Below are 327,500 nucleotides of genomic sequence, written 5' to 3' on the forward strand. Positions count from 1 at the left end.
ATGGAAGAGGATCAGGAAGCCGTGAATCTGGCGGCAGACTGGGCTGACATCAGCCAGGGCCTGCGCAAGGACCTCGGCCAGCAGGCGCACAGCCAGTGGATCAAGCCCATCCAGCCGGGCAACTATTGCAAGGAAACCGGCACGCTCGACCTCTATCTCCCCACCGAATTCTCGGCGAACTGGGTCGCGGATCGCTTTGCGGACCGGCTTTCGCTGGCCTGGAAGATCGCCCGCCCCGACGTGCGCCACGTCCGCGTGCTGGTCCATCCCGGCCGCCGCCAGCTTCCCGAGCTGCGCCTGGGCGGCGGCAACGGTCGTCCGTCGAGCGCGCCTGCCAACGATTCGGCCCAGGGCTGGCCCAAGGACGGCGGCGCCGATTCGATCGCCGCGGTGCTCCAGGGCGAGGCTTTCGCCGCGCTCGGCCAGGGCCCGGTCGGCATCGACGCCTCGCAGACCTTCACCTCCTTCGTGACCGGCCAGAGCAACGTGCTCGCCTGCAATGCCGCGCAGCGCATGGCCGCCACCGAAACGCCGCAGTTCTCGCCGCTCTACCTCAAGGGCGCGACCGGCCAGGGCAAGACCCACCTGCTCCACGCGATCGGCCATGCCTATCTCGCGAACCATCCGCATGCCCGGATCTTCTACTGCTCGGCCGAGCGCTTCATGGTCGAGTTCGTCCAGGCCCTGCGCCAGAACCAGATGATCGAGTTCAAGGCCCGCCTGCGCGGCTTCGACCTGCTGCTGGTGGACGATATCCAGTTCATCATCGGCAAGGCTTCGGCGCAGGAAGAGCTGCTCTACACGATCGATGCGCTGCTCCAGGAAGGCAAGCGCCTGGTCTTCGCCGCCGACCGCGCGCCCCAGGCGCTCGATGGAGTCGAGCCGCGCCTGCTGTCGCGCCTGTCGATGGGTCTCGTCGCCGATATCCAGCCCGCCGACATCGAACTGCGCCGCTCGATCCTCGAAAACCGCCTCGGCCGCTTCGCTTCGGTGGACGTGCCTGCCGACGTGATCGAGTTCCTCGCCCGCACCATCAACCGCAACGTCCGCGAACTGGTCGGCGGCCTCAACAAGCTGATCGCCTATGCTCAGCTGACCGGCCAGGCAGTGTCGCTCCAGCTTGCGGAAGAGCAGCTGACCGACATCCTCTCGGCCAACCGCCGCCGCATCACCATCGACGAGATCCAGCGCACGGTCTGCCAGTTCTACCGCATCGACCGTACGGAAATGAGCTCGAAGCGCCGCGCCCGCGCCGTCGTGCGCCCGCGCCAGGTGGCCATGTACCTCGCCAAGGTGCTGACGCCGCGCTCCTACCCGGAAATCGGCCGCAAGTTCGGCGGCCGCGATCATTCGACCGTGATTCACGCGGTGCGCCTGATCGAGGAACTGCGCACCCGCGATGCCGACATGGACGGCGACGTGCGCTCGCTGCTGCGCCAGCTGGAATCCTGAAGGCTGCATAGACGTCTTCTGCACCGGCTCCGGCAGGGAACGAGACGACCTCGTCCTTACCGGAGCCGGTTGCCGTGCACGCGCGAAAAGCGCGGCTATCATGCGGGAATGCAAAATTTTAACCATTGCATAAGCGTCACGGTGTAAGTCTTCTGCCGATCCGGACATGTTCGGTCCGGCGGAAGAGGCACCCTTCATGCGCTTCTATCAGGCCACGACATTCCTGTTTCCGCGCCGCTACGAATGGCGCATCCTCTTCGTCTGCTTCGCTGCGGTCCTTGTACCGCCACTCGCCTGCGCCACCTATCAGACCGCGACCGGGCAGTGGCAGCCGGAGTTTCTGCTCGTCCTGCTGGGTGCCACGCTGCTCAGCACCGTGCTCGGCCTTGCCGCGATCCGCGCGCTGCTGCGCCCGATCGAGACCGCCACGCAGATGCTGCGCGCGGCCCAGGCGGGCGAGCGCGTCGGGCCGGTGCCGGTCGGCAACGCGGATCTGGTCGGCCGCCTGCTCCACGGCGTCACCGTGGCGGCGAGCGAATCGGCGGCGCGGATCGAGCGTCTCGTCGAAACCACCGAGCGCGACGAACTGACCGGCCTGCGCAGCCGCCGCGGTTTTCTCGATTCGGCCCGCCGCATTCTCACTGACGACAGCAACGGCGTGCTCGCCATGGTCGATATCGACCGGTTCAAGGCGATCAACGACCGCTTCGGTCCTGCCACCGGAGACGCCCTGCTGCGCGAAGTGGCGCTGCGGCTGGACCACGGGGTGCGCCGCTCCGACCTGGTCGGGCGCTGGGGCGGCGAGGAATTCGCGATCCTGTTCCCCGATACCCTGCTGGAGGAAGCCCGCATGGTAATGGAGCGCCTGCGCGCCAGCATCGCCCTCGACCCCAGCCTCCAGGGCGACGAATGGCCCGTGACGTTCTCCTGCGGTCTTGCGCCGGTGCGCAGTTTTGCCCAGCTGGATCACGCCACCCGGAATGCCGACGGCGCCCTCTATGCCGCGAAAAACGGCGGGCGGAACCGCGTGCAGATTTCGCGAGACGATTAACCGCGCGCACCCGGCGCTTGCCCCTCCCGGCCCCTATGCTGTAGGCCTTGCGCCATGAGCGCTGCCCTACCCGCCGCCTATTCGCAAGCCGCCCTGCGCGGCATCCGCTGCCGCTGCCCGCGCTGCGGCGAAGGGCGGCTGTTTCGCAAATGGCTTAAACCGCTCGGCCGCTGCCCGGTCTGCACGCTGGACCTCACGCCGCAGCGCGCCGACGATTTTCCCGCCTATATCGCCATGATCGTCACCGGCCATCTGATGGCCCCGCTGATCATCGCCCTGTCCAAGGATTTCCACCTCGGCCCGGCGGCGATGTTCGCGATCCTGATCCCGCTGGCGGTGGCGATGATGATCGGCATGCTCCAGCCCGCCAAGGGCGCGGTGATCGCCACCCAGTGGTGGTTCGGCATGCACGGCTTCCGCAAGGAACGGCCCGAGACTGCCGAGGCAGAAAAAACCGAAAGCCGATGACTCTTTCTCCCGAACGCCTCCAGCGCTTCGCGCGCCATATCGTGCTGCCCGAAGTGGGCGGCGTCGGCCAGGTGGCGCTGGCGGATGCCCATGTGGTGCTTGTCGGCTGCGGCGGGATCGGCAGTCCTGCCCTTCAATATCTCGCCGCAGCCGGCATAGGACGGCTGACGCTGATCGACGACGACACGGTGGACGTCAGCAATCTGCAACGCCAGACGATTTATTCGCCGTCGGATATCGGCAAGCCCAAGGCGGAAGCGGCGGCCGAATGGGTGCAGCGCTTTGATCTTGGCCTTGAGGTCCTGCCGACCGTTGCGCGTCTCGGGGGTGACAACGCGGCGAAGATTCTCTCCGGCGCCAGCGTGGTACTGGACGGGTGTGACAACTTCGCGACTCGGCTGCTGGTGTCAGATTCCTGTGTGAAACTCGGTATTCCTCTCACGAGCGCGGCAGTTGGTCGCTTTCAGGGTCAGGTCGCGAATTTTGCCGGGCACTTGCCGAATCACGCCTGCTATCGCTGCTTCGTCGGCGACGCCTTCGATGCGCAGGACTGCGATACGTGCGCCGCGGATGGCGTGCTCGGTGCGATGGTCGGCATGGTCGGCACTTTCGCGGCGATGCATGCGATGCGCGTGCTGCTGGCAGGCAAGTCGGCGCTGGGCGAGCCGCAATACGGCACGCTCCACCTGATAGACGGCATGGCGCCTTCGATGCGACCGCTCAGGATCGCCAAGGACCCCGGCTGCTCGGCCTGCGCCGTTCAGGCGGCTCTGCCGTCGTAAGTGTAGACCGATAGCCCGGCGAGCAGTTCGTGGGCGAAGAGGCGCATGTTCACGCCCATCCGGTCCTTTGCCGGATCGACCGGACTCCAGTGCGTGGTGCAGCCGCACTGCGGGCAGTGCCAGAAGGTCAGCACTCTGTCCCCGGTCTGATAGCCGACGAGTTCACCCGCGACCCGCAGCTTCGTGGGACTGTGATAGGACCACAGCGTCCCCAACCGGTGGCAGACCGAGCAGTTGCAGTCGCAGACCTCATGCGGCTGATCCGCCAGTTCCAGCGTAACCGCGCCGCAATGGCAGCTTCCCCGATGGACTGTCATGCGCCGAGCACTTCGTCCACCCAGGCCGTGACCAGTTCGGTCGCCGGGCCATGGCGTGCCTCGTCGAACCAGAAGGTGCCCTGCGAGGGTTCGAGGTTCAGTTCCAGCGTCTCCGCCCCGAACTCGCGGGCGTTGCGGACGAACCCGGCGGCGGGATAGACCGCGCCCGAAGTGCCGATCGAGACGAACAGGTCTGCCTGTTCCAGCGCCTCGAAGATTTCATCCATGCGGTAGGGCATTTCCCCGAACCAGACGATATCGGGCCGCAGCGCCGCCGCTCCGCATTCGGGGCAGGCCGGGCGGTCGATCAGCGGCCCGGTCCAGCGCGAACGCTCGTCGCAGGCCGTGCACCACGCGTTGAGGTGCTCGCCGTGCATATGGAGCACGCGCGATTTTTTCAGGCCAATTTGGGCCCCTGCCCGCTCGTGCAGATCATCCACGTTCTGGGTGACGATCAGCAGTTCGCCCGGCCACGCGCGGTCCAGCCTGGCCAGTGCGTGGTGGGCGGCGTTCGGCGCCTTGGTCTGGATCGACTCGCGCCGCATGTCGTAGAAGCGCAGCACCAGGTCGGGATCGCGGGCGAAAGCCTCGGGCGTCGCCACGTCCTCGACGCGGTGCTGCTCCCACAGCCCTCCCCCGTCGCGAAAGGTATCGATGCCGCTTTCGGCACTTACGCCCGCGCCGGTGAGGATGACGATGTTGCGGATGTCCTTCATCCCGGCCATGAGACCAGCCTTCAACGGAGACGGCAAGTGGCACGAATCGGAATTATCGGCAGCGCGGGACGCATGGGGCAGGCCATTGCAGAGGCCATCACGGCGGCAGGCGAAGAACTGTCCGGCGGTATCGGCCGCGACGGCGATCTCGGCGCTCTGGCCGCGCATTCCGACGTGCTGATCGATTTCTCCAGTCCCACGGCGCTCGAAGCCAACCTCGATGCCGCTGTCGATGCGGGCATTCCCATCCTTGTCGGCACCACCGGCCTTGAGGAACGCCATCACTGGCTGATCGATTCGGCCGCGCAGCACATTCCCGTGCTCCAGACCGGCAACACCTCGCTGGGCGTCACCCTGCTTGCCCACCTCGTGCGCGAAGCCGCCAGCAAGCTGGGCGAGGACTGGGACATCGAGATCGTCGAGACCCACCACCGCATGAAAGTGGATGCTCCCTCCGGCACCGCTCTCCTGCTGGGCGAAGCCGCCGCCAAGGGCTGCGAGGTCAGCCTGAACGAAACCGCCGTGCGCGGCCGCGACGGCATCACCGGCAAGCGCGAGGCAGGCACCATCGGTTTCGCCGCCCTGCGCGGCGGCACCGTGGCGGGCGACCACACCGTACATTTCCTGGGTGACAACGAGCGCCTCTCGTTCTCCCACCTCGCCGAAAACCGCACGATCTTCGCCAAGGGCGCGGTCAAGGCGGCGCAGTGGCTGAAGCACAAGCACGCCGGTCGCTATACGATGCCCGAGGTCCTGGACCTTTGAACAAGGCCGAGATCTTCGAATTCTTCCGCCGTCTCGCCGAGCTTAACCCCTCGCCCGAGACGGAACTGGAATTCGGCAACAACTACCAGCTGCTCGTCGCCGTGGTGCTCTCCGCGCAGTCGACCGACGTCGGCGTCAACAAGGCCACGCGGGCGCTGTTCCGCGAGGTGAAGACGCCCGCGCAGATGGTCGCCCTCGGCGAAGAGGGCCTCAAGGAGCACATCAAGACGATCGGCCTGTTCAATTCCAAGGCGAAGAATGTCATCGCGCTCTCCGAAATCCTCGTTGCGCGCTACGACGGCGAAGTCCCGGAAGACCGCGACGCGCTGGTCGAACTGCCCGGCGTCGGCCGCAAGACCGCCAACGTGGTGATGAACTGCGCCTTCGGGGCGGAGACCTTCGCGGTGGACACCCATATCTTCCGCGTCGGCAACCGCACCGGCATCGCCAAGGGCAAGACCCCGCTGGCCGTCGAGAAGCAGCTGGAAAAGCGCGTGCCGCAGCCGTTCCGGGTGGGATCGCATCACTGGATGATCCTGCACGGCCGCTACATCTGCAAGGCCCGCACGCCCGAATGCTGGCGCTGCCCGGTTGTTGACTTGTGCGACTACAAGGACAAGGTTCTGGAGAAGGGCGCGAAGAAAGCCGCCTGATCTGGAGTTCGCCCATGGCCGACCGTCGTTTCGCTCTGCTGCTCTCGTCGCTCGCGCTGGCCGCCTGCTCCGATCACGAACCCTCCCCGCCGCCTCCGGCCAGCCCCGCCGCCGAAGCCACGGGCTCCGCGCAGGACTGCCTGCCGCTCACCCAGTTCTCCAGCACCCGCATCCGCGACGACTGGACTATCGATTTCATCGGCGGCGCGGGCAACCGGGTCTGGCGGGTGACGCTGCCGAACCGCTGTTCGGGGCTGAAATCGGCGGACAGCTTTACGTACGCGACTTCGCTGTCGCAGCTTTGCCAGCAGGATATCATCTATCCGCTCAATCGCGTGGGTGGCGGCTTCCAGCGGGGCGGTGGGTGCGGTCTGGCGCCGTTTACGCCTGTGAAGCTTAATCAGTAAGAAGGGAAGTCCTGGGGCCCTTCGACAAGCTCAGGAGGTCCCCCAGACCCTCGGAATTGGCAGCGCCGCGCACTACCGATCTGTCGTGCGCTCCTTGCGGCGCAGCCATTAAGTCTCCCGACACCACCATGAGCGCGCAACGGCTAGGTGGCACCCGACCTCGACAGTATTGGGGGTGCAGGGGGGCTATGCTCCCCTGCTTATTCCCTTCAACTTTCGTACTGTTCCGGATCGATATTCAATCCCCGGCGACCCTCGGACGATGAATGCGCCGGCGCCTTTGGCATTTCCTCATCCGGATCGACCAGCGGCTGGAGCATGCCTTCGCTGCGGGTGATGACCGCTGTCGCCACCGCATTGCCCACCACGTTCGTCGCCGAGCGGCCCATGTCGAGGAAGGTATCGATGCCGAGCAGCAGCGCGATGCCTTCGACCGGCAGGCCGAACTGCGTCAGCGTCGCGGCGATCACCACGAGGCTGGCGCGCGGCACCCCGGCGATGCCCTTGGAACTGACCATCAAGGTCAGCAGCATCAGGATCTGCGTGCCGATGGGGACGTGGATGCCATAGGCCTGCGCGATGAAGATCGACGCAAAGCTCATGTAGATCATCGAGCCGTCGAGGTTGAAGCTGTAGCCCAGCGGCAGGATGAAGCCCGAGATGCGGCGCGGCACGCCGAAGCGGTCGAGCTGTTCGAACAGCTTGGGCAGGCTCGCTTCCGACGAGGCGGTCGAGAACGAGAGCAGCAGCGGCTCGCGGATGTAGCGGAACAGGGTGACGATCCGCCCGCGCAGGAATGCGCCGCCGATCAGGAACAGCAGCACCCAGAGCAGCAGCATCGCGAAGTAGAACTCGCTGACGAGCACGCCGTATGTGACGATGATGCCGAGGCCCTGCTTGGCGATCACGCTGGCAAGCGCGCCGAACACCGCAAAGGGTGCGAAGCGCATCACGTAGTCCGTGACTTGCAGCATGAGTTCGGACAGCGCCTCGCTCACCTTGACGATGATCGCGCCCTTTTCGCCAATGGCGGTGAGGCCGACGCCGACGAAGACCGAGAAGACGAGGATCTGCAGGATGTTGTTTTGCGCCATCGCATCGACGGCGCTGCTCGGGAAGATTTCGAGGATGAAGTGACGCAGGGTCAGTTCCCCCGTCTCCAGCTTGCCGAGTTCCGGGCCGCTGGTGAGGCCCGCCCCGACTCCCGGCTTGAACAGGTTGACCAGCACGAGGCCGAGGCCCAGCGAGATCAGGCTGGCGGTGATGAACCAGCCAAGCGCCTTGCCGCCGATGCGGCCCAGCGCGGCGCTGTCGCCCATGCCGGAGATGCCGGTGACGATCGTCGCGAAGACCAGCGGCGCGATGATCATCTTGATCAGCTTCAGGAAGACGTCGGGCAGCAGCCTGAAATAGTCGGCCCACTGCACAAGGCGCGGATCGTCCGCCGGGATGGTCGCATGCAGCAGCCAGCCCACGGCGATGCCCAGCACCATGCCGATCAGGATATAGAGCGTCAGGCGCCTGCCCATTCTCACCTCGCAATAAAATTGCCGGGGAGACTAACAGCGTGACCGGTCCGGTCAACGTCGTCCGCCGGACTTACGTTCATGGTTTTGATTTGCAGATCCGCAGACGGATCAGGCTTGCGCGAGCGCGGCCTCGGTGACGCGGCGATAGATGCGCACGAGCATATCGAGATCGGGGATCGCCACGGCCTCGTCGCGCTTGTGCATCGTCGCGTTGGAGAGACCGAATTCGATCACCGGCGACAGGTCCTTCAGGAAACGCGCGTCGGAAGTACCGCCGCTGGTGGAAAGCTCCGGCTCGACGCCGGTTTCCGCGCGGATCGCGTCGGCCACGATCGCCGAGAAGGCACCCGGCTCGGTGAGGAAGGCCTCGCCGGAGATCACCGGACGCGCGGTGCCGCCGTGGCGCTCGGCAATCTCGGTGACGCGGCGCGATAGGCTCTCGCCGGTGTGCAGGTCATTGAAGCGGATCGAGATGCGGGCCGAGGCCTTGGCCGGGATCACGTTCGTCGCGGAATTGCCGACGGTGAGGTCGGTCACTTCGAGATTGCTGGCCTGGAACCAGTCGGTGCCCTCGTCGAGCACGATCGCGTCGAGTTCGGCGAGCATGGCGACCAAGCGGGGAATCGGATTGTCGGCCAGATGCGGGTAGGCGACGTGGCCCTGCACGCCTTCGACTTCCAGCCAGATATTGACCGAGCCGCGGCGGCCGATCTTCATCATGTCGCCGAGGCGGTGCACCGAAGTCGGTTCGCCGACGAGGCAGAGGTCGGGGATTTCGTCCACTTCGCGCATGTGGTCGATCAGCGCGAGCGTGCCGAAGCGGGCCGGGCCTTCCTCGTCGCCGGTGATGATGAAGCTGATCGTGCCCGCGTCGGCGGGGATCTGCGCGGCGGCGGCGACCATGCAGGCGATCGAGCCCTTCATGTCGACCGCGCCGCGACCGTAGAGCAGTTCGCCGCGCACTTCCGGCGCGAAGGGCGCGCTGGTCCAGCCCTCGCCCGGCGGCACCACGTCGAGGTGGCCGGCAAAGGCGAAGTGGCGCGAACCTGCCGGCCCCTTGCGGATCGCGAAGAGGTTCTCGACCGGGCCGTCCGGCGCCCCGCCCGCGAGGAAGCGGTGGACCGCGAAGCCGAGCGGCGCGAGCTGGCCTTCCAGACAGTCGAACACCGCGCCGGTGGCGGGCGTGACGCTGGGGCAGGCGAGCAGGGCTTCGGCGAGCACGAGTACGGGCGCGAGTACGGGCTGGGTCATGTCGCGGGCCATTGCACAGGTCCGCGCCCAAGACCATAGGCGAGAGACAGGCTTTCAAGGAAGCGAACCATGCCCAGACTGGATATCGAGGCGATCCCGCAGTCCAACCGCACCGGCTATCCCGAACCGTTCGACGCCGCCGTCGAAGGGCGCTGGTGGCGGCGCCTCGCCCCGGCCGGAGGGTTGACGGAAATGACCGCCAGCCACGTCGTGCTGAAGCCGGGAGCATGGTCCAGCCAGCGCCACTGGCACCGGGGCGAGGACGAACTGCTGGTGATGCTCTCCGGCGAGGCCGTGCTGATCGAGGACGGTGGACGCACCGTGATCCGCCCCGGCGACATCTGCGCCTGGCCGAAGGGCGCCGAGAACGGCCACCACCTCGTGAACGAGACCGAGAGCGACTGCGTGTTCATCGCCATCGCCGCCGGAGCGGACACCGGCGGCTTCTATCCCGACATCGACATGCTCTGGAACGAGGAGGGCTACCTCCACAAGGACGGCACGCCCTATGCCGCCAAACGGCCGGGATGAGGTCTACCTGACCGGGTGCTCGTACTGCTCGATCACCCAATCCTCGGCCTCGGCGGCGTTGATCCACTGCTGCATCCACTCGTGCTCCCACACGGCCTGCATATAGACCTGCGCGAAGCCGGGGACACCGATGCCGTAGGTGAGGAACCGGCTGACGACCGGGGCATAGATCACGTCCGCCGCGCCGAAAGTGCCGAACAGAAACGGCCCGCCTTTGCCGAAACGGGCGCGGGCCTCGGCCCAGAGCGTGAGAATGCGCACGATGTCCGCACGCACGTCCTCGCCCAGCGGAACGCCCTCCACGCGGCTGCGGATGTTCATCGGGCAGGCCCGGCGCAGCGGCATGTAGCTGGAGTGCATCTCGGCCACCATCGAACGGGCCATCGCCCGTGCGGCGTCGTCCTTGGGCCAGAACCGATCGCGCCCGACCTTGTCGGCGAGATAGTCGATGATCGCGAGACTGTCCCACACCACCGCCTCGCCGTCCCACAGGATCGGCACTTTACCATGGCTGGGCGCGAGATCGTCGGAACTGCGTGCGGCTTCCCAGTCGTCGCCGAACAGCGGGACGGTGATCTCCTCGAAGGCCAGACCCGACTGCTTGCAGGCCAGCCAGCCCCGCAGCGACCAGCTGGAATAGTTCTTGTTGCCGATGATAAGCTTCACTGCGCAGTTCCCCGTAGGCCGTGGGTTTGGCCTATCGGTTCAGGCTGGCAAAGTCGAGGATGAACGGCGTTGAAGAAGGGGAAGGATGAAAGCAGGGGGTCAACACCCCCTGCACCCCCAATACCGTCGAGGTCAGGTGCCATCTATCCGTTGCGCGCTCATGGTGGCGTCGGGAGACTTATTGGCTGCGCCGCAGGGAGCACACTTCCGATCGGTGGCGCGCAAGGTCGACATTCCGAGGATCTGGGGGATCATCCCCCAGGACTTCCTCTTTCCCTTAGAAAAGCCGCGTAAGATAAAAGAACAGCGCCCCAACGATAGCGCTCGCCGGAATCGTCACGAACCACGCGACGATAACCCGGCTCGCCACCGACCAGCGCACCGCACTGGCCCGGCGCGCCGCACCCGTACCGACGACGGCGCCGGTGATGGCGTGGGTGGTCGAGACCGGAATGCCCATGGCGCTCGCACCGAAGACCACGATCGATCCTGCGGTGGAGGCGCAGAAGCCCGAGTGGTGGTTCAGCTTGGTGAGCTTGGACCCCATGGTCTTGATGATCTTCCACCCGCCCGAGAGCGTGCCGATGGAGATCGCCGTGTAGCAGGCGAGCACGACCCATTCGGGCACGTGGAAGCCGCCCTGGAGGTGGCCCGTCGAGTAGAGCAGCACGGCGATGATGCCCATGGTCTTCTGCGCGTCGTTGCCGCCGTGGCTGATCGAGTAGGCCGCCGAGGAGAACAGGTGCAGCGTCTTGAAGATGCCGTTGGAAGCGCGCGGGGTGGTGCCCTTGAACAGCCAGGACGTGAGCAGCATCATGGCCATGGCGATGATGAAGCCGAGCACCGGCGAGGCGACGATGGCGATCACCGTCTTCATGGTGCCTTCCGATTCGACCACGCCCGGCCCGGCGGCGGCAATACCCGCGCCGAGGAGGCCGCCGATCAAGGCATGGCTGGAGGACGAGGGGATGCCCTTGATCCAGGTCAGCACGTTCCAGAACATCGCGCCGACGAGGGCGCCGAACACCACGGCAGGCGTCACCGCGTCCTTGTCGATGATGCCCTTGCCCACCGTCTCGGCGACGTGGAGGCCCATGATCCAGTAGGCGGCGAAGTTGCCGAAGGCTGCGAAGAGCACCGCGACGACCGGCGACAGCAGGCGCGTGGCGACGACCGTGGCGATGGCGTTGGCGGCATCGTGAAGGCCGTTCAGGAAGTCGAAGGCGAGCGCCAGCGCGACGAGGCCGAACAGCAGCGGCAGGGCAAGGGTATGCTCCATGTCGAGTGTCCGCCCGTCAGGCGTGATCGATCACGAGACCGTCGATCTCGTTGGCGACGTCCTCGAAGCGGTCGACGACGCGTTCGAGGCGCTTGAACATTTCCTGGCGCACGATGAAGTGCAGCGCATCCTTGCCCGTGTCCTGCTTGAACACGCGCTTCAGGCCGCGGGCGTGAATCTCGTCGGCATGGCCTTCCATGCGCACGAGGCGCTCGGTGAGTTCGTGCAGACGGTGGCCGTTGTCGGCGATCTTGCGCAGCAGCGGCATGATCTCTGCGGTGAGGCGCGCGGCGTCGACGATGATCGCCGCCATGTCGATCATTTCCGGCTCGAACTCGGCAACCTCGTAGAGGTTCACGGCGGAGGCCACCTGCTGCATCTCGTCGATGGCATCGTCCATCGTGGTGATGAGGCTGGTGATCGACGAGCGGTCGAACGGCGTCAGGAAAGTGCGGCGAACGGTCTGGAGCACTTCGCGGGTGATATTGTCCGCATCGTGTTCGCGTTCCTCGATCTCGCGGATGTGCTGGCCGCGGCCGGGACCGCCCTGCGCCAGACGCGCGAGCGCGTCGGCACCGGCAACCAGCGTGGCAGCCTGCTGCTCGAACAGATCGAAGAAATTGCCCTGCTGCGGAAGCAGCTTCTGGAACCAGGCAAACATTGTATTGATCCCTGTCTTGTCGGCCATGCGGTCAGCCATCGCGCCGATCAGGCGCGCGGGGCTGGCCGCAGCGCGGAACTCGCGCGCACCGAAGGATCGGATCAGCGCGCGAAGATCCTCTTCGTCGACCGCCTTAGCGGCGTCGGCGAGAGAGAACCAGCGGCGTTCGCGCTGATGCTGTTCGTCCCACGAGTCAAGCTCTTCGGTGACGGCGAAGGGGAATACATCCACATCCGCCCATACCGAAGCGCCCGAAGCGCGCTGCTTGCGGTAGCGATAGGACCCCAGCGGGATCGGGCATGCCGCGCCGAGCACACCCGCTTCCTCCTCCGCTTCGGCGGCGGCGGCGGCGTGGGGCAGATAGCCCTTCATCAGCCCGCCCTTGGGAATGACCCAGCGCCGCGTGCTGCGCGACGTGATCAGCAGGATCTGAATCGGCGCATCCACGGCAGGGCCGATAGTGCGATAGGGAAGAACGGCGATCTGGCGCATGGCGAGACTCCTTTCTTCTCATTGGCGCGACCGAGCGCCTCTAGGGGAACTGCGCTCGTCACGCAATCGTCACATTTGCAGTTTTCCGGATGTTCCGGGGGTCAAGCGGGCGGCGAAAGCATGATTGCGCATCAAACCGCGAATATCAAAGGGGAAAACGATCATTCCGGAGGCATTCGGTGGCGTCCGGTTGTTCGCAGCCCCATCCGTTCGCACCGCATCCCTTAGCCCAATACCCTTTCGTCGCCCCCGCGAAGGCGGGGGTCCCGCTTTCTTGTTGATTCACGCAAAAACGCGGAGATGCAGAGAGGTCGGCGCCGGTCCGTACCCTCTCTGCATTTCCGCGTTTTTGCGTGCTCGAAAAGAACAAGCGGGGTCCCCGCCTTCACGGGGACGACGGCGGGCTTTTAGTAAATGGAGCGGCTCAGATCAGCGAATCGCCCAGAACCGCAGCGCGCAGTTCGGCAATGCCGAGACCTTTTTCCGAGGACGTGATGTGCACTTCCGGGAAAGCGGCGGGATGCTTGCGGGCTTCGGCGATCGTTTCGGCGTGAACCTTTTCGAGTTCGCTCGCCTTGATCTTGTCGGCCTTGGTCAGGACGATGCGATAGCCGACGGCGGATTCGTCGAGCATCTTCATCATCTCGGCATCGACATCCTTCACGCCGTGGCGCGAATCGACCAGCAGCAGCGTGCGCTTGAGCACGACGCGGCCGCGCAGATAGTCGCGCACCAGGCGGCGCCAGGTCTCGACGACCTTGGGCGGTGCCTTGGCGAAGCCGTAGCCCGGCATGTCGACGAGGCGGAACTGCATCGGCTCGCCCACCTCGAAGAAGTTCAGTTCCTGCGTGCGGCCCGGCGTCACCGAAGTGCGCGCGATCGCCTTGCGGCCGGTCAGCGCGTTCAGCAGCGACGACTTGCCGACGTTCGAGCGACCGCAGAAGGCGATCTCCGGCGCGTCGGGATCGGGCAGGAACTTGAGCGCGGGCGCGCTCTTCAGGAACGTCACTGGTCCTGAAAAGAGCTTGCGCGCCTGCTCGGCTAATTCCGCCTGTGCGGCCTGTTCTTCGGTCATGATATGTCTCAGGCCTTGCTCTTGCCGCGCTCGGCGGCGCGCGCCTTGTCCTGCGCTTCCTTCTCGGCCATCGCCTTGAGCTGCGGATGGCGGCTGTAGAGGAACTTCTGCTGGGCGATGGTCAGCAGGTTCGAGGTGATCCAGTAGACCAGCAGGCCCGAGGCGAACGGCGCCATGATGAACATCATGAACCAGGGCATCAGCGCGAAGACCTGCTGCTGCGCCGGGTCCATCTGGGCCGGGTTCAGCTTGAACTGCAGGTACATCGTCACGCCGAGCAGCAGGGCCAGCACGCCGATCGCCAGGAAGCTGGGCGGCGTGAACGGCAGCAGGCCGAACAGGTTCAGGATGTGCAGCGGATCGGGGGCGGAAAGGTCCTTGATCCAGAACACGAAGGGCTGGTGGCGCATCTCGATCGCCAGCATCAGCACCTTGTAGAGCGCGAAGAACACCGGGATCTGGAGGAACATCGGCAGGCAGCCGGCGAGCGGGTTCACCTTCTCCTGCTTGTAGAGCGCCATGATCTCAAGCTGCTGCTTCTGCTTGTCGTCCTTGTAGCGCTCCTGGATCGCCTTCATCTTCGGCTGGATCGCACGCATCGCGGCCATCGAGGCGAAGCCGCGCTGGGCGACCGGGAACATGATGCCGCGCACGATCGCGGTCAGCAGGATGATGGCGACGCCGAAGTTGCCGACGAGGCTGAACAGCTTGGTCAGCAGCCAGAAGATCGGCTTTTCGAACCAGCGGAACCAGCCCCAGTCGATGGCCAGGCCGAAGTTGGCGATGCCCTGCGCTTCATAGGCATCGAGCACCTTGTGCTCCTTGGCGCCGGCGAAGAGCTTGGTCTCGCGGGTCAGGGCCTGGCCCGGCTGGACCACCGACTTGTCGTAGACGACGTCGGCGCGGAAGATGCCGTTACCCTGCGAGCGGAATGCGCCCTGGGCCTTGGCATTGACGGGGATGACGGCCGACATCCAGTAGACGTCGGTGAAGCCGATCCAGTCGGCATTGCCCGGCTGCGGCATCGTGCCGTCCTTGGCGAGGGTTTCGTACTTGGGACCGAAGGTAACCGAGCCGTCGAAGGCGCCGATACCGCCGGTGCGCAGCGTCCAGGCATAGGCGGCGGCGGTGCGGTCGGTGCGGTTGACCAGCGCGAAGGGCTGGACCGCGACCGCGCCGGTCCCGCGGTTCTGGATCTGCTGGTCGGCGGTGATCAGGTAGTTGTCGTCGACCTTGAAGGTGATCGAGAAGATCTGGCCCTTGCCGTTGTCCCAAGTGAGGACGACGGGCGTGGACGGCGTGAGCTTCGCGCCCTGCGGCGCGGTCCAGACCGTCTGCGCGGTCGGCGCGGCGATGCTTTCGCCGACCCAGCCGAACTGGGCATACTGCTGCGCCGGGGTGCCCGAGGGCGAAAACATGCGGACCGGGCCGGAGTTCTTCTCCACGGTCTCGCGGTGACGGTTGAGCACGAGATCGTCGAGGAGCGCGCCGGTCAGGTTGATCGAGCCGGAGACGCCGGGGGCGACGATGGCAACGCGGCCGGGGGCGGCAAGCGCGGTCTTGAGATCCTGCTGCTCCAGCGCCAGGTCGGCGGCGTCGCGCAGGCCGCCTTCGCGAGTTGGCTTGCTGGCGGAATCCGATGCCGGAGCGGCCTGTTCGACCGGCTGCGGCTTGTTCGCCTGCGGATAGAAATACCCGACCCCGGCTTCCCAGCCGAAGAGCACGAGCGCGGTCAGAACGACCGCGATTATGATGTTGCGCTGCTTATCCACGAAGGCTTTTTCCTGTCGTATTCGCGTCAGTGGCAGCGACTTGGCTGCCCGATTTCATTCAGTCGGGGACCGGATCATAGCCGTGCCCGCCCCACGGTTGGCAGCGCAATATACGCTTGAACGCCAGCCAGCCACCCTTAATCGCACCGTGCTTGCGGACCGCTATGATGGCGTACTGCGAGCAGGACGGGGCATAGCGGCAGGTCGGCGGCATCAGTTTCGAGGGACCGAGCTGCCAGGCCCGCGCCACCAGAATCAGCAGAAGCCCCGGCAGCGAGACGAGGAAGGCGAGCGCCTTCTTCATGCCCCTGCCTTCGGGCCCGCCGGCTTCGCAGCGCCGCTCTTTGCAGAACCGCTCTTGCCGCCCGGCCCACGCTTGCGCCCGCGATGATTGCGCGGCGGATCGCCTTTTCCCGCCTGGGCGCGGCCCAGCGCGGCCAGGAGTTCGTCGCGCAGCAGGGTGAAGTCGCGCTCGACGCCGTTCTCGCGGCCGATCAGGACGTGGTCGGTATCGGCAAGCCCGTGCTCCGGCAGCATCTCGCGCAGCAGTGCCCGAAAGCGCCGCTTCATGCGGTTGCGCACCACGGCATTGCCGATCTTCTTGGTGACGGTGATACCGACGCGCATGCCCTGCCCGCCGTTCGCCTTGGCAAGCAGCACGAATCCGGGCCGCGCGACCCGTAGGCCGGCGTTGGCCGCGACGAAGTCGGCCCGCTTCGTCATCGTGGAGTAAGGGCTGGCGGTCATCGCGTCAGAGATAGTGTCGGCAGCCCGGACTGCAATTGGCGCAAGTCACGAAAACCGCAGACCCAAAACGGCGGCGGCCCGTGCCGCCACCCGAATCCCCGAGGCACGGGAACTCGGATGGCGACACGGGCCGCGTGCCGCATCCCAGCCCAAATCCGGTTAAGGATTCGGGCTTGAAAGACTTAGGCCGAAAGCTTCGAACGGCCGCGAGCGCGGCGCGCACGAAGCACCTTGCGGCCACCGACAGTCGCCGTACGGGCGCGGAAGCCGTGACGGCGGGCGCGAACAAGGCGGCTGGGCTGGAAAGTGCGCTTCATGACGGTCCTCGAAATTCAAATGCGGCCCCGGAGGACCCGAACAAACAGGGCCGCCCCAAGAGGTCGACCGCAAAACTGAAGCGCGCCGTTACGAGAGCGGGGCGCCAGAGTCAAGGGAAAGCCGTTTCACTGGCACTCGGGAAACGCATTCCCTGCCGCAAGATGGACACACCGATGCTCCGTGCCCATGCGAGTACCCCCAATGCCCCGCCGCGTCCACCCGAGCGCTCCCGAACGAACGACACAGCTTATGCTAACCTCGCGCCAAAGCCCGTTTCCGGCAGCGCAGAAGCAATCAGGGTGAACTTGGCGAATCGATGACGAAGGACGAGCGAATCGGTGTGCTGGTGGGATGGTCTTCGCGCGACCTCGGCCCCAACGTGATGCTGGAACTCCAGACCTTCGAGCGGGATAGCTGGGACGCGGGCGAGGAACCCGATACCTCGCGATTCTTCCTGACGCGGAACCAGGCGACGCTCTTGGCGAATCACCTGCTGCAGGTCAGCGGCGCGCAGCGACCGCCAAGACGCAGGGGCTGGCTGGCCGGGCTGTTCGGATAGACCCACAGGCGTCGAGCCGGTCGAGCGAAACCCAACGCGCCATTTCCGCGCCGTCGAACCAGCGCGCCGATTCGAACGGGACCGCGTTGGTCATGCCGTAGAAGGCCGAGGCCTCGGCCTCGCTCATGCCCATCTGCCGGTAATAATCGAGATAGCGGCGATTCTCGGGCGAATTCGCAGCGTAGTCGCGCGGCGACCGGCCGGTATCGTCCAGCCAGGCATGGACCGCGAACTCCGAGCCGGGATCGGCGTAGCGACGCACTCCGGCCAGGAACAGTTCGACCGCACCCGACCGCACCGAACCGCCGGTCGGCACATGGGTGGCGATGCCCCGCTCGCGAATCAGCCGTCCCAGCCGCAGATTGGCGAGATCGTCCTCGGTGCCGGGGCACTCGATCATCTCAAGCTGGGCGATGCCCGGATAGTCGCGCAGGAGTGCCGCGAACTGCGCCGGACTGCGCGAATCGGTGGCATCGACCAGCGCAGCATGGGTGGCATCGATCACGCGAAACGGTCCGTATGAGGCGATCCCGCGCGGAATGGCCGCCGGGCCGCTCTGCCAGAAGGCGGCCTGCGCCAGACCGGCACGATCGGTCTCGATCCCGGCCTGTTCGACGTAACTGGGATCGGCCAGCCCCGGATCGCCTTCGACGACGCCCGACTCCATTTCCACCAGCTCGTAGGAAATCCTGCCATCCGCGGCCTGCGCGGGCAGGACTGGAAGCAGGGTCGCCAGAGCGAGAAGAGTGGCAAGCGAACGCATATCCACAGGATGCGACCCATCTGCTTACACAAGTCGTTAGAGCTAAGGTTAAAAGACTTTAACCTTCTGGACAACGAGAAATACTTGAGTTTAGTTGTGTTATCTAACGTGATTGTCCAAATACAAATACAAATACGAATAGGCAAGGAACAGCCTTCGTGGTCGCCCTCGTTTCAACCGTCGCCTACTTGGGATTGGAAGCACGCGCGGTTGAAGTCCAGTGTCAGGTTGCCCCCGGAATGCCGGGGTTCGCGCTCGTCGGCCTGCCGGACAAAGCCGTCGGGGAGAGTCGCCAGCGGGTAAGTGCCGCGCTAACCGCAATGGGTCTGGCACTGCCGCCCAAGCGGATCACGATCAACCTCTCTCCGGCGGACCTGCCCAAGGAAGGCTCGCATTACGACCTGCCGGTCGCGCTCGCCCTGCTGGCGGCGATGGGGATCGTCGATTCGGAGGAACTGGCGGATTTCATCGCGGTGGGCGAACTGGCGCTGGACGGCCGGGTAATCCCCTCTCCCGGCGTCCTGCTCGCGGCGCTCCACGCCAGCGAACGCGACCTCGGACTGATCTGTCCGGCGGCGCAAGGCAGCGAGGCGCGCTGGGCCAGCGGCGTGCCGGTAGTGGCAACGCCGAACCTCATCAGCCTGCTCAACCACCTGAAGGGCACGCAAGTGCTGCCGCCGCCCCAGCCGGGCCGCGCCGACCCGCCCGAACGCGGCCCCGACCTGCGGCAGGTGAAAGGCCAGGAAGTCGCCCGCCGCGCGCTGGAGATCGCCGCCGCCGGATCGCACAACCTGCTGATGAGCGGGCCTCCGGGCGCGGGGAAGTCGCTGCTCGCCTCCTGCCTGCCCGGCATCCTGCCCGAACTCACCGCTGCCGAGGCACTGGAAGTCTCGATGATCGCCTCGGTCGCCGGAACCCTGGAGGAAGGCCGGATCAGCCGCGCCCGCCCGTTTCGCGCGCCGCACCATTCCGCCTCGATGGCAGCACTGACCGGGGGCGGCCTCAAGGTGCGGCCCGGCGAAGTCTCGATGGCGCACCTCGGCGTGCTGTTCCTCGACGAACTGCCGGAATTCCAGCGCGCCGTGCTCGATTCGCTGCGCCAGCCGCTGGAAACCGGCGAAGTCACCGTCGCCCGCGCCAATGCCCACCTGACCTATCCCGCGCGGGTCCAGCTGATCGCCGCGATGAACCCGTGCCGCTGCGGCTTCCTCGGCGATCCGACCCTCGCCTGCTCGCGCGTGCCGAAATGCGCGGCGGACTATCAGGGCAAAGTCTCCGGCCCACTCCTCGACCGGATCGACCTGCACGTCGAAGTCGACCCGGTGCGCGCCGTCGATCTCGCGCTGCCGCCGCCCAGGGAAGGCAGCGCCGAAGTCGCCGCCCGCGTCGCCCGCGCCCGCCTGATCCAGACCGCGCGGCTGGAAGGCACCCGAAAACGCACCAATGCCGAACTCGACGGCGACCTCCTCGAAACCCACGCGACACCGGACGAGGCGGGGCGGAAACTGCTGATGCAGGCGGCGGAGGCGATGCACCTCTCGGCCCGCGGCTATACCCGCATCCTGCGCGTCGCCCGCACGATCGCCGACCTCGCCGGAATGGAGCAAGTCACGCGCATCCATGTCGCGGAGGCGCTTAGCTACCGCAGACGGCCTCCAAGCGGTTGATCGGGTTCGGCACCGCTCATTCGTAAGCGCGGTACGCGCGTTCTCCTTCAGTCCGCAGATCGTCCAGAGTCTTGCCAGCGCCCGGCATGATGTAGGCCTTTGCCGGTCCGGAATCTTTCGCACAAAGCGCGGGGCTGCCCTCCGCGCCGAAGCGCAAGAGGTTGTATCCGCCAAGCCCATTGCGCCGGAGCCACCACCGCCGGTGCCCCAGATCCCTACGGTAGGACGTGTGCAACATCCCCATGACCTGCAAGCGCCCCCTCGGCACATCGCCTATCAGACTGCGCCTGACTTCAAGGTCCAGAAACCAGGGCCAGACCGTGATGATGCAGTCCTCACCGCATTCCGGGGCCACGCTGGGTATCTGCTTGACGATTCGTGCCGTCACGACCGCGTCGTAACAGTTCGGCACATCTTCGAACGGCTCGTTCGCCAGCGCGCTCGGAACGGCCACGGCAAGAAGCGTGATCGCACAAAGGGTCGGCATGACGAGCGTCATGGCTGAATGCTGCCGAGGATGAGATCCCAACTCAAGATTAAACATCTGCAACCTCAGCCAAAATGGCTTCATCTATCCTTTATGACGACGCGATTGCCGCGCAGGATCGGGTCATGCCCCTGATCCCGTCGATCCTGCTTGCCGCTCCAGTTCTTACCTACGCCGCAGCGGCGCCTTCGCCCTCGACTCCTGCCCAGGAGCCATGCGCCTTGCCAGAAGGCTGGTCGGAAGTCGCCAGCCGTCAGCCACGCTATGTCGTTTTCGGGGAACTTCACGGGACGCAAGAGAGCCCCGCATTCATCGGCAATCTGGCCTGCGCGCTGGCCTCGCAAAAGCAACGGGTCCTCGTCAGCATCGAGTTGGATCCTACCGCCAATGTCGCTTTGCAAGACGCATGGAAACTGCCACCCGGTCAATTCGGCCCGGCCCTTGTCCGTGCAGGTTGGCAGGCTCGACAGGACGGTGTTGCCAGCCAGGCCATGTTCACCTTGCTGGTCCGGCTGCACGGATTGAAGGAAGCGGGCCTGCCTATTGCCGTAGTCGCATTCGACAGCGACGGCGCTCAGGAGAAGCGGTTTTCCGATCTTGCCGGAGGAGGCCCACGCGAAGCGGTGCAGGCGGAAAACATCCATGAGGCGGCAACCCGCGGTAGTTACGATCAGGTGCTGGTCCTGACCGGCAACGCCCATGCCAGAAAGTCGCGCTATGGAGAGGGCGCGGCAAGCTTTGACTTCATGGCCGCACGACTCGCTTCACATGCCCCGGTCGTCAGCCTCGATATCCGTTACGCAGCGGGAACCGCGTGGTATTGCCAGGTCAAGCAGGGTTTGCATTTGGAACCCGGACAAAAGATTCCAAAAGATGCCATCGAATGCGGCAACCATCCCGCCAATAGCGAGATCGATCTGAAACGCGCACCTTTCATCGGCCTCGGCGCCTTTCCGGGCAAAGAGCCGGACCCCCGCTACGACGGCTTTTTCTGGCTCGGCCCGATCAGCGGCTCGGCACCGCAATTGCCGGGCAGTTAGGCGACCACGCGGTTCGGAGGCGAACACCACTTCTTACGAACCTCTTGCCCCGCGCAGCCGCCAAGGGCATCGCGCGGGGCATGACCGCGACGTCCTGCTCTTCAACCAACGACCGCACGGCCCTGCTCGCTGGCCTTTCCATCGTCGTGGCGCAGGCCTCGATCAACCTCGGCGCAGCTTTCGCCAAGAGCCTGTTTCCCCTTGTCGGTCCGGAAGGCGTCGCGGCGCTGCGCACGACGATCTCGGCGGTGATCCTGCTCGCCATCGCCCGGCCCTGGCGTAGCCGGATCACGGCACGGCAACTGCGCTGGCTGCTGGTCTACGGCCTCGTGCTGGGCGGCATGAACCTGATGATCTACTGGGCATTCCGCCGCATCCCGATCGGCATCGGCGTCGCCATCGAAATCTGCGGGCCGCTCGGCGTGGTCTTCGCCACCTCGCGTTCGGTGCGCGACTTCCTCTGGCTTGCGCTGGCGCTCGGCGGACTCGCTCTGCTGATCCCCTGGCCCGGCCGCGCCCAGCCGCTGGACCTTGCCGGGATCGCCTTCGCCCTTGGCGCGGCGGCCTGCTGGGCGCTCTACATCCTCTGCGGCAAGCGCGCCTCAGAAGTCGGCAGCACGACGGCGGTTTCGCTGGGCATGACGGTGGCCTGCCTCGTCACCGTGCCATTCGGCCTCGCCTCGGCCCCGGCGAGCCTGCCGCTTCATGCGCTCGGCCTCGGCCTCGTCGTCGCGCTGCTGTCGAGCGCCCTGCCCTATATGCTGGAGATGCGCGCGATGACGCAGCTTTCCAGCCGGATCGTCGGCCTGCTCAGTTCGATGGCGCCTGCCCTCGGTGCCATCGTCGGGTACTTCGTGCTGGGTGAGCGGCTGACCGCATTGCAATGGCTGGCCGTGGCCATGATGATCGCGGCCAGCGCCGGTTGCTCGCTCGGCGCCAAGGGGCCGGTCGGCAAAGCCCGCGACGATGTGATTGCCTAACCTTCGATATCGAGCTGCCGCAGCACTTCAGCGATCACCCGCGGATCGCTGGCGAAACCGAGGTGCGAGCAGCGGATCGCCACTGCCCGGTCGCGCTCATGCGCCCAGCCGCAAGCCGAGCGCGGGTGGATCACTCCGTCGCGCGGGCTCCACAAGGCGATCGTCGGCACCGGCGGTTTCTCGGAGAAATCGCAGTCGATCGGCGGCGCATGCACCGAGTGTCCGGTGACGACCTGATAGGCCCGCCAGGCGTTGTTGGCGCGCGGATCGCCGGAAAACGGCGTGCCCATCGTCACCACTTTGCCGACGCTGGCAGGCTGGCGCCGGGCGATCTCGCGCGCGAACAGGCCGCCGAGACTCCAGCCGACCAGCGTGACCGGCGCCCGGTGCCGCCGCGCCAGCGACCCGACCCGGCGCATCAGGAATTCGAAGTTCTCCCGGTTCGGCCCGAAATTGAAGCCGAGGCCCCATTCGTGGACCTCGTGCCCGGCCTGAGCCAGCGCCTCGGCCATCGGCCGCATCCGGTTGGGATGCGCGCCGAAGCCCGGCAGCAGCATGACCGGCTGGGGATGAAGCGCCCGCTCTATCCCCAGCAGCTTGCGCCCACCGCGCCGCAACGAGGCGAGTTCGGCGAAGAACAGGCGCAAGGGCGGCTTGCGCACCCCTTCCGGATGCGGCTCGCGCGCCAGCGCCGCGCGGCGCGCGATGGCGCTGCGCATCATGTCTAGCTGTCGCGGGGCCGGTCCGTTCACGTCAGTCTTTCAACCTCAAGGACAATCGCCGACCCGCGAGGTGGTCAGGTGCATTGCCATCTTCATCTGTCCCATCGGTGCGGGACCGCCGGACATGTCCATGTCCACATTGATATCCGAGCCCTGCTCGCTCACGGTGCCGGCCAGCTTGATGCTCGCCTGCCCCTGTTCGTTGGACTTGCAATCCATCTGGGCATCGAGTCTGCCGCCATCAACGTCGAAGCGCGAATAAGTGCATTCGCGACCCTTGCCGATATCGTCGAACATGTCGCGGTAGCCCTTGTCCGCTTCGGCCTTGGTCAGGCAGAAGGTGTTGACCTGCCCCTGGGTCATCGCGGTCTTCATCTGGGCGGCGGCCTCGCTGGAGAGGCCCGGCATGTCCATCTTCGTGATCTCGACCTTCTGGGTGTACTGCCCCGGCTTCGGGCGCTGAAGCTGCGCGGCTTCCTGCTTCACGTCGTCCATCGACCTGGCTTCGCCGCTCTTCTGCTCTTTCGAGCAGGCTGCCAAAGCCAGCACCAGACATACCACCGAAACCGCCGTGATCCGCTTCATAGAATCGAGACCTTTCGCACCGAGTTGAAGGGCAGACGAAGTACCATCGACGGCCCCTTCCCGCGAGTCCTCACCTCGAGTCATTGCGGGCGCGGGCGATATACCCCATATGTTCTCGCATGGCAGAGCTGATCATCCGCCGGGGCCTTGAGGAACCGGATACCTCGGGCACGTTCGTCCCCCACAAACCCGCACGCCCCGACAAGTCGATGCCGGGCAGGCCGTTCAAGGTCGTTTCCGAATACGAACCCAACGGCGACCAGCCGACCGCCATCGCCGATCTCGTCTCCACGGCGGGGGACGGCGAGAAGACGCAGGTGCTGCTGGGCGTCACCGGCTCGGGCAAGACCTTCACCATGGCCAAGGTGATCGAGGAACTGCAACGCCCGGCGCTGATCCTGGCACCGAACAAGATCCTTGCCGCGCAGCTCTATGCCGAGATGAAGGACTTCTTCCCGGAAAACGCGGTCGAGTACTTCGTCTCCTACTACGATTACTACCAGCCGGAGGCCTATGTCGCCCGGTCGGACACCTACATCGAGAAGGAAAGCTCGGTGAACGAGGCGATCGACCGCATGCGCCACTCGGCCACGCGGGCGCTGCTGGAGCGGGACGACGTGATCATCGTCGCCTCGGTATCGTGCCTCTACGGCATCGGTTCGGTCGAGACGTACTCGGCGATGATCTTCGACCTCAAGACCGGCGACACGCAGGACCAGCGCGAGATCATCCGCAAGCTCGTCGCACTCCAGTACAAGCGCAACGACGCGGCCTTCACGCGCGGCACTTTCCGCGTGCGCGGGGACAATCTGGAACTGTTCCCCTCGCACCTTGAGGACACCGCCTGGCGCATCTCGTTCTTCGGCGACGAGATCGAGGAGATTGCCGAGTTCGATCCGCTCACCGGCAAGAAGGGCTCCGCACTCGAAAAGGTGCGGGTCTATGCGAACTCGCACTACGTGACGCCGGGACCGACGATGAAGCAGGCGAGCGAGGCGATCCGCTTCGAGCTGACCGAGCGCCTCAAGGAACTGGAAGCAGAGGGCCGTCTGCTGGAAGCACAGCGGCTGGAGCAGCGTACCAATTTCGACCTCGAAATGATCGCGGCCACCGGCTCTTGCGCGGGAATCGAGAATTATTCGCGCTTCCTCACCGGCCGCCTGCCGGGCGAGCCGCCGCCGACGCTGTTCGAATACCTGCCAGACAATGCCCTGCTCTTCGTGGACGAAAGCCATCAGACAGTGCCGCAGATCGGCGCGATGTCGAAGGGCGACCACCGCCGCAAGATCACGCTGGCCGAATACGGCTTCCGCCTGCCCAGTTGCATCGACAACCGCCCGCTGCGCTTCAACGAGTGGGACGCGATGCGCCCGCAGACCATCGCCGTCTCGGCCACGCCCGGCCACTGGGAAATGGACGAAGCGGGCGGCGTCTTTGCCGAACAGGTGATCCGCCCCACCGGCCTGATCGATCCGCCGGTGGAAATCCGCCCGGTCGAGGACCAGGTGCAGGACTGCATCGTCGAGTGCAAGACGACGGCGGAGCGCGGCTATCGCACCCTCGTCACCACGCTCACCAAGCGCATGGCGGAGGACCTCACCGAGTTCATGCACGAAGCCGGGGTGCGCGTGCGCTACATGCACAGCGATGTCGAAACGCTGGAGCGCATCGAACTGATCCGCGATCTGCGCATGGGCGTCTACGACGTGCTGGTGGGCATCAACCTCTTGCGCGAAGGCCTCGATATTCCCGAGTGCGGCCTCGTCTGCATCCTCGATGCCGACAAGGAAGGTTTCCTGCGCAGCGAGACATCGCTGATCCAGACCATCGGCCGCGCCGCGCGCAACGTGGATGGCCGCGTGATCCTCTACGCCGACCGCATGACCGGATCGATGGAGCGCGCCATCGCCGAAACCGATCGCCGCCGCGCCCGCCAGGAAGAGTACAACGCCGAGCACGGCATTACCCCGCAGACGATCAAGCGCCGCATCGCCGATATCGTCGCGGATACCGCCAGCCGCGACGGCGTGCTGGTGGACATCGACGCGGAAGGCCAGAACAACCTCGTCGGCCACAACTTGCGCGCGTATATCGAGGAACTCGAACAGAAGATGCGCAATGCCGCCGCCGACCTCGAATTCGAGGAAGCCGGTCGTCTGCGCGACGAGATCCGGCGCCTGGAAGCCAGCGAACTCGGCATTCCCGACGACCACAAGAAGGCGCCGATCGTCGGCCGCAGCAACGAGGGCAAGCCGGGGACGCGGAAGACGCGTTATGGAAAATCGCAAAGGAAGTTTGGCCGATAGCCTCCCGTTGGGAAAGCGCCCTGCCGAATCCATTTGCCAACGCCGGAATTGTCCGCGACCTTCCTGTCGATGCTGACAAATACCACGGCGGGATTCAGGGTTATGGGGGACGACCTCGACCCTGTCGAAATCACGCAACTCCTCAAGGTCGTCCCCAGCAGCAGTCATGTGAAAGGGGAATTGGTACGCAAAGACCGGGAGGCCCGCTATCGGACGGGTGGTTGGCATCTTCGCGCCCCGGATAGCGATGAGGGAGATCTCGATGGCCAAATCGAAGGTCTTCTGGCGCAATTCCCCGATGATCCTGCCTTGTGGGCGCACCTTTCGAACCGCTTTCGTCTCGATATGTTCTGCGGCGTATTTTTCGAAGGTTATCAGGGTGGGCTTGAGCTTGACCCGGAAACTATTCTGGCGCTCGGCAAACGAGGCATAAAGCTAGGGCTCGATCTCTATTCCTACTTTGGTGAAGACGACGAAAGATAGCATCGACGGCTATCAAGAAAATGCCCGAGACCTGTCGAAACAGGCCTCGGGCAAGTGTCAGGATGGCTTGTCGCCGATCCCTCGGGTCGCGAATCCGTTCTGAACCCGTTTCGGATCAGTGGCATACCACGTTCATGGTAATTCACGCCCAGCCACGTTTCATAACAGTACTTGTTAAGCACGAAATGTGCCCCCATGACTGGGTTCGTGGGCAAAAGTGGGGACGAATCCGAAACGGAGCGGCTGGCCGCCCTGTTCGCACGCGCGCCTTTCGAGGAGGCGGGCTGGGACCGGGCGCTGAAGACGCTGGCGAGCATGACCGGCTCCTCCCGGGCGCAGCTGCTCGCGCTGGGCGATCGCCACACGGCCTTTAACTGGGTTACTGACGGCGACCAGATCTTCCTCTCCGAATTCGAAGCGATCGGCGGCTATCGGCCCGACGTGAACTATCGCGTCGCCGCGACGCGGCCGCCGCTCGAACTGTCCTGGGAAGTGCACTACGCCGCCGCACGTGCCGTCTCCACCAATGAGGCCTACCTCGACTATGTGCGGCGGCACGAGGCGGAGTTCGGCGTTCAGATGGTGCTGAGCCAGCGCCCCGGCGTGATGTTCGGCCTTGCCGCCCTCCACGGCGGCAGCGACGGCGCGACCACCGAAGTCCAGCGCGAGGTGTTCCGGCGGATCGGCCCGACCGTTCTCGATGCGATCCGGCTCCAGGACGCCATCGAGCACCAGGGCGCCGCCCTGCTGCAAGGCTCGCTCGAATCGATCAGCAGCGCGGCGATCCTGCTCGATGCGGTGGGCAAGGTCTGCGGCATGACCTCGGCGGCGCAGGCCCTGCTCGGACGCTCGACGCTTCAGGTCCGCGCCGGTGCACTTCACGCCGTGCGGCACGATATCGACTTCCTGCTCCAGAGCCGCATCGCCGCCGCACTCGACGGTTCGATCATCGGCCCCGCCGACCTCTGGCTGCGGACCGAGGACACGCTCATCCTCCTCGACGTGCGCACCCTGCCCCGTCACGACTGGACCTTCGGCTTCTCGCCCCGGGCCATCGTCACCCTGCGCACGCCGCTGGCCCCGAACCTATTCCCCGCCCGGCGACTGGCGGAGGCGATGAAGCTGACCGGCGCCGAAGCCGAAGTCGTCGCCTTGCTCACACAGGGACACTCCCGCAAGACCGTCGCACAGATGCGCGGCGTCAGCGTCCAGACCGTCGTCGCCCAGCTCCGCACGATCTTTCAGAAATGCGGCGTCAACCGCGAGGCGGAACTCGTGGCCATCGCCAGAACCGTCATAGAAATGGCCTCTCGGTAAGGTTTGTTCGGAAAATGCCCTCTCGGGCATTTTCGTAGCGGCACCGGCCCTCTCCCCCACCCGACCTCCCAGCGATAGTACCCTATGGGAGGTCGGGTGGGGGAGAGGGCCGGTGCCGCCGAAATCCGCCTGCGGCGGATTTCCAAACAAGCTATCTGTCATGCATCCGCCGCAACCGTGCGGTTTTACTTTGCACTGGATTCCTCGCGCGCGGAGGCCGACTGGCGCAGCAAAGGTCAGACAGAAAGGATGAGGTTGCCATGCGTATCGAGAGTGCCGAGCTTCGCTCCAAAGTCATGCCCGCCGAAGCGGCCGCGCGCCTGATCGAAAGCGGCACTGCCGTGGGCATGAGCGGGTTCACCGGCTCGGGCTATCCCAAGGCCGTTCCCCTCGCCCTTGCCGCCCATATCGAGGCCGAGCACGCCGCCGGACGCGGCTTCAAGGTGCGCATGTGGACCGGTGCCTCGACCGGCCCGGAACTCGACGGCGCGCTGGCCAAGGCCGACGGCATCGAATTCCGCCTGCCCTACAATTCCGACCCCATCGCCCGCGAACGCATCAACAAGGGCGAGATGAACTACTTCGACATGCACCTCTCGCAGGTCGCGCCGATGGCCTGGCAGGGCTTCCTCGGCCCGCTCGACACGGCAGTCATCGAAGTGGCGGGCATCCGCGCCGACGGCAGCCTGATCCCCTCCTCCTCGGTAGGCAACAACAAGACCTGGCTCGACCGCGCCTCCAAGGTGATCCTCGAAGTGAACTCGTGGCAGAACGAGGCGCTGGAGGGCATGCACGACATCTACTACGGCACCGCCCTGCCCCCCAGCCGCGTGCCGATCCCGCTGGTGAAGCCGGATGATCGCATCGGTGAACCCTATCTCAAGGTCGATCCCGCCAAGGTCGTCGCCGTCGTCGAGACCGACCGTCCCGACCGCAACGCCCCGTTCAGCCCGCCGGACGAGAAGGCTCGGGCGATCGCCGGGCACATCCTCGAATTCCTGAGCCACGAAGTGAAGCTGGGCCGCCTGCCTTCGGCGCTGCTGCCAATCCAGTCGGGCGTGGGCAATATCGCCAATGCCGTGCTGACCGGCCTGGTCGACGCGCCGTTCGACAGCCTGACTTCCTATACCGAAGTGATCCAGGACGGCATGCTGGACCTGCTGGATTCGGGCAAGCTGCGCATGGCCTCGGCCACTGCCTTCTCGCTCAGCCCCGAGGCCGCCGCGCGCGTCAATGCCGACATGCACCGCTACCGCGACAAGATGATCCTGCGCCCGCAGGAAATCTCCAACCACCCCGAACTGATCCGCCGCCTCGGCTGCATCGCCATGAACGGGCTGATCGAGGCCGACATCTACGGCGCGGTGAACTCCACCCACGTCATGGGCTCGCGCATCCAGAACGGCATCGGCGGATCGGGCGACTTCGCGCGCAATGCCTATATCTCGATCTTCATGACGCCCTCCACGGCGAAGGGCGGCAAGATCTCGGCCATCGTGCCGCAGGCGAGCCATGTCGACCATATCAACCAGGACGTGCAGGTGATCGTCACCGAGCAGGGCCTGGCTGATCTGCGCGGCCTCAGCCCCAAGGAACGCGCTCAGGTCATCATCGCCAATTGCGCCCACCCGGACTATCGCCCGCTGCTGGAAGACTACTATGCCCGCGCGCTGAAGGGATCCTACGGCCTCCAGTCGCCCTCGCTGCCGGGCGAGGCGCTGTCGTGGCACCAGCGCTTCATCGAGACGGGTTCGATGTTGCCCTGACGACCGAGATTCGGACGGCAACCCCCGCGCCGTCCGAACGCCTGGCCTGCCCTGCCTTCCGATGGCTCAACCCATGGCCAATCCCCGGAAGGCAGGACGGGCCAGGCACCATTTTTTCCCGTCTGTGCCCTTGTCGTATACTATCTTCGAGTTCTACCTATCGCCCCTGACGTCCGTTCGGACGCATCGACAAAAGGGGTCGTTCCTTCCATGCGCAAAGTTTCACTGGCCTGTCTGGCCATGGCGCTCGCCGCCACCTCCTTCCCGGCTTTCGCCGCCGACAAGCCCGCTGACAGCGCCGAGGCGAAGAAGGACGACGAAGTCCCCCTCCTGCCCGCGCCCAAGTCGATCAAGCAGAGCGCGACGATCGGCGGCAAGACCGTCAACTATGTCGCCACGGTCGGCGCGCTGCCGATCAAGGACGAGAAGGGCAAGACCATCGGCGAGGTGGTCTATACCGCCTATACCGTCCCCGGTGCGCCCACCAGCCGCCCCGTCACTTTCGCCTTCAACGGCGGCCCCGGCGCGGCCTCGGTCTACCTGAACCTTGGCGCCATCGGCCCCAAGCGCGTGCAGTTCGGCGCCCAGGGTGACGCGCCGTCAGACCCGGCGGTGCTGCACGACAACCCGAATTCGTGGCTGGACTTCACCGACCTCGTATTCATCGATCCGATCGGCACCGGCTTCTCGCGCAGCCGCGTCGATGCCGAGGCGACCAAGAAGGCGTTCTACACTTCCGAGAACGACATCAAGTACCTCAGCCGGATCGTCTATGACTGGCTGAACGCCAACGGCCGCCTGACCAGCCGCAAGTACCTCGCGGGCGAAAGCTACGGCGGCTACCGCGTGCCGCGCCTTGCCTATTACCTCCAGACCCAGATGGGCGTGGGCATCAACGGCATGACGCTGGTCTCGCCCTACCTCGACCCGCCCGCCATCGGCGACGACGACGCGCTTTCGCCGCTGCCCTGGATGCTCAACCTGCCCGCCATGGCCGCCGGTCACTTCGAGCGTCAGGGCAATCTGAGCGAGGCCACCATGGCCCCGGTCGAACAGTACCTGAAGACCGAATTCGTCGCCGACTTCCTCGCCGGTCCCAAGGACAAGGCCGCGACCGACCGCCTTTCCGCCAAAGTCGCCGAGATCACCGGACTCGACCCGGTGCTCGTGCGCCGCATGGACGGCCGCGTCGACATCGGCACGTATTTGCGCGAAATCCGCCGCGATCAGGGCCTGATCGGTTCGGTCTACGATTCGAACTTCACCTCGTTCGACCCGTTCCCGGCCAGCGCCCGCCCGCAGTACGGCGACCCGCTGCTGACCACGCTGATCGCGCCGACCACTTCGGCCATGGTCGATTTCGTGACGCGTCAGGTCGGCTGGAAGGTCGACGCGCGCTACAACGCCCTGTCTTTCGAAGTGAACGAGGCCTGGACCCGCGACAACACCGACACCCCGGTCAAGGACCTGCGTCAGGCGATCTCGATCGACCCGAAGATGACCGTCGACATCGTCCACGGCTGGGACGATCTTTCGTGCCCCTACTTCGGATCGCGCCTGATCGTATCGCAGATGCCGGAGTTCGGCCGTCCCGACCGCGTGCGTCTGCACATGTATCCGGGCGGGCACATGTTCTACTCGCGCACCGACAGCGGCGCGGCGCTGCGCCGCGACATCCTGGAAAGCTACCGCACGGGGGCGTGAGGGCCGCTCTGACAATCGCCGTCCCGAGCTGGTTCGGGACGGCGATTACTCAGGCATCCACTTCGGCGTAATGGCTGGGCGGCTGGATCACTTCCATCCGCTCGCTCAGCAGCGGCCGGAACGAGGGCCGCGACTTCATCACCAGATACCAGCCGCGCGCCTGCTCGTGGCTCGACCAGTCGAGACCGCCGAGATAGTCCGCCACCGAGATCTGCGCGGCGGCAGCCAGATCGGCCAGCGTCATCGTCGCGCCTGCCAGCCAGGGCCGGTTGTCGATCAGGTAGTCGATGTAGTCGAGATAGTCGTGCGCCAGCTTCATCGATTCGCGCAGGATCTTCGCGTCCGGCGACTGGCGCAGGACGAGGCGCTTCTTCATCCGCTCATGGAGCAGCGGGCCGGACACGTCGTTGTAGAAGTTCTCGTCGAACATCGCGATCAGGCGGCGGATTTCCGCACGCTGGACGGCGGTGCCGCTGATCTGCGGATTGCGATCGACGGTTTCCTCGAAATATTCGCAGATCGCGCGGCTGTCGACGATCACCGTGCCGCGCTCGGTCTCGCGCACGACCGGGGTGCGGCCTGCCGGGTTCATCTCAAACAGCCGGTCCTCGCCTTCCCAGGGCCGCGCGGTCTGGAGTTCGTAGGCGATGCCCTTTTCGGCCATGAGCAGCCGGACCTTGCGGCTGAAGGGACAGAGCGGAAACTGGAAGATGTGCCACATGGCGTTTTCGAATGCCAAACCTGCCCGCAAGCGTCCACCCGAACCGCAAGACCCGTTCCCGACCGGGGGCGAAACGCGTGGATAAGTCGCGCCTTCACCGCATCCTGTCCTATCCCCGCGAGAGCAGGAACACCGCATGCTCGGCGCGGAAGTTGGCCGCGGCCGGGCTGCATTGCCGGTCGCCGGAGAGGAACCATGCGCCCTCCACCGCGATCCCGCGCTTCGCCACGAGTTCGCGGAAGTCGTTCACGGTGAGATGGTGGATGTTCGGCGTCTCGTACCAGGCAACCGGCAGCAGCCGCGTCACCGGCATGCGCCCGCGCCAGAGCAGCGAGAGCCGCACGCGCCAGTGGGCGAAATTCGGAAAGCTCACGAAAGCCCGGCGACCGATGCGCAGCAGTTCCTCAAGCACGAGGTCCGGCCGCATCGTCGTCTGGAGCGTCTGCGAGAGGATCGCATAGTCCACCGACTGGTCCGGGTAGAACGCGAGGTCCCTATCGGCATCGCCCTGGATCACCGACAGCCCCTTGCCGACGCAGAGACCGACATTGCTGGAATCGAGTTCCATGCCGCGCGCATCGCAGCGCTTGTCGTCGCGCAGGGCCTGCATCAGTGTACCGTCGCCGCAGCCGACGTCGAGCACGCGGGCGCCCGGCGCGACGTTCGCCGCGATCACCGCAAGGTCGGGCCGCAGCAGGCTCAACGACCTTCTCCCAGGAACCCTTCGACCACGCGGTCGAGCGCGGGCACGTCCAGCAGGAACGAGTCGTGCCCGAACGGGGCGGACAGTTCCACGAAGCTCACCGGCAGCCCGGCGGCATTGAGCGCGTGAACCACGTTCCGCGAATCCGCCGTGGGATAGAGCCAGTCGGTATCGAAGCTGACGAGGCAGAAGCGCGCCTTCGACTTGGCGAAAGCGTTGGCGAGCAACCCGCCGTGCTCTTCGGCAAGGTCGAAATAGTCCATCGCGCGGGTGATGTAGAGGTAGGAGTTCGCGTCGAAGCGGTCGGTAAAGGCCAGCCCCTGATAGCGCAGGTAGGACTCGATCTGGAAATCGGCGTCGAAGCCGAAGGTCTTTTCCTCACGGTCCTGCAACCGGCGGCCGAACTTCTCGGTGAGGCCTGCTTCCGACAGATAGGTGATATGCGCGGCCATGCGCGCCACGGACAGGCCCTTTTCCGGCCCTTTGCCATGGGCATAGTAGTCGCCGTCGCGCCATTCGGGGTCGGCCATGATCGACTGGCGGCCCACTTCGTGGAAGGCGATGTTCTGGGCCGAGTGGCGCGCGGTCGAGGCGATCACCAGCGCCGCGCGGGTGCGGTCGGCGAAGTTGGCGGCGAGGCTCAGCGCCTGCATCCCGCCCATCGATCCGCCGACGACGGCATAGAGGCTGTCGATCCCCAGTGCGTCGAGCAGGGCGACATGGCCGCGCACCATGTCGCGAATGGTGATGACCGGGAAGCGCATGCCCCAGGGCTTGCCGTCTTCCGCAAGGCTGGCCGGGCCGGTGGAGCCCATGCAGGAGCCGATGACATTGGCGCAGATCACGAAGAAACGGTCGGTGTCGATGGGCTTGCCGGGACCGACCATGCGCACCCACCAGCCGGGCTTGCCGGTCTTGGGATGGTTGGAGACGACATGATGGTCCCCGGTCAGCGCATGGCAGATCAGGATCGCATTGTCCTTCGCGGCATTCAGCATGCCGTGCGTCTCGTAGGCGATGCGCACATCGGCAAGACTCTGCCCGCCGTCGAGCGGGAGCGGACGGGTGAGGTTCAGGACCTGAGCGGCGTCGGAGATCGGGTTGGACATGATGCAAGGATGGAGGTGGGGGAGCGGCGAAGACCTGTCAATCGCCCGTGCTTCGCTCCTCGCTCCCCAACTCATCCCGTCGCTCCCGCGAAGGCGGGGACCCCGCTTCCTTGTTCCTCGCCGCGAAGAAGGACAGCGGGACCCCCGCCTTCGCGGGGGCGACGGGGAATGTACGCGGGAGCGACGGGTAACATTCGGCGATAGCCCCGCCCGCAGAACGCAGCATTGCTGTCAACAGCAACCCGGCACCGGACATATCCGGTCGCTGCCACCCAAATCGCCCCCTGTGCATAAGCCCCTCGCTGAGCTAAGGCCGCCCCGTCATGACCGATAGCCAGACCCTTCGCCCGACCACTGCCCCCCATGGCGCCCCGCAGCCCAAGCCCTGGATCGACGCGATCCATGCCTATGTTCCGGGCAAGTCCAAGGGCAAGGACGGCAAGGCGCTCATCAAGCTCTCGGCCAACGAGAACCCGCTCGGCACCAGCCGGGCCGCGCTGGAGGCCCGCGCGCAGGCACCCGCGCTCTATCCCGACCCCGACAGCACCGCCCTGCGCGCGGCGATCGCCGCGAAGCACGGCCTCGACGCCGCGCGCGTGGTCATGGGCACCGGCTCGGACGAATTGCTCAACCTCGCCGCGCAGGGCTATGCCGGGCTGGGCGACGAAGTGATCTACGTGCGCTACGGCTTCTCGGTCTACGACATCGCCGCCCGCCGCTGCGGCGCGACGCCGGTCGTCGCCCCCGATGCCGATTACGGCACCGACGTCGATGCGCTGCTGGCGCTGGTGACGGAGCGGACCCGCGTGGTCTTCGTCGCCAATCCGAACAACCCCACCGGGTCCTACCTGCCGGGCGGCGAGATCGCACGCCTCCACGCCGGACTTCCCGCTGACGTCCTGCTGGTGCTCGACCAGGCCTATGGTGAATATGTCGCACCGGAGGACGACGACGGATCGCTGGCGCTGGCCGCCGCGCACGACAACGTGCTGGTCACGCGCACTTTCTCCAAGATCTTCGGTCTTGCGGGCGAACGCATCGGCTGGGCGACCGGCGCGCCGGGCATCGTCGCCACGCTCAACCGCATTCGCGGCCCGTTCAACGTCTCCGCCACGGGACAGGCCATGGCGCTGGCAGCGCTGGCCGACGAGGCTTTCGTCGAGGCCAGCCGCGTCCACAACCGCGACGAACGCGCCCGCTTCGTCGACAAGCTGGAGGCGCTGGGCAACCACGGGTTGCGCCCCCTGCCGAGCCAGGCGAACTTCGTGCTGGTGCTGTTCGAAGGCGCGCTGACCGCCGAAACCGCCTTCGACGGGCTGGCCGATCGCGGCTACATCGTCCGCTGGCTGCCGGGGCAGGGCCTGCCGCAGGCGCTGCGCATCACGATCGGCAAGCCCGAGGACATGGACGTGATCGCCGGAGCCCTGCGCGAAATGGCGGAAGCCGCGCAATGAGCTTTGCAAACGTCGCGATCATCGGCCTCGGTCTTCAGGGCGGTTCCATAGGTCTCGCCGTGCAGGAATGCCTGCCCGGCACCCGGACCACCGGCTACGACCTCAGCCCCGCCCACCGCGCCCGCGCCGCCGAGCGCGGCCTCGTCCATCAGGTCTGCGAGACCCCGGCGGAAGCGGTGCAGAACGCCGACCTCGTGATCTTCTGCGTGCCGCCAGGCGTCATGGGCCTCGCCGCCGAACAGGTGCGCGGCGCGCTGCCCGCCCATGCCCTCGTCAGCGATGTCGGCTCCAGCAAGCAGGCGATCTCCAGGGCGCTGGGCGAGGCCCTGCCGGACCACATGGTGATCCCCGCTCACCCGGTTGCCGGCACCGAGAACTCCGGCCCCGACGCCGGTTTCGCGCATCTCTTCCGCAACCGCTGGTGCATCGTCACCCCGGAGACGCGGACCGATCTCGTCAAGCTGAGCGAACTCGTCGGCTTCTGGGAAGCGCTCGGCGCCAATGTCGAGATCATGACGCCTGAGCACCACGACCTCGTGCTCGCCGTCACCAGCCATGTGCCGCACCTGATCGCCTATACGATCGTCGGCACCGCCTCCGATCTGGAGGACGTGACCCAGGGCGAAGTCATCAAGTATTCGGCGGGCGGCTTCCGCGACTTCACCCGCATCGCCGCCTCGGACCCGACGATGTGGCGCGACGTGTTCCTGTCCAACAAGGACGCGGTGCTGACGATGCTCCAGCGCTTCACCGAGGACCTCACCGCCCTGCAACGCGCGATCCGCGTCGGCGACGGGCAGGCGCTGTTCGACCAGTTCACCCGCACCCGCGCGATCCGCCGCTCGATCATCGAGGAAGGCCAGGACGATTCCCGCCCCGACTTCGGGCGCGGCGACCATGAGGCAGGGTCGGAAGCGGTGGAGTAGCGCAGACGCCGCTACCCGAAGATCCGCGGTCCCTGCATCCACTGCACTCGTCATCCTGAACTTGGTTCAGGATCCATCGTGCCGAACACCCCGCCGCCGATGGTCAGAAATGGATCCTGAAACAAGTTCAGGATGACGGAGCGGGAATGCGAAACGTCACTGCCGAACTCACCGGTTCAGCGCGTTGATCTCTTCGAGCACCAGCGCCTCGACATCCTCGCGCGGGAGGCCCGGCTCGATGCGCGGACCCACCCGTAGAGTGATAGTCCCCGACTTCTTCCAGAGCCGGTGATAGAGCCGCCCGCTGTCCACCGCCACCGGCACCACCGGCAGCGCCAGCAGCTTGTAGAGCCCCGCAAAGCCCGACTGCAGGGGCGCCCGTTCGCCGGACGGCACGCGCGTGCCTTCGGGGAAGATCGCCAGCGGCCGCCCCTGCGCCGAGAACCCGCGCGCCGAGGCCACCATCGCCCGCAAGGCCCGGGCGCCCTGCTCGCGCTCCACCTTGACGACGCCGTACTGGCGCGCGGCCCAGCCCCAGCCGGGCAGCTCAACCAGCTCGGCCTTGGGAAACGGCGCGGGGAAGTTCATCTGCGCCGGCAGGTCGATGGCCTCGAAGAAGCTCTCGTGCTTCATCGCCACCAGCACGCCCTCCTCGGGCATCTCGCCCTCGACCTTCAGGCGGATGCCGAGCAGCCAGCGGCAGCACCAGCGATGGAAACGGCTCCAGCCACGCACGGTGCGCCGCATCGGCTCGCGCCCGATCAGCGAGGCCAGCCAGACACCGGCGATGAACACCAGCGTTCCCGGATAGAACGCCAGATAGAAGAGAATGCTGCGAACGACGTCGAGCGGAGTGGCGCGCATCAGGGTTTTTTCCAGGGTGGCCGTTGCCAGAAATCGAGCGCCAAGCGCCCGAAGAACTTGTGATATTCGAGGAACAGCGTGCTCAGGCTGGGGCGGGAAGGCACCCCGTCCTCCAGCACGGTGACGTGATCGGGCAATTCGCGTGCCAGTTCGTAGGCGGCGCGGCGCATGTGCCAGTCGGCCGTGACCAGCCGCACCGAGCGCGCCTTGCGTCGCGCCACCCAGCCTGCCGCTTCGATCGCGTTGGAGCGGGTGTCGTAGGCCTCGTAGCCGAGGGTGATGCAGCATTTCATGAGCCGGGGCGGAATGCGGAACTCGGCGGCGAGTTCGCCGGGCTTCACCTCGCGGTCGACGCCGGAGATCAGCAGGCGCGGCGCGCGTCCAGCCTCCAGCACGGACAGCGCCCGCTCGATACGGCCCTTGCTGCCGGTCAGCACGATCACCGTATCCGTGCGCAGGCTATCATCCAGCGGCCCCGGCAGCGTCACCGCGAACCAGAGGAAACCGAAGAGCCAGATCAGCAGCAGGAAGGCGGCGGTGCGACGGAACATGAACGATCTATAGCGGCTTGTGACGACTATAGCATCTTGCGCAGTGCATGAAGCACTGTCAGCCGTGCCGTCAGCATGGCCAGCAGGGTCGAGAGCAGCGGCACCAGCGCCAGGAGCAGCCAGTCGCTCCAGACCAGTGCGCCGCTGTCCACCAGCCCCGCGCCGAGACTCGCGAAACGGCGGCCGAGCGAGAGGATCACCACCATGGCCAGCGCCAGCCCCACGGTGCCGCCGCCCGCCGCGTCATAGCCGATCGAGCGCTGGAACACCCGCGCCACCTGGCTGTCGGTGCCGCCGAGCAAGTGGACGATCTCGATCACGTCGCGGTTGGCGCCGAGCGCCGAGCGTGCCGCCAGCAGTACCGCGGCGGCCAGCGCGCAGGCCAAGAGCACGACCAGCGAGATCGACAGCACCTGAAGCGAGACCATCGCGTCGAACACCGGCTTCAGCCAGGTCGACTGGGCATCGACTTTGGCCGAGGGCGCGACTTTGGCAAGCGCCTTCTCGATTGCGGCGAGTTGCTGCGGCGTCGCCGCGCCTTTCAGCCGCACGTCGATCAGCGAGGGCACCGGAATGGCCGCTCCGGAGGCGGCGGCGATGCCGGTGCCGAGCCAGGGCTCGATCAGCGCATCGAGTTCGGCCTGCGGCACCTGTCGCAGCCCGGCCACGCGCGGCAGGTGCTTGATTGCCTCCACCGCCGCCGCCGCCTCGCGCGCACGGATATCGTCGCGCGGTTCGAGCACCTGCACGGTCACGCCGCCCTCGATTTCGGCCCGCGCCGAGGTGGTGGCATTTCCGAGCGCCAGCCCCGCCGCCAGTGCGATCGCGGTCATCGCCACCATGATCGCGATGACCCAGGGCATCGGTCCCGACATGCGGGTCTGCGGGATCAGTTCCGCGCCGCGCACGCCGAGGCGGCGCAGGCGGAAACCGGGAAGGCTGAAAAAGGGGGCGTCGCTCATGTCGGCCTGCGCGGCGGATAGCGCAGCGCGCCGGTGGGATCGGCCAGACGCCCCCGATCCAGCCGCATGATGAGACTGTCGGGCACCTTGCGCAGCAGGTCGAGGTCGTGGGTGGCGACGACGACGGTCGTGCCCTGCCGGTTGAGCATCTCGAACAGGCGCAGCAGCTTGAGCGCCATTTCCGCATCGACGTTGCCGGTCGGCTCGTCCGCCACCAGCACCGCCGGGCGGGCGATCACCGCGCGGGCGATGGCCACGCGCTGCTGCTCACCGCCCGAAAGCGTGGCCGGGCGCGCGTCGATCTTGTCGGAGAGGCCCACCCATTCGAGAATGTCGCGCACCGGCCCGCCGATGTCGCGCTCCTGATGACCGGCGACGCGCAGCGGTAGCGCCACATTGTCGAAGGCGGAAAGGTGCGGGATCAGGCGGAAGTCCTGAAACACCACGCCGATCCGCCGGCGCAGCCCCGGCAACCCGCTGCGCGGCAGGGTGATGGCATCGGTGCCGAACATGCGGATGGCCCCGCGCGAGGGGCGCTGCGCCAGATAGAGCAGCCGCAGCAGCGAGGTCTTGCCCGCGCCGCTCGCCCCGGTCAGGAAATAGAAACGGCCCGCGAAAAGCGTGAAGGTCAGATCCGACAGGACCTCGCGCTCCGTACCGTAGCGCAGGCCGACATTGTCGAAATGAACGATTTCCCCGTCGGCGATCATGCTCATGGTATCTGTGCTGCGTCGGGTCCGAACGGGCGACGCAAGGGGCTATAGCGAGCATTGAATGTGGAAAAAAGGGCGTTCCGGCTTGTGCCCACAGGTCGATGCCTTGTCGCGGGCGACTCACTCGTGCTTTAGCTGGCTATCATGATCATCGCCTGCCCAGCTTGCTCTACACGATATGCCGTGCCGGACAGCGCGATAGGTGCGGACGGCCGCACCGTGCGCTGCGCCAAGTGCCGCCACAGCTGGCATCAGGAAGGCCCCGATCTTGCAGCTCCGCCGGTCGAGACCATGGCGGAAGTTCCGGCATCCGCGCCTGCCGCCCCTGCTTATGAAGAGGTGACCGCAGAGCCGGTCGCGCCGCAGTCCGTGCAGGCCGCTCCGGTTCAGCAGGCCGCCCCGCCTCCGCGCGAAGCCATCCGCGTGCCCGGACGCCACCCCGCCCCGGACGCGGCGGAACCCGCTCCCGTAGCGACACCCGCCGAACGCCCCACCCGCAAGTCCGCGCCCGTCTATGACGACACCACGGCAGTTCACTACGCGGATGAAGGCCACTCCAGCTTCGACTTCGCCCCGCCGTTCCGCCAGCGCCGCAACTGGACGCGGATCGCGACGTTCGGCTCCGCGCTGTTCGCCGTCGTCGCGCTCGGCCTGACCGGCGCGGTCGCCTGGGGCGGACTGCCGGACTGGTTGCCGATCCCGCACCAGACCTTCTCGCAGGCCCAGCCCGACCTCCAGCTCGACTTCCCGCGCAAGCGGCAGGACCGCAAGCCCCTGCCCGACGGCACCGAGTTCTTCTCGGTCAGCGGCACGATCAGCAATATCGGCAGCCAGAGCCGCAAGGTGCCCTCGCTGCTGGTGGTGCTGCGCGACAAGCGCGACCGCATCGTCTACGAAAAGGAAGTCGTCCCCTCCAAGCGCCAGCTCGCGCCCGGAGAGGCGATCACCGTCAACGAAGCGCTGACCGACATTCCCAAGGCCGCCTCCGCCGCCGAGATCGGCTGGAAGCCCGAGTAATTTTTCCCGTGGAACCCCGGCGGAATCCCGCCGGAAAACAGGCGCGCCCGGCCGGATGGCTCGGGCGCGTTTTTGTATCCTCACGGAATTCCGCCGAATTTCGGGTATCTCCCAAAAAAAATCACTCTTTTTGAAAATAATTGACCAGCCCCTCTTGCCGGGCCCGGGACCCTTTGCTAGTGGCGCGCTCCTACCACGGGGCGCCCCCAAAGGCTCCCCGGTGATGATTTAGCGGTCATGGCGGAATTGGTAGACGCGCAACGTTGAGGTCGTTGTGGGCGAAAGCCCGTGGAAGTTCGAGTCTTCTTGACCGCACCATCACTCTCGCAAGAGATAGAGTAAAGCCTTCGGGCCCCCGCAAGGGGGCCCGAAAGTCGTTTGGGCTTCCGAGAATTTCAGTGCGTCGAAGAAAGCCTCTCGCGCTTCACGCCACCGCGCGCGCGGCATCCCTTTCCAGCTCATCCACCGAAACATCGCCCAGCAGATCGCGCACGATCGCGTAGGTGCGGTCGTTGTCGACGTCGATCGCCTGCGTTCCGTCCGGCAGAATCACCGCACGCACCCGAAGTCCCATCCGCCGCGACGCCCGCACGACCGCGCCCGAGAGCGATTCCACCCCCAGCTTCACCAGCGCGAGGCCAACGAAACCGATGGCCCGCAGGATGCGCGCACTTTCGCGCCCGCCGATCCGGGCACCGCGAAACACCTCCACGGCATCGACGAAACGGGTATGCGCCATGCCGTAGAGATCGCATGTCGCAAAGGCGCCATCGCGCAAACTAAGATAGCTGCGCAAGGCGCTGGGATGCGCGGCCTCGACCGCCTCGCGGCGGGCAAGCGCGAAGGTCACGTCGCAGCCTTCCAGCGCATCGGCCATGGCGTCGATCGCTTCCGCGCTCAGCAGGGCATGATCGGCGGTGGTGACGAGCAGCGGCCCGTCCCAGTCCTGCGCGGCGGCACGAACGCTGGCGGCAATGTCCTCGCGGGCCTCCACCAGTGCGACCGAGCCACGCCCGGGCAGGCGGGTGAGCACGTCCCAGATCGGATCGAAAGCCTCTCGCTCGACACAGACGGCGAGGCTGGCCACGCGAGGATGCTGCGCGGCGGTTTGCAGCACATGGGCGATCAGCGGCCGTCCCGCGAGGGGGATCAGGCAGCGGTGCCGTTCCCCGAAGCGCTCGGCGAGAGCGTCCGTGCCCGCCGGGCCAAGACCGTGACCAGCCAGAACCACCAGCCGGAGCGGCCTGCGTCCATCATCGTCGATATCGGGAGAAACCGGAGAAGCCATGATCCCTGCCCCTATGCCGCCTGCGTGTGACAGCGCAGTGACTGGCGATTCGCGGCGCCGTCGCCCCCGGTAGGCGATCCAAGTTATGGATAAAGCGCTTCCCCCGGCTTGCCTCTCGCGACCGCCTTGCCCAAGGCAGAGCCGTGAGCGCCAATATCGTGATCGGCCAGACCCCGCAGGGCGAGTCGATCGAGATCGACATCAAGGAACTTCTCGCGACCCGCCTGCTGGTGCAGGGCAATTCCGGGTCCGGAAAGTCGCACCTGCTGCGCCGCCTGCTCGAAGAAAGCGCCTCGGTCGTCCAGCAGGTGGTGATCGATCCGGAAGGCGATTTCGTCAGCCTCGCGGAAGAATTCGGCCATGTCGTGATCGACGGCGCCGCTTATGCCGAGACCGAGATCGTCCGCCTCGGCGCACGCATCCGCGAGCATCGCGCCTCGGTGGTTCTCGCCCTCGACGAGCTGGAAATCGACCAGCAGATGAAGTGCGCCGCGCAGTTCCTCAACGCCATGTTCGATGCCCCGCGCGAGCAGTGGTATCCGGCGCTGGTGGTGGTGGACGAAGCGCAGATGTTTGCGCCTGCCGCCGCCGGTGAAGTCTCGGAAGAAGCGCGCCGCGTCAGCCTCGCGGCGATGACCAACCTCATGTGCCGGGGCCGCAAGCGCGGTCTCGCGGGGGTGATCGCCACCCAGCGCCTGGCCAAGCTGGCGAAGAACGTCGCTGCCGAGGCTTCCAACTTCCTGATGGGGCGCACCTTCCTCGATATCGACATGGTGCGCGCCGCCGACCTGCTCGGCATGGAGCGGCGCCAGGCGGAATCGATCCGCGACCTCGCACGCGGGCAGTTCCTCGGCCTTGGCCCGGCGATCAGCCGCCGCCCGGTGGCGGTCAATATCGGCTCGGTGCTGACCGGCGCCAAGTCGGTGACGCCCGGCCTGATGCCACTGCCCACCGCCTCGACCGACGAGCTGCGCGAGCTGCTGCACGACAATCTCCACGTCGAACCCGAGCGCCCCGAATTCCCGCGCCCGGCCCTGCGCCCCAGCGTGGATATCGAGGAACTGAGCGAATCGATCGCCCATGGCCCGAGTTCTCCCTCCGCACCGCCCTCGCGCCCCGAGCGTCCCGAGCCGGAGCCGGAAGAGAACCGCGCGGCGATGCTCGAAATCCTCAATGCCATGGCGCAGGACCCGGAATGCACCTTCCAGTCCGCGACCACGCTGTTCCAGGATTTCACCATCCGCTGCCGCATGAAGGGCATTTCGGTGCGCGGGCTGGACGCGACGATGTTCCGCCGCGGTTTCGCCGCCGCCATCGCCGGGATCGAGGACCCGGAGGACGAGCGCTGGTTCGACCTCATCAACCTCGCCAAGCATGTTCCGGACGACGCCCTGGCGCCGTTCTACATGATCGCCCGCGCGGCGATGAACGACGAGCCCTGCCCCGACGACATGGTGCTCGCCCGTATCTACGGCACCAGCAGTCCGCGCCGCGTGCAGCGCCTGCTGGACTATCTGGAGAAGGACGGGCTGATCGTGGTCCGCACCGATTTCTCCGGCAAGCGTTCGGTCGGATTGCCGGACCTTGGGGTTACGACGGCGCCCGTCGAGGGCTGAGGTCCACCTGGTCATCAAATCGAAAGACTGATTCCTTCGACGCCAGTCAAACGGCAGATGACGATGGAATGAAACCTAGCGCCCGCGCCCTCTTCAAGGCACCAGCACGGTATCGTGCGGTGCGCCCTTCGTGTCCGGATAGTCGAGCGTGAAGTGCAGGCCCCGGCTCTCATGCCGGTGCAGCGCCGAACGCACGATCAGCTCCGCAGTCTGGAGCAGGTTGCGCAGCTCGATCAGGTCGGTCGAGACGCGGAAGTGGCGGTAATATTCCTCCACTTCGCCGTTGAGCATCTGGATACGGTGCATGGCGCGCTCCAGCCGCTTGGTCGTGCGCACGATGCCGACGTAGTTCCACATGAAGCGCCGGATCTCGGTCCAGTTCTGCTTGATGACGACTTCCTCGTCGGAGTCCGTCACCCGGCTTTCGTCCCACGGGCGCACCGGCGGCGGGGCGTCGAAGGCGTCCCAATGGTCGAGGATATGCGCCGCGCAGGATTCGCCGAACACGAAGCATTCCAGCAGCGAGTTCGAGGCGAGGCGGTTGGCGCCGTGGAGGCCGCTCTCGGTGCACTCGCCCGCCGCGTAGAGGCCGGGCAGATCGGTCTTACCGTCGAGGTCGATGAGAATGCCGCCGCAAGTATAGTGCTGCGCAGGCACGACCGGGATCGGCTCCTTCGTCATGTCGATGCCGAGGCCCAGCAGCTTCTCGTAGATGTTCGGGAAGTGCTCGCGGATGAACGCCTCGGGCTGGTGGCTGATATCGAGGTGGACGTAGTCGAGACCGTAGCGCTTGATCTGGTCGTCGATGGCGCGGGCCACGACATCGCGCGGCGCGAGTTCGGCGCGGGCGTCATAGTCGGGCATGAAGCGGTGGCCGGTGACCGGATGGAGCAGCCGCCCGCCCTCGCCGCGCACCGCCTCGGTGATGAGGAAGTTCTTGACCTCCAGGTTGTAGAGGCAAGTCGGGTGGAACTGCATCATTTCCATGTTGGAGACGCGCGCGCCGGCGCGCCAGGCCATGGCGATGCCGTCGCCGGTGGCGCCGCGCGGCGCGGTGGAGAACTGGTAGACGCGCCCCGCCCCGCCGGTGGCGAGGATGGTCGCGCGGGCGGTGTGCGCCGAAACCCGGCCGGTCTTCTCGTCGAGCGCGTAGACGCCCCAGACCCGGCCCGATCCCGAATAGCGCAGTTCATGCCGCCCGGTGATGAGATCGATGCAGGACTGCCCCGGCAGCAGGGTAATGTTGGGATGCTCCTCGGCCGCCTTGAGCAAGGCGCTCTGCACCGCCCATCCGGTCGCGTCGGCGACGTGGACGATGCGGCGGTGGGAATGGCCGCCCTCGCGGGTGAGGTGCAGTTCGCTGCCCTCGGTGTTGAACGGCACGCCCAATTCGACCAGCCGCTCGATCGCATGGGGGGCACGCTCGATCACGAACTCCACGGTGTCGCGCCGGTTCAGCCCCGCGCCCGCGACCATGGTGTCGGAAATATGCTCCTCGAAGGTATCGCCCGCATCGAGCACCGCCGCGATCCCGCCTTGCGCCCAGGCGGTCGAGCCGCCGGTCAGGGTGCCCTTGGCGAGGACGAGCACCTTGAGCTTGTCCGCCAGCGCCAGCGCGGCGGTGAGACCGGCGGCACCGGAGCCGACAACGATTACATCATGCGCGGGAACGGGATCGATATGCGTAGCCATCGCGGCTCCATGCCGGGACTATGACGATGACGCAATAATTAGCTTTGCCTGCTGACATGCCCTGCAATCATGTTGCAGTGCAGCGTCACACTCGGTAAGGTTGCCCTGCATTCATAACAAGATACAAGCACCAAAGCTGCCGGGCGGTCGCATGCAGGAAAACAGGCGAAACTGTTTTCCAACTGAACCCATCAGGGAGCCTGCCGTGCTGTCCGCTTTGTCCAGACGCCCATTTCAGGCCGTGTTCTGCCGTTTCGACCGGCATGACCCCGACCGCGACAGTGTGCACTGGGAGGGCGCTCACTATGCCGGCATTTGCCGTGCTTGCCAGGCGCCGATCCGCCGTCATGCCCATCGTATCTGGAAAAGGATTCCCGGCGAACAATAAGCCGTCAGTGTCCCGCCACCTTGGAGAACAGGTTCATCACCAGCACCCCGGCCATGATGAGCGCGATGCCGATCATGGCGGGCAGGTCCAGCTTCTGCCCCTGGAACAGCCAGGCGATTCCCGCAATCAGGACGATCCCCACCCCCGACCAGATCGCATAGGCGACCCCCGTGGGAATTCCGCGCAATGCCAGCGAAAGGCAGTAGAAGGCGACGATATAGCCCGCCGCCATGATCGCTGTCGGCACCGGCCGCGCGAAACCTTCCGATTGCTTGAGGAAGGACGTGGCAATCACCTCGGCCACGATGGCAATCGCGAGGTAGAGGTAATTCACGCCGCGACGGAACTCGTCAGGCTGACGAAGACGTCCTCCAGGTCCGCCTCGCGCGTCGTCACATCGACCACTGCAAAGCCCTGGGCCTGCACCGCCGAGAGAATCTCGCCCGCATTGCTGCGGTCCTTGTCGTAAGTGATCTGGAGCACGCGCTCGCCGGTCTTCTCGCACTTCACGAAGCCGGGATGGCTGGGCAGTGCGGTCACGTCGCGGTCGAGCGTGAGGACGAGGATCTTTTCGCGCGCCATGCCGACCAGTTCGCGGGTCGGCTTGTTGGCGATCAGTTCGCCGTGGTTGATGATGGCGATGCGGTCGCAGAGTTCCTCGGCTTCTTCGAGGTAGTGCGTGGTCAGCACGATCGTCGCGCCTTCGCGGTTCAGTTCGCTGACGAGTTCCCAGAGCTGGCGGCGCAGTTCCACGTCGACACCTGCGGTGGGTTCGTCGAGCACCAGCACCGGCGGCTGGTGGACCAGCGCCTTGGCGATCAGCAGGCGGCGCTTCATCCCGCCCGAGAGCGTGCGCGCATAAGCGTCGCGCTTGTCGGAAAGGTGGACGGCGCGCAGCAGGTCTTCCGAGCGGCGCAGCGCCTTGGTGATGCCGTAGAGACCGGCCTGGTTCTCCAGCACTTCGAAAGGCGTGAAGAACGGGTCGAACACGATCTCCTGCGGGACGATGCCGATCGAGCGCTTGGCGTTGCGCTGGTCGCGGTCGATGTCGAAGCCCCAGATATCGATCGAACCCGAAGTCTTGCGGACAAGCCCCGCCATGATGTTGATGAGCGTGGACTTGCCCGCGCCGTTCGGGCCGAGCAGGCCGAAGATGCCGCCTTCCGGCACGTCGAAGGATACGCCCTTGAGTGCAAGCTTGCCTTCACCGCTTCCGGCGGGGGCATAGCGCTTCTTGAGGTCGCGGATCGAGATGGCGGCAGAAGTCGAGCTGGTCATGGCCCGCATGTGGGGCAGGACGGCGCGCCAGTAAAGGGCGTCTATCCGTCCGTCATCGAAAGCGCCGTCCGGTCAGCCGGTCCTACAGCCCCTCGCGGCTGTCGAACACAGAGCGGCTCGCCTCGATCGCGGGGCGGTTGGCAAAGGCCCAGGCGCCGAGTTCCTTCACCGGCAACGACAGCGAATGGCCGAGATCACTGAGCGCATATTCGACACGCACCGGCACGCTGGCATGGACGGTGCGCACCACCAGCCCGTCGCGCTCCAGCGCGCGCAGGGTGCGCGAGAGCATCTGCTGCGAAATCCCGTCGATCGCGCGCTTCAGCTCGTTGAAGTGGAGGTCGCCCTCCAACAGGGTCATGACCACCAGCATCGACCACTTGTCGCCAACCCGGCTGAGAATATCGCCGATCACGCGGCATGCGCCCGCCGAATGCACAACTTGCGGTGCGGTCGGAACCGCTGCTTCCCGCTCCTTCGCGACTAGGGCGGTCACGTTCATGTTACCTGGTCCTGAAAAAATGCGCTCTTGGCGTCCGTCGCAGTGCAACATAGCTATGGCCGGTCACATTTTCAAACCAAGACCCTTTTCCAGACCAGCATAGAGGTTCTCTCCCCATGAAGCTTCTCCATCTCGATTCCAGCATCCTCGGCGAAAACTCGGTCAGCCGTGCCGTTTCGGCCGCGATCGTCGAAAGCCTGACCAAGGCCGATCCCTCGCTCGAAGTCAGCTATCACGACCTCGCCGCCGAAGCCCTCCCGCACCTGACGCTCGAGGTCCTCGGCAACCCGGACGGCACCCCCGAACTCGCCGAATTCCTCGCCTCCGACGTGATCGTGATCGGCGCGGGCATGTACAACTTCACCATCCCCAGCCAGCTCAAGGCCTGGTTCGACCGCGTTCTCGTGGCCGGCAAGACCTTCCAGTATACCGCCGAAGGCCCGCAGGGTCTGGCCGGCGGCAAGAAGGTCTACATCGCCCTGTCGCGCGGCGGCTACTACGGTGAAGGCCAGCCCGGCGCCGCCATCGAGCACGCCGAAACCTACCTGCGCGCCGTGCTCGGCTTCGTGGGCATCACCGATCCCATCTTCGTGCTGGCCGAAGGCATCGCCATCGGTCCGGAAGTCCGCGAAAAGGCCGTTGCCGACGCTCTGGCCGAAGCTGGCGCCCTCGCCGTCCCGGCCTGATAGAAGCATAGCGAATGGCCCCGGCGCGCCTCGATACGCGCCGGGGCCATTTGCATGCTGGAAATTCCCGTGAAGGCTTGGTAATCGGCCGATCCATGAGCACGCAGCCCGAAACCGTCTTCACCGATTCCCACCGCGTTTCCTGCGACGGGGCCACCGAAATCCGCTCGAACGGCACCTACAAGGCTGCCGCACTCGGCCACCCGCGCGTGTGGCTGGAGATCGACGAGAAGGGCTATGTCGATTGCGGTTACTGCGACCGCCACTTCGTCCTCAAGGGCGGCCCGGCCGACCAGCAGGCGGCCTGATTTCCTTCCCTCTGCGCGCCGGGCTTTAGCGGCCCGGCTCCCATAACCGCATTTCCTCCGACGGCCTTATCAAAGGCCCTGAAATCCATGCCCCGCGCCCAATGCTTGCACATTTGTCATAAATTGGGCAGCATCCCCGTCCGGGAACAGCATGGAGAAAGCCATGGACGACCTGAATCGCCCGAATACGGGTTCCGGCACCACTTCCGGCTTCGAATTCAATCACCCGACGATCATCAGCCTGCTCTATCTCGCGTCCTATTTCACCGGGATCACGGCGATCGTGGGCATCGTTCTGGCTTTCGTCTGGCGCGGTGAGCCCAAGGAAGCCTGGGAAGAATCCCACTACCAGTACCTGATCAACACGTTCTGGATCGGACTTGCCGGAGCCGTGGTCGGCTTCCTGCTGCTGATCGTCGCGATCGGCCTGCTCGTGCTTGCCGCCGTCTCCATTCTGGTGATCGTGCGCAGCGTGATGAGCCTGCTCAACGCGCAGAAGCATGCGCCGATGCCGAATCCGGGCAGCTGGCTGGTCTGAACCGCGGTAACCGGATGCTAAGGCCGGTGCCGTAAAGTCGATTTCAGGGAAGGATGCCGGGGGCCGCTGCCTGTGAACACGCTGAGAATACGCGCGCACCAGCGCTACGCCGTCCGCCGCGAGACGCACATCCTGCGCGGCTCGCGCTACGTCGGCACCGGCCTGCTGGTGGAAGTGTCGCAGGAAGGCTGCCGGATCGGCTGCGTCGTGCCCGCCGACCTCCTCTCCGATCCCATCGCCAACGGTGACGTGCTCGTCATCGCTCCCGAAGGCGCCGAGCCGTTCGAGGCCCTCGTGCGCTGGAGCGGCAACGGTACCCTGGGTTTCCGTCTCGCCCAACCCTTCCACCATCACGAACTGGACCGGCTGATTCGCACTTGCCGGGGAGAATTCGACGCGCCAGAGGCACGCGACTACGGAACCTGAGGACTTTTCTCCCCCCATGCCAAATCGTACCCGTCGGCGCTCGATTTTCGCGCCGATCTGGATCCTGCTCCCCCTCGTGCTCGTCGCGGCCCTCTATTACTGGCATGGCGCGAAGACCGGCGCTCCCGGCAGCGGCCTGTTCACGGCACCAGACAGCGAAAGCGCCCGCTTCGCTCGCTGCTCCGGCCCGGTGCGCAAGACCTGCGTCGTCGACGGCGACACCTTCTGGTATCACGGCACCAAGATCCGCATCGCCGACATCAACACGCCGGAAACCAGCAAGCCGGAATGCAGCTATGAAGCACGGCTCGGCGCCCAGGCGACCGAGCGGCTTATCGCCCTCCTGAACGAGGGGCCATTCTCGCTCCAGCCGGGCGGCGACGGCCGTGACCAAGACCGCTACGGCCGTGCCCTGCGCATCGTCACCCGCGACGGCCGCAGCCTCGGCACGACCCTGGTAGACGAGGGCCTTGCCGAACGATGGAAAGGCCGCCGCGGCACCTGGTGCTGATACGAGAAAGGCCCGGAAGCGATGCTTCCGGGCCTTTCTCGTTTAAACCAAGCTTCCGCTTACTCGGCCGCTTCCGTCGCGCCGAACATGTCCGGCTCGGTGCCTTCCACGACCAGCACGTCGTCGTTGGTCTTCACCTTGCGGCGCGAATCGAAGTTCGACCAGACGTCGTTCCAGTTGCCGCGCGTCGCGCCCTTCGAATATTCGGTGGCGCGGGTCTCGAAGAAGTTGGCATGCTCGACACCGTTGAGCAGCGGCTGGAGCCACGGCAGCGGGTGGTCCTCGATCAGGTAGATCGGGTTGAGGCCGAGCTGGCCCATGCGCCAGTCGGCGATGTAGCGGATGTACTTCTTGATGTCCTTGGCGGTCATGCCGGGGACCGGGCCCATCTCGAAGGCGAGATCGATGAAGGCGTCTTCCAGGCGAACCGTGGTCTGGCACTGGTCGGCGATGTCGTCCTTCACGGCCTTGGTAAGGCAGCCACGCTCCTGCACGAAGGCGTGGAACAGGCGGGTGATGCCCTCGCAGTGCAGCGATTCGTCGCGCACCGACCACGAGACGATCTGGCCCATGCCCTTCATCTTGTTGAAGCGCGGGAAGTTCATCAGCATCGCGAAGCTGGCGAAGAGCTGCACGCCCTCGGTAAAGCCGCCGAACATGGCGAGAGTGCGCGCGATGTCCTCGTCGTTGTCGACGCCGAACTTCTGGAGGTAGTCGTGCTTGGCCTTCAGTTCCTCATATTCGAGGAACATGCCGTATTCGCTCTCGGGCATGCCGATGGTGTCGAGCAGGTGCGAATAGGCGGCGATATGCACCGTCTCCATGTTGGAGAAGGCGGTGAGCATCATCTTGATCTCGGTCGGCTTGAAGACGCGCGCGTACTTCTCGTGGTAGCAGTCCTGCACTTCCACGTCGGCCTGGGTGAAGAAGCGGAAGATCTGGGTGAGCAGGTTGCGCTCATGCTCCGAGATGTTCTGCGCCCAGTCGCGGCAATCCTCGCCCAGCGGCACTTCCTCGGGCAGCCAGTGGATCTGCTGCTGCGTCTTCCAGAAGTCGTAGGCCCAGGGGTATTCGAAGGGCTTGTAGGTCTTGCGGGCTTCGAGAAGGGACATGGGCGGACAACTCCGGGGGTTCGATTCGTAGGGGGCGCCGGGCGATTCGAAAGGCCATAAAGCGGCCTTTCGCGCCATTCCCGGCACATGATTTCAGGGGCGCGGGGCAAGCCCCGGTGCCGATGCGCTGCACGATACCCAAATTCGATCGCTTTTGGAGCGGGTTGGGCAAAACTTCCCACAGCTTAGAAAAGCACATCTAGCGCCTTCCCCGGTATAGGGACGCTAGGGGTTGTAGGCCAGTCCCTGGGCGGGCGATTTCGCGCAAATCGTGGAACCACGTCGGTTCGCAGGCTATTCCTGTCATGACCGGGCCGCACCTCGGCCCCCAACAGGAGGACCTGCCATGTCGTCTTCACCATCCCCCTTCGATCCCGTCCAGACCTCCTGGCCCACCGAATCGGGTGTGATCCGCAAGGGCATGACGGTCATCGACGCGGACGGCTTCGCGATCGGCACGGTCGACCACCTCGACGGCCAGGAAGTCGTGCTGGAAGGCGAAGGCTCGTCGTTCATCGCGGTCTCGGAAATCGATGGGGTGGACGGTGATAGAGTCCTGCTCTCGCCGCGCGGAGACGCCACTTTCGGACTCGGCGCGCAGCCCTGATCCGCATGAGCCGCGCCGTTGCCACGGTGGGACCAATGCAGGAACGAAGCATCGAGGCGGGCCGTTACAGAAGCATTCGAACCCTCTGAACGCCAACCCACCTTAACCGGAGAAATCGCATGTTCGAGAAGCTTCGCATCCGTGAGCACATGGAAGTCACCGACCATACCGGCCAGCACGTCGGCACCATCGACGAAGTGAAGGACGACCAGATCAAGCTGACCCGCTCCGACAGTTCCGACGGCGCCCACCACTTCATCGCCTTCGACAACGTGGACCGCATCGAGGACAACCGGGTCTACCTGAAGCAGGGCAGCCCTATCCCGTCGGGTGCCGGCGCGAACTGACGCCGCAACCGTTACCGGCCGGGCGCCAATCGCCGCCCGCGCTGCAGGAACCCCGGTCTCCTGCCCCTTGGAGGCCGGGGTTCTTGCGTCCGGTGCAGCGGATCAATCCCCCGCGACCGTCATCCCGTCGATCCGCAGGGTCGGCACGTTGATCGCGCGGTGCCATTCGAGGTCGCTCGCCGCCGTCAGCCCGGCGAACATCGCCAGCAGGTTGCCTGCGACGGTGAACTCGGCGACCGGCCCGGCGATCTCGCCATTGACGATGCGGAAGCCGGAGGCACCCCGGCTGTAATCACCGGTCACACCGTTGACGCCGTGGCCGATCAGTTCGGTGATGTAGACGCCGTCGGCGATGTCGGCGATCAGTTCGGCCGGGCTTGCCGTGCCGGGCTCAAGATGCAGGTTGCCCACCGAGACGCCCGGCGCGCCGCCGCCGCCGCGCGCGGCATGGCCGGTCGGCTCCAGGGCGAGCTGCCGCGCCGAGGCGCTGTCGAGCAGCCAGGTGGTCGGGCGACCGTCCTCGATCAGGTTGCGCGCGCGGGTCGGCAGGCCCTCGCCGTCGAAGGGGCGCGAGCGCAGGCCGCGCGGCGTATGCGGTTCCTCCACCAGCACGATTCCCGGCGCGAAGATCTGCTCGCCCAGCTTGTCCAGCAGGAAGCTGGAGCGGCGGGCGATGGCGCTGCCGGAAATGGCCCCGGTGAAGTGCCCGATCAGCGAACCGCCGACGCGCGGATCGAAGACCACCGGCATCGCCCCGCTCGCCATGCGGCCCGGTTCGAGCCGGGCCACCGCGCGCTCGGCCGCCAGCACGCCGATCTCGGCAGGCGGCGGCAGGTCGGCACGGTGATGGGTAGAACGCCAGGCATAGTCGCGCTGCTTGGCCGCACCCTCGCCCGCAACGATCGAAACGCTGAGCGAATGGCTGGTCGAGCCGTAGGCCCCGGCGAAACCGTGGCTGGTGGCGAGCGCGAAGACCCCGGTTCCGGCACTGGCGGTGGCGCCGTCGGAATTGCTGACGCGGGCCACCGCGCGCGCGGCATCCTCGGCCTCCAGCGCGGCGGCGCGCAGATCGTGCGGGCTGGGTTCGGCGGGATCAAGCTGGTCGAGTTCGGGCCAGGGTCCCCGGCTCAGCAATTCCTCGGGCGCGAGACCGGCATAGGCGTCGTCCGGCGCGGCCCCGGCCATGGCGATGGCGCGGGCGGCAAGTTCGTCCAGTGCCTGCGGAGAAAGGTCGGAGGAACCGATGCTGGCCGAACGCCGGCCGAGGAACACCCGCAGCGAGATATGCTCGCTTTCGGAGCGTTCGACATCTTCAAGTTTGCCCAGACGGACCTGGATGCCCTCCGACGAACTGGCGCCGAACACGGCATCGGCGGCATCGGCGCCGGCCTTGCGCGCGCGGTCGACGAGGTCCTGTGCGCGGCCGAGCGCTTCCTGTGGGCTGAGCATCTTCTTGCGGTCTCCAGATCCCCGAAAGGGCGGGGGAGCGCAGCCCTAACCGCCGCGGGGGCGGAGCGCAAATCCCGCGTGGAATCCGCTCATGCCATGAGCAGGGAAAGCCCCTTGAACAGGCCGGCAATGGCGAAGGGCAGACCGATCGCCAGCAGCCACAGCATCAGGCGATCGCGGCGGTAGTAAGGGGCCATCGCGGGATCGTGGGCCTGCCGGTCGTCGAGCCGGTTCCAGCGCGCCTCGAACCGGCGGCAGGCCGGAATGATCGCGACCACCAGGATCACCAGCGCCAGATAGGGCAGCAGCGACTCGCCGTGCGTCTTGAGCGCTCCGACGGTGACGAAGATCTGCAAGGCGGTGTAGACCAACAGGGCATAGGCGATGTTGTCGCTCATCTTGCGGCGCCAGTCGGCCTTGGCCCAGTCCTTCGCGGACCCGCCCTCGGGCGCCACCGGTTTGTCCGACAGGCCGCCGGGCGCGCCCCAACCGGGTCCCAGATTGGTGGGTCCCCGATCATTTGGCATCACGTCATGCTTGCCGGTCCTGTCCATCGCTGTTTCCCGTCCGTTTGCGACTCTGATTCTTTCGGGCCGTTTTCCGCTACCCGAACTTGGGCGACCGCCCCGGTCGCCGTCCCCGAAATCCAATAGATCACTTGATGCAGAGGATTTCAAGTTCACCCCTTCAACCCGCAAGATTGTTACCCGGTTCCAGAGCCGTCCGGTTCCGGGCACGGTCGATCCCGGTTCGATGCCTACGCCACCGGGCGCCGGACCATGCAGGAAACCTGCCAATCGGCTCGATATCCGTCGAATGCCGACTTGCCGAGGCACCGGCGGATGCTTAAACCGCTCTGAAGATGACCGGAACCACCGAACTTCCCGCACAGGCTGACCCTTCCCAGGCAGGCCATCACGTGCCCACCGTCGCCGAAGCGGGTGGGCTCGAAGTGATCTCGATCGCCAAGAGCTACGACAAGCGCGCCGTCCTCACCGACATCTCGCTTTCCGTCGCCAAGGGCGAGGTTCTCGGCCTGCTCGGCCCGAACGGCGCGGGCAAGACCACCTGCTTCTATTCGATCATGGGTCTGGTACGTCCCGACTCCGGCCGCATCCTGATGGACGGCGTCGACGTGACGCGCCTGCCGATGTACCGCCGCGCGATCCTCGGCCTCGGCTACCTGCCGCAGGAAACCTCGATCTTCCGCGGCCTCACGGTGGAACAGAACATCGGCGCCGTGCTCGAACTCAACGAACCGGACAAGGACGTGCGCGCCAGCGAACTGGAGCGCCTGCTTGACGAATTCGGCCTCACCCGCCTGCGCTCCAGCCCGGCCATGGCCTTGTCCGGCGGTGAGCGTCGCCGCTGCGAGATCGCCCGCGCGCTGGCCGCCAAGCCCTCGATCATGCTGCTGGACGAACCCTTCGCCGGTATCGACCCGCTCTCGATCTCCGATATTCGCGACCTCGTGAAGGACCTCAAGACACGCGGCATCGGCGTGCTCATCACCGACCATAACGTGCGCGAGACGCTCGACATCGTCGACCGCGCCTGCATCATCTACGGCGGCCAGGTGCTCTTCGCGGGCAGTCCGGAAGCCCTCGTCGCCGACGAGAACGTGCGCCGCCTCTACCTCGGCGAAGGCTTCACGCTGTGATGCTCGCGGCAGGCTTACGCCTGTCGAAAGGCTCCTGTTCGCAGGTCCGCTAGACCATGGCGCTGGGGCCTCGCCTGGATCTCAGGCAAAATCAGTCGCTGGTCATGACGCCGCAGCTCCAGCAGGCGATCAAGCTGCTGGCGCTGTCCAACCTCGAAATCGAGGCTTTCATCGGCGAGTCGCTGGAAGCCAACCCGCTGCTCGACCTGGGCGGCGAACCGGCGTCCCCGGCACCCGAAGCGGGCGAAGTACCAGAAGAAGCCCGCCGCACCACGCTTGAAGATTCGCCGGTGGACCGGCTGATCGGCGAAGGGCGCGGCGAGGACGACCGGCCGCTCGATATCGACGCCACCACGCTCGATCGCGACCGCGACACCGGCGAATGGTCCGCCGACCTGCGATCCGGTTCCGGCGAGGACCTGCCCGGCATCGACGAACGCGGCAGCGGCGAAAGCTCGCTCACCGCCCATCTGGAAGCCCAGGTCGGCACCGCCACCGCCGACCCGCTGATCGCCGCCATCGCCCGTTACATCATCGGCCAGCTCGACGACGCGGGCTACCTGCCGATCACCCTCCTCGAAGTAGCGCAGGACCTCGGCGTCGAGCGCGAAAAGGCCGAAGCCGCGCTCGCCGTCGTGCAGATGCTCGATCCCACCGGCGTCGGCGCCCGCACTCTGTCCGAATGCATCGCCCTCCAGGCCCGCGAGGCCGACCGCCACGACCCCTGCATGGCCCGCCTGATCGAGAACCTCGACCTCCTGGCCCGCGGCGATCTTGCCCGGCTCAAGCGGATGTGCGGCGTGGACGACGAGGACTTCGCCGACATGCTGGCCGAACTGCGCGGCTACGATCCCAAGCCCGGACTTCGTTTCGGCGGCGAGACGAGCGCGGCGGTGACGCCCGACATCCTCGTCACCGCCCGCAGTGACGGCGGCTGGAACGTGGCAGTCAACCAGGCCAGCCTGCCGCGCCTGATCGTCAACCGCAGCTATTACGTCGAACTCAAGGGCAATTGCCCCGACAAGACCTCGCGCGCCTGGCTTTCCGACAAGCTGGCCGACGCCAACTGGCTGATCAAGGCGCTGGACCAGCGGCAGAAGACCATCCTCAAGGTCGCCAGCGAACTGGTGAAGCAGCAGGAAGCCTTCTTCCGCCAGGGCGTGTCGCAGCTTCGCCCGCTCACCCTGCGCACCGTGGCCGAGGCCATCGGCATGCACGAATCGACCGTCAGCCGGGTGACCTCCAACAAGTACCTCAACTGCCCGCGCGGCACGTACGAGCTGAAGTTCTTCTTCACCTCCGGCGTGGCGGCGGCGAGCGGCGAAGGTGCGTCGGCAGAGGCGGTGAAGGCGGCGATACGCCAGCTGATCGATGCCGAAGACCCCAAGGCGATCCTCTCCGACGATACGCTGGTGGACTTGCTCAAGGGCAAGGGCTTCGAACTCGCCCGCCGCACGGTGGCGAAATACCGCGAAGCCATTGGCCTCGGCAGTTCGGTGCAGCGCCGCCGGCAGAAGGCCATCGCCGCGGTTCGTTGAGCGAGACACTAACCAGGACGATGATCACCTAGCTTGGTTAAATAGATGTCCCGCTTAATATAAATTCGTTTGAATCGGACCGGTTCGTGATAATCTTCTATCCATGAAGTGCACCGGACTTGCGATGAACCGCAAGCAGGCGTCGCAAGAACGCGGTGTACCCATGGGAAAGGATTGCCGATGTCCTACGCCGATCGACATTCCACAGAAAGCTACGGGGCCAACGCCAATCAAAAGGCCCTGACCGGCGGCATAGTGGCCTTGATTCAGGGCGGGCTTGTGCTTGCTCTCGTCAACGGTTTTGCCGTCACCATGTTCAAGAGCGATCCGCCCAAGCATACCGAAGCCACGCAGATCAAGCTCGAACCCATTCCCATGCCGCCGCCGCCCGAACCCAAAGTTCAGCCCGATCAGCCGGTGGACCAGCCGCTGCTGACCGCGCCCGCACCGCGCATTCCGATCCCGGTGAACGATCCGGTCCAGGTCGCGACGACCGTGCCCACCGCCACGCCGACCGCGTTCGAGACCGAAAGGGTGGCGCTCGCCCTCCCAACGCCAACCGAGACTCCGACCCGGTTCCAGCCCAAGGGCGCCCTGCCGCGCAACGCGGCCTCCGGCTGGGTGACGACGCAGGACTATCCCACCGCCGACTTGCGCGCCGAACACCAGGGCAGCGTCCGTTTCCGGCTCGACATCGATGCGAACGGCCGCGTCGGCCAGTGCAGCATCGTCGCGTCGAGCGGCTTTACCGGCCTCGACGAGGCCACCTGCAAATATGTCAGCAGGCGTGCCCGGTTCGAACCGGCCACCAATGCCGACGGCCAGCCGGTCGCCGGCAATTACCTGGGGACGATCCGTTGGATCATCCCGCGGGACTGACCTCGAAACCCCCGGAGGTCGCCCGCCCGGAGCGGCACACTTCCGCACTTGCGTGCCGCTCCGGCTGATCGCTTCTCCCTCTCCCAGAGGGGGATGGGCCTGCTCCGTTCCCCCGTGAGCAGGCCCATTTACGCGCGAATGCCTAGCCCGCTTTCGGACTTGCTTCACTCTGTCGCCTTAGCCCCGGAAAGGACGATCCTCGTCCACCGGGAACCACCGCGATGATTCCGAAATGCTTCCATTTCATCTGGGTCGGCGACGAAACCCGCCGCCCCGACAATTGCATCCGGACCTGGCAGGATGCCCATCCCGACTGGGAGTTCCGCCTTTGGGGCAATGCCGAACTGGAAGGGCGCGACTGGATCAACGGCCCCCACATGGCCGCGATGGCGCCGCGCGAACTCAACGGCGTGGCCGACATGATGCGCTGGGAAATCCTGCTCGAACACGGCGGGCTGGTCTTCGATGCCGATTCCATCTGCCTGCGCCCGCTGGACGATGACCTGCTGGACTGCGAGGCCTTCGCCTGCTGGGAAAGCGAGATCGCCCGGCCGGGCCTGATCGCCGCGGGTTATTTCGGCTGCGAGGCAGGCAATGCTTTCGTGAAGCGGATCGTCGAGGACATCGCCGCCAGCCCTTCGGTGATCGAGGGCATGGCGTGGAAAACCGTGGGACCGCAGCGCCTGACCGACTGCTACCGCAAGTTCGCCTATACCCCGCTGCGGATCTACCCCAGCCACACGTTCATCCCGCGCCACTTCACCGGTGTCACCTACGAAGGCCGCGATCCGGTCTATGCACACCAGCTCTGGGGCTCGACGCTGCGGACTTACGACGACATGCACAAGGCCGATGTGCGCGAGATCGCCCCCTCGACACCATCGCCCCCGCCCGCCCCGCCGCCCGCGCCCGAACCGCCTGCAAGCTCGCCCCTCGAACGCATCCACGCGCCCTATTTCCTCCAGCGCGTGCCGGTGGGATCGGAACTGGCCTCGCTGGACCGGATGGATGTCTTCGCCAGCTTGCTATCCGACCAGCGCGTGCTCCACGTCGGCTGCGCGGACTGGCCGATCACCGATCCGCGCACCTCCCTCCACGTTCGCCTCGAAGCGCACTGCGCCCGGCTCGACGGACTCGATCCCCACGGCGAGGCGCTCGAACAGCTGCGACCCTTCGTGAAAGGGCAGCTCTTCACCGATTTCGCGCAAGTAACCGATCGCTACGACGTGGTGCTCGTCCCCGAAGTCATGGAGCACGTCCCCGACGTTTCCGACTTCCTCGGCCGGATCGAGGCGGTGGACGCGGGCCTCTTCCTCATTTCCGTGCCCGACGCCTTCCAGTGCCGCGCCCGGCATTTCGACTACGTGCCGGAAACCGAAACCTTCCTCGAAGGCGTCCACCCCGACCACAACGTCTGGTACACGCCCTATACTTTCGCCAATACCCTGAGAAAATACAGCGGCCTCGAACTGCAACGCATGTGGTTCTTCAACCGTATCTCGCTGCTGGCTCTGCTGAGCAAGCCTTCGGCGGCTCTAGCGGCTTGAAGGGGTGGAAAGAGAAAAGCAGGGGAGCTTAGCCCCCCTGCACCCCAAGACTGTCAGCCTTGCGCGCGCAGCAACGGCAGTGCGCTCCTTGCGGAAAATAGCTGCATGGCCTGCGGCGCTGCACGCTCCGCTCCGACGCGACCATCCCGACCAGCCACCCCGTCATGCTGAACTTGGTTCAGCATCCATTCCACCGGTTAGACCGGGGCTGGAGCGGCAAGAAACGCCCTCCCCGCGAAAATCAGGCGTAAGGCGGCTTGTGCAGGCCCTTGAGGCTGGTCGTGAAAATCTCGCAGCCGGTCTCGGTAATGCCGATCGAGTGCTCGAACTGCGCAGAAAGCGACTTGTCGCGCGTCACCGCCGTCCAGCCGTCAGCCAGCAGCTTCACCGGCGGCTTTCCGAGGTTGATCATCGGCTCGATCGTCATGAACATGCCGGGCTTCAGCAGCGGCCCGGTGCCGGGGCGACCGGCATGGACCACTTCGGGCGCATCATGGAACAGGCGGCCGAGACCATGACCGCAGAACTCGCGCACGACGCCGTAGCGGAACGATTCGGCATAGGCCTGAATCGCCGCGCCGATGTCGCCCACGCGGTTGCCGGGCTTGGCCTGCTCGATGCCGATCATCAGGCATTCATAGGTCACATCGACCAGACGGCGCGCCTTCAGCGAGACGTCGCCTGCCAGATACATGCGGCTGGTGTCGCCGTGCCAGCCGTCGAGCAGCGGGGTCACGTCGATATTGACGATATCGCCGTCCTTGATCGTCTTTTCCGACGGGATGCCGTGGCAGACGACATGGTTGATCGAGATGCAGCACGAATGCGCATAGCCCCGGTAGCCGAGCGTGGCAGGCACCGCGCCGCCGTCGAGCGTCAGTTCGCGAACCTTGTCGTCGATGGCGGCGGTGGTGACACCGGGCTGCACCATCGGTGCGATCTCGTCGAGGATCATCGCGGCAAGGCGGCCTGCCTTGCGCATGCCCTCGAAGCCTTCGGGGCCGTGCAGCTTGATGGTGCCGTCACGCAGGACGGTTTCGCTTCCGGGTTCGACGATCTGGTATTCGGTCATGGAGCCTACATAACGATTGTGTGCGCAAATTGCGAGATCAGGAGTAGCCGGATTTTGGCGGCACCGGCCCACGCCCCAACCCTACCACCTAACGGTAGTATCCTGCGGGTGGTAGGGTTGGGGCGTGGGCCGGTGCCGCGCAAAAATGCCCCTCGGGCATTTTTCAAACGACCTCTTACTTACCCACCGAGAAACTCGACCGATACTGCGGCTTCAAGGCAGCCATGACCGCGGCGGTCACCGGCACCGTCACTTCGTAGCTGCCCTCGGCATAAGGCCCGGCATTGTACGGCGACACCAGCAGGCCGATACGGTCGAACGTCTGCTTGTTGGTCGACCCCAGGATCACCACCTGCTCGACCGGATCGATGCATTCGGAGAACATCTCGTCGCTCTTGTCGATGGGGCCGCCGCGCTTCTTGACCCGCTCCCTGTCTAGCGCCGCGCAGAACGAGGTCCGGATCGCCTTCGACAGCGCTTCCTTGCTGGTGAAGAGGTCGATGGGCCGGCGCGCCGTCTCGGCATGGCGGTCCCACAGCAGGGCATCGAACGTGGTCATGCCATGCGCACCGCCCGAATAGGTATAGGTCTCCGAGGAAAGCGAGAGCCAGCCGGGCAGGTTGGTAACGACCTTCCATTCCTCGCCGTAGCTGTAGGCGTGATAGGGATAGTCGTTCTCCTTCGCGTCGGCCTGCCCCTTCTTCGCGTCGCTGACCAGACCCGCACGCGATGCCTCAAGCTGCTTGTCGAGGTTTGCTTTCAGCCCCGGAATCGCGCCTGCGGCATCGGGATAAGCGTAGCTGAACTCGTAAGTGTCGTTCTCTACCTTTTCCACGCGTCCACCGCCTACGGGGACTTCGCTGGCTTCCGGAGCAGGCTCCGTAGCGGCCTCGCTCGCGGTCTCCACCCTGCTCGCGGCGGTTTCCGACGCCGCAGAAGCGGGCTTCTCACCCTTGCAGCCGCTCACCAGCAAGGCCGCGCTTGCAATGGAGACAAGATACCAGGCACCAGATCGCATCATTTTCCCTCTCGGCTCATGCTTGCGGCAAGGCTAGAGAATGGAACCATGACCGACAAGAACGCATTGATTCAGCCCGATCGCGGCCAGAAGGCCGTCGCCATCCACCTCGTCGCGAAAGACGGACTGGATCAATTCATCAAGGGCCTGTCGGTTCCCCAGCGCGCCGCGCTCGAAGCGCATAAATTCACCGGCAGCGCGGGCACTCACGCGATCCTGCCCGAGGGCGACGGCTGGTTCGTCGTTGCGGGCGTGGCGGATCCCGCCGCGCTTTCCACCTGGTGCCTGGCGAAGCTGGCCGATGTCCTGCCCGCCGGAACCTACCGCCGTGCTTCCGGAGAACCCGGAAGGGCCGCCCTCGGCTGGATCGCCGGTCAGTACAGTTTCGACCGCTACCTTTCCGACCCCCCCGAGGAAGGCCCGCGCATTCTCCTCACCACCGAGGTCAAGGCGATCGACGCGGTGATCGCCGAGGCCGAGGCGATCGAGCTCGTCCGCGATCTGGTCAACACGCCCGCCGAGGACATGGGTCCGGGCCAGCTCGAATCCGAAGCGGAATCGCTGGCCAAGGCCTTCCGCGCGGAAGTGAAGATCACCCGCGGCGAAATGCTCGAACGCGAATATCCGATGGTCCACGCGGTCGGCCGCGCGGCGGGCCGCGCCCATGCGCCGCGCCTGATCGAACTGGAATGGGGCGATCCGGGGCATCCAAGGATCGCCGTCGTCGGCAAGGGCGTCTGCTTCGATTCGGGCGGGCTGGACATCAAGCCCGGCGCGGGCATGCTGCTGATGAAGAAGGACATGGGCGGCGCCGCTCATGCCCTCGCTCTCGCCCGCCTCATCATGGGCGCGAAGCTGCCGGTGCGCCTCCACCTCGTGATCCCGGCAGTGGAGAATGCGATCTCGGGCAATTCCTTCCGCCCCGGCGACGTCCTGCGCAGCCGCGCGGGCATCACCGTCGAGATCGGCAACACCGATGCCGAAGGCCGCCTGATCCTGGGCGATGCACTGACCCGCGCGGGCGAGAAGGAACCGGAACTGCTGATCGACTTCGCCACCCTGACCGGCGCCGCCCGCGTCGCCGTCGGCCCGGACCTGCCCGCGCTGTTCACCCGCGAGGACAGGACCGCGCAGGACATCCTCGATGCCGGTCTCGCGGTGGACGACCCCTGCTGGCGCCTGCCGCTCTATGACGGCTACCGCGAATACCTGAAGTCGGACGTGGCCGACATCAACAATGCCGGGTCCAGCGGCTTCGCCGGGGCGAGCACGGCAGCGCTGTTCATGGACCGCTTCGTGCCCAAGGGCCTCGACTGGGCGCACTTCGATACCTTCGCCTGGCGCCCCGCCGCCAAGCCCGGTCGGCCCAAGGGCGGCGACGCGCTCGGCCTGCGCGCGGCATGGCGGATGTTGCAGCGGCGCTACACCGGCGAACATGGCTGAACTTGCGTCTTGGCCATGCCCCCGCTAAGCGCGCGCATCTTTGCATTTGGAGAAGCACCCGCGTTGGCCACTGAGGATTCCTATACCCGCCCTCCCCGGATCGATGGACTCCTGGCCATGACCGGACCGAGCGTGACCGCGGATCCCGGATGCCTTCCCGTGCGCGGCGATCTGGCGCATATCAAGCTGGCCGGTCTCTACTTCGTGCCGCACTATGCGGTGCCGATGCCGCACAAGGTCATGCCCGGCGCCGTGCTGCGCGCGATGAGCCGCGCCGACGCCGAGGCGATTCGCGAGCTTCCGGCAGGCGAGACGTTCAACGTGCTCGACATCGCGGGCAACTGGGCCTGGGGCCAGCTCGGCGAAGACGGCCAGGTCGGCTATGCCCTGCTCGACACTCTGGAGGCTGAGGCCTGATGACGAAGACGGTCTTCATCGACGGCGCCGCCGGGACCACCGGCCTGGAAATCGCCGAACGGCTCGCGGGCCGCGCCGAGTTCGAGCTGATCGTCCTCGACGATGCCCGCCGCAAGGACGACGCCGCCCGCGCCGAAGCCCTGAACGCGGCGGACTTCGTGATCCTCTGCCTGCCCGACGATGCCGCCAAGGCCGCCGTCGGCATGATCCGCAACCAGACCACCCGCGTGATCGACGCCTCCTCGGCACACCGCGTTGCGCCGGACTGGACTTACGGCTTCCCCGAAGTCGTGGGCCGTGAAAAGGTCGCCGCTGCGCGCTTCGTCAGCAATCCCGGCTGCTACCCGACCGGCTTCATCGCCCTCGTCGCGCCGCTGGTGAAGGCTGGCCTGCTGCCCGCCGACTGGCCTTACGTCTGCCACGCCGTCTCGGGCTATTCGGGCGGCGGCAAGGCCTTGATCGCGCACTTCGAGGAAGACCGCGACATCGCCTTCCGCGCCTATGGCCTGGCCCTCGGCCACAAGCATGTGCCGGAAATGACCGCCCATGTCGGCCTGACCCATGCCCCGATCTTCGCCCCCGCCGTGGTCCCCGCGCATCGCGGCATGCTGGTGGAAGTGCCGCTGCACCTCTCGATGATGCCGCAGGCGGGTGATCCGGCCGCGCTGCGCGCCGCGCTCGCCGCATTCTATGCGGGCAGCGAGATCGTCACCGTGGTCGACGACCAGCCCGACGAACTGCTGCTGCGCGCTTCGATGGCGCCGGTCGATACGCTGACCCTGCGGGTGCTCGGCGCGAAGGACGGTTCGCAGGCGCGCATGGTCGCCATGCTCGACAACCTCGGCAAGGGCGCCAGCGGCGCGGCGGTGCAGAATCTCAACCTCATGGCCGGTCTCCCCGAGACCGCCGGCCTGCGGCTGTAACAGCAGCGACATTTCGTCAGCGCAAAGAAGGCGCCGGAGACCAGGCGGTTTCCGGCGCCTTCTTGCGTTAGCTTACGGCGACCCGATTCTGCCGCCTCTTCGTCATTGCAAGCGAAGCGAAGCAATCCAGAGTTTCGCAGAGCCGCCGTGGATTGCTTCGCTTCGCTCGCAATGATGAGGTTAGGGAGTTAGGTTCCAAGAGTCCCTCCGCATCCACCTGCACAATTTTAAGGCAGGGCGTGCCCGAATCTTGAACACATAATGTCGCCAATTGGGGTGTCGCCCGCATGACTCAGTGCGTTCACCCTGTCGAAAGCGACGATTACCGTCTTTTCGCGGCTGCACACTTGGCCTACGAGGGGGCCATCCGCACTGGCACGATTCTTGATAGGAATCGCGCGCGAGGCATCTGGTTCCCGGACCGGAATTGTCTTCGGAAAAAATCCGGGACCATGCAGGGGTCAACACTGGCGTGAAAAAGATCGAAGCTATCATCAAGCCGTTCAAGCTGGACGAAGTGAAGGAAGCACTGCACGAAGTTGGCGTCTCCGGCATCACCGTCACCGAAGCCAAGGGCTTCGGCCGCCAGAAGGGCCATACCGAGCTCTATCGCGGCGCCGAATACGTCGTCGACTTCCTGCCCAAGGTGAAACTCGAAGTGGTCGTTCCCGACGCTCTGGCCGAACGCGTGGTCGAAGCCATTGCCGACGCCGCGCAGACCGGCCGCATCGGTGACGGCAAGATCTTCGTCGTTCCCATCGAGACCGCCGTGCGCATCCGCACCGGCGAGCGCGACGACGACGCTCTGTAATATCCATCCGGCCTGCGCCGGAAATCGGCCCACGTCGGAAATAGATTGCCCGGCTGCGGCCGGATCGGGAAGAAACGGCGAGAAAGCCCGAAACGTCCCGTGGTCAATGCAACATCAAAGTCTCTTTCGGGATCGGAAGAGCATCACTGGAGACTACTCTAATGGCGAGTGCAAAGGACGTCCTCAAGCGCATCAAGGACGAAGAGATCGAGTGGGTTGACCTGCGTTTCACCGACCCCAAGGGCAAGTGGCAGCACCTCACCATGGTCGCTTCGATCCTCGGCGAGGACGAGCTGGAAGACGGCCTGATGTTCGACGGTTCGTCGATCGAGGGCTGGAAGGCCATCAACGAGTCGGACATGATCCTCAAGCCCGACCTTGACGCCGTCTACGTCGATCCGTTCTCGGCCACCCCGATGCTCATCCTGTTCTGCGACATCGTGGAACCCTCGACCGGCGACCTCTACGCCCGCGACCCGCGCTCGACCGCGAAGCGCGCCGAGTCCTTCGTCAAGTCGGCCGGTTTCGGCGACACCGTCTACGTCGGCCCCGAAGCCGAATTCTTCATGTTCGACGACGTGAAGTTCTACGACGGCTACGAAGGCAACGGCTTCAAGATCGACGACATCGAGCTGCCCGGCAACTCGAACCGCGACTACGACACCGGCAACCTCGCCCACCGTCCGCGCGCCAAGGGCGGCTACTTCCCGGTCGCGCCGGTCGACTCGGCCGTCGACATCCGCGGCGAGATGGTCACCACCATGCTCGAAATGGGCCTGCCCTGCGACAAGCACCACCACGAAGTGGCCGCTGCCCAGCACGAACTCGGCCTGACCTTCGGCACGCTGGTCCAGACCGCCGACCGCATGCAGATCTACAAGTACGTCGTGCACATGGTCGCGCAGGCCTATGGCAAGACCGCCACGTTCATGCCGAAGCCGATCATGAAGGACAACGGCTCGGGCATGCACACCCACATCTCGATCTGGGACAAGGGCAATCCGCTGTTCGCCGGTAACGGCTATGCCGGTCTTTCCGACATGTGCCTGTACTTCATCGGCGGCGTCATCAAGCACGCCAAGGCCCTGAACGCCTTCACCAACCCGACCACCAACAGCTACAAGCGCCTGGTGCCGGGCTACGAAGCCCCGGTTCTGCTGGCCTACTCGGCCCGCAACCGCTCGGCCTCGTGCCGCATCCCCTACGGTGCGGGCGACAAGGCGAAGCGCGTGGAATTCCGCTTCCCCGACGCGATGGCCAATCCCTACCTCTGCTACGCCGCGCTGCTCATGGCCGGTCTCGACGGGATCAAGAACAAGATCCACCCGGGCGAAGCCATGGACAAGAACCTCTACGATCTGCCGCCGGCCGAACTCGCCGAAGTGCCGACCGTCTGTGGTTCGCTGCGTGAAGCGCTCGATTCGCTCCAGGCCGACCATGCCTTCCTTCTCGAAGGCGGCGTGTTCACCGTGGACCAGATCGAATCCTACCTCGAACTGAAGTGGCCGGAAGTGCTGCGTTGGGAAACCACGCCGTCGGCCGTCGAGTTCGACATGTACTACAGCGCCTGATCGCGCTTCCTTCCTTTCGGGGAAGGAGCATCAGTTCGCCGAGTGGGGCGCCCGGAGCAATCCGGGCGCCCTTTTCGTTGGCTAACATGCTCTTAACGCGCGACGGCCCGCTGCGACGCCTGGCGACAAATTGCGCGGGAACGGCTATCGTCCCGCCGCGTTGCGCCCCTCGAAGGAGAAGCAGCGATGCCGAGAACGTGGACATTTCTCGCCGGGATGACCGGCCTGACCCTGATCGCCCCGCTGGCGATCGGCATCGCGGCGGCCGAGCAATCCGGCGCGCAACAATCCGAGCAGGCCAAAGCGCAAAACCGCGTCACTGCCGCGCGCGAGCAGCGCCAGCAGGAAAAGGCCCGCGAAGACGCAGCCGTAACCACATTCAAGGATTCGGGCGGTCGCGAGTTCCGCGTGCCCACCAGCGACCGCGTGCATGTGCTCACCCGCGAGCAGGACATCGCCTGGAACCCGCCCGCTGCTGCTCCGACCTTCACCGGCTGCCCCGCCGCGATCGCGGGGAAATATCCCGGCTGCGCCCTGCCGCCGCGCACCCATCCGCCGGAAAAGGCCTGGCACGATCCCGGCTGGTTCTCCCCCGCCTGGGCCGACGACACCCAGGCTCGCTTCGAGGGCGGCTACCTGCTGCGCCTCGGTGCAGCGCCCCCCCCTGCCGGAAGCGGGACGGAAAGCGGCAACGGCGTGGTCGGCTACCTGCCGCTGCTCGGCGGCGGGCTGGCGGTGGGGCAGGCCTGGCCCGGCGCCTACAAGCCGGTCGCCCTGCCCGGCTACTACACCCGCTACTACGGTCTCGGCGGCGAGGGCGCCTGGCGCTATTACGACAGGACAATCTACCGGATGAAGCCCGATGGCAGCGCGATCTCCGGGGTGGCTGCAATCCTGCTCGGCGCCCCGATCCGGATCGGCCAGACCATGCCGCCAGGCCATGACGTCTACAACCTCCCCGCCGCCTGGCGCGACCAGTACCGCGACGGGCCGGACGCGCTCTACCGCTACAGCGACGGCTACATCTATCAGCTCGACCCCGCTTCCCGCCGCGTGCGGGCGGCCATCGAACTGCTCTCCTGAAAGGGCCAGTGAGGACACATGCGCAAGGACCATCTCGCTCTCACGCTTCTGGCGACCCTCGGCCTCTCGCTCGGCGCCTGTTCGGACAAGGACAGTTCGGGAGGGCAAACCGAAACCGCCACCCCGGCCGCGTCCGAGACCCTGCCGCAGGCGCTCGACAATGCCTCCGGCCTCCAGACCGTGGCCGAGGCGCTCAAGGAAACCGGCATCGAGGGCGTGTTCCGCGACAATGCCAGCTACACCCTGATCGCGCCGGAGGACGCCGCTTTCGCGCAGCTCGGCGATCCGGCGAAGCAGCTGACCGAGGCGGACGACCACGCCGCGCTGGCCGCGCTCATCAAGGACCACATGCTGACCGGCTACATGACCCCGCAGGACATCCTGGCTGCGATCAAGGCCAACAGGGACGGCAAAGTGGCCATCCCGACGCTCGGCGGCGGCACGCTTACTTTCACCCAATCCGGCGGCACCGTGAACGTCGCAGCGGAAGACGGCACCCAGGCCAGCTTCGACGGCGAGGCGGTCACCGGCGGTGCCAGCATCGCCATTCCCGTGACCGGCGTGCTCAAAAAGCTGTGAAATTCACACGGTCGTCCCCAGCATGACGGCGTTTTTCACGCCCAGCACCGCTGACAAGCCCGACCCGCTGCCTTAGCGTCTCCCCCAAGGCAACGGGGAATATCATGACGAACTTCGCACGCGCGGCCCGGCTCCGCGCGACTCTTCTCGCCGCACTGGCCCTGGCCGCCGTGCCGCAGGCCGCACTGGCGCGCAAGGATATCGGCGAGACGGCCGCCGCCGCGCTGCCGCAGGCGCAGACCTACATGGCCACCGACAATTGCGAAGGCGCGCTCAGGCAGGTCTCTCCGGTCGTTGCCGACAAGGCCTTCGCGACGCTGGAAGACCGCGTACGCGTGCCCTTCCTGATGATCGCCACTTTGTGCGAGGCGCGCGGTGACCGGATCGAACCGGCCCTGCTCCATGCCCGCGAGATGACCGCGATCACCGGCGCACCGGGCGTCGCCTGGAGCCTGCGCTTCGGCCTGGAACTCGACGGCGGCAGGCCCGCCGATGCGGTCGCCACGCTCGAAACCATGCAGAAGGACCTGCCGGACGGGATCGACCCGATCCAGACCGACTGGCTGATGGCGCTGGGCCGCAAGTTCGCGGGCGATCAGGCCAACCCGGCCTATCGCCGCTATCTGGCGCTGCTCTCCGCCTCGCCCCGCGCGCAGGACGATCCCCGCTTCGAAGGCATTCGCCGCGCCTATGCCCGCGTGCTCAAGGACTCGGGCGACGATGCCGGGGCTTCCGCCCAGATCGCCGCGATCGGCAACGCGCGCCTGCTGCGCGATATCAGCCTGGACCCGGCCTTGCGCAGCCTGCTGCCCGAGACTTTCGACCTGCGTGCCGCTTACCAGCGAGAGATCGCCGACCTCGAACGCCGCAGCATTCTCCGCCCCGGCCTGCTTACCCTTCCGATCCAGCTCGCCACCGCCCAGCGCGCGATCGGCGAGGCGGACAAGGCGCGCGTCACGCTCGAAGCCGCCCGCCCCTACGGCGTGCTCGAAAAGCAGTTCTCCGACCGCGACAGCCAGCTCAACTGGTGGTGGGACGGCCTCGCCCGCACCTACGAACAGCTCGGCCGCTACGAGGACGGGGTCGCCGCCTACCGGCAGGCCATCGCCTCTGGCGAGAGCGGCAGGGTCAATGTCAGCCAGACCATCAACCTCGCCTATCTGCAAAGCCGCTTCGGCCACCACGATGCGGCGCTGGAAACCCTCGCCCCGCTCGGCGCGACCATCGACACGAGTGCCAGCCCCTACGGCACCATGGAGTACCGCCTCGCCCACGGCTGCGCGGCGCAAGGCGCCGGCCAGACCGACCTCGCCGAGGCCGACCTCGCCTATGCGGAGGCCCATGCCGAGGATCACGCCGAGGCCGTCACCGACCTGCAGATCTGCCTGAACCGGGTGGACGCCGCCGCCGCCTCGATGATCGCGCGCCTGGGCGATCCCGATCGCCGGGTCGATGCCCTCGCGCAGCTCAGCGACTATGCACCGCCGCCCGCGAACCTGCCGCCCATGCCCTTCGCCGCAGGCCTCGCCGCCCTGAAGCAGCGCGCCGACGTGCAGGCCGCCGTGGCCCGCGCGGGCGGGACGCGAAAGTTCGACGTCCAGGTCTCGGGCCTTTAGGCACTCTTGCACCCGGCCATGGCCGCGACCATAAGTCGCGGCCATGCGTATACTTCTTGCCGCCGCGCTGCTCGCCGGAACCACCGCCCCCGCTTTCGCCCAGACGGCACCAGCCCCGATCCTGACCACGCCCGATGCGAAGGACGTCTGGACCCACGCCCAGCCGCAAGTCGCCCGCGTGACCCATGTGTCGCTCGACCTCGATGTCGATTTCACCGGCAAGACCCTGTCCGGCAGCGCCCTGCTCGACATCCTCGCCGCGCCGGGGGCCACGCAAGTCGTGCTCGACGTCAACGACATGGACATCTCGGCCGTCACCGACGCCGCGGGCAAGCCGCTCCAGTGGACGCTCGGCCCCAAGGACACCGCGAACGCCGATATCGGCTCGGCCCTCACCGTCGACCTCGCAGGCGCGACCAAGATCAGGATCGCCTACCGTTCAAAGCCCGGCGCCACCGCGCTGCAATGGCTGCCGCCGGAAATGACGTTCGGCAAGAAGAAGCCCTTCCTGTTCAGCCAGGGCCAGGCGATCCTCAACCGTTCGTGGGTGCCGACGCAGGACAGCCCGGGCATCCGCCAGACCTGGGAAGCCACCCTGCGCGTACCGGGCGACATGGTCGCGGTGATGAGCGCCGAAAAGCTCTCCGGCGACAAGGGCGAGGCCCTGCCCGACGGCCGCCGCCAATTCCGTTTCCGCATGGACAAGCCGGTGCCGCCCTATCTGATCGCCTTCGCGGTGGGAGACCTGAAGTTCAAGTCGCTCGGCCCCCGCTCCGGCGTCTGGACCGAGGCGCCGATGCTGGACAAGGCGGCGAAGGAATTCGTCGATGTCGAAAAGATGATCGACGCCGCCAGCAAGCTCTACGGCCCCTATCGCTGGGGCCGCTACGACATGCTCGTGCTGCCGCCCGCCTTCCCTTACGGCGGCATGGAAAATCCCATGCTGACCTTCCTGACGCCGACCATCGTCACCGGCGACCGCTCGAACACCGATGTCGTCGCGCATGAACTGGCGCATTCGTGGTCGGGCAACCTCGTCACCAATGCCACCTGGTCGGATTCGTGGCTGAACGAGGGCTTCACCACCTATTTCGAAAACCGCATCATGGAATCGCTCTACGGCAAGGAGCAGGCCGCGACATATGCCGATCTCGACTGGGACGTGCTCCAGCGCGAGATCGCCGCAGGCGGCGGCCAGACCGGCGCCGCCACCCGCCTCAACGGCGAACCGGGCGCGGGCGAGGTGGACTATACCAAGGGCTCCAACTTCCTGCGCATGATCGAATATACCGTGGGCCGCGACAAGTGGGACGCCTACCTCACCTCCTACTTCGACCGCCACGCCTTCCAGCCCCAGACCACCGCCGGATTCCTTAGCGACCTGCGCGAGCGCCTGCTCAAGGGCCAGCCCGATCTCGAACTGAAACTCCAGTTGGACCGCTGGTCCTACGGCGCGGGGCTGCCCGACAATGCCGTTCGCGTCCACAGTGCAACGCTGGCGAAAGTCGATACCAAACTGGCGGCCTTCAATGCGGGCGGCCCGGCCAGCGCGGTGCAGCCGCAGGGCTGGACCACGCAGGAATGGCTGCGCTTCCTCAACGGCATCGATCGGCAGCAGACGCCCGCGCGCCTCAAGGAACTGGACACGGCGCTGGGGCTCTCGGCCTCGAGCAATGCCTATATCCAGTCGGCCTGGTTCGAACTCGCCATCGCCAACCGCTACGATCCGGCGGTGCCCTACTTGCGCACCTATCTCTCGCGGATCGGGCGCGGACTGCTGGTCTATCCGCTCTACAAGGGGCTGATGAAGCAGGGCGACTGGGGCACCGGCAAGGCGCGGGACTTCTTCGCCGAGGCCAAGCCCACCTACCACCCCTCCACCGCCGCCGGGATCGCGCGCATCGTCGCCCCGGAAGCACCGCAGGAGTAACCGCGATATGACCCGTTTCGGCAATGCCCCCGGCCCGGACGTGTTCGAGGCCCTCGCCCACGCCGCCTTCGCGCGCATTCCCGAACCTTTCGCGCAGCACCTCGCCGGGGTGACCGTCCACGTCGAGGAATTCGCCGACGCGGAGACCCTGCACGCGGTCGGCCTGGAGGACGCCTGGGAACTGACCGGCCTCTACCACGGCCGCCCGCTCGACGAGGAATCGGTCTGGGTGGCGGGCGAATTCCGTCCGCGCATCACCCTCTACCGCCAGCCCCTGCTTGCCGAATGGTGCGAGACGGACGTGACGCTGGAGGACCTCGTCACCCATGTCGTGGTCCACGAGGTCGGCCACCACTTTGGCCTGTCGGACGATGACATGCATGCGCTGGAGGACGACGCGGACTGACGTTTCGCGCGGAGGCTATCTCCCTTTGGCGCCTCCGTGCGAATCCGTTTCCGCCCCCCGACTTCCCGGAAACACCCGAAGCGAAACCCTATCGTCATCCCCGCGCAGGCGGGGACCCCGCTTTCTTCTTCAACTTCCGCGCCAAACCGCAAGACAAGCGGGATCCCCGCCTACGCGGGGACGACGGGAATGTCGGGGGAAGCGGACGTTGCTGCGGTTCCTTCCGACACGCTATACTGAAGAAATGAGCACAGACTTCCTAATCGACGGCAATCTATCCGGCACTGGCATTCGCAACGCGGCGGAAGGAGGCTATCTTCTTCCCCATGCGATTGGCTTGTCGGCTCAACTGGCTTCGGACGTTGTTGAATGGCTTCGAAAATACGAAGACGCGCATTTCGCCGGTTTTCCTGAAAGCGCCGTGGGGGAATTAGACAATGAAGGCCTATCTCTCTTGTCGAGGGCGAAGTTAGAACTGCCCCACAAGCATATAGGCTATTTTTCTCATGGCTTGATGAAACGACTGGCCTGAAGTTCGCCATGTCGGCGCAACCGGAAAGTCCGCTTTCCTACAATCACCCCGCACGCTATTCTCTTCCCCATGCCTCACACCGCCCTCCCCCACAGCCCATCACAAGGTGACACTCCCACAACAAGGCGACACTTTTTCTTCCTCTGGACCGTGTAAACCGTGTCAACCAAACCGTCACCTTACACCTCCAACAGGCACGAAAAATCGTTGCCGCCCCGCGCAATGATCCGATAGGACGAGCGCCATGACTCTCCCCCTCCATCGCGGTCTACCGCTGCTTTCCACCTCGCTGATGGCCGCCCTTCTCGCAGGCTGCGCGACGACGCCGACCTCCCGCCAGGCAAGCGCCCCCATCGAAGTCGGGGTGATCGCGATCAACGACTTCCACGGCGCGCTCGAACCGCCCAGCCAGTCGGTCGAGACGCCGGACGGTCACGGCGGCGAAGTCGCGGTTCCGGCGGGCGGCGGGGCATGGCTGGCCTCGGCGGTGGATTCGCTGAAGGCCCGGCATGCCAACAATGTCGTGGTGGCGGCGGGCGACCTGACCAGCGCCTCGCAGCTCGCCTCCTCGCTCTATCTCGACGAGCCTTCTGTCGGCGTGATGAACCGCGTCGGCGTAGAGTTCAACGCGGTGGGCAACCATGAGTTCGACCGGGGCTGGCAGGAACTGCGCCGCCTCCAGAACGGCGGCTGCGAGAAGAACACGCGCGGGCAGCCCTGCCAGCTCGAACCGTTCAAGGGTGCCGACTACAAATACCTCGCCGCCAGCACCACGCTGGCCGACGGTACGCCGCTGTTCCCCGGCACCGGACTCAAGACTTTCGGCACTGGCATGGACCGGATCACGATCGGCTTCGTCGGCCTTTCGCTGAGCAGCGTGCCCACTCTCGTGGCGCCGGACCGGGTTGCCGGCCTGAAATTCGCGGACGAGGCGGAAACGATCAACCGCTCGGTGCCGCAGCTGAAAGCCGCGGGCGCCGATGCCGTCGTCGTGCTGATCCATCAGGGCCTGCGCACCAACGGCGCCGCCGATCCCAACGGCTGCGATCAGGCGGTGGGCGATATCCAGCCGATCCTCGCCCGCCTGCACCCCGGTGTCGACGTGGTGGTCTCGGGCCATACCCACTGGGCCTATGTCTGCAACTATACCGAGAACCCGCAGGCAGGCCCGATTCTGCTGACGAGCGCGGGCGTCTACGGCAAGCTGGTGACGGACATCACTCTGAAGTTCGATCCCGCAACGCACAAGCTGCTGGGCAAGCAGGCCAGCAACCTGATCGTCCAGTCGCCCGCCTACACGTCGGCCAAGGGCGTGGTGCCGAACCAGCCCGCCTTCCCGCAGTTCCAGCCGCGCGCCGACGTCGCCGCCTATATCCAGCGTTACAAGGACGCCTCGCTGCACCTCGTCGCGCGGCCGGTGGGCAAGCTTTCCGGAGCGGCGGGCAAAGTCGAGGAAAAGGGCGTCGGCAAGGGCGGCGAACTCGGCAATCTGATCGCGGATTCGCAGCTTGCCGCCAGCCGCAAGGCCGGGGCCGAGATCGCCTTCGTCAATCCCTATGGCATCCGCACCTCGCTGATCCCGGCGGCGGACGGCACCGTTACCTTCGGCCAGATCTACGCGGTCGAGCCGTTCAACAACGAGATCGTCACGCTGTCGCTGACCGGCGCCCAGCTTCGCGCCACTCTGGAGCAGGGGCTGGACGACAGCGGCGACAAGCAGATCCTCGCGCCCAGCCAGGGCCTGCAGGTGGCCTTCGACATGCGCCGCCCCTCGGGTTCGCGGATCACCGCGCTGACGCTGGACGGCAAGCCGCTCGATTTGGCGCGGACCTACCGCGTCAGCGTGGTGAACTTCCTGGCCGAAGGCGGCGACGGCTTCAGCGGCTTCATCGCGGGCACCGACCGCGTCCATGGCGCCATCGACCTCGACGCTCTGGAAGACTGGCTCTCGGCGGTGCCGGTTCGCCAGCTGCCGGAAGAGGACCGGACGCCGGAAGCGCGCTGACTCTTGTTCGAGGGGGCGATTGCCGCCCTCTCACGGTGATCAGCCAAACAGCCAGTGGCCGAGCAGGCGGTCGAACGGGAACGTGAAGAAGCCCGCAATCAGCAGGGCGCCGATGATGAGGCCGCGCACGGTGCGGCGGTGACGGGCGGCATTGTGCCGCCGCGCCGCCAGCACCAGCACCGGCACCATGACCAGCGTGAACAGCGAGAGGACATGGATGAGGCTGAACTTTCCCGGCCCGCCCATGTGGATGAACAGGCTGTCCAGCGCGGTCAGCATCATCGCCCCGCTCCAGATATAGCCGTAGACCCGGTGCCGGGTATCGCCGCGGCGGCGCCAGAGCAGCACCGGCGTCAAGACCAGCGCGGTCAGGATCGTCGCGAGATGGAGCCAGATGACCACGGGCACACGCGCCCATTCGTTCATCCCGCGCAGCAGGGCGGCGAAAATGAAGGCCAGCATCACCACGGCCAGAAAACCGAGCGCCCGTTCCAGCCTGTCCGGCCCGCGCAAGTCCTGCGCCGTGACACCCCGCACTGCCGTCGCCCCCGACGGCGCTACCGCTGCTTCGCTCATTCTGCCCCCTGTCGTCTCGTCAGAACCCCGCGCCTTGCGGCCATTGCGGCCCGGTCACGCCCATGACCTTGAACAGGGTTCCCATCTGATCGTCGTTGATAAGCCGATCTTTTGCCCGCTGGATAGTCTCCGCGTGATGCGGCGCAGTGGCGACGAGATGGGCGGCACGCATCTCGATGCCCAGCGCGCGCAGGAACTCGCCCTGCGTCACCGTGCCCTGCCATGTCGCGCCTTCGTTCGCCGCGATCTCCGCCAGGATCGCGAAATCGACGAGGCAGGTGAGGTCCGCCTCGCCCGGCATCGCAAAGGGATCGACCTTGGTATGCGCGCGCAGCGCCTGCAAGGTCGAGCCGGTCTGCGGCGCGGCATAGCCGTAGTCGATCAGCAACGCCGCGCCGCCCTGCGCCGCGAGCCTTGCGGCCAGTTCGTGCATGACCGCGGCGGCGCCGGGGCAGGTTTCCAGCAGCGTGCTTTCCGGCGCATCCTTCAGCGCATCGGGCACGGCGGCGTCCATCGGCTTGTCCCCGGCGACGGGGCGGAAGCGATCCTCGACCCAGTCCACCATGCGCTCGCGCCAGCCCTTGGCCGTCTTCACCAGCTGGCGCACCGGCAGCGCATCGAGGAATTCGTTGCCGACCACCAGCAGCGGCGCGTCGGTGGGCACGCTGCCGAGATCGTGGTGCCACTGCGCCTGCGGCACCGCCTCGGCCTGGAGCGCCCGCAGCGCCTGCGAGCCTTCCACGAAGTGCACGTGCGGCTCCAGCCCCACCCGCTTCATCGAACGCAGCGCATCGCGCGCCAGAGTGCCGCGCCCCGGCCCCATCTCGACGTAGTGGACCGGCTGCGGGCTCCCAGCCCGCACCCAGATATCCGCCAGCCACAGCCCGACGAGTTCGCCGAACATCTGGCTGATCTCGGGGGCAGTGATGAAGTCGCCTTCCGCGCCGAACGGGTCCTTGTCGGCATAGTAGCGAGCGTTCGATTCGCCCATGTAGTGCAGCAGCGAGATCGGCCCGTAATTGGCTATCAGCCGCTGGAACACGGCCGAGAGCGGTTCGGCATCGGACATGGGATTACGCAGTGATCGGGCGGACGGTGGCCAGCGCCGGCTTGGCAAGCGCGCGGGCGATCAGCACCAGGCCGAGCAGGATCAGCGGGATCGTCAGCCACTGGCCCATCGACAGGCCGGTGCGGGCGGCGAAGTCCTGCAGCTGGGCGTCCGGCTCGCGGAAGAACTCCACGGTGAAGCGCGCGCAGGCGATTCCGGTGGTGAAGACGCCGACCAGCAGGCCCGGACGGAACCGCGAACGGGTCTTCCAGAACAGGCTGAGCATCACGACGATCATCAGCAGGCCTTCGAGGCCGGCTTCGTAGAGCTGGCTCGGGTGGCGCGGCAGCGGTCCGGCGTCGGGGAAGACCATGGCCCAGGGCAGATTCGGATCGGTGACGACCCGGCCCCACAGCTCGCCGTTCACGAAGTTGGCGAGGCGGCCGAACAGCATGCCGAAGGGCACGCAGACCGAAACATAGTCCGCCACCCGCAGGAAATCGAGATTCCCGCGCCACGAGACCCAGATCATCGCCAGCAGCACGCCGATCAGCCCCCCGTGGAAGCTCATGCCGCCGTGCCAGAGCGAAACCAGCGCGCCCGGATCGCTCCAGAGGCTGGGAATGCCGGTATCGCCGCCGGTGTAGAACGTCGCATAGCCCAGGCGCCCGCCCAGGATGATGCCGATCGTGCAATAAAAGAACAGGTCGTCGGCATGGCGCTGCGCCAGCGGCGCGCCGGGCGCCTTGATCATGCGCGAGAGGTGCCAGTAGCCGAGCATGATGCCCGCCAGATAGGCCAGCGAATACCAGCGCAGTTCGAAGCTGCCGATCCGGAACAGGTAGTTCTTGAGGCCCAGATTGACCCAGTAGATCGGCTGGTGCGCCTCTGCGGCGGCGGCTGCGGCAAGTGCTGTCAGGGACAAGTGCTCGACCTCGTAAATTCTCGTAAGGTCGCCGGGCCGGACGGCTCAGCGGGGCTTTGCGGGCCTTCTGGCATAGGCTGCGGGGCGATGGTAGGCCGGATTTTGCCAAGGCCCCGCAAAATCGGCGGGCGGAAGCAAGCGCGCTGTTCCCCTCAAGCCTTTGAATGTCTAGATATCGCTCGACATGAGCGTGATCCGCATCCCTTCGCCCCGTTCCGTGATCGACCGCCGCGCGCTGGTCGAGGCCATCGAAGCCGTCGTCGCAGAGACCGGCGCCGCCAAGGGCCGCAAGCGGGTGGTCGAACTCCTGCGCGAAGCGCTGGAACAGGGCCGCGCCGAAATCGCCCGCCGCCTCGTGGAAAAGCCTTCTGCCGGGCACGAAGTGGCGGAAGCGCAGGCCTATCTGGTCGACCAGTTGCTGCGGATCATTCACGATCACGTCTCCACCCACGTCTATCCGGCGATGAACCGATCAAAGGGCGAGCGTCTTTCGATCATCGCCGTCGGCGGTTACGGGCGCGGCGAGATGGCGCCCCATTCCGACGTCGACCTCGCCTTCCTCACCCCGATCAAGCAGACCGCCTGGTGCGAGCAGGTGATCGAGGCGATGCTCTATTTCCTCTGGGACCTCGGCCTCAAGATCGGCCATTCCAGCCGCTCGGTGGACGACATGGTCCGCATGAGCCGCTCAGATCTCACCATTCGCACCGCCATGCTGGAGGGCCGCTACGTCTGGGGCGACCAGGATCTCTACGAGGAAGTCCGCGCGCGCTTCTGGAAGGACGTCGTCGCCGGGACCGAGCGTCAGTTCGTGGTCGAGAAGCTGGCCGAGCGGGAGGAACGCCACAAGCGGATGGGCGACAGTCGCTACGTGGTCGAACCCAATGTGAAAGAGGGCAAGGGCGGCCTGCGCGACCTGCACACGCTCTACTGGATCGGCAAATATATCCACAAGGTGCGCGATCCCAGCGAACTGGTGGACGTGGGCCTGCTGACCCACAAGGAATACCGCGCCTTCCGCCGGGCGGAGAACTTCTTCTGGGCAGTGCGCTGCCACCTCCACACGATCACCCGCCGCGCCGAGGACCGCCTGACTTTCGACCTCCAGCGCGAAGTGGCGGCGCGGATGAACTATTCCGACCGCCCCGGAAAGAGCGCGGTCGAGCGGTTCATGCAGATGTTCTTCCTCCAGGCGAAGATGGTCGGCACCCTGACCGGCGTGTTCCTCGCCCAGCTCGACGACCAGTTCGCCAAGCGCCAGCCGCGCGGGCTGCTGGCGGGCTTCCGCGCCCGTCCGCGCTCGGTCAAGGGCTACAAGGTGTTCGGGGGACGTATCATGGCGCCCGGCGAAACCTGGTTCGAGGCCGATCCGGTACGCCTGATCGAGATCTTCGTCATCGCCGACCGCGAAGGGCTGGAAATCCACCCCGAGACCATGCGCCTCGTCTCCCGCGACGCCGCCCTCATCCGCGAGGACGTGCGCCGCGACCCGCGCGCCAACGAGCTGTTCATGGAACTGCTCACCAGCCGCAACAACCCGGAAACGGCGCTGCGCTCGTTCAACGAGGCGGGGGTGTTCGGGCGCTTCGTCACCGAATTCGGCCGCGTCAACGCGCAGATGCAGTTCGACATGTACCACCACTACACGGTGGACGAGCACACCATCCGCGCCATCGGCCTGATCTCCCGCATCGAGAAGGGCGAGCTGAAGCAGGACCATCCGCTCAGCCACGAGATCATCCACAAGGTCCGCTCGCGCCGGGCGCTCTATGCCGCGGTGCTGCTGCACGACATCGCCAAGGGCCGCGGCGGCGACCATTCCGAGATCGGTGCCGAAATCGCCCTGAAGCTCTGCCCGCGTTTCGGGCTGGATGAGGAAGAGACCGAACTCGTCTCGTGGCTGGTGCTGCACCACCTCGTGCTCTCCGCCACCGCCTTCAAGCGCGACCTGTCGGATGCCAAGACGATCACCGATTTCGTCGAACTCGTGCAATCGGTGGACCGCCTGCGGCAACTGACGCTGCTGACCATCGTCGATATCCGCGCGGTCGGCCCCGGCACCTGGAACTCGTGGAAGCGCCAGCTCATCGGCGAACTCTACGGCGCCTCCGAGGAGCGCCTGCGGCTCGGCCATGTCGAATTCGGGCGCGAGAAGCGCGTCGCCGCGAAGAAGGCCATCGTTGCCGGCAGCGCCGAGGAGAATGCCGCGCTTGTCGAGGAGCTGGCAGCGCAATTCGCCGATTCCTACTGGATCGCCGAGCAGGAAGACGTCATCGCCAAGAACCTGGCGCAATTCCATGCCTCACAGGACGAACCCCTCTCGATCGCGACCGAGTACTATCCGGCGCGCGGGGCCACGCTCGTCACCGTAATCGCCTCGGACCACCCCGGCCTGTTCTACCGCATCGCCGGGGGCATCCATCTCGCGGGTGGCAACATCATCGACGCGCGCATCCATACGAGTCGCACCGGCCGCGCGGTGGACAACTTCCTGGTGCAGGACCCGCTCGGACGGCCCTTCATGGAGGAAACCCAGCTTGCCCGCCTGCGCTCCTCGATCGAGAATGCGCTGGCCAACCGCATCAAGATCCTGCCCCAGCTCGTCGCCCGCCCCGATGCCCGCCCCCGCGCCGATGCCTTCGAAGTACGGCCCCGCGTGCTGGTGGACAACAAGGCCTCGAATCGCCTCACCGTCGTCGAGGTCAATGCCCGCGACCGCCCGGCGCTGCTCAACCGGCTGGCCCATGCGCTGTTCGAATCGAAGCTCATGGTCCACTCCGCCCATATCGCGACGTATGGCGAACGCGCGGCGGATACCTTCTACGTCACCGATCTGCTGGGCGAGAAGCTGACCTCATCCAGCCGGATCAAGGCTCTGGAACGCCGCCTGCTGGAAGCGGCCAGCGAGGGCAGCCTGACGGAAGTAGCGGCGTAACACGTATTCCGTGCAAGGCCTGCCGCACACTACGCGTCACAATACACATGTCATCCTGAACTCGTTTCAGGATGACGAGGGTAAGACCGCGAGAAAAGTTCCCGCAAAATCTCGCCAATAAACAGTTGAAAGCGCGCGCCAACGGTCCCACTTGTTGCATCGCAACATCCACCATGCGCAGGACCCTGCCCATGAACGCCGATAGCGCCGCCGTTTCGTCCCCGTTTTCGAACGCACCGCAGTCGGTGCTCGTGCTTCAGGGCGGAGGCGCGCTCGGCGCCTACCAGGCCGGAGTCTACGAAGCCCTCACCGCCGAAGGCCACGCGCCGGACTGGGTGGCCGGCATCTCGATCGGCGCGATCAATGCCGCGATCATCGCCGGCAATGCGCCCGAGGAACGCGTCGGGAAGCTGCGCGCCTTCTGGGACGGGGTCAGCCACGAACTGCTCTACCGGCTCGACGCCGGAAACGGCTTCGCCCGCCGCGCCTTCAACGAGACTTCCGCCGCCCTTGCCGCGACCTTCGGCGTGCCGGGCTTCTTCACCCCGCGCCTGCCGGTGCCGCTGCCCGAATGGCCGGACGAACTCGGCCGCCTGAGCTTCTACGACACCGCCCCGCTACGCCAGACCCTGCTGAACCTCGTCGATTTCGATCGCATCAACCGGGGCGAAACCCGCTTCTCGGTCGGCGCGGTCAACATGATGACCGGCAATTTCGTCTATTTCGACAACCAGAGCGAAAACGGGCAGAGCGAGCGCAGGATCGGTCCCGAGCACATCATGGCCAGCGGCGCCCTGCCCCCCGGCTTCCCGCCGGTCGAGATCGACGGCGAGTGGTACTGGGACGGCGGCCTCGTCTCCAACACCCCGCTGCAATACGTGCTCGACAACCGCAGCCCTTGCGAGATGACGGTGTTCCAGGTGGACCTGTTCCCCTCGCGCGGGGCCGTACCCAAGACCATGGCCGACATCGCCCAGCGGGAAAAGGACATCCGCTTCTCCAGCCGCACGCGCCTCAACACCGACTTGTCCAAGCGCCTCCAGGACATGCGCGCCGCCGCCCAGCGGCTCTCCCACAAGCTGCCGCCCGAACTGCGGGACGATCCCGACCTGCACCAGTTGCTCGGCTGCCGCCCGGCAGGCGCCGTGGCGGTGATGCACCTCATCAACCGCCCGCGCGGCTACGAGACCATGTCGAAGGACTACGAGTTCTCCCGCATGACCGTAACCGAGCACTGGAAAGCCGGAAAGGCCGACGCGCACTCTTCGCTGCGCGATGCACGCTGGACCGATCGTCAACTCAAACCCGACGAAATCATGACGTTCGACCTCGCGGGCACGCGCGCGAAGAGGCCGAACAACGAGGAGTAGGTGAATGAAACTGAAGGACAAGGCCTGCATCGTCACCGGCGCCGCCAGCGGCATCGGCAACGCCATCGCCCATAAATATGCCTCCGCGGGGGGCAAGGTGGCCATCGCCGACCTCAACCTCGAAGCCGCCCAGAAGGCCGCCGACGACATCAAGGCCAAGTACGGCACCGAGGCCATCGCCGTCGCCATGGACGTGACCAGCGAGGACCAGGTGAATGCGGGCGTCGCTCAGGTCGTCGAGGCCTGGGGCACGGTGGACGTGCTCGTATCCAACGCCGGCATCCAGATCGTCAACCCGGTCGAGAATTTCGCCTATGCCGACTGGAAGAAGATGCTGGCGATCCACCTCGACGGCGCCTTCCTCACGTCCAAGGCCGTGCTGCCGCACATGTACGCGCAGAAATCCGGCTCGATCATCTTCATGGGCTCGGTCCATTCCAAGGAAGCCAGCCCGCTCAAGAGCGCCTACGTCACCGCCAAGCACGGCCTGCTCGGCCTGTCGCGCGTGATCGCCAAGGAAGGCGGCAGGAAGGGCGTGCGCTCCAACGTGATCTGCCCCGGCTTCGTGCGCACCCCGCTGGTGGACAAGCAGATTCCCGAACAGGCCAAGGAACTCGGCATTTCCGAAGAGGAAGTGGTGAGCCGCGTGATGCTCGGCCAGACCGTGGACGGCGAGTTCACCACCGTGGACGACATCGCCGAAGTGGCGCTATTCTTCGCCGGGTTCGAAACCAATGCGCTGACCGGGCAGTCGCTGGTGGCGAGCCATGGGTGGTTCATGGAGTAAGAACGGAAGGGATAAAAGCAGGGGAGCATAGCCCCCCTGCACCCCCATTACCGTCTAGATCACGCGGACCAACAGCGTCGGGCGCCCATGGCGGCGTCGGGAGACATATGGGCTGCGCCGCAAGGAGCGCAGAACCGATAGGTGGCGCGCAACGTCGACATTCCGAGGGTCCGGGGGATCTCCTGAGCTTGTCGAAGGGCCCCGGGTCTTCTCTGTTCTTATCCTGCCACGACCTTCAACCGCGCCAGAGCCTCATCCCGCCCGATCAGCGGCAGTAGCGCGCCCATATCCGGCCCGTGCTCCATCCCGGTAAGCGCCAGACGCAGCGGCAGGAACAGTGCCTTGCCCTTGCGCCCGGTAGCGTCCTTGAGCGCGCCGGTCAGCGCCTTCCACACGCCTTGGCTCCATTCGAGGCTCGCCAGAACCCCGACCGCCTGCGCCAGATAGGCCCGGTCCTCGTCGGCCTGCGCCGGAGCCTCGATCGGGCCGATGACCACGCGCCACCAGTCATGGGCCTCGTGGACGTGCGAAAGGTTGGGACGAATCGTTTCCCACGCGCCCTCGTCCATTTCCTCGGGCAGGCGTTCGGAAACCGCCGCAAACGGCAGGGCGTGGACCACGGCGGCATTGACGCGCTCCAGTTCCGCCTCGTCGAATCGCGCGGGCGCGCGGCCGAAGCGGGTGAGGTCGAACGCCGCCGCCAGCTCCTCGGCGTCCAGCGAGGGATCGACCGGGTCGCTGGTGCCGAGGCGTCCGAGCAGCGCGACGACGGCCTGCGGCTCGATGCCGATATCGCGGAAATGCGCAACGCCCAGCGAGCCGAGGCGCTTGGAGAGCTTGCCCTCGGTGCCGACCAGCAGCGCCTCGTGCGCGAAGGCGGGGACCGGCGCGCCGAGTGCGGTGAACATCTGGACCTGTGCGGCGGTGTTGGAAACGTGGTCCTCGCCGCGCAGGATCCGGGTCACGCCCATGTCCACGTCGTCGATGGCGGAAGGCAGCATGTAGAGCCACGAGCCGTCGGCGCGGCGAATCACCGGGTCGCTCATCTGGGCGGCGTCGAACTTCTGGGGGCCACGAATGCCGTCCTCCCAGGCGATCGGCTCGTCATGATCGAGCAGGAAGCGCCAGTGCGGCAAGTCTCCGGCGGCGATCTTCGCGGCCTTATCCTCTTCGGTGAGCCGCAGCGCGCCGCGATCGTAGATCGGCGGGAGGCCGCGCCCGAGCAGCACCTTGCGCTTCAGTTCCAGTTCCTGCGGCGTCTCCCAGCAGGGATAGACGCGGCCGGCCGCCTTCAGGCGCTCGAATTCGCGTTCGTAGAGCGCGAAGCGGGCCGACTGACGCTCCTCGCCGCTCCAGGCGATGCCGAGCCAGGCGAGGTCGGCATGGATGCCCGCGACATATTCCTCCTTCGAGCGCGCCGCGTCGGTGTCGTCGATGCGCAGCAGGAACGTGCCGCCCGCCTGTTTGGCGAGCAGCCAGTTGTGCAGCGCCGTGCGGATGTTGCCGACGTGAAGGTGCCCGGTGGGCGAGGGAGCGAAGCGCGTTACGGTCATGCCCCGCGCGTTACGGCGCACGGGGCATGAGGTCAATTTCGGCGCGCGAAAACCGCCTTGGCCGCCAGCGCCGCGAAGCCCGCCAGCAGGCCCCAGAAAGCGGAGCCGATGCCCAGCAGCGAAACGCCCGAAGCGGTCGCGGCGAACGTCAGGATCGCCGCGTCGCGCTCGGTCTTCTCGACCAGCATGTTCTCTACCGCGCCCGAGAGCGGCGCGATCAGCGCGATTCCGGTGAAGGCGGCGATGGCGGACTTGGGCATCGTCAGGAAGAATTGTACCAGCGGCGCCGAGAACAGCGCCAGCACCAGGTAGAACGCGGCATAGATCAGGCCGACCGTCCAGCGGCGCCCCTGATCGGGGTGCGCGTCGGAACTCGTACAGATCGCCGCCGTGATCGCCGCAAGATTGACCCCGTGCGCGCCGAAGGGTGCGAGCAGCATCGTCGCGAGACCGGTGCCCAGCAGCAGGGGCTGCGGCTTCGGCTCATAACCGGCGGTCCGCAGCACGACGAGGCCCGGCAGGTTCTGCGAGACCAGCGTGACGAGGAACAGCGGCACGCCGATGCTCACCACGGCTTTGAGGTCGAAAGTGGGCGTGACCGGCGCCAACCCGCCGAGCAACGCGGTGGGCGCGAATCCGGCCACGTCGCCGCGCAGGAGCACCACCGCCACGCCGGAGACCAGCACCAGCAGCAGCGCGTAGAGTGGGAAGCGTTGCCGGGCGATCACGAAGACCAGCAGCAGGACCACCACCAGCAGCGCGTCGGTCTGTAGCGTGCGGAACAGTTGCAGGCAGAACGGCAGCAGCACGCCTGCCAACATCGCCGAGGCAACCGAAGCAGGGATTCGCGCAGCGAGACGTCCCAGTGCGGGCACCAGCCCCAGCAGACACATAAGGCCCGCAGCCGCGAGGAAGGCGCCGATCGCGACCGGCCAGGTAACCGCGCCAGTGCTCGCGGCCAGCAGCGCTGCGCCGGGCGTCGACCATGCCAGCACGACCGGCATCCGCATCCACAGCGAGAGAATCGCTCCGGGCACGGCGATGCCGAGACAAAGTGCGGTGACGGCCGAACCGACTTGCCCAGCCTCGGCCCCGAGCGCCTGCATGGCCTGGACGACGAGAGCAACAGTTCCGCCGAACCCGATGAGGGCGGCAATCAGCGCGGAAGTCCAGGAGGCGAGCGGCGGAAGGCGAGACAGCATGGCCGCGCTATGGGGAGATTTGCCGCCGAAGGAAAGATGCCGCCGCAAGGAAGCAACAGCTCTGCCTTCGAACACCAAAGCTCTGAATTTTCGTGAGTTTGAAGGAGATGGTGGAGCCTAGCGGGATCGAACCGCTGACCTCCTGCATGCCATGCAGGCGCTCTCCCAGCTGAGCTAAGGCCCCGTCCATTTCAGCGGATCGCACCTGGGTGGGCGGTCCGGTCCCGCGCACTTCGGCGTGGGAGGCAGCCCTCTAGATCGCCTTTTTCGATCTGACAAGAGAAACATTCACGTCATTCGAAAGTTTATCGGGATACTGCGCGCGTGCGGAGATCGAGCGGCCCGGAAACGGCATTTCGCCGGGTTCATCGCAGCGAAATCTCCTCCGGCGCAGTCAAGCAAAAGAGGCAATGCAAAGGTGCTAAACGGGAGAGCGATCATGATTCGCAAGTTGATGGCCGTTGCCGCAGTCGCCGGGCTTCTGGCAGCTACCCCCTCGATGGCGGCACCCTGCCGCGATGCCAAGGGCAAGTTCATCCCCTGCAAGACCGTGACGACCAAGAAGACCACCACCAAGGTCACGACCATGACCGTAAAGGGCAAGGACGGCAAATGCCGCTTCACCTCCGGCCCGAAGAAGGGCCAGTTCACCAAGTGCCCCTGAACATGTGATGCGTCTCGGGGGCTTGCCCGGCGGGCTCCCGAAGCACTGGCCCCAAAAGCACTGAACGCGGAGTTCGGGCAATAAAAAACCCTCCCGGAGGGGAGGGCTTTTTCCGTCTCGGACGGACTTTCCGTGATTTCCCCGAAAGGGCGGAAAGCAACTGGGGGCCGGCAGACCTGAAAGGTCGGTGCGCAGCCCCCGGCCGGATTACTCGGCAGCCGCGGTGGCTTCTTCGGTAGCCGCTTCGGTGGTAGCAGCCAGAGTTTCCTCGGGCAGGGTCTCAACCGACTCGGTAGCAGCTTCGGTGGGCTTTTCGCCACCGCAAGCAGCGAGCGACAGAGCGGCAGCCGACGCGAACGCGGCAAAAGCAATCTTCTTCATGCGAATCCCCTTGCATTGTTTGGCGCATAGGCCAACGCTTGCAGGCAAGCCTGCGGTGCCATTCTTTAGACGAGACATTGGACCAACGCAAATGGGAAGTAAGGGGTCGTAAACCCCCGGAAATCCTAGGGCTTGCACACATATAAAGATATCTTTATATGCCAACCCATGCAAATCGACCCCCTCCTGAGGGCTCTCTCCGAGCCGACGCGACTGCGCATCATGCGCCTGCTCGCGCATATGGAACTCGCGGTCGGAGAGCTTGCCCAGGTGCTCGGACAGAGCCAGCCGCGAGTCTCCCGGCACGTGAAGATCCTGTGCGACGCAGGCCTTGCGCAGCGCCGCAAGGAAGGCAGCTGGGTCTTCCTGCGCAGCGCGGTGAAGGAAAAGAGCGAGCCACCGATGGGTGCCGCCGCCGCACAGCTCCTGACCGTGGCCGAGCGCGACGACCCCGCCTTTTCCGCCCGCTGCACCGAGGATCGCCGCCAGCTCGCCGCGATTCGCGAGGCGCGTGAGGCCAGCGCCCAGGCCTATTTCGCCAGCCACGCCGAGGAGTGGGACACCCTGCGCCAGCTTCACGGCGCCGACGGCCCGGTCGAATCGGCCCTGCTGGCGTCGTTCGGCCGCCAGAAGCTGGGCGCCCTGCTCGATGTCGGCACCGGCACCGGTCGTATGGCCGAACTGCTTGCTAGCAAGGCCGGGCATGTCACCGCGCTCGACAAGAGTCCGGACATGTTGCGGATCGCGCGCGCCCGCTTGCAATCTTTGCCTGCGGACAAAGTCGCGCTGCTCCAGGGCGACTTCACCGCGCTGCCCTTCGTGCCCGCCAGCTTCGACACCGTGCTGTTCCATCAGGTCCTGCACTATGCGCAGGACCCCGGCGTGGTGTTGGGCGAAGCCGCGCGCGTCACCCGTGAGGGCGGACGCATCGCCGTGGTCGACCTTGCCGCGCACGACCGCGAGGACTTGCGCGAACGCCATGCCCACGCCCGCCTCGGCTTTGCCGACGAGCAGATGGAATCGCTGCTGACGGAAGCCGGATTCGCCTCCGAACCGTCCGTTTCACTGCCCGGCGACCCGCTTACCGTGAAAATCTGGACGGGCCGCCGCCTGCCAGTCCCCGAGATTCCGGCCACCGAGATTCAAGACAGAAAGATCCAGCTCCCATGACTTTTGCCGAACGACCGGTCTCCGCCCCGCGCTTCGAGGACCTGCCGGGCGACATTTCCGTCTCCTTCGAGTTCTTCCCGCCCAAGACGGAGAAGATGGAGGAACAGCTCTGGGATGCGATCACCCAGCTTGCCCCGCTGGCGCCCAGCTTCGTCTCGGTGACTTACGGCGCGGGCGGTTCGACTCGCGAGCGCACCCATTCCACCGTGTCGCGGCTGGTGCGCGAGACCGATCTGGTTCCGGCCGCTCACCTTACTTGCGTCGGCGCCAGCAAAGGCGAGATCGCCGAGATCGCCGACCAGTACTGGGAAGCGGGCGTGCGCCACATCGTCGCCCTGCGCGGCGATCCGCCGCCGAGCAGCGGCGGCGTGTTCACCCCGCACCCGCAGGGCTATACCGGTGCCGCCGATCTCGTGGCCGGGCTGAAGGCGCGCCATGACTTCGACATCTCGGTAGCCGCCTATCCCGAAATCCACCCCGAAGCGGCCAGTCTGGAAGCCGACCTCGACAACCTGAAGCGCAAGCTCGATGCCGGTGCCAACCGCGCGATCACGCAGTTCTTCTTCTCGACCGACGCCTATTTCCGCTTCCTCGACAAAGTGCTCGCCGCCGGAATCACCGCGCCGATCCTGCCCGGCATCATGCCGGTGACGAGCTTCGCCGCGATCCGCCGCATGTCGGGCAATACCGAGATTCCGGGCTGGCTGGAGACGATGTTCGAGGGTCTCGACGAGCGCCCCGGCCCGCGCGCGCTGGTCGCCGCGGTCGCCGCCGCCGATCTCTGCCGCCGTCTCTACGAGGGCGGCGTGCGCGATTTCCACTTCTACACGCTCAACCGCGCCGAGCAGGCCTATGCGATCTGCCAGCTTCTGGGCCTGCGTCCGAAGCCGGACGCCTGAGCGGACTTGTATAACGACCGTTCGTGCAGCAAGGCGCGCGCGAACGGTCAGCCAAAATGACCTTTAGCCCTCGTCAGGGCTGATCGGGGATTACGACAATGAGTGCCAGAGAACAGTTCCTCGCCGAAGCGGCCAAGCGCATCCTCATCACGGACGGCGCTTTCGGCACCGAAATCCAGCGCTGGAAGCTCAGCGAAGCGGATTATGCGGGCGACCTCGGCCTCTCCCACGACCAGAAGGGCAACAACGATATTCTCGCGCTGACCAAGCCCGAAGTGCCCGAATCGATCCACCGCGCCTACTTCGAGGCCGGGGCCGACATCGCCGAGACCAACACTTTCTCGGCGAACCGCATCAGCCAGGCCGACTACGGCGCCGAGCACCTCGTACGCGAGATCAACCTCGAATCGGCGAAGCTCGCCCGCCGTCTCGCTGACGAATACCAAGCCAAGGATGGGCGCCCGCGCTTCGTGGCAGGCGCGATCGGACCGACCAACAAGACGCTCTCGCTCAGCCCCGACGTCAACGATCCGGGTTACCGCGAGATCGACTGGGACGAACTGGTCGATGTCTACAAGGAACAGGCCGCCGCCCTCGTCGAAGGCGGCGCCGACTTCATCCTGATCGAGACGGTGTTCGACACGCTCAACGCCAAGGCCGGGATCATGGCCGTGCGCCACCTCGAAGCCGAGCTGGGCCGCGAAGTGCCGATCATGATGTCGATGACACTGACCGACCTGTCGGGCCGCAATCTCTCCGGCCACACGGTCGAGGCGTTCTGGCACGCGGTGCGTCATGCCAAGCCGGTGACGATCGGGCTGAACTGCTCGTTCGGCGCCACCCAGCTGCGCCCGCATGTGAAGACGCTGTCCGAACTCGCCGACACGCTGATCATGATCTACCCGAACGCGGGCCTCCCCAACGAACTGGGCGCCTATGACGAAATGCCCGAGACCACGGCGGGCTTCGTCGGCGAATGGGCGGTCGCAGGACAGGTCAACGTGCTGGGCGGCTGCTGCGGCTCGACGCCGGACCACATCGCCGCCATGGCGCAGAAAGTCGCGGGCCTGTCGCCGCGCCATCTGCCCCGACTCGAACCCGTCACCCGCCTCGCCGGTCTCGAACCCTTCACGATGGTCGGCTGAAAGCCATGACCGAATTCCCCATCTGGCGCATCCGCCCCGCCACGGTCGACGATGCCGATGCGCTCTCGCTCGTGGCTTCCGCGACCTTCCTCGAAAGTTTCGCGGGGCTGGTCGACGGCGGCGGGATCGTCGCCCATTGCCTGAAGCAGCACTCGGCGGAAAACTACCGCAAGTACCTGACTAAAGGCGCGAAGGCCTGGCTGGCGGAAGTCGAGCCGGGCCATGCGCCGGTCGGCTATGCGCTGATCTGTGATCCCGAGCTGGAACTCGCGCAGGAGGGCGATCTCGAACTGAAGCGCATCTATCTGCTCTCGCGCTTCCAGGGCTCGATGATCGCGGGCACCATGATGCGAACCGTGCGCGACGCCGCGCTGGCCGCTGGCTGGAAGCGGCTGCTGCTCGGCGTGAAGAACGACAACCACCGCGCCCTCGCCTTCTACGCCAAGCACGGCTTCGAGACGATCGGTACCCGGACTTTCGACGTCGGCGGCAAGACCTATGACGACTATGTGCTCGCCCTGAGCCTCGCGAACTGATTCAACGAGAACGACAGACCATGACCTCGATTCATTCCGGCGCCCGTTTCGTCAATATCGGCGAGCGCACCAACGTCACCGGCTCGGCGAAGTTCAAGAAGCTCGTCATGGCGGGCGACTATCCCGCCGCCATCGAAGTCGCCCGCCAGCAGGTGGAGAACGGCGCGCAGGTGATCGACGTCAACATGGACGAAGGCCTGCTCGACGCCGTCCACGCGATGACAACCTATCTCAAGCTGATCACCGCCGAACCGGACATCGCCCGCGTGCCGGTGATGATCGACTCGTCCAAGTGGGAAGTCATCGAAGCGGGGCTAAAGTGCGTTTCGGGCAAGCCGATCGTCAACTCGATCTCGATGAAGGAAGGCGTCGAGCCGTTCCTGGCCCAGGCACGCAAGTGCATGGAATACGGCGCCGCCGTGGTCGTCATGGCCTTCGACGAGACCGGCCAGGCCGACACCCGCGAACGCAAGATCGAGATCTGCTCGCGCGCCTACCAGCTGCTGACCGGCATCGGCTTCCCGCCCGAGGACATCATCTTCGACCCCAACGTCTTCGCGGTCGCCACCGGCATCGAGGAGCACGACCGCTACGGGCTGGACTTCATCGAGGCGGTGGTGGAAATCCGCAAGGCCTGCCCGCACGTCCACTTCTCGGGCGGCCTCTCCAATCTTTCGTTCTCGTTCCGCGGCAACGAGACGGTGCGCCGGGCGATGCATTCGGTGTTCCTCTACCACGCGATCCCCGCCGGGCTGGACATGGCGATCGTCAATGCCGGCCAGCTCGACGTCTACGACCAGATCGACCCCGCCCTGCGCGAGGCCTGCGAAGACGTCATCATGATGCGCCGCCCCGGCGTCGGCGAGGACGGCAAGACCTCCACCGAACGCCTGATCGAGCTCGCCGAGAGCTTCAAGGGCAAGGACACCGTCGCCGAGAAGGCCGCCGAGGAATGGCGCGGCTGGGACGTGGTGAAGCGCATCGAACATGCGCTGGTGCGCGGCATCGATGCCTATGTGGTCGAGGATACCGAGGAAGCCCGCGCCGCGATCCAGGCGCGCGGCGGACGTCCCATCGAAGTGATCGAAGGTCCGCTGATGGGCGGCATGAACGTGGTCGGCGACCTGTTCGGCTCGGGCAAGATGTTCCTGCCCCAGGTCGTGAAGTCCGCGCGCGTGATGAAGAAGGCCGTCGCCCACCTGATTCCCTTCATCGAGGCGGAAAAGGACGCAGGCGCCAAGGCCAAGGGCCGCATCATCATGGCCACCGTCAAGGGCGACGTCCATGACATCGGCAAGAACATCGTCGGCGTCGTGCTCCAGTGCAACGGCTACGAAGTGATCGACCTCGGCGTCATGGTGCCGTGGTCGAAAATCCTCGAATCCGCGAACGAGAACGATGCCGACATCATCGGCCTCTCCGGCCTCATCACCCCTTCGCTGGACGAGATGGTGACCGTGGCCGAGGAAATGCAGCGCGCGGAGATGACCATCCCGCTGCTGATCGGCGGCGCCACCACCTCCAAGGTCCACACCGCCCTCCGCATCGATCCGGCTTACAAGGGACCGGTCGTCCATGTGCTCGACGCCAGCCGCGCGGTCGGCGTCGCCTCGCAGCTGCTGTCCGACACCCAGGCCGAGCCTTTCGTCGCCTCGGTGGCGAACGAATATGAGAAGGTCCGGGTTGCCCGCGAGGGCAAGGGCCAGAGCGAGCTGCTCGGCATCGCCGACGCCCGCGCCAATGCCTTCGCGCCCGACTTCGCGCAAAAGCCCGGCGCCCCGCTCCAGCCCGGTCTCCATGTCTTCGCGGACTGGGACCTCGAGGAACTGGTCGAGACCTTCGACTGGACTCCGTTCTTCCGCGCCTGGGAACTCGCGGGCAACTACCCCGCCATCCTCGACGACGAAGTGGTGGGCGAAAGCGCCCGCAGCCTCTTCGCCGATGCCAAGGCGATGCTTGCGAAGATCGTCGAGGAGAAGTGGCTGACCGCAAAGGGCGTCTGCGCCTTCTGGCCCGCTGCGGCCAAGGGTGACGACGTGATCGTGGGCACCGGCGCGATGGACCCACAGGTGGTCTACGACGCCATCCAGCAGGGCGTCCACGAAGGCCCGGACTTCGTCCAGCTGCCGTTCCTGCGCCAGCAGGTCAAGAAAAGCCGTGGTCGCGCCAACTTCTGCCTGTCCGACTTCGTCGATCCGGCCGGCGACTGGCTGGGCGGCTTCGCCGTGGGCATCCACGGCATCGAGCCGCACCTCGAACGCTTCCAGGCCGCGCATGACGACTATTCGGACATCCTGCTCAAAGCCCTGGCCGACCGCTTCGCCGAAGCCTTCGCCGAGCGCCTGCACCAGCATGTCCGCACGAAACTGTGGGGCTATGCGCCGGACGAGCAGTTCACCAATGTCGCCCTGATCCGCGAGGAATATCGCGGCATCCGCCCTGCTCCCGGCTATCCGGCCTGCCCGGACCACTCGCTGAAGCCGATCCTGTTCGACCTGCTCAAGGCCTCGGACAATGCCGGGATCACCCTGACCGAAAGCCAGGCCATGTTGCCCACGGCCGCCGTCTCGGGCTTCTACTTCGGCCACCCGGAAAGCCAGTACTTCGGCGTGGCACGCATCGGCCGCGACCAGCTGGAGGACTATGCCGAGCGCCGCGACGTGGACCTCGCCGAAGCCGAACGCTGGCTGCGACCCAACCTCGACTGATCGCGAGCGGAAACGACGCGAAACGACAACCATCTCGTGTCGCCCACGCAACCGCGGGGGCGTTACGAATGTGACTCGTTTCCCCAACATCCCATTCGATTACAATCCGGAAAACTCCCGGAAAAACCTTTCACCCCCGATTGCCCAACGCCATCGGGCAAGGCATTCCTGCGTCCAACGAACATAACGAATGGGGGCGGGGCACCCGATGGGGACGACCGAAATCTACCTGATTGCGCTGACGATCATCCTCGCGGCGCCTTATCTCGTGTGGCGGCTGCTGCGCACCGAGCACTGGGCGCCGCTGGTCGTCGTGCAGATCATCGGCGGCATCCTGCTCGGCCCCGGCGTGCTCGGCCATGCCGCGCCGCAGTTCCATGCCTTCGTCTTCAACCCCCAAGTCATGACCGCGCTGAACGGCGTGGCGTGGTGGGCGGTGATGATGTTCGTCTTCGTCGCCGGGGTCGAACTCGACCTCTCCGACGCCTGGAAGCACCGCGCCGAAACGACGCTGACGGCCGCCTGCGCGCTGCTGACACCGCTGGCATTCGGCGCCGTGGCCGCCGCCCTGCTGCTGCGCACGCCGGGATGGATCGGTCCGGAAGGCAGCTATCCGCAGGCCGTACTCGGCATCGGCATGGCCTGCGCGGTCACGGCCCTGCCGATCCTGGTCCTGCTGATGGAAAAGCTCGGCGTGTTCCGCGAACCGCTCGGCCAGCGCCTGCTGCGCTACGCCAGCCTCGACGATATCGCGATCTGGGGCGTGCTCGCATTGATCCTCGTCGACTGGGAGCGCGTCGGCCGCCAGGGCCTGTTCCTCGCCGCCTTTGCAGTGGCCTCGTTCGCCATCCGCGCCCTGTTCAAACGGCTCGGCGAGCAGGACCGCTGGTACGTGGCACTGATCTGGCTGGCGCTCGTCGGCTTTGCGGCAGACTGGTCGGGCCTGCACTTCATGGTCGGCGCCTTCCTGGCCGGAGTGGTGCTAGACGCCCGCTGGTTCACCCGCGAGAAGCTCGACGGCTTCCGCGAGTTCCTGCTGCTCACGGTGATGCCGGTGTTCTTCCTCAGCACCGGCCTGCGCACCAACTGGGGAATGGGCGGGGCCATGGTATTCGGCGCCGCGCTCCTGTTCCTGATCGCCTCCGTTTCCGGCAAGCTCGCGGGCATTCACCTCGCCGGAAAGCTGCTCGGCTGGAAGAAGGGCGAGGCGAACGTGATCGGCTGGATGCTCCAGACCAAGGCGCTAATCATGATCATCTTCGTCAACGTCCTGCTCGACAAGAAGATCATCACGCCTGAGACGTTCACCGCCCTGCTGCTGATGGCGGTGATGAGCACGATGCTGACCGTGCCCATCGTCAAGCCGCGCCTCGCCCGGCTGGGCAGCGAGGTCTAGATGCCGGCCCGCCCGGCCAGTTTTTCCGCCGCCTGCCAGAACGCCTCGACGAAAGCCCGATCCTCCACGAGAGGGTTGGGCTTTCGCGGCGCCCGCGCGAACCAGTAACCGCCGCTCGATCGGCCCGGCTCCCCGGCCGTCGCCAGCCAGATCACGGTCTCCGCACCCTGCTGCGGTGTGAGCTTGGGCGCATCGCCATAGGCCGCCTGCACGCTGTCCGGCGTATGCGAAAAGAAGTTGCTGCCGACGGTGCCGGGATGGACCGAATGGGCGACGATCCCGTCCGCCGCCAGCCGGGATGCCAGCGCGCGGGCATGAAGGACGTTGGCCAGCTTGCCGCTGCAATAGGCCGCACCGGGGTTCCAGTTGCCGAGGTTCTGCAAATCGGCAAGATCGATGCGGGGGATCATCTCGCTGCCGTCCGAGGCGGTATTGACGATTCTGACGCTGCCTTCCGGCGCATCCGCCGCCGCCTTGCGCAGCAGGGGCAACAGGCGCGCCGTCAGCGCGAAAGGCCCGACGAAGTTGGCCGCGTAATTGGCCTCGAAGCCTTCGGCGGTCAGCGTCTGCTCGCGCGCCATGCCGCCCGCATTGTTGACCAGCACGTCGATCCGATCGACCTTTCCGGCGATCTTCTCCGCCAGCCGGTCCACCTCGGCGAGCAGGGAAAGATCGGCGCGCAGCATCTCAACGTCACCGCCCTCGGCAGCAAGATCCGCTTCAGCCGCCGCACAGCGCGCCGGATCGCGGCCGACGCCGATCACCCGAAAGCCCTGCTGCGCCAAAGCCCTTGCCGTCTCCAGTCCTATCCCGGAACTCGCGCCCGTCACCACCCCCACGCTTGCCATATCGCTCTCCACACTCTTCTTGTTTCCGCCATTTCGACTACCTGCGCGGCCAAACCGCAAGCGATTGGGGCGGAAACGGAGGAAATCATCGGTTCAGCGGTTTTCAGACCCGTCTCCGTTCTGCCATAAGCGCGCCGTGCTTTCCGACGATCTCCTGCCTGACGCTCACGAAGCGCTCCACGCCACGTTCGGATTCAACGCCTTTCGCGGGGTGCAGGAGCAGGTCGTCACCCGCGCACTTTCGGGCCGCTCAACCCTGGCGATCATGCCGACCGGCGCGGGTAAGTCGCTGACCTATCAGCTTCCGGCGGTCATGCTGGAGGGGACTTGCGTGGTCGTCTCGCCGCTGATCGCGCTGATGCACGACCAGCTACGCTCGGCCACCGCCAACGGCATCCGTGCCGCCACGCTCACCAGCGCCGATGCCGATCGCGGCCAGACCATGGACCGTTTCCGCGCGGGCGACCTGGACTTGCTCTACATCGCTCCCGAACGCGCCAGCCAGCCGCATTTCCGCGAGCTGCTGGAACAGTCGCGCGTCGCCCTCTTCGCCATCGACGAAGCCCACTGCGTTTCCGAATGGGGTCACGACTTCCGGCCCGATTACCGGCTGCTGCGGCCGCTTCTCGATGCCTTCCCCGAAGTCCCGCGCCTCGCCCTCACCGCAACGGCGGACCGCCACACCCGCAGCGACATCCTCGCTCAGCTCGGCATTCCCGACGAAGGGCTGATCGTCGCCGGGTTCGACCGTCCCAACATCCGCTACACCATCCGCCCGCGCGACAGTGCGATGCGCCAGATCAAGGCGGTGATGGACGAGAACCCCGGCCCCGGCATCGTCTACGCCCCCACCCGCGCCCGCGTCGAGCAACTGGCGGAAACGCTCGCCTCGGCCACCGGACGGCGGGTACTGCCCTATCACGCCGGGCTCGATCCCGAAGTGCGCGCCCGCAACCAGGCGGCCTTCGTCGCCTCGGAAGACATGGTGATGGTGGCCACGGTCGCCTTCGGCATGGGCATCGACAAGCCGGACGTGCGCTTCGTCGCCCACGCCGGTATTCCCAAGTCGATCGAGGCCTATTACCAGGAAACCGGCCGCGCCGGGCGCGACGGCGATCCGTCGGTGGCGGTGATGTTCTGGGGTGCCGACGATTTCGCCCGCGCCCGCCAGCGCCTTTCCGAGATCGAGCCGCACCGCCTGCAAAGCGAACGCCAACGCCTCGATTCGCTGGCCGGTCTGGTCGAGACCGCCGAATGTCGCCGCGCCGTGCTGCTGCGCCACTTCGGCGAAACACCCGCCCCCTCCTGCGGCAATTGCGACAACTGCCTCGAACCGGCAGGGGTGATCGACGTCACCGAACTGGCCCGCAAGCTGCTCTCCACCGTCTATCGCACCGGCCAGAGCTACGGCCTCGGTCATCTCGAAAAAGTGCTGACCGGCACCAGCGACGACCGCGTGCTGCAACGCGGGCACGACCAGCTCTCCGTGTTCGGCATCCTCACCGCCGATGAACAGCCTTTGCTGAAACCGCTCGCCCGCGCGCTCCAGGCCCGCGGCAGCCTCTTGCCGACCGAGCACGGCGGCCTGTCGCTCGGCGGCGACGCCCGCGAAATCCTCAAGGGCGAGGCCTCGGTGCTGATCGTCGTGCCGCCCAAGCGCGAGAAGAAGCGCCGGGGCAAAGGCGCGGCGGACGGCGGCGCCAATCCGGTCGGCGATCCGCTGTTCGACGCCCTGCGCGCCCTGCGCCGCGACCTCGCGCAGGAGGCCGGCGTGCCGCCCTATGTCGTATTCCACGACGCCACCTTGCGCGAAATGGCCGCCGCTCGTCCCTCATCGCTGGAGGAACTGGGCGAGATCGGCGGCGTCGGCACCCGCAAGCTGGAAGCCTATGGCGAGGCGTTCCTGAACGTCCTGCGGCAGCACTGAGTACAGCATGATACGCATATTGATCGATGCCGACGCCTGCCCGGTGAAGGACGAAACCTACAAGGTCGCCGCGCGCTACAAGGTGCCGGTGGTGGTCGTGAGCAACAGCCCGATCCGCGTCCCGCAGTCGCCGCTGGTCTCGCGCAAACTGGTAAGCGACGCCTTCGATGCCGCCGACGACTGGATCGCCGAAAACACCGCGCCCGGCAGTGTCGTCATCACCGCCGACATCCTCCTGGCCGACCGCTGCCTCAAGCTTGGGGCCGAAGTCGTGGCGCCGAACGGCAAGCCGTTCACCATGGCCTCGATCGGCGGCGCCATCGCCACGCGGGCGATCATGGCCGACCTCAGGGCAGGCGGCGATGTCGTGGGAGGTCCGCCGCCGTTCAGCAAGACGGACCGTTCGCGCTTCCTCTCCAGCCTTGACGAGACGCTGGTGCGATTGCGGCGCCGATTTCCGGCCTAGAGCAGTTTCCGATCCGATCGCATCGGATAATCTTATCCCGCCTTTTGATTTGTCGTGTTTTCCGAGCCGTCGAGTAATTCCACCCGATTGGAAAATGCTCTAGCCCAGCCGATAGGGCGTCGGATCGCCGCGCTCCCGGATCAGCATCTGCCGTGCCTCCTTGCGCAGTCGCAGGCATACCGCCTCACGCGTTTCATCGCCCAGCCTGTCCGCGAAACCGTGCAGCGCCGCCTCGAAACCGTGTTCGACCAGAGCTTCCAGCACTGCCGCTTCGTCGACATCGAAAGCCCGTGCCATCAGCTTGAGCGTACGGACGGTCTCGCGAAATTCGAAATCGGTGAGCCGTCCTGATTCGAACTCCTCCTTGCGCAACAGCGCTCGCCGCAGATCCCAGACCATTCCTGCTCTCCCGCCGAGCGGAATGTTAGCCTTCGCGGCGCTCGAAGGAAACCGGCACGGCCAGCCGGAACGGCAGTTCGGGCGAGGCGATGCGCGATTCCGTGCCGTTGTCGTGGATCAGCACCGCACGACCCACGCCCGGCGTCGCCACGACCGCAACGACGCTTTCCACCCAGTCATGCAACAGAGCCTTCACCCGCGCCAGTTCGGCTTCGGCACGCGTGGTGGTGCCCGAGGCTTCGAGTTCGGCTTCGAGTTCGACGATCCGCGCGGTAGCCGCGCCGATGCGGTCGGTGTTCTCGCTCATGATCGGGTTTCCTCGGCTACCATCGTCAGCCTTGCTGGCATCGTTAGCCTTGCTGGCCGCCCCCGGCTCATGAGGCAAGGCCCCGGCAATCGCTCTCGCGTTAACCGGGGCCGAGACAGGAATTTAGAGCGGATTGTCGAGCTTGATGATCTCTTCCTCGCTCGCGCGCTGGGTGGTCTTGAGCTGGCGCGGGGCGGCGAAGCTGTCGAGCACCGGCTTGTCGCGCTCGTAGAGGTCGTTGAACGGCTTGAGCTGGCCGTCGATCGAGCGGGCATAGGTGAAATAGGTCAGGTAGACCGGGAAAGTCCGGGTCATCTCGACCTTGGTGTACTTGCCCGAGCGCGAGATGTCGGCAGCGTCGGCGGCGGTCTTCTGCGCGCCAAGGATCGCCATGGTCATGCCCAGTTCCACCGCGCGCTCGGTGCGGATGCAGCCGTGGCTGAACGCGCGCACGTCCGAGTTGAAATACTGCTTGGACGGGGTGTCGTGCAGATAGATCGCGTGGGGGTTGGGCATGTCGATCTTCATCAGGCCGAGCGAGTTCGTCGCGCCCGGCTGCTGGACGACGGTGATCGTGCCGTCGGCGTTCTTGGTCGCCTTGTAACCCGCCGACTTGGCCCAGCCGGGGTTGCTCAGAACCTTGGCGCCGAGACCTTCGCCCTTCACGATCGACTGCGGCACCGTCCAGGTCGGGTTGAACACCACGGCGCTGACCGTTTCGGCGAGCTGCGGCGTTGCCGTGCGGCCGGGCTTGCCAACCACGGTCTTGTAGCTGCGGATGATCTTGTTCCGGACCACCAGGCGCAGCTGGAATTCGGGAATGTTGGTCATCAGATAAACGTCGCCGAGGTCGCGGGCGAGCCAGCGCCAGCGGTCCATATTGGCCTGGATCAGCGCGCGGCGGGCCTTGTTCGCCATCGGCGTGGCATTGAGATCGGCCTTGAGCGCGGCATAGTCCGGATTGGTCGGCGCCAGCCTGGCGACCACGCCCGCCACGTCGTGCTCGGACAGGGCCTGCGCCATGATCTGCGCGGTGGGATTGAGGTCCTGGTCGGGATCGACCGCGAACCACTGCACGCGCGCCTTCATCGGCGTGCGGCCGTCGCGAAGGTCCTCGATCAGCCAGCCGAACAGGCGGCTCGCCAACGCGTCGAGTTCGTCGCCCTCGCCCTTGGCGATGGCGGCGCGCAGGGCCGCAGGCTGATAGTCGCCCGGGATCAGGCCTTCCTTGCCGATATATTCGATCGTGCCGAGCAGCGCCTTGGCATCGGCCACCGACCACGACATCACCGGCTCGGCCAGCAGGACATCCTGCACGACCGGCTTCGAGACCGTGGGAATGGCGGTCGGCACGGCACTGGGCTGGACCACGGGCTGAACGGCGGGACGCCCAGAGGTTTGGGCAGGCTTCGAAGCGGGCTTGGAAGAAGCCTGCGCCGTCGGCGTTGCCGGCAAGATCGACGTCGGCGTGGACACCGTCTTAGCCTTCTTCGCAGCCTCGGTTTTCGTCGCGTCCGTCTTCTGGGCGAGAACCGGCTGCGCCGCGAGACCTGTTGCTGCCACGACCGCCAGCATGCTGCAACCGAACCTCATGAAACCTGCCATCTTAGTCTGGACCTGCCCTTGGTAATGCACCGCAGTGCCTGGAATTCGTTCCGGGAGGAAACGCAGCCGCGGAAAATCGGCTGCCGGTGATGCCCCGCTTTGCCCCCATATAGCGCCTGTTTCAAGGATTTCGCCTGTCCCTGCGATGAATTGCCCGCATTCCCGCTTGCACGGGCAGGCGCGGACGGCGAGAGCCATGGCCTGATGAGCACTGCTGCCGCCCCCCAAACGGACTCTTCCCCAGCGATGCTGCCGATCCTCGCGGTGGTGGCCGGGATCGCGACGTTCAGCGCCATGGATGCGACGATCAAGGGCGCCGGACTCGCAGTGGGCGTCTATACGGCGCTGCTGCTTCGCAATCTCTTCGGCACGCTGCTGACGCTGCCGCTCTGGCTCATGGCGGGCCGCCCGGTGCCCTCGCGCGCCGTGCTCAAGGTCCATGCCCTGCGCGCGGCGATCACTTCGGCCATGGCCGCGCTGTTTTTCTATGGCCTCGTACGAATTCCTATGGCCGAGGGAATCGCGATTTCCTTCATCTCCCCGATCATCGCGCTTTATTTCGCGGCGCTCCTGCTGGGTGAAACGATCCGCCCCCGCGCCGTCGCCGCCTCGCTGCTCGGCATTCTCGGCGTGCTGGTGATCGCCGCCGGACGCTTCGGATCGGGCGCCTATTCGGAACAGGCGATCGAGGGCACCGCGGCCGTCCTGCTCTCCGCGGTATTCTATGCGATCAATCTCGTGCTCCAGCGCAAGCAGGCGCTGCTGGCCCGCCCGGTCGAGATCGCGCAGTTCCAGAACCTGCTGGTCACGCTGATTTTCCTGGCTTTTTCGCCATGGCTCGCGGTCATGCCGGATCGCGGCAGCCTGCTGCTGATCCTCGCCGGCGCGGCACTGGCGACCGCCGCCCTGCTGTTCCTGTCCTGGGGCTATGCCCGCGCCGAGACCCAGGTGCTGCTGCCGATCGAATATACCGGCTTCCTCTGGGCCGCGCTGCTGGGCTGGCTGATGTTCGCCGAGCGGCTCGATCTCGCCACTGTTGCTGGCGCGATACTGATCGTTATCGGCTGCTGGGCCGGTGCAAGAAACGCAAAAGCCGAGTCCTAGTCACCACGCATGCCCCCCTTGACCTGAGGCCCGCGAGCGCGCATCGGCGGGGCCGAAGAATCCGCTTGTCGCGATGCAGCACGGCGATAATTTCCGGGACCAGGGCTAGACGGTTTCGGAATAGCCGCGCTTCCTTCGTTTCAGGCTCATACAGAAGGGGATAATACCCAAAATGACCCAGGTCGGACAGGATACGCTCGGTACCCGCAGCACCATGACCGTCGGCGGCAAGAACGTCGCCTACTACTCCCTCAAGAAGGCTTCCGAGAAGCTCGGCGACATCAGCCGCCTGCCTTTCTCGATGAAGGTGCTGCTGGAAAACCTGCTGCGCTTCGAAGACGGCGGCTTCACCGTCTCGACCGACCACGTCCAGGCGGTGGTCGATTGGCAGAAGAACCCCACCACCGGTGAGGAAATCCAGTACCGCCCGGCGCGCGTTCTGCTTCAGGACTTCACCGGCGTGCCCTGCGTGGTCGACCTTGCCGCGATGCGCGACGCGATCGCCAAGCTCGGCGGCGACACCAGCAAGATCAACCCGCTGGTCCCCGTGAACCTCGTCATCGACCACTCGGTCATGGTCGACGAATTCGGTCACCCCAAGGCGTTCGAAGAGAACGTGGAGATCGAATACCAGCGCAACATGGAGCGTTACGACTTCCTCAAGTGGGGCTCCAAGTCGCTCGCCAACTTCTACGCGGTTCCCCCGGGCACCGGCATCTGCCACCAGGTGAACCTGGAAAACATCGCCAAGTCGGTGTGGACCAGCGAGGACCAGAACGGTGAACTGGTTGCCTATCCCGACACTTGCGTCGGCACCGACAGCCACACCACCATGGTCAACGGCCTGGGCGTGCTGGGCTGGGGCGTCGGCGGCATCGAGGCGGAAGCCGCGATGCTCGGCCAGCCGGTTTCGATGCTGATCCCCGAAGTCGTCGGCTTCAAGTTCACCGGCGAACTGAAGGAAGGCGTCACCGCTACCGACCTCGTGCTCACCTGCACCTCGATGCTGCGCAAGCACGGCGTGGTCGGCCGCTTCGTCGAATATTTCGGCCCCGGCCTTGCCTCGCTGTCGCTGGCCGACCGTGCGACGCTGGCCAACATGGCTCCCGAATACGGCGCCACCTGCGGCTTCTTCGGCATCGACGACAAGACGCTCGACTACCTGCGCCTCACCGGCCGTGAAGAAGAGCAGATCGCCCTCGTCGAAGCCTATGCCAAGGAACAGGGCTTCTGGATGGAAGCCGGCGCTGCCGATCCGATCTTCTCGTCGACCCTCGAACTCGACATCTCGACCGTCGTGCCGTCGCTCGCCGGCCCGAAGCGTCCGCAGGACTGGGTTGCCCTTCCCGACGTCGACGACGTGTTCAACAAGGACATGGCCGAGACCTACAAGAAGTCGGCCCAGCGCGTCCCCGTCGAAGGCAAGGACTTCGACATCGGTGACGGCGACGTCATGATCGCCGCCATCACCAGCTGCACCAACACCTCGAACCCGAGCGTGCTGGTTGCTGCCGGTCTCGTCGCCAAGAAGGCCGACGAGCTGGGCCTGAAGCCCAAGCCCTGGGTCAAGACCTCGCTCGCCCCCGGTTCGCAGGTCGTCACCGACTACCTGAACAAGGCCGGTCTGCAGTCGCACCTCGACAACATCGGCTTCAACCTCGTCGGTTACGGCTGCACCACCTGCATCGGCAACTCGGGCCCGCTCGCGGAACCGATCTCGAAGGCGATCAACGAGAACGGCCTGGTCGCCAGCGCCGTCATCTCGGGCAACCGCAACTTCGAAGGCCGCGTCTCGCCGGACGTGCGCGCCAACTTCCTGGCCTCGCCGCCGCTGGTCGTTGCCTACGCTCTGAAGGGCACCGTGGTGGAAGACTTCACCACCACCCCGATCGGCGTCAGCAAGGACGGCAACGACGTGTTCCTCAAGGACATCTGGCCGACCAACAACGAAGTGGCCGAAACCATGGCCACCTGCATGGACCGCCCGATGTTCCAGGCCCGCTATGCCGACGTCTACAAGGGCGACAAGCACTGGCAGGCGATCAACGTCACCGGTTCGGAAACCTACTCGTGGCGCGCCGGTTCGACTTATGTCGCCAACCCGCCGTACTTCGAAGGCCTGGAAATGACCCCGGCGCCGGTGAACGACATCATCGAGGCGAAGCCCCTGCTGATCCTCGGCGATTCGATTACCACCGACCACATCTCGCCGGCCGGTTCGATCAAGGCCGACAGCCCGGCGGGCCAGTGGCTGATGGAGCATCAGGTCGCCAAGGCGGACTTCAACTCCTACGGTTCGCGCCGTGGTCACCACGAAGTCATGATGCGCGGCACTTTCGCCAACATCCGCATCCGCAACGAAATGGTCCCCGGCATCGAAGGCGGCATGAGCCGCTTCGGTGAAGAGGTTCTGCCGGTCTACGACGTCGCGCAGAAGTACAAGGCCGAAGGCACGCCGATGGTGGTCGTGGCCGGCAAGGAATACGGTACCGGTTCGTCGCGCGACTGGGCGGCCAAGGGCACCAACCTGCTCGGCGTCCGCGCCGTGATCGTCGAGAGCTTCGAGCGTATCCACCGTTCGAACCTGGTCGGCATGGGCGTGCTGCCGCTGCAGTTCAAGGATGGCGACACCCGCCAGACCCTGGGCCTGACCGGCGACGACGCCTTCACGATCAAGGGCGTCGCCAGCCTCAAGCCGCGCCAGGACGTGGAAGTCGAAGTGACCCGTCCGGACGGTTCGACCTTCACCTTCACCGCGCTGTGCCGCATCGATACCGCCAACGAAGTGGAATACTTCAACAACGGCGGCATCCTGCAGTACGTGCTGCGCAAGCTGGCCGCCTGAGCGACCAGCCGTAACGGCTAACGAAGACCCCGTCCCGCCTAGCGCGGGGCGGGGTTTTTCCTTGCGCGGGGCCGACGAAAATGAGGCCTTTTGCAGTCACAAACGAAAAAGGGGTGAGCGCCCCCCGACGCTCACCCCTTTCTCCAGCCCGGCCGCCATGCGCGGCCCGCGGGCTGGTGCGTGCCTAGACGGACTTCTTGCGGGCCAGCCGCTGGCGACCGACCACCGCCGCAGCCGCGGCGCCGAACAGGATCAGCATCGGCGGCGCCGGAACGTCGGTCGGCGGATCGGTCGGCGGCGGATGCCCCCCGCCCGAGGATGTCGAAGTCGAGGAGGAACTCGACGTCGAGGATGATGTCGAACTCGACGAGGAGGTGCTCGACGAGGTCGAGGAAGAGGACGAAGTGGAACTCGACGAACTCGTGCTCGTCGAAACGTCGCCCGAGCTGGAGGACGTCGTCGTCGAGGTGATGCCGCCCGTGCTCGTCGTGGTGGTCAGGCCGCCCGTCGAACTGGAAGTCGAGGTGGAACCACCGGTGGTGGTCGTCGTCAGACCGCCCGTGGAGCTGGACGTGGAGGTCGATCCGCCCGTGGTGGTCAGCCCGCCGGTCGAGGACGAGGTGGAGCCGCCGCTGGACGTCGAGGAAATGATGACATTGCCGCCGCCCGAACCGCCGCCGCCGAAGAACCCTCCGAAGAAGCCCCCGCCGAAACCGCCGAAACCACCGCCGCCCCCGCCGATCACCGCCGGCGCACCGCCGCCGCCACCGGCATAGACCGGGGCCGGTGCAGGCGGGACATAGGCGGGCGGCAGCGGCACATAGGCCGTCTGCGGGACGTCGGGACGCTGGATGATGCGGCGCGCGCGCTTTACCTCACGCGGCGGATCCTTGGGGATCAGCCGCTTGGCCGGGCGCACCGGCTTGGCGACTTTGGCCACCTTGACCTTGCGGTATTCGACCGTCGTGTTCTGCGTCTCGGCGACATGGACCGCGCCGCCGCCGATGATGGCGCAGCCGGCTGCACAGGCAGACAATTTAGCGAGGGCCATCCGAACCGACATGATCGTCTCTCTCTTCGTTCTGCTCGGCCAATTCCCGGTTGGAAACATCGGAGCCGACTTGAATCGAACAAACGCAGAGAGCGGTTAAAGGAACAATGGCTTTTCCCGGAATTCGACAGCTCCGACGCAGAAAAAACGCCGGTTTTCGAAGGGCAAACACAAGCTGTACCGAAGCGGGACTATCGGGCGGGCCATCTGTAAACGCGCCCGACAGTTTGTTGCGCGAAAATCACGCCCGTTCAGTCGCCGTCCGAATCGAAAAGTCCGCCCTGGGGACCGCCGTTCGGCGGTGTCATGCCGAGGTGTTGCCAGCCGTGATCGTTGAGGCAACGCCCCCGTGCCGTGCGGGCGATCAGGCCGAGCTGGATCAGGTAGGGTTCGATCACTTCCTCGATCGTATCGCGCGGTTCGGAAAGACCGGCGGCCAGCGTCTCCACGCCCACGGGGCCGCCCTTGTAGATCCCGGCGATCATCTTGAGGTAACGCCGGTCCTGCGCGTCGAGACCGATGGAATCGACTTCCAGCCGCGTCAGGGCATCGTCGGCGATCTCGCGAGTGATGACATCGCTGCCCGCGACATGAGCAAAGTCGCGCACGCGGCGCATCAGGCGCCCCGCGACGCGCGGAGTACCGCGCGCGCGGCGGGCGATCTCGGTCGCTCCGCCCTTGTCCATACCGATACCGAGCAGCCCGGCACCGCGCGTGACGACCTTTTCCAGCTCCTCCACGGTGTAGAACTGAAGCCGCACGGGAATGCCGAAACGGTCGCGCAGCGGGGTCTGGAGCAGGCCCTGCCGCGTCGTCGCACCGACCAGCGTGAATGGCGGCAAATCGATCCGCACCGAGCGCGCCGAAGGGCCTTCGCCGATGATGAGGTCCAGCGCGCGGTCCTCCATTGCCGGATAGAGCACTTCCTCGACCACCGGATTGAGGCGGTGAATCTCGTCGATGAACAGCACGTCGCCGTGTTCGAGGTTGGTCAGCAGCGCCGCAAGGTCGCCCGCCTTGGCGATCACCGGCCCGCTGGTGGCGCGGAAACCCACGCCAAGCTCACGTGCGACGATCTGCGCCAGCGTGGTCTTGCCGAGGCCGGGAGGGCCGAAGAACAGCGTATGATCCATCGCCTCGCGCCGCGACTTGGCGCTTTCGATGAACACGCGAAGATTGTCCTTCGCCGCCGCCTGCCCGACGAATTCGGCCAGCGTCTTGGGGCGCAGCGCCGCATCGGCGTCCTCCGGCTGGCGGGTGGAGGTGAGGATAGGGTTATCGGTCATCGGCTCGGCGTCTGACGAGAAATGGACCCTGAAACGAGTTCAGGATGACGTTGTGTTTGGGTGAAAGCGAAATTCATCCCGCGGCCTTCTTCAGCGCCACGCGGACAAGGTCGTTCAGACCCGCATCCTCGCCCAGTTCTTCCACCGCTTTGCCCACCGCCATGGTGGCGACCGCGGGCTTGAAGCCGAGGTTCTGGAGCGCGGAGACGGCATCGGCGCTGGAGAAACCGGCGGGCGCCGCCACCGCTCCGAGGCCGGGCGCTCCCGGCACGGTCGGCATGCCGCCCGCCTTGTCCTTGAGTTCGTTGACGATACGGCTGGCCAGCTTCGGCCCGACGCCGTTGGCGCGCGCGACCATGGCGCTGTCGCCGCCAGCGCAGGCGCGCTGCAATTCCTCGGTGGTTAGCGCCGAAAGGATCGCCAGCGCGACTTTCGAACCGACGCCCTGCACCGCCGTCAGCAGGCGGAACCAGTTGCGCTCCGCCCCGCTGGTGAAGCCGATCAGGCGCTGGTCGGTCTCGGAAACCTGCATCTCGGTATGGACGACGACCTTGTCCCCCCGGATGCCGAGATGGTCGAGCGTGCGCGCCGAACAATGGACGAGATAACCGACGCCGTTCACGTCGATGATCGCCCAGTCGGGGCCGGTGTCGTCGAGCAGACCTGTAAGCTTGGCGATCATGGTTTGTTCCTATGGCAGGAACAATTGCACCGCGCCAGCCCCGTTAGGCGCGGGCCTGTTGATCCGCGAAAACGATCAGCGATGGCTTCCCAGCATGTTCGCATGGGTAATGGCGACAGCCAGTGCATCCGAAGCATCCTCGCCCGCCAGCTTCACGCCGGGCAGCAGCACCTTGAGCATGTGCTGAATCTGCTTCTTGTCGGCGCCGCCGGTGCCGACCAGCGCCTTCTTGATGACCTTGGTGGAATATTCCGCCACCGGCAGCCCGGCCCGCGCGATCGACAGCATGGCGACGCCGCGCGCCTGCCCGAGCTTCAGGGTCGATTGCGGGTTCACGTTGACGAAGACTTCCTCCACCGCGCCCGCATCGGGGCGATGGAGGAGGATCACGTCGGTCAGCGCCGCGTCAAGCTCGACCAGACGCTCGGCCATTCCGGCCTTGGCATCAGTGCGGATCTGCCCGTTGGCGACGTGGCTGAGGCGGCTGCCGCTCTTGGCGACAATGCCCCAGCCCGTGCAGGTCAGGCCCGGATCGAGCCCGATGATGATCATGGCTTCAGCTCAGCCGAGCTTGGCCATAACTTCGTCGGAGATCTCGTAGTTGCCCCAGACGGTCTGGACGTCGTCGTCGTCTTCGAGAGTATCGACCAGCTTCATCAGCGTGCCGGCGGTGTCGGCATCGACATCGACGCTGAGGTTGGGCTTCCACGCCAGCTTCACGCCCTCGGCTTCGCCAAGAACCTTTTCCAGCTCGCGGGCAACTTCGTGCAGCGAATCGACCGAAACCCAGATCTGGTGGCTACCGGGGTTCTCGTCGCCGTCGCCCATGTCGCTCTCGACATCGTCGGCACCGGCTTCGATGGCAGCTTCGAGGACCTTGTCCTCGTCACCCACGCTGGCGGGGTACTCGATCAGGCCGAGGCGCTCGAACCCGTGCGAGACCGCGCCAGAGGCGCCTAGGTTGCCGCCGTTCTTGGAGAACGCCGTGCGCACGTTGGTCGCGGTGCGGTTGCGGTTGTCGGTCAGCGCCTCGACGATGAGAGCGACGCCGCCGGGGCCGTAACCCTCGTAGCGCACTTCCTCGTAGTTCTCGGCATCGCCCTTGCTCGCCTTGTCGATGGCGCGCTGGATGTTGTCCTTGGGCATCGACTGCGCCTTGGCCGCGTTGACGGCGGCGCGCAGGCGCGGGTTCATGTCGGGATCGGGCATGCCCATCTTGGCGGCCACGGTGATTTCGCGGCTGAGCTTGCTGAACTGCGCCGAGCGCTTCTTATCCTGTGCACCCTTGCGGTGCATGATGTTCTTGAATTTGGAATGGCCTGCCATGGGTCCGCTCTTGCTCCGCTCGTGCGCCTGCGCCGCAGGTTCGCGAGTCCGGGTGAATGATATGCGCCAAGTAGTGCGGAGGGCGCCTTACAACAGCGCGGCACCCCAGGGCAACCGCCCGGTGACGGGCAGTCAGGCGCCGGGAAATGCCCCGAAAGGCATTTCCCGAAACGCGTCCTCAGTCGATGCCGAGAGCGGTCTTGTAGGTGTCGAGCAGCATGTCCATTTCGCGGCGGTCGTCCGGCTTCATCTTACGGATGCGGACGATCTGGCGCATGATCTTGACGTCGTAGCCGACCGCCTTGCCCTCGTTGTAGACGTCGCGGATGTCGTCCGAGATGCCCTTCTTTTCTTCTTCGAGGCGCTCGACGCGCTCGATCAGCAGGCGCAGGCGATCGTCGGTGGTTTCGGCCATCGGGTAATGCTCCGGAAAAATATCGTGTGAATCGGTATGGCGGGCGCTGATAGCGGCAGTCCCGGATTCGGGCAAAGCGGCAGCCTGTGGAAATCCTGTGCGTAGAACGGGAAAAGTCGCCGGATTGCCTCTTTCGCCCCCTTTGCCTATGACGCTCCGGCGGCGACCACGTTCCCGCCTCCGCCTCAGGATCGAAGTGCGGCGGAGCTTCAAGACCGGGACGGCCCGGCAACCCGCTTGAAGAAGAAGGTTGCCCCGAATGCCTGCCGCCCCACCTGCTGCCATACCCTGGATCGTTCTCGTCATCGCCGGACTGTTTGAAGTCGTCTGGGCTTCGGCGATGAAGCAGTCGGAAGGCTTCACACGGCTCTGGCCGAGCGTCATCACGCTCCTGGCGATGCTGGCCAGCTTCGGCCTGCTGTCCTGGTCGATGCGCGTGCTGCCGCTGGGCACTGCCTACATGGTCTGGACCGGGATCGGCGCGCTGGGCGCTTTTCTGTTCGGAATCGTCGTGCTGGGCGAGACGGCCAGCGCCATGCGCCTCGCCGCCGCCGGACTGATCCTCGCCGGACTTGTCATCATGAAGCTCGCGAGTTCCTGATACCCGCGAGCTTCGCAGCGGGTCTTCAATGCCCGTCGCCGTTCTTCTTCAGGCTTTCCTCCATCCGCGCCAGCTGTTCCGGCGTCGCCTCGGTCTGGTAGGCCCGCTTCCATGCGTCGAACGGCATACCGTGGATCACTTCGCGCGCAGCCGCCCTGTCGCCTTCGAAGCCCGCATCGCGAATCCAGTCGGCCAGGCAATTGCGGCAGAAACCGGCCAGCCCCATGAGGTCGATGTTCTGCGCATCGTGACGGTGCTGGAGGTGACGCACGAGCCTGCGGAACGCGGCGGCGGCCACGGCGTCGTCAAGCTGATCGATCTGATCGTTTTCGTTCATATTTCTGCCAATCGTCCTTGGTTTGTCATGATGCCTTTGCCATACGACTCCAAAATATCGAAAGAGAGGCAGACAGATTTTGGCAACCACCCCTCCGTTTCGCCGTTCGCCGCACCATCGCGGGATCAAGCGCCAGCGCAAGGTGAAGATTCTCGCCACGCTCGGCCCCGCCAGTCGCGACAAGGAGACGATCGCCAAGCTGCTCAAGGCCGGGGCCGACGCCTTCCGCGTCAACATGAGCCACGGCGACCACGATACCCACCGCGAAACCATCGCCAACATCCGCGCGGTCGAGAAGGACCTGATGCGCCCGGTCGCGATCCTCTGCGATCTGCAAGGCCCGAAGCTGCGCGTCGGCACTTTCGCGGAAGGCAAGGTCTTCATCCGCCACGGCGCCCACTTCACGCTCGACCGCGATCCCGCGCCCGGTGACGAAAATCGCGTCTGCCTGCCGCATCCGGAACTCTTCGGCATCTTGCAGAAGGGCCAGCGCCTGCTGATCGACGACGGCAAGCTGCGCCTCGTGGTCATCAAGCCGGAAGCCGATTCGATCCTCTGCACCGCCGAAGTCGGCGGCTTCATTTCCGACCGCAAGGGCGTGAACGTGCCCGACGCCATCGTGCCAGTGCCTGCGCTGACCGACAAGGACCGCCGCGATCTCGCCTTCTCGGTAGAGCAGGGCGCGGACTGGATCGGCCTGTCGTTCGTCCAGCGTCCCGAGGACGTGGCCGAGGCCCGCCGCCTGATCGGCGGGGCCTGCGCGCTGATGTCGAAGATCGAGAAGCCCGCCGCGGTGGATGCCATCGACGGGATCATCGAGCTCTCGGACGGCATCATGGTCGCGCGTGGCGATCTCGGCGTGGAACTGCTGCCCGAGGAAGTGCCGCCGATCCAGAAGCACATCATCGCCAAGACGCGCGCCATCGGCAAGCCGGTCGTGGTCGCCACGCAGATGCTGGAATCGATGATCACCAGCCCCTCCCCGACCCGCGCCGAGGTCTCCGACGTTGCCAATGCCGTCTATGACGGCGCCGACGCGGTGATGCTCTCGGCCGAGACGGCGGCAGGCCAGTGGCCGGTCGAAGCGGTGACGATCATGGACCGCATCGCCGTGAAAGTGGAGACCGACTCCACCTACCGCGAGCGCATCCACCTCACCCAGACCCCGCCCGACGCCACGACCGCCGACGCGCTCTCGGCCTCCTGCGCGACGATTGCCGATACTCTGCCGATCGAGGGCATCATCGTCTTCACCGGCTCGGGCGGCTCGGCCCGCCGCGTCGCCCGCGAGCGGCCCGCCGCGCCAATGCTGGTGCTCACCCCCTCGCAGAAGACCGCCCGCCGCCTCGCCCTGCTGTGGGGCGCGCACAATGTCATCACCAAGGACATCGGCAGCTTCGAGGAGATGATCGCCAAGGGCAAGCGCATGGCGCTGCGCCACGGCTTCGGCGCTGCGGGCACCCGTCTGGTGGCGCTGGCAGGCGTGCCCTTCGGTGTGCCGGGTTCGACTAACCTGCTCCATGTCGTGACCTTGACCGGCAACGAACTGGATACGCCGAACTGAGGGTAGGGGCGCGGCCGGGGATACCGGCTGCGCCCTTTTCTTTTCACGCCCAGCGGGCGAGATCCTCGATGTCCTGGGTGCGCGGCTCGATCCAGCGCCATTCCCCGGCGACTTTCTCGCGCTTCCAGAACCACGATTCGCTCTTGAGATGGTCCATCGCGTAATCGGCGGCGGCAAAGGCGTCGCGCCGATGCCGAGCGGCAGCGGCGACCAGCACGATCGGCTCGCCCGGCACCATCACGCCACTGCGGTGGATCACCAGCAGCCCGTCGAGCGACCAGCGCTCGCGCACGCGCCCGGCCAGTTCCTGCATCGCCGGCAAGGTCAGCGGCGCATAGTGGCTGAGTTCGAGCGCCTCCACCCCGCCGCCCTCACGCACCTGCCCCAAAAAACTGACGATGCCGCCCGCTTGCGGCAGGTCCACGGTAAAACGCCGCAGGGCTTCGGCGGGGTCGAACGGTTCGGTGAGCAGCAGGGCGTCGCCGGACACTTCAGCCTCCCGAAACCGGTGGGAGGAACGCGATCTCATCGCCATCGGCAAGCGGTGCCTCGCCCTGCACGAGGGTTCCGTTCACCGCATAACGAATGCGCGGCCCGCGCAGGGCCTCGGCAAGCTCAGGCTCCAGCCCGGCGATGACCGCCGCCAGCGAAGGGACAAGCGCCACTTCGCGCGAGCCCGCTCCGGCAAGGTCTTCCAGCCTGCCCAGAAAAACGAGAGTGAGCGCCATGGATCAGCCGCCGGTCATCGACATGTGGCGCGCCAGCGCAGGCTGCGCCCCGGCGCGGTCGATGGCGAAATGGTGGCGTTCGGGCTTGATCCGCATCGCCGTGTCCAGCGCCCGGTCGAGCGCCGCCTCAGGGTCGTCGCTACGCAGAGCGGCGCGCAAGTCCACCTGCTCGTCACCGCCGAGGCAGGCATAGAGCCGCCCCGTCGCCGTCACCCGGATACGATTGCAGCCCTCGCAGAAGTTCTGCGTGAGCGGGGTGATGAGGCCCAGTCTGCCGCCGGTCTCGGCCACGTCGAAGTAGCGCGCGGGGCCGCCGGTGCGATGCCCGCTCGGCGTCAGTTGCCAGCGCCTTTCGAGATCCTTGCGCACCGCCGAGAGCGGCAGGTAATGATCGAAGCGATCTTCCTCGACTTCGCCCAGCGGCATGACCTCGATCAGCGTGGCATCGAAGCCCTGCGCATGGGTCCAGGCGACGATCTCGGGAATTTCGCTCTCGTTGATGCCTTTCAGGGCGACGGTGTTGATCTTGACCTTCAGCCCCGCCGCCTTGGCCGCCGCCAGCCCGTCCAGCACCTGCGGCAGCGAATCGCGGCGGGCCAGCGTCTCGAAGCGGCCGCGATCGAGCGTATCGAGCGAGACGTTGATGCGCCGGACTCCGGCGGCGAACAGGTCGTCGGCAAATTCGGCAAGCCGGGTGCCATTGGTGGTGAGAGTTAGTTCTTCGAGACCATCACCTAACTTACGGCCAAGCGCGCGGACCAGTTCGATCATGTCCCGCCGGACCAGCGGCTCCCCGCCGGTGAGGCGCAGCTTGGTAATGCCGCGCGCGATGAAGCCCAGCGACAGCCGGTGCAGTTCGTCCAGCGTGAGCACGTCCTTCCTCGGCAGGAAGGTCATGCGTTCGGGCATGCAATAGGCACAGCGCAGATCGCACCGATCGGTCACCGAAAGCCGCAAGTAGGTGATGCGACGCCGGAACTGGTCCACGAGGGGCGATGCAGTGCTCATTGCTGCCGCTATAGCACGCTCCCCGCGTCCTGCCCATCAAGCCGAAGGTATTGGCCGGTTATGCCTTGGGCCAGGGTCAGCCAGTCGGCGGCAGCGACAACGGCTTGCTCGGACGCCCCTGCAACGGCATTGACGCGGCGCGGCGCATGGTCTCGCGCGAGCGCCTGAACCACGGCCAGACGCCAGCCATGGTGCTCGTGGCCGCCCGGCGCGAACACCAGCGTCAGATCATCGTCCTGTCTCAACAGCGCGCGCGCCTGCGGCAGGATGTCGGCATGGAACTGCGCGGCGGCATCGAGCGGATCGTCCGCCAGAGGTCCGACGCGCAGGATCATGGCTCAGCGGCGCTGCCGGGTGAGCGTGATGCCGATCTTCTCGCCCGCCTCGGCGATGGCGAGCTTGACGATCTTCACCGTCACCGCCGTAATCCGCGCGTCCTGCAGGAACAGCGTCTCGCAGACGTGATCGGCCACCGCCTCGATCAGCTTGAAATGGACGCCCTGCGGCAGCGCATCACTGGCCGCGAACTTGAGGTCCATATAGTTCTTGCTCTCGGTCAGCGGCGTATCGGGCGTGTAGCGGTCGATCGGCTTCATCGAGACCTGAATGGTAAAGCGCAGCGGCTGCGGCTTGCCGGTCTCTTCCGAGTAGATCCCGGTGAGAACATCGTGTTCGAAATCGGCGACTTCGAGAGTGAGCGAATCGGTCATGGAGCGCGCCTTTAGCCGTTATTGCGCCAGCGCGCGAAAATTGCTGTCGGCAGCAGGCGGCCTTCCCGCTCATCCTGAGCTTGTCGAAGGACGTCTTCCCGCACCGAGAGGTCGCCGTGCTCGATGGTGCCGGGCAGATCCCGGAACAGTTCTTCCATCAGCCCGGCCAGCGCCAGCGAGGACATGCGCACGGCATAGACGGTCAGGAACAGGAACTTGCTGTCGCCATCCAGAAGCTGGCGGCAATCGGCGAGCAGGCCGGGCAGGTTCTCCTCCAGACGCCATGTCTCGCCCGTGGGGCCGCGACCGAACTTCGGCGGATCGAGGATGATGCCGTCGTAACGCTTGCCCCGGCGCACTTCGCGCGCGGTGAACTTGGCGGCATCGTCGATCAGCCAGCGGACCGGGCGATCCTCCAGCCCCGCCAGCGCCGCGTTCTCTCGCGCCTGACCGACCGACTTCTTCGAGGCATCGACATGCGTGACCGGGCCATGCGCCGACAGCGCCAGCGTGCCGACCCCGGTATAGCCGAACAGGTTCAGCGTATTGGCGTCGGCCTTGTCCGCGAGCATTTCGCGCATCCAGTCCCACACCGGCGCCATGTCCGGGAAGAAACCGAGATGGCGGAACGGGGTGCACTGCGCGGTGAAGCTGACTTCGTTCCACGCCAGCGGCCAGCCTTCGCGCGGCACCGGCTTGTCGAACAGCCACCTGCCGCCGCCGTCCTCGTCCGAGCCGGGCACGAATTCGCCGTGCGCGTCCCAGTTTTCGAGGCGCGGGGTCCACATCGCCTGTGGTTCGGGGCGCACGAAGCGGTAGTCGCCATAGCGCTCCAGCTTGCGGCCATGGCCCGAGTCGACAAGGCCGTAATCGTCCCAGCCCTCTCCGGCGAGAATGACGGGTTGGGTTTCCAGGCGTGCCATCAGATCTTCGGGCTCGCATGCTGGGCCACGAAGGTGGCGATCGAATCGTAGTCGCCAGTCAGTTCGACGCACTTCTCTTCACGCTCGAACAGGTCGCCGACGCGCGCGGGCAGGCCCGAGCGCTGGCCGGTGGCGCGTTCGACCGCGTCGGGGAACTTCGCGGGATGCGCAGTCGCCAGCGTGACGACCGGAATGCTCGCATTGATCCCGGCAGTGCGGGCTGCGAAGAGGCCGCAGGCGGTGTGCGGATCGATCAGCTCGCCGCAATTCTCCCAGGCCCAGCGGATGGCCTGCGCCATCTCGTCGGCATCGGTGCGCGCCGAGGTGAACAGTGCGGAAGCGCCTTCACGCTGCGCATTGGTGAGCTGCATGGCCTTGGTCGCCTCGAACCCGGCCATCTGCTCGGCCAGCGCCTTGCCGTCGCGACCGTTCAGGTCGAACAGCAGGCGTTCGAAGTTCGACGAGACCTGGATGTCCATCGACGGCGCGGCGGTCGGCGTGACGGTGCCCTGCGAATAGTCGCCCTCGGCCAATGCGCGGTGGAGGATGTCGTTGACGTTGGTGGCGACGATCAGCTTCTCGACCGGCAGGCCCATCTGCGCGGCGACATAGCCGGCGAAGACGTCGCCGAAGTTGCCGGTCGGCACGGAGAAGGCGACCTTGCGGTGCGGCGCGCCCAGCTGGAGCCCGGCGGCGAAGTAATAGACCACCTGCGCCATCAGACGCGCCCAGTTGATCGAGTTCACCGCGCCGATGGCGAAGCGATCGGTCATCGCCTTGTCGTTGAACATGCGCTTCACGGTGGCCTGCGCGTCGTCGAACGAGCCGTCGATGGCGATGTTGTGGACGTTGGGCGCCAGCACCGTGGTCATCTGGCGGCGCTGCACGTCGGACACGCGGCCCTTGGGGTGCAGCATGAAGATATCAACCTTGGCGCGGCCAGCCACGGCGTCGATCGCGGCCGAGCCGGTGTCGCCCGAGGTCGCGCCGACGATGGTCAGATTACGCTCCGAACGGCCGAGAAACTCCTCGAACAGCAGGCCCAGCAGTTGCAGCGCCACGTCCTTGAACGCCAGCGTCGGGCCGTGGAACAGTTCCAGCACCCACTGCTGCTCGTCGAGCTGCTTCAGCGGCGTCACCGCCTTGTGGGCGAAGCGACCGTAAGCCTGCGTGGTCAGTTCCAGCAGACGGTCATACGTCAGGCTGCCCTCGACGAAGGGGAACATGATCTTCGCGGCCAGCTCGGCATAAGGCAGGCCCGCCATGGCGGCGATCTCTTCGGCCGAGAAGCGCGGCCATTCACGCGGCACATAGAGGCCGCCGTCGGATGCGAGACCGGCGAGCGTGGCGCCTTCGAAGTCGAGCGCCGGTGCGCTGCCGCGGGTGCTGATGTAGTCCATGACCCGCGCGGTTAGCCGCAGGGGCGCGAAATGAAAAGCCTGTCGTTGGGGTTTGGCAAGAACAATTCCTAAAGCCCCGCGAAGTGAAATGCCGGAACACGGCTCAGGATGCGCGCCGCTTCCTCAGCGCCAACGCATAGATCACCAGCGCCGTAGCCGCGAAAACGAACCACTGGATCGCATAGGCGAAGTGATTGTTCGGAATGTCGGCGGGGTCGGGAACGGCGTTGGCGTCCAGCCCGGCGAGCGGCGGCGAGGCCACCAGCCGCGGCCCCGGCGCGATCACGCCGTGGACCTCGCCGCCCGACCAGCCCCCCGCCGCCGTCGGCAGCCGCGACCAGCCAAGGACGACGAGCGCCCGCGCACCGTCCGCGAGAGTGCAGTCGGCCGTCTGCGCGGCGCCCGATTCGCCTCTGGCGTTGCGTCCGGCAATGCTCGAATGACCGGCAACGGCCACGCAATCGAGCCGGGCATGGCGATAGAGCAGGTCCTCCTGCCCCCCGGCATCGCGCGGCCAGTCGACTTCGCGGGCAAGATTTTGCGCCGCCGCATAGTGCGCGAGCAGCGCCTTTTTCTCGCGGAGGCGATCGAGCTGCCAGAAGCCGAGCGCGATCATCAGGCCTACTGCGGCTAGGACCAGCAGCGTGGCGAGGACGGGAATTCGGCGCATCTCTCTTCCTCGACTCGTTGAAAGCGAAAGAGGGCAGACGCGGTTGGCCCGGCTGCCCTCTTTTCGAACGTCGATCGTGAACGCCTCAATGCGTCGGATAACCCCAGCCGCCCCAGACGTAGATGGCGACGAACAGGAACAGCCAGACCACGTCGACGAAATGCCAGTACCAGGCCGCCGCCTCGAAACCGAAGTGCTGGCGCGGGGTGAAGTCGCCGTTGTAGGCGCGCTTCAGGCAGACGATCAGCATGATGGTGCCGACGATGACGTGGAAGCCGTGGAAGCCGGTCGCCATGTAGAAGGCCGAACCGTAGGTGTTCTGGCCGAACGGGAACGGGGCGTGGATGTACTCGTAAGCCTGGATGCACGAGAACAGCAGGCCGAGCAGGATCGTCGCCCAGAGGCCCTTCTTCAGCCCCTCGCGGTCACCGTGGATAAGCGCGTGGTGCGCCCAGGTGACGGTTGTGCCAGAGCACAGCAGGATCAGCGTGTTGAGCAGCGGCAGGTCGAACGGGTCCATCACCGCCTCGATCGCCTTGGGCGGCCACTGCCCGCCGACCGCTTCCGCAAGGGTCGAGGGGAACAGCGAGAAATCGAAGAAGGCCCAGAACCAGCCGACGAAGAACATCACTTCGGAAGCGATGAACAGGATCATGCCATAGCGCTGGTGAAGCTGCACCACCGGCGTGTGGTCGCCCGCATGGGCTTCCTTGATGATCTTCGAGAACCACATGAACATCGAGGCCAGCAGGATCGCCAGGCCCAGCCAGGGCACGAACTTGCCGCCCGCCATGTCATGCATGAACAGGACCATGCCCGACGTGAATGTCAGGGCACCGATGGTGGTCGCCAGCGGCGCGATGTCCGGCGGAAGAATGTGATAATCGTGATTCTTTGTACCGGCCATGGTGCCTTCGTCCCCGTTCTCGACTTCCGTGTTCGATTCTTCCGGTGGGGTAATGCTCCCCCCGTGATTTGTATCCCGTACCGGGACTTAACCGCCCGTGCCGCCGTGGTCCAGCGTCTTTGCATCCGAGATGCTGGTGACGTGGAACGTATAGCTGAGGGTGATCTGCTCCACGTCCTTGTTGTCGGGATCGTTCAGGATCGCCGGATCGACGTAGTAGATCACCGGCATCTTTACCGCTTCGCCGGGCTGGAGCGTCTGCTCGGTGAAGCAGAAGCACTGGATCTTGTTAAAGTAGCGCGCGGCCTGCTCCGGCTCGACATTGAAGCTGGCGGTGCCGGTGATGACCTTGTCGGAATCGTTTTTGGCCCAGAAAAGCGCCATGTCACGCTCGCCGATGGTCACCGTGTCAGTGCGCTGGAGCGGCTTGAACTGCCACGGCATGCCGCGCTCGACATTGGCGTCGAAGCGGATCGACATGGTCTTGTCGGTCACCTTCACGCCCGCCGCCTTGGCTTCGTCGGCACGCTGGGTGGTCCCGCCGTAGCCGGTCACCTGGCAGAACATGCGGTAGAGCGGAACCGAGGCATAGCCGAGGCCCAGCATCAGCAGAGCCATCGACAGGGCGATGAAAGCGACGCGCCGGTTGCTGCGGCGCGAGATGGGCACAGCTAGGGCGGGGGCCTCGGCCATCAGCTCATCTTCGCGATCGAGATCAGGAACACCAGCACCACGAAGCCTGCCAGGCTGAGCGCCAGAACCCGATTGCGACTGCGGCGAATCTGCTCGGGGGTTCTGGGATCGGACGACTTGGCTTCGTTCATGCTGCGATCTTTCAAAGGACGATGAAGCGATCCACCACCAGCACCGCGAAAAGCGCGAAGAGGTAGAGCACCGAATAGGCGAAAAGCTGCTTTTCCGGCTTCATGGCGTCGTCCTCGCCGCTGCGCTCGCGCAGGCCGACACGGATGGAAAGCGCCAGGAACAGCGAGGACAGCACCAGGGCGGAAATTCCGTAGATCGCGCCGGTTCCGCCGATCCACCACGGCAGCACCGAAAGCGGCAGCAGCAGCACGGCGTAGATCAGGATCTGATGGCGCGTCGCCTTCTCGCCCGCGACGACCGGCATCATCGGAATGCCGACCTTGGCATAGTCGCTCTTCACGAACAGCGCGAGCGCCCAGAAGTGCGGCGGGGTCCAGAAGAAGATGATCGCGAAAAGCAGGACCGGCATCAGCGTGACATGGCCGGTCACCGCCACCCAGCCGATCAGCGGCGGGAAGGCCCCGGCACCGCCGCCGATGACGATGTTCTGCGGCGTCCGCGGCTTGAGCCAGATCGTGTAGATCACCGAATAGTAGATGATCGAGATCGCCAGGATCGCGGCGGGCAGCCAGCCGACCGCAAAGCCCATCAGGAAGACCGAGACCGCGCAGAGCACGCCCGCGAAGTCGCGCGCGGTAGTGCGGTCGAGTCGGCCCTGCGGCAGCGGGCGATTGGCCGTGCGCTTCATCCCGGCGTCGAGATCGGCCTCCCACCACTGGTTGAGCGCGGCGGCACCGCCCGCCCCCATGGCGATGCAGAGGATCGCGGTGAAAGCAATAACCGGATGAATTCGCTCAGGCGCGGCGAGCAATCCGCAGAGGCCGGTGAAGATCACCAGGCTCATCACACGCGGCTTGGTCAGCGCCAGTAGATCGCGCCAGTCGGCGGGCAGGAAAGCGGTTTGGGAGGGACTCGTTGTCGTCATGATGGTGGCCCCTTACACCCACGAGGCCCCGAAAAGCGAGGACCTTGCGAATCGGGCGCCGCCCCGGCGATCCGCCGGGACGGCGCATGGGATCAGTGGTGCGCGGCTTCCTCGATGACCGGAAGCGTCTCGAACTGGTGGTACGGCGGTGGGCTGGACAGCGTCCATTCCAGCGTCGTGGCACCTTCGCCCCAGTAGCTGTCCTCGGCCTTGCGGCCTGCCGTGTAGGCATAGATCATGTTGATCAGCCACACGACGAGGCTGGTCGCCATGACCATGTAGCCGATCGTCGCGACGTGGTTCCAGTGCTGGTAGGCCTCGGCATAGTCCGGATAGCGGCGCGGCATGCCTTGCAGCCCGAGGAAGTGCATCGGGAAGAAGATCATGTTCACGCCGATGAAGAAGATCCAGAAATGGACGTGCGCGAGGAACTCGGAGTGCATGCGGCCGCTCATCTTCGGGAACCAGTAGTAGAACCCGGCGAAGAGCGCCGTCACCGCACCCAGCGAAAGCACGTAGTGGAAGTGCGCCACGACGTAGTAGGTGTCGTGCAGCACGTCGTCGACGCCGCCGTTGGCCAGGACCACGCCGGTCACGCCGCCGACGGTGAAGAGGAAGATGAAGCCGATCGCCCAGACCATCGGGCTCTTGAACTCCACCGAACCGCCCCACATCGTCGCGATCCACGAAAAGATCTTGATGCCGGTCGGCACCGCGATGACCATGGTGGCGGCGGTGAAATACATCTTCGTGTTCACCGACATGCCGGTGGCGTACATGTGGTGCGCCCAGACGATGAAGCCGACCACGCCGATCGCGACCATCGCGTAAGCCATGCCGAGGTAACCGAACACCGGCTTCTTCGAGAAAGTCGAAACGATCTGCGAAATGATGCCGAAGCCCGGCAGGATCATGATGTAGACTTCGGGGTGGCCGAAGAACCAGAACAGGTGCTGGTAAAGCACCGGATCGCCGCCGCCCGAGGGGTCGAAGAAGGTGGTGCCGAAATTACGGTCGGTCAGCAGCATGGTAATCGCGGCGGCCAGGACCGGCAGCGAGAGCAGCAGCAGGAAGGCGGTGACGAGCACTGACCACACGAACAGCGGCATCTTGTGCATGGTCATGCCGGGGGCACGCATGTTGAAGATCGTGGTGATGAAGTTGATCGCGCCCATGATCGAGCCGGCACCGGCAAGGTGCAGCGCGAAGATGCCGAAGTCTACCGCGGGTCCGGGCGAGCCGCTGGTCGAGAGCGGGGCATAGACCGTCCAGCCGGTCCCCGCGCCGAGACCCGTGCCGCCGGGCACGAAGGCGGAGCACAACAGCGAGATGAAGCCCGCCACGGTCAGCCAGAACGAGATGTTGTTCATGCGCGGGAAAGCCATGTCCGGCGCGCCGATCATCAGTGGCACGAACCAGTTGCCGAACCCGCCGATCATCGCCGGCATGACCATGAAGAACACCATGATCAACCCATGGGCGGTGATGAGCACGTTCCAGACGTGCAGCGTCGAGTTGAAGTCCGGGTTGGTCGCACCGAACCAGCGGGCGAAGATATCCAGATACTGGATTCCCGGTTCGGCCAGCTCGACGCGCATCATGCCGGAGAAGGCACCGCCGATGATCCCCGCGAAGATCGCGAAGATCAGGTACATCGTGCCGATGTCCTTGTGGTTGGTGGACATGAACCAGCGCGCGAAGAAGCTCGGCTTATGGTCGTGATCGGTGTGGGCGTGGTGATCCACATTGCCCTGGAAATGCTCGGGAACGGTGGTTGCCATGGTAGAGGCCCTGTCCTTCGATTCGCGCTTATTCGGCGGTAGCTGCGGCAGTAGCATCGGCGGCCGGGGCCTCTGACGCTGCTTCCGTGGCGACTGCGGCAGGGGCCGCGACTGTTGCTGCTGCGGCAGCGGGCTTCTGGCCGTCGATCACGCCGCCGGCATGGGTCAGGACCCAGGCGTCATATTGCGCGCGGGGCAGCGCCTCGACCGCGATCGGCATGTAGCCGTGCTTTGCGCCGCAGAGTTCGGAGCACTGGCCGTAGTAGACGCCCGGCTTCTCGACCAGCAGCACCTTCTCGTTGATGCGGCCGGGCACGGCGTCGAGCTTGAACCACAGCGAGGGCACCGCGAACGAGTGGATCACGTCGGCGGCGGTGATCTGGAGCCGGATCGGCTCGCCCACCGGCACCACCATGCGGTTGTCCACCTCAAGGTGCGAGGGGCCGTCCCAGGGCTTGGAACCTACCTCGCGCACGCCGTTGTTGATGGTCGGCTGGCCGGGCAGGTTGAGCATGTTCGAGACGACCTCGAAGTCGCCGTTGTCGGGGTAGCCGTAAGTCCAGAACCACTGGTTGCCGGTGACCTTGATGGTCAGCGCACCCTTGGGAGCGGGCTTGTACTGCTTGGCGATGAGATCGATCGAGGGGACCGCGATGCCGATCAGGATCAGCACCGGAACCAGCGTCCACACCACTTCGAGAATGGTGTTGTGGCTGGTCTTCGAAGCCACCGGATTGGCCCGGCGGTTGAACCGCACCGCGATGATGATGATCAGCAGCAGCACGAAGAGCGTGATGACCGTGATGATCGGCATCAGCACGCCGTCGTGGATCCACTCGCCATATTCGCCAAGCTTGGAATATTGCTGCTGGAGGCCGATTCCGCCTTCCACCGGCATGCCGATGCCCGGCGTTGGCTTCATCGGCGTGTAGCCCGCTGCGGGAACGGCCTCGGCGGCGGGCGCCGCGATTGCGGAAGTGATTGCCAGACTTGACGAAAACGCCATGGCTGCAACGAAATACCGACCGACGGCCTTCGCAGACTCGCCCAAAGTAAGAACGGTTTTGCCCAATATCATGGTTACAGCGCTTCCGTTTTCTTATGATCGCGCAAGTGAGTCGCCTCCCAAGCGCGCACCCCTATTTCGGAGGCTTTTTGCCCCCGTTGACAAGGGGCTATACGCGGCCTTGCCGCCTGTCTCAAGCGCCTCTAGGGGATTTTTGACGCATGGGGTCCTCGCACCCCGCCAGAACACATGCAAATTGCACCAAAGGAATACCTCCGATGCAGGAAGAAGAAGTCCTCGCCGAGTTCCGCGCCAGCAAGGCCTTGCTTGAAGGGCATTTCCTGCTTTCCTCGGGTCGGCACAGCGCTTACTATCTCCAGTGCGCACGGGTTCTGATGAACCCCGACCGCGCCGGACGACTCGCTGTCGCGATCGCGGCAAAACTCCCGCACGATATTCGCAAGGCCATCACCAAGGTCGTCTCGCCCGCGATGGGCGGGGTCATCATCGGCCAGGAAATGGGCCGCGCCCTTCAGGTCGACGCGATGTTCGTCGAGCGCCCGACCGGCACGTTCGAACTGCGCCGCGGCTTCAGCCTGGAACCCGGCGACAAGGTGCTGATGGTCGAGGACGTAGTGACCACCGGTCTCTCCAGCCGCGAAGCCATAAAGGCGATCGAGGAAGCCGGCGGCGAAGTGATCGCGGCGGCCTCGCTGATCGACCGCTCCGCCGGTGCGGTGGACCTCGGCGTACCGTTCTTCCCGCTGGTGGCGCTCAACTTCCCGACGTACGCGCCAGACGAACTGCCGCCCGAACTGGCCGCCACCCCGGCGGTCAAGCCCGGCAGCCGCGCCCAGCCGTAAACGGCTTGAAGGCCCGATCCTCCGTTCTGTCCAGGATGAGCGCATGAACGTCCTCACCCCTTCCCGCCTGCGCCTCGGCGTCAATATCGACCATGTCGCCACCATCCGCAACGCACGCGGCGGCGAGCATCCCGATCCGGCCCGCGCCGCGCAGATCGTGGCGCAGGCCGGGGGTGACGGCATCACCGTGCACTTGCGCGAGGATCGGCGCCATATCCGCGACGAGGATCTGGAGCGGGTGGCCTCGGCCACCGGGCTGCCGATCAACCTCGAAATGGCCGCGACCGACGAGATGCTCGAAATCGCGCTGCGCCACCGCCCGCATGCCGCCTGCATCGTGCCCGAGCGGCGCGAGGAGCGCACGACCGAGGGCGGCCTCGACGCGGCGGGGCAGCACAACCGCCTCGCCCCGATCGTCGCGCGCCTGTCGGACGCGGGCATCCGGGTCAGCCTGTTCATCGCCCCCGAGCCGCGCCAGATCGAAGCGGCGATGAAGCTGGGCGCCCCGGTCGTGGAATTCCACACGGGCGAATATGCCCATGCCGAGGGCGAGCAGGTCGCGGTTGAACTGCGCCGCATCGTCGACATGGCCGCGCTGGCCGCCAAGAACGGCATCGAGCCGCATGCCGGACACGGCCTCACGTACGAGAACGTGCAGCCGATCGCCGCCATTCCACAACTGGCGGAACTCAACATCGGCCATTACCTTATCGGTGAGGCGATATTTTGCGGGCTGGAAACGAGCGTGAAGAAGATGCGCCAGTTGATGGACGAGGTTCGGTGAAAGGAGCCGGAATTTCATGATTATCGGCCTCGGCTCGGACCTCTGCAACATCGAGCGGATCCAGAACTCGCTCGATCGCTTCGGCGAACGCTTCCTCCAACGCGTCTTCACCGACCTCGAACAGGCCAAGGCCGCGCGCCGTCCGCATACCGTCGCGGGCACGCTGGCCAAGCGTTTCGCCGCCAAGGAAGCCTTTTCCAAAGCAGTCGGCACCGGCTTCAAGGCGGGCGTGTTCATGAAGGACATCGGCGTCGTCAACGCCCCCTCCGGCGCGCCGACCCTGGCCCTGACCGGCGGCGCGAAAACGCGGCTGGACGCCCTGACTCCGGCCGGACACGAACCCGTGGTTCACCTTACGCTCACGGACGATCATCCATGGGCGCAGGCCTTCGTGGTCATCGAAGCGCGCCCCCTTCCCCAATCCTGACGCCGAGTATTTCCGGGACATGATCCAACAGCCCAAGCCGACCATGAACCAGATGCCCGCCAAGGCCCCGCCCGCAGCGGAAAAGGTCAACTGGTTCCAGGAACTGCGCGGGCTTGCGCTGATGCTGCTGGGCGTGCTGGCGTTCCATTCGTTCATCGCCAAGCCGTTCTACATCCCTTCGATCTCGATGATGCCGGGACTGCTGGTGGGCGACCGGCTGGTGGTCTCGAAGTATCCCTATGGTTGGAACTGGTCCTCGATCAGCTTCCACCTGCTGCCGCGCAGCACCTGGCGTCTGCTCGGTCACACCCCGGAATACGGCGATATCGTCATCGTCGTGCCCGGCAACCGCAAGGCCGACCTCATCAAGCGCGTGGTCGCCCTGCCCGGAGACCGCATCGCCGTGATCGACGGCCGCATCCGCCTCAACGGCAAGTTCGTGCCGCGCGAGACGATTCCCCCGGTCCGCATCGCCGCCGACGATTCGCTGACCTGCGAGGGCGATGCCGAGCCGGGCCACTGCTACGACGGCTTCGAACAGTTCCGCACCCGCCTGCCGAGCGGCAAGGACGTCTACGAAATGCCGACCTACCGTGAAACATTGCCCAACGGCGCCAGTTATCAGGTTATCGACTACCTGAACCAGGAGCTGGACAATTACCCCGAGATCACGGTTCCAGAAGGTCATATCTTCCTGATGGGCGACGATCGCGACCGCTCGGCGGATAGCCGCGCCCCGTTCGAGACCGACATGTTCGGCCGTCCGGGCGGCGGCCTCGGCGGTCCGGTGCCCCTCTACGACGTCGGCGGGCGGGCGGAGTTCATCACTTTCTCGCTGGACGGCACCCAGAGCTGGAACCCGCTGACCTGGTGGGGCGCCCTGCGTCCGGGCCGCTCTTTCACCAGTCTGCGCCCACCGGTCGATCCCGCGAAAGCCTGGAACTGATGGCTTCGGGACCGGAGCGCAAGGAAGACCTCACCGGACGCGCCGGTCCCACCGACATTTCCGATCCGCTGATCCGCACCGAAGCGCGCAAGGCCTTCGTCTGGATCGGCATGGCGGCGCTGCTGGCGCTGGCCGTTTTCCTCTCGCAATCGCTGATCGTCATCTTCGGCGGGATCGTCTTCGGCGCCCTGATCGACGGCGGCGCGCGGGTGATCCGCAAGGTCCTGCCGCTGCCCCGCGGCGTCTGCGTCCTGCTCGTCCTGTTGCTGGCGGCGCTGTTCCTGCTCTGGGTCGCACGCTTCGCCGGCAGCCAGATCGCCATGCAGGCGGCGGAACTGCCCGCGACGATAGAAAGCCAGTTCCGCCACGGCCTGAGCTGGCTCCACGCTCATGGCATCCAGCCGCGCATCACCGATTTGCGCGGCATGGCGCAGGAGGCCGTCGGCGGGATCGGGCAAGTGACCCGCGTGGTCGGCGGACTGATCGGCGTGGTCACCACCCTGTTCCTGATCCTGGTGCTGGGCATCTACTTCGCGCTGGAGCCGCGCCTCTACCAGCGCGGCGTCGGCTGGATGCTGCCGATCGACCGCCGCGACCATTTCGAGAGCACCGTCACGATCATGGGCCAGGCTCTGCGGCGCCTGCTGTTCGGCCGCCTGATCGGGATGACCGTGGAAGGCCTGTTCACCTGGGGCATGCTGCAGTTCTACGGGGTGCCGATGGCCGCCCTGCTCGGCCTCATCACCGGCCTGCTCGCCTTCCTGCCCAATATCGGCGCGCCGATTTCCGGGATGATCATGATCCTCGTCGGCTTCTCCGGCGGCTACGAGATGGGCATCTACACGATCATCGTCTACGTGCTGATCCACCTGATCGACGGCTACCTGATCGTGCCGATGATCGCGCGCAAGACCGTGGACCTGCCCCCCGCGCTGGTGCTGGCGGCGCAGCTCATCATGGGCGTGCTGTTCGGCCTGCTCGGCCTCGCCCTTGCCGACCCATTGGTGGCGATGATCAAGATCTGGCTGGAGCGCGAGGCGGACCGCAACGGCGGCGGCGCCTCGGCCGATATCGCGGATAGCCCCGCTTGACCGGCGCTTGCGGGCAGGCGAGACCCTGAACCATGGCCCGCAAGTTCCTCTACATCATCGCCATTCTCGTGATCCTGGTCATCGGGGTCTTCGTGGCCCTGCGGATATGGTCGGAGGACCTGACAGAACTCGCCTTCGTTCCGAACGTCGAATATGCCCACAAGGATGCGCTCGGCCCCGAGGCCTGGCGCGATCAGAAGATGTGGCTGGCCCGGCCGGACATGCCGGACGATCCCTCGCGCTGGCTGCCGCCGGGCGTGGAGAAGCCGAGGACGCGATACAGGGTCGCGGTGTTCTTCGTCCACCCCACCAGCCTCGTCGCCCGCAGCGCCTGGAACGGGGACGTGACCGACGCCTTCTCGCAGGACCGCGCCGCGCTCTTCGTGAAAGGCATGGCCAGCCCGTTCAACCGCGCCGAAATCTGGGCGCCGCGCTACCGGCAGGCGGCGATCGGCGCCTTCCTCACCGCCGCGCCGGAAGCCAACCAGGCCATCGACCTCGCCTATTCCGACGTGCTCGCTGCCTTCGACCAGTTCGTGAAGAGCGTGCCGCGCGGCCGCCCGATCGTCGTGGCCGGGCACAGCCAGGGCGCCTTCCTGCTGCGCCGCGTGCTGCGCGACCGGGTGGCGGACAAGCCGCTCGCAAAGCGCATTATCGCCGCCTACGTGATCGGCTGGCCGGTCTCGCTCGCCCACGACCTGCCGAAGATGGGCCTGCCGGCCTGCACCGCCCCGAAGCAGACCGGCTGCGTCGTCTCCTGGCTCTCGGTCGCCGATCCCGCCGACACCAAGATGCTGCTCAGCGCTTATGGCCGCCGCACCGGGCTGGACGGGCAGGGCGTGGCCGAAAGCCCGTTCCTCTGCACCAATCCGCTGACCGGCAGCGAGGGCGGCAGCGCCGATGCCGCGACCAACCTCGGCACGCTGGTTCCCGAGTTCCGTCCCGATTCCCGCAGCGCCAGCGGCACTCTTGTGAAGGCGACGGTGCCAGCCAGCTGCGGTCCCGATCATTTTCTCCACATCGGACCACCTCCGGCGCTGAACATGGGGCCTTACGTGCTTCCCGGAAACAACTACCATCTCTATGACGTCACCCTTTTCTGGGCGAACCTTCGCGCGGATTTCGAAGGACGGGTTGCGACATGGCAGAAGGCACAGTGATCACCACCAGCGCGCTGGACTATCGCGATGCCTTGCCCGAATCCGGCGGAGCGCTGCTGGGGCTGGACCTCGGCACCCAGACCATCGGCACCGCCTTCTGCGACGCAGGCTGGCGCTTCGCCTCGCCCGGCAAGACGCTGAAGCGCGGCAAGTTCGGTGCCGACCGCGAACTGCTGCTGGAGCTTATCCGCGAGCGCTCGATCAAGGGTATCGTCATCGGCCTGCCGCTCAACATGGACGGTTCCGAAGGCCCGCGCTCACAGTCGAGCCGCGCCTATGCCCGCAATCTCGGCGCATTGGGCCTGCCGATCCTGCTCTGGGACGAGCGCTGGTCCACTTCCGGCGCCGAGCGGGGCCTGCTGGAACAGGACATGAGCCGCGCAAAACGCGCCACGCGGATCGATTCCGCCGCGGCGGCGGTGATCCTGCAAGGGGCCATCGATGCCCTGGCGGGCGGGATGTTCTAGGCTCCGGCCCGCCGTACCCGAGCTTCGGTCGAAACCAGCCGACTGCCGCAACCTTCCGCCTCGCGCCAGACCGCATCGCGCGCCTCGGCGCTTGTCGCCTGCGCCGCCAGCGCCTCCCAGGCGACCAGCCTCATGCGATCGCTGGGATGCCCTTTGCCGAAGCGCGCGGCGAGATCGCGCGCTTCCTCCCCGCCCAGTGCCACGGCGATGCGCAGGAAGCTCTCGCTGGGGCCATGGCCGTGCAGCCGGGTGACGGTGCCCTTCGCGATGTCGAAATCGTAGCGGTCCATCCAGCTCTGCACCGCCTGCGTATGCACGAGGTTCAGCGCCACCGAGAGCGAGGTCGGCGGATGCTGGACATGGACATCGCGCCGCGCCCGGTAGTGAACCAAGCACCCCGGTTCGAGCACGAGGCGTCCGCGAGGCACTAGATCAACCGCCTCGCCCGCATTGCCGACGACGGCCTCGTAGGCGTATTCGAATTCGTCGGAACGATAGCCCGGCCCGAAATAGCCCAGCGCCAGAATGTCGGCAGTGTGATCGTGCGCCAGCCCATAACCCAGCGCTTCCGGTCCCCCGGCCCGGTAGAGCGCGTCCTGCTCGGAAGGCCAGATGCGGGCATTCAGAAAGAAGCTGCCCTGTCCCGGCGTCACCAGCATGATCGACTGCGGCCCGACGCCTTCGAGCGCGTCGGCGCCGTCGGGAACCGGCGCCAGCCCCGAGATCAGGTCCACCAGCAGGTCGCCCAGAAAGTTCCGGTCGTTGCCGAGACGTTGCAGCCAGTTGGCCGCATGGGACAGGCTCACCTCGTCACGCGGGTCGAAGCCCCAGCTCGACAGGGCATCGACGAATTCCGCAAGCGAGGCGCTCGTCGGATCGCGCAAGGTCATTATCCGCGCCATTGCGCCACTCTTTCCAGTTCTGGCCACTGTGCGATCAGGGAACGATGAAGGTCCCGCGCGGGACCCGCCAGTTCCCTGTCTTCGCCCTCCGCCACCGTGCCCAGCAGCACCAGCCCGGCGCGCGTATCGATGGCGAGGATCGCGCGCAGCGCTTCCCAGCGCAGCGCTGCCGACCCCATGCCGTCGACGATCCGCGACAGCACCGGCACCGCATCCTGCCGCCCGAGACCGGCCAGTACCGCCATGGCCATTTCCAGCCGGTTGTACTCGGCGGTCAGCGCCGCCTGTCCCTGGAAGGCACCGTCCTCCAGAGCGAATGCGCGCACCGGACGATGCAGCGAGGCCAGTCGCTGCAACCGCAGCACGACGAGGCTCCCGTCAACCTCCTGGAGCTTGAACGCCTCCCGCGCGCCGTTGCGGTAAAGCGCGTCGCCGGGTTCGAGTGCAACCGGCTCGATATGCAGCGTGCCGGATGAATCACGTAAGATCCGGTCTCCCCGCCCGCGCCCGGCGAGCACGCGCGACCATGTCTGCTTGGGCGCGAACTCCACCGTCAGGGGAGGCGGATCACGCGCCAGCGCTTCCCCGTCGTAGACTGCCAGTGCCAGCGTGGCGGTTCCCGCATGGGCCAGCAACACAGTGTTCATCGTCTCGCGGTGGGCATGGCGGAACGGCAATTGCCCGAGGGGAAAGCTGCCGATCGCCTCGAGGCCGCGCCTGACCAGCTCCGAAACCAGCGCGCCCGCCGCGTCTCGATTGCCTTCGAACAGCGCCGCAAGCGGCCCGCAAGCCTCCAGTTCCGCCCCCCTGCCGAAGCGCTCCAACGCCGTGAGCACCGGTGCGACATGGGGTAAGGCACGCCAGTCGGCGACCGTCCTTGCCAGTTCGCGCTGCCCCAGCACCCATGCCTCTTCATCTTGCGCGAGCGCCTTCAGGTCCTCATGCACCTGCATCGGCGGTGTGCCTCAGGTGCCGGGATGGAGTTCGTAGAGGCAGGGCAGCAGCAACGCGTGGTTGTCCTCCAGGCACTGTCGCGGACCATGGAGCCCCGTCGGCTGCTCATGCGGAGAGAAACCGGCAAGGTCCGGAATGCTGGTAAATGCGATCTGCGGCAATTCCGGAGTCATCACGTCAGGTAGTTGCAAGACTTTCCCTTTCGGCCTTTCCCTCGCCGCCCGGGAAGATGATGCCGCACACCTGACTTTTGAATGAGTTAATTCCCTGAAACTTTAAACCCCAATTTAACCAGCGAAAACGGCCGACGGGGTTGTTGTATAATGCGCACAACCGTTCGTGGTTAATGGCACGGCGCCGCCCGCAGGATCACCAGCAGACCGCGCGGCTGTTCATAAGCCTCGCCGAGCACGCGGCGCCCCGCATCGGCGCGGGCGCGGTCCAGTATCGCCTCGGGCACATCGACCTCGTGGCAAATGAGGTCCGCCGAACCCAGCAGGCGCGCCTCCCGCAGGGTGAGGTCATCGGGATCCGAGCTGCGCAGCACGATCTCGACCGTCTCGCTCGCCGGATCGGCAGCCTCGGACAGCCACCCGGCGACACGCTCGGGCCCGGCGTCCGTGAGGGGATCGAGCGCCCCGCCCTGCCCCAGCGCCGCATCCAGCGCCTGCCGCCGCTCGCCCGGATCGGAAAAACGGGCGCGCAAGGCAGGCCGCGCCGCGAGCAGTGCGCGGGCCAGAGCGCCCAGCGTCTGCGGTAGCAGCGCCTCCAGCCGCAGGCGCAACTGCTTGGCCAACCCTGCCGAAGCCCCGCCCGTGCCGATGGCAAGGAGCACCGGGGTGCGGTCGAGAATCGAAGGCACGGTGAAATCGCAAAGCATCGGCCGGTCCGGCGCATTGACCAGCAGCCCCGCCGATTGCGCCTGCTCCACCCCGGCGCGGGCGGCACCCTCGTCTTCCTCGGCGATGAAGGCGATCCGCGCGCCCTGGGCAATGCCTTGCGCAAGATCGGCGACGACCTGCCCGCCCGCCCGCTCGACGAGGCGACGCTTGGCCTCGGCGGCCTCTCCGCTGCCGGTGACGACCACCGGGCGACCGGCGATGCGATGGAACAGCGGCAGGCTCTCGATCATGAAAACAGGACCTCAAACGAAAAGGAACGGCGAAGCGCGCCGTTCCTATCCATTCAATGCCTGCTTGTCGAAGCCCGACTCAGGCGAGCCAGTCCGGCACCGTTTCGGCAGCGAGGATCGCTTCCGGTTCGATGCGGGCGGCGACCACCGCCCACTTGTCGCCATCGACCATGACCTCGGGCACCAGCGCGCGGCTGTTGTAGGTGTTGGCCATCGTCGCGCCGTAGGCCCCGGCAGTGCGGAAGATCGCGAGATCGCCCGCCGCGACTTCGTCGATCTCGCGGCCCATCGCGAAAGTATCCGAGCTTTCGCAGATCGGGCCGACGATGTTGGCGGTCATCGTCTTCCCATTGGGCTTCACCGCCGCGAAATCGTGCCAGGCATCGTACATGGCCGGGCGGGCGAGGTCGTTCATCGCCGCATCGACGACGACGAAGGGATTCACCACGCCTTCTTTCAGGCGGACGACTTCGGTGACGAGCACGCCGGAATTGCCGGTGATCACGCGGCCCGGCTCGAACATCAGGGTGACGCCCCAGTCCTTCGCGACCGAGGCGACCATCGCGCCGTAGTCCTGCGGGGTCGGCAGCGAATCGCTTGCCTTGTAGGGGACGCCGAGACCGCCGCCGAGGTCCATGTGCGTCACCGAGTGGCCTTCGGCGCGGATCGCCGCCATCAGCTCGCCCATCTTGAGGAAAGCGAGGCGCGAGGGTTCGAGGTCGGAAATCTGGCTGCCGATGTGGACCGCAAGGCCCTTCATCTCCAGCCCCGGCAAGGCCGAGAGCCGGGCATAGATGCCGCCCGCGCGGTCGTAGGGGACGCCGAACTTGTTGTCCGCCTTGCCGGTGGAGATCTTGGCGTGGGTGCGGGCATCGACGTCCGGATTGACGCGAAGCGCGCAGGGCGCGCGCAGGCCGAGGGACGCGGCGATTTCCGCCAGTTCCACGCCCTCTTCCTCGCTTTCGAGGTTGAACTGGCCGATTCCCGCCTTGAGCGCGGCCGTCAGTTCGCGGCGGGTCTTGCCGACGCCCGAGAACACGATGTCACCGGCCGGAATGCCCCCTGCCAGCGCGCGGTTCATCTCGCCTTCGGAGACGACGTCGGCGCCGTAGCCCTCGTTCGCCAGCAGGCGCAGCACGGCAAGGTTGGGGTTGGACTTCACCGCGAAGGCGATGTGGACGCTGGGCAGTTCGGCCAGCGCTTCGCGGAAGACGCGGGCGTGGCGGCTGATCGTCGCGCGGGAATAGACGTAGACGGGGGTGCCGACTTCGCGGGCGATCGCGGCCAGCGGTACGTCTTCGGCGAAAAGCTCGCCGTCGGTCAGGGCAAAATGGTCCATGGGTTTCTCGGTATCTGGGAGGCCTGTTCGGCCTGAAAATTATTCGGGCGGCGGGAGATCGAAAGGATCGTCGTCCCGTGGTTCCGAGCGGGTGCGCAGTTCGACGCTGCGTTCGGGGATCGCCAGCGTCGGCGTCTGGAGCAGCTCGCCGCTGCCCGGTTTCTGCGCGCGGCCGTAAGGCGCGGGCGGAAGCTGCTGTCCCGGTTTCAATGCCAGCGCCGCCCTCTGGCCGCAGGCCGACAGCGCGAGAAGCAGGATCAGGGCGGCAGTCTTGCGCATCAAGCTCACTCCAGACCGAGCGCAAGCCGGGCTTCGGCCACGCGCAGGCGTACCTGATCGGGCGCGGTGCCGCCGTGCGACTTGCGCGCGGCGACCGAAGCCTCGACCGAGAGCGCCTTGAATACGCGCTCGTCGATGCGGCTGTCGATGGCCTTGAGGTCTTCCAGCGGCAATTGATCGAGCGCCAGCCCGCGCTGCTCGGCCAGCTTCACGGCCGAGCCGGTGATGTGGTGCGCCTCGCGGAAGGGAATGTTGCCCTCGCGCACCAGCCAGTCGGCGAGATCGGTGGCAGTGGCGAAGCCCAGTTCGGCAGCGCCGCGCATGCGATCGGTGCGGAAGCGGGTTTCCGCGACCATCCCGGTCATCGCCGCGATCGACAGCGCCAGCAGGCTGGCCGCCTCGAAGACCGGCGGCTTGTCGTCCTGCATGTCCTTCGAATAGGCGAGCGGCAGGCCCTTCATGGTGATCATCAGGCTGGTCAGGCAGCCGACGATCCGGCCGGAATGGCCGCGAACCAGCTCGGCGGCGTCGGGATTCTTCTTCTGCGGCATGATCGAGCTGCCGGTCGACAGCGAATCGGGCAGCGCCACGAAGCCGAAGGGCTGGCTCGCCCAGATGATGAACTCTTCGGCCAGGCGCGATAGGTGCAGCGAGCACTGCGCGGCGGCCATCAGGTAATCGAGCGCGAAGTCGCGATCCGACACCGAATCGAGGCTGTTGTCGGTCGGCGCGTCGAAGCCCAGCGCCTGCGCGGTCATCGTGCGGTCGATCGGGAAGCCGGTTCCGGCGAGCGCAGCGGCGCCGAGCGGGCTGCGGTTCATGCGCTTGCGGGCGTCGGCGAAGCGCGAACGGTCGCGGCCGATCATCTCGTAATAGGCCATCAGGTGATGGCCGAGCGTCACCGGCTGCGCGGTTTGCAAGTGGGTGAAGCCGGGCATGATCGAATCGGCATGCTCACCGGCGCGGATGACGAGCGCCTTTTGCAGCGCATCCAGCCCCGCCTCGGCCTGATCGACGGCATCGCGCACCCAAAGGCGGAAATCGGTCGCCACCTGGTCGTTGCGCGAACGGGCGGTGTGCAGGCGTCCGGCGTCCGGGCCGATCAGCTCGGCCAGACGGCCCTCGGTGGTCATGTGGATGTCTTCGAGGTCCCAGTTTTCCGGGACTCCCGAGACTTCGTACTCGGCCGCGACCTGATCCAGACCGTCGCGAATCGTGATCGCATCCTCGGCCGAAACCACGCCGCAGGCGCCCAGCATCGCGACGTGTGCCTTGCTGGCCGCGATGTCCTGCCGCCACAATGCCTTGTCGAAGGGGATCGAGGCATTTATCTCGCGCATGATCGCAGACGGTCCACCTTCGAACCGTCCACCCCACATCTGGTTGGAGCCCGCCGCCTTGCTGTCTTCCAAATCGCTCAAGTCGCTCGTCCTGTATTCCGTCGCGGGGGCCGGCGCCCTCCTGATCGCGGGCTGCGATAGGCAAAGCGGCAAGGACGCGCAACAAAAGGCTTCCGAAAGCGCCGCTCCGGCAACACCGGCCGCCGAAAAGCCGACCGGAAAGGTCGATCGCTCGCACAAGGGCGACCCGATGCCCGACGTCACCCTGGTGGACAACACCGGCGAGAGCCTTGATCTCATGTCGCTGAAGGGCAAGCCGCTGCTCATCAACCTCTGGGCGACCTGGTGCGCCCCCTGCATCGCTGAGATGCCCACGCTGGAGGCGCTGGCCAAGGACCCGAACGGCAAAGTCCAGATCCTGCCGATTTCCGAGGATACCGGCGACACCTACAAGGTCGTCGAGATCCTGCGCCGCCGCAAGCTCGACAATATCCAGCCCTGGGTGGACGAGAACGGCGACCTCGGCTTCCAGTACGGCGGCAACCTGCCGGTCACGGTGCTGTTCGACAGCCAGGGCCGCGAAGTCTGGCGCTATACCGGCGGCAACGACTGGTCCTCGCCCGAAGCCGCCAAGCTGCTGGCGGAAGCGAAGTAAGGCCCTTCCCTCTCCACGGGCAGCTTCGAAAAGTTTCCCGTGGAACAATGCACAGCGTCCGGCTCAGTAGGTTTCCGGTGCGCCCGTGCCCATGAACTTGGAGAGGTTCATGTGCAGCGATGCCACCGACCGCTCCATGTACGGATTGGGCTGCGCGCCCCGGAAACCCAGGTTCTTCATACCCTGCTGGACGGCCGCCATATTGGCGAAGTCCTGCTGGAGCACCGGCGGCCAGTCGGTGGGAGCAGTGTATTCCCACTCCGTCTCGGGCGCCTCGCCCTCGGGCCAGAGTTCGTAGACGGCGGCCTCGAAAATGCACTTGTCCGGATCGGTGCCGTAGGGCCGCGCCTGATAGCAGAGCATGTTGTTGACGGCGTGGCCGATCTGGAAGTTCGGGAAGATCTGCCAGGACGTGCCCGCCTGCGCGGTGTGCTTCGGGTCCACCGTCGGCCAGATCACGCCGCGCATCGCGTCTTCCTTGCGCGCGGTGCCGATCCAGTAGGCCGAAACTTCCGCCGCCGGGGTGCCTTCGGGCAATTCGTCCTTCAAGCGATTGGCAACGCCGACCAGCGTCATCGTCGTGTTGGTATTGGCGTTGGCCCATGTGAAGTTCTGCATGTCCGCCGTGGTCAGGCGCGGGTCTTCACCGGCGCCGAGGCGCAGCTTGCCGGAGTCCTCCTCCTGCCCCTTGGGCGCGTCGTAGCCGATGTTCGAATGGAGGCCCTGGTTGCGCGCCCAGCCGCGAAATTGCCCGAATTCCATGAATTCCGGATGCGTGGTGGCGACGTGGTAGGTCTCGCAAAAGGCCTCCATCGCGACCTTCCAGTTGCATTCGAACACCACCCACCTGCGCCAGCGCGGGCGCATGTTCTGGAGGCCGTAGGGATCGAGCATGCCCGCCGCCGGATGCAGATAGTCGGCCAGCGGCATCGAACCGGGGTCGAGATTGATCCAGATCCACCCGCCCCAGGTATCGACTTTGACCACGCCCAGATCGGCCCGGCCGCCGCAGAGATGCGCCTGCCAGTCTTCCTTGTGCTCAAGGTAGGTATTGGCGCCGTCGAGGCCGAAGGTCCAGCCGTGGTAACCGCAGATGAAGTTGCGGCGCGTGCCTCTGGCATTACGCTTTCCCGGCGGCGTGTCGACCAGCTTGCGGCCGCGATGCGGGCAGACGTTGTGGAAGGCATGGAGTTCGGTTTCGGAAGCGCGGACGACGATCACCGAATCGTCGATGATGTCGAAAGTGATGAAATCGCCGACCTCCGGAATGTCTTCCAGCCGCCCGGCTTGCAGCCAGACTTTGCGCCACAGCCTGTCGCGCTCGGCCCTGGCGTAGTCCGGCGAGATGTAGGCCTCGGTCGGGACACGTACCGGGACGGTCAGGTCCTCGGGAGCCTGCACGATCCTACCCTGCTCACCCATCACTCTTTTTCCATTCTTATACGCGCGGATTTGCGGCCGTTATCCCATTATTCGCACGGAACGCCAATCGCGGGAGCGTAATTGCGGCCGCGCGGCAGGGTGCCGATGGCAAGGCTGCTTGCCGCCATCGTGCCGATCGCCCGATAGAGAAACATCTCGTAGCTGCCCGTCGGGTCATGGATCAGTCACCGTAGGCAAGCTCGACCCGCGTCGTCTCGCCATTTGGCCCCATCGGCGAATCGTACTCGATGCAGGTGCAGACCGGATTGGCGTGGCTGGCGAACAGCTTCTCCTCATCCGCCTTGGTCATCGGCAGGCGCGCGGGATCGCTGATGATCGCCTGCGAGCGTTCGAAATCCTCGCGGCTGTTCCACCAGATTTCCATCACGCAATCGTAGCCGGGATCGTGCACTTCGCCGGTGATCGGGTTCTTCTCCGGCACCAGATAGCGCCGCACATAGCGTACCGCGCCGGGGATCGCCGGCGCCGCCCCCATCTTCCTGGCAAGCTGCGAGTGCTGGTTCTCGTAGTAGTCCATGAACGCGTCCATGGTCATGTCGGCGCGCTTGCGGAAAAAGCACAGTTGCTTGAGCATGATTACGCCCTCCTGAGCGCCAGAACGCTGCCTTCGAGGTCGCCGCAGATCCACACGGTGCCGTCCGGGCCGACATCGAGCCCGGTCATGTTCCCCATCGGCCCGCACATGTGGCCCACGCCGCCCAGCGGCTTGGGATCGGTGCCCTCGGGCGGCCCGACCGGTAGCCCCTGCGCGATCACTTCGCGCGCGCCGCCGGACAGATCCGACTGCACGACCTCGCGGCGCTTCACGTCGAGCACGGTGATCCGGCCGCCCTGGATCGCCAGTCCCTCGGGCCGGACCAGATCCTCGATCACCGCTTCCGCGCGCCCGCCGACCAGCTTGACCACCCGGCCCGCGCCGCTTTCCGCGACATAGACCGTGCCGTCCCCGGCCACCGCCACGCCCTTGGGACGGTCGAGCCCGGAGACCAGTTCCTCCACTTTGCCGCCCGAAACGGAATGGACCTTGCCGGTGCCATATTCGGCGAAGACCACCGCGCCCGATGGGGCAATCGCCACGCCCATGAGTTGGTCGAACCCGCTAGCGAGCAGTTCCATCGAGGGGCCGGCGGGATGGAACTTCGCGACTTCGCCATTGGCGGTCGTCACGATCATCTCGCCCGCGCCCGCCGCGACGACGCCGCGCGAGTATCCGGGGAAGTTCGGGCTGAACAGCATGCCCTCCAGCTTCACCGCCTCCCCCGCGCGCAGCGAGAAGACGAAGCCGCCGTCGGCGATCCACAACACGCCATCCGCGCCCATCGAGACATCGAGCGGCCATTGCAGGCCCTTCTCGATCAGCGGCTTCACCAGCCCGCCCGCAGCCTTGGGCGTGGTGATCTCATGGATCGAGCCGAGAATGTGCGAGATGAACAGCCGGTCGCCAACGAACGTGCAGTTGTCCAGCCCCGCGCCGATATCGGCCAGCACCGTCTTGGCGCCGGTGCGCGGATCGATGCGCAGCACTTGCCCGCTGGCGACCTGGGTGGAGACGATCATACCCTCTGCATCGAACTTCACCGAATCGGGCACGCCGAGATCGCCGCAGACCACTTCGGGCTCGCCGCTGCCGTCCAGATTGACGCGCCAGATCGCATTGGCGCCCATCACCGGCATGTAGAGCTTGCCGTCCGGCCCCACTTCGAAGGCGTTGGGCATCGGCACATTGTCCGCGATCACGCGCGGTGCGCCGCCGTTTCGGTCGAGTTCGAGCACGCGCGCGCCCATTTCGCAGCCCCCCGCGATCAGGCGCCCCTGCGAATAGGTGATCGGGTTGGCGACGGGCAGATCGCCGTAGACGACCGCGCTGGTGCCGTTCGGGCGCAGCACCGAAACGCGGCCTTCGGTGATTTCGGTGGCGTAAAGGTTGCCCTCCTCATCGAAGGCAAGATCGTCCGGAGAGGTGATGCCGCCGCCCATCGGGCTGATCACTTCCACCGCGCCGCTGTCCGGGTCGACCGCGCTGATCTGGCTACCGCCCACTTGGGCGACGTAGATCCGCCCATCCGCCCCGGTGCGCAACCCGTTGGCGCTGTAGAGGCGCGTCGGCGGCGTCATGCGGTGCAGCATCCAGCCTTCGGCCGGGCGGGCGGAGACGACGCCGTGGTTGCGTCCTGCGGGTTCGAGCATCGGTGAAATCGTCCTCTCGGCCAGCAGTTCAGCGCCGGTCTTTTCGCTCCGAGCCTATCCAGCGTGTCCGGCACAGGCAACGCGAGGACCCGGCCGAGAGCCCCTCGGACGTGCACTATCGCCCCGGCGACGTTCGGCGGGCTTTGTTCGATTGCCCCGCCCTCCCCCGTGCGCATATTCGATCGGTAGACGGAAAAGAGACTGCCCGACCGAGCGCGGGCAACCGGAGAGATTTCATGGAAGAGATGCGTTTCGACGGCCGCGTTGCCGTGATCACCGGGGCCGGACGCGGGCTTGGCCGGACCTATGCGCTGCTGCTGGCCGCGCGCGGGGCCAAAGTGGTGGTCAACGATCTGGGCGGCGCGATCCGGGGCGACCTCGATGCGCCGGGCGCGGACGTCAGCGTGGCGCAAAGCGTGGTTGACGAAATCGTGGCAGCTGGCGGCGAGGCCATCGCCAATACCGATTCCGTCGCCACGCCCGAAGGCGGCAAGGCCGTCGTCCAGGCCGCGCTCGACACCTGGGGCCGGATCGACGTGCTGGTCCACAATGCCGGGAACGTCCGCTATGGATCGATCCGCGAGCTTTCCAGCGGCGACCTGCACGCCGTGCTCGACGTCCATCTGCTCGGCGCGTTCCATGTGGTGCAAGCGGCGTTCGGGCCGATGTGCGATGCCGGGTACGGCCGCATCGTGCTGACCAGCTCGGTCGGCGGGCTCTACGGCAATGAGAATTGCGTGAACTACGGCATGTCGAAGTCCGCCATGCTGGGCCTCAGCAACATCGCCGCGTTGGAGGGCGAGGCACACGGCGTGAAGTGCAACGTGATCGTGCCCGGCGCGGTAACGCGCATGGCCGAGGGGCTCGACATCTCGCAGTATCCGCCCATGGAGCCCGAACTGGTGGCCCCCGTGGTCGGCTGGCTGGCCCATGAGGATTGCCCGGTGACCGGCGAGATGATCGCATCGATGGCGGGCCGCGTGGCGCGGATGTTCGTGGCGGAAACCGAGGGCCTCTATCGCCCGCACTGGACCATCGAGGATGTCGCGGCCGAGTCCGACGCCTTCCACGACAAGGCGAAGCTGCACGATTTCGGCCTGCAAGGGCATGTCGATCACATCGGCTACTCGTTCAAGATGGCCACCGCTGGCGCCGACGCTTAATGAACAACATTGTTGACAACTAACGCACCCCTGCATCAGATTCAGCGGTAACGGGCGACCGAAGCAGAGTCGCCGCCAAGAGGATGCCCATTCGATGGAAATGACCTGCCTCAAGTCAGACGTGCCAAGCCCTGAGGAACTCGATATCCCGGCGCTCAAGGCCAAGTATCGTCAGGAGCGTGACAAGCGCATGCGGCGCGAGGGCGGCGAGCAGTACGTGCGGCCGACCGACGACTTTTCCGACAACTACGCCCACGATCCGTTCACCCCGGTCGCCGAGCGCGAGCCGCTGGTGGAGGATATCGACGTTGCTATCCTCGGCGCCGGGTTCTCGGGCATTCTCGCCGGCTATCACTTGCACAAGCAGAGCGTTTCCAACGTCCGCAACATCGATCACGCCGGCGGCTTCGGCGGCGTGTGGTACTGGAACCGCTATCCCGGCGTGCAGTGCGACAACGATGCCTACTGCTATCTCCCGCTGCTGGAAGAAACGGGCTTCATGCCCAGCAAGAAGTTCTCGGACGGCTGGGAAATCCAGCAATACTGCCAGGACATGGCCGAGCGCTTCGACCTTGCCGACAAGGCGCTGTTCCACACGCTGGTCACCGGCATCCGCTGGGATGAGGGGCTGAAGCGCTGGCATGTGACCACCAATCGCGGCGACGACATCCGCGCGCGCTTCGTGGTGATGGCCGGCGGCGTGATGAACATGCCCAAGCTGCCCGGCATCCCCGGCATTCACGACTTCAAGGGCAAGATGTTCCACACCAGCCGGTGGGAGCATGACTATACCGGCGGTTCGTGGACCGCGCCGGAGCTGGAAAAGCTGCGCGACAAGCGCGTCGCCATCGTTGGCACCGGGGCAACCTCGGTCCAGGCGGTGCCTCATCTCGCCAAGTATGCGAAGCACCTCTACGTGCTGCAGCGCACCCCGTCGAACATCGACGAGCGGCCCAATCCGCCGACGAATCCCGAGTGGGCGGCCTCGCTCCAGCCCGGCTGGCAGCAGGAGCGCATGGCGAACTTCCACCGCGCCGCGCAGCAGTTCTTCATCCCCGGCGAGCCCGACCTGATCTGCGACATCTGGACCGAGATCAGCCGCAACCTGGCCATCGAACTGGGCGAGGAAGGCTGGCCCGCGCTCGATCCGCTGGAGTTCATGGACCGCCGCGAAGTGGTGGACTTCCAGGTGATGGAACGCCTGCGCCGCCGCGTGGATTCGATCGTGGAAGACAAGGACACAGCGGAAAAGCTGAAGCCCTACTTCCGCTTCATGTGCAAGCGGCCGCTGTCCAACAACGACTACTACCCCGCGTTCAACCAGCCCAATGTCACGCTGATCGACGTGTCCGGCACGCAAGGCGTGGAGCGGATGACCGAGAAGGGCTTCATCGCCGACGGCCTGGAGCACGAAGTCGACCTGATGATCTTCGCCTCCGGCTTCGAAGTGACCAGCGACCTAAAGCGCCGCTGGGGCATCGACACGGTGGAAGGGCGCGGCGGCAAGTCGATCTACGACCACTGGACCAACGGTGCGAGCACGTTCCACGGCGTGATCACCGACGAGTTCCCGGCGATGTTCTACATGGGCTACATCCAGGGCGCGACGAACTCCTCCACCACCGAGCAGTTCGGGCGCCAGGCCGAGCACATCGGCTTCATGGTCGGTGAAACGCTGCGCCGCGGTGCCAGCACCATCGCCGCCACCAAGCAGGGCGTCGAAGGCTACTGCGCGCACTGCAAGGAAAACGAAGTCGACATGTCCGGCTTCCAGAACGATTGCACCCCCAGCTACTTCAACAACGAAGGCGACAAGGAACTGAAGTGGGCGCTGTTCCGCGGCTATCTGCCCGGCTGGGACGCCTTCCGCGACATGCTGGGCGACTGGCGCAAGACCGAGAAACTCGAAGGCGTGAAGTTCGAGGACGCCTCCACCGCCCACCTGACGAGAGCAACTGCGGAAAGCGTTGTGGAAGAGCGCTGAGGCGTCACGCGGCGGGCCGAACCTCTCCCCGGTGTGTCGGCCGGGAGAGGTATGGTCCGCCTATCGCCCTTTCCACTCCGGCTTGCGTTTCTCGGCAAAGGCGCGCGGGCCTTCCTGTGCGTCAGCACTGTTGTAGGTCAGTTCGTGCGCAGCTCTTGCTGCCTGTAACGCCGCCGAACGGCCCATTTCGGTCGAGAGCATCACCGTCTCGCGCGCGGCCTTTACCGACAGCGGAGCGCCCTCCAGCACTTCCAGCGCCAGTTCGATGGCCGCGTCCAGCACCGCGCCGGACTCGGCAAGGCGATTGACGAGGCCGATCTCGTAAGCGCGTTGGGCAGTGATCGGCTTTCCGGTCAGCATGATCTCCATCATGATCCGCTGCGGAATCATGTGGATCAGCGGCGAGGCCCAGGGGCTGCCGCGCCCGACCTTCACTTCGGTAATCGCGAACTTCGCATTGGTGCTGGCGACGCAGAGGTCGCAGGCCTGCGCGATCATCCAGCCGCCGGCGAAGGCGTGGCCGTTGACGGCGGCGATGGTCGGCTTGGTCAGTTCGATGGTGTCATAAGGCAGCGCGTAGAGATCGCGCGGCGGCACCGCCATGCCGGTTTCGACCATTTCCTTGAGATCGCCACCGGCGCAAAAAGCCTTGTCGCCGCTGCCGGTGAGGATGGCGATGCGGGCGGAGGCATCGGCCTCGAACATCGCCCAGGCCTCTCGCAGACCCTCGCGCACTTCGCGGCTGAGGCAATTGCGCTGTTCCGGGCGGTTGATGGTGATGACCGCGATGCCGTCGTCATGGGCATCGTAGATGACGGCCCGGCTTTCTTGCGAACTCGACACTTCAGAAGCCCCTTTTCTCGATCTCGTGGGCGGTGCGCGACAGGTCTTCGCGGAAGTCGGGATGGGCGATGGCGACCAGCCGCTTCGCGCGTTCGGCCAGCGTCTGGCCCTTGAGCTGCGCCGCGCCGTATTCGGTGACGATCAGGTCCACCTCGGTCCGCGCGGTGGTGACGGGGCCGGAGAGGGCGGGGACGATCTTGCTCAGCGTGCCGCCCTTGGCGGTTGAGGCCAGCACGATCAGCGAGGCACCGCCCGGCACGCGCGATCCGGCGCGGACGAAATCGACCTGGCCGCCGGTGCCGCCGAGATAGGTCGCGCCCGATTGCTCGGCATTGACTTGCCCGGTGAGGTCCACTTCCAGCGCGGAGTTGATCGTCACCAGCCGGGTAAGCTGGCTGATCGGCTTCACGCCGTGGGTATAGCTGCTGGGCGCCATGCGGATCGCCGGATTGTGCGCGGCCCAGTCATAGAGCCGCCGCGTGCCGATCAGCGCGCCGTTGATCGAGACACCCTGGTCGATCTCCTTGCGGGCATTGGTCAGCACGCCGGCTTCGGCAAGGTCGACAAGGCCATCGCCCAGCATGCCCGAATGGACGCCAAGGTCGCGGCGGTCGTGCAGCAGGCGGAGGATCGCGTCCGGCACCGCGCCCACGCCGGTCTGCAGCACCGCGCCGTCGCCGATGAATTCGGCACAGTGGCGGGCAATGGCTTCGTCGGTGGGGCCGATCTTCGCGAGGGCCACTTCCACGGGCGCACGGCTTACGTGGACGGCGACGTCGATGAGGTCGCCGGGGATCGTCTCTCCCGGAACGTAGGGCACTTGCTCGTTGACTTCGGCGATCACGAGGTGAGCCTTGTCCACCGCCGCGCGGACATAATCGGAGATCAGGCCGCAGCTGTGATTGCCCTGCGCATCGGCCGGGCTGACCTGAATCATCGCCACGTCACAGGGCATGATCCCGGCCTCGATCAGGCAGGCGATCTGGCTGACGTGGACGGGGATGACATCCAGCGCATTCGCCTTGGTCATGCTCCGCAGCGCGCCGATCGCGCCCATGCTGGAGAGGCGGAAGGCGCGCGCGCTTTCGGGCGTGAACAGGCCGGAAAAGCTGGTGGCGATGAAGGCGTGGAGGCCGCCGATAGCCTCCCCCTGTTCGATCAGCGCCTCCACCAGCGTGGTCGGCTCGCCGCAGGCCTGGCCGAACACGATGCGGTCGCCCGGTTCCAGGAACCGCGAGAGGTCGAGTTCGGATGCAGCAAGCCGAAGCGTCATCTTACAGCTTCCCTGCCTGTCGCAGCAGCCGTTCCGCACGGGCGAGGTAGGGACGGTCGAGCATGCCGCCCTTCCAGCCGATGGCGCCCACGCCGGGATTGGCGGCGAAGATGTCGACGATTTCCTGCGCTTCGGCAATCTCCACCTCGGTCGGCGTGAATGCCTCGTTGATCACCGGAACCTGCGCCGGGTGGATCGCCATCATCCCGCGATAGCCGTCGCGGCGGACCTTCTCGGCGCGGGCTTTGAGTGCTTCCAGATCCTTGAAGTCGGCGCTGATTGTCTCGATCGCGGTGACGCCGGCGGTCGCGGCGCCCAGCACGGTCAGGCTGCGGGCCAGCTCGTAGGTAAAGGAGTACGATCCGTCCGCATTGCGGTTGGACGATGCGCCGATGGAATCGGCCAGATCTTCCGCGCCCCATGTCAGCGCCACCACGCGCGGCGCGCCCTTGTAGTCGCCGGTATGGAACATCGCTTCGGCCGTTTCGGTGATCAGCACGATCACCGGGGTCGATCCCTGTTCGATGCCGTTCGCCACTTCCAGCGCTTCGAGATAGCGGTCCAGCGTCTCCACATCCTGCCGTCCATAGACCTTGGGCAGCATGATTCCGCCGGGACGCGCAGGCATGATCGCCACGAGGTCGTCCAGCGTATGCGGCCCGTCCAGCGGGTTGATCCGCACCCAGAGACGCCCGCGCTGATCGGGGTTGGCCGCGATGAAGTCATGCACCATCGGACGCGCGGCGGCCTTGGCATCGGGCGCGACGGCGTCTTCCAGATCGATGAGGACGATGTCCGCCTCCCCCTCCATCGCCTTGGTCATCTTCTTTTCGCTGTCGCCCGGCGCGAAGAGCCAGGAGCGGGCGGCGATAGCTTCGTGGATTACGGGCATGTTCTCTCCAGTCGTCCCGAGGCTTGTCCGGGACTGCTTCGAGGTCTTGCTTGGCCGACAGCGATCCCCGGTCAAGCCCAGGATGACGCAAGGGCCTCAATAACTTTTGGGCAGTTCCAAAACCCTCTCGGCGATGAAGTTCATGATCTGGTGCGGGCTGACCGGCGCGATGCGCGGAATCATCACTTCGCGGAAGTAGCGCTCGACGTGGTATTCCTGCGCATAGCCCATGCCGCCCATCGACATGACGGCGGTCTGGCACGCCTCGAACCCGGCCTCTGCGGCCAGATACTTGGCGGCATTGGCCTCGACGCCGCAGTCCAGCCCCTTGTCGAACAGGGTGGCGGCCTTGAACACCATCAGGCTGGCGGCCTCCACCTGCATCCACGCCTTGGCAAGCGGGTGCTGGATCCCCTGATTCTGGCCGATCGGCCGCCCGAACACCACGCGTTCGCGGGCATAGCGGGAGGCGCGCTGGATGGCGACGCGGCCGAGGCCCGTGGCCTCCGCCCCCAGCAGCACGCGTTCGGGGTTGAGGCCTTTGAGCAGGATGCGGAAGCCCTGCCCCTCTTCACCGATCAGATCCTCGTCCGGGATGAACAGGTCGGTGATGAACATCATGTTCGATCCCACCGCGTGGCGGCCCATCTTCGGGATGATCCGCGTCTCGATGCGGTCACGGTCGAGCCTGGTGTAGAAAAGGCTGAGGCCCTCGGTCTTCTTCTTCACCTCTTCCAGCGGGGTGGTGCGGGCGATGATCAGCATCCGGTCGGCCACATGGGCCTGCGTGATCCACACCTTCTCGCCATTGACGCGGTAGCCGCCCGGCACCTTTTCGGCGCGGGTCTTGAGGCTGGTGGTGTCGAGGCCTGTGTTCGGCTCGGTCACGGCGAAGCACATCTTCTCCTCGCCCGAAAGGATCGGCGGGATCATGCGCTGCTGCTGTTCCTCGGTGCCGAACAGCATCACCGGCTCCAGCCCGAAGACGGGCAAGTGGATGGAGGAGGCCGCGCTCATGCCGCCGCCGCTTTCCGCCACCGCCTGCATCATCACCGCCGCCTCAGTAATGCCCAGCCCCGCGCCGCCCACGCTTTCCGGCATGGCGACGCCCAGCCAGCCGGCATCTGCCATCGACTTGTGGAACTCGGTGGGGAATTCGCCGCTGCGATCCTTTTCCAGCCAGTACTCGTCAGAGAACTGCGAACAGTGCTTTAGAACCGCCTCGCGGATGTTCTGCTGGTCGTCGGTAAAGGCGAAATCCATGGCAATCCTCTTGTCTTCCCGCTGATCGAAGTAGCAGCGCGGCCCATCGCTCACAACTATCATCGTGCCGATATGCGTCCATCAAACGCAAATACGAATGTTTTTCGCTCCGGCGGTGCGTTACGCATAGGCCAACGAGAAGGAGAGGCCCTTGACCGCGAGCAAGGAAAACAGATGTGCCGGCGGACCGCTGGCGGGGCTGCGCGTGGTGGACCTCACCAGCGTGGTCTTCGGCCCCTATGCCACGCAGATCATGGCCGACATGGGCGCCGAGGTGATCAAGGTGGAGCCGCCGGAGGGTGACAATACCCGCTGGATCACCAAGGGCCCGGTGCCCGGCATGGGCGGCATCTACGTCAATGTGAATCGCGGCAAGCGCGGGGTCACGCTCGATCTGCGGCAGGATCAGGACCGCGATGTGCTGCGCCGGCTGATCGCCACGGCCGACGTCTTCATCCATTCGATGCGCGGCAGCGCGATCCGCAAGCTGGGCTTCGACTACGAGGCGGTGCGCGCGATCCGGCCGGACGTGGTCTACACCAATTGCTACGGCTATTCGCGCCGCGGGCCGGAGGGCGACAAGCCCGCCTATGACGATACCATCCAGGCCGAATGCGGCATCCCGCATGTGCAGGGCCTGATGAATGGCGAGCCCGGCTACGTCGCCACGATCATGGCGGACAAGGTGGCAGGCCTCCACGCGCTCTACGCGACGATGATGGCGCTCTATCACCGGGAGCGAACGGGTGAGGGGCAGGAAGTCGAAGTCACCATGTTCGAGGCGATGACCTCGTTCATGCTGGTGGAACACGCCAACGGCGCGATGTTCACGCCGCCGACCAGCCCTGCGCACTATCACCGCGCGGTCGAGCCCAACCGGCGGCCCTACAAGACCAGGGACGGCTACGTCGCCGCGCTGGTCTACAACGACAAGCACTGGAACGCCTTCATCGAATCGGTCCAGCCAGAATGGGCGACTGACGAGTTCTCCACGCTGGAAAAGCGCGCGCGCCAGATCGGCCGCGTCTACGGCTTACTGAGCGAGACGTTCCTCACCCGCACGACGCAGGAATGGCTGGATACCTTGCAGGCGCTCCACATTCCCTGCGCGCGCCTGCGCTCCACCGACGATCTGTTCGACAACGAGCATCTGAATGCCATCGGCTTCTTCGAAGAGATCGAGACCGAGCAAGGCCCGGTGCGCTTCCCCGGCGTACCGACGTGGTTTTCCGCCACGCCCGGCAAAGTCCGTGGCCCCGCGCCGATGCTCGGGCAGGACAACAAAAGCGTCCTGTCAGAACTCGAAAGCGTCGCCCCAGCGATAGCAGTCGATTCGAAGTGAACAGTACTGTTGATTTCACCTGACAGCGTCCCGAGGCTTGCGCTAACCACCTGTTCAAGCCGTGTGCTGCCAAAGGCAGGCTCCCTGAGAACTGCCGGCACCGAAAATTGGGATCGAGAAGAAAGGCACCACCATGTACGACGACCAGCCGCAAGCCGAAGCGCCGGCCAAGGCCCAAAAGGGCACCCCGGTCTACAAGCGCATTCTCGATCTGTTCGAGGCCGAGGGCATCAAGACCCTGTTCGGCATTCCGGATCCCAACTTCGTCCATCTCTTCCTTGAGGCCGAGACGCGCGGCTGGACCGTCGTTTCTCCGCACCACGAGGCGTCCGCCGGCCACATGGCGGCGGCCGCCGCCCGCATCACCGGCAAGCCCGCGCTCTGCATCGGCACGCTCGGGCCGGGCATGGCGAACATGATGCCCGCGATCCAGTGCGCCAAGGTCGAGAACGATCCGGTGATCTTCATGGGCGGCCAGCGCGCCCGGATCACCGAGCGCCGCGTGCGCCGCGGCCGCATCCAGTTCGTGCGTCAGGAGCCGATGATCGAGGATTCGGTCAAGTTCTCCAGCTCGATCGAATATGCCGACCAGACCGATGAAATCGTCCGCGAGGCGATCCGCGTCGCCATGTCGGGCACGCCGGGACCGGCCTATATCGAATATCCCGCGCACGTCATTCTCGAAGAACTCGACCTGCCGCCGGTACTGCCGCCGCATCGCTACCGCCTGACCATGCAGGGCGCCGATGGCGACCGCATTGCCGAAGCGGCCGAGATCATCCGCAATGCCAAGAACCCGGTGCTGCTGGTCGGCCACGGCGTCTACACCGCCAAGGCGGGCGCTTCGGTCAAGGAACTGGCCGAACTGATGCAGTGCCCGGTGATCCAGACCTCGGGCGGCACCTCGTTCATCGACGGGATCGAGGATCGCACTTTCCCCTACGGCTTCTCGGAAGCCTCGATCGATGCCGTCGTCGAAAGCGACTGCTGCGTGGCGCTCGCTACCGAACTGGGCGAGCCGAGCCACTATGGCCGCTGGCGCCACTGGGTAGACAACGAAGCGGGCCGCAAGTGGATCTACGTCCAGCAGGACCCGACCGCGATCGGCGTCAACCGCCCGATCGACGTGCCGCTGGTGGGCGATGTCCGCGCCGTGGTGCCGCAGCTGGTCCGCGCACTGAAGGATACCCCGCGCAAGGCGGCGCCGTCGCTGTCCGAATACATCCAGCGCGATGCCGATCAGCTTGTCGAACTGGCAGAGGAAGCCGCGACCAAGCCGGACGGTTCGACCGCGAAGATGCACACCAGCCAGTTCGTCACCGAAGCGACCAGGGCCTTCCCGAAGGACGGCATCCTGATCCGCGACGGCGGCGCCACCGTAATCTTCCAGTGGACCTATTCGCAGGCCAAGCCGCATGACGTGATCTGGAACCAGAACTACGGCCACATCGGCACCGGCCTGCCCTATGCCACCGGCGCCATGCTCGCCGACCAGGCCGAAACCGGCAAGGTCCGTCCGGGCATGCTGCTCACCTCGGACTCCTCGTTCCTGTTCCACGTCGGCGAACTCGAAGTCGCCGTGCGCAAGAACCTGCCGCTGGTGATCGTGGTCGGCGTCGACTTCCAGTGGGGCCTCGAAGTGGGCGTCTACAAGCGCACCTTCGGCAAGGGCACCAAGGAAACCGGCGTGCACTGGTCCGACAAGGTCCGCTTCGACAAGATCGCCGAAGGCTTCGGCGCGGCGGGCGAATATGTCGAGAAGGCGGCGGACATCGGCCCGGCCATCAAGCGCGCTTATGAGCGTGGCGGCTGCACCGTGATCCACGTGCCGATCGACCCGGCCGCGAACTCGGAAGAAATGCCGAACTACTCGGAATTCCGCACCTGGTATGCTGAGGGTACGCAGTAATTCCGGACGCCGGAAAACACATGCATGTCTGAGCGAAACCGCCCCCTCTCAACCCGAGAGCGGGGCGGTTTTGGCTTGGGAACGGGAGAGAACGATGCGCAATTACACCCAGTTCTATATCGACGGTCAGTGGGTCGATCCCATCGCGCCGCGCACCGCACAAGTCGTCAACCCGGCGACCGAGGAAGTTTCCGGCACGATCTCGCTCGGCACGGCCGCCGATGTCGACAAGGCCGTCGCCGCCGCCCGCCGCGCCTTCGCCACGTTCGGTGAGACCAGCGCCAAGGAACGCCTCGACCTGCTCGAAACGATCCTGGCCGAATACCAGAAGCGCGAGACCGAACTGGGCGAGGCGGTCAGCGAGGAAATGGGCGCGCCGATGTCGCTCGCCTGCGGTTTCCACACGCTGCTGGGTAAGGGCCACCTTTCCACCGCGATCGAAGTCTTGAAGGAATTCAAGTTCGAGGAACAGCGCGGCGTCACCCTGATCCGCAAGGAACCGATCGGCGTCTGCGGGCTGATCACGCCGTGGAACTGGCCGATGAACCAGACGTGCGTGAAGATATTCCCGGCGCTCGCCGCCGGGTGCACGATGATCCTGAAGCCGCCACAACTCGCGCCGTACTCGGCCCAGATCCTTGCCGAAATCCTGCACGACGCGGGCGTCCCCGCAGGCGTGTTCAACATGGTACAGGGCAAGGGCAGCGAGATCGGCACCGCGCTTTCCACGCATGAGGATGTGGACATGATCTCCTTCACCGGCTCCGAACCGGTGGGCGTGCAGATCCAGAAGGACGCTGCCGACACCGTGAAGCGCGTCGGCCTCGAACTCGGCGGCAAGTCGGCATGGATCGTGCTCGACGACGCCTCGCTCGCCGCCAATGTCGCGGCCGCCACCGGGGGCATGATGGGCAATTCCGGCCAGACCTGCTCGGCCGGTTCGCGCCTGCTGGTGCCCAGCGCCCGCATGGATGACGCCATCGCCGCCGCCACCGAGGCAGCGAACGGCGTCACCGTGGGCGATCCCAAGGGCAACTTCGCGATGGGCCCGGTCGTCTCGAAGAGCCAGTACGAGATCATCCAGGGTTATATCGAACGGGGCATCGAGGAAGGCGCCAGGCTGATCGCCGGTGGCCCCGGCAAGCCCGAGGGACTCGACAAGGGCTACTACGTCAAGCCCACCGTCTTCGTCGGCACCAACGACATGGTCATCGCGCGTGAGGAAATCTTCGGCCCTGTGCTCGTCATCATCGGCTACGACGATGTGGATCACGGGGTGGCCATCGCCAACGATTCCAACTTCGGCCTTGGCGGCTATGTCTCGGGCGAAGACCTCGACGCCGCCCGCGCCGTCTCGCGCCGGATGCGCACGGGGGCAATCTGGGTCAACGGCGGCTTCGACTTCCACGCGCCGTTCGGCGGCTACAAGCGCTCAGGCAACGGCCGCGAATGGGGCGAGCATGGTTTCGCCGAGTATCTGGAAACGAAGGCAGTGATCGGCTGGAACCCGGCCTGATCGGTGCGGGAAGCCGGGAAATCGCGTCGAAGACATCCCGGCTTCCTGCACGACAGAACTGTTGCAATACTACAACGGAAAGCCGCCATAATTCCGCGAATGCAGCATTACAATTCCCGTTAAGAGCTGCGTAAATCTCTTCGCGTACCGCCGCCGCAAACCCTTCCGGCCAGTCCTCGGCCGGGTCGGATCGATGCGACTGTCTAAGGAACGCGAAAAATGATGACCCGCAAGGACACGGTCCTTCTCGGCGGAGCCTCCCTGTCGGCCCTCGCCCTTCTGTTTCCGCAGCATGGCCTTGCACAGGACGCCTCTGCCGCGGATGCCGTCGCCGGGGAAGCGATCGTCGTTACCGGCTCGCGCATCGCCCAGGCCGCTTCCGACACGCCCAGCCCCGTCACTGTCGTGACCGCAAAGGACATCTCGGATTCCGGCTCGACGAACCTGACCGACTTCCTCAAGACCATTCCCGCCCTCCAGAACTCGGTCGATTCCTACCAGACCAGCGGCAATCGTGCCGGGATCGGCTTCACCGGCCTCAACCTGCTCAACTTGCGCAACCTCGGCACGCAGCGGACGCTGGTGCTGATCGACGGCCGCCGCCAGGTCGCCTCCGTCGCCGGGACCCAGTCGGTGGACATCAACACGATCCCGCTCGCCCTCGTGGAGCGCGTCGAAGTGCTCACCGGCGGCGCCTCGGCGGTCTATGGCGCGGACGGCGTTTCCGGCGTCGTGAACTTCATCCAGAAGCAGGACTTCGAAGGCGTGACCGCCCGCGTCCAGACCGGCATTTCAGGCCATGGCGATGCCGGCCAGCGCCTGATCGCCCTGACCGCCGGACATAACTTCGCAGGCGGCCGCGGCAACATCGCCCTCGCCTGGGAGCACGGCGAGGAAGACCGCCTCAGCGCCCATTCACGGCGCTATCTCGACGGCGAGAACAAGGTCGACTTCTATCACAACCCTGCCGACACCGAAGCCGGACTGGTCAGCAACGACGGCATCCCCGACAACGTGCCCCTGCGGAACATCCGCTATTTCGACACTTCGCGCGCAGGCGCGATCGATGTCAATTTCGACGGCATGCCGGACTTCGTCGGCGCCGACGGCCAGCCCTTCGATCACGGCACCATCATTGCCCCCGGCTACCAGCAGGGCGGTTCGGGCACCCTGGTCTCGGACTACGGCAACGACCTCCTGCCCCGGATCAGGCGCGATGTCGTCAGCGCCTCGGCGCACTTCGACGTCAGCAGCGCGCTGACCCTCTATGCCGAGGGCAAGTATGCGCGCAGCCGCTCGTTCTCGCTGGGCCAGCCGACCTTCGACTATTACCTCTTCATCCCGCAGGACAATCCCTACCTCCCGGCATCGGTTCAGGCCGCCATCAATCCTGCGATCGGCGGCGTGCTCGTCAATCGCGACAATTTCGACTTCGGCCGCCGCGGCGAGGATATCACTCGCGAAACCGTCCGCAGCGTCGTCGGCGCGCGCGGGCAGCTCAGCCCCAACTTGCGCTACGACGTGTCCTACGTCTTCGGCCAGACCAAAGTGAAATCGCGCTACGTCAACAATATGCTGACCGATCGCTACCTCGCCGCGATCGACGCGGTGAGCGACGGTGGGGGCGGCGTGACCTGCCGCGTCAACACCCAGGCCGGATGGACGCCGTTCCAGCCCTACAACCGCAACCGCGCCCCGATCCCGCCGGTGACTTTCGCGGCGGGAGACTGCCAGCCGCTCAACCTCTTCGGCGAGAACAACGCCGCGAACCGGGCCGCGCTGGACTGGATCATGGCCGACACCATCGACCGCACGACGCTGACCCAACATGTCGTCAGCGGTTCCGTGACCGGCGATACGCACGGGCTTCTGGAGCTTCCCGGCGGCCCGATCTCCTTCGCTCTCGGCGGTGAATACCGCAGCGAAAAGAGCCGCTTCGTGGCCGACCCGCTGGTTTCGCAGGGGCTGACCTTCACCAGCGCACTGGGCACTTCGAAGGGCTCGTTCGACGTCTGGGAACTGTTCGGCGAAGTGAACGTGCCGATCCTGGCCGACATGGCTTTCGCGCATCGCCTGTCGGTCAACGGCGCGGTCCGCTATTCCGACTATTCCAGCGTGGGTTCGACCGGCGCCTGGAAGATCGGCGGCGAATGGGCGCCGGTGCGGGACGTGACGTTCCGCAGTTCCTACTCGAAGTCGGTGCGCGCACCGAACATCACCGAACTCTATACCAGCCCCACGCAGACCGCCCAGGCGATCAACGACCCTTGCGGCATCAACAATGTCCAGAACGGCACGCCGTACCGCGCTGCGAATTGCAGCGCCCTGCTCACCGGTCTCGGCGCCGATCCGGCCACCTTCAACGGCATCGTCGGCCAGGGGATCGCGGGTTACGGCGTCGGCAATCCCGATCTGAAGGAAGAGACCGCCAGGACCTGGACGGCCGGTGCCGTGCTCCAGCCCGGCTTTCTCCCGCGCCTGACGCTGTCGGCCGACTGGTACGATATCCGTATTCGCAATGCGATCAGCGCCGTCTCCGCCCAGACCCTCGCCAATCTCTGCGTGGATCAGGCCAGCCTCGACAATCCCTACTGCGGTGCGATCACGCGGCAGAACGGCGGAACCGGCGCCGGTAATATCACCGGCTTCCAGCTCACCCAGTTCAACGTCGCGCAGATCCGCACCTCCGGCCTCGACCTCGCGCTGGCCTATTCGGTGCCGACCGCCGGGGCCGGGACCTTCGGCGCAAGGATCATGGCCAATTATCTCCACCGTCTGACCGCCGTGCCGATCCCCGGCGCCGCCACGGTCAACAACGCCTATGTGGCGGGCGCGCCCAAGTACCAGGTCACCGCCGACCTCACCTGGCAGAGCGGCGCCTTCGGTCTCGACTGGCAGGTCAACTACGCCTCGGCGGTCTATCGCTACGACCGCCAGACGATCGCCGCGAACCCGGACATCGTCGCGCCCGAATATCTCAAGCTCAAGGAACGCTTCTCGCACGACCTCAGCGTGACGTATGACGTGGGCGAGCAGTTCACCCTCTACGGCGGCGTGAACAACCTGTTCGACCAGAAGCCCGATATCGGCAGCCTGAACATCCCGATCAGCGCGGTGGGCCGCTATGTCTTCGTGGGCGCCAGGGTCAAGCTGGCCGACCTGTTCGGCGGCGCCCGCTAAGGCAGCTTCAAGCCGAACGAAAGAAGGGGACCGTGGCAACACGGCCCCTTTTTTCTTGCCCGGATGCCTTGTCAGCCTTCGGCGAGAACGGCAGCGATCATGGAGCGCCAGATATTGGCGGCATCGTCGCGGTACGCCTCGTCACTTTCGCCGTTGCCGACATAACGGACGATCTCCGCGCCCGATTCCATCATGAATTGGTCGGGTTCCCGAACCGCTTCCAGAACCGCATGGACCGCGACAGCAAGCTTCCTGCGCGATTCGTCATCCAGCGCTTCCGGTTTGCTGCCCAAAGAGACCGCCAGAGCCTGCATCCCACGTTCGATCGGTGTCATGCTATTCCCCTATGCCCAGACGGAAACCCGCTCAGGACATACCAAGGGTGCCGCCTTGTCCAGTACAAGTGACGAGCTGTTCGTAAATGTCAGGGAATGGAGCGGGTGAGGGGAATCGAACCCCCGTATTCAGCTTGGGAAGCTGCTGCTCTACCATTGAGCTACACCCGCAGATCGGCGGTCCGGGATAACCCGGGGCGATCGATGGTCCCGCGCTCTGGCACAGCAGGCGGAGGCGGTCAATGGGGACAGGCGCACTTGCGCCGTAAAGGAAAAAGGCGCCGACCGAAGCCGACGCCCTTCTCAAATCACGCGCGGCCGATGGCCAGGAAGCGTTCCTCGCGGCGAGCGAGCAGCTCCTGAGGCGGTACGGCTTCGAGCACGTCGAGTTCCTGCTCGATCGCGCCGAACAGGGCCTGCGCCGCGCCTTGCGCATCGCGGTGGGCACCGCCGACCGGCTCGGCCACGACTCGCTCGACGACGTTGAGCGCCAGCAGGTCCTGCGCCGTCACCTTCATGGCTTCGGCGGCGTCGGGCGCCTTGTCCGGGGTGCGCCAGAGGATCGACGACGCGCCCTCGGGCGAGATCACCGAGTAGATCGAGTGTTCGAGCATCAGCACGCGGTCGGCCGCGGCCAGCGCCACGGCGCCGCCCGAGCCGCCCTCGCCGACGATCGCCGAAACGATCGGCACCGGCACGGCAAGGCAGGCCTCGATCGAACGGGCGATCGCTTCGGCCTGGCCGCGTTCCTCGGCTTCGACGCCAGGGAAGGCGCCCGCGGTGTCTACCAGCGTGACGACCGGCAGGCCGAACTTGCCCGCCATCTCCATCAGGCGGATCGCCTTGCGGTAGCCTTCGGGCTTGGCCATGCCGAAGTTGTGCTTGATGCGCGTGGCGGTGTCGTGGCCCTTCTCGTGGCCCATCACCATGACCTTGCGGCCGTTCAGGCGCGCGAAGCCGCCGATGATCGCCGCATCCTCGCCATAGAGGCGGTCGCCGCCGAGCGGGATGAAGTCGGTGAAGCCCATCCGCACGTAGTCCACGAAGTGCGGACGCTGCGGATGGCGCGCCACCTGCGTCTTCTGCCAGGGCGTCAGCTTGGCATATGTCGCCGCCAGCATCCCCGCGCTCTTCTTCTCCAGGCGCGCGATCTCGCCCGCGATGTCGAGGTCGCTGTCGCTGGCGGTCGTGCGCAGCTCCGCGATGCGGGCTTCGAGCGCCGCGATGGGCTTTTCGAATTCAAGAAACGAGATCATGCTCTTTCCGTTTACCTGCCGGTGTCGGCGCGCCTCAGGAGGCGCGCTTGGCCAGCCATTCTTCCAGCCACTTGATGGTGTATTCGCCACTCTGGAACTCGGGGTCCTCGAGCAGGGCCTGGTGCAGCGGGATCGAGGTCTTGACGCCGTCGATCACCATTTCCTCCAGCGCGCGCTTCAGGCGCATGATCGCGCCCTGGCGGGTACGACCCGAGACGATCAGCTTGCCGATCATCGAATCGTAGTACGGCGGGATGCGGTAGCCCGTGTAGAGTCCCGAATCGACGCGCACGTTCATGCCGCCCGCCGCGTGGTAGTTCGTCACCTGACCCGGCGAGGGGGTGAAGTTCCACGGGTCTTCCGCATTGATGCGGCATTCGATGGCGTGGCCCTTGAACTCGATCTCGTGCTGCTTGAACGAGAGCGGCTGGCCGTCGGCCACGCGGATCTGCTCGCGCACGAGATCGACGCCGGTGATGGCTTCCGTCACCGGATGCTCCACCTGAAGGCGGGTGTTCATTTCGATGAAGTAGAACTCGCCGTTTTCCCAGAGGAACTCGATCGTGCCGGCACCGCGATAACCCATGTCGGCCATGGCCTTCGAGACGATGCCGCCCATGCGGTCGCGCTCTTCGGGGGTGATGACCGGCGACGGCGCTTCTTCCAGCACCTTCTGGTGGCGGCGCTGGAGCGAGCAGTCGCGCTCGCCGAGGTGGACCGCCTCGCCCTTGCCGTCACCGAAGATCTGGAACTCGATGTGGCGCGGGTTGCCGAGGTACTTTTCCATGTAGACGGTGGCGTCGCCGAAGGCGGCCTTCGCCTCCGAACGGGCCTGGCCCATCTGGCTTTCGAGTTCCTCGGCCGAGTTCACGACCTTCATGCCGCGACCACCACCGCCCGAAGCGGCCTTGATGATCACCGGATAGCCGATCGTCTCGGCCAGATCGCGCGCTTCGGCGAAGTCCTCGATCGCGCCGTCCGAGCCCGGAACCAGCGGCAGGCCGAGCGCGCCAGCGGAGCGCTTGGCTTCCACCTTGTCGCCCATCGTGCGGATGTGCTCGGGCTTGGGGCCGACCCAGATCAGGCCGTGCGCCTCGACGATCTCGGCGAACTGGGCGTTCTCGGAGAGGAAGCCGTAGCCGGGGTGGATCGCGTCGGCATGGGTGATCTCGGCGGCGGCGATGATCGCCGCGACGTTGAGATACGAATCCTTGGCCGCGGGCGGACCGATGCAGACCGCGTGGTCGGCAAGGCGCACATGCATGGCGTCGGCGTCGGCGGTCGAATGGACCGCCACGGTCTCGATGCCCATCTCGCGCGCGGCGCGGTGGATGCGCAGCGCGATCTCGCCGCGGTTGGCAATCAGGAGGCGCTTGATGGCCATCAGATTACAGTCCTCAGGCGATCACGACGAGCGGCTGGTCGAATTCGACCGGCTGCTGGTTGTCGACGAGGATGGCCTGGATCGTACCCGCCTTGGGGGCGACGATCTGGTTCATGACCTTCATCGCCTCGACGATCACCAGCACATCGCCGGCCTTGACCTGCTGGCCGACGCTGATGAAGTTCGGCGCGGTGGGTTCGGGGGCGAGGTAGACGGTGCCGACCATCGGCGACTTGACCGCATCGACCGGAGCGGCCGGAGCAGCTTCGGCGACCGGAGCGGCAGCCGCGGCAACCGGGGCAGCAGCCAGGGCCGGGGCGGCAGCCGCGACGATCTGCTGTGCGACCTGGCGCACGACCTTGATCTTGCGTTCGCCGTCTTCGACCTCGATTTCGGTCAGGCCGGTTTCAGCGAGGAGCTCGGCGAGCTCGCGTACCAGCGCGCTGTCGATGTTCACGCAACTTCCTTTCGTTCAAGATATTCGAGCAGCGAGGCCAGCGTGCCTTTGAGGTCCTTGCGGTGGACCACCATGTCGACCATGCCGTGGGCATGGAGGTACTCGGCGCGCTGGAAGCCGTCGGGGAGTTTTTCGCGGATGGTGTCCTGAATCACGCGCTGGCCGGCAAAGCCGATGAGCGCGCCCGGCTCGGCGATCTGGACGTCGCCCAGCATCGCGTAGCTGGCAGTGACGCCGCCGGTGGTGGGATCGGTCAGGACGACGATATAGGGCAGTCCGGCGCGGGCAAGGCGGCGGATGGCGACGGTCGCCTTGGGCATCTGCATGAGCGAGAGGATACCCTCCTGCATGCGGGCGCCGCCGGCAGCGGTGCAGATCACATAGCCGCAGTTTTCGGCAATGGCGCGTTCGACCGCCTCGACGAATGCTTCGCCCACGGCCATGCCCATCGAGCCGCCCATGAACGCGAAATCCTGCACGCCGAGCACGACCTTCTTGCCCTCGACCGCGCCGAGCGCATTGGTCAGCGCATCGGGGAAGGGATTGGCGGCGCGGGCGGCCTTGATGCGGTCGGAATACTTCTTGCTGTCGCGGAAGTTCAGCGGGTTTTCCGGAACCTTGGCGGCGGGCAGCACGGCGTAACCGGCGTCGAGCAGCTGGTCGAAGCGTTCCTGCGCGCCGATGCGGCCATGGTATTGGCAACGCGGGCAGACCGACAGATTGTCCTCGAACTCCTTGGTGAACAGCATTTCGCCGCACCCGCGACACTTGGTCCACAGGTTGTCGGGCGTATCCCGTTTCTTCAGGCTCCCGAGGGAATTGCGTACCTTGCTAAGCCAACTCATGACGAACCCTTGCGTGAATCTCGTGCGGCCCGGTGAGTCCGGGCTCGCCTGTTGGACCCTTCGGGCGCCGTGTTCGGGGCCTGCTTTCCTGCGCCCCGTGCGACCGAACGATCTCTGTGTGCGACGTGCTCCGCGCTGGCCTGTCGGGCCCGCCGCAGTGCGGGGCAATACGCGGCAGATATGGCTAGATCAATCGCCAGTGCACTCCGGCATGCGCAAAAAGTGCCCCACTGCTGTCGGCAAAGGGGCTGAAAAGCGCAGAAATCCGCGAATCCGACAGGTCAATCAGCACCCCCGCAAAAGATCGGTGGAAGCGATGAAGAGAGACTTTTCCACCCCCTTACCATTAGGTCAAGCCCGAATTCGTGGCCTTTGGGGCACGATTTCGCGTCATTGATGCCTTTCCGCAGACGGTCCAGAAAGGCCCGATGAAACAGGCCGTCACCATCCTTTCCTTCGACACCCCCGGCAGGGGCCTTACCGATATCACCCGCGAAATCGCCGCGTGGCAGCACGGCACCGGGATCGCGGAGGGCCTGCTCACCCTGCTGTGCCGTCATACGTCCGCATCGCTACTGATCCAGGAGAACGCCGCGCGCGAAGTGCGCAGCGACCTGCTCGACTGGCTGGACCGGCTCGCGCCCGAAGGCCGTCATTATGCCCATGACGACGAAGGCCCGGACGACATGCCCGCCCACCTCAAGGCCGTGCTGACCGGCGTGAACCTTTCGATTCCGGTGATCGGCGGGCGTATGACGCTCGGCACCTGGCAGGGCATCTACCTTGCCGAGCACCGCCGCATGGCGCACCGGCGGCAGGTTGCCCTGCATCTGCTCGGCACCTGATCCGCCCCCGACCTGCGACGATTTTGTCGCACCGCCCCCGGTCCCGCTCACTTTGGCCGACGATGACCATTGCATCCGCCCCGGCGATGCCTATCCACGCTGTCTGCCAATCCATGCTGTCTGGTCGTCATTCGGAGAGTTTGCAGTGCCCTTCCCCGCAGTCTTGCGTGAGTCCGCCCTTTGATCTCCGCTCTCGACCTGTTCCGCATCGGCCTTGGCCCTTCGAGTTCGCACACCGTGGGGCCGATGCGAATCGCCGCGCGCTTTCTCCAGATTCTGGACGACGCCGGACAATTCGATCGGATCGCCCGCGTTCTCGTCGAACTGCAAGGCTCGCTGGCCCTGACCGGCGAAGGCCACGGCACGCCCGACGCCTGCCTGATGGGCCTGATCGGCTTTCAGCCCGAGACCGCCGATCCCGGCCAGGCCCATGCCGCCGCTGCCGAAGTCCGCGCATCCGGGCGAATCGCCCTGCTCGGTCGCCGCGAGATCACCTTCGATCCCAAGGCCGATCTGGTGCTCGACTTCGATCATATCCCGGATCTCCACCCCAACGGCATGGTCCTGACCGCCTTCGACGCCGAGGACGGCGAGATCGCCCGGCACGAATATTTCTCGACCGGCGGTGGCTTCTTCTCCAGCCGCCACCAGCTCGAACAGCCCGCCCCGGACGATCAGGTCACGCATGGCCCGCCGGTCGCCTGGCCCTTCGGCTCGGGCGCGCAGCTGCTGGAAGTCTGCGCGACAAGCGGCCTCGACATCGCCGGGGTCATGCTCGCCAACGAGGCGGCGCGGCGGCCGGAGGAAGAGACCTTCGCCGGGCTGGACATGATCGCCGACGCCATGAACCAGTGCATCGACAGCGGCCTCGAACGCGAGGGCCTGCTGCCGGGCGCGCTCAAGGTGCGCCGCCGCGCCCGCGCGATACACCAGAACCTGATCTCGCGCCCGCAGGACAACCAGGCCGAGACCCTGATGGACTGGCTGAACCTCTACGCCATGGCGGTGAACGAGGAGAACGCCAGCGGCGGCCGGGTCGTCACCGCCCCCACCAACGGCGCGGCGGGCATCGTGCCCTCGCTGCTGCGGCAATATTGCAGCGAAGGCCGCAAGGCCGTTCCCTCGAAAGCGCGGCGCTATCTTCTGACCGCTGCCGGGATCGGCCTGCTCTACAAGCAGCGCGCTTCGATCTCGGGTGCGGAGATGGGCTGCCAGGGCGAAGTGGGCGTGGCCTGTTCGATGGCGGCGGCAGGCCTCGCGGCGGTCTGGGGCGGCACCCCGGAACAGGTCTGCGCGGCGGCGGAGATCGGCATGGAGCACAACCTCGGCCTCACCTGCGACCCGGTCGGCGGACTGGTGCAGATTCCCTGCATCGAACGCAACGCGATCGCCTCGGTGAAAGCGGTCAATGCCGCCAAGCTGGCGCTCCATGCGGGCGAAACCCCGCGCGTTTCGCTCGATCAGGTCATCGAGACGATGCGCCAGACCGGCCTCGACATGTCCAGCAAGTACAAGGAAACCAGCCAGGGCGGCCTCGCCATCAACGTGGTCGCCTGCTGAAAAGCGACGTCCGCTTCGAAAATCTGTCCACGTTCACCGCAACTTCAGCCGCGCCCGTGCTTTGCTAGCCGGACAGCGGGTGCGACGCTGTGGCCGCAAGGCCGCCCGAATGTGGAAATCGAGTATCCCTATCATGAAGACCAGTACCGCCCTGCTCGCCGCCCTCGCGCTTGCAACGTTTGGAGCCGGAGCCGCTTCGGCGCAGCCCCATCCGCACTCCAGCGCTTCCCACAAGCCTGCGGTCGTCAAGAAGACCACGCATCGCCAGACCACGGTCAGGAAGACCGCGCACAGGAAGGTTTCCTGCCGTTATGTCGTGCAGCACGGCAAGAAGATGAAGGTCTGCAAGTAAGGCTTTCCCGGCCCCTGCCGATGCGGGGGCCGGAAACGTCGATGCCGGCTGCCGTCAGGCGGTGAGCGCCAGCCGGGCTTCCTCGTCGCGTACGACGCGCGGCTGATCCGGCCAGATGCCGCGGGTATCGTAGACCAGCTTGGTCGCCCGCTCGGCCAGCGGCACAACGCGAAACACGTCGTGATCGACCAGGACGATCAGGATCTCGCAAGTCTCCAGCGCATCGTCGATGTCGATCTGGACGGCGCCGGTGTCGGTGAACTCGATGGGAAGCTGCGCCGCGTAAGGTTCCACCACATGGATGCGGCTGCCGAACTTGCGGGCAAGGCGGCTGGCGACGAAGCGCGCCGGACTCTCGCGGAAATCGTCGATATTGGCCTTGAAGGCGAGGCCGAGGCAGGCGACTTTCGCCTCCGGGTTTGCCTCCACCAGCGCTTCGGCGCGGGCGATGACATGGCTCATCTTGCGGTCGTTGACGCTGCGCGCGGTGCGGATCAGCGGGGTTTGCTCAGGTGCGCCGTGGACGATGAACCAGGGATCGACGGCGATGCAGTGCCCGCCGACGCCCGGCCCCGGCGTCAGGATATTGACGCGCGGATGGCGGTTGGCGAGGCGGATCACTTGCCACACGTCCAGCCCCATGCGGTCCGCCACCATCGACAGTTCGTTGGCGAAAGCGATGTTGACGTCGCGGTAGGCGTTCTCGACCAGCTTGGTCATTTCCGCCGAGCGGACATCGGTGGTCACGCATTCGCCGCGCACGAAGCGCTTGTAGAAGGCCAGCGCCTTGCGGGCGCAGCGCGGGGTGATGCCGCCGATCGAACGGTCGTTGTTGGTGAGTTCCTCGAGGATGCGGCCGGGCAGCACGCGCTCGGGGCAATAGGCGATCGAGACGTCCGGCGTATCGCGAGTGAGGCCGGGAATTTTCAGGTCCGGGCGCAGCTCGGCAATGAGGTCTCGCAACTGCTCGGTGGTGCCGACCGGCGAAGTCGATTCGAGGATCACCACGTCGCCCGCCTTGAGCACGGTCGCGACCGAGCGGCCCGCCGCCAGCACATAGGAAATGTCCGGCGCGTGCTCGCCGCCTTCGCCCTTTTCGAAGGGCGTCGGCACCGCGATCACGAAGATGTCCGCCGGGGCGATCTGGGTCGAGGCCGAGAGCAGCCCGCGCGAGACGACGCCCTGCACGAGACCGTCGAGATCGACTTCCTCGATATGGATCTCGCCCCGGTTGATGGTGTCGACGACGCTCTGCGAAACGTCGAGACCCAGCACCCTGCAACCGGCGCGGGCGATCACGGCGGCGGTGGGCAGGCCGATATAGCCCAGCCCCACGACGCAGACGTCAGGCTTGGTGTCGGATTTCATCGGCAAGCAACTCCAAGATTCGGCGCGAGGTCTGCCCGTCCCCGAAGGGGTTGTGGGCGCGCGCCATGGCCTCGTAGGCCTCTCTATCATCCAGCAAGGTTGATATTTCGGAAACGATCGTCTCGGCAGAGGTTCCGACCAGCTTCGCGGTCCCGGCGGCGACGCCCTCGGGCCGCTCGGTGGTCTCGCGCATGACCAGCACCGGCTTGCCCAGCGCGGGCGCCTCTTCCTGCACGCCGCCCGAATCGGTCAGCATCACCTCGGCGATCGCCAGCAGCCGCGCGAAGTGCGGGTAATCGAGCGGCTCGATCAGCGCGACATTGTCGAGGCCGGACAGGCGCTCGTTCATGACCTGGCGCACGTTGGGGTTGAGATGAACCGGGAAGATCACGGCGGTATCGCTTCGCGCGGCGATCCGGCGGATGGCGGCGGCAATCTGCTCCATGCCCTCGCCGAAGTTCTCACGGCGGTGGCTGGTCACGCCGATGATCCGCTTGCCCGCGAACCGCGTTTCGAGTTCGGCCAGCCCGGCGGCCAGCGACGGCTCCCGCTCGATCTCGGCCGTGACCCAGTGCAAGGCGTCGATCACGGTATTGCCGGTGACATGGACGCGCGCAGGATCGACGTTCTCCTTCACCAGCGCATTGCGCGAAGTCTCGGTCGGCGCGAAGTGCAGGCTCGCCATGGAGCCGATGATCTTGCGATTCACTTCCTCGGGCCATGGGTGGTAGATATTGCCCGAGCGCAACCCCGCCTCGACATGATCGACCGGCAGCTTGCGGTAATAGGCCGCGAGCGCCCCCGCCATGGCCGTGGCGGTATCGCCCTGCACGATCACCCGGTCGGGCCTAGCCGCATCCATCACCTTGCCCAGCCCGGTGAGCAGGTTGGCGGTCAGCGCGTCGAGCGTCTGGTCCGGCTGCATCACGTCGAGATCGTGGTCGGGCACGATTCCGGCGATTTCCAGCACCTGGTCGAGCATCTGGCGATGCTGCGCCGAAACGCAGACCACGCATTCGAAGCGCGGATCGGCCTTGAGCGCATGGATCACGGGAAACAGCTTGATCGCTTCCGGACGCGTGCCGAAGACGACGAGAATGCGAGTTTGAGCGGTCATGCCGCCGGGCATAGCAGCGAGTCGTTAATGCTGAAATTAAAAGGCGTTTTTTGCAGCCCCCTTTTCGTCATTACGAGCGCAGCTTCGTCGGCGTCGCCTCCTCGCAATGACGGCAGGTGATACCCCTCTAAATAAGCAACTCGTCCGCAAGGCCGTCATCCGTGGTGGACAATATGGCGCTCCGATCTTGCCCGCGCCTCGTCCATCGGCAATCACCACGGCCATGTCTATTCTCAGCGACAAGTGGATCCGCGAGCAGGCGCTCGAACACGGAATGATCGAGCCCTTCGTCGAGGCCCAGCGCCGCGACGGCTGCATTTCCTATGGCCTCTCGTCCTACGGCTACGACGCCCGTGTCGCGCGCGAGTTCAAGATCTTCACCAATGTCGATTCGGCGGTGGTCGATCCCAAGGACTTCGCCAGCAACTCCTTCGTGGACCGCGAGACCGACGTCTGCGTGATCCCGCCCAATTCCTTCGCGCTGGCCCGCACGGTCGAATATTTCCGCGTGCCGCGCGACGTTCTGGTCATCTGCCTGGGCAAGAGCACTTATGCCCGCTGCGGCATCATCGTGAACGTCACCCCGCTGGAGCCCGGCTGGGAAGGCCACGTCACGCTGGAATTCTCGAACACGACGCCGCTGCCTGCCAAGATCTACGCTAACGAAGGCGCCTGCCAGTTCCTGTTCCTCAAGGGCAACGAGCCTTGCGAGACGAGCTATGCGGATCGCGCGGGCAAATACATGGGCCAGCGCGGCGTCACCCTGCCCAAGCTCTAAGGCGCGCTTCGGGGAACAATCCCCCGATACGTCCGCTTCTCCCGGCATGAACGCCATGTCGGGAGAGAAGACATGTCCAAGATAGCAGCCATTGTCGGGCGCTTCCTGATCGCCCTGATCTTCGTGATTTCCGGCGCCTCCAAACTGATGGATGTCGCCTCTACCGAGACCATGATCGTCACCGCAGGCCTGCCCGGCGGTCTCGCGATCCCCGTCGGCCTGTTCGAACTGATTGCCGGTCTCTGTCTTGCCGCCGGCTTTATGGTGAGGCTGGTGTCGGTGCTGCTCATAGGTTTCGTCGCCGCCACGATCCTGTTCTTCCACAACAAGTTCACCGATCCGATGCAGCAGATCATGGCGCTGAAGAACGTCGCGATCATCGGCGGCCTGTGCCTCGCCTTCGCGCATAGCCAGATGTGGAGCCACTACTACGCGATCGCCCGCGAGCGTCGGGGCGAACTGGAAGCGCGCAATGCCGAAGAGCGCATCCGCGACGCCGAACTGCGCGCCGCCCGCGCGGAAGCCCGCGCCGATGCCATAGCCGAAGATCGCGCTGCACCGGCTTATGTCGAAGCCACGCCCGGCACTGTCGTTACTCCCACGGTCCGCCGCGAGCGTCGATGGTTCGACTGGTAGGTTTTCCGCCGGGGCAAAGTGCGAAGAACCCGCAAAAATAGCGTCGTCGCCGGTTGACCCGGCGACAATTTGCCGTAAAGCGACCTCAATCAGGACACCCCACCGGGGTGCCCAGGGCGGTTAGCTCAGTTGGTAGAGCATCTCGTTTACACCGAGAGGGTCAGCGGTTCGAGCCCGTTACCGCCCACCATTCCTAAACCTCGACTTTCCCTAGATATTCAGGGCTTCAACTTCTCGATAGATTTGTTGTTGTCGTCGGTGATGGACACGAAATGGACACGCCGCCACTTGGTGGCCTCCTTGTCCACCTGCTCCCACAGCTTGGTCAGCGCGCGAATCGTCGCCTTCATTTTCACCGGATCGACGTGGGCGTAGATCTCCGATGTCGTCTCCAGGGTGTCGTCTTCGTCCTTGTGGCCGAGTAGCGCGCTGATCTGCTCGCCCGGGACCCCGCTGTTGCGGAGGTGGGACGCGACGGTGTGGCGAATCGTCTTGGGGATAACCTTGGGGGGTAGGTCCAGCAGGCGCCGCATCGTGCGCCACCAGATCTTGCGCGACTTCACCACCTTGCCGCCCGGCCATTCCTCCAGCTTCTTCCGCAGCGGCTCGATCACCGGCACGACCGGGTTGCGCTTGTTCGTCTCAGGCCAGCCGGTCGGGTGCATGTTGGCGACCGGGCCGTGCCACTGATTCGCCGGGACGAAGGCGAGGCCCGCGTCGGGCCGGACGCCGGTACCGATCAGCAGCCATAGCCATGCCTGCACGTCAGGCTCATGGTCGGCATAGGCGACGATCGCGCCGAGCTGCGCCGGGGTGAGCACCAGGCGGCGCGGCTTGGAGCGAAGGGTCTTTTCCACGCTTGGGATCCTCGGCGCCTTGTCGATTCGGTTTTCCTCCTCGGCGTAACGGAGCGCGGCGCGCAGATCGTCGATGTTCCGCTGGACCGCCTCACCCGAGACGCCCTTGCTCTTGTGGTCGTAGAGCTTGCCGTTCCAGGGCACGGACCACTCGTGCGGCCCCATGCGCCACCGGCGGAACCGGGTGACGACGCCCTTCGACAGGTCCGAGACCTTCGCGCCGGTGGTCAGCTCGTCCTGCATCAGGAAGCCCAGCCATGCGCGGAACGAGGACTTCACCGTATCGAGGCGGTGAACGTCCGGCCCGTGCTCCCTCAGGTAGAGGAAGAGCTGGGGCACCAGCTCCGCATCCTCGTTGCTCTGCTTCTGCTTCGCACGCCCCTGCGAATCGAAGGTGCGGAGGGCCTCCTTCGCCTTCTCTACATCCCGGCACTTAGTGCTTCGATAGACAAGCTGCCCCTTCTCGCGTCCGGCGATCTGCCAGATGTCGGGTGACTTTCCATCGCGGCGCTTGTCGAGCCAGTAGTCGCCGAGGATGAAGGGGCTGGTTTCGCGGGGCATAGTTCGTTCGCTTCGATCTTGGAAATGAGTTCGAGCACACCGTGACCGGCGAGCTCCTGGAGCTGTTCGAGGGAGAAGCGGACGCCGGTGCCGTGGCGGAGCGCCCGCCGGTACTTGTCGGCGATGCTGTAGATGGTCATGGCAGGGTCTTCCAGGCCAGGTGGCGAAGCATATCGAGGGCTAGGGCGTCGATCTCTCGGAAGTCGTCACACCCGGGGTCCCAGTCCCCCACTCCGACGGCGCGCATCAGCACCTTCATGGTATGGCGAGAGACACGGATGTGCATATCTCCCTGCTCGGAGATCCGGCGACCCAACGCATGGATGACGCGGGCGGTACGATTAATCATCTGCCACCCCAAACCGAAAGAGGTTGAAGGTGCCCCTGCCATCGTTCATTTCAGTCCTGTTTATCGAAGATATCTCGGGGCTTAATGAATGGCTGATACGAAGCTGGTTATCGAGTACAAGAACCAGAAGCCCGTTGAGCTTCTTGATTTCACGAGCTCGCTTTCTGCTTTGGGCGATCAATTCAAGAGAACCGTCGCCGATCAAGGCGGGTTCGATGTAGCAACCCGTCTTTTCGTCCACGAGATACGCGCGGGAAGCATAATTACAGAGCTGGTTGCGCTCGGGAAGTCGACCGCAGACCTTTACGACTCCTACGACAAGCTCAAGGATTTTGCGGGCGCATTTTACAGCGTTCTGCAGTCGATACTGCACCTCGATGCCACATCGAAGGAGCTGGATCGAGCAACGGTTAAGAATGCTGCTGCATTCGTCGGCCCGCTTGCAATCGACGCGCCCGGTGCGGTCATCAATATCATTGACAACCGAGGCGGAACGATCGTCAATTCTTACCCCATAGTCCCAGTGGAGGCGGCCGCGATCCGCCATAACGCGAATCACCTTTTGAACTCGAAGTTTCCGGATGAGACACGCTTTGAAAATGAGCCAATGAGCTTGTTTCAAATGAGAAATGCCCCTCCGGGCAAGTCTGGCGATTACGGCATCATCGACCAGTTCTCGGCCAAGGAGCGCAAGCTCACGTTCGGAAGCGAAGCGGTAAAAGCCGCTATCCTGCACCACGACGGGAACCCTTTTGAGCAAATTTTTTGGGTGGATGGCTCCGTCAAAACCGTAGGCGGCAAGGTCGCTGGATACAAAATCACCAACCTCATTTCGGTTGAGCCGAACGAGGACTAGCCTGTCGGTGGAAGTCCCGGACGCACTCATGAGTTGAAGGCCTTCCGGCAGGCGTGGAACTTCTCGTCGAGCTTCGGGAACAGCGTATCGACGTCCCCGTCCTGCTCCTCGATGCGGGTCAGGACCGGCTGGCCGTCGAAGAGGTCCGGCGAGAGCGCATCAATCTTGCTGGCCGCCTGCGCCATGGCCGCGCGGGCCGTGACCGCCGTGACGCGGATCTCGTAGGCCTCGACGATGTAGACCTTGCCCTGGGGCATGCCGAGGTCGTGCCGGACACAGAGGCCTACCGCCTCCTTGCCCTGATACAGCTCCCAGCCCTTCTTCGCCTTGCGCCACACCAGCTCGACCGGCGGCGACAGAGGGTCGAAGTCCTCGAACTCGATCCCGAAGCGGTAGGCGAGCGCGCGGGCGTCGCGGCTGGACATGCTGGTCCGGTCCTGAAACTCAGCCAGCGACCAGCCTTCCAGCTTCGCGCTCTGCATGTAGACGGCGGCCTGAGCCTCCGGGAGTGCAACGCCCGCGCGGGCGCGCACCTGGTCGGCCGAAATCGCATTATCAAGCATATCCGAACCTCCTCATGATGGTCTCGACCCGCTGGATGGGCAGGCCGTAGGAGCGGGAGAGGCTGGCCGCGTCCGCGCCTTCGGGGCGGCTGGCCAGATAGGTGTCGAGCGCTGTTTCGCGCTGGCGGAGCAGAGCGGCTTCCTTGCGGGTCATGCTACCCTCCGCGATTCTTGGAATGTCGGCTCAAGGTGTCCCCGGCCGAGCGCGGCGGTGATGTTGAGCTTGCCCGCTTCGACGAGGGCGAGTTGCTCCTCGAAGGACTTCGGGCGCCGGGCCTCGGCCTTCTCCGCGTCGCCGATGCGCTTGCGCCAGATGGCCTTGGCATCGTCGAAGCCGTGCTCGCGCAGCAGCTCGCGGAACTCGAACATCGCGGCCTTGCCCTGGGGCGGCCAGTGCGGCTGGACGAACCGACCGGCGCGGACACGACCGGGCCGTTCCGGCGCAGGAAGGGCCTCGCCCCGCTCCCGAAGCTCGACCGCAATGGCGTCGCGCAGCTTGTAGGCGCTGCATGTGCCAATCGCGACCATCCCCGCCGCCCGCGCCACCGGGACGCGGTCCAACACGAGACGCCGGAAGGCCTCCCGCTGCTCGTGGGTGATGAAGCGGCTGCTCTCGGCTTGGGTGCGCCGGGCGCCCGAGGCGTCGCAGCCGGGCAGGATCTCGCCCTTGCGCTTCAGCCGCTTGATGAGGCGGTTGCGGATACGCGTGCAGCTCGTCTTCGAGACCCCGCTGCGCTCCGAAACCTTGAGCGTCCCCAGCCCCCGCATGAACAGGGCTTCGACCTCGGCGCGCTTGGCCTTGGTCAGCTTCGCGCCGGAATAGGCCTCTCCGCCTCCCGGCGGCGGGAGCATCGCTTTGCCGCGCGCCAGCAGATCCGCGTTGTACCGGCGGCGCTGTTCCGCGACGCATGCCGCAGACACGCCGAGGCGAAGCTGGATATCGACGCCCTTGAGGCCCTTCTTCAGGGCATAGCGTACCCGCTCCTTGCCTTGATCCGTGAGGCGGCCATGCGCGTCCCGTTCGGCTGGGGTGTAGCCGCGTCGGGTACAAAGAGCGATGAGCACCGCATTGCAGGCGCTGGCCTCGGCCACGCCGAACTGCGCACCGATACGAGCGAAGGACCAGCCCTCGACCTCACGCAGGCGAATCGCTTGTTCTAGATCGGCGCCGGACAGGCGGGGCTTAGGTGCATCGGCCATCTTACCGGAGCGGAGGCCCAGCTTGCTCGCCTTGACGTAGATCGAATGCCAGGAGCGGCCCGGCAGGGCGTCAACGACGTCGATCCCGCGTTCCGGGTACTGCGCGCGCAGGATCGCTAGCTCCGACGCTGTCCAGCGCGGGATGCGGTGCGCGCTCATGCCAGCACCTGGCGCGGCTGGCCCGCGGGCGTAACCGGCGACTGGGCGCCATACTCGCCGCATCCGGCGCCGGTGCGCGTCCCGTCCGCGCTGGTGAAGTCCTCCCAGTGGACCCAGCCGTGCTCGCAGGCGAATCCCCACTCCCGGACCTTCGGGCCGGTGATGAAGAGGGAAATCGCCTCCATGCCGGGGATCACCTCCAGCCGGTGCAGCGCCTCGGCCGGGCGCGAGACCACGTCCCCCGCCTTGCGGAGGAACTTGCCCTCGGGGGTGTGCTCCCAATAGCTGCCGAACAGGAGATAGCTGATGTTCGACCAAGGGTGGTCGTGCATCGCGCGATCGTCGTCGCTCTTGAGGATACGGTGCAGGTAGACGTTCGCGTTCTCGTTGCGCGGGATGACCCACCAGCGACGCATGTAGTCCTCACCGATGGTGACGTCCTGCTGCCGCGCCATGATGGTCTGCGCCCAGGCCTGCATTTCAGGGAGGGAGGCGTATCCGAGCTTCATGCCGAGATCTCCCCGCTGACCGCACCGGCGGGGATCAGCTCCTCGTTTCGCGACCAGGCGAAGGCGGTGGGGCTGCGGAACGTGCCGATGTGCTTTGCCAGCCAGCCGTCGAGGAGCTGCTGCAACTCGGCGTCGGCCGCCCTGCTGTCGCCGCACCGGTCAGCGCCGTCGCAGTCGTACCAGAGGTCATCGGCGTTGAAGTATTGATCGTCGATCAGGTCTTCCGCGCTGAACTTGATCTCGTGGAGGCCCGCCTCGGCGATGTAGAAGGCTCGCCCGCCAAACTGCTCGGCGCCTTCTTTCAGGGCCTCCTCGCGCGTCGCGAGCGGGCCTACCTTGTAGAACTCGCCGTCATGGCTGGCCCACCAGCCGCCTTTCGTCTTGTCAGTCATCGATCGTCTCCGGCTGGGAGGGGTGGCCCACGGCGGCACCGTCACCGTGGGCAGGTTGTGCAAACCGGGCGGGGGGCATTTGTCCGGTCGGTGCTGCGGAAAGGGGGCGCCAGGTCGTGAGCATTGCCCAGAGCGCGCCAGCGCCAGCCGCGCCGCACAGGGCGCAGAACATGGCGAGAATGATGAGGGCTTCCCGAAGGGGCGAGCGGGTGGACATTATTCGCCCTCCCCGCTCGCCATGCGACCCGCCGGGCGGGGAAGCAGGATGTGGACCAGGGCGAAGAACGCCACGAGCGCGACAGCGACGCCGCCGAGGATGGCGACGACGCCGAAGGCCGGGGTCAGGGCAAAGTCGCGGACCGTGCGGCTGGTGGCCATCAGGTGGCCGCACCAGGCGTCCATGCCGAACAGCGCTGCGGTGCCGCAGGCGATTACCGCCGCGTAGGTGAGGACGGGCTTCACAGCTCGCCCCGCTGGATCATGCGCTCAACGACGTAGTCGAACAGGTCGATGAAGTTGTCGAAGGTGACGAGGGGGCCAGTGGTCAGGCGCAGCCGGATCATCACAGCGCCTCGAGATCTGCAATGGCGTCGGCCAGCGTGGGGATCAGGGGGGCGACGGCACCGAACGCGCGCCAACTAAGGCGAACGCCGCGCCAACCGGTGACGTTCAGCGTGATGTCGAGCAGGACGGTGTGTGAGGATGCGATGTGCATCGGCGGTCTCCGTCAGGCGGATCTGCCTGTCGAAGACTTGTATGCGATAGTCGCAGACTTCAGGTCAAGAGGTTTTTCTGCGACATTCGCAGATAGACGGCTCTGCGTTCAGTAGTGTGCGCTCTTCACATGTTAACCCGCCGGTGACATAAGCAGAACATATAGGGAACAATTGATTCTTGAAAGGAGCCCTGCATGTCGTTGTGTTTCCGAGTTCGCGTGTTCGGTCGCCCAAAGGGCCCGTGGCGCCGGGTGCGGCAACAGGCGCAACAAGACGCCGTCGAACTGGGCATCGGTCAGTTCGACGAGTGGGGTAAATTCTTCGTCTCAGTGCCTGGCGAGATCGAAGAAGTGCATGAGCGATTTATTGAGCAGACCGCCTAGGCAGGTCGTTGTCACGCATCGTGTAAGACCAGACCCGGCCGAGAACGAGTATGGGCTCGCTGCCAAGCAGGATCTCCTGATGACTGTCGTCAGTTGAGCAAGGCACCAGCCGGGCTGGGTCTGCCTGAAACTCTTTAAACGTGGTCTCGCCACCTTCCGTTTGAATGACATAGCGGCGGCCGGGCCATAGAGACTTGTCGTCGGGATCTATCGTGAGCGTCGTTCCGTCCGGCACGATGAGATCCATGGAGTTCCCGCGCACGGTGAGCGCATAAGCGTTCTTCGGCGTCTCCGGATCAGAAACAGGGATCCTGCGCCCACCTATCTGCTCAGCCGCGGTAAACTTCCCGGCAGGCACCGTGCCCAATAGCGGAATGGTGCGAATGCGACCCTCCAGATCCTCCGGCTCGAAGATCTTTTCGATGGCGCGCATTTCCTCGGCAGTTATGCGCCGAGCCGCCTTCCCAAGCGATTTCGATAGGTGATTCTCGTTGATGCCGGTCGCTTCCGCGAGGTCGCGGATGGACATGTTTCTCGCATCGAGTTCCGCACGAATCTGAATTGGGGTCATAGGACCTGTCTGCCGCTGTCTGCGACTATCGCAACTGCTAATGTCGCAGACTTTGCCCTTGAACTCTGTCTGCGAATATCGCAGAATGGGCACATGAGCATCGTAGCGAACGCCGTGTTGGATCATCTCGGGGGCACCTCTGCCGTCGCGAAGCTGATCGAAGCCCCCGTCTCGACCGTCCACAGCTGGCGCTCGATCGGGATTCCCAAGTCGCGGATGGCGCATTTGCGCCTCATTGGTAAGTCGATTGGCAAGCCGCTCCCCGAAAACCTCAATGAGCTCGTCCGGCGTGACGCCGCATGAGCGCCCGCTGTCCTCACTGCGCCGGTAACATCGCCGAGGGCGCTGCCGTCAGGCGCGGTATGTGGTGGGTAGGCCCTGCCATCGTCTATCGCGACGGTGAGCAGCTCGCCCTGCCCCGATACCTCGCGCGCGTCCTGTACGCGATCGCCTACGCCAACGGTGAGCCGGTCACCCATCATGCCCTGCCGGGCCTCACCCCGCAGACGCTCGCCAATCACGTCGCCGCCCTCCGCCGCCTGTTCGGTGACCAGACCCCCGTGCGCGCCACGCGCCGGGGGTTCGTCTGGGAGAACCGCCCATGATCGCGATTACGAAACGTCAACGCGCCCTGCTCGACTTCATCCGGAAGTACATGGCCGAGAACGACGGGCTCGCCCCGTCCGTGAAGGAGATGGCGCGCGGGCTTGATCTCAGCAGCACCAGCAACGTCCACAACATGCTCACGCGCCTGGAGCAGCGCGGCGTGATCCGCCGCCTCAAGTTCCACGCGCGCGCCATCCAGATCGTCGATCCGAATGACCCAGTCGCCCGCGCGAGCGATCGCGACCTGGTCGCCGAGCTGACCCAGCGCGGCTGGACCGTCACGCCGCCATTCAATCCCCGTGTTCCTCATGGGGGCAACCCTACTTCGCAGGTGCAGCACGATCATGGCTGACAATTCCAACATCGTCCGCGCCATGCGCGAGCGTCAGCAGACCATCCGCCGTCAGCTCGACCAGCGGAATATCTCGCTCAAGGCGCTCAGCATGGACAGCGGCATCGGGTATTCCACCCTGCTCTCCTACTTCCCGAACCCGGACGGCGCCGCCGAACCGGCCCAGATGCCCGTCTCGGCGATCTACATGCTCTGCGAGCACGTGCCGAACGATCTCCTGTCCCTGCTCCTTCCGGACGGGAACATGATCGTGTCGGTCCCGGAGGGCATCGATCACGACGCCCTGGAGGCATGGTGCATCGAGTTTCTGCGCATCAAGGGCGAGGCACACCGGCCGAACAGTCCGGCTGGCCGCGATCTCTCCGACTGCGAAGACGAAAGGCTGGACCGGCACGTCGCCACGCTGCGCGGCATTTCCGATGCCGCTTGATCACGCAGCGATCATCGCCGGGATCACCCCGGCGCCGCCGGACCTCGCGCGGCTGGAGACGCTCGTGTCCCTGGCTGAAGAGCGAGACCGCCGCGCCGATACCAAACTGACGATCGCTCAGACCGAGAAGACCGCAGCGACCGAAGCCTTACGGCGGGCCCTCGATGCCCGCGCCGACTGGATCAGGAGCAATCCCGATCCGCAGATGATGCTCCTTTGAGTAACCGACATGGCAACAGCTTACCGAGCAACCTATGGACCGCGAATCGAGTGGTTCGGCACGTCCGGCTTTCCTGACCGAGAGCCCAGCGATGCGCGCGCCTACGCAAAGCGCCTCGTCACCTACATAGCCGACGCCTCCACGGTGCGCGCTCACACGATGAACCGGTTCGGCAGGTCGCCGACCAAGGAACAGATCTGCAACTGGCGGGCCCTGCACGTCGCCGAAACCGAAGCTGCTCGCACCAGCCGCGCGCCGGTGGTCGAGATCGTGCCAGGGAGCGAGGTCGATGACCTGTGCGCCACCATCGCGGCGCGGCTGGTCCATGGCGGCCATCTCAACGGGAGTGACGCTGCGGATCTGGAGATCGAACCCGATCCTGTGGTGGAAGTCGTCGAAGCGCTTGAGCCGGGCGAGAAGCCTACCCGTCAGCGCCCACTGACCACCGACGAAGTGATTCGCGACTGCGCCGAGCGTGTCGGCTCCTCGCCTGCCGAGATTCTCGGCACCAGCCGCAAGGCCGTGTCCGTTCGGGCGCGACAATTCGTCGTGGCGGTTCTGCGCGCCAGGGGGAACAGCTATCCGGCCACGGGTCGCTTCCTCGGGGGGCGAGACCACGCCACCATGGTCCATTCCGTGAAAGCGTTCTTTGCCGTCGGCATGCAAGACCCGGTTTACGTCAACGCGTGGATGGCGGCAGCGCCTTGCGCGACGAAGTTTGCACGCTCCCCGGCCGAGCTGGATATGCTGCTGGCGGCCCGCGCATGCTGATCGTTCTCCCTTGGCCGGATCTGCGCCTCACCCCGAACGCCAAGCGCCGCAACCATTGGCGCAAATACCAGCCGGCAGCTCGCGCGGACCGCGATTGCGGCTGGGCGCACACCTTGAGGGCGCTCCGCCCCGCTGCTCGGCGACTGGTGGTAGAGGGCGACGAGAAGATCAACGTGCAGATCAGCTTCTATCCACCCGATCGCCGGCACCGCGACGATGACGGCATGATCGGAGCCTTCAAGCACATGCGCGACGGTATCGCCGACGCTCTCCGCATTGATGATAGACGGTTTCGGCCGCTGTACCTGTTCGAGGATCCTGCCCCTCCTGGGCGGGTCGAAGTTCGCTTTTCGGACTTCCGGATCTCGACCACCGCCCCTCGGGACGGGGAGGTGCCCGCATGAGCAATCATCTGACGTCCGAGGTCGACAAGCGGCAGGTGGGCAGCATGGCCCGCACCGCCGTGATGCGCCTCATGGCCGACAAGGCCAGCGACGACGGATCGGGGATCTGGGCGTCGAAGCAGCGCATGGCGGAGGAAATCGGCACCACGCGGCAGACGATCATCACGACCATCAAAAGCCTGATTGAAGACGGCCTTATCGGCGAGTGCGGGCAACGTGCGTGCGAGAATGGGTATACGGTCGAGTACCTGATCAACGTCCAGGCGCTTCGGTCCCTTCCTCTGGTTCCGTGCCACGAGAAAGACCAAATGGAAGCATCGACCCGTAAAGCAGCTTTACCCGTCAAACAGCTTTACGCCACCCGTCAAGCTCCTTTACCCCACCCGTCAAGCAGCTTTACACAAACCCCCCTTGAACCTTTAAAACAAACACAAGGCGCGTGCGCTGGCTTGATTCCGGATGATTGGACGCCTGCCGAACTCCCGGTCGGCTCCAAGGGCCGCGAGGTGGTCGATGCCTTCCCGGCTGGTGAGCTCGCCGCCACGGTCCAGCACTTCCGCGCCCACCACCGCTCCAAGGCCACCCAGAGCGCCGACTGGCAGGAGACGTGGACGGCTTGGGTGCTGAACGGCCACCGGATGAGCGCTGGCCGCGGCCGGAAGCGCGCCGCTCGCCCCACTCCAGCGGAAATCCCCAGCCTGACCCCAGCCGCGCGGGAACAGCGCCGGGTGGAAATGGCGGCGCAGCGCGAGCGCCAGGCCAAGTTCGACGACGTCATGGGCAAGCTGTCCCGCGGCGAAAGCGACCAGGCCGAGATCGACGCCCTCCCTGATTACTGGAAGCAGATCGGGGAGACGCGCGGCTACCTGAGGCGGCACGCCAACGGAGCCTACAGCCTTCGGGCGCCCATCGCAGGCGCTCACATCGAATGTATCCAGTAGGGGAATAATAATGGCCCGCAAGGGAAGGCCGAGCAAGGCAGGGAAGCGCCACCCGAACGGCCGCCGCATGCATGAGGGAACTTTCGACAGGGGCTCGGAGTGGGTTCAGGTGCGCCGCGAAAAGTACGGAACGCACTACAGCACCGCGCTTGGCCGCGCGTTTGCAGCAGGGCTGCTCGCCGAGGAAACAGACATAGCGCTGGAGCGGTACCAAGCTGGAAAGCGGTTCGCCCGCGTCTACAACCGGATCATCGGCGGCGAGACGTATCGTTGCGCGCTCGACAGGTCGCCGCGGGGTTGTGCTGTAGCACCGGCCGACGCCGACATGATCGACAGAGAGGTGAGTGATCAGGAATGGCTGTTCGACAAAATGGCCGCGCTCGATGCTGCTGGATGCCGCCCATACTTCGACCAGCTCATTACCATCCACCATACTGACCATGGCCCCGCCTGGCTCGATCGGATGCTGGCCGGCGGCCACGACCCATTTGATCGGGTACTGCTGGACGCGGCGATCAATGCGCTCGACATCCTTTCGCCTCCAAGGAAGAAAGGCAGGATCTTGGTGGCCAATTACGAGGATGCGGCATGAGTGAACGAGCGGAATACGTGCAAGGCTGGAATGACGGTTATCGCTCGGTGCAAGGCCAAGTGATGCCACCTGTTCCATCAATGGTGCAGATACCGCACCGCCAGTCGGCTTATGACTATGGGTATGAGCAAGGCAAGGCGGCCGCCAGCGAATAATCTGCGATCGCGCTTGACTTTAAGTTCATGATCTGTTCTCTAGCGTAAATCGTAATCAGAATTGCGCCCGCAGCTCACCACTGCGGGCGTTTCTGCATCGGGGCGCCGCCGCATGACCCAGCAGTCATCGCCCAGTTGGCGCCACGACAAGCGCACCTCGAATGAACGAGGATACGGGGGCAAGTGGCAGAAAGCCCGGCTCTCCTTCCTCGCCGCCAATCCCACATGCTGCCGGTGCTCAGCTCGGGGCCGCGAGATCCCGGCCACTGTCGTCAACCACCGCATCCCGCACAAGGGCGACAGCAAGCTCTTCTGGGACCGCAAGAACTGGGAACCTGTCTGCAAACCCTGCCACGACGGTGAGATCCAGCGCGAAGAGCGAAGCGGCTTCGTGGCTGGCTCAGGGCGGGATGGCAGGCCGCTCGATCCCTCGCACCCGTGGAACAGGAGGGCCTGATGTGGGGCTGCCTGACCGCCAACGTAATTGAGTTCCTCTACGGCAGGGCCGACCGCTCCTATCGTGGCCTGCTGCCCGGCAACGCCAGCCGTGCCGTGCCGCCGGGCAGGGTCACACGTCAGCAACGCCGCGCGGCGGCTCGCCGTTCATCCGCAAACACACCTACCTGAACAACCCACCCCCGGGGTCGAAAGTCTGAGCCGCCCTGCCCCTAGACCGGACACGGCCCTGCATGTGCGCCGAGAGTAGTTTTTGAGGGGGGAGGGTTTCGGCCGTCTGTCCAGCGAGGCCCCTATGACCAACGTCATCGAGCTTGATGGCGGCGATGGCGTCCCGCCCGAGCCGAACTGGCGCAGCATCTTCGGTCGCGCCGCAGATCGAGAAGCTGCCTCGGCCTACTGGAAAGGCATCGTCAGCGAGCTTCGATCGGCGGAAAAGCTGGCCGTTGCCAACGCCCATTCGATCAAGCGCCTGGTTGTCGCCTATGTCACCTACGACATCAGCGCCCGCGAGGTTCTGAAGTCCGGCCCGGTGATGAAGGCCAAGCGGACCGGCGTCCCGACGTACAACCCTTGGTGGACGACAATGAGCAACGCCGACAGTCAGGCGGCAGCTCTCGAAAAGTCATTGTGCCTAAGCCCGCGCGAACGCGGCGCGGGCGCGAAGGTGGAACGAAAGGCTCGCCGTCAGACCGGCGGGGGTTACCTGAAGAACCGTGGCTAACCGCTTCCTGTCGGACCCGGATCCGACGACGGCATGGGCGAAGGCGGCAGTCGAAGGGAAGCTGTTCACGTGCGGCGAGCTCGTTCGCCACGCAGCCGAGCGGCACCTGCGCGACATCCGCGACGGCGAGCGGCGCGGCATTTTCTGGCGGCCCGACGCGGCCGCACACTTCCTGAATTTCCTTCCGTCGGTGTTCCAGGTGACGGATGGGCCCGCGGCGGGTGAGCCGTTCTACCCGCTGGAATGGCGCAGGTGCGAAATTTCGCCAAAAAAACCGCAGAAATCCGCCATTTTTTAGCGACCTCAGCCACAATTTTCTTGGCGTCCCCGACGTACAACGCGGGACGCCAAGAACCGCAGAAATCCGCCAAAGTTCAGACCGGCTCGGCGGGGCCGTGACGCATGGAGTGACGCATGAAAGACGCAAGAGACGTTGACCTTCTGACGGGTCACGAGGAAATTGCGAACCACCTCGGCTGGACGATCCGGCAGGCGAAGCACCGCGACGCGGTAGGAGAGCTCCCGACTTTCCGCCTGGGGTCGGGGCGCACGGTCTACGCTCGCAAGTCCACTCTCGCGAAGCACTTCGCCGCCCAGGAGCGCGCGGCGCACGCTGGCAAGAGCGGCGAGGCCTGAGGCGGAGTCATGGCGATCCGCCCCGAAGTTCTGGACGCGCTCCTTGCGGCTGGGGCCACGGCTGAGATGATCGTGGCCGCCGTCAAGGCGGACCAAGCGGCCAGCGAAGAGCGCATCGAGGCGAAGAGAGAGGGCAATGCATCCCGGCAGCGGCGCTTCAAGGCGCGGCGTCGCGCCGAAGCTGAAGTAACGGACGGTAACGGGGGTAACGCGTTACCGGAGTTACCGAGCGTTACCGGAGAGGAAACCCCCTTTCCCTCTCCCCCTCTTCCTTCCCCCAAACCCCCAACCAACACCCCCACACCCATACCCCCGGTAAACAAACACCACGCGCGCGAGGCGACCCGCTTGCCAGCCGATTGGGAGCCTAAGCCGCTGACCGGCGTGTCTGCCGAATGCGCTGACCGCTGGCCGCCCGGCGCGCTGGATCGCGAACTGGAGAGGTTCCGCAACTGGGCCGCCAGCGCCTCCGGAGCCAACAGCCGGAAGAATGATTGGCAGGCCGCTTGGCGGAATTGGGTGCTCAAAGCCGACGAGGATGGACGAAATGGACAACGTGAGGCGAATTTCCGAGGTGGTCCGGCTGCCAGCCGCGACAAGCGGGACGGACTTGCCACCGCTCTCGACAGACGAATTGCTGAGGCTGAACGTCGAGAGGCTGCCGAAGCGGCTGGACGATCAGCAGTTGGCGATGGTGGAGAGGCTGGCTTCCTCCCCGCTCCCTGATCTCGCTCCAAGCGGCGAGGCGCATTTCCTCAAGTGCATTCGTATCATGCAGGCGGCGCTGCCACGGCGAAGCGCCGATGAGCTGAGCGGCGACCTCGCGACGTCTGCCTATCGGCGGATGCTGGGGAACCAGCCGCAGGACGCGATCAACTACATGACCGAGCGGGCGCTTAGCGACTGCCAGTGGTTTCCCACCATCAACGAGTGCAAGGCCATGCTGAAAGATTGGGAACGGAATGACGTCCACAGCCGCATCCGCGACCTCGCGAGGGACAGGTGCGCCAACGAGCAGACGACGCGCCGCTTGGAGCGACAGGCGCAGTTCGATGAGGTCATGGATCGGTTGGCCAAGGGCGTCGTACCGCAGGCCGAGATCGATGCACTCCCGGAGCAATGGAAAGCGGTGGGCGAGACCCGAAGCCTGCTCTGGCGGCACGACGACGGCAGCTACACGCCCCGCGGCAACGGCTTCCCCAGCCCGTGGGCGAGACCGACCGGCCATTCAGGTTCCGGCGCGGAAGCCTGAACGACCCACCCCCGGCGGCGAAAGTCGACGGCGGCCTGCCCCTAGACCGGTATCGGCCCTTCGTGCGCACCGAGATGGGCGTTTTACCCCCCACCCTTTCCGCAATTCTGCACAAGGAGATTGCTTATGCCCTCACCGCTCTGTCTGCGGTGCGAAACGCCATTCCTCGGCGCCTCGGAATGGCAGGTTTATTGTTCGCCGCGATGCCGCGAGCTCGCCCAAGAGCATCGGCGCCGCTTGCGGCAACGATCAGTGACCGGCCCCGCACCGCGCCGTTCCCCGGACCACCTTTTCGACTGCGTTGCCTGCAAGAAGCCAGTCTCCGTCTTGGGCGCTGGCCGACGTCCTCGCCCCCCTCTCTGTTCTCCGTGCCGCCGCGCGCGGCGTAACCCCAAGGAATCGACATGACAGAAGAAGAATACAACCGCGTTAAGCCGGTTATTGAAATGGCGCAGAGGCTCCACCACAAGCTTTTCCGACAGCTGGTCGACAAAGGGATCGAGCCAGTCGATGTGCTCATCGCCGCGATCCATGCAACGCAGGACCTCGCAAGTGTGGTGGTTGCGCCGCTCACGGAGCAAGCGGCCGAATGCCCTCAAGCGCAGATCGCGTCTAGAATTGCTGGCATCGAATGGATGCGAACGACCCTTGATGTTGTCGAGCGCCAAATCCTTGCTGCGAGCCAGCGGTGAGCGCTGCTCGCAAACTGGCGGCATTACCGCCCGGCGCGCGCAAGGCTGCGCTGGCCGCCCTCGACGAAATCACCCGGCCAATGACCAAAGCGCAAATCGAGGATGCCCTCCACGGGTCCCTGTCTCGTTCCATCAGGCGAGAAGTAGCTCGCGAACTGTTGTCGTTCGATATCATCCTGATCGCCAAGCGTAATTGACACGCCGCGACCGTAAGTTCATATTATGTTCCGCAGGTACGCCAGGCGCTGCCTCACCCGAACCCGCCGGACATAGCGGGGCGACATCGCATCAGTACGCCCGGCGCTGCTGAGCAATGCGATATCTGCCGGTCGGCCCCTCCTTGGCGCCGATTTCCGGACCACACCACCAATGTTCCACATCGAAGGAGTGCGCCTGTGAGCCACGCAACGAAACTGCCCGTCCGGGTCCCCCGCGCTGTAATCTCGCGGATCGCCGCGAATTCCGATACCTCCACCCTGATCCGACAGATCAACGCAGCTTTCACCGAGTTCCGTGGCAACAACGATGATCGCTTGAGCGTGATCGAGGCCGCTCTCAACGCCCAGGCAACCAGCATTGCGGCATTCGGTTTGAACGGCGGGGGCAGTGCTGCTCGGCCCGATGACCCCGAATACTCCGCGCTGTTCGCTAGCTTCGTTCGCACTGGCGGCGGAGAAGCGGAGTTGCAGGCCGCGCAGCGGGAGGGCGCTCGTTCGCAGATTCAGGCATCGATGTCCTCGGGCAGCGATGAAAACGGCGGCTATCTTGCTCCGACCGAGTGGGATCGCCGGATTCAGCAGGCGCAGGCCGCCACTAGCCCGATGCGCCGCATAGCCACGGTTCAAAGCACCGGGGTGGGCGCTTACTCGACTATCTGGAACAATGACGAATGGGGTTCCGGCTGGGTCGGCGAAACGGCCGCGCGTCCGAGCACGGCAACCCCGCAGTTGGCCAGCCTGCTGTTCGGGCACGGCGAGATATACGCGAATGCAGCAATCACTCAGCGCCTGCTCGATGACGCTGCATTCGATATCGTGAACTGGCTTGTGTCGAGCATCGATCGCCAGTTCAACAAGCAGGAGGGCATCGCCTTCCTCTCCGGCGACGGCGTCAACAAGCCATATGGCTACCTGACATATGCGACCGGAGCAGCGAATGCTGACCGCCACCCCGGCGGGGCAATCCAGGTCGACCTCAGCGGTGCGGCGAACGGCGTGACCGTGGATGGCTTGATCGACTTCATGTACAAGCTGCCGGCGCCGTATCGCCAGAATGCGGTTTGGGTGATGAACAGCATGACCGCCGCGACAATCACCAAGCTGAAGGATGCTGACGGTAACCTGATCTGGCGGGAAAGCCTCATCGCGGGCCAGCCGTCGACGCTGCTGGGCCGTCCTGTCGAGATCGATGAGGGGATGCCACAGGCCACGGCTGGTAACCTCGCTATCGCTTTCGGTGACTTCAAGGCCGGATACGTCATCAATGACCGCACCGGTACCCGAACGCTCCGCGACCCCTTCACGAACAAACCGTTCGTGCTGTTCTACATGACCAAGCGCGTCGGTGGCGGAGTGCTCGATCCGAACGCGATCCGCCTGTTGCGGATCGCAGCAAACTAAGCGGCGGCGAAAGGAGGCTCCCCGATGGATGATGATGGCGCAACTCTCGGCGTTGGCTTTGAGATCGACTTCTTCGACTCGTTCGGCCAGCTCAAGTCGCTTGATGACGTCATCGGGGTGACCGCCGCGCAGGCCGTAAGGGAGTTCGAGCGCCTCGAACAGGCGTCGCGAGGGGCGTTGTCCCTAAGCGGCGCCACCCTCGAAGTGAAGGCCTTCGGTAGTGCCGCGTCCCGGGAGCTCGCAAACGCAGAGCGAGCTACCGCCAAGGTCGAAAAGGCAGGTGAAGGAATGGTGCGCCAGTTGGAGCGCCAGATCGAGGCCTTCGGCAAATCCACCAGCGAAATCCGCGAAATGCGCGCGGAGCTTCGGGCGGTCGAGGCAGAGGAGCGCGGTCTGACCGAGCTGGCCACGCGCCTTCGTGCGGCCAGCACTGAGATCAACCGAATGGAGGCGAGCGCGCGGGGCCTCCCCGGCACTTCAAACGCCGCTCGCGCCGCAACTCAGAACTTTGGGTTCCAGGTGCAGGATTTCGCCGTCCAGGTCGTGGGGGGGACGTCCGCGCTGCGAGCCTTCGCAATGCAGGCGCCCCAGGCAGCGGGCGCCCTATCCGGGTTTGAGGGCAAGCTGGGATCGGTGGGTCGCTTCCTCAATGGCGGCTGGGGTATCGCAATCACCCTCGGCATTACCCTGCTTGCTGGTTTCGCGGACAAGCTCTTTCAGAGCAGCGAGGCCTCGCAGAAGGCTGCGGATGGCCTTAAGAAGTTCCAAGACCGTCAGAACGATATCGCCAGCTACATCGATGAAACCACCGGCAGGCTGGTCGAGCAGAACCGGGTTCTAGTTTTGAACGCCACGCTTACCCGGCAGGCCCAGATCGCAAGCAACGAAAAGGCCATCGCTGCCAGCCGAGACGAGGCTTTCGACCGGGCGAGGCGGGCGCAATTCAAAGCCGTGAATGCCGCCCCCGGAACGACCACGTCCGGCGTCACTTTCGCCGACAATTCCGGCGTGCAGAAGGTTATCCGAGAGGCAGGGGGCGATATCACCAAGCTAACGGAGGGTCTGGCTAACCTGGTGAAGACCCACCCGGAAATGGCGAAGTTGGCGATCGACGTATCCAACATCGGGGGACAGGCTGTTATCGCCGCGCGCGAAAACGAGAAGCTGCGGACAGAGCTGCGCGCCCTCGGCGGCGACGCGACGGCGCTCGGCCGCAGCACGGCGGCCATCGGGCGGCAGGTGGCGCTTGCTACTGCCTCCACCCCGCTAGAACGGGCGAGGGCGCAATTGGCGATTGTCCAGGCGGGCGCCTCGGCGGCGGATAAAGCTGGCGGGAAGGCCTTGGAGAAGTATCAGACCGACCTGACGGCGGCTACCAAAGCGGTCAACGCGGCGGAAACGGCGGAAAAGGCGGCCAATGCTGCCCGGCGCGAGGGTCGGCGCGACCTGAACCATGCTGAGCAGCTTGAGCGGGAAGCATCCGCGATCGAGGCGCAAACCTCCAACCTCTTCGGCCTTGCGGACGCCTATCGGGTGTCTGGCGCGGCTGCGCTCGTTGCCGAGGCGCGGGTGAAGGCGGAAAGCCAGGCGATTCGGCAGCGAGCTGACGTCGAAAGCGCACTGACCCGTCAAATCGGTCTCGTCGTCGCTCAGCGAACCGCTGAAGCGGAGCACGGTGCATTGGCAATGCGGGAGCAGGCGGCGGTTCAGAAGGCGGTCAACGCCGAAGTGACGGCAGGGCTTATCCCGGCCTCGCGAGCCGCCGAGTTGGTGAAGGACCGACTTGCAGACCTTCCCCTGCTGGCCGCATTGGAAGTGGCGCAAGGCAAAGACATCGAACGGGTGACGCAGGCGCTGAAGGATCAGCAGGCCGCCCGCGGCGAGCTGCGACAGTCTGCCCAAAATGCCCAACTCAATGAAGGGCTGGAAGCAAGCCGCGACAGGCTCGCGGGTATGAAGGACGAACTCCGGCTTATCGGAGAGACAGACGAGGCTCGGGCGCGAACCCTTGCGACCCTTCAGGCAGAGCGGGAGGCGTCGCGTTGGGATGCTGCCGACCCGGCCAAGGTGGCGGAGTACGTCAAACTGCAAGGCGACCTCGCGGCGCAGGCGGTCATCAACGACCAGGCGCAGCGCAGCTACAACGACTCGCTCACTGAGACAGCTGACAGGTGGGACCTGATCGCCCGGAACGTCGAACTTGCGGGACGGGGCATGGCGGATGCATTCGGGAGCGTGGGGCGCGCAATCGGCGACCTGGCAACGGTCTATGCCGGTTTCAATGCAGATCAGAGCAGGATGCTTGCTGAGCATCAATCCCGGATTGTTGCGGCTGGTAAGAACGAGGCGCAAATCCAGCGCGAGAACGCTCGCTACGCACTGGCAACCAGCACAGCGCAGATCGGCCTCTACGGCGATATGTCCTCGGCGGCGAAGGGGTTCTTCAAGGAAGGCTCCGACGGCTACAAGGCCTTGGCTGCGGCCGAAAAGGCCTTCCGCGCGGTCGAGTTCGCCCTTTCCGTCCGCGCCATGGCGCAGGACGCCATCGAAACCGCCTCGTCCATCGCGAACAGCGCCGCGCGCACCGCGAAGGCTGCGGTGGAAGCCGTTGTCAACGCCATGTCCACATTGCCCCCGCCTCTCAACTTTGCGGCTGGTGCGGCGATGGTCGCGGCGCTCGCCACCCTGGGCATCACCGTGGCCGGCTCATTCGGCGGCAGCGGCAAGAGCTCGCTGGAGAAGGCGAACGACGGCACCGGCACGGTGCTGGGCGACGCCTCGGCCAAGTCCGACAGCATCAAGCGCTCCATCGACGCCCTGAAGGAGGTCGACACCGTCATGCTGACCTATTCGCGTCAGATGGCCGCCTCCCTGTCCTCGATCGACAGCCAAATCGGCAACCTGGCCTCGCTCGTGGTCAGGACCGGCAACATCAACGCCTCCGGCGACGTCTCGGAAGGCTTCGCCACGGACACGACCGGAAAGGTGCTTTCGAACCTGTTCCAGGGCGGCGGCCTGCTCAAGCACATCCCGATCATCGGAGGGCTGTTCGGCGGGATCGGAAACCTGATCGGCTCGCTGTTCGGCACGAAGACGAAGGTCGTTGGCAGCGGCCTTTATGGCGGCTCGCAGTCGCTGGAAGAGATACTCGCCGGTGGGTTCGACGCGTCGTACTATTCCGACATCCAGAAGAAGAAGAAGTTCTTCGGCCTCACCACCTCCACGAAATACTCGACGCAGTATGCCGCCGCCGACGCGGGGCTGGAGAACCAGTTCACCCTCATTCTGCGCCAGTTCAATGATGCGATCCTGGCTGCCGCCGGTCCGCTCGGCGCGGCGACCGACGATATCCAGAGGCGCCTCAATGGCTTCGTCCTCAAGATCGGCAAAATCGACCTTCAGGGCCTCACCGGAGACGAGATCGAGGAAAAGCTGGTCGCGGTATTCGGCGCCGCCGCCGACGATATGGCCAAGGCCGCCTTCCCCGGCATCGAGAAGTTCCAGGCGGTAGGGGAAGGTCTCTTCGAAACCCTCGTGCGTGTGGCCTCGACCGTGGAAAGCGTCACGTCCTCGCTCGACCTGCTCGGCTCGTCCGCCAGCGGCATGAGCATCGACCTGAAGATGTCGCTTGCTGACCAGTTCGACAGCGTCAGCGACTTCTCTTCTGCCATCGGCTCCTATTTCGACACCTACTACACGAAGGCAGAGCAGGCGGCGGCGCAGACCGCTCAGTTCTCCAAGGTGTTCGATAGCCTCGGCATGTCCATGCCGTCCTCGCTCGCCGCGTTCCGTGCCCTTGTCGAGGCGCAGGACCTCACCACGGCGGCGGGGCAGGCGACCTATGCCACGCTGCTCCAGCTCGCCCCCGCGTTCGCGGAATTGCAGGGCGCGCTGAACGGCGCGAAGAGCGCGGCCGACATCCTGAGCGAGCGCGAGGACCTTCAGCGCCAGCTGCTGGAAGCCCAGGGCAATACGGCGGCGATCCGCGCGCTGGAACTCGCCAAGCTCGACCAGAGCAACCGCGCCTTGCAGGAGCAGATCTGGGCGATTCAGGACGCCAAGGAAGCGGCAGACGCTGCGGCCCAGCTCAAGGAGGCTTGGACGTCGGTTGGCGACAGCATCATGGACGAAGTGAAGCGCATCCGTGGAATCACGGACGGCACCGGGTCGGGCAGCTTCGCCGCGCTGCTTGGCCAGTTCAACGCCGCGACCGCGCTTGCCCGCGCCGGAGATCAGGATGCGGCTGGAACGCTGACCGGTCTGTCCCAGTCGCTGCTCAATGCCGCCAGCAACAGCGCCACCAGCAAGCAGGAGCTTGACCGGGTGAAAGCGCAGACCGCCGCGAGCCTTGAGGCGACCTACGCCGCGATCAACGCCTTCGCGACGAGCGGCGCGACCTCGAAAGCCGATACGCTGGCGGCTGCCGCCACGGCGGCGAGCGCCAACAGCGCAAGCACGGCAGCGGCGAACGATGACATGGCAGCGGCGGTGAAAGAGCTGAAAGCCGAACTAGCCCAGATGCATGCTGACATGAACAGCGCGAACGCGGCCATCGCCAGCAACACCGCCGCGATCAAGCGGTCCTTCGACAACGTCACGCAGCAGAGCGGCGGCGATGCGATCGCGACCGTAAACGCTGCATAGAAACGCGCTTAGGCCCCCTCTTTGGCGAGAGGGGGTTGCGCGTTTTATGTTGTGGAGGCAATAAGCCCGATGGGTGTCGAAGCCCGGACCAGTGAAGCAGGTAGTGGACCGATTGGCGTCGGACCGCATCTGCCAGAACAGCTTGGCGGCTGTTCGTCTGAGCGTGGATTGGCGTCCACCGCTCACCGACCTCTTATGTCGGGAGTGGGGCGCACATACAATACCCTTTCGAGGGAAAAACGCTCCACCTGTCTCACTGGCAGGCTTCGACTCTCCCGGCGCCAGGTCCGTTACCTGGCACGGCTGTCGAAGGCCGAAACCAGTGAGAAGCCATGCTTGAAATGAAGATCAAGGCGGGCAGCCATTATGTGGCTCCCAAATACCTGTTCGCGCGCCTCGGCGTCGAGCGAGCTCGTGAAGAGCTGGGGCAGATGATCGACTACCTGATTGCGACGATGGACGTCCTTGATGGCGATTGCGACCTTGAAGCCTGCGACTCGGAGGACAGCTTTGAGCTGACTCCTGCGGCACAGCGACGGGCTGGCCACTGCGGGCCCGGGTGCGAAATCTCGGATGCCAGCGGCCAGTTCGACGAGGACGGCGTGAACACGATGTTTCCCGACCGCGGCGATTACACCACGGCACTCAATTACGTCCCGGCGGGCGGCTCAGTCCGGCACGACGACGTGTTCGCCGCCCCTCACCTGAACATCCCTGCGTAACCACTCGCCCCGGCTGGCGGCGGCTGGCCGGGGCTATCAATGGAGGATCTATGGCAAGCGTTTCTAAGCGCAAATGGACGCACAAGGGTGTGACGAAAGAAGCCTGGACTGTCCGATATCTGGAGCCATCGACAGGCAAGCGCCCCGCTAAGACGTTCGCAATGAAGAAAGACGCTGACGCATTCAAGCGCAAGGTAGAGCGTGAGATCGAGGACGGTGAGCTTATCTCCGTCGACCGCCAACTGACAGTGGCCGACGCAGCGGCAAAGTATCTCTCCTTCCTGGCCACGCGGCTGGAGGATGGCTCCATCGGTCGCAGCCATCACGATCGAGATAGCAATGCCATCACGCGTTATGCTCTGCCGGAGATCGGTCATCTCCGATTCAAAAACCTCACTGTCGAGGACGCTTTCCGCGTGTACCGAAAGATGACTGCGGCTGGCCTCAAGCCCTCTTCCGTCAAGGGGTACATGTTCGCGGTCAAGGTTATGGAGCAGTGGGCGCGCGCACCGTCGCGCAAGTACACTACCACCACGGCATTCGCTGACGCTATGCAGGAGATCAGGCCGCCCAGAAGTGAGAAGGTGAAGACCTTCACACCAGAACAGGTTGCCATCCTACTGGAAGCTTCGCGGGAGCGGCCGCGCAACTATGAAGCGCGGGGAACCAGTATGCTTGCATGCTTCGTTGGCTTGGCGGCGCTGGGGGGGCTGCGGGTAGGTGAGATCATGGCGCTCTCCATCGACGATGTGCTGCTAGCCCAAAGGCAGATCCGGGTGGCGCACAACCTGACGGCATGGGGGGAGCGGAAGGGGCCAAAGACCGTCGCGGGGGTCAGGATCATCATGATAGCGGAGCGGCTGGTTGAACCGCTCACCGAATGGATCAGGGAGCATGCCGTCGACAATCCGGCGCGACTGCTCTTCACCCGCCGCGATGGCTTGTCGATCCATCATTCCGGCGTCCGCGCGCGATGGGTAGGTCTTCTTAAGCGATGTGGCTTCGTCGATGCCGATGGGGAGGTCTATCACTTCCATGCACTTCGTCATTTCCACGCCAGCTGGCTTCTGAAAAACGGCATCCCGCCAACCGATGTTGCTCGCGTCATGGGGCATGCCGACGCCAGCGTCACCCTCAGTATCTACTCACACGCATTGCTGGGCCACGACGAGATGCGCACGCAGATCAACAACACAGCGGCGCTACTGCCTGACGCAAGAATGCCTCAAATCAGCGCAAATCATTGATTTAAAAGGCCGCAATTTTCTACCCGCTGGAGTACCACACCTTTGTCGGCGGCAGCCTGTTCGGCTGGCGCACCGCAACCAACCGTTGGCGCTTCCGGACCGGCTGGCTGGAGACAGGAAAGGGGCAGGCAAAGTCTCCGCTCATGGGCGCGATCGGCGTCTATATCATGGGCTGGTGCGATATTCCGCGCGCGCAGTGCTATGCCATCGGCGAGGACAAGGCGACCGCCAACGTCCTTTTCCGTGACGCCGTCGCAATGTGCCGCGCAGATGTTCCCGGCGGCGATGAAGGCGAGAGCCTGGAGGGTCTCGGCGAAGTCCTGATCCGCGGCGAGTTGGAGAACGCCTGGAAGATCGAGCACCCCGACAGCGGCTCGTTCTTCATGCCGATTGCCAGCGGCGAAAGCCAATCGGGGCCCCGCCCGTCACTGGTGGCTGCTGACGAGATCCACGAATTGAAGTCGGAATCGGCGCTGCTGACTTGGAAGGCAGCGATCGACAAGGTGGCCGGCAACGCTCTGATGCTCCTCGGGACCAACACCCCGGCCCGATCGTCGCAGCACGTCGGCACTTCGTATTCGGACAGCTATCAGCAGATCGTCAAAGGCGAGGCCAAGGACGACACAGCGTTCGCCTTTATTGCCCGCATCGACAAGAGCGATCGGGAAACGGTGCTCGACAACGAGAGCTGCTGGCAGAAGTCGCTACCCGCCCTCGGTGAAACATTCCCGATCGAGAACATCCGGGAGACGGTCAACTCCGCGAAACTCCGTCCGTCGACGAAGTCCAGCGTCAAGCGCCTCTATTTCGGCATCGACAGCGCGGCGGCCGACTTCTGGATCAGCGAGGACAAGTGGACTGCGGTACAGGGGGTCGTCGATGCTCGGGCGATGCGAGGGCGGAAGTCCTGGCTCTCGCTCGATCTCTCGCAGAAGAACGACCTTACCGCGCTATCGCAAGCATGGGAGCTTCCCGACGAGCTGATAGCGGTGAAGTCCTGGTACTGGACCACGAAAGAGGGTCTGGAAGAGCGAGCGGACCGCGACAAGGCGCCATATGTCGATTGGGTCGAGGACAAATACCTGACCGCCACCCCCGGCGCGACGATCGATCACACTTATGTCGCCCAGCAGGTGAAGGAGCTGGTGGCAGATCACGAAGTAGAGGCCTTGGTCGTAGACCCTGCTTTCCTGACTTCGTTCACGGATGCTTGCGACCAGGTCGGTTTGGATTGGTGGCTCTGGGAAGGACCGGGAAAGCCGGAAGGTCGCGGGCTGAAGCTCGTGAAGCATGCGCAGGGTCAGCGGGTTATGTTCGAAGACCGGCAGCTCTGCATGCCGCATTCGATCACCCGCACCGAGGACCATATCCTTGACGGCAAGATCGTCATCGATTCCTCGCCGGTGACCTACAGCTGCGCAGCGAACGCGGTCATCGAGGCCGATGGCATCGGCAACCGCATGTTCAACAAGAAGAAGTCGCGCGGGCGCATCGACGGCATGGTGACGATCGCGATGGCCGTCGGCGCCGCTACCGCCGCAGCGAAGCCCAAGAAAAAGTCGGTTTACGCCTCGCGAGGCATCATCCGCGTCTGACAGGAGGGTGCATGGCATCGCCGGACGATTATCGTCGCCAATCGGGGTACCGTCGATCCAGCCAGGCAGGCGTACAGTTCGCCCCGCCAGCACAGATCGGCCGTAATGGCGGTCCCGCTATGGTGGATCGAACCGGCCCGATCGAAGCTTGGGAAGGAATGGGCCTCGACGACGCCCTATTGGCCGATTTCATGCGCGGTGGAGCACCTGCCGCTGCAGGACTGACCGTCACGGAAATGACCGCGCTGCGTAACAGTACGTATTTCCGTGGCGAAAACTTGATCTCCAGTGCGATTGGGATGCTGCCGACCTTCCTGATGCGCCGGACCGTTGACGGTCAGGGCCGGGAGAAGATCGAGAAGGCGACCGACCATCCCCTCTATCGCCTCCTGAAGAAGCGGCCCAACACCTACCAGACCGCCTTCGAGTTCAAGAGCTACATGCAGCAGCTGGCCCTGCGGGACGGCAATGCATACGGACTTATCGTCCCGGATTATCGGGGACGGGTAGCCCAGATTATCCCGCTGGCGCGCGGCGCCTGCAAGCCGAAGCTGTCGGACGACTGGATCCTGACTTTCGAATACCGGCGGCCCACGGGCGGCACCGTGATCTTGCAGGCCAATCAGGTTTTCCACTTCCGCCACCCCATGACCCGCGACGGTCTCACCGGCCTGAGCATGAAGGATATCGCACGCGAGACCCTTGGCACAGCTGCCCAGGCCGAGCGTGCGGCTGGTAAGATGCTGAAGGGCGGCGTCATGGCCGGCGGCGCCCTCGAAGCCGACAACGACCTCGGCGAAGAGGCCATCGAGAACCTGAAGCAGAGCATGCGGGAACGCGCCATTGATGGCGAGAACGCGGGCGAGTGGCTGGTGCTCGAGGGTGGGTTGAAGGCGAAGCCCTTCATCGCCAGCGCCCGCGACGCTCAGTACGACGAGCTGCGCAAGCGGACCGTTGAAGACATCGCCCGATTCATGGACGTTCCCCGCCCGTTGCTCATGATGGATGAGACCGCCTGGGGCACCGGCATCGAGCAGCTGGGCCTGTTCTTCGTGACCTACTGCCTGATGAAGTGGTTCGTCGCGTGGGAGCAGGCTGTCGAACGCTCCTGCTTCACCCAGGCGGAGCAGGACGCCGACGAGCTCTACGTCAAGTTCAACGAAGGCGCGCTGCTGCGCGGCTCGCTCAAAGACCAAGCCGAGTTCTTCAAGGCCGCGTTGGGCCCCAACCAGGCTTATCGCTCAGTCAACGAGGTCCGCAGTGCGTTCGACCTCAATCCGAAGACCGGAGACGAGATCGGCCCAGATGCGATCCCGCAGCCGTCCGCCTCGCCCACTACCCCGCCGAAGGAGCCTGTTACATGACTGATAACCCGCAGGCGCCGGGGAAACCTGCCGCCATCCAGACGCTCAATGGCTGCCCCATGCCCGGCAAGCCCCCCCATATCGCATCCAAGCCGCCGCAGCCGCGATCGGTTGTTGGAAAAGTCCAGGCTCGCTCGCGGCCCAACGCGCTTCCCGTACCCGCCGACCGGCGCGTCTCCGCGTTCTCCCCGCTTCCCGTCATGGAGCGCTGGGGCGAGGATGCGGCTGGCATTCGGCCGGCAGCGCTGGAAACCGGCGATGCGGTCATCACGATGTTTGACATCATTGGCGAGGACTGGTGGACCGGCGGCGGCATTACCGCGAAAAAGGTGGCCTCGCAGCTTCGCGCGATCGGCGATCGTCCGGTTGAGGTGCAGATCAACTCTGGCGGCGGCGACATGTTCGAAGGTCTTGCCATCTACAACGTGCTGCGCGAGCACCCACAGCCCATCACGATGAAGGTCATGGGCATGGCCGCCTCGGCTGCGTCGGTGATCGCGATGGCTGGCGACACGATCGAGATCGGCGCCGCGTCCTTCATCATGATCCACAATTGCTGGGTGGTTGCAGCCGGCAATCGCAACGACTTCGCCGAAGTGGCGGACTTTCTCGCTCCGTTCGACCAGGCCATGGCCGACGTCTATGCTCAGCGCAGCGGGCAGGACTCCAAGGACTGCGTAAAGTGGATGGACGTGGAAACATGGCTTTCCGGGTCGCTCGCAATCGAGCGCGGGTTCGCTGACGCCCTTCTCCCTGCCGACCAGATGAAGGTGGACGAAAAGGCGAAGGCCAGTGACCGCGAGGCGAACGACGTCCGCGCAATGGAACTCACCCTCATCAATAGCGGGATGACGCGCACTCAGGCGCGCGCCCGCATCAAAGCCATCAAGGGTACGCCCGGCGCTGCCCCTGACCCTGCCGACACGCCTGGCGCTGGCGGCGACACCGATCTGGCCGCCGACATCAACCGGCTGATCCAGACCATCCGCAGCTAACAGCCAAAGAGGCACCCTATGCGCACTTCACTGAAAACCGCCCTCGCGGTGGTAGCGACGATGCTCGCCTATCCCTTGCACGCCCTGCGTCCGGAAAAGCCCGAGCTCACCCTCACGCCCCCGACCCTGCCGCAGATGCCCCGCGCCCTGATGGGCGCCACCATCCGCGCCGACGTCTCCGGCGATCCGAAGGCCATGATCGGAGCCCTTCAGACCGCGTTCGAGGAGTTCAAGGCTTCCAACGACGCGAACCTGAAGTCCAAGATCGACGACGTGGTCGTCACCGAGAAGCTCGCCAAGATCAACGAGACGATGTCCGCGCTCGAGACGTCGATCAACGACCACGCAGCGAAGCTCGCTGCGGCCCAGCTCAGCGGCGGCGCAGGAAACCCCGCTTTGGCCGATCCCGATTACTCCGGCCTGTTCTCGTCCTTCATGCGCGAGGGCGGGCGCGAGCAGGAAGAAAAGCTGAAGGCGGCACACCGGGAAGGCCCGCGGGCGGCCATGACGTCCGGCAACGACGCCGATGGCGGCTACACCACGCCGATCGAGTGGGATCGATCGATCAATGGCCGCCTCAAGCTCATCAACCCGATCCGCGCCGAAGCAACCGTGCAGTCGATCAGCACCGGTGGCTTCACGAAGCTGTTCACGGATCGCACGCTCGGTTCCGGCTGGGTTGGTGAAACCGCCGCGCGGCCCGCGACCAGCACGCCGCAGTTCACATCTCTGCCGTTCGGCCTTGGCGAGATCTACGCCAATGCCGCCGCATCGCAGACGCTGCTCGACGACAGCGAAATCAACATCGAGCAGTGGCTTGTGGGCGAGATCGAGACCGAGTTCTCGCGCCAAGAGGGGATCGCGTTCCTTTCCGGTGACGGTACCAACAAGCCCTTCGGCTTGCTTGCCTATATCGAGGGTGGCGCGGCCGAGGCTCGCCACCCCTGGGGTGCGATCGAGGTGGTCAACAGCGGCGCTGCGGCGGCGTTCACGACCGACGGCGTCATCGACACCGTTTACAAGCTCCCGGCAGCATACGAGCCCAATGCGAAGTTCTTCCTTAATCGGTCGTCGCTCGGCGGCGTCCGCAAGCTGAAGGACGGCCAGGGCAACTACATCTGGCAGCCCACCTTCGTTGCCGGTCAGCCTTCGACCCTGGCGGGCCGACCTGTGGTGGACGTTCCCGATATGCCCAACGCGGCAGCCGGGAATATCGCTGCCCTGTTCGGCGATATGCGCGAAACATATCTCGTGCTTGACCGGATCGGTGTGCGCATCCTGCGAGATCCGTTCACCAACAAGCCCTTCATCTGCTTCTACGTGACGAAGCGCGTCGGCGGCGGCGTCAAGAACCCCGATTCCATGAAGGCGATCAAGATCGGCGCCAACTGATCCTTCCGGGGCGGCTTCGGTCGCCCCGGTTGATCGAAGCGGCGCGATTTGCGCCGTTTCGGTCAGCTTCAGGAGATCCCCATGGCCACCAGAAAGACCGAGGCGGAAAATGCTTCCACCACCGCCGCGAAAATCCCTCCCGCCACCAAGATCGACACTTCCGGCGCCCCCCAGCAGGTTCCCGACGTCGATATGGAGCATCCCGCGGTGGATAACGACCCGCGCGCCGGCACGACGGCCGCGCAAAACCAGATCGACTTCAACGACCCGAAATTGAGCGGCTCGGAAGCTGTCGCGAAAAACCTCGCTCGCAAGGGCGAGTAAGTCCCCCGTGCAGCGGGCCGGTGCTTCATCGGCCCGCATCCCCGGAGCTACACCATGGCACTTCCCGTTTCGCTGGACGAAGCCAAGGCGCAGCTTCGCGCCGACGGCGATGAGCAGGATGACGAGATCCTCGGCTTCATCAGCGACGCCGCCGACTGGGTGGAGCGCCGCACAGGCCATATCCTAGAAGCCCGCGATATCACCGAACAGGTGCGCGTGTCTGGCGGCCTAACCCTTCGGGCATGGCCCATTGCGGCCGATGCCGTCCCGGCGGTTTCATACCTGGGCAGCGATGGTCAGCCCGTCACGGTCAACGGCGCCCGCCTCGACGTTAGCCGCCGACCGGCGCGCGTACTGCCAACGATCGGCACTACATGGCCATTCCGCAACCGCCTCCTCTGCACCGTGACGGTGCGCGCGGGGTACGAAAATCCCGCCGATGTCCCCCGGGTGCTGCGCCGGGCGATGCTCGTGCTGATCAGCGGATATGACGACGACCGCGAGGGCGGCCGGGCCTTCACCGACGCGGAGGATGCCGCTGGCCGCCTGTGCCAGAAATTAAAGAGGCACACGCTGTGAAAAAGGGCGCGCTCAATCGCCGCATCCGCATCGAGCGGCCCGTCGCCGACGACAGCTTCGACGGCGCCGGATCGGGATCGTGGGCGCCCGTAGGCGAGGTCTGGGCCAGTGTGCAGGATTCGCTTCCAAGTCGCGGAGAGCGTCTGGCTGACGGCATCAATGTCGCGAGCCGTCCTGCGCGAATTCGCACGCGATACCGCCGCGACATCGCCGCCGATATGCGAGTGCTGATCGGGCATTACGAGAAGGACGATGCAGGCGAGAAAGTCTGGGTCACGGACAGGACCGCCCAGATCATCACGGCGCCGGCCGAGCTGGGCAGGCGCGACGGTCTGGAATTCATGGTCGAGGACTATCGGCCAGCTGGCAATCCCGCCTGATGGCGCAGGCAAAGGGCCGCAGCGCGGTCAGCGCTTATCTCACCCGCGACCTTCCCGAGCAGCTGATTTCGCGCGTACTGCGAGGCGCGGCGCGCGCCGGCGCCAAGGTGATCGCGGACGAGGCAAAGGCTCGCTCGATCTCCGCCGACGTCAGTGACGCGATCGTCATCCGGTCGCGCACCGTCGATCACAAGATCATCGTCCGCGTGACCATCAAGCCGGGCTGGACTTATGCGCGTGCGCTCTGGCTGGAATACGGCACCGCGCCGCACTTCATCAGCGTTTCCGACCATCAGCGTGGCGGCCAAGGGCTGGGCAGGATCAACGCCAAGGTCAACGAGGCGGGCGGCGACGGCTCGTTGGTCATCAACGGCGCGTTTGTCGGCGATACCGTCTGGCACCCCGGCGCGCGCCCGCACCCGTTTCTCCGCGTCTCCCTCGACCTGAAGGCGGCCGAGGCGATCAGCACCGCCCAAGCCTACATTAACTCGCGGGTCTCGCGGAGCGGCATCAATGGCCAGGAAGTGAGCGACGACGAATGACCGGCGCAGACATCATAGGAGCGATTCTGATCGGCGACGGCTCGGTACCGGCGGCGCAGATCAAGGAAGACCGCCTACCGGACGACGTCGCACTGACCGCATACCTGGTCCGCACGGTCAGTTCGTTGGATCACCAGACCCTCCGGCGCCGCGCGCTGGTGCGCAAGATCGACAGGATTTCCGTAACGGTTCGGGCCAGCAGCGTCCGCGAGCGCAAAGCAGCCATCGAATGGGTGCGCAACTGCTGCGCCGGGAAAATCGGTGACATTGCCGGGGCCTTCCGGGTCGCCGTGCTGACGGCCGGTCTCGGCCCCAGCCTCAACGGCCCAGCCAACACGTTCGAACAGACCCAGGATTTCCGGGTGTCATACGACGCCCCGATCTGACCCTCGACGACAGGAGCACCTCATGACCGACAAGAAAATCAACGCCTTCATCGTGCGCAACTTCCGCGATTCCGGAACGGAGCAGGCCTTCACCGGCGGCACCGTGGAACCGATCAGCGAAGGGCGTTTCGGCAACTACAGGGCCGCCGGTCTCGCCCGCGAGGCCACGGCGGCGGAAATCAAGGCGAGCAAGGGCGAAACCAAACCCGACGCCTGACCAGTTCGTCCGCCCGCGCGGACGGTTCCCGCCGGATGATCCGGCAACCCACTCAGGAGAAGCATTATGGGTTCCACCACTGCTGCGGGCACCGGGATCGAGATCTCGGCTGGCGTTCCCGCAACTCAGACCGAGGCTGGGTATGACGCCCTCGCCTTCACGGAAATCGGCAACGTCGAGCAGATTGGCACCATCGGCGCCACGACCAACAAGACCGAGTTTCAGCCGCTCAAGGGCCCGAAACAGAAGCACAAGGGTTCCACGGACTACGGTTCGCTCCAGCCCTCGCTGGCCCATGACCCCGAGGATGCAGGTCAGGAACTGCTCCGCGTTGCAGCGGACCCCGATAACCGCGACCTGTACGCCTTCAAGGTGACCTACCCCGCCGGCGACATCCGCTACTTCCAGGGGCGTGCCTTCGGCTACCCCGAGAACGTCGGCAATGCCGATGCCATGCTGATGGCCAACCCGACGATCGAGATCGAGACCAAGATCGTCAAGGTACCCGCTCCCACCACTCCTTAATCCCGGTTTCCGGCCGATCTGGCCGGTTCCTATGCACCGGTCCGGCCCGTTCATCGCGGGTAGCGGGTCGGATCGGCGCACCACACCCGCGAAAGGTTTACCCACATGCCCTACGATATCACCCAGCAGGCCGTCGCCGATACCGCCCCGATCCACATCAAGGGCGCCGACGGCGTTCACCTCTACCACGACAAGAAGCCGGTCAGGATCATCGTCTACGGCCCCGGCTCCGACGCCTTCGCCGAAGTCGACGAGCGCCAGACCGCGCGCGCCATCAAGCGCCGCGAGGACAACGACGGCAAACTCGCGATCGGCTCGAAGGAAGAGCGCGAGGCCGAACTGGCCGAAGATCTCGCCACGCTCACCGTCGGTTTCGAGAACCTGAGCTATCCGCCCGCCGGTGACGCCCAGGGCAAGGAGCTCTTCCGCGCGCTCTATGCTGACAAGAAACTCGGCTTCATCGCCGCACAGGTCCAGAAGACCCTGCGCGACTGGGGAAACTTCAAGAACAGCTCGAACGCGGGCTGATTCTCTACGTCCGGCAGATGGCGTGGCTCAATGCCACGCCAAAGCCGCCGGAAGGGTCGCGGCGCGCCAAATCGGATGGCGCCGCACCGCAATTGAGCAGGGCGGACAGGATGAAGGCGGACGAGATCGTCCCGCCCATGCCGCCGAACCCTGCCCCCTTGCTCATTTCCCGGCTGATCGAGATCGGCCTCACCGAGGCGGCTGGGATGGGGAACGGCCCCCTGTCCTGGCAGTCCATCAAGGCCTGGCAGGACGTGATGGGGGTCCGGCTATCCCGGCGCGATGCCCGGATCATCCGCCGCCTCTCCGTCGAGTACCTTGCGGAAGGACGGAAGGCGGAGAGCGAAAACTGCCCGCCGCCCTGGGCTTCAAAGCCCACGAAGCGCCAGCAGGAGGTCGAGGTGGATCGCCTTCGGATGGTGCTGGGTTAAAACGCCCGCTTAGCTGGCGCTTCCTTGATTTTGCACTTCCCGCTCTCCCCCGGATCGCTGGGGGGACGGAAATCGAACGTGCGGCGAAGTGTCAGATTCACTCGATCGATCGTCCACACGCTCGGCTGGTCGGGAACTCGCACTTCGCTAGGCCCAAACAGGCCTTGGCGGGTGACTACCCGGCCACTTGGGAGCGCGATGGTGACCGATTGATTTGGTTCGTCGACTGCGAAGTCGATGTCGACGTTTCCGTCTTCACGAACGAATTCGCACCTCAGGTAGACGGGCGCCGCTGATGCACTCGCCATCAGCAAAAGCCCCGCAATTCCGATCATTTCATCAGCCTCCCAAAAGATCTGGGCGCGGCTTGTATCACGGAGGTTCGCATGGACGAAGACGGCGCAACTCTCGGCGTTGGCTTTGAGATCGACTTCCACGATACCTTCGGCAACCTCAGGACCCTCGACGACATCATCGGCACGACCGCAGCCGAAGCCGTCCGGCAGTTTGAGAAGCTGGAGGCAGCGAGCCGCGGCGCCCTGAACCTCACCGATGCCACAGTGCAGATCAAGTCGTTCGGCAGCGCCGCCACTCGCGAGCTCGCCAACGTCGAACGCGCCAATGCGAAGGTGGAGAAGGCGGGCGAGGCCCTGTCCCGCCAGCTTGAGCGCCAGATCACGACCTTCGGCAAAACCCGCGAGGAACTGCGGGCCATGAAGGTCGAAACCGCCGCGCTGGCTGCCGAGCAGCAGGGGATGACCGAGCTTGCCGAGCGCTTGCGCGCGCAGGAAGCCGCGCTTTACGACCAGGAATACGCCGCGATGCGCAAGGCCACGCAGGCCGCGAAGGCGGCAGCCGAGGACAAGGCCATGGCCGCCCAGCGCGCCGCATCGGCAGCCGAGGCCGAGGCGCTCGCCGTCCAGCAGGCAGCCCGCGCGTATCAGATGTTCGAGGCCTATGCGAAGCAGAAGGTCGTGGCATCCCGCGAAAGCGAGATTGCCGCGGCTGGCGAGGTGCGTGAGGCCGAGAACCTTGCGCGCGCCGCCGCGCAGCTCCGCGCTTCGATCGATCCTGCCTTTGCCGCGCAGCAGCGGTTCGACCGCGAAATGGCCAATGCCCGCAACCTGATCTCGCAGGGCGCCATCAGCCTAGACGACTATGCCGCGAAGCTCCGGATGGAACGCGCGGCCATAGACCAGTCGTCCGAGGCTGTGAAAAATCATGGCGGCGCGATGGCCGCAATAGCCCCGCAGGCACAGGACATGTTCACGCAACTCTCGATGGGCGCGAACGTGTTCTCCGTGCTCGCGATCCAGGGCGGGCAGGCCGCAAGCCAGATGGTCTACATGGAGGGCGCCGCTGGCAGCTTCGCCCGATTCATGATGGGGCCGTGGGGCCTCGCCGTTACGGCTGGCATGCTGGTGCTGGGCGCTCTGACTGATAACCTGTTCAAGTCCGGTGAGGCGTCCGACGATCTCGGCAAACGGCAGGCCGACCTTGCTGCCGATCTGGACCGGACGACCGGCAAGGTGAAAGAGCAGGTCGCGTGGCTCAGCATCCTCGCGAACTCCCGTGAGGCCGAGGCAAAGCTGGCCGAAGGAACGAAGACCTACCAGTCCGCCCAGCAGCGCCTGCGCCAGGGCGGCATGACGGCAGGCATGATGTTCGTCAGCGATCCCACTGGAGGTCGCTGGTATGACAGCGTCTCCAAGAGTGGTCGCGCCTACATCAACGACCAGTTGGCCAAGTACAATGGCGGCAGGAACGGCGGCACCACGGCGGAGCAGTTCATCAAGAACATCAACTCCGCCGCGGCGAAAGATCCGTCGATGGCCGGGGCAGCGAAGGAGCTCGAGAAGTACGCCTTCGCGATCAACGACGCCTCCAACGGCAACCGCGCCTTGCAGATCCAGATTGCCCGTACCGCCGTGGCCATGGGTAATGCGACGGCCGAGCAGAAGAAGCTCGTTGCCGCCAATACGGAATCCTCCGGCAGTGCCTCGCAGCTCATCGAGCGCCAGGTCGCGCTCGCCACGGCGACCACGCCACTGGAAAAGGCCAGGGCTCAGCTTGCCATAGTGCAGCAGCGCGGCGCGGACGCCGACAAGGCAGGCGGTGTCGCTCTCAAACAGTACGAGAAGGACCTCACCGCCGCGAGCGTGGCTGTAAAACAGGCGGAAGCCGCGGAGAAAGCTCACACGGCGGCGCAGCGAGACTCTCGCCGGGCTGCATCGGCTGCGCGCCGCGATCAGAATCAGGCGGAGGAGCGCGCCCGCGAAATTGCTGCTGTCGAGGCGCAGATCAGGAACCTCGGTGCATTGGCCGATGCCTACACTCTTTCAGGCGGCGCAGCGCTAGTCGCAGAAGCGCGTGTGAAGGCGGAAAGCAAAGCCATCAGGGACCAGGGAGACGTTAAAGCTGAAGTCGACCGGCAGGTGCGCTTGGCGATTGCGCAGCGGGTGGCGGACGGCGAGCGCGCTACCGCCGCGACGCGCGCCCAAGCTGACGCGCAGGAATATGTAAACAAAATGGTCGAGAAGGGGCTTATCCCGGCCGCTCAGGCGAATGAGTACGTCAAGGATCGATTGGCTGATCTCCCTCTCCTCGCTGCGATCGAGGCAGCGCGCTTGAAGGACAATGCGGCCGACATTGACCGCACAACCAAAGCCCTCGAGAACGAGCGCAAGGCGCGCGAGGGGCTGAGGTTCGAGACGACAAAAACACAGGCCAGCATTTCTTCTCAAGCGGGCCAGAACCAGTTGGCCATGCTCGAGCGGGAGCTGGAGCTGGTCGGCGCCACCGATGCATTGCGTGTTCACGAGCTCGCAACCCTTCGAGCAATGCAGGAAGTTCGGGCGGGGCTTTTCGATCCAGCGCAAGCTGCCGACTACGTCGCCCAGCAGGTCCAGATTGCCGACAAGGCCCAGCAACTCCGCGAGGCACAGGACGATCTGAACGATTCGCTCCGCTTCACCGGTGACATCTGGGATTCGATCGCGCGGAACGTCGATAACGCCGCACGCGGCATGTCGGATGCGTTCGGCCGCGTCGGCGAGGCCATCGGCGGCCTTGCTTCCGTCTATGCCAATTATCAGGCGGACATGAAGAAGGCGGAGGAAGAGCGCGACGCCCGCATCACCGCCGCCGGCGATAACCAGGCGCGGATCGACCGGGCCAATGCCCGCTTCGCGATCGAAACCGCCACCAGCCAGATCGGCCTCTACGGCGACATGTCCTCAGCGGCGAAGGGTTTCTTCAAGGAAGGCTCCGACGGCTACAAGGCCATGGCGGCAGCCGAAAAGGCCTTCCGCGCAGTCGAGTTCGCCCTTTCCGTCCGCGCCATGGCGCAGGATGCCATCGAGACGGCATCGTCCATCGCGAAGAGCGGCGCGCGCACCGCGACGGCGGCAGTGGAGGCTGTCGTCAAGGCCATGTCGACGCTGCCACCGCCCCTCAACTTTGCGGCAGGTGCAGCGATGATCGCGGCTCTCGCCACACTGGGTATCACCGTGGCCGGTTCGTTCGGTGGCAGCGGCAAGAGCTCGCTGGAGAAGGCGAACGACGGCACCGGCACGGTGCTGGGCGACGCCTCGGCCAAGTCCGACAGCATCAAGCGCTCCATCGACGCCCTGAAGGAGGTCGACACCGTCATGCTGACCTATTCGCGTCAGATGGCCGCCTCCCTGTCCTCGATCGACAGCCAGATCGGCAACCTGGCCTCGCTCGTGGTCAGGACCGGCAACATCAACGCCTCCGGCGGCGTCTCGGAAGGCTTCGCCACGGACACGACCGGAAAGGTGCTTTCGAACTTGTTCCAGGGCGGCGGCCTGCTCAAGCACATCCCGATCATCGGAGGGCTGTTCGGCGGGATCGGAAACCTGATCGGCTCGCTGTTCGGCACGAAGACGAAGGTCGTTGGCAGCGGCCTTTATGGCGGCTCGCAGTCGCTGGAAGAGATACTCGCCGGTGGGTTCGACGCGTCGTACTATTCCGACATCCAGAAGAAGAAGAAGTTCTTCGGCCTCACCACCTCCACGAAATACTCGACACAGTATGCCGCTGCCGACGCGGGGCTGGAGAACCAGTTCACCCTGATCCTGCGCCAGTTCAATGATGCGATCCTGGCTGCCGCCGGTCCGCTCGGTGCTGCGACCGACGATATCCAGCGGCGCCTCAATGGCTTCGTCCTCAAGATCGGCAAGATCGACCTTCAGGGCCTCACCGGAGACGAGATCGAGGAAAAGCTGGTTGCGGTATTCGGCGCCGCCGCCGACGATATGGCCAAGGCCGCCTTCCCCGGCATCGAGAAATTCCAGGCGGTGGGAGAAGGTCTCTTCGAGACCCTCGTGCGCGTGGCTTCGACCGTGGAAAGCGTCACGTCCTCGCTCGACCTGCTCGGCTCGTCCGCCAGCGGCATGAGCATCGACCTGAAGATGTCCCTCGCCGACCAGTTCGACAGTGTCAGCGACTTCTCCTCGGCCATCAGCTCCTACTTCGACACCTACTACACCAAGGCGGAGCAGGCGGCGGCACAGACCGCCCAGTTCTCCAAGGTGTTCGACAGCCTCGGCGTGTCCATGCCGTCTTCGCTCGCCGCGTTCCGCGCCCTTGTCGAGGCGCAGGACCTCACCACGGCGGCGGGGCAGGCGACCTACGCCACGCTGCTCCAGCTCGCCCCCGCGTTCGCCGAATTGCAGGGCGCGCTGAACGGCGCGAAGAGCGCGGCCGACATCCTGAGCGAGCGCGAGGACCTTCAGCGCCAGTTGCTGGAAGCCCAAGGCAATACGGCGGCGATCCGCGCGCTTGAACTCGCCAAGCTCGACCAGAGCAATCGCGCCTTACAGGAGCAGATCTGGGCGATCCAGGATGCCAAGGAGGCGGCCGACGCTGCGGCTCAGCTCAAGGAGGCCTGGACCTCGGTGGGCGACAGCATCATGGATGAGGTGAAGCGCATCCGTGGAATCACGGACGGCACCGGGTCTGGCAGCTTCGCCGCTCTGCTTGGCCAGTTCAATGCCGCGACCGCACTTGCCCGCGCCGGAGATCAGGACGCGGCGGGCACGCTTACCGGGCTGTCGCAGTCTCTGCTCAATGCGGCGGGCAATAGCGCCACCAGCAAGCAGGAGCTTGACCGGGTGAAGGCGCAGACCGCCGCGAGCCTTGAGGCTACCTACGCCGCGATCAACGCCTTCGCGAAGAGCGGTTCGGCCTCGAACGCCGACACGCTGGCGGCTGCCGCCACGGCGGCCAGCGCCAACAGCGCCAGCACGGCGGCGGCGAACGACGACATGGCGACCGCCGTGAAAGAGCTGAAGGCTGAACTGGCCCAGCTGCATTCCGACTTGAACAGCGCGAATGCGGCGCTCGCCAGCAACACGGGCGCCATCAAGCGCATCCTTGAAAACGTCAGCTCGCAGAGCGGCGGCGACGCAATCTCCACGGTGGCAGCAGCATGAAGGTAATCCGCCCGGTTCTCGTAACCGGAAACACCCTCGCGGCCAGCAGCGTGGCCGAGGCCGACCACCCTGAGTGGTCCGCCGGCACGACCTACGCGCTGGGCGACCGCGTCATCAAGGCGGCGACCCACCGCATCTACGAAAGCGTGATCGCCGACAATATCGGCCATGATCCCGCGGCGGTGCTGGATACGTCGTGGCTCGATGCCGGGCCGACCAACCGGTGGGCTATGTTCGACCCTGCTGGTGGTCCCAGCACCGTGGCGGCGGGGCAAGTTGCCATCGAGCTCGTGCCCGCCGCCCCGGTGTCGTCGCTCGGCATCGTCGATGTCAGCGCGGGGGAGGCGCGGGTGCGCGTCGAGGTGGCGGGGGTGGCGATCTACGATGTCACCCAGGCGGCCGACACGAACCTGACCTACCTCGACCTGCCTGCCGTCGCCGGGCAGCGCATTTTCGTGACGCTCACCGCGCCGGGCGGGGCAGACGTGTCGGTCGGCAAGCTCGTGATCGGTGACGCCGTCGATCTCGGCGAGACGGAGGAAAAGCCGACCGTCTCCATCACCGACTTCAGCCGCCGGGAGACGGACGACTTCGGTGTAACCACCGTCGTGCGCCGGGGCTGGTCGCGCCGCATCTCCACCCGCGCCAGAATTGATTCCGATGACGTCGACCGGGTTCAACGCTACCTCGGCGATATCCGGGCGGTTCCGGCCCTCTGGATCGGCGACGAGGACTTCGAGGCGCTGACCGTCTACGGGTTCTACAAGGATTTCTCGATCGACCTGGTGCTAGGCACCGCCGCGCTCTGCTCGCTTTCGGTCGAAGGGTTGCCGAGCGCAGATGTCGCTGTCGATCATAGCGACCCTGCGGTGCAGGGCGAAAGCGACCTGCTGGTTGTCCCACCGCTCGTCATCACCGATGCGGTTCTGACAGCCAGCAATGTGCTGGAGAACGATTACGCGCCGTGGGTGGCGAACATCACGTACCAAGCCGGCGATAGGGTCGTGTGGCCCGCCACCCACCGGATCTATGAAAGCCTTGTTCCCGGCAACACCGGCAAAGTCCCGTCTACCGTGTCGGCGTGGCTCGACATCGGGCCGACGAACCGATGGTCGATGTTCGACCAGGCGCTCGGCACCGCCACAGAGCAGGCCACCTCCATCATCGTGACGCTGACACCCAGCGCACCGGTAACGGCCCTTGCCGTCCTCGACAGCAATGCCGCCTCGGTCCGGGTCCAATCGGGCGCCTACGATCAGATCCGCAATGTACAGCCGGCGGACCAAAGTGGTTCTATCTCGTTTCTCGACCTCGACGTCGCGAACGGCGATGCGATCACGGTGACGATATCGGCGGGCGCTGCTGGTGACCTCGTGTCGGTCGGTACGCTGCTTCTCGGCGCGAGTATGCCTTTGGGGGTCACCGAGAACGCCCCTACCATCGGAATCGACGACTACAGCCGCAAGGAAGCAGACGACTTCGGCAACACGCTACCTGTGGAACGGGCATGGGCCAAACGCATGTCGGCGCGCTCCCTCGTCCGGTCTGATGCGGTGGACGGCCTGGTGCGCACTATGGCAGCGTTGCGCGCGACGCCGGCGCTCTGGATCGGCAACGCCGAGTTCGACAGCCTCACGATCTATGGCTTCTACAGGGATTTCTCTGCTGAACTGACCGAAGCGACCGGCCTGTGCGCTTTTCAGATTGAGGGTCTGAGCAAGGCGCCGAAGATAATCGAGGCCGACGATCCAATTATCCTCGTCACCGTCTACCAGAACGCGGCGGATAAGCCGGTCACGCCTGCCTTTGGGGTCGGGCAGGTCCCTCCCGGTTGGACCGTGGCGCCGCAGGATCTGCCCAAGGGACAGTATCGCTGGTCAACGCAGGCGGAGTTTCGCGGGCCGCAGCAGCGCACCGCCTGGACCACGCCCGTCGTCGTGGCCGGTGTGAACTGGGCCGACTTGAACCGGGGGGTATGGGCTCCCGGCGTGGCGTATGAGGTCGGCGAGTTCTTTCAGCATGAGGGCTCGACGTACATCGTCATCAAGGCTCACGTTTCCAGCGCAAACCTGCCGCCACCCAACGAATTTGTCGCATTGCTCGCAGCCGCCGGTAACCCCGGCGCTCCCGGTGATGCCGGCGATCCCGGCCCGCCGGGGCCGGATGCGGTATCAGCGGCGCTGACCTCATCGGCTCGCTCGGTCTGGGCCTACGCCAATGGCGTGGTGAAGGAATACTCCGGGATCACGACGACGGTGGTCATCCGGCGGGGCACTGTCGATGTCTCGGCGAATTTCAACGTCGTCATCGCCTCCAACCCGAACGCCCTGCAGGTGACGCTCTCCGGGCGCACGGCCACGGTGGTCGGCGCGGGCACCGCGACGGGGGAGTTCGGGAACACGGCCGTCCTTGCGGCCACGCTGACCCTGCGCGCTACCGGCACCGGTGCTTTCGCGGGCACGAACTTCGATCTCGTGTTCGCCCTTGGCAAGATGACGGGTGGATACGAGATCGTCACCACTCTGCCGACGACCGCAAATTTCGTGGGCCGGATCGTGTTTCTCTCGGCGAACGGCAAGCTCTACCGCTACACCGCCAATGGGTGGACCTCTGCTGTGGAAGCGGGCGACATCACGGGCGGCATCAACGCCACGCAATTTGCGGCGGGGATCGAGCCGGTGACGATTATCACCTCCGGCGCGCTCCCGACCGTCAAGACGACCTCGGCCATCGTGTACGGCGGCAAGCTCTACCGGTGGAACGGGACGGCCTACGTCACGACGGTCGATGCCAACGATCTGGCCGCTGATTCCGTGACCTCGGCGAAGATCGCGGCGGGCGCGGTTAACACGCGGGAGCTGGCGGCCGGGGCAGTGAGCGCCGAGAAGCTCGTCGTCCAGAACAGCGGCAACCTGCTGTGGGGGACGCAGCCCGGATGCAATCCCAGCATGTGCTGGCAGCCATTCAAGCGAAATGCTTCGATAGTGCTGCGAATGTCCAACATTGGCTGGGAGGTACTTTCTCCAGCTGTTGGAGATGGCTGGCCTGGAGCTAACTGGACGCTTCCTGATTGTGGAACTCTCGCCGTCTACCAAGCGAACGAGGTAACATCAGACTACGGTGCATACACCGATAGCTATTGGCGGAATATTCTCCCCAATGGCACGGGCGATGACGTTGTGATGGTACAGCCAAACACGACATATGAATTTTCCTGCTACATCGGTGTGCATCGATGTTCGTCCAATATGTTCATCGAGTGGATGGACGGAAATCGCACTATTCTCGGGTATTCTAACAATGGCGCTAACAGTATAGCTGACGATCCGGGAAATGCAGGTGGCGGGGGACCCTACCCTGGGGGAAACAATCTATTTGGTTACAAGAGGACCTGGGCGCGGGGAGTATCGCCCTCATCTGCTGTGTACGCGAGAATAATCTTGCGGAAACTCACGACCAAAGCTGGCGGCTTGGACAGTTGGCTTTTCTTTGCCTACCCGCAGTTTGCAAAGGCAGTCCCGAATGCCTCTCAGCTGATGGACTACGTCACACCGTCCATCACGACGATCAACGGCCGCGGCATTCTTACGCAGTCGGTCACCACTGATAATCTCGCTGCAGGTTCGGTGACGGCGGCGAAAATGGCGGTGACCGAATTGTCCGCGATCACAGGCCGCATCGGCTTGTTGCGCACGGCCGACACCGGCCAGCGGATGGAACTGGATAGCAACAACTTGCGAGCCTTCTACGGAAACAACGCCATGGCTGGCCGCTTCGGGGTTTGGTGACATGCCAGCGGGGATGGAGTTCTATTACCCGGGCGGCGCCACCAAGATCAGCTATACCGACTACTTCGGGATGTTTTTCTCGTCGTTCACCACGAACGGGGCGACGTCCGGGACGTGGCAGGACAATCGCCTGATCGGCAAGGAACTCCTGCACTACGTCTCTTCGACGGCCGGAAACTACGGCGGGCCGAACGTCTCGCTCAACTCCGCCACGGGCGTGATCTCATGGTCGTTCAATATCTCGACGACCGGCGGCGCCAATCCCGGAGCGGCGCCCAACACCACGGTTTATTACGGGGGCTACTGATGCCTGCTGGCTTCGAGACCAACACGCCCGACGGGCGGGTGCAGCTGCTCGCCAACATGACCTACTTCCGCCGTGAACAGCGGATCGACTTGCCAACGTCGGGATGGGGGCAGTTCGGCAACAACAGCGGGCAGAGAGACGTGTTTGTGGCCGGGCTGACCATGGCTGACGCGCCCATGCTGGCGATCACTGCAACGACCGCGACCTGGGCAGATATCGTTTCCACGGCGAACGGCGGCATCACCTGGAGGGTCTATGCCGTAAACCCGACCGCCAGCACTGTCGTCCTGTTCGTGTTCTCGCAGCGCCGCCCCCCGGTAAGCGAGCACATGGCGGGCGCCGAGTTCTTCATGACCGATGGCACTATTGCCTGGTCGTCGGATTACCCCATCGCCCGGCCGCTCGGTGTCATCACGCAGAACGGTTACAGCGGCGTCTCGGTGGCGGGCCGCCATCTGGCGCACGTTCCGCAAAAGCAGGAAGTGAGCACCGCCATCAGCTTCACTTACGCGGGGCTTGGTTCGTGCCGACAGGGCAACACCAACGGATATCAGGTCTACCGCCGCGACCAGTGGGCGAGGACGGGCGTCACGGCATGGGGCGGTGGCACGATCTCGGGCGCCAGCAACGCCTTCTTCGCCGACAGCGGCAACATTCAATACACCTGCGCCCTGTCGCCCCAGAGCGTCCCGATCTCCCAGAACATAGGCAGTCTCGGTGGATGGCGAAGCCTCGTCCTCGACGTGACGAATTTCTAAGGAAAACCCGATGTACATCATTCAGGAAGTGCCGAACGCGGCGCCGCTGTTCCACAAGATCGGCTCGGTCACCATCAATGGCCCCGCTATCATGCTCAACCTGGAGACCATTGCTTCCGAGCCGCGTCCGGACGGCGAGATCACCACGCTTTACGGCGGCCGGACTTACGCGATCCCGGAGGGTGCCATTTCTCCCGAAGCTGTGTCCCAGCGCGCCGCGGCGGAATGGATGGTCGGGCCAGATGGACCGCTCAAGGGGTCCGAACTCTCGTCCGACGAGGATTTCATCTACGTCTCGAAGCGGGCGGTCCTGCGCGCCAAGGTCCGCAACCGGCGTGACCAGGTCCGCGACGGCGGGTGCCTCGTCGATCTCGCGGGGGCGACCTGCCGCGTCGAGACCGATGCCACGAGCCGGGGCAACATCTCAGGTTCCGTCCTCATGGCGATGCTGGCACAGCAGAGCGGCGAGGAATACTCGACCGAATGGCGCATGGCCGACAATGCCATCGTCGCCCTCGGCGCCGCCGACATGATCCAGCTCGGCAAGGCCGTCGCCACCTTCGTGGAGGCAGGCCAGCGCCGCAAGAATGAGCTGGATGCCCTGATCGCGACGATCGCGCAGGGCACCAGCGAGGAAGAGCTTGCCGCCATCGAGGCGCAGGTTTCCGAAGGCTGGCCCGAGTAGCGCGGCGCACCGCTGCCCACTCGGGTTATCAGCTCATAAAGGCCTGATTCTTGGTCAGCTCGATCGAGAGGTTACGCGAGGCAGCGCCGCACGTGCTTGGCGATAAAGCTGCAACCGATATTCTTCCATATCCTTGTGGACGTTGTCCATGGTCGGCGTGGATGAAGTGGTTGCGCCGATAGCGGCGAAAGCCGCGGATTCTTCGCTGCTGATCATCTCTTCAAGCTTGGCGCTCGCATCTGGCGACAAATTTGCCACCTCCGCCAGTACGCTCGCCATCGTGTCGCGCAGGACGGCTTGCTGTGCCCCCATCTGCGCTATCGCCCGCACAATTGCATCAAGCGCTTCTTTAGACATCGAATCACCTTTGGTTCTGAAAACACGCGGTTCTTAGCAGAGCCGCGCCGCAGCCCCGTGTCCAACCACAATTAGCGAGAACGTCATGAACGATCCCCGCAAGGCCGCCTTCGATGCGGTCCGTGCAGTCGCCCGGCCCGGACTGTTTGACGATCCCGGCAATATCCTTGCCCTCGACAATCTTCTCGACGCCTTTGGAGCACCGCGCATGTCTGCGACCACCGACATCCCCGACGACTATTGGCCCATGCTCTCCAAGATCGAGAGCAACGACCGCCCCTACGTCAAGGCCGCCTCGTCCAGCGGGTCCGGCCTGTACCAGTTCCTCAAGGCCACATGGATCGGCGAGGGCGGCAAGTGGGGCTCCGACATGCGTCTCGCATTCGGCGGGCTCAAGCCTTCGGTCGAAGAGCAGTTGGCCCGCGCGAAGACCTTTACCGAGAAGAACGCCGTATCGCTGCGCGGGAAGAACATCGCGATCAACAAGGCCTCGCTCTACGCCGCGCACTTCTTCGGCGCTGGCACCGCGGCCAAAGTCATTGCCGCAGAGTTGGACGCACGCGCCGATGAAATCGCGGGCGACGCTGCAACCAAGGCCAATCCTTCGATCCTGAAGGGCAAGACCGTGGGCCAGTTCCTGACCTGGCTCCACGGCAAAACCGGCGAATGGGCTCGCTGAGCCAAACGGGGGCATAATGGAAAACTTCTCTCTGTCCGACTGGCTCACGTCGGTTGGATACTTCCTGCTCGCCGCTTTTGGCGGCTTGCTGGGATACGTCATGCGAGAGCACGACAAGGGCAACGAGCTGAACGGCCCGCGCGCCGCCACTGAAGCCGTGGCGTCCGGGTTTGTCGGCTTCCTCGTCATGCTCCTCTGCCGCGCAATGACGCTCGATCCTCTGTGGTCGGGCGTGATCGTCGGCGTTTTCGGCTGGCTCGGCGCGAACGTGACGATCCGGCTGCTGGAGCGGATCGTCTACGAGAAGCTCGGAATCAAGCTGCGCGCGAACACGGATAAGCGCGTCGCTGCGGCCAAGGGCCGGGACAACGCATCGCAAGGAGATCAGCCGTGAAGCTACTCAGCCTGCTCGCGCCCTATCGATCGCAGATTTTCGCCATGGTGGGCGTGCTCGCCGTGTCGGGGATCGGGGCCAACATCATCGGCTGGATGCACATCCAGCGCCAGAACGACCAGATCGCCGACAAAGACGGGAAGATCGACGAACTGGTCACCACGAATAAGGGGTGGGCCGCTCACGCCGCCGAGCAGGACCGCCTGCGCGCCCTCGAACATAAGAACGTGCTGCTGCTCGAGGACAAGCTTGCGCTGATCGAGCAGCAGAACGCCGCCGCCGCCGTACAACTGAAGGATCTGGAGGCCAGCAATGCCGAGGTTAAGGAATATCTGTCTCGCCCTATCCCTGCTGACCTGCGCCGCTTGCTCGAAAAGAAGTGACGTAGCTTCCGCCCCGCCCCCGCCTGCCTATCAGGGTATCCCTGCCGGGCTGATGGCGCGATGCACCGTCACGGACGTGCCGCTCGAAACCACGGCGGACATCGTCACAAGCCGGGGCATATACAAAGAGGGGTTCGAGAAGTGCGCCGCAACGGTCGATGCGATCCGCGAGCATGACGCGAAGGCTCGCGCTAAGTCGCTGCCGAATTAACGAATTGCAATTCGCGTCAGCGTCACAATTGCCGCACAAAGTGGCCCGGCGGCGCATCGGCTAGACCCTCCCATCCGATGCGGCCCATTGCGCGCCTGAGCGCGTGGCGACCCAACCTTAGCCCCGGAGCCCCGAAAACATGCTCCGGGGCATTTCTTGGAAGTAGCCGCGGACCGGGCTTTATACCGGCTGTCAGGCTATCTCAATTTCACTTGACCCGACCGCCGAAGCGGTCACTTGAGCGGGCGCGTCCGCGCTGCCGCAGCCAAGTGGAAAGTATCACGGAAAAAGGCGGGAACCACCGCCCTTGCCACATGTTAATCCAGTACCTCGGCGGAGTACCACCCCCGGTTCCACCGAGTTAGAGGCCGCCCCTTTTGCGGGGGGCGGCCTCTTCGTTTCAGAAGGCCACGACCCCCGCCAAGATCACGCAGCAACCGAGCGCGGCTATCACTCGTCGGGTGCGAGACGAGAGTGATCCGTCTGCAAGAATGGCTAAGCCTGCCAACGATACGCCCGACACGACGGCGAAAAGCGCAAGATAGAGATGATCAATCGACATGGGGACTTCACCTTACCGATTCTCATGTATCAGCACATTATCACGGTCATCGAAGCGCCCCAAAAAAAGCGGTAAGGTATTGGAACCTTTTCCAGACTTGCGGCATTTCGTCGTCGGCCCTGAGCCAGTAACTCTGTTACCATTCAAGGCCACCCTTTTTGCGCGGAAGTGCAAGGCAACCCAAACTTGAAAGCCCGAGGCACCAACATGCCTCGGGCCTTTTCGTATCAAAGCCCTTTAAGATTTCATTCCGGCTCAGGCCGCCTTGCGCGCCAATCCCACCGGCACGGCGAGGAACCACTCCCGGCGGCTGGCATCCCACGAAGCGAGGCCCAGCGCGATCGCGTCGTCCAGTGCCTCCTCCATGCTGTCGCGCCACGGCGCGCGCGGGCGGCCGAAAGCGGTGACCCGGTAACGCTTCGTCACGATCAATAGCTGGCCCAATCGAGTTCGGCCTCGTCGAGGGCCTCGAACATGTCGCCGTCCGCCTGGAGCGTGTTCAGGCGCTTGCGCACCGCATCCAGATCGCCGTCGCGCGGGAAGCCGCGATCGACCTGCATCAGAGGCCGACCTCTTCATAGCATCGCAGATATGGTTTGCTGCTACATCGCAGAAGCTCAACCAAATTGCTTGTCACGGGTTGGAAGTCATTGAATAGATACGCGCATGACAGAGCACGAAAAATCAAAGTCTACTATTTCTCTCTTGGCGATGATGGCGAAGGACGCTGGAGCGCCAGCAACAGCCTTTGTATTCGGAGGCATCACCATTGCAGCCTCAGCAATTATGGCAAAAGAACAGGCTGCCCCGGAGTTAATCACTAACCTCGTTTCGGCTAGCGGCGCAGTCTTCATCGCGATATCGATGATAATGCTCTCCGTTCAATTTCTGCGGGGGCCCGAAAAATGGCAAGATAGCCAGCCGACTATCTCCTCAGATCAGCACCACCTTGCGTCGATCTCTATGAAGTTGCTTTCGGAGAGAATGGCAAAACTTGAGGCAAGAACAGAGAAATTTGGCGAATTAGATGACCATCAGATGGAAACGATCATCACGAAAGTAGTTGATCAGTTTTCGACGTCAGCCTCACAAGATGTAGTGGAGAGAGCTAAGCATCTTCTTCAAAGCGAATTATCTGATTTCGCCTCTCAGAACAACGTTCGCGAATCTTTTTCAGATACCATATTTAGGTTGGAGCGACAGCTAAGCAGACTACGTCGTGATGGTATATATAATTTGGCCATTGGTGGAGTGGTCAGCACGGCAGGTATTGGCATTCTTGTGTATTACCTTGTTTATCAAACCATACTGCCAAACCATCAAAACATAACCGAAATCGCTCTACATTACTTACCTAGACTGAGCCTCGTGCTCCTTATCGAAGCCTTCGCTTTATTTTTCCTCAAACTGTATAAAGCTTCTCTCGGGGATATCAGATATTTTCAAAATGAACTTACCAATATCGAACAACGGAGAGTAGCTTATGAGATCGCAGCAGCACCTGATAATCACGAATCACTGAGCGGGATTATTAGTGCCATTACGGCAACTGAACGTAATTTCATTTTAAAAAAGGATGAAACTACCATCGGATTAGAAAGTGCGAGAATTGAGGCTTCCGCAGGCGCAGCAGAGCTCATTCGAACTTTGGCGCCTGCATTGGGCAAGCTGGATCTCAAGAAGTAGAATACCCGATGCTAGCTCATACGTTTTTTGAAATGCTGCCCGATGACACCAACGAGCAAACCCGCCGTCATGATGCTCTGAAGGTGGGAGACATCCTCCTTCTTCAGCCATCGAGCCGATTCTGGCGCGGCCATATGCCAAAGCCAAACCCCGCCTACGCCTAGGACAGCGAGCGCAGCAACATACAGAGACCAGATCGCGATCCTCTCGAAATGGTCTCGGAAGCGCTGGTTGCGATCATGTTCTTGTCGCTGAGCATCCTCTTCGAGCTCTTCCGGAGTAGCCCCCTTCGAGAGGGAATCTAGCTCCGCCATCGCTTGCTGAAGTGAAGCAGCGTTATCAGACGCCGTGATTTCGGCGTCTGGCAGCCCGGGTATCTGCAGCGACGGTGTGTCGCTTATATCAGGGGGCGGGCTTTGTTCGTTCACGCGAAAGGCGCTGGTAGTGTTCGGCGATTATGCCGTCGGGAATCTCCACGCCGAAGGCACCTGGCCTGTACGTCTGTGCCCATGGCGTGTCTGGCATGTGCGTGATGTTCGACAACTGAATGCCTCCCATCTTGCCGTACAAACCGAAAACCTGCCGGACCATATCATCCTCGGCGGCATCCAAAGAGCCCTGAGGAGCCCAAAGCTGTCCGGATATCGGCGATTTCCCGAACTGCCGGACACCATTGTAAACGTCCCGCACGACCGGCCCATATTGCCACGCCTCGACCTGCTGATCGATTAGCGGCCGACCGCTAAGACCTAGCATCCAGCCATGTGCGATATACACGAGCTTTAGAACCTGCATGGGGGTCAGCGACCGCCCCTGCTCTCTTGCGAGCTCAAGGAAGCGGTTCGCGACGATGCGAGCATCAGCCATGTCGAACCCTTCTATTACACCCCGGCCAACTTTCGTCGGCCTGATGCGGCAAATTGCCAGCATCTGCTTCGCGCATATATGCAGTCCAAAAGATTACCGCAACGTTCTTATTGACATTGCCCGCTCCATTTGCGTCGATCTGATTCTGTGTCACGACAGAATGGCCGATTTGCGTCATTCTCTTAGCCCGCGAATCCGCAAAACGGGAGGGTTACTCCGTCAATCCAAGGCGACCGGATGCGAAAGCCTTGCCAGCAAACCATCTCGTGGCCCCCGCTATGCCCCTTGGGTCGCAAGCATAGCGATAGCCGGTCCTCACTCGGCGCACCGCAGTGTCCCGAGTTCAATAGAAAGCCCTCGCGCGGGTAAACGTGGACGGCAGCGCTCACAGCGCGATCCAATCGAGTTCGGCCTCGTCTAGGGCCTCGAACATGTCGCCGTCCGCCTGGAGCATGCTCAGGCGCTTGCGCACCGCCTCCGGATCGCCGTCGCGCGGGAAGCCGCGATCTGCCATGGCTCCCTTGGCCAGATCACCAACGAGCCCGCCGCGCTCGGCCTGCATCAGCAGCCAGCGCCCGAACGGCCCGCGCTCGGCTGGCGTGGCCGTTCGCCCCGCGGGGCGCGGGCGGCTATCCGGCGCCGCTGGCGTGAAGGCCCTGTAGTCGGCGCCATGGCCGAAGTCGCTCGACATACCTTTACCGCCGAGAATGCGCGTGATCTCGCGCCTGAGATCGTCCGGGGTGCTGCTTGGTGCTTCGCTCATAGCGGTGTTCCTCCTACTTGGCCGACGCGGCTATCAGGCGTTGCCACGCAGCCGGATCGTTCAGATCGATCTCTTCGACGCAGACCAGGTCGCGGGTTATCTCGACCTTCTCCTCGAGCCGCCGGAGCACGGCGGGGAAGATGTCTACGAGCTGGACGTAATCGTCGTTCGTCGCTCCTTCCCTGTCGGCCTGCGCATATCGGTGGCGTGCCAGCCTGAGCAGGTCCTCATCGGTCAGGGGGAGCGTCAATTGGTCGTTTGCCATGGGGTGGCCCTCATACGAATCGAATGACTCGCTGTAGCATGTTCTCTATATGTTCGCATCATGGTTAGACGCAGCACACCCCAGCGGAAGGTCGACGATCGAGCCTTCCCCGTCCGCATCCTCTTCTATGAAAAGGATATTGCGGTCGTAAATTATATGCGAATCCACGATTGGCTGATGGCCCACATGAGGCGCGGCGATTACGCCGAGCATGGCGGTCCAGAGCAGGGTTGCAGGACCATTGCCTACTACTTCCGCACCACGGAAGACGCCCACCGGTTCCGCTCGGCATTCGCCGACATCGAGCTGGCGGACCACACAGCCCTCGACAGCTACAATTCACCCTTCGTCATCGCAGGGCGGCGGACATATCCCCCTCCAGGCGACGGTTGACGTTGGCGCCCGCCAAGAGCAGCATTCGGACGTGTGCAATCTTTACCGGCTGACGAAGCCCGCTGACGCGGTAGCTCGCCTGTTCCGCGCCAGGAGCGCCGGGGCGCCAAACTTCGCCGCCGAGGTCTATCCGAAATACACCGGCCTAGTCGTCGCCGAGGGCGAGGTGCGCGCCATGACATGGGGCTTCCCTCGGCACGCCGTGAGCAAGAAAACCGGCAAGCCCCTGAAGCCCACCGCGACGAACAATGCGCGCGACGACAAGCTGCGCGGCAATCCGATGTGGCGGGACAGCTTCCGCGATCGGCGCTGCCTGATCCCCGTCACTGCCTGGGCGGAGGCCGAGGGTGTGGCTGGGACCATGACGCGCACCTGGTACTCCCTGCCGGATCAGGAGCTGTTCGCCGTCGCCGGGATCTGGCGCCCGACCGATGAGTGGGGCAACGCCTATTCCATGGTTATGGTCGATGGCTGCGAGCAGATGGCCGACGTGCACGACCGCATGCCGACGATCGTCGCGGAGGCGGACTGGGCGACGTGGACCGACGGGACGCCGGACGAAGCCTTTGCTCTGTGCCGGACTTGGGGTGGCCCGCTTGCTATCGACCGTACTGATTTGCCGTGGTTCACGCGCAAAGCGTGATGGATGACATCCTGCATATTACGAACTGGGGCACGGCCGCTGGCGATGGCTAGCCCTCGTGCCGCAGCAACGCTTACAAGGAAAGCGGCGCTATAGCTCGCCTTCAGCTCGGAAAACATACTCAAATGGTGTTGGATTCTCGGCGTTGAATTTTAGGCCGGCAGTCGACTCAAAAGTGACCGCCGAGCGAATCGCATTAGCTCCCGCCGCGACGGCTGCGACTGGTACCGAAAGGCCCAGCGTGAGATGCCCAGCCCCGCCAAATAGCGCATTCTGAGGGATATTTTTGATAAGCTCCGTCCAATTGAATTTAATATCCAAATTGAAGTTTCGCTTGAAGAAGTTCGCTTCCCTAATCGCCTTCGCATGGTCGGTAAGCGCGCCCTGAAAGCGCTCCCACTCAATTTGCTCCTCTAGGCCACCGAACCCAGATTTTCCGACCTTTAAGGCCAACTCTTCAATGTGGTGACGAAGGTTCCGCAACTCCGCCGCCCGCCTCTCTTTGTACGAAAGGACTTCATCATAGGATACGCTACGATCCGGCAAGGGCAGCGCATTAATTAGCTTCATCTGAAAAGCTGCTTGGTCGACTAGCGCTGATGGCGGGAACCCAACAGTATCGGTTCCTCGCGCCAACATCCATCGCCCAGGTTCGCGCTTGCTGTGAGCATCAAAAGTATCGCTGAGAGCGCGGTCGAATACTTCCTGTTCGACCATCCCATTCATGACAAGACGACTATGCTGGAGCTTCGGCCAATCCTCGAGCCCCTCCGGCTTCTCGGGGCCGACGTGGATGATAGAATTTTTAGGGTAGTCGAGCCTGTCGAAAAAGAAAAGCGTGGCCCGTATCACGTCCGGGTCGAAGCCCACATCATTCGCTGAAAGCAACGTCCCTTCGACCATAGGGCGATTATGCGGGTATATGATGGCCCCTCGCTCTCCGTCTTTGAGGCGAGGAGATAGCTCCAAGCGTACCAGTTCCAGCGGAGCGTTGAAATGGTTAGCCCCCGCTCCTGCCCCAGCCCACCTAAAAGCTGGCGGCTGCAAGCTGCCTCCTGCGTCACTCCAGCCTCGTCTACGACCGCTGGGCCAATACTTGCTCATAAATCCCTCCTCGCGCCCGCTCTCGCCAGTGGACCAGTGCATCGAGAAGAGGGGCCCCAGCCGAGGCCCCTCTCGCTTTACTTACGCTTTGGACCGTTTCCCTTAACGGGATCCTGCGATAGGGCCGACGCTGCGAGCGTCTTCACCTGGGCAGGTGTTGGCTTTACCCTTCCGGATAGTACACCGGACGCGAGGGATGATACCTTCGGGGAAGTGTCTTTGCTGCTTTTGCTCATATCAACATATCCTTTGCAGAATCTGCCGATGCTCCCCTTGACCCGCAGCACGCGCCTGAATCATACGCGGACTTGGAAATAGCGACCTCGGGGCACACCAGCTTCGTATTAGCTAACTAAGCCTCGTCCGATTTTGAGCTTGCAGGCTCTTGTCGGACGAGGCTTAGTCATAACCTGATTCTGCTCATTATGGAGCGGGTTGGACCAAACTTCCCACAGCTTAGAAAAGCACATCTAGCGCTTACGGGCGCTCGAACGGCCATCATCCGGTGTCAGTCGCGTCAATAGACCCGGTTATCCTTCCGTGTGCGGCTGGATCATAGCCCGCGAGTCTGCCCCTTTTTCCAAGTCCGCTCTCGCTCGCATTCCCGGCAGCATATCGGGTTGCAGGGATCTATACCGCCTTCATGTCGAGACCATAGGTGAAGCCGCTCCCTGACGGCGTCACCATCGACCCGGCGCCGGTAGTTCGGCTGGAGAGCTGCAGGGATGGGGGACACATAGCCGGTCATGCCGCGCTCCTTTCCTCGAAGATGGGCGCGTCAGCCTCAGGGAACGAGCGCATGCGGAGCTGGCGGCACACCGCCTGCGCGATCTCCCGCCCCGTCATCAGCAAGGACATGTCACGGATCATGGTCGGCATGTTCGTGCGGCCGGTCGCGGCGATGCGGTGCCGCCTGCACTCAGCAAGCAGCTCCTCCCGCCAGCAGATCTCCAGCAGCCGGGCCGCATGGGGCTCGGCATGGGTGCTCCACCAGCGAGGGATCGACCAGGCGCTATAGTTCGGCCTCGCCGCGCTCTCCGGATATGCCCAGATCGCAACGTTGGCGCCCGCCTGCTGCAACGCATCGGAAGGCACGAAACGAGGGTTGCCGTTGCTATAGGGTGTGGTGTCGAACCACTTCTCGTCCGCAACGACGATGACCTTGTGCGCGGCGCGGCCGAACTGCCGCACCTGCTCCTCCAGCCGCTTCAGCGTGTCCTTGCGGGACTTGATCTCGATCAGGGTGAGCCGGTCCGGCTGGACGGCGGCCAGGTCGGCGCGGCACCCGCCCACCACCAGCTCGTGGATGATCCGCGCCTCGGGCATCATCTGCCGGAGGCGAGCGGCGGCGTAGTCGCGGATCTCGCGCTCTGCTGCCGACCCGCTCACGCCTCCGCTCCCGTGCAACTGGTTGCAAGGAGGCCGCGCATCGGAGGAGGCGGAACCGTGACGTCAGCGGGGAAGTGGTGCACTTGCCCCTCGACGACGATGCGGCGCCAGCCGATCGGGATCTGCCCGTGATGCTGGTGGCCTTCAGGGTACGGGGTCCCGTAAACGCCCCTCCACCACTCTGCCTTGCCCTTGGGCGCATGCCATGGCCGCCGAGCCTTCCATGCCTTCCCCGGCGTCGTGCCGGTCGGCAGTGTGGCGGAATATTCGAGGAGGTCTCCGAACTCGCGCTTGGAGAGTAGAACCGCGCCATTGACGAGCAGCTTCATCGGCTGGCCTCCTCGAAACCACTGACGATGCGACCCGCATAATTCCCGATGGTTTCCGGGTGGAGCGCCAAGTACACCCCGCCCACGATGCAGGCCCCGAACCCGAACCAGGTCAGAAGCATGACGGCGGCAGCGACACGGCGGATGCGTTCTCCACGGCGCTCCATTTCGCGCCAGCGCTTATCGAAATCTCGCATCACTCTGCCTCCTCGGCTGGGGCCACAACCGGGGCAGTGAGCTTGAGGACGTGCTTCGCCAGCCTTTCGACGTTGGCGATGCTCGCGCGGTACCCGCCAGCGCGCAGGCGCGCGAGGATCGCCTCGGCGTCGCTGCGGGCCTTATCGTGCAAGCTCTCTGGATTGCCTTGAGCGGATGGGATGTGCCCGGCCACCTTCCCGAAGTCTGCGCCAGAGGTGCCGCAGCGCGGGCAGTACACGTCGCTGTCGTCGCCAAATGAGTCGGTTCCGCAAAGCTCGGAGGAGCCGACCCAGCCGCAATGATCGCAGGAGGCGAGGTAGTATGGCTCGCGAACCTCGAAGGAGACGATGGGGCCAACATAGGCGGCCATCTGCTTAAGGTCTTCGAGGCGGTGCTCCTCCGCCGTCATTGCCACCGGCTCATCCCCGGCTGGGGTGGGGAGCGAACGCAGCCTCTTCAGTTCATGCATGCACAGCATGATCGATTCGCCATGCTCAGGTGTCAGCATGTGACCGTCATCGCTTTCCATGAACGCGTCCACCGACGCGATCGAGCTTTCCAGCGCGGCCGGGTTCGCAGGCAACAGCTTCTCAGTATCGGCGACCGGGGCGGGCTGGTGGTCGCAGGGGTCCATGGCAAAGCCGGGATAGTCCTTGTACCCGGTGTCGTCGCACATGCCGCACTTGTGGCTGGGAGCCTGCGCGGCGCCCAGCCGGTGCTCGAAACCATTCGCCTCGCTCGTGGCGTTGAACTTGGCGGAAATGATTTCCGACAGGTGAAGACCGTAGGCGCGCGCCAGGCTGTCGAGGCAGATGATGCAGTCGGCGATCTCGTCGCCGAGCTGAGCAACGCTGGCCCGGCTACCCTTCCAGCCGCGTGATTCGCGGACGAGCTTCTTGACGACGTTCTGCACCTCGCCCGCTTCCCCGCCGAACTCGTTCGACATATAAAGCGGGTCCGGTTCGTCGGACTGCGCCCACGCCTTCCAGCGCTCCCCGTTCACCCTGCGGAGCTGCTGGAGGAAGTCCTCACCGGCTGACGGGGTGGACACGGAATGGACACGCTGTGCCAGTTTGTTCGACATTGATTCACGCTCCGTTCTAGGTGTAAAGAACGGAAAGTCGAGGGTTTACGGCGTTTCCTCTCGTTTACACCGAGAGGGTCGGGGGTTCGAGCCCCTCACCGCCCACCATTTCCCAGACAGCATCGGTTCCGTTACGCTCCGCATTTGCCGGAGCAGATCGCGCGCGCATCGCTGGTCCGCTCTTCGCGGACCGGCCCCACAGCGATTCGGCCTGCCCTTGCTGCGGCGTGACACCATTGCATCACCCTTCACCTAAAAGCGCCGTACCGAACCGCCTGAACAGGCGCAAATCCGCGGTTTCGCGTGGTTTACAATAATTTCATCTCGATACGATATTTCGTATACGATATTTGACAATGAAGGAAATGTGACGCAAGATCGGCGTAATCAAAAGGGAGTTACGCCCATGAGGGGTCATCGTAAGAAACTTTATTGCGCAGCCGCGCTTGTCGCGATTGTCGCGGGTACGGCACAGGCTCAGGAAGCCGACGGCGGCGCAGGCGACATCGTCGTCACCGGCACCCGCATCAAGCGCGCCGACCTTGAAAGCAACAGTCCGCAGACCGTCGTCGGTTCCGATGAGTTCAAGTACCAGGGCGCGACGACCGTCGAGCAGGTGCTGAACCGACTCCCGCAGTTCACCGCCGACGCCAACGAGAACGTCTCGAACGGTTCGGACGGCACGTCCAAGATCAACTTGCGCAACCTTGGTTCGAACCGCGTCCTCACGCTGATCGACGGCCAGCGCATGATGCCCTCGCAGGCGATCAACCTTTCGTTCATCCCCAGCGCCCTGGTCGAACGCGTCGACGTGATGTCGGGCGGCGCCTCGGCGGTCTACGGTTCGGATGCGCTCTCAGGCGTGGTGAACTTCGTGCTCAAGAAGGACCTCGACGGCGTTCGCATCGACGCCCAGACCGGCTTCGCGCAGCACAATAACAACAACGGCTCGCTGCGTGCCCTGCAGCGCGCCTCGGGCTACGACACGGCGCCGTCCTCGGTCGTCGACGGTGGCAAGCAGGACGTCACCATCGCGGCCGGCAAGAACTTTGCCGACGGCCGCGGCAACATCACCGTATACGGCGGCTATCGCAAGTTCAGCCCGGTCCGCCAGTCGAGCCGTGACGTTTCCGCCTGCGCCCTGCAGGATCGCGAATCCGTTGTCGGCTCGGGCAACTTCGACCAGCTGTTCTGCGGCGGTTCGAGCAACACGCCCTATGGGTCGTTCATCCCGCTCTCGGATCTCAGCCCCTACAAGGGCAAGACGCTCATCAACAACGGCAGCGGTACGCTCGTACCTTACGATCCTTCGTATGCCTACAATACCGCGCCCGACAACTACTTCCAGCGTTCCGACGAGCGTTACACGGCGGGTGGTTTCGCGCACTTCGAATTCAGCAAGGCGGCCGAACTCTACGGCAGCGTCATGTACATGAAGGACCAGACCTTCTCGCAGGTCGCGCCTTCGGCAGTCTGGTTCGGCACGGCCTTCCCGGTCTCGTGCAACAACCCTTACGCCAATGCCAGCCAGCTTACGGCCATCTGCGGTTCGGCAGCGGGCACCGACACCACGGCGCCGACCAACGTCGGCTACCGCGTGATCGGCCAGCCGCGCCGCGACAACCTGCGCTTCAACGACTACCGCTACTCGGCGGGCCTGCGCGGCGACATCGGCAGCGGCTTCAGCTACGACGTCAACTACATGTATTCGCTGGTCAAGTTCAAGGAAACCTACCTGAACGACGTGAACCAAGCTAAGGCGGGCCTCGCGCTCAATGCCGTCAACGTCAACGGCGTGCCGACCTGCCGTTCGGTCATCGACGGCACCGATCCCAACTGCATTCCGATCAACGTCTTCACCCCCGGCGGCGTGACGGCGGAGCAGGCCGCCTACATCTTCGGCGAAAGCAACACCGCCTCGCGCAACTCGCTCAGCGTGTTCTCCGGCTCGCTCAGCGGCGACCTCGGCGAGATGGGCGTGACCCTGCCCTGGGCCGACAAGGGCGTCGGCATCGCGCTGGGCGTCGAGCGCCGCCGCGAAACGCTGAAGTTCACCGCCGACGAAGTCGCGCAGCAGAACGGCACCCTGCCGTCGGACGGCATCATCGCCGTGACCGAGGCCTTCGGCGAAATCGAAATCCCGCTGATCGAGGACAAGCCGTTCTTCCGCTCGCTGACCATCAACGGCGGCCTGCGCTACTCGTCCTACGACAACAAGCAGAACTCGACCGGCATCAAGTCGGGCTACAACGTGTGGACCTACAAGGGCGAACTGTCGTGGGCCCCGGTCGACGACTTGCGCGTCCGCGCCAGCTACAACCGCGCCATCCGCGCACCCAACGTGGCCGAACTCTTCGCCTCGCAGTCGGTCGGCAACGTCAACGGCACCGATCCCTGCGCCGGCAGCGATCCGAGCGCCTCGTTCGAAATCTGCCAGGCCACCGGCGTGACGCAGGCCATGTACGGCAGCATCCCCGATTGCCCGTCCGACCAGTGCTCCGGTCTTGGCGGCGGCAATATCGCGCTCAAGCCCGAGACTGCCGACACCTACACCCTGGGCGTCGTCATCACCCCGAAGGCGCTGCGCCGCTTCTCGCTGTCGGTCGACTACTACAACATCAAGGTGAAGGATTACATCGGCTCGATCGCGCCGTCGCTGATCATGGGCCAGTGCGCCACCACGGGTGATCCGTACTTCTGCGGTCTGTTCGTTCGCGATCCGCGCTCGGGCCAGGTCTTCGGCCAGAACTCGGGCTACATCATCTCCACGACGATGAACACGGGCTACCTCAAGACCTCCGGTCTCGACGTGAACGCGGACTACACCTTCGACATCGGCAACCTCGGCAGCCTGAACCTGGGCCTGGTGGGCACCTATCTGATCGAACAGGTCTCGCAGCCGGTTCCGAACGGCGGTTCGTATGACTGCAAGGGCCTCTACGGCTACACCTGCGGCCAGCCGACCCCCGAATGGCGCCATGTCGCGCGTCTCTCGTGGATGGCGCCCACCGACACCACCGTCTCGCTGTCCTGGCGCCACATCGGCGGCACCAAGCTGTCGAGCCTCACCGACAACCCGCTGCTCTCGGCGGACCGGACGGTCGTGAACCGCAAGATCAGCGCCTACAACTACTTCGATCTGTCGCTGACCCAGGCGATCGACAAGCGCTTCACCCTGCGCGCGGGCGTGAACAACATGTTCGACAAGGACCCGCCGGTCCTCGACTCGGGCCTGTTGCAGAACTTCGGCAACGGCAACACCTATCCGGGCGTCTACGATGCGCTGGGCCGCACGATCTTCGTCGGCTTCACCGCCAACTTCTGATCCAGGAGGAACAGCGGCCTCTCTCACCCACCCTGGAGGTCGCAGTTCAAGAGAGCCCGTTCGGTCGCAAGACCGAGCGGGCTTTTTCCCTTCAGGCCACGGTCGCGTTGCGGATCATGCCGAAACCGTAGAGCAGGTGTTCGAGCTGGCCGTCGGGAACCGGCGGAAAGGCCAGCGTCCCGCCGCCGTTACGGATCGTGTCGATCCGCTCGGCCACTTGCTCCAGCGACCAGTCCGGCTGGAACGCGCCTTCGTTCTCCACCACCCTGGCCCGCGCCAGACGACCGCCCATGGCGACGAACATCTCCCCCGAAACCTCGCAGCTTTCGTGGCAGAGATAGCCGACCATCGGGGCCACCTGTTCGGGCTCCATCGGCGGGAACTGGCTGGTATCGATCCCGTCGGACATGCGGGTGACGGCCGCGGGCACGATCAGGTTGGACTTCACGTTCGCGTGCTGCCCCTCGATCGCGGCGGTGTTGGACAGGCCCATGAAACCGGCCTTGCACATCGCATACGTCACATTGTCCGACTTGCCGTAGAGCCCGTTGATCGAGCTGGTCAGCACGATGCGCCCGAAGCCCTGCGCCATCATGTGCGGAAACGCCTGCCGCACCACGTGATAGGCGCCCTTCAGATGGACATCGAGGACAGCAGTGAAATCCTCGTAGGCGAGTTCGGACAAGCTGCCGCGCCGCACATTTCCGGCCGAGTGGATCAGGATATCGATCCGCCCGAAGGCATCGAGCGCCGACCGGATGATCGCCTTGCCGCCTTCCGGCGTGGCGACGCTATCGGTGTTGGCCACCGCCTCTCCGCCCGCCGCGCGGATTTCGGCGGCAAGCGCCTCGGCCGGGCCTTCGTCGGTGGCATCGCCCTTCATCGAGACGCCGGGATCGTTGACGACGATCTTGCAGCCCCGGCTCGCCAGCAAGAGCGCATGCGCGCGCCCAAGCCCCCGCCCGCCGCCGGTGATGACGGCAACACGGTTATCGAAGCGCAGGTCAGCCATCAGGGAATCCTCTCGAGTTCTTTACGCCAGCCTTGCCCGGTGCACGGGGTCAGGCAACCACTCCGGCATGACGCAGCTGCGCAATTCGCTCCGGCGAAAGATCGAGCACCTGCTCCAGAATGGCATCGGTGTGCTCGCCCAGCACCGGCGGCGCCGTCGGCACGGGCTGCTGCGCATCGGTAAACCGGATCGGGCGATTGAGGATGGGGATCGGCCCCAGCGTCTTGTGCTGCGTTTCCACCACCATTTCGCGTTCCACTGCCTGCGGCTGCGCCAGCGCTTCGGACACGCCCAGGATCGGCGCGTGCGGCACTTCGTGCGCGGTGAAGATCGCCACCAGTTCGTCCACGCTGTGCCGCTCGGTAAAGGCGGTCACGATGGCGTTGACCTCGGCCCGTGCATCGCGGCGCTTTTCCAGCGTGTCGTAGCGCGGATCTTCGGTCAGTTCCGGTCGATCGATGGAACGGCAGATGCGGCTCCAGAAGCCCGGCGTCAGGCAAGCGATGACGATCGAACCCTGGCGCGCCGGAAAGATGCCGTAGGGCACGAGGTTGGGATGCTGCGATCCCACCCGGCTGGGATCGATGCCGTTGAAAAAAGCCAATTGCGCGATGTAGCCCAGCATCCCGATCAGCCCGTCCATCAGGCTGACGTCGATATGCCTGCCTTCGCCGGTCCGCTCACGCTCGTAAAGGGCTGAAAGGATGCCGATGGGACCGTTAATCCCGCCGACCAGATCGCCCAGCGGAATGCCCAGCTTGGTCGGCAGCCCGTCCGGCTCGCCGTTCATCGAGAGCGCGCCGGACATGGCCTGAAGCACGATGTCGAAACTGGGCCGGTCGCGCAGCGGGCCGGTCTGGCCATAGCCGGAGATCGAGCAGTAGATCAGGCGCGGATTGATCGCCCTCATGATTTCGTAGCCAAGGCCGAGCCGGTCCATCACGCCGGGGCGGTAGTTCTCCACCAGCACGTCACACCGGGCCGCCAGATCACGCACCAGCGCCAAGCCTTCCTCGCTCTTGAGATCGACGACGATGGATTTCTTGCCGCGATTGACCGCGAGGTAATAGTGGCTCTCGCCATCGCGGGTCGGCGGGAAAGTACGGGTTTCGTCCCCGGTGCCGGGCGGTTCGATCTTGAACACTTCCGCGCCCATGTCGGCCAGCGCGAGGCTGGCGGCAGGCCCCGCCAGTACACGGGTAAAATCGATAACGCGCACCCCCGCCAGCGGGCCGGGCCAATCGGTGGTCATCTCGTTCTCTCTTGCTGCGGGCCGATCCCGCAAGACAGCCCCCGATGCTGCGCCATGCTGCAACGGCGCACAAGCTGCGCGGACAGGGAACGCGGCGGCGATGCGCCGACGTTCCCCTGCCGCCCGATCGTCAGCTCCGGCTGGGCAGTTCCGCAACGGCGGTGCCGAAGGCCGAGAGTTCGCCGCGATGGGTGGTGGCCTTCTGCGCCACTTCGACGAACTTCTTGCCGCCTTCCTCGAACTTGCGCGTCACTTCGCCGGTGATGATGATGGCATCACCATCCGGGTTGTGGCGGCGGATCTGGCAGTCGGACCTGGTGAGGAAGCCGTCGTCGCCAATCCAGTCGGTCATGTGGTGCGTCAGCCACGAGCAGCGCTCCGGACCGTAGTCGTAAGCACCCGGAGCGCCCACTTCGAGAGCGAAGGCCTCGTCCCAGTGCACGCGCTCAGGGCAGTCCGGCACGTTGAAGCGGTTGCGGATACCCAGACCCGGATGCGCCTTCTGCATCTTGTAAGCCAGCTTGTTGGCGCGGATGTAGAGGCCGCCCCAGCCCTGCGCATAACAGATGAAGCCGGTGACGGTCATCGGGCCCTTCATCATCGGCGGCAGCTTGTCGCCGACGTTCACGTCCTCGAAGTAACGCGGGGTAGCGCCGCGGATCTCTTCCTGGTCGTAGATGTCGTAGAATTCGTCGAGCTGTTCCTGCGTGAACGGCTCCACGCGGCCGCGTGCCTCGGTGTACTTGGTGCCACGCTCACGCGCCTCGTCACGGTCGGTGCGGAACACCCACGAATCCGCGCCGGCAACCTGCTCGCCGTTCTGGTTGTAGAAGTCGACGTGGTAGATCTGCTGGAACGAGCGCCCGGCGAACTTGGTCTGATGCTCGACCAGATCCTTCAGGTAAGCGACCGTGGTGATGGTGTCGCCCCGCAGTACCGGCTTGTGCCAGTTCCAGTCGGCGCCCGCCCACATGGCGTGCACGCCCGAAAGGCCGCCGCAATAGCCGGAGACGATGCGGCTGGTGGTGAACAGGAACGAAGGCAGCGCGACAATCGAGCCGTACTTGGTCTTTGCGGCATATTCCGGATCGCACCACAGCGGATTGTTGTCACCGATGCCGTGAGCATAGTGGCGGATCGCGTCGCGGGTGGCTTCATAGTTCCATGGCTCGACGGTGTTCTCGATCTTCACGCCGATACGGGCGCGCAGATCGTCGAGGCCGGCCTCGGTGATCTTGGGGAACTTGGTGGTAGGCTCTGCTGTGGTTGCCATTTCGGTACTCTCCTGGATTCTTTGGCCTAAATTCTCGAGATCGGTTTTCAGCCGACCGCTTCAGCAGCCTTCGCCGCCTCCCGGTCGCGCAGCATCTTGCGGTGGACCTTGCCCGCCGGGTTCTTGGGAAGCTCGTCCACGAACTCGACCACGCGCGGGAATTCGTGCTGGGCCAGCCGTTCGCGGGTGAAGTCCTGAAGCGCCTTGACGAAGGCATCGTCGCCCGCGCGGTTGGCGACGACGAAAGCCTTCACCACTTGCCCGCGCTGTTCGTCCGGCACACCGATCACGCCGCATTCGAGGACATTCTCATGCCGCAGCATGGTGTTCTCGATCTCGACGGCGGACATCGTCCAGCCGGCTGAGATGATCACGTCGTCGGCGCGGCCGCAGTGGTAGAAATAGCCTTCGTCATCGATCTTCGCGCGGTCCTTGGTGGTCATCCACCCGCCGCCCTGACCATTTTTGGCGCGCCAGAGCATCAGCTCGCCGATTTCGCCCGGAGCGGTGGGGGTGCCATCGCCACGCTGCACTTCCAGCTTCTGCCCGGGAACCGCCTTGCCCAGCGAGCCGGGCTTCACCGTGAAGTCCGCCGCACCGGGGTAGTTCACCAGCACCACGCCGATCTCGGTGGTGCCGTACATCGAGCAGACCGGAACCTTGAAAGCTCCGTCGATGAATTCCAGCGTTGCCGGATCGATCGGTTCTCCGGTGTAGGACAGCTTGCGGAAGTGGAACTTGTAGTCCCCCGCCGCGCCGCTGTTCTTCATCATCCGGTAGTGCGTCGCCGCCGCCGACATGTTGGTAATGCCATAGTCGTCCAGCGCCTTCATCAGCCGCACCGGATCGAAACGTCCTGCGAATGTTCCAGTGGTGACGCCAAGGCCCAGCGGCGCCAGCGTTCCGTGCCACAGGCCATGGCCCCATGCGGGCGAGGACGGGCAGAAGAACTCGTCGCCTTCCCCGTTTGCGGTCTTGGGCCGAATCCCGGTCCCATAAAGCGCCGCGAACATCAGCGTGACCAGTGCCTTGTGCGTGTGCTTCACCGCTTCGGGCAGTTCGCGCGTGGTGCCGCTGGTGTACTGGAACACGGCAAGGTCGCTCGCCTTCGTCTTAGGCTCGTAAGCCGCCGGGAACTTCGCGATCTCGTCCAGCAGGCCCTGGTCAGCGACGATCACCCGCAGCCCGTTTTCCGCCGTCACCGCCCCGCGCGCAAGGTCCGCCTTCTCGGCATTGGTGACGAGAATCGAGGGCTTGCAGTCGTCGATGCGCAGCTTCAGCGCGTCCGGCCCGAACAGTGTGAACAGCGGCACCGAAATCGCCCCGGTCTGCATCGCGCCGAACAGGCAGACGTAGAACGGCAGCGAGGGTTCGAGCATGAAAGCGATGCGTTCGCCCGGCTGCACGCCCTCGGCATCGAGCCAGTGGGCGAATCGCGCGGCCCCGGTGGAGATCAGATCGAAGCTGAGGATTTCATCGCGACCATCTGCATGGGCGATCCGCACCGCCGCCCGGCCCGACCCGTCGGCATGACGGGTGATGCATTCGTGCGCGATGTTGAGCACCTCGCGGTCGCCGTCGAACAGCGCCCATAGCGCGGCCGACGAGGCTTGGGCCTGCGCGTCGGCATAGCTTGTCAGTTCGGTCAGCCTAACCATCGGTCATCCCACTCCACCCCGACGCGACCCAGCGGCCGGCCATTTGTCCTTGTGTTCAACAAAGGTGATGAAGCAGGCTTGTTTTGTAAATATTGAATATTATTCTATATATTGAATGATCGGATCAGACTCTCTCGAAGACGCCGTGCGCGCCAGCAAGGCCCCCGCCATCGCCCGGGCGGCAGCGGTGTTGCGCCTGCTGGGAAAGCGCGGTGCGCCGATGGGGGTGCAAGCCATCGCCCGCGAACTGAACCTCGTGCCCAGCACCTGCCTCTACGTCTTGCGGGCGCTGGTTACCGAGGATCTCGTGGCCTTCGATGAGGATACCAAGCGCTACGCGCTCGACGCGGGCGTGCTCACTCTGGCCCGCGCCTGGCTGCAACGGGACCAGTTCAACGACCTCGCGCAGCCTGTTCTCGACCGCATCGCCCGCGAATTCGGGCTGACGACGCTGGGGGTCCAGATCTTCGGGCTGGACCACATCATCGTCACGGCGATGTCGCAGTCCGGGCAGAACTTCCAGCTCTCGACGCAAGTCGGCAGCCGCTTCCCGGCGCTGGTTTCCGCCACCGGACGCTGCATCGCGGCTTTCGGCGGATACGACCTGGCAGACCTGAAGCCGCGTTTCGACACGCTGCGCTGGGACGAGGCCCCGTCCTGGAACGATTGGTGCGCGCAAGTCGCGGAGGCCCGCGCGACAGAGGTGGCGGTAGATGCCGGGCACTATATCTCCGGCGTCACCGTCGTCGCCGCGCCGGTATGGAAAAGCGGACGCGAGGCGGGGCGTGTGCCGAGCCATGCCCTGGTCGCCATCGGCATCGGCGGCGCACTGCGCAGTGAATTGCCGCGCCTGAAAGAGGCGCTGGCAGCGGCGGCCCGGTCGCTCAGCGAGCAGCTGGCCGGTTAAGGCGCAGCCCCTCAGCCGCGATAGCAGCCCCGCAGGATCTCCAGGAACTGGCTCGCCGGCACGCCCCCGGCATGGAGCAATCCGACTTCCCGCGTGAGTTCGAAATCGCGCACCGCAACGAAGCGTACCGAGCCGTCCGCGAAGCCTTCCGGCATCATGCCAACCCCGGCGCCGCTCCGAATTACCGAGAGGACGCGCTCGTCGCTGGTGGTCTTGAGCACGAAGCGGGGGCGTACGCCGCGCTGGGTGAAGAAGCGGTTGATCTCGGGCAAAGCCTCGCAATGGCGGCGAAGGGCCATGCGGTCCTGCGCGAGTTGCTCCGCAAGCACCTCGCGTTCACCGGCCAGCGGATGGCCGGGCGGCAGTACCATCATGTAGCGCTCGCGGGACAGCACTTCGGGCTGATAGCGGGCGTGATGCGGCCTTACGACGGTAAGCGCCACGTCGATCCTTCCGCGTTCCAGCCGCTCAGCCAGATCACGCTCGCTGCCGTCGAGCAGTTCCAGCGTCTCGCCCGAACGCTCGCGATGCTCTGCCAAGGCTCGGCTGATCAGGTGGGTGGGGATAGTATTCAGGACACCGACGCGCAGCAGGCTGGGCTCTGCGGGTTCGGCCAGTTCGACCAGAGCGTGTTCGTATTCGGCGGCGATGCGGCGGGCGCGGACAAGGAAGCGGCTGCCCGCCGGGGTCAGGGCAACGCGCTGGCGATCCCTGTCGAACAGGCGCGCGCCCAGTTCGCGTTCCAGCTTGGCGATTCCCGCCGAAAGCGTCGGCTGCGTGACGGCCACGCTACGCGCCGCGCGGCTGAAATTGCCGGTTTCGGCCACGGCCAGGAAATAGCGCAGCAGATATTGGTCGATCATAGACAATATCTATTACGAAGGGCGGAAACTTTCAATTTCCGCTGAGGCTTGCGCTTGTCTACAGTGGCGAGACAAATCGTTCGAACTTGGGAAGAGGCCGAAACGGCCGGACCGGAGAAACAAGCATGAGCGCACCGGTGCTCCAGACCAGCCTGAATCTCGACAGCCCCGAAGCGCAGGCGCGGGACCGGCACAACCGTGCGCTGGTCGCGCAGCTGCACGCCAAGGTCGCCACGGCGGCGCTCGGCGGGAACGCAAAATCGCGCGAACGCCATGTCGCGCGGGGCAAGCTCCTGCCGCGCGAACGCGTGGAGCGGCTGCTCGATCCCGGCTCGCCCCTGCTGGAACTGGGCCAGCTTGCCGCCGAGGGCCTCTACGAGGACGACATTCCCGGCGCGGGCCTGATTACCGCCATCGGCACCGTCTCCGGCCGCCAGTGCATGATCGTCTGCAACGATGCCACCGTGAAAGGCGGCACCTATTACCCGATCACCGTGAAGAAGCACGTCCGCGCGCAGGAGATCGCCCAGGAAAACAACCTGCCGTGCATCTACCTCGTCGACAGCGGCGGCGCCAACCTGCCACATCAGGCCGAGGTGTTTCCGGACCGCGATCACTTCGGCCGCATCTTCTTCAACCAGGCGCAGATGTCATCGAAAGGCATTCCGCAAGTCGCCTGCGTGATGGGAAGCTGCACCGCCGGCGGCGCCTATGTTCCGGCGATGAGCGACGAATCGGTGATCGTGAAGGAACAGGGCACGATCTTCCTCGCCGGTCCGCCGCTGGTGCAGGCGGCGACAGGCGAAGTGATTTCGGCCGAGGATCTGGGCGGTGGCGACCTCCACAGCCGCAAGTCGGGCGTGACCGACCATCTGGCCGACAATGACGAACATGCGCTGACCATCGTGCGCGATATCGTCAGCCATCTCGGCCCGCTGCATCACCACGACCAGCCGCTGCGGACCCCGCGTCCGCCCAAGTACGATCCCGAGGAACTCTACGCGATCGTGCCCGAGGACGTGCGTGCGCCTTACGACGTGCACGAAGTGATCGCCCGCGTCGTCGACGGCAGCGAGTTCCACGAGTTCAAGGCGCTCTACGGCAGTACGCTGGTCTGCGGTTTCGCGCATATCCACGGGCAGCCGGTGGCGATCCTCGCCAACAACGGCGTGCTGTTCTCGGAGTCCGCCCAGAAAGGCGCGCACTTCATCGAACTGGCCTGCCAGCGCCGCATTCCGCTACTGTTCCTCCAGAACATCTCGGGCTTCATGGTCGGCGGCAAGTACGAGGCCGAGGGCATCGCCAAGCACGGAGCCAAGCTCGTCACCGCGGTCGCCACCGCCACGGTGCCGAAGATCACCGTGCTGATCGGCGGCTCGTTCGGCGCCGGCAATTATGGCATGTGCGGGCGTGCCTACGATCCGCGCTTCCTGTTCACCTGGCCCAATGCCCGCATCTCGGTGATGGGCGGCGAGCAGGCCGCCTCGGTGCTGGCGACCGTCCACCGCGACGCCGCCAAGTGGTCGCCCGAGGAAGCAGAGGCGTTCAAGGCGCCGATCCGCCAGAAGTACGAGGATGAGGGCAACCCCTACTACGCCACCGCGCGCCTGTGGGACGATGGCGTGATCGACCCGGCGCAGACCCGCGACGTCCTTGGCCTGGCGCTTGCGGCGTGCCTCGAAGCGCCAATTCCGGAGGCACCCCGCTTCGGGGTGTTCCGGATGTGAGCGGCGGAACGGGAGACAAGACATGATCCAATCGCTTCTGATCGCCAATCGCGGCGAAATCGCCTGCCGCGTCATCCGCACTGCCCGCCAGATGGGCATTCGTACCGTCGCGGTCTATTCCGACGCGGACGCCGATGCACTGCATGTACGCGAGGCGGACGAGGCCGTGCATATCGGCCCCTCGGCGGTGCGCGAGAGCTACCTCGTCGGTGAGAAGATCATCGCCGCCGCAAGGCAGACCGGCGCCGAGGCGATCCACCCCGGCTACGGCTTCCTGTCGGAAAATGCCGAGTTCGCGCAGGCGGTGATGGACGCCGGGCTGGTCTGGGTCGGCCCGAACCCGTCGTCGATCACCGCGATGGGCCTCAAGGACGCGGCCAAGACGCTGATGGCGGAGGCCGGGGTTCCGGTGACGCCGGGCTACATGGGCGCCAATCAGGAACCCGCTTTCCTGGCCGAAGAAGCTGCGAAGATCGGCTATCCGGTACTCATCAAGGCCGTTGCGGGCGGCGGCGGCAAAGGCATGCGGCTGGTCGAGGCGCCCGAGGCCTTCGTCGATGCGCTCGTTTCGTGCAAGCGCGAGGCGGCCTCCTCGTTCGGCAACGATCATGTGCTGATCGAAAAGTACATCGCCAGCCCGCGCCATATCGAAGTGCAGGTTTTCGGTGATAGCCACGGCAATGTCGTGCACCTGTTCGAGCGCGATTGCTCGCTCCAGCGCCGCCACCAGAAGGTGATCGAGGAAGCCCCCGCGCCCGGCATGGATGCGGCGACGCGCGAGGCGCTTTGCGCGGCGGCGGTGCGTGCCGCCAAGGCAGTCGACTATGTCGGCGCGGGCACCATCGAATTCATCGCCGACGGCTCCGGCAAGCTCTCTGCCGACCGGATCTGGTTCATGGAAATGAACACGCGCCTTCAGGTCGAGCATCCGGTGACAGAGGAGATCACCGGCGTCGATCTCGTCGAATGGCAGCTTGTGGTGGCGAGCGGCGGGAAGCTGCCGAAGTCCCAGGAAGACCTCACTATCGACGGCTGGGCCATGGAAGCCCGCCTCTATGCCGAGGACCCCGCCAAGGGCTTCCTCCCCAGCATCGGCAAGCTGGAACTGCTGGCGTTCGGCGAGGCGGAAGGAGGTCGCATCGACACCGGGGTCTACGAAGGCGCCGAAGTCTCGCCGTTCTACGACCCGATGATCGCCAAAGTGATCGCCTGGGGCGAGGACCGCGAGGAAGCGCGCGAACGACTGGGCGAGATGCTGGAAGACAGCGCCGTCTGGCCGGTGCGCACCAATGCCTCGTTTCTCGTCAAAGCCTTGCAGCATCCCGACTTCGCGGCGGGGAAGGTCGATGCCGGCCTGATCGGCCGCGACGGCGAGGCGATGGCCGAGGCGCCGGTGCCCTCGGACGAAGTGCTGGAAGCCGCTGCCAATTCCCTCGTGCCTGTCACGCCGCTTGCCGGTTTCCGCCTCAATGCGGCACCGGCGCGGTCGGCGTGGTTCTCGCTCGACGGCGAGAAAGTGGAGATCGCGCTGACGGGGGAAGGCAGCGAGGAACCCGACGAAGCCGTGCTCGTCACCGAGCAGGGACAAGCCTGGTTGCTCACCCCATGGCGCCGCGACGGCGTGCATGGCGGGGCGGATGCCTCGGGCGCGATCCTGGCGCCGATGCCGGGGAAAGTGATCGCCGTGGACGTCACCAAGGGACAGACGGTGACGAAAGGGCAGAAGCTGCTAACGCTCGAAGCCATGAAGATGGAACACACCCTCACCGCCCCGTTCGACGGCGTGGTGGCCGAACTCGAAGCCGTGGCCGGGGCGCAAGTCCAGGTCGAGGCGCTGCTGGCCCGAATCGATGAAACTGCGGCATGAGCGACGAACTGGTCATGCGCCGCGCGCGGGAGGACGATCTTCCCGCCATCGTCGTCATGCTGGCGCAGGACCAGATCGGCGATGCCGACGATGCCGACCTGCCGCTCGATCCGGCCTATCTCGAAGCCTTTCGCGCGATCGACGCTTCGCCGGATCAGTTGCTCATGGTCGCGGAGTTCGAAGGGCGGATCGTCGGCACGATGCAGCTTACCTTCATCCCCGGCCTGCTGATGCGCGGGGCCTGGCGCGGCCAGATCGAAGCGGTGCGGATCGACAGTTCGGTACGCGGTCAGGGCCTCGGCTCGCGGATGATCGAATGGGCCGTCGAGCGCTGCCGCGAGCGGGGTTGCAAGCTGGTCCAGCTGACGTCTAACAATGCGCGCACCGATGCGCACCGCTTTTACGAACGGCTGGGCTGGAGCAAGAGCCACGCCGGTTTCAAGCTCATGCTCGACCAGGGGGACTGACAATGCCGGGCCGTTTCTTCGACGAATGGACGGTGGGCGACCGGATCACCCACCAGCCGAGCCGCACCGTCACCGAGACCGACAACCTGATGTTCTCGGCCATGACCCACAACATGCAGCCGCTACACCTCGACGCGGAATTCGCGAAGAACAGCGAGTTCGGGCAGATCCTGGTCAACTCCACTTTCACTTTCAGCCTCGCCGTGGGCCTGTCGATCGCGGATACGACGGTGGGCACGCTCGTCGCCAACCTCGGCTTCGACAAAGTGGTGACGCCGAAACCGACCTTCATCGGCGATACGCTCACCTGCACGAGCGAAGTCGTCGAAATGCGCGAGAGCAAGTCGCGGCCCTCGCAGGGCATCGTGGTGTTCCGCCACGAACTGACCAACCAGCGCGGCGAAGTGGCGCTCTCCTGCCTGCGCAGCGTATTGCTAAAGAAGAAGGGCGCCTGATCGCGCTTAGCGCAACGCCCACATTCCGCGGGTCTGGGGGATCATCCCCCAGAATTCCTGTTTCCCTTCTTCAAACCGCCTCCCGCAGCACCTCCACCAATCGGGGCACATCGGCCAGCGCGCGCAAGGCATCGTTGAGATGCGTGCAGCCTTCCGGCCCGCGCAGCATTTCCAGCACATCCTCCCGCACCCCGCGCAAGTTCCGGCCGACCAGCCGCGCAACATTATGGACGGCGCCGGAGCATTCGCGGAACGGCAGGATGCGCGCCTCGGGAGCGAGGCTCAGCACTTCCAGCGTCTCTGCATCGACGGTCGCGCCAAGGTCGTACTCGTGGATGGCGACGCGGCCGCCTTCGCGCAGCTTCGCGCTGTCCTGAAAGGCCGAGGCAATGCGAATCAGGCCGCCGTCACGCGTCACATCGATGCGGCGGACGCGGCGAAAGCCGGGGCCTTTGTGTTCGAGGAACGGGTGCCAGCCTTCGGGATCGGCGGGATTGCGCAAGTGCCCTGCATCCGCATCGGCCACGTTTTCCAGCGCCATGCCGCCGGTGACGCCGCTGTTGCCCTCCTGAAGCCCCCAACAGACGTTGGCGCGCTGGGCCAGCACCGGATTGTCCTCATGGCCGCCGCCCAGCCGTTTATTCAGCATTTCCATCCGCTCTGAAAACCACTGGCCCCATGCGAAGGAGGATACGAGCGCGGTCCCGGAAAGGTCGTCGAGCACGAGATAGAGCGGATCGGCCTTCGTAATCAGTTCGGGCATGATCTCGCGCAAGCTCATGCGCAAGTGCCCACCTGCGCGGACACCGACAAGCTGATCGAGGTTTGCCGGGGCAGGCTTCGCGGCGATTTCGGTGATCGTCTTGTCCTCGCTCATCCGCAGCGAGAATTCGCCCGTGGCCAGCGTGCGACCACGACTGTCCGGCCCGGTCAGATAGTCGCGCGCACGGCCGACGAACAGACGCTGGCCATCCACCCCGTCGGGCCAGGCGACGTCGATGCTGGAGGTGCGGCGCAGCGAATTGACGGGGCGAGGCGGCGCCGGATTGGCCGTCCGGCGCGGAGGCGGCGGGTAATGAACGGTCATGGCGGCATCCTGCCCTTCTGTTATCGCCGGTCAGCGTGACATTTTCGTCCGCCGCTTGCCTAGAGGCCGCTGGCGGAAAATGCCTTCCCGCGTTCACCAATCGCGCAGGCGCTGGCTGGAACCTCTCGATCGGTCGGCGGTTGCCTCGCTATCCGGGGCTGCATATCTCCACGGCAGCCTGCGGCCTCAGGAATGGGGCGCGCGCAAAACCAGCGAGGATCCGCAAGACGATGGCTTTCACCGATTTCCTCCGGCAGCAGTGCTACATCGACGGCCAGTGGTGCGATGCCGACAGCGGAGCCACGTTCGAAGTGACCGATCCCGGCAGCGGCGCGGTGCTGGGCACGGTGCCGAAGATGGGCGCAGACGAAACCCATCGCGCTATCGCTGCCGCCGAGCGCGCGCTGCCCGCCTGGCGCGCCAGGACGGCGGGCGAACGCTCGAAACTGATGCGCAGGCTGTTCGACCTGATGATCGCGCATCAGGACGATCTCGGCGAACTGCTCACCCGCGAACAGGGCAAGCCGCTGGCCGAAGGGCGCGGCGAGATCGCCTATGGCGCCAGCTTCATCGAATGGTTCGCCGAAGAGGCCAAGCGCGCCTATGGCGACACCATCCCCGGCCATGCCGCCGACCGCCGCATCGTCGTCATCAAGCAGGGCGTCGGCGTCGTCGCCGCGATCACGCCCTGGAACTTCCCCAATGCGATGATCACCCGCAAGCTGGGACCGGCGCTGGCAGCGGGCTGCACGATCGTCATCAAGCCCGCTTCGGCCACGCCCTATTCGGCGCTCGCCATCGCGCATCTCTGCGAACTGGCGGGGATTCCGGCGGGCGTCGTCAATGTCGTGACCGGCAGCGCCGGGCAGATCGGCTCCGCGCTGACGGCCAGTCCCAAGGTCGCCAAGCTGACTTTCACCGGCTCCACCGAGATCGGCCGCGACCTGCTGCGCGAATGTGCCGGGACGATCAAGAAGACCTCGATGGAACTGGGCGGCAATGCCCCCTTCCTCGTCTTCGACGATGCCGATGTCGATGCCGCGATCGACGGCGCGATGATCTCCAAGTTCCGCAACGGCGGCCAGACCTGCGTGTGCACCAACCGCTTCTACGTGCAGGACGGCGTTTACGACGAATTCGTGGAGAAGCTGGCGAAGCGCGTCTCGGCCATGAAAGTCGGCTACGGCCTGGACGAAGGCACCGAAGTCGGCCCGCTGATCGACGAAAAGGCGGTCGAGAAAGTGGAGGAGCATCTGGAAGATGCGCTTGCGGGCGGCGCGAAAGTGCTGGCGGGCGGCCAGCGCAACGCGCGCGGCGGTTCGTTCTTCAACCCCACCGTGGTTTCAGGCGTGAAGCCGGACATGAAACTGGCGCGCGAGGAGACTTTCGGGCCGCTGGCGGGCGTGATCCGCTTCACCGACGAAGCCGATGCCATCCGCATGGCCAACGACACCGAATTCGGACTGGCCAGCTACTTCTACGCATCGGACCTCAGCCGCGTCTGGCGCGTGGCCGAGGCGCTGGAGGCGGGCATGGTCGGCATCAACACCGGGCTGATCTCCACCGAAGTGGCGCCGTTCGGCGGGGTGAAGCAGTCCGGCCTCGGCCGCGAGGGATCGCACTACGGCCTCGATGACTACATGGAGGTGAAGTACCTCTGCATGGGCATCAAGCCGGCCTGACGACCGTAGTGATACGCAAAGGGGCAGGAGGCCATCGGCCACCTGCCCCTTTTTCATACGTCAACCGTCCGGTCAGTCGAGGACGGTCTTTTCATCCGCCGGATCGGTGTGGAACTCCACCCACACGCCGTTGATGATGCCGAAGCCGACGGCCAGGCCGACGCCGAGTATCCATGTGAAATACCACATTGTCGTTTCCTCAGTAGAAATCGGGATTGAGGTTGACGTCGCGCGTCGTGATCCGGCCGAACATCACCTTGTAGGCCCAGGCCGTATAGACCAGCACGATCGGCAGCAGGATCACCGTCACCAGCAGCATGATGAACAGCGTCGTATGGCTGGACGAGGCGTTCCACACGAGCAGGCTGGAGCGCGCGTCGATCGAACTGGGCAGGATGAAGGGGAACATCGACAGGCCGACCGAAGCGATGATGCCGAGATTCGCCATCGACGACCCTGCGAAGACCAACGCGTCCTTGCGTCCGCGAATGCCGATGAGCGCCATCAGCGGTCCGGCAAGGCCGAGCAGCGGGGCCAGGATCATCCAGGGATGCGCGCCGTAGTTGGCGAGCCATGCTCCGGCCGCATGGGCGGTCTCGGTCATGCGCGGGTTGGACGGCCCTGCCGCCTCCGCGACGCCGATCACCCGGTAGCCGATATCGCCCATCGCCAACCAGACGCCGCCCAATGCGTAGAGCACGAAAGCGACCAGCGCGGCGACCTGGCCGTAGCGCTGGGCGCGGTCGCGCACCGGGCCGTCCTCCAGCTTGAGGGTCAGCCAGCCCGCGCCGTGCAGCACCAGCATCGCCACCGAGACGAGACCGCCGAGCAGGGCGAAGGGGCTGAACAGGCCGAGCAGCGTGCCTTCGTAGAAGCTGCGCATGTCGCTATCGAGCCGGAAGGGCACGCCCTGGAGGACATTGCCGACCGCCACGCCGAAGACCAGCGCCGGTACGAAGCCGCCGATGAAGAGCGCCCAGTCCCAACGCGAGCGCCAGGCCGGATCGGGCCGCTTGGAACGATACTTGAAGCCCACGGGGCGCAGGATGAAGGCCGAGAGCACCAGGAACATCGCGAGATAGAAGCCCGAGAAGCTCACGGCATAGACGTAAGGCCAGGCCGCGAAGATCGCGCCGCCGCCGAGGATGAACCAGACCTGGTTGCCTTCCCAGGTCGGTCCGATGGCGTTGATGACCATGCGGCGCTCGGCATCGGTGCGCCCGACGAAGGGCAGGAGCGAGGCCGAGCCGAGGTCGAAACCGTCGGTCAGGGCGAAGCCGATGAGCAGCACGCCCATCAGCGTCCACCAGATCAGCCGCATCGTTTCGTAGTCGAAGGGTATGGACATTGTGGCCTCCGTCTTACTCGGCCGGGATGGCGGTGAAGGTCGTGGCGGGCGCGCGCTCTGGCATGGGTTCGCCGTCGCTGCCTTCGTAGACCTCGGGTCCGTGGCGGATGGTCGAGAGCATCAGCTTCACCTCGATCACCGCCATCACGCCGTAGAGCGCGGTGAAGCCAAAGATCGTCGCCCAGATCTGGGTCGTCGTCAGGCTCGATGCCCCGAGGAAGGTCGGCAGTACCCCGTCCACCGCCCAGGGCTGGCGGCCCAGTTCGGCGACGAGCCAGCCGATCTCGATCGCCAGCCACGGCAGCGGCATGGCCAGAACGGCGGTGCGCAGGAACCACTTGCGGTCGAACCGGCGGCGTACCGAGAAGGCGAAAGCGGTCGCGAAGAACAGGATGAAGAAGAAGCCCAGCCCCGCCATGATGCGGAACATGAAGAACAGCGCCGGTACGTTGGGCACGGTGCTCCAGGCGGCCTTGGCGATCGTCGCGTCGTCGGCCGTGCGCGGGTCGGCGACGAAGCGCTTGAGCAGCAGGGCATAGCCGAGATCGCTCTTGTGACGTTCCCAGGCCTCGCGCGCGACCAGATCGTTGCGGTTGACCTTGAGCTTTTCCACCGCGTCATAAGCGATCACGCCCTGACGGATGCGGTAGTCGGCCCGTTCCACCAGCGGCACGATACCGGCCACTTCGCCTGAGAGGCTGCGCGTCGCGATCAGTCCCAGCACATAGGGAACCTTGATCTCGTAGGCGGTCTCATGCGCGGAGTTGGAGGGAATGCCGAAGAGCGTCAGCCCGGCGGGGGCCTGCTCGGTTTCCCACATGCCTTCCATCGCCGCCAGCTTCATCTGCTGGTTGTCGGTGAGGGCATAGCCGCTCTCGTCCCCCAGCACGACGACCGAGAGCGAGGAGGCAAGACCGAAAGCCGCCGCCACGGTGAAGCTGCGCTTGGCCAGTTCCATGTGGCGGCCGCGCAGCAGGTAGTAGCAGGAAACGCCCAGCACGAAGACGCTGGCGCAGACATAGCCCGCGCTGACGGTGTGGACGAACTTGGCCTGGGCCACCGGGTTGAAGAGCACGTCCTTGAAGTTCGAGACTTCCATGCGCATCGTCTCGGGATTGAACACTGCGCCCGTAGGATGCTGCATCCAGCCGTTGGCGATGAGAATCCACAGCGCCGACAGGTTCGAGCCGACCGCGACCATGATCGTCGTCAGCAGGTGGCCGCGCTTGGAAAGGCGGTCCCAGCCGAAGAACATCAGGCCGACGAACGTGGCTTCGAGGAAGAAGGCCATAAGGCCCTCGATCGCCAGCGGAGCACCGAAGATGTCTCCCACGTAGTGCGAGTAATAGGCCCAGTTGGTACCGAACTCGAACTCCATGGTGAGACCGGTGGCCACGCCGAGCACGAAATTGATGCCGAAGAGCTTGCCCCAGAACCGGGTCACGTCCCGCCAGATGGGACGGTCGGTTATGACATAAACACTTTCCGTAATTACGAGAATGAAGGAAAGGCCCAATGTCAGGGGAACGAAGAGAAAATGGTACAGCGCCGTCAAGGCGAACTGTAGCCGTGATAGTTCCACCACTGCCATGTCGATCATGTCGAATCCCGCTGTTTTTAGCGGCTTGAGGCGGGAAGAAAGCGATTGCCCCAAGCTGGTTGGTTTCGTAGGGTTGCGTTAGGCTTCGTTCGGAAAGCTGTCAAACTTTACTTACATGGTTTACTTAATTTGATCTATGTCAAATTTGCTCGCGTCCTGATACCCGGCGCATGGCTTGTCGATATTGTCGGAGCGGCACTCTTCTCGTGGGGGGTGGCGACAGGCGTCGGCGCGGTTGCGGGGGGCGGATCGCCTGCGCTTCCTGCGGCGTGGATCCTCTACGGCGTGGTGCTGCGCGCGCTTGCGACCTGCACGGTCGACCGGATCGCCGTGGCAGCGGCGCAGGAAGCAAGCGCCACGCGACGGGCCGGACTGTGGCAGAGACTTCTGGGCGGACGGCTGGCGAGACTGATCTCCTCAGGCGAAAGCGCAAATCTGGCGCTGGACCATAGCACGGCGATCGAGAATCGCGACGTCCGGTTTTCTCCCATCCGAATCAACGCCGTGATCGGGCCGCTGGTGGTGGCCGCAATCGTCGCTCCGGCGAGCTGGGTGGCGGCGGCGATCATGGTGGGGACGCTGGTGCCCTTCACGCTCGGGATGATCCTGGCCGGAACCGCATCCCGCCGCGCCGCCGAGCGCCAGCTCGCCGCGCTGGGCGCGCTGTCCGGTCTTTTCGTGGACCGCGTGACCCATCTGCCGCTGATCCGCCACTTCGGCGCCGAAGCGCGCATCGGCCGTCAGGTCCGCACCGCTACCGGGGAAGTGGCCCGCCGCACGGTCTCGGTCCTGCGCACGGCCTTCCTGTCCAATGCGGTGCTGGAGTTCTTCTCCGCCCTCTCGATCGCGCTGGTGGCGGTCTACTGCGGCTTCTCGCTGCTCGGCCTGCTGCCGTTTCCGGCGCCCGAGAAGCTGACGCTGGTCCCGGCCTTCTTCGTGCTCGCCATGGCCCCGGAATTCTACCTGCCGATGCGCCGCCTCGCCGCCGCCTATCACGAGAAGCAGCTTGGCGAAGCCGCGCAGCAGGCCCTCGCCCCCTTCGAAGAAACGCCGACACTGCTCAAGGCCCGGAAGGCCGCCCCCTTCGACGGCCTCCATGTCGAGCATCTGGCCCTCGCCTTCCCCGGCCTTGCGGTCGGCCCGCTCCATTTCGAACTCGAACCGGCAGACCTCGTGGCCCTGTCCGGCCCCACCGGCAGCGGCAAGACGAGCACGCTGGCCGCCATCGCCGGTCAACTCGTGCCGACGCTGGGCCACATCGCCATGCGCTCCGGCCAGCCGCTCGCGCCGGATGCCGTCGCCTGGGCCGCGCAGCGCCCGCTGCTGGTGACCGGAACGCTCGGCCACAACCTTGCGCTCGCCGCGCCGCAGGCCACCGAGGCCGAAGTGCTCGCCGTCGCGGAGAAGGTAGGCCTCGGTGATGTGCTGGCGCGGCGCGGCGGCCTTGCCATGCCGGTAGACCACGCCGGTTCCGGCCTTTCGGGGGGCGAGCGGCGCCGCATCGGCCTTGCCCGCGCGATCCTTTCCGCGCGCCCGCTGATCCTCTGCGACGAGCCGACCGCCGACCTCGACGCGGCTTCCGCCGCCATGATCGTCGCCCTGCTCCGCGAACTCTCCGCCGAGCGCTGCATTCTCGTCGCCACCCACGACGACGCCCTGATCCGCGCCGCCCGCCGGGAGATCAAGCTGTGAATTCCGCCAAGCGGCCCCACCTGCTCGCAACCGCCGGTCTCGCCCGCCGCCGCCTGTTCTTCGCCAGCCTCTGCGCGGGCCTCGCCGCCGTGGCCGCGATCGGGCTGCTGGCGGTGTCCGGCTGGTTCCTGACCGCCGCCGCGCTTGCCGGTTCGGCCGGCGTCGCCACCGCCATGGCCTTCAACTACCTGATCCCCAGCGCGGCGATCCGCCTGCTGGCGATCGTCCGCACCCTTTCGCGCTACGGCGAGCGCCTGCTCTCCCACAAAGTTGCGCTGGAAGGCATGGCCGACTTGCGCGGCACGCTGTTCGACAAGCTCGCCGCGCAGGACAGCCGCCACGCCCCCGACACCTCGCCCGGCGAAGCCAGCACCCGGCTGATCGACGACGTGGAAGCGCTGGAGGACCTGGTGATCCGCCAGCCCGCGCGCCACGCGGCAGTCGTCTCCGCACTGGTCAGCCTCGCGCTCGTCGCGTTCGGCGGCTGGGCGGCGCTGCTGTTTCTTGCGGCGATGATGGCGGGCCTGCCGCTGCTGTTCCGCCGCCTTTCAGAGCACCTGACCCGCGCGCCCGCCGAAGCCGCCGCCACGGCGCTGGGAGACCTGCGTATCCGCTACGTCGAACTCGCCGGTTCGCGTGCGGAGATCGCTGCCTATGGCCTTGCCGACCGCGCGCTCGCGGAACTCGAACCGATCGCCGCGCGCCTCGACAAGGCCCGCGCCGGGCTGTTCCGCGCCGAGGCGCTGCAGGGCGCGCTGCTTTCGGTCTACGGCGGCGTGGCGGTGGCCGGTGTCCTGCTGCTGGCGCGCGAATCGGCGCCGATGGTGGCGCTGGCCATGCTGGCGACCGCCTCGGCGGTCGAGGCGATGGGCGGCCTGTCGCGCAGCTTGCTGCGCCGCGCCTCGCTCGAAGCGGGATTGCGCCGGATCGCCTCGCTCAATGCGCTCGGCGGCGAACTTCAGGAACCCGTGACCGCCGCAGGTGCCCCGCTCACACTCGGCGCGCGGCAGTTCCGGCCCGGCGCGCGCCTGGCGATCACCGGGGCGTCAGGCTCGGGCAAGACCCGCGTGCTGCTGACGCTCGCCGGAATGCAGCAGCCGGTCGCGGCGATCGGCCTCGACGGCGAACCGCTCGAAACGAGCCCCGGCTGGCGCCTGAACAGCCAGTTCGCGCTGTCCCCGCAGGACGCGCCGCTGCTGATCGGCACCGTGGCCGACAACTTGCGCCTCGCCCGCTCCGGCGTGACCGAGGCGGAAATGTGGGACGCGCTGGAAGTCGCCCAACTCGACCGGCGCATTCGCCGCAGCGAACAGGGCCTCGACACCCCGGTCAGCGAGGGCGGCGGCATTCTCTCTGGCGGCGAGCGCAAGCGCCTGTCGCTGGCCCGCGCCCTTCTGAGCGGACGCCCCTGGCTGCTGCTGGACGAACCCAGCGAAGGTCTGGATACCGCCACCGAAGCCGCGCTCGTGGAAAGCCTCAAGCGCTGGCTCGACGACACCGGCAGCGGCCTCGTGCTGGTCTCGCACCGCAAGGCGCCCCTGGCGCTCTGCGAGGAAGCGGTGGAAGTCTCCGAACTGCTCTGAGACTTCAGCGAAACACGCGGGCGAAGCGCGCCGCGCCGCCCTGCTGAGGGGCGGCTTGGGATGGTGCAGGGGGCTTGGCACCGCCTCCCGCCTCGTCGCCGAGCACAGTCAGGGCCTGCGCGATCTCCGCCATCCGCGCACCGTCGACCTGATAGAACACCTGCTTGCCATTACGCTGCGAGAGCACGAGTTCCGCCTTGCGCAGGATCGAAAGCTGCTGCGACAGCCCCGGCTGGCCGATGCCGGTGGCTTCCTCGATTTCCCCGACGGCCAGCGGACGCGCGCGGACCGCGTGGAGGATCTGCAGGCGCACCGGATGCCCCAACGCCCGCAGCAGTTCCGCCGTCGCTTCGAACTCGGCGGCAAGATGGGATTGCGGCATGTCAGACCTGCCCCCCGTCCGCCGCGCCGAGCGGCGCATGGAACCACCCGACCGGATCGCCGCAGGCCAGCGCCGCCTCGGCCGTCTCGTCCGGCTGGCGCAGCAGCGGCGCGCCGGGCTGCCAGTCCGCCGGAGCCAGTCCCGAACCGTCCCGAACTTCGCGCAGAGCCGTCAGGATGCGCAGCAGTTCCGGGATCGAGCGCCCCACGGTCAGGGGATAGCTGTTGGTCGCCTGGATCACCCCGTCGGGGTCGATGAAATAGGTCATCCGCACGGTCGCACTGTCGTGCGCGTCGCTACCGACCATGCCGTAGGCCCGCGCGATCTCCATCGTCGGATCTTCAACGATGGGAAACGGCACGGTTACCCCGATGCTGTCGCGAATCAGGCGAATCCACGCGAGGTGGGAATAGAGACTGTCCACCGAAAGTCCCACGAGTCGGCACCCCAGCGCCGCGAAATCCCCGGCGGCACGAGCCAGCGCCACGACCTCGCTGGTGCAGACCGGGGTGAAGTCCGCCGGATGGGAAAACAGGATCAGCCACTGCCCGCGATAGTCGTCGAGGTCGAACGGCCCCTGCGTGCTGCGGGCCACGAACCGCGGCACTACATCGCCAATCCGCAAAGGCTGCAAGGCCGCCGCGCTTCCGTTCTCACCCTGATCGCTCGTCATCGCGCGACAGTTACAAGATTATTCCCAATCGTAAACTCTCGCCGTCCTCATGGCCTGTCGGTAACGCGGATACCCCAATGCGCCAGCCATCAGGGTAATTGCCCTGCCCCGGCCTTCGTCGCAAACAGCGGCTATGGAGTATACCGGCCTGGCCAAGCCACCCGACGGCGCGCTCGTGCATCCCAGCCGGGAGCACCATCTGGACGCCGTGCGCGCGGTGCTGATGCTGCTGGGCATTCCCTTTCACGCCACCCATCCCTTCCGGGACGACGGCCAGACCTGGATGGTGATGTCCGCGGATCGCTCGCTGGCGCTCACCCATGTCATGGAATTCCTGCACTTGTTCCGGATGCAGGGGTTCTTCCTGATCGCCGGTTACTTCACGGCGATGTTACTCCTGAAACGGAGCGTCGGCGCCTATCTGGAAAGCCGCCTGACCCGGCTCGTCCCGCCGCTGGTGGTGGGCCTGCTGGTGATCGTGCCGCTGATGAACCTCGCTGCCGACCTGCATAATGCCTCCAGTTCAAGCGCAGGATTCGGCCTGTGGCTCGGCGAAAGCCTCACATTGGGACGGGAGACGACCGGCCACTTATGGTTCGTGATCGTGCTCATCTATTTCAGCGCCGTCGCGGCGCTGGTCTGCCTTTCGCCGAAAGTGCGGACATTCCGCCTGAACCTGTCGGATCGCACCGTCTCCCGGCTGTTCCTTCCGGCCATACTGGCCATCGGCCTCGGCATCGGCGTCTATGAAGTCGCCCTGCTGAAAGCGAATCCGCTGATCCCCGAACTGCTCAAGAATCCGGTTTCGCTCGGCTTCGCGCTCGAATACGCGCCCTATTTCGCGATAGGTGCGCTGGTCAACCGGGTCCCGGCCATGAACCGCCGGTTCAATCGCTTCTCCTGGCTGGTAACGCTCGTCGCGATCGTGCTCGCGCTGGTGGCGGTAGGCGTCGGGGAACTGCCGAAGTATACCCGCCCGGTCCTCAAAGCGGTGGCCGCCATCGGCCTGACCCAGTCCATCATCTCCGGCGCAGGCACTCTGTTCAGGACGGAATCGCGCCGGGTCCGCGAACTGGTGGAGGCGTCCTTCGTCATCTACCTGCTCCACCTGCCGATCATCGTGGCGACCTTCGGCCTCGTGGAGGCGATCCCGGCTCCCTACTTCGTGCGGTACTTCGTGATGATCGCGGTCGCCTTCACGCTGTCGTTCCTGGGATGGCTGATCGTGAAGCGGAGCGACTGGCTGCTTTTCGTCATGAGCGGCGTACGGAGCACACCCCGCCCGGGATAGAACAATGCCCCGACGAAGGCCTTGCTTCGCCGGGGCATTGCTTCGGACCGGCAGACTTACTCGCCAGACTTACTCACTGGTGCTGCTGCCGAGGTTCACGCCGAGATTCGCGGAACCGCTCGCCCCGTTCCGCGAGGCCGAACCACTGCCCGAACCCATTGCACCAGCACTGTGCCCGCCCGCGCTCGCAGTACCAGATCCGTTGCCCGAGGCTCCGGCCGAACTGGAGGACAGGCTGCCCGCCGTCTCCCGCGCCTTGTCGCCCAACCCCTGCGCCTTTTCGGCGGCGGCGCTGCGGGCGGCCTGGGCGCCGTCGCTTGCCGTGCTCGCCAAACCCGAAGCCGCGCCTGTCGCACCGGCAAGATCGGCCGCGCCGGTCAGGTTGCCCGAGCCGGTCGCCGAGCCACCATTGCCCGATCCGGACAGCGCACCGGTTCCCGAGCCCGCCGCCGAAGCACTACCCGCCACACTCGACAGCGTGGAACGGGTCGAATCGACCAGCCCACCGGCCCGCGAACCCGCGCCGCTGACCGCTGTCGTCTGACCCGAGGCATCCGGGGCCTGCACCTGCGGCGCCTTCACCGACTTGCTGGCCCGTCCGCTGCCACCAGCCCGCGAGGAAACGTTCCGGCTCGCCCGCGAGGCGCTGATATCGCCCGCGCCGCTGCCCATGCCGTCGATCGAGCTGCCGACGCCGCCGAGCGTCCCACCCAAAGAGCCTCCGAGCGAGCCGCCCAGCGAACCGCCAAGGCCGCCCCCGCCAAGAAGCTGGGCATGGGCCGCAGGCGAGACGGCAACGAGGGCGAGCGTGGCGATTGCGGTCCCGAGAGTGAGCTTGTTCATGATTCTGCTCCTTCCTTATTCTCCACACCCATCCGGTGTGTCTGTTGGAAGGAACGGATGCCCCTCGGGCTTTCATCCGTGAGAGGCGTGAATTTTTTCGGTTGCCCCGTTCACAGCCCGCTGCGGCAGATGCTGCAAAGCACCCCGCGCCCGGTCCGGCGGGTGCCCTTGACCGCTTCGGAATCCACGGCTTTCAGCGCTTTCGCACCGTTTCCCAGCCGGGCCTGCCACGCCGCGATCCGCGCGGCGGCAAGCGGCGCCGCATAGGACGTCCCTCGCAACGAGACCCGCCCGCGTCCAGGAACCACTGCCGAGATATCCGCACCCGGCGCGGCATAGTCGAGATGCGCCGCCTGCCCCGCCTCGATCAGCACCCGCCCGGCGCGATCGACCCCGGTCACTGCCACGACGCCGGGATAGGATGCCGGAAAGGCCGGCGGCGCCGCCGCTCCGTCGTTGCCGACCGCCGCGACGATCACCATGCCCTTGCCCTGCGCCCCCGCCACCGCGCGTGCCAGCAGGGGATTCGACGGTCCGACCAGACTGATCGAGACCACCGGCACCCCCTGCCCCTGCATCCAGCCGAGCGCTCTCGCGATCGCCAGCGCGCTCCCCCCTGCCGGATCGGAGCCGTAGACATCCGCACCATAGATCTTCGCCGTCCCCGCGCCCGCCAGCAGCGAGGCGATGGCAGCGGCATGATCGCTGGCTTTCGGCGCCCCGGACGCGAAGCCCCGCTGCGCCGCCAGCCGGGAGGAACCCGCGATCCCGCCATCGATGACGCCGACGGTGCCACCATGGGGCAGAGCCTCCGCCTTGCCTGCTCCGCCCGGCTGCAACGCCGCACCGGAGGGGAAATGAAGCTGGTCGGCGGAAATCTCGCGGCCGGGCAGCGCCTTTCGCAGATCCTGAACGGCTTTGGCGAGCGGCATCCCCTGCGGCGTGCCGAGCCGTGCATAGGCAAGATCCAAGGCCTCGATCTCGGCCTGCTCCAGAACCTTGTAGCCCTTGCCCCGTGCTGTCTCCAGCGCGGCAGGATCGGGGTCCAGCAGGAGGACTTCGCCGCGCACGGCGGGCTGATGGTCATCGTCCCATTCGACCCGGTCGCCGTGGACGGAGACGAACCCGCCGATCCGCCGAAGCCGCTCGCGCGCCATCGAGCGGACATCCTCCACCACCTCGCCCAGCGGCGCGGCGACTTGCGACGCCGTATCCCGCGCCGTTTCGCCGAGCGTCCTACCCGCACGACCGACCGTGCCCAGCGGATCGACCGGCAGCAGTTGCGCCCGCAAGGGCGCCGCAACCAGCGCCGCCATCGCCAGAGCCAGGATCGCGACTGTTCTCATCAGCTTGTCCATCATGAAAAATCGTAGCACTCAGGGATGAAACGCCAAGGCTCATGCGTTTCATCCCTCAGGCAAGACATTCGATGAGCACAGACCACTTCTTCCAAGAGCTGACCGCCCTGCTGCCGCGCCTGCGGCGGTTCGCGCGCGGCCTCGCTCGCGATGCGGCCGATGCCGACGACTTGTGCCAGCAGACCGTCGAGCGCGCGCTCAAATCCCGCCGGCAATGGCAGGAAGGGACGCGGCTCGACGCATGGGTTTACAGGATCATGCGCAACCAGTGGATCGACGAGACAAGAGCAAGGAAGCGGCGTTCGCAGACCTTCGTCCATGAGGAGGAAGGCGTTGCCATAGGCACCCCCGGCGACCGCGATGCCGAGAACCTGGTCGAACTCGGCAATGTCGGCCGCGCGCTGGCGCGGCTCCCCGAGGAACAGCGCGAAGCGGTGATGCTCGTGCTTGTCGAGGGCTTTGCCTACAAGGAAGCTGCCGAGATCATCGGCATCCCGCAAGGCACCCTAACCTCGCGCCTCGGCCGGGGCCGCGAGGCGCTGCTGCGCGAACTGGGAGAAGCGGCGTGACCGTGAGCGACGAGGAACTGATGGCCTATGCGGACGGCGAACTTGCCGAGACCGATGCCGCGCGCGTCGCCGCCGCCGTAGCGGCCGATCCTGCGCTCGCCGGGAAGCTCGCAGCGCAGCGCCGCCTGCGCGCCCTGCTGCGCGGCACTTTCGATCCGGTAACGGCCGAACCGGTCCCGGAAGACCTGACCCTCTTGATCGCGGCAGCCGCCGCGCAGGAGGCGGAAGAGGACATGACCGATGCCCGTCTGCCCTCTGAACTCCCCGCCGGAAAACCGCGGGTCATCGATCTCGCCGAGATTCGCCAACGGCGAAAGGCCGAAGCACCGGCGACGAACGGCCGCCCCCGGCACCTGCGGCACTGGCGCATCGGCCTTGCCGTGGCTGCCACGCTGGTGCTCGGCCTCATGATCGGCACGCAGATTGAACGCGGCAACATGACGGAACGAAACGGTGCCCTGCTGGCCTCCGGCGACCTCGCCCGAGGGTTGGAGACCCGGCTCGCTTCCGCCCCTGACGGGGACCTGCGCATCCTCGCCAGCTTCCGCCGCCGGGACGGCGACTATTGCCGGGTCTATGCCGCCACGGCCTCCGCCGGGATCGCCTGCAAGGATTCGGGCCGATGGGTCCTCGAACATGTCGTTGCAGGAGACGGCAGGACAGAGGCGGACTATCGCCAGGCCGGTTCGGACAAGTCCGGTTCAGACAGGGCCGATCTGATGGCAAAGGCGCAGGACATGGCGGCAGGCGATCCGCTCGATGCCGCGCAGGAACGCGAAGCCGCGGCCGGGGGATGGCGGAAGTAGGCAGAGCGCAGACAGCGGATGACAGCCTTGGTCCTCCCCGCTATGAGCGCGCTTCCGCCCGCTGAACGATGGTCGAACGGTGCTGGGCTCATGAATCCGGGTTGCACGGCAGAACAGTGACTATCGAGGGAATGACATTCGTGGCGCTGCCGCTCGGCGCCATCCTGCTCGAAGGACTCGTGCGTCCACGGCGCGACAAGTTCCCGCTCGCAATCGGACGGAGCCTTCCCGGCACCTGGCTCCTGCTGTGGATGATGACGGCCCTGGCGGGTCTCTTCCTCGTTGTCTGCGGTAACGTTCCCGTCTCCGTCTGCCTCGCACTCGGCGTGCTCGCCCTGCTGACGGTGGCATCCAATGCCAAGCATGCCATGCTCGGCGAGCCGTTGCTCTTTTCCGATCTCGCCCTCATCGGGGCGATATTTCGCCATCCGCAGTTCTACCTGTCGGCGGTCGCCGTCTGGCAGCGGACCATGGCCGGGATCATTGCCCTCCTCCTCCTGGCGCTCCTCGCCTGGCTGTTCGTTCCGGCGATGCAGCCGCACCTGATCGGATTGGGCGCTCTGGCTGCGAGCCTCGCGATTCTCGCGCTCTCGCTGAAGACCGCGCCCATCCGCCGTCTGGCCACGGTGCCGGCGGCCCACGCCGACGTGCAGCAACATGGCCTGCTGCCGACGCTCCTGCTGTACTGGCTGCGCTGGCGCGCAAGCGAAGCCCCGGCGCCTTGCGTCGCGCCGCGCCGGACCCCGATCGCAGAGGCACCGGAACTCGTCGTCATCATCCAGTGCGAGAGTTTCGCCGATCCGGTCGAACTCTTTTCGGACCCGGACCTGGCCCTGCCCGGCCTTGCCGCGGCGCGGAAGCACGCCTGGCAGTCGGGACGGCTCCAGGTCAGCGGCTTCGGCGCCTATACCATGCGCACGGAATACGGTGTCCTGTTCGGCCTCGACGAGGAAGAACTCGGCTTTCGGCGCTACGACCCGTTCCTGACGGCTCTGGACGACGTGTCCCATGCCCTGCCTGCCCGCCTGAAACCGGCCGGTTGGCACAGTTTGTTCGCGCATCCGCATGACATGCGCTTCTATGGCCGGGACCGGATCATGCCCGCCGCCGGTTTCGCCCACCTCGTCGGCGAGGATCGCTTCGAGCCTCCCGCACCCGGCCAGGGCCGCTATGTCACCGATGCGGCAATGACCGACGAGATCGTCTCGCTCGCGGCGGCAGCGGCCGGGCCGACCATGATCTATGCGGTCACGATCGAGAACCACGGCCCCTGGGCGCCCGACGAACATTCCAGCGGCGATCTCAAGCAAAGCTATCTTCGGCTCGCACGCAACAGCGATGCGATGCTGTCCTCTCTCGTCGAGCGACTGGGCGCGCTAGAACGCCCCGCCCTGCTCGTGTTCTTCGGCGATCATCGCCCCAGCATTCCCGGCGCGACAGCGCCCGGCGGAGACCGGCACACCCCCTACGTGATGATTCGCCTCGACACCTCCGGCGCGATCGTCCGCGGCGAGGATCGACACGCGGACCTGACCCCGGCGGGCCTGCATCATGCCATCCTCGGCGCCGCCCTCGGCGACGTCGCGTCCGAGCAAAGCCCCTCCTGACAGGCCTATCGCGGTGGCGCGAGCGACAGCAGCAGGCGGTCGCGCAGAAAACGCGGCAAGATACGGTCGAACAGTCGCAGCGCCGCAAAAGGCCAGGGCAGGATCACATGCCCCTTGCCGCTCGCGACCGCCGCGGCAATCCGGGCGGCGACGTCATCCGGCTTCAGGATAAGCGGTTTGGGCCCCGGAACCTGCCGTCCTGCGGCCGTGTCGATGAACCCCGGCGAAACCAGTGTCACAGTGACCCCGTGCTCGCGCATGCCAAGTCGCAGCGCTTCGGAGAATCGCGCAAGGCCCGCCTTCGAACCGGAATAGGCCGCCGCGAAAGGCAGGGCGTGAAACGCCGCAGCAGAGCCGATCAGGACGATGGAGCCGGATTTCCGCTCCGCCATACGCTTCGCAAGAGCGGCCGCCATGGCTGCGGGCGCTGCGAAATTGACGATGCCCAGCTTGGCCACAAGCGCGGGATCCTCCACTTTGTCTCCCTCGGCCCGGACGTCTCCGAGACCCGATGCCAGAAGCGCCAGATCGATCGGCCCCACCGCATCCTCGGCCTCAACGGCCAGGACCGCGCCCGCGACATCGGAGATATCCAGCGATCGCACATCGACGCAGGCCCCTCTGGCTCGACAGATTTCCGCCAACGCGGTGAGACGCACCAAATCTCTGCCCCAAAGGGCAAGCATCACGCCCGGAGCGGCGTATTGCCGGGCCAAGGCCCCCCCGAGTCCGCCCGAGGCGCCGGTAATGAGAATTCTTTTTTGTGGGGAACCCGTGTTCATGCCGCTGCATCCGTTTAATCGACCGCGATTGTCAACATCTCAGCGTATTAGGGGACTATTGGCTTGACACTTACCGACGCCTGATGTTCGAGATCGACGCAATGCCCGCGCTAAATCCTAGTCCGCAACGTGTTCGTTTGTTCAAGAGCGAGAAGCTCGAACGGCTAACGTTGATCTCTCCCCGTTTTTTCGCGGCCGCTTGGGCTGTGCTGCTTCCGGCCATCGCCTGGGCAGGCTGGGGGACGGTCGGCCTGCTCGCGGGCACGGGCCTGGTCCTGGCAGGGCTTGGGGTGTGGAGCCTCTTCGAATACGTGATGCACCGCTACATGTTCCACCTGGAATCCGATGTCCCGGTGCTGAAATGGTTCGTGTTCCTGATGCACGGCAACCATCACGACGCCCCGAACGATCCCTTGCGCAGCCTCATGCCGCTCGGCGCCAGCGTGCCGATCGCCCTTGCCGTTTGGGGGACTCTCGTCCTGCTGTTCGCAGACGCGGGAACCTGGCTGTTTCTGGGCTTCATGATCGGATACGTCATCTACGACGTGGTCCACTACGCCTGTCATCACTGGTCGATGAAGGGCCGACTCGGTTCGGCGCTGAAGCGGCATCACATGCGTCACCACTATGTCGACGAGCACGGCAACTACTCGATCTCGGCCATTTTCTGGGACGATGTGTTCGGCAGCAAGATTCGCTCGCTGAAGCGGTAAACGATCACGATATGACCGGAGGCTTCGCTCAAGGTGTATACAAGCGCACTTTGAGGCACGCCTGCGTTGTCCTGAAAGAAGTATAAGGAGCAGTTTCTTGAACTGGCAACAGACCCTCAACTCACGCGGTTGGAAGGTTCCCTTCGTCAACAAGTCGCTGTTCCAGATCGGCAAGGAGCTTCGCCCCAAGATCGACCGCGTCATCATGCGGAATTCGCTGATTCCCGACGCTGCGGTCCAGGACAAGGCCTTCTTCCCCTGGATGGCCGAGCTTGAGAGCCAATGGGAAACCATTCGCGACGAAGCCGTGCGCATCCGGACGGAAGACATCCCTTCGCTCGGCGATCTTTCCTTCGACCATGGCCGGATTGCGGCGGATCGCCGCTGGCGCGCCTTCTTCCTGAAGGGCTACGGCTATCGCCTTCAGAAGAACGCTTCGCGCGCGCCGTTCACGGCTGCGGCCATCGAGAAGATTCCAGGACTGGTGACGGCCAACTTCTCCGTCCTCGAAGCCGGCGGCCATATTCCGCGCCATTGGGGCATGACCAAGGGCATGCTCACCTATCACCTCGCCTTGAAGGCTCCCAAGGAGCGGGAAAAGTGCCGCATGCACGTCGAGGGTGACGACAAGCTGCACGTCCTGACCTGGGAACCCGGCCAGTCCTTCCTGTTCGACGACATGTTCAACCACGAAGTCTGGAACGAGACGGACGAGGACCGCTATATCCTGCTCATCCAGATCAAGCGCCCCTGCCGCTGGCTGGGCACCCTGATCCAGAACACCTTCCTGTTCGGCGTGCGCCATTCGCGCTTCGTGAAGGACATAACCAAGGCCATCGAGCGCGCAGGCAACAACCCGGCCCCCCAGCCGAACGAAGCTTGAGCGTCATCCTGGCGGGAATCCGCTAACGCAGATACTTGCGGGTGGAAGGCTTCCCTTCGGGCGCGCCTTCAATCCAAGGGACTGACCGGGCCCTCCGATGTCGCCCGCGGCGCTCGCCCGGCACCCCCTACTTGGCCGGAGCTATAAAAAGTGCGCGCACGGGTGCGCAGCCGGATGGACTTGTGCGTCTATCCGCACGCTTTCCGTGCCCGCCGAATTCGCTCTTGAGATGGCGTTCCAAAAAAGCGGCTTGTTACGCAATATCAGAGTTTTCCCATCTATATAAAAGTTAACACCCCATTCGGCACGTCGATACGAATGCCTGTGGTCGTGCACGAGAGACACCTCCCCGTCTCGCCCGGCGCCCTTCCGGCATCGGGGTGATTACCTACATGATGACAGGACTGAATATCGATGTTGAAGCGCCTCGCGGCCGGCGGGACGATCCTGATGATCGCGCTGGAAATCCCGTCGTCGTCCTATGCCCAGACCGCGTCGCAGATCACCCCGCCCAGCTTCGCACGGCTTCCAGCACGTATACCACGGCGCTCATTCCAACGTTTGGCGGTACCCTCGAAGGCCTCGGCCATACCATTTCGAACCTCCGCATTGCGCGCAAGGCCGATTACACCGCGCTAATCGGAAATCTGACGAACACGGGAACGATCCGCGACATCGCGCTGACCGGCGTATCGATTTCCGGCGGCGGCTATGCGGGCGGGCTTGCCGGTTACAATGCCGGTGTGATCACCAATGCCTCGGTGAGCGGCTCGATCACCAGCTCGGCCAACAATGCCGGTGGCCTGGTGGGATACAACGGGGCCGGTCTCGTCACCAACGTCTACGCGGCGGGCTCCGTGAAGGGCAACGGCAATATCGGCGGCGTGGTGGGCTGGGCGCAGAACGGCCTTGTCAGCAACGCCTATTCCACCGCCGCCCTGACCGGCAACAGCGCGGTAGGCGGCATCGTCGGCACCAACAACGGCTCCATCATAAGCACTTACGCGACGGGGGCGATCAACGGCACGTCCGGAATCGGCGGCGGCCTAGTCGGCAGCAACGGCGGCACCGTCCAGTCGAGCTACTGGGATATCGGCACCACCGGACGTTCGACCAGTTCCGGCGGCGGCACCGGCCTTACGACCGCGCAGCTCCAGTCGGGCGCGGCATCGGGCCTCGGCTCCGCCTTCGCGGGCGGCGCGAACGGCCTCTACCCCTATCTCGCCAGCTTCTTCCCGAACGGCGTGCAGGTGATTTCCGGCACCGCCTATACGAATAGCGGCGCGGGCGCCGCCAATGCCATCGTCAACCTCTACAGCGGCGACTCACTGCTGGCGGGCGGCACGCTGGCGACCGCGGCCAACGGCTACTACTACACCATCCTGCCCGTCGGCACGCTCGTCGACGGCGGCAGCATCGGCCAGACCCTGACGCTCGGCGGCGCCTCCCTCGTGAGCGGGGTCGACTACCGGGACGGTCTCGCGCTCGACGGCCAGGGCAATCTCGGCGGCCTGTCCGTCCGCTCCGGCCTGATGAACCTGACCACCAGCCGGCCCCTGATCTCCGATCTGGCGACAGGGGTGCAGTCCACCATGGGCCCCCTCTCCTCGCTCGATCCGGACATGTCCACGACGATCAACGCGACGGGGAGTTTCGCCTTCGACGTCAGCTTCGCCAGCCTCTCCGGCACGAACGATCTCACGGTGAACACGGGCGGGGACCTCGAACTTCAGGCCGGCACCAGCCTGACGGGCCGCAACATCACGCTGAACGCAGGCGGCAACTTCGTAAATCTTGCCGGAGCCTCGGCCCTGAACGCCAGCAACCGCTGGCTGGTCTATCTGCCCGATGCGCTGGGCAACACCTATGGCAACCTCGACAGCCAGAACACCGCGATCTGGGCAACCGCCCGCGGCTCGGCCATTTCGGCAGGCGGCAATCGCTATGTCTTCACCGAAAACGCAGGAACCCTGGTGCTGACGCCCGAAAGCACGAGCAAGGTCTATGGCGATAGCGGTAATCCATACGGCGGCATTTTCTCGGTAAGCGGCCTGCGCCAAGCCGTTGGCGGTGCCTATCTGGGCGATGGAATCGATAGCTGGACCGGCACCGCCGTCTTCAACAGCAGCGGATTGGCCGCTACCGCCAATGTCGGCACGTATGCGATCACTCTTTCCGGGATCACCGGCACCAACGGCTACGTCGTGGACAACTCGGCCACCGGCACGCTGACCGTCACCCCGCGCGACCTCGCCATTATCGCCAGCGGGGGCTCGCGCACCTACGGCGATGTCAATCCGGCCCTCACTTATGCGATCGTCAGCGGCAGTCTCGTCAATGGCGATACGCTGAGCGGCACGCTTGCCACGAGCGCGAACGCCACCAGCAGTGTCGGCGCCTATACCATCACCCAGGGCACGCTCTCGGCAGGCTCCAACTATGCCGTGACCTTCACCGGAGCCGACCTCACCGTCACACCGCGTAGCCTCACCGTGACGGCAGACGCGCTCTCGCGTCTCTATGGCAAGGCCAACCCGGCCCTGACCTATACGCTCGGTGGCAACGGCCTCGTCGGCGGCGATACGCTGAGCGGCGCGCTCGCCACCGGTGCGACCGCCGCCAGCAACGTCGGCAGTTACGCCATCGGCCAGGGCACTCTGGCGGCAGGCTCCAACTATGCCGTGACCTTCACCGGCGCCGACCTCACCGTCACACCACGTAGCCTCATGGTTACGGCGGACGCGCTCTCGCGTCTTTATGGCAAGGCCAACCCGGCGCTTACCTACACGCTCGGCGGCGACGGCCTCGTGGGTAGCGATGCCCTGAGCGGCACGCTCACCACCGGTGCGACCGCAACCAGCAATGTCGGCAGCTACGCCATCGGACAGGGCACCCTCTCGGCTGGCGGCAACTATTCGCTGACCTTCACCGGTGCCGATCTCACCGTCACCCCGCGCAGCCTCACCGTCGCGGCCGATTCACTCTCGCGGCTTTACGGCAATGCCAACCCGACCCTGACCTATAGGCTCGGCGGCGACGGCCTCGTCGGCGGCGATACGCTGAGCGGAGCGCTCGCCACCGAAGCGAACGAAAACAGCGACGTCGGCAGCTATGCCATTGGCCAGGGCACGCTCTCGGCAGGCGGAAACTACACCATCGCCTATGACGGAGCAGAACTCGCGGTCACGCCGCGATCCCCGGGCAGCACGGCAGGCAACCTCCTGCCCTACATCTTTACGCCCAACTTGCGCCCGGCGACCAATCTGGTCACGCTCAGCACCGCAAAGGGAGGCGGATCGGACGCAGGGACTGCGCTGGTTTCCTGCCAGATGCAGGGCGGAGCAACTTGCTCAGGCAACTGATCGAAAAGGGAATGCCCTGCATTCCCTTCCTTTTCCCCGCAAGGCGCCTGCCGACCGCCGGGTGGCAGGGCCGTGGCTTCGCCTTGCCGCAGCACAGGCGCCACCTTTCGATAGGGAGCACTTGGATAAAGCGGAGTAACCCTCTTGGCCGCAAGCATTAATCGCTCACCTCAGGTGTAAGTACGCGCAAGAACCGGGGAAGGCGATATACCGAACGACGATGGATCGGCTCGCCGCGCTGGGACACGACGATGTCGGCAAGGGGGAGGACCGAACGGCGATGACAACTCACCGCTTCCAGCAGGAAATTGAAAGTGTCGTGGCCGAACCCGCAGCACGGTCCGTCCATTCCGAACGGAAGCGTGCCGCATTGGTGCTACCGGGCTTGGGCGCCGGTGGAGCGGAGCGCATCGTCAATATCATTGCGGATCTTCTCGACGAGCGCGGCTGGGAGATGTCCGTGATCAGCTTCGACGAAGCCGACAGCGCATCCTACTATCGATACCCCGCCGGGGTGGAGGTGATACGACTCGACCTTCCGCCGGCGCGCCAGTCGGTTCCGGCCAGAAGCATCTCCGCGATCCGGCGCGCCGTCCGGCTTCGAAAGGCACTCGACAAAGCCGCGCCCGACGTCGTGGTCAGCTTCCTGACGCGTACCAACATCCTTGCGCTCATCGCGGGACTGGGAAGGCGGACACCGATCATCGTTTCGGAACGCAACAATCCCCAGAAGCAGTCGGTCGGCCCGTTGTGGTCCTGGCTGCGAGCGCGCCTCTATCCGCGTGCATTCGGACTTGTGACAATGACGCAGGGCGCGATGGATTGTTTTCCGCCTGCCATGCGCCGACGCCAATGGGTCATTCCCAATCCGGTGCTGTGCTTCGAACGCGGCGACACGCCTGCGACGAAGACCAAATGGATTACCGCCGTGGGCAGACTTGTGCACCAGAAGGGTTTCGACTTGCTCCTGCAAGCCTTCGCAACGCTGGCCGGGGAGTTTCCGGAGTGGAATCTGGTCATCTGGGGCACCGGTCCGGAACGCTCCAAGCTGGAAGACATGGCGTCTCGGCTCGGCCTGCACGCACGCGTGCGTTTCGCCGGTGTCAGCGAAAGTCCGGGAGGTTGGGTCGAAAACTCCGACATTTTCGTGATGAGTTCGCGATACGAAGGCTGGGGAAATGCCCTGGCCGAGGCACTTGCCGCCGGAATTCCATCGATTTCCTTCAACTGCAACTGGGGGCCGGGAGAACTGATTCAGCAGAGCGTCAATGGATTGCTCGTGCCTCCGGAAGATGTCGATGCCCTGACCGGAAAAATGCGCGAGCTGATGCACGATCCCGAACTGCGCCGCCGCCTCGGCAGCAATGCAAGAAGCATTGCCGATTCATTTTCCACCTCCCGCGTCGTCGATGCGTGGGAGAAGGTGATGGTGGAAGCGCTGAGTAGCCGTACCGCCCCCGCAGTACGCCGCAAAACGGATGCCCGTGGGAAGCACGGTGAAATCTGCCGCGAATCAATGCACTTCCTCGTCACGGATGCGCATTGATCGCTCTTCGACTTTAAGATGCCAGCCGTGCGGCGTAAAAATGATCGACGTAGAATTCAATTCTGACATCGATCATTTTCGCCATTTTTCAGGAAAAGCTCATCTTACGGATCCCGGAACATCGGCGCGGCTCCCCCCGCTCCGTCAGAACGCCAGCCTGACACCTGCCGTGCCCTTGAGGCTGTAGCTGTCCCCGAACTGCCGCAGCGACGCGCCGCCCGAGGCCTGGGCGTAAAGCGACAGCCTGTCGGTCAGACCCAGCGTACCGCCCAGTGCCACTTCGCCCCAGAGCCGGTCGCCCGCCTTGGCGATGCCGGTTCCGGAGACGTCGACGCGGGTGCCGTCCAGCCATTCGTAGGACAGGTTGACCAGCGCATAGACGTGGCTGCTGCGCGCCGTGCTGCCGCTCTCCCAGTTCGAGCGATGGTCGATCGAGATTCCCCAGCGCGACTTCAGGCTGTCTCCCCGATCCGACGAGACTCGAGCACCCGAGGGATCGGTGAAGCTGTCGAACGACACGTTCTGATAGGCCATCTGGATCTGCGGCGTGAGCGTCAGGCCCTTGCCGATCACCGAGCTTTTCCCGACTTCGAGGCTGAAGGCTTGGCCCGTGCCGTGATTGTCGTCCGCGAGAGTGCCGAGCGACACCGACTTCAGCTTGCTGTCAAACCAGCTGAACTGGGCCTGGCCGTCGGCATAGAAGCCGTCCGCCGCGAACCAGGTCAGGCTCGCGCCGAGGCCGTAGCCTCTAGTGTCGATCGTACCGCTGCCGAACCGCGAGCGGACGGCGGCGTCGGCCTCGCCGTAATGGGCAGTGAGGCCCGCGACGAAGACCGAATCCTTGCCTTCGCTCAACGTGTGATCGAAGCCGATCTGCGCTTTCCAGCTGTCGATGTCCGTGTCCGCACCGGTTGTCGAGAAGCGGCCGCTCGGGCGCTGGCGGGTGCTTTCCATCCGGCCCCAGATGCCGGTCGGAACCCCGGTCGGGGACTGTGCCCACTGGCGATTGCCGACGCGCTCCTGCATCGTCGCGACGCCGTTCAGCGCCTGAAGCGTCTGGCCGTAGCTCTCGTAGATCGGCACGCCGGGCTGATAGAGCGGTCCTTGCGGGTTTCCGGCGCTGTCGAGCAGCGCGGAGCGGAGATACCAGTCGCCGTCGGCCGGGGTCGAAGTCCCGCCCTGATAGAGCCGGTAGCCATAGGCCCCGGCGATCACCGCCTGCTCGCCCTCGAACACATAGTCGCCCTTGAGCGTGAAGGTGCCGGCAGACGTGCCCGCGACATCGACGATCCTGATGCCCTCGACCGTCTGCGCGCCGAGGCCGCCGCGATTGAGGACGTTGACCTGGGTCGTGCCCGAGGTCGCACCGTTCACCACGAGGAGGTCGCTGCGCGAGGCATCGCCGCCGAGTTCGACCTCGATTTCCAGCACGCCGCCGGCGCCCTGATAATCGCCATCGACCGTGAACGTGCCGATCGAAGAGCCCGGCGCCACCACGCCGCCTGCGCGGTTGATGAGCGCTGCGGCGTGCCCCCGTCCTTCGAGACGTCCGCCCGACTGCACATCGACGGTGCCCCCGAGCACGCCGTCAAGCGCCAGCGTACCGGCCGAGACGGTGGTGAGGCCGGCATAGCCGCTGCTATCGCCGGAGACGAGCAAGGTGCCCGCGCCCGCCTTGGTGAGCGCTCCGGTGCCCGAGAACAGGCCCGCGAACGTGAAGACGCTATCCGCCGCCGTTGCGATCGTGCCGCCACCGGAGAGGATTACCTCGCGCTGGCTGGTCAGATCGGCACCGGTCGCAAGCGTGCCGCCGTCCAGCGTCACCGCGCCCGAGGCGGCGCCGAGGTTGGCATCGGCGGAGACCTGCACGGTGCCGCCGTTGATCAGCGTGCTGCCGGTATAGGTATTGGCACCGTTCAGAACGAGCGTACCGGCGTCGCTCTTCACCAATTGCGTGTCGCCGGTCAGTACCGCGTCGATCGTTGCGGTGAAGGCGGCCCCGCCCGTGCTGCCGTCGCCGACGCGGATGGTCGCGGTCGGGCCGGTGAGTTCGAGAGCATCGCCGGTGATCGTGTAGCCGGTGGCGGCGAACTGCATGCCGCTGGCGGTGACCTGACCCAGGCTGTCGTCCACGGTGACCGTGCCCGGATTGCCCGCGAAGACCGCGAACCCACCGTCTTGATAGGCCGCGTTGACGCCGCCCGCAGTATCGGTCCAGTTGTCGTTGCCGCCGCCGTTCTGCCAGACACCGTTGCCGCCGTTGACCGCACCGTTGTTTTTAGGCCCGGCCGCGCCGTCCCAGAAATTGAGCGTCAGCCCGGCGGTGTTGACCAGATTGACCTGTCCGGTGATCGAGGTCTGCACCGTCACCTCGCTGCCGAGCGGCATGGCGCCGAGCGTCAGGCCGTTGTTGGTCAGGGCACCGGCATAGTTGAACACCCGGTAGACGCCGACATCGAAGGCGCCGCCCGCAGGGACCGTCACGTCTAGCGTGCCGTCGAGCGTGAGATCGCCGCCGACATTGACGAGATCGTTGAGCCCGCCGCCCGCGACATTGGCCTGACCGAATTCGTAGGCGAGCCGCGTGCCGGACGAGAGCGAGAGGTTGCCGCCGATCGTCAGCGTGCCCGGTGCACCCGCACCCGCACCCGGCGTGAGAGTCGCGCCGTCGGCCAGCGTCACATCGCCGCCGATCGTGCCACTGCCGCCAAGGCTGGCGCCCGACGCGACCGTGGTGAGGCCCCTCGCCGCAGCATAGTTGCCGTTCACCAGCAGCGCTCCGGCCTGTACCGTCATGCCGCTGCCGTGGCTGCCGGTGCCGCCGAGAACCAGCGTGCCGGTGCCGCTCTTGACGAGTCTGCCGCCCCCCGACGTAGTGCCGGTCAGCGTCAGCGTCGTGCCCGCGTCGGTGAGCAGCGTGCCGGTGCCGACCAGATCGACGGTTCGCGCCGAAGTCAGGTCGAGCGTGGTGTTGAGGGTGCCGCCACTGAAGCTCAGCCCGCCCGCCGCATCGCCGAGGTTGGCGTCGCTGGCGATACGCAGGGTGCCGCCTTCGATCGCCGTGCCGCCGGTATAGCTGTTGGCGCCGTTCAGCACGAGCGTGCCGCCATCGGTCTTGACCAGCGTGGCCGTGCCGGAGAGCGTATTGGCGATGGTTGCGGTATAGCCCGCACCGGCTGCCGTGCCGTCGCCGACGCGGAGGATCGCCTGCGCACCGGTCAACGTCAGTGCGTTCCCGGCGAGCGTGTAGCCGTCCACCGCGAACTGCATCCCCGCGCTCTGGACCGCACCGCCGCTGTTGTCGACGCTGACCACGCCGGGGGCACCGGCGAAGATCGCGAAGCTGTTCTGCGCGTAGTCGGCGTTCACCTGGCCTGCGGATTCGGTCCAGTTGTTGCTGCCGCCCGCGACCCGCCAGATGCCGTTGCCGCCGTCGATGGCGCCGTTGTTCTTGGGACCGGCCTGACCGTCCCAGAAGCTGAGGTCCAGCCCGGCGGTGTTCACCAGATTGACCTGCCCGGCGATCGCGGTCTGCACCGAGACCTCGCTGCCGAGGGGCATCGTGCCGAGCGCCAGCCCGTTGTCGGTCAGGGTGCCGCCATAGTTGAATACCCGATAGACGCCGCCGCCGAAGCTGCCGCCCGCCGAGATCGAGACATCGAGCGTCCCGTCCAGCACGAGGTCGCCGCCGACATTGACGAGGTCGTTGAGCGCGCCGCCCGCGACATTGGCCTCGCCGAACTCGAAGGCGAGTGTGGAGCCGCTGCCGAGCGCGAGATTGCCGTTGATCGTCAGCGTGCCGGGGCTGTTGCCCGGCGCCAGGGTGCCGCCGTCGGCCACCACGACGTCGCCGCCGATGATGCCGTGGCCGCCCAGCGTCGCGCCCGCAGCCACATCGACGAGGCCGGTGGCCGCCGACTGGTCGCCGTTGACGAAGAGGCTGCCTGCGCGGACGATCGTCTGGCCGGTGTAGTTCGAGGTGTCGTTGAGCGCGAGGTTGCCCGCGCCGTCCTTGACGAGATCGCCCGATCCCGTGACCGAGCCGTTCAGCGCCAGCGTCGTACCGGCATCGGTCAGGATGGTGCCTTGGCCGATCATCTCGACATCGCGGGCCGAAGCGATGCTCGCCGTGCTGTGCAGCGTGCCGCCGTCGAAGCTGATCCCGCCGGTCGCAGCGCCGAGATTCGCATCGCTCGCAATCCGGAGCGTGCCGACCTTGACCAGCGTGCCGCCGGTATAAGTGTTCGCACCGTTCAGCACGAGCGTGCCGAGATCGGTCTTCACCAGCTGGGTAGCGCCGGTCAGCGCGCTGTCGATCGTGGCGGTATAGCCGAGGCCTGCCGCCGTGCCGTCGCCCACACGGATCACCGACTGCGGGCCGACCAGAGCGATCGTGTCGCCACCGATCGTGTAGCCGTCGTTGGCGAACTGCATGCCGAGCGCCGTCACCGCGCCGAGGCTGTCGTCCACCGTGACCGTGCCGGGCGCTGCCGAGAAGATCGCGAAGGCGCCGTCGCTGAAGGCGGCGTTGATCGCGCCGGTGATCTCGCTCCAGTTGTTGTTGCCCGCACCGTTCTGCCAGACCCCGTCGCCGCCATCGACGACGCCGTTTGCCTTGGGTCCGGCGGCGCCGTCCCAGAAGTTCAGCGTGGTGCCGGTGGCATTGATCAGGTTGACCTGACCCGCCACCGAAGTCTGCACTTGTGCGAGCGTGCCTGCGGGCAGGGCGCCGAGGTCGAGGCCGTTGTCGGTCAGCGTGCCACCGTAGCTGATGACGCGGTAGAGGCCGACATCGAAGCTGCCGCCGGTCGAGACCGCAACGTCGATCGTGCCGTCCAGCACCAGATCGCCGCCGACCTCCGTGAGATCGTTGAGCGGGCCGCCGACCACATCGGACTGGCCGAAGTCGTAGACAAGCCGGGTGCCGGAAGAGAGGCCGAGGTTGCCGTTGATGGTGAGCGTGCCCGGTCCGGTCGCATCGCCGGGGGTCAGGATCGCGCCGTCCACCAGCGTCACATCGCCACCGATCGTGCCGACGCCGCCGAGCGTCGCGCCACTGGCGACGATGGTCAGGCCGGTGGCGGCGGTCTGGTCGCCGTTCACCAGCAGGGTCCCGGCGGCGACTTCCGTCGTACCCTTGTAGCTGTTGGTGCCGGTCAGGATCGTCGTGCCTGAACCGACCTGACGGATGACGCCCGTGCCGGAAATGAGGCCCGCGAACAGCACTTCATCGGCGCGGTTGAACGCGAGCGTCGCGTTCGTCACGACATCGCCCAGAATGCTGCCGGTGGTCCCGCCATTACCGAGCTGGAGCGTGCCCGCATCGATCAGCGTGCCGCCGGTGTAGGTATTGTCCGCCGTGAGGCTCGTCGTGCCGGAGCCGAGCTGGTCGAGCCTGCCGGTGCCGGAAACCGTACCGCCAAACTCGCTCGCGTCCGAGCGGTCGAATGCGAGGATGCCATGGTTCAGGACATCGCCAAGAAGACTGCCCGTCGTGCCGCCGTCCCCCAGGCGCAGCGTGCCCTGCGCGATCGTGGTGCCGCCCGTATAGGCATTGGCACTGGCCAGCACGAGCGTGCCCGCGCCGTCCTTGGTGAGCGCGCCGGAACCCGCGACGACGCCGTTCAGCGTCAGGGTGGCGCCTGCGTCGGTGAGAATGCTGCCCGCCGCTGCCAGCGTCACCGCGCGTCCAGAGGCGAAGCTGGCGCCGATGCCGAGCGCACCGCCGTTCAGGGTCAGGCCGCCTGCCGCATCGCCGAGGTTGGCGTCGGCGGAAACGCGCAAGGTGCCGCCGTTCACCAGCGTCCCGCCGGTGTAGCCGTTGATCCCGCCGAGCGTCAGCGTGCCGAGGTCGGTCTTGACCAGTTGCACGCCGCTGCCGGTGAGCGCGGCTTCGATCGTCGCGCCATAGCCTGCGCCTGCCGCCGTGCCGTCGCCGACGCGGATGACCGACTGGGCATTGACCAAAGCAAACGCATCGCCGGTGATGACATAGCCGTCGCTGGCGAACTGCATGCCGCCCGCGCGCACTGCGCCGAGGCTGCCGTCTACCGTGACCGTGCCGGGAGCAGCGGAGAAGATCGCCACCGCATCGTCGCTGAAGGCCGCGTTCACCGCGCCGGTCGGGTCGGTCCAGTTGTCATTGCCGCTGCCGTTCTGCCAGACGCCGCTGCCGCCGTTCACCGCCGCATCGAACTTCGGCCCGGCCGCGCCGTCCCAGAAGTTCAGCGTCGCGCCATTGGCGTTGATCAGGTTGACTTGTCCCGCAATCGCAGTCTGCACCGAGAGGTCCGCGGCATCGACGCCCGCGGGCAAAGTGCCGATCGCCAGGCCGCCGTCCGTCAGCGTGCCCGCATAGTTTAACACGCGGTAGAGGCCGATGTCGAAGCTGCCGCCGGGCGAGACCGCCACGTTGAGCGTGCCGTCCAGCTTCAGGTCGCCGCCGACGTTGACGACGTCGTTGAGCGCATCGCCCGGCGCGTTCGCCCGGCCGAACTCGAAGTTCATCACTGCATTCGCGGCAAGGTCGAGATTGCCGCCGATGGTCAGCGCGCCGACGCCACTGCTGCCCGGCGCCAGAACCGCGCCGTTGGCGATGGCGACATTGCCGCCGATCGTTCCGCTGCCGCCCAGCGTGCCTGCCGACACCGTGGTCAGGCTCGCGGCATCGCCCAGCGTACCGTCTACCAGCAGCGTGCCGCCGGACACGGTGGTCAAGCCGCTGAAGGCACTGCTGTCGCCGGTCAGGCGCGTGAGACCGGCCAGCTGGTTGATCGCGCCACTGCCCGAAATGGCGCTGGCGAAACCATAGTCCGGGTCGGTGTGGTTGAAGTTCAGACGGCCCGATCCGGGACCGAAGGCAATCGCTCCCTCGACGAAACCGGCAGCCGCGGCCGCGCTACCCTCGGCTCCGCCGATGTTTACGGTGCCGTTGGTTCCGGCATTGTCGTCGGCGATGACGATGCCGCCAGCGGCCGTGACGCGCCCGCCATCGGCGATGGTCAGGACACCGCTGCCGGAGACGTTCGACATCGACCCGACGACCAGTCCCTGCGTGGTCGACAGCGTGGAACCCGCCCCGGATACCAGGGCGCTGGCATCGACGGTGCCGATCTGCACGGAATCGAAGCTGGCGGCGCCGCCATCGAGGATCGAGAATTGTCCGGTGCGCTGCACCAATACACCGCCGCTCCAGCTGGAACCGGCACCGGTGACGGTGACGACGGGCGCGACGGTATTGCCTGCGAGAGCGCCGATCGCGTTCAACATGCCCGATTGCAACGTGCCGCCGTCGCTGATCGTCACGCTGGCGGTGTTGTTGGCGGCCTGGCTGGCGATCATCAGCGAACCGCTCAGATCGACCAGCGAACCGGCGCCGGAAATGGTGAGCTGCGCGTTGGCCGGCGATCCGGTGGCACGCAGCGCCAGGTTGGTTCCGGTCAGCGTGCCGCCGTTGTCGACGTCGATAATGGCGCTGCCGCTGGCCGACACGGCATTGATCGCGCTGGTCGCGAACGTCGAACCCGCGCCTGCGACGGTCAGCGTGCCGCGATTGATGGTGGTCGATGCGCCGGAACGGACGGTGTTGCCGCTGGCGATGCGCAGTTCGCTCTGGTCGACGATGCTGGTGCCGCCGCTCCAGCTGCTGATGCCGGTCAGGCTGATGACCCCACTGCGCGTCGTGACCGACCCGGTGCCGGTGATCGCGCCGCCGTAAGTGTAGCCGTCGGAGCGGTTGAAATTGAGCGCGCCGTTGTTGACGATATCGCCGCCGATCGAACCGCTGGTGCCGCCGTCGCCGATGCTGAGCGCGCCTGCGAGGATCGACGTGCCGCCGGTATGGGTGGCATTGCCGGTCAGGGTCAGCACACCGCCGCCCTGCTTGACGAGCGATCCGGTGCCGCTGATGTCTCCAGCGAAGGCGGTCGTATCGGAACGGTTGAACTGCAACTGGCCGTTGTTGACGACATCGCCTGCCAGCGTCCCGCTCGTGCCGCCGTTGCCGACGCTGAGCACGCCCGCCGAGATCGTGGTCCCGGCACTGTAGGCATGGTCGCCGGTCAGGGTCAGGGTGCCGGTGTTCTGCTTGGCGAGCGTCTCGAACCCGGCGATCTGGCCGCCGTCCAGCGTGCGGGCCACCGCATTGTCGACAATCAGCGAATCCGTGCCGGTTCCACCGTCGATCGTGCCGAGGATCACCCCGCCGTCGTTCAGGGTCAGCCGGTCGTTGCCCGCACCGAGGTTCAGCGCGCCGCTGCCGGTGTCGATCAGGCCTGCCAAGACCACGGCATCGGCGCCGTCGCCCAGATCGCCGTTCGCGCGCAGGACGCCGCCGACGTTCACGGTGATCGTGCTCGCGCCGCCATCGCCGGTCAGGGCCGAGGTCGTGCCCGCTGCCGCGCCTTCCACCGTACCGTTCACGGTCAGCGCGCCGTCGCCGTTCATCGCCAGGGTAGCGGTCTGCAGCGTGCCGCTGACCTGCAAGGTGCCGTGATCGACCCGCGCCGCGCCGATGCTGTTGACGGCGGTCAGCACCGTGGTGCCGCTACCGATCTGCGCGATCGCGCCGGGGCCGCTGATCGTGCCGGTGAAGTTGAAGGCGTCGCTGCGGTTGAACGACAGGGTCGAGCTGGCCTGTGTGACGTTGACATTGCCGGTGCCCGCGTTGCCGCTGGTGCCGCCGTTGCCGATCACGAGGTTGCCGTCGTTGATCACCGTGCTGCCGGTGAAGGTGTTGTTGCCGGTCAGGATCCAGGTGCCGCTGCCGTTCTTGGCCAGCGAGGTGACATTGGCGCCCTGGTTGCCAATCGTGGCGCCCATGATGTTGTTGCCGGCGTTGGTCCCGCCCAGCGAGACGACCCGCGCGCCGGTGCCGGTATAGGCCACCGCGCCGGTATTGTCGAACACTACCGCGCCGGTGCCGACCGACTCGATGGCGGTAGTGCCGACGCCAAGGGTGAACTGGCGGTCGGTCGTATCGCCGCTGCCGGTATAGCGCAGCGTGGCGCCGGTACCGATCACGAGGTTGGCCGCCGCGCTCGACGATTGGCCGATGCTGCTGGCGAGGCCCGCGTTGGCCAGCTTGTCCACGCCCAGCACGCCACCGGTGATGGAGGTGACGCCGGTATAGGTGTTCGCCTGGTTGGTCAGGATCCAGGTGCCGACGCCGGTCTTCGACAGCCCGGTCCTGCCGGTGCCGTTGTCGGTGATCCGCCCCGCCAGACGGTTGTCGGCGGTGCTGGTGCCGGTCAGTGTCACCGATTGGACGGTGTTGGGCGTCACGAAGGCAATGGAGCCGGTATTCGTGAAGACGAGCGCCCCGGTGCCCGAGGCATCGAGCGCGCTGGTCGCGCCCAGAGTGAAGAGCCGGTCGGTACTGTCGCCCGCGCCGAGATAGCGCAGCGTGCCGCCGCTCAGCACCAGATTGCCCGCGCCGCTGCCCGATGCGCCGATCGAGCTGTTCGCGCCGCCGTTCGCGAGGCACGTCACCTGAAGCACGCCCTGGCGGATCGTCGTGGTGCCGCTGTAGCTGCTGTCGCAGCCGCTCAGGATCTGGACGGCGCTGCCGTTCTTGACCAGATTGCCGGAACCGACGATCGACCCTGCAAAGGTATTGTTGCCGGTGTTCGAAACCGTCAACGTGGCGTTGGCATCGCCCAGATCGATGGTGCCGCCAGTCGTGCCGCCGCCCTGAAGCTGGAGGAAGGCGGCATCGAACCCGTTGAGATCGAACACCGCGCTCGCCACGTTGCCAACCACCAGGATGCCGGTAGCCTGATCGAAGCTGCCCGCCACGCCCGCCACGAGCCGACCGGCTTCTACGGCGGTTTGCCCCGCATAGCTGTTGTCACCGCTCAGGATCAGCGTGCCCTCGCCCCGTTTGACGAGGGCACCCGCACCGACGGCGGCGCCGGTGAAAGTCAGCGTCGTCGCGGCATCGGCCACCTGGATCACGCCTTGGCCGCTGGCGAGGGTGAAGCCGCGATCCGTGACCTGATCGGTCGCCACGGCGGTGTAGTTGAGGACGGCGCCGTTCTGGATCACCAGATTGGCGGCATCGCTGCTCGAAGCGCCGATCCCGCTGCTTTCGCCGCCATTGCGGATGCAGTCGGTGGAGAGCAAGGAGCCGCCGAGCGCGCCGGTCAGCGTGGTACCGCCGGTATAGCTGTTGCCGCAGCCGGTCATGATCTGCGTGCCGTTGGCATGGGTCACGCTGCCCGCACCGCTGATCGCGCCGAAGAAGCCCGGATCCCCGCTGTTGCCGCCGCCGATGGTCAGCACGGTGCCCGCGAGCGCCCCCAGCGTCACGTTGCCGCCGCCGTTGAGTGCGCCGATCTGGTTATTGTTGTCGGCAAGGTCGAGCGTGCCGCCCGCGTTCACCGTCATCACCGAGCTGACGGCGCCGAACACGCCTGTCGTGCTGCCCGAGGCAAGGGCTGCTCCGGCGCGCAGCGTGCCCGCATTGACCACGGTGATGCCCGCATAACTGTTGGTGCCGGTCAGCACGAGCGTGCCGTCGCCGTACTTTTCCAGCCTGCCCGCGCCGACGATGGTGCCGCCGATGGTAAGGTCGGTCGCCACATTGCTCACGTCGATGCGCCCGGCGCCGCTCTCGATCGTGAAGCCGCGATCGATCGCCACGGTGCCGCCGGTATATTGCAGCGTGCCGCCGTTCAGCAGCACGAGATTGGCAGAATCGCTGCCGGACTTGCCGATGCTGCTGACCTGGCCGCCATCGGCCAGCGTCGAGGCGCCGAGCAGACCGTTCTCGACGCGAGTCACGCCGATGTAGTCGTTCGCGGCATTGGCCAGCGTCAGCGTGCCGCCGCCGGTCTTGGTGAGGCCCGCATCGTCCGGGCTGGTCACGAGGCCGGTGAAGGTGAGGTTCGCCGTGCCCGTAACTTCGAATATCCGCGAAGCACCGCCGTTGACCAGCGTGAAGCCGCGATCCGTCGTCGCCGTGCCGCCGATGTAGCTCAGCGTGCCGCTTTCCAGCACGAGGTTCGCGGCGTCGGCAGAGGAAGCACCGATGGCGCTGGCCGCACCGCCATTGCCGATGCTGGCAACGGTCAGCGTGCCGCCGCTCAGCGTGGTGGCGCCGGTATAGCTGTTGGCGGTGTTGTTCAGCGTGACCCGGCCCGTACCGGCCTTGGTAACGCCCACCGCGCCGCCGTTGTCGACGACTTGCGAAGAGACCAGGAAGTTGCCGCCGCCGTTGTGCAGAAAACCGAGCGTGCCGCCGCCGACCGCGCCGGTCAGCGAACCGCCGGTGATCTGCTTGCCGGTAGCGCCGGTCGAACTCGCGACGATGATGGTGCCGTCGACGCCCAGCGTCTGCCCGGCACCGATCGTGACGACGGAGTTCTGCGCGGCGGTATATTGCAGGCCGCCAAGCTGCCGGCTGCCGCTCACCGTGCCGGAATAGGCCGTGTCGGCCGCTCCGCCCGCATCGCTGACGACTTCGCCGCTCAGCCAGGTGACGGCGTCGTCCTTGTTCACGTAGGCGGCGAAGGCGCCGATCACGCCGCCCGAAACCTGGGCATAGTCCTTGCCGTTGACCGTCGCCCAGCCCAGCGTGCCGTCCGGATTGGCGGCCGTAAGGCTGCCCGAGGTGGGCAGCGTGAAGTCCATCAGACCGCCCGTGCTGTTCAGGGTGCCGAGATCGAGGTTCATCGTACCCCCGACGCCCGACGTCACGATGATCTTGTTCGTTCCCGCCGTGACGTTCAGCCCGGCGAAGGACTGGCCGTTGGTCTCCCCGGCGGCGCCGGTGACGGTGAGCGTGCCGCCCGCCATCGTCAGCGTCGAGGCGGGCGAAAGGATATCGTCGGTGGGGGACGAGACCGCCGAGAAGTCCAGTGCAATCGTGCCGCCCTGGATCGTCGTGCCGCCGGTATAAATGTTCTGCCCGGTCAGCGTCAGCGTACTCGTGCCGCGCTTCAACAGGCTGCCGCTGCCGGTGATGCTGCCGCCGTACGTCGAATTGCCGGCAGTGGCGAGGCCGCTGATCGTGAGCGTCGACGCGCCGGTCAAGGCCACGCTGCCGCCGGTGCCGGACAGCTGCGTCGCGCTCAGGTCGTAGCCGCCCAGATCGAGCGTGCCGCCATTGACGGCAATACTCGTCACCGTGCCGAAAGCGGAACTGCTGCCCGCCTGAAGCGTGCCGCCGTCGACCGCGATGGCCCCTGTCCGCGTGTTCGCGCCGGTGAGGCGCCACAGGCTGCTGCCGGTGCTGCCGAGCGCGCCGGTGCCCGAGATCACGCCGGAGAAGGTGTTCGTCCCGGCGTAGCTGCCGCCGAAGGTCAGAACGTCGGAGGCGATGCCACCGGCCAGGAAAGACGCCGGGCCGCTGAGCGAGAGCGCGCCGGTGCCGCTGTTCCAGATGTTCGTCGCGCCGTCGGTCAGCACGGTGCGATCGCTGCTACCGCCCGTGCCGGTATAGTTGAGCGTGCCCGCGCTCAGGTTGATCTGCGTTCCCGCGCCCAGTGCGCTGGCGACGCCGCCGTCGGCCAGCGAGGCGACATCGATCCGGCCGGTCTGAAGCGTGGCGAGGCCCGTGAAGGTATTGAGCCCGCTCACCGTGATCAGGCGCCCTGCTGCGGCGGAGAAGAGCACCGCATCGCCGCTGAGCACGCCGCTCAGGTTGAAATCGGCCTGTTCCGCAACGAAGCGCGCGGCACCGTTGATGACGAAGGTGCCCGTCAACGCAAGCGTGCCCGAACCACCGTTGACGAACGTGCCCGTGGTGTTGGCGTTGAATATCCAGTCGCGGTTCGATTGGTCGCCGTCACCCACGTAGTTGAGATTGTCGGTGTACTGGCTGCTCTGGTTCCAGATGATCGTGCCGTTCGCCACTGTCGTCGGCGCACCGAGCGAGCTGGCTTCGCCGAGATTACCGATCGAGGTGAACGCAGTGCTGCAAACGCCGTTGCACGCGCTGAAACGCGTCACCCCGTCATAGGTGTTCGCATCGTTGCTCATCGTGAGGCCGGTGGCCACGTTCACATTGCCGGTTCCGGAAATCAGCGCCGCCCCTGCCCCCGCGCCGCTGAGGTTGAGCGTGCCGCCGGTACCGATCGCGATCGAACGGTTCGTCGTGCCCGAGGCGAGGCCGAAGCCGACGGTCGCTCCGGCCGCCGTGGTGATGGTATTGGACGCCGCGCCCAGCGCCGCATCGCTGGCGGCGGTCAGCGTACCAGCGTTGATCGTGATGCCGCCGCTGAACGTATTGGCGCCGCCCAGTGTCAGAGCCGCGCCGCCCGTCTTGACGAGCCCCGCCGTACCCGCGAGCACCGAGTTGATCGTGGCGCCGGTCGTGGTCGTGATCGTTGGATTTGCACCGGCCAGGGTCAGCGTGTTGCCGCTCAGCACCCACCCCCCGACCGACTGGAACGTGAGGTTATGCGCGGTGATCGGCTGCGTCAGCGCAACGGTGCCGGAGGTGCTGGAGACACCGGCTGCGGAGACGCCGAAGATCGCATTGTCCGGATTGGCGAGATTGTTGTTCCATGCCACGAACGGCCCGAGCACGTCGCTGTTCGACTGACTCCAGAGCGCACCGGTGACATTCCAGTTGCCGCTGCCGCCGCTGCCCACCGCCGATGCGTTCGCGTCCCAATAGAGATCGTCGGCACGGGCAGGCGAAGACAGGGCCAGGAACGCCACCGCCGTGAGCGAGGAACCGCCAAGGAACCGCTTCGCCCAATGCCCGCGAGCGGCCTTGCGCGCGCCATATTCGTTGCTCGATGCCATGATGACTTTCTGCTCCAGACGTGACAAATCGCCGCCGGACCGGCGCGGCCCGCGGAAAAACAGGTTGAATTTCTTGAAAAGGAAGGTGTCAGTTACGCCGCATGGCGAGGCAGACACGCATTTGTCTGCCCGTTACTTGCGCTCTTTTCTTCCGGCGGCATTCGATTTCCTTCCTTCAACCCCGCCGCCCCCGGACAGTCTGCACCGCCGGTTCCCGCGCTGTCGGATCGCCTTTGCCGTCGGTGTCCTCCCGTCCTGACCGGACGAGCCTGACATTCGATTGCACCGCGCATCCCTGCAATGACACGTCTGTGCAAGAGTGACGCTACATTACAATTTCGTTCCAATATCCGCGTCTTTGGCGAAATCAAGTCGGTATAAAACGCAATTTTACAATTGTTATCAAAGTCACGAGATGATTACCTCGACTTTTACCAATGGAGGCGAGGAAGAACCGAGAAAAGTACCGAACGAAGCAGTCGAAGCTCCAACCAAAAATTGATTCAACAGAGCCTGACACCTTATCTGCGCGGTTATGGCCGATTGTCAGGCCGAGGCAGAAGCGCCGCGTCGGCGGCCCCTGCAGCGTGATGAACCTCCCGAAAACCACCCCCGGCTGATAATTGAGCGATGAATATTTTTATCGCCTCGCCTTGACATGAAAGAATTGAACACCGATCATGATCCGCGTAAAAGGGAGATGACGTTTTGGTTCGCCCGGCTTTTTCAATGCTCGATCGGCCGATCCGCCTTGCCGCGACCATCGCCCTTCCCTGCCATTCGGTATCGACCGCCAAGATGGAGAATATCGCCGTGACATCCTTCCCTTCGTGGTTCGCGCCTGCAGCGACCGTGGCACTGGCGGCACTGTCGGCCGCACTCCCGCAGGCTGTCCTGGCCGCACCGGGAAGCGGCCCGTCCTTCGATTGCCGGCGCGCCTCCTCGCAGGCGGAAAAGACCATCTGCGCAAGCCCGGCCCTTGCCTCGCTCGACCGTCAGATCGCCGCCCGCTACGCCGTGCTGCTCAAGCAGATGGACAAGCCCTCGGCCGACAAGCTGCGAGCGGATCAGAAGTGGTTCATCAGTTCGCGAGACGGCGCCTATCTGGATCGGAAATTCGACGATCTGGGGCTGGCCCTGCGCAGCCGCCTCGCCTTCCTGAACGCGATTCGACCGCAAGCGACAGCGGGACTGGTCGGAAAATGGCGCAACCTCTCCGGCGAGATCGCCATATCCCGCAGCGCATCCGGCGCCCTGACGTTCGAAGCCAATGCAGCCGAGCCGACCGGTGGTTACTGGGTATGTCAGGCAACCGGCACGATAGCCTCTACCGGAACGGGTCGCTGGCAGGCCCATGTCACCGATCCGACCGACGCAAGGTTCGACATCGAGCATCGGGGAACCAGCCTCATCGTTACCGAACCCGGTGCCGTCGAGTATTGCGGAATGAACGGCGGTCTTGCGGGCGGCTTTTTCCCGGTCGGGAAATGACATGACGAGGCCCGGCTGCGGGCGATGATCGCCTCAAGGCGGACGAGTGCGTCCTCCTCTCAGGGGCGGACATGGTATCGCAGCCCTCGGGCACTCTATCGGCGCGCCTGTTCCCCGTCCGGTTCAGGCGCATCGATTGCCCGATCCCGCCGCCTGTTCACCGTCCCCCGCGCGCCTTCGGCGACAGCCTGTAGGTAAACGAAAGAAAACCGCTGGGCAGGGTCCTGTGCTTTACCAGAGGACTGGACGCAGTCCGTCCAAGCAGCGTGGTGACGCCTAAGGAGCCGCTGATGCTGATGCGATCGTCGAGCCGGTAGATCGTCGTCAGCAATGCCGAGGCATCCTTGAAACCGGCCTTGCCGCGCCAGGCCGTCAGGCCGGAAGCCTGCGCTTCTGCGGCGCTGATGCCGAAGTAGCGATCATTGTGCCGTCGGTCCGCAAAACTGGTCGCGATCGACGGGGTCACTATCAGCTTGCGGCTTGCGAGGACGGGATAGGACAGGCTGGCATCGGCAATGAAACCACGAGTGCTGCCGACGAAGCCCTGGGTTGCGCCCAATGTGGCAATGACACCTCCGCTGCTGACAGCGGCAAACACGCGGGCACCGGCCCCCGAAGTCAGCCGGCCCACGCCTTCCGGCACGTCCCTGCGGCGATATCCCGGCATGAAGGTAACGCCCGATCCGATGGTGAGCCCGCGACTGGAAACGAGGTTCAACCCAACGCCGTTCCGGAAATTCGCATAGATCGGCCCTTCGACGATATCGATCGCGGGCAGCGGCAGGACCCGGTAATCGTCCGCGCCCTGGTACACGGGCGTCATCGCCGCGCCGATCCCCAGGACTATGCGGTCGTTGCTCGGCTTTTCGAACGACTGCCGCGAGCCGCTGAGGTCCTGGGCCGCGGCAGGGCCGCCTGCCAGACACGTCGCTGCGATAGCTCCGCCGCCGATCGCCTTCAGGAAAGACGAGACGTTTGCCCTGCCTTTCGCCCGGCCGATTGCAATCGCCTTGCGAGCATGAATCAAACGATCGACCGCAAAGCGTGAAAGGATGGCGTTCATCGCGAGTGACTTAAACGTCATTGGCGCTCAGGGAAGTTAAATACTGTTTCTGATGGGCGGGCGTCCCCGGTTCCAAGGATACCCGCCCCGTTCCTGTCAGGTTCACCGACTTGACGATGCCCTAACCGGCATTGCCGATCGCGGCCTTCACCTTGGTCGGCGTCAGTGGCATGTCGCACAGCCTGACGCCTGCGGCATCGGCGATGGCGTTGGCCAGCGCCGCTGAAGTCGGACCCTGAGAAGCTTCGCCGGCACCGAGAAACGGTAATCCGACACTTTCGATGATCTCGACGTCTATCGATCCCGGAACCTGGTCGAAGCGCAAGATCGGATAGGACCCCCAGTCAAAGCTGGTCCGTTTCGACGTATCGTAGGTCATTTCTTCATGGATCGCCCAGCTCAGCGACTGGATGATGCCGCCTTCGATCTGGTTGCGGATACCGTTCGGGTTCGCCGGTTGTCCTGCATCGACAGCCGCGTTGACGCGGTGGATCGTAATCGCCCCGGTTTCCCGCTCGATTTCGATTTCCAAGGCTATCGCGCAGTAGGCACCGCGATTCTTGTAGCGTGCGAATGCCATCCCGCATCCGCGCCGCCCATCGCCGCGGGGGCGCTTGCTCCAGCCGAATGCCTCGGTCGCACGAAGCATGACGGCGCGGGCACGTTCGTCTTCCATGTGGGCCAGGCGGAATGCCAATGGGTCGACCCCGCCGGCTTTGGCCAGTTCATCAAGCACGGATTCCATCGTGAAGATATTGAGATGCGCCCCCAGCGATCGCAACGCGGAGACGCGCATGGGCATCTCGGGTACGAAATGATAGCGGATATCCATGTTGTCGAAAGCATAAAGCGGATTGGCGTTTCGGTCGCCGTCACCCTCGGGCATAGGGATCGGCGCGGGCACCTGCATCGGGAAGCCGGGTACGATCTCTTGCGCGACCGCATATCCGCCGGCACTGACCGCCCGGTTGTTATGCGAATTGCTCCAGACTTCGTACTTCCAACTGGCGATCTTGTTGTCCGGGCCGATCGCAGCCTCGACCTGCGTGACCATTGCGCATCCGCACGGCTCCCATCCGAATTCCTGCTCGCGCATCCACTGGAGGCGGACGGGAACACCCGGAAACTGCATGGCGATGAGGCCGGCTTCTGCCGTCACGTCATCGGCCCCGTTTTGCCCATAGCAGCCGGCCGACGGAGTATGGATCACGCGAACCTTTTCCGGGGCCAGGCCGATAAGTTCGGCCGTGGCCCGGCGCATATCGAACGCGCCCTGGCTGTGAGACCAGATGGTGAGTTCATCGCCTTCCAGATGCGCGACCGCGCAAGATGGCCCGATAGAACCGTGGCTATACCATGGCCGGGAGAAAGATCCCTTGAAGGTCCTGGTCGAAGCCCTGGGGCCGTCGCTGCTCTGTTCCACGATGATTTCGCGGCTCGCGAGCGCCTGCAACCGGCGCGGCCCCTGCTCGCCGGGCAAATCCGGACCCGTTTTCACGTAATCGCTCGCCTGCGCCACGCGCATGGCCTGGATCGCCTGCCACTCGCTGCGGGCTACCACGGCCAGGAACTGGCCGTTCTGGATAATCTTGAGCACGCCCGGCATTCTTTGCGCAGCGGCCATGTCGGGTGCGATGAGCCGGGTTCCATAACTGGGTCCCCGTACAATCCGCGCGTGCACCATGCCGGGAAGCCGCATGTCTTGAACGAACGCCTGTCCCCCCGTGAGTTTCGCCGGAATATCCACGCGCTGAAAGTCGCGGTTCATCGTTCGGTAGTTCTGCGGCGACCGGCGAGGCGCGTTCGCCACGGCCTCGACGTGAAGCGACAGGGTGCTCGCTACTTCGCCGTAGCCGACACGCTTGCCGTCGGGGGCAACGATATGCCCGTCGCCCGTAGTATCGAGCTCCGCCGCCGGAAAGCCTAAGCGCTTTGCCGCAGCCCTCATGAGCAGCATGCGCACATTGGCACCGGCATTCGCCAGTGCCGTACCGCTGTCCTGCATCGAGTGGCTGCCGGCCGTCAGGCCTTCATCGGGGGTCCGTCCGGTGTCCGCAGTGACGAATGTGATCGCGGCGGGCGGCATGTCCAGCTCTTCCGCCGCCACCTGCAGCAGCGCCGTGCGAATGCCCTGTCCCAGTTCGGCCTTGCCCGAGCACACAGTGGCTTTCCCTTGGGCATCGATGCGGATCCACGCGTCAAGCCAGGGATCGGTTTTGAGGCTGCCTTCCAAGTCGGGACGGATTACCTTGGGACCGGCACCACCCTCGCCTCCGCCGATCGCATCGCCCAGAAGGCGCGATGTCATCGCGAAGGCAACCACCAATGCCCCGCCGGACAAAACCTTGCGGCGATCGAGAACCGGCGCATTCACGCCGCTGCTCCCGTCGGCACGGCAGCAACCCGGCGAATGGCCCGAAGAATGCGCATATGCGTGCCGCACCGGCATAAGTTCGGCTGCATGTGAGAACGTATCTGGGCCTCCGTGGGATGCGGTATCGCATCAAGCAGTGCCTGGGCCCGCATGATCATTCCCGAGATGCAATAGCCGCATTGGGCAGCCTGCTCATCCGCGAACGCCTGCTGGAGCGGGTTCATCGAGTCGATACCGCCCAACCCTTCCACCGTGCGGACTTCACGCTCGCCCACGGCGACCAGCGGCGTAAGGCAGGAGTAGACTGCCTTGCCTTCCAATTGCACCGTGCACGCGCCGCATTGTCCAAGACCGCAACCGTACTTCGGGCCGCTGAGCCCCAGTTCGTCGCGCAGCACATAAAGAAGCGGAGTCTCGGCTCCGGCTTCCACCATGTGGGTCTTGCCGTTTACGCTGAGTTCGAATGTCATGGTTGACCACCTTCTTTGCGGGCCTGGCGCACGTCGCGCTCAAGGTGGTTCCAGGCCGGTTTACGAGTGTAGCGGGTCCGGGCGTAGCCAAGGACCGCGGCGACCTGTTCGTCGGTCAGACTGGGCGCGAATCCCGGCATCTTGGGGCCGCGACCTGCCACGGGTGGTTCGATACCTTGCAAAACGGCCTGAATGGCGCTGGTCGGCCTGCTGTCGGTCAGGTCGGTCGAAAGGCCCAGCGCCGGTCTGCCCTGCGCCATCATCGGCGCGCCGCTCCCATGGCAGCCGGCGCAGGCGCCGGCAAAGATCCTGGCGCCTTCCGGAAAAGCGGCCGCCGCCTCGACCGGGCGATCCACCAGCACCTCCGGCGTCCCCGAGACCGAGGCATTCCCCATCTTTGCCGCGAAGTAGACGGAAAGCGCTCGCACGTCCTCTTCGGGTACGGAGGAAAGGCTCTCCACCACCGGGCCCATCGGGCCACCCGCCGCACTATGCTCCGGTGAAACACCTGTACGCAGGAACGCATAAAGACTCTCGGCCGTCCATCTACGCGCCGCAGGATTTGCCGTGTTCAGAGGGGGCGCGCGCCAACCTTCCGCAATGCCGCCACCATAAGCTTTCGATGCCACCTCGGCACCCATAAGGTTTCGCGGCGTATGGCAACCACCGCAATGACCCAGCCCTTCAGCCAGATAGGCACCTCGATTGTACTGAGGAGACTGGTCACTGTCGTAGGGAATCTCGCCGTGGTGAAGATAGAGGAACTTCCATCCGGCCAGAAACGGGCGGAATCCCAACGGGAAAATGAGCTTGTTGTCCGGCTTAGGCGCATGAACCGCGCGGCGCGTCATCAGATAGGCGTAAATGGCCTTGAGATCGCCCTCGTTGACGTGCGTATAGTGATCATAAGGAAGCGCGGGATAGAGATGGGAACCCGTTCGGGACACACCGTCACGCATCGCCCGACGAAATGCGTCGTAGGACCAATTGCCGATCCCCGTTTCCGCATCCGGCGTGATGTTGCTCGCGAACAGGGTGCCAAATGGAGTTGCCAAAGGCCTTCCGCCCGCCAGGGGTCGGCCACCGGGAGCGGTATGGCACACGGCACAATCGCCGAGCTTGGCGAGCGTCGCGCCGCGATCCACCAGAGGAGCAGGGAACGAACCGGCCTTGGGAGGATCGATCGCTGCCATCGACGGCCTCCAGGTCAGGCCCAGCGCAACGAGACCAGCTGCTGATGCTGCAAGCACAATTGTGCCTACCAGACGTTTCCGGTTCATGGCGCCTTATCTTCCGCTCGACGCTGATCAGAGAACACTCCGGCAGCCTGGACGCCGATTATTTTCTCGCCTCCGGTTATCCAACTATATGAAGATATAGATTGCCAAAAAACCCGGTACATACTTCGGTATGGGGTGCCACATCATAACGAATAGACGAGCGTTCGCAGATGTTGCTCTTGGACTAAGGAAGAACGTCTCCTAGCGCTGTGCCGCGCCTTTAACGGAGCCGAGAACTTCTCCCTTCCGGACCCGATTGTCTGGTCGATCCTGAGATAATCGCTGCGCGGCGTAGCGCTGCCCGACCTTGCGCGAAGATAAGGCGGCGGCCTTGGCGTAACGCAAGCCTTACCTTTACCTAGCACGCTCCCAGCGCTGCAAAATGCGTTTCCGCCATGCAAGGGACCAGGCGGCTGGGCTGTTATCACCCGCGACCCACAGCGCCTGACCTCCGCCGATGCGGCCAGCAGGGCACGCCCGGTTCTTGCCAGCGGAAACGGCCTTTCTCATGTTCCATGCCTACCGGATCCGCACTTGAGACAGCGCGACAATCCTGCGGCCCAGCAGGACCGCAACCCCGCCCAGCAGCATCCCGGCCACGATATGCGCGGCGAAATCCATCGCCGAGAGTTCGACCGGGTGGCAGAACGCCAGCAAGCCGAACGAAAAGAACGCGCTCCCCATACCGGCCAAGCCCAACGACCGGACCGGTTTCAGCGAACGCGTACGCCTGAGGGCAAGGATTCCGACAAGAACCATGGGAAGCCCGGCCGTCACGACGAACGTGAAGCAATAGCTGCCCTCGCCCAACACGCCGCGGGGATCGCCCGAGAGGGAGATGCTGAACAAAGCCAGCGCGAGCCATGCCGCCACGCCCCCGGCAATCCAGCCTTTCGCCCGGACCCTGCCGCCGGGAATACTGACCGACAACGCCGCGATGAAAGCGGCGACACCCAGCATCAGTGAAATCACGATATTCGCGGCAGCGACAAACGCCAGCGGATCGGCCCAGTCCGTGCTCGCACGGTGCACCAGATTGGTCGCGAGATAACCCAGTCCCAGCGCAAGCGGCGCCCAGAACAGCGCCCTCACCCACGCAGGCGAAACGCGCCGGACCGGTCCGGCCTCGGCGCTGAGAGCATCGATGAGCGTTGCATGATCAGCCATGAGTCTGCTTTCCATGTTCGCGCAGCTTCAGGATCGCGCGGTGCAGCAGGGACTTCACCGCCGATACCGAAAGCCGGCTTTCCTGCGCCGCTGCGTCGAGCGACATTTCCCGCAGCTTCACCATTTCCACCATTTCGCGTTGTCTCTCGGGCAGGACGCCCAGCATTCCGGCAAGGTCCGCCCCGGCGTCGAGGCTTTCGAAAGCGGCCGAGGCACCGGCATCGATCGCCTCGCCCAGCGCTGCCTCGTCGCTCACCTCCCGCCTGCGGAACCGGCCCTGTCGCCGCAGGGCATCGATCGCGCGGGCCGATGCGATCGCGGAAATCCACGGCAGCAGCGGCAACGCGGGGTCGTAAGTATGCCGGAGCCGGTGCACGGCAATCAGCACGTCCTGCACGACATCCTCGATCAGGGTCTCGTCGAAGATCCGGCGGCGCACGCGAATGCGGATCGCGGGAACCATGGCGCGCAGCACCAGCCGGTAGGCGCGCTGGTCGCCATCCTGCGCCAGCCGCATGAGGGCGGGCCAATCGTCTTCGAGGGGCAGGTCGTCCGGCACGCGCTGGCTACGAGGCGCCTGCCAAGGGCAATCGCGGTTCCACCATTGCCTTCATCCCTTCCTGCCCGAAGCCGCCTCGAGCGCCTGCACGGCCGTCTTCGTATCGAGGACCTGCGGCAATACTACCGGATCGCCGCCTCCCGCCGGATAGACGAGGTAGAGCGGCAGGCCCGATCGTCCAAGCTCCATCATAGCCTGCTCGATCCGCGCGTCATAGTTCGTCGAGTCCGCCACCATGTAGGTCGTTCCGGTCCGCGCGACGGCGGTCTTGAATGCGGCGGTGGATAGGACGGCTTTCTCGTTCACCTTGCAGGTCAGGCACCACTCCGCCGAGAAATCCACGAAGACAGGATGTCCGGCGGCACGTTCGCCGGCAACGCGCTCGGGCGACCAGGCCACGGACCGGAACTCCGCCGTGGCGGGCGATGCCTGCGCGGCGTCGGGCTTGGCCAGGAAGCCGTTGCCGGGCCAGAGGCCGAGTACGATGGCGAGCACGCCGGAAGCCGCCACGACATGGAGCGCGCCTGAAGGCCGCCCTGCCATGCGCTGCCGCTGCGCCATGCCGAAAATCCACCCGGCAAAGGCCAGAATCAGCGCGCAGCCCAGCATCACGGCAAGGCCGGCGCTGCCCGTTTGCTGGGCAAGCACCCAGAGCAGCCAGGCCGCGGCGGCCAGCATCGGGAAAGCCAACGCATGCTTGAGCGTCGTCATCCACGATCCCGGGCGCGGCAGGCAGCTGGCCAGGGCCGGGCTGAAGGAAAGCAACGTGAAAGGCGCCGCCACCCCGGCACCAAGTGCCGCGAAGATGGCAAGAGCAGCCAGCGGCGGCTGCACCAGCGCGTAACCGATCGCGCCCGCCATGAACGGCCCGGCGCAGGGGGTCGCGACGACCACGGCAAGCGCGCCGGTCAGGGCCGCGCCCAGCAGCCCTTCCCGACCGTCCAGCTTCTGACCCACGCGCTGGAGACCAAGGCCGAACTCGAAGATACCGAACAGGTTCAGCGCCGAGCCCAGCAGCACGAGCGCCAGCACGGCCACCACGAGCGGGGACTGAAGCTGGAAACCCCAGCCCACCGCCTGCCCCCCGGCCCGCAAGGCGATCAGCGTCCCCGCCAGTCCCAGCATCGCCAGCAGGGTGCCCGCGAAGAAGGCAGCCCCTTCCCGGCGCATGCGACCGGGATCGCCGCCCTGCCGCGCAAGCCCGAATGCCTTGAGCGAGATGATCGGGAAAACGCACGGCATGAGATTCAGGATCACGCCGCCGAGAAAGGCGGAAAGGATGGCGACAAGCATGGCGGGGCCTCGCGGACGACAGGGATCAGGCGATGAACGGAAACGGCGGCCGGATCAGCCGTGCTTTGCCTTCCAGGCGCGGACGGCAGCCATGGTCTTCTGGATATGCGCCTGCGGATTGCCGTCGGTATAGCTCATGAGGATCGTGCCGTTCGGCGCGATGACGAAGGAGGTACGGTCGGAAATCGCCTGCTTCGTGCCCTTCATCACGGTATCGAACCTGGCCGCGACCTTGGCGCCCGGATCCGCGGCGACCGCGAACTTGTCCCGGCATTCCGACTTCGAGAATTCGGCAACCCGCTCGACGTTTCCGGCGGTCACGCCGATGACGCTGGCGCCCATCTTGCTGAAACCATCGGTGGCTTCGGCGAAGAGATGCGCCTCCACGGTGCATCCGGACGTGAAGGCTGCCGGGAAGAAGTAGAGGACGACCGGGCCTTTCCTCAGCGCCTTGGCAAGCGACAGGTCGAAGGGCTTGCCGCCGCGCGCTGCATGCAAGGTGAAATCGGGAGCCTTGGCGCCTTGCGGAAGGGCTGCGAAGCTCGGTGTCGGCGCCGCTGCCATCAGCATTCCGAGGGCCAGCGAAAGGACTGCGTTCTTCGGGTTCTTCATCTGCAATGCTCCGATGCGTTGGTGATCGAGGGCACGCCTTCAGGCCGCCTCTTACCCCTGTTCGCTGGAGCACCGCCAAAAGTTGCGGCGGTGTCGTTTCGATCGCGGAATTTTTTCCGACCCTGCGAATTCCCGTTCGTGAGGAGACCCAAACGAGGATGCCGATCGATCGGAGTGCGCCTGCGGAAATGGCGCACTCCGATCCTTACCGCTCTGGAAGACAGTGGACTGCCGGGGCCGTGGATCAGAACCGCACGGTCAGCATGGTCTGAACGAACAGGTTATCGCCATATCCGGCGCGGCGCAGGACCTTCCCGGCCTCGACGTAGTTCACGTATCCGGCCAGCGCCACATGCGGGTTCAGCGCCCAGTTCGCCTTGATCCGGGCGATGTTGGCGACGTGCCGCCCAGCCACGTTCTGCGTCCCGGCATAGACCTGCGAATTGCCGCGATAGACCGCGTCGCTTTCGTTCGGCCGCCAGTAGAAGCCCGCCTCTCCGGTCAGCTGGAGTTTCTTCGTGACCGGCACCGCCAGGGTCGGGGCGACACCCATCATATTGACCGCGCCGATGTAGTTGTCGTCGCTGAAGATGACGGTGGCATTGTAGAGGAAGTTGAACGAACCGACCTTCCCGGTCTTATCGAACGTACCGCCGCCCGAAGCATAGTCGGCGTGGAACCCCAGCCGCGGCGCCGCCACGCCCTTGCCCAGTGCGACCGACTGGTTGGTGCTCACGGCCCAGGCATCGACCTTGCGCACGCCGAAGCGGCCGTCCTGCTTCATCGCCGTCCAGTCGAACGCCACCGGCCCCAGATGCCCCCAGAACCGCGCTCCATAAGTCTCGCGCCGATCCTTGCCGGACAGGCGGCCGAGCGTGCGGTCGTCATCCTCGAAATGGTAGTAGAACGGATCGAAATAGACCGCCGACCCGGCCTTGAGACCGCCGCCCGAGACCAGCACGCTGGAATAAATTCCGCTGAGTTGCTCGCCGTTGCCGATCCTGTCGTCCAGCCAGCCGGAGCCTTGTTCGGTCGGCTCGAAATGGAAGGCGCTGAAGCGGAAGCGGCTCCAGTCCATCGACAGCCGCGCGCCGTTCATCGAGACGCGGACGTTCGGGTTCTCGCGCGGGCTGACGATGAAGCGCGGACCGTCGAAGAACTCCTGCCGCCCCACCGTCAGGCGCGCCACGCCGCCTGCGACCGGCGCACGGACTTCGGCGAAGAGTTGCTGGACGATCAGGTCGTTCTTCTGGATCGGGATATGCTTGTTCTCGTTCTTCCCGAAAATCCGCCCCGACGCCAGTTCGCCGTAGAACCGCACCGCCGGGCCGATCCGCAGGTCGGCACCGATGGTCGTACGCGACAGCACTTCGACACGGTCGGTCGTGTCGTTGAGCAAGGGCCGGGTGGAGAGGCTGACACTGCTGCGCTGATCGCCGTTCAGTGTCAGCGAAACATCGCCGTCCCCATCAAGCGGAATGAACTTGAGCGGCGAGGCCCAGTCGCGCTTCGCTTTTGGGCTGCGGAGGAACCGCCAATCCTCGCCGCCGCGCAGCATCATGTAGTTCGGGCCTGTCCTGGGCCCTTGTCCATCGGCCTCGGCCGGATAGGGCGACTTGAGCGGGTCGGCGGGTACGGGGGCGGGCTGCGGCGCCGGGGCGGCCGTCTGCGTGGACGCCGGCTGCACGTCATCGCCCGCGGCTGCAAAAGCGCAGCCCGGCATGAGCAGTCCGATCGTCACGCATCCGGCGAGGCCCCGATCGCGCAGCGGAAATATCCGGTTGCGCATCGTCATCCTCTCGCCGTTTACCCGAGCGGGATTTCCATGAGATCGCGGCCGACCACGATCTCGCCCTTGTAATGCTTGGCCACTTCCTCGCGCCACATGGCATCGGTGATCCAGTCCATGTCGCCCGGTACGAAATGGCTGAGCACCAGCTTCTTCGCGCGCGCCCGCGTGGCGATCTGTCCGACCTGCTCAGCCGTCGTGTGGCTTTCGATCAGGTGATTGCGGAAAGCCGGCGTCCCGTTGGCCCTCTGGACGAGACGGTCGACGCCGGGAACGTAGAGCACCTCGTGCACCAGCACGTCGACATCGCGCGCGAAATCCGCCAGCGCCGGATTGTAGGCGGTATCGCCCGAATAGACGACGCTGCCGTAAGGCGTTTCGAAGCGATAGGCGAGGTTCTCGATCGGGGGATGCGGCGTGGTGAACGCCGAGACCTTCACGCCGCCTTCCGCCATGACCGGCCCCTGCTTCGCCGCGAAGTCGTGCGCGCGCAGCAGAGTCGCAGGATCGACCTTGCCTTCGTCGACCATGCGGGTGGCGATATCCATGCGGTTGAGCCGCCAGAAATCGGCAGCCATCGCCTCGATCCCGACCGGGCCATAGGCATCCACCGGCGTGCGCAGCGCGCCTGCCGCCCATATGTTGTAGACGAGGTTGCCGAATTCCAGCTCATGGTCGGAATGCATGTGCGAGATGAAGATCGCGCGAATATCGGCGAGGTTGAGACCCGCCTTCACGATCTGCGCCGTCACGCCCATGCCGGTGTCGATGACATAGACCTTGCCGTCCACCACCAGCGCATTGGCCGGATTGGAGCGGGTGCCGCCGACACGCGGCCCGCCCTTGGTGCCGAGCAGCACGAGCTTGGCGCCCCTGTTGGCAGTCGGGTTCGAAGCCGGTTTAGGCCCCGATGTCTGCGCGAGAAGGGAAGATGCCGAACCGGCCAGTATGCCGCCGGCAGCGGTCGTCATGGCCGCCTGCAAGAGTGCGCGGCGATTGAACGTAGACTTATGCGACTCGAGAATCATCGAATTCCTCTCAACCTGCGTATCCAGCCCTGATCGAGCTTGTTGCGGGCCGCCTAACATCGCTGCCACGCTCCGGTCAATACGAATAAGAATCTCATTCTGTTTAGTTGCGATAGACAATGCGCGCGCTATCGGCGATGCCCATGCCCATGATGGATACGGGCCGTACAATCGACATCGAGGACGATTTGGCGAAAGTGGGCGTCGTGCCCGCGACGCAGGCGCGAAGCCGCGCCTTGCGGGACAGCCTCATCCGCGAAGCCCTTGCCATGGCCCGCCGCAAACCTTTCGACGAAGCCGGCATCATCGATATCTGCACTGCCGTAGGATGCTCCACCGGTGCGTTCTATGCGCGTTTTCCCGACAAGATAACGCTGTTCAAGGCGGTCATGGTCTTCGCTGCGGCCGAATCCGGTCCGATGCTCGAACGCATCGTCCGCCAGGAAGCGTTCGAGGACATCCTGCCGAAACTGGTGAATGCGCAAGTCGAACGCTATCTGCGCCACGACACATTCTTTCGCTCCGCCTTCAAGGTCAGCCTCGATTCGGAACAGGCCTGGGAACCCTTCCGCCGCAACGCCTACAATCTCGCGAGCGCCTATATCGAGCGCGTCCTCGAACGCCCGGACATCGATCGAAGCCAGGTAAGCGCCGAGAAAGTGCGCTTCGGATTTCAGGTGATGTACGGGGTGCTCAACAATACGCTCAGCAATCGCCCCGGCCCCTATGTCCTGGAAAGCGAGGAGTTTCCGGCCCTGCTCCAGCATGCCATGGTGGCGACAATGGCCTTGCCCATCGCCGGGCATCAAGCGGAGCGCGTGTGAGCCCGCATTCGCGCAGGAGTTCGGATCCCCCCTTTCCCGACATCCCGGGTCTGGACGCCTTTCGCGGCCTGATGCTTGGCGAATGCAACGGAACATTTGGCACCCACACCCGCGTGATGCTCAGCATGCTCGGCCTGGGCCTTGAACAGACGATGACCTGGCTGGTGCAAAACCGCCCCTCACCGGAGGAGTTGCGGAACTGGATCGTCGAAGTCGCGGGAATGCCGCACCCGGATGCGCTTGCCCGCTACACCGCCTGGATCGAGGACCGCCTTGCTCCGGCCACGGCAAAAGATCACTTCGCTGCCATCGATGCCATGCCGCCGGTTCTGGACGAACGCGAACTCGCGCGGTGGGAGCGCGATGGCTACGCCGTGCTGAGCGATGCCATCGCCCCTGCCGAAATCGAGGCTCTGACGGGATTGGTCTGGCAACGGGCGCAGGCACGGCCGGACGTACCCGCCACATGGTACGCCCCGCGCCCGCAAGGGATCATGCTCCAGCATTTCCAGAGCCCGCAGCAGGATGCCGCCCGGCGCGGCAAGCGGGTACATAAGGCTTTCGCGCAGCTATGGGGCACCGCCGACCTCTGGCCCAGCATCGACCGGGTCGGCTTCAGTCCGCCCGTCACGCCGAAGGCCCCCTTCCGGGCGACCCCGCTGCACTGGGATTGCAGCCTGCACCGCCCGGTGCCTTTCGGCCTGTTCGGTGTGCTCTACCTGACCGACACCGGGCCGGACCAGGGCGCCTTTCGCCTGGTGCCGGGCTTCCACCATCGCCTCGATGCCTGGCTAGACGGCCTCGGAAATCGCGATCCGCGCGGGGTCGATCTCGACGACGAGGCCGTGCCGATAGCAGGACGGGCAGGCGATCTCGTCATCTGCCGCCACGATATCCCTCACGGCGCCAGTCCCAATCGCTCGGATCGACCGCGCCTGGTGCAGTATCTCTCGATGTTTCCGGCCTGGCAGCAAGAGCAGGATGTCTGGCTTTGAAGCCGGGCTACGTTCCGCAGCAAACTGCCGTTTCGTGCCGGTTGCCGCCTTGCCGTTCAAGCATCCGACCGTCATTGCCAAGAGACCCGATCCGGACGATTCGCCTGCGATCGCAAGGGCCATCAGCGCATGAGGGCTGTAGGTCCATTTAGGGCACTGGCCCAAGGCCGAAACGGCATCGACCATATCCGGAATCGCCCGGACCGTGCATCACTCAAAAAAAGCAGAAAACGACCATTCACGTACCTCTATAAGCACGTATCATGGACTGGAGCGGGTAGCGGGAATCGAACCCGCATAGCCAGCTTGGAAGGCTGGAGCTTTACCACTAAGCTATACCCGCCCATCGAAGGGCTGTGCCCGATCAGGGCACCGTGTCCAGCGTCGTGGCAGCCGCTTGCCACGAGAGGACGGCCCTCGTCAACGCCTTCCTTGTGCCTTGGCCGCGATAAGACGTGGAAACTGCTTCAATGGCCGGGATAATCGAGCAGGGCATGGGGGATAATGCCCGCTGCGCGAAGGCGTTCGGCGCCGCCGAGATCGGGCAGGTCGATGGCGAAAAGCGCGTGTTCCACTGTCGCTCCAGCGCGGCGTAGCAATTCGGCGGCGGCGAGCGCGGTGCCGCCGGTCGCCAGCAAGTCGTCGATCAGGATGACCCGATGCCCCTCGCCCACGGCCTCGGGGTCCACTTCCAGCGTGTCCGTGCCATATTCCAGGGCATAGTCGATGGCGATCACCGGCACCGGCAGCTTGCCGGGCTTGCGGATCGAGACGAAGCCCAGCCCCAGCCGTGCCGCGATCGCCGCGCCGAAGATGAAGCCGCGCGCCTCGACCCCGGCGATGGTATCGGCGCCCGAGGCCTTCACCGTTTCCGCCATCAGATCGACCGCCGCCGCGAAGCCGGGGCCGTTGCCGACCAGCGTGGTCACGTCGCGGAACAGGATGCCGGGCTTGGGGAAGTCCGGCACGGTGCGCACCAGCGCCTTGATTTCGTCGAGGGTCATGGTCGCCGTCCTTACGGGGTCGAACCCCCAAACGAAAGGGCCTCCGCCATCACGGGATGGCGGAGGCCCTTCGCTCGGTTCCGGAAAGGAAGCCTCAGTGCTTCTTGCCGGCCCAGATGTTGCGGTAGGACATATAGCCCAGGATCGTCGCGAAGAGCAGGAAGCCCAGCACCGGCCAGCCGGTCTGCTTGCGCTTTTCCAGCTTGGGTTCGGCGGTCCAGATCAGGAAAGCCGAAACGTCCTTCGACATCTGGTCGACCGTCGCCTTGGTGCCGTCTCCGTAAGTCACCTGACCCTCGCCGGTCAGTGGCGGCGGCATCGCGAGGTTGAGATTCGCGAAGTACGGATTGTAGTGCAGGCCGTCCGGCGTCTTCGCATCCGGGAACTTCTTCAGAAGCGCAGCAGGCTGGTCCTGATAGCCGGTCAGCAGCGAGTAGACATAGGCCGGGCCGTCATGACGCGCCTTGGTGATCAGCGAAAGGTCGGGCGGGGTGCCCTGGCCGCCGTACATCACCGGCGGGAAGTAGTCGGTCGCCACGCCTTCGCGGGTTTCCACTTCGCCCGTGGCGTTGTTGTAGACCGGAACCTGGAAGCCCTTGGCGATCGCCTTCACTTCGGCGTCGTTGTAGCCCAGCGCCGCAAGGTCGCGGAAGGCGACGTGGCGCAGGGCGTGGCAGGCGGCGCAGACTTCCTTGTAGACCTGGAAGCCGCGCTGCAGCTGCTGGCGGTCGAACTTGCCGAAGGCGCCGTCGCTGGCGAAGCTCACTTCCTTGGGGTGGAGGTGGAATTCATGCTCGGCGGTTGCGGCGGGCGGCTCGGTGATCTGCTGGTAGGCCCCTTTGCCGAAGGACCAGGCCAGCGCCACCGTGAAGAACAGCCCGACGAGGATCGAGAGAATGCGTGCCATGTCTTTCGTCTTTCGTTCCAGCTGTTGTCAGGCGACCGTCGCCGAAGGCGCGGGGGCGAGCTTGGCCGCCTCATCCTCGCCGAGCACGGATTCGGTGATGGAGAAGGGCAGCGGATCGGGCTTCTCGATGGCCGAAACGATCGGGATGACGATCAGGAAGTGCGCGAAGTAGTAGAGCGCCGCGATCTGGCTGAGCATCACGTAAGGCTCTTCCGCCGGGGCGCCGCCGCAGTAGAACAGCACCGCCATGGCCGGGATCAGGCCGAAGAAGAAGAACTTCTTGTAGAGCGGGCGATACGAACCCGAGCGGACCGGCGAACGGTCCAGCCAGGGCAGGAAGAACCACACGAGGATCGCCCCGAACATCGCCAGCACGCCCATCAGCTTGGCCGGGATGAAGAAGAAGTCCTGGGTGAAGGCGCGCAGGATCGCGTAGAACGGCCAGAAGTACCATTCGGGCACGATATGCGCGGGCGTGCTCATCGGGTTGGCCGGAATGTAGTTGTCCGGGTGGCCCAGCGCGTTCGGGAAGAAGAACAGCGCGGTGCAGAACAGGATCGCGAAGACGCCGATCGCCCAGCCGTCCTTGGCGACGTAGTAGGGGTAGAACGGCACCGTGTCGCTCTCGCTCTTCACTTCGACGCCGGTGGGATTCGACGAACCCGGAATGTGCAGCGCCCAGATGTGCAGGATCACCACGCCGACGATCACGAAGGGCAGCAGGTAGTGCAGCGAGAAGAAGCGGTTGAGCGCGGCATTATCCGGCGCGAAACCGCCGAGCAGCCACTGCTGGAGCGGCTCGCCCACGAAGGGGATCGCGCCGAACAGGCCGGTGATGACCTTGGCGCCCCAGAAGCTCATCTGGCCCCAGGGCAGGACATAGCCCATGAAGGCGGTGGCCATCATCAGCAGGAAGATCACCACACCGAGCAGCCACACCATCTCGCGCGGGGCCTTGTACGAGCCGTAGAAGAAGCCGCGGAAAATGTGGACGTAGATCACGACGAAGAAGGCCGAGGCGCCGTTGGCGTGCGCATAGCGCATCATCCAGCCCCAGTTCACGTCGCGCACGGTCTGTTCGACAGTGTCGAAAGCCACCTGCGTATTGGCCGCATAGTGCATGGCCATGACGATGCCGGTGACGATCTGCAAAACCAGGCAGAGCGCGGCGAGGAAACCGAAGTTCCAGAAATAGTTCAGGTTGCGCGGAACCGGATAGCCGCCGCCGACCGAGTTGTAGACGAGGCGCGGCAGGGGCAGCCTGTCGTCCATCCACTGCATGAAGGGGTGGCTCGGCTTGTATTCCTTGGCCCAGGGAAAGCTCATGTTCTTGATCCTCTCTCTCGGCCTCAACCGATCTTTACGACCGTGTCGGTGGTGAAGGCGTATTCCGGAACCTCGAGGTTCTTCGGCGCGGGGCCTTTGCGGATACGGGCTGCCGTGTCGTAGGACGAGCCGTGGCAGGGGCAGAAGTAGCCGCCGAACTCGCCCTTGGGTTCACCCTCCCCGGCACCTAGCGGAACGCAGCCCAGGTGGGTGCAGACGCCCATGGTGATCAGCCAGTTCTCCTTGCCTTCCTTGGTGCGTTCCTCAAGCGTCTGCGGATCGCGGAGCGAGGAAACGTCCACCTTGTTGGCTTCGGCAATCTCGTGCGGCGTCAAATTGCGCACGAAAACCGGCTGCTTGCGGAAGATCGCCTTGATGGCCTGACCGGGCTGGATCGAGGAAATGTCGATCTCGGTCGATGACGCCGCGAGAACGTCCGCCGATGCGGACATCTGGCTGACCAGCGGGACGACGATGCCCACGCCGGCGACACCCGCCGCGCTTACAGCGGCGATATTGATGAAATCGCGCCGCCGCACGCCATCTGCTTCTGCCATGATTGCCCTTGCCTTGTTATTGACAACCTACTCCCGGGATTCCGGTAGCAAGCCCAGATTCCTGACCAATTCTATTTTTTTGTCTGGTATCCCCGTAACGGCCCCCCGTTGACGGTTAGTTGCCTCGGGCGCGACCCGAAGCGAATACCGACTTTGAGGTTCTGATATACAGGGAAACCTGCCCTGCCAACCGCCTTTTTGGTCGGGCAGGGCCGGAGGGTCATCAAGGAATTCAAGGTATAACTATCCGGCGGACAGGCCGGACGGGCCTTTTTCAGCCCGCCGCAATCAGGGATATCTGGCGCCCATAGGCAGCCTCGGCCCGGTGCGTGGCGCGGCGATAGGAATAGAACCGCTCCGGCGCCGCATAAGTATCGAGGCCGAGGCGCTCCACCCCGGCGATCCCCGCCGCTTCCAGCCGCGCGGCGACGTAAAGCTCCAGGTCGAACTGCCAGTGCCCCTCGCGACCTTCCACGAAGAACCTCGCGTTTCCGCCGTTTTCGGTAAGGAATCGGTCGCAAAAGCCTTCGTCCACCTCGTAGGATTCCTGCGCGATGCAAGGCCCTACCGCCGCGACGATGCGCGATCGTTCGGCGCCGAGCGATATCATCTGCGCGATGGTGCTGTCGGTCACGCCGCCGATGGCGCCCTTCCAACCGGCATGGGCGGCGCCGACGACGCCCGCTTCTCGGTCCGCCAGCAGCACCGGCGCACAGTCGGCGGTGACGACGCCGATCAACACGCCGGGTCGGTCGGTGACGAGGGCATCGGCATGAGGCCGATTAACATCGCTCCACATGTCGGCGCCGAGAATCACGCAATCGGGCGAATGGACCTGATAGACGGAGACCAGCGGCGCCCCCGGCAGCACGGCAGCGGCGGCGCGGCGACGGTTTTCCGCCACCGCCGCCGATTCGTCGCCGGAGCCGAGACCGGCGTTCAGGCCCTCGACCGCGCCGCTGCTGACACCGCCGCGACGACCGAGGAAGCCGTGTGGCAGGCCTTCCAGCAGACGGGCGCGGTTGATCTCCACGGCCCCCGGTTCAGCCCTCAATTCAGCCAAGACTTTTGCTCACCTGCTCGCGCACGTCGCGCGAGAGATTGGGCTCGGCGGCGATCTTCTCCAGTTCGGCGCGCATCATCGCCGCGCGGACCGGCTCGATCCGCCGCCAGCGGCCAAGCTGCGGCACGAAGCGCGCGGTGGTCTGGGGATTGATCGGGTCGAGCTTGCGGATCAGCTCGCCGATCATCCGGTAGCCCGCGCCGCTCGCGTCGTGAAACGCCTTGGGATTCACCGCCGCCGTCATGTAGAGCGCGCGGGCACGGTTGGGATTGTTCAGCGTGAACTCCGGGTGGCGGGCCAGCGCCTCGATATGCTCCAGTACCTGCGGGTGGAACGAACCCGCCTGGAGCGCGAACCACTTGTCGATGACGAGGGCATTGCCCTGATAGCGGCGCAGGAAGTCGGCGAGCGCTTCCTCCCGCTCGGGGCCTTCGAGGTTGCAGAGCACGGTGAGCGCCGACTGGCGGTCGGTCATGTTGTCCGCCGCGCGGTATTGCGCGATGGCACGGCGGGCCCCCTCGGCGCCGTCGCCCGCGGCGATCAGCACGAGCGCCTGGCCTTTGGTCTTGCGGGCACCGCGCGCGGCGGCATCGCGGCCATAGAGCACGGCGGATACGCGGTCGTGCAGAACGCCCAGCACGTCCGCCAGTTCGCCGCCGAGCCAGGCCTTGAGCGCCTCGCGTTCCTCGTGGATCGCGGCCGGGTCAGCCACCAGCACCTGCTCGGCCAGATAGGCGACGCCCGGCAGGACCATGAGTTCGCCGCGCATCAGGTCGTCGAGCGCCTCGTCCGCCAGCACGGCGGCGAAGGCCTCGCCGATCGCCCGGCGGCCCTCGGCGCGCGCGGCGTCCGACAGGCCGCCGCTTACAGCCGCCACGAGATGCTGGACGACGAGGCTCTGCATCGCCTCGTAGCGAGCGAAAGGATCGTCGTCATGAGCGGCGAGGAACACGAGGTCCTCGTTCGAGCGCTCCATGTCGATGGCGACCGGGGCCGAGAACCCGCGGTTGATCGAGACCACCGGCGGAAGCGCGAAGCCCTCGAAGGTGAAGCTCTGGCTGCCCTTGTCGAGCACGACCAACTGCTCGCCCGCATGGCGGCCGCTGTCGCGATCATACAAGGCGAGGCGCAGCGGGATCGGCACCGGCTGCTTCTCGGGCTGGCCCGGCGTAACCGGAACCGTCTGGGTCAGCGTCAACGTGGCCGTCTCGCCCGCATGCGCCAATTCCACCGCGACCTGCGGCGTGCCCGCCTGCGAGTACCAGAGGCGGAACTGCGTGAGGTCCAGCCCGGTGCCGTCCTCGATCGCCTTGACGAAATCCTCGCAGGTCGCGGCCTCGCCGTCGTGGCGGTCGAAATAGAGATCGGTGCCAGCCCGGAACTTCTCGGTTCCCGCCATGGTCCGCATCATGCGGATCACCTCGGCGCCCTTGTTGTAGACGGTGGCGGTGTAGAAGTTGCTGATCTCCTGATAGGAATCAGGGCGGATCGGATGGGCGAGCGGCCCCGAGTCCTCGGGGAACTGGGCCGAGCGCAGGACCCGCACGTCCTCGATGCGCTTCACCGCCTCGCTGCCCATGTCGGCGCTGAACAGCTGATCGCGCAGGACGGTGAAGCCTTCCTTGAGCGAAAGCTGGAACCAGTCGCGGCAGGTCACGCGGTTGCCCGACCAGTTGTGGAAATACTCGTGGCCGATCACGCTCTCGATGCCGTCGTAATCGGCATCGGTGGCGGTTTCCGGCTCGGCGAGGACATAGCGGGTGTTGAAGACGTTGAGGCCCTTGTTCTCCATCGCCCCCATGTTGAAGTCCGACACGGCGACGACGTTGAACAGGTCGAGATCGTATTCGCGCCCGAAGGTGTCCTCGTCCCACTTCATCGAGTGGATCAGCGAATCCATCGCGTGGCTGGTGCGCTGCTCGTCGCCCGCGCGGACCCAGATGTTGAGATCGACCTTGCGGCCCGAGCGCGTGGTGAACGCGGCATGGTTGGCCACGAGATCGCCCGCGACGAGCGCGAAGAGGTAGCTCGGCTTGGGCCAGGGGTCGTGCCATTCGGCCCAGTGGGTGCCGTCCTCGCCCTCTCCGGTTGCGGTGCAGTTGCCGTTGGAGAGAAGGATAGGGAAGCGGGCCTTGTCACCCGTCATGCGCACCGAATAGGTCGAGAGCACGTCCGGGCGGTCCGGGAAGAAGGTGATGCGGCGGAAGCCTTCGGCCTCGCACTGGGTGCAGAGCATGCCGTTCGAAGCATAGAGGCCCATGAGCTGGCTGTTCGCCGCCGGGTTCACCGACGTCTCGATTTCGACGTCATGGGCATCGCCGGTCAGTTCGACGAGCAGGTCGGCGCCGTCCATGCGCCAGTCGTTCACCGCCTCGCCATCGACGCGGATCGCCAGTGGGGTAAGCTGGTCGCCGTTCAGGCGCAGCGTGGAATCACCGTTTCCGGCGGGATTGCGCCGCATCGAAAGCGTAGCCGTGACATGGGTCTCGTCCACGCCCAGCCGGAAATCGAGCGAGATCTGCGGCACCAGCCAGACCGGCGGCTGATAATCCTCGCGGCGGATGACCGGCGGCGCGTGCGGTGCGGGGGCGCCATCGGCGATCTGCGCTTCGGCTTCGGGCGAGGCGGGGGTGCTGGCAATGTCCATGCCGCTAAATTAGAGCCTTGTCCCTCGAATGCCAGACTTGGCGCGACGAATTCACAGCCGAATCGCAAGGAATGCCCGATGTCCGTCCGCACACCGAAACGCCTGTTCATCTTCGGGCTGGGCTATACCGCGAAAGTGATCGCCCGGCAGGCCGTGGCGCGCGGCTGGGAAGTGCTCTCCACCGGCAGCGAGGGCACGCTTTCGTTCGAGGACGAGGGCAACGTCCGCCTCGCGCTGGCCGATGCCGATCATGTGCTTTCCTCGGCCCCGCCGGGCAAGGAAGGCCGGGGCGAGCCGCTCGACCCGGTCCTGGAACGCTACGGCGATGCGCTGAAGGGCATGCCGCTGTCCTACCTTTCCTCCACCGGGGTCTATGGCGATACCGGCGGCGCCTGGGTGGACGAAAGCGCGCCGGTCGGCACTGGCCGCCGCACCGCGCGGGCCGAGGCTGACGGCGCGTGGCTCAAGCTGGGCGCGCGGGTCTATCGGCTGCCCGGTATCTACGGCCCCGGCCGCTCGGTGCTGGACAGGGTTCTGGACGGGCGCGCGCATCGCATCGCCCTGCCCGAGCAGGTCTTCAGCCGCGCTCATGTCGAGGATATTGCCGCAGGCGTTATCGCCGGACTCGAAGCGCCAAGCGGCGCCTACAACCTCGCGGACGACCTGCCCTGCGGCCAGAACACGCTGGTCGAGGAAGCCTGCCGCCTGCTCGGCCTGCCGATGCCGCCGCTCCAGTCGATGGAGGAGGCGCGGCTTTCCGCCATGGCGCGCGGGTTCTATGCCGAGAACCGCCGGGTGGCGAACGGCAAGGCCCGGCGCGTGCTCGGCTGGCGCCCGCGCTTCCCGACCTACCGCGAGGGGCTGCGCGCCCTCAGCGCCACGACCAGCCCGACCGTCGCCAGTGCCGCTCCGGCCAGCGCCAGCAGCGACCAGCGATAGCCCTCGAACGCGGTCGAGATCAGCATCGCAATGATGATGACCATGACACCGTTGTAGGCCGCCTTGCCCGCGCCGAGCTGGCGGATCAGCGTGTAGTAGAGCGGGAACGTCACCACCGAGCCGAGAATCGCGAGGTAGGCGGTGCCGAGCCAGTACATCCCATCCTGCGGAATTACCGGCGGTCCGGACGTCGCCCAGGCCACGGCGACATCGGCCAGTGTGCCGTAGAGCATGGCCCAGGCCAGCAGGCTGACCATCGGCAGCGCCTTGCCGGTCTCGTTGGCCTGAATCACGTTCGAAACCGAAGCGCAGATCATCGCGATCAGCGCGAAGACGGTGCCGAGCAGGACCTTGCCGCCCAGCGGCGCCTCATGCGCCTCGTGGAGCAGCAGCAGGGCGAGACCGGCAATGGCGATGGCACTGCCGATCGCGAAACGCCAGGTGATCGGCTGGCCCAGCAGCAGCCGCGCCAGCACTGCGTTCGGCACCAGCAGCAGCCCGATCATCACCGCGACGATGCCCGAGGTCAGGTGCATCTCGGCGCGGTAGACGAAGTTGTAGTTGCCGCAGAACTGCGCCACGCCCACCGCCAGCGCCAGCCACTGGCCCGCCGCGCCGAGCCTCAGGCTCTTCCTCATCACCACCGCGACCAGAAACATCGCCGGGGTCGCCAGCACGAAACGCCAGGCGACCGACCAGCTGGCCGGCACCTCGCCGATCTGGCCGGTGATGACGAACCAGGTCGATCCCCAGATCAGCGCCACCAGCAGGAACGGCAGCGCGACGGCAGGCGTCAGGAAGCCCGGTGCCGGAGCGGGACTCTCGCTCACAGTCCGGAAATCGCGCGGGCAAGCGCCGAAACGTGATCCTTGCGCGAATCCCAGGCGGTGACGAGGCGCGCGGCATCGTCGCCCCAGTCATAGAATTCGAAGCCCTGCCCACGCAGCGCCAGCCGCTCGGCGGCGGTGGAGGTGAGGAATATCTCGTTCGCCTCGACCGGATGGAGCAGACGGTCCTTCGCCGCTTGCGCGATCTCGGCAGCGGCGGCATTGGCCGCGCGGGCATTGTCCAGCCAGAGATCGCGCTCCAGCATCGCGAGGATCTGCGCGGCGAGATAGCGGCCCTTCGATTGCAGGTGCCCGGCCCGCTTGCGGCGGAAGCGGACCTTGTCGGCCATGGCGGGATCGAAGAACACGATCGCTTCCGCGCTCATCCCGCCGTTCTTGACCATCCCGAAGCTCAGGGCATCGACATCGCCCGCCGCCTCGGCCGCATCGCCACCCATAAACGCCGCCGCATTGGCGAAACGCGCGCCGTCCATGTGCAGGCCGAGGCGCTTGTCCTTGGCGAAACGAGCCAGCGTGGCCAGTTCCTCGGGCCGGTAGACACGGCCATATTCGCTTGCCTGGGTGATCGAGATCGCATGGGGCTGGACCTGATGGACACCGTCGCGGATCGGGTCGAGCACCCGCGCGATAGCTTCCGGCGTGATCTTCGCGCCCTCGCCGTCGGCCAGCAACAGCTTGGCGCCGTGGAGGTAGAAGCCCGGCGCGCCGCCCTCGTCCATCTCGATATGCGCCTCGCGGTGGCAGATCACCGCGCCGTGCGGCTCGACCATGGCCGACAGGGCAAGGCAGTTCGCCGCCGTCCCGGTTGCCACCCAGAGCGCCGCGCAGTCGCGCCCGAACAGCGCGGAAAAGCGCGCGTCCAGCTCTCGGCTCAGCGCATCGCCGTCATAGGGCGAATCGGGCGCGTCGGCCGCTCGCATGGCGTCCCAGACCTTCGGGTGGACCCGCGCGGCGTTGTCGGAGAGGAATTTCATGACCATATGCACTGCGAGCGGACATAGGCGCCGTCAATAAGGAGATTGGCCCATGGTCGGTGTGACCATCACCAAGCACGAAACCGCCACCGGCGGCGAATACCAGGCCCACCTCGCCGACAGCGACGTGACCGGCCACCTGAGCTGGCAGGCCCGCGACGGCGTGCACTATGCCGACCACACGCTCGTCCCCACCGAGATCGGCAATCGCGGCGTGGCGGCGCGGCTGGTCGAAGCGATGGTGGCCGACGCGCGGGAAAACCACTTCAAGATCGCGCCCTTGTGCAGCTACGTCGTCGCCGCGTTCCGGCGTCACCCGGAATGGGAAGACGTGAAGGCCTGAATCCTCTCAACCGAACCCGCGCTGCAACCAGTCCTGCGCCAGCCCGGCCAGGAAGGCGGCGCCGCGCGGCAGGGCCTTTTCGTCGACCATCATCTTGGTCGAGTGGATGCCGCAGCAGTGCTTCCAGTCGGCGCCGTCTTCCGCGACGCCTAGGAAGAACATCGCGCCGGGCACCTTTTCCAGCACATAGGCGAAGTCCTCCGCGCCCATGATCGGGTCCTTGAGCCGCTGGAATGCGGCTTCGCCGTAAAGATCGCGGGCCACGCGCTCGCCGAAGTCCACCGCGCGCGGATCGCAGATCGTCACCGGGAAGCCTTCGAGGATGGTCACTTCGCCCTTGAGGCCATGCGCCCCCGCGATACCGGCGACGAGTACCGGCAGTTCCTCCTTCAGCCGCGCGCGATTGGCCGCCGACAGGGTGCGCATCGTGCCGGTGAGCCGGGCGGTGTCGGGGATCACGTTGTGCGCGCTTCCCGCCTCGACCTTGGCGATCGTCACCACGACCGGATCGAACACGCTGTAGCGGCGCGCGACCATCGTCTGGATGGCCATGACGATCTCGCAGGCGACCGGCACCGGATCGACCGTGTCATGCGGCATCGAGGCATGGCCACCGCGCCCGGTCACGACGATGCGCAGTTCGTCCGCCGCCGCCATGAGCGGTCCGGCCCGGCCGCCGATCACCCCGTGCGGCGCATTGGGCATGATGTGGAGCGCGAAGGCGGCACCCGGCAATGGGCGGTCGAAACCCTCCCCGCCGAGCAATCCGTCCTCCAGCATGAAGCGGGCGCCATGATGGCCTTCCTCGCCGGGCTGGAACATGAAGCGCACTTCGCCGCTGAGGCTTTCCGCCCGGCTCGCGAGGATCTCCGCCGCGCCTGCCAGCATGGCGACGTGGGTATCGTGCCCGCAGGCGTGCATCGTGCCGGGAATGGTCGAGGCGAAAGCCAGGCCGGTTTCCTCGGGCATCGGCAGGGCGTCGGTATCGCCGCGCAGGAGCACGCTGCCACCCTCGCCCGCGCCGCCTTTCAGGGTGGCGATCAGGCCGGTGGTCGAGGGACCCTCGCGCCATTCCAGCGGCAGATGGGCCAGAGCCGCGCGGATCTTGTCCCGCGTCTTCGGGTTGTGGAGGCCGATCTCGGGTTCGGCATGAATGGCGCGGCGCAGCGCGACGATACGGTCGGCGAGGCCGTGGGCCTGCTCGATCAGAGTGTTCGCGGATGAGGACATGTCGGCATGATAGCCCTCGATCCGCGTCTGTCGAGTTCAGGTCACCGAATCGGCGACCGGCAGATCGTCTTCCGGATCGGGTGCGATGCTGATCTCGTTGCGGTCGATCTGCTGGAGCGTGCGCCAGGCCATGATGCCCATCGCCAGGTAGGACACCGCGCCGCCCAGAGCCACGGCCCAGGCCGCACCGCTGGGGCCGACCGGCAGCAGGAACACCAGCCCGATCGCCAGCGCGACCAGCGCGATCAGCCGTGCGATCAGCGAATGGCGCGCCCGCCCGGTGGCGTGGAGCACCGGCTCGAACGCGACGCTGGCAAGGTCGAAGCTGGCCGCCAGGGTCAGCGGCACGAGGATCGCCGCGCCCTGTTCGAAATCGTCGCCGCCGATGAATTCGAGCATTTGCTTGCCCAGCAGCACCGCCACCGTGATCACCACGATCCCGGCGAGACCGGCGATCTTGCTGGTCTGCAAGGCCAGCTTGCGGAACTCCGCCGCTTCCGACGCAACCCGCGCGCGCGCCACTTCGGCATAGACCGAACGGGTCAGCAGCGAGGACAGCTTGCTCAAAGCCTGTGAAAGCTGCGAAGCGAGGCGATAGAGACCCGCCGCCTTGGTGCCGACCCAGGCGCCGACAATCAGCAGCGGACCGTTCCGCATCGCTGCATCGATCGTGGAGGCCACGTAAGTCTGCGTGAAGAAGCGCGTGACGCCGGGGTTTTCCTCGATCGCCTTGCGCCAGTTGCGCAAGTTCGAAAGGTTCACCGCCTCGGGGCAAAGCCGCCGCGCCATGATCCAGTAGAGCAGGGCTTCGAGGATATCGATCGCCGCCCAGGCGAACAGGAACCGGCCGACGCTCGGCCCGGTCAGCCAGATGACGAGCGAGGCGGCAAGGCGGCCGCTCGGCACGATCGCCTCGACATAGACTGCCATGTCGAAGCGGTTGAGCGCGCGCACGATCCCCGTCGGTGCCGAGACCAGCGCCCAGAGCGAACCCACGCAGAACCAGAAGGCCACGTCCACAAAGTGCGGGTTGAGTTCCAGCTTATGGGCGAACCCGTAGATCAGGATCGCCGCCAAGCCGCAGCCGATCACCGCGCCCACCGCGTCCAGCAAGCCGCAGAGCATGCCGAGGCGACCGAGCTTGCCCCAGTCCTTCTGGTGGACATGCTCGCTGCCGTAGCGCACCACGACGCGCCAGGTCTGGAAGCTGGCGAGCGCGATCAGCGCCTGCGCCGTCCCGAAGATCAGCGAGAAGTGGCCGAAATCCTTCAGGCCCAGCGAGCGCGTCTGGATGGCGAGATAGGCCAGGCCGCAGACGGCGCCGAAACCCTTGCCACCCAGCAGCCAGGCCGTGTTCTGAATGATCCGCCCTAGCGGAGACTTGCTCTCGCGGCGGTTAAATTTGGCGGACATTGCGGCTGCATTGAACGAGGGGGAAGGGACTTGCAAGCTGTGCAGATGGCGAATGTCCCCATGCTGAACAGTTCTGTCCCCTGCCGATTTGTCGCAGCCGCGCGCCGGCAACCGACGGGCCACCTTGCGGTCGCACCTTTTCCTTTTGCCCAGCATTCCCTAGATGCGGGGCGACCTCCCCCTATCGTGAAGCACGAAATCCATGATCGAACACGCCATTCTTCTCAGCGCCGGCCAGGGCTCGCGCCTGCTTCCGCTCACCGCCGAGCGGCCCAAGTGCCTGATCGACTTCTCCGGCAAGTCGCTGATCGAATGGCAGATCGAGATGCTGGCGCGCGGCGGCGTGAAGCGGATCGACGTCGTCACCGGCTTCATGACCGACATGCTGGAAGAGCACCTGAACGCGATCCACGATCCCCGCGTCGAGATCAACATCCGCTTCAACCCTTTCTTCAAGGTGGCCGACAACCTCGGCTCCTGCTGGATCGCGCGCGAGGCGATGCGCGGGGACTTCCTGATTCTCAACGGCGACACGCTCGTTTCCGAGGATATCGTCCGCAAGGTCCAGCAGGGCGCAACCGATGCGAAGGGCAAGACCTGGCCGATCACCGTCACCGTGGACGTGAAGGCGGAAGGCTACGACAGCGACGACATGAAAGTGGAGCGCGAGGCGGACGGCCGCCTCGTCCATATCGGCAAGACGCTGACGGCGGCGCAGTCCAACGCCGAATCGATCGGCTTCCTCGCCTTCCGCGGCGAAGGGGCCGACCTGTTCCGCGAAACCGTCCGTCAGGCGATGCGCACGCCCGAGGGCGTCCAGCACTGGTATCTGAAGGTGATCGATTCGATCGCGCCCACCGGCAAGGTCGGCACCGTTTCGATCGAGGGGCTGGACTGGGCGGAAGTCGACTTCCTCAACGACATCGAGATCGCGACGAAGCTGACCGATACCTGGTAAGAGGGTTTACGCCGTCCGGACGGCTCAGGCCCAGCCGGGGGGCTTCGGCAGGCTCAGCCCGAGCGATGTTGAAAGCGGGTTTTCGAAATCTTTCAGCCTGAGCAGTCTTGAAAGCAGGTTGCCCGATTCCGCTCAGGTTGAGCCTGCCGAAGCCCCCTCGGCATGGCACCACCTATCAGGCAAACGCACCTTTCAACCAAGCCACCAGCCCGGCCAACTCGTCGCCCTCCAGCGCCACCGCATGCCCGAGATCGGGCACCTTGGGCCAGCCGCAGTCGACGAACTCGCGCCCCTGCCATTCGCGCGCACCGTCGTAGCGGGGGATGACGTGGAAATGGACGTGCGGGTCCACCATCATCAGCATCAGGTAATTGAGCCGGGCATAGCCGACTGCGCCTGTCAGCGCCGCCTCGATGGCGGCAGTGACGATCTTAAGCTCGGCATGGGCCTCGCCCGAAAGGTCGCCAAAGGCCGTCGCCTCGGACTTCGCGGCCAGTACCAGCGAACCCAGCGTCGGCTGCGCGGGTCGGGCGAGCACCACCCAATGCGCAAATTCCGCGACGAGCGTATGCGGATAACCGAACTTCTCGATCGTCGCGTTCATCACCATTTCTCCTTCAGGCGTCCGAGAGCCACGAGGTGATCGTACCGCCCCGCGCGCGCACGATCCATGCCTGAACCAGCCGCACCGCATGGATGAGGCAGGAAATCGCCGTCCACCAGGCGACCGCGATCAGGCCGAGGTCGGGACGCGCGAAGAGCATCGCCACGAACAGGATCACCATGTTCGGGTTGCGGCGCGCGGTGATGAGACGGAACTGGCTGTCGAACTTGCGCCAGACGTGGATGTGCATCAACCCGTTCTGCTTCATGAACAGGCCCTCGATCAGACGCTGCACGACATAGCCGCCCTGGATCGCGCCCTGCACCCACCAGAACGTGGTCTGGTCGTAGGCCAGACCCCATGTCGCGAGGCCCGTCGCCCAGAACCACCACCAGAACGGCGGATGGACGAGGTCCATGCCGTGATCCGCGACATTGCCCCATTCCGACGAGGTGATCGTGCAGCGCGCCAGCTTGCCGTCCACGGTGTCCAGCACCATGAAGACGAGGCCCAACGCCATGCCCAGCCAGTAATGGCCGTAAGCGAAAAGCACGGTGGCGGCGACGCAGAACACCGCGCCCACGGCGGTCACCATGTTCGGGGTGATATGCAGCTTCGCGCAGATCCGCGTCAGCACCAGCGCCCATTCGGGCCAGAGGTACTTGGTCAACACATCGGTCACGCCCTTGTAGGCACCGAAATAGCTCGCGCGCTCGATGGTGCGGACGCTCTGCGGCGTCAGTGCCATAAGGAACGGCGTCTCGCGCTTGCGCAGCTGCTTGTTTTCAATCGTCGGGCCGCTCTCGTAGGCGACGACATCAAGACCGGTGCTGCCTGAAAGCGGCGTTCCGGCGTTCATCGCTTCGGCGATTCGGGCGGCCTGCGCGCCGTCTGCCGCATGGGCCAGAGCGGGAATGCCGCCCAGCGTCAGGACCATGCCGGGATGCGATGTGACGTATTTGAACCAGGCCGGATCCCACGCGAAAGCGGCGTTGGAGAGGATGGCAGGGCCCTGGGCCGCCATCGCGGCGGCTGCGGCATCGGCAGGGGCGCCATTGGCGCGGGCGATCCGCGCCACGCGTTCGGCCATCGTCAAACCCCAGAGCTTGACCGGGTTCGCGCCGAGAGTGACCACGGGGGGGAGCTTGTCTTGTTCGACCATGATTCGGGCCGTAATCCGTCCCCTTCCCCGAGGCAACTTCGTCACTTGCGGAAAATGCTATCGTTTTTGACGGTCTTGCAAGTGGCGTAAAAGCGCCATACAACTGTAACCTTAATGTGTCAGTGAATGTTTCCTGATGATTTTCCCGCGCGGCATCCCTAAATAGGGCCCCGTGTACGGAACCATTTACGAATTCGAAACGCTGCCGACCTTCGGCGAGCAAGGCAAGCGCAAGACCACCGGCCATGTGCGCGTGGCCCGTCGTGGCCGTGCCGTTCCCCTCGTCGGCATCATCCGCAATCCGCGCAGCCATCGCAACAAAGGCCATGCGCCCGAGATGGAAGATTGCTCCAACATTCTGACCGAAACGCCGCGCACCCGCGCGGAGCTGTTCGGTGTGCTCGACGGCTTTGCGCGTCGCGGCATCGACTATCTGGTGGTCGACGGCGGCGACGGCACCGTCCGCGACGTGCTGACCTGCGGCGCCGAGATCTTCGGCGACGAATGGCCCGCTTTTATCGTCCTGCCCAAGGGCAAGACCAATGCGCTCGCCATCGACATCGGCCTGCCAACCCACTGGTCGCTGGCCGAAGCACTGGCCGCCGCGCACAAGGGCAAGACCGTGAACCGTCGTCCGCTGCGCATCTCGTCGCAGGACGGCAGCAGCGGCTGCGTGCAGGGCTTCATTCTCGGCACCGGCGCCTTCTCGCTGGCCACCGAGGCCGGGCAGGAAGCCCATCGCCGCGGCGCCTTCAACAGTTTCGCGGTCGGCCTGAGCGTGCTCTGGGGCATCATCCAGACCCTGTTCGGCCGCACCGGCAACCCTTGGCGTTCGTGCACCCCGATGCGCCTGATCGACCGTCACACCGGCCGCGACCTGCCCTATTCAGGCCCCGGCCGCGCCGACGAGCGCTTCATGGCCGTCGCCACCACGTTCGAGAAGTTCCCGCTCGGCGCCCGTCCCTTCGGCCGCGACGTTGCGCCGGGGATGAAGCTCGGCGTGATCGACTGGCCGGTGCGCTGGATCGTCGCGCTGCTGCCCGCGATCCTGTTCGGCCTGACCGGCAAGTTCCTCGAACGCCGCGGCACCCATCGCCTCAGCGCCAGCGCGGTCGACCTCGAACTGGGCGGCTCGTTCATCCTCGACGGCGAGGCCTTCCCTGGCGGCAGCTATGTCCTCGAAGAAGGCCCGCAACTGACCTTCGTGGTCCCCTGAGCTTTTCCGGCATTTTTCGGATCACGGCACCGGCGCGCTTGATTTCGCGCGGCCGGTGCCCGAGCATGAACCGATGACCCAAGATCTGGAAGGGCGCGTAAGCCAGGCGCTTCAGCGCCCCGTCGTGCCCGAAGTCCGCGCTTTCGCGGAGCGGCTGGCGTTAGCTGCCGGAAACGCCGTGGCGGTGCTGTTCTACGGCTCGAACTTGCGCACCGGCTCGCTGGAGGGCGTGCTGGACTTCTACGTCCTCACCGAAGGCCCGCAAGTCGAGAAGATCTGGCCGCGCGTCAGCTATCACGAATGGACCCGCGAAGGCGTGCCCCTGCGCGCCAAAGTCGCGACGATGGCGCTGGAGACCTTCCGCGCCGCTGCCGCCGGCGAACTGCTCGACACCACGATCTGGGCGCGCTTCGTCCAGCCGAGCGGTGTGGCCTGGCAGCGGGACGCAGCTGCGCTCGCCCCCGTGTCCACAGCGGTTTCCGGCGCGGCCCGCACCGCCGCGCGGCTTGCCGTCGCGCTCGGTCCCGAGACGGGCACTGCCGAAGATTATTGGCGCGCCCTGTTCCGTGCGACTTATGCCGCCGAGTTCCGGGTGGAGAAAGCCGGACGCGAGGATTCGATCCTTTCCGTGAACCGCGAGCATTTCGACGGCCTCCTGCCGCTGGCGCTCGCCGCCGACGATATCCGTTTCGAACGCCTGCCCAACGGCACGCTGCGCCCGCAGCTTTCCGCGCGCGACCGCAGCCGCACGCTGGACTGGTGGAAGCGCCGCCAACGGCTTGGCAAGCCCTACAACGTGCTGCGCCTGCTCAAGGCCTCGACCACGTTCGAAGGTGCCGCGCGCTATGCCGCCTGGAAGATCGAGCGCCACACCGGGGTGCCGGTGGCGATCACCCCCTGGCGTGAGCGCCATCCGGTGCTCTCCGCGCCCGGCGTGCTCTGGCACGTCTGGCGCGCGAAAAAGGCCATGGAACGGAAGCCCGCATGACCTCCCCGACACCCTCGGCCCTGATTCTCGCAGGCTCCCGCCCCGGTGCGCCCGATCCGGTCGCTGCGGCGGAAGGCCTCAGCCACAAGGCGCTGGTCGAACTGGAGGGCAAGCCGATGCTCGCCCATGTCGCGGAGGCCCTGCGCGATGCCGGGATCGCGCGGCTTGCGGTCGTCGCCAACGACCCGGCGGTCGTCGCGCTGGCCGAACTGCTCGGCTGCGAGACCGTTCCCGCCGAGGCCGGCCCCAGTGCCAGCGTCGCGGCAGGCTTCGCCCTGCTCGGCGCGCCGATGCTGGTCACGACCTCCGACCACGCTCTGCTGCGCGGCCAATGGGTGCGCGATTTCCTTGGTGATACGCCCGAGGACGCCGACGTTTCCGTGCTGCTCGCCCGGCGCGAGGCGATCGAGACGGCGATGCCGGGATCGCGGCGCACTTACTTGCGCTTTGCCGACGGCCACTGGTCCGGCTGCAACCTGTTCCTGCTGAAGACGCCCCGCGCCGAAGCGGCGATCGAGACCTGGAAGCTGGTCGAGGCCGACCGCAAGCGTCCCTGGCGCATCGCCGCGCGACTGGGCCTCGGCATGCTGGCGAGCTATGCGCTCGGCCGCCTCACGCTCGCGTCCGCGCTGGCGAGGCTGGGCGCGAAGATAGGTGTGACCGCCCGCCTCGTCGCCGCGCGGGACGGGCTGGCGGCGGTCGATGTGGACAAGCCCTCCGACCTCGTGGACGCCCGCACGATTCTGGCGAAGCGGCGCGCAGACCCGCCCGAGAAATGACGGCAAGCCCGGCAGAAAACCGGGCTATCCGATTTACATATACCGCATCTGGATACGGATCGACTTCACTTCCTTGCCCACCGGCACACCCACCTTGGTGTAGCTCGGCTTGCCGAGGTTGAAGATGTTGATCGAGGGGTTGTTCGACATCGCCCCGCCGTCCGAACCAAGGTCGGTCTTGCCGTTCCCGTTCACATCGTGACGGACGGCAATGCCGTAAGTGCCCGATGCCGGAACCGGCACGCAGAAGGTCATCGTCCCCGCCTTGGCAGGCGCCTCGATCCGCTTCAGCCATTTGCCTTTGGCAAGCCATTCCGCCGAGGTGGCGCGATAGGACTGGACGCGCATGCGCCCTTCGGACGACTTGATCCCATCCACGGTAACCAGGATCGCCGGGCCGCCGCCGGAGCGGCATTGGCTCATGTCGTTGCGGATTTCCTCGCGATATTCAGCGGCTGCCGGGGCCGCAACCGCCAGCGCGGCAAGCCCTATTGCGACAACGGCAGGCACCTTGGGGAACTTCAACATCATCTCCGGTTCCATCATGCGGGCATGGGAATAGGCCCATGAAATATCTGGCGCCGCACTGCCATCGAGGCCGTGAATGCACTCTGAATTGACAATTCACAATGGCTCAAGGGCAGGCCGGGTCGCTGTCCTTCGCCCAAACTAAGGGACTTCCTCCATATGGCGTGTGGAAAACGGCGGCAACGCGCTTGTAGCCCCAATATCTGGTGTCCTATCCTGCGCATCGAGGAGTACCGTTCTTTACTATGACCACGCCGCTGATCTCGCCCTCCATCCTGTCTGCCGACTTCGCCCGCCTGGGTGAGGAAGTCCGCGCGATCGACGAAGCCGGTGCCGACTGGATCCACGTCGACGTCATGGACGGCCACTTTGTCCCCAACATCACCATCGGCCCCGCCGTGGTGAAGGCCCTGCGCCCCCATTCGGCCAAAGTCTTCGACGTCCACCTGATGATCTCCCCGGTCGACGCCTATCTCGAAGCCTTCGCCGAGGCCGGCGCGGACTACATCACCGTTCATCCCGAGGCTGGCCCCCACGTCCACCGCACGGTGCAGACGATCCGCAATCTCGGCAAGAAGGCGGGCATCTCGCTCAACCCGGCCACCCCGGCCAAGATGCTGGACTACCTGATCGACGAGATCGACCTGGTCCTCATCATGAGCGTGAACCCCGGCTTCGGCGGCCAGAGCTTCATTTCCAGCCAGCTTCGCAAGATCGAGGCGGTGCGCAAGATGATCGACAAGTCGGGCCGCGACATCCGCCTCGAAGTGGACGGCGGCGTCGATGCCAAGACCGCGCCGCTCTGCGTGGCGGCAGGCGCCGACGTGCTGGTGGCCGGTTCCGCGACCTTCCGCGGCGGCCCTTCGCAATATGCCGCCAATATCCGCGCCCTGAAGGGGCTCGCCTGAAACGAGAGGGCCTGAAACGATGAAGCTGGACGCCCATCCGCGTTTCCCGATCGGGAACCCCGGCGGGCATCCGGCGATTGCTGCGGAGGACGAATCACCGAACGGGAGCGAGGAGGCTGCCTTGAATCAGAGCGTTAGCGGATCTTCGGCCCTCCAGAGCGCAGCCGTTCACGGGACCGAACCCGATGTGACCGACATCACCGCCTTCGCGCCCGATCTCCACGATTCCGACTTTCTCCCAAGCCGCGCGGAGCCGCAGGTGGAAATCGCCCAGATCGACGGCGGCCGCGCGCTGGCACTGGCCGATTTCTCGGCCCCTTCGGTCGGCGCGGGCGAGCGGCTGATCCGCTTCGCCTACCGGCTCGGCATTCCCGGCTCGATGCTTTCGGCGCCGATGGGCAAGAAGTCCCGCACACGCCTGCTCGCCACCGTCAGCAACACCCTGCCCGGCCATGCCGGCGCCGGAACCGCGCTGCGCGCCGGGCACTTCCTGATCCACGGCGCCAAGACCCCGATCGCCCAGGTCGACTATGCCGGGCCGTCGCGGGTCACGCCGCCGCTGGAGCGCGTGGTCCACAGCTTCTCCTGGCTCACCGACCTCGAGGCCTGCGCCCCGCGCGAGCAGGGCATCGGCGTGGCCGAGCGCATCCTTACCGCCTGGCTCCAGGCCAATCCCAAGCCCCCCGCCAAGCCCGGCAAAGGTCCGGCCTGGGATGTCGGCAATACCGGCGCGCGGCTGATGAACTGGCTGGCCCATGCGCCGCTGATCCTCTCGGGCGAAAAGGCACTGCGCAACCGCACCCTCGCCCACATTTCCGAAACCGCCCGCTGGCTGGACCGCCATGTCGGCCGCGCCGAGGACGAGCTGGCCGCCATGGCCGGATGGAGTGCCATCGTCGCTGCCGGGCTGCTGCTGCCGGAAGGCCGCCCGCGCCGCCTCTACGGCGAAGCCGGGCTCATCAAGGCGCTGGGCGAACTGATCGGCGACGACGGCGGCGTGCTTTCGCGCAGCCCGCTCGCGCAGATGGAGGCCATCGCGCTGCTGGTACGGCTGCGCAACTGCTACCACGCCACCCGCCGCGATGCCCCCAAGGCGGTCGAGCGGGTGATCGAACTGCTGGTCCCGCCCCTGCTTGCCCTGACTCACGGCGACGGTTCGCTGGGGTCCTGGCAGGGCGGATGGGCGGTGAACGGCGAGGATGTCGAGGCCCTCGTCAAGGCGACCGGCGTGCGTACTCGCCCGCTGCGCGACGTGCGCCAGTGGGGCTACCAGCGCGTGCTCTCGCACAAGACGATCCTCCAGTTCGACACCGCCCCGCCGCCGCTGCCCGCCCATGCGCGCCACGGCTGCGCCTCCACGCTGGCCTTCGAGATGTCGCATTCCGGCCACCGGCTGATCGTCAATTGCGGCGGCTCGGCCAGCGGCGGCGGCCTCGTGCCCGTCCGCCTCGAACAAGGGCTGCGCGCCACCGCCGCCCATTCGACCCTGACGCTGGACGATGCCAATTCCACCGCCGTCCTCATCAATGGCGCGATCGGCGGCGGCGTCAGCGAAGTCGATATCGACCGCAAGACGCTGGTGCAGGAAAACGGCGGAAATGCCACTCGCGTCGAAGCCAGCCACAACGGCTACGAGGCGCGCTACGGCCTCACCCACCGCCGCATCCTGATCCTGCGCGACGACGGCAGCGAACTGCGCGGCGAAGACGTGCTGATCCCTGCCGGGCGCAAGGCGCAGCGCGGCAAAGTGGGCTTCGCCATCCGCTTCCACCTTGGCGCCGATGTGGAAGTGCTGCTCACCGAGGACGGACAGGGCGCGGGCATGGCCCTGCCCGACGGCAGCCTCTGGCAGTTCCGCAGCAGCGCGGGCGAAGTGACGCTGGAGGATTCGCTCTGGGTGGACGGGCAGGGCCGCCCGCAGGCGACCCAGCAACTGGTGATCCAAGGACTCGTCTCGCGCGGAGGCGGTAATTTCGGGTGGCTTATCAAGAAAATGGGGTGAAATGCCGAGACGAGCCCCATGGCTTGTGGCACCCTGACCTTGCGGCCTTCACGCTGCCGACCTAGAGGGCGCGGAAATTCCCTCTCCGCACGTTCCAGAACGAGGCCGTTTTCATGACCGATACCGTCCAGATCCGCCGCGCATTGCTTTCGGTTTCCGACAAGACCGGCCTCGCCGATCTGGGCAAGGCCCTTGCCGCGCGCGGCGTCGAACTGGTTTCGACCGGCGGCACCGCCAAGGCGCTGCGCGACGCCGGTCTTGAGGTGAAGGACATTTCGGACCTCACCGATTTCCCCGAAATGATGGACGGCCGCGTCAAGACGCTGCACCCCAAGGTCCACGGCGGGTTGCTGGCGGTGCGCGACAACCCGGAACACGCCAAGGCCATGGCCGATCACGAGATCGGCGCGATCGACCTCGTCGTCGTCAATCTCTATCCCTTCGAAGCGACCGTCGCCAAGGGCGCCGATCGTGACGAGATCATCGAGAACATCGACATCGGCGGCCCGTCGATGGTGCGCTCGGCCGCGAAGAACCACGCCTTCGTCGCCATCGTCACCGATCCCAAGGACTATGCAGGTCTGCTCTCCGAGCTGGAAACCACCGACGGCGGCACCACCCTCGCCTTCCGCAAGCTGCTGGCCGCGCGCGCCTATGCGCAGACCGCCGCTTACGATTCGATGATCTCGCAGTGGTTCGCCTTCGCCGATCAGGGCCTTGAGTTCCCCGAGATGCTCAGCGTCAACGGCCGCCTGGCCACCACGCTGCGCTATGGCGAGAACCCGCACCAGAAGGCCGCGCTCTACACGCCGGTCGGCCCGTTCACCAAGGGCCTCGCCCAGGGCGAGCAGGTGCAGGGCAAGGAACTGTCCTACAACAACTACAACGACGCCGACGCCGCCTTCGAACTCGCTGCCGAGTTCAAGGGGCAGGACCCGGCCGTGGTCATCGTCAAGCACGCCAACCCTTGCGGCGTGGCGCAGGGCTCCAGCCTGCTCGAAGCTTGGCAGGGCGCGCTGGCCTGTGACGACGTTTCGGCCTTCGGCGGCATCGTTGCCGTGAACACCACGCTCGACGGCCCGACCGCCGAAGCGATCTGCCAGATCTTCACCGAAGTCGTCGTCGCCCCCGACGCCGACGAGGAAGCCCGCGCCTTCTTCGCAAAGAAGAAGAACCTGCGCCTGCTGCTGACCGGCGGGTTGCCCAATCCGCGCCGCCCCGGCCTGACCGTGAAGCCGATCACCGGCGGCCTGCTGGTGCAGGGCCGCGATGCCGGTGCCATCGGTCTCGACGATCTCAAGGTCGTGACCAAGCGCGCGCCGACCGAGCAGGAACTGAAGGACTGCCTGTTCGCCTGGACCGTGGCTCGCCACGTCAAGTCGAACGCGATCGTCTACGCCAAGGATGGCATCACTGCCGGGATCGGCGCGGGCCAGATGAACCGCCGCGATTCCTCGCGCATCGCCGCGATGAAGGCGGCTGAGGCTGCCGAGAAGTTTGGCTGGGCGCAGGCGCGCACGGTCGGCTCGGCGGTCGCTTCGGACGCGTTCTTCCCCTTTGCCGACGGTCTGCTGGCCGCGGCCGAAGCGGGCGCGACGGCGGTGATCCAGCCGGGCGGCTCGATCCGTGACGACGAAGTCATCGCCGCCGCCGACGAGGCCGGTCTGGCAATGGTCTTCACCGGCATGCGCCACTTCAAGCACTGAGGCCCATAGCCTCTTGCAACCAGGTCCGACGAAGCGAAGGAGACGGATATGTGGCTGATGTGGCTGGGACCGCTCGTCACCGTCGCCTTCCTCGTCGGGCTAGCCACGGCGGCGGTTCTGGTGCGCCTTGGCCGCATCCGCAAGCCGCATCATGTGATCGGCGCGCTGGCGCTTCCCTTCGGATGCGCGGCGCTGCCGGTGGCCGTTCTCGCGATCGTTTCGGTCGCCTCGGCCCTGCTGGCGGGCACGACTCATTGACCGAATTGTGACAGTTCCACCGCTCCATCGCTGATAATCAACGCTTCGTCGCAGAATGGGGCGCGGTTCGTCGCCATTCACTAGACGGCAAGGCGATTCGCTCCAAGTGAGCGCCACGCAATCGTACCACACCAACAGAGCTGATTTTCGTCATGGGACTCTTCAAGGCCGACTTCTACCGCTTCTTCGCTCTCGGCTTCGCCGGTGGTGCGCTGCTGGTGCTCGGCGCGATGGGGATCGGCACGCACTCGATCGCGGGCGGCATCGTGCCGCCGGCCGAAGCGGCTGCCCAGGTCGACTGACGCCAGCTTTCAATTGCGCGAAAGGTTGCCAGTCCCCATATGGGCGGCATGGCTAATGCGCATCATCATCACGAGCATTCCGGCGACAACCTGATCGAGGCCGCCCGCGCCGCCCTTGAAACGGCTGGCGAGCAATGGACCGAGATGCGCGCCGACGTCTTCGGCGCGCTGGCCGAACGCGACCGCCCGGCTTCAGCCTATGATCTTGCCGAAAGCGTCTCGGCCCTGCGCGGCAAGCGCGTGGCGCCCAACAGCGTCTACCGCATCCTCGACCTCTTCGTGCGCACCAACCTCGCCCGCCGGGTGGAGAGCGCCAACGCCTATCTGGCCAACAGCCATCCCGGCTGCCAGCACGACTGCATCTTCCTGATCTGCGACGTCTGCGGCCAGGCCGTCCACATCGACGACGACAAGCTGACCGGCGCCCTCATCGCCGCCGCCAAGCAGGCCGGATTCGCCGGAGTCCGTCCGGTGGTGGAACTGCGCGGCACTTGCGCGACCTGTAGCTGAGTAACGGACCAGCGGCTCCGCCCTCTCGTCACGCGCAAAAAAAAGCGGGAATGGCGGCAAAGACAGCGCAAAGCCATCCCAGCCGGCCATCCCTTCCGTTCCCGGTAGATTTTCCCATGAAGTTCCAACGCTTATCGCTCGTCGAAGCGATCGAAACGTCGCACCTGAGCCACAGGTCCCACGTTTTTCCTGTCCTTTCGGACCGCACCCGCATATTGCCCACTGCTTAATTCGACACCAGAACACGTAAAGTGTACAAGCAGACCATGACAGCCAACCCGGCCACGCCGCTCCTCGACACCGTCGACACCCCTGACGATCTCCGCAAGCTGAAGCCTGCCGATCTGCGTCAACTGGCCGACGAACTTCGCACCGAGATGATTTCCGCCGTCGGCCAGACCGGCGGCCACCTCGGCTCGGGCCTCGGCGTCGTCGAACTGACCGTCGCGCTTCACTACGTGTTCGACACCCCGGCCGACCGGCTGATCTGGGACGTGGGCCACCAGGCCTATCCGCACAAGATCCTCACCGGCCGCCGCGACCGTATCCGCACCCTGCGCCAGGGCGGCGGGCTTTCCGGCTTCACCAAGCGTTCGGAAAGCGAATACGACCCCTTCGGCACTGCCCATAGCTCAACCTCGATCTCCGCTGCGCTCGGTTTCGCCGTCGCCAACAAGATCAAGGGCCAGCCGGGCCGCGGCATCGCCGTGATCGGCGACGGCGCGATGAGCGCGGGCATGGCCTACGAGGCGATGAACAACGCCGCCGAGGCCGGAAACCGCCTGATCGTCGTGCTCAATGACAACGACATGTCGATCGCGCCGCCGGTCGGGGGGCTTTCCGCCTATCTCGCGCGCCTCGTCTCCTCGGGCCGGTTCCTCGGCCTGCGCGACCTAGCCCGCAAGTTTGCCCGCCGCCTGCCGCGCCCGCTCCACGCCGCCGCTCGCAAGACCGACGAATTCGCGCGCGGCATGGCCATGGGCGGCACCCTGTTCGAGGAACTCGGCTTCTACTACGTCGGCCCGATCGACGGCCATGACCTCGACGCGTTGGTCCCGGTGCTGGAAAACGTGCGCGACGCCGCCGAAGGCCCAATCCTGGTCCATGTCGTGACCCAGAAGGGCAAGGGCTACGCCCCCGCCGAGGAAGCCGCCGACAAGTACCACGGCGTCCAGAAATTCAACGTCGTCACCGGCGAGCAGGCCAAGGCCCCTGCCGGGCCGCCCAGCTACACCGGCGTCTTCGCCAAGGCGCTCGTCGCCGAGGCAGAGAAGGACGACCGCATCTGCGCCATCACCGCCGCCATGCCCTCGGGCACCGGGCTGGACAGGTTCGCGCAGCTTTTCCCCAATCGCAGCTTCGACGTCGGCATTGCCGAGCAACACGCCGTGACTTTCGCGGCGGGTCTTGCGGCGCAAGGCATGCGTCCGTTCTGCGCGATCTACTCCACGTTCCTCCAGCGCGCCTTCGACCAGGTCGTCCATGACGTGGCGATCCAGAACCTGCCGGTGCGCTTCGCGATCGACCGCGCCGGTCTGGTCGGCGCCGACGGCGCCACCCACGCCGGTTCGTTCGACGTGACCTATCTGGCGACTCTGCCCAACCTCGTGGTCATGGCCGCCGCCGACGAGGCGGAACTGGTCCACATGGTCCACACCGCCGCCCAGTACGACGACGGCCCGATTGCCTTCCGCTATCCGCGCGGCAACGGCGTGGGCGTGGACTTGCCGGAAGTCCCGCAACTGCTGGAGATCGGCAAGGGCCGGATCGTCCGCGAAGGCACCAAGGTCGCCCTGCTCTCGCTCGGCACCCGCCTCGGCGAAGCGCTCAAGGCCGCCGACGTGCTGGAGGCCAAAGGTCTTTCCACCACCGTCGCCGACCTGCGTTTCGCCAAGCCGCTCGACACCGACCTGATCCGAAAGCTGATGCTGAGCCACGAAGTGGTCGTCACCGTCGAGGAAGGCGCCATCGGCGGCCTCGGCGCGCATGTCCTGACGATGGCCAGCGACGAAGGCCTGACCGACGCGGGCCTCAAAATCCGCACCATGCGCCTGCCCGACGTGTTCCAGGATCACGACAAACCTGAAACGCAGTACGACGAAGCCGGCCTCAATGCCCCGCAGATCGTCGATACCGTGCTCAAGGCCCTGCGCCACAACAGCGCCGGGGTGAACGAGGCGCGAGCCTGAAAACCGCCGCGCGCGCCCCCTGATCCATTCAACTCGTCATCCTGAACTTGTTTCAGGATCCATCGTGCCGATCAAGCCGCCGCTGATGGCCAGAAATGGATCCTGAAACAAGTTCAGGATGACGTGTGAGTCTGGCGGCGCTCGATAGCGCCACTCCCTGCCGAACTAGGCCTGCGCGGCCTCGAAGGCATCCATCGTCAGTTCCAGCGAGCGGACTTGCGCATCGGGATCGAAGATCGCGCCTGAAACGATCAGCTCGTCCGCCTGCGTGCGGGCGATGAAGGCATTGATTTCATCCCGCACCCGTGCAGGCGTGCCGATCGCGCTGACCGAGCGGACCTGCTCCAGCATCGCCCGCGCGGCGCCGGGAAGACCTGCACGATAGTCGCGGATCGGCGGCGGCAGGCGTCCGGGGCTGCCGGTGCGCAGGGCCACGAAGCTCTGGTCGGTGGAGGACGCGAGATAGCGGGCTTCCTCGTCGCTATCCGCCGCGACGACGTTGATCGCCGCCATGAAGTGCGGCTTGTCCAGCACTTTGCCCGGTTTGAACCGCTCGCGGTAGATGCGCGCGGCCTCGTCGAGCTGGGCGGGCGCGAAGTGCGAGGCGAAAGCATAGGGCAGGCCGAGCATGGCGGCGAGCTGGGCGCCGAACAGGCTCGATCCGAGAATCCACATCTGCACGTCGGCGCCGTCCGCCTGAGGGGAGGACACGCCGCCCACCGCCTGCCCGGCGAAACGCGCCTGAAGTTCGACGACATCCTGCGGAAAGCGTTCCGAAGCTCCGTGGATGTCCTTGCGCAGGGCATTGGCAAGCCTTCCGTCCGCCCCTGCCGCCCGGCCCAGGCCGAGATCGATGCGGCCGGGGAACAGCGCCGCCAGCGTGCCGAACTGCTCGGCAATCACGTAAGGGTTGTGGTTGGGCAGCATGATCCCGCCCGAGCCGATGCGGATTGTGGAGGTCGCCGCGCCGATATGCGCGAGCACGACCGAAGTGGCTCCGCCCGCGATGCCGTCCATGCCGTGGTGCTCCGCCACCCAGTAGCGCGCATAACCGGCCTTTTCGGCGACCTGCGCGGTGCGGGCGGAAATAGCGAGCGCTTCGGCGACAGTGCCGCCTTCGCGCACGGAAACGAGATCGAGAACGGAAAATGGGATCATGGTTTCGGCGTTCCTTCCGGCCCGAGCTGGGCGAGATAGTCCTTGGCGGTAACGGCGGCGGGGCTGTCCGGGCTGGTGCTCAGCACCGAGTTCCAGCTGCGCCGCGCGGCTTCGTCGCGCCCGCCGAGAATCGCGATGACACCGGCTTCGAGGCCGACTTCGGGGTCCTGCGGGGCCAGCTGAGCGGCCTTCTCGATCTGGGTCTGCGCCTCGATCAGGTTCTTCTGGCGGCGAGAGAGCGTCGCCGAGAGCAGCCAGGCCTGCGCATTGCTGGGATCGGCGGTACGGGCATCGGCCAGCGCCGTCGCCGCCTCGCCGTTCTGGCCGAGCGAAACGAGCGCGCGGGCACGATCAAGCGCGATCGAGGCACCGAGAACGCCGTCGCTGGCGGTCTTGGCCTCGGTAGCGGCAGGGCCGAGCAACATCAGCGCATCGCCTGCCTTGCCGTCCGCCAGCGCCGCGTTTCCAGCCATGGCGCCCAGCCGGGCGCGGCTAAGGTGGTCGCTGGGATCGGCGGTATCGCGGGCCTGGGTGAAGGCCATGCGCGCCTCGCCCCAGCGGTCGAGATCGGCCAGCGCCACGCCGAGGCAAAGCCCGGCCCGCACCTTTTCACGCCCCTCGGCGCTCGCCAGCGCCTTGCGGGCGACTTCGGCGGAGCGCTCGGGGTCGGATTCGACTGCGAGCAGGCAACCGTTCTCCGGCCGCAGCGGCAGGGGACCGGCGAATTGCTGCGATTCGGTCCGGCGCTTGCGCGCCTCGTCTTCCTTCTTCTCCACGATCTCGCGCGGGAGCGCGGAAGCGTAAGGGCTGGACTGCATCAGCATGAGCGGAAGAAGGAAGAGCATGGGCAGGTGATCCTTGGAAAATCAGGCCACCGGCTCGCGGGCGAGGACCAGTTCCGCAACGCTGCGCAGTAGCAGGTGAATGTCGGAATCGCGCGAGAGGCGGTGGTCACCGTCCTTGATAAGCGTGACCTGCACGTCGGCTGAACGCAGGCGCTCGGCCAGTTTCACCGAGATATCCCAGGGCACGTCGTCGTCGCGCTGGCCGTGGAGCAGGCGCACCGGCCCGTCGAAGGCAATTTCCTTTTCCAGCATGCGGTTGGCCTGTCCGTCCGCCCAGAAACCCGGATGCGTCGGGGTGGGTTCGGGGCCGTAGGGGTTGTCTTCCCAGATCGTCTCGCCGTCCGCGAGCACGTTCTTGTCCATCTGGGCCACGCCCCATTCGGTGAAGTCCGGCGCGGCGGCCACGCCGATCAGGCCGCGTACCTTGGCGCCCAGCGCCTCGGCCACCAGCAGCATGAGCCAGCCGCCCATCGACGAGCCGACCAGCACGACCTGCTCCAGCCCTGCCGCCGCGATCACCGCCAGAACTTCATCGCGCCAGCGGCTGAGCGTGCCGTCCGCGAAGTCACCCGAACTCTCGCCGCAGCCGGAATAGTCGAGCAGCAGGCAGGGCCGACCGGCGGCCTGTGCCATGTCGAACAGCGCCGTGGCCTTGCTGCCCGCCATGTCGGACATGTAACCGGGCAGGAACACGATCGTCGCGCCGGTGCCGGGGGTGAAACGATGGGCGATGCGGCGCCCGTCGGGCAGCTCCAGATAACGCGTGTCGGTCATGGCCGCCCATCTGGGGTTCGGGGACAGCAAGCACAAGTCCCAAGGCAGCGCGGATGACAGTTGCGGGAAGGTGGATTCGCGGCCTAAGGCTTGGGGAAAGCGCCTGAATCAGACGAGCTTATCGGGAAACCGCACCAGAATGTCCGCGCAGATCCTCGACTTCCCCACCCGCCCGAGTCGCCTCGCGCTGCGCCTGGAGTGGTTCGCCACCGACCGCTCGGTGCTGCTGGCGATCTGGGCGCTCTATTTCGCGCTGCGGGTGGCGGTGCTGCTGATCGATGTTCATCCCACCTCCGACGCCGAATCCTACTTCGCGCGCGCGGCGGGTCTGGCGAATGGGCTGGGTTATCGGGACAAGGGCCTCGCGACCGCGTTCTGGCCGCCCGGCCTGCCGCTGGCGCTCTCGGTAATGTTCCACCAGTTCGGCGTGTCACAGGTCTCGCTCGGGCTGTTCAACCTCCTGGCCTCGATGCTGACCGGGCTGCTGACGCTGGCGCTGGGCCGCCACATCTTCGGCAACGAAGCCGCCGCGCGCGGCGGGCTGCTGCTGCTGGCGGTCTATCCCAATGCCATCGGCTACGTCCCGTTGGCCCTCACCGAAGTCTTCTACACCACCCTGCTGCTGGCGGGATGCTGGGCGCTGATGACCCGAACAAACCGCTGGCAACTGGTCGGCGCCGGACTGATCTTCGGCTTCGCGACGCTGGTGAAGGCGCAGACCCTGGTGGTCGTGCCGCTGATCTTCGCAATCGACTGGCTGCGCGCCCGCCCGGTCTGGAAGCGGCTGCCGGGACTGCTGACCGAAGGCCTGATCGTCGTCGCCGTCGCGGCGCTGGTGGTCATGCCGTGGACGCTGCGCAACCATGCCCAGCTTGGACACTGGGTCGTGGTCTCGACCAACGGCGGCTATACCCTGCTCACCGGCAACCATAACACTGCCACCGGCGATTTCACCCCGAACGCTCCGGTAGTGAAGAAATTCATGGCCCGCACCGACCTAGACGAAGTGTCGAGCGATATCGAGGCTGCGCGCATGGGCCTGACCTGGATTCGCGACAATCCGGGCAAGTTCCTCGCCCTCGCGCCGAAGAAACTGATGCGGCTGTGGCTACCCGACGGCGAGGCGGAATGGGCCTATCAGGGCGGCGCGCCAGGTTATCCGCGCTTCGAGGCGCTCTACCGCGCGGTACGCTATGCGAACCAGGGCTACTATGCGCTGCTGATGCTGGGCTTCGCGGCGGCCTTCGCGGTCATGACCCTGCGGCGGCGGCACGAACGACTGCGCTGGACGGGCTGGTGGCTGCTGCCTTACGCTGCGGCGCTCTATCCGACGCTGATCTGCCTGCTGTTCTCGGGCCAGTCACGCTTCCACTATCCGGTCATGCCGTTCGTCTGCATGACCGTGGGCTGGCTGGCGGCGGTGACGGTGGAACGGCTCGCTTGGAGAAAGCGCAAGCCGACTATTCACTAAAGCAGAGCCGGACCGATCACCCGCACGATCACCGGCCCGGCGGCTGCCTCGGCGCTCTCGATCTTGCGCTGGTCCGAACTGCTCTCACCGAACAGGGCAAACGCGACAGCAAGCGCAAGCGCCAAGGCCGTCCATGCCCCGATCCTGCCCATCCGCCCCGACATCGCTCACCCCTTCCGGAAATATCCGCGATCCCCATAGCAGAGACCGCGACAACGCGAAATGACAAGGACAGCGAGAGGTTCGCCGGACGCATCATTCTCGGGATGACTTTTCCGCCCGCTATCGCTACATCGACCGGCGATGACGCAGCTGCTCACCACTACGACTACTACCACCCGGCGCTTCCGGGGACGGTTGGTCGCGGCCTGAGCAGGCAGCCACCGTCGCCCGGAATTCGGGCGAGCGGTGTCTCTCTCCCGAAATAGCGCTATTCAACAGACGCCGCACCTTCACCCGGAGGCGCGCCTGTGCCATGGCGCCCCGATACTTTTCCGCCCACATGCTCTGGTATGGCATGGGGCAAACGAGAAATGAGTTCGTCCATGTCCGAAATGTTCAAGATCAGCCTGCCCGACGGTTCGGTTCGCGAAATGCCCGAAGGCTCCACCCCGGCCGACGTCGCCGCCGCCATCGGCCCCGGCCTCGCCAAGGCCGCGCTCGCCGCGAAGATCGACGGCGAACTGGTGGACCTCGACCGCCCCTTCACCGCCGACTCCCAGCTGGCCCTCGTCACCAGCCGCGACGAGGACGAGGCGCTGGACCTCGCCCGTCACGACTTCGCCCACGTCCTGGCCGAAGCGGTGCAGGCGCTGTTCCCCGGCACGCAGATCACCTTCGGCCCTTCGACGGACGACGGTTTCTACTACGACTTCGCGCCCAACCCGGAGCGCGGGCCGTTCACCGACGACGACCTGCCGGCCATCGAGGCGGAGATGCGCAAGATCATCGCCGCCAACAAGCCGCTGCGCCGCGAGGTCTGGGACCGCGAACAGCTGATCAGCCGCTGGAAGCAGCAGGGTGAGACCTTCAAGGCCGAATGGGCCGCCGAACTCCCCGGCGACGAGCCGCTGACCGTCTACTGGTCGGGCGAGGACTGGCTGGACATGTGCCGCGGCCCGCACCTGCCCTCGACCGGCAAGCTGGACCCGGCCGCCTTCAAGCTGACGCGCGTTTCGGGTGCCTACTGGCGCGGCGACCAGAAGAACGCGATGCTCTCGCGCATCTACGGCACCGGCTGGCTCAACAAGAAGCAGCTTGCCGCGCACCTGACGCGCCTTGAAGAGGCCGCCAAGCGCGACCACCGCAAGCTCGGCAACGAGATGGACCTGTTCCACCTCCAGGCCGAAGCCCACGGTTCGGTGTTCTGGCACCCCAAGGGCTACGTGATCTACCGCGCGCTTGAGGACTACATGCGCCGCGCGATCGGCCAGGCCGACTGCAAGGAAGTGAAGACGCCGCAGGTCATGGACGCGCGGCAGTGGGAAGCCTCGGGCCACTGGGGCAAGTACCGGGAGAACATGTTCGTCATCCCCGACGAAGTGCCCAACACCGAGGACGACGGCCCGATCATCTCGGACGACGCCCAGTGGATGGCGCTGAAGCCGATGAACTGCCCGGCCCACGTCCTGATCTTCAAGCAGGGCATCAAGTCCTACCGCGACCTGCCGCTGCGCCTCGTCGAGAACGGCTGCTGCCACCGCAACGAGCCGCACGGCGCGCTGCACGGCCTGATGCGCGTGCGCCAGTTCACGCAGGACGACGGCCACATCTTCTGCCGCGAAGACCAGATCGTCGGCGAAGTGCAGGCCTTCTGCGAGATGGCGGACAAGGTCTACAAGGACTTCGGTTTCACTTACGCGATCAAGCTGGCCCTGCGTCCGGACAACCGCATCGGCACCGAAGAACAGTGGGACAAGGCCGAGGCCGAACTGCGCGACGCCGTGGTGCGCGCAGGCCTCGCCACCGAGGAATACGGCTGGGAGGAACTTCCCGGCGAAGGCGCGTTCTATGCGCCCAAGCTGGAATGGCACCTCACCGACGCCATCGGCCGCACCTGGCAGGTCGGCACGATCCAGTCCGACCGCATGCTGCCCGAGCGTCTCGACGCCAGCTACATCGGCGAGGACGGCGCCCGCCACCGCCCGGTCATGCTGCACCGCGCGATCTTCGGCTCCTATGAGCGCTTCATCGGCATCCTGATCGAGCACTTCGCCGGCAAGCTGCCGGTCTGGCTCGCCCCGGTCCAGGCCGTGGTCGCCACGATCGTCTCCGATGCCGACGACTATGCGCAGGACGTGACGAGGAAGCTCAAGGCGGCGGGCGTGCGCGTCGAAACCGACGTGCGCAACGAGAAGATCAACTACAAGGTGCGCGAACACTCGCTGAAGAAGGTTCCGCACCTGCTGGTGGTGGGCAAGCGCGAGGCGGAGGAACAGACCGTCGCCCTGCGTACCCTCGGCGCCGAGCACCAGAAGGTCATGTCCCTCGACGAGGCCATCGCCCTGCTCAAGGCCGAAGCCACCGCGCCTGACCTCCGTACGGACCTGCCGTCATGATCAAGCGCGAACTGATCGACACCGCCTGGATTCCGGACGGCGAGAAGCTCGAACTCTACAAGCACGATCAGGACTTCATGATCGTGCTGGGCCACAACGAGCTGATGTCCACGCGCAAGTGGGGCAGCGAGGAAGCTCTCGCGACGATGGCCTGGGATCGCATCAAGGGCATTACCAAGCACCCGCACATGCTGATCGGCGGCTACGGCATGGGCTTCACCCTGCGGGCGGCGCTGCGCACGCTGCCCGAGGATTCGAAGCTCACCGTGGTCGAACTGGTGCCCGAGATCATCGAATGGGCGCGCGGACCGATGGCCGAACTGGCGCAGGGCTGCCTCGACAATCCGCGCGTCAATCTGGTCATGGGCGATGTCGGGCACGTCATCGACGGATCGCGCGCTGCCTATGACGCCATCCTGCTCGATGTCGACAACGGTCCCGATGGCCTCGTGCGCGAGGACAACAATCAGATCTACTCGAAGACCGGCCTGCGGGCAGCGCGCAATGCGCTGACGCCGGACGGCGTTCTGGCGATCTGGTCGGCCGGAGCCGATCCGGCGTTCACCCGCCGTCTGGAACGCGCCGGGTTCAAGGTGGACGAAGTGAAGGTCTCCTCGCGCAGCAACGGCAAGGGACCCAAGCACGTCATCTGGTTCGCCACGCCGGAGTAAGCGATGCGCGCGGGCGACCGTCCGCGCGCATCGCCTTCAATCACAAACCGTACAGACTCTCTCGTCCTGACTGTCAGCCCGGCAGGTTGCGATCCGCCCGCGCCTCTATCCGCCGCGCCTTCGCCCGCCCTGTAGCCGCCACTAGAACGCTGGCACTCAGCAGAATACCCGAGACCAGCAGACCCACGGCCACCAGCCCCGGCGGGCTGAAATCGGTGCGGGCGTCAAGTTCCACCCATTTGCCCAGCTTCACGCTGGCGCGGGCGGTCTGGCGATCCTTGGAGAGGCGCATGGAAGTTCCTTCGTGCTGTTGCCCGAGGATTAGCCTTCCTGCGTCAGCCGATCCAGCCAGGCCTGCGCCTGCTTCGGCTCGCCTACCGCGTCGGCCCTGACCGGACCGCGCGCGGCGAGGAATTCCTGATGGAGCGCGAAACACTCCATATCGAGCTGCAAGCGCAGATCGTCAATCTCTTCGGCAAACTCGACGAGGCCTTCCACCAAAGGGGCCGCCTTGGCGCGGGCCTGCTTGTCCTTGTTGTGGCCGAACAGGCCCCATTGGCCCGCCGCCGTCACCCGCAGCGCCTCGATCAGCGCGGCGCGATATTCGATTTCGAGGTCGGCACGGCGCATGTCCATGCGCTCAAGACGGTCTGCTTTGGCCATGGACAGCCCCTGGAGCGTCCACAGCCGGCAGTCAACATGGGCAGCAGTCAACTCACCAGAGAATGCCGTGCTTGTCGGGCGTGATCGGCGGCGGCGCTTCATCGCCGATGGATTGGAGCAGATCGATCTCGATCGTCCGGCACATCGCGTTGAGCGGCAGGTCGTGCACGGTATTGGCGAAAGGATCGACCAGATCGTCGCCTATGGCCAGCACCGCCAGGAACATGATGCCCGCGATCGTCGAGCCGAGCGGCGTCGCCACGCCCAGCGTCTCGACCAGGCCGATCGGCAGCAGGATGCAGAACATATGCGTGAAGACCGTGGGGAAGAACCGGTACTGATAGGGCAGCGGCGTATTCTTCAGCCGCTCCATGCCGCCCTGGGCATTGGCGATATCCACCAGCACGGCTTCCATCTGCGTCTGCTGGATGGTGTCGATCCAGCCCTTGCGGCGCGCCTCATCGATCCGGCGGCCGGTATCGTCGAGAATACCGTTGGCGATGTTGGCTCGCTCCAGCGAGGAATCGGCGTCCCCGCGCGAAAGCATGCGCAGCACTTCGGCATCGGGCTTGATCCGGCGAAGCTGGCAGCGCAGCGCGTTGACATAGGCGATCTGGCGCAGGACGACGCGGCGTTTGAGTTCGGTCGCTTCCGGATCGGGCATGAAATTGCGGGCGGAACGCGCGATGTTCCGGCTCGCGTTGATCATCAGCCCCCAGAGCCCGCGACCTTCCCACCAGCGCTGATAGGCCGAATTGCTCCGGAAACCCAGGAACAGCGCGAGCGCGGAGCCGAACAGAGTCACCGGCAGTTCGGGCGCATGGAACGGCAGCACGAAGTAGGTCACCGTGACAATGACGTCCCAGACGAACAGCAAAGTCAGCGGCTTCCAGATTTCCCGGAATATCTGAACAGGTTGCAGGGCAGGCGCGACGATCATCGCTTGATGGAATCCCCTCCGTGGGCCGAAGTTGCAGCGTTCGAGAGCGCGACCGATGTTCCCGAAACCGGCCTCAGGGTGAACCAGTCAGCCCTGTCGATCGCCACGAGAAAGCCCAGCACGCCCAGACCGAACAGCAATAGCAGAAAATTGCCGACAAGCGATTGGCGAAGGCGAGCCCGTTCGGCGTCAGTCGTATGGCGCATGGTGAATCTCCTTTACCAATCACGCGAACGGGTAACTTGGGGAAGCTTGATTTCGATTGCATCGACCGTTTGTTACAATCTTTTGCTGCGTCGCAGCAGAGGCGATGTGCAGTGCAGCAGGAACGACGAAATGTCGACCGTCATGCAGTCACAATTTGAAATGAAAAGGAAATTGGTCGGATTGACGGCTGCTCTAAACGCGCGGGTGCGTCAAAATGGCAGGGAATCCTTGGCGAGGATTAGCGCCAGTGCGCAACCGCACACAACCGCCGTCCGCAGGATGTCATTCTGCCGAAGCTTTCGGGCGCTTTGCGCAAGAGCGACGATGTGAGCCATGCCTGCGTCCATATGCGCATAGCCCTTGCGAATTCGTTAAACGCGACCCGGAACAGTGAAGCCCTATTCCGGATCGCTGCACGGCTCGATCAGCGCGAGGGCATCTGCTGGCTGGAGCAGTGGAACGAGCCGCCGCCCGCCAGCACCGCATCGGCCATCACGCCCACGACGTCGCGATCGGGGAACAGCCCGGCAATCGCCGCCACGCCCTCTTCGTCGTGCGCGGTGCCGTAGATCGGCACGACCACCAGCTTCGAGGTGATCGCGAAGTTCATGTAACTGGCCGGCTCGATGCGCCCATCCGATTCCACCCGGCCCGGCGAGGGCACTTCGCGCACCGTCACGCCCGCGGCCTCGGCCCGCGCCTTGGCATCGGCGTAGATCGCGGCATTGGGGTCGTTCGCCCCGGTCGCGCGCGGCAGGGCCAGCACGTTCGGTGCCACGAATCGCGCGAGATTGTCGACATGGCCGTCGGTGTGGTCGTTGATGAGACCGTCGCCCAGCCACAGCACCCGGTCGTAGCCGAGATCGCGCTTCAGGCGCATTTCCAGATCGCCGCGCGTCAGGTGCGGGTTGCGATTCGGGTTGAGCAGGACCTGTTCGGTCGTCGCCACCAGCCCGGTGCCGTCGCCGTCGATCGCGCCGCCTTCGAGAATCCAGTCCGCAGTCTCGACCTCAAGCCCGGCATCGCGGGCGATTTCGGCACCGATCTCCTGGTCGCCGTCCATCAGGTACTTGCCGCCCCAGCCATTGAAGCCGAAGCGCATCGCCTTGAGCGCCCGGTTCGCATCCGAAACCACCAGCGGCCCGGTATCGCGCAGCCAGACGTCGCCATAGCGGCGGACTTCCAGCGAGACCTTCGAGGAGACCAGCGAAGCCGCCCGCGCCCGGTTGGCCTCGTCGCGCACGACCAGACGCACTTCCTGCCCCGATTCGGCGACCGCAGAGGCGAATTCGGCCATCTGCACTTGCGCGGCTTCGAGGAAGCCCGGCCATTCCACCGGATCGTGCGGGAAGCCGATCCAGATCCAGTCCTGCGGATGCCATTCGGGGGGAAGGGCGAAGGTCACGGGGAAATCTCCTTCAGCCGCGCAGCAAGGCTTGCCGACGCGGGAACGGCCGAGCCGATAGAAGACTCCGGCCCCTATCGCAATGACTCCCATGATGGCGCGCTGACGCTTGCCCTCGGCCACCGGGGCAGGCAGGAAGCCGCAATGGATGCCGAACCGAAAGCCGACTGGACCGGCGCGATCGCCCGCGCCCGCGCCCACGCCCCCTATCTCTCCAGCGCGCTAGACCGGCTCCCCGCCCTCACCGAACTGCTCGCCGCCGGGCAGGCCGAGGCGGCCCTCGACTGGGGACGCACCGCCGGGGAAGGCGCCCCCAGCGTCGGCGCGGCGCTGCGGCGCGAGAAGCAGGCCCTCGCCCTCGCCCTCGCGATCGGCGATCTTGCCGGAGCCTTTCCGTTGCTAAAGGTGACGGGCGAACTCTCCGCCCTGGCCGACCGCGCGCTCGACGCCGCCATCGCCGAAGGCATCCGCCGCCGCGTGCCGGATGCCGAACCGGCAGGCTTCCTCGCCCTCGCGCTGGGCAAGCACGGCGCGGGCGAACTCAACTACAGCTCGGACATCGACCCGATCCTGCTGTTCGATCCCCAGCTTCTCCCCCGCCGCGAGCGCGACGAACCCGGCGAAGCGGCGCAGCGCGTCGCCCGCGCCGTGGTGGAAACGCTCGCGGGCGTCACCGACGAAGGCTACGTGTTCCGCACCGACCTCAGGCTGCGCCCAGCCTCCGAGGTCAGCCCGCTGGCGATCTCGATCAACGGCGCGCTGACACACTACGAATCCTCCGCGCTCGCCTGGGAACGCGCCGCCTTCATCCGCGCCCGCGCCTGCGCCGGAGACGTCGCGGCCGGCGAGGCCTTCCTTACCGCGATCCGCTCCTTCGTCTGGCGCAAGAGCCTGGACTTCGGCGCCATTGCCGAGATCGGCCGCCTCACCGCCCAGATCCGCGCCAATACGCGCGGCAGTGCGACGGTCGGCCTCGGCTTCGACCTCAAGAAGGGCCGCGGCGGCATTCGCGAGGTGGAATTCTACGCCCAGACCCATCAGCTCATCCACGGCGGCCGCAACCCCGCGCTGCGCCTGCGCGGCACCCGCGCCACGCTCGATGCCCTGGCCGAAGCCGGACTGGTTCCGCCCGAGGACGCCCGCCTGCTCGGCGAGAGCTACGATCGCCTGCGCACCGTCGAGCACCGCCTGCAGATGATGCAGGACCAGCAGACCCATTCGCTACCGATGAAGGAAGAACTGCTCGACGAAGTGGCCCGGCTGGACGGACTGCCGAACGGTCAGGCCTTGATCGCCGAACTGACGCAGATCACCGAGGCCGTGGGCGAACGCTACGACGCGCTTGTCATGGCCAACCTGCCCACCGGCACGACGGTATCGGTGCCCGCCCCGGCGCAGGAGGACTTGCGCGACGAACTCATGCGCATGGGCTTTGCCGATCCCGATGCCACGGTCGCGCGAATCGAAGGCTGGCTCTCGGGGCGGATGCGGGCGCTGCGCTCCGACGCCGCCAGACTTGCCTTCGAGGCGATTCGCCCCGGCCTGCTCGCGGCCCTTGCCGCCGCCCCCGAACCGGAACGGGCGATGGCGCGCTGGGAACAGTTGCTCAACAACCTGCCCACCGCGGTCAACCTGTTCCGCCTGCTGGAAGCGCGCCCGGCGCTGATCGAGCGCCTCGCCCGCATCCTCAGCCTCGCTCCACCGCTCGCCGATGCCCTCGCCCGCCGCGCCGACCTGCTCGACCCGCTGATCGACGCCAGCGCCTTCGACCTGCCCGGCAGCCTGCCCGAACTGATCGCGGAATTCGGCCGCTTCGAACCGGGCGACGACTATGAACGCAAGCTCAATACCGTGCGCCGCAAAGTCGGCGACCGCCGCTTCGCACTCGGCGTGCAACTGATCGAAGGGGTTAACGACCCGCTCGACATCGGCCATGCCCTCGGCCGGATCGCCGAAGCGGCACTGGTCGTGCTGACCGACGCCGCCGTCGAGGAATTCCGCGATGTCCACGGCACTGTGCCGGACAGCGAACTCGTGGTGCTGGGCCTCGGCCGCATGGGCGGCGGGGTGCTCACCCATGCCTCCGACCTCGACCTGATCTACCTGTTCACCGGCGACTTCGCCCGCGAATCGGACGGACGGCGCCCGCTCGGCGCAACGCTCTACTACAACCGCCTGTCCCAGCGCGTGACCGCCGCGCTCTCGGTCCAGACCGCCGAAGGCGCGCTCTACGAGGTGGACACCCGCCTTCGCCCCTCGGGCGAACAGGGTCCGCCCGCCGCCAGCCTCGAAAGCTTCGCGCGCTACCAGCAGGAACAGGCCTGGACCTGGGAGCACATGGCGCTCTGCCGCGCGCGGGCGCTCTACGGCTCCGACGCCGCACACGACCGGCTCGGCACGATCGTCCGCGAAGTGCTAACCGCCCCGCGCGAACCGGCCAAACTGCGCACCGACGTGCTGGAAATGCGCACCCGCATGGCCGAACACAAGTCGCCCAAAGGCCCGCTCGACGTCAAGCTGATGCGCGGCGGCCTCGTGGATCTCGAATTCCTCGTCCACTTCACCCAACTCCGCAGCGGCGAGGGCCTCGATGCCGACCTCGGCGAAGCGCTGCGCCTGCTGGTCGCGCAAGGCCTGCTCCCCGCCAGCCTGCAGGAAGCCCATGACGTGCTGACCCGCCTGCTCGTCGCCGCGCGCCTGCTAGCCCCCGATTCGCTGAAGCCGGTCGATGCCGCCTGCATGGCGCTGGTGCGCGCATGCGGCTATGGCGCGTGGCAAGACCTCGAAACCGGCCTCGCCCAGGCCCGCGCGCAAGTCGCCGCGGCATGGGCGCAAGCCTTTGATGAAACCCTGGAGACCACCCGATGACCACCCGTCCTGCTGCCGGCGACACTTTCCCCGACATCGCGCTCGAAACCCCCGAAGGCGGCAGCGTGAAGGCCTCCGACTTCGCCGGGCGCAAGCTGGTCGTGTTCTTCTACCCCAAGGACAACACCCCCGGCTGCACCACCGAAAACATCGATTTCTCCGCGCTGAAAGACCAGTTCGAGGCCGCCGGAACCGCCCTGCTCGGCGTCAGCAAGGATTCGGCCAAGAAGCACCAGAACTTCATTGCCAAGCACGATCTCAAGGCCCCGCTCGCCAGCGATGCCGAGGAAAACGGCCTCTCGGACGCGCTCGGCATCTGGACCGAAAAGCAGAACTACGGCCGCACCTACATGGGCATGGTCCGTACCACTTACCTGATCGGCCCGGACGGCAGGATCGCCCGCGTCTGGGACAAAGTGAAGGTCAAGGACCACGCGGCCCAGGTGCTGGAGGCCGCAAAGGCCCTCTGATGACCCGCTCCGTTGCCGCAGCGATCCGCGAAGCGCTACTCGAATGCGATCCGCGCGCCAAAGTCATGGCGACGCGCAAAGTGGCGCGCGAGTGGCGACTGGGCAGGCTGACTTTCGCGTTCGACGTGGATATGCCGGAGGTTCCGGGCCGGCCCGAGGCACCTGAACTCCTGTCGCCGAAACACATGCCCAAGCGCGGCAAGGGCGGTTCGGAGCGTGGGCGAATCGCGCTCTGGCATGCCCTCGCGCACATCGAATTCGTCGCCATCGACCTCGCGCTCGACATGGCGGGGCGATTCGGCGGTGAGATGGGGGAAGGATTCGTCGGCGATTTCCTCTCCGTC

Annotated in this window: 321 protein-coding genes and 6 tRNA genes (1 of these 327 running past the window's edge); 169 read left to right on the top strand and 158 right to left on the bottom strand. The window is 65.5% G+C overall.

What is annotated here, in order from left to right:
* The 4 genes from dnaA (at position 1) to AC4D6D_RS00020 (ending at position 3,753) form a co-directional block, all read left to right on the top strand.
* A complete protein-coding gene (gene dnaA, locus AC4D6D_RS00005; protein ID WP_465147357.1) occupies positions 1–1,452 on the top strand; it encodes a chromosomal replication initiator protein DnaA in 1,452 nt (483 codons plus the stop codon).
* A 166-nt stretch (positions 1,453–1,618) separates the two neighbouring features.
* Complete coding sequence (locus AC4D6D_RS00010) at positions 1,619–2,503, top strand: GGDEF domain-containing protein (protein ID WP_491325996.1); 885 nt, start codon at positions 1,619–1,621, stop codon at positions 2,501–2,503.
* 54 nt (positions 2,504–2,557) lie between these two features.
* Complete coding sequence (locus tag AC4D6D_RS00015) at positions 2,558–2,971, top strand: DUF983 domain-containing protein (protein ID WP_147221618.1); 414 nt, start codon at positions 2,558–2,560, stop codon at positions 2,969–2,971.
* Positions 2,968–3,753 (top strand): HesA/MoeB/ThiF family protein, encoded by a 786-nt coding sequence (locus AC4D6D_RS00020; protein ID WP_491325997.1) that lies wholly within the window; start codon positions 2,968–2,970, stop codon positions 3,751–3,753. Before AC4D6D_RS00015 ends, AC4D6D_RS00020 begins: the two co-directional genes overlap by 4 nt.
* Here AC4D6D_RS00020 and AC4D6D_RS00025 read toward each other — a convergent pair.
* Positions 3,732–4,070 (bottom strand): GFA family protein, encoded by a 339-nt coding sequence (locus tag AC4D6D_RS00025; protein WP_491325998.1) that lies wholly within the window; start codon positions 4,068–4,070, stop codon positions 3,732–3,734. The genes AC4D6D_RS00020 and AC4D6D_RS00025 overlap by 22 nt on opposite strands.
* On the bottom strand, positions 4,067–4,786 hold the full coding sequence (locus AC4D6D_RS00030; RefSeq protein WP_491325999.1) for an NAD-dependent deacylase: 720 nt from the start codon (positions 4,784–4,786) through the stop codon (positions 4,067–4,069). Before AC4D6D_RS00030 ends, AC4D6D_RS00025 begins: the two co-directional genes overlap by 4 nt.
* A 36-nt stretch (positions 4,787–4,822) precedes the next feature.
* Here AC4D6D_RS00030 and dapB point away from each other — a divergent pair, with 36 nt between their 5' ends.
* The 3 genes from dapB to AC4D6D_RS00045 are packed head-to-tail and all read left to right on the top strand — an operon-like array spanning position 4,823 to position 6,611.
* Positions 4,823–5,551, top strand: coding sequence for a 4-hydroxy-tetrahydrodipicolinate reductase (dapB, locus tag AC4D6D_RS00035; RefSeq protein WP_491326000.1), 729 nt, complete (start codon positions 4,823–4,825; stop codon positions 5,549–5,551).
* A complete protein-coding gene (nth, locus tag AC4D6D_RS00040; RefSeq protein WP_147221625.1) occupies positions 5,548–6,204 on the top strand; it encodes an endonuclease III in 657 nt (218 codons plus the stop codon). Before dapB ends, nth begins: the two co-directional genes overlap by 4 nt.
* Before the next feature lie 14 nt (positions 6,205–6,218).
* Complete coding sequence (locus AC4D6D_RS00045; protein WP_491326001.1) at positions 6,219–6,611, top strand: hypothetical protein; 393 nt, start codon at positions 6,219–6,221, stop codon at positions 6,609–6,611.
* A 209-nt stretch (positions 6,612–6,820) separates the two neighbouring features.
* Here AC4D6D_RS00045 and AC4D6D_RS00050 read toward each other — a convergent pair whose 3' ends face one another.
* Complete coding sequence (locus AC4D6D_RS00050) at positions 6,821–8,140, bottom strand: dicarboxylate/amino acid:cation symporter (protein WP_491326002.1); 1,320 nt, start codon at positions 8,138–8,140, stop codon at positions 6,821–6,823.
* Positions 8,141–8,248: 108 nt separating this feature from the next.
* Complete coding sequence (dapE, locus tag AC4D6D_RS00055; protein WP_491326003.1) at positions 8,249–9,391, bottom strand: succinyl-diaminopimelate desuccinylase; 1,143 nt, start codon at positions 9,389–9,391, stop codon at positions 8,249–8,251.
* Positions 9,392–9,460: 69 nt separating this feature from the next.
* Here dapE and AC4D6D_RS00060 point away from each other — a divergent pair, with 69 nt between their 5' ends.
* Positions 9,461–9,922, top strand: a complete 462-nt coding sequence (locus tag AC4D6D_RS00060; RefSeq protein ID WP_491326004.1) for a cupin domain-containing protein — start codon at positions 9,461–9,463, stop codon at positions 9,920–9,922.
* A 3-nt stretch (positions 9,923–9,925) separates the two neighbouring features.
* On the opposite strand, the gene AC4D6D_RS00065 is transcribed toward AC4D6D_RS00060, so the two are convergent.
* The 8 genes from AC4D6D_RS00065 to rpmH form a co-directional block, all read right to left on the bottom strand.
* A complete protein-coding gene (locus AC4D6D_RS00065) occupies positions 9,926–10,588 on the bottom strand; it encodes a glutathione S-transferase family protein (RefSeq protein WP_147221635.1) in 663 nt (220 codons plus the stop codon).
* Positions 10,589–10,865: 277 nt separating this feature from the next.
* The gene (locus AC4D6D_RS00070) at positions 10,866–11,867 is read right to left on the bottom strand and encodes an inorganic phosphate transporter (protein WP_147221637.1); all 1,002 of its coding nucleotides are present in this window, start codon (positions 11,865–11,867) and stop codon (positions 10,866–10,868) included.
* Positions 11,868–11,883: 16 nt separating this feature from the next.
* Positions 11,884–13,020 (bottom strand): DUF47 family protein, encoded by a 1,137-nt coding sequence (locus AC4D6D_RS00075; RefSeq protein WP_147221639.1) that lies wholly within the window; start codon positions 13,018–13,020, stop codon positions 11,884–11,886.
* A gap of 424 nt (positions 13,021–13,444) precedes the next feature.
* Positions 13,445–14,095: a ribosome biogenesis GTP-binding protein YihA/YsxC gene (gene yihA, locus AC4D6D_RS00080; RefSeq protein ID WP_147221641.1), complete on the bottom strand. Its 651-nt coding sequence runs from the start codon at positions 14,093–14,095 to the stop codon at positions 13,445–13,447.
* Positions 14,096–14,103: 8 nt separating this feature from the next.
* Positions 14,104–15,867 carry a membrane protein insertase YidC gene (gene yidC / locus AC4D6D_RS00085; protein ID WP_491326005.1) on the bottom strand — a complete coding sequence of 588 codons (1,764 nt, stop codon included), beginning with the start codon at positions 15,865–15,867 and terminating at the stop codon, positions 14,104–14,106.
* A 58-nt stretch (positions 15,868–15,925) separates the two neighbouring features.
* A complete protein-coding gene (yidD, locus tag AC4D6D_RS00090) occupies positions 15,926–16,171 on the bottom strand; it encodes a membrane protein insertion efficiency factor YidD (protein ID WP_442947290.1) in 246 nt (81 codons plus the stop codon).
* The gene (gene rnpA / locus AC4D6D_RS00095) at positions 16,168–16,614 is read right to left on the bottom strand and encodes a ribonuclease P protein component (protein WP_491326006.1); all 447 of its coding nucleotides are present in this window, start codon (positions 16,612–16,614) and stop codon (positions 16,168–16,170) included. The genes yidD and rnpA overlap by 4 nt, the downstream gene beginning before the upstream one ends.
* Positions 16,615–16,796: 182 nt before the next feature.
* Positions 16,797–16,931: a 50S ribosomal protein L34 gene (gene rpmH, locus AC4D6D_RS00100; protein WP_086494189.1), complete on the bottom strand. Its 135-nt coding sequence runs from the start codon at positions 16,929–16,931 to the stop codon at positions 16,797–16,799.
* A 317-nt stretch (positions 16,932–17,248) separates the two neighbouring features.
* Here rpmH and AC4D6D_RS00105 point away from each other — a divergent pair, with 317 nt between their 5' ends.
* Positions 17,249–17,491 (top strand): hypothetical protein, encoded by a 243-nt coding sequence (locus tag AC4D6D_RS00105; RefSeq protein ID WP_147221648.1) that lies wholly within the window; start codon positions 17,249–17,251, stop codon positions 17,489–17,491.
* Here AC4D6D_RS00105 and AC4D6D_RS00110 read toward each other — a convergent pair.
* Positions 17,433–18,254 carry an alpha/beta hydrolase gene (locus AC4D6D_RS00110; RefSeq protein WP_491327262.1) on the bottom strand — a complete coding sequence of 274 codons (822 nt, stop codon included), beginning with the start codon at positions 18,252–18,254 and terminating at the stop codon, positions 17,433–17,435. The genes AC4D6D_RS00105 and AC4D6D_RS00110 overlap by 59 nt on opposite strands.
* A gap of 158 nt (positions 18,255–18,412) precedes the next feature.
* Between AC4D6D_RS00110 and AC4D6D_RS00115 the strand changes: the two genes are divergently transcribed.
* Positions 18,413–19,921: a YifB family Mg chelatase-like AAA ATPase gene (locus tag AC4D6D_RS00115; RefSeq protein WP_491326007.1), complete on the top strand. Its 1,509-nt coding sequence runs from the start codon at positions 18,413–18,415 to the stop codon at positions 19,919–19,921.
* A gap of 16 nt (positions 19,922–19,937) precedes the next feature.
* On the opposite strand, the gene AC4D6D_RS00120 is transcribed toward AC4D6D_RS00115, so the two are convergent.
* Positions 19,938–20,420, bottom strand: coding sequence for a hypothetical protein (locus AC4D6D_RS00120; RefSeq protein ID WP_491326008.1), 483 nt, complete (start codon positions 20,418–20,420; stop codon positions 19,938–19,940).
* Between the two features lie 62 nt (positions 20,421–20,482).
* On the opposite strand from AC4D6D_RS00120, the gene AC4D6D_RS00125 reads away from it, so the two are divergent.
* Complete coding sequence (locus tag AC4D6D_RS00125; RefSeq protein ID WP_491326009.1) at positions 20,483–21,448, top strand: hypothetical protein; 966 nt, start codon at positions 20,483–20,485, stop codon at positions 21,446–21,448.
* 80 nt (positions 21,449–21,528) lie between these two features.
* Complete coding sequence (locus AC4D6D_RS00130) at positions 21,529–22,428, top strand: EamA family transporter (protein ID WP_491326010.1); 900 nt, start codon at positions 21,529–21,531, stop codon at positions 22,426–22,428.
* Here the strand turns inward: AC4D6D_RS00130 and AC4D6D_RS00135 are convergent.
* Together AC4D6D_RS00135 and AC4D6D_RS00140 are read right to left on the bottom strand one after the other, a co-directional pair.
* The gene (locus AC4D6D_RS00135) at positions 22,425–23,150 is read right to left on the bottom strand and encodes an alpha/beta hydrolase (RefSeq protein ID WP_491326011.1); all 726 of its coding nucleotides are present in this window, start codon (positions 23,148–23,150) and stop codon (positions 22,425–22,427) included. The genes AC4D6D_RS00130 and AC4D6D_RS00135 overlap by 4 nt on opposite strands.
* A gap of 45 nt (positions 23,151–23,195) precedes the next feature.
* Positions 23,196–23,735 (bottom strand): DUF3617 domain-containing protein, encoded by a 540-nt coding sequence (locus AC4D6D_RS00140; RefSeq protein WP_147221657.1) that lies wholly within the window; start codon positions 23,733–23,735, stop codon positions 23,196–23,198.
* A gap of 119 nt (positions 23,736–23,854) precedes the next feature.
* Here AC4D6D_RS00140 and uvrB point away from each other — a divergent pair, with 119 nt between their 5' ends.
* From uvrB to AC4D6D_RS00165, 5 genes are all read left to right on the top strand, one after another.
* Entirely contained in the window at positions 23,855–26,041 is a 2,187-nt protein-coding gene (gene uvrB, locus AC4D6D_RS00145) for an excinuclease ABC subunit UvrB (protein ID WP_491326012.1), read from the top strand.
* 69 nt (positions 26,042–26,110) lie between these two features.
* Positions 26,111–26,524: a DUF4279 domain-containing protein gene (locus AC4D6D_RS00150; protein WP_491326013.1), complete on the top strand. Its 414-nt coding sequence runs from the start codon at positions 26,111–26,113 to the stop codon at positions 26,522–26,524.
* A 195-nt stretch (positions 26,525–26,719) separates the two neighbouring features.
* On the top strand, positions 26,720–27,841 hold the full coding sequence (locus AC4D6D_RS00155; protein ID WP_491326014.1) for a helix-turn-helix transcriptional regulator: 1,122 nt from the start codon (positions 26,720–26,722) through the stop codon (positions 27,839–27,841).
* Between the two features lie 260 nt (positions 27,842–28,101).
* Positions 28,102–29,607 carry a succinyl-CoA:acetate CoA-transferase ScpC gene (scpC, locus tag AC4D6D_RS00160; protein WP_491326015.1) on the top strand — a complete coding sequence of 502 codons (1,506 nt, stop codon included), beginning with the start codon at positions 28,102–28,104 and terminating at the stop codon, positions 29,605–29,607.
* Between the two features lie 210 nt (positions 29,608–29,817).
* Positions 29,818–31,311 carry a S10 family peptidase gene (locus AC4D6D_RS00165; protein WP_491326016.1) on the top strand — a complete coding sequence of 498 codons (1,494 nt, stop codon included), beginning with the start codon at positions 29,818–29,820 and terminating at the stop codon, positions 31,309–31,311.
* Between the two features lie 49 nt (positions 31,312–31,360).
* Here AC4D6D_RS00165 and AC4D6D_RS00170 read toward each other — a convergent pair whose 3' ends face one another.
* From AC4D6D_RS00170 to metX, 3 genes are all read right to left on the bottom strand, one after another.
* Complete coding sequence (locus tag AC4D6D_RS00170) at positions 31,361–32,032, bottom strand: glutathione S-transferase family protein (RefSeq protein ID WP_147221670.1); 672 nt, start codon at positions 32,030–32,032, stop codon at positions 31,361–31,363.
* A 109-nt stretch (positions 32,033–32,141) separates the two neighbouring features.
* Positions 32,142–32,735 carry a methionine biosynthesis protein MetW gene (metW, locus tag AC4D6D_RS00175; RefSeq protein WP_491326017.1) on the bottom strand — a complete coding sequence of 198 codons (594 nt, stop codon included), beginning with the start codon at positions 32,733–32,735 and terminating at the stop codon, positions 32,142–32,144.
* On the bottom strand, positions 32,732–33,844 hold the full coding sequence (gene metX / locus AC4D6D_RS00180; RefSeq protein WP_491326018.1) for a homoserine O-acetyltransferase MetX: 1,113 nt from the start codon (positions 33,842–33,844) through the stop codon (positions 32,732–32,734). Before metX ends, metW begins: the two co-directional genes overlap by 4 nt.
* Positions 33,845–34,167: 323 nt before the next feature.
* Between metX and hisC the strand changes: the two genes are divergently transcribed.
* Positions 34,168–35,298, top strand: a complete 1,131-nt coding sequence (gene hisC, locus AC4D6D_RS00185; protein WP_491326019.1) for a histidinol-phosphate transaminase — start codon at positions 34,168–34,170, stop codon at positions 35,296–35,298.
* On the top strand, positions 35,295–36,224 hold the full coding sequence (locus AC4D6D_RS00190; protein ID WP_491326020.1) for a prephenate/arogenate dehydrogenase family protein: 930 nt from the start codon (positions 35,295–35,297) through the stop codon (positions 36,222–36,224). Before hisC ends, AC4D6D_RS00190 begins: the two co-directional genes overlap by 4 nt.
* Before the next feature lie 168 nt (positions 36,225–36,392).
* On the opposite strand, the gene AC4D6D_RS00195 is transcribed toward AC4D6D_RS00190, so the two are convergent.
* From AC4D6D_RS00195 to ftsE, 4 genes are read right to left on the bottom strand one after another with little or no spacing between them, the layout of a single operon-like run.
* Positions 36,393–37,088 (bottom strand): lysophospholipid acyltransferase family protein, encoded by a 696-nt coding sequence (locus AC4D6D_RS00195; protein ID WP_147221681.1) that lies wholly within the window; start codon positions 37,086–37,088, stop codon positions 36,393–36,395.
* A complete protein-coding gene (locus AC4D6D_RS00200; protein ID WP_147221683.1) occupies positions 37,088–37,639 on the bottom strand; it encodes a YdcF family protein in 552 nt (183 codons plus the stop codon). Before AC4D6D_RS00200 ends, AC4D6D_RS00195 begins: the two co-directional genes overlap by 1 nt.
* A 26-nt stretch (positions 37,640–37,665) precedes the next feature.
* A complete protein-coding gene (locus AC4D6D_RS00205) occupies positions 37,666–38,601 on the bottom strand; it encodes a cell division protein FtsX (protein WP_491326021.1) in 936 nt (311 codons plus the stop codon).
* Complete coding sequence (gene ftsE, locus AC4D6D_RS00210; protein WP_465147360.1) at positions 38,598–39,311, bottom strand: cell division ATP-binding protein FtsE; 714 nt, start codon at positions 39,309–39,311, stop codon at positions 38,598–38,600. Before ftsE ends, AC4D6D_RS00205 begins: the two co-directional genes overlap by 4 nt.
* Positions 39,312–39,458: 147 nt before the next feature.
* Here ftsE and AC4D6D_RS00215 point away from each other — a divergent pair, with 147 nt between their 5' ends.
* Together AC4D6D_RS00215 and AC4D6D_RS00220 are read left to right on the top strand one after the other, a co-directional pair.
* Positions 39,459–40,331, top strand: a complete 873-nt coding sequence (locus tag AC4D6D_RS00215; protein ID WP_491326022.1) for an MJ0042-type zinc finger domain-containing protein — start codon at positions 39,459–39,461, stop codon at positions 40,329–40,331.
* Between the two features lie 231 nt (positions 40,332–40,562).
* Positions 40,563–40,649: transfer RNA gene (locus AC4D6D_RS00220), tRNA-Leu, on the top strand.
* A 106-nt stretch (positions 40,650–40,755) separates the two neighbouring features.
* Here the strand turns inward: AC4D6D_RS00220 and AC4D6D_RS00225 are convergent.
* Positions 40,756–41,619, bottom strand: a complete 864-nt coding sequence (locus tag AC4D6D_RS00225; protein ID WP_147221687.1) for an NTP transferase domain-containing protein — start codon at positions 41,617–41,619, stop codon at positions 40,756–40,758.
* A 143-nt stretch (positions 41,620–41,762) separates the two neighbouring features.
* Between AC4D6D_RS00225 and AC4D6D_RS00230 the strand changes: the two genes are divergently transcribed.
* On the top strand, positions 41,763–43,235 hold the full coding sequence (locus tag AC4D6D_RS00230) for a helicase HerA domain-containing protein (RefSeq protein WP_491326023.1): 1,473 nt from the start codon (positions 41,763–41,765) through the stop codon (positions 43,233–43,235).
* Between the two features lie 93 nt (positions 43,236–43,328).
* On the opposite strand, the gene nadB is transcribed toward AC4D6D_RS00230, so the two are convergent.
* The 4 genes from nadB to AC4D6D_RS00250 all read right to left on the bottom strand — a co-directional run bounded on the left by nadB (position 43,329) and on the right by AC4D6D_RS00250 (position 47,095).
* A complete protein-coding gene (gene nadB, locus AC4D6D_RS00235) occupies positions 43,329–44,927 on the bottom strand; it encodes an L-aspartate oxidase (RefSeq protein WP_491326024.1) in 1,599 nt (532 codons plus the stop codon).
* A gap of 392 nt (positions 44,928–45,319) precedes the next feature.
* Positions 45,320–45,649, bottom strand: a complete 330-nt coding sequence (locus AC4D6D_RS00240) for a DMT family transporter (protein ID WP_491326025.1) — start codon at positions 45,647–45,649, stop codon at positions 45,320–45,322.
* Positions 45,646–46,593, bottom strand: a complete 948-nt coding sequence (locus AC4D6D_RS00245; RefSeq protein ID WP_491326026.1) for an ABC transporter ATP-binding protein — start codon at positions 46,591–46,593, stop codon at positions 45,646–45,648. Before AC4D6D_RS00245 ends, AC4D6D_RS00240 begins: the two co-directional genes overlap by 4 nt.
* 82 nt (positions 46,594–46,675) lie before the next feature.
* Positions 46,676–47,095, bottom strand: a complete 420-nt coding sequence (locus AC4D6D_RS00250; protein WP_491326027.1) for a winged helix-turn-helix transcriptional regulator — start codon at positions 47,093–47,095, stop codon at positions 46,676–46,678.
* 116 nt (positions 47,096–47,211) lie between these two features.
* Here AC4D6D_RS00250 and AC4D6D_RS00255 point away from each other — a divergent pair, with 116 nt between their 5' ends.
* The 5 genes from AC4D6D_RS00255 (at position 47,212) to AC4D6D_RS00275 (ending at position 49,564) form a co-directional block, all read left to right on the top strand.
* Positions 47,212–47,781 carry an FMN-dependent NADH-azoreductase gene (locus tag AC4D6D_RS00255; protein WP_491326028.1) on the top strand — a complete coding sequence of 190 codons (570 nt, stop codon included), beginning with the start codon at positions 47,212–47,214 and terminating at the stop codon, positions 47,779–47,781.
* A gap of 95 nt (positions 47,782–47,876) precedes the next feature.
* Positions 47,877–48,089: a zinc-finger domain-containing protein gene (locus AC4D6D_RS00260; RefSeq protein ID WP_147221702.1), complete on the top strand. Its 213-nt coding sequence runs from the start codon at positions 47,877–47,879 to the stop codon at positions 48,087–48,089.
* Between the two features lie 163 nt (positions 48,090–48,252).
* The gene (locus tag AC4D6D_RS00265) at positions 48,253–48,627 is read left to right on the top strand and encodes a DUF4870 family protein (protein WP_491326029.1); all 375 of its coding nucleotides are present in this window, start codon (positions 48,253–48,255) and stop codon (positions 48,625–48,627) included.
* Between the two features lie 72 nt (positions 48,628–48,699).
* Positions 48,700–49,053 carry a hypothetical protein gene (locus AC4D6D_RS00270; protein ID WP_491326030.1) on the top strand — a complete coding sequence of 118 codons (354 nt, stop codon included), beginning with the start codon at positions 48,700–48,702 and terminating at the stop codon, positions 49,051–49,053.
* Between the two features lie 16 nt (positions 49,054–49,069).
* Complete coding sequence (locus tag AC4D6D_RS00275) at positions 49,070–49,564, top strand: thermonuclease family protein (RefSeq protein ID WP_491326031.1); 495 nt, start codon at positions 49,070–49,072, stop codon at positions 49,562–49,564.
* A 59-nt stretch (positions 49,565–49,623) separates the two neighbouring features.
* Here the strand turns inward: AC4D6D_RS00275 and AC4D6D_RS00280 are convergent, their stop codons facing one another.
* A complete protein-coding gene (locus tag AC4D6D_RS00280; RefSeq protein WP_147221709.1) occupies positions 49,624–50,676 on the bottom strand; it encodes a ribonucleotide-diphosphate reductase subunit beta in 1,053 nt (350 codons plus the stop codon).
* Positions 50,677–51,022: 346 nt separating this feature from the next.
* Here AC4D6D_RS00280 and AC4D6D_RS00285 point away from each other — a divergent pair, with 346 nt between their 5' ends.
* Complete coding sequence (locus AC4D6D_RS00285) at positions 51,023–51,283, top strand: DUF2171 domain-containing protein (protein ID WP_147221711.1); 261 nt, start codon at positions 51,023–51,025, stop codon at positions 51,281–51,283.
* A gap of 119 nt (positions 51,284–51,402) precedes the next feature.
* Positions 51,403–51,630: a DUF2171 domain-containing protein gene (locus AC4D6D_RS00290; protein ID WP_147221714.1), complete on the top strand. Its 228-nt coding sequence runs from the start codon at positions 51,403–51,405 to the stop codon at positions 51,628–51,630.
* A 102-nt stretch (positions 51,631–51,732) separates the two neighbouring features.
* Here AC4D6D_RS00290 and AC4D6D_RS00295 read toward each other — a convergent pair whose 3' ends face one another.
* Together AC4D6D_RS00295 and AC4D6D_RS00300 are read right to left on the bottom strand one after the other, a co-directional pair.
* Complete coding sequence (locus AC4D6D_RS00295) at positions 51,733–53,079, bottom strand: TldD/PmbA family protein (RefSeq protein WP_491326032.1); 1,347 nt, start codon at positions 53,077–53,079, stop codon at positions 51,733–51,735.
* An 89-nt stretch (positions 53,080–53,168) separates the two neighbouring features.
* Positions 53,169–53,633 (bottom strand): hypothetical protein, encoded by a 465-nt coding sequence (locus AC4D6D_RS00300; protein WP_491326033.1) that lies wholly within the window; start codon positions 53,631–53,633, stop codon positions 53,169–53,171.
* Between the two features lie 308 nt (positions 53,634–53,941).
* On the opposite strand from AC4D6D_RS00300, the gene lptB reads away from it, so the two are divergent.
* The 4 genes from lptB (at position 53,942) to AC4D6D_RS00320 (ending at position 58,703) form a co-directional block, all read left to right on the top strand.
* Entirely contained in the window at positions 53,942–54,739 is a 798-nt protein-coding gene (gene lptB, locus AC4D6D_RS00305; RefSeq protein ID WP_491326034.1) for an LPS export ABC transporter ATP-binding protein, read from the top strand.
* Between the two features lie 56 nt (positions 54,740–54,795).
* On the top strand, positions 54,796–56,277 hold the full coding sequence (rpoN, locus tag AC4D6D_RS00310; RefSeq protein ID WP_491326035.1) for an RNA polymerase factor sigma-54: 1,482 nt from the start codon (positions 54,796–54,798) through the stop codon (positions 56,275–56,277).
* Positions 56,278–56,457: 180 nt separating this feature from the next.
* Positions 56,458–57,156: an energy transducer TonB gene (locus tag AC4D6D_RS00315; RefSeq protein ID WP_491326036.1), complete on the top strand. Its 699-nt coding sequence runs from the start codon at positions 56,458–56,460 to the stop codon at positions 57,154–57,156.
* A gap of 221 nt (positions 57,157–57,377) precedes the next feature.
* Positions 57,378–58,703, top strand: coding sequence for a glycosyltransferase (locus AC4D6D_RS00320; RefSeq protein ID WP_491326037.1), 1,326 nt, complete (start codon positions 57,378–57,380; stop codon positions 58,701–58,703).
* A gap of 241 nt (positions 58,704–58,944) precedes the next feature.
* On the opposite strand, the gene map is transcribed toward AC4D6D_RS00320, so the two are convergent.
* The gene (gene map / locus AC4D6D_RS00325; RefSeq protein ID WP_086492333.1) at positions 58,945–59,775 is read right to left on the bottom strand and encodes a type I methionyl aminopeptidase; all 831 of its coding nucleotides are present in this window, start codon (positions 59,773–59,775) and stop codon (positions 58,945–58,947) included.
* 175 nt (positions 59,776–59,950) lie between these two features.
* Positions 59,951–60,796, bottom strand: a complete 846-nt coding sequence (locus tag AC4D6D_RS00330; RefSeq protein WP_491326038.1) for a DUF4163 domain-containing protein — start codon at positions 60,794–60,796, stop codon at positions 59,951–59,953.
* A gap of 45 nt (positions 60,797–60,841) precedes the next feature.
* Here AC4D6D_RS00330 and AC4D6D_RS00335 point away from each other — a divergent pair, with 45 nt between their 5' ends.
* From AC4D6D_RS00335 to AC4D6D_RS00390, 12 genes are all read left to right on the top strand, one after another.
* Entirely contained in the window at positions 60,842–62,236 is a 1,395-nt protein-coding gene (locus AC4D6D_RS00335) for a leucyl aminopeptidase family protein (RefSeq protein WP_491326039.1), read from the top strand.
* 117 nt (positions 62,237–62,353) lie between these two features.
* On the top strand, positions 62,354–62,653 hold the full coding sequence (locus AC4D6D_RS00340) for an SH3 domain-containing protein (protein WP_491326040.1): 300 nt from the start codon (positions 62,354–62,356) through the stop codon (positions 62,651–62,653).
* On the top strand, positions 62,653–63,576 hold the full coding sequence (gene argC / locus AC4D6D_RS00345; RefSeq protein ID WP_491326041.1) for an N-acetyl-gamma-glutamyl-phosphate reductase: 924 nt from the start codon (positions 62,653–62,655) through the stop codon (positions 63,574–63,576). The genes AC4D6D_RS00340 and argC overlap by 1 nt, the downstream gene beginning before the upstream one ends.
* Before the next feature lie 472 nt (positions 63,577–64,048).
* Positions 64,049–64,387 carry a P-II family nitrogen regulator gene (locus AC4D6D_RS00350; RefSeq protein ID WP_021233466.1) on the top strand — a complete coding sequence of 113 codons (339 nt, stop codon included), beginning with the start codon at positions 64,049–64,051 and terminating at the stop codon, positions 64,385–64,387.
* A 161-nt stretch (positions 64,388–64,548) separates the two neighbouring features.
* Positions 64,549–65,958: a type I glutamate--ammonia ligase gene (gene glnA, locus AC4D6D_RS00355; protein WP_147220732.1), complete on the top strand. Its 1,410-nt coding sequence runs from the start codon at positions 64,549–64,551 to the stop codon at positions 65,956–65,958.
* A gap of 186 nt (positions 65,959–66,144) precedes the next feature.
* Positions 66,145–67,041 (top strand): hypothetical protein, encoded by an 897-nt coding sequence (locus AC4D6D_RS00360; RefSeq protein WP_491326042.1) that lies wholly within the window; start codon positions 66,145–66,147, stop codon positions 67,039–67,041.
* An 18-nt stretch (positions 67,042–67,059) separates the two neighbouring features.
* Entirely contained in the window at positions 67,060–67,620 is a 561-nt protein-coding gene (locus AC4D6D_RS00365; protein ID WP_491326043.1) for a fasciclin domain-containing protein, read from the top strand.
* Positions 67,621–67,724: 104 nt separating this feature from the next.
* Positions 67,725–69,236: a hypothetical protein gene (locus tag AC4D6D_RS00370; RefSeq protein ID WP_491326044.1), complete on the top strand. Its 1,512-nt coding sequence runs from the start codon at positions 67,725–67,727 to the stop codon at positions 69,234–69,236.
* A gap of 43 nt (positions 69,237–69,279) precedes the next feature.
* Positions 69,280–71,166: a M1 family metallopeptidase gene (locus AC4D6D_RS00375; protein WP_491326045.1), complete on the top strand. Its 1,887-nt coding sequence runs from the start codon at positions 69,280–69,282 to the stop codon at positions 71,164–71,166.
* 7 nt (positions 71,167–71,173) lie between these two features.
* Positions 71,174–71,572: a metallopeptidase family protein gene (locus tag AC4D6D_RS00380; RefSeq protein ID WP_147220727.1), complete on the top strand. Its 399-nt coding sequence runs from the start codon at positions 71,174–71,176 to the stop codon at positions 71,570–71,572.
* 244 nt (positions 71,573–71,816) lie between these two features.
* Positions 71,817–72,104, top strand: coding sequence for a hypothetical protein (locus AC4D6D_RS00385; RefSeq protein WP_491326046.1), 288 nt, complete (start codon positions 71,817–71,819; stop codon positions 72,102–72,104).
* Between the two features lie 244 nt (positions 72,105–72,348).
* Positions 72,349–74,109 carry a bifunctional metallophosphatase/5'-nucleotidase gene (locus tag AC4D6D_RS00390; protein ID WP_491326047.1) on the top strand — a complete coding sequence of 587 codons (1,761 nt, stop codon included), beginning with the start codon at positions 72,349–72,351 and terminating at the stop codon, positions 74,107–74,109.
* Between the two features lie 39 nt (positions 74,110–74,148).
* Here AC4D6D_RS00390 and AC4D6D_RS00395 read toward each other — a convergent pair whose 3' ends face one another.
* Genes AC4D6D_RS00395 through lgt form a run of 3 tightly spaced genes read right to left on the bottom strand, consistent with a single transcriptional unit; the run spans position 74,149 to position 76,658 of the window.
* Positions 74,149–74,685 (bottom strand): DUF2306 domain-containing protein, encoded by a 537-nt coding sequence (locus AC4D6D_RS00395; protein WP_491326048.1) that lies wholly within the window; start codon positions 74,683–74,685, stop codon positions 74,149–74,151.
* Positions 74,686–74,704: 19 nt separating this feature from the next.
* A complete protein-coding gene (locus AC4D6D_RS00400) occupies positions 74,705–75,754 on the bottom strand; it encodes a class I SAM-dependent methyltransferase (protein ID WP_491326049.1) in 1,050 nt (349 codons plus the stop codon).
* Positions 75,755–75,758: 4 nt separating this feature from the next.
* Complete coding sequence (gene lgt / locus AC4D6D_RS00405) at positions 75,759–76,658, bottom strand: prolipoprotein diacylglyceryl transferase (RefSeq protein WP_491326050.1); 900 nt, start codon at positions 76,656–76,658, stop codon at positions 75,759–75,761.
* A 184-nt stretch (positions 76,659–76,842) separates the two neighbouring features.
* Between lgt and AC4D6D_RS00410 the strand changes: the two genes are divergently transcribed.
* The 3 genes from AC4D6D_RS00410 to AC4D6D_RS00420 all read left to right on the top strand — a co-directional run bounded on the left by AC4D6D_RS00410 (position 76,843) and on the right by AC4D6D_RS00420 (position 81,750).
* Entirely contained in the window at positions 76,843–79,593 is a 2,751-nt protein-coding gene (locus tag AC4D6D_RS00410; protein ID WP_491326051.1) for a [protein-PII] uridylyltransferase, read from the top strand.
* 191 nt (positions 79,594–79,784) lie between these two features.
* Positions 79,785–80,963 carry a patatin-like phospholipase family protein gene (locus tag AC4D6D_RS00415; RefSeq protein ID WP_491326052.1) on the top strand — a complete coding sequence of 393 codons (1,179 nt, stop codon included), beginning with the start codon at positions 79,785–79,787 and terminating at the stop codon, positions 80,961–80,963.
* A gap of 4 nt (positions 80,964–80,967) precedes the next feature.
* Positions 80,968–81,750 carry a 3-hydroxybutyrate dehydrogenase gene (locus AC4D6D_RS00420; protein ID WP_491326053.1) on the top strand — a complete coding sequence of 261 codons (783 nt, stop codon included), beginning with the start codon at positions 80,968–80,970 and terminating at the stop codon, positions 81,748–81,750.
* Between the two features lie 218 nt (positions 81,751–81,968).
* Here the strand turns inward: AC4D6D_RS00420 and gltX are convergent, their stop codons facing one another.
* The 3 genes from gltX to AC4D6D_RS00435 form a co-directional block, all read right to left on the bottom strand.
* Complete coding sequence (gltX, locus tag AC4D6D_RS00425; RefSeq protein WP_491326054.1) at positions 81,969–83,303, bottom strand: glutamate--tRNA ligase; 1,335 nt, start codon at positions 83,301–83,303, stop codon at positions 81,969–81,971.
* Positions 83,304–83,335: 32 nt separating this feature from the next.
* Positions 83,336–84,505: a benzoate/H(+) symporter BenE family transporter gene (locus tag AC4D6D_RS00430; RefSeq protein ID WP_491326055.1), complete on the bottom strand. Its 1,170-nt coding sequence runs from the start codon at positions 84,503–84,505 to the stop codon at positions 83,336–83,338.
* A gap of 108 nt (positions 84,506–84,613) precedes the next feature.
* Positions 84,614–84,689 (bottom strand) — tRNA-Ala (locus AC4D6D_RS00435).
* A 255-nt stretch (positions 84,690–84,944) separates the two neighbouring features.
* On the opposite strand from AC4D6D_RS00435, the gene AC4D6D_RS00440 reads away from it, so the two are divergent.
* Positions 84,945–85,169 carry a hypothetical protein gene (locus AC4D6D_RS00440; RefSeq protein ID WP_147220717.1) on the top strand — a complete coding sequence of 75 codons (225 nt, stop codon included), beginning with the start codon at positions 84,945–84,947 and terminating at the stop codon, positions 85,167–85,169.
* A 207-nt stretch (positions 85,170–85,376) separates the two neighbouring features.
* Here the strand turns inward: AC4D6D_RS00440 and AC4D6D_RS00445 are convergent, their stop codons facing one another.
* Positions 85,377–85,550 carry a hypothetical protein gene (locus AC4D6D_RS00445; RefSeq protein ID WP_021232409.1) on the bottom strand — a complete coding sequence of 58 codons (174 nt, stop codon included), beginning with the start codon at positions 85,548–85,550 and terminating at the stop codon, positions 85,377–85,379.
* Between the two features lie 168 nt (positions 85,551–85,718).
* Here AC4D6D_RS00445 and AC4D6D_RS00450 point away from each other — a divergent pair, with 168 nt between their 5' ends.
* The 6 genes from AC4D6D_RS00450 to AC4D6D_RS00475 all read left to right on the top strand — a co-directional run bounded on the left by AC4D6D_RS00450 (position 85,719) and on the right by AC4D6D_RS00475 (position 93,404).
* Positions 85,719–86,720 carry an ArsR/SmtB family transcription factor gene (locus AC4D6D_RS00450; RefSeq protein WP_491326056.1) on the top strand — a complete coding sequence of 334 codons (1,002 nt, stop codon included), beginning with the start codon at positions 85,719–85,721 and terminating at the stop codon, positions 86,718–86,720.
* The gene (metF, locus tag AC4D6D_RS00455; protein WP_491326057.1) at positions 86,717–87,619 is read left to right on the top strand and encodes a methylenetetrahydrofolate reductase [NAD(P)H]; all 903 of its coding nucleotides are present in this window, start codon (positions 86,717–86,719) and stop codon (positions 87,617–87,619) included. Before AC4D6D_RS00450 ends, metF begins: the two co-directional genes overlap by 4 nt.
* 98 nt (positions 87,620–87,717) lie before the next feature.
* The gene (locus AC4D6D_RS00460) at positions 87,718–88,764 is read left to right on the top strand and encodes a homocysteine S-methyltransferase family protein (protein ID WP_491326058.1); all 1,047 of its coding nucleotides are present in this window, start codon (positions 87,718–87,720) and stop codon (positions 88,762–88,764) included.
* 5 nt (positions 88,765–88,769) lie between these two features.
* Positions 88,770–89,300: a GNAT family N-acetyltransferase gene (locus tag AC4D6D_RS00465; protein WP_491326059.1), complete on the top strand. Its 531-nt coding sequence runs from the start codon at positions 88,770–88,772 to the stop codon at positions 89,298–89,300.
* A gap of 20 nt (positions 89,301–89,320) precedes the next feature.
* The gene (gene metH, locus AC4D6D_RS00470) at positions 89,321–92,008 is read left to right on the top strand and encodes a methionine synthase (protein ID WP_491326060.1); all 2,688 of its coding nucleotides are present in this window, start codon (positions 89,321–89,323) and stop codon (positions 92,006–92,008) included.
* Positions 92,009–92,216: 208 nt separating this feature from the next.
* Entirely contained in the window at positions 92,217–93,404 is a 1,188-nt protein-coding gene (locus AC4D6D_RS00475; RefSeq protein ID WP_491326061.1) for a cation:proton antiporter, read from the top strand.
* On the opposite strand, the gene AC4D6D_RS00480 is transcribed toward AC4D6D_RS00475, so the two are convergent.
* Positions 93,401–94,252 carry an SDR family NAD(P)-dependent oxidoreductase gene (locus AC4D6D_RS00480; protein WP_491326062.1) on the bottom strand — a complete coding sequence of 284 codons (852 nt, stop codon included), beginning with the start codon at positions 94,250–94,252 and terminating at the stop codon, positions 93,401–93,403. The genes AC4D6D_RS00475 and AC4D6D_RS00480 overlap by 4 nt on opposite strands.
* A gap of 136 nt (positions 94,253–94,388) precedes the next feature.
* On the opposite strand from AC4D6D_RS00480, the gene recQ reads away from it, so the two are divergent.
* Together recQ and AC4D6D_RS00490 are read left to right on the top strand one after the other, a co-directional pair.
* Positions 94,389–96,179, top strand: a complete 1,791-nt coding sequence (recQ, locus tag AC4D6D_RS00485) for a DNA helicase RecQ (RefSeq protein WP_491326063.1) — start codon at positions 94,389–94,391, stop codon at positions 96,177–96,179.
* A 7-nt stretch (positions 96,180–96,186) separates the two neighbouring features.
* Positions 96,187–96,645, top strand: coding sequence for a YaiI/YqxD family protein (locus AC4D6D_RS00490; protein WP_491326064.1), 459 nt, complete (start codon positions 96,187–96,189; stop codon positions 96,643–96,645).
* A gap of 99 nt (positions 96,646–96,744) precedes the next feature.
* On the opposite strand, the gene AC4D6D_RS00495 is transcribed toward AC4D6D_RS00490, so the two are convergent.
* The 3 genes from AC4D6D_RS00495 to AC4D6D_RS00505 form a co-directional block, all read right to left on the bottom strand.
* On the bottom strand, positions 96,745–97,044 hold the full coding sequence (locus AC4D6D_RS00495; RefSeq protein WP_147220707.1) for a hypothetical protein: 300 nt from the start codon (positions 97,042–97,044) through the stop codon (positions 96,745–96,747).
* Positions 97,045–97,069: 25 nt separating this feature from the next.
* On the bottom strand, positions 97,070–97,351 hold the full coding sequence (locus AC4D6D_RS00500) for a hypothetical protein (RefSeq protein ID WP_147220706.1): 282 nt from the start codon (positions 97,349–97,351) through the stop codon (positions 97,070–97,072).
* Positions 97,352–97,474: 123 nt separating this feature from the next.
* On the bottom strand, positions 97,475–98,944 hold the full coding sequence (locus tag AC4D6D_RS00505; RefSeq protein ID WP_491326065.1) for a L,D-transpeptidase family protein: 1,470 nt from the start codon (positions 98,942–98,944) through the stop codon (positions 97,475–97,477).
* A 216-nt stretch (positions 98,945–99,160) separates the two neighbouring features.
* Here AC4D6D_RS00505 and AC4D6D_RS00510 point away from each other — a divergent pair, with 216 nt between their 5' ends.
* Together AC4D6D_RS00510 and acnA are read left to right on the top strand one after the other, a co-directional pair.
* Complete coding sequence (locus tag AC4D6D_RS00510; protein ID WP_491326066.1) at positions 99,161–100,060, top strand: DMT family transporter; 900 nt, start codon at positions 99,161–99,163, stop codon at positions 100,058–100,060.
* Between the two features lie 172 nt (positions 100,061–100,232).
* Positions 100,233–102,905: an aconitate hydratase AcnA gene (gene acnA / locus AC4D6D_RS00515; protein WP_491326067.1), complete on the top strand. Its 2,673-nt coding sequence runs from the start codon at positions 100,233–100,235 to the stop codon at positions 102,903–102,905.
* Between the two features lie 184 nt (positions 102,906–103,089).
* Here acnA and AC4D6D_RS00520 read toward each other — a convergent pair whose 3' ends face one another.
* From AC4D6D_RS00520 to AC4D6D_RS00545, 6 genes are all read right to left on the bottom strand, one after another.
* Complete coding sequence (locus AC4D6D_RS00520) at positions 103,090–103,941, bottom strand: PEP-CTERM sorting domain-containing protein (RefSeq protein ID WP_491326068.1); 852 nt, start codon at positions 103,939–103,941, stop codon at positions 103,090–103,092.
* Between the two features lie 266 nt (positions 103,942–104,207).
* Positions 104,208–105,242 carry a Holliday junction branch migration DNA helicase RuvB gene (gene ruvB / locus AC4D6D_RS00525; protein WP_147220701.1) on the bottom strand — a complete coding sequence of 345 codons (1,035 nt, stop codon included), beginning with the start codon at positions 105,240–105,242 and terminating at the stop codon, positions 104,208–104,210.
* Between the two features lie 73 nt (positions 105,243–105,315).
* Positions 105,316–105,924, bottom strand: a complete 609-nt coding sequence (gene ruvA / locus AC4D6D_RS00530; RefSeq protein WP_491326069.1) for a Holliday junction branch migration protein RuvA — start codon at positions 105,922–105,924, stop codon at positions 105,316–105,318.
* A gap of 75 nt (positions 105,925–105,999) precedes the next feature.
* The gene (gene ruvC, locus AC4D6D_RS00535; RefSeq protein WP_147220699.1) at positions 106,000–106,476 is read right to left on the bottom strand and encodes a crossover junction endodeoxyribonuclease RuvC; all 477 of its coding nucleotides are present in this window, start codon (positions 106,474–106,476) and stop codon (positions 106,000–106,002) included.
* A gap of 9 nt (positions 106,477–106,485) precedes the next feature.
* On the bottom strand, positions 106,486–107,250 hold the full coding sequence (locus AC4D6D_RS00540) for a YebC/PmpR family DNA-binding transcriptional regulator (RefSeq protein WP_334181564.1): 765 nt from the start codon (positions 107,248–107,250) through the stop codon (positions 106,486–106,488).
* Between the two features lie 178 nt (positions 107,251–107,428).
* Positions 107,429–107,665, bottom strand: a complete 237-nt coding sequence (locus AC4D6D_RS00545; RefSeq protein WP_021232392.1) for a DUF2312 domain-containing protein — start codon at positions 107,663–107,665, stop codon at positions 107,429–107,431.
* A 283-nt stretch (positions 107,666–107,948) separates the two neighbouring features.
* Here AC4D6D_RS00545 and sugE point away from each other — a divergent pair, with 283 nt between their 5' ends.
* Positions 107,949–108,266 (top strand): quaternary ammonium compound efflux SMR transporter SugE, encoded by a 318-nt coding sequence (sugE, locus tag AC4D6D_RS00550; RefSeq protein WP_147220744.1) that lies wholly within the window; start codon positions 107,949–107,951, stop codon positions 108,264–108,266.
* A gap of 25 nt (positions 108,267–108,291) precedes the next feature.
* On the opposite strand, the gene AC4D6D_RS00555 is transcribed toward sugE, so the two are convergent.
* A complete protein-coding gene (locus AC4D6D_RS00555) occupies positions 108,292–108,603 on the bottom strand; it encodes a DUF1244 domain-containing protein (protein WP_147220697.1) in 312 nt (103 codons plus the stop codon).
* Between the two features lie 79 nt (positions 108,604–108,682).
* On the opposite strand from AC4D6D_RS00555, the gene pyk reads away from it, so the two are divergent.
* Positions 108,683–110,167, top strand: a complete 1,485-nt coding sequence (gene pyk, locus AC4D6D_RS00560; RefSeq protein ID WP_491326070.1) for a pyruvate kinase — start codon at positions 108,683–108,685, stop codon at positions 110,165–110,167.
* A 43-nt stretch (positions 110,168–110,210) separates the two neighbouring features.
* Here pyk and AC4D6D_RS00565 read toward each other — a convergent pair whose 3' ends face one another.
* From AC4D6D_RS00565 to coxB, 14 genes are all read right to left on the bottom strand, one after another.
* Positions 110,211–110,702, bottom strand: coding sequence for a molybdenum cofactor biosynthesis protein MoaE (locus AC4D6D_RS00565; RefSeq protein ID WP_491326071.1), 492 nt, complete (start codon positions 110,700–110,702; stop codon positions 110,211–110,213).
* On the bottom strand, positions 110,659–110,895 hold the full coding sequence (locus AC4D6D_RS00570) for a MoaD/ThiS family protein (RefSeq protein ID WP_491326072.1): 237 nt from the start codon (positions 110,893–110,895) through the stop codon (positions 110,659–110,661). The genes AC4D6D_RS00565 and AC4D6D_RS00570 overlap by 44 nt, the downstream gene beginning before the upstream one ends.
* Before the next feature lie 3 nt (positions 110,896–110,898).
* Entirely contained in the window at positions 110,899–111,903 is a 1,005-nt protein-coding gene (gene moaA, locus AC4D6D_RS00575) for a GTP 3',8-cyclase MoaA (RefSeq protein ID WP_491326073.1), read from the bottom strand.
* Between the two features lie 8 nt (positions 111,904–111,911).
* Complete coding sequence (locus AC4D6D_RS00580) at positions 111,912–112,238, bottom strand: Rossmann fold domain-containing protein (protein ID WP_491326074.1); 327 nt, start codon at positions 112,236–112,238, stop codon at positions 111,912–111,914.
* A gap of 3 nt (positions 112,239–112,241) precedes the next feature.
* Positions 112,242–112,613 carry a dihydroneopterin aldolase gene (locus AC4D6D_RS00585; RefSeq protein ID WP_491326075.1) on the bottom strand — a complete coding sequence of 124 codons (372 nt, stop codon included), beginning with the start codon at positions 112,611–112,613 and terminating at the stop codon, positions 112,242–112,244.
* 11 nt (positions 112,614–112,624) lie between these two features.
* Entirely contained in the window at positions 112,625–113,536 is a 912-nt protein-coding gene (locus AC4D6D_RS00590; RefSeq protein ID WP_491326076.1) for a class I SAM-dependent methyltransferase, read from the bottom strand.
* Complete coding sequence (gene thrC / locus AC4D6D_RS00595; RefSeq protein ID WP_491326077.1) at positions 113,536–114,936, bottom strand: threonine synthase; 1,401 nt, start codon at positions 114,934–114,936, stop codon at positions 113,536–113,538. Before thrC ends, AC4D6D_RS00590 begins: the two co-directional genes overlap by 1 nt.
* Before the next feature lie 103 nt (positions 114,937–115,039).
* Positions 115,040–115,606: an SURF1 family protein gene (locus AC4D6D_RS00600; RefSeq protein WP_491326078.1), complete on the bottom strand. Its 567-nt coding sequence runs from the start codon at positions 115,604–115,606 to the stop codon at positions 115,040–115,042.
* Positions 115,607–115,691: 85 nt separating this feature from the next.
* The gene (locus AC4D6D_RS00605) at positions 115,692–116,513 is read right to left on the bottom strand and encodes a cytochrome c oxidase subunit 3 (RefSeq protein WP_147220687.1); all 822 of its coding nucleotides are present in this window, start codon (positions 116,511–116,513) and stop codon (positions 115,692–115,694) included.
* Positions 116,514–116,600: 87 nt separating this feature from the next.
* Positions 116,601–117,206 (bottom strand): cytochrome c oxidase assembly protein, encoded by a 606-nt coding sequence (locus AC4D6D_RS00610; RefSeq protein WP_491326079.1) that lies wholly within the window; start codon positions 117,204–117,206, stop codon positions 116,601–116,603.
* Entirely contained in the window at positions 117,206–117,337 is a 132-nt protein-coding gene (locus tag AC4D6D_RS00615) for a cytochrome c oxidase system small membrane protein (protein ID WP_491326080.1), read from the bottom strand. The genes AC4D6D_RS00610 and AC4D6D_RS00615 overlap by 1 nt, the downstream gene beginning before the upstream one ends.
* Positions 117,338–117,348: 11 nt before the next feature.
* Positions 117,349–118,263 carry a heme o synthase gene (locus AC4D6D_RS00620; RefSeq protein WP_147220685.1) on the bottom strand — a complete coding sequence of 305 codons (915 nt, stop codon included), beginning with the start codon at positions 118,261–118,263 and terminating at the stop codon, positions 117,349–117,351.
* Between the two features lie 92 nt (positions 118,264–118,355).
* Positions 118,356–120,044 carry a cytochrome c oxidase subunit I gene (gene ctaD, locus AC4D6D_RS00625; RefSeq protein WP_147220684.1) on the bottom strand — a complete coding sequence of 563 codons (1,689 nt, stop codon included), beginning with the start codon at positions 120,042–120,044 and terminating at the stop codon, positions 118,356–118,358.
* A 28-nt stretch (positions 120,045–120,072) separates the two neighbouring features.
* Positions 120,073–121,050: a cytochrome c oxidase subunit II gene (gene coxB / locus AC4D6D_RS00630; RefSeq protein WP_491326081.1), complete on the bottom strand. Its 978-nt coding sequence runs from the start codon at positions 121,048–121,050 to the stop codon at positions 120,073–120,075.
* Positions 121,051–121,328: 278 nt separating this feature from the next.
* Here coxB and pyrE point away from each other — a divergent pair, with 278 nt between their 5' ends.
* The 7 genes from pyrE to ruvX are packed head-to-tail and all read left to right on the top strand — an operon-like array spanning position 121,329 to position 126,788.
* Positions 121,329–121,913, top strand: coding sequence for an orotate phosphoribosyltransferase (gene pyrE / locus AC4D6D_RS00635; protein WP_147220682.1), 585 nt, complete (start codon positions 121,329–121,331; stop codon positions 121,911–121,913).
* A 43-nt stretch (positions 121,914–121,956) separates the two neighbouring features.
* Complete coding sequence (locus tag AC4D6D_RS00640) at positions 121,957–122,697, top strand: pyridoxine 5'-phosphate synthase (RefSeq protein ID WP_147220681.1); 741 nt, start codon at positions 121,957–121,959, stop codon at positions 122,695–122,697.
* A gap of 16 nt (positions 122,698–122,713) precedes the next feature.
* The gene (gene acpS, locus AC4D6D_RS00645) at positions 122,714–123,124 is read left to right on the top strand and encodes a holo-ACP synthase (protein ID WP_491326082.1); all 411 of its coding nucleotides are present in this window, start codon (positions 122,714–122,716) and stop codon (positions 123,122–123,124) included.
* Between the two features lie 19 nt (positions 123,125–123,143).
* Positions 123,144–124,070, top strand: a complete 927-nt coding sequence (lepB, locus tag AC4D6D_RS00650) for a signal peptidase I (RefSeq protein WP_491326083.1) — start codon at positions 123,144–123,146, stop codon at positions 124,068–124,070.
* Positions 124,070–125,161 carry an AI-2E family transporter gene (locus AC4D6D_RS00655; RefSeq protein ID WP_491326084.1) on the top strand — a complete coding sequence of 364 codons (1,092 nt, stop codon included), beginning with the start codon at positions 124,070–124,072 and terminating at the stop codon, positions 125,159–125,161. The genes lepB and AC4D6D_RS00655 overlap by 1 nt, the downstream gene beginning before the upstream one ends.
* Positions 125,162–125,193: 32 nt before the next feature.
* Entirely contained in the window at positions 125,194–126,321 is a 1,128-nt protein-coding gene (locus tag AC4D6D_RS00660) for a DUF3089 domain-containing protein (protein ID WP_491326085.1), read from the top strand.
* Positions 126,303–126,788 carry a Holliday junction resolvase RuvX gene (gene ruvX, locus AC4D6D_RS00665; RefSeq protein ID WP_147220676.1) on the top strand — a complete coding sequence of 162 codons (486 nt, stop codon included), beginning with the start codon at positions 126,303–126,305 and terminating at the stop codon, positions 126,786–126,788. Before AC4D6D_RS00660 ends, ruvX begins: the two co-directional genes overlap by 19 nt.
* Here ruvX and AC4D6D_RS00670 read toward each other — a convergent pair.
* From AC4D6D_RS00670 to argH, 7 genes are all read right to left on the bottom strand, one after another.
* Positions 126,785–127,690, bottom strand: coding sequence for a transposase (locus tag AC4D6D_RS00670; RefSeq protein WP_491326086.1), 906 nt, complete (start codon positions 127,688–127,690; stop codon positions 126,785–126,787). The genes ruvX and AC4D6D_RS00670 overlap by 4 nt on opposite strands.
* Positions 127,678–128,643 (bottom strand): hypothetical protein, encoded by a 966-nt coding sequence (locus AC4D6D_RS00675; RefSeq protein WP_491326087.1) that lies wholly within the window; start codon positions 128,641–128,643, stop codon positions 127,678–127,680. Before AC4D6D_RS00675 ends, AC4D6D_RS00670 begins: the two co-directional genes overlap by 13 nt.
* A 12-nt stretch (positions 128,644–128,655) precedes the next feature.
* The gene (locus tag AC4D6D_RS00680) at positions 128,656–128,820 is read right to left on the bottom strand and encodes a hypothetical protein (RefSeq protein WP_222614130.1); all 165 of its coding nucleotides are present in this window, start codon (positions 128,818–128,820) and stop codon (positions 128,656–128,658) included.
* 167 nt (positions 128,821–128,987) lie between these two features.
* A complete protein-coding gene (locus AC4D6D_RS00685) occupies positions 128,988–129,776 on the bottom strand; it encodes a precorrin-2 dehydrogenase/sirohydrochlorin ferrochelatase family protein (RefSeq protein ID WP_491326088.1) in 789 nt (262 codons plus the stop codon).
* Positions 129,777–129,855: 79 nt separating this feature from the next.
* Entirely contained in the window at positions 129,856–131,115 is a 1,260-nt protein-coding gene (gene lysA, locus AC4D6D_RS00690) for a diaminopimelate decarboxylase (RefSeq protein WP_491326089.1), read from the bottom strand.
* Positions 131,116–131,154: 39 nt separating this feature from the next.
* Positions 131,155–131,394 carry a hypothetical protein gene (locus AC4D6D_RS00695; protein ID WP_491326090.1) on the bottom strand — a complete coding sequence of 80 codons (240 nt, stop codon included), beginning with the start codon at positions 131,392–131,394 and terminating at the stop codon, positions 131,155–131,157.
* A 5-nt stretch (positions 131,395–131,399) separates the two neighbouring features.
* Positions 131,400–132,773 (bottom strand): argininosuccinate lyase, encoded by a 1,374-nt coding sequence (gene argH, locus AC4D6D_RS00700; protein ID WP_491327263.1) that lies wholly within the window; start codon positions 132,771–132,773, stop codon positions 131,400–131,402.
* A gap of 19 nt (positions 132,774–132,792) precedes the next feature.
* Here argH and AC4D6D_RS00705 point away from each other — a divergent pair, with 19 nt between their 5' ends.
* A complete protein-coding gene (locus AC4D6D_RS00705) occupies positions 132,793–133,389 on the top strand; it encodes a TlpA family protein disulfide reductase (protein WP_334181536.1) in 597 nt (198 codons plus the stop codon).
* A 63-nt stretch (positions 133,390–133,452) separates the two neighbouring features.
* Here the strand turns inward: AC4D6D_RS00705 and AC4D6D_RS00710 are convergent, their stop codons facing one another.
* From AC4D6D_RS00710 to AC4D6D_RS00720, 3 genes are all read right to left on the bottom strand, one after another.
* On the bottom strand, positions 133,453–134,811 hold the full coding sequence (locus tag AC4D6D_RS00710) for an aromatic ring-hydroxylating oxygenase subunit alpha (RefSeq protein WP_491326091.1): 1,359 nt from the start codon (positions 134,809–134,811) through the stop codon (positions 133,453–133,455).
* A gap of 181 nt (positions 134,812–134,992) precedes the next feature.
* Positions 134,993–135,406: an EthD domain-containing protein gene (locus tag AC4D6D_RS00715; protein ID WP_491326092.1), complete on the bottom strand. Its 414-nt coding sequence runs from the start codon at positions 135,404–135,406 to the stop codon at positions 134,993–134,995.
* Between the two features lie 2 nt (positions 135,407–135,408).
* Complete coding sequence (locus tag AC4D6D_RS00720) at positions 135,409–137,019, bottom strand: SMP-30/gluconolactonase/LRE family protein (protein ID WP_491326093.1); 1,611 nt, start codon at positions 137,017–137,019, stop codon at positions 135,409–135,411.
* 236 nt (positions 137,020–137,255) lie between these two features.
* Here AC4D6D_RS00720 and AC4D6D_RS00725 point away from each other — a divergent pair, with 236 nt between their 5' ends.
* Together AC4D6D_RS00725 and AC4D6D_RS00730 are read left to right on the top strand one after the other, a co-directional pair.
* A complete protein-coding gene (locus tag AC4D6D_RS00725) occupies positions 137,256–138,182 on the top strand; it encodes an SDR family NAD(P)-dependent oxidoreductase (protein WP_491326094.1) in 927 nt (308 codons plus the stop codon).
* Between the two features lie 94 nt (positions 138,183–138,276).
* Positions 138,277–140,166: a flavin-containing monooxygenase gene (locus AC4D6D_RS00730; RefSeq protein WP_491326095.1), complete on the top strand. Its 1,890-nt coding sequence runs from the start codon at positions 138,277–138,279 to the stop codon at positions 140,164–140,166.
* Positions 140,167–140,226: 60 nt separating this feature from the next.
* Here AC4D6D_RS00730 and AC4D6D_RS00735 read toward each other — a convergent pair whose 3' ends face one another.
* The 4 genes from AC4D6D_RS00735 to AC4D6D_RS00750 all read right to left on the bottom strand — a co-directional run bounded on the left by AC4D6D_RS00735 (position 140,227) and on the right by AC4D6D_RS00750 (position 144,437).
* On the bottom strand, positions 140,227–141,009 hold the full coding sequence (locus AC4D6D_RS00735) for an enoyl-CoA hydratase/isomerase family protein (protein ID WP_491326096.1): 783 nt from the start codon (positions 141,007–141,009) through the stop codon (positions 140,227–140,229).
* 1 nt (position 141,010) lies between these two features.
* Complete coding sequence (locus tag AC4D6D_RS00740) at positions 141,011–142,282, bottom strand: acetyl-CoA hydrolase/transferase family protein (protein ID WP_491326097.1); 1,272 nt, start codon at positions 142,280–142,282, stop codon at positions 141,011–141,013.
* Between the two features lies 1 nt (position 142,283).
* On the bottom strand, positions 142,284–143,174 hold the full coding sequence (locus AC4D6D_RS00745; protein WP_491326098.1) for an HpcH/HpaI aldolase/citrate lyase family protein: 891 nt from the start codon (positions 143,172–143,174) through the stop codon (positions 142,284–142,286).
* A gap of 96 nt (positions 143,175–143,270) precedes the next feature.
* Complete coding sequence (locus AC4D6D_RS00750) at positions 143,271–144,437, bottom strand: acyl-CoA dehydrogenase family protein (protein WP_491326099.1); 1,167 nt, start codon at positions 144,435–144,437, stop codon at positions 143,271–143,273.
* A 151-nt stretch (positions 144,438–144,588) separates the two neighbouring features.
* Between AC4D6D_RS00750 and AC4D6D_RS00755 the strand changes: the two genes are divergently transcribed.
* From AC4D6D_RS00755 to AC4D6D_RS00770, 4 genes are all read left to right on the top strand, one after another.
* A complete protein-coding gene (locus AC4D6D_RS00755; RefSeq protein WP_491326100.1) occupies positions 144,589–145,779 on the top strand; it encodes a CaiB/BaiF CoA transferase family protein in 1,191 nt (396 codons plus the stop codon).
* A gap of 133 nt (positions 145,780–145,912) precedes the next feature.
* On the top strand, positions 145,913–147,688 hold the full coding sequence (locus tag AC4D6D_RS00760) for a thiamine pyrophosphate-binding protein (protein ID WP_491326101.1): 1,776 nt from the start codon (positions 145,913–145,915) through the stop codon (positions 147,686–147,688).
* Between the two features lie 94 nt (positions 147,689–147,782).
* Positions 147,783–149,204: an aldehyde dehydrogenase family protein gene (locus AC4D6D_RS00765; RefSeq protein WP_491326102.1), complete on the top strand. Its 1,422-nt coding sequence runs from the start codon at positions 147,783–147,785 to the stop codon at positions 149,202–149,204.
* A gap of 219 nt (positions 149,205–149,423) precedes the next feature.
* Positions 149,424–152,384 carry a TonB-dependent receptor plug domain-containing protein gene (locus tag AC4D6D_RS00770; protein ID WP_491326103.1) on the top strand — a complete coding sequence of 987 codons (2,961 nt, stop codon included), beginning with the start codon at positions 149,424–149,426 and terminating at the stop codon, positions 152,382–152,384.
* Positions 152,385–152,455: 71 nt separating this feature from the next.
* Here AC4D6D_RS00770 and AC4D6D_RS00775 read toward each other — a convergent pair whose 3' ends face one another.
* The 6 genes from AC4D6D_RS00775 to accD form a co-directional block, all read right to left on the bottom strand.
* Complete coding sequence (locus AC4D6D_RS00775; RefSeq protein WP_491326104.1) at positions 152,456–152,719, bottom strand: hypothetical protein; 264 nt, start codon at positions 152,717–152,719, stop codon at positions 152,456–152,458.
* Positions 152,720–152,816: 97 nt separating this feature from the next.
* Positions 152,817–152,890 (bottom strand) — tRNA-Gly (locus AC4D6D_RS00780).
* A gap of 137 nt (positions 152,891–153,027) precedes the next feature.
* Positions 153,028–153,975: an acetyl-CoA carboxylase carboxyltransferase subunit alpha gene (locus AC4D6D_RS00785; RefSeq protein WP_147220657.1), complete on the bottom strand. Its 948-nt coding sequence runs from the start codon at positions 153,973–153,975 to the stop codon at positions 153,028–153,030.
* Between the two features lie 34 nt (positions 153,976–154,009).
* Complete coding sequence (accC, locus tag AC4D6D_RS00790) at positions 154,010–155,359, bottom strand: acetyl-CoA carboxylase biotin carboxylase subunit (RefSeq protein WP_147220656.1); 1,350 nt, start codon at positions 155,357–155,359, stop codon at positions 154,010–154,012.
* 13 nt (positions 155,360–155,372) lie between these two features.
* The gene (gene accB, locus AC4D6D_RS00795) at positions 155,373–155,816 is read right to left on the bottom strand and encodes an acetyl-CoA carboxylase biotin carboxyl carrier protein (RefSeq protein WP_147220655.1); all 444 of its coding nucleotides are present in this window, start codon (positions 155,814–155,816) and stop codon (positions 155,373–155,375) included.
* The gene (gene accD / locus AC4D6D_RS00800; protein ID WP_147220654.1) at positions 155,813–156,661 is read right to left on the bottom strand and encodes an acetyl-CoA carboxylase, carboxyltransferase subunit beta; all 849 of its coding nucleotides are present in this window, start codon (positions 156,659–156,661) and stop codon (positions 155,813–155,815) included. Before accD ends, accB begins: the two co-directional genes overlap by 4 nt.
* Before the next feature lie 428 nt (positions 156,662–157,089).
* Between accD and AC4D6D_RS00805 the strand changes: the two genes are divergently transcribed.
* The 3 genes from AC4D6D_RS00805 to AC4D6D_RS00815 all read left to right on the top strand — a co-directional run bounded on the left by AC4D6D_RS00805 (position 157,090) and on the right by AC4D6D_RS00815 (position 159,418).
* A complete protein-coding gene (locus tag AC4D6D_RS00805; protein WP_491326105.1) occupies positions 157,090–157,506 on the top strand; it encodes a secondary thiamine-phosphate synthase enzyme YjbQ in 417 nt (138 codons plus the stop codon).
* Positions 157,507–157,686: 180 nt separating this feature from the next.
* On the top strand, positions 157,687–159,066 hold the full coding sequence (locus AC4D6D_RS00810) for an L-serine ammonia-lyase (RefSeq protein WP_147220652.1): 1,380 nt from the start codon (positions 157,687–157,689) through the stop codon (positions 159,064–159,066).
* Positions 159,067–159,199: 133 nt separating this feature from the next.
* Positions 159,200–159,418, top strand: a complete 219-nt coding sequence (locus tag AC4D6D_RS00815; protein ID WP_491326106.1) for a hypothetical protein — start codon at positions 159,200–159,202, stop codon at positions 159,416–159,418.
* Positions 159,419–159,472: 54 nt separating this feature from the next.
* On the opposite strand, the gene wecC is transcribed toward AC4D6D_RS00815, so the two are convergent.
* Together wecC and wecB are read right to left on the bottom strand one after the other, a co-directional pair.
* A complete protein-coding gene (wecC, locus tag AC4D6D_RS00820; RefSeq protein ID WP_491326107.1) occupies positions 159,473–160,786 on the bottom strand; it encodes a UDP-N-acetyl-D-mannosamine dehydrogenase in 1,314 nt (437 codons plus the stop codon).
* Positions 160,764–161,903 carry a non-hydrolyzing UDP-N-acetylglucosamine 2-epimerase gene (wecB, locus tag AC4D6D_RS00825; protein WP_491326108.1) on the bottom strand — a complete coding sequence of 380 codons (1,140 nt, stop codon included), beginning with the start codon at positions 161,901–161,903 and terminating at the stop codon, positions 160,764–160,766. Before wecB ends, wecC begins: the two co-directional genes overlap by 23 nt.
* 223 nt (positions 161,904–162,126) lie before the next feature.
* Between wecB and dcd the strand changes: the two genes are divergently transcribed.
* The 3 genes from dcd to AC4D6D_RS00840 all read left to right on the top strand — a co-directional run bounded on the left by dcd (position 162,127) and on the right by AC4D6D_RS00840 (position 163,507).
* Positions 162,127–162,681 carry a dCTP deaminase gene (gene dcd, locus AC4D6D_RS00830; RefSeq protein WP_147220647.1) on the top strand — a complete coding sequence of 185 codons (555 nt, stop codon included), beginning with the start codon at positions 162,127–162,129 and terminating at the stop codon, positions 162,679–162,681.
* Between the two features lie 72 nt (positions 162,682–162,753).
* Positions 162,754–163,317 (top strand): DoxX family protein, encoded by a 564-nt coding sequence (locus AC4D6D_RS00835; RefSeq protein WP_491326109.1) that lies wholly within the window; start codon positions 162,754–162,756, stop codon positions 163,315–163,317.
* Positions 163,318–163,431: 114 nt separating this feature from the next.
* Positions 163,432–163,507: transfer RNA gene (locus AC4D6D_RS00840), tRNA-Val, on the top strand.
* 28 nt (positions 163,508–163,535) lie between these two features.
* Here AC4D6D_RS00840 and AC4D6D_RS00845 read toward each other — a convergent pair.
* A complete protein-coding gene (locus AC4D6D_RS00845) occupies positions 163,536–164,735 on the bottom strand; it encodes a tyrosine-type recombinase/integrase (RefSeq protein ID WP_491326110.1) in 1,200 nt (399 codons plus the stop codon).
* A gap of 136 nt (positions 164,736–164,871) precedes the next feature.
* Positions 164,872–165,084 carry a hypothetical protein gene (locus AC4D6D_RS00850; RefSeq protein WP_491326111.1) on the bottom strand — a complete coding sequence of 71 codons (213 nt, stop codon included), beginning with the start codon at positions 165,082–165,084 and terminating at the stop codon, positions 164,872–164,874.
* Between the two features lie 88 nt (positions 165,085–165,172).
* Here AC4D6D_RS00850 and AC4D6D_RS00855 point away from each other — a divergent pair, with 88 nt between their 5' ends.
* Positions 165,173–165,940 (top strand): hypothetical protein, encoded by a 768-nt coding sequence (locus AC4D6D_RS00855; RefSeq protein WP_491326112.1) that lies wholly within the window; start codon positions 165,173–165,175, stop codon positions 165,938–165,940.
* Between the two features lie 26 nt (positions 165,941–165,966).
* On the opposite strand, the gene AC4D6D_RS00860 is transcribed toward AC4D6D_RS00855, so the two are convergent.
* The 7 genes from AC4D6D_RS00860 to AC4D6D_RS00890 all read right to left on the bottom strand — a co-directional run bounded on the left by AC4D6D_RS00860 (position 165,967) and on the right by AC4D6D_RS00890 (position 169,478).
* Positions 165,967–166,503: a hypothetical protein gene (locus AC4D6D_RS00860; protein WP_491326113.1), complete on the bottom strand. Its 537-nt coding sequence runs from the start codon at positions 166,501–166,503 to the stop codon at positions 165,967–165,969.
* Complete coding sequence (locus AC4D6D_RS00865; protein ID WP_491326114.1) at positions 166,496–166,657, bottom strand: hypothetical protein; 162 nt, start codon at positions 166,655–166,657, stop codon at positions 166,496–166,498. The genes AC4D6D_RS00860 and AC4D6D_RS00865 overlap by 8 nt, the downstream gene beginning before the upstream one ends.
* Positions 166,654–167,862 (bottom strand): hypothetical protein, encoded by a 1,209-nt coding sequence (locus AC4D6D_RS00870; RefSeq protein ID WP_491326115.1) that lies wholly within the window; start codon positions 167,860–167,862, stop codon positions 166,654–166,656. The genes AC4D6D_RS00865 and AC4D6D_RS00870 overlap by 4 nt, the downstream gene beginning before the upstream one ends.
* Complete coding sequence (locus tag AC4D6D_RS00875; RefSeq protein WP_491326116.1) at positions 167,859–168,371, bottom strand: hypothetical protein; 513 nt, start codon at positions 168,369–168,371, stop codon at positions 167,859–167,861. Before AC4D6D_RS00875 ends, AC4D6D_RS00870 begins: the two co-directional genes overlap by 4 nt.
* Positions 168,368–168,763: a hypothetical protein gene (locus tag AC4D6D_RS00880; protein ID WP_491326117.1), complete on the bottom strand. Its 396-nt coding sequence runs from the start codon at positions 168,761–168,763 to the stop codon at positions 168,368–168,370. Before AC4D6D_RS00880 ends, AC4D6D_RS00875 begins: the two co-directional genes overlap by 4 nt.
* A 216-nt stretch (positions 168,764–168,979) precedes the next feature.
* Positions 168,980–169,225, bottom strand: coding sequence for a hypothetical protein (locus AC4D6D_RS00885; RefSeq protein ID WP_491326118.1), 246 nt, complete (start codon positions 169,223–169,225; stop codon positions 168,980–168,982).
* 100 nt (positions 169,226–169,325) lie between these two features.
* A complete protein-coding gene (locus AC4D6D_RS00890) occupies positions 169,326–169,478 on the bottom strand; it encodes a hypothetical protein (RefSeq protein WP_491326119.1) in 153 nt (50 codons plus the stop codon).
* A gap of 195 nt (positions 169,479–169,673) precedes the next feature.
* Between AC4D6D_RS00890 and AC4D6D_RS00895 the strand changes: the two genes are divergently transcribed.
* On the top strand, positions 169,674–169,862 hold the full coding sequence (locus tag AC4D6D_RS00895; RefSeq protein ID WP_491326120.1) for a hypothetical protein: 189 nt from the start codon (positions 169,674–169,676) through the stop codon (positions 169,860–169,862).
* On the opposite strand, the gene AC4D6D_RS00900 is transcribed toward AC4D6D_RS00895, so the two are convergent.
* Complete coding sequence (locus AC4D6D_RS00900) at positions 169,843–170,433, bottom strand: LexA family protein (protein WP_491326121.1); 591 nt, start codon at positions 170,431–170,433, stop codon at positions 169,843–169,845. The genes AC4D6D_RS00895 and AC4D6D_RS00900 overlap by 20 nt on opposite strands.
* Positions 170,434–170,526: 93 nt before the next feature.
* Here AC4D6D_RS00900 and AC4D6D_RS00905 point away from each other — a divergent pair, with 93 nt between their 5' ends.
* The 34 genes from AC4D6D_RS00905 (at position 170,527) to AC4D6D_RS01070 (ending at position 196,154) form a co-directional block, all read left to right on the top strand.
* Positions 170,527–170,736: a hypothetical protein gene (locus AC4D6D_RS00905; protein WP_491326122.1), complete on the top strand. Its 210-nt coding sequence runs from the start codon at positions 170,527–170,529 to the stop codon at positions 170,734–170,736.
* 59 nt (positions 170,737–170,795) lie between these two features.
* Positions 170,796–171,038 carry a hypothetical protein gene (locus AC4D6D_RS00910; protein ID WP_491326123.1) on the top strand — a complete coding sequence of 81 codons (243 nt, stop codon included), beginning with the start codon at positions 170,796–170,798 and terminating at the stop codon, positions 171,036–171,038.
* Positions 171,035–171,391, top strand: a complete 357-nt coding sequence (locus tag AC4D6D_RS00915; RefSeq protein ID WP_491326124.1) for a LexA family protein — start codon at positions 171,035–171,037, stop codon at positions 171,389–171,391. The genes AC4D6D_RS00910 and AC4D6D_RS00915 overlap by 4 nt, the downstream gene beginning before the upstream one ends.
* Entirely contained in the window at positions 171,384–171,821 is a 438-nt protein-coding gene (locus AC4D6D_RS00920) for a hypothetical protein (RefSeq protein ID WP_491326125.1), read from the top strand. Before AC4D6D_RS00915 ends, AC4D6D_RS00920 begins: the two co-directional genes overlap by 8 nt.
* Positions 171,811–172,041 carry a hypothetical protein gene (locus AC4D6D_RS00925; protein ID WP_491326126.1) on the top strand — a complete coding sequence of 77 codons (231 nt, stop codon included), beginning with the start codon at positions 171,811–171,813 and terminating at the stop codon, positions 172,039–172,041. Before AC4D6D_RS00920 ends, AC4D6D_RS00925 begins: the two co-directional genes overlap by 11 nt.
* 9 nt (positions 172,042–172,050) lie before the next feature.
* Complete coding sequence (locus AC4D6D_RS00930) at positions 172,051–172,812, top strand: helix-turn-helix domain-containing protein (protein WP_491326127.1); 762 nt, start codon at positions 172,051–172,053, stop codon at positions 172,810–172,812.
* Positions 172,806–173,216, top strand: coding sequence for a hypothetical protein (locus AC4D6D_RS00935; protein ID WP_491326128.1), 411 nt, complete (start codon positions 172,806–172,808; stop codon positions 173,214–173,216). Before AC4D6D_RS00930 ends, AC4D6D_RS00935 begins: the two co-directional genes overlap by 7 nt.
* Positions 173,213–174,157, top strand: coding sequence for a helix-turn-helix domain-containing protein (locus AC4D6D_RS00940; protein WP_491326129.1), 945 nt, complete (start codon positions 173,213–173,215; stop codon positions 174,155–174,157). The genes AC4D6D_RS00935 and AC4D6D_RS00940 overlap by 4 nt, the downstream gene beginning before the upstream one ends.
* Positions 174,158–174,167: 10 nt before the next feature.
* The gene (locus tag AC4D6D_RS00945; RefSeq protein WP_491326130.1) at positions 174,168–174,749 is read left to right on the top strand and encodes a hypothetical protein; all 582 of its coding nucleotides are present in this window, start codon (positions 174,168–174,170) and stop codon (positions 174,747–174,749) included.
* The gene (locus AC4D6D_RS00950) at positions 174,746–174,904 is read left to right on the top strand and encodes a hypothetical protein (RefSeq protein WP_491326131.1); all 159 of its coding nucleotides are present in this window, start codon (positions 174,746–174,748) and stop codon (positions 174,902–174,904) included. The genes AC4D6D_RS00945 and AC4D6D_RS00950 overlap by 4 nt, the downstream gene beginning before the upstream one ends.
* Before the next feature lie 112 nt (positions 174,905–175,016).
* A complete protein-coding gene (locus AC4D6D_RS00955) occupies positions 175,017–175,361 on the top strand; it encodes an HNH endonuclease signature motif containing protein (protein ID WP_491326132.1) in 345 nt (114 codons plus the stop codon).
* A gap of 294 nt (positions 175,362–175,655) precedes the next feature.
* The gene (locus tag AC4D6D_RS00960) at positions 175,656–176,084 is read left to right on the top strand and encodes a P27 family phage terminase small subunit (RefSeq protein WP_491326133.1); all 429 of its coding nucleotides are present in this window, start codon (positions 175,656–175,658) and stop codon (positions 176,082–176,084) included.
* Positions 176,077–176,382, top strand: a complete 306-nt coding sequence (locus tag AC4D6D_RS00965; protein WP_491326134.1) for a hypothetical protein — start codon at positions 176,077–176,079, stop codon at positions 176,380–176,382. Before AC4D6D_RS00960 ends, AC4D6D_RS00965 begins: the two co-directional genes overlap by 8 nt.
* Positions 176,383–176,498: 116 nt before the next feature.
* Complete coding sequence (locus AC4D6D_RS00970) at positions 176,499–176,720, top strand: hypothetical protein (RefSeq protein ID WP_491326135.1); 222 nt, start codon at positions 176,499–176,501, stop codon at positions 176,718–176,720.
* 538 nt (positions 176,721–177,258) lie between these two features.
* Positions 177,259–177,972 carry a hypothetical protein gene (locus AC4D6D_RS00975; protein ID WP_491326136.1) on the top strand — a complete coding sequence of 238 codons (714 nt, stop codon included), beginning with the start codon at positions 177,259–177,261 and terminating at the stop codon, positions 177,970–177,972.
* Between the two features lie 404 nt (positions 177,973–178,376).
* Positions 178,377–178,664, top strand: a complete 288-nt coding sequence (locus tag AC4D6D_RS00980; protein WP_491326137.1) for a hypothetical protein — start codon at positions 178,377–178,379, stop codon at positions 178,662–178,664.
* A complete protein-coding gene (locus AC4D6D_RS00985) occupies positions 178,661–178,861 on the top strand; it encodes a hypothetical protein (RefSeq protein ID WP_491326138.1) in 201 nt (66 codons plus the stop codon). Before AC4D6D_RS00980 ends, AC4D6D_RS00985 begins: the two co-directional genes overlap by 4 nt.
* Before the next feature lie 198 nt (positions 178,862–179,059).
* Positions 179,060–180,283 carry a phage major capsid protein gene (locus tag AC4D6D_RS00990; protein WP_491326139.1) on the top strand — a complete coding sequence of 408 codons (1,224 nt, stop codon included), beginning with the start codon at positions 179,060–179,062 and terminating at the stop codon, positions 180,281–180,283.
* Between the two features lie 24 nt (positions 180,284–180,307).
* Positions 180,308–184,927 (top strand): hypothetical protein, encoded by a 4,620-nt coding sequence (locus tag AC4D6D_RS00995; RefSeq protein ID WP_491326140.1) that lies wholly within the window; start codon positions 180,308–180,310, stop codon positions 184,925–184,927.
* Positions 184,928–185,268: 341 nt separating this feature from the next.
* On the top strand, positions 185,269–185,649 hold the full coding sequence (locus AC4D6D_RS01000; RefSeq protein ID WP_491326141.1) for a hypothetical protein: 381 nt from the start codon (positions 185,269–185,271) through the stop codon (positions 185,647–185,649).
* 50 nt (positions 185,650–185,699) lie between these two features.
* Positions 185,700–186,896, top strand: a complete 1,197-nt coding sequence (locus tag AC4D6D_RS01005; RefSeq protein WP_491326142.1) for a tyrosine-type recombinase/integrase — start codon at positions 185,700–185,702, stop codon at positions 186,894–186,896.
* A gap of 56 nt (positions 186,897–186,952) precedes the next feature.
* Entirely contained in the window at positions 186,953–188,491 is a 1,539-nt protein-coding gene (locus AC4D6D_RS01010) for a terminase TerL endonuclease subunit (protein ID WP_491327264.1), read from the top strand.
* An 11-nt stretch (positions 188,492–188,502) separates the two neighbouring features.
* Positions 188,503–189,855 carry a phage portal protein gene (locus AC4D6D_RS01015; protein ID WP_491326143.1) on the top strand — a complete coding sequence of 451 codons (1,353 nt, stop codon included), beginning with the start codon at positions 188,503–188,505 and terminating at the stop codon, positions 189,853–189,855.
* Positions 189,852–190,850: a head maturation protease, ClpP-related gene (locus tag AC4D6D_RS01020; protein WP_491326144.1), complete on the top strand. Its 999-nt coding sequence runs from the start codon at positions 189,852–189,854 to the stop codon at positions 190,848–190,850. Before AC4D6D_RS01015 ends, AC4D6D_RS01020 begins: the two co-directional genes overlap by 4 nt.
* An 18-nt stretch (positions 190,851–190,868) precedes the next feature.
* Positions 190,869–192,242 (top strand): phage major capsid protein, encoded by a 1,374-nt coding sequence (locus AC4D6D_RS01025; RefSeq protein WP_491326145.1) that lies wholly within the window; start codon positions 190,869–190,871, stop codon positions 192,240–192,242.
* An 81-nt stretch (positions 192,243–192,323) separates the two neighbouring features.
* Entirely contained in the window at positions 192,324–192,566 is a 243-nt protein-coding gene (locus AC4D6D_RS01030; protein WP_491326146.1) for a hypothetical protein, read from the top strand.
* Positions 192,567–192,620: 54 nt separating this feature from the next.
* Positions 192,621–193,145, top strand: coding sequence for a head-tail connector protein (locus AC4D6D_RS01035; RefSeq protein WP_491326147.1), 525 nt, complete (start codon positions 192,621–192,623; stop codon positions 193,143–193,145).
* Positions 193,142–193,525, top strand: coding sequence for a head-tail adaptor protein (locus AC4D6D_RS01040; RefSeq protein WP_491326148.1), 384 nt, complete (start codon positions 193,142–193,144; stop codon positions 193,523–193,525). Before AC4D6D_RS01035 ends, AC4D6D_RS01040 begins: the two co-directional genes overlap by 4 nt.
* Positions 193,525–194,067 (top strand): HK97-gp10 family putative phage morphogenesis protein, encoded by a 543-nt coding sequence (locus AC4D6D_RS01045; protein ID WP_491326149.1) that lies wholly within the window; start codon positions 193,525–193,527, stop codon positions 194,065–194,067. Before AC4D6D_RS01040 ends, AC4D6D_RS01045 begins: the two co-directional genes overlap by 1 nt.
* The gene (locus AC4D6D_RS01050; RefSeq protein WP_491326150.1) at positions 194,064–194,453 is read left to right on the top strand and encodes a hypothetical protein; all 390 of its coding nucleotides are present in this window, start codon (positions 194,064–194,066) and stop codon (positions 194,451–194,453) included. Before AC4D6D_RS01045 ends, AC4D6D_RS01050 begins: the two co-directional genes overlap by 4 nt.
* A 22-nt stretch (positions 194,454–194,475) precedes the next feature.
* A complete protein-coding gene (locus AC4D6D_RS01055; protein ID WP_491326151.1) occupies positions 194,476–194,670 on the top strand; it encodes a hypothetical protein in 195 nt (64 codons plus the stop codon).
* Between the two features lie 66 nt (positions 194,671–194,736).
* Positions 194,737–195,195 carry a hypothetical protein gene (locus tag AC4D6D_RS01060; protein WP_491326152.1) on the top strand — a complete coding sequence of 153 codons (459 nt, stop codon included), beginning with the start codon at positions 194,737–194,739 and terminating at the stop codon, positions 195,193–195,195.
* A gap of 105 nt (positions 195,196–195,300) precedes the next feature.
* Positions 195,301–195,723: a hypothetical protein gene (locus AC4D6D_RS01065; RefSeq protein ID WP_491326153.1), complete on the top strand. Its 423-nt coding sequence runs from the start codon at positions 195,301–195,303 to the stop codon at positions 195,721–195,723.
* 110 nt (positions 195,724–195,833) lie between these two features.
* Complete coding sequence (locus tag AC4D6D_RS01070) at positions 195,834–196,154, top strand: phage tail assembly chaperone (protein WP_491326154.1); 321 nt, start codon at positions 195,834–195,836, stop codon at positions 196,152–196,154.
* Here the strand turns inward: AC4D6D_RS01070 and AC4D6D_RS01075 are convergent.
* Positions 196,151–196,591 (bottom strand): hypothetical protein, encoded by a 441-nt coding sequence (locus AC4D6D_RS01075; RefSeq protein WP_491326155.1) that lies wholly within the window; start codon positions 196,589–196,591, stop codon positions 196,151–196,153. The genes AC4D6D_RS01070 and AC4D6D_RS01075 overlap by 4 nt on opposite strands.
* Here AC4D6D_RS01075 and AC4D6D_RS01080 point away from each other — a divergent pair.
* The 5 genes from AC4D6D_RS01080 to AC4D6D_RS01100 are packed head-to-tail and all read left to right on the top strand — an operon-like array spanning position 196,541 to position 207,148.
* Entirely contained in the window at positions 196,541–201,610 is a 5,070-nt protein-coding gene (locus tag AC4D6D_RS01080; protein ID WP_491326156.1) for a hypothetical protein, read from the top strand. The genes AC4D6D_RS01075 and AC4D6D_RS01080 overlap by 51 nt on opposite strands.
* Complete coding sequence (locus AC4D6D_RS01085) at positions 201,607–205,398, top strand: hypothetical protein (RefSeq protein ID WP_491326157.1); 3,792 nt, start codon at positions 201,607–201,609, stop codon at positions 205,396–205,398. Before AC4D6D_RS01080 ends, AC4D6D_RS01085 begins: the two co-directional genes overlap by 4 nt.
* A 13-nt stretch (positions 205,399–205,411) precedes the next feature.
* Positions 205,412–205,705: a hypothetical protein gene (locus AC4D6D_RS01090; RefSeq protein WP_491326158.1), complete on the top strand. Its 294-nt coding sequence runs from the start codon at positions 205,412–205,414 to the stop codon at positions 205,703–205,705.
* Positions 205,705–206,463, top strand: coding sequence for a hypothetical protein (locus tag AC4D6D_RS01095; RefSeq protein ID WP_491326159.1), 759 nt, complete (start codon positions 205,705–205,707; stop codon positions 206,461–206,463). The genes AC4D6D_RS01090 and AC4D6D_RS01095 overlap by 1 nt, the downstream gene beginning before the upstream one ends.
* 10 nt (positions 206,464–206,473) lie before the next feature.
* Complete coding sequence (locus AC4D6D_RS01100; RefSeq protein WP_491326160.1) at positions 206,474–207,148, top strand: DUF4376 domain-containing protein; 675 nt, start codon at positions 206,474–206,476, stop codon at positions 207,146–207,148.
* Between the two features lie 54 nt (positions 207,149–207,202).
* Here the strand turns inward: AC4D6D_RS01100 and AC4D6D_RS01105 are convergent, their stop codons facing one another.
* Positions 207,203–207,505 carry a hypothetical protein gene (locus AC4D6D_RS01105; protein WP_491326161.1) on the bottom strand — a complete coding sequence of 101 codons (303 nt, stop codon included), beginning with the start codon at positions 207,503–207,505 and terminating at the stop codon, positions 207,203–207,205.
* An 85-nt stretch (positions 207,506–207,590) separates the two neighbouring features.
* Between AC4D6D_RS01105 and AC4D6D_RS01110 the strand changes: the two genes are divergently transcribed.
* Genes AC4D6D_RS01110 through lysC form a run of 4 tightly spaced genes read left to right on the top strand, consistent with a single transcriptional unit; the run spans position 207,591 to position 209,172 of the window.
* Complete coding sequence (locus AC4D6D_RS01110; RefSeq protein ID WP_491326162.1) at positions 207,591–208,184, top strand: hypothetical protein; 594 nt, start codon at positions 207,591–207,593, stop codon at positions 208,182–208,184.
* Positions 208,185–208,200: 16 nt separating this feature from the next.
* Positions 208,201–208,578, top strand: a complete 378-nt coding sequence (locus AC4D6D_RS01115; RefSeq protein WP_491326163.1) for a phage holin family protein — start codon at positions 208,201–208,203, stop codon at positions 208,576–208,578.
* Complete coding sequence (locus tag AC4D6D_RS01120; RefSeq protein WP_491326164.1) at positions 208,575–208,961, top strand: hypothetical protein; 387 nt, start codon at positions 208,575–208,577, stop codon at positions 208,959–208,961. Before AC4D6D_RS01115 ends, AC4D6D_RS01120 begins: the two co-directional genes overlap by 4 nt.
* Complete coding sequence (gene lysC, locus AC4D6D_RS01125) at positions 208,891–209,172, top strand: Rz1-like lysis system protein LysC (RefSeq protein WP_491326165.1); 282 nt, start codon at positions 208,891–208,893, stop codon at positions 209,170–209,172. The genes AC4D6D_RS01120 and lysC overlap by 71 nt, the downstream gene beginning before the upstream one ends.
* An 817-nt stretch (positions 209,173–209,989) precedes the next feature.
* Here lysC and AC4D6D_RS01130 read toward each other — a convergent pair.
* Together AC4D6D_RS01130 and AC4D6D_RS01135 are read right to left on the bottom strand one after the other, a co-directional pair.
* The gene (locus AC4D6D_RS01130) at positions 209,990–210,160 is read right to left on the bottom strand and encodes a hypothetical protein (protein ID WP_491326166.1); all 171 of its coding nucleotides are present in this window, start codon (positions 210,158–210,160) and stop codon (positions 209,990–209,992) included.
* Between the two features lie 2 nt (positions 210,161–210,162).
* Positions 210,163–210,294, bottom strand: a complete 132-nt coding sequence (locus AC4D6D_RS01135) for a hypothetical protein (RefSeq protein ID WP_491326167.1) — start codon at positions 210,292–210,294, stop codon at positions 210,163–210,165.
* 106 nt (positions 210,295–210,400) lie between these two features.
* Between AC4D6D_RS01135 and AC4D6D_RS01140 the strand changes: the two genes are divergently transcribed.
* On the top strand, positions 210,401–211,420 hold the full coding sequence (locus AC4D6D_RS01140) for a hypothetical protein (protein WP_491326168.1): 1,020 nt from the start codon (positions 210,401–210,403) through the stop codon (positions 211,418–211,420).
* A gap of 11 nt (positions 211,421–211,431) precedes the next feature.
* Here AC4D6D_RS01140 and AC4D6D_RS01145 read toward each other — a convergent pair whose 3' ends face one another.
* The 4 genes from AC4D6D_RS01145 to AC4D6D_RS01160 form a co-directional block, all read right to left on the bottom strand.
* Positions 211,432–211,848, bottom strand: coding sequence for a hypothetical protein (locus AC4D6D_RS01145; protein WP_491327270.1), 417 nt, complete (start codon positions 211,846–211,848; stop codon positions 211,432–211,434).
* Complete coding sequence (locus AC4D6D_RS01150; protein WP_491326169.1) at positions 211,823–212,287, bottom strand: Panacea domain-containing protein; 465 nt, start codon at positions 212,285–212,287, stop codon at positions 211,823–211,825. The genes AC4D6D_RS01145 and AC4D6D_RS01150 overlap by 26 nt, the downstream gene beginning before the upstream one ends.
* A 385-nt stretch (positions 212,288–212,672) precedes the next feature.
* On the bottom strand, positions 212,673–213,050 hold the full coding sequence (locus AC4D6D_RS01155; RefSeq protein WP_491326170.1) for a hypothetical protein: 378 nt from the start codon (positions 213,048–213,050) through the stop codon (positions 212,673–212,675).
* Positions 213,051–213,063: 13 nt separating this feature from the next.
* On the bottom strand, positions 213,064–213,315 hold the full coding sequence (locus AC4D6D_RS01160; protein ID WP_491326171.1) for a hypothetical protein: 252 nt from the start codon (positions 213,313–213,315) through the stop codon (positions 213,064–213,066).
* A 177-nt stretch (positions 213,316–213,492) separates the two neighbouring features.
* On the opposite strand from AC4D6D_RS01160, the gene AC4D6D_RS01165 reads away from it, so the two are divergent.
* Together AC4D6D_RS01165 and AC4D6D_RS01170 are read left to right on the top strand one after the other, a co-directional pair.
* Positions 213,493–213,708 (top strand): hypothetical protein, encoded by a 216-nt coding sequence (locus AC4D6D_RS01165; protein ID WP_491326172.1) that lies wholly within the window; start codon positions 213,493–213,495, stop codon positions 213,706–213,708.
* A 31-nt stretch (positions 213,709–213,739) separates the two neighbouring features.
* The gene (locus AC4D6D_RS01170) at positions 213,740–214,351 is read left to right on the top strand and encodes an SOS response-associated peptidase (protein WP_491326173.1); all 612 of its coding nucleotides are present in this window, start codon (positions 213,740–213,742) and stop codon (positions 214,349–214,351) included.
* Between the two features lie 90 nt (positions 214,352–214,441).
* Here AC4D6D_RS01170 and AC4D6D_RS01175 read toward each other — a convergent pair whose 3' ends face one another.
* The 5 genes from AC4D6D_RS01175 to AC4D6D_RS01195 form a co-directional block, all read right to left on the bottom strand.
* Positions 214,442–215,254, bottom strand: coding sequence for a DUF6236 family protein (locus AC4D6D_RS01175; protein WP_491326174.1), 813 nt, complete (start codon positions 215,252–215,254; stop codon positions 214,442–214,444).
* 945 nt (positions 215,255–216,199) lie between these two features.
* Positions 216,200–216,844: a hypothetical protein gene (locus AC4D6D_RS01180; protein ID WP_491326175.1), complete on the bottom strand. Its 645-nt coding sequence runs from the start codon at positions 216,842–216,844 to the stop codon at positions 216,200–216,202.
* Positions 216,841–217,173, bottom strand: a complete 333-nt coding sequence (locus AC4D6D_RS01185; RefSeq protein WP_491326176.1) for a hypothetical protein — start codon at positions 217,171–217,173, stop codon at positions 216,841–216,843. The genes AC4D6D_RS01180 and AC4D6D_RS01185 overlap by 4 nt, the downstream gene beginning before the upstream one ends.
* Positions 217,170–217,370 (bottom strand): hypothetical protein, encoded by a 201-nt coding sequence (locus AC4D6D_RS01190; protein ID WP_491326177.1) that lies wholly within the window; start codon positions 217,368–217,370, stop codon positions 217,170–217,172. The genes AC4D6D_RS01185 and AC4D6D_RS01190 overlap by 4 nt, the downstream gene beginning before the upstream one ends.
* Positions 217,370–218,455: a hypothetical protein gene (locus tag AC4D6D_RS01195; RefSeq protein ID WP_491326178.1), complete on the bottom strand. Its 1,086-nt coding sequence runs from the start codon at positions 218,453–218,455 to the stop codon at positions 217,370–217,372. Before AC4D6D_RS01195 ends, AC4D6D_RS01190 begins: the two co-directional genes overlap by 1 nt.
* Before the next feature lie 41 nt (positions 218,456–218,496).
* Between AC4D6D_RS01195 and AC4D6D_RS01200 the strand changes: the two genes are divergently transcribed.
* Both AC4D6D_RS01200 and AC4D6D_RS01205 read left to right on the top strand, forming a co-directional pair.
* Positions 218,497–218,563: transfer RNA gene (locus tag AC4D6D_RS01200), tRNA-Ser, on the top strand.
* A gap of 298 nt (positions 218,564–218,861) precedes the next feature.
* Positions 218,862–221,780, top strand: a complete 2,919-nt coding sequence (locus AC4D6D_RS01205) for a TonB-dependent receptor domain-containing protein (RefSeq protein WP_491326179.1) — start codon at positions 218,862–218,864, stop codon at positions 221,778–221,780.
* A 91-nt stretch (positions 221,781–221,871) separates the two neighbouring features.
* Here AC4D6D_RS01205 and AC4D6D_RS01210 read toward each other — a convergent pair whose 3' ends face one another.
* The 4 genes from AC4D6D_RS01210 to AC4D6D_RS01225 all read right to left on the bottom strand — a co-directional run bounded on the left by AC4D6D_RS01210 (position 221,872) and on the right by AC4D6D_RS01225 (position 226,975).
* Positions 221,872–222,792 (bottom strand): SDR family NAD(P)-dependent oxidoreductase, encoded by a 921-nt coding sequence (locus AC4D6D_RS01210; protein ID WP_491326180.1) that lies wholly within the window; start codon positions 222,790–222,792, stop codon positions 221,872–221,874.
* 49 nt (positions 222,793–222,841) lie between these two features.
* Complete coding sequence (locus AC4D6D_RS01215; RefSeq protein WP_491326181.1) at positions 222,842–224,044, bottom strand: CaiB/BaiF CoA transferase family protein; 1,203 nt, start codon at positions 224,042–224,044, stop codon at positions 222,842–222,844.
* A 130-nt stretch (positions 224,045–224,174) separates the two neighbouring features.
* Entirely contained in the window at positions 224,175–225,317 is a 1,143-nt protein-coding gene (locus AC4D6D_RS01220; protein WP_491326182.1) for an FAS1-like dehydratase domain-containing protein, read from the bottom strand.
* A gap of 47 nt (positions 225,318–225,364) precedes the next feature.
* Positions 225,365–226,975 (bottom strand): acetate--CoA ligase, encoded by a 1,611-nt coding sequence (locus tag AC4D6D_RS01225; RefSeq protein ID WP_491326183.1) that lies wholly within the window; start codon positions 226,973–226,975, stop codon positions 225,365–225,367.
* Positions 226,976–227,090: 115 nt separating this feature from the next.
* Between AC4D6D_RS01225 and AC4D6D_RS01230 the strand changes: the two genes are divergently transcribed.
* Positions 227,091–227,882, top strand: a complete 792-nt coding sequence (locus tag AC4D6D_RS01230) for an IclR family transcriptional regulator (RefSeq protein WP_491326184.1) — start codon at positions 227,091–227,093, stop codon at positions 227,880–227,882.
* An 11-nt stretch (positions 227,883–227,893) separates the two neighbouring features.
* Here AC4D6D_RS01230 and AC4D6D_RS01235 read toward each other — a convergent pair whose 3' ends face one another.
* Positions 227,894–228,745: a LysR family transcriptional regulator gene (locus AC4D6D_RS01235; protein WP_491326185.1), complete on the bottom strand. Its 852-nt coding sequence runs from the start codon at positions 228,743–228,745 to the stop codon at positions 227,894–227,896.
* 125 nt (positions 228,746–228,870) lie between these two features.
* Between AC4D6D_RS01235 and AC4D6D_RS01240 the strand changes: the two genes are divergently transcribed.
* The 4 genes from AC4D6D_RS01240 to AC4D6D_RS01255 are packed head-to-tail and all read left to right on the top strand — an operon-like array spanning position 228,871 to position 233,261.
* Complete coding sequence (locus tag AC4D6D_RS01240) at positions 228,871–230,472, top strand: carboxyl transferase domain-containing protein (protein ID WP_491326186.1); 1,602 nt, start codon at positions 228,871–228,873, stop codon at positions 230,470–230,472.
* Positions 230,473–230,494: 22 nt separating this feature from the next.
* Complete coding sequence (locus AC4D6D_RS01245; RefSeq protein ID WP_491326187.1) at positions 230,495–232,339, top strand: acetyl/propionyl/methylcrotonyl-CoA carboxylase subunit alpha; 1,845 nt, start codon at positions 230,495–230,497, stop codon at positions 232,337–232,339.
* Entirely contained in the window at positions 232,336–232,806 is a 471-nt protein-coding gene (locus tag AC4D6D_RS01250; protein ID WP_491326188.1) for a GNAT family N-acetyltransferase, read from the top strand. Before AC4D6D_RS01245 ends, AC4D6D_RS01250 begins: the two co-directional genes overlap by 4 nt.
* A 2-nt stretch (positions 232,807–232,808) precedes the next feature.
* Positions 232,809–233,261 carry a MaoC family dehydratase gene (locus AC4D6D_RS01255; protein WP_147220635.1) on the top strand — a complete coding sequence of 151 codons (453 nt, stop codon included), beginning with the start codon at positions 232,809–232,811 and terminating at the stop codon, positions 233,259–233,261.
* 70 nt (positions 233,262–233,331) lie between these two features.
* Here AC4D6D_RS01255 and AC4D6D_RS01260 read toward each other — a convergent pair whose 3' ends face one another.
* Complete coding sequence (locus tag AC4D6D_RS01260; protein WP_491326189.1) at positions 233,332–234,348, bottom strand: DUF2889 domain-containing protein; 1,017 nt, start codon at positions 234,346–234,348, stop codon at positions 233,332–233,334.
* Positions 234,349–234,578: 230 nt separating this feature from the next.
* On the opposite strand from AC4D6D_RS01260, the gene AC4D6D_RS01265 reads away from it, so the two are divergent.
* Positions 234,579–236,030: an NAD-dependent succinate-semialdehyde dehydrogenase gene (locus AC4D6D_RS01265; protein ID WP_491326190.1), complete on the top strand. Its 1,452-nt coding sequence runs from the start codon at positions 234,579–234,581 to the stop codon at positions 236,028–236,030.
* A 72-nt stretch (positions 236,031–236,102) separates the two neighbouring features.
* Here the strand turns inward: AC4D6D_RS01265 and cydX are convergent, their stop codons facing one another.
* Genes cydX through AC4D6D_RS01280 form a run of 3 tightly spaced genes read right to left on the bottom strand, consistent with a single transcriptional unit; the run spans position 236,103 to position 238,975 of the window.
* Positions 236,103–236,219 (bottom strand): cytochrome bd-I oxidase subunit CydX, encoded by a 117-nt coding sequence (gene cydX, locus AC4D6D_RS01270; protein ID WP_147220632.1) that lies wholly within the window; start codon positions 236,217–236,219, stop codon positions 236,103–236,105.
* 10 nt (positions 236,220–236,229) lie between these two features.
* Positions 236,230–237,378, bottom strand: a complete 1,149-nt coding sequence (cydB, locus tag AC4D6D_RS01275) for a cytochrome d ubiquinol oxidase subunit II (RefSeq protein ID WP_491326191.1) — start codon at positions 237,376–237,378, stop codon at positions 236,230–236,232.
* A gap of 13 nt (positions 237,379–237,391) precedes the next feature.
* Positions 237,392–238,975, bottom strand: coding sequence for a cytochrome ubiquinol oxidase subunit I (locus AC4D6D_RS01280; protein WP_491327265.1), 1,584 nt, complete (start codon positions 238,973–238,975; stop codon positions 237,392–237,394).
* A 216-nt stretch (positions 238,976–239,191) separates the two neighbouring features.
* Here AC4D6D_RS01280 and AC4D6D_RS01285 point away from each other — a divergent pair, with 216 nt between their 5' ends.
* Both AC4D6D_RS01285 and AC4D6D_RS01290 read left to right on the top strand, forming a co-directional pair.
* Positions 239,192–240,670 carry an ABC transporter ATP-binding protein/permease gene (locus AC4D6D_RS01285; protein WP_491326192.1) on the top strand — a complete coding sequence of 493 codons (1,479 nt, stop codon included), beginning with the start codon at positions 239,192–239,194 and terminating at the stop codon, positions 240,668–240,670.
* The gene (locus tag AC4D6D_RS01290) at positions 240,667–242,253 is read left to right on the top strand and encodes an amino acid ABC transporter ATP-binding/permease protein (protein WP_491326193.1); all 1,587 of its coding nucleotides are present in this window, start codon (positions 240,667–240,669) and stop codon (positions 242,251–242,253) included. Before AC4D6D_RS01285 ends, AC4D6D_RS01290 begins: the two co-directional genes overlap by 4 nt.
* A 4-nt stretch (positions 242,254–242,257) precedes the next feature.
* Here AC4D6D_RS01290 and AC4D6D_RS01295 read toward each other — a convergent pair whose 3' ends face one another.
* Positions 242,258–242,635 (bottom strand): metalloregulator ArsR/SmtB family transcription factor, encoded by a 378-nt coding sequence (locus tag AC4D6D_RS01295; RefSeq protein WP_186830112.1) that lies wholly within the window; start codon positions 242,633–242,635, stop codon positions 242,258–242,260.
* A gap of 1 nt (position 242,636) precedes the next feature.
* The gene (locus AC4D6D_RS01300) at positions 242,637–243,308 is read right to left on the bottom strand and encodes a peroxiredoxin (RefSeq protein ID WP_491326194.1); all 672 of its coding nucleotides are present in this window, start codon (positions 243,306–243,308) and stop codon (positions 242,637–242,639) included.
* A gap of 133 nt (positions 243,309–243,441) precedes the next feature.
* Here AC4D6D_RS01300 and AC4D6D_RS01305 point away from each other — a divergent pair, with 133 nt between their 5' ends.
* Positions 243,442–244,599: an acyltransferase family protein gene (locus AC4D6D_RS01305; protein ID WP_491326195.1), complete on the top strand. Its 1,158-nt coding sequence runs from the start codon at positions 243,442–243,444 to the stop codon at positions 244,597–244,599.
* Positions 244,600–244,668: 69 nt separating this feature from the next.
* Here the strand turns inward: AC4D6D_RS01305 and AC4D6D_RS01310 are convergent, their stop codons facing one another.
* Both AC4D6D_RS01310 and AC4D6D_RS01315 read right to left on the bottom strand, forming a co-directional pair.
* Positions 244,669–245,442: a hypothetical protein gene (locus AC4D6D_RS01310; RefSeq protein WP_491326196.1), complete on the bottom strand. Its 774-nt coding sequence runs from the start codon at positions 245,440–245,442 to the stop codon at positions 244,669–244,671.
* Positions 245,443–245,552: 110 nt separating this feature from the next.
* On the bottom strand, positions 245,553–246,788 hold the full coding sequence (locus tag AC4D6D_RS01315; RefSeq protein ID WP_491326197.1) for a S8 family serine peptidase: 1,236 nt from the start codon (positions 246,786–246,788) through the stop codon (positions 245,553–245,555).
* A gap of 83 nt (positions 246,789–246,871) precedes the next feature.
* Between AC4D6D_RS01315 and AC4D6D_RS01320 the strand changes: the two genes are divergently transcribed.
* The 3 genes from AC4D6D_RS01320 to AC4D6D_RS01330 all read left to right on the top strand — a co-directional run bounded on the left by AC4D6D_RS01320 (position 246,872) and on the right by AC4D6D_RS01330 (position 249,782).
* Complete coding sequence (locus tag AC4D6D_RS01320) at positions 246,872–247,369, top strand: RNA polymerase sigma factor (RefSeq protein WP_491326198.1); 498 nt, start codon at positions 246,872–246,874, stop codon at positions 247,367–247,369.
* On the top strand, positions 247,366–248,175 hold the full coding sequence (locus AC4D6D_RS01325) for a transcriptional regulator (protein ID WP_491326199.1): 810 nt from the start codon (positions 247,366–247,368) through the stop codon (positions 248,173–248,175). Before AC4D6D_RS01320 ends, AC4D6D_RS01325 begins: the two co-directional genes overlap by 4 nt.
* Before the next feature lie 116 nt (positions 248,176–248,291).
* A complete protein-coding gene (locus tag AC4D6D_RS01330) occupies positions 248,292–249,782 on the top strand; it encodes an LTA synthase family protein (protein WP_491326200.1) in 1,491 nt (496 codons plus the stop codon).
* A 5-nt stretch (positions 249,783–249,787) separates the two neighbouring features.
* Here AC4D6D_RS01330 and AC4D6D_RS01335 read toward each other — a convergent pair whose 3' ends face one another.
* A complete protein-coding gene (locus AC4D6D_RS01335; protein ID WP_491326201.1) occupies positions 249,788–250,564 on the bottom strand; it encodes an SDR family NAD(P)-dependent oxidoreductase in 777 nt (258 codons plus the stop codon).
* 206 nt (positions 250,565–250,770) lie between these two features.
* On the opposite strand from AC4D6D_RS01335, the gene AC4D6D_RS01340 reads away from it, so the two are divergent.
* From AC4D6D_RS01340 to AC4D6D_RS01355, 4 genes are all read left to right on the top strand, one after another.
* A complete protein-coding gene (locus AC4D6D_RS01340) occupies positions 250,771–251,277 on the top strand; it encodes a sterol desaturase family protein (protein WP_491326202.1) in 507 nt (168 codons plus the stop codon).
* Positions 251,278–251,374: 97 nt separating this feature from the next.
* Positions 251,375–252,160, top strand: coding sequence for an aspartyl/asparaginyl beta-hydroxylase domain-containing protein (locus AC4D6D_RS01345; protein WP_491326203.1), 786 nt, complete (start codon positions 251,375–251,377; stop codon positions 252,158–252,160).
* 392 nt (positions 252,161–252,552) lie between these two features.
* Positions 252,553–255,522, top strand: coding sequence for a beta strand repeat-containing protein (locus tag AC4D6D_RS01350; RefSeq protein ID WP_491326204.1), 2,970 nt, complete (start codon positions 252,553–252,555; stop codon positions 255,520–255,522).
* A gap of 220 nt (positions 255,523–255,742) precedes the next feature.
* Positions 255,743–257,068, top strand: a complete 1,326-nt coding sequence (locus AC4D6D_RS01355) for a glycosyltransferase family 4 protein (RefSeq protein WP_491326205.1) — start codon at positions 255,743–255,745, stop codon at positions 257,066–257,068.
* A 144-nt stretch (positions 257,069–257,212) separates the two neighbouring features.
* On the opposite strand, the gene AC4D6D_RS01360 is transcribed toward AC4D6D_RS01355, so the two are convergent.
* Entirely contained in the window at positions 257,213–270,820 is a 13,608-nt protein-coding gene (locus AC4D6D_RS01360; protein WP_491326206.1) for an autotransporter-associated beta strand repeat-containing protein, read from the bottom strand.
* Positions 270,821–271,549: 729 nt separating this feature from the next.
* Between AC4D6D_RS01360 and AC4D6D_RS01365 the strand changes: the two genes are divergently transcribed.
* Positions 271,550–272,311 carry a lysozyme inhibitor LprI family protein gene (locus tag AC4D6D_RS01365; protein ID WP_491326207.1) on the top strand — a complete coding sequence of 254 codons (762 nt, stop codon included), beginning with the start codon at positions 271,550–271,552 and terminating at the stop codon, positions 272,309–272,311.
* Positions 272,312–272,468: 157 nt separating this feature from the next.
* Here the strand turns inward: AC4D6D_RS01365 and AC4D6D_RS01370 are convergent, their stop codons facing one another.
* The 10 genes from AC4D6D_RS01370 to AC4D6D_RS01415 all read right to left on the bottom strand — a co-directional run bounded on the left by AC4D6D_RS01370 (position 272,469) and on the right by AC4D6D_RS01415 (position 283,889).
* A complete protein-coding gene (locus tag AC4D6D_RS01370; protein WP_491326208.1) occupies positions 272,469–273,374 on the bottom strand; it encodes a MipA/OmpV family protein in 906 nt (301 codons plus the stop codon).
* Between the two features lie 121 nt (positions 273,375–273,495).
* Positions 273,496–275,748, bottom strand: coding sequence for a xanthine dehydrogenase family protein molybdopterin-binding subunit (locus AC4D6D_RS01375; protein ID WP_491326209.1), 2,253 nt, complete (start codon positions 275,746–275,748; stop codon positions 273,496–273,498).
* Complete coding sequence (locus AC4D6D_RS01380) at positions 275,745–276,218, bottom strand: (2Fe-2S)-binding protein (RefSeq protein ID WP_147222447.1); 474 nt, start codon at positions 276,216–276,218, stop codon at positions 275,745–275,747. The genes AC4D6D_RS01375 and AC4D6D_RS01380 overlap by 4 nt, the downstream gene beginning before the upstream one ends.
* Positions 276,215–277,498, bottom strand: a complete 1,284-nt coding sequence (locus AC4D6D_RS01385; RefSeq protein WP_491326210.1) for a c-type cytochrome — start codon at positions 277,496–277,498, stop codon at positions 276,215–276,217. The genes AC4D6D_RS01380 and AC4D6D_RS01385 overlap by 4 nt, the downstream gene beginning before the upstream one ends.
* 519 nt (positions 277,499–278,017) lie before the next feature.
* On the bottom strand, positions 278,018–278,665 hold the full coding sequence (locus AC4D6D_RS01390) for an NrsF family protein (protein ID WP_491326211.1): 648 nt from the start codon (positions 278,663–278,665) through the stop codon (positions 278,018–278,020).
* Entirely contained in the window at positions 278,658–279,224 is a 567-nt protein-coding gene (locus AC4D6D_RS01395; protein ID WP_491326212.1) for a sigma-70 family RNA polymerase sigma factor, read from the bottom strand. Before AC4D6D_RS01395 ends, AC4D6D_RS01390 begins: the two co-directional genes overlap by 8 nt.
* Positions 279,225–279,275: 51 nt before the next feature.
* Complete coding sequence (locus tag AC4D6D_RS01400) at positions 279,276–280,517, bottom strand: protein-disulfide reductase DsbD family protein (RefSeq protein ID WP_491326213.1); 1,242 nt, start codon at positions 280,515–280,517, stop codon at positions 279,276–279,278.
* A gap of 54 nt (positions 280,518–280,571) precedes the next feature.
* Complete coding sequence (locus AC4D6D_RS01405) at positions 280,572–281,129, bottom strand: peroxiredoxin (RefSeq protein WP_491326214.1); 558 nt, start codon at positions 281,127–281,129, stop codon at positions 280,572–280,574.
* A 244-nt stretch (positions 281,130–281,373) separates the two neighbouring features.
* The gene (locus AC4D6D_RS01410) at positions 281,374–282,924 is read right to left on the bottom strand and encodes an alginate export family protein (protein WP_491326215.1); all 1,551 of its coding nucleotides are present in this window, start codon (positions 282,922–282,924) and stop codon (positions 281,374–281,376) included.
* Between the two features lie 11 nt (positions 282,925–282,935).
* On the bottom strand, positions 282,936–283,889 hold the full coding sequence (locus AC4D6D_RS01415) for an MBL fold metallo-hydrolase (protein ID WP_491326216.1): 954 nt from the start codon (positions 283,887–283,889) through the stop codon (positions 282,936–282,938).
* Between the two features lie 200 nt (positions 283,890–284,089).
* On the opposite strand from AC4D6D_RS01415, the gene AC4D6D_RS01420 reads away from it, so the two are divergent.
* Positions 284,090–284,770 (top strand): TetR/AcrR family transcriptional regulator, encoded by a 681-nt coding sequence (locus AC4D6D_RS01420; RefSeq protein WP_491326217.1) that lies wholly within the window; start codon positions 284,090–284,092, stop codon positions 284,768–284,770.
* A 116-nt stretch (positions 284,771–284,886) separates the two neighbouring features.
* On the top strand, positions 284,887–285,765 hold the full coding sequence (locus AC4D6D_RS01425) for a phytanoyl-CoA dioxygenase family protein (RefSeq protein ID WP_491327266.1): 879 nt from the start codon (positions 284,887–284,889) through the stop codon (positions 285,763–285,765).
* A 269-nt stretch (positions 285,766–286,034) separates the two neighbouring features.
* On the opposite strand, the gene AC4D6D_RS01430 is transcribed toward AC4D6D_RS01425, so the two are convergent.
* From AC4D6D_RS01430 to pepN, 7 genes are all read right to left on the bottom strand, one after another.
* Positions 286,035–286,108: transfer RNA gene (locus AC4D6D_RS01430), tRNA-Gly, on the bottom strand.
* Positions 286,109–286,232: 124 nt separating this feature from the next.
* Entirely contained in the window at positions 286,233–286,769 is a 537-nt protein-coding gene (locus AC4D6D_RS01435) for an adenine phosphoribosyltransferase (RefSeq protein WP_491326218.1), read from the bottom strand.
* A 94-nt stretch (positions 286,770–286,863) separates the two neighbouring features.
* Positions 286,864–287,676, bottom strand: a complete 813-nt coding sequence (locus AC4D6D_RS01440; protein WP_147222018.1) for a cytochrome c1 — start codon at positions 287,674–287,676, stop codon at positions 286,864–286,866.
* 27 nt (positions 287,677–287,703) lie between these two features.
* Positions 287,704–289,002: a cytochrome b N-terminal domain-containing protein gene (locus AC4D6D_RS01445; protein WP_147222020.1), complete on the bottom strand. Its 1,299-nt coding sequence runs from the start codon at positions 289,000–289,002 to the stop codon at positions 287,704–287,706.
* A gap of 23 nt (positions 289,003–289,025) precedes the next feature.
* Positions 289,026–289,559 carry a ubiquinol-cytochrome c reductase iron-sulfur subunit gene (gene petA, locus AC4D6D_RS01450; RefSeq protein WP_147222022.1) on the bottom strand — a complete coding sequence of 178 codons (534 nt, stop codon included), beginning with the start codon at positions 289,557–289,559 and terminating at the stop codon, positions 289,026–289,028.
* A gap of 274 nt (positions 289,560–289,833) precedes the next feature.
* Complete coding sequence (pgeF, locus tag AC4D6D_RS01455; RefSeq protein ID WP_491326219.1) at positions 289,834–290,622, bottom strand: peptidoglycan editing factor PgeF; 789 nt, start codon at positions 290,620–290,622, stop codon at positions 289,834–289,836.
* Entirely contained in the window at positions 290,615–293,269 is a 2,655-nt protein-coding gene (gene pepN / locus AC4D6D_RS01460; RefSeq protein ID WP_491326220.1) for an aminopeptidase N, read from the bottom strand. Before pepN ends, pgeF begins: the two co-directional genes overlap by 8 nt.
* Before the next feature lie 78 nt (positions 293,270–293,347).
* Here pepN and AC4D6D_RS01465 point away from each other — a divergent pair, with 78 nt between their 5' ends.
* On the top strand, positions 293,348–294,208 hold the full coding sequence (locus AC4D6D_RS01465) for a Rossmann-fold NAD(P)-binding domain-containing protein (RefSeq protein WP_491326221.1): 861 nt from the start codon (positions 293,348–293,350) through the stop codon (positions 294,206–294,208).
* On the opposite strand, the gene AC4D6D_RS01470 is transcribed toward AC4D6D_RS01465, so the two are convergent.
* Both AC4D6D_RS01470 and AC4D6D_RS01475 read right to left on the bottom strand, forming a co-directional pair.
* Positions 294,118–295,038: a DMT family transporter gene (locus tag AC4D6D_RS01470; protein WP_491326222.1), complete on the bottom strand. Its 921-nt coding sequence runs from the start codon at positions 295,036–295,038 to the stop codon at positions 294,118–294,120. The genes AC4D6D_RS01465 and AC4D6D_RS01470 overlap by 91 nt on opposite strands.
* Entirely contained in the window at positions 295,035–296,030 is a 996-nt protein-coding gene (locus AC4D6D_RS01475; RefSeq protein WP_491326223.1) for a threonine aldolase family protein, read from the bottom strand. Before AC4D6D_RS01475 ends, AC4D6D_RS01470 begins: the two co-directional genes overlap by 4 nt.
* Positions 296,031–296,082: 52 nt before the next feature.
* Between AC4D6D_RS01475 and AC4D6D_RS01480 the strand changes: the two genes are divergently transcribed.
* On the top strand, positions 296,083–296,373 hold the full coding sequence (locus AC4D6D_RS01480) for a GNAT family N-acetyltransferase (RefSeq protein ID WP_491326224.1): 291 nt from the start codon (positions 296,083–296,085) through the stop codon (positions 296,371–296,373).
* A gap of 6 nt (positions 296,374–296,379) precedes the next feature.
* Here the strand turns inward: AC4D6D_RS01480 and AC4D6D_RS01485 are convergent, their stop codons facing one another.
* Together AC4D6D_RS01485 and AC4D6D_RS01490 are read right to left on the bottom strand one after the other, a co-directional pair.
* Entirely contained in the window at positions 296,380–297,603 is a 1,224-nt protein-coding gene (locus AC4D6D_RS01485) for a M20 metallopeptidase family protein (RefSeq protein ID WP_491326225.1), read from the bottom strand.
* Between the two features lie 36 nt (positions 297,604–297,639).
* Positions 297,640–299,016, bottom strand: coding sequence for a lipopolysaccharide biosynthesis protein (locus tag AC4D6D_RS01490; RefSeq protein ID WP_147222036.1), 1,377 nt, complete (start codon positions 299,014–299,016; stop codon positions 297,640–297,642).
* 202 nt (positions 299,017–299,218) lie between these two features.
* Between AC4D6D_RS01490 and AC4D6D_RS01495 the strand changes: the two genes are divergently transcribed.
* The gene (locus tag AC4D6D_RS01495) at positions 299,219–299,974 is read left to right on the top strand and encodes a phosphocholine cytidylyltransferase family protein (protein WP_491326226.1); all 756 of its coding nucleotides are present in this window, start codon (positions 299,219–299,221) and stop codon (positions 299,972–299,974) included.
* A gap of 175 nt (positions 299,975–300,149) precedes the next feature.
* Here the strand turns inward: AC4D6D_RS01495 and AC4D6D_RS01500 are convergent, their stop codons facing one another.
* Both AC4D6D_RS01500 and AC4D6D_RS01505 read right to left on the bottom strand, forming a co-directional pair.
* A complete protein-coding gene (locus tag AC4D6D_RS01500) occupies positions 300,150–300,578 on the bottom strand; it encodes an HIT family protein (protein ID WP_491326227.1) in 429 nt (142 codons plus the stop codon).
* 13 nt (positions 300,579–300,591) lie between these two features.
* The gene (locus AC4D6D_RS01505; RefSeq protein WP_491326228.1) at positions 300,592–301,740 is read right to left on the bottom strand and encodes a CDP-alcohol phosphatidyltransferase family protein; all 1,149 of its coding nucleotides are present in this window, start codon (positions 301,738–301,740) and stop codon (positions 300,592–300,594) included.
* Positions 301,741–301,912: 172 nt separating this feature from the next.
* Here AC4D6D_RS01505 and AC4D6D_RS01510 point away from each other — a divergent pair, with 172 nt between their 5' ends.
* The 3 genes from AC4D6D_RS01510 (at position 301,913) to AC4D6D_RS01520 (ending at position 304,723) form a co-directional block, all read left to right on the top strand.
* Complete coding sequence (locus AC4D6D_RS01510; RefSeq protein WP_491326229.1) at positions 301,913–302,956, top strand: diacylglycerol/lipid kinase family protein; 1,044 nt, start codon at positions 301,913–301,915, stop codon at positions 302,954–302,956.
* Positions 302,957–303,029: 73 nt separating this feature from the next.
* The gene (locus AC4D6D_RS01515; protein WP_491326230.1) at positions 303,030–303,944 is read left to right on the top strand and encodes a hypothetical protein; all 915 of its coding nucleotides are present in this window, start codon (positions 303,030–303,032) and stop codon (positions 303,942–303,944) included.
* A complete protein-coding gene (locus AC4D6D_RS01520) occupies positions 303,941–304,723 on the top strand; it encodes a nucleotidyltransferase family protein (protein WP_491326231.1) in 783 nt (260 codons plus the stop codon). Before AC4D6D_RS01515 ends, AC4D6D_RS01520 begins: the two co-directional genes overlap by 4 nt.
* A gap of 33 nt (positions 304,724–304,756) precedes the next feature.
* On the opposite strand, the gene AC4D6D_RS01525 is transcribed toward AC4D6D_RS01520, so the two are convergent.
* Positions 304,757–305,251 carry a DUF2141 domain-containing protein gene (locus AC4D6D_RS01525; RefSeq protein WP_491327267.1) on the bottom strand — a complete coding sequence of 165 codons (495 nt, stop codon included), beginning with the start codon at positions 305,249–305,251 and terminating at the stop codon, positions 304,757–304,759.
* Between the two features lie 245 nt (positions 305,252–305,496).
* On the opposite strand from AC4D6D_RS01525, the gene rpe reads away from it, so the two are divergent.
* The 7 genes from rpe to dxs all read left to right on the top strand — a co-directional run bounded on the left by rpe (position 305,497) and on the right by dxs (position 313,126).
* Positions 305,497–306,159, top strand: a complete 663-nt coding sequence (gene rpe, locus AC4D6D_RS01530; protein ID WP_334185556.1) for a ribulose-phosphate 3-epimerase — start codon at positions 305,497–305,499, stop codon at positions 306,157–306,159.
* Between the two features lie 19 nt (positions 306,160–306,178).
* Positions 306,179–308,161, top strand: a complete 1,983-nt coding sequence (locus tag AC4D6D_RS01535; RefSeq protein WP_491326232.1) for a heparinase II/III family protein — start codon at positions 306,179–306,181, stop codon at positions 308,159–308,161.
* Between the two features lie 113 nt (positions 308,162–308,274).
* A complete protein-coding gene (purH, locus tag AC4D6D_RS01540) occupies positions 308,275–309,867 on the top strand; it encodes a bifunctional phosphoribosylaminoimidazolecarboxamide formyltransferase/IMP cyclohydrolase (RefSeq protein ID WP_491326233.1) in 1,593 nt (530 codons plus the stop codon).
* A gap of 48 nt (positions 309,868–309,915) precedes the next feature.
* Positions 309,916–310,125: a hypothetical protein gene (locus tag AC4D6D_RS01545; RefSeq protein WP_491326234.1), complete on the top strand. Its 210-nt coding sequence runs from the start codon at positions 309,916–309,918 to the stop codon at positions 310,123–310,125.
* Between the two features lie 152 nt (positions 310,126–310,277).
* Complete coding sequence (locus AC4D6D_RS01550) at positions 310,278–310,427, top strand: hypothetical protein (protein WP_186830181.1); 150 nt, start codon at positions 310,278–310,280, stop codon at positions 310,425–310,427.
* 39 nt (positions 310,428–310,466) lie between these two features.
* Positions 310,467–310,937 carry a Fur family transcriptional regulator gene (locus tag AC4D6D_RS01555; RefSeq protein WP_491326235.1) on the top strand — a complete coding sequence of 157 codons (471 nt, stop codon included), beginning with the start codon at positions 310,467–310,469 and terminating at the stop codon, positions 310,935–310,937.
* Positions 310,938–311,203: 266 nt separating this feature from the next.
* Positions 311,204–313,126, top strand: a complete 1,923-nt coding sequence (dxs, locus tag AC4D6D_RS01560) for a 1-deoxy-D-xylulose-5-phosphate synthase (protein ID WP_491327268.1) — start codon at positions 311,204–311,206, stop codon at positions 313,124–313,126.
* Positions 313,127–313,291: 165 nt separating this feature from the next.
* Here dxs and AC4D6D_RS01565 read toward each other — a convergent pair whose 3' ends face one another.
* Genes AC4D6D_RS01565 through AC4D6D_RS01575 form a run of 3 tightly spaced genes read right to left on the bottom strand, consistent with a single transcriptional unit; the run spans position 313,292 to position 315,903 of the window.
* Positions 313,292–314,284 (bottom strand): LLM class flavin-dependent oxidoreductase, encoded by a 993-nt coding sequence (locus tag AC4D6D_RS01565; protein WP_491326236.1) that lies wholly within the window; start codon positions 314,282–314,284, stop codon positions 313,292–313,294.
* Positions 314,281–315,129: a tetratricopeptide repeat protein gene (locus tag AC4D6D_RS01570; protein ID WP_491326237.1), complete on the bottom strand. Its 849-nt coding sequence runs from the start codon at positions 315,127–315,129 to the stop codon at positions 314,281–314,283. Before AC4D6D_RS01570 ends, AC4D6D_RS01565 begins: the two co-directional genes overlap by 4 nt.
* Before the next feature lie 21 nt (positions 315,130–315,150).
* Positions 315,151–315,903, bottom strand: coding sequence for an alpha/beta fold hydrolase (locus tag AC4D6D_RS01575; protein ID WP_491326238.1), 753 nt, complete (start codon positions 315,901–315,903; stop codon positions 315,151–315,153).
* A 139-nt stretch (positions 315,904–316,042) separates the two neighbouring features.
* On the opposite strand from AC4D6D_RS01575, the gene AC4D6D_RS01580 reads away from it, so the two are divergent.
* The gene (locus AC4D6D_RS01580) at positions 316,043–317,374 is read left to right on the top strand and encodes a glycosyltransferase family 39 protein (RefSeq protein WP_491326239.1); all 1,332 of its coding nucleotides are present in this window, start codon (positions 316,043–316,045) and stop codon (positions 317,372–317,374) included.
* Here AC4D6D_RS01580 and AC4D6D_RS01585 read toward each other — a convergent pair.
* Positions 317,371–317,538 (bottom strand): hypothetical protein, encoded by a 168-nt coding sequence (locus AC4D6D_RS01585; protein ID WP_491326240.1) that lies wholly within the window; start codon positions 317,536–317,538, stop codon positions 317,371–317,373. The genes AC4D6D_RS01580 and AC4D6D_RS01585 overlap by 4 nt on opposite strands.
* Before the next feature lie 381 nt (positions 317,539–317,919).
* On the opposite strand from AC4D6D_RS01585, the gene thrS reads away from it, so the two are divergent.
* A complete protein-coding gene (gene thrS, locus AC4D6D_RS01590; RefSeq protein ID WP_491326241.1) occupies positions 317,920–319,932 on the top strand; it encodes a threonine--tRNA ligase in 2,013 nt (670 codons plus the stop codon).
* Positions 319,929–320,603 (top strand): spermine/spermidine synthase domain-containing protein, encoded by a 675-nt coding sequence (locus AC4D6D_RS01595; RefSeq protein WP_491326242.1) that lies wholly within the window; start codon positions 319,929–319,931, stop codon positions 320,601–320,603. Before thrS ends, AC4D6D_RS01595 begins: the two co-directional genes overlap by 4 nt.
* Positions 320,604–320,676: 73 nt before the next feature.
* Here AC4D6D_RS01595 and AC4D6D_RS01600 read toward each other — a convergent pair whose 3' ends face one another.
* The 5 genes from AC4D6D_RS01600 to AC4D6D_RS01620 form a co-directional block, all read right to left on the bottom strand.
* A complete protein-coding gene (locus AC4D6D_RS01600; protein ID WP_491326243.1) occupies positions 320,677–320,895 on the bottom strand; it encodes a hypothetical protein in 219 nt (72 codons plus the stop codon).
* Positions 320,896–320,924: 29 nt separating this feature from the next.
* On the bottom strand, positions 320,925–321,266 hold the full coding sequence (locus AC4D6D_RS01605) for a hypothetical protein (RefSeq protein ID WP_491326244.1): 342 nt from the start codon (positions 321,264–321,266) through the stop codon (positions 320,925–320,927).
* 52 nt (positions 321,267–321,318) lie between these two features.
* A complete protein-coding gene (locus tag AC4D6D_RS01610) occupies positions 321,319–322,206 on the bottom strand; it encodes a bestrophin family protein (protein ID WP_147222083.1) in 888 nt (295 codons plus the stop codon).
* On the bottom strand, positions 322,203–322,412 hold the full coding sequence (locus AC4D6D_RS01615; RefSeq protein ID WP_491326245.1) for a hypothetical protein: 210 nt from the start codon (positions 322,410–322,412) through the stop codon (positions 322,203–322,205). Before AC4D6D_RS01615 ends, AC4D6D_RS01610 begins: the two co-directional genes overlap by 4 nt.
* A 425-nt stretch (positions 322,413–322,837) precedes the next feature.
* On the bottom strand, positions 322,838–323,818 hold the full coding sequence (locus AC4D6D_RS01620) for an agmatine deiminase family protein (RefSeq protein WP_491326246.1): 981 nt from the start codon (positions 323,816–323,818) through the stop codon (positions 322,838–322,840).
* Positions 323,819–323,962: 144 nt separating this feature from the next.
* On the opposite strand from AC4D6D_RS01620, the gene glnE reads away from it, so the two are divergent.
* The 3 genes in view from glnE to AC4D6D_RS01635 are tightly spaced (each overlapping or abutting the next) and all read left to right on the top strand, a layout consistent with a single transcriptional unit that may run on beyond the window.
* Entirely contained in the window at positions 323,963–326,686 is a 2,724-nt protein-coding gene (gene glnE / locus AC4D6D_RS01625; protein WP_491326247.1) for a bifunctional [glutamate--ammonia ligase]-adenylyl-L-tyrosine phosphorylase/[glutamate--ammonia-ligase] adenylyltransferase, read from the top strand.
* The gene (locus tag AC4D6D_RS01630; RefSeq protein ID WP_491326248.1) at positions 326,683–327,156 is read left to right on the top strand and encodes a peroxiredoxin; all 474 of its coding nucleotides are present in this window, start codon (positions 326,683–326,685) and stop codon (positions 327,154–327,156) included. The genes glnE and AC4D6D_RS01630 overlap by 4 nt, the downstream gene beginning before the upstream one ends.
* A protein-coding gene (locus AC4D6D_RS01635) for a ferritin-like domain-containing protein (RefSeq protein ID WP_491326249.1) crosses the window boundary here: on the top strand, positions 327,156–327,500 show its start. Its footprint extends 447 nt past the window's final position; only the first 345 of its 792 coding nucleotides appear in the window; its start codon is at positions 327,156–327,158; its stop codon lies off the right edge, out of view. Before AC4D6D_RS01630 ends, AC4D6D_RS01635 begins: the two co-directional genes overlap by 1 nt.

It is taken from the genome of Novosphingobium sp. BF6, from assembly GCF_058273105.1.

Coding starts and splice junctions, on each gene's coding strand:
- dnaA (WP_465147357.1), top strand. CDS start 1: ATGGAAGAGGATCAGGAAGCCGTGAATCTGGCGGCAGACTGGGCTGAC.
- AC4D6D_RS00010 (WP_491325996.1), top strand. CDS start 1,619: ATGTTCGGTCCGGCGGAAGAGGCACCCTTCATGCGCTTCTATCAGGCC.
- AC4D6D_RS00015 (WP_147221618.1), top strand. CDS start 2,558: ATGAGCGCTGCCCTACCCGCCGCCTATTCGCAAGCCGCCCTGCGCGGC.
- AC4D6D_RS00020 (WP_491325997.1), top strand. CDS start 2,968: ATGACTCTTTCTCCCGAACGCCTCCAGCGCTTCGCGCGCCATATCGTG.
- AC4D6D_RS00025 (WP_491325998.1), bottom strand. CDS start 4,070: ATGACAGTCCATCGGGGAAGCTGCCATTGCGGCGCGGTTACGCTGGAA.
- AC4D6D_RS00030 (WP_491325999.1), bottom strand. CDS start 4,786: ATGAAGGACATCCGCAACATCGTCATCCTCACCGGCGCGGGCGTAAGT.
- AC4D6D_RS00045 (WP_491326001.1), top strand. CDS start 6,219: ATGGCCGACCGTCGTTTCGCTCTGCTGCTCTCGTCGCTCGCGCTGGCC.
- AC4D6D_RS00050 (WP_491326002.1), bottom strand. CDS start 8,140: ATGGGCAGGCGCCTGACGCTCTATATCCTGATCGGCATGGTGCTGGGC.
- dapE (WP_491326003.1), bottom strand. CDS start 9,391: ATGACCCAGCCCGTACTCGCGCCCGTACTCGTGCTCGCCGAAGCCCTG.
- AC4D6D_RS00060 (WP_491326004.1), top strand. CDS start 9,461: ATGCCCAGACTGGATATCGAGGCGATCCCGCAGTCCAACCGCACCGGC.
- AC4D6D_RS00070 (WP_147221637.1), bottom strand. CDS start 11,867: ATGGAGCATACCCTTGCCCTGCCGCTGCTGTTCGGCCTCGTCGCGCTG.
- AC4D6D_RS00075 (WP_147221639.1), bottom strand. CDS start 13,020: ATGCGCCAGATCGCCGTTCTTCCCTATCGCACTATCGGCCCTGCCGTG.
- yihA (WP_147221641.1), bottom strand. CDS start 14,095: ATGACCGAAGAACAGGCCGCACAGGCGGAATTAGCCGAGCAGGCGCGC.
- yidD (WP_442947290.1), bottom strand. CDS start 16,171: ATGAAGAAGGCGCTCGCCTTCCTCGTCTCGCTGCCGGGGCTTCTGCTG.
- rnpA (WP_491326006.1), bottom strand. CDS start 16,614: ATGACCGCCAGCCCTTACTCCACGATGACGAAGCGGGCCGACTTCGTC.
- rpmH (WP_086494189.1), bottom strand. CDS start 16,931: ATGAAGCGCACTTTCCAGCCCAGCCGCCTTGTTCGCGCCCGCCGTCAC.
- AC4D6D_RS00105 (WP_147221648.1), top strand. CDS start 17,249: ATGACGAAGGACGAGCGAATCGGTGTGCTGGTGGGATGGTCTTCGCGC.
- AC4D6D_RS00110 (WP_491327262.1), bottom strand. CDS start 18,254: ATGCGTTCGCTTGCCACTCTTCTCGCTCTGGCGACCCTGCTTCCAGTC.
- AC4D6D_RS00120 (WP_491326008.1), bottom strand. CDS start 20,420: ATGACGCTCGTCATGCCGACCCTTTGTGCGATCACGCTTCTTGCCGTG.
- AC4D6D_RS00125 (WP_491326009.1), top strand. CDS start 20,483: ATGGCTTCATCTATCCTTTATGACGACGCGATTGCCGCGCAGGATCGG.
- AC4D6D_RS00130 (WP_491326010.1), top strand. CDS start 21,529: ATGACCGCGACGTCCTGCTCTTCAACCAACGACCGCACGGCCCTGCTC.
- AC4D6D_RS00135 (WP_491326011.1), bottom strand. CDS start 23,150: ATGATGCGCAGCGCCATCGCGCGCCGCGCGGCGCTGGCGCGCGAGCCG.
- AC4D6D_RS00140 (WP_147221657.1), bottom strand. CDS start 23,735: ATGAAGCGGATCACGGCGGTTTCGGTGGTATGTCTGGTGCTGGCTTTG.
- uvrB (WP_491326012.1), top strand. CDS start 23,855: ATGGCAGAGCTGATCATCCGCCGGGGCCTTGAGGAACCGGATACCTCG.
- AC4D6D_RS00150 (WP_491326013.1), top strand. CDS start 26,111: ATGCTGACAAATACCACGGCGGGATTCAGGGTTATGGGGGACGACCTC.
- AC4D6D_RS00155 (WP_491326014.1), top strand. CDS start 26,720: ATGACTGGGTTCGTGGGCAAAAGTGGGGACGAATCCGAAACGGAGCGG.
- scpC (WP_491326015.1), top strand. CDS start 28,102: ATGCGTATCGAGAGTGCCGAGCTTCGCTCCAAAGTCATGCCCGCCGAA.
- AC4D6D_RS00165 (WP_491326016.1), top strand. CDS start 29,818: ATGCGCAAAGTTTCACTGGCCTGTCTGGCCATGGCGCTCGCCGCCACC.
- AC4D6D_RS00170 (WP_147221670.1), bottom strand. CDS start 32,032: ATGTGGCACATCTTCCAGTTTCCGCTCTGTCCCTTCAGCCGCAAGGTC.
- metX (WP_491326018.1), bottom strand. CDS start 33,844: ATGTCCAACCCGATCTCCGACGCCGCTCAGGTCCTGAACCTCACCCGT.
- hisC (WP_491326019.1), top strand. CDS start 34,168: ATGACCGATAGCCAGACCCTTCGCCCGACCACTGCCCCCCATGGCGCC.
- AC4D6D_RS00190 (WP_491326020.1), top strand. CDS start 35,295: ATGAGCTTTGCAAACGTCGCGATCATCGGCCTCGGTCTTCAGGGCGGT.
- AC4D6D_RS00195 (WP_147221681.1), bottom strand. CDS start 37,088: ATGCGCGCCACTCCGCTCGACGTCGTTCGCAGCATTCTCTTCTATCTG.
- AC4D6D_RS00200 (WP_147221683.1), bottom strand. CDS start 37,639: ATGTTCCGTCGCACCGCCGCCTTCCTGCTGCTGATCTGGCTCTTCGGT.
- AC4D6D_RS00205 (WP_491326021.1), bottom strand. CDS start 38,601: ATGAGCGACGCCCCCTTTTTCAGCCTTCCCGGTTTCCGCCTGCGCCGC.
- ftsE (WP_465147360.1), bottom strand. CDS start 39,311: ATGATCGCCGACGGGGAAATCGTTCATTTCGACAATGTCGGCCTGCGC.
- AC4D6D_RS00215 (WP_491326022.1), top strand. CDS start 39,459: ATGATCATCGCCTGCCCAGCTTGCTCTACACGATATGCCGTGCCGGAC.
- AC4D6D_RS00225 (WP_147221687.1), bottom strand. CDS start 41,619: ATGGCTTCTCCGGTTTCTCCCGATATCGACGATGATGGACGCAGGCCG.
- nadB (WP_491326024.1), bottom strand. CDS start 44,927: ATGGCTACGCATATCGATCCCGTTCCCGCGCATGATGTAATCGTTGTC.
- AC4D6D_RS00245 (WP_491326026.1), bottom strand. CDS start 46,593: ATGACCAGCTCGACTTCTGCCGCCATCTCGATCCGCGACCTCAAGAAG.
- AC4D6D_RS00250 (WP_491326027.1), bottom strand. CDS start 47,095: ATGAACGTGACCGCCCTAGTCGCGAAGGAGCGGGAAGCAGCGGTTCCG.
- AC4D6D_RS00255 (WP_491326028.1), top strand. CDS start 47,212: ATGAAGCTTCTCCATCTCGATTCCAGCATCCTCGGCGAAAACTCGGTC.
- AC4D6D_RS00260 (WP_147221702.1), top strand. CDS start 47,877: ATGAGCACGCAGCCCGAAACCGTCTTCACCGATTCCCACCGCGTTTCC.
- AC4D6D_RS00265 (WP_491326029.1), top strand. CDS start 48,253: ATGGACGACCTGAATCGCCCGAATACGGGTTCCGGCACCACTTCCGGC.
- AC4D6D_RS00275 (WP_491326031.1), top strand. CDS start 49,070: ATGCCAAATCGTACCCGTCGGCGCTCGATTTTCGCGCCGATCTGGATC.
- AC4D6D_RS00280 (WP_147221709.1), bottom strand. CDS start 50,676: ATGTCCCTTCTCGAAGCCCGCAAGACCTACAAGCCCTTCGAATACCCC.
- AC4D6D_RS00285 (WP_147221711.1), top strand. CDS start 51,023: ATGTCGTCTTCACCATCCCCCTTCGATCCCGTCCAGACCTCCTGGCCC.
- AC4D6D_RS00290 (WP_147221714.1), top strand. CDS start 51,403: ATGTTCGAGAAGCTTCGCATCCGTGAGCACATGGAAGTCACCGACCAT.
- AC4D6D_RS00295 (WP_491326032.1), bottom strand. CDS start 53,079: ATGCTCAGCCCACAGGAAGCGCTCGGCCGCGCACAGGACCTCGTCGAC.
- AC4D6D_RS00300 (WP_491326033.1), bottom strand. CDS start 53,633: ATGGACAGGACCGGCAAGCATGACGTGATGCCAAATGATCGGGGACCC.
- lptB (WP_491326034.1), top strand. CDS start 53,942: ATGACCGGAACCACCGAACTTCCCGCACAGGCTGACCCTTCCCAGGCA.
- rpoN (WP_491326035.1), top strand. CDS start 54,796: ATGGCGCTGGGGCCTCGCCTGGATCTCAGGCAAAATCAGTCGCTGGTC.
- AC4D6D_RS00315 (WP_491326036.1), top strand. CDS start 56,458: ATGTCCTACGCCGATCGACATTCCACAGAAAGCTACGGGGCCAACGCC.
- AC4D6D_RS00320 (WP_491326037.1), top strand. CDS start 57,378: ATGATTCCGAAATGCTTCCATTTCATCTGGGTCGGCGACGAAACCCGC.
- map (WP_086492333.1), bottom strand. CDS start 59,775: ATGACCGAATACCAGATCGTCGAACCCGGAAGCGAAACCGTCCTGCGT.
- AC4D6D_RS00330 (WP_491326038.1), bottom strand. CDS start 60,796: ATGATGCGATCTGGTGCCTGGTATCTTGTCTCCATTGCAAGCGCGGCC.
- AC4D6D_RS00335 (WP_491326039.1), top strand. CDS start 60,842: ATGACCGACAAGAACGCATTGATTCAGCCCGATCGCGGCCAGAAGGCC.
- AC4D6D_RS00340 (WP_491326040.1), top strand. CDS start 62,354: ATGACCGGACCGAGCGTGACCGCGGATCCCGGATGCCTTCCCGTGCGC.
- argC (WP_491326041.1), top strand. CDS start 62,653: ATGACGAAGACGGTCTTCATCGACGGCGCCGCCGGGACCACCGGCCTG.
- glnA (WP_147220732.1), top strand. CDS start 64,549: ATGGCGAGTGCAAAGGACGTCCTCAAGCGCATCAAGGACGAAGAGATC.
- AC4D6D_RS00360 (WP_491326042.1), top strand. CDS start 66,145: ATGCCGAGAACGTGGACATTTCTCGCCGGGATGACCGGCCTGACCCTG.
- AC4D6D_RS00365 (WP_491326043.1), top strand. CDS start 67,060: ATGCGCAAGGACCATCTCGCTCTCACGCTTCTGGCGACCCTCGGCCTC.
- AC4D6D_RS00370 (WP_491326044.1), top strand. CDS start 67,725: ATGACGAACTTCGCACGCGCGGCCCGGCTCCGCGCGACTCTTCTCGCC.
- AC4D6D_RS00375 (WP_491326045.1), top strand. CDS start 69,280: ATGCGTATACTTCTTGCCGCCGCGCTGCTCGCCGGAACCACCGCCCCC.
- AC4D6D_RS00380 (WP_147220727.1), top strand. CDS start 71,174: ATGACCCGTTTCGGCAATGCCCCCGGCCCGGACGTGTTCGAGGCCCTC.
- AC4D6D_RS00385 (WP_491326046.1), top strand. CDS start 71,817: ATGAGCACAGACTTCCTAATCGACGGCAATCTATCCGGCACTGGCATT.
- AC4D6D_RS00390 (WP_491326047.1), top strand. CDS start 72,349: ATGACTCTCCCCCTCCATCGCGGTCTACCGCTGCTTTCCACCTCGCTG.
- AC4D6D_RS00395 (WP_491326048.1), bottom strand. CDS start 74,685: ATGAGCGAAGCAGCGGTAGCGCCGTCGGGGGCGACGGCAGTGCGGGGT.
- AC4D6D_RS00400 (WP_491326049.1), bottom strand. CDS start 75,754: ATGTCCGATGCCGAACCGCTCTCGGCCGTGTTCCAGCGGCTGATAGCC.
- AC4D6D_RS00410 (WP_491326051.1), top strand. CDS start 76,843: ATGAGCGTGATCCGCATCCCTTCGCCCCGTTCCGTGATCGACCGCCGC.
- AC4D6D_RS00415 (WP_491326052.1), top strand. CDS start 79,785: ATGAACGCCGATAGCGCCGCCGTTTCGTCCCCGTTTTCGAACGCACCG.
- AC4D6D_RS00420 (WP_491326053.1), top strand. CDS start 80,968: ATGAAACTGAAGGACAAGGCCTGCATCGTCACCGGCGCCGCCAGCGGC.
- gltX (WP_491326054.1), bottom strand. CDS start 83,303: ATGACCGTAACGCGCTTCGCTCCCTCGCCCACCGGGCACCTTCACGTC.
- AC4D6D_RS00430 (WP_491326055.1), bottom strand. CDS start 84,505: ATGCTGTCTCGCCTTCCGCCGCTCGCCTCCTGGACTTCCGCGCTGATT.
- AC4D6D_RS00440 (WP_147220717.1), top strand. CDS start 84,945: ATGATTCGCAAGTTGATGGCCGTTGCCGCAGTCGCCGGGCTTCTGGCA.
- AC4D6D_RS00445 (WP_021232409.1), bottom strand. CDS start 85,550: ATGAAGAAGATTGCTTTTGCCGCGTTCGCGTCGGCTGCCGCTCTGTCG.
- AC4D6D_RS00450 (WP_491326056.1), top strand. CDS start 85,719: ATGCAAATCGACCCCCTCCTGAGGGCTCTCTCCGAGCCGACGCGACTG.
- metF (WP_491326057.1), top strand. CDS start 86,717: ATGACTTTTGCCGAACGACCGGTCTCCGCCCCGCGCTTCGAGGACCTG.
- AC4D6D_RS00460 (WP_491326058.1), top strand. CDS start 87,718: ATGAGTGCCAGAGAACAGTTCCTCGCCGAAGCGGCCAAGCGCATCCTC.
- AC4D6D_RS00465 (WP_491326059.1), top strand. CDS start 88,770: ATGACCGAATTCCCCATCTGGCGCATCCGCCCCGCCACGGTCGACGAT.
- metH (WP_491326060.1), top strand. CDS start 89,321: ATGACCTCGATTCATTCCGGCGCCCGTTTCGTCAATATCGGCGAGCGC.
- AC4D6D_RS00475 (WP_491326061.1), top strand. CDS start 92,217: ATGGGGACGACCGAAATCTACCTGATTGCGCTGACGATCATCCTCGCG.
- AC4D6D_RS00480 (WP_491326062.1), bottom strand. CDS start 94,252: ATGGCAAGCGTGGGGGTGGTGACGGGCGCGAGTTCCGGGATAGGACTG.
- AC4D6D_RS00490 (WP_491326064.1), top strand. CDS start 96,187: ATGATACGCATATTGATCGATGCCGACGCCTGCCCGGTGAAGGACGAA.
- AC4D6D_RS00495 (WP_147220707.1), bottom strand. CDS start 97,044: ATGGTCTGGGATCTGCGGCGAGCGCTGTTGCGCAAGGAGGAGTTCGAA.
- AC4D6D_RS00500 (WP_147220706.1), bottom strand. CDS start 97,351: ATGAGCGAGAACACCGACCGCATCGGCGCGGCTACCGCGCGGATCGTC.
- AC4D6D_RS00505 (WP_491326065.1), bottom strand. CDS start 98,944: ATGAGGTTCGGTTGCAGCATGCTGGCGGTCGTGGCAGCAACAGGTCTC.
- AC4D6D_RS00510 (WP_491326066.1), top strand. CDS start 99,161: ATGAGCACTGCTGCCGCCCCCCAAACGGACTCTTCCCCAGCGATGCTG.
- acnA (WP_491326067.1), top strand. CDS start 100,233: ATGACCCAGGTCGGACAGGATACGCTCGGTACCCGCAGCACCATGACC.
- ruvB (WP_147220701.1), bottom strand. CDS start 105,242: ATGACCGATAACCCTATCCTCACCTCCACCCGCCAGCCGGAGGACGCC.
- ruvA (WP_491326069.1), bottom strand. CDS start 105,924: ATGATCGCCAAGCTTACAGGTCTGCTCGACGACACCGGCCCCGACTGG.
- ruvC (WP_147220699.1), bottom strand. CDS start 106,476: ATGATCATCATCGGGCTCGATCCGGGCCTGACCTGCACGGGCTGGGGC.
- AC4D6D_RS00540 (WP_334181564.1), bottom strand. CDS start 107,250: ATGGCAGGCCATTCCAAATTCAAGAACATCATGCACCGCAAGGGTGCA.
- AC4D6D_RS00545 (WP_021232392.1), bottom strand. CDS start 107,665: ATGGCCGAAACCACCGACGATCGCCTGCGCCTGCTGATCGAGCGCGTC.
- AC4D6D_RS00555 (WP_147220697.1), bottom strand. CDS start 108,603: ATGAACGAAAACGATCAGATCGATCAGCTTGACGACGCCGTGGCCGCC.
- AC4D6D_RS00565 (WP_491326071.1), bottom strand. CDS start 110,702: ATGGCGATGAGATCGCGTTCCTCCCACCGGTTTCGGGAGGCTGAAGTG.
- AC4D6D_RS00570 (WP_491326072.1), bottom strand. CDS start 110,895: ATGGCGCTCACTCTCGTTTTTCTGGGCAGGCTGGAAGACCTTGCCGGA.
- moaA (WP_491326073.1), bottom strand. CDS start 111,903: ATGAGCACTGCATCGCCCCTCGTGGACCAGTTCCGGCGTCGCATCACC.
- AC4D6D_RS00580 (WP_491326074.1), bottom strand. CDS start 112,238: ATGATCCTGCGCGTCGGACCTCTGGCGGACGATCCGCTCGATGCCGCC.
- AC4D6D_RS00585 (WP_491326075.1), bottom strand. CDS start 112,613: ATGACCGATTCGCTCACTCTCGAAGTCGCCGATTTCGAACACGATGTT.
- AC4D6D_RS00590 (WP_491326076.1), bottom strand. CDS start 113,536: ATGGCACGCCTGGAAACCCAACCCGTCATTCTCGCCGGAGAGGGCTGG.
- thrC (WP_491326077.1), bottom strand. CDS start 114,936: ATGGACTACATCAGCACCCGCGGCAGCGCACCGGCGCTCGACTTCGAA.
- AC4D6D_RS00600 (WP_491326078.1), bottom strand. CDS start 115,606: ATGCGCCGAATTCCCGTCCTCGCCACGCTGCTGGTCCTAGCCGCAGTA.
- AC4D6D_RS00605 (WP_147220687.1), bottom strand. CDS start 116,513: ATGGCCGGTACAAAGAATCACGATTATCACATTCTTCCGCCGGACATC.
- AC4D6D_RS00610 (WP_491326079.1), bottom strand. CDS start 117,206: ATGGCCGAGGCCCCCGCCCTAGCTGTGCCCATCTCGCGCCGCAGCAAC.
- AC4D6D_RS00615 (WP_491326080.1), bottom strand. CDS start 117,337: ATGAACGAAGCCAAGTCGTCCGATCCCAGAACCCCCGAGCAGATTCGC.
- AC4D6D_RS00620 (WP_147220685.1), bottom strand. CDS start 118,263: ATGACGACAACGAGTCCCTCCCAAACCGCTTTCCTGCCCGCCGACTGG.
- ctaD (WP_147220684.1), bottom strand. CDS start 120,044: ATGGCAACCACCGTTCCCGAGCATTTCCAGGGCAATGTGGATCACCAC.
- coxB (WP_491326081.1), bottom strand. CDS start 121,050: ATGGCGTTTTCGTCAAGTCTGGCAATCACTTCCGCAATCGCGGCGCCC.
- pyrE (WP_147220682.1), top strand. CDS start 121,329: ATGCAGGAAGAAGAAGTCCTCGCCGAGTTCCGCGCCAGCAAGGCCTTG.
- AC4D6D_RS00640 (WP_147220681.1), top strand. CDS start 121,957: ATGAACGTCCTCACCCCTTCCCGCCTGCGCCTCGGCGTCAATATCGAC.
- acpS (WP_491326082.1), top strand. CDS start 122,714: ATGATTATCGGCCTCGGCTCGGACCTCTGCAACATCGAGCGGATCCAG.
- lepB (WP_491326083.1), top strand. CDS start 123,144: ATGATCCAACAGCCCAAGCCGACCATGAACCAGATGCCCGCCAAGGCC.
- AC4D6D_RS00655 (WP_491326084.1), top strand. CDS start 124,070: ATGGCTTCGGGACCGGAGCGCAAGGAAGACCTCACCGGACGCGCCGGT.
- AC4D6D_RS00660 (WP_491326085.1), top strand. CDS start 125,194: ATGGCCCGCAAGTTCCTCTACATCATCGCCATTCTCGTGATCCTGGTC.
- ruvX (WP_147220676.1), top strand. CDS start 126,303: ATGGCAGAAGGCACAGTGATCACCACCAGCGCGCTGGACTATCGCGAT.
- AC4D6D_RS00670 (WP_491326086.1), bottom strand. CDS start 127,690: ATGGCGCGGATAATGACCTTGCGCGATCCGACGAGCGCCTCGCTTGCG.
- AC4D6D_RS00675 (WP_491326087.1), bottom strand. CDS start 128,643: ATGCAGGTGCATGAGGACCTGAAGGCGCTCGCGCAAGATGAAGAGGCA.
- AC4D6D_RS00685 (WP_491326088.1), bottom strand. CDS start 129,776: ATGATCGAGAGCCTGCCGCTGTTCCATCGCATCGCCGGTCGCCCGGTG.
- lysA (WP_491326089.1), bottom strand. CDS start 131,115: ATGGACCATTTTGCCCTGACCGACGGCGAGCTTTTCGCCGAAGACGTA.
- AC4D6D_RS00695 (WP_491326090.1), bottom strand. CDS start 131,394: ATGCGCAAGACTGCCGCCCTGATCCTGCTTCTCGCGCTGTCGGCCTGC.
- argH (WP_491327263.1), bottom strand. CDS start 132,773: ATGTGGGGTGGACGGTTCGAAGGTGGACCGTCTGCGATCATGCGCGAG.
- AC4D6D_RS00710 (WP_491326091.1), bottom strand. CDS start 134,811: ATGGGTGAGCAGGGTAGGATCGTGCAGGCTCCCGAGGACCTGACCGTC.
- AC4D6D_RS00715 (WP_491326092.1), bottom strand. CDS start 135,406: ATGCTCAAGCAACTGTGCTTTTTCCGCAAGCGCGCCGACATGACCATG.
- AC4D6D_RS00720 (WP_491326093.1), bottom strand. CDS start 137,019: ATGCTCGAACCCGCAGGACGCAACCACGGCGTCGTCTCCGCCCGCCCG.
- AC4D6D_RS00725 (WP_491326094.1), top strand. CDS start 137,256: ATGGAAGAGATGCGTTTCGACGGCCGCGTTGCCGTGATCACCGGGGCC.
- AC4D6D_RS00730 (WP_491326095.1), top strand. CDS start 138,277: ATGGAAATGACCTGCCTCAAGTCAGACGTGCCAAGCCCTGAGGAACTC.
- AC4D6D_RS00740 (WP_491326097.1), bottom strand. CDS start 142,282: ATGACGCTTCGGCTTGCTGCATCCGAACTCGACCTCTCGCGGTTCCTG.
- AC4D6D_RS00745 (WP_491326098.1), bottom strand. CDS start 143,174: ATGCCCGTAATCCACGAAGCTATCGCCGCCCGCTCCTGGCTCTTCGCG.
- AC4D6D_RS00750 (WP_491326099.1), bottom strand. CDS start 144,437: ATGGATTTCGCCTTTACCGACGACCAGCAGAACATCCGCGAGGCGGTT.
- AC4D6D_RS00760 (WP_491326101.1), top strand. CDS start 145,913: ATGTACGACGACCAGCCGCAAGCCGAAGCGCCGGCCAAGGCCCAAAAG.
- AC4D6D_RS00765 (WP_491326102.1), top strand. CDS start 147,783: ATGCGCAATTACACCCAGTTCTATATCGACGGTCAGTGGGTCGATCCC.
- AC4D6D_RS00770 (WP_491326103.1), top strand. CDS start 149,424: ATGATGACCCGCAAGGACACGGTCCTTCTCGGCGGAGCCTCCCTGTCG.
- AC4D6D_RS00775 (WP_491326104.1), bottom strand. CDS start 152,719: ATGACACCGATCGAACGTGGGATGCAGGCTCTGGCGGTCTCTTTGGGC.
- AC4D6D_RS00785 (WP_147220657.1), bottom strand. CDS start 153,975: ATGATCTCGTTTCTTGAATTCGAAAAGCCCATCGCGGCGCTCGAAGCC.
- accC (WP_147220656.1), bottom strand. CDS start 155,359: ATGGCCATCAAGCGCCTCCTGATTGCCAACCGCGGCGAGATCGCGCTG.
- accD (WP_147220654.1), bottom strand. CDS start 156,661: ATGAGTTGGCTTAGCAAGGTACGCAATTCCCTCGGGAGCCTGAAGAAA.
- AC4D6D_RS00805 (WP_491326105.1), top strand. CDS start 157,090: ATGAAACAGGCCGTCACCATCCTTTCCTTCGACACCCCCGGCAGGGGC.
- AC4D6D_RS00815 (WP_491326106.1), top strand. CDS start 159,200: ATGAAGACCAGTACCGCCCTGCTCGCCGCCCTCGCGCTTGCAACGTTT.
- wecC (WP_491326107.1), bottom strand. CDS start 160,786: ATGAAATCCGACACCAAGCCTGACGTCTGCGTCGTGGGGCTGGGCTAT.
- wecB (WP_491326108.1), bottom strand. CDS start 161,903: ATGACCGCTCAAACTCGCATTCTCGTCGTCTTCGGCACGCGTCCGGAA.
- dcd (WP_147220647.1), top strand. CDS start 162,127: ATGTCTATTCTCAGCGACAAGTGGATCCGCGAGCAGGCGCTCGAACAC.
- AC4D6D_RS00835 (WP_491326109.1), top strand. CDS start 162,754: ATGTCCAAGATAGCAGCCATTGTCGGGCGCTTCCTGATCGCCCTGATC.
- AC4D6D_RS00845 (WP_491326110.1), bottom strand. CDS start 164,735: ATGCCCCGCGAAACCAGCCCCTTCATCCTCGGCGACTACTGGCTCGAC.
- AC4D6D_RS00850 (WP_491326111.1), bottom strand. CDS start 165,084: ATGATTAATCGTACCGCCCGCGTCATCCATGCGTTGGGTCGCCGGATC.
- AC4D6D_RS00855 (WP_491326112.1), top strand. CDS start 165,173: ATGGCTGATACGAAGCTGGTTATCGAGTACAAGAACCAGAAGCCCGTT.
- AC4D6D_RS00860 (WP_491326113.1), bottom strand. CDS start 166,503: ATGCTTGATAATGCGATTTCGGCCGACCAGGTGCGCGCCCGCGCGGGC.
- AC4D6D_RS00865 (WP_491326114.1), bottom strand. CDS start 166,657: ATGACCCGCAAGGAAGCCGCTCTGCTCCGCCAGCGCGAAACAGCGCTC.
- AC4D6D_RS00870 (WP_491326115.1), bottom strand. CDS start 167,862: ATGAGCGCGCACCGCATCCCGCGCTGGACAGCGTCGGAGCTAGCGATC.
- AC4D6D_RS00875 (WP_491326116.1), bottom strand. CDS start 168,371: ATGAAGCTCGGATACGCCTCCCTCCCTGAAATGCAGGCCTGGGCGCAG.
- AC4D6D_RS00880 (WP_491326117.1), bottom strand. CDS start 168,763: ATGACTGACAAGACGAAAGGCGGCTGGTGGGCCAGCCATGACGGCGAG.
- AC4D6D_RS00890 (WP_491326119.1), bottom strand. CDS start 169,478: ATGCACATCGCATCCTCACACACCGTCCTGCTCGACATCACGCTGAAC.
- AC4D6D_RS00895 (WP_491326120.1), top strand. CDS start 169,674: ATGTCGTTGTGTTTCCGAGTTCGCGTGTTCGGTCGCCCAAAGGGCCCG.
- AC4D6D_RS00900 (WP_491326121.1), bottom strand. CDS start 170,433: ATGACCCCAATTCAGATTCGTGCGGAACTCGATGCGAGAAACATGTCC.
- AC4D6D_RS00905 (WP_491326122.1), top strand. CDS start 170,527: ATGAGCATCGTAGCGAACGCCGTGTTGGATCATCTCGGGGGCACCTCT.
- AC4D6D_RS00910 (WP_491326123.1), top strand. CDS start 170,796: ATGTGGTGGGTAGGCCCTGCCATCGTCTATCGCGACGGTGAGCAGCTC.
- AC4D6D_RS00915 (WP_491326124.1), top strand. CDS start 171,035: ATGATCGCGATTACGAAACGTCAACGCGCCCTGCTCGACTTCATCCGG.
- AC4D6D_RS00920 (WP_491326125.1), top strand. CDS start 171,384: ATGGCTGACAATTCCAACATCGTCCGCGCCATGCGCGAGCGTCAGCAG.
- AC4D6D_RS00925 (WP_491326126.1), top strand. CDS start 171,811: ATGCCGCTTGATCACGCAGCGATCATCGCCGGGATCACCCCGGCGCCG.
- AC4D6D_RS00930 (WP_491326127.1), top strand. CDS start 172,051: ATGGCAACAGCTTACCGAGCAACCTATGGACCGCGAATCGAGTGGTTC.
- AC4D6D_RS00935 (WP_491326128.1), top strand. CDS start 172,806: ATGCTGATCGTTCTCCCTTGGCCGGATCTGCGCCTCACCCCGAACGCC.
- AC4D6D_RS00940 (WP_491326129.1), top strand. CDS start 173,213: ATGAGCAATCATCTGACGTCCGAGGTCGACAAGCGGCAGGTGGGCAGC.
- AC4D6D_RS00945 (WP_491326130.1), top strand. CDS start 174,168: ATGGCCCGCAAGGGAAGGCCGAGCAAGGCAGGGAAGCGCCACCCGAAC.
- AC4D6D_RS00950 (WP_491326131.1), top strand. CDS start 174,746: ATGAGTGAACGAGCGGAATACGTGCAAGGCTGGAATGACGGTTATCGC.
- AC4D6D_RS00955 (WP_491326132.1), top strand. CDS start 175,017: ATGACCCAGCAGTCATCGCCCAGTTGGCGCCACGACAAGCGCACCTCG.
- AC4D6D_RS00960 (WP_491326133.1), top strand. CDS start 175,656: ATGACCAACGTCATCGAGCTTGATGGCGGCGATGGCGTCCCGCCCGAG.
- AC4D6D_RS00970 (WP_491326135.1), top strand. CDS start 176,499: ATGAAAGACGCAAGAGACGTTGACCTTCTGACGGGTCACGAGGAAATT.
- AC4D6D_RS00975 (WP_491326136.1), top strand. CDS start 177,259: ATGGACGAAATGGACAACGTGAGGCGAATTTCCGAGGTGGTCCGGCTG.
- AC4D6D_RS00980 (WP_491326137.1), top strand. CDS start 178,377: ATGACAGAAGAAGAATACAACCGCGTTAAGCCGGTTATTGAAATGGCG.
- AC4D6D_RS00995 (WP_491326140.1), top strand. CDS start 180,308: ATGGATGATGATGGCGCAACTCTCGGCGTTGGCTTTGAGATCGACTTC.
- AC4D6D_RS01000 (WP_491326141.1), top strand. CDS start 185,269: ATGAAGATCAAGGCGGGCAGCCATTATGTGGCTCCCAAATACCTGTTC.
- AC4D6D_RS01005 (WP_491326142.1), top strand. CDS start 185,700: ATGGCAAGCGTTTCTAAGCGCAAATGGACGCACAAGGGTGTGACGAAA.
- AC4D6D_RS01015 (WP_491326143.1), top strand. CDS start 188,503: ATGGCATCGCCGGACGATTATCGTCGCCAATCGGGGTACCGTCGATCC.
- AC4D6D_RS01020 (WP_491326144.1), top strand. CDS start 189,852: ATGACTGATAACCCGCAGGCGCCGGGGAAACCTGCCGCCATCCAGACG.
- AC4D6D_RS01025 (WP_491326145.1), top strand. CDS start 190,869: ATGCGCACTTCACTGAAAACCGCCCTCGCGGTGGTAGCGACGATGCTC.
- AC4D6D_RS01030 (WP_491326146.1), top strand. CDS start 192,324: ATGGCCACCAGAAAGACCGAGGCGGAAAATGCTTCCACCACCGCCGCG.
- AC4D6D_RS01035 (WP_491326147.1), top strand. CDS start 192,621: ATGGCACTTCCCGTTTCGCTGGACGAAGCCAAGGCGCAGCTTCGCGCC.
- AC4D6D_RS01045 (WP_491326149.1), top strand. CDS start 193,525: ATGGCGCAGGCAAAGGGCCGCAGCGCGGTCAGCGCTTATCTCACCCGC.
- AC4D6D_RS01050 (WP_491326150.1), top strand. CDS start 194,064: ATGACCGGCGCAGACATCATAGGAGCGATTCTGATCGGCGACGGCTCG.
- AC4D6D_RS01055 (WP_491326151.1), top strand. CDS start 194,476: ATGACCGACAAGAAAATCAACGCCTTCATCGTGCGCAACTTCCGCGAT.
- AC4D6D_RS01060 (WP_491326152.1), top strand. CDS start 194,737: ATGGGTTCCACCACTGCTGCGGGCACCGGGATCGAGATCTCGGCTGGC.
- AC4D6D_RS01065 (WP_491326153.1), top strand. CDS start 195,301: ATGCCCTACGATATCACCCAGCAGGCCGTCGCCGATACCGCCCCGATC.
- AC4D6D_RS01070 (WP_491326154.1), top strand. CDS start 195,834: ATGAAGGCGGACGAGATCGTCCCGCCCATGCCGCCGAACCCTGCCCCC.
- AC4D6D_RS01080 (WP_491326156.1), top strand. CDS start 196,541: ATGGACGAAGACGGCGCAACTCTCGGCGTTGGCTTTGAGATCGACTTC.
- AC4D6D_RS01085 (WP_491326157.1), top strand. CDS start 201,607: ATGAAGGTAATCCGCCCGGTTCTCGTAACCGGAAACACCCTCGCGGCC.
- AC4D6D_RS01090 (WP_491326158.1), top strand. CDS start 205,412: ATGGAGTTCTATTACCCGGGCGGCGCCACCAAGATCAGCTATACCGAC.
- AC4D6D_RS01095 (WP_491326159.1), top strand. CDS start 205,705: ATGCCTGCTGGCTTCGAGACCAACACGCCCGACGGGCGGGTGCAGCTG.
- AC4D6D_RS01100 (WP_491326160.1), top strand. CDS start 206,474: ATGTACATCATTCAGGAAGTGCCGAACGCGGCGCCGCTGTTCCACAAG.
- AC4D6D_RS01105 (WP_491326161.1), bottom strand. CDS start 207,505: ATGTCTAAAGAAGCGCTTGATGCAATTGTGCGGGCGATAGCGCAGATG.
- AC4D6D_RS01110 (WP_491326162.1), top strand. CDS start 207,591: ATGAACGATCCCCGCAAGGCCGCCTTCGATGCGGTCCGTGCAGTCGCC.
- AC4D6D_RS01115 (WP_491326163.1), top strand. CDS start 208,201: ATGGAAAACTTCTCTCTGTCCGACTGGCTCACGTCGGTTGGATACTTC.
- lysC (WP_491326165.1), top strand. CDS start 208,891: ATGCCGAGGTTAAGGAATATCTGTCTCGCCCTATCCCTGCTGACCTGC.
- AC4D6D_RS01135 (WP_491326167.1), bottom strand. CDS start 210,294: ATGCAGGTCGATCGCGGCTTCCCGCGCGACGGCGATCTGGATGCGGTG.
- AC4D6D_RS01140 (WP_491326168.1), top strand. CDS start 210,401: ATGACAGAGCACGAAAAATCAAAGTCTACTATTTCTCTCTTGGCGATG.
- AC4D6D_RS01150 (WP_491326169.1), bottom strand. CDS start 212,287: ATGGCTGATGCTCGCATCGTCGCGAACCGCTTCCTTGAGCTCGCAAGA.
- AC4D6D_RS01155 (WP_491326170.1), bottom strand. CDS start 213,050: ATGAGCGAAGCACCAAGCAGCACCCCGGACGATCTCAGGCGCGAGATC.
- AC4D6D_RS01160 (WP_491326171.1), bottom strand. CDS start 213,315: ATGGCAAACGACCAATTGACGCTCCCCCTGACCGATGAGGACCTGCTC.
- AC4D6D_RS01165 (WP_491326172.1), top strand. CDS start 213,493: ATGGCCCACATGAGGCGCGGCGATTACGCCGAGCATGGCGGTCCAGAG.
- AC4D6D_RS01175 (WP_491326174.1), bottom strand. CDS start 215,254: ATGGTCGAAGGGACGTTGCTTTCAGCGAATGATGTGGGCTTCGACCCG.
- AC4D6D_RS01185 (WP_491326176.1), bottom strand. CDS start 217,173: ATGAAGCTGCTCGTCAATGGCGCGGTTCTACTCTCCAAGCGCGAGTTC.
- AC4D6D_RS01190 (WP_491326177.1), bottom strand. CDS start 217,370: ATGCGAGATTTCGATAAGCGCTGGCGCGAAATGGAGCGCCGTGGAGAA.
- AC4D6D_RS01195 (WP_491326178.1), bottom strand. CDS start 218,455: ATGTCGAACAAACTGGCACAGCGTGTCCATTCCGTGTCCACCCCGTCA.
- AC4D6D_RS01205 (WP_491326179.1), top strand. CDS start 218,862: ATGAGGGGTCATCGTAAGAAACTTTATTGCGCAGCCGCGCTTGTCGCG.
- AC4D6D_RS01210 (WP_491326180.1), bottom strand. CDS start 222,792: ATGGCTGACCTGCGCTTCGATAACCGTGTTGCCGTCATCACCGGCGGC.
- AC4D6D_RS01215 (WP_491326181.1), bottom strand. CDS start 224,044: ATGACCACCGATTGGCCCGGCCCGCTGGCGGGGGTGCGCGTTATCGAT.
- AC4D6D_RS01220 (WP_491326182.1), bottom strand. CDS start 225,317: ATGGCAACCACAGCAGAGCCTACCACCAAGTTCCCCAAGATCACCGAG.
- AC4D6D_RS01225 (WP_491326183.1), bottom strand. CDS start 226,975: ATGGTTAGGCTGACCGAACTGACAAGCTATGCCGACGCGCAGGCCCAA.
- AC4D6D_RS01230 (WP_491326184.1), top strand. CDS start 227,091: ATGATCGGATCAGACTCTCTCGAAGACGCCGTGCGCGCCAGCAAGGCC.
- AC4D6D_RS01235 (WP_491326185.1), bottom strand. CDS start 228,745: ATGATCGACCAATATCTGCTGCGCTATTTCCTGGCCGTGGCCGAAACC.
- AC4D6D_RS01240 (WP_491326186.1), top strand. CDS start 228,871: ATGAGCGCACCGGTGCTCCAGACCAGCCTGAATCTCGACAGCCCCGAA.
- AC4D6D_RS01245 (WP_491326187.1), top strand. CDS start 230,495: ATGATCCAATCGCTTCTGATCGCCAATCGCGGCGAAATCGCCTGCCGC.
- AC4D6D_RS01250 (WP_491326188.1), top strand. CDS start 232,336: ATGAGCGACGAACTGGTCATGCGCCGCGCGCGGGAGGACGATCTTCCC.
- AC4D6D_RS01255 (WP_147220635.1), top strand. CDS start 232,809: ATGCCGGGCCGTTTCTTCGACGAATGGACGGTGGGCGACCGGATCACC.
- AC4D6D_RS01260 (WP_491326189.1), bottom strand. CDS start 234,348: ATGACCGTTCATTACCCGCCGCCTCCGCGCCGGACGGCCAATCCGGCG.
- AC4D6D_RS01265 (WP_491326190.1), top strand. CDS start 234,579: ATGGCTTTCACCGATTTCCTCCGGCAGCAGTGCTACATCGACGGCCAG.
- cydX (WP_147220632.1), bottom strand. CDS start 236,219: ATGTGGTATTTCACATGGATACTCGGCGTCGGCCTGGCCGTCGGCTTC.
- cydB (WP_491326191.1), bottom strand. CDS start 237,378: ATGTCCATACCCTTCGACTACGAAACGATGCGGCTGATCTGGTGGACG.
- AC4D6D_RS01295 (WP_186830112.1), bottom strand. CDS start 242,635: ATGCCGCAATCCCATCTTGCCGCCGAGTTCGAAGCGACGGCGGAACTG.
- AC4D6D_RS01300 (WP_491326194.1), bottom strand. CDS start 243,308: ATGACGAGCGATCAGGGTGAGAACGGAAGCGCGGCGGCCTTGCAGCCT.
- AC4D6D_RS01305 (WP_491326195.1), top strand. CDS start 243,442: ATGGAGTATACCGGCCTGGCCAAGCCACCCGACGGCGCGCTCGTGCAT.
- AC4D6D_RS01310 (WP_491326196.1), bottom strand. CDS start 245,442: ATGAACAAGCTCACTCTCGGGACCGCAATCGCCACGCTCGCCCTCGTT.
- AC4D6D_RS01315 (WP_491326197.1), bottom strand. CDS start 246,788: ATGAGAACAGTCGCGATCCTGGCTCTGGCGATGGCGGCGCTGGTTGCG.
- AC4D6D_RS01320 (WP_491326198.1), top strand. CDS start 246,872: ATGAGCACAGACCACTTCTTCCAAGAGCTGACCGCCCTGCTGCCGCGC.
- AC4D6D_RS01335 (WP_491326201.1), bottom strand. CDS start 250,564: ATGAACACGGGTTCCCCACAAAAAAGAATTCTCATTACCGGCGCCTCG.
- AC4D6D_RS01350 (WP_491326204.1), top strand. CDS start 252,553: ATGATGACAGGACTGAATATCGATGTTGAAGCGCCTCGCGGCCGGCGG.
- AC4D6D_RS01355 (WP_491326205.1), top strand. CDS start 255,743: ATGGATCGGCTCGCCGCGCTGGGACACGACGATGTCGGCAAGGGGGAG.
- AC4D6D_RS01360 (WP_491326206.1), bottom strand. CDS start 270,820: ATGGCATCGAGCAACGAATATGGCGCGCGCAAGGCCGCTCGCGGGCAT.
- AC4D6D_RS01365 (WP_491326207.1), top strand. CDS start 271,550: ATGCTCGATCGGCCGATCCGCCTTGCCGCGACCATCGCCCTTCCCTGC.
- AC4D6D_RS01370 (WP_491326208.1), bottom strand. CDS start 273,374: ATGAACGCCATCCTTTCACGCTTTGCGGTCGATCGTTTGATTCATGCT.
- AC4D6D_RS01380 (WP_147222447.1), bottom strand. CDS start 276,218: ATGACATTCGAACTCAGCGTAAACGGCAAGACCCACATGGTGGAAGCC.
- AC4D6D_RS01385 (WP_491326210.1), bottom strand. CDS start 277,498: ATGAACCGGAAACGTCTGGTAGGCACAATTGTGCTTGCAGCATCAGCA.
- AC4D6D_RS01390 (WP_491326211.1), bottom strand. CDS start 278,665: ATGGCTGATCATGCAACGCTCATCGATGCTCTCAGCGCCGAGGCCGGA.
- AC4D6D_RS01400 (WP_491326213.1), bottom strand. CDS start 280,517: ATGCTTGTCGCCATCCTTTCCGCCTTTCTCGGCGGCGTGATCCTGAAT.
- AC4D6D_RS01405 (WP_491326214.1), bottom strand. CDS start 281,129: ATGAAGAACCCGAAGAACGCAGTCCTTTCGCTGGCCCTCGGAATGCTG.
- AC4D6D_RS01410 (WP_491326215.1), bottom strand. CDS start 282,924: ATGACGATGCGCAACCGGATATTTCCGCTGCGCGATCGGGGCCTCGCC.
- AC4D6D_RS01415 (WP_491326216.1), bottom strand. CDS start 283,889: ATGACGACCGCTGCCGGCGGCATACTGGCCGGTTCGGCATCTTCCCTT.
- AC4D6D_RS01420 (WP_491326217.1), top strand. CDS start 284,090: ATGCCCATGATGGATACGGGCCGTACAATCGACATCGAGGACGATTTG.
- AC4D6D_RS01425 (WP_491327266.1), top strand. CDS start 284,887: ATGCTCAGCATGCTCGGCCTGGGCCTTGAACAGACGATGACCTGGCTG.
- AC4D6D_RS01435 (WP_491326218.1), bottom strand. CDS start 286,769: ATGACCCTCGACGAAATCAAGGCGCTGGTGCGCACCGTGCCGGACTTC.
- AC4D6D_RS01440 (WP_147222018.1), bottom strand. CDS start 287,676: ATGGCACGCATTCTCTCGATCCTCGTCGGGCTGTTCTTCACGGTGGCG.
- AC4D6D_RS01445 (WP_147222020.1), bottom strand. CDS start 289,002: ATGAGCTTTCCCTGGGCCAAGGAATACAAGCCGAGCCACCCCTTCATG.
- petA (WP_147222022.1), bottom strand. CDS start 289,559: ATGGCAGAAGCAGATGGCGTGCGGCGGCGCGATTTCATCAATATCGCC.
- pepN (WP_491326220.1), bottom strand. CDS start 293,269: ATGGACATTGCCAGCACCCCCGCCTCGCCCGAAGCCGAAGCGCAGATC.
- AC4D6D_RS01465 (WP_491326221.1), top strand. CDS start 293,348: ATGTCCGTCCGCACACCGAAACGCCTGTTCATCTTCGGGCTGGGCTAT.
- AC4D6D_RS01475 (WP_491326223.1), bottom strand. CDS start 296,030: ATGAAATTCCTCTCCGACAACGCCGCGCGGGTCCACCCGAAGGTCTGG.
- AC4D6D_RS01480 (WP_491326224.1), top strand. CDS start 296,083: ATGGTCGGTGTGACCATCACCAAGCACGAAACCGCCACCGGCGGCGAA.
- AC4D6D_RS01485 (WP_491326225.1), bottom strand. CDS start 297,603: ATGTCCTCATCCGCGAACACTCTGATCGAGCAGGCCCACGGCCTCGCC.
- AC4D6D_RS01490 (WP_147222036.1), bottom strand. CDS start 299,016: ATGTCCGCCAAATTTAACCGCCGCGAGAGCAAGTCTCCGCTAGGGCGG.
- AC4D6D_RS01495 (WP_491326226.1), top strand. CDS start 299,219: ATGATCGAACACGCCATTCTTCTCAGCGCCGGCCAGGGCTCGCGCCTG.
- AC4D6D_RS01500 (WP_491326227.1), bottom strand. CDS start 300,578: ATGAACGCGACGATCGAGAAGTTCGGTTATCCGCATACGCTCGTCGCG.
- AC4D6D_RS01505 (WP_491326228.1), bottom strand. CDS start 301,740: ATGGTCGAACAAGACAAGCTCCCCCCCGTGGTCACTCTCGGCGCGAAC.
- AC4D6D_RS01515 (WP_491326230.1), top strand. CDS start 303,030: ATGACCCAAGATCTGGAAGGGCGCGTAAGCCAGGCGCTTCAGCGCCCC.
- AC4D6D_RS01520 (WP_491326231.1), top strand. CDS start 303,941: ATGACCTCCCCGACACCCTCGGCCCTGATTCTCGCAGGCTCCCGCCCC.
- AC4D6D_RS01525 (WP_491327267.1), bottom strand. CDS start 305,251: ATGTTGAAGTTCCCCAAGGTGCCTGCCGTTGTCGCAATAGGGCTTGCC.
- rpe (WP_334185556.1), top strand. CDS start 305,497: ATGACCACGCCGCTGATCTCGCCCTCCATCCTGTCTGCCGACTTCGCC.
- AC4D6D_RS01535 (WP_491326232.1), top strand. CDS start 306,179: ATGAAGCTGGACGCCCATCCGCGTTTCCCGATCGGGAACCCCGGCGGG.
- purH (WP_491326233.1), top strand. CDS start 308,275: ATGACCGATACCGTCCAGATCCGCCGCGCATTGCTTTCGGTTTCCGAC.
- AC4D6D_RS01545 (WP_491326234.1), top strand. CDS start 309,916: ATGTGGCTGATGTGGCTGGGACCGCTCGTCACCGTCGCCTTCCTCGTC.
- AC4D6D_RS01550 (WP_186830181.1), top strand. CDS start 310,278: ATGGGACTCTTCAAGGCCGACTTCTACCGCTTCTTCGCTCTCGGCTTC.
- AC4D6D_RS01555 (WP_491326235.1), top strand. CDS start 310,467: ATGGGCGGCATGGCTAATGCGCATCATCATCACGAGCATTCCGGCGAC.
- dxs (WP_491327268.1), top strand. CDS start 311,204: ATGACAGCCAACCCGGCCACGCCGCTCCTCGACACCGTCGACACCCCT.
- AC4D6D_RS01565 (WP_491326236.1), bottom strand. CDS start 314,284: ATGATCCCATTTTCCGTTCTCGATCTCGTTTCCGTGCGCGAAGGCGGC.
- AC4D6D_RS01570 (WP_491326237.1), bottom strand. CDS start 315,129: ATGCTCTTCCTTCTTCCGCTCATGCTGATGCAGTCCAGCCCTTACGCT.
- AC4D6D_RS01575 (WP_491326238.1), bottom strand. CDS start 315,903: ATGACCGACACGCGTTATCTGGAGCTGCCCGACGGGCGCCGCATCGCC.
- AC4D6D_RS01580 (WP_491326239.1), top strand. CDS start 316,043: ATGTCCGCGCAGATCCTCGACTTCCCCACCCGCCCGAGTCGCCTCGCG.
- AC4D6D_RS01585 (WP_491326240.1), bottom strand. CDS start 317,538: ATGTCGGGGCGGATGGGCAGGATCGGGGCATGGACGGCCTTGGCGCTT.
- thrS (WP_491326241.1), top strand. CDS start 317,920: ATGTCCGAAATGTTCAAGATCAGCCTGCCCGACGGTTCGGTTCGCGAA.
- AC4D6D_RS01595 (WP_491326242.1), top strand. CDS start 319,929: ATGATCAAGCGCGAACTGATCGACACCGCCTGGATTCCGGACGGCGAG.
- AC4D6D_RS01600 (WP_491326243.1), bottom strand. CDS start 320,895: ATGCGCCTCTCCAAGGATCGCCAGACCGCCCGCGCCAGCGTGAAGCTG.
- AC4D6D_RS01605 (WP_491326244.1), bottom strand. CDS start 321,266: ATGGCCAAAGCAGACCGTCTTGAGCGCATGGACATGCGCCGTGCCGAC.
- AC4D6D_RS01610 (WP_147222083.1), bottom strand. CDS start 322,206: ATGATCGTCGCGCCTGCCCTGCAACCTGTTCAGATATTCCGGGAAATC.
- AC4D6D_RS01615 (WP_491326245.1), bottom strand. CDS start 322,412: ATGCGCCATACGACTGACGCCGAACGGGCTCGCCTTCGCCAATCGCTT.
- glnE (WP_491326247.1), top strand. CDS start 323,963: ATGGATGCCGAACCGAAAGCCGACTGGACCGGCGCGATCGCCCGCGCC.
- AC4D6D_RS01630 (WP_491326248.1), top strand. CDS start 326,683: ATGACCACCCGTCCTGCTGCCGGCGACACTTTCCCCGACATCGCGCTC.